421 protein-coding genes, 12 tRNA genes, 3 pseudogenes and 2 riboswitches (2 of these 438 running past the window's edge) are annotated in these 458,368 nt (G+C 62.8%); of the genes and pseudogenes, 305 read left to right on the top strand and 131 right to left on the bottom strand.

Going from position 1 to position 458,368, the window contains the following annotated elements:
• From KO538_RS03255 to KO538_RS03165, 19 genes are all read left to right on the top strand, one after another.
• On the top strand, window positions 1–2,268 hold the 3' portion of the coding sequence (locus tag KO538_RS03255) for a 2-oxoglutarate dehydrogenase E1 component (protein ID WP_034752063.1). 585 nt of this gene lie to the left of the window's left edge; only the last 2,268 of its 2,853 coding nucleotides appear in the window; its start codon lies beyond the left edge, outside the window; its stop codon occupies window positions 2,266–2,268.
• A 116-nt stretch (window positions 2,269–2,384) separates the two neighbouring features.
• A complete protein-coding gene (odhB, locus tag KO538_RS03250) occupies window positions 2,385–3,641 on the top strand; it encodes a 2-oxoglutarate dehydrogenase complex dihydrolipoyllysine-residue succinyltransferase (protein ID WP_219327456.1) in 1,257 nt (418 codons plus the stop codon).
• 94 nt (window positions 3,642–3,735) lie between these two features.
• Window positions 3,736–4,125, top strand: coding sequence for a PspC domain-containing protein (locus KO538_RS03245; RefSeq protein ID WP_034752060.1), 390 nt, complete (start codon window positions 3,736–3,738; stop codon window positions 4,123–4,125).
• The gene (gene lpdA, locus KO538_RS03240) at window positions 4,115–5,545 is read left to right on the top strand and encodes a dihydrolipoyl dehydrogenase (RefSeq protein ID WP_219327455.1); all 1,431 of its coding nucleotides are present in this window, start codon (window positions 4,115–4,117) and stop codon (window positions 5,543–5,545) included. Before KO538_RS03245 ends, lpdA begins: the two co-directional genes overlap by 11 nt.
• A 70-nt stretch (window positions 5,546–5,615) precedes the next feature.
• Window positions 5,616–6,713, top strand: coding sequence for a cell division protein ZapE (zapE, locus tag KO538_RS03235; RefSeq protein WP_034752052.1), 1,098 nt, complete (start codon window positions 5,616–5,618; stop codon window positions 6,711–6,713).
• A gap of 16 nt (window positions 6,714–6,729) precedes the next feature.
• Window positions 6,730–7,449: a hypothetical protein gene (locus KO538_RS03230; RefSeq protein WP_219327454.1), complete on the top strand. Its 720-nt coding sequence runs from the start codon at window positions 6,730–6,732 to the stop codon at window positions 7,447–7,449.
• Window positions 7,450–7,577: 128 nt separating this feature from the next.
• Window positions 7,578–7,778, top strand: a complete 201-nt coding sequence (locus KO538_RS03225; protein ID WP_034752051.1) for a YdcH family protein — start codon at window positions 7,578–7,580, stop codon at window positions 7,776–7,778.
• Between the two features lie 43 nt (window positions 7,779–7,821).
• On the top strand, window positions 7,822–9,876 hold the full coding sequence (locus KO538_RS03220; protein WP_070301535.1) for an ATP-dependent DNA helicase: 2,055 nt from the start codon (window positions 7,822–7,824) through the stop codon (window positions 9,874–9,876).
• Window positions 9,877–10,147: 271 nt separating this feature from the next.
• Entirely contained in the window at window positions 10,148–10,753 is a 606-nt protein-coding gene (locus KO538_RS03215; RefSeq protein ID WP_034752049.1) for a toll/interleukin-1 receptor domain-containing protein, read from the top strand.
• Between the two features lie 19 nt (window positions 10,754–10,772).
• On the top strand, window positions 10,773–13,238 hold the full coding sequence (locus tag KO538_RS03210) for a tetratricopeptide repeat protein (protein ID WP_175560440.1): 2,466 nt from the start codon (window positions 10,773–10,775) through the stop codon (window positions 13,236–13,238).
• Between the two features lie 95 nt (window positions 13,239–13,333).
• A complete protein-coding gene (surE, locus tag KO538_RS03205; protein WP_034752048.1) occupies window positions 13,334–14,071 on the top strand; it encodes a 5'/3'-nucleotidase SurE in 738 nt (245 codons plus the stop codon).
• Window positions 14,072–14,080: 9 nt separating this feature from the next.
• Window positions 14,081–14,971 (top strand): protein-L-isoaspartate(D-aspartate) O-methyltransferase, encoded by an 891-nt coding sequence (locus KO538_RS03200; protein WP_219327453.1) that lies wholly within the window; start codon window positions 14,081–14,083, stop codon window positions 14,969–14,971.
• A gap of 42 nt (window positions 14,972–15,013) precedes the next feature.
• Complete coding sequence (locus tag KO538_RS03195; protein WP_219327730.1) at window positions 15,014–15,931, top strand: peptidoglycan DD-metalloendopeptidase family protein; 918 nt, start codon at window positions 15,014–15,016, stop codon at window positions 15,929–15,931.
• An 8-nt stretch (window positions 15,932–15,939) separates the two neighbouring features.
• Window positions 15,940–16,971, top strand: coding sequence for an RNA polymerase sigma factor RpoS (rpoS, locus tag KO538_RS03190; protein WP_128142399.1), 1,032 nt, complete (start codon window positions 15,940–15,942; stop codon window positions 16,969–16,971).
• A 242-nt stretch (window positions 16,972–17,213) separates the two neighbouring features.
• On the top strand, window positions 17,214–18,554 hold the full coding sequence (rlmD, locus tag KO538_RS03185; protein ID WP_219327452.1) for a 23S rRNA (uracil(1939)-C(5))-methyltransferase RlmD: 1,341 nt from the start codon (window positions 17,214–17,216) through the stop codon (window positions 18,552–18,554).
• 481 nt (window positions 18,555–19,035) lie between these two features.
• Window positions 19,036–20,967: a glycosyl hydrolase family 18 protein gene (locus tag KO538_RS03180; protein ID WP_268748775.1), complete on the top strand. Its 1,932-nt coding sequence runs from the start codon at window positions 19,036–19,038 to the stop codon at window positions 20,965–20,967.
• Window positions 20,968–21,044: 77 nt separating this feature from the next.
• Entirely contained in the window at window positions 21,045–22,085 is a 1,041-nt protein-coding gene (locus tag KO538_RS03175; protein WP_219327451.1) for a cupin-like domain-containing protein, read from the top strand.
• A 243-nt stretch (window positions 22,086–22,328) separates the two neighbouring features.
• Entirely contained in the window at window positions 22,329–23,489 is a 1,161-nt protein-coding gene (cfa, locus tag KO538_RS03170) for a cyclopropane fatty acyl phospholipid synthase (protein ID WP_219327729.1), read from the top strand.
• 12 nt (window positions 23,490–23,501) lie between these two features.
• Window positions 23,502–24,347 carry a LysR family transcriptional regulator gene (locus tag KO538_RS03165; protein ID WP_072452605.1) on the top strand — a complete coding sequence of 282 codons (846 nt, stop codon included), beginning with the start codon at window positions 23,502–23,504 and terminating at the stop codon, window positions 24,345–24,347.
• 57 nt (window positions 24,348–24,404) lie between these two features.
• Here the strand turns inward: KO538_RS03165 and KO538_RS03160 are convergent, their stop codons facing one another.
• Window positions 24,405–25,091 carry a Bax inhibitor-1/YccA family protein gene (locus KO538_RS03160; protein ID WP_034752039.1) on the bottom strand — a complete coding sequence of 229 codons (687 nt, stop codon included), beginning with the start codon at window positions 25,089–25,091 and terminating at the stop codon, window positions 24,405–24,407.
• Window positions 25,092–25,311: 220 nt separating this feature from the next.
• On the opposite strand from KO538_RS03160, the gene ndk reads away from it, so the two are divergent.
• The 19 genes from ndk (at window position 25,312) to KO538_RS03065 (ending at window position 44,011) form a co-directional block, all read left to right on the top strand.
• Window positions 25,312–25,728 (top strand): nucleoside-diphosphate kinase, encoded by a 417-nt coding sequence (gene ndk / locus KO538_RS03155; protein ID WP_034752036.1) that lies wholly within the window; start codon window positions 25,312–25,314, stop codon window positions 25,726–25,728.
• 125 nt (window positions 25,729–25,853) lie between these two features.
• Window positions 25,854–27,029, top strand: coding sequence for a 23S rRNA (adenine(2503)-C(2))-methyltransferase RlmN (gene rlmN, locus KO538_RS03150; RefSeq protein ID WP_034752035.1), 1,176 nt, complete (start codon window positions 25,854–25,856; stop codon window positions 27,027–27,029).
• 11 nt (window positions 27,030–27,040) lie between these two features.
• Window positions 27,041–27,829 carry a type IV pilus biogenesis/stability protein PilW gene (gene pilW / locus KO538_RS03145; RefSeq protein ID WP_257620135.1) on the top strand — a complete coding sequence of 263 codons (789 nt, stop codon included), beginning with the start codon at window positions 27,041–27,043 and terminating at the stop codon, window positions 27,827–27,829.
• 13 nt (window positions 27,830–27,842) lie between these two features.
• A complete protein-coding gene (locus tag KO538_RS03140; RefSeq protein WP_034752034.1) occupies window positions 27,843–28,817 on the top strand; it encodes a helix-turn-helix domain-containing protein in 975 nt (324 codons plus the stop codon).
• Between the two features lie 38 nt (window positions 28,818–28,855).
• Window positions 28,856–30,130 (top strand): flavodoxin-dependent (E)-4-hydroxy-3-methylbut-2-enyl-diphosphate synthase, encoded by a 1,275-nt coding sequence (gene ispG / locus KO538_RS03135; RefSeq protein ID WP_070301527.1) that lies wholly within the window; start codon window positions 28,856–28,858, stop codon window positions 30,128–30,130.
• 57 nt (window positions 30,131–30,187) lie between these two features.
• Entirely contained in the window at window positions 30,188–31,549 is a 1,362-nt protein-coding gene (gene hisS, locus KO538_RS03130; protein WP_219327449.1) for a histidine--tRNA ligase, read from the top strand.
• A 54-nt stretch (window positions 31,550–31,603) separates the two neighbouring features.
• Window positions 31,604–32,272, top strand: a complete 669-nt coding sequence (locus KO538_RS03125) for a tetratricopeptide repeat protein (RefSeq protein ID WP_034752031.1) — start codon at window positions 31,604–31,606, stop codon at window positions 32,270–32,272.
• Between the two features lie 85 nt (window positions 32,273–32,357).
• Entirely contained in the window at window positions 32,358–33,503 is a 1,146-nt protein-coding gene (gene bamB / locus KO538_RS03120) for an outer membrane protein assembly factor BamB (protein WP_219327448.1), read from the top strand.
• 4 nt (window positions 33,504–33,507) lie between these two features.
• A complete protein-coding gene (der, locus tag KO538_RS03115) occupies window positions 33,508–34,854 on the top strand; it encodes a ribosome biogenesis GTPase Der (protein ID WP_034752028.1) in 1,347 nt (448 codons plus the stop codon).
• A 241-nt stretch (window positions 34,855–35,095) separates the two neighbouring features.
• Complete coding sequence (gene hfq, locus KO538_RS03110; protein WP_008450615.1) at window positions 35,096–35,332, top strand: RNA chaperone Hfq; 237 nt, start codon at window positions 35,096–35,098, stop codon at window positions 35,330–35,332.
• 114 nt (window positions 35,333–35,446) lie between these two features.
• Window positions 35,447–36,670, top strand: a complete 1,224-nt coding sequence (gene hflX, locus KO538_RS03105) for a GTPase HflX (protein WP_034752026.1) — start codon at window positions 35,447–35,449, stop codon at window positions 36,668–36,670.
• 2 nt (window positions 36,671–36,672) lie between these two features.
• Window positions 36,673–37,965, top strand: a complete 1,293-nt coding sequence (gene hflK / locus KO538_RS03100) for an FtsH protease activity modulator HflK (RefSeq protein WP_034752025.1) — start codon at window positions 36,673–36,675, stop codon at window positions 37,963–37,965.
• Window positions 37,965–38,852: a protease modulator HflC gene (hflC, locus tag KO538_RS03095; RefSeq protein ID WP_034752023.1), complete on the top strand. Its 888-nt coding sequence runs from the start codon at window positions 37,965–37,967 to the stop codon at window positions 38,850–38,852. The genes hflK and hflC overlap by 1 nt, the downstream gene beginning before the upstream one ends.
• A 269-nt stretch (window positions 38,853–39,121) precedes the next feature.
• Window positions 39,122–40,282, top strand: coding sequence for an ATP phosphoribosyltransferase regulatory subunit (locus tag KO538_RS03090; protein WP_034752022.1), 1,161 nt, complete (start codon window positions 39,122–39,124; stop codon window positions 40,280–40,282).
• 3 nt (window positions 40,283–40,285) lie between these two features.
• Window positions 40,286–41,599: an adenylosuccinate synthase gene (locus KO538_RS03085; protein WP_034752021.1), complete on the top strand. Its 1,314-nt coding sequence runs from the start codon at window positions 40,286–40,288 to the stop codon at window positions 41,597–41,599.
• A gap of 66 nt (window positions 41,600–41,665) precedes the next feature.
• Entirely contained in the window at window positions 41,666–42,211 is a 546-nt protein-coding gene (locus KO538_RS03080; protein ID WP_034752020.1) for a phosphoribosyltransferase, read from the top strand.
• 65 nt (window positions 42,212–42,276) lie between these two features.
• On the top strand, window positions 42,277–42,786 hold the full coding sequence (locus KO538_RS03075; protein ID WP_219327447.1) for a GNAT family N-acetyltransferase: 510 nt from the start codon (window positions 42,277–42,279) through the stop codon (window positions 42,784–42,786).
• Window positions 42,783–43,709, top strand: a complete 927-nt coding sequence (locus tag KO538_RS03070) for a WD40 repeat domain-containing protein (protein ID WP_219327446.1) — start codon at window positions 42,783–42,785, stop codon at window positions 43,707–43,709. The genes KO538_RS03075 and KO538_RS03070 overlap by 4 nt, the downstream gene beginning before the upstream one ends.
• Entirely contained in the window at window positions 43,706–44,011 is a 306-nt protein-coding gene (locus tag KO538_RS03065) for an NIPSNAP family protein (RefSeq protein ID WP_034752016.1), read from the top strand. Before KO538_RS03070 ends, KO538_RS03065 begins: the two co-directional genes overlap by 4 nt.
• Window positions 44,012–44,017: 6 nt before the next feature.
• On the opposite strand, the gene KO538_RS03060 is transcribed toward KO538_RS03065, so the two are convergent.
• The 4 genes from KO538_RS03060 to KO538_RS03045 all read right to left on the bottom strand — a co-directional run bounded on the left by KO538_RS03060 (window position 44,018) and on the right by KO538_RS03045 (window position 48,083).
• Window positions 44,018–44,677: a glutathione S-transferase family protein gene (locus tag KO538_RS03060; RefSeq protein WP_219327445.1), complete on the bottom strand. Its 660-nt coding sequence runs from the start codon at window positions 44,675–44,677 to the stop codon at window positions 44,018–44,020.
• Between the two features lie 115 nt (window positions 44,678–44,792).
• Window positions 44,793–46,226: a hypothetical protein gene (locus KO538_RS03055; RefSeq protein WP_219327444.1), complete on the bottom strand. Its 1,434-nt coding sequence runs from the start codon at window positions 46,224–46,226 to the stop codon at window positions 44,793–44,795.
• Between the two features lie 61 nt (window positions 46,227–46,287).
• On the bottom strand, window positions 46,288–46,746 hold the full coding sequence (locus tag KO538_RS03050; protein WP_139143280.1) for a hypothetical protein: 459 nt from the start codon (window positions 46,744–46,746) through the stop codon (window positions 46,288–46,290).
• Window positions 46,747–47,021: 275 nt separating this feature from the next.
• Entirely contained in the window at window positions 47,022–48,083 is a 1,062-nt protein-coding gene (locus KO538_RS03045; RefSeq protein WP_219327443.1) for an AI-2E family transporter, read from the bottom strand.
• A gap of 197 nt (window positions 48,084–48,280) precedes the next feature.
• On the opposite strand from KO538_RS03045, the gene KO538_RS03040 reads away from it, so the two are divergent.
• Complete coding sequence (locus KO538_RS03040; RefSeq protein ID WP_070301513.1) at window positions 48,281–48,907, top strand: flavin reductase family protein; 627 nt, start codon at window positions 48,281–48,283, stop codon at window positions 48,905–48,907.
• A 2-nt stretch (window positions 48,908–48,909) separates the two neighbouring features.
• On the opposite strand, the gene KO538_RS03035 is transcribed toward KO538_RS03040, so the two are convergent.
• Genes KO538_RS03035 through KO538_RS03025 form a run of 3 tightly spaced genes read right to left on the bottom strand, consistent with a single transcriptional unit; the run spans window position 48,910 to window position 52,198 of the window.
• Window positions 48,910–50,244 (bottom strand): MFS transporter, encoded by a 1,335-nt coding sequence (locus KO538_RS03035; RefSeq protein ID WP_080698578.1) that lies wholly within the window; start codon window positions 50,242–50,244, stop codon window positions 48,910–48,912.
• Between the two features lie 35 nt (window positions 50,245–50,279).
• Entirely contained in the window at window positions 50,280–51,089 is an 810-nt protein-coding gene (locus KO538_RS03030) for a substrate-binding domain-containing protein (protein WP_072452628.1), read from the bottom strand.
• A 17-nt stretch (window positions 51,090–51,106) separates the two neighbouring features.
• Window positions 51,107–52,198: a porin gene (locus tag KO538_RS03025; RefSeq protein ID WP_219327442.1), complete on the bottom strand. Its 1,092-nt coding sequence runs from the start codon at window positions 52,196–52,198 to the stop codon at window positions 51,107–51,109.
• 124 nt (window positions 52,199–52,322) lie between these two features.
• Between KO538_RS03025 and KO538_RS03020 the strand changes: the two genes are divergently transcribed.
• Window positions 52,323–53,237 carry a LysR family transcriptional regulator gene (locus KO538_RS03020; RefSeq protein WP_219327441.1) on the top strand — a complete coding sequence of 305 codons (915 nt, stop codon included), beginning with the start codon at window positions 52,323–52,325 and terminating at the stop codon, window positions 53,235–53,237.
• A gap of 6 nt (window positions 53,238–53,243) precedes the next feature.
• Here KO538_RS03020 and KO538_RS03015 read toward each other — a convergent pair whose 3' ends face one another.
• Window positions 53,244–54,056: a FadR/GntR family transcriptional regulator gene (locus tag KO538_RS03015; RefSeq protein WP_034752003.1), complete on the bottom strand. Its 813-nt coding sequence runs from the start codon at window positions 54,054–54,056 to the stop codon at window positions 53,244–53,246.
• Between the two features lie 187 nt (window positions 54,057–54,243).
• Here KO538_RS03015 and KO538_RS03010 point away from each other — a divergent pair, with 187 nt between their 5' ends.
• From KO538_RS03010 to denD, 6 genes are read left to right on the top strand one after another with little or no spacing between them, the layout of a single operon-like run.
• Window positions 54,244–55,572, top strand: a complete 1,329-nt coding sequence (locus tag KO538_RS03010) for an MFS transporter (protein WP_219327440.1) — start codon at window positions 54,244–54,246, stop codon at window positions 55,570–55,572.
• A 14-nt stretch (window positions 55,573–55,586) separates the two neighbouring features.
• Window positions 55,587–56,510: an L-threonate dehydrogenase gene (ltnD, locus tag KO538_RS03005; RefSeq protein ID WP_219327439.1), complete on the top strand. Its 924-nt coding sequence runs from the start codon at window positions 55,587–55,589 to the stop codon at window positions 56,508–56,510.
• Window positions 56,507–57,808 carry a 3-oxo-tetronate kinase gene (gene otnK / locus KO538_RS03000; RefSeq protein WP_219327438.1) on the top strand — a complete coding sequence of 434 codons (1,302 nt, stop codon included), beginning with the start codon at window positions 56,507–56,509 and terminating at the stop codon, window positions 57,806–57,808. The genes ltnD and otnK overlap by 4 nt, the downstream gene beginning before the upstream one ends.
• Entirely contained in the window at window positions 57,805–58,449 is a 645-nt protein-coding gene (gene otnC / locus KO538_RS02995) for a 3-oxo-tetronate 4-phosphate decarboxylase (protein WP_219327437.1), read from the top strand. The genes otnK and otnC overlap by 4 nt, the downstream gene beginning before the upstream one ends.
• A 20-nt stretch (window positions 58,450–58,469) precedes the next feature.
• Window positions 58,470–59,261, top strand: a complete 792-nt coding sequence (gene otnI / locus KO538_RS02990; protein WP_219327436.1) for a 2-oxo-tetronate isomerase — start codon at window positions 58,470–58,472, stop codon at window positions 59,259–59,261.
• Between the two features lie 2 nt (window positions 59,262–59,263).
• A complete protein-coding gene (gene denD, locus KO538_RS02985) occupies window positions 59,264–60,241 on the top strand; it encodes a D-erythronate dehydrogenase (RefSeq protein ID WP_219327435.1) in 978 nt (325 codons plus the stop codon).
• On the opposite strand, the gene KO538_RS02980 is transcribed toward denD, so the two are convergent.
• On the bottom strand, window positions 60,238–61,080 hold the full coding sequence (locus KO538_RS02980) for a helix-turn-helix domain-containing protein (RefSeq protein WP_257620134.1): 843 nt from the start codon (window positions 61,078–61,080) through the stop codon (window positions 60,238–60,240). The two genes, denD and KO538_RS02980, sit on opposite strands and share 4 nt — an antisense overlap.
• 56 nt (window positions 61,081–61,136) lie before the next feature.
• Between KO538_RS02980 and KO538_RS02975 the strand changes: the two genes are divergently transcribed.
• Window positions 61,137–61,631 carry a DUF3224 domain-containing protein gene (locus KO538_RS02975; RefSeq protein ID WP_257620133.1) on the top strand — a complete coding sequence of 165 codons (495 nt, stop codon included), beginning with the start codon at window positions 61,137–61,139 and terminating at the stop codon, window positions 61,629–61,631.
• Window positions 61,632–61,768: 137 nt separating this feature from the next.
• Here KO538_RS02975 and uvrB read toward each other — a convergent pair whose 3' ends face one another.
• Complete coding sequence (gene uvrB, locus KO538_RS02970; protein WP_100427885.1) at window positions 61,769–63,862, bottom strand: excinuclease ABC subunit UvrB; 2,094 nt, start codon at window positions 63,860–63,862, stop codon at window positions 61,769–61,771.
• Window positions 63,863–63,974: 112 nt separating this feature from the next.
• Here uvrB and KO538_RS02965 point away from each other — a divergent pair, with 112 nt between their 5' ends.
• The 3 genes from KO538_RS02965 (at window position 63,975) to KO538_RS02955 (ending at window position 65,607) form a co-directional block, all read left to right on the top strand.
• Window positions 63,975–65,189: an amino acid aminotransferase gene (locus KO538_RS02965; RefSeq protein ID WP_175444492.1), complete on the top strand. Its 1,215-nt coding sequence runs from the start codon at window positions 63,975–63,977 to the stop codon at window positions 65,187–65,189.
• Between the two features lie 131 nt (window positions 65,190–65,320).
• Window positions 65,321–65,396, top strand: a tRNA-Asn gene (locus KO538_RS02960).
• 135 nt (window positions 65,397–65,531) lie between these two features.
• Window positions 65,532–65,607 (top strand) — tRNA-Asn (locus KO538_RS02955).
• A 51-nt stretch (window positions 65,608–65,658) separates the two neighbouring features.
• Here the strand turns inward: KO538_RS02955 and KO538_RS02950 are convergent.
• The gene (locus KO538_RS02950; protein ID WP_257620132.1) at window positions 65,659–66,612 is read right to left on the bottom strand and encodes an alpha/beta fold hydrolase; all 954 of its coding nucleotides are present in this window, start codon (window positions 66,610–66,612) and stop codon (window positions 65,659–65,661) included.
• A 163-nt stretch (window positions 66,613–66,775) separates the two neighbouring features.
• On the opposite strand from KO538_RS02950, the gene KO538_RS02945 reads away from it, so the two are divergent.
• From KO538_RS02945 to KO538_RS02935, 3 genes are all read left to right on the top strand, one after another.
• Window positions 66,776–67,102, top strand: coding sequence for a Dabb family protein (locus KO538_RS02945; protein ID WP_034750182.1), 327 nt, complete (start codon window positions 66,776–66,778; stop codon window positions 67,100–67,102).
• 73 nt (window positions 67,103–67,175) lie between these two features.
• A tRNA-Asn gene (locus tag KO538_RS02940) sits at window positions 67,176–67,251 on the top strand.
• Window positions 67,252–67,514: 263 nt separating this feature from the next.
• Window positions 67,515–68,135: a choice-of-anchor C family PEP-CTERM protein gene (locus tag KO538_RS02935; RefSeq protein ID WP_219327434.1), complete on the top strand. Its 621-nt coding sequence runs from the start codon at window positions 67,515–67,517 to the stop codon at window positions 68,133–68,135.
• A 113-nt stretch (window positions 68,136–68,248) separates the two neighbouring features.
• Here KO538_RS02935 and KO538_RS02930 read toward each other — a convergent pair whose 3' ends face one another.
• The 3 genes from KO538_RS02930 to KO538_RS02920 are packed head-to-tail and all read right to left on the bottom strand — an operon-like array spanning window position 68,249 to window position 70,472.
• Complete coding sequence (locus KO538_RS02930; protein ID WP_219327433.1) at window positions 68,249–69,259, bottom strand: sulfotransferase; 1,011 nt, start codon at window positions 69,257–69,259, stop codon at window positions 68,249–68,251.
• Window positions 69,256–69,999, bottom strand: coding sequence for an aspartyl/asparaginyl beta-hydroxylase domain-containing protein (locus KO538_RS02925; protein WP_219327432.1), 744 nt, complete (start codon window positions 69,997–69,999; stop codon window positions 69,256–69,258). Before KO538_RS02925 ends, KO538_RS02930 begins: the two co-directional genes overlap by 4 nt.
• The gene (locus KO538_RS02920; RefSeq protein ID WP_219327431.1) at window positions 69,984–70,472 is read right to left on the bottom strand and encodes an N-acetyltransferase; all 489 of its coding nucleotides are present in this window, start codon (window positions 70,470–70,472) and stop codon (window positions 69,984–69,986) included. The genes KO538_RS02925 and KO538_RS02920 overlap by 16 nt, the downstream gene beginning before the upstream one ends.
• 156 nt (window positions 70,473–70,628) lie before the next feature.
• On the opposite strand from KO538_RS02920, the gene KO538_RS02915 reads away from it, so the two are divergent.
• The 6 genes from KO538_RS02915 to KO538_RS02890 all read left to right on the top strand — a co-directional run bounded on the left by KO538_RS02915 (window position 70,629) and on the right by KO538_RS02890 (window position 77,444).
• Entirely contained in the window at window positions 70,629–71,633 is a 1,005-nt protein-coding gene (locus KO538_RS02915; protein ID WP_219327430.1) for a hypothetical protein, read from the top strand.
• A 122-nt stretch (window positions 71,634–71,755) separates the two neighbouring features.
• Complete coding sequence (locus KO538_RS02910) at window positions 71,756–72,415, top strand: sorbitol dehydrogenase family protein (RefSeq protein ID WP_219327429.1); 660 nt, start codon at window positions 71,756–71,758, stop codon at window positions 72,413–72,415.
• Window positions 72,412–74,070 (top strand): GMC family oxidoreductase, encoded by a 1,659-nt coding sequence (locus KO538_RS02905; protein ID WP_070302271.1) that lies wholly within the window; start codon window positions 72,412–72,414, stop codon window positions 74,068–74,070. The genes KO538_RS02910 and KO538_RS02905 overlap by 4 nt, the downstream gene beginning before the upstream one ends.
• Complete coding sequence (locus tag KO538_RS02900; protein WP_307788850.1) at window positions 74,067–75,527, top strand: c-type cytochrome; 1,461 nt, start codon at window positions 74,067–74,069, stop codon at window positions 75,525–75,527. The genes KO538_RS02905 and KO538_RS02900 overlap by 4 nt, the downstream gene beginning before the upstream one ends.
• Window positions 75,528–75,667: 140 nt before the next feature.
• The gene (locus tag KO538_RS02895; RefSeq protein WP_219327428.1) at window positions 75,668–76,069 is read left to right on the top strand and encodes a GtrA family protein; all 402 of its coding nucleotides are present in this window, start codon (window positions 75,668–75,670) and stop codon (window positions 76,067–76,069) included.
• Window positions 76,070–76,145: 76 nt separating this feature from the next.
• Window positions 76,146–77,444 carry an NCS2 family permease gene (locus tag KO538_RS02890; RefSeq protein WP_219327427.1) on the top strand — a complete coding sequence of 433 codons (1,299 nt, stop codon included), beginning with the start codon at window positions 76,146–76,148 and terminating at the stop codon, window positions 77,442–77,444.
• A gap of 68 nt (window positions 77,445–77,512) precedes the next feature.
• Here the strand turns inward: KO538_RS02890 and KO538_RS02885 are convergent, their stop codons facing one another.
• Window positions 77,513–78,220 carry a GntR family transcriptional regulator gene (locus tag KO538_RS02885; protein ID WP_219327426.1) on the bottom strand — a complete coding sequence of 236 codons (708 nt, stop codon included), beginning with the start codon at window positions 78,218–78,220 and terminating at the stop codon, window positions 77,513–77,515.
• Between the two features lie 259 nt (window positions 78,221–78,479).
• On the opposite strand from KO538_RS02885, the gene KO538_RS02880 reads away from it, so the two are divergent.
• A tRNA-Asn gene (locus KO538_RS02880) sits at window positions 78,480–78,555 on the top strand.
• A gap of 122 nt (window positions 78,556–78,677) precedes the next feature.
• Here the strand turns inward: KO538_RS02880 and KO538_RS02875 are convergent.
• On the bottom strand, window positions 78,678–79,061 hold the full coding sequence (locus KO538_RS02875; RefSeq protein WP_223278793.1) for a hypothetical protein: 384 nt from the start codon (window positions 79,059–79,061) through the stop codon (window positions 78,678–78,680).
• Window positions 79,062–79,401: 340 nt separating this feature from the next.
• On the opposite strand from KO538_RS02875, the gene KO538_RS02870 reads away from it, so the two are divergent.
• Together KO538_RS02870 and KO538_RS02865 are read left to right on the top strand one after the other, a co-directional pair.
• Window positions 79,402–80,193 (top strand): alpha/beta fold hydrolase, encoded by a 792-nt coding sequence (locus KO538_RS02870; protein ID WP_070302263.1) that lies wholly within the window; start codon window positions 79,402–79,404, stop codon window positions 80,191–80,193.
• A pseudogene (locus KO538_RS02865) lies at window positions 80,190–80,569 on the top strand (VOC family protein). Before KO538_RS02870 ends, KO538_RS02865 begins: the two are co-directional and overlap by 4 nt.
• Before the next feature lie 14 nt (window positions 80,570–80,583).
• Here the strand turns inward: KO538_RS02865 and KO538_RS02860 are convergent.
• Window positions 80,584–81,258, bottom strand: coding sequence for a hypothetical protein (locus KO538_RS02860; RefSeq protein WP_219327425.1), 675 nt, complete (start codon window positions 81,256–81,258; stop codon window positions 80,584–80,586).
• A 139-nt stretch (window positions 81,259–81,397) separates the two neighbouring features.
• On the opposite strand from KO538_RS02860, the gene KO538_RS02855 reads away from it, so the two are divergent.
• The 4 genes from KO538_RS02855 (at window position 81,398) to KO538_RS02840 (ending at window position 88,023) form a co-directional block, all read left to right on the top strand.
• Entirely contained in the window at window positions 81,398–82,237 is an 840-nt protein-coding gene (locus KO538_RS02855) for a M15 family metallopeptidase (protein WP_219327424.1), read from the top strand.
• 195 nt (window positions 82,238–82,432) lie between these two features.
• Window positions 82,433–86,251 carry a type VI secretion system membrane subunit TssM gene (gene tssM, locus KO538_RS02850; RefSeq protein ID WP_219327423.1) on the top strand — a complete coding sequence of 1,273 codons (3,819 nt, stop codon included), beginning with the start codon at window positions 82,433–82,435 and terminating at the stop codon, window positions 86,249–86,251.
• Window positions 86,248–87,228, top strand: a complete 981-nt coding sequence (gene tagF, locus KO538_RS02845) for a type VI secretion system-associated protein TagF (protein ID WP_219327422.1) — start codon at window positions 86,248–86,250, stop codon at window positions 87,226–87,228. The genes tssM and tagF overlap by 4 nt, the downstream gene beginning before the upstream one ends.
• Window positions 87,229–87,237: 9 nt before the next feature.
• Window positions 87,238–88,023: an OmpA family protein gene (locus KO538_RS02840; RefSeq protein ID WP_219327421.1), complete on the top strand. Its 786-nt coding sequence runs from the start codon at window positions 87,238–87,240 to the stop codon at window positions 88,021–88,023.
• Here the strand turns inward: KO538_RS02840 and icmH are convergent, their stop codons facing one another.
• From icmH to tssJ, 3 genes are read right to left on the bottom strand one after another with little or no spacing between them, the layout of a single operon-like run.
• Complete coding sequence (gene icmH / locus KO538_RS02835) at window positions 88,024–88,812, bottom strand: type IVB secretion system protein IcmH/DotU (protein ID WP_219327420.1); 789 nt, start codon at window positions 88,810–88,812, stop codon at window positions 88,024–88,026. It lies immediately after the preceding gene.
• Window positions 88,809–90,179: a type VI secretion system baseplate subunit TssK gene (gene tssK / locus KO538_RS02830; protein WP_219327419.1), complete on the bottom strand. Its 1,371-nt coding sequence runs from the start codon at window positions 90,177–90,179 to the stop codon at window positions 88,809–88,811. The genes icmH and tssK overlap by 4 nt, the downstream gene beginning before the upstream one ends.
• Before the next feature lie 37 nt (window positions 90,180–90,216).
• On the bottom strand, window positions 90,217–90,801 hold the full coding sequence (gene tssJ / locus KO538_RS02825; protein WP_219327418.1) for a type VI secretion system lipoprotein TssJ: 585 nt from the start codon (window positions 90,799–90,801) through the stop codon (window positions 90,217–90,219).
• A gap of 277 nt (window positions 90,802–91,078) precedes the next feature.
• Here tssJ and KO538_RS02820 point away from each other — a divergent pair, with 277 nt between their 5' ends.
• The 12 genes from KO538_RS02820 (at window position 91,079) to KO538_RS02765 (ending at window position 103,939) form a co-directional block, all read left to right on the top strand.
• Window positions 91,079–91,675 carry a tetratricopeptide repeat protein gene (locus KO538_RS02820; RefSeq protein WP_034750134.1) on the top strand — a complete coding sequence of 199 codons (597 nt, stop codon included), beginning with the start codon at window positions 91,079–91,081 and terminating at the stop codon, window positions 91,673–91,675.
• Between the two features lie 37 nt (window positions 91,676–91,712).
• A complete protein-coding gene (gene tssB / locus KO538_RS02815; RefSeq protein WP_034750131.1) occupies window positions 91,713–92,222 on the top strand; it encodes a type VI secretion system contractile sheath small subunit in 510 nt (169 codons plus the stop codon).
• Window position 92,223: 1 nt separating this feature from the next.
• Window positions 92,224–93,714, top strand: a complete 1,491-nt coding sequence (tssC, locus tag KO538_RS02810) for a type VI secretion system contractile sheath large subunit (RefSeq protein WP_034750128.1) — start codon at window positions 92,224–92,226, stop codon at window positions 93,712–93,714.
• A 31-nt stretch (window positions 93,715–93,745) separates the two neighbouring features.
• Entirely contained in the window at window positions 93,746–94,237 is a 492-nt protein-coding gene (locus KO538_RS02805; protein WP_034750126.1) for a type VI secretion system tube protein Hcp, read from the top strand.
• A 66-nt stretch (window positions 94,238–94,303) separates the two neighbouring features.
• Window positions 94,304–94,780 (top strand): type VI secretion system baseplate subunit TssE, encoded by a 477-nt coding sequence (tssE, locus tag KO538_RS02800; protein ID WP_219327417.1) that lies wholly within the window; start codon window positions 94,304–94,306, stop codon window positions 94,778–94,780.
• Window positions 94,777–97,419, top strand: a complete 2,643-nt coding sequence (gene tssH / locus KO538_RS02795; RefSeq protein WP_219327416.1) for a type VI secretion system ATPase TssH — start codon at window positions 94,777–94,779, stop codon at window positions 97,417–97,419. Before tssE ends, tssH begins: the two co-directional genes overlap by 4 nt.
• A 20-nt stretch (window positions 97,420–97,439) precedes the next feature.
• Window positions 97,440–98,471, top strand: a complete 1,032-nt coding sequence (gene tssA, locus KO538_RS02790; RefSeq protein WP_219327415.1) for a type VI secretion system protein TssA — start codon at window positions 97,440–97,442, stop codon at window positions 98,469–98,471.
• Between the two features lie 33 nt (window positions 98,472–98,504).
• On the top strand, window positions 98,505–99,305 hold the full coding sequence (locus KO538_RS02785; protein ID WP_219327414.1) for an ABC transporter substrate-binding protein: 801 nt from the start codon (window positions 98,505–98,507) through the stop codon (window positions 99,303–99,305).
• Window positions 99,306–99,340: 35 nt separating this feature from the next.
• A complete protein-coding gene (locus KO538_RS02780; RefSeq protein WP_034750114.1) occupies window positions 99,341–99,853 on the top strand; it encodes a lipocalin family protein in 513 nt (170 codons plus the stop codon).
• 263 nt (window positions 99,854–100,116) lie between these two features.
• Window positions 100,117–101,892 carry a methyl-accepting chemotaxis protein gene (locus KO538_RS02775; protein ID WP_219327413.1) on the top strand — a complete coding sequence of 592 codons (1,776 nt, stop codon included), beginning with the start codon at window positions 100,117–100,119 and terminating at the stop codon, window positions 101,890–101,892.
• A gap of 71 nt (window positions 101,893–101,963) precedes the next feature.
• Window positions 101,964–102,671, top strand: coding sequence for a tRNA-uridine aminocarboxypropyltransferase (locus tag KO538_RS02770; RefSeq protein WP_219327412.1), 708 nt, complete (start codon window positions 101,964–101,966; stop codon window positions 102,669–102,671).
• Between the two features lie 128 nt (window positions 102,672–102,799).
• Complete coding sequence (locus tag KO538_RS02765; RefSeq protein WP_219327724.1) at window positions 102,800–103,939, top strand: PA0069 family radical SAM protein; 1,140 nt, start codon at window positions 102,800–102,802, stop codon at window positions 103,937–103,939.
• Window positions 103,940–104,021: 82 nt separating this feature from the next.
• Here the strand turns inward: KO538_RS02765 and KO538_RS02760 are convergent, their stop codons facing one another.
• Window positions 104,022–104,612 (bottom strand): gamma-glutamylcyclotransferase, encoded by a 591-nt coding sequence (locus tag KO538_RS02760; protein ID WP_139248341.1) that lies wholly within the window; start codon window positions 104,610–104,612, stop codon window positions 104,022–104,024.
• Window positions 104,613–104,673: 61 nt separating this feature from the next.
• A complete protein-coding gene (locus KO538_RS02755; protein ID WP_072452691.1) occupies window positions 104,674–105,642 on the bottom strand; it encodes a LysR family transcriptional regulator in 969 nt (322 codons plus the stop codon).
• Between the two features lie 126 nt (window positions 105,643–105,768).
• Here KO538_RS02755 and KO538_RS02750 point away from each other — a divergent pair, with 126 nt between their 5' ends.
• From KO538_RS02750 to maiA, 3 genes are read left to right on the top strand one after another with little or no spacing between them, the layout of a single operon-like run.
• Window positions 105,769–106,302 (top strand): VOC family protein, encoded by a 534-nt coding sequence (locus KO538_RS02750; protein ID WP_034750100.1) that lies wholly within the window; start codon window positions 105,769–105,771, stop codon window positions 106,300–106,302.
• Between the two features lie 48 nt (window positions 106,303–106,350).
• Complete coding sequence (locus KO538_RS02745; protein ID WP_219327411.1) at window positions 106,351–107,373, top strand: fumarylacetoacetate hydrolase family protein; 1,023 nt, start codon at window positions 106,351–106,353, stop codon at window positions 107,371–107,373.
• Between the two features lie 14 nt (window positions 107,374–107,387).
• Window positions 107,388–108,038, top strand: coding sequence for a maleylacetoacetate isomerase (maiA, locus tag KO538_RS02740; RefSeq protein ID WP_034750094.1), 651 nt, complete (start codon window positions 107,388–107,390; stop codon window positions 108,036–108,038).
• A 27-nt stretch (window positions 108,039–108,065) separates the two neighbouring features.
• Here the strand turns inward: maiA and KO538_RS02735 are convergent, their stop codons facing one another.
• Complete coding sequence (locus tag KO538_RS02735) at window positions 108,066–109,805, bottom strand: GGDEF domain-containing protein (RefSeq protein WP_257620131.1); 1,740 nt, start codon at window positions 109,803–109,805, stop codon at window positions 108,066–108,068.
• A 263-nt stretch (window positions 109,806–110,068) separates the two neighbouring features.
• Here KO538_RS02735 and KO538_RS02730 point away from each other — a divergent pair, with 263 nt between their 5' ends.
• From KO538_RS02730 to KO538_RS02675, 12 genes are all read left to right on the top strand, one after another.
• Window positions 110,069–110,848, top strand: coding sequence for a uracil-DNA glycosylase (locus KO538_RS02730; protein WP_034750091.1), 780 nt, complete (start codon window positions 110,069–110,071; stop codon window positions 110,846–110,848).
• 37 nt (window positions 110,849–110,885) lie between these two features.
• On the top strand, window positions 110,886–111,437 hold the full coding sequence (locus KO538_RS02725; RefSeq protein WP_034750088.1) for an NADAR family protein: 552 nt from the start codon (window positions 110,886–110,888) through the stop codon (window positions 111,435–111,437).
• Window positions 111,438–111,626: 189 nt separating this feature from the next.
• On the top strand, window positions 111,627–112,103 hold the full coding sequence (gene iscR, locus KO538_RS02720; RefSeq protein WP_034750086.1) for a Fe-S cluster assembly transcriptional regulator IscR: 477 nt from the start codon (window positions 111,627–111,629) through the stop codon (window positions 112,101–112,103).
• 40 nt (window positions 112,104–112,143) lie between these two features.
• Window positions 112,144–113,400: an IscS subfamily cysteine desulfurase gene (locus tag KO538_RS02715; RefSeq protein WP_219327410.1), complete on the top strand. Its 1,257-nt coding sequence runs from the start codon at window positions 112,144–112,146 to the stop codon at window positions 113,398–113,400.
• Window positions 113,401–113,455: 55 nt separating this feature from the next.
• Window positions 113,456–113,845, top strand: a complete 390-nt coding sequence (gene iscU / locus KO538_RS02710; RefSeq protein WP_034779562.1) for a Fe-S cluster assembly scaffold IscU — start codon at window positions 113,456–113,458, stop codon at window positions 113,843–113,845.
• A 51-nt stretch (window positions 113,846–113,896) separates the two neighbouring features.
• Window positions 113,897–114,217: an iron-sulfur cluster assembly protein IscA gene (iscA, locus tag KO538_RS02705; protein WP_034750079.1), complete on the top strand. Its 321-nt coding sequence runs from the start codon at window positions 113,897–113,899 to the stop codon at window positions 114,215–114,217.
• Between the two features lie 66 nt (window positions 114,218–114,283).
• Window positions 114,284–114,799: a Fe-S protein assembly co-chaperone HscB gene (hscB, locus tag KO538_RS02700; RefSeq protein WP_035820574.1), complete on the top strand. Its 516-nt coding sequence runs from the start codon at window positions 114,284–114,286 to the stop codon at window positions 114,797–114,799.
• 108 nt (window positions 114,800–114,907) lie between these two features.
• Entirely contained in the window at window positions 114,908–116,794 is a 1,887-nt protein-coding gene (gene hscA, locus KO538_RS02695; RefSeq protein WP_070302222.1) for a Fe-S protein assembly chaperone HscA, read from the top strand.
• 61 nt (window positions 116,795–116,855) lie between these two features.
• Window positions 116,856–117,197 (top strand): ISC system 2Fe-2S type ferredoxin, encoded by a 342-nt coding sequence (gene fdx / locus KO538_RS02690; RefSeq protein WP_034750070.1) that lies wholly within the window; start codon window positions 116,856–116,858, stop codon window positions 117,195–117,197.
• A 1-nt stretch (window position 117,198) separates the two neighbouring features.
• A complete protein-coding gene (gene iscX / locus KO538_RS02685) occupies window positions 117,199–117,393 on the top strand; it encodes a Fe-S cluster assembly protein IscX (RefSeq protein ID WP_034750067.1) in 195 nt (64 codons plus the stop codon).
• Window positions 117,380–118,297, top strand: coding sequence for an SAM-dependent methyltransferase (locus tag KO538_RS02680; RefSeq protein WP_034750064.1), 918 nt, complete (start codon window positions 117,380–117,382; stop codon window positions 118,295–118,297). The genes iscX and KO538_RS02680 overlap by 14 nt, the downstream gene beginning before the upstream one ends.
• Window positions 118,298–118,485: 188 nt before the next feature.
• Window positions 118,486–119,244 carry an rRNA pseudouridine synthase gene (locus KO538_RS02675; protein ID WP_219327409.1) on the top strand — a complete coding sequence of 253 codons (759 nt, stop codon included), beginning with the start codon at window positions 118,486–118,488 and terminating at the stop codon, window positions 119,242–119,244.
• Here KO538_RS02675 and KO538_RS02670 read toward each other — a convergent pair.
• From KO538_RS02670 to KO538_RS02650, 5 genes are all read right to left on the bottom strand, one after another.
• Window positions 119,241–119,669, bottom strand: a complete 429-nt coding sequence (locus tag KO538_RS02670) for a group III truncated hemoglobin (RefSeq protein WP_219327408.1) — start codon at window positions 119,667–119,669, stop codon at window positions 119,241–119,243. The genes KO538_RS02675 and KO538_RS02670 overlap by 4 nt on opposite strands.
• A 63-nt stretch (window positions 119,670–119,732) precedes the next feature.
• Window positions 119,733–120,269 carry an RDD family protein gene (locus KO538_RS02665; protein ID WP_219327407.1) on the bottom strand — a complete coding sequence of 179 codons (537 nt, stop codon included), beginning with the start codon at window positions 120,267–120,269 and terminating at the stop codon, window positions 119,733–119,735.
• A complete protein-coding gene (locus KO538_RS02660; protein WP_219327406.1) occupies window positions 120,259–121,020 on the bottom strand; it encodes a DUF3106 domain-containing protein in 762 nt (253 codons plus the stop codon). Before KO538_RS02660 ends, KO538_RS02665 begins: the two co-directional genes overlap by 11 nt.
• Window positions 121,021–121,425, bottom strand: coding sequence for a DUF3619 family protein (locus KO538_RS02655; protein ID WP_219327405.1), 405 nt, complete (start codon window positions 121,423–121,425; stop codon window positions 121,021–121,023). It abuts the gene before it with no gap.
• Entirely contained in the window at window positions 121,422–121,991 is a 570-nt protein-coding gene (locus KO538_RS02650) for an RNA polymerase sigma factor (RefSeq protein WP_034750048.1), read from the bottom strand. Before KO538_RS02650 ends, KO538_RS02655 begins: the two co-directional genes overlap by 4 nt.
• 497 nt (window positions 121,992–122,488) lie before the next feature.
• Between KO538_RS02650 and KO538_RS02645 the strand changes: the two genes are divergently transcribed.
• From KO538_RS02645 to KO538_RS02605, 9 genes are all read left to right on the top strand, one after another.
• Window positions 122,489–124,219 carry an acetolactate synthase 3 catalytic subunit gene (locus KO538_RS02645; protein ID WP_051991041.1) on the top strand — a complete coding sequence of 577 codons (1,731 nt, stop codon included), beginning with the start codon at window positions 122,489–122,491 and terminating at the stop codon, window positions 124,217–124,219.
• A 2-nt stretch (window positions 124,220–124,221) separates the two neighbouring features.
• Window positions 124,222–124,713 carry an acetolactate synthase small subunit gene (gene ilvN / locus KO538_RS02640; protein ID WP_010399754.1) on the top strand — a complete coding sequence of 164 codons (492 nt, stop codon included), beginning with the start codon at window positions 124,222–124,224 and terminating at the stop codon, window positions 124,711–124,713.
• Window positions 124,714–124,788: 75 nt separating this feature from the next.
• A complete protein-coding gene (gene ilvC, locus KO538_RS02635; RefSeq protein WP_034750044.1) occupies window positions 124,789–125,805 on the top strand; it encodes a ketol-acid reductoisomerase in 1,017 nt (338 codons plus the stop codon).
• A gap of 149 nt (window positions 125,806–125,954) precedes the next feature.
• Window positions 125,955–126,365 carry a hypothetical protein gene (locus tag KO538_RS02630; RefSeq protein WP_219327404.1) on the top strand — a complete coding sequence of 137 codons (411 nt, stop codon included), beginning with the start codon at window positions 125,955–125,957 and terminating at the stop codon, window positions 126,363–126,365.
• 192 nt (window positions 126,366–126,557) lie between these two features.
• The gene (locus tag KO538_RS02625; protein ID WP_083292603.1) at window positions 126,558–127,796 is read left to right on the top strand and encodes an MFS transporter; all 1,239 of its coding nucleotides are present in this window, start codon (window positions 126,558–126,560) and stop codon (window positions 127,794–127,796) included.
• 217 nt (window positions 127,797–128,013) lie between these two features.
• Window positions 128,014–128,769, top strand: a complete 756-nt coding sequence (locus KO538_RS02620; protein ID WP_034750034.1) for an SIMPL domain-containing protein — start codon at window positions 128,014–128,016, stop codon at window positions 128,767–128,769.
• Between the two features lie 110 nt (window positions 128,770–128,879).
• Window positions 128,880–129,635, top strand: coding sequence for an SIMPL domain-containing protein (locus tag KO538_RS02615; protein ID WP_219327403.1), 756 nt, complete (start codon window positions 128,880–128,882; stop codon window positions 129,633–129,635).
• A 157-nt stretch (window positions 129,636–129,792) separates the two neighbouring features.
• The gene (gene pssA / locus KO538_RS02610) at window positions 129,793–130,644 is read left to right on the top strand and encodes a CDP-diacylglycerol--serine O-phosphatidyltransferase (RefSeq protein ID WP_070302207.1); all 852 of its coding nucleotides are present in this window, start codon (window positions 129,793–129,795) and stop codon (window positions 130,642–130,644) included.
• Window positions 130,645–130,692: 48 nt separating this feature from the next.
• Window positions 130,693–132,237, top strand: coding sequence for a 2-isopropylmalate synthase (locus KO538_RS02605; protein ID WP_219327402.1), 1,545 nt, complete (start codon window positions 130,693–130,695; stop codon window positions 132,235–132,237).
• Between the two features lie 76 nt (window positions 132,238–132,313).
• Here KO538_RS02605 and bamE read toward each other — a convergent pair whose 3' ends face one another.
• Window positions 132,314–132,811: an outer membrane protein assembly factor BamE gene (gene bamE / locus KO538_RS02600; RefSeq protein ID WP_034750022.1), complete on the bottom strand. Its 498-nt coding sequence runs from the start codon at window positions 132,809–132,811 to the stop codon at window positions 132,314–132,316.
• Between the two features lie 185 nt (window positions 132,812–132,996).
• Here bamE and rpsO point away from each other — a divergent pair, with 185 nt between their 5' ends.
• The 34 genes from rpsO (at window position 132,997) to KO538_RS02430 (ending at window position 164,918) form a co-directional block, all read left to right on the top strand.
• Window positions 132,997–133,266, top strand: a complete 270-nt coding sequence (gene rpsO, locus KO538_RS02595; protein WP_010399743.1) for a 30S ribosomal protein S15 — start codon at window positions 132,997–132,999, stop codon at window positions 133,264–133,266.
• Window positions 133,267–133,486: 220 nt separating this feature from the next.
• Window positions 133,487–135,604, top strand: coding sequence for a polyribonucleotide nucleotidyltransferase (gene pnp / locus KO538_RS02590; protein WP_034750019.1), 2,118 nt, complete (start codon window positions 133,487–133,489; stop codon window positions 135,602–135,604).
• A 216-nt stretch (window positions 135,605–135,820) separates the two neighbouring features.
• Window positions 135,821–136,513, top strand: coding sequence for a hypothetical protein (locus KO538_RS02585; RefSeq protein WP_070302204.1), 693 nt, complete (start codon window positions 135,821–135,823; stop codon window positions 136,511–136,513).
• Between the two features lie 8 nt (window positions 136,514–136,521).
• Entirely contained in the window at window positions 136,522–136,818 is a 297-nt protein-coding gene (locus KO538_RS02580) for a hypothetical protein (RefSeq protein WP_219327401.1), read from the top strand.
• Between the two features lie 121 nt (window positions 136,819–136,939).
• Window positions 136,940–138,892 carry a methyl-accepting chemotaxis protein gene (locus KO538_RS02575; protein WP_219327400.1) on the top strand — a complete coding sequence of 651 codons (1,953 nt, stop codon included), beginning with the start codon at window positions 136,940–136,942 and terminating at the stop codon, window positions 138,890–138,892.
• A 153-nt stretch (window positions 138,893–139,045) separates the two neighbouring features.
• Window positions 139,046–139,255, top strand: a complete 210-nt coding sequence (locus tag KO538_RS02570) for a hypothetical protein (protein WP_034750006.1) — start codon at window positions 139,046–139,048, stop codon at window positions 139,253–139,255.
• 108 nt (window positions 139,256–139,363) lie between these two features.
• Window positions 139,364–140,125, top strand: a complete 762-nt coding sequence (locus tag KO538_RS02565; protein WP_219327399.1) for a GIN domain-containing protein — start codon at window positions 139,364–139,366, stop codon at window positions 140,123–140,125.
• 64 nt (window positions 140,126–140,189) lie between these two features.
• A complete protein-coding gene (locus KO538_RS02560) occupies window positions 140,190–140,798 on the top strand; it encodes a tetratricopeptide repeat protein (RefSeq protein WP_034750002.1) in 609 nt (202 codons plus the stop codon).
• 71 nt (window positions 140,799–140,869) lie between these two features.
• A complete protein-coding gene (locus tag KO538_RS02555) occupies window positions 140,870–141,850 on the top strand; it encodes an NAD(P)H-quinone oxidoreductase (protein WP_219327398.1) in 981 nt (326 codons plus the stop codon).
• 72 nt (window positions 141,851–141,922) lie between these two features.
• Window positions 141,923–142,672 (top strand): triose-phosphate isomerase, encoded by a 750-nt coding sequence (tpiA, locus tag KO538_RS02550; protein ID WP_072452727.1) that lies wholly within the window; start codon window positions 141,923–141,925, stop codon window positions 142,670–142,672.
• Between the two features lie 28 nt (window positions 142,673–142,700).
• Window positions 142,701–143,105, top strand: a complete 405-nt coding sequence (secG, locus tag KO538_RS02545) for a preprotein translocase subunit SecG (RefSeq protein ID WP_034749996.1) — start codon at window positions 142,701–142,703, stop codon at window positions 143,103–143,105.
• 202 nt (window positions 143,106–143,307) lie between these two features.
• Window positions 143,308–143,392 (top strand) — tRNA-Leu (locus KO538_RS02540).
• Between the two features lie 177 nt (window positions 143,393–143,569).
• A complete protein-coding gene (locus KO538_RS02535) occupies window positions 143,570–143,929 on the top strand; it encodes an NADH-quinone oxidoreductase subunit A (protein ID WP_010399734.1) in 360 nt (119 codons plus the stop codon).
• A 3-nt stretch (window positions 143,930–143,932) separates the two neighbouring features.
• Complete coding sequence (locus KO538_RS02530; protein ID WP_010399733.1) at window positions 143,933–144,409, top strand: NADH-quinone oxidoreductase subunit B family protein; 477 nt, start codon at window positions 143,933–143,935, stop codon at window positions 144,407–144,409.
• Between the two features lie 17 nt (window positions 144,410–144,426).
• The gene (locus KO538_RS02525) at window positions 144,427–145,020 is read left to right on the top strand and encodes an NADH-quinone oxidoreductase subunit C (protein ID WP_072452729.1); all 594 of its coding nucleotides are present in this window, start codon (window positions 144,427–144,429) and stop codon (window positions 145,018–145,020) included.
• The gene (locus KO538_RS02520; RefSeq protein WP_034749992.1) at window positions 145,020–146,273 is read left to right on the top strand and encodes an NADH-quinone oxidoreductase subunit D; all 1,254 of its coding nucleotides are present in this window, start codon (window positions 145,020–145,022) and stop codon (window positions 146,271–146,273) included. Before KO538_RS02525 ends, KO538_RS02520 begins: the two co-directional genes overlap by 1 nt.
• 12 nt (window positions 146,274–146,285) lie before the next feature.
• The gene (gene nuoE, locus KO538_RS02515) at window positions 146,286–146,765 is read left to right on the top strand and encodes an NADH-quinone oxidoreductase subunit NuoE (protein ID WP_035820520.1); all 480 of its coding nucleotides are present in this window, start codon (window positions 146,286–146,288) and stop codon (window positions 146,763–146,765) included.
• On the top strand, window positions 146,762–148,057 hold the full coding sequence (gene nuoF / locus KO538_RS02510) for an NADH-quinone oxidoreductase subunit NuoF (protein ID WP_010399729.1): 1,296 nt from the start codon (window positions 146,762–146,764) through the stop codon (window positions 148,055–148,057). The genes nuoE and nuoF overlap by 4 nt, the downstream gene beginning before the upstream one ends.
• A gap of 22 nt (window positions 148,058–148,079) precedes the next feature.
• Complete coding sequence (gene nuoG / locus KO538_RS02505; protein ID WP_219327397.1) at window positions 148,080–150,413, top strand: NADH-quinone oxidoreductase subunit NuoG; 2,334 nt, start codon at window positions 148,080–148,082, stop codon at window positions 150,411–150,413.
• Window positions 150,413–151,495: an NADH-quinone oxidoreductase subunit NuoH gene (gene nuoH, locus KO538_RS02500; protein WP_219307130.1), complete on the top strand. Its 1,083-nt coding sequence runs from the start codon at window positions 150,413–150,415 to the stop codon at window positions 151,493–151,495. Before nuoG ends, nuoH begins: the two co-directional genes overlap by 1 nt.
• A 14-nt stretch (window positions 151,496–151,509) precedes the next feature.
• The gene (gene nuoI, locus KO538_RS02495; protein WP_010399726.1) at window positions 151,510–151,998 is read left to right on the top strand and encodes an NADH-quinone oxidoreductase subunit NuoI; all 489 of its coding nucleotides are present in this window, start codon (window positions 151,510–151,512) and stop codon (window positions 151,996–151,998) included.
• 65 nt (window positions 151,999–152,063) lie between these two features.
• A complete protein-coding gene (locus KO538_RS02490) occupies window positions 152,064–152,696 on the top strand; it encodes an NADH-quinone oxidoreductase subunit J (RefSeq protein WP_034749981.1) in 633 nt (210 codons plus the stop codon).
• Entirely contained in the window at window positions 152,693–153,001 is a 309-nt protein-coding gene (nuoK, locus tag KO538_RS02485) for an NADH-quinone oxidoreductase subunit NuoK (protein WP_010399724.1), read from the top strand. Before KO538_RS02490 ends, nuoK begins: the two co-directional genes overlap by 4 nt.
• 46 nt (window positions 153,002–153,047) lie before the next feature.
• A complete protein-coding gene (nuoL, locus tag KO538_RS02480; protein WP_219327396.1) occupies window positions 153,048–155,147 on the top strand; it encodes an NADH-quinone oxidoreductase subunit L in 2,100 nt (699 codons plus the stop codon).
• A 29-nt stretch (window positions 155,148–155,176) separates the two neighbouring features.
• On the top strand, window positions 155,177–156,676 hold the full coding sequence (locus tag KO538_RS02475) for an NADH-quinone oxidoreductase subunit M (protein WP_070302188.1): 1,500 nt from the start codon (window positions 155,177–155,179) through the stop codon (window positions 156,674–156,676).
• A 16-nt stretch (window positions 156,677–156,692) separates the two neighbouring features.
• Window positions 156,693–158,195: an NADH-quinone oxidoreductase subunit NuoN gene (gene nuoN / locus KO538_RS02470; protein ID WP_070302186.1), complete on the top strand. Its 1,503-nt coding sequence runs from the start codon at window positions 156,693–156,695 to the stop codon at window positions 158,193–158,195.
• A gap of 3 nt (window positions 158,196–158,198) precedes the next feature.
• Entirely contained in the window at window positions 158,199–158,522 is a 324-nt protein-coding gene (locus KO538_RS02465) for a DUF2818 family protein (protein ID WP_034749970.1), read from the top strand.
• Window positions 158,523–158,579: 57 nt separating this feature from the next.
• On the top strand, window positions 158,580–159,152 hold the full coding sequence (locus KO538_RS02460; RefSeq protein ID WP_034749968.1) for an NUDIX domain-containing protein: 573 nt from the start codon (window positions 158,580–158,582) through the stop codon (window positions 159,150–159,152).
• 8 nt (window positions 159,153–159,160) lie between these two features.
• Window positions 159,161–159,856: a hypothetical protein gene (locus KO538_RS02455; protein WP_219327395.1), complete on the top strand. Its 696-nt coding sequence runs from the start codon at window positions 159,161–159,163 to the stop codon at window positions 159,854–159,856.
• A 12-nt stretch (window positions 159,857–159,868) separates the two neighbouring features.
• On the top strand, window positions 159,869–160,570 hold the full coding sequence (ispD, locus tag KO538_RS02450; RefSeq protein WP_219327394.1) for a 2-C-methyl-D-erythritol 4-phosphate cytidylyltransferase: 702 nt from the start codon (window positions 159,869–159,871) through the stop codon (window positions 160,568–160,570).
• A gap of 17 nt (window positions 160,571–160,587) precedes the next feature.
• A complete protein-coding gene (gene ispF, locus KO538_RS02445) occupies window positions 160,588–161,088 on the top strand; it encodes a 2-C-methyl-D-erythritol 2,4-cyclodiphosphate synthase (protein ID WP_034749962.1) in 501 nt (166 codons plus the stop codon).
• 161 nt (window positions 161,089–161,249) lie between these two features.
• Window positions 161,250–163,268, top strand: coding sequence for a hypothetical protein (locus KO538_RS02440; protein ID WP_219327393.1), 2,019 nt, complete (start codon window positions 161,250–161,252; stop codon window positions 163,266–163,268).
• A gap of 114 nt (window positions 163,269–163,382) precedes the next feature.
• Window positions 163,383–164,558, top strand: coding sequence for a PQQ-dependent sugar dehydrogenase (locus KO538_RS02435; protein ID WP_219327392.1), 1,176 nt, complete (start codon window positions 163,383–163,385; stop codon window positions 164,556–164,558).
• 57 nt (window positions 164,559–164,615) lie between these two features.
• Complete coding sequence (locus tag KO538_RS02430; RefSeq protein WP_219327391.1) at window positions 164,616–164,918, top strand: hypothetical protein; 303 nt, start codon at window positions 164,616–164,618, stop codon at window positions 164,916–164,918.
• Between the two features lie 4 nt (window positions 164,919–164,922).
• Here KO538_RS02430 and KO538_RS02425 read toward each other — a convergent pair whose 3' ends face one another.
• Window positions 164,923–166,137 carry an MFS transporter gene (locus KO538_RS02425; RefSeq protein ID WP_219327390.1) on the bottom strand — a complete coding sequence of 405 codons (1,215 nt, stop codon included), beginning with the start codon at window positions 166,135–166,137 and terminating at the stop codon, window positions 164,923–164,925.
• Between the two features lie 90 nt (window positions 166,138–166,227).
• Between KO538_RS02425 and KO538_RS02420 the strand changes: the two genes are divergently transcribed.
• Window positions 166,228–166,848, top strand: a complete 621-nt coding sequence (locus KO538_RS02420; protein WP_072452749.1) for a TetR/AcrR family transcriptional regulator — start codon at window positions 166,228–166,230, stop codon at window positions 166,846–166,848.
• Here the strand turns inward: KO538_RS02420 and KO538_RS02415 are convergent, their stop codons facing one another.
• The gene (locus KO538_RS02415) at window positions 166,849–167,187 is read right to left on the bottom strand and encodes an MmcQ/YjbR family DNA-binding protein (RefSeq protein ID WP_070302171.1); all 339 of its coding nucleotides are present in this window, start codon (window positions 167,185–167,187) and stop codon (window positions 166,849–166,851) included. It lies immediately after the preceding gene.
• 513 nt (window positions 167,188–167,700) lie between these two features.
• On the opposite strand from KO538_RS02415, the gene KO538_RS02410 reads away from it, so the two are divergent.
• A complete protein-coding gene (locus KO538_RS02410) occupies window positions 167,701–168,357 on the top strand; it encodes a CCXG family PEP-CTERM protein (RefSeq protein WP_219327389.1) in 657 nt (218 codons plus the stop codon).
• A gap of 73 nt (window positions 168,358–168,430) precedes the next feature.
• Here the strand turns inward: KO538_RS02410 and KO538_RS02405 are convergent, their stop codons facing one another.
• From KO538_RS02405 to KO538_RS02380, 6 genes are all read right to left on the bottom strand, one after another.
• A complete protein-coding gene (locus tag KO538_RS02405) occupies window positions 168,431–169,411 on the bottom strand; it encodes an FHA domain-containing protein (protein WP_070302166.1) in 981 nt (326 codons plus the stop codon).
• Window positions 169,408–170,835, bottom strand: coding sequence for a serine protease (locus tag KO538_RS02400; protein ID WP_219327388.1), 1,428 nt, complete (start codon window positions 170,833–170,835; stop codon window positions 169,408–169,410). The genes KO538_RS02405 and KO538_RS02400 overlap by 4 nt, the downstream gene beginning before the upstream one ends.
• A gap of 74 nt (window positions 170,836–170,909) precedes the next feature.
• Window positions 170,910–171,563, bottom strand: a complete 654-nt coding sequence (ribA, locus tag KO538_RS02395; protein ID WP_034749940.1) for a GTP cyclohydrolase II — start codon at window positions 171,561–171,563, stop codon at window positions 170,910–170,912.
• Between the two features lie 220 nt (window positions 171,564–171,783).
• Window positions 171,784–174,027 (bottom strand): PhoX family phosphatase, encoded by a 2,244-nt coding sequence (locus KO538_RS02390; RefSeq protein WP_219327387.1) that lies wholly within the window; start codon window positions 174,025–174,027, stop codon window positions 171,784–171,786.
• 157 nt (window positions 174,028–174,184) lie between these two features.
• Window positions 174,185–174,571, bottom strand: a complete 387-nt coding sequence (locus KO538_RS02385) for a DoxX family protein (protein ID WP_070224091.1) — start codon at window positions 174,569–174,571, stop codon at window positions 174,185–174,187.
• Between the two features lie 29 nt (window positions 174,572–174,600).
• On the bottom strand, window positions 174,601–175,302 hold the full coding sequence (locus KO538_RS02380; protein ID WP_034749933.1) for a pirin family protein: 702 nt from the start codon (window positions 175,300–175,302) through the stop codon (window positions 174,601–174,603).
• A gap of 167 nt (window positions 175,303–175,469) precedes the next feature.
• Here KO538_RS02380 and KO538_RS02375 point away from each other — a divergent pair, with 167 nt between their 5' ends.
• Together KO538_RS02375 and KO538_RS02370 are read left to right on the top strand one after the other, a co-directional pair.
• The gene (locus KO538_RS02375) at window positions 175,470–176,396 is read left to right on the top strand and encodes a LysR family transcriptional regulator (RefSeq protein WP_034749931.1); all 927 of its coding nucleotides are present in this window, start codon (window positions 175,470–175,472) and stop codon (window positions 176,394–176,396) included.
• 165 nt (window positions 176,397–176,561) lie between these two features.
• A complete protein-coding gene (locus KO538_RS02370) occupies window positions 176,562–178,718 on the top strand; it encodes a bifunctional diguanylate cyclase/phosphodiesterase (RefSeq protein WP_034749929.1) in 2,157 nt (718 codons plus the stop codon).
• A gap of 11 nt (window positions 178,719–178,729) precedes the next feature.
• On the opposite strand, the gene KO538_RS02365 is transcribed toward KO538_RS02370, so the two are convergent.
• Window positions 178,730–179,263 (bottom strand): DUF4256 domain-containing protein, encoded by a 534-nt coding sequence (locus tag KO538_RS02365; RefSeq protein ID WP_219327386.1) that lies wholly within the window; start codon window positions 179,261–179,263, stop codon window positions 178,730–178,732.
• Between the two features lie 64 nt (window positions 179,264–179,327).
• Window positions 179,328–180,236: a LysR family transcriptional regulator gene (locus KO538_RS02360; protein ID WP_072452767.1), complete on the bottom strand. Its 909-nt coding sequence runs from the start codon at window positions 180,234–180,236 to the stop codon at window positions 179,328–179,330.
• 97 nt (window positions 180,237–180,333) lie between these two features.
• On the opposite strand from KO538_RS02360, the gene KO538_RS02355 reads away from it, so the two are divergent.
• Window positions 180,334–181,566 (top strand): MFS transporter, encoded by a 1,233-nt coding sequence (locus KO538_RS02355; protein ID WP_219327385.1) that lies wholly within the window; start codon window positions 180,334–180,336, stop codon window positions 181,564–181,566.
• On the opposite strand, the gene KO538_RS02350 is transcribed toward KO538_RS02355, so the two are convergent.
• Window positions 181,531–182,424: a LysR family transcriptional regulator gene (locus tag KO538_RS02350; protein WP_034749920.1), complete on the bottom strand. Its 894-nt coding sequence runs from the start codon at window positions 182,422–182,424 to the stop codon at window positions 181,531–181,533. The genes KO538_RS02355 and KO538_RS02350 overlap by 36 nt on opposite strands.
• A gap of 98 nt (window positions 182,425–182,522) precedes the next feature.
• Between KO538_RS02350 and KO538_RS02345 the strand changes: the two genes are divergently transcribed.
• Both KO538_RS02345 and KO538_RS02340 read left to right on the top strand, forming a co-directional pair.
• Window positions 182,523–183,629 carry an alpha/beta hydrolase gene (locus KO538_RS02345; RefSeq protein ID WP_257620130.1) on the top strand — a complete coding sequence of 369 codons (1,107 nt, stop codon included), beginning with the start codon at window positions 182,523–182,525 and terminating at the stop codon, window positions 183,627–183,629.
• Complete coding sequence (locus tag KO538_RS02340; protein ID WP_374106823.1) at window positions 183,626–184,810, top strand: MFS transporter; 1,185 nt, start codon at window positions 183,626–183,628, stop codon at window positions 184,808–184,810. The genes KO538_RS02345 and KO538_RS02340 overlap by 4 nt, the downstream gene beginning before the upstream one ends.
• A gap of 19 nt (window positions 184,811–184,829) precedes the next feature.
• On the opposite strand, the gene KO538_RS02335 is transcribed toward KO538_RS02340, so the two are convergent.
• Entirely contained in the window at window positions 184,830–185,723 is an 894-nt protein-coding gene (locus KO538_RS02335) for a DMT family transporter (RefSeq protein ID WP_034749918.1), read from the bottom strand.
• A gap of 76 nt (window positions 185,724–185,799) precedes the next feature.
• On the opposite strand from KO538_RS02335, the gene KO538_RS02330 reads away from it, so the two are divergent.
• Window positions 185,800–186,288 (top strand): Lrp/AsnC family transcriptional regulator, encoded by a 489-nt coding sequence (locus KO538_RS02330; protein ID WP_034750278.1) that lies wholly within the window; start codon window positions 185,800–185,802, stop codon window positions 186,286–186,288.
• A 55-nt stretch (window positions 186,289–186,343) separates the two neighbouring features.
• Complete coding sequence (locus KO538_RS02325) at window positions 186,344–187,021, top strand: GNAT family N-acetyltransferase (protein ID WP_219327384.1); 678 nt, start codon at window positions 186,344–186,346, stop codon at window positions 187,019–187,021.
• Here KO538_RS02325 and KO538_RS02320 read toward each other — a convergent pair.
• Complete coding sequence (locus KO538_RS02320) at window positions 187,018–187,533, bottom strand: hypothetical protein (RefSeq protein WP_219327383.1); 516 nt, start codon at window positions 187,531–187,533, stop codon at window positions 187,018–187,020. The genes KO538_RS02325 and KO538_RS02320 overlap by 4 nt on opposite strands.
• 124 nt (window positions 187,534–187,657) lie before the next feature.
• On the opposite strand from KO538_RS02320, the gene KO538_RS02315 reads away from it, so the two are divergent.
• A complete protein-coding gene (locus KO538_RS02315) occupies window positions 187,658–188,041 on the top strand; it encodes a glutaredoxin domain-containing protein (RefSeq protein WP_034749913.1) in 384 nt (127 codons plus the stop codon).
• 20 nt (window positions 188,042–188,061) lie between these two features.
• Here KO538_RS02315 and KO538_RS02310 read toward each other — a convergent pair whose 3' ends face one another.
• Window positions 188,062–188,298, bottom strand: a complete 237-nt coding sequence (locus tag KO538_RS02310) for a DUF3820 family protein (RefSeq protein WP_070302145.1) — start codon at window positions 188,296–188,298, stop codon at window positions 188,062–188,064.
• Window positions 188,299–188,442: 144 nt separating this feature from the next.
• Between KO538_RS02310 and KO538_RS02305 the strand changes: the two genes are divergently transcribed.
• The 16 genes from KO538_RS02305 (at window position 188,443) to KO538_RS02230 (ending at window position 219,136) form a co-directional block, all read left to right on the top strand.
• Window positions 188,443–189,654: an MFS transporter gene (locus tag KO538_RS02305; RefSeq protein WP_219327382.1), complete on the top strand. Its 1,212-nt coding sequence runs from the start codon at window positions 188,443–188,445 to the stop codon at window positions 189,652–189,654.
• Window positions 189,655–189,740: 86 nt separating this feature from the next.
• Window positions 189,741–190,958, top strand: coding sequence for a YeeE/YedE family protein (locus tag KO538_RS02300; RefSeq protein WP_219327381.1), 1,218 nt, complete (start codon window positions 189,741–189,743; stop codon window positions 190,956–190,958).
• An 81-nt stretch (window positions 190,959–191,039) separates the two neighbouring features.
• Window positions 191,040–192,518 (top strand): sodium:solute symporter, encoded by a 1,479-nt coding sequence (locus KO538_RS02295; RefSeq protein WP_219327380.1) that lies wholly within the window; start codon window positions 191,040–191,042, stop codon window positions 192,516–192,518.
• A 63-nt stretch (window positions 192,519–192,581) separates the two neighbouring features.
• Window positions 192,582–194,456, top strand: coding sequence for a signal peptide peptidase SppA (gene sppA, locus KO538_RS02290; protein ID WP_219327379.1), 1,875 nt, complete (start codon window positions 192,582–192,584; stop codon window positions 194,454–194,456).
• 74 nt (window positions 194,457–194,530) lie between these two features.
• A complete protein-coding gene (locus tag KO538_RS02285) occupies window positions 194,531–195,070 on the top strand; it encodes a GNAT family N-acetyltransferase (protein WP_219327378.1) in 540 nt (179 codons plus the stop codon).
• 437 nt (window positions 195,071–195,507) lie between these two features.
• Complete coding sequence (locus tag KO538_RS02280) at window positions 195,508–196,881, top strand: efflux RND transporter periplasmic adaptor subunit (RefSeq protein WP_219327377.1); 1,374 nt, start codon at window positions 195,508–195,510, stop codon at window positions 196,879–196,881.
• Entirely contained in the window at window positions 196,878–199,997 is a 3,120-nt protein-coding gene (locus tag KO538_RS02275) for an efflux RND transporter permease subunit (protein ID WP_219327376.1), read from the top strand. The genes KO538_RS02280 and KO538_RS02275 overlap by 4 nt, the downstream gene beginning before the upstream one ends.
• A complete protein-coding gene (locus KO538_RS02270; RefSeq protein WP_219327375.1) occupies window positions 199,994–203,236 on the top strand; it encodes an efflux RND transporter permease subunit in 3,243 nt (1,080 codons plus the stop codon). The genes KO538_RS02275 and KO538_RS02270 overlap by 4 nt, the downstream gene beginning before the upstream one ends.
• On the top strand, window positions 203,233–204,654 hold the full coding sequence (locus tag KO538_RS02265; protein WP_219327374.1) for an efflux transporter outer membrane subunit: 1,422 nt from the start codon (window positions 203,233–203,235) through the stop codon (window positions 204,652–204,654). Before KO538_RS02270 ends, KO538_RS02265 begins: the two co-directional genes overlap by 4 nt.
• A gap of 138 nt (window positions 204,655–204,792) precedes the next feature.
• Entirely contained in the window at window positions 204,793–207,387 is a 2,595-nt protein-coding gene (locus KO538_RS02260; RefSeq protein ID WP_219327373.1) for a chemotaxis protein CheB, read from the top strand.
• Window positions 207,384–209,498 (top strand): PAS domain S-box protein, encoded by a 2,115-nt coding sequence (locus tag KO538_RS02255; protein WP_257620129.1) that lies wholly within the window; start codon window positions 207,384–207,386, stop codon window positions 209,496–209,498. The genes KO538_RS02260 and KO538_RS02255 overlap by 4 nt, the downstream gene beginning before the upstream one ends.
• Before the next feature lie 86 nt (window positions 209,499–209,584).
• On the top strand, window positions 209,585–211,732 hold the full coding sequence (locus KO538_RS02250) for a S46 family peptidase (RefSeq protein WP_368072918.1): 2,148 nt from the start codon (window positions 209,585–209,587) through the stop codon (window positions 211,730–211,732).
• A 143-nt stretch (window positions 211,733–211,875) separates the two neighbouring features.
• On the top strand, window positions 211,876–214,650 hold the full coding sequence (locus KO538_RS02245) for a type VI secretion system Vgr family protein (RefSeq protein WP_219327372.1): 2,775 nt from the start codon (window positions 211,876–211,878) through the stop codon (window positions 214,648–214,650).
• Window positions 214,651–214,675: 25 nt separating this feature from the next.
• Window positions 214,676–216,730, top strand: a complete 2,055-nt coding sequence (locus KO538_RS02240; RefSeq protein ID WP_219327371.1) for a phosphatidylserine/phosphatidylglycerophosphate/cardiolipin synthase family protein — start codon at window positions 214,676–214,678, stop codon at window positions 216,728–216,730.
• Window positions 216,731–216,732: 2 nt separating this feature from the next.
• The gene (locus KO538_RS02235) at window positions 216,733–218,331 is read left to right on the top strand and encodes a tetratricopeptide repeat protein (protein ID WP_219327370.1); all 1,599 of its coding nucleotides are present in this window, start codon (window positions 216,733–216,735) and stop codon (window positions 218,329–218,331) included.
• A 262-nt stretch (window positions 218,332–218,593) separates the two neighbouring features.
• A complete protein-coding gene (locus KO538_RS02230; RefSeq protein WP_219327369.1) occupies window positions 218,594–219,136 on the top strand; it encodes a hypothetical protein in 543 nt (180 codons plus the stop codon).
• An 11-nt stretch (window positions 219,137–219,147) separates the two neighbouring features.
• Here KO538_RS02230 and KO538_RS02225 read toward each other — a convergent pair whose 3' ends face one another.
• From KO538_RS02225 to KO538_RS02215, 3 genes are all read right to left on the bottom strand, one after another.
• A complete protein-coding gene (locus tag KO538_RS02225) occupies window positions 219,148–219,657 on the bottom strand; it encodes a hypothetical protein (protein WP_219327368.1) in 510 nt (169 codons plus the stop codon).
• Window positions 219,658–219,724: 67 nt separating this feature from the next.
• Window positions 219,725–220,366: a bifunctional 2-polyprenyl-6-hydroxyphenol methylase/3-demethylubiquinol 3-O-methyltransferase UbiG gene (locus KO538_RS02220; RefSeq protein WP_257620128.1), complete on the bottom strand. Its 642-nt coding sequence runs from the start codon at window positions 220,364–220,366 to the stop codon at window positions 219,725–219,727.
• 13 nt (window positions 220,367–220,379) lie between these two features.
• Entirely contained in the window at window positions 220,380–221,015 is a 636-nt protein-coding gene (locus KO538_RS02215; protein WP_219327367.1) for a TetR/AcrR family transcriptional regulator, read from the bottom strand.
• 67 nt (window positions 221,016–221,082) lie between these two features.
• Here KO538_RS02215 and KO538_RS02210 point away from each other — a divergent pair, with 67 nt between their 5' ends.
• From KO538_RS02210 to KO538_RS02200, 3 genes are all read left to right on the top strand, one after another.
• The gene (locus KO538_RS02210) at window positions 221,083–221,601 is read left to right on the top strand and encodes a DUF2867 domain-containing protein (protein WP_034749875.1); all 519 of its coding nucleotides are present in this window, start codon (window positions 221,083–221,085) and stop codon (window positions 221,599–221,601) included.
• A gap of 86 nt (window positions 221,602–221,687) precedes the next feature.
• Window positions 221,688–222,299: a nicotinamide riboside transporter PnuC gene (gene pnuC, locus KO538_RS02205; RefSeq protein WP_219327366.1), complete on the top strand. Its 612-nt coding sequence runs from the start codon at window positions 221,688–221,690 to the stop codon at window positions 222,297–222,299.
• On the top strand, window positions 222,299–222,847 hold the full coding sequence (locus KO538_RS02200) for an AAA family ATPase (protein ID WP_219327718.1): 549 nt from the start codon (window positions 222,299–222,301) through the stop codon (window positions 222,845–222,847). The genes pnuC and KO538_RS02200 overlap by 1 nt, the downstream gene beginning before the upstream one ends.
• Here KO538_RS02200 and KO538_RS02195 read toward each other — a convergent pair.
• On the bottom strand, window positions 222,844–224,991 hold the full coding sequence (locus tag KO538_RS02195) for a TonB-dependent siderophore receptor (protein ID WP_219327365.1): 2,148 nt from the start codon (window positions 224,989–224,991) through the stop codon (window positions 222,844–222,846). The two genes, KO538_RS02200 and KO538_RS02195, sit on opposite strands and share 4 nt — an antisense overlap.
• Before the next feature lie 85 nt (window positions 224,992–225,076).
• A riboswitch (TPP riboswitch) is annotated at window positions 225,077–225,174 on the bottom strand.
• 67 nt (window positions 225,175–225,241) lie between these two features.
• A complete protein-coding gene (locus tag KO538_RS02190; RefSeq protein WP_219327364.1) occupies window positions 225,242–226,399 on the bottom strand; it encodes an iron-containing alcohol dehydrogenase in 1,158 nt (385 codons plus the stop codon).
• Window positions 226,400–226,542: 143 nt separating this feature from the next.
• On the opposite strand from KO538_RS02190, the gene KO538_RS02185 reads away from it, so the two are divergent.
• On the top strand, window positions 226,543–226,848 hold the full coding sequence (locus tag KO538_RS02185) for a hypothetical protein (RefSeq protein WP_034750230.1): 306 nt from the start codon (window positions 226,543–226,545) through the stop codon (window positions 226,846–226,848).
• Window positions 226,849–226,973: 125 nt separating this feature from the next.
• Window positions 226,974–227,453: an Imm26 family immunity protein gene (locus KO538_RS02180; protein WP_034749862.1), complete on the top strand. Its 480-nt coding sequence runs from the start codon at window positions 226,974–226,976 to the stop codon at window positions 227,451–227,453.
• Between the two features lie 98 nt (window positions 227,454–227,551).
• On the opposite strand, the gene KO538_RS02175 is transcribed toward KO538_RS02180, so the two are convergent.
• Together KO538_RS02175 and ompR are read right to left on the bottom strand one after the other, a co-directional pair.
• On the bottom strand, window positions 227,552–228,910 hold the full coding sequence (locus KO538_RS02175; RefSeq protein ID WP_219327363.1) for a sensor histidine kinase: 1,359 nt from the start codon (window positions 228,908–228,910) through the stop codon (window positions 227,552–227,554).
• Between the two features lie 13 nt (window positions 228,911–228,923).
• Window positions 228,924–229,625, bottom strand: a complete 702-nt coding sequence (gene ompR / locus KO538_RS02170) for a two-component system response regulator OmpR (protein ID WP_223278807.1) — start codon at window positions 229,623–229,625, stop codon at window positions 228,924–228,926.
• A gap of 326 nt (window positions 229,626–229,951) precedes the next feature.
• Between ompR and KO538_RS29265 the strand changes: the two genes are divergently transcribed.
• Window positions 229,952–230,278: a hypothetical protein gene (locus tag KO538_RS29265; RefSeq protein ID WP_374106822.1), complete on the top strand. Its 327-nt coding sequence runs from the start codon at window positions 229,952–229,954 to the stop codon at window positions 230,276–230,278.
• 160 nt (window positions 230,279–230,438) lie between these two features.
• Complete coding sequence (locus tag KO538_RS02160; protein WP_374106821.1) at window positions 230,439–232,298, top strand: flagellar assembly protein A; 1,860 nt, start codon at window positions 230,439–230,441, stop codon at window positions 232,296–232,298.
• A gap of 3 nt (window positions 232,299–232,301) precedes the next feature.
• On the opposite strand, the gene arfB is transcribed toward KO538_RS02160, so the two are convergent.
• Window positions 232,302–232,700, bottom strand: coding sequence for an alternative ribosome rescue aminoacyl-tRNA hydrolase ArfB (gene arfB, locus KO538_RS02155; RefSeq protein WP_034749850.1), 399 nt, complete (start codon window positions 232,698–232,700; stop codon window positions 232,302–232,304).
• A gap of 195 nt (window positions 232,701–232,895) precedes the next feature.
• Between arfB and KO538_RS02150 the strand changes: the two genes are divergently transcribed.
• Entirely contained in the window at window positions 232,896–233,378 is a 483-nt protein-coding gene (locus KO538_RS02150; RefSeq protein WP_219327360.1) for a chemotaxis protein CheW, read from the top strand.
• Window positions 233,379–233,414: 36 nt separating this feature from the next.
• Here KO538_RS02150 and KO538_RS02145 read toward each other — a convergent pair whose 3' ends face one another.
• From KO538_RS02145 to dapC, 7 genes are all read right to left on the bottom strand, one after another.
• A complete protein-coding gene (locus KO538_RS02145) occupies window positions 233,415–235,406 on the bottom strand; it encodes an ATP-binding cassette domain-containing protein (RefSeq protein ID WP_070302106.1) in 1,992 nt (663 codons plus the stop codon).
• Window positions 235,407–235,541: 135 nt separating this feature from the next.
• A complete protein-coding gene (gene prmB, locus KO538_RS02140) occupies window positions 235,542–236,432 on the bottom strand; it encodes a 50S ribosomal protein L3 N(5)-glutamine methyltransferase (RefSeq protein ID WP_219327359.1) in 891 nt (296 codons plus the stop codon).
• Between the two features lie 56 nt (window positions 236,433–236,488).
• The gene (gene dapE, locus KO538_RS02135; RefSeq protein WP_219327358.1) at window positions 236,489–237,625 is read right to left on the bottom strand and encodes a succinyl-diaminopimelate desuccinylase; all 1,137 of its coding nucleotides are present in this window, start codon (window positions 237,623–237,625) and stop codon (window positions 236,489–236,491) included.
• Between the two features lie 46 nt (window positions 237,626–237,671).
• Window positions 237,672–238,028 carry an ArsC family reductase gene (locus KO538_RS02130; RefSeq protein ID WP_219327357.1) on the bottom strand — a complete coding sequence of 119 codons (357 nt, stop codon included), beginning with the start codon at window positions 238,026–238,028 and terminating at the stop codon, window positions 237,672–237,674.
• 133 nt (window positions 238,029–238,161) lie between these two features.
• Window positions 238,162–239,709: an FAD-dependent oxidoreductase gene (locus tag KO538_RS02125; protein ID WP_219327356.1), complete on the bottom strand. Its 1,548-nt coding sequence runs from the start codon at window positions 239,707–239,709 to the stop codon at window positions 238,162–238,164.
• Window positions 239,710–239,830: 121 nt separating this feature from the next.
• On the bottom strand, window positions 239,831–240,658 hold the full coding sequence (dapD, locus tag KO538_RS02120; RefSeq protein WP_035820379.1) for a 2,3,4,5-tetrahydropyridine-2,6-dicarboxylate N-succinyltransferase: 828 nt from the start codon (window positions 240,656–240,658) through the stop codon (window positions 239,831–239,833).
• A gap of 23 nt (window positions 240,659–240,681) precedes the next feature.
• Window positions 240,682–241,914: a succinyldiaminopimelate transaminase gene (dapC, locus tag KO538_RS02115; RefSeq protein ID WP_219327355.1), complete on the bottom strand. Its 1,233-nt coding sequence runs from the start codon at window positions 241,912–241,914 to the stop codon at window positions 240,682–240,684.
• A gap of 186 nt (window positions 241,915–242,100) precedes the next feature.
• On the opposite strand from dapC, the gene tsaB reads away from it, so the two are divergent.
• Genes tsaB through KO538_RS02095 form a run of 4 tightly spaced genes read left to right on the top strand, consistent with a single transcriptional unit; the run spans window position 242,101 to window position 245,150 of the window.
• Entirely contained in the window at window positions 242,101–242,826 is a 726-nt protein-coding gene (tsaB, locus tag KO538_RS02110) for a tRNA (adenosine(37)-N6)-threonylcarbamoyltransferase complex dimerization subunit type 1 TsaB (RefSeq protein WP_034749816.1), read from the top strand.
• The gene (gene rimI / locus KO538_RS02105) at window positions 242,823–243,320 is read left to right on the top strand and encodes a ribosomal protein S18-alanine N-acetyltransferase (RefSeq protein WP_051991022.1); all 498 of its coding nucleotides are present in this window, start codon (window positions 242,823–242,825) and stop codon (window positions 243,318–243,320) included. The genes tsaB and rimI overlap by 4 nt, the downstream gene beginning before the upstream one ends.
• Complete coding sequence (locus tag KO538_RS02100) at window positions 243,317–244,219, top strand: uracil-DNA glycosylase (RefSeq protein WP_219327354.1); 903 nt, start codon at window positions 243,317–243,319, stop codon at window positions 244,217–244,219. The genes rimI and KO538_RS02100 overlap by 4 nt, the downstream gene beginning before the upstream one ends.
• Window positions 244,215–245,150, top strand: a complete 936-nt coding sequence (locus tag KO538_RS02095; RefSeq protein WP_374106830.1) for a DUF1853 family protein — start codon at window positions 244,215–244,217, stop codon at window positions 245,148–245,150. Before KO538_RS02100 ends, KO538_RS02095 begins: the two co-directional genes overlap by 5 nt.
• 35 nt (window positions 245,151–245,185) lie before the next feature.
• Here the strand turns inward: KO538_RS02095 and lplT are convergent, their stop codons facing one another.
• Window positions 245,186–246,448 (bottom strand): lysophospholipid transporter LplT, encoded by a 1,263-nt coding sequence (gene lplT, locus KO538_RS02090; protein WP_034749808.1) that lies wholly within the window; start codon window positions 246,446–246,448, stop codon window positions 245,186–245,188.
• Window positions 246,449–246,696: 248 nt separating this feature from the next.
• Here lplT and alr (KO538_RS02085) point away from each other — a divergent pair, with 248 nt between their 5' ends.
• The 4 genes from alr (KO538_RS02085) (at window position 246,697) to fliD (ending at window position 251,318) form a co-directional block, all read left to right on the top strand.
• Window positions 246,697–247,788: an alanine racemase gene (alr, locus tag KO538_RS02085; protein WP_219327352.1), complete on the top strand. Its 1,092-nt coding sequence runs from the start codon at window positions 246,697–246,699 to the stop codon at window positions 247,786–247,788.
• Window positions 247,789–247,874: 86 nt separating this feature from the next.
• On the top strand, window positions 247,875–249,251 hold the full coding sequence (gene radA, locus KO538_RS02080) for a DNA repair protein RadA (protein ID WP_034749799.1): 1,377 nt from the start codon (window positions 247,875–247,877) through the stop codon (window positions 249,249–249,251).
• Between the two features lie 75 nt (window positions 249,252–249,326).
• A complete protein-coding gene (locus tag KO538_RS02075; protein WP_307788848.1) occupies window positions 249,327–249,701 on the top strand; it encodes a PilZ domain-containing protein in 375 nt (124 codons plus the stop codon).
• 231 nt (window positions 249,702–249,932) lie between these two features.
• The gene (gene fliD / locus KO538_RS02070) at window positions 249,933–251,318 is read left to right on the top strand and encodes a flagellar filament capping protein FliD (protein ID WP_072452831.1); all 1,386 of its coding nucleotides are present in this window, start codon (window positions 249,933–249,935) and stop codon (window positions 251,316–251,318) included.
• Here the strand turns inward: fliD and KO538_RS02065 are convergent.
• Window positions 251,315–252,115, bottom strand: coding sequence for a helix-turn-helix domain-containing protein (locus KO538_RS02065; protein ID WP_219327351.1), 801 nt, complete (start codon window positions 252,113–252,115; stop codon window positions 251,315–251,317). The two genes, fliD and KO538_RS02065, sit on opposite strands and share 4 nt — an antisense overlap.
• A 100-nt stretch (window positions 252,116–252,215) precedes the next feature.
• Between KO538_RS02065 and KO538_RS02060 the strand changes: the two genes are divergently transcribed.
• The 3 genes from KO538_RS02060 (at window position 252,216) to KO538_RS02050 (ending at window position 254,756) form a co-directional block, all read left to right on the top strand.
• Window positions 252,216–253,451 (top strand): MFS transporter, encoded by a 1,236-nt coding sequence (locus KO538_RS02060; protein WP_219327350.1) that lies wholly within the window; start codon window positions 252,216–252,218, stop codon window positions 253,449–253,451.
• 32 nt (window positions 253,452–253,483) lie between these two features.
• The gene (rraA, locus tag KO538_RS02055) at window positions 253,484–253,978 is read left to right on the top strand and encodes a ribonuclease E activity regulator RraA (protein ID WP_072452834.1); all 495 of its coding nucleotides are present in this window, start codon (window positions 253,484–253,486) and stop codon (window positions 253,976–253,978) included.
• A gap of 136 nt (window positions 253,979–254,114) precedes the next feature.
• On the top strand, window positions 254,115–254,756 hold the full coding sequence (locus tag KO538_RS02050; protein WP_257620127.1) for a choice-of-anchor C family PEP-CTERM protein: 642 nt from the start codon (window positions 254,115–254,117) through the stop codon (window positions 254,754–254,756).
• A 57-nt stretch (window positions 254,757–254,813) separates the two neighbouring features.
• On the opposite strand, the gene KO538_RS02045 is transcribed toward KO538_RS02050, so the two are convergent.
• Both KO538_RS02045 and KO538_RS02040 read right to left on the bottom strand, forming a co-directional pair.
• Window positions 254,814–255,242 carry a DUF4952 domain-containing protein gene (locus KO538_RS02045; RefSeq protein WP_219327348.1) on the bottom strand — a complete coding sequence of 143 codons (429 nt, stop codon included), beginning with the start codon at window positions 255,240–255,242 and terminating at the stop codon, window positions 254,814–254,816.
• Window positions 255,229–255,612 carry a MerR family transcriptional regulator gene (locus tag KO538_RS02040; protein WP_070302076.1) on the bottom strand — a complete coding sequence of 128 codons (384 nt, stop codon included), beginning with the start codon at window positions 255,610–255,612 and terminating at the stop codon, window positions 255,229–255,231. Before KO538_RS02040 ends, KO538_RS02045 begins: the two co-directional genes overlap by 14 nt.
• Window positions 255,613–255,695: 83 nt before the next feature.
• Between KO538_RS02040 and KO538_RS02035 the strand changes: the two genes are divergently transcribed.
• From KO538_RS02035 to KO538_RS02010, 6 genes are all read left to right on the top strand, one after another.
• Window positions 255,696–256,139 carry a hypothetical protein gene (locus KO538_RS02035; RefSeq protein WP_070302075.1) on the top strand — a complete coding sequence of 148 codons (444 nt, stop codon included), beginning with the start codon at window positions 255,696–255,698 and terminating at the stop codon, window positions 256,137–256,139.
• A 55-nt stretch (window positions 256,140–256,194) separates the two neighbouring features.
• Window positions 256,195–258,039 carry a DUF4153 domain-containing protein gene (locus KO538_RS02030; RefSeq protein WP_219327347.1) on the top strand — a complete coding sequence of 615 codons (1,845 nt, stop codon included), beginning with the start codon at window positions 256,195–256,197 and terminating at the stop codon, window positions 258,037–258,039.
• Between the two features lie 512 nt (window positions 258,040–258,551).
• Window positions 258,552–258,863 carry a hypothetical protein gene (locus tag KO538_RS02025; RefSeq protein ID WP_219327346.1) on the top strand — a complete coding sequence of 104 codons (312 nt, stop codon included), beginning with the start codon at window positions 258,552–258,554 and terminating at the stop codon, window positions 258,861–258,863.
• A gap of 266 nt (window positions 258,864–259,129) precedes the next feature.
• Window positions 259,130–259,714, top strand: coding sequence for a LysE family translocator (locus KO538_RS02020; RefSeq protein ID WP_219327345.1), 585 nt, complete (start codon window positions 259,130–259,132; stop codon window positions 259,712–259,714).
• A 9-nt stretch (window positions 259,715–259,723) separates the two neighbouring features.
• Window positions 259,724–261,166, top strand: a complete 1,443-nt coding sequence (locus tag KO538_RS02015) for a PLP-dependent aminotransferase family protein (protein ID WP_219327344.1) — start codon at window positions 259,724–259,726, stop codon at window positions 261,164–261,166.
• A 58-nt stretch (window positions 261,167–261,224) separates the two neighbouring features.
• Window positions 261,225–261,623, top strand: a complete 399-nt coding sequence (locus tag KO538_RS02010) for a VOC family protein (RefSeq protein WP_034749762.1) — start codon at window positions 261,225–261,227, stop codon at window positions 261,621–261,623.
• Between the two features lie 15 nt (window positions 261,624–261,638).
• On the opposite strand, the gene motA is transcribed toward KO538_RS02010, so the two are convergent.
• Both motA and KO538_RS02000 read right to left on the bottom strand, forming a co-directional pair.
• The gene (motA, locus tag KO538_RS02005; protein WP_034749759.1) at window positions 261,639–262,502 is read right to left on the bottom strand and encodes a flagellar motor stator protein MotA; all 864 of its coding nucleotides are present in this window, start codon (window positions 262,500–262,502) and stop codon (window positions 261,639–261,641) included.
• Between the two features lie 48 nt (window positions 262,503–262,550).
• Window positions 262,551–263,465 carry a LysR family transcriptional regulator gene (locus KO538_RS02000; protein ID WP_072452854.1) on the bottom strand — a complete coding sequence of 305 codons (915 nt, stop codon included), beginning with the start codon at window positions 263,463–263,465 and terminating at the stop codon, window positions 262,551–262,553.
• Window positions 263,466–263,564: 99 nt separating this feature from the next.
• Here KO538_RS02000 and KO538_RS01995 point away from each other — a divergent pair, with 99 nt between their 5' ends.
• Window positions 263,565–264,734 carry a mandelate racemase/muconate lactonizing enzyme family protein gene (locus tag KO538_RS01995; RefSeq protein ID WP_219327343.1) on the top strand — a complete coding sequence of 390 codons (1,170 nt, stop codon included), beginning with the start codon at window positions 263,565–263,567 and terminating at the stop codon, window positions 264,732–264,734.
• Window positions 264,735–264,737: 3 nt separating this feature from the next.
• On the opposite strand, the gene KO538_RS01990 is transcribed toward KO538_RS01995, so the two are convergent.
• Together KO538_RS01990 and KO538_RS01985 are read right to left on the bottom strand one after the other, a co-directional pair.
• Window positions 264,738–265,094, bottom strand: a complete 357-nt coding sequence (locus KO538_RS01990) for a glyoxalase superfamily protein (RefSeq protein ID WP_219327342.1) — start codon at window positions 265,092–265,094, stop codon at window positions 264,738–264,740.
• A gap of 35 nt (window positions 265,095–265,129) precedes the next feature.
• The gene (locus KO538_RS01985; RefSeq protein WP_219327341.1) at window positions 265,130–265,840 is read right to left on the bottom strand and encodes a hypothetical protein; all 711 of its coding nucleotides are present in this window, start codon (window positions 265,838–265,840) and stop codon (window positions 265,130–265,132) included.
• 165 nt (window positions 265,841–266,005) lie between these two features.
• On the opposite strand from KO538_RS01985, the gene KO538_RS01980 reads away from it, so the two are divergent.
• The 8 genes from KO538_RS01980 to KO538_RS01945 all read left to right on the top strand — a co-directional run bounded on the left by KO538_RS01980 (window position 266,006) and on the right by KO538_RS01945 (window position 273,953).
• Window positions 266,006–267,064, top strand: a complete 1,059-nt coding sequence (locus KO538_RS01980; protein ID WP_219327340.1) for a DUF4105 domain-containing protein — start codon at window positions 266,006–266,008, stop codon at window positions 267,062–267,064.
• An 80-nt stretch (window positions 267,065–267,144) separates the two neighbouring features.
• The gene (locus tag KO538_RS01975) at window positions 267,145–268,398 is read left to right on the top strand and encodes a DEAD/DEAH box helicase (protein WP_219327339.1); all 1,254 of its coding nucleotides are present in this window, start codon (window positions 267,145–267,147) and stop codon (window positions 268,396–268,398) included.
• Between the two features lie 81 nt (window positions 268,399–268,479).
• On the top strand, window positions 268,480–268,944 hold the full coding sequence (locus KO538_RS01970; RefSeq protein WP_072452856.1) for a hypothetical protein: 465 nt from the start codon (window positions 268,480–268,482) through the stop codon (window positions 268,942–268,944).
• Between the two features lie 147 nt (window positions 268,945–269,091).
• Window positions 269,092–269,958, top strand: coding sequence for a response regulator (locus KO538_RS01965; RefSeq protein WP_051991018.1), 867 nt, complete (start codon window positions 269,092–269,094; stop codon window positions 269,956–269,958).
• Window positions 269,955–270,287: a hypothetical protein gene (locus KO538_RS01960; RefSeq protein WP_139143313.1), complete on the top strand. Its 333-nt coding sequence runs from the start codon at window positions 269,955–269,957 to the stop codon at window positions 270,285–270,287. Before KO538_RS01965 ends, KO538_RS01960 begins: the two co-directional genes overlap by 4 nt.
• Window positions 270,284–271,123, top strand: a complete 840-nt coding sequence (locus tag KO538_RS01955; protein WP_219327338.1) for an HDOD domain-containing protein — start codon at window positions 270,284–270,286, stop codon at window positions 271,121–271,123. Before KO538_RS01960 ends, KO538_RS01955 begins: the two co-directional genes overlap by 4 nt.
• A gap of 14 nt (window positions 271,124–271,137) precedes the next feature.
• Entirely contained in the window at window positions 271,138–272,601 is a 1,464-nt protein-coding gene (locus tag KO538_RS01950; protein ID WP_219327337.1) for an ATP-binding protein, read from the top strand.
• Window positions 272,598–273,953: an HD domain-containing phosphohydrolase gene (locus KO538_RS01945; RefSeq protein ID WP_257620126.1), complete on the top strand. Its 1,356-nt coding sequence runs from the start codon at window positions 272,598–272,600 to the stop codon at window positions 273,951–273,953. The genes KO538_RS01950 and KO538_RS01945 overlap by 4 nt, the downstream gene beginning before the upstream one ends.
• Window positions 273,954–273,963: 10 nt before the next feature.
• On the opposite strand, the gene KO538_RS01940 is transcribed toward KO538_RS01945, so the two are convergent.
• The 5 genes from KO538_RS01940 to KO538_RS01920 form a co-directional block, all read right to left on the bottom strand.
• Window positions 273,964–275,292: an ATP-binding protein gene (locus tag KO538_RS01940; RefSeq protein ID WP_219327336.1), complete on the bottom strand. Its 1,329-nt coding sequence runs from the start codon at window positions 275,290–275,292 to the stop codon at window positions 273,964–273,966.
• A gap of 97 nt (window positions 275,293–275,389) precedes the next feature.
• On the bottom strand, window positions 275,390–276,061 hold the full coding sequence (locus tag KO538_RS01935; protein ID WP_070302054.1) for a hypothetical protein: 672 nt from the start codon (window positions 276,059–276,061) through the stop codon (window positions 275,390–275,392).
• The gene (locus KO538_RS01930) at window positions 276,058–277,068 is read right to left on the bottom strand and encodes an MlaD family protein (protein ID WP_034749726.1); all 1,011 of its coding nucleotides are present in this window, start codon (window positions 277,066–277,068) and stop codon (window positions 276,058–276,060) included. Before KO538_RS01930 ends, KO538_RS01935 begins: the two co-directional genes overlap by 4 nt.
• Before the next feature lie 52 nt (window positions 277,069–277,120).
• Window positions 277,121–277,939 (bottom strand): ABC transporter permease, encoded by an 819-nt coding sequence (locus KO538_RS01925; RefSeq protein ID WP_128142558.1) that lies wholly within the window; start codon window positions 277,937–277,939, stop codon window positions 277,121–277,123.
• Between the two features lie 61 nt (window positions 277,940–278,000).
• Window positions 278,001–278,876, bottom strand: a complete 876-nt coding sequence (locus KO538_RS01920) for a LysR family transcriptional regulator (RefSeq protein ID WP_070302052.1) — start codon at window positions 278,874–278,876, stop codon at window positions 278,001–278,003.
• A gap of 115 nt (window positions 278,877–278,991) precedes the next feature.
• Here KO538_RS01920 and KO538_RS01915 point away from each other — a divergent pair, with 115 nt between their 5' ends.
• A complete protein-coding gene (locus KO538_RS01915) occupies window positions 278,992–280,344 on the top strand; it encodes an MFS transporter (RefSeq protein ID WP_219327335.1) in 1,353 nt (450 codons plus the stop codon).
• Between the two features lie 4 nt (window positions 280,345–280,348).
• Here KO538_RS01915 and ribB read toward each other — a convergent pair whose 3' ends face one another.
• Window positions 280,349–280,996 (bottom strand): 3,4-dihydroxy-2-butanone-4-phosphate synthase, encoded by a 648-nt coding sequence (gene ribB, locus KO538_RS01910; protein WP_046683947.1) that lies wholly within the window; start codon window positions 280,994–280,996, stop codon window positions 280,349–280,351.
• A gap of 95 nt (window positions 280,997–281,091) precedes the next feature.
• A riboswitch (FMN riboswitch) is annotated at window positions 281,092–281,242 on the bottom strand.
• 185 nt (window positions 281,243–281,427) lie between these two features.
• Here ribB and KO538_RS01905 point away from each other — a divergent pair.
• The 5 genes from KO538_RS01905 (at window position 281,428) to KO538_RS01885 (ending at window position 288,305) form a co-directional block, all read left to right on the top strand.
• The gene (locus KO538_RS01905; protein WP_219327334.1) at window positions 281,428–284,262 is read left to right on the top strand and encodes a pitrilysin family protein; all 2,835 of its coding nucleotides are present in this window, start codon (window positions 281,428–281,430) and stop codon (window positions 284,260–284,262) included.
• A gap of 95 nt (window positions 284,263–284,357) precedes the next feature.
• Window positions 284,358–284,555 (top strand): hypothetical protein, encoded by a 198-nt coding sequence (locus KO538_RS01900; RefSeq protein ID WP_010399555.1) that lies wholly within the window; start codon window positions 284,358–284,360, stop codon window positions 284,553–284,555.
• A 122-nt stretch (window positions 284,556–284,677) separates the two neighbouring features.
• Window positions 284,678–286,252: a methyl-accepting chemotaxis protein gene (locus KO538_RS01895; protein ID WP_219327333.1), complete on the top strand. Its 1,575-nt coding sequence runs from the start codon at window positions 284,678–284,680 to the stop codon at window positions 286,250–286,252.
• An 82-nt stretch (window positions 286,253–286,334) separates the two neighbouring features.
• Complete coding sequence (locus KO538_RS01890) at window positions 286,335–287,204, top strand: ThiF family adenylyltransferase (protein ID WP_034749708.1); 870 nt, start codon at window positions 286,335–286,337, stop codon at window positions 287,202–287,204.
• Window positions 287,205–288,305: a nitroreductase family protein gene (locus tag KO538_RS01885; protein WP_219327332.1), complete on the top strand. Its 1,101-nt coding sequence runs from the start codon at window positions 287,205–287,207 to the stop codon at window positions 288,303–288,305.
• Window positions 288,306–288,339: 34 nt separating this feature from the next.
• Here the strand turns inward: KO538_RS01885 and KO538_RS01880 are convergent, their stop codons facing one another.
• The 3 genes from KO538_RS01880 to KO538_RS01870 form a co-directional block, all read right to left on the bottom strand.
• Complete coding sequence (locus KO538_RS01880; protein ID WP_219327331.1) at window positions 288,340–289,338, bottom strand: EDSAP-1 family PEP-CTERM protein; 999 nt, start codon at window positions 289,336–289,338, stop codon at window positions 288,340–288,342.
• Between the two features lie 110 nt (window positions 289,339–289,448).
• Complete coding sequence (locus KO538_RS01875) at window positions 289,449–290,432, bottom strand: EDSAP-1 family PEP-CTERM protein (protein ID WP_034749700.1); 984 nt, start codon at window positions 290,430–290,432, stop codon at window positions 289,449–289,451.
• A gap of 189 nt (window positions 290,433–290,621) precedes the next feature.
• A complete protein-coding gene (locus KO538_RS01870; protein WP_219327330.1) occupies window positions 290,622–291,854 on the bottom strand; it encodes a glycosyltransferase in 1,233 nt (410 codons plus the stop codon).
• Between the two features lie 138 nt (window positions 291,855–291,992).
• Between KO538_RS01870 and KO538_RS01865 the strand changes: the two genes are divergently transcribed.
• The 4 genes from KO538_RS01865 to KO538_RS01850 all read left to right on the top strand — a co-directional run bounded on the left by KO538_RS01865 (window position 291,993) and on the right by KO538_RS01850 (window position 293,584).
• The gene (locus KO538_RS01865) at window positions 291,993–292,166 is read left to right on the top strand and encodes a hypothetical protein (protein WP_175560443.1); all 174 of its coding nucleotides are present in this window, start codon (window positions 291,993–291,995) and stop codon (window positions 292,164–292,166) included.
• A 240-nt stretch (window positions 292,167–292,406) separates the two neighbouring features.
• Window positions 292,407–292,544, top strand: a complete 138-nt coding sequence (locus KO538_RS01860) for a hypothetical protein (RefSeq protein ID WP_162995739.1) — start codon at window positions 292,407–292,409, stop codon at window positions 292,542–292,544.
• 129 nt (window positions 292,545–292,673) lie between these two features.
• Window positions 292,674–293,042 (top strand): hypothetical protein, encoded by a 369-nt coding sequence (locus KO538_RS01855; protein WP_034749696.1) that lies wholly within the window; start codon window positions 292,674–292,676, stop codon window positions 293,040–293,042.
• An 83-nt stretch (window positions 293,043–293,125) separates the two neighbouring features.
• Window positions 293,126–293,584: an acyl-CoA thioesterase gene (locus tag KO538_RS01850; RefSeq protein WP_034750191.1), complete on the top strand. Its 459-nt coding sequence runs from the start codon at window positions 293,126–293,128 to the stop codon at window positions 293,582–293,584.
• 89 nt (window positions 293,585–293,673) lie between these two features.
• Here KO538_RS01850 and KO538_RS01845 read toward each other — a convergent pair whose 3' ends face one another.
• The 5 genes and pseudogenes from KO538_RS01845 to KO538_RS01825 all read right to left on the bottom strand — a co-directional run bounded on the left by KO538_RS01845 (window position 293,674) and on the right by KO538_RS01825 (window position 298,638).
• Window positions 293,674–295,080 (bottom strand): DEAD/DEAH box helicase, encoded by a 1,407-nt coding sequence (locus KO538_RS01845; protein WP_035820280.1) that lies wholly within the window; start codon window positions 295,078–295,080, stop codon window positions 293,674–293,676.
• A gap of 379 nt (window positions 295,081–295,459) precedes the next feature.
• The gene (locus KO538_RS01840; RefSeq protein ID WP_219327329.1) at window positions 295,460–295,981 is read right to left on the bottom strand and encodes an AlpA family transcriptional regulator; all 522 of its coding nucleotides are present in this window, start codon (window positions 295,979–295,981) and stop codon (window positions 295,460–295,462) included.
• A gap of 5 nt (window positions 295,982–295,986) precedes the next feature.
• Window positions 295,987–296,263 (bottom strand): annotated as a pseudogene (locus KO538_RS01835) (hypothetical protein).
• A gap of 71 nt (window positions 296,264–296,334) precedes the next feature.
• Window positions 296,335–297,123: an enoyl-ACP reductase FabI gene (gene fabI / locus KO538_RS01830; protein ID WP_034749687.1), complete on the bottom strand. Its 789-nt coding sequence runs from the start codon at window positions 297,121–297,123 to the stop codon at window positions 296,335–296,337.
• A 102-nt stretch (window positions 297,124–297,225) separates the two neighbouring features.
• Window positions 297,226–298,638 (bottom strand): transglycosylase SLT domain-containing protein, encoded by a 1,413-nt coding sequence (locus KO538_RS01825; protein ID WP_034749684.1) that lies wholly within the window; start codon window positions 298,636–298,638, stop codon window positions 297,226–297,228.
• A gap of 327 nt (window positions 298,639–298,965) precedes the next feature.
• Here KO538_RS01825 and KO538_RS01820 point away from each other — a divergent pair, with 327 nt between their 5' ends.
• Window positions 298,966–299,538: a DUF1415 domain-containing protein gene (locus KO538_RS01820; RefSeq protein WP_219327328.1), complete on the top strand. Its 573-nt coding sequence runs from the start codon at window positions 298,966–298,968 to the stop codon at window positions 299,536–299,538.
• Window positions 299,538–299,732: a DUF1289 domain-containing protein gene (locus KO538_RS01815; protein WP_034749680.1), complete on the top strand. Its 195-nt coding sequence runs from the start codon at window positions 299,538–299,540 to the stop codon at window positions 299,730–299,732. Before KO538_RS01820 ends, KO538_RS01815 begins: the two co-directional genes overlap by 1 nt.
• 104 nt (window positions 299,733–299,836) lie before the next feature.
• Here the strand turns inward: KO538_RS01815 and KO538_RS01810 are convergent, their stop codons facing one another.
• Complete coding sequence (locus KO538_RS01810) at window positions 299,837–300,343, bottom strand: DUF1993 family protein (protein ID WP_034779265.1); 507 nt, start codon at window positions 300,341–300,343, stop codon at window positions 299,837–299,839.
• A 262-nt stretch (window positions 300,344–300,605) separates the two neighbouring features.
• Here KO538_RS01810 and KO538_RS01805 point away from each other — a divergent pair, with 262 nt between their 5' ends.
• Both KO538_RS01805 and KO538_RS01800 read left to right on the top strand, forming a co-directional pair.
• Window positions 300,606–303,731, top strand: a complete 3,126-nt coding sequence (locus KO538_RS01805) for an EAL domain-containing protein (protein ID WP_219327327.1) — start codon at window positions 300,606–300,608, stop codon at window positions 303,729–303,731.
• Between the two features lie 10 nt (window positions 303,732–303,741).
• Entirely contained in the window at window positions 303,742–306,015 is a 2,274-nt protein-coding gene (locus KO538_RS01800; RefSeq protein ID WP_219327326.1) for a xanthine dehydrogenase family protein molybdopterin-binding subunit, read from the top strand.
• A gap of 6 nt (window positions 306,016–306,021) precedes the next feature.
• On the opposite strand, the gene KO538_RS01795 is transcribed toward KO538_RS01800, so the two are convergent.
• Window positions 306,022–306,450, bottom strand: a complete 429-nt coding sequence (locus tag KO538_RS01795; protein WP_219327325.1) for a thioredoxin family protein — start codon at window positions 306,448–306,450, stop codon at window positions 306,022–306,024.
• A 275-nt stretch (window positions 306,451–306,725) separates the two neighbouring features.
• Between KO538_RS01795 and KO538_RS01790 the strand changes: the two genes are divergently transcribed.
• Entirely contained in the window at window positions 306,726–307,643 is a 918-nt protein-coding gene (locus tag KO538_RS01790) for a 23S rRNA (adenine(2030)-N(6))-methyltransferase RlmJ (protein ID WP_219327324.1), read from the top strand.
• 186 nt (window positions 307,644–307,829) lie between these two features.
• Here the strand turns inward: KO538_RS01790 and KO538_RS01785 are convergent, their stop codons facing one another.
• Both KO538_RS01785 and KO538_RS01780 read right to left on the bottom strand, forming a co-directional pair.
• Entirely contained in the window at window positions 307,830–308,579 is a 750-nt protein-coding gene (locus KO538_RS01785) for an SAM-dependent methyltransferase (RefSeq protein WP_219327323.1), read from the bottom strand.
• A 94-nt stretch (window positions 308,580–308,673) separates the two neighbouring features.
• Entirely contained in the window at window positions 308,674–309,282 is a 609-nt protein-coding gene (locus KO538_RS01780) for a Maf-like protein (protein WP_219327717.1), read from the bottom strand.
• Window positions 309,283–309,504: 222 nt separating this feature from the next.
• Between KO538_RS01780 and KO538_RS01775 the strand changes: the two genes are divergently transcribed.
• The 29 genes and pseudogenes from KO538_RS01775 to KO538_RS01635 all read left to right on the top strand — a co-directional run bounded on the left by KO538_RS01775 (window position 309,505) and on the right by KO538_RS01635 (window position 330,750).
• The gene (locus KO538_RS01775) at window positions 309,505–310,002 is read left to right on the top strand and encodes a DUF177 domain-containing protein (protein WP_034749656.1); all 498 of its coding nucleotides are present in this window, start codon (window positions 309,505–309,507) and stop codon (window positions 310,000–310,002) included.
• 202 nt (window positions 310,003–310,204) lie between these two features.
• Window positions 310,205–310,387: a 50S ribosomal protein L32 gene (rpmF, locus tag KO538_RS01770; protein WP_034749653.1), complete on the top strand. Its 183-nt coding sequence runs from the start codon at window positions 310,205–310,207 to the stop codon at window positions 310,385–310,387.
• 210 nt (window positions 310,388–310,597) lie between these two features.
• On the top strand, window positions 310,598–311,665 hold the full coding sequence (gene plsX, locus KO538_RS01765; protein WP_034749647.1) for a phosphate acyltransferase PlsX: 1,068 nt from the start codon (window positions 310,598–310,600) through the stop codon (window positions 311,663–311,665).
• A 15-nt stretch (window positions 311,666–311,680) separates the two neighbouring features.
• Complete coding sequence (locus KO538_RS01760; RefSeq protein WP_034749645.1) at window positions 311,681–312,679, top strand: beta-ketoacyl-ACP synthase III; 999 nt, start codon at window positions 311,681–311,683, stop codon at window positions 312,677–312,679.
• A gap of 95 nt (window positions 312,680–312,774) precedes the next feature.
• The gene (gene fabD, locus KO538_RS01755; protein WP_219327322.1) at window positions 312,775–313,716 is read left to right on the top strand and encodes an ACP S-malonyltransferase; all 942 of its coding nucleotides are present in this window, start codon (window positions 312,775–312,777) and stop codon (window positions 313,714–313,716) included.
• A gap of 49 nt (window positions 313,717–313,765) precedes the next feature.
• Complete coding sequence (fabG, locus tag KO538_RS01750; protein WP_034749638.1) at window positions 313,766–314,509, top strand: 3-oxoacyl-ACP reductase FabG; 744 nt, start codon at window positions 313,766–313,768, stop codon at window positions 314,507–314,509.
• A 178-nt stretch (window positions 314,510–314,687) separates the two neighbouring features.
• Window positions 314,688–314,927 (top strand): acyl carrier protein, encoded by a 240-nt coding sequence (gene acpP / locus KO538_RS01745; protein WP_008449912.1) that lies wholly within the window; start codon window positions 314,688–314,690, stop codon window positions 314,925–314,927.
• 29 nt (window positions 314,928–314,956) lie between these two features.
• Window positions 314,957–316,207 carry a beta-ketoacyl-ACP synthase II gene (fabF, locus tag KO538_RS01740; protein ID WP_034749634.1) on the top strand — a complete coding sequence of 417 codons (1,251 nt, stop codon included), beginning with the start codon at window positions 314,957–314,959 and terminating at the stop codon, window positions 316,205–316,207.
• Window positions 316,208–316,342: 135 nt separating this feature from the next.
• Entirely contained in the window at window positions 316,343–316,870 is a 528-nt protein-coding gene (locus KO538_RS01735; protein ID WP_219327321.1) for a hypothetical protein, read from the top strand.
• 66 nt (window positions 316,871–316,936) lie between these two features.
• Complete coding sequence (gene rpoE / locus KO538_RS01730) at window positions 316,937–317,560, top strand: RNA polymerase sigma factor RpoE (protein ID WP_034749631.1); 624 nt, start codon at window positions 316,937–316,939, stop codon at window positions 317,558–317,560.
• Window positions 317,561–317,631: 71 nt separating this feature from the next.
• Window positions 317,632–317,967, top strand: a complete 336-nt coding sequence (locus tag KO538_RS01725) for a sigma-E factor negative regulatory protein (protein WP_219327320.1) — start codon at window positions 317,632–317,634, stop codon at window positions 317,965–317,967.
• Between the two features lie 236 nt (window positions 317,968–318,203).
• Complete coding sequence (locus KO538_RS01720; RefSeq protein WP_219327319.1) at window positions 318,204–319,697, top strand: DegQ family serine endoprotease; 1,494 nt, start codon at window positions 318,204–318,206, stop codon at window positions 319,695–319,697.
• 54 nt (window positions 319,698–319,751) lie between these two features.
• A complete protein-coding gene (locus KO538_RS01715) occupies window positions 319,752–319,997 on the top strand; it encodes a glutaredoxin family protein (RefSeq protein WP_046683970.1) in 246 nt (81 codons plus the stop codon).
• A gap of 317 nt (window positions 319,998–320,314) precedes the next feature.
• Window positions 320,315–322,105: a translation elongation factor 4 gene (gene lepA / locus KO538_RS01710; RefSeq protein WP_034749621.1), complete on the top strand. Its 1,791-nt coding sequence runs from the start codon at window positions 320,315–320,317 to the stop codon at window positions 322,103–322,105.
• 3 nt (window positions 322,106–322,108) lie between these two features.
• The gene (lepB, locus tag KO538_RS01705; RefSeq protein ID WP_058051300.1) at window positions 322,109–323,026 is read left to right on the top strand and encodes a signal peptidase I; all 918 of its coding nucleotides are present in this window, start codon (window positions 322,109–322,111) and stop codon (window positions 323,024–323,026) included.
• Between the two features lie 74 nt (window positions 323,027–323,100).
• Complete coding sequence (gene rnc, locus KO538_RS01700) at window positions 323,101–323,916, top strand: ribonuclease III (RefSeq protein ID WP_034749615.1); 816 nt, start codon at window positions 323,101–323,103, stop codon at window positions 323,914–323,916.
• 1 nt (window position 323,917) lies between these two features.
• A complete protein-coding gene (era, locus tag KO538_RS01695) occupies window positions 323,918–324,820 on the top strand; it encodes a GTPase Era (RefSeq protein WP_046683972.1) in 903 nt (300 codons plus the stop codon).
• Window positions 324,821–324,848: 28 nt separating this feature from the next.
• Window positions 324,849–325,691 carry a DNA repair protein RecO gene (gene recO, locus KO538_RS01690; RefSeq protein ID WP_070302032.1) on the top strand — a complete coding sequence of 281 codons (843 nt, stop codon included), beginning with the start codon at window positions 324,849–324,851 and terminating at the stop codon, window positions 325,689–325,691.
• A 30-nt stretch (window positions 325,692–325,721) separates the two neighbouring features.
• Window positions 325,722–326,483: a pyridoxine 5'-phosphate synthase gene (gene pdxJ / locus KO538_RS01685; protein ID WP_219327318.1), complete on the top strand. Its 762-nt coding sequence runs from the start codon at window positions 325,722–325,724 to the stop codon at window positions 326,481–326,483.
• 20 nt (window positions 326,484–326,503) lie between these two features.
• Entirely contained in the window at window positions 326,504–326,944 is a 441-nt protein-coding gene (acpS, locus tag KO538_RS01680; protein WP_070302030.1) for a holo-ACP synthase, read from the top strand.
• Window positions 326,941–328,821: an excinuclease ABC subunit UvrC gene (gene uvrC, locus KO538_RS01675; RefSeq protein ID WP_219327317.1), complete on the top strand. Its 1,881-nt coding sequence runs from the start codon at window positions 326,941–326,943 to the stop codon at window positions 328,819–328,821. The genes acpS and uvrC overlap by 4 nt, the downstream gene beginning before the upstream one ends.
• 11 nt (window positions 328,822–328,832) lie before the next feature.
• A pseudogene (locus KO538_RS29730) lies at window positions 328,833–329,016 on the top strand (helix-hairpin-helix domain-containing protein); the annotation flags it as partial.
• A 127-nt stretch (window positions 329,017–329,143) separates the two neighbouring features.
• Complete coding sequence (gene pgsA / locus KO538_RS01665) at window positions 329,144–329,728, top strand: CDP-diacylglycerol--glycerol-3-phosphate 3-phosphatidyltransferase (protein WP_034749601.1); 585 nt, start codon at window positions 329,144–329,146, stop codon at window positions 329,726–329,728.
• 225 nt (window positions 329,729–329,953) lie between these two features.
• A tRNA-Gly gene (locus KO538_RS01660) sits at window positions 329,954–330,029 on the top strand.
• Window positions 330,030–330,121: 92 nt separating this feature from the next.
• Window positions 330,122–330,197, top strand: a tRNA-Gly gene (locus KO538_RS01655).
• Window positions 330,198–330,268: 71 nt separating this feature from the next.
• Window positions 330,269–330,344, top strand: a tRNA-Gly gene (locus KO538_RS01650).
• 55 nt (window positions 330,345–330,399) lie between these two features.
• Window positions 330,400–330,475: transfer RNA gene (locus KO538_RS01645), tRNA-Gly, on the top strand.
• A gap of 83 nt (window positions 330,476–330,558) precedes the next feature.
• Window positions 330,559–330,634: transfer RNA gene (locus KO538_RS01640), tRNA-Gly, on the top strand.
• A 42-nt stretch (window positions 330,635–330,676) separates the two neighbouring features.
• A tRNA-Cys gene (locus KO538_RS01635) sits at window positions 330,677–330,750 on the top strand.
• A 150-nt stretch (window positions 330,751–330,900) separates the two neighbouring features.
• On the opposite strand, the gene KO538_RS01630 is transcribed toward KO538_RS01635, so the two are convergent.
• Window positions 330,901–331,455 (bottom strand): inclusion body family protein, encoded by a 555-nt coding sequence (locus KO538_RS01630; RefSeq protein WP_034756648.1) that lies wholly within the window; start codon window positions 331,453–331,455, stop codon window positions 330,901–330,903.
• Between the two features lie 459 nt (window positions 331,456–331,914).
• On the opposite strand from KO538_RS01630, the gene KO538_RS01625 reads away from it, so the two are divergent.
• Both KO538_RS01625 and KO538_RS01620 read left to right on the top strand, forming a co-directional pair.
• The gene (locus KO538_RS01625; protein WP_219327316.1) at window positions 331,915–333,402 is read left to right on the top strand and encodes a SulP family inorganic anion transporter; all 1,488 of its coding nucleotides are present in this window, start codon (window positions 331,915–331,917) and stop codon (window positions 333,400–333,402) included.
• A 33-nt stretch (window positions 333,403–333,435) separates the two neighbouring features.
• Window positions 333,436–333,888, top strand: coding sequence for a hypothetical protein (locus KO538_RS01620; protein WP_051991793.1), 453 nt, complete (start codon window positions 333,436–333,438; stop codon window positions 333,886–333,888).
• Between the two features lie 25 nt (window positions 333,889–333,913).
• Here the strand turns inward: KO538_RS01620 and KO538_RS01615 are convergent, their stop codons facing one another.
• The gene (locus tag KO538_RS01615) at window positions 333,914–335,620 is read right to left on the bottom strand and encodes a methyl-accepting chemotaxis protein (protein WP_072452898.1); all 1,707 of its coding nucleotides are present in this window, start codon (window positions 335,618–335,620) and stop codon (window positions 333,914–333,916) included.
• Window positions 335,621–336,002: 382 nt separating this feature from the next.
• On the opposite strand from KO538_RS01615, the gene KO538_RS01610 reads away from it, so the two are divergent.
• From KO538_RS01610 to KO538_RS01570, 9 genes are all read left to right on the top strand, one after another.
• A complete protein-coding gene (locus KO538_RS01610) occupies window positions 336,003–338,162 on the top strand; it encodes a TonB-dependent siderophore receptor (RefSeq protein WP_219327315.1) in 2,160 nt (719 codons plus the stop codon).
• A 282-nt stretch (window positions 338,163–338,444) separates the two neighbouring features.
• The gene (gene fdnG / locus KO538_RS01605) at window positions 338,445–341,516 is read left to right on the top strand and encodes a formate dehydrogenase-N subunit alpha (RefSeq protein WP_083292970.1); all 3,072 of its coding nucleotides are present in this window, start codon (window positions 338,445–338,447) and stop codon (window positions 341,514–341,516) included.
• A gap of 13 nt (window positions 341,517–341,529) precedes the next feature.
• Entirely contained in the window at window positions 341,530–342,453 is a 924-nt protein-coding gene (gene fdxH / locus KO538_RS01600; RefSeq protein WP_219327314.1) for a formate dehydrogenase subunit beta, read from the top strand.
• The gene (locus KO538_RS01595; RefSeq protein WP_219327313.1) at window positions 342,440–343,111 is read left to right on the top strand and encodes a formate dehydrogenase subunit gamma; all 672 of its coding nucleotides are present in this window, start codon (window positions 342,440–342,442) and stop codon (window positions 343,109–343,111) included. Before fdxH ends, KO538_RS01595 begins: the two co-directional genes overlap by 14 nt.
• 175 nt (window positions 343,112–343,286) lie before the next feature.
• The gene (gene fdhE / locus KO538_RS01590) at window positions 343,287–344,336 is read left to right on the top strand and encodes a formate dehydrogenase accessory protein FdhE (protein WP_219327312.1); all 1,050 of its coding nucleotides are present in this window, start codon (window positions 343,287–343,289) and stop codon (window positions 344,334–344,336) included.
• Window positions 344,333–345,742, top strand: coding sequence for an L-seryl-tRNA(Sec) selenium transferase (selA, locus tag KO538_RS01585; RefSeq protein WP_219327311.1), 1,410 nt, complete (start codon window positions 344,333–344,335; stop codon window positions 345,740–345,742). The genes fdhE and selA overlap by 4 nt, the downstream gene beginning before the upstream one ends.
• A complete protein-coding gene (gene selB / locus KO538_RS01580) occupies window positions 345,739–347,694 on the top strand; it encodes a selenocysteine-specific translation elongation factor (RefSeq protein WP_219327310.1) in 1,956 nt (651 codons plus the stop codon). Before selA ends, selB begins: the two co-directional genes overlap by 4 nt.
• Before the next feature lie 12 nt (window positions 347,695–347,706).
• Window positions 347,707–347,802, top strand: a tRNA-Sec gene (locus KO538_RS01575).
• A gap of 157 nt (window positions 347,803–347,959) precedes the next feature.
• Complete coding sequence (locus KO538_RS01570) at window positions 347,960–348,673, top strand: ABC transporter substrate-binding protein (RefSeq protein ID WP_257620125.1); 714 nt, start codon at window positions 347,960–347,962, stop codon at window positions 348,671–348,673.
• 1 nt (window position 348,674) lies between these two features.
• On the opposite strand, the gene KO538_RS01565 is transcribed toward KO538_RS01570, so the two are convergent.
• The 7 genes from KO538_RS01565 to fur all read right to left on the bottom strand — a co-directional run bounded on the left by KO538_RS01565 (window position 348,675) and on the right by fur (window position 353,381).
• Window positions 348,675–349,415: a GGDEF domain-containing protein gene (locus tag KO538_RS01565; protein ID WP_070305132.1), complete on the bottom strand. Its 741-nt coding sequence runs from the start codon at window positions 349,413–349,415 to the stop codon at window positions 348,675–348,677.
• Between the two features lie 3 nt (window positions 349,416–349,418).
• Complete coding sequence (locus KO538_RS01560; RefSeq protein WP_070222304.1) at window positions 349,419–349,817, bottom strand: DUF1987 domain-containing protein; 399 nt, start codon at window positions 349,815–349,817, stop codon at window positions 349,419–349,421.
• 22 nt (window positions 349,818–349,839) lie between these two features.
• A complete protein-coding gene (locus KO538_RS01555) occupies window positions 349,840–350,397 on the bottom strand; it encodes a SiaB family protein kinase (protein ID WP_034756676.1) in 558 nt (185 codons plus the stop codon).
• 65 nt (window positions 350,398–350,462) lie between these two features.
• Window positions 350,463–351,671: a SpoIIE family protein phosphatase gene (locus tag KO538_RS01550; protein WP_219327309.1), complete on the bottom strand. Its 1,209-nt coding sequence runs from the start codon at window positions 351,669–351,671 to the stop codon at window positions 350,463–350,465.
• 172 nt (window positions 351,672–351,843) lie between these two features.
• Window positions 351,844–352,434, bottom strand: a complete 591-nt coding sequence (locus KO538_RS01545; RefSeq protein WP_219327308.1) for an NAD(P)H-dependent oxidoreductase — start codon at window positions 352,432–352,434, stop codon at window positions 351,844–351,846.
• A 59-nt stretch (window positions 352,435–352,493) separates the two neighbouring features.
• Window positions 352,494–352,859 (bottom strand): MerR family transcriptional regulator, encoded by a 366-nt coding sequence (locus KO538_RS01540; RefSeq protein WP_219327307.1) that lies wholly within the window; start codon window positions 352,857–352,859, stop codon window positions 352,494–352,496.
• An 81-nt stretch (window positions 352,860–352,940) separates the two neighbouring features.
• Complete coding sequence (fur, locus tag KO538_RS01535; RefSeq protein WP_035820181.1) at window positions 352,941–353,381, bottom strand: ferric iron uptake transcriptional regulator; 441 nt, start codon at window positions 353,379–353,381, stop codon at window positions 352,941–352,943.
• Window positions 353,382–353,630: 249 nt separating this feature from the next.
• On the opposite strand from fur, the gene KO538_RS01530 reads away from it, so the two are divergent.
• Both KO538_RS01530 and KO538_RS01525 read left to right on the top strand, forming a co-directional pair.
• Window positions 353,631–354,527 carry a LysR family transcriptional regulator gene (locus tag KO538_RS01530; protein ID WP_219327306.1) on the top strand — a complete coding sequence of 299 codons (897 nt, stop codon included), beginning with the start codon at window positions 353,631–353,633 and terminating at the stop codon, window positions 354,525–354,527.
• Between the two features lie 146 nt (window positions 354,528–354,673).
• Complete coding sequence (locus tag KO538_RS01525; protein WP_034756695.1) at window positions 354,674–355,291, top strand: OmpW family protein; 618 nt, start codon at window positions 354,674–354,676, stop codon at window positions 355,289–355,291.
• A gap of 89 nt (window positions 355,292–355,380) precedes the next feature.
• Here KO538_RS01525 and KO538_RS01520 read toward each other — a convergent pair whose 3' ends face one another.
• The 4 genes from KO538_RS01520 to KO538_RS01505 form a co-directional block, all read right to left on the bottom strand.
• Window positions 355,381–356,208, bottom strand: a complete 828-nt coding sequence (locus tag KO538_RS01520) for a MetQ/NlpA family ABC transporter substrate-binding protein (protein ID WP_219327305.1) — start codon at window positions 356,206–356,208, stop codon at window positions 355,381–355,383.
• 31 nt (window positions 356,209–356,239) lie between these two features.
• On the bottom strand, window positions 356,240–356,914 hold the full coding sequence (locus tag KO538_RS01515; protein ID WP_034756701.1) for a methionine ABC transporter permease: 675 nt from the start codon (window positions 356,912–356,914) through the stop codon (window positions 356,240–356,242).
• On the bottom strand, window positions 356,907–357,716 hold the full coding sequence (locus KO538_RS01510) for a methionine ABC transporter ATP-binding protein (protein WP_139089807.1): 810 nt from the start codon (window positions 357,714–357,716) through the stop codon (window positions 356,907–356,909). Before KO538_RS01510 ends, KO538_RS01515 begins: the two co-directional genes overlap by 8 nt.
• A gap of 324 nt (window positions 357,717–358,040) precedes the next feature.
• A complete protein-coding gene (locus tag KO538_RS01505; RefSeq protein WP_083292965.1) occupies window positions 358,041–358,499 on the bottom strand; it encodes a YbaN family protein in 459 nt (152 codons plus the stop codon).
• 464 nt (window positions 358,500–358,963) lie between these two features.
• On the opposite strand from KO538_RS01505, the gene KO538_RS01500 reads away from it, so the two are divergent.
• Entirely contained in the window at window positions 358,964–359,530 is a 567-nt protein-coding gene (locus tag KO538_RS01500; protein ID WP_034756709.1) for a YceI family protein, read from the top strand.
• A gap of 248 nt (window positions 359,531–359,778) precedes the next feature.
• On the opposite strand, the gene KO538_RS01495 is transcribed toward KO538_RS01500, so the two are convergent.
• Window positions 359,779–361,587, bottom strand: coding sequence for an NAD(P)/FAD-dependent oxidoreductase (locus KO538_RS01495; RefSeq protein ID WP_219327304.1), 1,809 nt, complete (start codon window positions 361,585–361,587; stop codon window positions 359,779–359,781).
• 143 nt (window positions 361,588–361,730) lie between these two features.
• Window positions 361,731–362,873, bottom strand: coding sequence for a sigma-54-dependent Fis family transcriptional regulator (locus KO538_RS01490; RefSeq protein WP_219327303.1), 1,143 nt, complete (start codon window positions 362,871–362,873; stop codon window positions 361,731–361,733).
• A gap of 237 nt (window positions 362,874–363,110) precedes the next feature.
• Between KO538_RS01490 and KO538_RS01485 the strand changes: the two genes are divergently transcribed.
• The 3 genes from KO538_RS01485 to KO538_RS01475 all read left to right on the top strand — a co-directional run bounded on the left by KO538_RS01485 (window position 363,111) and on the right by KO538_RS01475 (window position 366,568).
• The gene (locus KO538_RS01485) at window positions 363,111–364,445 is read left to right on the top strand and encodes a serine hydrolase (protein ID WP_219327302.1); all 1,335 of its coding nucleotides are present in this window, start codon (window positions 363,111–363,113) and stop codon (window positions 364,443–364,445) included.
• 120 nt (window positions 364,446–364,565) lie between these two features.
• Window positions 364,566–366,107: a CHASE2 domain-containing protein gene (locus KO538_RS01480; protein WP_219327301.1), complete on the top strand. Its 1,542-nt coding sequence runs from the start codon at window positions 364,566–364,568 to the stop codon at window positions 366,105–366,107.
• 62 nt (window positions 366,108–366,169) lie between these two features.
• Window positions 366,170–366,568, top strand: a complete 399-nt coding sequence (locus KO538_RS01475) for a GFA family protein (RefSeq protein WP_257620124.1) — start codon at window positions 366,170–366,172, stop codon at window positions 366,566–366,568.
• A gap of 100 nt (window positions 366,569–366,668) precedes the next feature.
• Here the strand turns inward: KO538_RS01475 and KO538_RS01470 are convergent, their stop codons facing one another.
• From KO538_RS01470 to KO538_RS01460, 3 genes are read right to left on the bottom strand one after another with little or no spacing between them, the layout of a single operon-like run.
• Window positions 366,669–369,440 carry an Hsp70 family protein gene (locus tag KO538_RS01470; protein WP_219327300.1) on the bottom strand — a complete coding sequence of 924 codons (2,772 nt, stop codon included), beginning with the start codon at window positions 369,438–369,440 and terminating at the stop codon, window positions 366,669–366,671.
• A 2-nt stretch (window positions 369,441–369,442) separates the two neighbouring features.
• Complete coding sequence (locus tag KO538_RS01465) at window positions 369,443–371,323, bottom strand: Hsp70 family protein (protein ID WP_219327299.1); 1,881 nt, start codon at window positions 371,321–371,323, stop codon at window positions 369,443–369,445.
• Entirely contained in the window at window positions 371,320–371,901 is a 582-nt protein-coding gene (locus tag KO538_RS01460) for a DUF2760 domain-containing protein (RefSeq protein WP_219327298.1), read from the bottom strand. The genes KO538_RS01465 and KO538_RS01460 overlap by 4 nt, the downstream gene beginning before the upstream one ends.
• A 265-nt stretch (window positions 371,902–372,166) precedes the next feature.
• Here KO538_RS01460 and KO538_RS01455 point away from each other — a divergent pair, with 265 nt between their 5' ends.
• The 7 genes from KO538_RS01455 to urtE all read left to right on the top strand — a co-directional run bounded on the left by KO538_RS01455 (window position 372,167) and on the right by urtE (window position 379,355).
• Window positions 372,167–372,772: a transglutaminase family protein gene (locus KO538_RS01455; protein WP_219327297.1), complete on the top strand. Its 606-nt coding sequence runs from the start codon at window positions 372,167–372,169 to the stop codon at window positions 372,770–372,772.
• A 21-nt stretch (window positions 372,773–372,793) separates the two neighbouring features.
• Window positions 372,794–373,582: a DUF4349 domain-containing protein gene (locus tag KO538_RS01450; protein WP_034756736.1), complete on the top strand. Its 789-nt coding sequence runs from the start codon at window positions 372,794–372,796 to the stop codon at window positions 373,580–373,582.
• A 198-nt stretch (window positions 373,583–373,780) separates the two neighbouring features.
• On the top strand, window positions 373,781–375,034 hold the full coding sequence (urtA, locus tag KO538_RS01445; protein WP_070305111.1) for an urea ABC transporter substrate-binding protein: 1,254 nt from the start codon (window positions 373,781–373,783) through the stop codon (window positions 375,032–375,034).
• A gap of 87 nt (window positions 375,035–375,121) precedes the next feature.
• Window positions 375,122–376,705: an urea ABC transporter permease subunit UrtB gene (gene urtB / locus KO538_RS01440; RefSeq protein WP_034756742.1), complete on the top strand. Its 1,584-nt coding sequence runs from the start codon at window positions 375,122–375,124 to the stop codon at window positions 376,703–376,705.
• Window positions 376,702–377,823, top strand: a complete 1,122-nt coding sequence (urtC, locus tag KO538_RS01435; protein ID WP_219327296.1) for an urea ABC transporter permease subunit UrtC — start codon at window positions 376,702–376,704, stop codon at window positions 377,821–377,823. The genes urtB and urtC overlap by 4 nt, the downstream gene beginning before the upstream one ends.
• Window positions 377,820–378,650, top strand: coding sequence for an urea ABC transporter ATP-binding protein UrtD (gene urtD, locus KO538_RS01430; protein WP_219327295.1), 831 nt, complete (start codon window positions 377,820–377,822; stop codon window positions 378,648–378,650). The genes urtC and urtD overlap by 4 nt, the downstream gene beginning before the upstream one ends.
• A 6-nt stretch (window positions 378,651–378,656) precedes the next feature.
• Complete coding sequence (gene urtE, locus KO538_RS01425; RefSeq protein ID WP_219327294.1) at window positions 378,657–379,355, top strand: urea ABC transporter ATP-binding subunit UrtE; 699 nt, start codon at window positions 378,657–378,659, stop codon at window positions 379,353–379,355.
• Between the two features lie 2 nt (window positions 379,356–379,357).
• Here the strand turns inward: urtE and KO538_RS01420 are convergent, their stop codons facing one another.
• From KO538_RS01420 to KO538_RS01410, 3 genes are all read right to left on the bottom strand, one after another.
• Window positions 379,358–379,942: a chromate transporter gene (locus KO538_RS01420; RefSeq protein WP_072452948.1), complete on the bottom strand. Its 585-nt coding sequence runs from the start codon at window positions 379,940–379,942 to the stop codon at window positions 379,358–379,360.
• A complete protein-coding gene (locus KO538_RS01415) occupies window positions 379,939–380,526 on the bottom strand; it encodes a chromate transporter (RefSeq protein ID WP_139089792.1) in 588 nt (195 codons plus the stop codon). Before KO538_RS01415 ends, KO538_RS01420 begins: the two co-directional genes overlap by 4 nt.
• Before the next feature lie 192 nt (window positions 380,527–380,718).
• A complete protein-coding gene (locus KO538_RS01410; protein ID WP_200873059.1) occupies window positions 380,719–380,895 on the bottom strand; it encodes a hypothetical protein in 177 nt (58 codons plus the stop codon).
• 261 nt (window positions 380,896–381,156) lie between these two features.
• On the opposite strand from KO538_RS01410, the gene KO538_RS01405 reads away from it, so the two are divergent.
• Window positions 381,157–381,378: a hypothetical protein gene (locus KO538_RS01405; protein ID WP_051991806.1), complete on the top strand. Its 222-nt coding sequence runs from the start codon at window positions 381,157–381,159 to the stop codon at window positions 381,376–381,378.
• A gap of 415 nt (window positions 381,379–381,793) precedes the next feature.
• Here KO538_RS01405 and KO538_RS01400 read toward each other — a convergent pair whose 3' ends face one another.
• Window positions 381,794–382,393 (bottom strand): two-component system response regulator, encoded by a 600-nt coding sequence (locus KO538_RS01400; protein ID WP_254798343.1) that lies wholly within the window; start codon window positions 382,391–382,393, stop codon window positions 381,794–381,796.
• Between the two features lie 362 nt (window positions 382,394–382,755).
• Window positions 382,756–383,304 carry a phosphohydrolase gene (locus KO538_RS01395; protein WP_051991807.1) on the bottom strand — a complete coding sequence of 183 codons (549 nt, stop codon included), beginning with the start codon at window positions 383,302–383,304 and terminating at the stop codon, window positions 382,756–382,758.
• A 188-nt stretch (window positions 383,305–383,492) separates the two neighbouring features.
• Here KO538_RS01395 and KO538_RS01390 point away from each other — a divergent pair, with 188 nt between their 5' ends.
• Window positions 383,493–386,630: an NAD(P)-binding protein gene (locus tag KO538_RS01390; protein ID WP_257620123.1), complete on the top strand. Its 3,138-nt coding sequence runs from the start codon at window positions 383,493–383,495 to the stop codon at window positions 386,628–386,630.
• A 106-nt stretch (window positions 386,631–386,736) separates the two neighbouring features.
• Here KO538_RS01390 and rdrB read toward each other — a convergent pair whose 3' ends face one another.
• Together rdrB and rdrA are read right to left on the bottom strand one after the other, a co-directional pair.
• Window positions 386,737–389,385 (bottom strand): antiviral RADAR system adenosine deaminase RdrB, encoded by a 2,649-nt coding sequence (rdrB, locus tag KO538_RS01385; RefSeq protein ID WP_219327293.1) that lies wholly within the window; start codon window positions 389,383–389,385, stop codon window positions 386,737–386,739.
• 5 nt (window positions 389,386–389,390) lie between these two features.
• On the bottom strand, window positions 389,391–392,015 hold the full coding sequence (gene rdrA / locus KO538_RS01380) for an antiviral RADAR system adenosine triphosphatase RdrA (protein WP_219327292.1): 2,625 nt from the start codon (window positions 392,013–392,015) through the stop codon (window positions 389,391–389,393).
• Between the two features lie 219 nt (window positions 392,016–392,234).
• On the opposite strand from rdrA, the gene KO538_RS01375 reads away from it, so the two are divergent.
• Window positions 392,235–393,146 (top strand): alpha/beta hydrolase, encoded by a 912-nt coding sequence (locus tag KO538_RS01375; RefSeq protein WP_219327291.1) that lies wholly within the window; start codon window positions 392,235–392,237, stop codon window positions 393,144–393,146.
• Here the strand turns inward: KO538_RS01375 and KO538_RS01370 are convergent.
• Window positions 393,131–396,022, bottom strand: a complete 2,892-nt coding sequence (locus tag KO538_RS01370; protein WP_257620122.1) for a hybrid sensor histidine kinase/response regulator — start codon at window positions 396,020–396,022, stop codon at window positions 393,131–393,133. The two genes, KO538_RS01375 and KO538_RS01370, sit on opposite strands and share 16 nt — an antisense overlap.
• A gap of 155 nt (window positions 396,023–396,177) precedes the next feature.
• On the opposite strand from KO538_RS01370, the gene KO538_RS01365 reads away from it, so the two are divergent.
• Window positions 396,178–396,807, top strand: coding sequence for a LysE family translocator (locus KO538_RS01365; RefSeq protein WP_219327290.1), 630 nt, complete (start codon window positions 396,178–396,180; stop codon window positions 396,805–396,807).
• On the opposite strand, the gene KO538_RS01360 is transcribed toward KO538_RS01365, so the two are convergent.
• Together KO538_RS01360 and KO538_RS01355 are read right to left on the bottom strand one after the other, a co-directional pair.
• Entirely contained in the window at window positions 396,770–397,498 is a 729-nt protein-coding gene (locus tag KO538_RS01360) for a YceI family protein (RefSeq protein ID WP_257620121.1), read from the bottom strand. The genes KO538_RS01365 and KO538_RS01360 overlap by 38 nt on opposite strands.
• Before the next feature lie 527 nt (window positions 397,499–398,025).
• On the bottom strand, window positions 398,026–400,731 hold the full coding sequence (locus tag KO538_RS01355; protein WP_219327289.1) for a M1 family metallopeptidase: 2,706 nt from the start codon (window positions 400,729–400,731) through the stop codon (window positions 398,026–398,028).
• A 252-nt stretch (window positions 400,732–400,983) separates the two neighbouring features.
• On the opposite strand from KO538_RS01355, the gene KO538_RS01350 reads away from it, so the two are divergent.
• Window positions 400,984–401,607, top strand: coding sequence for a glutathione S-transferase family protein (locus KO538_RS01350; protein WP_219327288.1), 624 nt, complete (start codon window positions 400,984–400,986; stop codon window positions 401,605–401,607).
• 153 nt (window positions 401,608–401,760) lie between these two features.
• Here the strand turns inward: KO538_RS01350 and KO538_RS01345 are convergent, their stop codons facing one another.
• The 4 genes from KO538_RS01345 to KO538_RS01330 form a co-directional block, all read right to left on the bottom strand.
• Window positions 401,761–403,866: a prolyl oligopeptidase family protein gene (locus KO538_RS01345; protein WP_257620120.1), complete on the bottom strand. Its 2,106-nt coding sequence runs from the start codon at window positions 403,864–403,866 to the stop codon at window positions 401,761–401,763.
• Window positions 403,867–404,044: 178 nt separating this feature from the next.
• The gene (locus KO538_RS01340; protein WP_219327286.1) at window positions 404,045–404,704 is read right to left on the bottom strand and encodes a hypothetical protein; all 660 of its coding nucleotides are present in this window, start codon (window positions 404,702–404,704) and stop codon (window positions 404,045–404,047) included.
• On the bottom strand, window positions 404,697–405,332 hold the full coding sequence (locus tag KO538_RS01335; protein ID WP_034754942.1) for a DUF4304 domain-containing protein: 636 nt from the start codon (window positions 405,330–405,332) through the stop codon (window positions 404,697–404,699). The genes KO538_RS01340 and KO538_RS01335 overlap by 8 nt, the downstream gene beginning before the upstream one ends.
• A 125-nt stretch (window positions 405,333–405,457) precedes the next feature.
• Window positions 405,458–405,853 carry a RidA family protein gene (locus tag KO538_RS01330; RefSeq protein WP_219327711.1) on the bottom strand — a complete coding sequence of 132 codons (396 nt, stop codon included), beginning with the start codon at window positions 405,851–405,853 and terminating at the stop codon, window positions 405,458–405,460.
• Window positions 405,854–405,980: 127 nt separating this feature from the next.
• On the opposite strand from KO538_RS01330, the gene KO538_RS01325 reads away from it, so the two are divergent.
• Window positions 405,981–406,913, top strand: a complete 933-nt coding sequence (locus KO538_RS01325; RefSeq protein WP_219327285.1) for a LysR family transcriptional regulator — start codon at window positions 405,981–405,983, stop codon at window positions 406,911–406,913.
• Here KO538_RS01325 and KO538_RS01320 read toward each other — a convergent pair.
• Window positions 406,897–408,519 (bottom strand): CehA/McbA family metallohydrolase, encoded by a 1,623-nt coding sequence (locus KO538_RS01320; protein WP_257620119.1) that lies wholly within the window; start codon window positions 408,517–408,519, stop codon window positions 406,897–406,899. The genes KO538_RS01325 and KO538_RS01320 overlap by 17 nt on opposite strands.
• 404 nt (window positions 408,520–408,923) lie before the next feature.
• Between KO538_RS01320 and KO538_RS01315 the strand changes: the two genes are divergently transcribed.
• The 7 genes from KO538_RS01315 to KO538_RS01285 are packed head-to-tail and all read left to right on the top strand — an operon-like array spanning window position 408,924 to window position 419,660.
• Window positions 408,924–410,219 carry an MFS transporter gene (locus KO538_RS01315; protein WP_034754948.1) on the top strand — a complete coding sequence of 432 codons (1,296 nt, stop codon included), beginning with the start codon at window positions 408,924–408,926 and terminating at the stop codon, window positions 410,217–410,219.
• A gap of 10 nt (window positions 410,220–410,229) precedes the next feature.
• Window positions 410,230–412,782: a nitrite reductase large subunit NirB gene (nirB, locus tag KO538_RS01310; protein ID WP_219327283.1), complete on the top strand. Its 2,553-nt coding sequence runs from the start codon at window positions 410,230–410,232 to the stop codon at window positions 412,780–412,782.
• A gap of 12 nt (window positions 412,783–412,794) precedes the next feature.
• Complete coding sequence (gene nirD / locus KO538_RS01305) at window positions 412,795–413,148, top strand: nitrite reductase small subunit NirD (RefSeq protein ID WP_034754999.1); 354 nt, start codon at window positions 412,795–412,797, stop codon at window positions 413,146–413,148.
• Window positions 413,145–414,383, top strand: coding sequence for an FAD-dependent oxidoreductase (locus tag KO538_RS01300; protein WP_219327282.1), 1,239 nt, complete (start codon window positions 413,145–413,147; stop codon window positions 414,381–414,383). Before nirD ends, KO538_RS01300 begins: the two co-directional genes overlap by 4 nt.
• Before the next feature lie 20 nt (window positions 414,384–414,403).
• Window positions 414,404–417,073 carry a nitrate reductase gene (locus KO538_RS01295; RefSeq protein WP_219327281.1) on the top strand — a complete coding sequence of 890 codons (2,670 nt, stop codon included), beginning with the start codon at window positions 414,404–414,406 and terminating at the stop codon, window positions 417,071–417,073.
• A gap of 29 nt (window positions 417,074–417,102) precedes the next feature.
• Window positions 417,103–417,666 (top strand): adenylyl-sulfate kinase, encoded by a 564-nt coding sequence (gene cysC / locus KO538_RS01290; protein WP_374106829.1) that lies wholly within the window; start codon window positions 417,103–417,105, stop codon window positions 417,664–417,666.
• Window positions 417,663–419,660 carry a diguanylate cyclase domain-containing protein gene (locus tag KO538_RS01285; RefSeq protein WP_219327279.1) on the top strand — a complete coding sequence of 666 codons (1,998 nt, stop codon included), beginning with the start codon at window positions 417,663–417,665 and terminating at the stop codon, window positions 419,658–419,660. The genes cysC and KO538_RS01285 overlap by 4 nt, the downstream gene beginning before the upstream one ends.
• Before the next feature lie 3 nt (window positions 419,661–419,663).
• Here the strand turns inward: KO538_RS01285 and KO538_RS01280 are convergent, their stop codons facing one another.
• The 3 genes from KO538_RS01280 to KO538_RS01270 all read right to left on the bottom strand — a co-directional run bounded on the left by KO538_RS01280 (window position 419,664) and on the right by KO538_RS01270 (window position 422,280).
• The gene (locus KO538_RS01280) at window positions 419,664–420,581 is read right to left on the bottom strand and encodes a pyridoxal-phosphate dependent enzyme (RefSeq protein WP_219327278.1); all 918 of its coding nucleotides are present in this window, start codon (window positions 420,579–420,581) and stop codon (window positions 419,664–419,666) included.
• 78 nt (window positions 420,582–420,659) lie between these two features.
• The gene (locus KO538_RS01275; protein ID WP_046684031.1) at window positions 420,660–421,163 is read right to left on the bottom strand and encodes a MarR family winged helix-turn-helix transcriptional regulator; all 504 of its coding nucleotides are present in this window, start codon (window positions 421,161–421,163) and stop codon (window positions 420,660–420,662) included.
• 358 nt (window positions 421,164–421,521) lie between these two features.
• The gene (locus KO538_RS01270) at window positions 421,522–422,280 is read right to left on the bottom strand and encodes a DeoR/GlpR family DNA-binding transcription regulator (protein WP_219327277.1); all 759 of its coding nucleotides are present in this window, start codon (window positions 422,278–422,280) and stop codon (window positions 421,522–421,524) included.
• A 191-nt stretch (window positions 422,281–422,471) separates the two neighbouring features.
• Between KO538_RS01270 and glpD the strand changes: the two genes are divergently transcribed.
• The 8 genes from glpD (at window position 422,472) to glpK (ending at window position 431,651) form a co-directional block, all read left to right on the top strand.
• A complete protein-coding gene (gene glpD, locus KO538_RS01265; protein WP_219327276.1) occupies window positions 422,472–424,019 on the top strand; it encodes a glycerol-3-phosphate dehydrogenase in 1,548 nt (515 codons plus the stop codon).
• Between the two features lie 73 nt (window positions 424,020–424,092).
• A complete protein-coding gene (locus tag KO538_RS01260) occupies window positions 424,093–425,187 on the top strand; it encodes an ABC transporter ATP-binding protein (protein WP_219327275.1) in 1,095 nt (364 codons plus the stop codon).
• Between the two features lies 1 nt (window position 425,188).
• Complete coding sequence (locus tag KO538_RS01255; RefSeq protein ID WP_219327274.1) at window positions 425,189–426,289, top strand: ABC transporter ATP-binding protein; 1,101 nt, start codon at window positions 425,189–425,191, stop codon at window positions 426,287–426,289.
• The gene (locus KO538_RS01250; protein WP_034754965.1) at window positions 426,289–427,173 is read left to right on the top strand and encodes a carbohydrate ABC transporter permease; all 885 of its coding nucleotides are present in this window, start codon (window positions 426,289–426,291) and stop codon (window positions 427,171–427,173) included. Before KO538_RS01255 ends, KO538_RS01250 begins: the two co-directional genes overlap by 1 nt.
• The gene (locus KO538_RS01245; RefSeq protein WP_034754968.1) at window positions 427,170–427,976 is read left to right on the top strand and encodes a carbohydrate ABC transporter permease; all 807 of its coding nucleotides are present in this window, start codon (window positions 427,170–427,172) and stop codon (window positions 427,974–427,976) included. The genes KO538_RS01250 and KO538_RS01245 overlap by 4 nt, the downstream gene beginning before the upstream one ends.
• Window positions 427,977–428,004: 28 nt before the next feature.
• The gene (locus tag KO538_RS01240) at window positions 428,005–428,280 is read left to right on the top strand and encodes a DUF2160 domain-containing protein (protein WP_034755012.1); all 276 of its coding nucleotides are present in this window, start codon (window positions 428,005–428,007) and stop codon (window positions 428,278–428,280) included.
• Window positions 428,281–428,352: 72 nt separating this feature from the next.
• Window positions 428,353–430,080 carry an ABC transporter substrate-binding protein gene (locus KO538_RS01235; protein ID WP_034754970.1) on the top strand — a complete coding sequence of 576 codons (1,728 nt, stop codon included), beginning with the start codon at window positions 428,353–428,355 and terminating at the stop codon, window positions 430,078–430,080.
• 77 nt (window positions 430,081–430,157) lie between these two features.
• The gene (glpK, locus tag KO538_RS01230) at window positions 430,158–431,651 is read left to right on the top strand and encodes a glycerol kinase GlpK (RefSeq protein ID WP_219327273.1); all 1,494 of its coding nucleotides are present in this window, start codon (window positions 430,158–430,160) and stop codon (window positions 431,649–431,651) included.
• A gap of 10 nt (window positions 431,652–431,661) precedes the next feature.
• Here glpK and KO538_RS01225 read toward each other — a convergent pair whose 3' ends face one another.
• On the bottom strand, window positions 431,662–432,198 hold the full coding sequence (locus tag KO538_RS01225; RefSeq protein ID WP_254671506.1) for a YdcF family protein: 537 nt from the start codon (window positions 432,196–432,198) through the stop codon (window positions 431,662–431,664).
• Between the two features lie 120 nt (window positions 432,199–432,318).
• Window positions 432,319–433,932: a restriction endonuclease gene (locus tag KO538_RS01220; RefSeq protein ID WP_070302010.1), complete on the bottom strand. Its 1,614-nt coding sequence runs from the start codon at window positions 433,930–433,932 to the stop codon at window positions 432,319–432,321.
• A 201-nt stretch (window positions 433,933–434,133) separates the two neighbouring features.
• On the opposite strand from KO538_RS01220, the gene KO538_RS01215 reads away from it, so the two are divergent.
• Window positions 434,134–434,298 carry a hypothetical protein gene (locus KO538_RS01215; protein ID WP_161781513.1) on the top strand — a complete coding sequence of 55 codons (165 nt, stop codon included), beginning with the start codon at window positions 434,134–434,136 and terminating at the stop codon, window positions 434,296–434,298.
• Between the two features lie 8 nt (window positions 434,299–434,306).
• Here KO538_RS01215 and KO538_RS01210 read toward each other — a convergent pair whose 3' ends face one another.
• Window positions 434,307–434,939 (bottom strand): cysteine hydrolase family protein, encoded by a 633-nt coding sequence (locus KO538_RS01210; RefSeq protein WP_034754976.1) that lies wholly within the window; start codon window positions 434,937–434,939, stop codon window positions 434,307–434,309.
• 112 nt (window positions 434,940–435,051) lie between these two features.
• On the opposite strand from KO538_RS01210, the gene KO538_RS01205 reads away from it, so the two are divergent.
• Window positions 435,052–436,044, top strand: a complete 993-nt coding sequence (locus KO538_RS01205; RefSeq protein WP_034754977.1) for a GlxA family transcriptional regulator — start codon at window positions 435,052–435,054, stop codon at window positions 436,042–436,044.
• Here KO538_RS01205 and KO538_RS01200 read toward each other — a convergent pair.
• Window positions 436,027–436,887: a tetratricopeptide repeat protein gene (locus KO538_RS01200; RefSeq protein WP_219327272.1), complete on the bottom strand. Its 861-nt coding sequence runs from the start codon at window positions 436,885–436,887 to the stop codon at window positions 436,027–436,029. The genes KO538_RS01205 and KO538_RS01200 overlap by 18 nt on opposite strands.
• 124 nt (window positions 436,888–437,011) lie before the next feature.
• Here KO538_RS01200 and KO538_RS01195 point away from each other — a divergent pair, with 124 nt between their 5' ends.
• Genes KO538_RS01195 through KO538_RS01190 form a run of 3 tightly spaced genes read left to right on the top strand, consistent with a single transcriptional unit; the run spans window position 437,012 to window position 438,789 of the window.
• Window positions 437,012–437,560 carry a hypothetical protein gene (locus tag KO538_RS01195; RefSeq protein ID WP_257620117.1) on the top strand — a complete coding sequence of 183 codons (549 nt, stop codon included), beginning with the start codon at window positions 437,012–437,014 and terminating at the stop codon, window positions 437,558–437,560.
• Between the two features lie 4 nt (window positions 437,561–437,564).
• Entirely contained in the window at window positions 437,565–437,786 is a 222-nt protein-coding gene (locus KO538_RS29260) for an AraC family transcriptional regulator (protein ID WP_257620116.1), read from the top strand.
• A gap of 58 nt (window positions 437,787–437,844) precedes the next feature.
• Window positions 437,845–438,789: a DMT family transporter gene (locus KO538_RS01190; protein ID WP_219327271.1), complete on the top strand. Its 945-nt coding sequence runs from the start codon at window positions 437,845–437,847 to the stop codon at window positions 438,787–438,789.
• Here the strand turns inward: KO538_RS01190 and KO538_RS01185 are convergent.
• Window positions 438,755–439,102 carry a hypothetical protein gene (locus KO538_RS01185; RefSeq protein ID WP_034754978.1) on the bottom strand — a complete coding sequence of 116 codons (348 nt, stop codon included), beginning with the start codon at window positions 439,100–439,102 and terminating at the stop codon, window positions 438,755–438,757. The two genes, KO538_RS01190 and KO538_RS01185, sit on opposite strands and share 35 nt — an antisense overlap.
• 148 nt (window positions 439,103–439,250) lie before the next feature.
• A complete protein-coding gene (locus tag KO538_RS01180; protein ID WP_034754979.1) occupies window positions 439,251–439,751 on the bottom strand; it encodes an Lrp/AsnC ligand binding domain-containing protein in 501 nt (166 codons plus the stop codon).
• A 106-nt stretch (window positions 439,752–439,857) separates the two neighbouring features.
• On the opposite strand from KO538_RS01180, the gene KO538_RS01175 reads away from it, so the two are divergent.
• The 14 genes from KO538_RS01175 (at window position 439,858) to KO538_RS01110 (ending at window position 454,202) form a co-directional block, all read left to right on the top strand.
• Window positions 439,858–441,147: a D-amino acid dehydrogenase gene (locus KO538_RS01175; RefSeq protein WP_034754980.1), complete on the top strand. Its 1,290-nt coding sequence runs from the start codon at window positions 439,858–439,860 to the stop codon at window positions 441,145–441,147.
• Between the two features lie 13 nt (window positions 441,148–441,160).
• The gene (alr, locus tag KO538_RS01170) at window positions 441,161–442,276 is read left to right on the top strand and encodes an alanine racemase (protein WP_257620115.1); all 1,116 of its coding nucleotides are present in this window, start codon (window positions 441,161–441,163) and stop codon (window positions 442,274–442,276) included.
• An 88-nt stretch (window positions 442,277–442,364) separates the two neighbouring features.
• The gene (locus KO538_RS01165; protein WP_219327269.1) at window positions 442,365–442,922 is read left to right on the top strand and encodes an NADPH-dependent FMN reductase; all 558 of its coding nucleotides are present in this window, start codon (window positions 442,365–442,367) and stop codon (window positions 442,920–442,922) included.
• A 143-nt stretch (window positions 442,923–443,065) separates the two neighbouring features.
• Window positions 443,066–444,649 carry a sensor domain-containing diguanylate cyclase gene (locus KO538_RS01160; protein ID WP_219327268.1) on the top strand — a complete coding sequence of 528 codons (1,584 nt, stop codon included), beginning with the start codon at window positions 443,066–443,068 and terminating at the stop codon, window positions 444,647–444,649.
• Between the two features lie 117 nt (window positions 444,650–444,766).
• Window positions 444,767–445,303, top strand: a complete 537-nt coding sequence (locus tag KO538_RS01155) for a hypothetical protein (protein ID WP_219327267.1) — start codon at window positions 444,767–444,769, stop codon at window positions 445,301–445,303.
• A gap of 41 nt (window positions 445,304–445,344) precedes the next feature.
• Window positions 445,345–445,761, top strand: a complete 417-nt coding sequence (locus KO538_RS01150) for a hypothetical protein (protein WP_219327266.1) — start codon at window positions 445,345–445,347, stop codon at window positions 445,759–445,761.
• 120 nt (window positions 445,762–445,881) lie between these two features.
• Window positions 445,882–446,232, top strand: a complete 351-nt coding sequence (locus tag KO538_RS01145; protein ID WP_219327265.1) for a hypothetical protein — start codon at window positions 445,882–445,884, stop codon at window positions 446,230–446,232.
• Window position 446,233: 1 nt separating this feature from the next.
• A complete protein-coding gene (locus KO538_RS01140) occupies window positions 446,234–447,592 on the top strand; it encodes a TolC family protein (RefSeq protein WP_257620114.1) in 1,359 nt (452 codons plus the stop codon).
• A gap of 2 nt (window positions 447,593–447,594) precedes the next feature.
• Window positions 447,595–448,977 carry a multicopper oxidase family protein gene (locus KO538_RS01135; protein WP_219327263.1) on the top strand — a complete coding sequence of 461 codons (1,383 nt, stop codon included), beginning with the start codon at window positions 447,595–447,597 and terminating at the stop codon, window positions 448,975–448,977.
• A gap of 165 nt (window positions 448,978–449,142) precedes the next feature.
• Entirely contained in the window at window positions 449,143–450,798 is a 1,656-nt protein-coding gene (locus KO538_RS29615; protein WP_219327262.1) for a methyl-accepting chemotaxis protein, read from the top strand.
• Window positions 450,799–450,875: 77 nt separating this feature from the next.
• On the top strand, window positions 450,876–451,640 hold the full coding sequence (locus tag KO538_RS01125) for a transporter (protein WP_257620113.1): 765 nt from the start codon (window positions 450,876–450,878) through the stop codon (window positions 451,638–451,640).
• A gap of 90 nt (window positions 451,641–451,730) precedes the next feature.
• Window positions 451,731–452,228: a hypothetical protein gene (locus KO538_RS01120; protein ID WP_219327261.1), complete on the top strand. Its 498-nt coding sequence runs from the start codon at window positions 451,731–451,733 to the stop codon at window positions 452,226–452,228.
• A 15-nt stretch (window positions 452,229–452,243) separates the two neighbouring features.
• Complete coding sequence (locus tag KO538_RS01115) at window positions 452,244–453,542, top strand: NAD(P)/FAD-dependent oxidoreductase (protein WP_072453008.1); 1,299 nt, start codon at window positions 452,244–452,246, stop codon at window positions 453,540–453,542.
• Between the two features lie 165 nt (window positions 453,543–453,707).
• A complete protein-coding gene (locus tag KO538_RS01110; protein ID WP_219327260.1) occupies window positions 453,708–454,202 on the top strand; it encodes a hypothetical protein in 495 nt (164 codons plus the stop codon).
• A gap of 51 nt (window positions 454,203–454,253) precedes the next feature.
• Here KO538_RS01110 and KO538_RS01105 read toward each other — a convergent pair whose 3' ends face one another.
• Complete coding sequence (locus tag KO538_RS01105; protein WP_070301993.1) at window positions 454,254–454,769, bottom strand: DUF6265 family protein; 516 nt, start codon at window positions 454,767–454,769, stop codon at window positions 454,254–454,256.
• A gap of 77 nt (window positions 454,770–454,846) precedes the next feature.
• Window positions 454,847–455,560 carry a sensor histidine kinase gene (locus KO538_RS01100; RefSeq protein WP_034754990.1) on the bottom strand — a complete coding sequence of 238 codons (714 nt, stop codon included), beginning with the start codon at window positions 455,558–455,560 and terminating at the stop codon, window positions 454,847–454,849.
• 282 nt (window positions 455,561–455,842) lie between these two features.
• Between KO538_RS01100 and KO538_RS01095 the strand changes: the two genes are divergently transcribed.
• Entirely contained in the window at window positions 455,843–456,238 is a 396-nt protein-coding gene (locus KO538_RS01095) for a hypothetical protein (protein WP_034754991.1), read from the top strand.
• A 74-nt stretch (window positions 456,239–456,312) separates the two neighbouring features.
• Here the strand turns inward: KO538_RS01095 and KO538_RS01090 are convergent, their stop codons facing one another.
• Both KO538_RS01090 and KO538_RS01085 read right to left on the bottom strand, forming a co-directional pair.
• Window positions 456,313–457,302, bottom strand: a complete 990-nt coding sequence (locus KO538_RS01090) for a diguanylate cyclase domain-containing protein (protein ID WP_072453016.1) — start codon at window positions 457,300–457,302, stop codon at window positions 456,313–456,315.
• 305 nt (window positions 457,303–457,607) lie between these two features.
• Window positions 457,608–458,368, bottom strand: the 3' portion of a protein-coding gene (locus KO538_RS01085) for an ATP-binding protein (protein WP_219327259.1). Its footprint extends 1,747 nt past the window's final position; only the last 761 of its 2,508 coding nucleotides appear in the window; its start codon lies beyond the right edge, outside the window; it ends in the stop codon at window positions 457,608–457,610.

The following is a 458,368-nucleotide window of genomic DNA, read 5'->3' as shown; positions in this document are numbered from 1 at the left end:
CCGAATTTCACCCCAGAGAAAAAAATCCACATCCTCGACCGCCTGACCGCGGCTGAAGGCCTGGAACGCTATCTGCACACCCGCTACGTGGGCCAGAAGCGCTTCTCCCTGGAAGGCGGCGAAACCTTCATCGCCTCGATGGATGAAACCATCCAGCGCGCCGGCGAAAAAGGCGTGCAGGAAATCGTCATCGGCATGGCCCACCGGGGTCGCCTGAACGTGCTGGTCAACACCCTGGGCAAAGCGCCGCAGGAACTGTTCGAAGAATTCGAAGGCAAGCATGGCGACGACCTGCCTGCCGGCGACGTGAAGTACCATCAAGGCTTCTCGTCGGACATCTCCACCGCAGGCGGCCCGGTCCACCTGTCGCTGGCGTTCAACCCGTCGCACCTGGAAATCGTCAACCCTGTGGTCGAAGGTTCCGTCAAGGCCCGCATGGATCGCCGCGGCGACGCGCAGGGCGCGCAAGTGCTGCCTATCCTGGTGCACGGCGATGCCGCTTTCGCCGGCCAGGGCGTGGTCATGGAAACGCTGAATCTGGCGCAAACCCGTGGCTACCATACCGGCGGCACGGTGCATATCGTGATCAACAACCAGATCGGTTTCACCACCTCGGATCCGCGCGATGCCCGCTCGACCCTGTACTGCTCGGACGTCGTCAAGATGATCGAAGCACCGGTCCTGCACATCAACGCCGATGATCCGGAAGCCGTGGTGCTGGCGACGCAGATCGCGCTCGACTACCGCATGGAATTCAAGAAGGACATCGTCCTCGACATCATCTGCTACCGCAAGCTTGGCCACAACGAGCAAGATACGCCGGCACTGACGCAGCCACTGATGTACAAGAAGATCGGCCAGCATCCAGGCACCCGCAAGCTGTACGCGGACAAGCTGGTAGCGCAAGGCGTGATCCCTGCCGATGGCGGCGACAAGATGGTGGCCGCATTCCGCGACGCCATGGACGCCGGCAAGCATACCGTCGATCCAGTCATCTCGAACTTCAAGAACAAGTACGCCGTCGACTGGCTGCCGTTCCTGAACAAGAAATGGACCGATTCGGCCGACACCGCCGTGCCGATGACGGAACTGAAACGCCTGGCCACCCGCATCACCACCGTGCCGGAAGACTTCAAGGTCCACTCGCTGGTTGAAAAAGTACTGGGCGACCGTGGCACCATGGGCCGTGGCGAAATGAACCTGGACTGGGGCATGGGCGAACACCTGGCCTACGCTTCGCTGGTATCGTCCGGCTACGCCATCCGCCTGACCGGACAGGATGCCGGCCGCGGCACCTTCGTGCACCGCCACGCCGTGCTGCATGACCAGAACCGCGAGCGTTGGGATGCAGGTACCTACATTCCGCTGCAAAACGTGTCGGACAACCAGGCGCCGTTCACCGTCATCGACTCGGTGCTGTCCGAAGAAGCCGTACTGGCCTTCGAATACGGCTACTCGACCGCTGAACCGAACACGCTGACGATCTGGGAAGCCCAGTTCGGCGACTTCGCCAACGGCGCGCAAGTGGTGATCGACCAATTCATCAGCTCCGGCGAAGTGAAGTGGGGCCGCGCTTCGGGCCTGGTCATGATGCTGCCGCACGGTTACGAAGGCCAGGGTCCTGAGCACTCGTCCGCACGTCCTGAGCGTTTCCTGCAGCTGTGCGCAGACAACAACATGCAAGTGGTGCAGCCGACGACGGCTTCGCAGATCTTCCATTTGCTGCGCCGCCAAATGGTGCGCCAGTTCCGCAAGCCGCTGGTCATCTTGACGCCGAAGTCGCTGTTGCGCAACAAGGATGCCGGTTCGCCGCTGACCGACCTGGCCAAGGGCGGTTTCCAGACCGTCATCGGCGAAGTCGACGACAAAATCGACGCCAAGAAAGTCAAGCGCGTGGTTGCCTGCTCGGGCAAGGTCTATTACGACCTGGTCAACGCACGCAAGACCCGCGGCCAGACCGACACGGCCATCGTGCGCCTGGAACAGCTGTATCCGTTCCCGCACAAGTCGTTCGCTGCTGAACTGAAGAAGTTCCCGAACCTGGTCGAAGTCGTCTGGGCACAGGACGAGCCGCAAAACCAGGGCGCCTGGTTCCAGATCCAGCACAACATCTTCGAAGGCCTGGAATCGGGTCAACGTCTGGCCTACGCCGGCCGTCCTGCTTCGGCGTCGCCTGCTGTCGGTTACTATGACAAGCACTACGCCCAGCAAAAAGATCTGCTGGAAACGGCATTCTCGAAGCTGAAGGGTTTTATCCTGACCAAGTAAGTGGCAGGATAAGGGGCGCCATGCGATTGCATGGGCCTGCTTGCATACATCATGACGGAGCGCCGCCCTTGCTACGCAGGGGCGGCGCCGCAATAACAAAATAAACGGAGTTTTACATGGCACAAATCGAAGTCAAAGTTCCCCAGTTGTCGGAATCGGTTGCAGAAGCGACCCTGCTGGCATGGCACAAGAAAGTCGGCGAAGCAGTTGCGCGCGACGAAAACATGATCGATATCGAAACCGATAAAGTCGTGCTGGAACTGCCGGCGCCAGCCGCTGGCGTGATCGTTCAAATCATCAAGGCTGACGGCGCTACTGTCGTCGCCGGCGAAGTCATCGCCATCATCGACACCGACGGCTCGGCCAAGGTCAGCCCGATGGAAGTGTCGGCCGTGCCTGCGCCAGCCTTGGCTGCCGCCGCGCAAGACGCTTCGACCGCGTCCGCTCCAGCCGCTGCGGCCAAAGGCGATGTCGCCATGCCTGCCGCTGCCAAGATCCTGTCCGAAAAAGGCCTGTCCGCTGGCGACGTCGCCGGTTCGGGCAAAGACGGCCGCGTGACCAAGGGCGACGCCCTGGCCGCTTCCGCCAAGCCAGCTGTCGCGCCGCTGGCGCCAGCCGCTGCCAAGCCAGCGCTGCAACAAGTTGCCACGCCATCGGCCGCCAACCTGGGCGACCGTCCGGAAGAGCGCGTGCCGATGAGCCGCCTGCGCGCACGTATCGCCGAGCGCCTGCTGCAATCGCAATCGACGAACGCCATCCTGACCACGTTCAATGAAGTGAACATGCAGCCGGTCATCGACCTGCGCAACAAGTACAAGGACAAGTTCGAGAAAGAGCACGGCGTCAAGCTGGGCTTCATGTCCTTCTTCGTCAAGGCCGCCGTCGCCGCCCTGAAAAAGTACCCGATCATCAATGCCTCCGTTGACGGCAACGACATCGTCTACCACGGCTACTTCGACATCGGTATCGCTGTCGGTTCGCCACGCGGCCTGGTCGTGCCTATCATCCGCAACGCGGACCAGCTGTCGATCGCCGACATCGAGAAAAAAATCGGTGAATTCGGCGCGAAAGCCAAGGAAGGCAAGCTGACCCTGGACGACCTGACGGGCGGCACGTTCTCGATCTCGAACGGCGGTACCTTCGGCTCCATGCTGTCGACCCCGATCATCAACCCGCCACAATCGGCCATCCTGGGCGTGCATGCGACCAAGGACCGCGCTGTCGTCGAAAACGGCCAGATCGTGGTACGTCCGATGAACTACCTGGCCATGTCCTACGACCACCGCATCATCGACGGCCGCGAAGCCGTCCTGGGCCTGGTGGCGATGAAAGAAGCGCTGGAAGATCCTGCACGCCTGCTGCTGGACCTGTAAGCACTGTAGTCCCCCGGCGTAGCCGCCGGGGCAATGTAGCCGATACCCCTTGCCAGAAGACGCAGCTGGCTGATCTCAATGAAAGAGGATTCCTATGAACATCTCTGAAGAAATCAAGCGTCTGCACGAGTTGCACCTGGCGGGCGCTCTGAGCGACGCGGAATTCGCGCAAGCGAAAGCCAAGCTCCTGAGCAATATCAACCTGGACAAGCCGGGCAGCACGTCCGGCGCCGGCGCCGATGCGGCTGCCGGTCCGGCGAACGACCTGGTGCAGGAATTCAACCGCCTGCGCCGTTCGCGCAACGACCGCTGGCTCGGCGGCGTCTGCGGCGGCCTGGGTCGCGCTTCCGGCATGGAAGCGTGGATCTGGCGTCTCGTCTTCGTCCTGTTTACATTGACCTTCGGCTTCGGCGTGGTGATTTACCTTCTATTGTGGATTTTCGTACCAGACGAAGAGATTGGAATAACAAAACATGAGTACTAAACAATTTGACGTAGTTGTCATCGGTGCGGGCCCTGGCGGCTACATCGCCGCCATCCGCGCAGCGCAGCTGGGCTTTTCCGTCGCTTGCGTCGACGAGTGGTCGAACGCCAAGGGCGGCGCCGCTCCTGGCGGTACCTGCACCAACGTCGGCTGCATTCCGTCGAAAGCGCTGCTGCAATCGTCCGAGCATTTCGAACACGCGGGCCACAGCTTCGCCGAGCACGGCATCGACGTCGCCGGCCTGAAGCTGAACCTGGGCCAGATGCTCAAGCGCAAGGACACCGTCGTCAAGCAAAATAACGACGGCATCCTGTACCTGTTCAAGAAGAACAAGATCGCCTTCTTCCACGGCCGCGCCGCTTTCGTCGCTGCCGCCACTGGCACGTATGACATCAGCGTGACGGGCGAAGCCAACGAAACCCTGACGGCCAAGCACGTGGTTATCGCCACGGGTTCGAACGCACGCGAACTGCCGGGCGCACCATTCGACGAGAAACTGATCCTGTCGAACACGGGCGCACTGGCCATCGACGCCGTACCAGCCAAGCTGGGCGTCATCGGTGCCGGCGTGATCGGTCTGGAAATGGGCAGCGTCTGGCGCCGCCTGGGTTCCGACGTCACCGTGCTCGAAGGCCTGCCGGTCTTCCTGGGCGCCGTCGACGAGCAGATCGCCAAGGAAGCGTCGAAGCTGTTCACCAAGCAAGGCTTGAAGATCAACCTCGGTTGCAAGATCGGTGCGATCACGCCAGGCAAGAAAGACGTCACCGTGGAATTCGTGGACGCCAAGGGCGAAGCGCAAAAAGCCGTATTCGACAAGCTGATCATCTCGATCGGCCGTACGCCGAACACGAATGGCCTGGGCGCCGACAAAGTCGGCCTGCAGCTGGATGAACGCGGTTTCATCGCCGTCGACGGCGACTGCAAGACCAACCTGCCGAACGTCTGGGCGGTGGGCGACGTTGTGCGCGGCCCGATGCTGGCGCACAAGGCGGAAGAAGAAGGCGTTGCCGTGGCCGAGCGTATCGCCGGCCAGCATGGCCACACCAACTTCAACACGATTCCTTGGGTGATCTACACCTCGCCGGAAATCGCGTGGGTCGGCAAGACCGAGCAAACCCTGAAGGCGGAAGGCATCGCCTACAAGGCCGGTACCTTCCCGTTCATGGCCAACGGCCGTGCGCGCGCGCTGGGCGACACCTCGGGCATGGTGAAATTCCTGGCCGATGCGACGACCGATGAAATCCTCGGCGTGCACATCGTCGGCCCGATGGCGTCCGAGCTGATTTCCGAAGCCGTCGTGGCGATGGAATTCAAGGCCTCGGCCGAAGACATCGCGCGCATCTGCCACGCCCACCCATCCCTGTCGGAAGCGACCAAGGAAGCGGCATTGGCTGTTGACAAGCGTACGTTGAACTTTTAATTGTAGTTAGTCCTGCAGGGGCGCTCGCGGATTTTTTCCGCCGGCGCCCTTGTGCGTTAAAGCGAATCCCATGAACGTAGAAGAGTTTTACCAGCACGCGCTGCAGAAGCGTGATTTCAAGGCCGATGCCGCCCAGCGGCGCGCGGTCGACCGCCTGCAGCTGTGCTATGACGAGTGGGTGGCCTACAAGGGCCAGCGCTCGAGCACCTTCAAGCGCCTGCTGAACCGTCCTGCCGTGCCGAAAGGCGTGTATATGTGGGGCGGGGTGGGGCGCGGTAAATCGTTCCTGATGGACAGTTTTTACTCGGTCGTGCCCCTCGTGCGCAAGACGCGTTTGCACTTCCACGAATTCATGCGCGGCGTGCACCAGCAGCTCGATGAATTGAAAGGCGTGGCCGACCCGCTCGACGAGGTGGCCAAGCGCATCGCCAAGAAATACCGCCTCATCTGTTTCGATGAATTCCACGTTTCCGACATCGCCGACGCGATGATCCTGTACAACCTGCTGTCGGCCCTGTTCGCCAATGGCGTGTCCTTCATCATGACGTCGAATTACGATCCGGACCTGCTGTATCCGGACGGCCTGCACCGCGACCGCATGCTGCCGACCATCGCGCTGCTCAAGGACAAGCTCGACGTGATGAACGTCGACGCCGGCGTCGATTACCGCGGCCGCGCGCTGGAACAGGTGGAAAGCTACTATACCCCGCTGGGCGCGGAGACCGACAAGGCCCTGCGCGACGCCTACACGCGCATCGCCGAGACGGCCGACGAAGACGCGCGCATCCGCATCGAGAGCCGCGAAATCCATTGCCTGCGCCGCGCCGGCGGCATCATCTGGTTCGATTTCGCCACCTTGTGCGGCGGCCCCCGTTCGCAAAATGATTACCTGGAAATCGCCAGCCGCTTCCATACGGTGATATTGTCCGGCATACCGGCCATGTCGGCGGCGCAGTCGTCCGAGGCGCGCCGCTTCACGTGGTTGATCGACGTGTTTTATGACCAGAAGGTCAAGCTGATCATGTCGGCCGAAGTGCCGCCGGATGAGCTGTACACGAACGGCATGCTGGCCAACGAGTTTCACCGCACCGTTTCGCGTATCATCGAGATGCAATCGCGCGAATACATGGAAAAAGAACAGCGCGGCGCGGCCGACGCGATCGTTTGAGGCAGGGATAATGAACATGATGGCAAATACACTATATAAACTGGGTGCGGCGCTGGGCCTGGTCCTGGCGTTGTCCGCCTGCGCGCACCAGGGCGCCGCGGCATTGGATGAGGTCGGTGCACCGCAGGTGCCCGCCACCCTGTCCGTGGAAGAAGCGGACGCCAAACTGAAGCAGTCGGCCAGCGAGCGCGAAGCGGCGGAAAACGAGTTTGCCGCGCGCGAACTCGCGTGCTACGACAAGTTTTTCGTGAATAACTGCCTGGACAAGGCCAAGGAAAAGCGCCGCCTGATCCTCGTGCGCCTGCGCGCCGTCGATGCGGAAGCGAACTATTTCAAGCGGGCCGAATCCGTGCGCCTGCGCGATATCGACCTGGCCAGGACGCAGGAAAGTGCGCGCCTCGACGCCGAGCAGCGAGCCGCCGCCGTGCCCAAGCCCGTGAAAGTGGTTACGCCCGAGCCGGCGCCGCCCAAGCCGCAAGGCAAGAGCCTTGCCGAACGCGAGGCCGAGCAAGCGGCGAAGGTGGCGAAACAGGCTGCCGACGATGCGGCCGAAGCACCGCGCCGCGCGGCCCGTGAAGCCGCCTATGCGAAAAAACAGGCGGATGCCGTGGAGCGCCAGAAACGGGTGGCGCAACGCCTGGCCGAGCGCCAGGCCGAAGCGCAGGCCAAGGCTGCCAAGGCGGCGGCCGCCGCTGCCAGCGCGCCGGCCGTTGTGCCTGTGCCGCCGGCCAATTAAGACTGCCGTGCAAGGGTGCGCCGGAAATGGCGTGCCCTAAGGCGCGCGGCAGGTTAAACTACGCACCATGGCTGCCTGCGCGCGCCGGTTTCCCAACATTGTTACTAACACTGCCTGGAACGCAACACATGAGCGATGCACAGCAAATAGAGCGGCGCCTGATTGAACTCAACGTGGAACACCGCGACCTCGATGCCGTCATCGAGTTGCTGATACTCGATGGCCACCATGACGAGCTGCAGCTGCGCCGCCTGAAAAAGCGCAAATTGCAATTGAAGGATCACATCACCTTGCTGAAAATGCAGTTGGTGCCCGACGTTCCCGCCTGAGGGGCGCCAGTAGCGTCCAGTCCAGCCTTCACCTAAGTATATTTTGACCGATCACAATTCATTGCCAGTAAACCCAGATGGCCAGCCGGCCGATCTGCAAGCCAGTCTGCCAGCCGAACCGCAGGCGGCGCCTGGCAAGCACGATGCCGACATCGAGCGCCTGTTCGGCGCCGGCGGCCCGCTCGGTCCGGCCGTGGGCAGCTACAAGCCGCGCCGTTCGCAAACGGAAATGGCGAAAGCCATCGCCAGCGCCATCGACAGCCAGACGACCCTGATCGCCGAGGCGGGCACGGGCACCGGCAAGACCTTTGCCTACCTGGTGCCGGCCCTGATGTGGGGCGGCAAGACCATCGTATCCACCGGCACGAAGAACTTGCAGGATCAATTGTTCCTGCGCGACATCCCCACCGTGCGCGCCGCGCTGCAGGCGCCCGTTTCCGTTGCCTTGCTCAAGGGCCGCTCGAACTACGTCTGCCACTATCACCTAGAACGCACGCTGCAAAACGGCCGCATGACGTCGCGCGACGACGTGGGCCATCTGCGCGAAATCTCGCGCTTCATCAAGATGACCAGTTCCGGCGACAAGGCCGAGCTGGCCAAGGTGCCGGAAAACGCCATGATCTGGAACCTGGTGACGTCCACGCGCGATACCTGCATGGGCGCCGAGTGCCAGTACTACCAGGATTGCTTCGTGATGAAGGCCCGCAAGGAAGCCCAGCAGGCTGACGTGGTGGTGGTCAACCATCATTTGTTCTTTGCCGACGTAGCGCTGAAGGACACGGGCGTGGCGGAGTTGCTGCCGTCGGCCAATACCATCATCTTCGATGAGGCGCACCAGCTGCCCGATACGGCGACCTTGTTCTTTGGCAATACGGTGTCGACCTCGCAAATCCTCGAACTGTGCCGCGACGTGCTGGCCGAAGGCCTCGCGCACGCCCGTGGCATCGACTGGGCCAAGACCGTCACGGTGGTGGAAAAGGCGGCGCGCGACCTGCGCCTGACCTTCCCGCAAGACATCGTGCGCATGTCCTTGCCGCAGATCGCCCCGTCGAGCGACTTTTTCCCCGCGCTCGACACCCTCAAGGATGAGCTCGACGGCATGGTGGCCGTGCTGGAAACCCAAGCGGAACGGGCGGAAACGCTGGAGCAGTGCCGAGTGCGCGGCGTCGAGCTGGCGCAGCAGCTGAGCGGCTGGAAGTTCGATCCGAAGGCGAAAGTGGCGGCTGGCGAGGAAGCCGTGTTCTGGGTGGAAGCGTTTTCCAGCTCCTTGCAGTTGCATAAAACGCCATTGTCGATCGCGCCGATTTTCAACAACCAGCGCGAAGGCACGCCGCGCAGCTGGATTTTCACGTCCGCCACCCTGGCCGTGAAAAACGATTTCAAGCATTTTTCCGAACAGATGGGCTTGACGGGCGAGCCGTCGCATACGTGGCCAAGCCCGTTCGACTATGGCCAGCAGGGCTTGCTGTTCGTGCCGCAAAACCTGCCGCAACCGAACTCGCTCGGCTACACGGACGCCGTCATCGACTGCGCCTTGCCCATCATCGAAGCGGCGGGCGGGCGCACCTTCTTCCTGTGCACCACCTTGCGCGCCGTGAAACGGGCCGCCGAGCGCCTGGCCGACGAATTCAGGCAGCGCGGCCTGAACTTCCCCCTGTTCGTGCAGGGAGAAAAGGGCCGCACGGAATTGCTCGACCAGTTCCGCGCGGCCGGCAATGGCGTGCTGATCGGTAGCCAGAGCTTCTGGGAAGGCGTCGACGTGCGCGGCGATGCGCTGTCCCTCGTGATCATCGATAAGCTGCCGTTCGCACCGCCCGACGACCCCGTGCTGGCCGCGCGCATCGAAGTGATGGAAAAGCAGGGCAAGAACGGTTTCATGCACCACTCGCTGCCGGAAGCCATCATCAACCTGAAGCAGGGCGCGGGCCGCCTGATCCGCGACGAAGGCGACCGGGGCGTGCTGATGATTTGCGATCCGCGCCTCATTTCCAAGCCATATGGCAAGCGCATCTGGCAAAGCCTGCCGCCGTTCAAGCGCACGCGCGATACCGCCGAAGTGGTGGAGTTCTTCCGCAACCTGCCCGCCAAGGGCGCTTAAGTTCCGCTTGCCGGCGCCATCCGCGCGCCGGCTTATTTCCCTTTGTTATCAAGCGAGTAGCGCTTTTTCACGCGGCGCCCGCTTGCGCGCCTGGTATGCCAGAAAGCGGCGCGATCACGCCAGTTTCTGGCATTGTGACGCATGTCCAGGACGCCAGACACATCTTTGCGCCAGCGCAAAAAGGTTGTTGCTGAGCGGTCTACAGTGAGCCCATGCCTTACAGGGGCAAGGCGCGGCGATGGCAGGGCCGCACGGGGAACAGGGGGATGCCATGGAGATCCGCTACGGCTGTTTCTTGAGTTATGCACACGGCCAATATGCGTTCATGAACAAGTTCAAGAATGACCTCATCGAGGCGCTGGCGTGCTATCTGGAGCCGCACCTGGACCGCGAGGAGGTCCTGTTCATCGACAGCGAGCAGCTGGGCGGCGGCGACGATATCGACCTGCGCGTGGCACGCGCCATGTGCCAGAGCGTCTGCATGATCGTGCTGTACACGCCCAAATATGAAGCGCACGGCTATACGCGGCGTGAATTTGCCGCCATGCAGCTGATCGAACAGGAGCGGCGCGCCTGGTATGAACTGCCCAGCCACCTGATCATCCCCATCATCATGACGCGCCATCCGGACGGCTTGCCGCCGCAAATCACGGAGTCGGGCCTGTACGTCGATTTTTCCGGCTACACGCTGGCCAGCGGCGACCTGAAGTCAAACCCTCAATATCTGCCCGACATCGAACGCATCGTGCAGCGCATCGCCACGCATTACCACTTGCTCAAGCGGTCAACACCGCCCGGCCACGATTGCAGCCGTTTCGTGTTGCCCGATATTCCACCGGAATGGCGCGCCATTCCGCCTCCCCACTTTCCACGTTAATCACGTAAAAGGTCCTGTCATGGAATGCCAACGCCTCTCCCTGCCGCCTTTGAGCGCCCCTGGCGAAGTCGTCACTTTCTATTCCTACAAGGGCGGTACCGGCCGCACCATGGCCCTGTCGAATATCGCCGTCCTGCTGGCGCGCCGTGAAAACGCCAGCGTGCCCGTGCTGATGCTGGACTGGGACATGGAAGCGCCGGGCCTGCACCATTATTTCGAGCAGCACGAGGAGCGGCCGGGCGTGCTCGAGTTCTTCGAAGCGTGCCGCCAGCAGCTCGAACGCATCAGCCTGGAAACGGCGGGCGGGCGCGCCGGCGGACAGGGCGGTGGGCGCGAGGACGCGGCGCTGGCCCAGCGCGTGCTCGACGCCATCGACTGGCAGCAGTACGTGGTGCGCGTCGACCAGGGCAGTCCGCTGTACCTGATGCGCGCGGGGCGCTTCGACGCCAGCTACAGCGAGCGACTGGCGCAGATGCGCTGGGATCAATTGTTCGACACGTGCCCGGCCCTGTTCCGCTGCTTCGCCGATACCCTGGCCCAGCATTTCCGCTACGTGCTCGTCGATTCGCGCACGGGCCGCACGGACAGCGCCGGCATCTGCACCACCTTGCTGCCGAAAAAGCTCGTGGTGGTCTTCACGCCGAACCGGCAAAGCCTGGAAGGCGTCGACGCGCTCGTCACGCGGGCCATCGAGTACCGCCGCAGCCATGAAGACGAACAGCGCCCGCTGCTCGTGTATCCCTTGCCCTCGCGCATAGAAATGGGCGATGGCGCGCAGCGCGCCGAGTGGCGCCGCGGCGACGCGCACAAGGGCATCGCCGGTTTCCAGCCCATGTTCGAGCGCCTGCTGCGCACTTCCTACGGCTTGCCGCAGATCGCCCTCGACAGCTATTTCGACGAAGTCCAGCTGCAGCAGACGAAAACCTTTGCCTATGGCGAGCAGCTGGCCGTGCGCATCGACCAGGGCGGCGACCGCTTTTCCCTCACGCGCACCTTCGAAGCCTTTTTGCAGTGGCTGACGGGCGGCTACTTCCCATGGCAGTCGAGCCGTGAAATCGCCTTGCTGGGCGCCATCAGCGAAGCGCGCCAGGCCTTGCTTGCCGAGCCGGGCCGCGCCGTGGCCCTGCCGCTGGCGCGCGACCTGGCCCGTTTGGGCGAGCTGTACCGCAAGGATGGGCGCAGCGCCCAGGCGCTCGATGCCTTCCGCCAGAGCGTCGAGATCCGCGTGCGCCTGCTCGGCGAGGAGCATCCCGACAGCCTGGCGTGCAAGAGCGGCATGGCGCGCCTGCTGCGCCAGCTGGGCAAGTTCGATGAAGCCCGCTTCCTGGAAGAAGACGTGCTCGACGTGCGCGAGCGCGTGCTGGGCAGCGAACATCCCGACACCTTGGCCGCCCGGGCCTGCCTGGCGCAAACCCTGTTGCTGCAGGGCGAACTGGCGGCGGCGCTGCTGCTGCAGGATACGGTGCTGGCCACCTATGCGCGCCAGCTGGGCGGCGAGCATCCGTTGACCCTCGATGCGATGGATGGCCGCGCCGCCACCTTGCTGCGCATGGGCCGGCTGGCGCAGGCACAGCAAGTGCTGGCCACGGTGGTGGCGGCGCGCGAGCGCCTGTTTGGCGCCGAACATGGCGATACCTTGCGCAGCAAGCTGGCCCTGGCGCAGGCGCTGGGGCGCGAAGGCGACCTGGAGGGTGCGCGGCGCCTGCTCGCCGCCGTGCTGCAGGTGCAGGAGCGGCGCCTGGGCAGTGACCATGCGGCCACCTTGTCCACGCGCGACTTGCTGGCCGACGTCGTGGCCGGGCAGGGCGACTGGGCCGGCGCGCGCCAGCTGCACGAAGACCAGGTGGCGGCGCGCGAGCGCACGCGCGGGCTCGACCATCCGGAAACCCTGATGAGCCAGCGCAAGCTGGCCGAGGCGCTGCTGCGGCGCGGTGAACTCGATGCGGCGCGCAGCGTGCAGGAGCAGGTGCTGGAAGTGCATGCGCGCCTGCTGGGCGAAGACCACCTCGACACCTTGCACAGCAAGACGCAATTGGCGGGCACCCTGCAGCAGCAGGGCGACAGCGAAGCGGCGCGCCTGCTCGAAGATGCCGTGCTCAGCGGCAGCGACCGGCTGTTGAACGCCCCCGTCACCGGGCATGCGGACAGCGTGCTCGACGGCGCGCGGCATTTGCAGGAAACCATCCTGGCCGGCCGCGCCAACGGCCACGAAGGGGCCGAGCCGGACACCCTGGCCAGCATGATCTCGATGTTGCAAGGCATGATCGAGCGGGAACAGTATGCGCAGGCGGGCGAACTGGCCGAACATTTGAAGTCTTGCCTGCTGCGCCCAGGCGTGCCAGGCAAGCTGCGCCGGCGCGGCATGGCGCAGCTGAAAAGGATGTACAAGTTGCAAGGCGACCTGAATGCCTTGCTGGCCTTGCAGGAAGATGAAGTGCAGGCGCTGGAAGGGGCGTTGTCGGAAGCGCGCATCGAGCAGCGCTGACCTGGGTGTGCCATCTTCGCGCGGCGGCACAAAAAATGCTGCCTATCGGTGTGCGGCATGCGCAGTGTGGGCATTGCTTCAGGTAAAATCTCGTTATGAGAATTCTTATCAGTAACGACGACGGTTACCTGGCGCCCGGCCTGGCGGCATTGGCCGACGCGCTCGCACCCATCGCCGACATCGTCGTGGTGGCGCCCGACAGCAACCGTTCGGGCGCGTCCAATTCGCTGTCCCTGGACCGGCCCTTGTCCGTGCACAAGGCCGCCAACGGCTTTTACTTTGTCAACGGCACGCCCACCGACTGCGTGCACGTGGCGCTGACGGGCATGCTCATCGAGCGCCCCGACCTGGTGGTCTCCGGCATCAACAACGGCCCCAACATGGGCGACGACACCCTGTACTCGGGCACCGTCGCGGCCGCCACGGAAGGCTATCTGTTCGGCATTCCCGCCATCGCCTTTTCCCAGTCGCAGTTCGGCTGGGCCAATCTGGACGCGGCCGCCCGCGTGGCCAGGGAAATCGTCGAGCGCCAGTTTGACGCCCTGCAAAAACCGTATCTGCTGAACGTGAACATCCCGGCCATCCCTTACGAGCAATTGCAAGGCGTGGTGGCCACGCGCCTGGGCAAGCGCCATTCGGCCGAGCCCGTCATCCGCGCGCTCGACCCCCGTGGCCGTGAAATCTTCTGGATCGGCCCGGCCGGCGCGGCCAAGGAAGGCGGTCCGGGCACGGACTTCCATGCCGTTGAACATGGAAAAGTATCGATCACGCCGCTGCAGATCGACCTGACCCATACCACCCAACTCGATGCGCTGGCAAAAGGCCTGGCATGACCGCTCACTATGACTGACAAGCCGCGTACCTTCCCCCTTTCCCTCGATTCGCTGGCCGGCAAGCCCGCCAGGCAGGGCGGGGGGCAGTCGCTGGCCCAGTCCCGGATCGCCACGCCGCAGACGGCCACGCAGAATGCGGCGCAAAACGCGGCGCGCGGCGTCGCGCAGCCGTATGGCGCGCATGCGGCCATCGCGCCGTCGCGCGCGCAAGCGATCGCCAATGAGCGGGCGCAGCCGGCCGTCGTGTCGCCGCCGCGGCAAAACCCGCTCGTCTCGGAAGCTGTGCGCCGGGCCATGGTGGCCCGCGTGGCGAAGCAGGGCGTCAAGGACCAGGTCGTGCTCGACGCGCTGCAAGCCGTGCCGCGCCATATGTTCATGGACGAGGCGCTGGCGTCGCAGGCGTATATCGACGCCTCCTTGCCCATCGGCCACCACCAGACCATTTCGCAGCCGTACATCGTGGCGCGCATGATCGAAGTGATGCGCCAGGGCGGCAAGCTGCAGCGCGTGCTGGAAATCGGCACCGGTTGCGGCTACCAGGCGGCGGTGCTGTCGCTGGTGGCGAAGGAGGTGTATTCGATCGAGCGCATCCGGCCTCTGCACGAGCTGGCGAAGGCCAATCTGCGCCCGCTGCGCGTGTCGAATCTGCGCTTGCAGTACGGAGATGGTATGCTTGGCCTGCCGCAGGCGGCGCCCTTCGACGGGATCATCCTTGCCGCAGCCGGCCTGGAAGTCCCGCAAGCCTTGCTGGAACAGCTGGCGCCCGGCGGGCGTCTGGTTGCGCCGGTGGGGGCTAAATTGCAACACTTACAACTCATTACCCGGGTGGGGAAAATGGAATGGACCAGCCAGACCCTGGAAGATTGCCATTTCGTGCCTTTGCGCCCGGGCACCATATGATCCCCGGATCAGCTAGCAAGCAGGACATACAATTACATGCGAATGATTAAGAAAAGTAACATACTTCTATGTAGCATCACCCTGGCCGCGCTGTTGAGCGGTTGCGGCACGACGGGCGTCCAGGCGCCCGTCGTGGAGCGCCACCCATCGAGCAGCAGCGCCGCCGCCAGCGATCCGCGCGACCGCGACCCGGCCTATTACACGGTCAAACGCGGCGACACCCTGTTGCGCATCGCCCTCGAGCACGGGCAGAATTACCGCGACCTGGTGACCTGGAACGACTTGAGCAACCCGAACGACATCAAGGTCGACCAGGTATTGCGCGTGCTGCCGCCAACTGGCGACACGGGCGGCGCGCAAACGTCGGCCATCGTCATGCCGCCGTCGACGGAAATCAAGCCGGCCGCGCCTGTCGTGCCGAAGAAAACGGGTCCGCGCGGCGAGAAGCGCGCCTATTCCGACGCCACCCTGGCCGAGCTGCGCGCCGATGGCGGCACCAGCGACGCCAAGCCGGCGCCAGCGCCGGCGGCAACCGTCGCCGCTGCACCGGCCGCCGCCGCGGCAGCCCCTGCCGCATCGGCGCCTGGCGAAGACAAGATCAGCTGGATGTGGCCTTCCGAAGGCAAGGTCATCGGCACTTTCGACGAAGGCAAGAACAAGGGTGTCGATATCGCCGGCAAGGCGGGCCAGCAAGTGGTGGCCGCCGGCGCGGGAAAAGTCATGTATGCCGGGAGCGGAATCCGTGGTTATGGTAATCTTGTCATCGTGAAGCACAGTAATAGTTTATTGTCGGCGTATGCGCATAACCGCAGCATCCTGGTGAAGGAAGGGCAGAACGTCAACAAAGGCCAGGCCATCGCTGAAATGGGCGATTCCGATGCCGACCGCGTGAAGCTGCACTTTGAAATCCGCCAGCAGGGCAAGCCCGTCGATCCTTCGAAATTCCTGCCTAACCGTTAGGTAAAGCAATGACACACGCGCCGCACGATCAGCTGGACGATGACCCGGAACTGCCGGAAGACGGGGCAGACGAAGTCGTGACGGACGATATCGGCGAGCTCGACGGCATTGATGCCGTCGACGCGGGCGAGGGCGGCGAGGTGGCCAGCGTCAGCGTGGTGGTCGAAAGTGTCGATGAACTGAAAAAAGTGCTGGCGGCCGAGCTGTCGACCGATACCACGCAGCACTATCTGAACCAGATCGGCACGCGGCCCCTGCTGACGGCGCCGCAAGAGGTGCATTACGCCACCCTTGCCAAGCAGGGCAATTTCGAAGCCCGGCAAACCATGATCGAGCACAACCTGCGCCTCGTCGTGTCGATCGCCAAGCATTACATCAACCGCGGCGTGGTCTTGCTCGACATGATCGAGGAGGGCAACATCGGCCTGATGCGCGCCATCGACAAGTTCGAGCCGGAACGCGGTTTCCGTTTCTCTACCTACGCCACCTGGTGGATACGCCAGAGCATCGAGCGCGCCATCATGAACCAGGCGCGCACGGTGCGCCTGCCCGTGCACATGGTGCGCGAACTGAACCAGATCCTGCGCGGCAAATACCACCTGGAAGCCCAGCACCACGACGGCAAGGATGCCACCGCGGAAGATATCGCCCACCTCGTGGGCCGTCCTGTGGAAGAGGTGCAGGATATCCTGGCCCTGTCCGAGCACGCCACCTCGCTCGACGCGCCGCTCGACAACGACCCGCAGTCGTCCTTGATGGACATGCTGCCCGGCGCCAGCGAAGACAGCCCCGACGCGCGCGCCGAACACCATGAAATGACGGTGCTCGTGCGCGACTGGCTGACCAAGCTGCCCGACAAGCAGCGCGTCGTCATCATGCGCCGTTTCGGCCTCGACAACGACGATCCGGCTACGCTGGAAACCCTGGCCGAGGAAATGGGCGTGACGCGCGAGCGCGTGCGCCAGATCCAGCAGGAAGCGCTGATTAAACTGAAACGCGCCATGGCGGCGCGCGGTGTCGTGCGCGACTCCCTTTTGTAGCGCGCCTGATAAAGCGCACATGGCCGCGTTGCAATGCCTCGCCGTACTGGCGTACTGTCTTCGGCAATGCGCCTTGCCCTGCGTATTTTCTCAGGCCCGCTGAATCGGCGCGGCTGCGCCGCGGGCTTAAGCTGGCCCGCATCTGCTATCATACGCCCCGCTCGCGGCGCCTGACCTTTCCCCCATTCTTTCAAGTTCCAGCGCGGCCCTGCGTCCTGGCCCACTCTTACCTATTGATCGCTATGCAAGAAAATATCATCGAAATCAAATCGCTCGACATGGACGCCCGTGGCGTTGGCCATATTGAGAACGAAGACGGCTCGCCGGGCAAGGTTGTGTTTGTCGAAGGCGCATTGCCGGGCGAGCGCGTCAGCTTTGTGACGTTCAAGAAAAAGAAGAACTGGGAAATGGCCCGCATGACGGCGCTGCACCGCGAATCGGCTATGCGCGTGACGCCCAAATGCAAGCATTTCGACAATTGCGGCGGCTGCTCGATGCAGCACCTGGAACCGTCGGCGCAGGTGGCGATCAAGCAGCGCGTGCTGGAAGACAATCTGTGGCATATCGGCAAGGTGCGTCCGCAAAGCATCATGCGCCCCATGTATGGCCCGACCTGGGGCTACCGCTACCGCGCGCGCCTGTCCGTGCGCCACGTCAAGAAGAAAGACGCCGTGCTGGTGGGTTTCCATGAAAAGAAATCGGCGTTTGTCGCCGACATGGATAGCTGCGAAATCCTGCCGCCGCATATCTCGGCCATGCTGCTGCCCCTGCGTGCGCTGATCGGTTCGCTGTCCATCTTCGACCAGATGCCGCAGATCGAGCTGGCTGTGGGCGAAGACGTCACCGCCATGGTCTTGCGCATCATGGCGCCGTTGACGGCGGATGACGAAACGAAATTGAAAGCCTTTGCCGACGAGTACGGCGTGCAATGGTGGTTGCAGGTGAAAGGCCCGGAAACGGCCGTGCCGTTCTATCCGCTCGACAAGCAATTGCACTACCTGCTGCCGGAATTCGGCGTCAAGATGCCGTTCAAGCCCGTCGATTTCACGCAGGTGAACCATCACATCAATCGCGTGCTGGTGTCGAAAGCCTTGCGTTTGCTGGAAGTGCAGCCGACGGACCGCGTGGCCGACCTGTTCTGTGGTCTGGGCAATTTCACCTTGCCGCTGGCCACGCAAGGCAGTGAAGTGGTCGGCATCGAAGGCAGCACCACCCTGACGGAGCGGGCGCTGGAAAACGCCTTGGCCAATGGCCTGGCGGAAAAAACCTCGTTCTCGACGCGTAACCTGTTCGAAGTGACGACGGACGATCTGATCGCGCTGGGCAAGTTCGACCGCATCCTCGTCGACCCGCCGCGCGATGGCGCCATGGCCCTGTGCCAGGCGCTGGTCGGCCTATCGCAAGTGCGTCCGGACCTGCTGCCGAAACGCATCGTCTACGTCTCGTGCAGCCCATCGACTCTGGCGCGCGACGCCGGCATCCTGGCGCTGGAAGCGGGTTATGTGCTGAGCAAGGCGGGCGTGGTCAACATGTTCCCGCATACCTCCCACGTGGAGTCGATGGCAGTATTTGATCTGCTCTGATGGCACACCTGAGAAAACGTCCATAGCTGCGTTGCCTTGCCTAGCCGTACTATTCGTACTGTCTTCGGCAAGGCGCCTTGCTCTGAACGTTTTTCAGGCGCGCCGAGAGTGTCCCGGCCGTTTGCACTGATTCCACCCTTTGTTCTGCCTCCACCCCAATACCACTTACACCGTGTTATAAAACTGGTCTGTCTTTTCCCGTTCCAGCGTCTTTTTCATCCTCCCTCTGCCGTTTTTTCATTGTCCAGTAGGACAACACGCCGTTTTTACCTTCCGCTGCGCTTTCTGTTCGAAGTGGTATTGCTCACTTTGATGCCACTTCAAAACCACTTGACCGCCTATTTTTTCAGCAGCATGCTGTTCTTGCAACTGCAAAAAAACAAGATCACAGGGTAGTTATTTACGAGGCAGAGTGGCATTTCTGCAAACCTGAACAGGAGACAACGTGGAAAATTTAATACTCAAAAAAACAATCAGGAACATGATGGTATGTCTGGCCAGCGGCGGCGTGCTGGCGGCATGCGGCGGTGGCGGCGGTGACGCCGGCGCACCTGCTGGTTCGCAATTGCTGGCGGCCAGCACGGTCGTCGCTTGCGTGCCGTGGCAGGAGGGCGGCACGTACAACGCGGGCACGGTGGTCACGTACCTGGGGGCCAACTACACGGCCCTGGTGACGCAGACCGATCACGTGGGCTCGGGCTGGAATCCCGTCTCCACGCCTAGCCTGTGGAGCGCCGGCGGCACTTGCGACGGCGGCACCACACCGACCCCGACGCCGACTCCCACCCCGACGCCGACGCCCACCCCGACACCGGAACCAACGCCGACCCCAACGCCTACGCCGACCCCGACGCCAACCGGCGGCACCTGCGCACTGGCGTGGGCGGCCGGCACGGCTTACAGTGCGGGCGCCACTGTCAGCTATGCTGGCACGAATTACCGCGCCAATTACTGGACGCAGGGCGACAACCCGTCGACCAGCAGCGGCGGCGCCGGCACAGGTAAGCCGTGGACCAGCCAGGAGATCTGCAGCACCACGCCGACTCCGACTCCGACGCCTACTCCAACGCCAACACCGACTCCGACACCTACACCGACGCCTACTCCAACGCCGACACCTACTCCAACCCCAACGCCGACCCCAACGGGCCGCGAAGTCGGTTCCTATTTCGCGCAGTGGGGCGTGTATGGCCGCGACTATGAAGTGGCGAACGTGCACACGAGCGGCGTGGCTGACAAGCTGACCTTCATCAACTACGCCTTCGGCAATATCTACCCGAAAAACGGCGGTTATGAATGCGGCATGATCACCAAGGCCGAGCCGGGCGCGACAAATCCCAATTCGCCCGATGCGGGCACGGGCGGCGATGCCGAGGCCGACTACATCCGCACGCCGAAGCGCACCGTCGATGGCCAGGTCATTCCATGGGACGCTCCATTGTCGGGCAACTTCCTGCAGCTGAAAAAGCTGAAGGCGGCGCACCCGAACCTGAAGCTGTTCATTTCGCTGGGCGGCTGGAGCTGGTCGAAGAACTTCTCCGTCGGTTCGGCCACGGATGCGCTGCGCAAGCAGATGGTGCGCTCGTGCATCGACATCTACATCAAGGGCAACCTGCCGGTGCAGGGCGGTCGCGGCGGCGTGGGCGCGGCGGCCAACATCTTTGACGGCATCGACATCGATTGGGAATATCCGGTTGGCGGCGGCCAGCCGTACAACACGGTCAGCCCGAACGACAAGCGTAATTTCACCTTGCTGATGGCGGAATTCCGCAGCCAGCTCGATGCGCTCGGTGCGGCCAACGGCAAGCGCTACCTGTTGACGGCGGCTGTCGGCGCCGGCAAGGACAAGATCGACAACACGGAACCGGCCCTGTACTCGCAGTACATGGATTGGATCAACCTGATGACCTACGACTTCCACGGCGGCTGGGAAACGAGCACCAACTTCAATGCCCAGCTGTTTGCCGACCCTGCCGATCCGTCGACGGGCATGGCGCGCGAATACGTGGGCGACAAGGCGGTGCAGTACATGATTGCCGCCGGCGTGCCGCGCGACAAGCTGCTGCTGGGCATACCGTTCTATGGCCGTGGCTGGACGGGCGTGGCACCGGGGCCGAATGGCGATGGCTTGTACCAGGCGGCCACGGGCATGGCACCGGGCACGTACGAGTCGGGCATCGAGGACTACAAAATCCTCGTGGCTAAGGCTGGCACGCGCTACTACCATCCCGTGACCAAGCAGTTGTACCTGTACACGGGTGCGGGCGGCCAGTGGTGGAGCTATGATGACCCGACCGTCATCGGCACCAAGGTGAAATACGTGAAAGACCAAGGCTTGCGCGGCGCGTTCTCGTGGGAACTCGATGGCGACGCGAATGGCGTGCTGGCGACCGAGGTGTGGAAAGTGCGGTAACACTGGAGTAGAGTAAGACGCGGCCGGGCGGCATTGCTGTCCGGCCGCTTGTTCACATAAAAAACAGGAGACGGGCGATGGCGGCGGTATCGACATTCGGAGTCAAGCAGCAGGAGCAGGAGCAGGAGTTGAGCCGCGAATGGCGCAGCTGGATCGCGGAAAACCTCATGCTGGGCAGCCATCCGTCGGCGCTGATGCCGGTGCTGCAACAGGCCGGCATCGCGGAGCCCCTGGCGCGCCGCGAAATCGAGCTGGCGCTGCAAAGCCCCTATCTGGCCGGTGCCGTGCGCCTGTCGAACCGTCTGGCCAAGCGCGACTGGGTGATCGACATCCAGCGCAAGCTGAACCAGCTGCGCGACCCCGAGATTCCCCGCCGCGACAAATTGACGGCGCAGGAATTCCTCGACGAGTACTACTCCACCAACCAGCCTGTTATCATCACTGGCATGATGGACGACTGGCCCGCCTTGGCCAAGTGGAGTCCCGCCTATTTCCGCGAGCATTACGCGCAGCGCGAAGTGGAGGTGCAGTTCGGCCGCGAAGCCGATGCGCAGTACGAAATGAACAGCGTGGCCCACAAGCGCAAGATGGCATTTGGCGAGTATGCCAGCCTGGTCGAGGGCAGCGGCGCGACCAACGATTTCTATATGACGGCGAATAACAATTCGCAGAACCGGCAAGCCCTGCGCGAGCTATGGGACGATATCGGCCAGCTGCCCGAATACCTGAAGCAGGATGGCGGCCGCACGGGCTTTCTGTGGTTCGGCCCGGCCGGCACCGTGACGCCATTCCACCACGACCTGACGAACAACTTCATGGCGCAGGTCAAAGGGCGCAAGCGCCTGCGCATCATGGCTGCCTGCGAGGTGGCGCGCGTGTACAACCAGCGCCACTGTTTTACGCCCGTCGACGGGCGCGACATCGACGTGCGGCGCTACCCGCTGATGGCCGACGTGCAGGTGCGCGAATGCGTGCTGGCGCCGGGCGAGATCCTGTTTTTGCCCGTCGGCTGCTGGCATTTCGTCGAAGCGCTCGACGTATCGATGACGGTGGCGTTTACCAACTTCAAATGGGATAACGATTTTTACAGCAAGTATCCATCGAATCACGACTTCTGATGGTGGGGCCAAGATGCCGCGAACAGCCGCCTTATGGGCGGCTTTTTTCATGCTACGGTGCGCTTCTTGTATAAGATATTTCCATAAAATAATTGATTCAAGTCATTTTGCAGCAATTATTTTGATATGAATGGCCACGATGTTTCATTATCCAGATGCTCATGGCGGGCGGATAATTTGATGGCTGGCGCGGCGCCAGCACCGACAACCATCCGGAGGCGGCAGGGCATGAACACGCAGCACATGACACAGTTACAGCAAGCACCAGCAGATCGTACTGAACTTCGGCTCGACACAAGGCTGACCCGCGAAGCGGCCGAGCTGCTGGCCAGGGCCGATATCCATTTGAATGGCCGCGCCGCCTGGGACATGCAGCTGCGCAAGCCGGGCGTGCCCGAGCGCGCCTTCGCCAGCGGTAACCTGGGCCTCGGTGAAGCCTACATGGATGGCGACTGGGATGCGCAGCAGCTCGACGAATTCTTTTGCCATTTGCTGCGCGCCAGGTTGGGCGACGACGTGCGCCCCATGCGCCTGGCCTTCCACGCGCTGACCGCGCGCCTGTTCAATCTGCAGACGGAACGCCGCGCCTGGATGGTGGGCAAGGAACACTACGACCTCGGTAACGCCTTCTATGCGGCCATGCTCGACCCGCGCATGACGTATACCTGCGGCTACTGGAAGGATGCGGCCAGCCTGGCCGAGGCGCAGGAAGCCAAGCTCGATCTGGTCTGCCGCAAGCTGCGCCTGGAGCCAGGCATGCGCGTGCTCGATATCGGCTGCGGCTGGGGCAGTTTCATGCGCTATGCAGCGGAAAAATACCAGGTGCGGTGCGTGGGCGTGACGATTTCACAAGAGCAGGCCGCGTATGCGCGCGCCATGCCGGGCGGCGAGCACCTGGACATCCGCCTGCAGGACTACCGCGACACCGATGAAAAATTCGACCGCATCGTCAGCATCGGCATGTTCGAGCACGTGGGCCACAAGAATCACCGTACCTTCATGGAAGTGGCGCACCGCTGCCTGGAAGACGACGGCCTGTTCCTGCTGCACACGATCGGCAAAAACAAGCGCCATTCCACGTGCGATCCGTGGATCGACAAATACATCTTCCCGAATGGCGACCTGCCATCGGTCGGCCAGATCGGCGACGCCATGGACGATCTGTTCGTGGCCGAGGACTTGCACAACTTCGGCGCCGACTATGACAAGACCCTGATGGCCTGGCATGCGAATTTTGAGCTGGCGTGGCCGCGCTTTGCCGCCCAGCTGGGCGAGCGCTTCCACCGCATGTGGTCATACTATCTGCTGTCCTGCGCCGGTGCTTTCCGCGCGCGCGACCTGCAGCTGTGGCAATGGGTGCTGTCGAAGCAGGGCGTATTGGGCGGCTATGAACGTGTCAGCTGATATCATGGACTGATGGATATCAATCAAGCGCGTACCTTCCTCGAAGTGGCGTCCTGCGGCAGCTTCATCATGGCGGCCGAACGCATGCACGTGACACAGACGGCCGTCAGCGCCCGCATCCGCACCCTGGAGCAGCAGCTGGGGCGCCAGCTGTTCGTGCGCAACAAGGCGGGCGCGCGCCTGACGCCGGCCGGCGAGCGCTTCATGCGCCATGCGGCCACCATGGTGCAGGTGTGGGAACGGGCGCGGCATCAGGTGGCCTTGCCGCCGGGGCGCGACGACGCCGTCAGCATCGGCTGCGAACTGAGTTTGTGGCAGCCGCTGCTCGGCGACTGGTTGATACGCATGAGCCGCGATTGCCCCGAGATCGCCCTGCGCGCGGAAGTCGACAGCCCCGCGCGCCTGCTCGACGCCGTGCACGACGGCTCGCTCGACCTGGCCGTGCTGTACAACCCGCCGCAGCGTCCGGGCCTGGCCAGCGAATTGCTGGCCGAGGAAAAGCTCGTGATGGTGACCACGCGCGCCGACGGGCAGATGCATGCCGATACGTACGTGTACGTGGACTGGGGCCCGGCGTTTGCCGCGAACCACCAGGCCGCGTATCCGGAACTGAGCAGCCCGCCCGTGTCGATCTCGCTGGGTCCGCTGGCCCTCGTCTACCTGCTGGAAGCGGGTGGCGCCAGTTATTTTCGCATCGGCAGCGCGCAACCCTATCTCGATGCGGGCTTGCTGCACCGCGTGCGCGACGCGCCCGAATTCTCGCATTCGGCTTACGCCGTCTACGCGGCCCAGCGCGACAACCCGACCCTGGACCGCGCCCGCGCCTGCCTGCTCGAGGTGGCGGAGAGGATCAAGTAAATGCTGTGGACGTAAAAAAGCCGACCCGAGGGTCGGCTTTTCGTTTAAGCGCAATACTTAGTCGCGGCTGCCGCCGGCGAAACCTAAAAGTGACAACAGGCTGGTGAAGATGTTGTACACGTCCAGGTAGATGCGCAGGGTGGCCGAGATGTAGTTGGTCTCGCCGCCGTTGATGATTTGCTGCACGTCATACAGGATGTAGGCCGAGAAGATGGCGATGGCGACCATGGAGATCACGATCGACAGTGCCGACAGGCCCAGGAAAATGTTTGCCACCGATGCGAGGATCAGCACGATCACGCCGGCGAACAGCCATTTGCCCATGGCCGAGAAGTCGCGCTTCGAGACCGTGGCGATCGTCGCCATCACGGCCAGGATGGTGGCCGTGCCGCCGAATGCCGTCATGATCAGCATGCCGCCGTTCGAGTAGCCGAGCGTGCGCGTCAGGATAGGCGTGAGCATCAGGCCCATGAAGAAGGTGAAGCCCAGCAGGACGGCGACGCCGAGGCCCGAGTTCTTCGTCTTTTCAATCGCGTACATGAAGCCGAATGCGACGGCCATGAAGATGATGAAGCCCATGCCGCCGGTCAGCATCGGCAAATGCATTTGCACGCCGATGAAGGCGCCCAGCACGGTCGGGATCATGGACAGCGCCAGCAGCCAGTAAGTGTTGCGCAAGACCTGATGGCGGACTTGCTGCATGCCCCCCGACAGGTCAAAGGTGCGTTGCATGTTCTGATTCATAGTGCCTCCGTGTTGTCAATTCAAATTACTGCTTTACTCAAGGATAGCATGAGGGCCGGAATTTGCCAAAAAAGCAGCTTAAGATTTCATTAAACAGGGGGGGGCGGCAAGATGCCCCCTGCCTGTCTGGGTGATATGGGGTGGAGTATGGTAAAATCAAAGGTTGATTGAGTTCTCAATTTACCGTTTTAAACCTTACTTTTTATTGGAGTTTTCACACATGGCAATCGAACGCACCCTGTCGATCATCAAACCAGACGCAGTTGCAAAAAACGTAATCGGTCAAATCTACTCGCGTTTTGAAAACGCTGGCCTGAAAATCGTTGCAGCACGCATGACCCAACTGTCGCGCGAACAAGCTGAAGGCTTCTACGCAGCGCACAAAGAACGCGGCTTCTTCAAGGATCTGGTCGACTTCATGGTTTCCGGTCCGGTCATGATTCAAGCCCTGGAAGGCGAAAACGCCGTTCTGGCCCACCGTGACCTGATGGGCGCGACCGATCCGAAGAAAGCAGAAAAAGGCACGATCCGCGCCGATTTCGCCGATTCGATCGACGCAAACGCCGTACACGGTTCCGACGCTGTCGAAGCTGCTAAAGTGGAAATCGCTTACTTCTTCCCAGAACTGAAGGCTTAATTGCCTTAGATAACGTTATTTCCTGGCGTTATCTGTGAAATAACTTATCACCCCCTGTTCCCGCTGCGCTGTGGAGTGTTCGCTCCGGATGCGCGCGGGGACGGATTTTTAGAATAGACAAGATCATGAATACGACGACCCTCACCAACTTGCTGGACCTCGATCCCGCGCAACTCATCGCCTACTGCGCCGAGTTGGGAGAGAAACCGTTTCGTGCGAAACAATTGCAACGCTGGATACACCAGTTCGGCGCCTCCGACTTTGACGCCATGACGGATCTGGCCAAGTCGCTGCGCGACAAGCTGGCCACGCGCGCCGAAGTGCGCGCCCCGGCCATCATCAGCGACCATACGTCGACGGATGGCACGCGCAAGTGGCTGGTCGACGTGGGCAATGGCAATGCCGTGGAAACCGTGTTCATTCCGGAAGAAAACCGCGGCACCCTGTGCATCTCGACCCAGGCCGGCTGCGCCGTGAACTGCCGTTTCTGCTCGACGGGCAAGCAAGGCTTCAACCGCAACCTCAGTGTGGGCGAAATCATCGGCCAGCTGTGGATGGCGGAATTCGAATTGCGCCGCACCAAGGGCATCGAACCGGGCCCGAAAGGCGAGCGCCAGATCACCAACGTGGTCATGATGGGCATGGGCGAGCCCCTGCTGAACTTCGAGCCGACCGTCACGGCCCTGAAATTGATGCTCGACGACAACGCCTACGGCCTGTCGCGCCGCCGCGTGACCCTGTCGACGTCGGGCGTCGTGCCGATGATGGACAAGCTGTCGCAGGAAGTGCCGGTGGCCCTGGCCGTCTCGCTGCACGCCTCGAACGATGCCTTGCGCGATGGCTTGATTCCACTGAACAAGAAATACCCGCTGAAGGAATTGATGGCGGCCTGCAAGCGCTACCTGGAATTCGCCCCGCGCGATTTCATCACGTTTGAATACTGCATGCTCGACGGCGTCAACGACAGCGACGAGCACGCGCGTGAGCTGCTGGCGCTGGTGCAAGACCGCGAGTTCGGCGTGAACTGCAAGTTCAACCTGATCCCGTTCAACCCCTTCCCCGAGTCGGGCCTGTTCCGTTCGAAAAACCCGCGCATCAAGGCGTTTGCCCAGGTGCTGATGGATGGCGGCATCATCACCACCGTGCGCAAGACGCGCGGCGATGATATCGATGCGGCCTGCGGCCAGCTGGCCGGCGAAGTCAAGGACCGCACCCGGGTGCAGGAACGCATGGAAAAGATGACTGAGTATCAACAGAAATTTGGCGCTAATTTCGGCAAGATCGTGGAGATCCGCTCCTGATGAGGGAAGGCATGGCTTACCAACGCTCGCTTGCTGTGGCCGCTGTTTGCCTGGCCGTGCTGCTGGTCGGCTGTGCCTCTTCCACGCCGGACACGGTCGCCAGAGACGTGCAGGCGGGTGCGCCGGAACGCGCCGTGCTGCGCTTGCAGCTGGCCAGCGCGTACTATGCGCAAGGCCAGCTCGACGTGGCCCTGGCCGAAGCGCAGCAAGCCGTGCAACTGGCGCCGAACGATGCGCAAGCGTATGGCGTGCGCGCCCTGATCCTTGCGGCCCAGCGGCAAACTGCGTCTGCCGAGAAAGATTTCCTTTACGCTTTGCACCTTGCGCCCCACAATCCTGAGTTGAGCAATAATTACGGCCTGTTTTTGTGCCAGACGGGACGCGCCGCGCAATCGCTGGCGTATTTCGATGCGGCATTGGCGGATGCGGCGTATGTGTCGCCGGAAAAAGCGCTCAACAATGGGGGCGCTTGCAGCCTGGCCCTGAACGATTACCCGCGTGCGGGCGCGTATTGGATGCGCGCCGTACGCATCGCACCGGACGTGGCAGTGACGAACGCCGGCCTGGTGCGCGTGTATTACCAACAGCAAGACTACCGGCAGGCGGCTTATTATTTGCAGCGGCTCGGTAAGATAGTAACAATGGAGAGCCAGACGGCCGATGTGCTGTGGCTCGGGATCAAGGTGCAGCATAAGCTCGGGGATGCGGGTGCGGAAGCTGGCCTGGGGGCGCATTTGCGCAACCACCATGCCGGCTCCCCCGAATATGCTGCTTATCAAAATGGGGCGTTTGATGAGTGAGACAGGGATACCAATGAATTCAGAGTGGGCAGAAACGCCTCAGCAGCAGCCCCAGGGCAATCTGGCGTTGGCAGGCGCGCAGTTGAAGGCGCAGCGCGAAGCGCTGGGCTGGCCGGTGGAGCAGGTGGCCGACCAGCTCAAGCTGGCGCCGCGCCAGGTGGTCGCGCTGGAAGAGGGCGACATGGCGGCCTTGCCGAACCTGGCCGTGGTGCGCGGTTTCGTGCGCGCCTACGCCAAGGTCGTGCGTCTCGACGCGGCACCGCTGGTGGCCATGATCGAAGTCCACCCGGCGCCGGCGCAAGACCCGGCCGCGCCCGTACGGCGCGAGATTTCCGCCACGTTTTCCGAATCGCGCTTCCCGTCGATGACGCAGCGCTCGTCGAACCAGACGCCCCTGTGGATCGCCGGCGCCGTGGCCGTCGTCGTGGCGGCCGCCTTTGGCGCGTATAAACTCGGTTATGTGCCGGCCAGCCTGCTGTCCTCGCAGGCCGGGAAGGAAACATCGCATGCGGAAGTGGGCCCCGTGGAAACGACCCTGGTCAAGCCGGGCCAGGACTTGACGCCCGTGCAGTCGCCGTCCGTGCCCCTGATTTCCGTACCGCCGCCACCAGGCAACGATACGCAGACGGGCGCTCCGGCTTCCGCCATCGCTTCGGCGCCGGCCGCCGCCGTGCCGCCAGTCGCCGTGCCAGCCCCTGCGACAGCCGCGACGGCTGCCGTCACGCCGCCCGTGGCTGCCCCTGCCGTGGGCGCGAATGCGCTGGTACTGAAGGTGGAGCAGGATTCCTGGGTGGAAATCCGCCGCCCAGGCAGCACGCCGCTGATTTCGCGCATGGTCAAGGCGGGCAGCACGGAAACGTTCGATATCACGGGACCGGCCACCCTGGTGGTGGGCAAGCCCGGTGTGGTGCAGGCAACCTTGCGCGGCGCCAAGCTGGAGCTGCCGACCGTTGCCGGCGGCACGATCTCGCGCGTCAGCATCAAATAATTGCAGTAACCATTCAAGCAAACTCAGAAGATAATATTATGGCTACCTCGAAAACAGCGATCGGCTCCGGTCCATCCGGCCGGCGCGACAGCCGCAAGGTGCTGATCGCGCACGGCCAGCGCCAGATCTGGGTGGGCGGCGACGCCCCCGTGGTGGTGCAGTCGATGACGAACACGGATACGGCCGACGCCATCGGCACGGCGATCCAGATCAAGGAACTGGCGCGTGCCGGTTCGGAACTGGTGCGCCTGACGGTGGACCGTCCGGAAGCGGCTGCGGCCGTGCCCTACATCCGCGAGCAGCTCGACAAGATGGATATCGACGTGCCGCTGGTCGGCGATTTCCACTATAACGGCCATACCCTGCTCAACGACTACCCCGATTGCGCGCGCGCGCTGTCGAAGTACCGCATCAATCCGGGCAACGTGGGCAAGGGCGCCAAGCGCGACACGCAATTTGCGCAAATGATCGAAGCGGCTTGCCGCTACGACAAGCCGGTGCGCATCGGCGTGAACTGGGGCAGCCTCGATCAAGCCTTGCTGGCACGCATCATGGATGAAAACGCGGGCCGCGCCGAACCGTGGCCGGCGCAAGCCGTCATGTATGAAGCGCTGGTGACGTCGGCGATTGAAAACGCCGTGCGCGCCGAAGAACTGGGCCTGGCGCGCGACAAGATCATCCTGTCGTGCAAGGTCTCGGGCGTGCAGGACCTGATCGCCGTGTACCGCGAACTGGCGCAGCGCTGCGATTATCCGCTGCACCTGGGCCTGACGGAAGCGGGCATGGGCAGCAAGGGCATCGTCGCTTCGACGGCGGCCCTGGCCGTGCTGCTGCAGGAAGGCATCGGCGACACCATCCGCATTTCGCTCACGCCCGAACCGGGCGGCGACCGCACGCGTGAAGTCATCGTCGGCCAGGAAATTTTGCAAACCATGGGCTTGCGCAAGTTCGCGCCCATGGTCATCGCCTGTCCCGGTTGCGGCCGCACGACGTCGACCACCTTCCAGGAGCTGGCCGACAACATCCAGACGTATCTGCGCGAGCAGATGCCGGAGTGGAAGAAATCGTATCCGGGCGTGGAAGCGATGAACGTGGCCGTCATGGGCTGCATCGTCAACGGTCCCGGCGAATCGAAGCATGCGAACATCGGCATCAGCCTGCCCGGCACGGGCGAGTCGCCTGCCGCGCCCGTGTTTGTCGACGGTGAAAAAGTCGTCACCCTGCGCGGCGAACGCATCGTCGAGGAATTCCAGGACATCGTCCTCAATTATGTTAAAAGCCATTACGGCGCCGCCGCCACGGCAACGGCGTAGGTCGGATTAGCGCTGTGCGCGTCATCCGGCAATCAAGTTAAAGCAAAGAAGAACACTATGTCCGAAAATAAAAAGCTCGACAAAATCACCGCCGTCAAAGGCATGAACGATATCCTGCCAGCTGACGCCCCGCTGTGGGAACTGTTTGAAAACACGGCGCAATCCGTACTGCAAAGCTATGGCTTCCAGCAGATCCGCACGCCGATCGTGGAAGAAACGAAATTGTTCGCGCGCGCCATCGGCGCCGTGACCGATATCGTGGAAAAGGAAATGTATTCGTTCACCGATTCGATGAACGGCGACAACCTGACCCTGCGCCCTGAAGGCACGGCCGGCGTGGTGCGCGCCGTCGTCGAGCACAACCTCGTCTACGAAGGCCCGAAACGCCTGTGGTACAAGGGCCAGATGTTCCGCCACGAGCGTCCGCAAAAGGGCCGCTACCGCCAGTTCCACCAGTTCGGCGCGGAAGCCATCGGCTTCACGGGCCCGGACATCGACGCCGAGCTGATCATGATGACGCGCCGCCTGTGGGATGACCTGGGCCTGGAAGGCATCCGCCTGGAACTGAACTCGATCGGCGACGCGGCCGAGCGCCTGCGCCACCGCGCCGACCTGATCGCCTACCTGGAAAGCCACAGCGAGCTGCTCGACGAAGAAGCCAAGCGCCGCCTGCACAGCAATCCGCTGCGCATCCTCGATACCAAGAATCCTGCCATGCAGGACCTGGTCAATGGCGCGCCGAAGCTGCTCGAGTACCTGGGCGAGGAATCGCTGGCCCATTTCCACGGCGTGCAGAAGATTCTGAACCACAACAATATTCCCTTCATCATCAATCCACGCCTGGTGCGCGGCCTCGATTACTACAACCGCACGGTGTTCGAGTGGGTCAGCGACAAGCTGGGCGCGCAAGGCACGGTCTGCGCCGGCGGCCGCTATGACGGCATGGTGGAAATGTTTGGCGGCAAATCGACGCCTGCCGTCGGTTTCGGCATGGGCGTCGAACGCCTGGTGCTGCTGATGAAGGACGCGGCCGAGCCGGAGCAGCCAGCCCAGTGCGACGTCTATCTGGTGCACCAGGGCGAGCAGGCAGGCTTGCAAGCGTTCGTGCTGGCCGAGCGGATTCGCGATGCCGGCCTGGACGTTGTGCTACATTGCGCAGCGAGCAACGGTGGCGGCAGCTTCAAGACGCAAATGAAAAAGGCGGACGCCAGCGGTGCGGCGTTTGCCGTGATCATGGGCGACGATGAAATCGTCAATAATGTCGCGACGGTGAAAGCCATGCGCGAAGCCGATGCGGGCGCGCAGCAGAACACGGTGCCGTTCGACGACGTCGTCGATTACGTGGTGGACCAGATCATCGGCGACCACGATTGCGGCCATGACCACGGTCCTGGCGGCCACGTGCATCATCACCATTGATTTGACGCAAGACCGTTCTACCCTCGATCAACTACTCATTAAAACTGACGACCCATGGCATACGATCACGAAGAACAAGAACAACTGGCAACCCTCAAAGCCTGGTGGCAGCGCAATGGCAATCTGACCTCCTGGGTCCTGATCGTGGCGCTGGCAGGCTACAGCGGCTGGGCTGGCTGGCAGTACTACCAGCGCACGCAGGCTGCGCAAGCGGGCCAGTTATACGACGAACTGCAGAACGCCATCGCCGCCAAGGACACGGCCAAGGTGATGCGCGCGGCTGGCGACATGCAATCGCGTTTCAGCGGCACGGCGTATGCGCAGATGAGCGCCCTGGCCGCGGCCAAGGTGGCGTTCGACGCGAACGACCTGAAAACGGCCAAGACCCAGCTGCAATGGGTGGCCGAGCATGGCACGGAAGAGTACAAGGCCATCGCCAAGCTGCGCCTGGCCGGTGTCCTGCTGGATGAAAAAGCCTACGATGAAGCGCTGAAAGTGCTGGCAACGGCTTCCGTGGCGCAATTTGCCGGTGCCGTGGCCGACCGCAAGGGCGACATCCTGGTGGCGCAAAACAAGCTGGCCGATGCGCGCACGGCTTACCTGGCCGCTCTGGCCGCGACGGACAAGAACAATCCAGGCCGTCAACTGATCCAGGTCAAACTGGAAGCGATCGGCGGTACGGTACCGGAAGACAAGGCCAAGGCGGACAAGGCCGCCGCCTGACAGGAACACTGATGGCGGGGCCGCGCGGCTTTGTGCGCCGCCCGCCTTGCCCTTACAAGTACAAGAAAAAGGTTGGATAACACTTATGCATGTCACTGAAAAGCTGGTAGCTGCAAGTATGTTGGCCCTGATGGCCGGTTGCTCGTCCTGGAACCCGTTCGCCTCGAAAGATCCGAAAACCGAGCCGGCCAAGCTGGTCGAGTTAAAATCGAGCATCGCCGTGCGCGACGCCTGGAAGTATTCGATCGGCAAGGCTGGCGTGTACGCGTTTACGCCTGCGCTGGCTGGCAGCAGCCTGTACGTGGTCAGCGCCGATGGCGCGCTGGCGCGCCTCGATGCGGCCAGCGGCCGTGAAACGTGGCGCGTCAAGGCCGGCAGCGACATCACGTCGAGCCCCGGCAGCGATGGCACGGTCGTGGCCGTCGGCGCCGCCAAGGGTGCCGTGCTGGCGTTTGACGCCGATGGCAAGCAGCTGTGGAAGGCGCAGGCGTCCAGCGAAGTATTGACGGCGCCCGTCGTGGGACAGGGCGTGGTCGTGGTGCGCAGCGTGGACAACCGCATCGTCGGCTTCGACGCCAAGACGGGCGAGCGCAAGTGGACGGTGCAGCGCGTCACGCCGGCATTGACCTTGCGCAATGCGCCGGGCATGGCGCTGGGCGGCGCGAACATCTACGTGGCCCAGCCGGGCGGCAAGCTGCTGGCACTGACGGCGGCCACCGGTGTGGTACGCTGGGAGGTCGTCGTCAGCGAACCGCGCGGCGCAACCGAACTGGAGCGCGTCTCCGACATTGCCGGCACGCCGGTGGTGTACGAAGGCGAAGTGTGCGCCGTCACGTACCAGGGCAAGGCGGGTTGCTTCGACGCCGCCACGGGCGTGCCGCGCTGGACCAAGCCGATCTCGTCCGATGTGGGCGTGGCCGTCGACCAGCGTTTCGTGTTCACCGCCGATGACCAGGGCGCCGTCGTGGCGTTCAGCCGCGAAGGCGGCCAGAGCGCCTGGAAGAATGACGCGCTGGCGCGCCGCCGCCTGTCGACGCCGGCCTCCTACGGCCGCAGCGTCGCCGTTGGCGATTATCAAGGTTACATCCACTTCCTGTCACGGGAAGATGGTGCATTAATAGGTCGTGTCAGCACCGACGGTAGCCCGATTGTTTCGGCTCCCGTCGTTGCCGGTTCGAATTTGATTTTTCAAACCCAATCAGGGACAGTGACCGCTCTCGCGGTCGAGTAATACAATGAAGCCGGTAATTGCACTAGTAGGTCGACCCAATGTTGGGAAATCGACTTTATTCAATCGTCTGACCCGCTCGCGCGATGCGCTGGTGGCGGATTTGCCTGGGTTGACGCGCGATCGTCACTATGGCGAAGGCCGTGTCGGCGAACGTCCCTTCCTCGTCATCGATACGGGTGGTTTCGAACCCGTCGCCAAGGAAGGCATCATGCACCAGATGGCACTGCAGACCAAGCAGGCCGTGGCCGAGGCCGACGTGGTGGTATTCATCGTGGACGGCCGTCAAGGCCTGACCCCGCATGACAAGACCATCGTCGACTTCCTGCGCAAGAGCGGCCGCCCGGTCCTGCTGGTGGTCAACAAAAGCGAAGGCATGCGCTACACGGCCGTCGTGTCCGAATTCTATGAATTGGGCATGGGCGATCCGTATGCGATCTCGTCGGCGCACGGTGACGGCGTCAACGACCTCGTCGAAGTGATGCTGGACCTGGCGTTCGCGCAGCGTCCGGATGAGCCTGAAGAGCTGGAAAAGACCGACCGCGGCATCAAGATCGCCCTCGTCGGCCGTCCGAACGTGGGCAAGTCGACCTTGATCAATACCCTGCTGGGCGAAGAGCGCGTGATCGCCTTCGACATGCCGGGCACGACGCGCGATTCGATCGAAATCCCGTTCGAGCGCGATGGCCAGCAATACACCCTGATCGACACGGCCGGTATCCGCCGCCGCGGCAAGGTGTTCGAAGCGATCGAGAAATTCTCTGTGGTGAAAACGCTGCAGTCGATTTCCGAAGCCAACGTGGTCGTGCTGATGCTCGACGCGCAGCAGGATATTTCCGAGCAAGACGCGCATATCGCCGGCTTCATCCTGGAATCGGGCCGCGCGCTGGTCGTGGCCGTGAATAAATGGGATGGCTTGCAATCGCACGAGCGCGACGAGATCAAGATCGATATCGACCGCAAGCTCGATTTCCTGTCGTTCGCGCAGATGCATTTCATTTCCGCGCTGAAAGGCACCAACATCGGTCCACTGATGAAGTCGCTCAACGCCGCGTATGCGGCCGCCATGTGCGATTTGTCGACGCCGAAGCTGACGCGCGCCCTGATCGAGGCCGTGGAAAAGCAGGAGCCGCGCCGCAAGGGTTCGATCCGTCCGAAGCTGCGCTATGCGCACCAGGGCGGCATGAACCCGCCTGTGATCGTTATTCACGGCAATGCGCTCGACGCCGTCGGCGACCCGTACAAACGCTATCTGGAAAAACATTTCCGCGATACGTTTGCCCTGGTCGGCACGCCGCTGCGCATCGAATTGCGTACGGGTAAAAACCCGTTTGCACGCACGCCAAGCAAGTAATGTTTTAAATGCTGAATTAAGTGCATATTAAGGCGCCGCGGAGATAATGCGGCGCCGACAGTCATTTAATGGCTGTTTGCACGAAAATAATAAAGTGTTAATGCGCCATGCGCGACAGCGATCGCGAAAACAGGTTACAGTAGCTATGACGCATCTTTCTTTCTTTGAAAGGTGTGAGAGCACTTGAAATCAAGCGAGTCGCCTCCAATTCTTACACAACAACATAAACAACGGAGCTGTTATGAGCAACAAAGGGCAACTGTTACAAGACCCATTCCTCAATGCATTACGCAAAGAGCATGTTCCTGTCTCGATCTACCTGGTCAATGGCATTAAATTGCAGGGCCATATCGAATCGTTCGATCAATATGTCGTATTGCTGCGCAATACGGTGACACAGATGGTGTACAAGCATGCCATCTCGACAGTGGTGCCGGCCCGTGCCGTCAATCTCAATATTGAATCTGAAGCGGAGTAAAGCGTTGAGCTTGACGGCCCAGCGCCTTTCACCGTCCATCGCCCCCGTCCGCGCCAGCGGCGCTGATGCGTTTGCATCGGCGTCGGCGTCCGCCACAACTCATCAGATGCCATCATGCGCGCGGCACTAGTCGGAGTTGACTTCGGTCACAGCGACTTCGCCGCCAGCATGGAGGAACTCATGCTGTTGTCGCGTTCTGCTGGCGCAGACCCGATTTCCACCATCACGGCCAAGCGTTCGAGTCCCGACTCCGCGTATTTCGTCGGCAGCGGCAAGGCCGATGAAATTGGCGACGTCGTCGTCAACGATGGCCTGGAAATCGTCATCTTCAATCATGCCCTCTCGCCTGCGCAGCAGCGCAATCTGGAAAAGCGCCTGAATGTGCGCGTGCTCGACCGTACCAGCCTGATCCTCGACATCTTTGCGCAGCGCGCCAAGAGCCACGAGGGCAAGCTGCAAGTCGAGTTGGCCCAGCTGCAGCATCTGGCCACGCGCCTGATCCGCGGCTGGACCCACCTTGAGCGGCAAAAGGGCGGTATCGGCTTGCGCGGTCCCGGCGAGACGCAGCTCGAGACCGACCGCCGGCTGATCGGCGACCGCGTCAAGGCCTTGCGCGCCCGTCTGGAAAAGCTGCACAAGCAGCGCGAAACGCAGCGCCGCGCGCGCGGCCGCAATCACACATTCTCGGTGTCCCTGGTCGGCTATACCAATGCCGGCAAGTCGACCCTGTTCAATGCCGTGACCAAGGCCGGCGTGTATGTCGCCGACCAGTTGTTCGCCACGCTCGACACCACCTCGCGCCGGGTTTACCTGGGGCAGGAAGTGGGCAACGTGGTGATCTCCGACACGGTCGGCTTCGTGCGCGAATTGCCGCATCAGCTGGTGGCCGCATTCCGTGCCACGCTCGAAGAAACCATCCATGCCGATTTGCTGCTGCACGTCGTCGACGCCGCGTCGCCGGTACGCATGGAGCAGATCGAGCAGGTCAACCTGGTCTTGAAAGAGATCGGCGCCGATCATATTCCGCAAATTCTCGTGTGGAACAAGATCGATGCGGCCGGGCTGGAGCCTTCGGTGGAGCGCGACGAATATGCTACGATCAGTCGCGTGTTCGTCAGTGCGCAGAAGGGCAGCGGGCTCGACCTGCTGCGCGATGCGATCGTCGAGATGGCCAGGAAGGCGCCCGGTTCGGCCCACCTGTATCAGAACGACGAAGCACCGCAGGAAGATCAGTTTGACGGTCAGTACGACCAGCACGATGGCGCCGCCCCGGACCAGGACGAAGAGCCTGGCGAGGACGATAGGATTTCCACCCACTCCCAAGTCGGAACACGATAGTTATGCTTGTCTCCCTACTCAAAAAAACAGGCTTGAAGTTGTCCCTGAACGATCCCCGCTGGGGCAATCGCAAGGACGACGGCAAGAAAGCCCAAGAAGGCAAAAAGCCCGGCGAAGGTCCGCCGGACCTCGATCAGTTGTGGCGCGATTTCAATCAGCGCCTGAACGCCTTTTTCGGACAGAAGAACCGTCCCGACAACGGCGGCAATAACAACGGCGGTGGCGGTGGTCCGCGCCCAGACATGAAGGGCGCCGGCATCACCGCAGGCGTGGTCGGCGTGATCGCCGTCTTCATCTGGCTCGCCAGCGGCGCCTTCATCGTGCAAGAGGGCCAGAACGGCGTCGTGCTCACGTTCGGCAAGTACAGCCACACCACGCCGGCCGGTTTCAACTGGCGCTGGCCGTACCCGTTCCAGACCGACGAAACCGTCAACGTGTCGCAGGTGCGTACGGTGGAAGTGGGTTACCGCCAGTCGCTGCGCAACAAGCAGGCCAGCGAGTCGCTGATGCTGACGGACGATGAAAACATCATCGACATCCAGTTCGCGGTGCAATACACCCTGAAAGATCCCGTGGCGTGGCTGTTCAACACGCGCGACCAGGAAGACACCTTGCGCCAGGTCGCCGAAACGGCGATCCGCGAAGTGGTCGGCCGCAGCAAGATGGACTTCGTGCTGTACGAGGGCCGCGAAAAGGTGGCCTACGATACGCAGCAGCTGATGCAGCAGATTCTCGACCGCTACAAGGTCGGCGCCGTCATCACCAACGTGACGATGCAGGCCGTGCAGCCGCCGGAGCAGGTGCAAGCCGCCTTCGACGACGCCGTCAAGGCAGGCCAGGACCGTGAGCGCCAGAAGAATGAAGGCCAGGCTTACGCCAACGACGTCATTCCAAAAGCCCGCGGTGCCGCTTTCCGCCTGATGGAGGAAGCCGCAGCGTACAGCGCGATGGTGACCGAGAACGCGGCAGGTAATGCTTCGCGCTTCAAGCAGGTGCTGGTCGAGTACCAGAAGGCGCCGGTTGTCACGCGCGACCGCATGTATCTGGAAACGATGCAGCAAGTGTTCAGCAGTGCCAGCAAGGTCATGGTCGACGCGAAGACGGGCAGCAATCTGCTGTACCTGCCGCTTGACAAGCTGATCGCCCAGACGGCGGCCACCGACGCTGCCGCTGCCGCCGCCCGTGCTGCCGCGACACCCGCAGCCAACACCGTTTTGCCACAGGAAGCCATGCCGACAGTAGAAGTCAATCAGCGCCGCGACAGCCGCTCTTCGCGTGAACGGGAGAGCCGCTAATGAATCGTATCGTAGCCGCCCTGATCGCGGGCTTTATCGCGATCATGCTCTTGTCCTCGACCGTGTTCGTGGTCGACCAGCGTAAGTATGCGGTCGTCTTCGCCCTCGGCGAAGTCAAGGAAGTCATCAGCACGCCGGGTCTGTACTTCAAGCTGCCGCCGCCGTTCCAGAACGTGCTGTACCTGGACAAGCGCATCCTGACCTTGGATACGCCGGAACCGGAACGCTTCATCACGGCCGAGAAGAAAAACATCCTCGTCGACGCCTACGTGAAATGGCGCATCGCCGATCCGCGCCTGTATTTCCGCAGCTTCGGCGGCGATGAAAAGCCGGCCCGCAACCGCATGTCGCAAATCGTCAAGGCGGCGCTGAACGATGAAATCACCAAGCGCACCGTGCGCGAAGTGATCTCTGGCCAGCGCGGCAAGGTGATGGAAGCGATCCTGGCGAAGGTCTCGGCGGAAGCGAAGGCCATCGGCGTGGAAATCGTCGACGTGCGCCTGAAACGCGTCGATTACGTCGAGCAGATCAACAACTCCGTGTACGAGCGCATGAAGTCCGAGCGCGTGCGCGTGGCCAACGAGCTGCGTTCGACCGGTTCGGCCGACTCCGAGAAGATCCGCGCCGACGCCGACAAGCAGCGCACGGTGATCCTGGCCGAAGCGTACCGCGAAGCCGAGAAGATCCGCGGCGAGGGCGATGCCAAGGCATCGCAGATCTATGCGGAAGCGTTTGGCAAGAATCCGGAGTTCTACAAGTTCTATCGCAGCCTGGAAGCCTACCGCGCCACGTTCAAGGACAAGGGCGACGTGATGGTGGTCGATCCGAGTTCGGAATTCTTCAAGTACTTCAAGGGCGGCGGCGCAGCCGGTTCGGCCAAGAAGTAAGACAGCATCGGGACTGCCCCCGTCCGCAACGACGGGGCAGTAGCACCGGGGCCGGCATCATTGCCGGCCCCGTTTTTTTATGCCAGCCAGGCTGTTGCGGGAAGGCGTAAAATTCCCTGTTTTTAGGGCTGCGCGGCAGCGTTTCGGACAACTTATCCCTAAAGGCCCGTGTTTTCGCGTAAAATATCAGGTTCGGCCTCTTGCCTGGCGCGCCCGCCGCTGCCTCGCATGATGCATTTTTTCAACTTTCTTCCGTATCTCGCTCCCTCATGCCGAATTGGCTTTTGCCCGAAAATATTGCCGATGTTCTGCCGTCGGAAGCGCGCAAGATCGAAGAGCTGCGCCGCCTCATGCTGGATAATTTCCGTCTGTACGGATATGAACTGGTGATGCCGCCGCTGCTCGAGTATCTGGAATCGCTGATGACCGGCGCTGGCAAGGATACCGACCTGCGCACGTTCAAACTGGTCGACCAGCTGTCTGGCCGCATGCTCGGCCTGCGCGCCGACATGACGACGCAAGTGGCGCGCATCGACGCCCATCTGCTGAACCGCGCCACCGTCACCCGCCTGTGCTACGCCGGCAGCGTGCTGCATACCCGTCCATCGGGTTTGCACGCCACCCGCGAACCGCTGCAGATCGGCGCCGAAATCTATGGCCACGCCGGCCTGGAAGCCGATGCCGAGATCCAGGAGCTGGCGCTCGCCTCGCTGGCACTGGCCGGTTTCGATAGCGTCCGCCTGGATTTGTCGCACGTCGGCCTGTTGCGCGCTATCATTGCGCAAGATGCCGCCGCCGAGCGCGACGAAGCTGCGCTGTACGCCTTGCTGCGCGCGAAAGATGCGCCGGGCCTGCGCGCCCTGACCGCATCCTACGATGCCGTCACGCGCGATGCGCTGCTGGCCTTGCCGAACCTGTATGGCGACATCGACGTGCTGGCGCGTGCGCGCGAAGTACTGCCGCCGTTGCCGGGCGTGCTGAAAGCGCTGGCCGAACTGGCCGCGCTGGCAGGATCTGCCCTGGGCCGCGCCGAAGTGGCGATCGACCTGGCCGACCTGCGCGGCTACCAATATGAAAGTGGCGCGATGTTTGCGCTGTATGTACCTGGCTTGCCGAACGCGGTTGCGCGCGGCGGCCGTTATGACCACGTCGGCGAAGCGTTCGGCCGGGCACGTCCCGCGACCGGCTTCTCGCTCGATTTGCGCGAACTGGCGCGCCTGTTGCCGACCGCGGAACGGAAGCATTCGATCCGCGCGCCGTGGGGCAGCGCGCCAGAATTGAAGGAAAAAATCGCCGAGTTGCGCAAGGCGGGCGAGGTCGTGATCCAGAGTATGCCGGGTCACAGTAATGAACAAGACGAGTTCGAGTGCGATCGCGTGCTGGTACTTGCCGATAATGGTAGTAGCTGGATTCTTAAAAACTTAGGTTAAGTGATGTCAAAGAAAATTATGGCAAAGAACGTCGTTGTCATCGGCACCCAATGGGGCGATGAAGGTAAAGGCAAGATCGTCGATTGGTTGACCGATCACGCCCAGGGTGTGGTGCGCTTCCAGGGCGGCCACAATGCAGGCCACACGCTGGTCATCGGCGGCGTCAAAACCGCGCTGCAGCTGATCCCTTCGGGCATCATGCGTCCAGGCGTCGCCTGCTACATCGGTAACGGCGTAGTCGTTTCCGTGCCGGACGTGCTGCGCGAAATCGACAAGCTCGAAGCTGTCGGCGTCGAAGTCGCTTCGCGCCTGAAAGTGTCGGACGCTGCGCCCGTGATCCTGCCTTACCACACCGCGATCGACCTGGCGCGTGAAGCCAAGCGTGGCGATGCGAAGATCGGCACCACCGGCAAGGGCATCGGCCCGGCCTATGAAGACAAAGTGGCGCGCCGCGCGATCCGTATCGCCGACCTGCTGAACGAGAAGCGCTTTGCCGAAAAGCTGGCCGAAAACCTCGATTACCACAACTTCGTGCTGGAAAACTACCTGAAGGCGCCGAAAGTCGACTATCAGAAGACCCTCGACGACGCGCTGGCCTATGTGCCGCGTCTGCGTCCGATGGTGACCGACGTGTCGAGCGCGCTGTATAAGGCGCACAAGGCCGGCGCGAACCTGCTGTTCGAAGGCGCGCAGGGCTCCCTGCTCGACGTCGACCACGGCACCTACCCGTTCGTCACCTCGTCGAACTGCGTGGCCGGCAATGCCGCCGCCGGTTCGGGTGTCGGTCCTGGCATGCTGCACTACATCATGGGCATCACCAAGGCTTACACGACGCGCGTCGGTTCCGGCCCGTTCCCTTCGGAACTGCCAACGGATGCGGGCGTCGGCCACCACCTGGCGCAAGTCGGCCATGAATTCGGCACCGTGACGGGCCGTGCCCGCCGCTGCGGCTGGTTCGACGCCGCCTTGCTGCGCCGCTCCGTGCAGATCAACGGCGTGACGGGCATGTGCCTGACCAAGCTGGACGTGCTGGATGGTATCGAAACGCTGAAACTGTGCACCGGCTACACCATCGACGGCGTGGCCACGGACATTTTCCCATCGGGCGCCGAGGAAGCCGCCCGCTGCGTACCGGTGTACGAAGAGATGCCAGGCTGGACGGAAAGCACGGTCGGCGCGAAATCGCTGGCGGCGCTGCCGGCAACGGCGCGCGCTTACATCAAGCGCATCGAAGAACTGGTCGGCGTACCGGTGGACATGGTTTCGACCGGTCCGGATCGTGAAGAAACGATCGTGCTGCGTCACCCATTCGAATAAGCTGCTGGACACAATCCGCCGCAAGGCGGATTTTTTTAATCACGCTAATAATAAGATTCCACTATCATGACTACCCCACAATCGAACGATCAACACCTCTGGGTCAACTGGGAAGAATACCACCGCCTGATCGAGCGCCTGGCGCTCAAGGTCTACGAATCGGGCTGGAAATTCGACCAGGTATTGTGCCTGGCGCGCGGCGGCGTGCGTCCCGGCGACGTATTCTCGCGCATTTTTGATTTGCCACTGGCCATCCTGTCGACCAGCTCCTACCGCGAAGACGCGGGCACGGTGCGCGGCGACCTCGATATCGCCAAGTACATGACCATGACCAAGGGCCCGCTGGCCGGCCGCATCCTGCTGGTCGACGACCTGGCCGATTCGGGCGTCACGCTGGACAAGGTCACACGTCACCTGAAGGAAAACTTCCCTGACGTGACCGAAGTCAAATCGGCCGTGATCTGGCTGAAGGGCTGCTCCGTCGTGCGTCCCGACTACTTCCTCGACGAACTGCCGCACAACCCGTGGATCCACCAGCCGTTCGAAGACTACGACGGCCTGCGTCCGCACCAGCTGGCGGCGTGGATCAAGAAGGGCGAAGCAGGCAAGTAATTGCGTGCGCGCTTGCAAAAAAAAGACGATCGTGTATCGTCTTTTTTTTCGTCCAAGGAAATGCGATGACCATACTGACGACGGCGCGCCTGCGCCTGGAACCGATCACGGAAAACCATTACGAGCGCATGCGCATGCTCAACACCGATCCCGAGGTGATGACCTATCTGAACGCGGGCCAGCCCGAAAAGGAAGAGGACACGCGCGCCGCCGTCAAGCGCGTCACGGGCCGCTGGGCCGAGTGGGGCTATTCGTGGTGGGCGCTGATACGCCTCGATGATGGCGAGATGGTGGGCATGGCCTGCCTGCAGCATCTCGATGGCGACAAGAGCAAGCCGCACGAAATCGGCTGGCGTCTGGCCCGCACGGGCTGGGGCCAGGGCTATGCCAGCGAAGCGGCAGCCGCCATCGTCGCGCATGCGTTCGACGTCGTCGGCGCGCCCGAAGTGGTGGCCGTGGCGCACCCGGACAATGCCGCCTCGATCAAGGTCATGACGCGCCTTTGCATGCAATGCGTGGGCATGGAACGCCATTACGATATCGATAGCGTCGTGTACCGTCTGGCGCGCCCATGACGGTAACGCGCAAGCCCTTGAAGCTGGGCTGCGCCTACGGCGTGCGGTTTTCGCCCGATGGCACGCGCCTGGCCGTGCTGGGGCGCGACCTGGTCCTGTGGGACGTGGCGGCACGCCAGAAACTGTGGCGCGGCAAGTTCATCGCCCACTGTTCCAGCATGGCCTTTTCGCCCGATGGCGGCCGGCTGGCCATCAAGAGCACGACGGGCCTGCAGGCTGTGGTGGATGCGCAGGCGGGCCAGGTACTGCTGAACTTCCAGAACAAAAAGGATGGCGAAGGCTGCGGCCCCGCGTGGTCGCCGTGCGGCCGGTATCTTGTCGATGGCGGCTGGGATGGACGCCTGCGCGTGCGCGACGCGCAAACGGGCGACCTGCTGTTCACGCAGGCGCACCCTGGCGAAATGCTGCGCGCAATCTACGCCATCGATGGCGGGCGGCGTTTGCTGGTCCTGCATGGCATCAAGTCGGTGGAGGAAGGGCAGGTGCAGCCGCCCGACTACTGCAGCGTGTGGGACTGGCCGCTGCAAGCGGGAGGCGGGCGCGTGGTGCTGTCGCTGCCCAAGCTGGCGTCGTGCGCCCCATCGCCCGATGGCGAGCGCCTGGCCGTGCTGCATTACGCGGGCGGCGACGAGTATCTGTCCGTGCATGCGATGGATGATGGCCGCTGTCTGGCCACGGCGCCCGTGGAAGCGGGGGCTGGCACGGGTGACGCCTTGCGCTGGCTGCCCGACGGCAGCGCGCTGGGACGCATCGGCAAGGGCAAGCTGCTGTTCTATGCCTGGCCGGGGCTCGGCGTCGTGGCGCAGGAAGATTTTACGTATCCCTGCGCACTGGACTTTTTGCCTGGCTCGCCATTGGCCGCCATCGGTTCCTGGGAGTCTGGCATGCTGATGGATCTGAACGTTCACAAGGAAACCCCATGATCACCTGCTACCTGCGTTACATCATCGACCCATACAAATTGCGGGAATTCGAAGCCTACGGCAAGCTGTGGATACCGCTGGTCGAACGCTTCGGCGGCCAGCACCACGGCTACTTTTTGCCATCGGAAGGCGCCAGCAATGTGGCGCTGGCCATGTTCTCGTTCCCCAGCCTGGCCCTGTATGAGCAGTACCGCAGCGATTCGATGCAGGACGCCGAATGCCAGGCCGCCTTCCGCTATGCCGAGGAGACGCGCTGCATCGTCAGCTATGAGCGCAGTTTTTTCCGCCCCGTGTTTGCCTGAACAAGGTCAATCGCGCTGCGGCGCGCCCAGGGGGAAGAGGTGGCGGTACGGGCGTGCTTCTTCCACCGCGCGGGCGAACGACGGGCGGGCCAGCAGGCGCGCGCGGTAGGCGCGCAGCAGGGGCAGCGTCGCGGGAATCGGCTGCGTCCAGTCCGCATAGAACAGCGAGGGAGCTGCGGCGCAGTCGGCCAGCGTAAAGCGGTCGCCGGCGGCCCACGTCTTGCCGACCAGATGGGTTTCCAGCCAGGCGTAGGCGAGGTCCAGCTTGTCGCCTGCGAACGCGCGGCCTTCCTCGGTCTTCGCCGCGTCGCCGCTCAAGGCGGCGCCAACGGCATGCTGCACAGGTGTCATGACGTGCAGGTCGAAATAGCGGTCGAGAAAACGCACCTCCAGCGCCTGCATGGCGTCGTCCGGCAGCAGGCGCAGGGGACCCGGATGGGCCAGTTGCAGGTATTCGATGATGATGCTGGTCTCGGCGACGTTGCGCTCCCCGTCCACCAGCAGCGGGAATTTGCGCAGCGGCCAGCGCTCCAGCCATTGCTGCAAGTGTTGCTGCATGTCCGGCGCCAGGCAGCGGAAATCGAACGGTATGGCGTTTTCGTACAGGGCGACGAGCACCTTTTGCGTGTACGAGGAAAAGGGATGGCCGTAGAGGATCAGCGACACGGTGGAATCTCCTGTGCAAGGTTGGCAACACGCGCGTGTGGCAACGATAGTGCAATGACAGGATCAATGCAAGCGGTCCGGGCCGTTCCGCTTGCATCTGTTGCCCGCCCGCCGCCTAACTCAGGTTTGCCAGGTAGCGCAATCCCGTGATGCTGGGGAAGAAGCAATACACGCCGCCGCGCGTGATGACGCTGCGCGAAAAATGCTGCAGTTTCGTATTGCCGCTGCCCTTGGCGCCCACGCCGGGCAAGGTGAAGGAACTGACGCTCGGGTCGTTGATTCCCAGGAACACGTCCTGGCCGCTGATGTTGAGCGTGGCGTTGCCCGCCTCGGGACCGGCCGGGCCGACGGCCGATTTGACGAAGGTAGCGTCATCGTTCCATTGCTGCATCAGGAATTCGAACTGATTGCGCAGGTTGGCGTTGATGAAATAGCCGACCAATCCCCGCTGCTCTGCGATGGGTGTCACCGGATCGTATTCGCTGCCGTAGGGCATGGCGCGCCGCACGATGCGGTGGTGGCGGGCCGAGGTGCCCACGACGCCTTCGTCGCGCGGATTGTTGCGCCGGATATGCGCGCCGACCGGGCATTTCAGGCCCAGCGTGTCGTCCCGCTCCGGCTGCGCATCGACATAGTGAAAGCGGTTCAGGCTGGCGTTCGGCAGCACGGGCCCCGGTTCGTCCGGCGCGAGCACGAGCGGATTGCCGTTGCGCCAGCGTCCGCACATCTTGGCGGCCACCATCTCGGTACTGAGTCCGGAACTGGCCGCGCCCTGGCTCAGAATGCTGTCGAACAGGGGCACGTCCTGCTCCAGGATGCGGAAGGCGGCATAGCTGCCATTGGTGGACAGTTGCGGTGGCTGCACCTGGTAGGTGCCGCCGTTTTCATTCGGATAGCCGAGCAGGAATTCGCCCGTCTTGACGCTGTTGAGCGGGTCCGGGTCGTATGCGCGTTCGTGCTTGCGCGGCGGGGCGCCATCGACGTCGGGCTGGGCGATGTTGTCGCGGTAGCCGAAATGCACGCGGTTGCCTGGCAGGGCCACGCCATCGTGCGCATACAGTTCATGCCAGCCGGCGGCAAAGGCGCCACGCAGCTTGGCCGACGTTGCCTGCAGCACTTCCTCCGATTCGCTGACCCACAGGCTCAGCATCGCATGCACCTGGCCGGCTGTGGTGGCCGGCCCCAGGTTGCCGAGCCAGTGTTCGGGGGCACTGTCGCCCACGTCGCCTACAGCGGCGACGCTGGCCGGATCGGCCGCACCCCGTTGAAATGCCTGGTCAAAGGTGGCCAGCTCGGCCGCGGTTATCCCCAGAGCCGACAGGCCGGGAGCGGTAAAGCTGAGGTTCAGGAAGCAGGGCGGCTTGGGGTGGATATGGCGCGCGGTGGTAATGGCCGGCAGCCCGTCGCTGCCGTCGAGCAGGGCCGCGATGGTGCGCCGCGCCTGCGCCGCATCCGTGATGCTGAAGATGAAATGGCGCGCCAGGTTGACGCGGTAGCCGCGCAGGATCGTGCCTTGCACGTCGTCGTAATCGATGGTGGGATCGGCCATGCTGTCTCTCCGGGGGCTGGGGTGGTGGGGCCGCTTGCGCAGCCCCGGCGTGGCGTTTTCTTTAGACGGAAGCGAGGATTTGCTGGACGGTCTGCGGATAGGCGTTATACAGGCCCGTGTTGGGCACGTGCTGCGCGGCGTCGTTGGCGGTGATGAAGGCTTCGAATGCGGCCACATGGTTGGCAACGGGCATCAGCGCCTTGCCGCCCACGACAAACTGCAGCAGCGCGTCGAATACCTCGCCCAGCTGGGCCACGAAATCCTCGATGTAGCCGTTGAAGCTGCCGTCATACTCGGTGATGACGCCGATGATCAGGGTATCGGAAGTACCCGTCTTGCCAATGTTGGGTAGCAGATTGGCCTGCGAGCGGTCAAACAGGACGAAGCGGGCAAAGTGCACGGTACCGATATTGGTGAGGGCGGTATTGATCTTCGTCTGGTATTCCTGCAATGCTGCGGCGATGGAGATCGGATTGGTGCCGGGTAGTACCGGCATCATTAAGCACAGTGGATTTGCCATGGAAGGCTCCTCATTACGTGGTTGTCGGGACGACCGACACTACGCCGCGGCTCCTGCTGCGTCAAAAACTATATTTTTGCATTTGTTGCTAAATGTATACTATTGCAACATGATAGTTGCTATGAAATGTGGTCTCATGTGGATAGTTGCCGAGGCTGGCCGGCGCCGGCGGACACTCTGCCGTCAGGCGGTTCCGGCCTGATTCTGGAAGCGCAAGTGGCGCCGCCCGCAGGCCGGGTTCCGGATGGTTTATTTTTGCAGGCTGGGACGGCGCCTCAATCCTCGGCCTGGAACTCGCTGGCCGAGACGAACAGGTCCCACGAGGCGATGAACAGGGCCGCGACCACGGGGCCGATGACGAAGCCGTTCAGGCCAAACAGGGCCATGCCGCCCACGGTCGACAGCAGCACCACGTAGTCGGGCATCTTGGTGTCCTTGCCCACCAGGATGGGGCGCAGCACGTTGTCGACCAGGCCGATGACGAAGACGCCGAAGGCGGCCAGGCCCGCGCCTTGCCAGATGGCGCCCGTGGCCAGGAAGTAGACGGCCACGGGCGCCCAGACGAGGGCGGCGCCGACGGCCGGCAGCAGCGACAGGAAGGCCATCAGCACGGCCCACAGCAGGGGTGCCGGCACGTCGAGGAACCAGAACGCCAGCCCGCCGAGGGCGCCTTGGGCGATCGCCACGAGGATGTTGCCTTTCACCGTGGCACGGATCACGGTGGTGAAATTGGTGAACAGGCGCTGCTTGTACTTGCGGCTCAGCGGCACGGCACCCTTGATGCGGGCCGACAGTGTCGAGCCATCGCGCATGAGGAAAAACAGCAGGTACAGCATGATGCACAGGCTGGTGAGAAATTCGAAGGTGTACAGGCCCACGTTGATGGCTTTTACCGCCACCACCTGGCTTACCTGTTTGGCGCCCTCGGCCAGCTTGTCCTGCATGCTGGCCAGGCTGGTCAGGTTGAAGCGGTCGAGCAAATTGATCAGCCATTGCGGCAGCACGGCCATGATTTTATTGAAGAACATGGCGACCGTGAATTCGCCAGAGCGTACCATTTCCACGACGCTGGCTGCCTGGTTCACGAGCGACACGGAAATGAGCGACAGCGGCAGGATGACGATGACGATGATCAGCAGCAAGGTCAGCAGCGACGCCAGGCCGGCGCGTCCCTTGGTTTTCAGCAGCAGCCAGCGGTACACGGGCGCGAACAGGATCGCCAGGATGACGCCCCAGAAGATGGCGCCCGCATACGGCGCCAGTATCCAGCCGAAGCCGATGGTGACGATGCTCAAGAGGAGCAGGAACACTTTCTGGTGCAGCGTGAGGGTATGCATGGGCGGTAGCGGAATGATAAGGGTTGAGTTGTCCCATCATAAGCGAGGCATGGTGCGGCGCGCCATACAATTGTCTCGATGCGTGCGCGAGCGCACCTGGCGCCGGCGGTCTGACAGCGCGGTGGCGGCAATTCCAGTAAGCTGTCGTTCCAGGCGTTCCATCCCGGGCGCTGTTGACTTTGACTTCAGGAACGCGCGTGGCCGACAATATTCACTTTTATGAACCTGCACAGGGCCATGGCTTGCCGCATGACCCTTTCAATGCCATCGTGGGGCCGCGGCCCATCGGCTGGATCGCCACGCAGAGCAGCGAGGGCGTGCTCAATCTGGCGCCGTACAGCTTTTTCAACGCCTTCAATTACCATCCGCCGCTGATCGGTTTTTCCAGTATCGGCCGCAAGGATACCCTGCGCAATATCGAACAGACGGGCGAATTCGTGTGGAACCTGGCCACCCGCCCACTGGCCGACGCGATGAATACCAGCTGCGCACCGGCGCCGCCCGAAGTCGATGAATTCGCGCTGGCCGGCCTGACGCCGGCCGCCTCGCGCATCGTCAATGTGCCGCGCGTGGCGGAAAGTCCCGTCTCCTTCGAATGCCGGCGCACGCAGATCATCGAGCTGCAAGGCGTCAATGGCGACGGTGTCGGCAGCTGGCTGGTGCTGGGGGAAGTGGTGGGCGTGCACATCGCGCGCCACCTGCTCAACGATGGCGTGTACGACACGGCGGCCGCCGCGCCGATCTTGCGCGGCGGCGGTCCGGCCGATTATTTCGAGATCGGGCCGGACAGCCTGTTCCACATGCGCCGGCCCGCCTGGCCGTAACATCATGCAGGGAGCGGATGGCGCTCCCTGACGATGCCGCGATAGATCAGCCACGTCGCCACCAGGCTGATGGCGCCGGCGCCGGCCATCCAGTAGCCTGGCGCCGCCTTGTCGCCGGTGCTCTCGATCAGCAGGGTCGATACCAGCGGCGTCATGCCGCCGAACAGCGCGGTGGCCAGGCTGTAGGCCAGCGAAAAGCCCGTGGTCCTGACGCTGGCCGGGATGATTTCCGTCAGCGCGACGATGGTGGCCCCGTTGTAGCTGCCGTAGAGGAAGGACAGCCACAGCTCCACCATCAGCATGTGGTCGAAACTGGGATGGGCGACCAGCCACGACAGGGCCGGATACGCGGTCAGCACCGTCAGCGCCGAGCACACGGCCATGATGGGCCAGCGGCCGATGCGGTCGGACAGCGCCCCCATGACGGGCAGCCAGATGAAGTTCGACAGGCCGATGCACAAGGTGACGAGCAGGCTTTCCTCGGTACTCAGCTTGAGCACGTTCTTGCCGAAGGTCGGCGTGTAGACGGTGATCAGGTAGAACGCGACCGTCGTCAGCACGATCAGCATCGTTCCGGTGACCACCAGCGGCCAGTTGAGCGCGATCGTCTTGAGCATCTGCCGGAACGTCGGATGCGATTTGCGCGTCAGGTAGGCCTCGGTCTCCTGCAGCGAACGGCGGATGTAGAACACCACGGGGATGATGGAGCAGCCGATGAAGAACGGGATGCGCCAGCCCCAGTCCGCGATGAATTCCTTGCTCAAGGTCTCGTTGAGATAGTAGCCGAGCGCGGCGGAAAAGATGATGGCCACCTGCTGGCTGGCCGATTGCCAGCTGACGTAGTATCCCTTGTTGCCGGGTGTCGCCATCTCGGACAGGTAGACGGACACGCCGCCCAGTTCCACGCCGGCGGAAAAGCCTTGCAGCAAACGCCCGATCAGCACGAGGAACGGCGCCAGCAATCCGATGGTGGCATAGCCGGGCACGAAGGCGATCAGCGCCGTGCCGGAAGCCATGATGGCCAGGGTCAGCACCAGGCCCTTGCGGCGGCCGATGCGGTCGATATAGCTGCCGAGGATGATGGCGCCCAGCGGCCGCATGAAAAACCCCGCGCCGAAGGTGGCGAACGTCATCATCAGGGCCGCGTATTCGCTGGTGGCGGGGAAGAAGGCCTTGGCAATGTACGTGGCGTAAAAGCCGAACAGGAAAAAATCGTACATTTCGATGAAGTTCCCGCTCGTCACCCGGATGACGGTGGCGATGCGCGAGGGCGGACGCACTTGCGCGCGCGGCGTTGCGGCCTTGGCGATGGGTGCGGCGGTGGAGGGAATGTCCATGATTTACCTATTGATGAAAGATGAGTGACGCACGCCTAGTGCATTGCTGGCGTTGGCGCCGGCGCCGCCGCCGGTTCCAGTCCGGTCGCTTCGATCGCGCCCGCGTTGGCAGGGGCGGCGAGGAAGCGCAGCAAGGCGCGGCCGGCTTCCGGTTCCTTGCCGCCCGGGACCAGCGCCGCCGAAAACTGCGTCATCTTCTGTACTTCCGGCGGCAGCAGGCCGACGATGTCGATGCCATCGACCGGCAGCAGCTCGCTGCGCTGCTGGCAGCCGAAATCGGCCTGGCCATGCGCGATGATTTCGCCGACGGGGGTGGCGGGAATTTTTGCGGCCTTGCCTTGCATCTGCTCCGAAATCTGCAACTTGTTCATCAGCTGCGTCTCGATGTAGACGCCGCTGGCGCTGTCCGAATAGGCGACCTTGTCCGCCTTCAGGAAAGCGCTGCGCAAGCCCTCGGTGGTGCTGATGTCGGGCTTGGCCGCACCGCGCCGCACGGCGCAGGCAATCGGTGAATTGGCCAGCACCACCTTGCTGCCGGGGACCAGGCGGCCTTCCTGCATCAGTTTGTCGAGCGCGTCACCCACCATGATGACGACGTCGATCGGCTCGCCGCGCGCCAGGCGCGCCGGGATCGCATTCTTGGTCGTCCCCATCGACGGTCCCCATTCGGAGACCAGGTGGTCGCCGCTGGCGCGCTCGTAGGCGGGCGCGAGGTTTTTGTAGGCCTGGGCGAAACCGCCCGAGCTGACCACGCGGATGTCGGCGGCATGGGCCGCGCCGGCGGCCAGCAGCATGAAGCCGGCCAGTAGGGGGGCGGAGCGCCGCACGAGGGTATGTTGAAGCATGGTTGTTTCTCCTGTCGTTAAAATTTATGCATGAGGCCGAGCGTCAAGCCCATGCCTTTGCGGTCGTTGGCCCGCGTTCCCGTGACGCCGGCCGCATCGCCTTGCCACGTGGTGTAGTCCGATTCGAGATACAGGGTGGAGCGCGGCGAGAGCGTTTTTTCCAGATAGGCGAAAGCGCGCTGGAAGCCGTCGTCGACATGGCCCGTGGCGCTGCGCCGTACCTTGTAGTAGGCGGTTGTGAGCAGCACGTCCGGCGCCATTTGCCGGCTTACGCCGGCCGATATCACGCTCTGCCGGACCGACTTGCCGGCGCCCACGTCGGCGCGGTTGACGCCCAGGTTGGCCTTGAACTGCCAGGCGTCCACCTTGTAGGCGGCGCCCACGGTGGCGGCGTCGAGGCTGCGGTTGTCGCGATTGCGAAAGCGCATCACCGCCCCGGACACGGCCAGCCCCGCCTGCTGGTACGTCAGGGCGCCGCCCCAGGTCGACAATGGCGACGTGGCGCCCGCCACCTCGCCAAAGGAATAGGCGGCGCGCGCCACCACCGGCCCGAGGTTGGCGCTGGTTTTCACCATGTTGTCGAGCCGGTAGAAGTTGTCGGCATAGCCGCTGCTGCCGTATTGCTGGCCGAACGAGTGGCGGCCAAAAGCCGTATTGCTCAAGCCCGTGATGTTCACGTTCGGATTGAACGAGGCGTAGCGGATGCCCAGCGGGTCCACCGGTGCGATGGCGTCGGCCAGCAAGGTCGCCTGGCGCCCCAGGGTCACGGAGCCCAGCGGCGACTTCAGGCCCACCCACGCTTGCCGGTCGAACAGCTTGTCGGATTTGGCCGCGCTGCCCGTGTCCAGATTCAGGCCGCCCTCGAGGCGGTACAGCGCCTGCCAGCCGCCGCCGAGGTCTTCCTGGCCGCGCAGGCCCCAGCGGCTCGTGTTGTTGATGCCGCTGCTGACGGCGGGCGTGGTGCCGCCGGGCGTGGGTGCATTGGCGGCGTTCAAGCCTTTACCATAGCGGATGCCGGCATCCGCGATGCCATACAAAACCGCGCCGCTCTGGGCCAGGCAGGTGCCGCTGGCCGCGAACAACAGCGCGAAAGTGGAACAATGTCGCATGGTGTCTCCATTTTTTTTGGGGGGGATGCCTTCTTGGTGCCTTCTTGGCGAGGCTCAGCATTAAGGCCTCATCATCGTTGAAATGGCATAATTTGATAATTGCAATTTTTCCGGGGATTCATGCATGCAGCGCATCAATTACGAACTTCATGATTTGCAGGCCTTCGTGGCCGTGGCGGAGCGCAACAGCTTTCGCCAGGCCGCGGCCGACCTGTTCCTGTCGCAGCCGGCACTGAGCCGCCGCATTGAAAAACTCGAGGACGCGCTGGGCGTCAAGCTGTTCGAGCGCACCACCCGGCGCGTGCAGCTGACGAATGTGGGACAGGTGTTTCTGGTGAACGTGCGCGATGCGCTTAATGGCCTCGAGGATGCCGTGCTCGGTGTCGCCGACCTGGCCGCGCACCGCACCGGGACGGTGACGTTCGCCTGCGTGCCGTCGGCCGTGTGGCACTTCCTGCCGGACGTGCTCAAGCGCTTCAGCGCGCAGTTTCCGAAAATCCGCGTGCGCGTGCATGACGAAAGCGCGCAGGACGTGCTCAACCTCGTGCTGACGGGCGAGGCGGATTTCGGCATCAGTTTTACAGGCGCGGAAAATCCGGAGATTCTTTTCCAGCCCATCTATGTCGAGACCTACGTGCTGGCGATGCGGCACGACCACCGGCTGGCCAGGCGCAAGAAGCTGAGCTGGAAGGATACCGTCGACGAACGCTATATCTCGGTGGCCAAGTCGAGCGGCAACCGCAGCGTGCTCGATGCGGCGCTGGCGGGCGTGGAAAAGCATCCGTGGATCTCGTGCGAGATCAACCACGTGTCAGGCATCTTGGCGCTGGTGGAGTCGGGCTTGGGCGTGGCGGCGGTGCCGGGGCTGTCCATCCTGCCGGAGCGGCAAGGCATGGTGGTCGGCGTACCGCTCGTCAATCCCGCCGTGAAACGGACATTGGGCTTGATCAGCCGGCATCAGCACGCGATGCCGCCCGCGTCGCGCACCCTGTTCGACATGATGAGCGCGAGCATAGGCAAGCAGGGGCGGAGGGGATGAACGGTCTTATTTTTGCATGATGGGATCGCGCCCCAAGGTACGCGCCAGCGCGCCGCCGTCGCCGCGCCAGAATTCGCGGTCGGCCAGGCGCACGCGCTCGGCCGCATGCTGCATGTGTTCCATGGCCGCCTGGCGCGCCCGTTGCGGGTCGCCGTCGGCGATCGCCTGGACGATCTTTTCATGTTCGTGCCGCACTTCGATGGAAAAGTCCGTGCGCCGCGCTTCATTCGCGCGCGTCACCTTCACGGCCGAGCGGATCGGGTCGGCAAACATGGCAACGAATTTCGGCCAATAGGGGTTGCCCGTCGCTTCAGCGATCGACAGGTGCAGGCGCACGTCTTCTTCCACGCCGTCGACGCCGGCCGCCACGGCTTCCTCGATCCGGTGCAACGCATGCTCGATGTCGGCCAGCTGGCCCGGCGTGCGCCGCACGGCCGCCAGCGCGGCGATTTCCGCCTCCAGCCCTTGCCGCACCTCGATCAGGTTCAGCAGCGATTGCACGGACTGCTCCGTCAGCGCGTCGCCCCGTTCGCCCGTCTTCGCGCCATCCTGCGCGCACACGAAGGTGCCGCTGCCCTTGCGCGTAACGAGGATGCCGTCGGCCTGCAGCAGGGCGATGGCTTCGCGCAGCACCGTGCGGCTCACGCCGAAGTGGCTGGCCATCGCCTGCTCCGACGGCAAACGCGTGCCGCCGGCCAGGCCATCGTTGTGGATTTGCTGGCGCAGCCTTGCCGCCACCCGCGCACCCAGGGTGCCGGTGGTGAAACTGCCCGCGGCGGGCTCCGGCGGGGGAAGGGTAAAGCGGAACGTGCGGTCCATCGGTGCATCCTTGTGCTAGCGGTTCTCATGGGGCTTGCCTGCTTGCCATTATATGGAATATACAGCTTGACACACACAAAACACACACATAATATACATCCATACAAATTTTAGACAAGTTGCCAGCCACCTCCGGTGGACCATAAAAACCGGGCACGGTCGATCCCCCAGCGATCAGGAGACAAGCATGGACGTATCACAAGCATTGCCCGGGCAGCCGGCCGGCGCCGCCGCGAGCCAGAAAACCATCGACGACGCCGTCTACCGCAAGGTGACCTGGCGCATCATTCCCTTCCTCATGCTGTGCTACATCGTCGCTTACCTCGACCGTGTGAACGTGGGCTTCGCCAAGCTGCAAATGCTGGCCGATCTGCAGTTTTCCGAAACCGTATACGGCCTGGGAGCGGGCGTGTTCTTCCTCGGCTACTTCCTGTTCGAAGTGCCCAGCAACGTGATGCTGCACAAGATCGGCGCGCGCGTGTGGATCGCCCGCATCATGATCACGTGGGCCGTCATCTCGGGCGCCTTCATGTTCGTCACGACGCCGAACCAGTTCTACGTCATGCGCTTCCTGCTCGGCATCGCCGAAGCGGGTTTCTTCCCCGGCATCATTCTTTATTTGACCTACTGGTATCCTTCCGAGCGCCGCGCGCGCATGGTGTGCACCTTCATGGCCGCCATTCCCGTGGCGGGCCTGATCGGCGGCCCCCTGTCGGGCTGGATCATGGAAACCTTCGCCGGCTGGCACGGTTATGCGGGCTGGCAGTGGATGTTCGTGCTCGAAGCGATTCCCGCCGCGCTGATGGGCGTGGCAGTGCTGTGCTACCTCGATAACAGCATCCGCGCCGCGAAGTGGCTGACGGAAGACGAAAAAGTCATCCTCGAACAGCGCATCGCCACGGAAGCGCAGGGCAAGGTATCGCACCCGTCGATCCGCGCCATGTTCGCCGACCCGCGCATCTGGGTCATGGCCCTGATTTATTTCTGCTGCGTGATGGGCCAGTATTCGCTGACCTTCTGGCTGCCCAGCCTGATCAAGGCGGCCGGCGTGACGGGCGTGCTCAATATCGGCCTGTTCACGGCGATCCCGTACTCGGTGGCCGTGGCGTCGATGATACTGCTCGGCCGCAGCTCGGACAAATACCGCGAACGCCGCTGGCACATGGCCATCCCGCTGGTCGTCGGTGCCGCCGCCATCGTCTGCAGCGCGCTGGCCGGCGCCCACAACACGGGCTGGGCCATCTTCTTCCTGACGATCGCCGCCGGCGGCATCCTGGCTGCCTCGCCGATGTTCTGGAGCCTGCCGACGGCTTTCCTCGGCGGCGTCTCGGCCGCCGCCGGCATCGCCGCCATCAACTCGGTGGGCAACCTGGCCGGCTTTGCGGCGCCGTACATGATCGGCTCGATCAAGGACCTGACGCAGTCGACCGACATCGCCATCTACCTGCTGGCCGGCATCCTGGTGATTGGCGCGGCCATCATCATGCGCGTGCCGGCCAAGCTGGTGAACAAATAAAACTGGAGTAGCAGATGAACGTAGAAATGAAAAAAGTTGGCGTGATCGGCCTGGGGGCCATGGGCATGGGCATCGCGCAATCGTTGCTGCGCGCCGGCTTTGAAGTACATGCCTGCGACGTGCGCGCCGACACCGTGCAAGCGCTGGCCGGCCAGGGCGCCCATGCGGCGCAGTCTCCGGCCGCGCTGGCGGCGCAGGTGCAAGCGATGCTGATCGTCGTCGTCAATGCGCAACAGACGGAAGCCGTGCTGTTTGGCGAACACGGTGCGGCTGCCAGTCTGGCGCCGGGCAGCGTGGTGATCGCCTGTGCCACCGTGGCGCCCGAGTTTGCCGAGGCCCTCGGTGCGCGCCTGGCGGCCATGGGCCTGCGCTTCATCGATGCGCCCATTTCCGGCGGCGCGGCCAAGGCGGCTGCCGGCGAGATGTCGGTGATGGCGGCCGGCGCGCCCGATGCGTTCGACGCCTGCGCCGGCATTTTCGACGCCATCTGCGCCAAGCTGTACCGCCTGGGCGAACAGCCGGGGCAGGGCTCGAAAGTCAAGATGATCAACCAGTTGCTGGCCGGCGTGCACATCGCCGCCGCCGCCGAAGCGATGGCGCTGGGCTTGCGCGCCGGTTGCGACCCGGACGCTCTGTACGAAGTCATTTCAAACAGCGCCGGCAGTTCCTGGATGTTCCAGAACCGCGTGCCGCACATTTTGAAGGGCGATTACACGCCGCTGTCGGCCGTGAATATCTTCGTCAAGGATTTGGGCATCGTGCTCGATTACGCGAAGAAAAGCGTGTTTCCATTACCGCTGTCCGCCACGGCGCACCAGATGTTCATGCAGGCATCGGCGGCCGGCTTTGGCGGCGAGGACGACTCGGCCGTCATCAAGACTTTCCCGGGAATTACTTTGCCGGTGCAAGCGTTACTGAATCAAGAGGAACCATCATGACCGTACTACTGGGATGTATCGCCGATGACTTCACGGGTGGCACCGACCTGGCCGGCATGCTGGTCAAGGCCGGTATGCGCACGGTGCAGCTGATCGGCGTGCCGCAAGGCCCGCCGCCAGCCGATGTCGACGCCGTCGTCATCGCCCTCAAGTCGCGCACGAATGCGCCGGAAGAGGCCGTGGCCGAATCGCTGGCCGCGCTGGCCTGGCTGCAGCAAGCCGGATGCAAGCAGTTCTACTTCAAGTACTGTTCCACGTTCGACTCCACGCCGCGCGGCAATATCGGCCCCGTGGCCGAAGCGCTGATGCGGGCGCTCGATACGGATTTCACCATCGCCTGTCCCGCATTCCCCGCCAACGGCCGCACCATCTACAAGGGCAACCTGTTCGTCGGCGACGTGCCGCTGGCCGAATCGGGCATGCGCGAGCATCCCCTGACGCCGATGACGGATTCGAACCTGGTGCGCGTGCTGCAGCAGCAGGTGCAAGCCAAGGTAGGCCTGGCCGATTTCTCCGTGGTGGAAAAGGGCGCGGTAGCCATCGCCCAACGCTTCACGGACTTGCGCGGCCAGGGCTGCCATTTCGCCGTCGTCGATGCCGTGTCGAACCGCGACCTGGAAGCCATCGGCGCCGCCTGCGCGGATTTGAAACTGATCACGGGCGGCTCCGGCATCGCCTTGGGACTGCCGCAGAATTTCCGTCAGCGGGGCCAGCTGGCGCCATCGCCCGCGGGTCAGGCGGGACGCTTGCCGCCACCGGCCGGTTTGCGCGCCGTGATCTCGGGCAGCTGCTCGGTGGCCACGCAGCAGCAGGTGGCGCACCTGCGTGAACTGGCGCCAGCGTTCCACGTCGATCCGCTGCAGCTGGCCGCAGGCGGCGAGGTGGTCGATGCGGTTGTCGCGCAGGCGCTGGCATGGGCGGATGAGCACCTGGCGCAAGGTCCGGTGCTGATCTATGCCACGGCCACGCCGGACGCCGTGCGTGCCGTGCAGGCGCAGCTGGGCGTGGAGCGTGCCGGCGCCCTCGTCGAGGAAACCTTGGCCTCCATCGCGCAAGGCCTCGTGCGCCTCGGCGTGGGCCAGCTGATCGTCGCCGGCGGCGAAACCTCGGGCGCCGTGGTGAAAGCGCTGGGCGTGGCGGGCTTGCGCATCGGTCCCGAAATCGACCCTGGCGTGCCGTGGACGCAAGCCTTGCCCGCGCCGGGCGACGATGGCATGGCGCCCTTGGCGCTGGCGCTCAAGTCCGGCAATTTCGGCACGGTCGATTTCTTCAGCAAGGCTTGGCAGGTGCTGGCATGAGCGCCACCGAATCGCGCCAGCGCGAGCTGATCGTCGACTTCGGCAAGTCGCTGTTCGAGCGGGGCTTGACGGCCGGCAGCAGCGGCAACCTGAGCGTGCGCCTGGATGACGGCTGGCTGCTCACGCCCACGAACGCCAGCCTGGGACGGCTCGATCCGGCGCAGCTGTCCAAGCTTGATTGGGACGGCAATCTGATCAGCGGCGCGCCGCCGTCAAAAGAGGCGTTCCTGCACCGCGCCATGTATGAAGAGCGGGGCAGCGCCGGCGCCATCGTGCACTTGCACTCGACCCATTCGGCGGCCGTGTCGTGCATGTGCGGCTTGAACCATGACGACTGCATTCCACCGCTCACGCCCTATTTTGTGATGAAGGTGGGGCGCTTGCCGCTGGTGCCGTATCACCGGCCTGGTGACCCGGCGCTGGCGGGCGCGATTGGCGCCATGGCGCGCAAGCACTCGGCCGTGCTGCTGGCTAACCACGGTCCCGTCGTCTCGGGCACGAGCCTGGAATCGGCCGTGTATGCGGCCGAGGAACTGGAAGAGACGGCCAAGCTGTTCCTGCTGCTGCGCGACGTACCCACGCGCCCGCTCGACGCAGCGCAGATCGCGGACCTGAAGCACACGTTCAAACTCGACATATAAGATTCCCAAGGAGATACCGCATGCCCCGCTTTGCCGCCAATTTGACCATGATGTTCAACGAAGTCCCTTTCCCGCAGCGCTTTGCCGCCGCCGCGCAAGCGGGTTTTAAAGGCGTCGAATTCCTGTTCCCGTATGACCACGCGCCGCAGGAAGTGGCGGGCTGGCTGCGCGAGCACGGCTTGCAGAATGTGCTGTTCAACCTGCCGCCGGGCGACTGGGCGGCCGGTGAGCGGGGCATCGCTTCGCTGCCGGGCCGCGAAGAAGAATTCCGCGCCGGCGTGGCGCGCGCCATCGAGTATGCGCTGGCGCTGGGCACGCCGCGCGTGCACATGATGGCGGGCCTGCTGCCCGTGGGCGCCGACGTCAAGCTGCACCGCGCCACCTACCTGGCCAACCTGCGGTACGCGGCCCAAGCCGTGGGCGAGCATGGCATCGAGCTGTTGATCGAACCGATCAACGGGCGCGATATGCCCGGCTACTTCCTCGTCACGCAGGCTCAGGGCCATGCGCTGCGCCTGGAGTCGGGCGCGGCCAACGTCAAGGTGCAGATGGATTTTTACCACACGCAGATCGTCGAGGGCGATATCGCCATGACGTTCAAGAACAACTTCGACGGCATCGGCCACGTGCAGATCGCCAGCGTCCCGGCCCGCAATGAACCGGACGATGGCGAAGTCAATTACCCGTATCTGTTCAGGCTGTTGGACGAGCTGGGCTACGACGGCTGGATCGGCTGCGAATACCGTCCGCGCGGGCGCACCGAAGCTGGCCTGGGCTGGCTTGCCGCTTACAACAACAAACAAGGAGCATGAAGATGAAAGTACTGATTACCGGCGGCGCCGGATTCCTGGGACAGCGCCTGGCGCGCCAGTTGCTGGCGCAAGGCCAACTGACGGACAGCCACGGCCAGTTGCAAACGATCAGCGAGCTGGTACTGGTCGACGTGGTGGCCGCGCATGGCTTCAACGATGCGCGCGTGACAGTCGTCACGGGCGACATCGCTGACGGCGCTCTCATGCGCGCCACCATCGATGCGCAGACCAGCTCGATCTTCCACCTGGCCGCCATCGTCAGCGGCCAGGCGGAAGCCGATTTCGAGCTGGGCATGCGCATCAACCTCGACGCCTCGCGACTGCTGCTCGACATCTGCCGCGAACTGGGGCACAAGCCGAAGGTCGTGTTTACCAGTTCCGTGGCCGTGTACGGCGGCAAGCTGCCGGACGTGGTGCAGGATACGACGGCGCTCAATCCCCAGTCTTCGTACGGCGCGCAAAAAGCCATCGGCGAATTGCTGCTCAACGATTACAGCCGCCGCGGTTTCGTCGACGGCCGCGTGCTGCGCCTGCCGACCATCAGCGTACGTCCCGGTAAACCGAACAAGGCGGCGTCGTCGTTCGCCAGCGGCATCATCCGCGAACCGTTGAATGGCGAGGCGGCCGTGTGCCCCGTGGCCACCGATTTGCGTCTGTGGCTGCTGTCGCCGCGCGGCGCCATCGCGTCCCTGATCGCCGGCCACGAACTGGCGGGCGAGGCGTTCGGTGCCAGCCGCACGGTGAACTTGCCGGGTTTGAGCGTGAGCGTGGGCGAGATGATCGCCGCACTGGAACAGGTGGCCGGCAGCGAAGTAACAAAGCGCATCAGCTATGCGCCCGATCCGGCCGTCGAGCGCATCGTCAAGAGCTGGCCCGGCGCCTGGGATACCCAACGCGCCGAAGCGCTGGGCTTGACGGCCGATGCGGATTTCGCCAGCATCATCCGCGCGTATATCGACGACGTGAAAGCGGCCGGCTAGGCGGCTGTTGCCAACTGCGAGCGGCGATAGTCGAGCGGCGTACTGCCCACCAGTTCCGCAAAACTGCGGCTGAAATGGGCCTGGTCGAAAAAGCCCAGTGCATGCGCCAGGCTGGCCAAGTCGGGCGCATCGGGCTGCGCCAGGCGCCAGATCGCTTCCTGCAGGCGGTAGCGCTGGATCACCCACTTCGGCGGCACGCCCACGTAGTTGGCGAACAGGCGCTGCAGCCGGCGTTCGCCGATGGCCATTTTTTCGCACAGCTGCGCCACGCTCGCCGGGCCGTTGTGGGCCGCCGCGGCGGCAGTCAGCCTGGCGGCCAGCAGGGCCGCGTCATCGACCTGCGGCAGCCTGGCCAGCAGCAACGCCTGTGCCTGCGCCACCATGGCCGCATCGCCGGCTTGCCGCAGCACGAGCGCCTCGGCTTGCCCTGCCGGCATGTCCAGCAGGGCATCGGCGGCGATGGTCGTATCGGTGAACGATGACAGGGGCTGCGTGATGAACGGGCGCAGGCCGCCCGGCGCAAAACGCACGCCCAGCACCTTGCCCGCACCGGTCAACGGCCTGTCAAAGGCGCCGCGCACGACGCCATGGATGGCCGTGCGCCCAAGGTCGAAAACCAGGTGGGCGTTCGGGTAGGGCAGCACGCGCTGCGTCTCCGGCGCGCAACCCCGCCTGTCCCATTCGACCACCCAGAAGTAGTCGACGAACGGCGCCAGCGGGTCAGCCGGTGGATAGGTCGCCAGCCGTATGCGCCGCGCCGCCGCCTGCGGGTCGACGATGCCCTTCGGCGCCTGGCCGCGCGCGGCGAGCACATTGCGCGTGCTGTCGGCTTTATCCAATATTTGTCTCCTGAGCGGTACTAGGATGGTTCTCTCGCATCGATTGAAAGGGAATCATGAAATCACACAGCTTGTCCGGCCTGGTGCTGGCCGCATGTTGTCTATCGGTGGCGCCGGCCGGCGCCGCTTCATCTGCAGAGGGAGATCATCGCATGCCAGTGCACGCCACGGGAAGTTTCAGCATCACCATGACGCCATCCGCGGCGCCGCAGCGTGCGGGGCGCACGGCCTTGGGCAAGGTACTGCTCGACAAAGTCTATGCCGGCGACCTGGTCGCCACGGCCAAGGGGGAGATGCTCAGCGCCGTCACCGACACCAAGGGCGCGGCCGGCTATGTCGCCATGGAAGCCATCACGGGCGTGCTGCAGGGCAGAGAAGGCAGCTTCGTGGCGCAGCATGCGGGCACCATGGCCGATGGCAAGCAGCAGCTGTCCATCGTCATCGTGGCGCATTCCGGCACGGGGCAGCTGACGGGCATCAGCGGCACCTTGGCCATCCGCATTGAAAACGGCCAGCATTTCTACGACATCGACTATTCGCTGCCGGAGTAGGGCAAAGCCCATGGGCAGCGGTCCTGCAGGCGCTGGTGCGGTCAAGGCTTTTCAAGTAGGTCGGATTAGCGGCAAGGCCGCGTAATCCGACACCGCCACCGGCGCCAACGATGTTGTCGGATTACGGCCCGCAGGGCCTAATCCGACCTACCCAGTATCGATGTCACATTGTCCGTACCCGGTGCGCCGAACAGCTGCTGCTTGAGGATATGCAGCTGGTCGCGCACTTGCGCCGCCTTTTCGAACTCGAGGTTCTTGGCGTGGTCGACCATCAGTTTTTCCAGGCGCTTGATTTCCTTGCTGACCTGCTTCTCGCTCATCGATTCGAACTTGGCTGCTTCCTGCGCCACTTGCAGGGTTTCGCGCGCTTCCTGCGGGCTGTAGACGCCATCGATCATTTCGCGGATCGATTTCTTCACGCCGATCGGGATGATGTTGTTGGCCGTATTGAAGGCGATCTGCTTGGCGCGGCGGCGTTCCGTCTCGTCGATGGCGCGGCGCATGGAGTCCGTGATGCGGTCGCCGTACAAAATCGCCGTGCCGTTCAGGTTACGCGCGGCGCGGCCGATGGTCTGGATTAGGCTGCGCTCGGAGCGCAAGAAGCCCTCTTTATCCGCGTCGAGGATGGCGACCAGCGACACTTCCGGCAAGTCCAGGCCCTCGCGCAGCAGATTGATCCCCACCAGCACGTCGAAGGTGCCCAGACGCAGGTCGCGCAGGATTTCCACGCGCTCCACCGTCTCGATATCGCTGTGCAGGTAGCGCACCTTGATGCCATGGTCGCCCAGGTATTCCGTCAATTGCTCGGACATGCGCTTGGTCAGGGTCGTCACCAGCACGCGCTCGTCCTTCTTGATGCGCTCGACGATTTCCGACATCAGGTCGTCCACCTGGCTGCTGGCGGGACGCACGATGATTTGCGGGTCGACCAGGCCCGTGGGGCGCACGACCTGTTCGACCACCTGGTCGGAATGGTTCTTTTCGTATTCCGCCGGCGTGGCCGAGACGAACACGGTCTGGCGCATCTTCTGTTCGAATTCCTCGAATTTCAAGGGGCGGTTGTCGAGCGCCGACGGCAGGCGGAAGCCGTAGTCGACGAGGTTCGTCTTGCGCGAACGGTCGCCGTTGTACATGGCGCTCAGCTGGCCCGTCAGCACGTGCGACTCGTCGAGGAACATGATGGCGTCGGGCGGCAGGTAATCGACCAGGGTCGGCGGCGGCTCGCCCGGCAGCGCGCCGGACAGGTGGCGCGAGTAGTTCTCGATGCCCTTGGTGAAACCGATTTCCGCCATCATTTCCAGGTCGAAGCGCGTGCGCTGCTCGAGCCGCTGTTCCTCGATCAGCTTGTTCTCCTTGCGGAAGAACTCGAGGCGCTCGCGCAGCTCGTCCTTGATGGTCTCCACGGCGCGCAGCACGGTGGAGCGGGGCGTCACATAGTGCGAGCCCGGATACACGGTGAAGCGGGGGATCTTTTGCCGTACTCTGCCCGTCAGCGGGTCGAACAGCTGGATCGATTCGATCTCGTCGTCGAACATTTCCAGGCGCACGGCCAGCTCCGCATGCTCGGCGGGGAAGATGTCGATGGTATCGCCGCGTACGCGGAAGGTGCCGCGGCCGAAATCGACTTCGTTGCGCGTGTACTGCATCTGGATCAGGCGCGCGATGACGTCGCGCTGGGCGACCTTGTCTTTGACGCGCAACGTCAGGATCATCTGGTGATATTCGTTCGGGTTACCGATACCGTAGATGGCCGAGACGGTGGCGACGATGATGACGTCGCGCCGTTCCATCAGCGACTTGGTGCACGACAGGCGCATCTGTTCGATATGCTCGTTGATCGACGAGTCCTTTTCGATGAACAGGTCGCGCTGCGGCACGTAGGCTTCGGGCTGGTAGTAATCGTAGTAGCTGACGAAGTATTCAACCGCGTTTTGCGGGAAAAAGTCGCGAAACTCGCTGTACAGCTGCGCGGCCAGGGTCTTGTTCGGGGCGAAGACGATGGCGGGCCGGCCCATGCGCGCGATGACGTTGGCCATGGTGTAGGTCTTGCCCGAACCGGTCACGCCCAGCAGGGTCTGGAAGGCCAGTCCGTCGGCAATCCCCTCTGACAACTGGTCGATTGCCGTGGGCTGGTCACCGGCCGGAGGGAAGGGCTGGTGCAGCTTGAACGGGGAGTCCGGGAAAGAGATAATTGCGCTTTCCGCCTCGCTGGCGGTAGATAATTCGGGCATGTGAATCAGACCTTTGTTAGAATAGTGCTCTGCTGGCGGCCCTGGCGTTGTATTTTGGGGCGCTGTCTACAACTCCGCTGTGAACCTGCTTCCAATCGAATCCAATCTTATCATGACGAACCCAACTGTTTCTGCCAGTCTGTTTAGCGCCATCGAGATGGCCCCACGCGACCCGATCCTGGGCATCACCGAAGCATTTAACGCGGACCAGAATCCCGCCAAAATCAATCTGGGCGTTGGCGTCTATTATGACGACAACGGTAAAGTGCCTCTGTTAGCTTGCGTACGCAAGGCGGAAGCCATCCTGATCGAACAGGCGGCGCCACGCACCTATCTGCCGATCGAAGGCCTCGCCGCCTACGACAAGGCTGTGCAAGAACTTGTATTTGGCGCCGATAGCGCCGTAATTCAAGAGCGCCGCGCCGTCACCGTGCAAGCCATCGGCGGCACGGGCGCACTGAAGATCGGTGCCGACTTCCTGCAGCGCTTCGCGCCGGGCGCGCAAGTCTACATCAGCGACCCGAGCTGGGAAAACCACCGTGCTCTGTTCGAAAACGCCGGTTTCGTCGTCAATAACTACACTTACTACGATGCCGCCACCCATGGCGTGAACTTCGACGGCATGCTGGCCAGCCTGAACGCCATGCCAGCCGGCTCCATCGTCGTGCTGCACGCCTGCTGCCACAACCCGACCGGCGCCGACCTGAGCGTGGCCCAGTGGGATCAGATCATCAGCGTGGTGACCTCGCGCGGCCTGGTGCCGTTCCTGGACATGGCGTACCAAGGCTTCGCCAACGGCATCGCCGAAGACGGCGCCGTGGTGCGCCGCTTCGCCGACGCGGGCGGCCCGCTGCTGGTATCGAACTCGTTCTCGAAATCGTTCTCGCTGTACGGCGAGCGCGTGGGCGCCCTGAGCGTCGTCGCCTCGAGCGCCGACGAAGCGGCACGCCTGCTGTCGCAGCTGAAGCGTGTCGTGCGCACCAACTACTCGAACCCGCCAGTACACGGCGGCAAGGTGGTTGCCACCGTCCTGGCCACGCCGGAACTGCGCCAGTTGTGGGAAGAGGAGCTGGCCGGCATGCGCGTGCGCATCCGCGAAATGCGCAATGCCTTCGTGGAAAAACTGAAAGCCAAGGCGCCAGGCCACGACTTCGAATTCGTGCGCCAGCAAATCGGCATGTTTTCGTACTCGGGTCTCACCAAGGAGCAGGTGGCGTCGCTGCGCGAACAATCGATCTACGCCGTCGACACGGGCCGTATCTGCGTGGCAGCATTGAATTCGCGCAATATCGACATCGTCATTGACGCGATCGCCAAAGTACTTTAATATCTTGCTTCTTCGGCGCTGCATGCAAGTGCGGCGCTGATGGCGGTAGAAAGTCGGCGATGGCCGTGTTTGTGGCGATGCAGTATCAGTCTTGCAAATATGGAACAAGCGACATATAATATTGCCTCTTTTCCCTGATAGCTCAGTTGGTAGAGCGACGGACTGTTAATCCGCAGGTCCCTGGTTCGAGTCCAGGTCGGGGAGCCAGAATTCGAAAGGCCACGTTGAAAAACGTGGCCTTTTTTGTTTTTGCGGCGCCCGCGTATAGCTTGGGCCACGATAAGATTTTCCCTATGGAAATCTGGACAGCGCCAAGTTTGGCCTATATAATACGGCCTCTTTTCCCTGATAGCTCAGTTGGTAGAGCGACGGACTGTTAATCCGCAGGTCCCTGGTTCGAGTCCAGGTCGGGGAGCCAGAACACGTAGCAGCAGAAAGCCCAGCCTTCACCGGCTGGGCTTTCTGCATTTCAGCGCGCCGCGATTGGCGCGGGCAGGGTCCCGATGATCGATCGCTGGAATTTTTCCGGTTCGTCCTGGTGTATCTGGTGTCCCGACTGTTCAAATACAAACAGCCCCTTCCTTGGCGCTTGCAGCTGCTCAAAATAGTCTTGCGTGATGCGGGTGGAGGTCTGGATGTCGTTCTTGCCAACGAAGAAATAGACCGGGCAGTCGACTTTCTTCAAGGTCTTCGGCAAATCGATATGCATGACTTCGTTCCATACGGGCGACCAGGCTTTGGACCATTGCAGAAAGCCGGTCTTGAAGCCATCGCTGGTGGCGAATGTTTTCCCCTCTTTATGGAAAAGCCATTTGCGCAGGTAAAACAGGTCTTCATCCCGTTGAAAGGGGATCTGTACCTGCGCCAGTTCTTGGCTGGCGACGGCATCGTCCCGGAAATGCGTCTGCAAATTAAGCAGCAATGCCTTTTCGCTGGCCAGCTGACTGATGACGGGATTGACGGCGAAATACGCGTGCAGCAGTTCCGGATGCTGTTCGACGATATGAAAACCCAGCACATTGCCCCAGGAACTGCCCAGCAAGTATATTTTTTCCTGCTTGAGCTCTTTGCGCAGAAACATGATGACCTGGTAGGTGTCCTGCTCCATCTGCGCGACGGATGGCTGGCTTGGCGACGGATTGAGTGTCAGGGTTTTCCCCGCATCGCGCTGATCCCACTGCACCAGCGTAAATCTGTTTTTCAGGATGGCGGTGAAGGCATCCGCATTCTTCAGCATTGAACTTCCCGGTCCGCCCGATAAAAAGAGCAGAACAGGTTTTTTTGAGTTATCTGTCTTGATTTCCACAAACTGCTTGATCCCGCCGATGTCCGGTGTCAGCAGCGCATCGATGGCGAGCGCTTGCGCTTTGCTTGCGGAAAATGGCATCAGGGTGATGAATAGCACTGCCAGTAGCTTAGTCATGGGCGGATATCGATGGTGGCCTGCGGGTAGGGGGGTGTCCATGGGGGATATTATCCGAATAACATGTTGCATATAGAGAATATGTGTGGCGTGGCGGGCCGCTGCCTGTGTGCTTTTTCGTTTTGCGCTATCCTGAATGTAACCCCATAGGAGAGCTGCCACCATGACCTGTTCAATTCCGTTGCGCCATATCGTCCTGTGTGACTTTCTCGAGGACATCACACCGGCCAAGCATGCCGAGCTGGTCTATGAATTTTCCCAGCTTAAACACCGCATTCCCGGCGTGCTGCAATTCGAATGGGGACCGAACGTCAGCCCGGAAGGCCTCGATGACGGTTTTACCGATTGCTTTACCTTGACCTTCGATGGCGCCAGCGCGCGCGACGTGTACCTGGCCCATCCTGCCCACTTGGCCTTTGTCGATCTGCTCAAGCCATGGCTGGGGCGGGTGCTGGTGTTTGACTATCAGCCCCGGGAAAATCCGGGCTGAGTGTCGCCGCGCGTAAATTTTTCAGCGTAAATCTGGACAACTGAAAATTTGCCCTATAGAATGCGGCCTCTTTTCCCTGATAGCTCAGTTGGTAGAGCGACGGACTGTTAATCCGCAGGTCCCTGGTTCGAGTCCAGGTCGGGGAGCCAGAACATCAGCAGCATCAAAAAGCCCAGCCTTTCGGTTGGGCTTTTTGCGTTTCAGGAGCTACTCCTTGCGCGTGGCACATCATTTGGTCATCCACATCATTTTCAATTTCATGATCGCCAGATCCCCGATGCGAAAGCGGCGAATCTTGGCGGATTATTTATTATTAAATTAAGAATATTATTGATTTTTTAAGTTGTCAGCCTTAAGCTGATGACTTCAAGAAAAATAAATTTCTTGAATAAAATAAAAGGGATATTGGATTATGCGTAAGTTGACTGCTTTGGCTGGTGTGGCTGCACTGATTCTGGTTGCGCCTTTGGCGCACGCTAACTTGTTGAGCAATGGCGGCTTCGAATCGAGCACGTTTAGCGGCCCGTTCACTCAGATAAACAGCGGCGGACACCTGGGCGCCTGGAGCGTGGACAGTGGCAGCGTCGATATCATCAACCAATACTGGAAGCACGCCGAGGGCAATTACAGCCTGGATTTGAATGGCAGCTCGGGCGGACGTATTTCGCAATCCTTCGGCACCGTGATCGGACAGCAGTACAACGTCAGTTTCAGCCTGGCCGGAAATGCCGAAGGTGGCGGCAGCCTCAAGTTGGTGGATGTGGGCGTCACGGGCGTGCACAGCTTCACGTTTGACAGCACGGGCCGGTCTCCTTCCAACATGGGCTGGGTAAACGAAGGGTTCAGTTTTATTGCCACCGCTGCCAACAGCACCTTGTACTTTCAAGGTAATAACAAAAACAGCGTGTGGGGTGCGGCACTCGATAACGTATCGGTCACGGCCGTGCCAGAACCATCAACCTATGCCATGCTGGCTGCCGGCCTGGGACTGATGGGTTTCATGGCACGCCGCCGTCGCGCGCAACGTGGCTAAGGGACTTTCCGGCTGAGGCACGGCCGCTCAGCGCAACGGCCGCCACACAAAAGCCTGGTCCTTCACCGGACTTTTGCCTTTTACGGCGCGCTGATGGCACTGCTGATGCAGTTTCAATTTCCTACGCGCAGCGCTTCCAGCGCCTGATAGCCTGCTTGTATCTGCTCCGCCATGGCAGGCAGGCTGCCTGCCGCATGCGGCGGCGCGTCGCCGTGGAACACCGTGCCATATTTTGCATGCACGCCACCACGTTTGCGCATCGCTTGCAGCTGTCCGGCGGTCGGGGTGATGCGAAAGCGGGGCAGCAAGTCGTCCAATACCATGCCAGGCAATTGATTGTAGTTAATGAGCTGCAGTTGGCCCGCGGCGGCGGGCGGCTGAGCGGCCGCAAACAGGCTGGACAGCACCACACCCGCATAGCCATCATGGTCGCCCGGAGCTAGCTGGTGTGCGGGTAGCGGCAGCAGGGCCGGGTGCAGCATGCCGGGGATCATCTGCGGCCCTCGCTGGCGCTGGTGCGAGGCCAGCACGGCTTGCGGTTCGCGGTACAGGAACAGGCAGGGCGTATCGGGAAATGCCTGGCGCAGCAAGGCCAGGTTGTGGATGTGCCAGCAATCGAACTTGATGAAGAAATGTGTCTCTTCGCCCGTGCGGCGCTGGCCCAGTGCCAGGATGGCCTGGCGCAGCAGGGCGATGCCGTCGCTGCCCGCCATGCCATCGTGATGCAGACGCAGCAGCGAGTCGATCACGGTTGGCTCAGATAGCACCACGCATTGCGGCAAGGTCGCCAGCAATTGCGTCAGCAGGGTCGAACCACAGCGCGAGACGTGGAAGATGAAGGCGTCGGGCGTCAGGCAATCGCCAAGCGTGGCGAGCGCCGCCAGCGGCGTGTGGCAGACGCGGCGCTCCTCATGCGGCTGGCGTGCCAGGGTGTTGATAAAGAATGGTTCGCTGAACGGCTGCCGGCCCAGGTCGCGCCAGCAGAGGGACACCTCGTCCGTTTGCGCATCGTGCTGTGCAAAGAGTGGATACCAGCGGCGCATGTCCATGCCCGCATGCCAGGGAACAACAGTGCCTCTGGCCAGCAAGCCTTCCTGCTGGGTCAGGCCATGCCGGGCGCTCATGGCGCGTTCCCAACGCCGCCGGCTAATGCTGCCAATTCGCTGGCCAGCGCCAGGCTGGCGGGCGAGGGCGACAGCCGCAGTTGGGCGATGACGGCCCGCACATTGCCATCGTTGATGCTGGGGTCGCCATATTTGTTGGCTGCTTTCGGCGCGAAGCCGGCCGAGGCGAACAGCGTTTCGAGCCAGGCATTGGTGATGCAGTCGAGCACGAGGTGGATGCGCGGCGCGGCGCCATCGTTGCGCACCGCATGCAGGCAGCTGGCGTCCATGTACCAGGCATGGCCGGCCGCGAAGTGCACGTTCTCGCCGTCGATGCTGAACAGCACTTGGGGCGTAGTGTGGATGGGAATGTGGATGCGGATCAAGCCATCGGCCAGCGACGTGCCGGCGTCGCGGTGCGCGCGGATGGCGGCGCCTGGCGCCAAAGCCATCAGGCGCGCGGCGCGGATCTCGCAGGCGAAGCTTCCGAGCACCTCGCGCAGGCAGGGGCAGCGCGCCAGTTGCGGTGTGCCGGCATAGGCGGCGCCATCGACGGGCATGATGTCGCCGGCTGCTCCGCCCGGCGAGCGCAGCGGCACGCAACTCCAGCCCGTGTCGTAGGCGCCCGTATTGAAATGATGGACCCACTCGTCCGTGGCGAACTGGTCGCTGTCGCGCTGCATGCGCGCCACATCAAAGCACAGCGGCAGCCGCAGCCAGGTGCTGGGTGGAGTCGGCGCCGCCACTATGGCGCGCTCCATTCCAGTTGATCCTGCACCTCGTTTTCCCCGCGCAACCGGAAGCCCAGCCGCTGGTACAGCGCGCGCGCGGCGGTGTTGCTTTTGTTGACGGCAAGGTGGATCCGGCATTGCTGCGCGCCCGCTTGCGCCTGCAAGCCGCGCAGCACGGCGCTGCCTGCGCCCTGGCCTTGCGCGGCGGGCAGGATGGCGATGTCGACCAGGTGCAGCACCTGATCATGGCGGTCCAGCACCAGGCGGCCGATGGGCGTGTCGCCGTGCTGCAGCACCAGGTACATGGCCTGCGGATACGCCTGACGATAGCCGTGGCTTTGCATGCGCTGCTGCATGGCGATCAGCTGCTCGATGACGGCGGGATCGGCCGGCATCTGGCGCAAGTCGTCGCGCGTGGAGCTGTACAGCGCGGCGGCAAAGCCATCGTCGTCGTCGCGCTGGACGCGCAACTGGTATGGGGCGGAAAGCGGCAAGTCGTGCATCGGTGCTCCGGTAGGTGGTGGCGATGGGGGCGATGGGGCCAAATGCGCAGGCGTTTATTTATTTGCTATGCTGCCAATTTTTCCGCGCACTTGCAATCATTTCAAGGAAGCCGCTATGCATTCTGTCTTTATCCTGCCTTGCCTGTGGAGTTGCGCGTGACTTCGGCGCGCGCGGAACTGGCCGCCATGGCGGCCGCGCTGTGCGATCCTCAGCGTACCCTGGCCAGCCTGGTCGGCGAAACGGTGCAGCTGCGCCAGCTCGTCGAGCGCCATTCGCGCCTGCCCATGGACCGGCAGGACGGCTTGCGCGACGGCGAAAGTTTTCTCCCCAGCGGCTGGGCCATCTCGCCCGTGCAGGCGGGCCTGTGCGCGCGCGAGCCCTACCGCAGCGCCGCCTTCATCCAAGGCCTGGCGCAGGCCGTGCGCGAGCGGCTGGACGTGAACGGAGGCCGGCCCGTGCGCGTGCTGTATGCGGGCTGCGGTCCGTTCGCCTTGCTGGCCCTGCCGGTGATGGCCGTGCTGGACGCGAGCGAGGTGCAGTTTGCCATCCTCGACGTGCATGTTGAGACCCTGGACTATGCGCGCGAACTGATCGCCGCCCTGGGCCTGGATAGCCACGTCGCCGAATACCTTTGCGCCGACGCGGCAGCCTACCGCATTCCTGCGGGCGCCATGCCGGACGTGATCGTCAGCGAAACCATGAATACGGCGCTGGGCAAGGAGCCGCAGGTGGCCATCCTGCGCAACCTGCACGCGCAAGCGCCTGCGGCGGCGCTGCTGCCGGCGGCCGTCACCGTGCACCTGGGCCTGGACCGGCGCAGCCCCGGCGAGCCGTGCACGGACTGGGGCCGCGTGTTTGCGCTCGATGCGGACGCCATGCGCGCCTGGCAGGGGGAGCGGGGCGACACGCTGCCCGCCGCCAGCATCCGCCTGCCTGACGTGCTGGAGCAGGCGCCGCGTTTGCTCACGCGCATCCGCGTGTATGGCGACATCGTCCTGGGCGACCACGAGTGCAGCCTGAACCTGCCATTGCCTTTGCCGGACAAGCCCTCGTTGGCTGGCGGCAGCGTGCTGGACTTCCATTACCGCCTGGGCGGCCAGCCGGGGCTGGCGTTTTGCCTGCGTGAAAAACAGGAATTGCCCGAGCCAAATTCCCATTAGTAATACTACATTGGCAGACAATTTACTTCTGTAGGATAATATGGAACCGGTTCCATCTATGCGCAAATGCAATTTGGCGCAATCATCGAAGTCAATAAAACAACAAGTCTTGCGGGAGTCTCATGAACCATCCAGACACTGAACCATCTGCAACATCCGTTTCATTCCTTCCCCGCATCAGCCGCCGCCACGCCCTGATCGGCCTGGCCGCCTTGCTGGCGCAGGCCGGTTTCTGGAGCAATCCCCTGTCCGCCGCCATGCAGGCCCCGGCCAGCGCGCCGGCGACGGGCCTGGCCCCTGCCACCATGCTGTTCTACACCTTGTCGCAAACGATCACGGGCCACCGCGATCTGTCCGCCGCGACGGCGGCGCGCATCGAGCAAGCCATGCGCAGCAACGTGCCCGGCTTCGCCGAGCGCTTGCCGCAGCTGGGCGCGCTGCTCGTCACGGGCCAGGAAGCGAAGACCTTGCTGGCGGCCGCCACCGCCGCCGATGCGGGGCTGCGCGAGCTGGCGCTGGCCATCGTCGCCGCCTGGTACACGGGCACCGTCGCCGGCAACGCGGCGCAGGGTACGAAATCCATCGTCGTCGCCTACGCCGAGGCCTTGATGTACCGCACGGTGGCCGATGGCCAGGTCGTGCCGACTTACTGCAATTACGGTCCCCTGTGGTGGCTGAAGGCGCCGCCGGCCGTGCGCGTTTCCGCACCCGTGGAACCGAAACCCGTGCCCGCGCCGGCCACCACCGGCACCCCTGAACCGAAAGGCAAGCAAGCAAAATGAAATCACCCCAATTCAAGAGCAATGGCGACGTCGTCGCCGATGTCGTCATCGTCGGCACGGGCGTCGTCGGCGCCATGATGGCCGACCAGCTGGCCGCGCAAGGTCACTCCGTGATCATGCTGGAAGCGGGCCTGCGCATCGAGCGTGGTCAAGCCGTGGAAAACTGGCGCAACATGCCCTTCGAAAACCGCGTCGGTTCCGACTTCCAGGGCCTGTATCCGCAAGCGGAAAACGCGCCCGCACCGCTGTATTTCCCGAAGAATAACTATGTGGAAGTATCCGGTCCCAACGGCAGCAGTTTCCAGCAGGGCTATCTGCGCACGGTGGGCGGCACGACCTGGCACTGGGCCGCGTCGTGCTGGCGCCATCTGCCGTCCGACATGCGGATGAAAAGCGATTACGGGGTAGGGCGCGACTGGGCCATTTCCTACGATGAACTGGAACCGTACTATTGCCGCGCCGAGCAGGAAATGGGCGTGGCCGGCCCCAACGATCCGGCCCTGCAATCGCCGAGCGAGCGCAGCGCACCGTACCCGATGGACATGGTGCCCTGGGGCTATGGCGACAAGCGCTTCGCCGAAGTGGTCAACCCGCACGGCTACCGTTCCGTGCCGATTCCGCAAGGCCGTTCGACGCGCCCATGGCAGGGCCGTCCCACCTGCTGCGGCAACAACAATTGCCAGCCGATCTGCCCCATCGGCGCCATGTACAACGGCATCCACCACGTGGAGCGGGCCGAGCTGAAGGGCGCGGGCGTGCTGGCCGAGGCCGTCGTCTACCGCATCGACACGGACCACAACAACAGAGTGACGGCCGTGCACTGGTATGACGCGAAAAAACAGTCGCATATGGCGACGGGCAAGGCTTTCGTGATTGCCTGCAACGGCATCGAAACGCCGCGTTTGCTATTGCTGGCGGCCAACAAGAACAATCCGAACGGCATCGCCAACAGTTCCGACCAGGTGGGCCGCAACATGATGGACCACTCGGGTTTCCACTGTACCTTCCTTGCCAATGAACCGATCTGGACGGGCCGTGGCCCCGCGCAAAGCAGCTGCCTGGTGGGCCCGCGCGACGGCGCCTTCCGTGCGCAGTATTCGGCCAACAAGATGATCCTCAATAACATCACGCGTGTCGGACCTGCTACCCAGCAGTCGTTGAAGTTGGGCCTGGTGGGCAAGGACCTCGACGACGAGATCCGCCGCCGCGCCGCGTTTGGCGTGGACTTGTCGATCAGTCTGGAACCGCTGCCCGAGGCGCACAACCGCCTGACCCTGAGCAAGACGCGCAAGGATCCGCTGGGCCTGGCCTGCCCCGATATTTACTATGACGTGGGCGACTACGTGCGCGATGGCGCGAAGGCCGCGCATGCGCAGCTCAAGCACATCGGCAAGCTGTTCGGCGCCGTGGAATTCCATATCACCGACAGCCTGAACGCGAATAACCACATCATGGGCGGCGTCATCATGGGTTCGAATCGTCTTGACTCCGTGGTCGACGGCAATTGCCGCGCCCACGATCACGCCAACCTGTGGCTGCCGGGCGGCGGCGCCATGCCGTCGGCCAGCGTCGTGAACACCACCCTCAGCATGGCCGCGCTCGGTTTGCGCGCTGCCGACGACATCGCCCGCACCCTGGCAAGGGAGGCCGCATGATGCGCCGTTTATTGCTGAGCCTGACCCTGGCGGCCGGCTTGCCGCTGGCCGCGCACGCTGCACCACCGGTGCCGCCCGTCACGCTGACGCCGGACCGTCCGGCCACGCCCGCGCCCGCCAAGCCCGATGCGCGCCTCGAACGGGGCCGCTACCTGGCCATCGCCGCCGACTGCATGGCCTGCCATACGGCAGCGGGCGGCAAGCCGTATGCGGGCGGCTACGCCATCGATTCGCCGCTGGGCACGATCTACGCAACGAATATCACGCCATCGAAAAAAGGCGGGATCGGCCACTACACGGAAGCCGACTTTGCGCGCGCCCTGCGCGAAGGCGTGCGCGCCGATGGCAGCCACCTGTATCCGGCCATGCCCTACACCAGCTATGCGCAACTGACGGATGCGGACGTGGGCGACCTGTATTACTACTTCATGCAGGCCGTCAAGCCTGTCGACGAGCCGGCGCGCCAGACGGCCCTGCCATTCCCGTTCAATGTGCGCCTGTCGATGCTGGGCTGGAATACCTTGTTCCTCGACAATAAGCGCTTCGTGCCGGACGCAACGAAGAGCGCGCAGATCAACCGCGGCGCCTACCTGGCCGAAGGCCTGGCGCACTGCAGCGCCTGCCACACGCCACGCAATGCGCTGATGGCGGAAATCGGCAGCCAGACCCTGGCCGGCGCCTCGCTCGGTTCCTGGCATGCGCCCAACATCACGTCGGACAAGGTCAGCGGCATCGGCGCGTGGACGGATGCGGAACTCACGGCCTACCTGAAGACGGGCCATGTGGAAGGCAAGGGGCAGGCGGCCGGCGGCATGGCCGAAGCCATCCAGAACAGCCTGCAATTTTTGCGTGACGACGACGTGGCCGCCATCGTCGCGTGGCTGCGCACGGTGCCGCCCGTGCGCGCAACGGGCCAGACCAAGGCTGCCTTCAGCCATGGCAGCGCCGCCAGCGAAGAACCGCTGCTGCGCGGCATGGCCAGTTCCACCGAGCACCATTCGCTCAACAGCGGCGCCGTGCTGTTTTCCGGCTACTGCGCCAGCTGCCACTCGGCCAGCGGCGCCGGCAGCACGGGACAAAGCTATCCGGCCCTGTTCAACAACACGGCGACGGGCGGTAACACCCCGGCCAACCTGGTGTCGGCCATCTTGTTTGGCGTCGAGCGCAAGATCGAAGGGGAAGAGCACGAAGCGTTCATGCCCCGTTTCGACCAGCGCTCGTACGTGCAGCCGTTGACGGACGAGCAGATCGCGTCGATCGCCAATTACGTGCTGAAGCAGTACGGCAACCCGGACGTGTCCGTCACGCCGGCCTACGTGGCGCAGGCGCGCAGCGGCGGCGAGAAACCCGTGCTGGCGCGGGCGCAACCGTTCATGCTGCCGGGCGGCATCGTGGGCATCCTGCTGCTGATCGCGCTGTTTGTCTGGCTGCGCCGGCGCCGTCAGCGCAGAGAGTGAACGCTGAAACGGCGGCGAATATGAACGTTGGGCGCAACTTGCAGTAAAATGCAGGCTGAAAAATGGTTACGAGCAATCGTAGCCATTTTTTATTCTGGCCCGATCCTGGCGAGTGTCTTCGCCTTATTTGAAAATTGACAATGTCCCATTCCCTGCATCACCAATTTCTACGTTTCGCCGCCGTCGGCGCTTCCGGCACAGCCGTGCAATACAGCGTGCTGTGGGGCGGCGTGGAGTGGGCCGGCATCAGCGCCGCCGCCGCGTCCGGCATCGGCTACATCCTCGGTTCCGTCGTCAACTACCTTCTCAATTACTTTTTCACGTTTAAAAGCGACAAGGGCCATGGCGAGGCGGCTTCCAAGTACTTCACCTTGCTGGGCATCGGCTGGTGCATCAATACGGGCCTGATGTGGCTGCTGGTACACCAGCTGGGCTGGTATTACTGGCTGGCGCAGGTGCTGGCGACGGGCATCGGGCTGGTCTGGAATTTCGCGGGCAGCCGCTGGTGGGCCTTCAAACCGGCTGGCACAGCGACCAAGTAACTAGTTATTGCAAGAAAAAAAAGATGCGTCTTGGCCAAGACCTGGCGCGCGGTTTCACCAAAACAAGGGGTTAATCATGCAGTTCCTGGAACGCTATTTCAAACTGAAGGACAACGGGACCAATGTGCGCACGGAGCTGCTGGCCGGCCTGACCACGTTCCTGACGATGGCCTACATCATCTTCGTCAACCCGTCCATCCTCGGCGACGCGGGCATGCCGAAGGACTCCGTCTTTGTCGCCACCTGCCTGGCGGCCGCCATCGGCACCCTGATCATGGGCCTGTACGCGAACTACCCGATCGCGCTGGCGCCGGGCATGGGCTTGAACGCATATTTCTCGTACACGGTGGTCAAGGGCATGGGCATGAGCTGGGAAGTGGCGCTGGGCGCCGTCTTCATTTCCGGCTGCCTGTTCATCCTGGTGAGCCTGTTCAAGATACGCGAGATGATCATCAACAGCATCCCGCCCGCGCTGCGCACGGCGATCACCGTGGGTATCGGCTTGTTCCTGGCCATCATTTCCCTGAAAAGCGCCGGCGTGGTGGTGTCGAACCCGGCCACCATCATCGCGCTGGGCGACTTGCACCAGGCGGCGCCCATCCTGGCCATCCTCGGTTTCTTCATCATCGTCGCGCTGGACCGCCTGAAAGTACCGGGCGCGATCCTGATCGGCATTCTCGCCATCACGATTGCCAGTTTCTTCTTTGGCGGCAACCAGTTCAACGGCATCGTCTCGGCGCCACCGGCCATCGAGCCGACCTTGTTCAAGCTCGACATCATGGGCGCGCTGTCGATCGGCATCGTCAACGTGGTGCTGGTGTTTTTCCTGGTCGAACTGTTCGATGCGACGGGCACCCTGATGGGCGTGGCCAACCGTGCGGGCTTGCTGAAAGACGGCAAGATGGAGCGCATGAACAAGGCCTTGCTGGCCGACAGCACGGCGATCGCCGCCGGCGCTTGCCTGGGCACGTCGAGCACGACGGCCTTCGTGGAAAGCGCTGCCGGCGTGCAAGCGGGCGGACGCACGGGCTTGACGGCTGTGGCTGTCGCGCTGCTGTTCCTGGGCAGCCTGTTCTTCGCCCCGCTGGCGCACACGGTGCCGCCGTACGCGACGGCGCCCGCGCTGCTGTACGTGGCTTGTTTGATGTTGCGCGAACTAACCTTCATCGACTGGGATGACAGCACGGAAAGCATTCCGGCCGCTATCACGGCGCTGATGATGCCATTTACGTATTCGGTTGCCAGCGGCGTCGCCTTCGGCTTCATCACCTATGCCGTATTGAAACTGCTGACGGGCAAGTGCAAGCAGGTGTCCGTGGTGGCTTACATCATCGCCGCCATCTTCCTGTTCAAGTTTATCTACTTGGGCGAATAGCGGGTTTGCCGCCGCAATGACAAGGCCGCCCGTGCATCCGCACCGGCGGCCTTTTTTGATGGCGCAGCCTACGTCAGCAGCGCCGCCACCAGGTCTTTTTTGGCCTCGCCGGCGCTGCCGTCGAAGCGCAGGGCCGCTTCCACGTGCGCCAGATGTTCGACCATCAGACGCGCCGCCAGGTCCGCGTCGCCGCTGCGCGCCGCCTCGAGAAAGCGGCCGTGCTCGTTGCACGAGCAGGCGGCATCATGGCCCGACTGGTACAGCATGGTGATGAGCGAGCTGCGGCCCACCAGTTCGCGCACGATGTCGCGCAGCACGGCGTTGCCGGCGATATCGGCCAGCAAGACGTGGAAATCGCCCAGCAGTTGCGAGCGCAGCGGCGTCGCTTGCGCCAGCGCCTGGCGTTCCGCCTTCAGGTGGCGCTCGAGCATCCTGTAGTCGGCAGGCTTGGCCCGCGCAACGAATTCGCGCGCCACGGCCGCTTCGATGATGCGCCGCGCGGCAAAGATGTCGCGCGCCTCCGCTTCGGTCGGCTGGCTGACGAAGGCGCCCTTGTCGGGCACCATGCGGATCAGTTTGTCTTTGGAGAGGATGAGCAGGGCGGCGCGGATCTTGGTGCGGCTGACGCCGTACAACCGGCACAGCGCCTCTTCGCGCAGCCGCGTGCCGGGCGGCAATTGGCGTGCCACGATGGCGGCCGCCATATGCGCGGCAATGTCCGCCGAGCTGTCGCCGTTACCGGGATTGTCCACCAGGGTTGCGCTTGATTCTGTCATGTCGGGTGAGAGCAGTAAGCCAGGGGCAAGGCGAACCTTGCAAGCGCATGTCCGCTCGGGGGCGTGGTCGACGCCCCGCTGCCGGCATGCCGTTGTACGCCTTGCGTGTCGGCAAGGCCTGGCTATTCTACTATCTTGCATGGCGCCGCGCAGACGGGCGCAGCCAGCCGGCGAGGCTTGCTCCCTGGCTGCCAGTTTTGCTGGCCATGCAGCAACAACTGGACATGAGAAATTTTGACGTATATAATTCGGCCTCCTTTCCCTGATAGCTCAGTTGGTAGAGCGACGGACTGTTAATCCGCAGGTCCCTGGTTCGAGTCCAGGTCGGGGAGCCAGAACAAGCAGCAGCAAAAGGCCACGTGGCAACACGTGGCCTTTTTTGTCATGCGCGCATGGTTTTCCCATTCACGCTAGCCACCGCTTCAGCGCATCAACGGCACGCGCCGTGTTTCCCGGATCAGGGATCCACAAACACGTCGAAACGCACCTTGAGCGGGCTGCCCCACGAGATATCCACCCAGGCACGGAAGCCGCCGTTATATGGTGCGATGTTGTACACGGCCATGCGGGCTGAGCCGATGAAGCGGTTCTGGGGAGTGGCGCCATATTCGCTGATGTTGAGCAATACGCGCGAATTGGCCTTCACGTTGGCGTTGGCGAAGTTGACCGAAGGATGCACGCCGTTGGCCGTCCACGTGTAGTAGGTGGTGAAGGCGGCGGCGCTCAGGTTCAGGTCCTGTGCGGCCGCGTCTTGCGAGGCCTGGCCGTCCTGCTCCAGCGGCAGGTCGGTGGTTTCCGGGGCCAGGTTGCTGCCCGTGTGATTTTCTACTTTCATTTCCATGATGTACTCCTCATCGATAGTTTGGACACCGCGCCTGTCGTTGTGCGGCAAGACGCCCTATCTGTGTTGCCGTGACGGCCAGTGTCACGTCCGGGCTGATAAGGTAGCCGCCTGCTCCATGCTGTTGGAGTAATTCATTCTAGGCATACACAGGGGTAGAAAGCGCGCTGGGCCGCTGGAAAAGCGGCGCTCGCTTGTGCTGGCGCAAACACCTTGCAGGCAAGCGGCAAGAACTTTTCCAGCAGGCTATTTTTACGGGGGCGCCACGCATGCCGTGCAGGACAATGGCACAATAGGCCCAGCCGACCTGCCGATACGGAACCCGTTGCGAGCCTAGCCCATGCCGATACTGAACCTGAGTGCCGAAACCGATATCTATTACGAACTGATCGAAGGCGACCCCGCCAAGCCCTGCCTGGTATTCCTGCATGAGGGGCTCGGCTGCTGTGCGATGTGGAAAGATTTTCCCGCGCAGCTATGCCAGGCGACGGGATGCCGCGGCTTGCTGTACGACCGCCACGGCTATGGGCAGTCGTCGCCGCTGGCGGCGCGCCGCCAGCTCCATTATCTGCACGACTATGCGCTGTGCGAGCTGCCGCAAGTGCTGGCGGCACTGCTGCCGGGACAGGACCATTTTCTCGTCGGCCACTCCGATGGCGGCAGCATCGCCCTGATCTATGCGGCGCAGCAGCCGCCGCGCTTGCGCGGGATCATCACCGAGGCGGCGCACGTGTTTGTCGAAGGCATCACGCTCGATGGCATACGCGAGGCGGACGCGGCGTTTGGCGCGGGCAAGCTGCGCGCGCTGGCGAAATACCATGGCGACAAGACGGAAACGATTTTCAAGGCCTGGTCGGATACCTGGCTCAGCTATGGCTTCCAGTTCTGGAACATCGAGTATCTGCTGCCCTCCGTCGAATGCCCGGCGCTGGTGGTGCAGGGCAGCGAGGACCAGTACGGCAGCGCAGCCCAGGTCGACACCATCGTGGCGCAGGCGCTCAACGCCATGCCCGCCATGGTCGAGCAGTGCGGCCATACGCCGCACCAGGAGCAGCCACAGGCATTGCTGGCGCTGATGGAAGGTTTTTTGCAGGGCCGCATGGACGCGGCCACTCACCCGAGACACGCATGATAGGCCACCTCGATCACCTGGTATTGACCACCCGCGACAAGGCGGCCTGCATCGATTTCTATACGCGCGTGCTGGGCATGCGGCTGGAAACGTTTGGCGTCGGCCGCCATGCCTTCAAGTTTGGCGCGCAAAAAATCAATCTGCATGAGGCCGGCAAGGAATTCCTGCCCAAGGCGGATTTGCCCACGCCCGGTTCGCTGGACCTGTGCTTCATCGCCGCCGTCCCGCTTGACGTGTTCATCGCCCATTTGGCGGGGCGCTGGGGATTGCCATCGAGGAAGGTCCGGTGGCCCGCACGGGCGCCAACTGGCCCATCCGCTCCGTGTATCTGCGCGACCCGGACCGCAACCTGATCGAAGTGTCCGAGCGCGCCTGAGGTTTGCCGGGCACTCAATGGCAGGCGGGATCGCTGTCCCAGCGGCCCGAGCAGATGCGCGAACGGCACAGCATGCCTTCGATCAGGCCCAGCTGCTGACAGCGCTGCAACAGTTCCGCCGTTTCTTCTTCCTGTTTGCGCAGCACCACGTCGCGTGCGGGTACCGCCGTGCCTGCTTGCCGGTGCGCATGGGCCACCATCGCCGTCAGCAAGGCGACGTCGCTGTCGCCGGGCGCGGCAGCCGGCTTCGCGCCTTGTGGACGGGCGGCCGCCTGGCGCATGGGCGCTAGCACCTTGCGTGGCGCACTCGAGGCTGCCACCTCGGGCAAGGGCGGTCCCGCCGTATTGACGATAGTGGCGGCCTGCGGCGGGGAGGCCGCCTGTTGCAGCACCGTTGGCGCTGGTATTGCGGGTGCCGCCATGGCAATGGCGGGCGCCGGCGGCAGTGGCGGGGCGTCCGTGTCGTAGGCGAGCACGGCCGTGATCAGCACCGCCAGGCAGAGCGCGCCAGCGGCTCCGTGCCGCCAGCCGGCGCGCCAGCGCAGGGCTGGCATGGCCACAGGCGCGGCGGCGCCGTGTTCGAGCTGCGACAGGATGCCCTTGCCTTCGATGCGCGCACCAGCCGCGCCGGCCTTGCTCAGCAGGTCAGGACCGCGCGTCTGGCCATCCCCGGTTTTCAGTAAAGACAAAATATCACCTCCGCAGTGGATCAAATTCAACTGACCTTGATGTAAACCGCGCTCATGCGGGCCGCGGACGCCTACGATCTAGCGATACCGCCGAGCAATGGATTGCCCGGCCCCGCCGATTCCCGTCACGGAGCGCCCCATGTTCGTCGCCCTGGTCCTGATGTATTTTCTGCTTGCCTGTTTTGCCTGCTGGCTGCTGCTGTTTCCCGGCGGCCGCGCCATCGTGCTGCACACGCTCGTCAATCTGGGCTGGCGCATGCAGCGGCGTGCACAGGGGTTGCAGCGGGGCGGCGGCGCGCAGTGGCAGCGCGTGCAGCAACACACGGGCTCGGGCATGGCGCGCGTCTGGCAACTGCTGTGGCGGCATCGCTGGCTGAGCCTGGCAGGCAGCGTACTGGTCATCGTGCCGCCGCTGCTGGCCTGGCTGTCCAGCGACCGCATCACCCTGCGCGGCTATGCCGACCAGCAACACGTCATCAACGACCAGGTCAGCGACCTGCTGAAAGGCGAGCAGCTGGTGCCGCCGCCAACCCTGCCGCCGCTGCTGTTTTCCACGGCGGAAGTAACGCAGCTGCGCCCGCTGCTGGGCGGCGCCAGCCGCAACTGGCAATTGCTCGACCACGATTTCGCGCAGCGTCTGCTGCTGGTCTTCAAGATCATGAAGGACGTGCATGGCTATGACATGGTCTTGCTGGAAGGCTATCGCAGCCCCGCGCGCCAGGATCAATTGGCGGCGGCCGGCCCGAACGTGACGAACGCGAAGGCGTTTCAAAGCTATCACCAGTATGGCCTGGCGGCCGATTGCGCATTCATGCATGAAGGAAAGCTCATCATTTCTGAAAAAAATGCCTGGGCCATGCGCGGCTACCGTTTATATGGCGTGACGGCCGAATCGGTGGGCCTGCGCTGGGGCGGACGCTGGACCATGATGGATTTTGGCCACACGGAATTGCCGCAACCGCGCGTGCCGGGCAAGTAAGCCGCGCCAGCCATTCTAGCGCCGCATACGGCCCCGAATTTCACCGCTGCAAGCTTGATTGCGCAGCGTCAATGACCTGCCGGTGCCTGCCGAGCGCTGGCGCCAGATACTTGTCGTATGTCAACAAAGCCGCGCCGCATTGCTGTCAGCATGGGCCGAATCCGCCTTGCTTTGCGACCTCACCCTGGGCTTATCATGCTGCGACGACTCTGGCATTTCCTCACCGACAGCCGCCAACTGACCATCCTCGGCTTCGTGGCGCTGGCCCTGTTCCTGTACCTGGGTGCCGAGATGCTGGAAGTGGCGCTGGTCTGGGCGCTGGTCTTGCTGCTGCTGGCTTTTGCCACCTGGCTGGGCCTGTGGTTGTGGCGCCGGCGCCGTGCGCGGCGCGATGCCCAGGCGCTGGGCCAGGTCATCCTCAACGAGGCCGAGATCGCCGCCGCGCAGGCGGCCTCGTCCTCCACGGCCGGCAGCACGCAGCAGGGCGAGCTCGGCGCCGTGCGCTCGGGCATGCTGGCCGCCATCGAGACCATCAAGACATCCAAGCTGGGCCTCAAGTCGGGCGCCGCCGCCCTGTACGAATTGCCGTGGTACATGATCATCGGCAATCCTGCCGCCGGCAAGAGCAGCGCCATCCTGCATTCGGGCCTGCAGTTCCCCTTCGCCGACGGCAAGATCGTGCAAGGCGTGGGCGGCACGCGCAACTGCGACTGGTTTTTCACGACGGACGGCATCGTGCTCGACACGGCGGGGCGCTACTCCGTTGTCGACGAGCACCGCGGCGAGTGGTTCGGCTTTCTCGACCTGCTGAAAAAATACCGGCGCAAGGCGCCCATCAACGGCATCCTCATCGCCGTCAGCATCGCCGAGCTGGGCGGCGATCCTGATGTCGGCATGCAACTGGCGCGCAGCCTGCGCAAGCGCGTGCAGGACGTCATCGAACGGCTGGAAGTGTTCGCGCCCCTGTACATCGTGTTTACCAAGGCGGATCTGATCGCCGGCTTTACGGAGTTTTTCGCCGATGCCGAGCGCAGCGAGCGCGAGCGCGTCTGGGGCGCCACCATGCCCTACCAGCGCAAGCTGCCCACGGCCGACTTGCTGGCGTTTTTCGACCAGAGCTTCGATGAATTGCACGATGGCTTGACGGAGCTGAGCCTGGCCAACATGGCGCACCGGCAACGCAAGACGATGGCGCCCGGCGTATTCACCTTTCCGCTCGAGTTCGCTGCCATCAAGCCGGCCTTGCGTGCCTTCATCGCCACCCTGTTCGAGGAAAACCCGTTCCAGTTCCAGCCCGTGTTCCGCGGCTTTTATTTCACCAGCGCGCTGCAGGAAGGCGAGCCCGTCAGCGCGTCCTCGCAGCAGGTGGCGCGCCGCTTCGACCTGGCCTTCGCGCCGGCTCCGGCCGCAGCGCCGTCCGGCGCGCGCCAGCATGGCTATTTCCTGTTGGAGCTGTTCCGCAAGGTGATTTTTGCCGACAAGCACCTGGTGGCCAACTATGCCAACCGCGCCAAGCTGCGCTTCAAATATGCCGTGTTCTTCGCCGCCACGGTGTCGCTGGGCGCCTGCCTGGGCGGCTGGAGCTGGTCCTACCTGGGCAACCGGCAACTGGTGGCCAATGTCGAGGCCGATTTAAATAAAGTGGTCAAGTTGCAGGAGCGGCGCCTGGACTTGCAGTCGCGCCTGGAAGCGCTCGAGATCTTGCAGGACCGCATCGAGCAGCTGGACGCGTACCGCACGCAACGGCCGTGGTCCTTGCGCCTGGGCCTGTACCAGGGGGAGTTACTTGAACGCAAGCTGCGCGAGGAGTATTTTGCCGGCGCGCGCCAGGTCATGCTGGCCCCCGTGGCGGGCGCGCTGGAAGCCTTGCTGTTCGAGATGAACGCCAGCGCCGACCAGCTGCAGCCCACGGCGCGCACGCCGCAGACGCCGGCCGCCGCGCCCGCAGTGTCTTCCGCACCGCGCAGCGTGCAGTACCAGGCGGCCAGCGCGACGAATGTGGAAGACGCCTACAACGCGCTGAAAACCTATCTGATGCTGGCCGATAAGACGCATGCGGAAAGCAGCCACCTGAACGACCAGCTGACGCGCTTCTGGCGCGGCTGGCTGGAGAGCAACCGGGGCGCCATGCCGCGCGAGCAGATGATACGCAGCGCCGAACGGCTGCTGACGTTCTACTTGGCGCAGATCGGCGACCCGTCCTGGCCGCGCATCGAACAGAAGTTGGCGCTGGTCGACCAGGCCCGCGAAAACCTGCGCCGCGTGGTGCGCGGCATGCCGGCGCGCGAGCGCGTGTATGCCGACGTCAAGGCGCGCGCCTCGACGCGTTTTCCCGGCATGACGGTGGCGCGCATCGTCGGCGAGCAGGATCAGACCCTGCTGGCGGGCAGCTATACCGTCTCCGGCGCCTTTACGCGCCAGGCCTGGGAAAAGTTCGTCGAGGGCGCGTTTCGCGACGCCGCCAACCGCGAACTGCAAAGCGCCGATTGGGTGCTGAAAAGTGCCTCCACCGACGACCTGACCCTGGAAGGCAGTCCGGAGCAGATCGAGAAAAATCTGGTGGCCATGTACAAGGCCGATTACGCGCGCGAGTGGCAAAAATTCGTGCAGGGCGTGGCCGTCGCCGACCTGAAAGGTTTTGACGGCGCCGTGCAGGCGATGAACCGCCTGGGCGATCCGCAGTCGTCGCCGATCGCCAAGCTGCTGACGACCATTTACGAGGAAACCTCGTGGGACAATCCGGCCCTGCAAAACGCTCAGTTGCGCAAGGCCGAGCGGGGCATCATCGCCTGGTTCAAGGAAACCGTGCTGCGCCGCGCGCCGTCGCAGCTGACGGCCAACCCCGGCCTCACTGCGCAGCTCGACCCGGCCCGCCTGGATAAACCGATGGGTCCCGTGGGGCGCGAATTTGCCGGCGTGGGCAAACTGGTGGCGGCCAGGGACAACAGTGCCTCGCTGATGCGCGCCTACCTGGAAGCGCTGTCGAAACTGCGCAGCCGTTTGAACCAGCTGAAGAACCAGGGCGATGCGGGGCCTGGCGCGCGCCAGTTCATGCAGCAGACGCTGGAGGGCAGCGGCTCCGAGCTGGCCGATGCCCTGAAGCTGGTCGACGAGCAGGTGCTCACGGGGATGAGCGACGCGCAGAAGCAGGCGATACGCCCCATTCTCGTGCGCCCGCTGATGCAGACCTTTGCCGTCATCGTCACGCCGGCCGAACTCGATATCAACAAGACCTGGGCGGCGCAGGTGTACGAACCGTTCCAGAAATCGCTGGCCAACAAATATCCGTTTGCGCCCACGGCGCGCATCGAGGCGAGCAACCTGGAGATCGGCCAGTTCTTCGGCCCCGAAGGCCTGGTGGCGAAATTCGTCACCACATCCATGGGCCCCTTGGTGGTGCGGCGCGGCGACGTGCTGGCGCCGCGCACCTGGGCCGACATGGGCATCAGCTTGGCGCCGCAGGTGGTGGCGCGCTTCCCCGGCTGGATCGCGCCGCTGGGCGCTGGCGGCGTGGCGGCCACCTCGACGGCGGCGCAAACCGTGTTCCAGATCCAGCCGTCGCCCGCGCCGGGCACCCTGGAATACACGGTGGAGATTGACGGCCAGCAGCTGCGCTACCGCAATACCCCGGCGCAGTGGACGAATATGGTGCATCCGGGTCCGCAGGGCGCGGCGGGCCAGCAAGGCGCGCGCATCACGGCCGTCACGTTCGACGGGCGCACGGTGGAACTGTTCAACGAACCGGGGCAATTCGGCTTGAAGCGCATGATCGACGCGGCGGCCAAGAAGCGCAAGGATGGTGGCGTGTTCGAACTGCGCTGGACGCGCGGCGAGGTGGCCGTGGCGGTCGACCTGAAGATCACCAGCAGCGCCGAGACGACAGGCGCCGGATCTGCCACCGCAGTGCAGGAGCAGGGCTTTCGCGGCATGCAGCTGCCCGAGACGATCGTCGGCATGCCGGGCGTTCCTGTGCCAGTCATGGCCGCAGTTGCGGCGACCGGGGTGGCGCCATGATGCGCGCGGCGCAGCAGGTGCGCCTCGGCTACTTTGGCAAGATCCCCGCGCGCGGCGATTTCATCAAGGCTTGCGACAATCACGCGCTGGTGCAGCTGCTCGACGACTGGCTGGCGCAGGTCATGACCGCGCTGACGGTGGAACCGCGCTGGAAGCTCAATTACGACGCCTTGCCGCCGCTGCGTTTTGCCTTCGTCGGCACGCGCAGCCGGCGCGCCATCGCCGGGCGCCTGGAAGCGAGCAACGACCAGTCGCTGCGGCGCTTTCCCTTCATGGCCATGGGCGCGCTCGAAGTCGATGACGCCGAGGCCTTTGTCGCTTGCAGCCCGCTCGCGCTCGCGCCCCTGTGGCAGCGGGTGGAGCAGCTGTCGCAAGGCATCGTGGCCAGCGCCGAACCGGGGCCGGCCCTGCTGGCGCTGGCCGGCAACTTGGTCGAAGTCGAACCGGCCGCAGCGTGCCATGCGGAGCGGCTGGCTGACTTCCTGCAGGCGCAGACCGTGCATGGCCTGCAAACGATGCTGGCGTCGCCCGCGTTCCCCGTGACGGTGCGCGAACTGCTGCTGGGCCTGGGCCTGCTGCTGCGGCCTGTACGCCAGAGCGGCTTGCCGCGCCTGGAGAAAAGCCTGGTGCTGCCGCTGCCGCAGGACGCGCAGCAGCGCGAACTGGTGGCCAGCTTCTGGCTGCATTTGATTGCACCCTTCCTGCGTCTGGCCGATTTCGAACTGGCGCTGTTTTTTTCCCACCTCGACGAGGCGCCCGTGCTGGTGATCGGTTTTTGCGGCGCCGACCCGGATGGCTTGCGCGCGCTGATCGACCCGCAGGCCGGCAGCGAACGGCTGATCGTGTTCGACCAGCTGGACTGGGTCGAGGAGCAGCTGGGACACGACGCTGCGCTGCGCCAGTTTTCCGTCTGCCTGCAGCAGGAGCAGCTGTCGCTGCGCTCGGCCTGCGCCATGTTTGCCGACACCTTTGCCTGAAGGACCGCGATGAAATCGTATGCCATTTTCCTGCTGCTTGCCGCGGCCGTTCCCTGCCACGCCCAGGCGCAAGCGCAAGCACCCCAGACGCCGATGCCGGGCCAGATCCTCGTCACGGGTACCCTGGCCGACGAGGCGGGCAAGGCGGCCGTGCTGGCCCGTCTGCGCGAACTGTATGGCGCCGAGCGCGTGGTCGACCAGATCACCATCGGCAACGTGGCCGTGCCGGCCAACTGGAACGCCTACGTGCACAAGCTGATCGCGCCGAACCTGAAGCTCATTTCACGGGGGCAGATCACCGTCGACGGCAACAACGTCAGCGTGCGCGGCGAAGTGGCGAACGAGGCGCAGCGCCAGCAGATCGCCAGCGACATCGCCATCAGCCTCAATCCCACCTACATCGTCAACAATGGCTTGCGGGTCAGGGCGGCCGAGGCCGAGCAGGGCTTGCTCGATGCGGCGCTCGATAAACGCATCATCGAATTCGACAGCGGCAGGGCCACCATCACCTCGGCCGGCCTGGCCATCCTCGACGAGATGGCGGCCGTCATGCTCAAGCTGCGCGGACGCAAGGTGGAAGTGATCGGCCACACGGACGACACGGGCCTGCGCGCCAGTAACGTGGCCCTGAGCCAGGCGCGCGCCGAAGCCGTGCGCGCTTACCTGGCCGGCAAGGGTATCGTGGTCGACTCGGTGCTGGTGTCGGGCCAGGGACCGGACCGCCCCGTGGCCAGCAACGCCACGGCCGATGGCCGGGCGCGAAACCGGCGCATCGAGTTCAGGATTGCGCAGTAATTACGGTAAGGTGATCGTCAGGTGGGCCGGCCGTGGCGCCAGCTTGACCAGGTCCGCATACGCGGCCAGGGTCGTTTGCGTGCCGCGCGTCAGATGCGTTTTCAGGCCCAGGTAGGCGCAGATGGCCAGCAGCGCGAAAAAGCTCGACAGCGCCCACAGCGGCACGTCGCTGCCGCGCTTGTTGACCACCTGGTCGGGGCGTTCCGCGCGCGGCGCGAAGCCACGGCTCTTGCCCTTGATGTGGGCGATCTCGTCGCCCAGGCGCGCTGTCAGGTAGCTGAGTTTTTCGCCGCCGTCGATCGCATATTTACCCTGGAATCCCAGCAATAAACACATGTGGAAGACCTGCAGCGCCTGCACGCGCATGGCGCCCTTGCCGCGCAGGGCGTCGAGGCGGTCGAAGAAGTGTTCGCCGGCCAGCTGGTCGCCAAAGATCAGCAGCTGCAGCGGGCGCCGCTCCCACTGTTTGCGCAGGGCGAAAGGCGAGGCCAGGATGATTTCATCGACGGCCGCACAGAACGCATACTTGGCTGCCTCGATATCGTCGCCATCGGCGCGGATTTTTTTCGCTTCGCGCTCGAAGTCGTCGAGGAAGGCCGTGATGCGGTCCATGAAGCTTTGCTCGTCGCCAGGCGCCGAACCGTGCTTCAGCATGAACAGCATATAAAAGCCTTCGTGCATCAGGTCCAGCAGGGCGCTGCCAGCATGCCGGCTGGCCGTGTCACCGGGGGCGGAACCGCGTTGTCCCAGCAGGGAGGGTGCCGCGCGCCGTTCGATGAGCTGGCTCATGCCGTCACCGCGATCAGTTCCAGCTGCAGGTCGCGTATGCCGGCCGGCACGTAGACGGAAATCGACTGCGCCTTGAGCATCTGCTCATACAGGACGCCACGGTTTTCAATCGCAAAATAATAGGTGTCGGGGCGCACGGGAATGGCGGCCGGCACTTGCGGCGCATGCGACAGCTTCAGGCCGGGCATGGCTGTGAGCACGCATTTTTCCACGTCGTCGGGCGCGCCCACTTTCACGCGCAGCGGCACCACGTCGACCAGTTCGATGGCGGGCATGGCGGCGCGAATCGTCAGGTACAAGGTGGTGTGCTGGTCGATCTTGCCCGAATCGAGCTTGCCCAGGTAGTACGACGGCTTGTCTTCGAGCAGGGCGATGGAAAAATACTTCGACGAGATGACGGTGTCGAGCAGTTCGCGGATGATCGCGTCGATGGCGTCGAAACAGGCGCCCGGCTGCGCGTGGTCGTAGGCGGGAAGACTGGCCAGGGTGTAATGCTTGGAGTAGCTGAGCAGGCCGCCCGCCAGGCCCAGCAGCGCCTCGTACAGGCGCTCCGGATGCAGGGCCGGATGGCGCACATAGTGCATCAGCGCGGCGGCGGCCGTGCTGACCGTGTGCAGCAGCCAGAACGAGGACACGTCGCCCGAGCGGAACTCGATCACGTTGCGGCTCGGTTCGCGGTGGTGGCCGTGCAGCGCGCTCACTTTCGCCTGCAAGGCGTCGAGCAGGTGTTCCAGCACGCCCTGCAGGCGCGGCGCGCCGGCGATCGCCAGGCTGGGCGCCATGAACGAGGGCACGGGTTCGAAGCCGCCCGACACCGTGCGCCGCAGGGCGATCAGCGGCAGGCAGTCGTAGGAGCCGCGCGCTTCGCTGTCGGGAATCAGGCGCACGGTTTTCTTCAGGTAGGCCACGTCGGCCACGGCGGACTCCGTAAACAGGTCGGGCGTGGCGCGCATCGCGTGCGCAAAGCGGGTGCTGGCCGGCGTGCCTGCCGTTGCTGCCTGCACCGTGTAATTCATGCCTTCGCGGTTGAGGATGGGCAGCGCCGCGTAATATGTCACTTCCTGCACGGCCGGCGGCAGCGCTTCCAGGTCCACGGGCGGGGGCAGGGTATCGCTGCCGGGCGCGCCGTCGCCCAGCGATTCGAACACTTCGCCGTCGCGGAAGATCGCCGACAGCGCTTGCAGGCGCAGGGTGCCCGTCTTCAGCGCCGCCAGGTCCCACGCCATGTGCGCCACGCCCCACAGGTAGGGATGCAGCGCGCTGGCCGTGTGATGCAGGCGCGCTTCGTGATATTGATCCTGGCGCTGGAAATGCTGCGGCCGCAGGAACAGGCCTTCTCCCCACAAGACTTTCGCTGCCATGCCCATCTCGGTTCTCCTTGAATGTGTGGCGTATCGGGTCGTGTTACTGGCAGCGCGGGGCCGACAGCGCGGCTACCCCGCTGATGCTGAGCGCGCAGGCGTGCAGGCCGACGGTGATGCCGCCGCGTTCCGCATCGGCGGCGGCAAAGGTGGCGCGCCAGTGCTGCGCGGCCGGCGCGCGGAACAGGGCCACGACGCCGATGAAATACGCTTCCTTGCTGACTTTTTCCTGTACTTCGTAGCGCTGGCCCGGTACCAGCAGCACTTCCTTCACTTCCATCAGGTCGGCGCCCAGCGCGGCCTTTTCGCGCTGCGTGTCGAGGAAGCTGTCGTACGGCGCCTGTTCGAAGGCGGCGCTCTGGCGCAGCTTGTAGATGCGCGCCACCAGCGCCAGCGGCCGGCCGTCGACATCGGTGTTGAGACGCTGCGCCGCATGCAGGCGGATGCTGACATTGCGCGGCGGCTTTTGCGCGTCGGGCAGTTCCGGCGGCGGCTTGGCCACGCCGGCCATTTGCAGCGCCGCGTTGGCCAGTGTACCGATGGCGCCGCCCGCACAGCCGGCCAGCAGCAAGGCCATCAGCAGTAGCGCGGTGGCGCGGGCTGGGCGGACCAGGGCGTCAGGTGGCATGGGCGACCTTTGTAAATTGAAGGGTGGAAATAACAGTGTTGCAGTCATTTAAACGCATGCACTGGCGGCCCGCTTGCGTTGGCGCAAGATCGGCCTGCGATCAAGACAATTACTGCGCCAGATCAGGATTCATGGCGCTGTACGCGGCTGTGATGTGGAACTTCTTCTTTGCTGATTAATCTCAATTTGGCAAAAAAGTTGCCGGTCAATAATAGTCTCCACCAAGGCGCCGCCCATTGTTCCCAGCGGTAGCGTCCTCCACGTGAAGGAGTGCCCGATGAAGCCAGTCAGCATCTTGCCCCGTATTGCCTGCCTCGCCAGCGCCTTGCTGCTGGCCGCCTGTGCCACGCCAGACCAGCCGGCGCCCCAAAAACCTGCCGCGCCGACCCTGGCGCAAGTGATGAGCGAGGCCGATGCGGCCGCGCGCGCCGGCCAGTACGAACGCGCCATGACCCTGCTTCAGCGCGGCGGGGCTAGCTACCCGGCTGACAAGGCGCCGTGGCTGCAAATGGCGCAGATGAAGTTCGACCGCGGCCAGTACGGCGATGCCATTGGCCATGCGCTCGAAGCGCTGGAGCGCGACCCGGACGACAAGGTGGCCAACAGCATCGTCGCCGTCAGCGGCTTGCGCCTGTCCGGAAAGGCACTGGCCGACCTGTCGCGGCAAAACAATCTGAATGGCTCGCTGCGTTCGGAAGCGCAGGACCTGGCCAAGCTGCTGCGCGCGAGCATCGGCGAAGACGTGCTGGTGCCGCCGGCCAAACGTCCGCTGGCGGCCGGCAAGCGCGCAGCCACATCCGGCTCCGGCTCGGCGGCGGCGAAGGGCGCGGCGGCGCCAGGCAGCACGGCCGACCCGTTCAGCGGCCTGAAATAAGCGAGCACCCCCACCATCCCCTTGCAAAGGAAGCGACATGCCCAAGTCCGATAGCGTGCAAAAACGCCTGCAGAAGATCCGCGCGCCGCGCGTGCAAATGACCTACGACGTCGAGATTGGCGACGCGATTGAAAACAAGGAGCTGCCCTTCGTGGTCGGCGTGCTGGGCGACTTTGGCGGTAATCCGGACAGCGAGAAAAAACGCCTGAAGGACCGCAAGTTCGTTTCCATCGACCGCGACAACTTCGATGAAGTGCTGGCCGGCGTGGAGCCGGTGGCCCGTTTCGCCGTGCCGAACCGCCTCAGCGACGCGGGCGGCACGTTCGCCGTCGACCTGCATTTCCGCTCGATGGATGACTTTCGCCCCGAATCGGTGGTGCGCCAGGTCGACCCCTTGCGCAAGCTGCTCGAAGCGCGCACCAAGCTGGCCGACCTGCGCAACAAGCTGGCCGGCAACGACAAGCTGGAAGACTTGCTGACGGAAGTGCTGAACAACACGGACAGCCTGGCCGCCCTGAAACCGCAGTTCCCAGCGCAGGAGGATTGAGATGAGCGCCCAGGCAGAAGCCCTTGCAGTATCGGCCGCCAATGCGCCGGCCGCCACCGACTTGCTGGACCAGATCGTCGAGCAAAGCCGCGTCGCCAAGTCCGGCGCCGAACATGCGCGCGCGCGTGACCTGATCTCCGAGCTGGTGGCGCAGGTGCTCGATGGCACGGTGCTGATGTCCAGCAGCCTGTCGGTGACGCTGGACGGGCGCGTGGCGGAGATCGACCGCCTGATCTCGGCCCAGCTCAGCGAAATCATGCACGCGGCGCCGTTCCAGCAGCTCGAACAAAGCTGGACGGGACTGCGCTACCTGGTCGGCAATTCCGATACGGGCACGCGTTTGCAGATCCGCATGTTCAACGCCACCAAGCGCGAACTGGTGAAGGATTTCCAGGCCGCGCTGGAGTTCGACCAGAGCAGCATGTTCAAGAAGGTGTATGAAGAGGAATTCGGTACCTTCGGCGGTGCGCCATTCGCCGCGCTGCTGGGCGACTTCGCCATTTCGCGCCAGCCGGAAGACATCTATTTCGTCGAGCAGATGTCGCACGTCGCGGCCGCCGCGCATGCGCCGTTCATCGCCTCGGCCGCGCCGGAACTGTTTGGCCTGGAAAGCTACGGTGACCTGGGCAAGCCGCGCGACCTGGCCAAGGTGTTCGACACCATCGAATACGCGAAATGGAAAGCCTTCCGCGAATCGGAAGACGCGCGCTACGTCGGCCTGACCTTGCCCCGCTTCCTGGGCCGGCTGCCCTTCAATCCCGTCGATGGCACCACGGTCGAAGGTTTTAATTTTGTCGAGGAAGTCGACGGCAGCGACCATCACAAATACCTGTGGTGTAACGCCGCGTATGCGTTCGGCTGTAAGCTGACAAGCGCCTTTGCCGACTACGGCTGGTGCGCCGCCATCCGCGGCGTGGAGGGCGGCGGCCTGGTGGATGACCTGCCGACCCACACCTTCAAGACGGACGAGGGCGACGTGGCCCTGAAATGCCCGGCCGAAGTGGCGATCACCGACCGCCGCGAAAAGGAGTTGTCGGACCTGGGCTTCATCTCGCTGGTGCACTGCAAGAACACGGCGTATGCGGCGTTTTTCGGCGCACAGTCGGCGCAGAAAAGCCGCAAGTACAACAGCGACGCGGCCAATGCGAACGCGGTGCTGTCGTCGCAGCTGCAGTACATCTTCGCCGTCTCGCGCATCGCCCACTACATGAAGGCCATGATGCGCGACAAGATCGGCAGCTTTGCCGCCGCCTCCAACGTGGAAGATTTTTTGAACCGCTGGCTGATGCAGTACGTGCTGCTCGACGATAACGCCAGCCAGGAACAGAAGGCGCAGTTCCCGCTGCGCGAGGCGTCCGTGCAGGTGCACGAAGTGCCGGGCCGGCCCGGCGTGTACCGCGCCGTGTCGTTCCTGCGGCCGCACTTCCAGCTCGATGAATTATCCGTTTCGCTCCGACTGGTCGCGGAGTTGCCGAAGTCGACCAATTCCTGATTCACCCATCTTTCAACCACAGGAGCACACCATGGCAATCGATGTATATCTGCAGATAGACGGCATCAAGGGCGAGTCCACCGATGACAAGCACAAGGACTGGATCGAGTGCAAATCGGTCAGCTGGAGCGTCGAACAGCCGAAGTCCGCCACCGCGTCGACGGGCGGCGGCCACACGGCCGAACGCTGCGAGCACAAGGACATCGTCATCTCCAAGCTGGCCGACCTGGCCTCGCCGGTGCTGCTGCAGACCTGCTCGGCCGGCAAGACGATCCCCAAGGCGCGCTTCGAATTCATGCGCGCCGACGGCCAGGGCGAGCGCGTCAAGTACTTTGAAATCGAAATCGAAAATGTCTTGATCGGCGCTGTCACGCCGAACGTGGAAGAGGGGGACATCCTCGGTGAGCACGTCGGCTTCAAGTTCTCGAAAGTGAAGTGGAAATACACGCAGCAGAAAGTGACGGGCGGCGCCGGCGGCAATACCTCGGGCGGCTGGGACCTGGCCGCGAATCGCGTGGCTTGATCCATGGTGCGCGGCGCGCGGCGGCTACCTTCGCCCGCGCGCCGCGCCGACATTTCAGGAGAGCGCATGGACAGTTATGTACCTGGCCTGTTCGACCGCCTGATGGGCGACGGCGGTGCGGCGGCGGGAGGCGTGGCGGTGCGCCTGTCGCTGGAACAATTCAAGGATGCGGTGGCGCGCGACCTGGAAGAACTGCTCAACACGCGCGTGGCCCTGCCGCCTGACGCGCTCGACGCCTATCCGGAATGCGCGGCCTCCATCGTCAATTATGGTCTGATCGATTTCGCCGGCATGTGCTTGTCCAGCAGCGATGACCGCGCCCGCATCTGCGCCGCGCTGAAGGCCGCCATCGAACGCCACGAACCGCGATTGCGCAATGTGCGCGCCCGCCTGGAACGCGAAGCGGGCGCCATCAACCGGGTCGGCTTCGTCATCAGCGGCACCCTGGCCGTGAAGGCTGGAGGCGAGACGGTCAATTTCGACGCCGTGCTGCAGCCATCGTCGCTGCGCTATTCGATCAACCGCAAGGGAGCCGCTGCATGAGCACTAATCTGAAAACCCTGATCGCCAAACTCAATGACACGGCGCGCACGGCCGCCACCCGCGCCGCCGCCATCTGCGTGGGACTGGGACAATATGAAGTCGATATCGAGCATCTGTTTTTGGCGTTGCTGGAGCAGGAGCGCAGCGACTTCGTCACCATCGCGCGGCGCAGCGAAATCAGCCTGACGGCGCTGGAGGCGGACCTGCGCCGCGAGATTGGAGGCTTCCGCACGGGCAGCGCGCGCACGCCCGTGTTCTCTCCCCATCTGCCCTTGCTGTTCGAGCATGCCTGGCTGATCGCGTCGCTGGACACGGCGCAGCCAGGGCCGATCCGCAGCCGCCATCTGTTGCTGGCGCTGCTGACGGAGCCGGAACTGTCTCAGCTCGCCTACCGCGGTTCGAAGCTGTTCGCCCGCTTCAGCGTGGAGCAATTAAAGCACCATCCGGACAAACTGACGGCCGGCTCCTGTGAAGAGGAAAGCGCGGCCGTGCCGCGGCTTGCCGACACAGGTGATGATCCTGTTGCGGCCCTGGCCAGCAAAACCCCGGCGCTGGACCAGTTTACCACCGACCTGACGCAGCTGGCGCGCGACGGCAAGCTCGATCCCGTGATCGGCCGTGAGGCGGAGATACGCCAGGCCGTTGATATCCTGCTGCGCCGGCGCCAGAACAATCCGATACTCACGGGCGAGGCGGGCGTGGGCAAGACGGCCGTGGTGGAAGGCCTGGCCTTGCGCATCGCTGCAGGCGACGTGCCCGAGGTGCTGCAGGGCGCGCACATCCACGCGCTCGACATGGGCTTGCTGCAGGCCGGCGCCAGCGTGAAGGGTGAATTCGAAAGCCGTTTGAAGAATGTCATCGACGAGGTGACGAAAAGCCCGCACCCGATCATCCTCTTCATCGACGAGGCGCACACGATGATCGGCGCCGGTGGCCAGGCGGGGCAGAACGACGCGGCCAATCTGCTGAAACCGGCGCTGGCGCGCGGCGCCTTGCGCACCATCGCCGCCACCACCGGGAGCGAGTACAAAAAATATTTTGAAAAGGATGCGGCGCTGGCGCGGCGCTTCCAGGTGGTGAAGGTGGAAGAACCGAGCGAGGACATCGCCTGCGCCATGCTACGCGCCATGGCACCGCTGATGGAGCGCCATTTCGGCATCCGCGTGCGCGACGCCGCCATCGTCGAGGCGGTGCGCCTGTCGCACCGCTACATCAGCGGGCGCCAGCTGCCCGACAAGGCCATCAGTGTGCTCGATACGGCCTGCGCCAAGGTGGCGCTGGGCCAGTGCGCCACGCCGGCGCAACTGGAGAACGCGCACCGGCGCCAGGAACGCATCGGCGCGGAAATCGCCGCCTTGAGCCGCGAGGCGGCCGATGGCGAAGTGCCCGATAAAGCCGGTGCCGCGCGCCTGACGCAGCTGCGGCGCGAGCATGAAGAAGGACAGACGCAGATCACGGCGCTGGGGCAGCGCTGGGAGAGTGAAAAGGCGATGGTGGCGCAGATCGGCGACTTGCGCGCGCAGCTGCGCGGCGAGCGGCCGGGCGAGGTCGGCGCGGCGCGCCTGCTGGCGCTGAAGGAAGAACTGGCGGCGCTGCAGGGAGAAGCGCCGCTGTCGCCGCTGGAAGTCGATGCGCAGGTGGTGGCCGGCATCGTCGCCGGCTGGACCGGCATCCCGCTGGGGAAAATGCTCAAGGACGAGATCCGCACGGTGCTGACCCTCGACGGGGCGCTGCGCGAACGGGTGCTGGGGCAGGATCACGTCATCGCGGCGGTGGCGCAGCGCGTGCGCACGGCGCGCGCCAGCCTGGACGATCCGAACAAGCCGCAAGCCGTGTTCCTGTTCACGGGGCCGTCCGGTACGGGCAAGACGGAAACGGCGCTGGCGCTGGCCGACCTGCTGTATGGCGGCGAGCGCAAGCTCATTACCATCAACATGAGCGAATACCAGGAAGCGCACAGCGTGGCCGGCCTGAAAGGCTCGCCGCCCGGCTATGTCGGCTATGGCGAAGGCGGCGTGCTGACGGAAGCCGTGCGGCGCCAGCCCTACAGCGTGGTGCTGCTCGATGAAGCGGAAAAAGCGCACCCCGACGTGCTGGAGCTGTTCTTTCAGGTCTTCGACAAGGGCGTGCTCGATGATGCGGAAGGGCGCGAAGTCGATTTTCGCAACACCATCATCATCGCCACCTCGAACCTGGGGTCGGGCGCCATGATGGCCGCCTGCCTGAACCGGGTCGCGCAGGACTTGCCCACGCCGGCCGCGCTGGAAGAACTGGTGCGCCCGCAACTGGTGGCGCATTTCAAGCCAGCCTTGCTGGGACGTCTGAAGGTGCTGCCGTTCTATCCCCTGAACGACGCGGTGCTGGCCGAGATCATCCACCTGAAGCTGGCGCGCATCGGGCAGCGCATCGCGCGCAACCATCAGGCGCAGTTCAGCCATGACGCGGGTCTCGTCGACGCCGTGCTGGCGCGCTGCACCGAGGTCGATTCGGGCGCGCGCAATGTCGACCAGATCCTCAACGGCAGCCTGCTGCCGGCAATCGCCGAAGCTGTGCTGGTGCGCATGGCCGAAGGCGAGCCGGTCGCGTCGATACGCATCAGCGCGAACAAGCAGGGGCAGTTCAAGTACACGATTCGATAATCCACTTTCCGGAGAGCGCCATGTTCAATCTGGAGCAGTTGCTGCATCCCGTCAGCGCCGTCAGTCCCTGCGGTGGCGACATCACCTTCAGCCAGGAGCTCGACGCCATCGCGCGCGCGCGCCAGCACGATGACCCGAGCCTGGACCAGGGCGAGTGGGTAACGGCGTTGAAGGAGGCGGACTGGCCTTTCGTGGCCACGCGCTGCGAACAGCTGATCGCCACGCACAGCAAGGATTTGCGCGTGGCCGTGTGGCTGGCCGAGGCGCACGCGAAAACGCGCCACTTCCGTGGCCTGGGCGATGGCTACGCGCTGCTGGCCGGCCTGTGCGAGCGTTACTGGGATGGCCTGTACCCGCCGGCGGAAGAGGGCGATCAGGAACAGCGCATCGGCAATGTCTTCTGGCTGCTGTCGCGCACGCCGCAACTAGTGCGAGAGATCCCGCTGACCGATGGCGCCGACGGCCTGTATGCACTGCAAGATTTCGATGTGGCGCGCCAGCGCGCGGCGGCCAGCCTGGCGCAGGGCGCGGCGGATCAGGGCTGGGGCGATACGCGCCACGACGAAGGGGCTACCCTGGCGCAGATGGAGGCGGCGCGGCAAAGGAACACACGCGCCTTTTCCGACGGCTTGCTGGCCGACGCGCAATACTGCATGCAGTCGCTGCTGGCGTTCGAACGCAGCGTCGATGCGCGTTTTGGTGTTGATGGCCCGAGTTTTCGCGCCGCGCGCGAAGCGCTGGAAAATGCCATTCACTTCATCGCGCCGCTGTCGCCTGGCGCGGACTTTGCCGGCGCGCCGCCCACCGCCGGCCAGGGCGCCAGCGGGGGCGGGGGCGCCATCGTGCAGCGCCAGCAGGCGCTGGCCCAGCTGCGCCAGGTGGCCGATTTTTTCCGCCGCACGGAGCCGCACAGCCCCGTCGCCTACCTGGCCGAGAAGGCCGCCAGCTGGGGCGAGCTGCCGCTGCACCTGTGGCTGCGCGCCGTCGTGAAGGATTCAAGCACCCTGGCGCAGCTCGACGAAATGCTGGGCACGAACAGCGCAAACGGGTGATGGCGTTTTCCCCTTCCATGCTACTCTTCGCGCATGTCCAGAATGCTCATCCTGCCTGCCGCGCTGTGCCTGTTCATCGCTGCCGGCGCGCGGGCCGAGGGGCCGACGCCGCTGGTGATCTATGGCGACGACGATTATCCGCCATACTCCTACGTCGACAACGGCCAGATGAAAGGCATTTATACGGAGATCGTGCGCGAAGCCGTGCAATCGATGCCGCAGTATGCGGTGCAGCTGCGTCCCGTGCCCTGGAAGCGGGGCGTGCTGATGCTGCAGACGGGCGAGGCGTTTGCCCTGTATCCGCCGTATTCATGGCGCAGCGAGCGGCCGTACGTGCGCTATTCCGTGCCGCTGCTGATGGAGCAGCTAGTGGTGCTGTGCAACCAGGACGTGCTGGCCAAACGCACGCTGCGGCAGTGGCCCGCCGACTACAGCGGCTTGCACATCGGCGTGAACGCGGGTTTCTTGCTGGGCGATGCAAAGCAGACTGCAGCCGTGCAAGCGGCCGACATCGTGTTCGATACGGCCAAGGGCACGCGCACGAATCTGCTCAAGCTGATGCGCGGGCGTATCGATTGCTATGTCAGCGACCGCCTGTCGGCGCAGTGGGAATTGCAGCGCATCCGGCGCGAGGAACCGCCGGGCACGCCGATGCAGGCGATTCAGGAAACGGCGCAGCTGGCCAGCCAGCAGGGACACCTGGGCTTTACGGAGCGCCGGCCTGCCGCCTACCCGTATCGCGATGACTTTATCGAACAATTCAATGCCGCCATCGTGCGCATGCAAAACAATGGCGCGATCCGCCGCATCGTCGATCGCGCGCTGCAACCCTGACCTTGCCACCCTGATTTCACCCGATGGAGAAAAACATGAAAAAACTGCTGTTCCTGTGTGTGCTTGTGCTGGCCGGCTGCGTGGGCCGGCCCGAGAATATTGTGCCAGTTAGCAACTTCGACACGACCCGCTATCTGGGAAAGTGGTATGAGATCGCGCGCCTCGACCACTCGTTCGAACGGGGCTTGAGTCATGTGACGGCTGACTACAGCCTGCGCCAGGATGGCGGCCTGAAAGTACTGAACCGCGGCTACAAGGATGCGGACGCTGTCTGGAAGGACGCGGAAGGCAAGGCGTATTTCGTCGACAAGAAAGACGTGGGCTATCTGAAAGTGTCGTTTTTCGGCCCCTTTTATGGTTCCTACATCGTCTTCGACCTCGACCAGCAAAATTACAGCTATTCCATGATCAGCGGCCCCGACAAATCCTACTTCTGGTTGCTGTCGCGCACGCCAACCATGGACCCTGCCTTGCAGCAGCGCCTGATCGAGAAAGCCGGTGGCCTGGGTTTCGATACGTCAAAATTGATCTACGTGAAGCAAAACTGACACTGCTTGCCTGCCGCCCGTTCGTGGCGGCATACCACCTTCTGGTTGTTGCTTTTCTGCATGTTATTTCTTGCAATGCCACTCTGATTCACTCACAATCTGCTCCAAAGTAGTGCGCTGCGGCGCGCTGCCATTCCGGTGGCGTGGATAACGTTGCGCCACCTCTCGTGATTGCCGCACGGCAGATGCCTGCTATATTGATACGTAGCAGTAAATCGGTTTCGTGGCGTCTGTGCATCGTTTTTTCAGATTGGAATCACGCAATGAAGAACCTCAAAATCGGCGTACGTCTTGGTGGCGGTTTTGCCGCCGTCCTCCTTCTGTTGACGACCTTGACCGTGGTGGGCATCGTGCAGATGCAAAGCGCCAGCAAGGAGACCGATGCGCTCGTCAACGTCAAGGTGCGCAACGAGCGCCTGATCGGTGAATGGACCAAGGTCATCGAGGTGAACGCGGCGCGCACGGCGGCCGCCTGGAAAGTCAGTGATCCCGAACATCAGAAGCAGTTTGAAAAGGAAATGGCGGTCTCGTCCGCACGCGCCACGGAAATCCAGAACGATATCGGCAAGAGCCAGCTGAACGCCGAAGAGCAAGCGCTGTACCAGGAAGTGCTGAGCACGCGCAAGGCCTACACGGAAGTGCGCAAGAATGTGTTCAAGGCCAAGAATGCGGGCGATCTTGAACTGGGCAAGCGCCTGTACGAAGGCGACATGGGCGTCAAGCGCGACATCTACCTGGCGTCGCTGAAGAAGCTGGAACTGCTGGAAGCCAAGCTGCTCGATGAATCAGCCGCGCAAATCCGTTCGCGCTATGAAAGCGGCCGTCTGCTGCTGATCTCGCTGGGCGTGGTCGCCATCTTGCTCGGCATCGCCTGCGCGTACTGGATTACACGCTCGATCACGCGCCCCATCACGCGTGCCGTCGAGGTGGCGGAAGCCGTGTCCGCTGGTGACCTGACCAGTCATATCGTCGTGGAAAGCCGCGATGAAACGGGGCAATTGATGCACGCGCTGAAAAACATGAACGACAAGCTGGTGAGCATCGTCGGCCAGGTGCGCGCCGGCACCGAATCGATCAGCACGGCGTCGAGCGAAATTGCCGCCGGCAACCTGGACTTGTCGTCGCGCACGGAAGAGCAGGCCAGTTCGCTGGAAGAAACGGCGTCTTCCATGGAAGAGCTGACCTCCACCGTGAAACTCAACGCCGACAATGCGCGCAGCGCCAACCAGCTGGCCATCGACGCCTCGCAGATCGCCAGCAAGGGCGGGGTGGTGGTATCGGAAGTGGTCAGCACCATGGGCTCGATCAACGATTCCTCGCGCAAGATCGTCGATATCATCAGCGTCATCGACGCCATCGCCTTCCAGACGAATATCCTGGCCTTGAACGCGGCCGTGGAGGCGGCCCGGGCCGGCGAGCAGGGCCGTGGTTTTGCCGTCGTCGCTTCCGAGGTGCGCAACCTGGCGCAACGCTCGAGCGCGGCGGCCAAGGAAATCAAGGGCTTGATCGACGATTCCGTGCAAAAGGTCGAAGCCGGTTCGCAACTGGTGGACAAGGCGGGCCGCACCATGGACGAGATCGTGCAAAGCATCAGCCATGTGACGCAGATCATGAACCAGATCACCGACGCCAGCGATGAACAGCGCACCGGCATCGAACAAGTCAACCAGGCCATCGGCCAGATGGACCAGGTCACGCAGCAAAACGCCGCCCTCGTGGAAGAAGCGGCTGCGGCGGCCGAATCCATGCAGGAACAGGCGGCCAAGCTGGCCGACGTGGTGGGCCTGTTCAAGCTCGATGCAACGCAGCACTATGTGTCGGCCAGTGCCAGCCCGTCCGTGACGGCATCCGCACCAGCTGCCATGCGACCTGCGACGCGACCTGTCACCAGGCCCACCATGCAGCCCGCAAGGCACCGCGCGCCGGCGCCAGCCGTGGCGGCACCCGCGCCGGGCAAGGCGGCGCAAGCGGACGCTGTGCGTGCACGCGCGCCGAAGGCACCGGTGGCATCCGGCGCCGACGAGTGGGAAGAGTTTTAAGCGCAAACTCCCCTTGGCATGGTGCGGGCGCTACAATCGCGGCTTGAAGACAGCCGCGAACGCGCTCCACCATGACCACCCGCCGTACCTCCAGCCATCCGTCCAGTAATACCGTCGGCCATACCGCCAGCCGACCCGCTGCATCCTCCTTCCCGGCTGAACCCGGAAAACGCGCGCGCTGCCCGGCTTGCCTGCGCGCCGTGTCCAGCTGCATCTGCCGCTGGATCGCCCCCGTTTCCCATGCGGTGGAAGTGCTGATCCTGCAGCATCCGCTGGAAGTCCACAATGCCAAGGGCAGCGCCCGCTTGCTGCACCTGAGCCTGCCCAACAGCCGCATGCTGACGGGCGAACAGTTTGCCCCCGATGTTCTCGCCGGGCTGCTGGCCGGCAAGCACAATGTGCTGCTGTACCCGGATACGCCAGGCGACCGCTCGCTGGGCATCGCGCCGCCGCCAGTGCTCGACCCCGCCATCTTGCTCGATCCCAGCCAATTGCGGCTGGTGGTGCTGGACGCCACCTGGCGTAAGAGCCGCAAGATGCTATATATGAATCCCCCGTTGCAACAGCTGCCGCGCCTGCCACTGCGCGATACGCCCGCTTCCCATTACCTGATCCGCAAGGCGCACGCGCCAGATCAGTTATCGAGCCTGGAAGCGACGTGCTATGCCTTGATGCAGTTGGAGCAGGACGCGGCCTGCTTCGTTCCCCTGATCACGGCATTTGACGGTTTTGTCGCGCAGCAGTTGAGTTATGTCATGCCGCAGGGTGAAAAAGCTTGAAATAGCACCATGGCAGCCCTTGATATTGGCCGGACAGCGGCATAGTATACTGTACGTATATACAGTTGATGGGGCCGTTCATGAAAGCAATCATTCCAGAGCACGATGACAGCTTCGCCGGGCAAGCCATGCTGCCGCCGCAATCGCTGAAAGCTCACAAGGGCCGTGGGGCCGTCTCGAACCTGCAAGGGCGCTACGAGGTGCATGCGCGCGCCGGTTTCGACGATGGCTGGAGCGTGGCAGGGAACGATGAGGCCGGGGAAGGCGGCGCGCCAGCCTGGAAGACGCAGGTCAGCGATGAGCAGGCGCGCACCATCCTCACGCGCAACGCTTCGCCCGATTTGCCGTTCAATGTCTCTCTGAACCCGTACCGGGGTTGCGAACATGGTTGCATCTATTGCTTTGCCCGTCCCACGCACAGCTATCTGGGCCTGTCGCCGGGCCTGGACTTCGAAAGCCGCATCTACGCCAAGGTGAACGCCCCTGAACTCTTGCGGCGCGAACTGGCCAGGCCGTCGTATGTTCCCGAACCGATCGCCCTCGGCGTCAATACCGATGCGTATCAGCCGTGCGAACGCGAGCGGCAGCTGACGCGGCGCGTGCTGGAAGTGCTGCAGGAGTGCGACCATCCCGTGGCGCTGATCACGAAATCGTCGCTGATCGAGCGCGATATCGACATTCTGGCACCCATGGCGGCTAGGCATCTGGCGGCCGTGGCCGTGACTGTCACCACGCTCGATCCGGCCATCGCGCGCACCCTGGAACCGCGCGCGGCTGCTCCGGCGCGGCGGCTGCGCACCATCCGCACGCTGACGGAGGCCGGTATTCCCGTGGGCGTGAGCATCGCGCCCATCATCCCGTTCGTGACGGAGCCGGAAATCGAACAGCTGCTCGAAGCCGTGCGCGACGCGGGTGCCATCCATGCCCATTACGTGGTGCTGCGTCTGCCGTGGGAAGTGAGCCCGCTGTTTCAGCAATGGCTGGAAGCACACTTCCCGGAACGGGCCCAGCGCGTGATGAACCGGGTGCGCGAAATGCGGGGTGGCAAGGATTACGACAGCGCGTTCGGCGCGCGCATGCGGGGCGAAGGCGTGTGGGCCGACCTCATCCGCCAGCGCTTTGAAAAGGCCGTGCACCGGCTGGGGCTGCATGGCAAGGGCGGCCGCTTCAAGCAGCTCGATTGCACTCAGTTCCGCCGGCCTCTGATGGTGCCGCCGTTGGGCGCGAAAGTGAAAAATGGCAATGCGGGACAGCTGGATTTGTTTTAAGAAGTTAAGCCAAGTTAAGCCGTCGTTACCGCTGCTGGAGCGGAGGCGCTGCGGCGCTATCGTGTAGGGCTAACGTGTAGCATTATCCTGCAGCGTTATCCTGTGCAGGTGCGTGCATCTGCGCCAGATGTTGCTCGATGGCAAAGACATGCGGATCGCTCTTGCCCAGCTCGCGCAAGGCGCTGGCCAGATGCAGCAGGTATTCGCTGTTCGGGCCGCTGGGACCGTTTGATCGGGCGATCTGGCGAGCGATATCCAGTTCCGGGGCTGCGCCCAGGAAGGCGGCGTTTTCCTCGTTGGCGATGTACACGAGGCCTTCGACCTTGCCGCCGTCCTCGAAGGTGATGTCGGTGGCCAGGCGCAGGTAGCCGTTCTTTTCGCGGTGGTCGAGGTGGGCGAAGACTTCGGGCGTGATCAGATAAGCCATGCCGTCGCACACGGCGCCCGCCTGCGGCACGATGGTGGCGACCCGGCCCGGCGCCATTGGCGTGCCGCGGTGGTCATGCGAACCTTGCCAGAAGCGCCGCGTCCAGCCGGCGATGCTGGCGGGGCGGCGTTCGATGTAGGGGAAGTCGGCCTTGTAGATCAGCGACCCATAGCCGAACAGCCAGACCTGTGCATGGCCGTCGAATTTGTTCATGCGCTGGTTGATGGCGATGGTGGCGGCGTCGATGGCGGACAGGTCGTTCTGGGCAGGCTGGGTCATGGCGTAGGCGGCAAAGGGCGATGCGCCATTATAAAGCGGCGCCAGCCGGGCCGCCTGCGGGCAGGGCGTCGCGTGCCGCGCCGCTGCCAGCTCCCACGTTCCACTCGTGCGTCTCGACAAAGCGGAACAGGAAGGCCATGAAGCTTTCGGCCGCCGGCGACAGCGAACGGCCCGTCTTCGTGTAGACGAAAAAGCGCCGCGTCAGTTCCGGCTCGTGCAGGGCGCGCATGTGCAATTGATATAGTTTCACCATCGGTTCCGCGTACGGCAGGCAGACCGTGATGCCCAGGTTGGCGCTGACCATGGCCAATGCCGTCGTCATGAAGGTCACTTCGTTATAGGGATTGAGCGACAGTTCGCGAAACGCGCCGTGCATGTCGCGCAGCAGGCGTTCCGTGAACTGGCCCTGCAGCGAAATGAACGGGTAGTCGCCCACGTCGGCCCAGGTGACCCTTTCCTTTTTCTGCAGCGGGTGCTGCTCGGGGAAGACCAGCACGAAGGGCATCTCGAACAGCGCTTGCGCGGCGATCTCCGCCGTTGGGTCGCGCTCGGGGCCGATGCCGAAATCGACTTCGCCGCTGAACACGCGCGCCGAGACATTCTCCACGGGGCAGTCGACGAGGCGCAGCTGCACGTCCGGGTGCGCCTGGCGGTAGGCGGCGATCACCTCCGGCAGCAGTGTGCACGCCATCATCTGCGGGGCGGCGATGCGCACCATGCCCGTTTTCAGGGCCTTGCGCTGGGCGATGCCGGCCATGGCGCCGTCGAGGTCCTCGATCATCTTTTCAAACAGCGGATACAGTTCGCGGCCGATTTCCGACAGTTGCGTCTTGCGCGTGCTGCGCTCGACCACGCGTACGCCCAGCACGCTTTCCAGTTCCTTGATCAAGCCGCTCAAGGCCGATTGCGTCACGTGCAGGTATTCGGCGGCCAGGGTAAAGCTGCCGGTCTTGGCCAGCGCCACGAAGGCGCGCATTTGCCGCAGGCTGGGACTCATAAGATAATCCGATAAATCAATGGTTAAAAATTGTTTGTATGATAGCTGTAACTCGATTCTAATGGTGAAAAGCTGAAAAACAGGCCAGCCAACGCGCCCACGGCGCCATTCATTGGAGACAAGCACATGAAGATCAAGCAAATCCACCACGTCGCCTACCGCTGCATCGACGCGAAGAAAACCGTCGAGTGGTACGTCAAGCATTTGAACATGAATTTCGTCCTCGCCATCGCCGAAGACCTGGTGCCGTCGACCAAGGCGCCGGACCCGTACATGCATGTCTTCCTCGACGCGGGCCATGGCAATGTGCTGGCCTTTTTTGAACTGCCGACGCAGCCGCCGATGGACCGCGACCGCAATACCCCGGCCTGGGTGCAGCACCTGGCGCTGGAAGTGGGCAGCATGGAGGAACTGCTGGCCGCCAAGGAGCGCCTGGTCGCCGGCGGCATCGAGGTGCTCGGTCCCGTCAACCACGCCATCTTCCAGTCGATCTATTTCTTCGACCCGAACGGCCACCGCCTGGAGCTGGCGGCTAACGTGGGCACGCCGGAGATGATGGCCAAACTGGACGCCGTCAAATGGGAAATGCTGGAAGAATGGTCGCAGACGCGCCGCGCGCCCAAGCACGCCGCCTGGATGCACGCGCCGGCAGACGCCTGAGCGCACCGGACCGACACTCTCTGACAAATACACCGAACAAGGAACACCATGAAATTCGCAACCCTGAAAAACGGCAGCCGCGACGGCGCCCTGATCCTCGTCAGCCGCGACCTGCGCCAGTACCAGCGCGTGGCCGCCATTGCGCCCACCTTGCAGGCCGCGCTCGACAACTGGGACGCGGTCGCGCCAAAGCTGGAGCAGGCCTACGCCGACCTGAACGGGGGCCAGGCTCCGGACGCGCAGCCGTTTGATGCAAAGCTGTGCCACTCGCCGCTGCCGCGCGCCTACCAGTGGGCCGACGGTTCCGCCTACATCAACCACGTGGAACTGGTGCGCAAGGCGCGCAACGCGGAAGTGCCGGCCTCGTTCTACACGGACCCGCTGATGTACCAGGGCGGCTCGGACAGTTTTATCGGCCCGCGCGACCCGATCTTCGCCTTGTCCGAAGAGTGGGGCATCGACCTGGAAGCGGAAGTGGCGGTGATTACGGGCGACGTGGCCATGGGCGCCAGCGTGGACGACGCGGCGAAAGCGATCCGCCTCGTCATGCTGGTCAACGATGTCTCCTTGCGCAACCTGATCCCGGGCGAACTGGCCAAGGGTTTCGGTTTCTTCCAATCGAAGGCGGCCAGCGCGTTTTCGCCCGTCGCCGTCACGCCGGACGAACTGGGTGCCGACTGGGCGGACAGCAAGCTGCATTTGCCGCTGCTGGTGGACTTGAACGACAAGCCGTTCGGCAAGCCGAATGCGGGCGAGGACATGACCTTCAACTTTGCCCAGTTGGTCGCGCATGCGGCGAAGACGCGCGAACTGGGCGCCGGCAGCATCGTCGGTTCCGGCACCGTGTCGAACAAGCAGGGCAACCTGTTCGGATCGAGCATCGAGAACGGCGGCGTGGGCTATTGCTGCCTGGCCGAGGTGCGCATGTATGAAACCATCGAGCACGGCGCGCCGAAAACGGCCTACCTGAAGTTCGGCGACACGGTGCGCATCGAGATGCGCGACGCGGCGGGCGCGAGCATCTTCGGCAGCATCGAGCAGACCGTGGCCCTGTACGCCGGCCGCGCCTGAGGGGAGAGCGCCCCATGAAGCTGTACACCTATTTCCGCAGTTCGGCTGCCTACCGCGTGCGCATCGCCTTGAATCTCAAAGGCATCGCCTACGACAGCATTCCCGTGCACTTGCTGCAGGACGGCGGCCAGCAGTTGCTGCCAGCCTACCGCGCCGTCAACCCGTCGGCCCTGGTGCCGGCGCTCGACGACGATGGCGCCATCCTGACGCAGTCGCTGGCGATGCTCGAGTATCTCGACGAGACGCGCCCAGCCGTGCCGCTGCTGCCGGCGGACGCGCTGGGACGCGCCAGGGTGCGCGCGCTGGCGCTGGCCATCGCCTGTGATGCCCATCCGCTGACGAATCTGCGCGTGCTGAAATACCTGAAAAACACTCTGGGGCTGTCGGACGAGGCCAAACAGGAGTGGTACCGCCACTGGATGGCCGAGGGACTGGCGGCCGTGGAAGCGCTGCTGGCGCAGGGCGATCCGGCCGGCACGGGCCTGTTCTGCCATGGCGACAGTCCGACGATGGCTGATTGCTGCCTGGTGCCGCAGGTATTCAATGCGCAGCGCTTCGCCATCGACTTGGCGCCATACCCGCGCGTGGCGCGCATCCACGCGCATTGCGCCGGCTTGCCCGCGTTTGCGGCCGCCCATCCGTCGCAGCAGCCTGACGCCGAATAGGGCATCAGGTCAATAAGGGGAGCGGGTTCAGCTCCACTCAACCCTGTCCCGTCCGCCATGTTTGGCGCGGTACAGGGCCTGGTCGGCGCGGATCAGCAGATCGGTCAAGTGGTCCGCTTCCCGCCTGGCTGGTGCGGTCGGTTGCGGCGTATTGGATGTCACGCCGATGCTGATGGTCAGGCTGACCAGTTGGCCATCATCGCATTCCACGCGCAAGCTGGCCGCCGCCAGGCGCAGGCGCTCGGCCGCTTCCAGCGCCACCGGCAGCGGCGTCTCCGGCATCAGCAGCACGAATTCCTCGCCCCCGAAGCGCGCCGCCGTATCCATGCCCCGCGTGACGCTGCGCAGCACTTGCGCGACGGCAGCGATGGCGCGGTCGCCCGCGTCGTGGCCATGGCCATCATTGATGCGTTTGAAGTGGTCGATATCGATCATCAGCAGCGACAGCGTGTGGCCGAAGCGCTGGGCGCGCTCAAGCTCCTCTGTCAGCCGCAGGGTCATCATGCGGCGGTTCCCCAGGCCGGTCAGCGGGTCGGTCGTGGCTTGCTGCTCCAGCCGGGAGTTGGCCACCAGCAATTCCAGGGTGCGCTGCAAGACCCGTTCCTCGAGCATGTCGCGCTCCGCATGCAGGGCCGCCACGCTGGCGCGGCGGCTGCGCTGGGCCAATAGCAGGGCCGTGATCAGCGCCGCTTGCAGCGCGATCAGCGACAGTCCGGCGATGATCTGCCAGTGATATTGCGCCCATACGCCCTGGGGCCGGTTCAGGATGCGCGCCTCGCCGGGCAGGTTGCGCAAGCCGAAGCGCTGTACCGCGGCATCGTCGAAGATATACGCCTGCATGCCATCCGGGTCGGGTGTTCTGCCCAGCAGGATGCGCGCAATGGTGCGTCCCACTTTCTCTCCGCTGATGACATAGCCGCCCACCACGCCGGGCAGTATCAGCGACTCCACGCTGGTGAAAATGGGCACGGCGCTGCGCGCGGCCAGGTCGCGCGCCATGACGGGCGGCGTGGTGCGCTGCCCCAGTTCGTCGCGGTAGACGGGCAGCAAATAGATGGCGCTGCCCTCGCCCAGCGTGCCGGTGCGGCGCCACAACTCTTCCTGGCTCAGGTGATCCCAGAATTCGACCTTGAGTCTGTCCTGGTAGGGCGTAATGGCGGCGCGGATGGCGGCGATCCACGCCTGGCCGCGTGCGCTGCCGTCGCCGACGACGGCGATATGGCGCAGCCGTGGCGTCACTTGCAGCATGACGGCGATGGCCTTGCCAAAATCGTGGCGCACATCGAGATTGATGCCGTCGGCAGGTACCCAGTCCTGCCGTCCCTGATTCACATAGTAGCGGGGCACGCCGGGAAACAGCGCTGGATGCTGGCTCAGGAACTGGGCCGCCAGGTAGTTTTCCGTGATGATGGCGTCGAACCGCACCATCCTGTACTTGGTTTGCAGATAGGTTTCCAGCCCGGCTATGGCAGGTTGCTCGCCCACGCGCACGGAATCGAGCCGCTCCTCATAGATGCCGGGCGCGAGGCGCCAGTTCTCGTTGGCCAGTTCCGCGCTCATGCCCTTGTGGATCAGCGTTTGCCACTGCGAGGAGGCGTCGCTGCCCAGGGAATACAGTACCAGCACTTGCCTTGGCGCAAAACGCGGTGCGCTGATCTCCGCCAGGTCTTGCGCATGGACGGCGGCGTTGCAGCATAGCCATAGCAGAAAGCTCAGGCAGGGCAAGCGTATCGCGGCGCGCAATCGTGTGAGGTAGGGACAGGGCATGGACAGGGCAGTGTGTTGAGAACTTGCCCAGGCGCAATGAGCGTTAGTGGATGGAAGAATCCGGTAAGCACTATTTCTTGATGTGGCTCAAGTTCCAAGGAAACCAGTCTAGCATTGCCGGCCTCGATTGGCGCAGATGGAGTGCAATTTTTGATACGGTTGTTGCTATATTGGTATTGCTGTGAGATGTGGGGGGTGCGCATTCAACAATGCAGGCGTACCGGTGCGCTACAATTTGCGTTTGCCCAAATATTTCACGCGCCATGACTGCAACAACCGTTCCTGCCAGCATCACCGATGCCCTGTCCCTGGCGCACGCTTCCTGGCGTCCCATCCTGCTACGCGGCTTGGACGCCGTGATGGCGGCCGATCCCGCCTACCTGCCGGCGCTGGCTGCCGACGATTACCTGCCCACGCAGGGCCGGCTGTTCGCCGCCTTTGCCCTGCCGCTGGCGCAGGTGCGCTACGTGCTGGTGGGCGAGGGGCCGTATCCGCGCGCCGACAGCGCCACGGGCGTGTGCTTCATGGATGGCGCCGTCGGCAGTCTGTGGTCGGCCACGGGGCTGTCGAAGCCCGTCAACCGCGCCACGTCCCTGCGCAACTTCATGAAGATGCTGCTGGTGGCCGATGGCCAGCTGCAGGGCGGTGACACGTCCGGCGTAGCCATGGCGCCCGTGGCGGCGGCCGCGCAACTGCCGGGCAGCGGCGTGATCCAGACCTTGCCCGACCTGCAGCGCAAGATGACGGAGCAGGGCTTTTTGCTGCTCAACGCGGCGCTGGTGTTCCGTTCCCACGTGCCGCCCGTGCAGGATGCGCGCGGCTGGCTGCCTTTCCTGCAGGTGGTGCTCGAAGCGCTGGCGCGGCAGGGCGGGGCGGCCTTGCCGCAACTGGTGTTGTGGGGCAAGATTGCCGAGCTCATCAAACGCCTGCCGGTGGCGGCATCGTTGCCGCAGGTGACGGCCGAACATCCGTATAATCTGTCCTTTATCGGCAATCGTGACATGCAGGCCTTGTTTGGCCCGATGCAACTATTGCGTGCTTGAGATTGAATTGACGCCATCTGGCGGAAGTGCGGGGAATATGCAAATCAGTAACGTGGAAGAATTGAAGGCGTGGATCGCGGCGGGCGGCGTGCCCGACTATCTGTATTTCTGGGGCCACACGCCGGCGCAGCCGCAGGTGCCCGACAAAAGCTGCTTCAGCCAGTGGTTCCCGTCGCCCTTCAGTCTGGCCGGCGTCACGTATGCGACGGCCGAGCACTACATGATGGCGCAAAAGGCAGCGCTGTTTGGCGACACTGCCGTGCAGGCGCGCATCGTGGCGGCCGCGCGGCCGTCGGAAGTGAAAAAACTGGGGCGCGAAGTGGCGAACTTTGACGCCAAGGTGTGGGAAGCGGCGCGCGCTGGTATCGTCTTCGATGGCAACTTTGCCAAGTTCTCGCAAAAGGCCGCACTGCGCAAGTTCTTGCTGGGCACGGGCGAGCGGGTCATCGTCGAGGCCAGTCCCGTCGACCGCATCTGGGGCGTAGGCCTGGCTTCGGACAATCCGCGCATCGACGACCCCGCCAGCTGGGACGGCTTGAACTTGCTCGGTTTTGAGTTGATGAAAGTGAGGAGCGCTCTGCGCGCTTGACGAGTACTGTTGTTTTCCTGATGCCGCCGCGCCTGGCGCGGCCGGCCATGCCCCTGCCAGCCCTGTGGTCATCGAGGGGCGCTCTGACAAACCCCGCCGAATTTGTTATACTTGACTAAATCATTCAACTACTCAGGGTTTGAGAAGTTGAAAAGCCGCAATATTTTAAACTAGTTGAACCGAGGATGTATGCGTCTGACTACAAAAGGCCGTTTTGCCGTGACTGCGATGATCGATCTTGCCCTGCGCCAGGGTAAAGGTCCGGTCACCTTGTCCGGCATCAGCCAGCGCCAGTCGATTTCCCTGTCCTACCTGGAACAGCTGTTCGGCAAGCTGCGCCGCCATGAGATCGTCGAATCGATCCGCGGTCCGGGCGGCGGCTACAGCCTGGCCCGTCGTGCGGACAAGGTGACGGTGGCCGACATCATCATCGCCGTCGATGAACCGCTGGACGCCACGCAGTGCGGCGGCAAGGAACATTGCCACGGCGCCGACGCGGCCACGGGTGCGCGCTGCATGACACATGAATTGTGGTCCACACTCAACGAAAAAATGGTCGATTATCTGGATTCTGTGTCCTTGCAGGACCTGGTCGACCAGCAGAGACAAAAGATTGCCGAACAAAGCGTGATGGTGATGCATCGTAACCACGCCGCCATCGGTTGAATATTACAAAATACTAAGTTGCTGATTGCAGGAGTTATTGATGAACGCCCCAGAAAAAAACGTAGGCCAAGTGCACTTTGAAACCGCACCGCATTTCCCGATCTACATGGATTACTCGGCCACCACGCCGATCGATCCCCGCGTCGCCGACAAGATGATTCCCTACCTGCGCGAGCAGTTCGGCAATCCGGCATCGCGCAGCCACATGTATGGCTGGACGGCGGAAAAAGCCGTGGAAGAGGCACGCGGCCACGTGGCGGCCCTGGTGAACGCCGATCCGCGCGAAATCATCTGGACCTCCGGTGCGACGGAAAGCAACAACTTGGCCATCAAGGGCGCGGCACAGTTCTACAAGACCAAGGGCAAGCACATCATCACCGTCAAGACCGAGCACAAGTCGGTACTCGACACCGTGCGCGAACTGGAACGCATCGGCTTTGAAGCGACGTATCTGGAACCACAGGACAACGGCCTGATCACCGTCGAGCAGCTGGCCGCGGCCGTGCGCCCGGACACCATCCTCGTGTCGGCCATGCTGGTGAACAACGAAATCGGCGTGATCCAGCCGATCGACGAGATCGGCGTGTTCTGCCGCTCGAAAGGCATCATCTTCCATTGCGACGCCGCGCAAGCGACGGGCAAGGTCGTCATCGACCTGCAAAAGACCAAGGTCGACCTGATGACCTTCACGGCGCACAAAACCTACGGCCCGAAAGGCGTGGGCGCCCTGTACGTGTGCCGCAAGCCGCGCGTGCGCCTGGAAGCGCAGATGCACGGTGGCGGCCATGAGCGCGGCCTGCGCTCGGGCACCCTGCCGACGCACCAGATCGTCGGCATGGGCGAAGCGTTCCGCATCGCCAAGGAAGAAATGGACAGCGAAATCGGCCGCATCAAGGCCTTGCGCGACCGCCTGGCCAAGGGCCTGCAGGAGATCGAAGAAGTCTACATCAACGGCGACATGGACCACCGCGTGCCGCACAACCTGAACGTGAGCTTCAACTACGTCGAAGGCGAGTCGCTGATCATGGCGATCAAGGATATCGCCGTGTCGTCCGGTTCGGCCTGCACCTCGGCCAGCCTGGAACCATCGTACGTGCTGCGCGCCCTGGGCCGCAGCGACGAACTGGCGCACAGCTCGATCCGCTTCACCATCGGCCGCTTCTCGACCGAGGAAGACATCGACTTCGCCGTGAACCTGCTGAAATCGAAAGTACACAAGCTGCGCGAACTGTCGCCGCTGTGGGACATGTTCAAGGACGGAATCGACATCAATTCGATTCAATGGGCAGCCCACTAACCAACACCGTGGCCCCTGTTGACAGGGCCGGCAAGAATATTAAAGGAGCATCAAAATGGCTTACTCGGACAAAGTACTCGATCACTACGAAAACCCGCGCAACGTGGGCGCTTTCGACAAGGGTGATGAAACCATCGGCACCGGCATGGTAGGCGCGCCTGCCTGCGGCGACGTGATGAAACTGCAGATCAAGGTCGGCGCCGATGGCCTGATCGAAGATGCGAAATTCAAGACCTACGGCTGCGGTTCGGCCATCGCGTCGAGCTCGCTGGTAACGGAATGGGTCAAGGGCAAGACCCTGGACCAGGCACTGGCCATCAAGAACACGCAGATCGCCGAAGAACTGGCCCTGCCGCCAGTGAAGATCCACTGCTCGATCCTGGCGGAAGACGCCATCAAGGCGGCGGTACTGGATTATCAAACCCGTCACCCGGCAGCAGCTTAAACGTTGGTAGCCCGCCCCAGCCGCGAGGCCGGGGCAGTTACGGAGAAATACATGATCACACTGACCGAAAAAGCGGCGAAGCACATCAACCGTTATATCGAACGGCGCGGCAAGGGCATGGGTTTGCGCTTCGGCGTGCGGACCACTGGCTGCTCGGGCCTGGCTTACAAGCTCGAATATGTCGATGAAGCGGCGGCCGAAGACAGCGTCTTCGAATCGCACGGCGTGAAAGTCTTCGTCGACCCGAAAAGCTTGCCTTACATCGACGGCACGGAACTCGATTTCGCGCGCGAAGGCTTGAACGAAGGTTTCAAGTTCCACAATCCGAACGAAAAAGACGCCTGCGGCTGCGGCGAGTCCTTCAGGATTTAAACAGCTGGCAAGACCCCGGTCGGTGCGCTGTACCCATCGATTGAGGTACAGCGACCACTGACCATTATGCAAAACCACTTCGAATTATTCCAGTTGCCGGCGCAGTTCTCGCTCGACATGAGCGCGCTCGACGCAGCCTACCGCGACGTGCAGGGCAAGGTCCACCCGGACCGCTTCATCAACGCCAGCAGCGCTGAAAAGCGCGTGGCGATGCAATGGGCCACGCGCGCCAATGAAGCCTACCAAACCCTGAAAAGCCCGCAAAAACGCGCGCAATACCTGTGCGAACTCAATGGCGTCGATTTGCAGACGGAATCGAACACGGCCATGCCCGTCAGTTTCCTGATGCAGCAGATGGAGTGGCGCGAAGAGCTGGGCGATGCCCGCGCAGGCAAGGATGCCGACGCGCTCGACGCCCTGGACCGCCAGCTGCGCGGCGAACGCAAGGCCTTGCTGGCCCAGGTGGCGGCCCAGCTCGACGCCGCCGACTATGTGAATGCCGCGCAAAGCGTGCGCGCCCTGATGTTCCTCGACAAATTCGGCGAGGAAGTCCGTTTTGCCTATGAGGCGATCGAAGTCTGATCTCCGGATAGCTTGACCGGCGTGCCAAGCGCCAGTCTGGCGCGCGTCTTATAATGCGCGACAGGCATCAACCGCATCACGCAAAAAATTAATCGAGGCACGAATACAATGGCACTTCTGCAAATCTCCGAACCAGGCATGTCGACCGCGCCGCACCAGCACCGTCTGGCCGTCGGCATCGATCTGGGCACCACCAATTCGTTGGTCGCCACCGTCCGTAACAGCATTCCCGAGGTGCTCAACGATGAGGAAGGGCACTCCCTGCTGCCGTCCGTCGTGCGCTACCTGCCGAATGGCCACGCGAACATCGGCTACAAGGCCCTGTCCGCGCAAACGACCGACCCGAAGAACACCATCGTGTCCGTGAAACGCTTCATGGGCCGCGGCCTGGCCGACATCGCCTACGCGGAAAACCTGCCCTACGATTTCCAGGACACGCCTGGCATGGTGCAGCTGAAAACCGTGGCCGGTGTGAAAAGCCCCGTCGAAGTGTCGGCGCAAATCCTCGCCACCTTGCGCCAGCGTGCGGAAGATTCGCTGGGCGACGACCTGGTCGGCGCCGTGATCACCGTGCCCGCCTATTTTGACGACGCGCAGCGCCAGGCAACGAAAGATGCGGCGCAGCTGGCCGGTATCAACGTGCTGCGCCTCTTGAGCGAGCCGACGGCCGCCGCCATTGCGTATGGCCTCGACAACGCCTCCGAAGGCGTGTACGCCGTGTATGACCTCGGCGGCGGCACCTTCGACATCTCGATCCTGAAGCTGAGCAAGGGCGTGTTTGAAGTGCTGTCCACGGGCGGCGATTCGGCCCTCGGTGGCGACGATTTCGACCGCCGCCTGTTCTGCTGGATCAGCGAGCACGCCAAGCTGGCACCGCTGTCGGACGAAGACACGGCCATCCTGATGGTGAAAGCGCGCGAGATCAAGGAACTGCTGTCGACCAAGCCGGAAACGACGATCGACGCCAAGCTGAACTCGGGCGAAGAAATCCACCTGCGCATCACGGCTGCCGACTTTGCCGCCATGACGCAGCACCTGGTCGCCAAGACCATGAACGCCATCAAGAAAGCCTTGCGCGATGCGAACGTGGACGCGGACGACGTCGACGGCGTGGTGATGGTGGGCGGCGCTACGCGCATGCCGCACGTGCAGCGCGCCGTCAGTGAATTCTTCCACACGACGCCGCACGCGAACATCGACCCCGATAAAGTGGTGGCGCTGGGCGCGGCCATCCAGGCCAACTTGCTGGCCGGTAACCGCGCCGCCGGCGACGACTGGCTGCTGCTCGACGTGATTCCGCTGTCGCTCGGTATCGAAACCATGGGCGGCCTGGTGGAAAAAATCATCCCCCGCAATTCGACCATACCGTGCGCCCGTGCGCAGGAATTCACGACATTCAAGGACGGCCAGACGGCCCTGGCCGTGCACGTGCTGCAGGGCGAGCGCGAACTGGTCAGTGATTGCCGCTCGCTGGCGCGTTTTGAATTGCGCGGCATTCCGCCGATGGTGGCGGGCGCCGCGCGCATCCGCATCACGTACCAGGTCGATGCGGACGGCTTGCTGTCCGTGTCGGCGCGCGAGCTGCGCTCGGGCGTGGAAGCATCGATCAGCGTCAAGCCGGCCTACGGCCTGGGCGACGACGACATCGCGCGCATGCTGCAGGACTCGTACACGTCGGCAGACGTCGACATGGTGGCGCGCGCGCTGCGCGAAGAGCAGGTGGAAGCGGAGCGCATCCTGCTGGCCACGCAGTCGGCGCTCGATGAAGACGGCGGCTTGCTCGATGACGCCGAGCGCGTCACCGTCGACGGCTTGATGAACAAGGTGCGCGATGCCATCGTGCAATCGCAAAGCGGCGCCATCGACCATCAGGCCTTGAAGCTGGCGATCGAGCTGCTCGCCGACGGCACCGAGGATTTTGCCTCGCGCCGCATGGACCGCAGCGTGCGCACTGCCTTGACGGGTAAATCCCTGGACCAGGTCGTACAAGACTAATTGAACAGCGCGCCGCCGAAACTGCGGCCGCGCTCCGAATGACAGACTGAAAGAAGAAACCATGCCACAAATCGTTATCCTGCCGCACGCCAAGCTTTGCCCGGACGGCGCCGTCATCGAAGCACCTGCCGGCAAGTCCATCTGCGACATCCTGCTGGAAAACGACATCGACATCGAGCACGCCTGCGAAAAATCGTGCGCCTGCACCACGTGCCACGTGCTGGTGCGCGAAGGCATCGAATCCTTGAACGAAGCAACGGAACTGGAAGAAGACATGCTGGACAAGGCCTGGGGCCTGGAAGCCGTGTCGCGCCTGTCTTGCCAGTCCATCGTGGCCGAGGCCGATCTCGTCGTTGAAATCCCGAAATACACGATCAACCAGGTCAGCGAAGGCAGCCACTAACATGAAATGGTCCGACATCACCGCGATCGCCGAAGCGCTGTTCGATACGCATCCGGACATCGATCCCCTGACCGTGCGCTTCACCGACCTGCATAACTGGGTGGTGGAACTGGACGGTTTCGACGATGACCACACGCGCGGCGGCGAAAAAGTGCTCGAAGCGATACAGATGGCGTGGATCGATGAAGCGCGCTAAGGGCGCGGCAGCCGCCGCCACCGCAGTCGCTGCGCCGAAAGACATCATCACGGCCGCCAGCAATATGCCCGAGATCAAGGATGGCCAGTCGGTCGCCTTGCTGCAGGAATTGCACATCCTGACGCGCGACGGCAAGATGAACCAGGACAGCCGCCGCAAGCTCAAGCAGGTGTACCACCTGACGCAGTTCATCGAGCCGCTGCTGCGCGAAGTGCAGCTCGACCATCCCGGCGTGTCCCTCGTCGACCACGGCGCCGGCAAGTCCTACCTGGGCTTCATCCTGTACGACCTGTTCTTCAAGAACGGCAACGACGGTTCGCACATCTACGGCATCGAGACGCGCGAAGAGCTGGTGCAGCGCTCGCAGGAGCTGGCCAAGAAATTCAAGTTCCCCGGCATGTCGTTCCTGCCGCTGTCCGTGGCCGAATCGACGGAATCGAACTTGCTGCCCCAGCAGATCGACATCGTCACGGCCTTGCATGCCTGCAACACGGCCACCGATGACGCCATTCACTTCGCCCTGAAGAAAAAGGCGAAGTTCATGGTGCTGGTGCCATGCTGCCAGGCGGAAGTGGCTTCCGTGCTGAAGAAGAACAAGGGCAAGAGCCTGGGCAAGAGTGTCTTGACGGAACTGTGGCGCCACCCGCTGCACACGCGCGAGTTCGGCAGCCAGATCACCAACGTGCTGCGCTGTCTGCAGCTGGAAGCGCACGGCTACCAGGTCAGCGTGACGGAACTGGTGGGCTGGGAGCATTCGATGAAGAATGAACTGATCATCGCCAGCTACAAGAACCTGCCGCGCCAGCGTCCGACGGAACGCCTGCAGGAAGTGCTGCAGACCCTGGGTCTGGAAGAGATGGGCCACCGTTTCTTTGCCGAGGAATTGGCCAAGGCGACGGCCTGATTGTTGGATTACGCGGCAAGCCGCTAATCCAACCTACCAAGCCCGCCATCGCCGCGCAGGTCGGGTAGGTCGGATTAGCGCAGCGTAATCCGACAGCCACCAGGCAGTCAGCAACAACGTCAACAAGAGGGGAGGAGCGGGTCGGTTACAATACCGGCTTTCTCCTCCCTTGCTTTTTGCGCCTCCCCATGACCACACCAATCGAAATGCCCACCGTCCGCCTGGCCAAGCGTCTGTCTGAAGACGTGCCCTGTTCGCGCCGCGAGGCCGAGCTGTATATCGAGGGCGGCTGGGTCACGGTCGATGGCGTGCTGGTGGAAGAGTCGGGCGCGCGCGTGGCCGACAATCAAACGGTGGTGCTGCTGCCGAACGCGACCCTGGATGAAATGCCGCCCGTGACGATCCTGCTGCACAAGCCGGCCGGCATCAATGGCGGCGTGGGCAGCGAAGGCAAGCCGGCCCTGAGCTGTTTGCGTCCCGAAGAGATTTTCACGTCGGACAATGTGGCGCCCAGCTCCGTCACGCGCTTCCTCAAGCGCCACCTGATCGGTCTGACCATCACCAATCCGCTCGACACCATGGCGTCCGGCCTGCTGGTGTTCACGCAGGATTTCCGCGTGGCCCGCAAGCTGGTCGACGAAGCGAAAACGGTGGAGCAGGAATTCATCGTGGAAGTGTCGGGCGCCATCGCCGAGAATGGCCTGGCGCTGCTGAATCACGGCTTGCCCTTCAATGGCAAGCCTTTGCCGCCGATCAAGGTCAGCTGGCAGAATGAAACGCGCTTGCGTTTCGCCCTGAAAAACGTGCAGCCGGGCCAGATCGCCCATATGTGCAAGATGGTGGGGCTGGAAGTCGTCGCCATGAAGCGCTTGCGTATCGGCCGCATCCCGATGGGCGCCATGCCGTCAGGCCAGTGGCGCTATCTGCAAGGCTACGAACGCTTCTAAAGCTGCGGCGCCACGATGGAATGGCTTTCCGCAAAGCTTTTCCATAGCCGCTCGGCGATATTCAAGGCGATGGTGTCGGCCTTCTCTTGCAGGGCCGCATTGCCCATGCTTTCCGTCGTGGCAAAGAACAGGGTCAGCCAGCGGCGGAACATGCAGGGCGTGAGGTTTTCCATTTGCGCGTGCTGGGCCAGCGGCTTGCCGTGGTAGCGCATGGTGCCGCGCAGCAAGCCTGACCAGAAATCGATCAATGTTGCCAGATGAGCATCCCAATCCTTGACCTCGGCGGCAAAGATGGGGCCTAGCATGGCGTCGTCGCGCGCGGCCGCATAAAAAGTGTGGACGAGATGCTTGACTTCGTCTTCGCTGCAGACTTCCTCGCGGTAGGGAGCGAAGCGTGTGTGGGGGAGGGGGGCGGTATTCTTCATGGCATGCCATGATCGCAGAGCCCCCGTGGCGCTTCAATGACCCAGGTCAAGTCGCATAAAAACTCAGGCGGCGACTCTCTTCGGCTTCTTCGCGGGAGCCGGCAATTGCACGATCTGCGTGCCCGCCAGCTTGTCGTGCAGGAATTGACCATTGCCCGTGAACAGGGCCGTGCTGGACCAGGCCAGGATGCCCACGCCGATGGCGCCCAGGGCCGTCCAGTGCTGCAGGTCGAAGGCATACGCCGCCACGAGCGCGGGCAGCAGCCACATCCATGACAGGACGTAGCGGTAGGCGGCCACGCGCAGCGGCACGTGGGCGTGGCCCGGCAGCACGACTTTCAGGCGCCACGTCTTCATGGCCAGGGTTTGCCCTTCGCGGCTCCACTGATGGATGAAATACGCGCCCATGACGAGGAAGGCCAGGCATTGGCGCATGTGTTCCGTCAACGGCGTATGCGCGCCTTGCACGGCCAGCTCAAACAGCAGAAACGGCAAAAACAGCACGGCCAGGGCCAGCAGCGACTCGTACACCATGGAAATCAGGCGGCGCTTGATCGTGGGATGGGAGGTGATGCTGGCGGCAGGCGTGCTATTTGACATTGGTCGGCAGTGGGGCAGGCGTAACAGGTGGTATGACGGGCACGGCGGCGGGTGGCGTGGTGGCGGCAGGATCGCCTGCCGGCACGGCCGTCGCTGCGGGAGCGGGCGGCTGGACAGGTGGGGCGGCAGGCGCTGCCGGCGTGGCAGGCGCCTTAAGTACGGGCGGCTTGGTCGTCGTCGAATTGATCGCAGGCACCTTGCCCAGCGGTTTTTTCGGCACGAGTTCCGTCGCCAGCTTTTTCTTTTGATCTTCCGGCAATTGCTGGTATTGCTCCCATTGCGCGGTTTTTTGACCCGGATCGATCTTTTTCGTGCGCGTATAGTTTTCGCGCACGAGGCGGCGCTGTTCCGGCGTCAGCTTGACCCATTCGCGCATGCGGTCATGTACGCGGATTTGCTCGTCGGCCGTCATGGAGGCAAAACGGCTGGCGATATCGAGCCATTTCTGCTTGCGCAGCGGTTCCAGCTTGTTCCACTCGCCCGCCAGCGGCTGCAGGGCTTCTTGCTGCGCGCGCGACAGCTTGTTCCATAATGGATTCTCGCCAGCCTTCGGCGTGCCGCCCTTGCCGCCCGTGCGGGGTGAGCCGGGCTTGACGGCCGGTGCGGGCGCCACGACGGGCGCGGCTGCTGCAGGAGGGGCGGCGGGCGCGGCATGTTGCTGCGCGCCTACCCAGGCGGCGCCCGCCAAGGCGCAAGCACCCAGGCCGATGCCGCCAGCCAGCCAGCCTTTGCGTACGCTCGTGCGTGCCATTTATTGCTCGCGTTTCGTCAGGTAGGCGTTGAAGCCATGGTCCATGTAGGCGGAGAGCGGCAATTCGTCCGACAGGACGGCGGCGTCGATTTCTGCCAGCTCGGCAATATGTTGTTCCTGCTCAAACTGATAGATGCCCACCAGGCCGCCAACGAGCAGCAGCAGGGGGATGACAACGCTCATGCGGCCCAGCCACGACAGCGGCTCGACGAACAGGCTGCTGGCGATGCCGGCGAAGACATCCTTGCGCACGGCGACTGCGGCGGGCGCGTCCGCCTTCTTGCGCGACAGGGCCAGCTTGCGTGCCGTCGCCAGGCGATCGGTGGCCGATGCGGGCAGGTCGTCGAGTTTTTCGTTCAGTGCATGGCGCACTTTGTAAGCGAAATTGAGATCGTCGGTGTTCATAATTTAATTCCCTTGGCTTTCAGCGATTCGGCGAGCGTGTGGGTAGCTCTAGAGCAATGTGTTTTCACGCTACCTTCGGAGCAACCCATCGCTTCCGCTGTTTCAGCCACATCCATGTCCTGCCAGTAACGCATGAGGAAGGCTTCGCGTTGACGTGAGGGCAGTTTTTGTACCTCTGCATCAATCAAATCAAGCATTTGCGCGCGTTCGACCTGGTCGGCTGACGATTCGGCGGCACTCGAGCCCTGTTCCGATTCATAAGTATCAAGTATATCAAAATCTTCATGCTCGTCGCCCGAGGGCTTCATGCCGGAAAACAGGCTGACCCAGGTGTTGCGAACTTTTTCTCGGCGGAAATAATCAAGGATGGTGTTCTGCAAGATGCGCTGGAACAGCATCGGCAGCTCGGCGGCTGGCTTGTCGCCGTATTTCTCGGCCAACTTGATCATGGCGTCCTGCACGATGTCGAGTGCCGATTCTTCCTTGCGGACCGCGTAGGCGGCCTGCTTGAAAGCGCGCCGCTCGACATTTTCTAGAAAGTCGGATAATTCTTTGTCTGTTGCCATGCGGTATTGGGGATCTTAGCGGCTGCGGGGTGCGGTGGGCGAAATGGGGGCGGGTATGCTTTTTGCAACCCCGTGCATGCTAGCAAAAAATGTGCGTTTCCGCAGGGTTTTTGCACGGCGTGCGGGCGAATTGGCCTTTCGGCTGACATTTTCCTTGACCATAATGGTGCAACGCGATAACGTATGGGACGCTTTGAACACCCCAAAGCCCTATGGTCAGGTCGCGACCGGCACACAAGGCCATCCGCGGCAAGACGCGCTTTCATTTGTAGGCAGTTTGTTCTAACCCGCGCCACAAGCGCGAGCGGTTCGTACAGGCGCCACAGAAACTCCGGCCAAACGAGTTGCGTTAAGCGTTGTTTTGTAAGGTATCTATGGGTGCCCAAAGAAATGTCGTGACCGCATGAAAAGGGAAGCAGGAGCACTGTCGCGCACGGCGAACTTCGTCAGGAAAGAACATCCGATCAATCTCCAATGGACCTTGAAAGGAATGTTTCATGAATACCGAAGCAGCAGCAGGACCCATTACCGGCGCAGAAATTGTCGTGCGCTGTCTGGCTGAAGAGGGCGTCGAGCACGTCTTTGGATACCCGGGCGGAGCCGTACTCTACATCTACGACGCCATCTTCCAGCAAAACAAATTCCAGCATATCCTGGTACGCCACGAGCAGGCCGCGATCCACGCCGCCGATGCCTATTCGCGCAGCTCGAACAAGGTCGGTGTCGCCATCGTCACGTCCGGTCCGGGCGTCACGAATGCCGTCACGGGCTTGTCCACCGCGTACATGGACTCGATTCCCATGGTCGTGATCTCCGGCCAGGTGCCGAGCCACGCCATCGGACAGGATGCGTTCCAGGAATGCGACACGGTCGGCATCACGCGCCCCGTCGTCAAGCACAACTTCCTCGTCAAGGATGTCAAGGACCTGGCAGCGACGATCAAGAAAGCCTTCTTCATCGCCCGTACCGGCCGTCCGGGACCCGTGCTGGTCGATATCCCCAAGGATATCAGCATGCACAAATGCCATTTCGACTATCCGAAGGAAGTCGAGATGCGTTCCTACCGTCCCGTCGACAAGGGCCACTCGGGCCAGATCCGCAAGGCCGTGCAGCTGTTGCTGCAAGCCGAACGCCCGATGATCTACACGGGCGGCGGCGTGATTCTCGCGCATGCGGCTCCCGAGCTGAACAAGCTGGTCGACCGCCTGGGTTTCCCGTGCACCAACACCTTGATGGGCCTGGGCGGCTACCGCGCCTCGAGCGAGCAGTATGTCGGCATGCCCGGCATGCATGGTACCTATGAAGCGAACATGGCGATGCAGAACTGCGACGTCCTGATCGCCATCGGCGCCCGTTTCGATGACCGCGTGATCGGCAACCCGAAACATTTCGCCTCGCATCCGCGCAAGATCATCCACGTGGACATCGATCCATCGTCGATTTCCAAGCGCGTCAAGGTCGATATCCCCATCGTCGGCAACGTCAAGGACGTGCTGATCGAGTTCCTCGCGCAACTGGATGCGGCCGAAGCGAAGCCGAACGTCAATGCCTTGAGCAACTGGTGGAAGCAGATCGCCGAATGGCGTGGCCGCGAATGCCTGAAATACCCGACCTCCGACCTGGTCATCAAGCCGCAATCGGTGGTGGAAAAAGTATTCCAGATCACCAAGGGTGACGCCTTCATCACGTCCGACGTGGGCCAGCACCAGATGTGGGCGGCGCAATATTATGGCTTCGACAAGCCGCGCCGCTGGATCAATTCCGGCGGCCTGGGCACCATGGGTGTCGGCTTGCCGTACGCCATGGGCGTGCAGATGGCCAATCCGGACGCCACCGTTGCCTGCATCACGGGCGAAGGTTCGATCCAGATGTGCATCCAGGAACTCGCGACGTGCAAGCAGTACCACCTGACGCCGAAGATCATCATGCTCAACAACCGCTTCCTCGGCATGGTGCGCCAGTGGCAGGAAATCGATTACGGTTCGCGCTATTCCGAGTCGTACATGGATTCGCTGCCCGATTTCGAAAAGCTGGCGGAAGCGTACGGCCACGTGGGCATGAAAATTGAAAAACCGGGCGACGTCGACGGCGCCCTGAAAGAGGCGTTTGGCATGAAAGACAGGCTGGTATTCATGAACTTCATTACCGACCAGTCCGAAAACGTGTGGCCAATGGTGAAAGCCGGCAAGGGCCTGTCCGAAATGATGCTCGGTTCGGAGGATCTCTAATCATGCGCCATATTATTTCTGTCTTGCTGGAAAACGAAGCGGGCGCTCTGTCGCGCGTGGTGGGCCTGTTCTCGGCACGCGGCTACAACATCGAAACATTGACGGTGGCGCCGACGGAAGACTCGACCCTGTCGCGCATGACCATCGTCACCAGCGGTTCGGACGACATCATCGAGCAGATCACCAAGCACTTGAATCGCCTCATCGAGGTGGTCAAGGTGGTGGACCTGACCGAAGGCCAGCATATCGAACGCGAGTTGATGCTGATCAAGGTTCGGGCCGTGGGCAAGGAGCGCGAGGAAATGAAGCGCACCGCCGATATCTTCCGTGGCCGCATCATCGATGTCACCGAAAAGACGTACACGATCGAACTGACCGGCAACAAGGTCAAGCTCGACGCGTTCATCGATTCGATCGACCGCGCCGCCATCCTGGAAACCGTCCGTACGGGCGGTTCCGGCATCGGCCGCGGCGAACGCATCCTCAAAGTATAAAAATACAAGCAGCACTACGCGGCCCTGGCGCCGCATTTAAAACAACAACGCATCATCAAATATATAGGAAATACCATGAAAGTTTTTTACGACAAAGACGCTGACCTCTCCTTGATCAAAGGCAAAAACGTTGCCATCATCGGCTACGGTTCGCAAGGCCATGCACACGCGCAAAACCTGAACGATTCGGGCGTCAACGTCACCGTCGGCCTGCGCAAGGGCGGCGCTTCCTGGACCAAGGTCGAGCAAGCGGGCCTGAAAGTAGCGGAAGTCAATGACGCCGTGAAAGCGGCCGACGTCATCATGATCTTGCTGCCAGATGAAAACATCGCTCAGGTCTACAACGAAAACATCGCTCCGTTCGCCAAGCAAGGCGCCGTGCTGGCCTTCGCCCACGGCTTCAACGTGCATTACGGCCAAGTCGTGCCACGCGCCGATCTGGACGTGATCATGGTCGCGCCGAAAGCGCCAGGCCACACCGTGCGCGCCACCTACACCCAGGGCGGCGGCGTACCGCATCTGATCGCCGTGTACCAGGACAAATCGGGCATCGCCCGCGATATCGCCCTGTCGTACGCTTCGGCCAACGGCGGCGGCCGTGCCGGCATCATCGAAACGAACTTCCGCGAAGAAACCGAAACGGATCTGTTCGGCGAACAAGCCGTGCTGTGCGGCGGCGCCGTGGAACTGATCAAGGCCGGCTTCGAAACCCTGACGGAAGCCGGTTACGCGCCTGAAATGGCGTACTTCGAGTGCTTGCACGAATTGAAACTGATCGTCGACCTGATCTATGAAGGCGGCATCGCCAACATGAACTACTCGATCTCGAACAACGCCGAATACGGCGAATACGTGACCGGTCCTAAGGTCGTGACGTCGGCCACCAAGGATGCGATGCGTCAATGCCTGAAAGACATTCAAACGGGCGAATACGCGAAGAGCTTCATCCTGGAAAACAAGGCAGGCGCACCGACCCTGATCTCGCGCCGCCGTTTGACGTCCGAGCACCAGATCGAAGAAGTGGGCGCGAAACTGCGCGCCATGATGCCTTGGATCGCCAAGAACAAGATGGTTGACCAGTCGAAGAACTAAGCAGTTGTAGTGCATCACAAGAAGCCGGCGCAAGCCGGCTTTTTTTATGCGCATCGTTTGGCAGGCAACATCCGTTACAATCAGGCCCATTCAACCATACCGTCAGCATCATGCTTGTTTTTTCTAAAGTTTTTGTCGGGAATCTTCATGTGGTCAAGCGCCCCGTCTCGCTTGCCATCAGTTGCTGGTTTCTGGTCATCGGTTCTCTGTCATCGCTCGTGTCGGCTTACCTCGGCCGCAACGATCCCGCCATGCAGGCGTGGATGGCGCACAGCGCGATTCCCGCCGAGGTGCAATACGCGATCTTGCTCGCCAGCCTGGGCATTACTCTGGTGGCCGCGCTGGCCATGCTGCAAAGGCAGCGTGGCGCGCGCACTGTGTATCTGGTGTGGGGCGTGATCGACATTGCGCTCAGCCTGGCGACCGTGCCGCTCAAGATGAATGTCCTGCCTGGCGCGCTGACGTTCGCCGTCATCTGCGCCTTCCTGTACAGTCCGAAATCGAATGCCTGGTTTTCGCCACGCAAGGCGGCCAATGATGCCTGCATGACGCCAGCTTGAGCGCGGTTGTTTTGGCGCGCACGTTTTTCGCCCGCCTCCTGTCTTTTTATATTCCTATATAATTCCGCCCTTCCTTTGCAGTTCCCTGTGGGCTGCATCTGTTTCGGTATCTGCCGACCGCAACGCGCATCACCGCTTTTGTAGCACGCCAGGCGCCAATTGATCAGCCGCTTGGCAACCTGAAGGACCCCTATGACCGACCGCACTACCGCAACAGTACCCATGCCGGGCACTGCCGAATCTTCCGTTTCCGAACGTCTTCCCGTCTTGGCCTTGCTGGCCCTGGCCATGACGGCGTTTCTCGCCCTCCTGTCGGAAACCTTGCCCGCCGGCTTGCTGCCGCAGATTGCCCGCGACCTCGGTATTTCCGAAGTCATGACGGGCCAGCTGGTCACCGTCTACGCCATCGGTTCCATCCTGACGGCCATTCCCCTGACAGCGCTGACGAGCGGCTGGCGCCGGCGCAATGTCTTGCTGCTGGCCATCATCGGCTTTTTGATCTTCAATACGGCGACGGCGCTGTCGCCCAACTATATGGTCGCCCTGGTCTCGCGCTTCGTCACCGGCATGGCCGCCGGGCTGGCCTGGGGCTTGATGGCCGGCTACGCGCGCCGCATGGTGTCCGTCGAACAGCAGGGCAGGGCGATGGCCATTGCCATGATCGGCACGCCGCTGGCCCTGTCCCTGGGCGTGCCGCTGGGCACCCTGATGGGCGGCGTGCTGGGCTGGCGCAGCATCTTCGGCATCATGTCGGGCCTGGCTGTGGTGCTGGTCGCGTGGGTGCTGCTGGCCGTGCCCGATTATCCTGGGCAAAAGAATGGCGAGCGCCTGTCGATCCGCCAGGTATTCATGACGCCGGGCGTGCGGCCGATTCTGGCGGTGATCGTCGCCTGGATGCTGGCGCATAACATTCTGTATACCTACATCGCGCCGTTCCTGGCGCCGTCCGGCTTGCGCCCGCGTGTCGACCTGGTGCTGCTCGTGTATGGCGTAGGTTCGCTGGCCGGCATCTGGCTGGTCAGCCGGCTGATCGACCGCTGGCTGCGCCCGCTCGTGCTGGGCTGCATCGCCGCCTTTGCCCTCGTGATGGTCGCGCTGGGCCTGGCGATGGACTCCCCCATCGTCATCTATGTCAGCATGGCCATCTGGGGCATCACCTTTGGCGGCGCCGGCACCTTGCTGCAGACGGCATCGGCGGACGCGGCCGGCGACGGCATGGATGTGGCGCAGGCCATGGTGGCGACCATCTGGAACGTGGCCATCGCGGGCGGCGGCCTGGCGGGCGGCTTGCTGCTCGACGGCTATGGTGCGGCATCGTTCCCGTGGGCCATGCTGGCCTTGCTGATGGTGGCATTGACCATTGCCTGGCGCGCGCGCCGTCACAGTTTCAAGCCGGGCCGGCGCAGCGGCGGCGCGGTGGTCGGCCACTGATAAGTCATTAATAACATTGTTTTTTTCAATGGCAGTGTATTGAAATGTGAGCAGATGTGACTGGCAAGCGCATTTTGTGACGATTTGTTAATTTGCGCCACGGGAATGAATGAGGCGTTAGAATCTACACAGTTTGACAAGTTTCTCAAGCGAAAGGGGCGGCAAAACTGCTCCCTTCGCTGGCTGTCAGCCACATTAACTACCTAGGAGTACCCCCATGACCGTGATGAAATCCGTCCTTGTTGCCGCCGCAGCCACCGTTGCCCTGAGCGCACAAGCGCAATCCCTGCCGACTTCCGGCACCCTGGTGGTCGTTCCCGCGTTTGGCGAAGTCAAGCATGTCAATGACCAAGTGGTCGCTACCCTGGCCGTCGAAGAACAGGACAAGGACAAAGCCGCGGCCGCGTCGCGTGTCAACCAGAAGATGAACAAGGGCATCGCCATCGTCAAGCAGGCTGATCCGTCGGCGGCATTGAAATCGTATGGCTACTACACCTATCCTGTGTATCCGGAAGAGCGCCCATTGCCGGCTGGCGCCGTTGCCAAGCCGCGCCTGCCAACGGCCTGGCGCGTGGGCCAGTACCTGGAAGTGACGACGGCCAACCTGGCGTCCCTGCCCAAAACCGTGTCGGCGGCGCAAGGCGTGCTGACCCTGAATGGCTTGAATTTCGGTCTGAAGCCGGAAACCATCCGTTTGCTGGACGACCAGCGCATCGCCGCCACCTATAAAAACCTGAATGAGCGCGTGGCCGCCATCGCCAAGGCCATGGGCCGCAACGTTTCCGACGCCGTGCTCGATACGGTGGACTTCGAAGGTTCGGGCAATTACGTCACGGAAAACCGCTCTGCCGCCGCACCGATGATGATGCGCAGCGCCAAGATGAGCGAAGACAGTGCCGTCGCCGAACCGAGCTTCGAGCCGGGCGAAACGACGCTCGACATGCGTGTCGTCGGCAAGGTCAAGTTCAAGTAAGCTGAAGTAAGCTGATCAACGTGGAAATATTTCCGCGTTAGACTGTTTTAAAAATCATGGGGCTGTTGGCCCCATGGTCGTTTTTGCCCCCATATTTTCCAGGAGAACCCATGACTGTCATGAAATCACTGCTGGCTGCCGCCGCCGCTACCGTTGCCTTGGGCGTACAAGCCCAGACCTTGCCCACCTCCGGCACCCTCGTCGTGGTGCCCGCCAACGGCGAAGTGGTGCATGCGAACGACCAGGTGACCGTCACCCTGGCCGTCGAAGAGCAGGACAAGGACAAGGCCGCCGCCGCCTCGCGCGTGAACCAGAAGATGAACCAGGGCGCGGCCATCGTCAAGAAAGCCGATCCGCAAGCCGTGCTGAAAACCCAGGGCTATTACACGTATGCCGTGTATCCTGAAACGGCGCCATTGCCGCCTGGTGTCGCCGCCAAACCCAGAGTGCCGACCGGCTGGCGAGTGGGCCAGTATCTGCAGGTAACGACGACGAATCTGGCCGCCTTGCCGAAAACCGTGTCGGCTGCGCAAGGCGTGCTGACCCTGAACCGCCTGAACTTCGGCTTGGCGCCCGCCACCATCCGCAAGCTCGACGACCAGCGCATCGTCGCCGCCTACAAGAACCTCAACGAGCGCGTGGCCGCCATCGCTGGCGCCATGGGCCGCAATGTCAGTGACGCCGTGATCGATACCATCGATTTCGAAGGTTCGGGCAACTACGCGCAGCGCGCCAACGTGGCCGGCGCGCGCGCCATGAGTGCCGATGCCATGGGCTATGGCGGCAACCAGGTGGCCGAACCGAGCTTCGAGCCGGGCGAAACGACCTTGAACATGGGCCTGGTGGCCAAGGTCAAGTTCAAATAAGGCTTGAACAGGGATCAATATTGCCAGCTTGACGCCGCCGCGCTTTTCTTTGGCGGTGGCTCCTCTATAATGACAACACCGGCAGGCGCATGCCGTGACAGTCATGCGCCTGCCATCTGGCACCGATTCCCCCGCAGTACACAAGATATGGAACAACATGGCAAACTTCCCCCGTCGTAGAGGCAAGAACGGCACACCCGCAGTATCCAAAGCGTCCCGCTTCAGCAAATTCGCGCGCCAGCCGGTGAACGATGGCACTGGCAAGAAAACCTTGCGCCGCCGCGGCATCTATCTGTTGCCGAATGCCTTTACGACGGCAGCCCTGTTTTGCGGCTTCTACGCCATCGTCATGGCCATGAACCAGAAATTCGAACACGCGGCCTGGGCCATCTTCATCGCCATGATCCTCGACGGCCTCGACGGCCGCATCGCCCGCCTGACAAATACGCAGAGCGAATTCGGCGCCCAGTACGACAGCCTGTCCGACATGGTGTCGTTTGGCGCCGCGCCGGCGCTGGTGATCTACGAATGGTCGCTGCGCGGCATGGGCAAGCTGGGCTGGCTGGCCGCCTTCGTGTATTGCGCCGGCGCCGCCTTGCGCCTGGCCCGCTTCAACACGAATATCGCCGTGGTCGACAAGCGCTTCTTCCAGGGCTTGCCCAGCCCGGCGGCGGCCGCCATGGTGGCCGGCTTCATCCTGCTGATGAACGACCTGGAATTTGCCGGCAACCAGCTGGCCTGGGTATCGTGGACGATCGCCCTGTTTTCCGGCCTGACCATGGTCACCAACGTGCCGTTCTACAGCTTCAAGGATGTGAATTTCCGCAAGTCCGTGCCTTTTATCGTGGTATTCCTGCTGGCATTGTTCTTCGCGCTCATTTCCATCGATCCGCCGAAGGTGCTGTTCCCGATTTTCGTCGTGTATGGCCTGTCCGGCTACGCCGTGTTTTTCTGGCGCATGGCGAAGGGCAAGCCCGTCAGCATCATCCAGACCGACCCCGAGCATTAATGCGGCGAGTCGGTAGCGTCGCCAGTCTTCAGCCAGCCAGGAGCAGCCATGACCACCAGCAACCGACTCATCATTTTTGACACCACCCTGCGCGACGGCGAGCAATCGCCGGGCGCCTCCATGACGCGCGAGGAAAAGCTGCGCATCGCCAAGCAGCTCGAACGCATGAAGGTCGACGTGATCGAGGCGGGCTTTGCCGCCGCCTCGCAGGGCGACTTCGAGTCGATCCGGGCGATTGCCGGCGCCGTGCGCGAGTCCACCATCTGCTCGCTGTCGCGCGCCAACGACCGCGACATCGCCCGCGCTGCCGAGGCGCTGGCGCCTGCCGAGCGCAAGCGCATTCATACCTTTATCGCCACGTCGCCCCTGCACATGCAGATGAAGCTGCGCATGACGCCAGAGCAAGTGCTTACGCAGGCGCAAAATGCCGTGCGCTTTGCGCGCCAGTTCACGGACGACATCGAATTCAGCCCCGAAGACGGCAGCCGCTCCGATGAGGATTTCCTTTGCCGTGTGCTTGAGGGCGTGATCGCCGAGGGCGCCACCACCATCAATTTTCCCGACACGGTCGGCTACGCCGTGCCCGAAATCTTCGGCGCGACCATCAAGCGCTTGCGCGAACGCATACCGAACTCCGACAAGGCCATCTGGTCCGTCCATTGCCATAACGACCTGGGCCTGGCTGTGGCCAATTCGCTGGCGGGCGTCATGATAGGCGGCGCGCGGCAGATCGAGTGCACGGTCAATGGCCTTGGCGAGCGGGCCGGCAATACGGCGCTGGAAGAAGTGGTGATGGCGCTGCGCACGCGCGCCGCCTATTACAACCTGACGGTGGGCATCGATACGACGCAGATCGTGGCGGCGTCCAAAATGGTGTCGCAGATCACGGGCTTTGCCGTGCAGCCGAATAAGGCCGTCGTGGGCGCGAACGCTTTTGCGCACGCGTCCGGCATCCACCAGGACGGCATCTTGAAAGCGCGCGAGACGTATGAAATCATGCGCGCCGAAGACGTGGGCTGGACGGCCAACAAGATCGTGCTCGGCAAACTGTCGGGGCGCAATGCCTTCAAGCAGCGGCTGCAGGAGCTGGGTATTTCTCTGGAATCGGAAGCGGAAGTCAACGCGGCCTTCCTGCGCTTCAAGGAACTGGCCGACCGGAAATCCGAGATTTTCGACGAAGACATCATGGCCCTCGTCAGCGAGGAGCAGCAGGCGCAGGAGAGTGAGCACTACCATTTTGTTGCGCTGACGCAGCAGTCGACGACGGGCGCCGTGCCCCATGCGCGCGTGGAGTTTCTCGTCGGCGGCCAACAGCGCAGCTGCGAAGGGCAGGGCGACGGCCCCGTCGACGCCACCGTCAACGCCATCGAAAGCGCGGCCGCCAGCGGCGCCGAGCTGGTCCTGTTCTCCGTCAATGCCATCAGCACGGGCACGCAGTCGCAGGGTGAGGTTACCATGCGCTTGTCGCGCGACGGACGCATCGTCAACGGCGTGGGTGCTGATCCGGACATCATCGTCGCGTCGGCCAAGGCGTATCTGTCGGCACTCAATAAACTGCACGCCAAGGATGAGCGCATCGACCCGCAGCCGTAAGTCGGGGTCAGACCCGCCGGGTCTGACCCCAGAATTTGCATTTGGGGTAGGTGCTAGTCTTAGTGCAAGATGCTCGTCACCAGAAGAAGCGCCGCTCTTCCTTGGCCGGATCTGGCCCGTTCATCATCATGCGCACGATGCCGTCGTGGTCGAAGTGCACGTGCATCATGGAATCCCACACGCCCGATTCCTTGTAGCGGTAGGACCAGACGTGCAGTTTCGGCAGCGACAGGTATGAGGTTTCCGTCGGGCGGCCCAGGGTGTGCAGCACGTCTTGCTGAGTCGACACGCCCACCTTGATGCGGGCAAAGCCTGGCGTGTCGAGCACTTGCTCGTAGGAAATTAACCTGTCGTCGGGGCCGAAGCGGGCCATATACGTGTACTGGCCGTACGGTCCCGTCGCGTATTCGAGTTCGGGACCCGTGGGTAGCTGGTAGATATTCGTGGGCCGGCCCAGGCGCGCTTCCACGGCGGCGCGCGGCTCGCCCGGCTGGGGCGGCGGGACGTTCCAGCTGGCGCAGCCGGCCAGCGCGGCAAACAGCAGCGGTGTTGCTGATTTGAGCAGTTTTTTCATGTTTGACCTCCTGAAATGCAGGAAAACCCTATCATGCACCGAGAAAAGCGCGCACGGCAGGATACAGGCGGGCATTTTTCCGATATACTTGCGCGTCTGGTTGGAAGCATAGGCCAGTATTTTAATAATCGTAGTTCACGGTGGATAGGGTTCAGACTCTGTGCACCGCATGTGAAAGGTTTATCATGACAGTAGAAAACATCAACAAAGCCGCTATCATCGCGGACAACGCACGTGGTCAAAACGACACCGGCTCCCCTGAAGTGCAAGTTGCACTGCTGACAGCTCGCATCAACGAACTGAACGGCCACTTCAAAGCCCACTCGAAAGATCACCACTCCCGCCGCGGCCTGATCATGATGGTCAACCGTCGTAAGAGCCTGTTGTCCTACCTGAAGGCTAAAGACGCTACCCGTTATCGCGACCTGATCGCTAAACTTGGTCTGCGCAAGTAATTTTTGCCGTACAAGGTTTATACAGAAATGCCTGCGCCAGTTCGCTGACGCGGGCATTTTGTCATTTGAATTCCGGATTTATGTCGAGAAGTACAGTATTCTCTACCGATATCATGTTTTAAAAGTAAAGTAGTAAAGGCGGCAACGAAGTTTTCGCCGCCTGTGGTGAGGTGAACGACAGCCCCTGAAAATCTGTCGGCAATTAGAAAAGGGATACCCCATGTTTAACAAAGTTACGAAAACCTTCCAGTACGGTCAACATCAAGTGACCCTGGAAACCGGCGAAATCGCACGTCAGGCATCCGGCGCAGTGCTGGTGTCGATCGAAGATACCGTCGTTCTGGCAACGGTAGTGGCACGCAAAGATGCCAAGCCAGGCCAGGATTTCTTCCCTTTGACGGTTGATTATGTCGAGAAAACCTATGCTGCCGGTAAAATCCCGGGCGGTTTTTTCAAGCGCGAAGGCCGTCCTTCCGAAAAAGAAACACTGACCTCCCGTCTGATCGACCGTCCTATCCGTCCGCTGTTCCCGGAAGGCTACCTGAATGAAGTGCAAGTCATCATTCACGTGTTGTCGGTCAACCCTGAAATCGATCCGGACATCGCCGCCATGATCGGCGCATCGGCTGCCCTGTGCGTATCGGGCGTGCCTTTCAACGGTCCTATCGGCGCCGCGCGCGTCGGTTACGCCAATGGCCAGTACATCCTGAACCCGACCGTCCAGCAACTGAAAACGTCGGAAATGGACCTGGTTGTCGCCGGTACCGAAACGGCTGTGCTGATGGTCGAATCGGAAGCGAAACAGCTGTCCGAAGAAATCATGCTGGGCGCCGTGGTCTTCGGCCACGACCAGATGAAAGTCGTCATCGACGCGATTCACGACCTGGTGCGTGACGGCGGCAAGCCGGAAGTCGAATGGGCGCCTGCGCCGAAAAACGAAGCACTGATCGCCCGCGTCGCGCATTTCGCCAACGCCAAGATCAATGACGCGTATCAAACCAAGGACAAGCAGGAACGTACGGCCAAGCTGAAAGCAGCGACGTCGGAAGTGATCGCCGACCTGTCGGCTGAAGTGGCTGCCAACGGCGGCGCGGCTATCGACAGCGCTGAAGTGAACAACATCCTGTTCGACATCGAAGCGAAAATCGTGCGTACGCAAATCCTGGACGGCGAGCCACGCATCGACGGCCGCGACACGCGCACCGTGCGTCCGATCTCGATCCGCACCAGCGTGCTGCCACGCACCCACGGTTCGGCCCTGTTCACGCGCGGCGAAACGCAAGCGCTGGTCGTGGCAACTTTGGGCACCGCCCGCGACAGCCAGAAGATCGATGCGCTGATGGGCGAGTTCACCGATTCGTTCATGCTGCATTACAACATGCCTCCGTTCGCCACCGGCGAAACGGGCCGTGTCGGTACGCCGAAACGCCGCGAAATCGGCCACGGCCGCCTGGCCAAGCGCGCGCTGATCGCCGCCCTGCCAGCAGCTGAAGAGTTCAGCTACTCGGTGCGTCTGGTATCGGAAATCACGGAATCGAACGGTTCCTCGTCGATGGCTTCCGTCTGCGGCGGCTGCCTGGCACTGATGGACGCCGGCGTGCCGATGAAAGAACACGTGGCCGGTATCGCCATGGGCCTGATCAAGGAAGGCGGCAAGTTTGCCGTGCTGTCCGACATCCTGGGCGACGAAGATCACCTGGGCGACATGGACTTCAAGGTAGCCGGTACCCGCAACGGTATCACGGCGCTGCAGATGGACATCAAGATCATGGGCATCACCAAGGAAATCATGCAAGTGGCACTGGCGCAAGCCAAGGAAGGCCGCGAGCACATCCTGGGCGAAATGCAAAAAGCCATGCCGCACGTCAAAACCGAACTGTCCGATTTCGCACCGCGTCTGATCACCATCAAGATCAACCCGGAAAAAATCCGTGACGTGATCGGCAAGGGCGGCGCCGTGATCCGTGCGCTGACCGAAGAGACGGGCACCCAGATCGACATCAGCGACGAAGGCGTGGTCACCATCGCTTCCGTCGACGCTGCTGCCGGCCAGGAAGCCAAGCGCCGCATCGAAGAACTGACCGCTTCCGTCGAAGTGGGCAAGACCTACGAAGGCACCGTGCTGAAACTGCTGGACTTCGGCGCCATCGTCCAAGTCATGCCAGGCAAGGACGGCTTGCTGCACATCTCGCAGATCGCCAACGAGCGCGTCAACGCCGTGGCCGACTACCTGAAAGAAGGCCAGCTGGTGCGTGTAAAAGTTCTGGAAACGGACGACCGCGGCCGTCTGAAACTGTCGATGAAAGCTGCTGAAGGCAACGAAGCGCCAGCCGCTTAATTTCCTTCAGGTTCGCCTGAATGCGGCCTCGGCCGCATGATCAAAACCGCCAGCGCGCAAGCCCTGGCGGTTTTTTTTTGCGCCGCGTTTGCGCTGCATCGAAAGTGTGTGTCGACGTGTGCATCGGCCTTGATACAGCGCGTATCGGCCGCTGCCGCTCCTTGTAGATTCGGAAAGGGAATCTTCCCCTGAACGAGTCTTCCAAGGAGATGCAGCATGCGCACATTCCGCGGGCTGGCCGCCGCCTTTCTGCTTGCCGTTTCGCCCTGCACCTGGGCACAGGCTGACGACGCACCGACGCCGGTGCCGCTGCCCATCCCCATCGCCGCTGCATCCGCAGCCATGCCGGCGCAAGACCTCGACGCCTTGCGCGCCGTGCATGCGCGCGAAATCAATGACCTCAGCACCTTCAAGACCATCGGCCTGCAGCGCCCGGTGATCGACGGCTGGCTGGAGGGTGAGGACGGGCAGCAATTCCTGGCCCAGCTGCGCGCGGCCGATCCGGGCGCGCCGGCGGAGACGATTTATGCGCGGGCCGTTGAGCAGCTGGCGTCCGGCAATAAGTTGCCGACCGTCTGGCTGATCGATATTCCGCTCTACAAGGTAGTGCCGCACGGACAGAGCGTCTTGCGCTATTCGCCATACTTCACCACTATCGGGCAGTTGCAAGGCAGCGACGAGTGTGACTCGCTGGCAGACTGCTTCGGCTTGCCGCTCAGGAGCGAAGCGCCGCTGTATGATGTGTATGAGGTCACGCCTAACGGGACCGTGACGGTGTTTGTCAGCTCGGTGGCGCCGACCGAAGAGCTGGGCGGCCTGGTGCGGCGCAAGGGTGGCGCCTTGCAATACCTGTTGCCCAATCGCAAGCTGTGGTCGGCGCCCGTGCTGGTGGGCACCATCAAGAATTAGGAGTGAACATGGATCAGTCGCGCCTGCAAGCCTGTACTACCGAACTGGAACAGTTGCTGGCCCGCCTGGCGGGCGCCGATACGGAAGTGGCCGACCTGCGCAGCGCGCTCGAGCCGCTGCTGGCTCTGGCAGGCAGCGGAGGCTTGAGCGCACCGCTGCCGTGGGGCGATATCCCGGGCGGGCGCTACTTTAATGAAGGCAGTCTGCGCCGCTATGCCGAGCTGGAGCAGGCATTTGCCCGTTTCCGCATCGAGGCGACGGGTGGCGACTCGCCGGCCCTGCGCAAGCTGCGCGGCGAGATATGATTTATATATGGTATCAATTGTTGTTTATGGGTAATTGACTGTCGGTATTGCTTGACGACAAAATCTTATTCCCCGACCATGGTGCATCCCTCCCGATTTCCTCTTTTTTATTGGATGCACCATGTTGTCCTCCCTTAAGGCGCGGCTGATCGCCATCGCCGTTTCCATCGTCGTGCTGGCCATGCTGGCCGTCGCCATTGCCAATTTCTTCACGACGCGTTCCAGCACCCTGGCCGCGCTCGACACGCAGATGCTGCAGTTGTCGCACAGCCACGCGCAAGCCATCGCCGAATGGCTGCGTTCCAAGCAAGCCGTCGTGGGCTCGCTCAAGCAGGGCGCCACGGCGGCCGATCCGCTGCCGGCCCTGAAGGCAGCCGAACAGGCGGGCACCTTCGACATGGCATATATCGGCTTTGCCGACAAGCACGCCGTGTTTTCGCAGGAGCGCAAGCGCGCCGCCGACTACGATCCTACGGCACGCCCCTGGTACAAGCTGGCGTCCGAAGTAGGCGGCCCCATCATCACGGCGCCATACATCGGCGCCAGCACGGGCAAGCTGGTGGTGACGTTTGCCGAGCCGCTGGGCGGCAAGGGCAGCGTGACGGGCGTGATGGCGGCCGACGTGATGATGGATGCGGTAGTGCAAAACGTCGCCTCGATCAAGCCGACGGCGTCCAGCTATGCCTTCCTCGTCGATGGCGGCGGCAAGATCATCGCCCATCCGGATAGCAAACTGACTCTGAAACCGCTGGCCGAACTGGATCCGGGCCTGAGCGCGCAGGCGCTGGCCGATATTGAAAAGAGCGGCGATGGCGCCGCCATTCGCCTCGGTGACCGGAACGGTATCTTGCATGTAAGTAAAGTGCCGGGAAGCGACTGGCTGCTGGCTACCGTGCTCGACCGTGCAGAAGCGACGCAGGCACTGAGCTCCATGCTGCGCGCGTCGGCCCTGACGGCCTTGCTGGTGCTGGCCCTGGCCGCCACGGTATTGAGCGTACTGGTGGCGCGCGCCTTGCGCCGCCTGGGTCTGGTGCGCGATGCGATGGAAGCGATCGCCACGGGCGACGGCGACCTGACCAGCCGCCTCGATGCGGAAGGCGCGGACGAGCTGGCGCAGATCGCCAAGGCATTCAACTTGTTCGTCGAAAAGATCGCCACCGTGCTGGTGCAGATCCGCAGCATCAGCACCCTGGTGCGCAGCGAGTCGGCCGATATTGCCGCCGGCAATGCCGACCTGTCCTCGCGCACGGAAGCGCAGGCGGGCGCGCTGGAAGAGACGGCCAGTTCGATGGATGAGCTGACGTCGACCGTCAAGCAGAATGCGGAAAACGCGCATGCAGCCAACGAGTTGGCCGTGTCCGCCTCGGAAGTGGCGGCCAAGGGTGGCCGCGTGGTGCAGCAGGTGGTGGGCACCATGGCCGGCATCCAGGAAAGCTCGCGCAAGATCGTCGACATCATCGGCGTGATCGACGGTATTGCCTTCCAGACGAACATCCTGGCGCTGAACGCGGCCGTCGAGGCGGCGCGCGCGGGCGAGCAGGGCAGGGGGTTTGCCGTGGTGGCGTCCGAAGTGCGCAACCTGGCGCAACGCTCCGCCGGCGCGGCAAAGGAAATCAAGGAATTGATCGGCGATTCGGTGGAGAAGGTCGATGCGGGCGGCCGCCTCGTCGATGAGGCGGGCCAGACCATGGACCAGGTGGTGGCCTCGGTGCAGCAATTGACAACCATCATGAGCGAGATCACGGTGGCCAGCCGCGAACAGAGCGCCGGCATCGGCGAGATCAATACGGCCGTCACGCACATGGATACCATGACGCAGCAAAACGCGGCCCTCGTCGAGCAAGCGGCTGCCGCCGCGGAAAGCCTGCAGGAGCAGGCCGTGGACCTGGCGCAAGCCGTCGGCATGTTCCGCCTGGGCGATGCGGGCCCTGTCGCGGCGTCCGCGCCCGTGACGCGCCTCAAGGCGAAGCCAGCCGTTCGTGCCCTTGCGCCGCGTGCGCCGGTCCGCGCGCCGTCGCCAGTCAAACCGGTCAAGGCGGCCAAGTCCGGCGCCGACGAGTGGGAAGAGTTTTAAGAAGACGCTTAGCGATCTGCACGTTCATCCGCGTTTTTGTCAGGCCAGCCTGCCAAAAATGCAGTTCGTCGCAATCGGCGTGTCTGCCGGGGGCGGTATGGCTATAGTGACACCATACCGCAAGCCCACTGCCAGACACCCGAGGAGAACAACATGAACGTCGCTAAAAACATGGAAGTCATTGCCGTTGCCGCCGCCATCGTGCTTGGCGCCAGCTGCTACGCCATCGCCCCGGCCGCTCCGGCCCTGCAAGTGGCCAGTTCCACGGCCACCCTGGCCGCGCCAGCGAACAAGGCTGCCATGCAAGTGGTGGTCGTCAAGGCCAAGCGCCTGAGCGCTGCCGAAAAAGCCCGTTTTGCATAATTGATTGTCAGCCATTTTCGGCGCTGCTACAGTGGTGCTGCGCGAGCAATGCAGGCGCCCCACGCGGGCGCCGCGACACATAAAAACAAGATACCGAGGATGCACTACATGAAAAAGATTCTGCAATTGGCGCTGCTGTTCCTGGCGACATTGGGCCTGGTGCGCGGCGTGGCCGCCGAGACCCGCTTGCTGGAAATGCGCAACGTCGACGCCCGCATCGTGCGCGTCAAGCTCGATGGCGTGATGGAAGTGCGCATTCGCCAGGGCAACGTGGCTTCGCTGAGCATCACGGCCGACAAGCGCTACATCGCCGATGTCAGCACGGCGCAAAGCGGCGATACCCTGCACATCGAAACGGAGGTGCGCGGCTTCAAGATCGGCCCCTCGTCGATCCGCGCCGACCTGGTCCTGCCGAACCTGCGCGAGCTGAGCTCGGAAGGCTTTGGCAGCACCGATATCACGGGTTTCAAAGGCGAGGAGCTGACCTTGTCGCTGGAAGGGGCGGGCAGCATCAAGCTGGTGGGCGACTACCGCAAGCTCAATGCCAGCCTGGGCGGCGTGGGCAGCATGCAGATATGGATAGGCAACAATGAGCGCGCGGAGCTGGACCTGCAGGGCGCGGGTTCCGTGATGCTGGGTGGACGCGGACGTATCCTGAAAGCGAGCCTGGGCGGCCTGGGCAGCCTGAATGCGCAGCAGTTTGAAGTCGATGCCGTCAATCTGGAATTGAGCGGCCTGGGCAATGCCACGGTGAATGCCCATACGAATGCCAAGCTGAACCTGAGCGGACTCGGCTCGGTGGTGGTGTACGGCAAGCCGGCCAACCGCGATGTCAGCGTCGAGGGCCTGGGCAAAGTCAGCTGGAAGTAAACGCATCCTGCCGCAGGCTTTATTGGCAGAACAAGAATAAGTAGTCAGACCACATCCCATTCCGATGAAAAAACTGATCATTACATTACTCATGCTGTTGGCGATACAGCTGCCCGCGCGGGCTGGCTTCGTCGAAGGCGCCAGTGCCTACAACAACAAGAATTACGCGCTGGCCTACAAGGAAATCCTGCCACTGGCCAAGACCGGCAACGCCGATGCCCAGCATTTGCTGGGCTTGATGTATTACATGGGCCGCGGCTTGCCGCAGGATTACAAGCAAGCCATGTTCTGGCACCGCAAGGCGGCCGACCAGGGCAAGGCCGACGCCCAGTATGTGGTGGGCGCCATGTATTACACGGGCAACGCCGTGCTGCAGGACCACAAGCAGGCCGTCAGCTGGTTCCGCAAGGCGGCCGAGCAGAACCACGCCGAGGCGCAACAGGTACTGGGCCTGATGTACCGCTACCACATGGGCGGCGTGCAGCAGGACAACGTCATCGCCTACATGCTGTGGAACCTGGCGGCGGCGAACGGCAACGCGAATGCGGCCGACCAGCGCGCCGCCGTGGTGCGCAAGATGACGCATGAGCAAGTCGAGGAAGGACAGGCCCTGTCGGCGAAATGGAAGCCGGGTACGCCGCTGCCGCGCCAGTCGAAGACGGGCGGCGCATAGGGAAGGGGGCTTGCCTGCAAGGGTGAACGGCTTGGCGTACAATCGCCGTTTTCCCTTGAAAGAGTCCCGCCATGCGTGCAGTTGCCATCAGCCAGCCAGGCCCCGCCGACGTTTTGCAGATCGTCGAGTGTCCCGTTCCCGCCTTCAAAGCGGGCGAACTGCTGATCAAGGTGCACGCGGCCGGCATCAACCGTCCCGACGTGCTGCAACGCCTGGGCAAGTATGCGCCGCCAGCCGGTGCGTCCGATTTGCCTGGCCTGGAAGTGGCCGGTGAAGTCGTCGATGGCGATTTCAGCAATACCGCATTCAAGAAGGGCGACCTCGTCTGCGCGCTGGTGCAGGGCGGCGGCTATGCCGAATACTGCGCCGCACCCACCGGCCAGTGCCTGCCCTTGCCGAAGGGATTGACTGCGCTGGAAGGCGCGTCCCTGCCCGAGAACTTCTTTACCGTCTGGAGTAATGTCTTCGACCGCTGCGCGTTGCTTGAGGGTGAAACGTTATTGGTGCAGGGCGGTACATCAGGCATTGGCGTGACGGCCATTCAATTGGCGGCCGCGCTGGGCCACCGCGTGTTCGCCACGGCCGGCAGCGACGAGAAGGCGCGCGCCTGCGAAGCGCTGGGCGCCGAACGGGGCATTAACTACCGGACGGAAGATTTCGCCGCCGTCGTCAAGGAGCTGACTGGTGGCAAGGGCGTCGACGTCATCCTCGATATGGTCGGCGGCGACTACCTGCCGCGCGAAATCGATTGCCTGGCCGACGATGGCCGTATCGGCCTGATCGCCGTGCAGGGCGGCACCAGGGCGGAACTGGACCTGGGCGCCTTGCTGCGCCGTCGCCTGACGGTGACGGGTTCCACTTTGCGTCCCCGTTCCGTCGCCTTCAAGGCGGCCATCGCGAATCACCTGCGCACGACCGTCTGGCCGCTGATCGAGGCGGGCAAGATCAAGCCCGTGATCTATAAAACTTTCCCGTTGGAAAAAGCCAACGAGGCGCATGCCTTGATGGAAGCGAGCACGCACGTGGGCAAGATCATGTTGCAAGTTGCTTGAAACGGGGCACTGCCTGTTTGACCGGCATCGGTGCCGGAGTTAGAATGACGGGTTATTAGAATTTAGGCTACTATGCGTCGCAAACTCGTCGTCGGAAATTGGAAAATGAACGGCAGTCGCACCTCGAACGCGGTGTTATTGTCTGAAATAGTTGCTGGCCTGGCTGCCTCTGGCGCCGCCAGCGCCGTCTGTGTGCCTGCGCCGTATCTGGCGCAGTGCCAGGCGCAATTGGCAGGCACGGCTCTCGGCTGGGGTGCGCAGGATGTGTCCGCGCATGCCAGCGGCGCCTACACGGGAGAAATCTCGACCGCCATGCTGCAGGATTTCGGATGCGGCTATGTGGTGATCGGGCATTCCGAGCGCCGCGCCTACCATGGCGAGAGCGATGCGCAGGTGGCGGCCAAGACGGTTGCGGCGCTGGCGGCGGGCATCACGCCTATCGTCTGCATCGGCGAAACCCTGGCGCAGCGCGAAGCGGGCCAGACCGATACGGTCGTGGCGCAGCAGCTGGGCGCCGTGCTGGCGGCGATTTCCGCCGACGACGTGGCGAAACTGGTGCTGGCCTATGAGCCGGTCTGGGCCATCGGCACGGGCAAGACGGCCACGCCGCAAATGGCGCAGGACGTGCATCAGGTGTTGCGCGGCCAGCTGGCGGCAAAGAATGCGGTAGCAGCGGCCGGCGTGCAGATCCTGTACGGCGGCAGCATGAAGCCGGAGAACGCAAAAGAATTGATGGCGATGCCGGATATCGATGGCGGTCTGATCGGTGGGGCAGCATTGAAGGCGGCGGATTTCCTGGCAATTATTCACGCCGCTGATTGAATTAATTTAAACTAAGAATGGAATTGCAATGAACATGATGTTCAATCTGGTAGTGGTAGTACAGGTTATTTCGGCATTGTCGATTATCGCGCTGGTGTTGTTGCAGCACGGTAAGGGCGCCGACATGGGCGCCGCCTTCGGTTCGGGCGCCTCGGGCAGCCTGTTCGGTGCGACGGGTTCGTCGAACTTCATGTCGAAATCGACGGGCGTCGCCGCCGCGATCTTCTTCGGCGCCACCCTGGCCCTGTCGCTGATGGCCAATCAGCGCGCCACGACGGTCGGCGGCGGCGTGATGGATAAAGTCGTCAAGCCAGTGCCGGTCACCGGCGCGGGCGCGATCCCGACGACGGTGCCTGCTGCAGCTCCGGCTGCCAGCGCTCCAGCGGCGGCGGCACCGGTTGCCAGCACCCCGGCAGGCGCGATTCCGAAGTAATTTAGTATTTACTGAGTAGTAACTCGATACCTCATCGAGAGTAATTCTCATTACGGGCAGATTATTGCTCAATGTTTCAGCAGCGCGGCAGGAAAAAATCGTGGCGCGCTGGAAGATGTAAAAATTTATCGTTTTTATCTGTGTTTTGATGCATTTGTGCATTAACTTTAGCGGCAAAGCAGAGTAGAATACGGGCCTTACCGCCGACGTGGTGAAATTGGTAGACACGCTATCTTGAGGGGGTAGTGGCGAAAGCTGTACGAGTTCGAGTCTCGTCGTCGGCACCAGAAATCAGAAGCCAGCAACGGCGCACGAGCCATGGCTCGTACAAAGTTGCTGGCTTTTTTTACGAGGATGTGTCGTTCGATCCTGGTCTTAGCTTTGATTGGGGTCGTGCGTTAGATACGCTGCAAATGATCGCAGCGTCCTCATTTAACCGATCGTTCAATATAAGCTCATCAATCGTGAACCTCGAAAATTACTTCCCCGTCCTGCTGTTCATTATTATCGGCCTTGGTGTCGGTATCGCTCCCCAGCTCCTGGGGCGCCTGTTAGGTCCTAACAAGCCTGACGCAGCAAAACTCTCCCCGTACGAATGTGGCTTTGAAGCATTCGAAGACGCGCGCATGAAATTTGATGTGCGCTACTATCTGGTCGCAATCCTGTTTATTTTGTTCGATCTGGAAACGGCATTCTTTTTCCCATGGGGCGTTGCAATGCGCGACCTGGGCTGGGCCGGTTTCGTCACGATGATGGTGTTCATCGCTGAATTCGTCGTCGGATTTTGGTACATTTGGAAGAAAGGTGCCCTTGACTGGGAATAAGCCATGGCTATTGAAGGCGTATTAAGCGAAGGTTTCATCACCACCTCGGCCGACAAGCTGATCAACTGGGCGCGCACCGGGTCTATGTTCCCGATGACGTTCGGTCTGGCCTGCTGTGCGGTCGAAATGATGCATGTGGGCGCAGCCCGCTACGATATGGACCGTTTCGGCGTCGTGTTTCGTCCGTCGCCGCGTCAGTCCGACGTCATGATCGTTGCCGGCACCCTGTGCAACAAGATGGCGCCGGCCCTGCGCAAGGTCTACGACCAGATGGCAGAGCCACGCTGGGTCATCTCGATGGGTTCCTGCGCCAATGGCGGCGGGTACTACCATTACTCCTATTCCGTGGTGCGCGGTTGCGACCGCATCGTGCCCGTCGACGTGTATGTGCCTGGCTGTCCTCCGACCGCTGAAGCCTTGCTGTACGGCATCATGCAGTTGCAGAACAAGATCAAGCGTACCAGCACGATCGCACGCTAACCGGGCCGCTTCAGATTATGACAACACATTTAGAAGTATTGCAAAACGCCCTCGGCACTGCCCTGGGCGATCGCGTTAGCACGACGGTTGCGCTGGGCGAAGTCACCCTGGTCGTCAAGGCCGAGGACTACCTGGCCGTGATGCAGACCTTGCGCGACGATCCGGCCCTGCATTTCGAGCAGCTGCTCGACCTGTGCGGCGTCGACTACTCGACCTATGGCGACGGTAGCTGGGATGGCCTGCGTTTCGCGGCCGTCTCGCACTTGCTGTCGGTCAAGCACAACTGGCGCGTGCGCGTGCGCGTGTTCGCGCCGGACGACGACATGCCGCTGCTGCCCTCCGTGGTCGGCATCTGGCGCGCCGTCAACTGGTACGAGCGCGAAGCGTTCGACCTGCTGGGTATCCTCTTCGAAGGCCACAACGACTTGCGCCGCCTGCTGACCGACTACGGTTTCATCGGCCATCCGTTCCGCAAGGATTTCCCCGTCTCCGGCTATGTCGAGATGCGTTACGATCCGGAACAAAAGCGCGTGATTTACCAGCCCGTGACGATCGAGCCGCGGGAAAACGTGCCGCGCGTGATCCGCGAAGAACATTACGGGATGAAATAATGGCTGAGATTAAGAACTACACCCTGAACTTTGGGCCACAGCATCCGGCCGCGCACGGTGTGCTGCGCCTGGTGCTGGAGATGGATGGCGAAGTCATCCAGCGCGCCGACCCGCATATCGGCCTGCTGCACCGCGCCACCGAAAAGCTGGCCGAACAGAAGACCTATCTGCAATCCGTGCCGTACATGGACCGTCTCGACTATGTGTCGATGATGTGCAATGAACACGCGTACGTGATGGCCATCGAAAAGATGCTGGGCCTGGAAGTGCCGCTGCGCGCGCAATACATCCGCGTCATGTTCGACGAGATGACGCGTATCCTGAACCACCTGATGTGGCTCGGCACCCACGCGCTGGACGTTGGCGCCATGGGCCCGTTCCTGTATTGCTTCCGCGACCGCGAAGACCTGTTCGACGCCTACGAGGCAGTCTCGGGCGCGCGCATGCACGCGGCCTACTACCGTCCGGGCGGCGTGTACCGCGACCTGCCGGACGCGATGCCGCAGCACAAGGCCTCGATCATCCGCAACGCCAAGGCGATCGGCAAGCTGAACGAAAACCGCCAGGGTTCCCTGCTGGACTTCATCGAAGACTTCGCGCGCCGCTTCCCGAACTCGGTGGACGAGTACGAAACCCTGCTGACCGACAACCGTATCTGGAAACAGCGTACCGTCGGCATCGGCGTGGTCTCGCCGGAAGATGCGCTGGCCATGGGCTTTACGGGCGCCATGCTGCGCGGCTCGGGCGTGCAATGGGACTTGCGCAAGAAACAGCCGTACGAAGTGTACGACCTGATGGATTTCGACATTCCTATCGGTACCAACGGCGATTGCTACGACCGCTACCTGGTCCGCGTGGAAGAGCTGCGCCAGTCGAACCGCATCATCAAGCAATGCGTGGAGTGGCTGCGCAACAATGAAGGTCCTGTCATGACCAGCAACCGCAAGGTGGCGCCTCCGGGCCGCGTCGACATGAAGACCAACATGGAATCCTTGATTCACCACTTCAAGCTGTTTACGGAAGGTTTCCACGTGCCGCCAGGCGAAGCCTACAGCGCCGTGGAACATCCGAAGGGCGAGTTCGGCGTATACCTGGTGTCCGATGGCGCCAACAAGCCGTACCGCATGAAACTGCGCGCGCCAGACTACGCTCACTTGCAGTCGCTCGACGAAATGGCGCGTGGGCACATGCTTGCCGACGCCGTGACCATCATCGGGACGCAAGACATCGTGTTCGGCAGTATTGACCGCTAAGAGGCAAAAAGTATGTTGTTATCAGAGCAATGCTATAAGAAAATTGACCGCGAGCTGGCCAAGTACCCGGCCGACCAGCGTCAGTCGGCCGTCATGGCCGCGCTGGCCCATGCCCAGGATGAACTGGGCTGGCTGGCGCCGGAAACCATGAAGGAACTGGCCGACTACATCGGCATGCCGGCGATTGCCGTGCAGGAAGTGGCCACGTTCTACAATATGTACAACGTGAAACCCGTGGGCAAGCACAAGATCACCGTGTGCACCAACCTGCCATGCGCCCTGTCGGGCGGCGTGCGCGCTGCAGAGTACCTGAAGCAGAAACTGGGTATCGATTTCCGCGAAACCACCGCAGACGGCCAGTTCACCCTGGTTGAAGGCGAGTGCATGGGTGCTTGCGGCGATGCGCCTGTCTTGCTGGTCAGTAATAAAACCATGTGCAGCTGGATGTCGAACGAGAAGATCGACGCCATGCTGGAGGAACTCAAGAAATGACGTCACTCCACAACCGCCATATCGATCCATTGATCCTGAAGGATCTGGATGGCAAGAACTGGCATTTGCAAGATTATGTGAACCGCGGCGGCTATTCGGCCCTGCGGCGTATCCTGGAAGAGAAAATCACGCCGGAACAGATCATCGCCGACCTCAAGGCGTCGTCCTTGCGCGGCCGTGGCGGCGCGGGTTTCCCTACCGGCTTGAAGTGGAGCTTCATGCCGCGCCAGTTCCCGGGCCAGAAATACCTCGTCTGCAATACAGATGAAGGCGAACCGGGCACTTTCAAGGACCGCGACATCATTCGTTACAATCCCCATGCGCTGATCGAAGGCATGGCCATTGGCGCTTATGCGATGGGCATCACCGTCGGCTACAACTATATCCACGGTGAAATCTTCCAGGAATACCTGCGTTTCGAAGAAGCGCTGGAAGAGGCGCGCGCCGCCGGCTTCCTGGGCGACAAGATCATGGGCAGCGAGTTCTCGTTCCAGTTGCATGCGCACCATGGTTATGGCGCCTACATCTGCGGCGAAGAAACGGCCCTGCTGGAGTCCTTGGAAGGCAAGAAAGGCCAGCCGCGCTTCAAGCCGCCTTTCCCTGCCTCGTTTGGCCTGTACGGCAAGCCGACGACGATCAACAACACGGAAACCTTCGCGGCCGTGCCATTCGTGCTGAATATCGGTCCAGAGAAATACCTGGCGATGGGCAAGCCGAACAACGGCGGTTCGAAGATCTTCTCGATCTCGGGCGACGTGGAAAAACCGGGCAACTATGAAGTGCCGCTCGGCACCCCGTTTGCGACCCTGCTGGAACTGGCAGGCGGCATGCGTGGTGGCAAAAAGATCAAGGCCGTAATCCCTGGCGGTTCGTCCGCTCCGGTGATCCGCGGCGACATCATGATGCAGACCGACCTGGACTACGACTCGATCGCGAAAGCCGGTTCGATGCTGGGTTCGGGCGCCGTCATCGTGATGGACGAAACACGCTGCATGGTAAAGGCGCTGGAACGCCTGTCCTACTTCTACTTTGAAGAATCGTGCGGCCAGTGTACGCCTTGCCGTGAAGGCACAGGCTGGATGTACCGCATGGTGCACCGCATCGAGCAGGGGCAGGGTCGTCCAGACGACCTGGACATGCTCAACTCGATCGCCGACAACATCCAGGGCCGCACCATTTGCGCGCTGGGCGATGCGGCTGCCATGCCGGTACGGGCCTTCATTAAGAATTTCCGTGAAGAATTTGAATATCATATCGAGCACAAGCATTGCTTAGTGCCCGCATATATCTAAGCTGCGTCAGGTAACGATCACCATGGTTGAAATCGAAATAGACGGCAAAAAAGTCGAAGTCCCTGCTGGTAGCATGGTGATGGACGCCGCCAACAAATTGGGAACCTACATTCCGCACTTCTGCTATCACAAGAAATTGTCGATCGCAGCGAACTGCCGCATGTGCCTGGTCGAAGTGGAAAAGGCGCCCAAGCCTTTGCCCGCTTGTGCGACCCCGGTCAGTGCCGGCATGATCGTGCGCTCCGCCAGCGATAAAGCTGTGCAGGCGCAAAAGTCGGTCATGGAATTCTTGCTGATTAACCACCCGCTCGATTGCCCTATCTGCGATCAGGGCGGCGAATGCCAGTTGCAAGACTTGGCAGTGGGTTACGGCAAGAGCGAGTCGCGCTACAAGGAAGACAAGCGCGTCGTCACGCCGAAGGAAGCCGGTCCGCTGGTCTCCATGCAAGAGATGTCGCGCTGCATCCAGTGCACCCGCTGCGTACGCTTTGGCCAGGAAGTGGCCGGCGTGATGGAGCTGGGCATGATCGGCCGCGGCGAGCACTCGGAAATCGTGTCCTTCGTCGGCCAGTCGGTCGACTCGGAACTGTCGGGCAACATGATCGACCTGTGCCCGGTTGGCGCACTGACCTCGAAGCCGTTCCGCTACAGCGCCCGTACGTGGGAACTGTCGCGCCGCAAATCGGTCAGCCCGCATGACGGCCTCGGTACGAACCTGATCGTGCAAGTGAAAGCTGGCAAGGTCAAGCGCGTATTGCCGCTGGAAAACGAAGCCGTCAACGAGTGCTGGATCTCGGACAAGGACCGTTTCTCGTACGAAGCGCTGGACAGCGCTGAACGCCTGACTTCCCCGATGCTGAAACAAGGCAACGAGTGGAAAGAAGTCGATTGGCAAACCGCGCTGGAATACGTGGCGCACGGTTTGAAAAACATCAAGCACGAGCATGGCGCTGACGCCATCGCCGCGCTGGCAACGCCGCATTCGACCGTCGAAGAGCTGGTCCTGCTGCAAAAAGTGGCCAACGGTCTCGGTTCCGAGAATGTCGACTTCCGCCTGCGCCAGACCGACTTCGCGCTGGACGCCGGCGTCAAGCCATGGCTGGGCATGCCGATCAACGAATTTGGCCAGATCAAGCGCGCCTTCGTCATCGGCTCGTTCCTGCGCAAGGATCACCCATTGCTGGCCACGCGTTTGCGCGCGTCCGTCAAGGGCGGCGCCAAGCTGTCGATCCTGCACGCCTCGGACGATGATCAATTGATCACCATCGCCAACAAGATGATCGTGGCGCCAAGCGATTGGCTGGCGGCCTTGTCGGAAGTGGTCGTCGCTGTTGCCAAAGCCAAAGAAATCGCCGCGCCAGCCGGTTTTGAAGCGGTCACCGCTTCGGACGTGGCAGTGGCCATCGCCGCGAGCCTGATGGCTGGCGACCATGGCGCCGTGCTGCTGGGTAACGCGGCAACGCAACACCCGCAAGCGTCGCAACTGCATGCTGCCGCGCAATGGATCTCCGAACAGACGGGCGCCAAGCTCGGTTACCTGACGGAAGCGGCCAACACGGTAGGCGCGCACCTGGTCGCCAAGCCGCGCGCGAATGTGCAAGCTGCCTTTGCCGTGCCGAAAAAAGCCTACGTGCTGCTGCACGCCGAGCCGGAACTCGATGCCGCCAATCCACAAGCGGCCCGCGCCGCCCTGGATGGCGCCGACATGGTCGTGGCCATGTCCGCCTTCAAGCACGGCATGGAGTACGCCGATGTCTTGCTGCCGATCGCCCCGTTCGCTGAAACCTCGGGCACCTTCGTCAACTGCGAAGGCCGCGCGCAAAGCTTCAACGGCACCGTGAAACCGCTGGCGGAAACCCGTCCAGCCTGGAAAGTGCTGCGCGTCCTGGGCAACATCCTGGGCCTGGCCGGTTTCGACTACGACACATCCGAAGCGATCCGCGACGAAGCGTTTGGCGCCGGCGTGACCGATCTGTCGGCACAGCTGAACAACATCGCCAAGAACGCACCGGAAGCGGCTTCGTACGCACCGGCATCGCCTGCGCTGCAACGCATCGCCGACGTGCCGATCTACTTCGCCGACGCGCTGGTACGCCGCTCCGAACCGTTGCAACGCACGGTCGATGGCGCCGCGCCGCAAGCCCATTTGTCCGCCGAACTGGCTGGCAAGCTGGGCATCAAGGCGGGCGACAAGGTCAAAGTGGCGCAAGGCTCCGGCAGCGCCATCCTGGTGGCGGCTATTCACGCCGGCCTGCCAGCCAATGTGGTCAAAGTGTCGGCGGCGCATGCCTCGACGGCTGGCCTGGGCGGCATGTTCGGTGACATCACAGTTGAAACAGCAGAGGGGAAAATCTGATGGCTCTGCCTGAATTTGTAAACGTCATCAACAGTACCGGCCAGGATTTGCTGGGCGCTACCTGGCCGTTCTTCTGGACCCTGATCAAGATCCTGTGCGTGCTGTTGCCGCTGATGGGCCTGGTTGCTTACGCCACCCTGTGGGAGCGCAAGCTGATCGGCTGGATCCAGATCCGCGTCGGCCCGAACCGCGTGGGTCCATTGGGCTTGCTGCAACCGATCGCCGATGCGCTGAAGCTCTTGTTCAAAGAGATCATCATCCCGGCCAAGGCCGCCAAGGGCCTGTTCGTCATCGGCCCGATCATGACCATCATGCCGGCCCTGGCCGCCTGGTCGGTCGTGCCGTTCGGTCCGGAAGCCGTGCTGGCCAACGTCAACGCGGGCTTGCTGCTGCTGCTGGCGATTACCTCGATGGAAGTCTACGGCATCATCATCGCCGGCTGGGCCTCGAACTCGAAGTACTCGTTCATGGGCGCCATGCGCGCTTCGGCACAGATGATTTCGTATGAAATCCCGATGGGCTTCGTGATGGTCATCGTGCTGATGGTCTCGGGCAGCCTGAACTTCATCGACATCGTCGGCGGCCAGCAAATCGGCTACTTTGCCGACAAGGGCGTGAACTTCCTGTCGTGGAACTGGCTGCCGCTGCTGCCGATGTTCGTCATCTACATGGTGTCGGGCCTGGCAGAAGCCAACCGTCACCCGTTCGACGTCGTCGAAGGCGAGTCGGAAATCGTTGCCGGCCACATGGTCGAGTACTCGGGCATGGCCTACGCCATGTTCATGCTGGCCGAATACGCCAACATGATCCTGATCGGCGCGCTGACTTCGATCATGTTCCTCGGTGGCTGGTCCGCACCATTTGCCTTCCTCGAGTTCTGGGGTGGTTTCGGCGGCTTCTTCTGGCTGTTCGCCAAGACCTTCTTCATCGTGTCGGTGTTCATCTGGGTACGCGGTACTTTCCCACGCTACCGTTATGACCAGATCATGCGCCTCGGCTGGAAAGTGTTTATCCCGTTGACGCTGGTCTACCTGGTCTTCGTCGCTGCCTGGATGCAGACATCCTGGAATATTTGGAAGTAAGAGAGTGCATACGAATGGATAAGGTAAAAGATTTCTTCAGCAGCCTCTTGTTAGGCGAGCTGATCAAGGGCATGGCGCTGACAGGCAAGTACATGTTTTCGCGCAAGATCACGGTGCAATTCCCGGAAGAGAAGACACCGATCTCGCCGCGTTTCCGTGGCTTGCACGCGCTGCGCCGCTACCCGAACGGCGAGGAACGTTGCATCGCCTGCAAACTGTGCGAAGCGGTTTGCCCGGCGATGGCCATCACGATCGAATCGGAACAGCGTGACGACGGCTCGCGCCGCACCACGCGTTACGATATTGACTTGACCAAGTGCATCTTCTGCGGTTTCTGCGAAGAGTCCTGCCCGGTCGATTCGATCGTCGAGACGCAAATCCTGGAATACCACGGCGAGAAACGCGGGGATTTGTATTACACGAAAGAGATGTTGCTGGCCGTGGGTGATCGTTATGAAAATGACATCGCCGCTGCGCGCGCCGCCGACGCACCTTATCGCTGATGGATGCGCCGTAGCCACTGGCTGCGGCGCGCCCCTCGTTCATCTGTACGTCTATTGGGTTTTTTATGGACTTTAAAACAATTTTGTTTTACGCCTTCGCGCTGATCTTGATTCTGGCAGCGACGCGCGTCATCACGGCCCGTAATCCGGTCCACGCAGTACTGTTCCTGGTACTGTCCTTCTTTTCCGCAGCGGGCATCTGGATGCTGCTGCAAGCTGAATTCCTGGCCATCGTGCTGGTATTGGTGTACGTCGGCGCCGTGATGGTGCTGTTCCTCTTCGTCGTCATGATGCTCGATATCAATATCGACCGCATGCGCGAAGGCTTCTGGGGCTACCTGCCTTTGTCGGTGACGGTGGGCGTGATCATCGTGCTGGAAATGGCCGCTGTCCTGTGGCACGGTTTCCGCAACTTTGCGCCTAGCATCGCGCCGGTCAACGTCAACCTGGGCGGCACCAAGGAACTGGGCCTGCTGATCTACACGGAATATGTGTTCGCCTTCGAGATCGCCGCCGTCGTGCTGCTGGTGGCCATCGTTGCCGCGGTCGCGCTGACCCTGCGCAAACGCAAGGACACCAAGCACTTTGCTCCAGGCGATGCCGTGCGCGTCAAGCGTAACGACCGCCTGAAGATCATCAAGATGGACGCGGTTGTCGAGCGTCCTGCGGCTGAGCCGGAAGTTAAGGAGGCACCATGACATTATCGCTCACACATTTTCTGGTCCTGGGCGCGATCCTGTTCGCAATCTCGATCGTCGGTATTTTCCTGAACCGCAAGAACATCATCGTATTGCTGATGGCAATCGAATTGATGCTGCTGGCGGTGAATATGAATTTCATCGCGTTCTCCCATTTCATGGGCGACGCGGCCGGTCAGATCTTCGTTTTCTTCATCCTGACGGTTGCCGCCGCTGAGTCGGCTATCGGTCTGGCTATTCTGGTGGTGATGTTCCGTAATCTGGATACCATCAACGTCGAAGACCTGGACAGCCTCAAAGGCTGATGTTTTTCAGACTCGATCTCTCGAATAATAACGATTAAGGTTCATCATGGCGGGGCAACTCCTCAACCCTAACCTCCTTCTTGCCGTACCGCTGGCGCCGCTGGCCGGTGCCGCGATTGCAGGCTTGCTTGGCACCCAGTTCCTGGGTAATTTGGTCGGACGCAAGACGTCGCATACCGCGACGATCCTGGGCGTACTGATTGCGTTCATCCTGTCCGTGCAGACACTGCTGGCAGTGATGGATGGCGCGACATTCAATGGCACGATCTATAACTGGATGACGATCGGCACCCTGAAGATGGAAGTGGGCTTCCAGATCGATTCGCTGTCGGCGATGATGATGTGCGTGGTCACCTTCGTCTCCCTGATGGTGCACATCTACACGATCGGCTACATGAAGGACGACGAAGGCTACAACCGCTTCTTCGCCTACATCTCGCTGTTCACGTTCTCGATGCTGATGCTGGTCATGGCCAACAACTTCCTGCAACTGTTCTTCGGTTGGGAAGCCGTGGGCCTGGTCTCTTACCTGCTGATCGGTTTCTGGTACCAGCGTCCGACGGCGATCGTGGCCAACATGAAGGCTTTCCTCGTCAACCGCGTGGGCGACTTCGGCTTCATCCTCGGTATCGGCCTGCTGCTGGCTTACGCCGGCACCATGAACTACCAGGAAGTGTTCGCCAAGAAAGACGAACTGGCGCTGTTGAGCTTGCCAGGTACCGACTGGGCCCTGTTGACCGTAGCCTGCATCTGCCTGTTCATCGGCGCGATGGGCAAATCGGCGCAGTTCCCGCTGCACGTGTGGCTGCCTGACTCGATGGAAGGTCCTACCCCGATTTCGGCACTGATCCACGCCGCGACGATGGTGACGGCCGGTATCTTCATGGTCTCGCGCATGTCGCCGCTGTTCGAACTGTCCGACACGGCACTGTCCTTCATCCTGGTGATCGGCTCCATCACGGCGCTGTTCATGGGCTTTTTGGGCATCATCCAGAACGACATCAAGCGCGTCGTTGCTTATTCGACCCTGTCGCAGCTCGGTTACATGACCGTGGCGCTCGGTTCGTCCGCGTACTCGGTGGCCGTGTTCCACCTGATGACGCACGCATTCTTCAAGGCACTGCTGTTCCTGGGCGCCGGTTCCGTCATCATCGGCATGCACCACGATCAAGATATCCGCAACATGGGCGGCCTGCGCAAGTACATGCCGATCACGTGGATCACGTCATTGGTCGGTTCGCTGGCCCTGATCGGCACGCCGCTGTTCTCCGGTTTCTACTCGAAAGACAGCATCATCGAAGCCGTCGAAGCGACGCACATCTGGGGCGCTGGCTTTGCCCAGTTCGCCGTGCTGGCTGGCGTGTTCGTCACCGCCTTCTACTCGTTCCGCATGTATTTCCTCGTCTTCCATGGCAAGGAACGTTTCGGCCAGGCGCATGCGCACGGTCACGACGACCATCACGTACCGAAAGCGGCCCATGGCGCGCACGGCGATGCACATGACGATCATCACGAGGAAGAGGAAGACGACCACGCGCACCACGGTCTGGAACCTGGCCAGAAGCCGCACGAGTCCCCATTCGTCGTCTGGTTCCCGCTGGTGATGCTGGCGATCCCGTCGCTGATCATCGGCTACCTGACGATCGGCCCGATGCTGCATGGCGATTTCTTCAAGGGCGTGATCTTCGTCGGCGAAAACCATCCAGCAATGGAAGAGTTGTCGCATGAATTCCACGGCGCAATGGCGATGGCGATCCACGGCCTGTCGACGGCACCGTTCTGGCTGGCATTGTCCGGCGTGGTGGCAGCCTATTACTGCTACATGGTCAACCCGCGCGTACCGGCCTGGTTCTTTGCCAAGTTCCACGCGATCCACACCCTGCTGGACAACAAGTACTACATGGACAAGTTCAATGAAGTCGTGTTCGCCGGCGGTGCCCGCTTGCTGGGTAATGGCCTGTGGAACTTCGGTGACAAGAAGCTGATCGATGGCCTGCTGGTCAACGGTAGCGCCAAGGTCGTCGCCTGGCTGTCCTCGCTGTCGCGAGTGCTGCAGACCGGCTACATCTATCACTATGCATTCGTGATGATCCTGGGCGTGCTGGGCTTCCTGATCTATTTCCTGCCATTCTGGCCCGCTAAGTAAGCTGACCTGATAAAAGAATACTGAGAACCATGATGCAGTCTACGATTTCTACATTACCTCCTTACCTGAGTCTGTCGATCTGGGTGCCGATCATTTGCGGCGTCCTGATCCTGGCTCTCGGCCGTGACAGCAAAGCGGGCTTTACCCGCTGGCTGTCGCTGGCTGGCGCCGTGCTCAGCATGCTGTGCACCTTGCCGCTGATCCAGCATTTCGACAACGCCGCACACGGCATGCAATTCGTCGAAAAAGCACCGTGGATAGCAACCTTCAATATCTGGTACTCGCTGGGTATCGACGGCCTGTCCCTGTGGTTCGTGCCATTGACGGCCTTCATCACGGTCATCGTCGTCATTTCTGCTTGGCAAGTGATCGAGAAGCGCATCGCCCAGTACATGGGCTCCTTCCTGATCCTGTCGGGCCTGATGATCGGCGTGTTCTGCGCGCTGGACGGCTTGCTGTTCTACTTCTTCTTTGAAGCAACCCTGATCCCGATGTTCATCATCATCGGTATCTGGGGCGGTTCGAACCGCGTGTACGCGTCGTTCAAGTTCTTCCTGTACACCTTCTTCGGTTCGCTGCTGACCCTGGTTGCCATCATCTACCTGCGCAATGTGTCGGGCACCTTCGACATCCTGGCCTGGCACGCGTTCAAGCTGACGATGAACGAACAGATCTTCATCTTCCTGGCTTTCCTGATGGCGTTTGCCGTCAAGGTGCCGATGTTCCCCGTCCATACGTGGTTGCCGGATGTCCACGTGGAAGCGCCTACGGGCGGTTCCGCCGTGCTGGCCGCCATCATGCTGAAACTGGGCGCCTACGGCTTCCTGCGTTTTTCGCTGCCGATCACGCCGGACGCCAGCCACTACCTGTCGGGCTTCATGATCGCCTTGTCGCTGATCGCCGTCATCTACATCGGTCTGGTTGCCCTGGTGCAAACCGACATGAAAAAACTGGTCGCCTATTCGTCGATCGCGCACATGGGTTTCGTGACCCTGGGCTTCTTCATGTTCAACGACATCTCGGTGCAGGGCGGTATCGTGCAGATGGTCTCGCACGGCTTCATCTCCGGCGCGATGTTCCTGTGCATCGGCGTGCTGTATGACCGCATGCATACCCGCAACATCGCCGACTACGGCGGCGTCGTGAACCGCATGCCGAAATTTGCCGCCTTCTTCGTGCTGTTCTCGATGGCCAACTGCGGTCTGCCAGCGACGTCCGGCTTCGTCGGCGAGTTCATGGTGATCCTGGGCGCGGTGAAATACAACTTCTGGATCGGCCTGCTGGCTGCAACGGCACTGATCTGGGGCGCGGCGTACTCGCTGTGGATGGCCAAGCGCGTAGTGTTCGGCAAGATCAAGAACAAGCATGTGGCCGAACTGACCGACATCAACAAACGTGAATTCTTCATGCTTGCTGTACTGGCCATCGCCGTGCTCGTGATGGGTCTGTACCCAGCCCCGTTCACCGACACGATGCAAACTTCGGTTGCTGACCTGCTGCAGCATGTCGCCACCAGCAAGTTGCCTTAAATAGAAGACCGATAACATGACTAATGCACCTAATCTGGTACCGCTGTACGCGGAAATCTTTCTGCTGATCGCCACGTCGGCGCTCTTGCTGATCGATATGTTCTTGCCTGCGGCGAAGCGTTCGATCACCTATGCGCTGTCCCTGCTGACCTTGGCAGGCTGCGCCTTGCTGACCGTGGGCGACTTCAACGCGGGCACCACCGTCTACACGTTCCACAACATGTTCGTGTCGGACCCGATGTCGCAGCTGCTGAAACTGTTCTCGTACGGCGCCGTGGCGCTGACCCTGATCTACTCGCGTGCCTATGCCACCGACCGCAACATGCTGTCGGGCAACCTGGGCGGCGAGTTCTACGTGCTGGCCCTGTTTGCACTGCTGGGCCAGATGATCATGATCTCGGCCAACAACTTCCTGATCATCTACCTGGGTCTGGAACTGATGTCGCTGTCGCTGTACGCGCTGATCGCTCTGCGCCGTGACAATGCCAAGGCCACGGAAGCGGCCATGAAATACTTCATCCTGGGCGCACTGGCTTCCGGTTTCATGTTGTACGGTATCTCGATGCTGTACGGCGCCTCCGGCACGCTGGATCTGGGCGAACTGCGCGTGGCGCTGGAAAACGGCAAGACCAACGGCACCATCATGGTCTTCGGCCTGGTGTTCCTCGTAGCCGGCCTGGCCTTCAAACTGGGCGTCGTGCCATTCCACATGTGGGTGCCTGACGTGTATCAAGGTTCGCCGACGGCCGTGACCCTGCTGCTGGGCGGCGCGCCGAAACTGGCCGCGTTTGCCATTACCCTGCGTTTGCTGGGCGAGGGCTTGCTGCCGATGGCGCATGACTGGCAGCAAATGCTGCTGGTGCTGGCCGTGATGTCGCTGGCCATCGGTAACTTCACCGCCATTGCGCAAACGAATTTGAAGCGCATGTTGGCGTACTCGACCATCGCGCAAATGGGCTTCGTCCTGCTGGGCCTGCTGTCCGGTACCGTTGACGCACCGAACAACACCCTGAACGCGGCTGGCGCAGCCACCGCCTACGGCGCTTCGATGTACTACGTCATCACCTACGTGTTCACCACCCTGGGTACCTTTGGCGTGATCATGTTGTTGGCACGCAGTGGTTTCGAAGCGGAAGAACTGGCCGACTTCAAGGGCCTGGGCAAACGCAGCCCGATCTTCGCGCTGGTGATGACCCTGTTCATGTTCTCGCTGGCTGGCGTGCCGCCGCTGATGGGCTTCATGGCCAAGTACTCGGTGCTGGCCTCCGTGCTGGCCACGGGCCAGCTATGGCTGACCATCGCCGCCGTGCTGTTCTCGCTGATCGGCGCCTTCTACTACCTGCGCGTCGTGAAAATGATGTGGTTCGACGAGCCGACCGATACCAACGCGCTGGTCGTGCATGGCGACATGCGCGTCGTGCTGGCACTGAACGGCGTGTTCGTCCTGGCGCTGGGCGTGATGCCTAACAGCATCCTGGCGGCCTGCGCTTCGGCCATCACCAAGACCCTGGCGTCCTGACCGATGGATGTCACCGTCTCGAGCTGGCTGGTGATCGCCTTGGGTATCCTGGGCGCCAACCTGCCTTTCCTGAACGAGAAACTGTTTGCCGCCGTGCCCCTGAAAAAGGCGGCGCAGGCGGAGCAGGGCTGGCGCAAGCCGCTGGCGCTGCGACTGCTGGAGATGGTGATTCTGTACTTCATCGTCGGCGCCGTGGCCTTCGCGCTCGAAGCGCGCATCGGCAACGGTTTCCCGCAGACGTGGGAGTTCTATGCCATCACCGGATGTCTGTTTCTGGTGCTGGCTTTCCCGGGCTTTGTCGGGCGTTACCTGCGCAAACGCCGTTAGCAACAACGACCGAAAGCGGCGCCTCTGGCGCCGTTTTTTATTGAATAAAGGAATTCCATGGATACCCAAGCCACTGATACGCAATTGATTGAAACCAAGGTCGATGGCGAGCTCGTCTACCAAGGCGGCTTCCTGCGCGTGCAGCGCGACCGTGTTGCGCTGCCGGACGGCAAGATCACGGCGCGCGAATTCGTCCTGCATCCGGGCGCCGTCGTCATCCTGCCGCTGCTCGACGATGGCACGGTGCTGATGGAACGCCAGTACCGCTATCCGCTGGACCGGGTCTTTATTGAATTCCCCGCCGGCAAGATCGACGCGGGAGAATCGCACCTGGCGTGCGCCCAGCGCGAGTTGCTGGAAGAGACGGGCTACACGGCCAGCGACTGGCAATTCGTCTCCACCATCCACAACGCCATCGCGTATTCCGATGAACACCTGGAATTGTTCCTGGCGCGCGGCCTGGTGGCCGGCGAACGCCAGCTCGACGAGGGCGAATTCCTCGAGACATTTACGGCCACGGTGCCGCAGCTGCTCGACTGGGTCAAGGATGGCACGATCACGGACGTGAAAACCGTCATCGGTATCTTCTGGCTCGACAAGATCACCAGCGGCGTGTGGCAGCCGGCCTGATACAGCGCATGCGCACGGCAATCTTCCTGCTGCTGGCGGCCGCCAGCCTGGACACGCTGGCGGCCGCGCGCACGCCGTTCCAGGTGCGCTGCGAAGACACGATCAGCAAGACGGTGTCCGTGCTGACGGCGCAGCAGAATGGCTATTCCATCGACACGCATCTGCCGTACAAGGCCCTGACGGTGATGAAGGGCATGGCGCGCGCCAACACCTGGGTACTGGGCTTGACGAAGACGGATTCGCGCGTGGCCATCGCCCTGGCCGGCCCCATGCTGCAAGACCCGGCCAGTGGCTATGAATGCGTGGCGCCGCAGATTACCGTGAGCCTCACGTATGCGCCCGTGGTGATCTATATCGGCCGCGAGTTTGCCCCCGGCACTTGCGCGTATGATGAGATACTCGCGCACGAGCTGCGGCACATGAAGACCTATATGGAACACTTGCCGCGCGTGGAAAAGACCGTGCGTGCGGCGCTGGCCAAACGCTTCGAGGCGCGGCCCCTGTATGCGCCCAGCGGCACGGCCAAGGCGGCGCTGGCGCGCGAGATCGACACGGGCTGGTTGCCGTACATCAAGGCCGAAATGCGCAAGGTGGAAACCTTGCAGGCGGCCATCGATTCTCCACAAGAATATGCGCGCCTGGGCAAGGCGTGCAAGGGCGAAATCCAGAACATCCTGGCGGGCAAGGCAGCGCCCGCCAACTAGACAAGGAATGGCATGACAGCAGCACCGAATACCGTCCGCTACTTTGCGCTGATCCCCGCCGCCGGCGTGGGCGCGCGCATGGAAGCGGGCAGTCCCAAGCAGTATTTACCCATCGCCGGCAAACCCATGCTGCGCCATGCGCTCGACGCCTTTCTCGCCAGCCCATTGATCGCGCATACCTATGTCGTCGTCAGCGCCGACGATGGCGTGATCGACACGGTCGTGCCCGAGCAGGGCGTGACTGTGCTGCGCTGCGGCGGCGCCACGCGCATGGAAAGCATCCTCAATGGCTTGCGCGCCTTGCACGGCAGCATCGCTGCCCACGACCAGGTGCTGGTGCACGACGCGGCCCGTCCCGGCCTGACGCCGGCGCTGATCGAAAAGCTCATCACCGAAGTCGGTGGGCATGCGGCCGGGGGCTTGCTGGCCTTGCCCGTGGTCGACACCGTCAAGCGGGCGGGGCAGGGCGGCTTGTCCGCGCAGACGGTGCCGCGCGACGGCCTGTGGCTGGCGCAGACGCCGCAAATGTTCAGCTATGCCTTGCTGCACAAGGCATTATCCGAAGCGCCCGATCCGCAAGCGATCACGGACGACGCCAGCGCCGTCGAAGCGCTGGGCCTGGCGCCCAGGCTCGTCGAAGGCCACCCGCGCAACCTGAAGGTGACCTTGCCGCGCGACATACACACGGCCGAGCTGTATTTGGCCCATCCTTGAATTCCTGAGAGACACGCATGAACCCAACGACTCCCAACCTCCCATTTCGCATCGGCCAGGGCTATGACTGCCACGCGCTGGTGGAAAACCGCGACCTGATCATCGGCGGCGTGAAGATTCCCCATCACCTGGGCTTGCTCGGCCATTCCGACGCGGACGTGCTGCTGCACGCGATCACGGACGCCATCTTCGGCGCGGCCGCCCTGGGCGACATCGGCCGCCACTTCCCCGACACGGACGCGCAATTCAAGGGCGCCGATTCGCGCACCCTGCTGCGCGAAGCCGTGCGCCGCGTGCAAGCCACCGGCTATGTGATCGGCAACATCGACGCCACCATCATCGCCCAACGTCCGAAAATGGCGCCGCACATCGCCGCCATGTGCGCCAACGTGGCAGAAGACCTGGGCGTGAGTGTGGGGCAGGTCAACATCAAGGCCAAGACGAATGAAAAACTCGGCTACCTGGGCCGTGAAGAGGGCATCGCGGCCGAAGCCGTGGCCTTGCTGCTGCGCGCCTGAGCGTACCCGGCAGCGCTGTTTTAATGATTCCTGAAAATTAATATTTCTAAAGTGAAATTTGGTGAAAATTTAACGTTATTGTCATGATAATATTTGTCCGCTTTTTGGACGCGACAAGACGTCACCTTATAACCACGGGAATATTGAGAGAACGGAATCATATGCGCAGTCGTATGCAAGGGCCAGTCGTGCGCTGGTTGGGCGTTGGGATGCTGGCCATGGCCATGCTGGCCGGGTGTGGCGGTGGTGGCGGTGGCGGCGACAGTGCGCCGCCGCCCGTGGCTGCCGTGCCGCAGCCTGCCATTCTGTTTGCCGGCGCCGTGTCGGCGGCTGCCGAAGGCGCTGACGCCATCGGCAGCATGGGCGGGCAGATTGAACTTGATGCGGGTGGCAGCAAGGACGTTGATGGCGGTGCACTGAGTTTTGCATGGAGCAACGTGGGCAAGCCGGCCGGCAGCAACTTGAACATGGGCGCTGTCGCGACCCCCAAACTGAACTTCCAGCCCGATGCCCTGGGTACGTATGTATTCAAGCTGCGCGTGACGAATAGCAAGGGCGGCTTTGCCGAAAAGACCGCTACGGTGCTGGTGAATAACCGGGTGCCGAATGCGGTGGTGGTGGTCAATGCGACGTTCACGGCATTACCGCTCGTCAAGGATGTCGTGAGTGTATCGGCAGGCTCCGGCATCGTGCTCGATGCCACGGGCAGCACCGATGCCGACGGCGACAAGGTGACCACGACGTGGGAGCTGATCCATAAGCCGGCCGGCAGCAGTTCCACACTGTTTGTCGCCGGTCAGACCGCGCGTTTCGCTCCAGACGTAGTGGGCCTGTATAAGGTGCGCGCCCGCGGCGCGGACGGCAAGGGCGCGTATGCCGAGACGGTGTACCAGTTCGACGCCAACAACAGCATGCCGATGGGTGTGATCCAGGGTACGGTGGCGGTGGTCAGCCGCAACAACCAGACCGTCCCCATCGGCCAGCCGCTGGTGACCAGCGGCATCCTCAGCTATGACGAAGGTGGCGCGCAATTGACGTATGCCTGGGCAGTCGACAGCCGGCCAGCCGGTTCTGTTGCCGCGCTGGCCGCAGCAGCGAACGCAATACCATCGTTTACGCCGGACGTGGCCGGCGCCTATGTGCTGTCCTTGACGGTCAACAATGGCCGGCAAACGGCGGTAGCGTACCTGAAGTTCAATGCCGTCATCGCATCCTACAGTGTCGTGGCCTTGCCTTTCACGCCGCAGGAAATACTTTACAGCAAGGGACTCGATCGCCTGATCGTGATCAGCACCGATCCAGACGCCGTGAAAATTACCAATCCGGTTGATGGCGTCACTACCAGCATCAGTCTGCCAACCTCGGTCAAGTCGTTTAATTTGAGTCCGGACGGCAAGCTGGCGGCGGTATTGCATGAAGGCGTGGTCAGCCTGGTTGATCTGGCGGCAGGGAAACTGTTGCGTTCCACAGGTACCGATGGCGCGCAGACGGAGGTATTCACGACCAATGATGGCGTCGTTTTCCTGATGGGCCAATCTGTCGGCGCATCGTCGCGAGCGGCCATTACTGTGCTTAACGGGCGTACCGGCCAGGTCCTGCCTGGACTTGAGTACTCCAGCGGTTTCTATGGCACGCTGCGTGGCGTTTTTGCGGCATCCAAAAACAAGGTATTTGTCGCGCAGGGATATTCATACGGTATCTCGAATTTCTCCATAGACCCGCAAAGCAACGCCATTCTGACCAGTGCCAATTCCTATGTCGACTACCCGGCGGTGGCTCCTTTCTTCTTGTCGCCCAAGGAAGATCTGCTGTTTACGGCCGCCGGCACGTACTTCAGTACCGATACGCTGAAATATGTCGGCCGCTTTATCCTCAGTTCGCCTGGCAACACTGTGCTGTCGATGAGTCACTCGTCCGTGAAGGCGGAAGCACTGCTCATGGAAACATCGTACAGCTATATTTATCCCGCTGGCGATGTAACCTACCAAGCCAGCTACAAGCGTTTCAGTGGCGAGCTGCTGTTCCCTGATGGAAGTGTCACCTTGCCCGTCATCGGCGGCGAACAAAGTTACGGCATCGGCATCTTCCATACGGCCGCTGGCGACCCCGTGGCGCTGGTGCAGACGGGCGGCGCGCAGAAGAGCACGCCGCGCGCGAAGTACTATCTGATCTATCGTTGATAGTCGCTGCCAGGCGGCGCGCCCGTCTGGCAATTTGTGCTATTTTTAAAGGCGGCGCGATGGCAAAGACCATCCCGGCCGCCTTTTTTCATTGACGACACAGGAGAATTTCCGATGCCAACCATCAAGCGCACACGCCTTGCCACCGCACTGCTGCTGGGAGCTTTCGCCGCTTGCGCCATGCCCGCCCACGCCGAACTGCAAGCCACGGGCGAGCCGCCCGCCGCCAGACAAGGCTGGAAGGCCGAGACCGTCGCGCAGGGCGTGCGCCAGCCGTGGGGTATTGCCTGGCTGGGCGAGGGACGCGCGCTCGTCACGAGCAAGCAGGGGACCTTGCATCTGCTTAACGGCAAAAAGTTCGAGGACGTTGCGCTCGAAGGCATGCCCAAGGTGTTTACGGGCGGACAGGGCGGCCTGCTCGATATCGTCGTTCATCCGCAGGATGCGGGCAAGGCTGCGCCACGGGTCTACATGACGGTGTCGACAGGCAACAACGACGCCAACCGCACGACCCTCGTGCGCGGCGTGTTCGACGGCAAGAAGGTGACGGGCATCCAGACCCTGTTCAAGGTGGCCACCGACAAGAGCGGCGGACAGCATTTCGGTTCGCGCCTGCTGTGGCTGCCGGACGGCAGCTTGCTGATGAGCGTGGCCGATGGCGGCAATCCGCCGCTGCGCATCGGTGACCGGCTGGCGCGCGAGCAGGCGCAAAACCTGGCCACGCACCAGGGCTCCATCCTGCGCCTGACGGACGAGGGAAAACCGGCGCCCGGCAATCCGCTGGCGGCCAAGGGCGCCTTGCCGGAAATCTGGTCGTATGGCCACCGCAACGTGCAGGGCCTGGCGCTCGATCCTGTTTCCGGACGCGTGTGGGCCACGGAACACGGGCCGTATGGCGGCGATGAACTGAACCTGGTGACGGCGGGCGGCAATTACGGCTGGCCATTGCAAAGCTATGGCGCCGACTACAAGACGCGTGAACCGGTCGGCAAGCACGAAGTGCCGGGCATGCTCAATCCGAGCGTGGCCTGGGTGCCGTCGCCGGCGCCGTCGGGACTGGCCGTCTACACGGGCGACAAGATCGCCGCCTGGCGCGGCAGCATCTTCAGCGGCGGCCTGGCGGCCAAGGATATCCGCCGCATCGCCGTCGATGCCAGCGGCAAGGTGACGGGGCAGGACCGTCTGGACATCGGCGCGCGCGTGCGCGACGTGCGCCAGGGGCCGGACGGCTACCTGTATGCGCTGACCGATGAAGACAACGGCCGCTTGCTGCGCATCGTGCCGCAGTAACACGCCAGGCGCCCACTTCGCTTAAGATGGCGCCTTTACTTCATTCAAGGTGGCGGCATGGCCCGTGATACTTATGCATACCGGCACGTTGCCGTCGAATCGCGCGCCATCAATGGCCACGTGGAAATCCGTCCCGTGCCTGGCCAGGCTTTCTCACCCGAGCTGGCCGTGCAGTGCTCGCGCCGCCTGGCCGACCTGCAGCGCTACCCGCTGGGCAGCCGCTTTTTACTGTTTGCCAAGCTGACGGACCGCCTGGGCGGCACGCCTTTCCTGTATGCGTATCACGGCGACGCGGACGTCGTGATGACGCCGGCCGAAGTGACGAAATTCCTCGGCGAATTTCGTCGCGGCCGCATCTGATTTTTTACGAGGCGACGCAGGCCGCGCCCGCCTTGGCGCTGGCTTGCGGCTTGCCGAAGATCGCGATTGTCAAGGCGCAGCCGAGGGCGAACAGACCGCCGACCACCATCGCGCTCGATACGCCTAGCCGGTCGACGGCCATGCCTCCCAGCAACGCTCCCGACGCCAGCGATACTTGCACGATGGCGACAAACAGCGCGCTGCTGCCTTCCATCAAGTGTGGCGCCGCCTTGAACATCCAGGTCTGCACGGCGATCGGCATGGCGCCGAAACCGAAGCCCCACACGGCCACGAGCAGCATGGCGGTGAGTGCATGGCTGCCGAACGCGGCCAGGGCCAGGGTGGACAAGCCCAGCACGGCGCCCGTCACCATCAGCGCGGCCCGTTCGTAGCGGCCGGCGGCCCAGCCGCCCACGAGGTTGCCGATGAAACCGGAAGCGCCGTACACGAGCAGCATGGCGCTGACGGTGCCGGCCGCCAGGTGCGACACTTGCGTGAGGAAGGGCGCGATATACGTGTAGGCGGCGAACTGGCCCGTGAAGATCAGGGCCGTGGCGATCAGACCCAGTCTGGCTTTGCGGATGCCGAAAATCATCGGCAACTGGCGCAAGCGGATGGCCTGTGTCGGCGGCAGCCTGGGCAGCAGCAATAGCTGGCCGATGAAGACCAGCACGGCAATGGCGCTGGCCGCGCCGAAAGCGACCCTCCATCCCACCAGTTCGCCTACCAGCGCGCCGGCCGGCACGCCCGCCACCGTGCCCAGCGAGACGCCGGCGAAGATGATGGACATGGCGCGCGACGCATGCTGCGGCGACACGAGGCGCGGGCCGATGGCGCTGCCGATGGCCCAGAAGCCGCCCACGCCCACACCCAGCATGGCGCGGCCCAGCAGTATCCAGCCATATGACGGCGCCAGCGCCACCAGCAGGTTCGAGGCGATCAGCAGGGCGGTGAGGGCCAGCAGCACGATGCGGCGGTCCAGGCGGCCCGAGCCGACGGTGACGAAGATGGCGGCAAACGCGGCAACGATGCCGGGCGTGGTGATCATCAGTCCCGCCTGGCCCTTGCTGATGGCCAGTTCGGCGGCCATGGCCGGCAGCAGGCCGACGGGCAGGAATTCGGAGGTGACGAGGGCGAAAGCGCCGATGCCGACCGACAGGACGGCCAGCCACGGCGCCACGGTGGTATCGTCGCCAGTAGTGTTGGAGGGTGTGTGCATAGGGGTTCCTGAAAAGCCCGGAGGTTTTTAACCGGTCGGTATATAATATCTGGAAACGAACATTGTCGTCATAATTTTTTACCGATCGGTATGAAACAAGAAAAAACAGCTGAGACAGCCAAGGCAAAAACGGGCCGCCCACGCACGTTTGACGCGGACGAGGCGCTCGATTGCGCCATGAAAGTGTTCTGGGAAAAGGGCTATGAAGGCAGTTCCCTGCCGGAATTGACGAAGGCCATGGGCATGAACCGGCCCAGCCTGTATGCCGTCTTCGGCAACAAGGAGCAGCTGTTCCACAAGGCGCTCGAGCGCTACAGCGATACGCGCATGCGGTTTTTCGATGCGGCGCTGGAACAGCCGACGGCGCGCCAGGTGGTGGAAGCGTTGCTGACGCAGTATGTCGACGCGCAAACCATGCCGGACGGTCCGCACGGCTGCATGGGCGTCAATGCGGCACTGGCCTGCAGCGACGATGCCCTGCCGATCCGCGATGAATTGTTCGCGCGCCGGCTGCGCGGTGAAATCAAGCTGCGCGACCGCTTGCGGCGCGCCAAGGAAGAGGGGGATTTGCCGCCCGATTCCTGCCCGGAGCAGCAGGCGCGCTTTGTCGTGACCCTGTCGCAGGGCATGGCCATCCAGGCGGCGGCCGGCGTCTCGCGCGAGCAATTGCAGCAGATGGTGGGCTTGCTGCTGCGTAATTGGCCGATGTAACTATCCTGTCGGGGCGATGGTCTTGGCCAGGTCGCTGGGCGCCTTGCGCCGCCAGGCGGCCGTCAGGGCGGCGGCCAGCATGTCGAGCTCGGCGTCCGCCAGGCGCACCGTGATGCCGGCCAGGCGTTCGCCCCACCAGAGTTTCTCGCAGCCTGCTGGCGTGATGACGGTGGCGATATGCGCCGCTTCCGCATCGAGCAGCACATTGATGTGCTCGTCGTCGGGCAGGGTGGCGAAGATCTTCCCGCCCACGCGGAACGATGGACGGTCGTGGTGTTCTTCCTCGGTGGTGTCGGGAAACGACAGTGCCAGATAGCGTAGTTCTTCCAGGTCGACCATTCCTCTTTCCCCCTCATCGGACAGATAGCAGCGTGACTACATTTTGCCATGCTGTTTCGCCCCGTGGTGCAGCGGCATGCGAAAAGAAATGCGCAAGATGCGACAATGACGGACTGGTCTGTGGTGCCGCCGCGACACGCCGCGCACTGCGCATGGTCGTTGCGACAGAGTGGAAGACGGCGCTTTCTGCCGCTGGACAGACGCTTGCCAGAAAAATATCTTTCATGGCTAAAAGAAAAATACTTTTCTTCCTGGAAATTTAAGCTAGAATAGCTCCAACGTCTTACCTGACCCGTCAATTGTCTGGCCTTGTCCCGGGAACCCGAACCCTTTCCAGGACGCTTGCAGTGCCGCCATGGCACGCCGCAAGTCCGCGCTGTTTTGTGGAAGCCACGTCCCCGACCGCTCATTCACGCAATCCCTAGCGCTACGCCGACACGCCTCAATGCAGCGTGTATTCAGCTCCAGCGCCCCTTGCTGCGCCCACTGAATACTTACTTACTGGATACCATCATGAAAAACCTGCCTAAAATCGCCCTGTCCCTGATCGTTGCCGGCGTGTTTGCCCACGCGAACGCCAGCACCATCACCGTCTCCACCGGCTATTCGGGCGCCGGCGCGCAAAGCTCGGCCGCCGACTACCAATCCGTCGTGAATGCCGCCGTGGCCACGCCAGGCGCCGGCTATGGCTCGACGACGATCGCCAGCTACGACAACGTCAGCAACAGCGGCCTGTTCGGCAGCGGCTCGAACATCGCCTTCAAGTCGGTGATCAACTTTGGCGTCAGCGCGGCCGATGCGGGCGCCTGGAGCTTCCGCAGCGGCGTCGACTTCGGCAAGGGCGGCGCCCTGTTCCTCGACGGCGTAGCGCTGGACTTCAAGAGCAACGACATGTGGTGGGCAGGCAACTACAACAATGGCAGCCAGTTCTTCAGCGGTTCGAGCGCCTTGTCGGCCGGTAACCACACCCTGAGCATCTACGGCCTGGAAGGCTGCTGCGATGGCGGCCAGCAAGCGCAGTTCAAGGCGGGCAACAACAATTTCGCCAGCTTCGGTGCCAATGACGGCTTGATCTCGGCAGTCCCTGAGCCAAGCACCTACGCCATGCTGCTGATCGGCCTGGGCTTGCTGGGCTTTACGGCGCGCCGCAAGCAGGAAGCGAAGTTCTAAGCAGAAGTTCCAAGCAATAATAAAAAGCCCGCCGGTCTGTCAGGACACGGCGGGCTTTTTGCATGTCGACCTCTTAATCGCCGCTGTCTTCGTCTTCGTCGGCGCCCTTGGCCGCCTTGCCCCGTTCGGCATCGACGGCGCGCTGCAGGCCGGCCGCGTCGCGGAAGAAGGCGTCCGTCGTGTGATCCGGGCTCAGGCGCAAGGCCGGCGGGTAGATCACGGACATGTAGGTCTCGTCGGCCAGGCGGCCGCTGGCCTGCAGGTTGCTCAGCAGGATCAGGCTCGAGCCGAGGATGGCCAGCACGACGGCGACGAGGCCGAAGCGGCGTGGATGCTGCGGCTTGATCGTGCACAAATGGTAGTAGATCATGGCGCACACGATGATGATGAACATATGCCGTCCGTAGCGCGTCAGCGCTTCCAGCGACAGCGCGTACGCCGCCACGTTGCTGGCCAGCTCCCACACTTCCATGGCCAGCAGGCCGCAGCCGATGATGAACAGGTGGCGGCCGAAGCGCGCCACATGGCCGAACAATCGGTTTGCCACGGCCCAGATCGACGCCCATACGAGGCCGCCGGCCAGCGCATAGGCGACGATCATCAGGTAGGAAATCGGCTCGAAGGCGTCCGCATCGCTGAGCCAGTTGCTGAAGGCGGCCGAGGCGCCGATCATGGCCAGGCCGGCGACGGCGGGGCGCAAGCCTTCCCAGTCGTGCCGGGTCGTGTCGCCCAGTTCGGGCGCCACCGGATGATCGCTGGCCCGCACGCGCAGGCGCGTGTGGCCGAGGCGCACGATGCTGTTGCCACTCAAGGCCACTTGCGGTTGCCGCTGTCCCCGGTGGATCACGCCGTTCTGGCTGCCCAGGTCGCGCAGCAGCAGGCCGCCGTCGCCGTCGTCTTCCACAATGGCGTGCTCGGCCGCCGTATGCGGGTCGTCGAGGATGAAGTCGTTGCCGTAGCCGCGGCCGATGCGGATCGGCAGGGACTCGATCCGCTGGCGCCGCTGCACTTCGCCATTCTCGGCGAGGATTTCAAGGTAATAGGGCGGCTTCATGGCTTGCGGCTGCTGGTGGTGGTGGGCGCGCGCGACAGCGCTTCGAGGAAGGTGCGCGTGACGCGCATGCCGTTGGCGTAGGACACGCCGCGCGCGTCGATGCGGCTTTGCAGGCTCATCAGTGGCTCATCGGTGCTGGCGGCCAGCAGGGCAAAGTCGTACAGTCCCGTAAATTTGCGGTAGGCGCGCACGCACAGGACGGCGCGCAGGGGCAGCGTCTTGTTCTTGACGAACTGCTCGGTGCATTGCGGGCCCGTCAGATTCACGCTCTTGTAGCTGCCGAAACTTTCATTCTTGAACGAGGCGCTGGCCAACTCGGAAAAGCGCAGGGCGCCCAGTTCGCTGCTGCGCAAGAATTCGTGGCGCATCGACACTTGCCCCGTCTGCAGGGCGCCGGAAATGAAGATGGCCGATTCCATGGCGCAGCTGGTGTTGTCGAGCATGTAGGGCTTGTCGGACTTGACGTTGGAGCGGCCCCAGCAGCGCATCTGGTCGGACTCGCGCACGGGCACGCGGTATGGGCCCATGGCTTTCAGGCTCAAGGGCGTGTCGAGCAGGCGCGCCAGCATGACTTCCTGGTGCGCCAGCAGCTGCGCCGTCACCAGCGGCTTGAAGTCTTTCGGCGGCTTGCCTTGCTGCGCCACCTTGGCCAGCAATTGCTGGGCATAGCGGGCCGGCACGAGAAAACTGACGAGTTCGCCATCGAGGCGTTTCGACACGTTCACGCCGGCCACGTCGCCATTCGCCGTGACGCTGGGGCCGCCGCTCATGCCGGAATTGATCGGCCCCGTAAACATCAGCTGGTCGTAGAAACTGCGCGTGACGACGCCGTTGTACGAACCTTCCGAAATGGCGAAGCCCAGGTCCAGCGGATTGCCCATCGAATACAGGTACTGGCCCTGGGTCAGCGGTGCCAGCGGCTCCGGCATCTTGAAGAAGCCCGTGCCGTGGCGGTTGACGCGCAGCACGGCCAGGTCGTGCAGCACGTCGACGGCCAGCAATTCCACGTTACCGCGCTGGCCGCTCGTGTCGACCCATTCGCCCACATAGGTATCGGGGTCGAGCGCGAACTGGGACACCACGTGATAGTTGCTCACCACCAGGTCGCCCGTGCCGATCAAGAAGCCCGAGCCGACCGACGACTGCGTGCGGCCGTTTTTCAGCAGCACGCGCACTTGCAGGATGTCGGCACGCGCGGCCGTGTACAGTTTTTGCGCGGCCGACGAGGGTGGCGGCAGGGCCGCATGTTCGGTGGCGGCGGGCGCGGCGGTGGCCGGCGGTGGTTTGGCGGGAGGAGTCGAAGCGGCGGGCGCAGTGGCTGGCGCAGTGGCTGGCGCAGCGGCTGGCGCAGGCGCCGGGGCCGCGTGTGCGCCCGCTGCAGCGCACAGGCTGGCCAGCAGGAAGACGTAGTCAGATAATTTCATGCATCCTTTGTGCGTGAGCAGGAGCGCGGCGGGCGAGGGCCGGCATGCGCCGGCCCGGCAAGCCGGGGCAGCAATTACAGGGCGCCGTCTTCCAGCGCCGGGGCCGTTTCCGGCGTCATCATGTGACCCAGCTTGCTTTGCTTGGTATTCAGGTAGTGCTGGTTGAAGGCGTTGCGGTTGACCAGCAGCGGCACCCGTTCGGCCACCGTGATGCCCAGCGCTTCCATTGCCGCGATCTTGCGCGGGTTGTTCGTCATCAGACGCAGGCTGTGGATGCCGAATTGCGCGAACATGGGCTTGCACAAGGTGTAGTTGCGCGCGTCGGCCTTGAAGCCCAGCTGTTCATTCGCCTGCACCGTGTCGGCGCCCGCTTCCTGCAGGCGGTAGGCGCGGATCTTGTTGATCAGGCCGATGCCGCGCCCTTCCTGGCGCAGGTACAGCAAGATGCCGCGGCCTTCTTCGGCGATGCGTTTCAGGGCGCCCTCGAGCTGCGCGCCGCAGTCGCAGCGCTGCGAAAACAGCACGTCGCCCGTCAGGCACTCGGAATGCACGCGCGCCAGCACCGGTTCGCCGTTGCCGATATCGCCCAGCACCATGGCCAGGTGTTCCTTGCCCGTGGCATGTTCGACAAAGGCGTGCAAGGTGAACTGGGCCCACGGCGTCGGCAGTGCGCAGGAAGTCGTGTAATCCAATTCGCCTGTCGCCAGGATGTCTGCGCCGCTTTGCATGGTTGTGCTCATATAAGTAATTATCAAAAATAAAAGGCGCGCGACACCACTCCGGTGCCGGCGCGCCTTGCCATCATACCAAAAAGCAGGGAAACGTTTTCCCTGGCTGCCATTCGGTCGTTGCAATGTCTGGTGATAAGCCTTACTTAGGGGCACTTCCTCCTTTTACAAGGTGAATTGCTGGCTTTGCCTGGCGGTAGCCGCCGCCAGGCACGGGACATCAACTGCCGATGCGTCCGCCATCGTTCTTGGTGATCACGATGGTGGCCGAGCGGGGGCGCTTGCCGGCGCCATAGCCGGCGTTGGCAGGCCACTGGCTCGTGTATTTGGACGGATCGCCGATATTCGCCAGCGAGGTGTTTTCGCCCGGGTGCTGGATGTTGATGAACATGGTCTTGCCGTCAGGCGTTTCGCTGATGCCCGTGATTTCCGAGCCGACCGGTCCCACCAGGAAGCGCTTGAGCGTATCAGCCGTGGGTTTCTTGCCGATGAAGGTGTCGACCGCCAGGTTGCCGCCGGCCGCCGTCGCGTAGTTCAGGGTGGACTTGGCGCCATCGCCGACCTTGCCGGGAATGGCGGCCAGCATCATGCAGTTGGTCACATCCGTGTACGCGCCATCGTCCGTCTGGATCCAGCAGATGCCCGTGTACGGGCTGAAGGCCAGGCCGTCAGGGCTTGAGAAATCCTGGTCGGCCGTCAGGTTCGACAGGTTGATCTTGCTGGCATCGGCGCCGCTCTCGGCGCCGAACAGGTAGACGTCCCACGTAAAGCTGGTGGCAGCGGCCGCGCCCGTGCCTTCCTTGAAGCGGATGATGTGGCCGTTCGGATTGCCGTTCTGCGCGCTGCTGCCCTTCATGTCCGTGTAGGCGCGCGGATTGGAGCTGTCCGGCGCCAGCTGCGACGAGCCGCTCGGATTGACGGTGCGGTTCGAGTTGTTGGTCAGCGTGTAGTAGATCTCGCCATTGGCCGGGTTGACCGAGCACCATTCCGGACGGTCCATTTTTGTGGCGCCCACGGCGTCGGCCGCCAGGCGGGCGTTGACCAGCACGTCGGCCAGGTCGGCGAACTTGTAGGCGCTGTAGGCCTGGATCAGCGCGTTCGACATGGCCAGCTCGATCCACTGGCCCGTGCCGTCGGCGGCCAGCTTGGCCACGTACAGCTTGCCCGAATCGAGGTATTTGTCGCCGGTGGCGATACGGTCGGCCGGATTGGCATCGGCGGCGGCCCAGACGGCCGTCGTGACGAACTTGTAGATGTATTCGTTGCGCGAATCGTCGCCCATGTAGACGGCCAGTTGCTGGCCCACGGCCGGCACGCTGAAGGCGGCGCTTTCGTGCGCGTAGCGGCCCAGCGCCGTGCGCTTGCGGATGGCCTTGGTTTTGTCGTACGGATCCATTTCGACGATGTAGCCCATGCCGTTCAGCTCATTGCGGTAGTCGTCGCTGCCGTTGGTCGACGCGCCGATCTTGCTCAGATTCCAGCGTGCGTACTTGTCGTCGCTGCCGCCCGTTTCCCAGCCGTGACGCGAGGCGCCGCCCTGGCTGCGGCCATAGCGGTTCAGCGACACGACGGACTTGTCGCCGCGCGCCGCGTTGTCGGTGGCCGAGCGCGTGAAGTAGCCGGCCCAGTTTTCTTCGCCGGACAGGTAGCTGCCCCAAGGGGATTTGCCCGTGCCGCAATTGTTGATGGTGCCGCGCGTCTTGGTGCCGGTCGGCGAATATTTGGTGACGACGAGGGCGTTGCCGCGCACGGGGCCGGCGATCTCGATGTCCGTCAGCGGCGTGACGCGGCGGTTGAAGGCGGAATCGTTGACGGTGGCCCAGGCGCTGCCCGTCTTCTTGACTTCCACCACGCTCAGGCCGTGGACGGCCACTTCCTTGTCGACTTCGGCCGCAGGGCGGGGCAGCGAGGTGGTGCCGCCATTCACGTGCAGGAAGTGCGAGGACAGTTTTTCGTCCGTGGTCGCTTCGTGGTTCATCGCCAGCAAGCCCCGTTCGGCGCCGGACGCCAGCGGCGCGCCGGCGGCGGACAGGCCGTAGTATTCCATGCCGTCGTGGTGGTCGCCGGCGCGGTTGTCGAAATCGGTATCGCTGCCGTCATTCTTGTACGCTGGCGTGGCCGCGCGCAGCGAGTCGCCCAGCGCGTACAGGGCCGTGGCCGTGTAGCCGGCCGGTACCGACACGACGTCGGCCAGGCTTTTCGGCACGGCCGTGAAGGCCAGCAGTTTTTCAGGCGTTGGCGTCGGCGTCGGCGTGACGGCGACCGCATCGCTGCCGCCACCGCAGGCGGACAGGCCCATCGACCCCATGACGGCGGTAGCGGCCGTGACGGCGCTGCCGCGCAGCCAGTTGCGGCGGCTCAGGCGGGCGTTCAGGATGCTGTTGAAATGGTTGTCGTGGGACGCGTTGCTGTCAATGTCGTTCAGATCGGTGGCGCTGATGGCCAGATCGTTGGGCTTGTTCATGGGCTGCGATGTCCTGTGGTTGCGTGATTTAAATGGCAACCGCATGATAGTTGGCGAATGTGACAGCGCCATGTCAGCTTGATGACAAAACGGTGACAGGCTGCCGGCCGGGCGGGCCGCGTCGATGACGGGCCCGTCCGGTCAGGCAGCCTTGGCCTTACTTGGCCTGGCGAAAGCCGCGTTCCACCAGCAAGAGCATGCCGCCGAAGATGGACAGGTTCTTCAGGAAGTTCGTCAGCTGGTCCTGGAAGTGGGCCGCATCGGCGCTCCAGAAGGCGTGGAAGATCACGGTAGTCGGGATCAGGAACAGCGCCAGGGCCAGCGCCGCCCAGCGCGCCTGCCAGCCCGTGATCAAGAGCAAGCCGCCGCCCACTTCCAGCACGATCACGCCCACCAGCAAGATATTGGCGATCGGCAAGCCCTGGCTGGCCATGTAGCCGGCCACACCGGCAAAGCCGCCGATTTTCAGCAAGCCCGAGACAAAGAACAGCACGCCAAGGGCGGCACGGCCGAGGGGCAGCAATACGTTGGTTCTGTTTTCCATGATTTTCTCTTTCTTAATATATTTATCAATTATTTAGGCAGGTCGAAGAGCAGGAACTCCGCATCTTCCGGCTGAGTGATGATCACGCTGGCTTCCTGCGTCAGCTTCAGCGCATCGCCCGCTTTCAACGGCGTGCCGTTGACGACCAGGCTGCCTCGGATCAGGTGCACATAGGCGAGGCGGCCTTCTTCCAGCGCATGTTCGGCCTGTTCGCCTTCCTGCAGGATGCTGGCGTAGATGGCCGCATTCTGGTGGATCAGCACGGAACCCTGGCGGCCGTCGGAGGAGGCGATCAGGCGCAGCTTGCCCCGTTTGCTTTCCGGCGTGAAGTGTTTCTCTTCATAGCTGGGCGGAATGCCCGTCACGTTCGGCTGGATCCAGATCTGCAGGAAGTGCAAGCCCTCCGTTGCCGAGTGGTTGAACTCGCTGTGGCGCACGCCGCTGCCGGCGCTCATGCGCTGCACATCGCCGTAGTGCAGGACGGAGCCCGTGCCCATGCTGTCCTTGTGTTCCAGCGCGCCGTCGAGCACATACGAAATGATTTCCATGTCGCGGTGGCCGTGCGTGCCGAAACCCTGGCCAGGCGTGACCCGGTCTTCATTGATCACCAGCAAGGGGCCAAAGCCCATGTGCAGCGGATCATGGTAGCTGCCGAAGGAAAAGCTGTGGTGGGAATTGAGCCAGCCGTGGTTGGCTGCGCCGCGTTCTTCGCTATGACGAATCTGTAACATGGTGGACTCCGTTTCTATAAGTTAATGTGCGATAATTTCGAAGGACCGTTGCCTGGCGTTACGCCGTGGCTTCTTTTCTGCCCTTCGCTGTACGATGAACAAAGTATAGGCCCCCTAGCAGAGAAAGAAAAACGGAAAATCTTGCGACCTATGATCGAAAAAATCGAATGTTAAGACTGAGCCTGGAAGCCCTGCAAATCGTTGACGCCATCGACCGCCGCGGATCGTTCTCGTCGGCCGGCAAGGAGTTGCATAAAGTCCCGTCCACCATTTCCTATACGGTGGCCAAGCTGGAAGACGACCTGGGCGTGCAAGTGTTCCAGCGCAATGGCCCGAAAGTCATGCTGACGGCAGCTGGCCAGGAATTGCTGAAAGAGGGCCGTTATCTATTGAAGGCGGCGCAGGACCTCGAGCACCGCGTGCGCAGGGTGGCGTCCGGCTGGGAAACGGAATTGTCCATCGGCATCGATTCCATGTTTTCCGCCGTGGCCCTGGCCGACGACGTGCGCGCCTTTTACGACGTGGCGCAGCAGACGCGCCTGCGCCTGTCGCAAGACACCCTGTCGGGCACGTGGGAAGCGCTGCTGGACCGGCGCGCCGACTTGCTCGTGGGCGCGCCCGGCGACGGACCGGCGGGCGGCGGCTATATCGCGCAGCCGATCGGCATGCTCGACTTCGTCTTTACCGTGGCGCCCACGCATCCGCTGGCGCAGGTGCGGGAACCCCTGTCGCGCGGCCACCTGCAGCAGCACCGGGCCGTCGTGGTGGCCGATTCGGCGCGCCAGATGGCGCCGCGCACGGTGGGGCTGCTGCTGGGGCAAGATGCCTTGAGCGTGCCGAACATGCAGGTCAAGTTCGATTACCAGGTGCTGGGGCTGGGCTTTGGCTTCCTGCCGGGACCGTGCGCGCGCGCCGCCATCGCGCGCGGCTTGCTGGTGGAAAAGGCCGTGGAAGAGCCGAAACCGTCGGAAACGTTTTACCTGGCCTGGCGAGTGGGCGAGGATGGCGCGGCATTGCGCTGGTGGATGGCGCGCATGCGCGAACCGGATGTGTTTGCCCGCCTGGCGCAGCATCTGCCGGGCCATTCGGCGTAGGCCTTAAAATGTTGACATACGCCAACATTTTTAAGTTACCATATTCGCAGTATTGCAATCGTATTTCTTGCCCGACCTCCATGCCCCACAGTGGGATTTTGATGATTACACACACCGCAGCGCCCCTGATACCTTCCCCTGACCTGGCCCACGAGTGGGGTTGCCATGCTTGAGGCGAAGGTCGCGCTGTGCCTGCGCCTGGCTCAGGATGCCCGTGAACAGGCGGGGCCGCAGCAGGCCGCCACCCTGGCGCGGCTGGAGGAGGAGCTGGAACGGCTGCGCGGCGCCAGCCGGCCCGTGGTGCGCGTGGCGCCCCCCGACGCCTTGCTGGAAATCGATCCCGACGGCTTTTTGATCGGCTGGAACCATGGCGCCGAACAGATGTTCGGCTATTCCGAAATCGAGGCGCTGGGCCAGCACATCCTGTTTTTGTATCCGGAAGACGACGCGGAAGCGAGCGTGCTGGAACTGCATTTCATGCAGGGCGACGTGGCCACCGATGTGCGCCGGCGCAAGAAGTCGGGCATGGTGACGTGGCTGCGCATGCACCGCCACGTGATCCACGACCAGGCGGGCAAGGCGTGCGGCATGGCCGTGCGCCTGTCGGCCATGAGCGAGCCGCTGTCCGACGTGGACAAGGTCAGGTTGCACGCGCGCATCATCGAAGACAGCGAGCAAGCCGTGCTGATCACGGATGCGGAAGAGCGCATCGTCTCGATCAACAGTTCGTTCAGCCGCATCACCGGCTATTCGCCTGCCGAAGCCATCGGCCGCACGCCGGACTTGCTGCGCTCGGGCGTGCACGACCCCGATTTCCGCGCCAAGGTGCGCGCCGCCATGCGTGGACACGGTTCCTGGCGTGGCGAAATCATCGGCAAGCGCAAGAATGGCGAACTGTTTCCGCAAGACGTCACCATCAGCGTCGTGCGCGATGAATTCGGCGAAATCAGCCACGTGTTTTCCCTGTTTTCCGATATCTCGGTGCACAAGGATGCGGAAGCGCGCATGCAGCGCATGGCCAACTACGACAGCCTGACGGGTTTGCCCAACCGCTGCCTGCTCAATCAATTGGTCGACCAGGGCCTGGCCGAAGCGAAACGGCAAGGCACGCATGGCGCGCTGATGGTCATCGACATCAGCCGCATCGGCTCCATCAGCGATACCCTGGGCCATGAAGTGGGCGACCAGTTGGTGATCGCCATCGGCCAGCTGTTCCGTGGCGCCCTGCGCGACGCCGACATCCTGGCGCGCGTCGACAACAGCAAGTTCGTCGTGGCCCTGCTGCATATCGAAAAGCGCGAACATGCGGCGAATGTGGCGCAAAAGCTGCTCAACCTGCTCGAGGCGCCGATCAATATCGATGCGCACGCGCTGCACGTGGGCGCCAGCATCGGCATCACCGTGTATCCGGAAGACGGCCTGGAAGCGCCGGCCCTGTTCCGCTTTGCCGACGTGGCCGTGTCCAAGGCGGGGCAGACGATCGAATCGACCTTCCTGTTTTACCGCGAAGACATGAACCGCAGGGCCAAGGAGCATTTGCGCCTGGAAAGCGAAATGCGGCTGGCGCTGGGTGACAAGGAGCTGGAATTGCATTACCAGCCGAAAGTGAGCCTGGCCAGCGGACGCATCGTGGGCGCGGAAGCCTTGCTGCGCTGGAAGCATCCGATGCGCGGCATGGTCTCACCCGGCGTGTTCATCCCCGTTGCCGAGGAAACCAGTTTGATTCTGGAGCTGGGCACCTGGGTGCTGGACGAGGCATGCCGCCAGATCCGCAGTTGGGAAGACCGGGGCCTGCACATGCCGGCCATCGCCGTCAACCTGTCGGCGCGCCAGTTCGATGAACAGTTGCCGGCGCGCATAGCGGCCGTGCTCGAGCGCTACGGCGTACGGCCCGACCAGATCATGCTGGAAATCACGGAAAGCCTGCTGATGCGCGGCGCCGACAAGGTCATCGACATCATGAACCAGCTGGTGGCCATGGGCCTGGCGCTGGCGCTGGACGACTTCGGTACCGGCTATTCCAGCCTCGCCTACCTGAAGAAATTCCCCATCAGCACATTGAAGATCGACCGCTCGTTCGTCATCGGCTTGCCGTTCGAGGAAAACGATTGCGCCATCGCCCGTGCCATCGTCACCATGGCGCAGCAGCTGCGCCAGGAAATCGTCGCCGAAGGGGTGGAAACGGCCGAGCAGATGCGCTTCCTGCGCGAACTCGGCTGCGACCAGCTGCAAGGCTATCTGTTCAGCCCGGCCGTGCCGGCGGCGGAATTCGAGCTGATGCTCGATGAAGGCCGGCAGTTGCGCCTGGAAGAGGCAGTCTGAAGTCGTAGCGGTCAGACGCGCAGCAAGCCACGGAAACCCCGGCTCGCATAATACGAGTCGGCGCCATTGTGATAGACGAAGACCTGCTCATAGCGGCGGTCGCAAAACAGGGCGCCGCCCAGCGCACGGATGCTGTCCGGCGTCGCGATCCAGCTCGAGGTCTTGCGGTCGAACGGTTCCAGCTCCTGCAACTGGCGGTATTGCGTTTCCGTCAGCAGTGTGACTCCCATCGTTTGCGCCATGGCCATGGCGCTGCCGGCCGGCTTGTTGGCCTTGCGCGCGGCCAGGGCATCAGCATCAAAACACAGGCTGCGCCGGCCGAGCGGGCTTTCTCCCGAACAATCGCAAAACGTGACGGTGTCCGTGTCGCCGGCGTGCCCGATGACGTCCGGTTCGCCGCCCGTGTCTTCCATTTGCTGCAAGACCGCCAGGCTGGCGGGAGCGGCATTCAGCCGCGCCAGCACCTTGTCCCACTTCCATCCCGGATGGCGGTGCATGTGCTTGCTGAAGCGGGTTTGCAAGGTATGGATCAAGTCATCATGCATGGCGCGGCTCCCTGGAAGTTCAATGGTACGGCCGATTATAAGACGCGATGTGGGCAGGCGGCGCTCACCCCAGCTGCACTTTTTCCAGCAGATAATCGAGCATCACGCGCACCCTGGCCGGCACTTGCAGGCCCGGTCCCACGAAGACGGCGTGCACGAGTTCCTTGTCGCCGGGATTGTAGTCCTGCAGCACGGGAATCAAATCGCCCCGCTCGATATCGCGCAGCACGTGATGGCGTGAAAAGCGTCCCAGTCCCATGCCGGCCAGCACCAGCTGGCGCATGCTTTCGCCATCGCTGACGCAGGTATTGCCCTGCGGCGCCACCTGCAATGTTCCGCCCGCGCCATCGAGGAAGGGCCAGGTTTCGTTCTGGCAGCGGAAGTTGAACGCCAGCAGATTGTGCGTGGATAAATCCTGCGGCGTGCGCGGCAAGCCGTGCCGCGCCGCGTAGGCGGGCGAGGCCACGACGACCATCACATCTTCACCCAGCTTGCGCGCCACCAGGTTCGATTCCTTCAGCTTGCCCGTGCGGATGGCGATGTCGGTGCGGTCTTCCAGCAAGTCGACGATGGCGTCGCTGACGACGACGTCGAGCACGATGTCGGGATAGCGCTGCGCGAACTCGGGCAGGATGGGCAGCAGATGGCGCACGCCGAACGGCACGAAACAGTTGATGCGCAAGCGTCCGCGCGGCGCCGCGCCCTGCGATGCTTCGCGCTCGGCGCCGTCGATGTCGTCGAGGATGCGCTTGCACTGCACGAAGAAGGCGTCGCCCTCGGGCGTCGTGTGCAGCTGGCGCGTGCTGCGCTGGAGCAAACGGGCCCCGAGCCGCGCTTCCAGGCGGTTGACGAGCTTGCTCACGGCCGACGGCGTCAAGGCCAGGCGGCGCGCGGCGGCGGAAAAGGCGCCCGTTTCCACCACGGCGACAAACACGGCCATCTCGAACGCGCGGTTGATGTCTTGCCTGGCCATTATTGAATCCATTTCACAGGTGTTTCCATTATCGGAGTCTATATCAAAAGCGGAATGCCCGATACACTGGCTGGATTGAACTCAGCCGGAGAATGCCATGACCACCGCAAGCCCTGTTTCCCCTCAAACAAGCAAGATGCCGCCCGGCGTGCTGGCGCTGGCCGTCGGCGCCTTTGCCATCGGCGTGACCGAATTCATCGTCGTCGGCATCCTGCCAAGCATCGCGAAAGATTTGCGGATTTCCATCGAATCGGCCGGCTCGCTGGTGAGCCTGTATGCGCTGGCGCTGGCCATCGGCACGCCGCTGCTGGTGCTCTTGATGTCGCGCCTGCCGCGCAAGGCGGCCCTGCTGGGGTTGATGAGTGTCTTCCTGGCAGGTAACCTGCTGGCAGCGTTTTCCCACACATTCGAACTGTTGCTGCTGGGGCGGGTCATCACTGCCGTGGCGCACGGCACCTACTTTGCCATCGGCGCCACCGTGGCCGCCAGCCTGGTGGACAAGGCGCAGGCGGGCAGGGCGATTTCCGTGATGTTCGCGGGATTGACCCTGGCCATGGTGATCGGCGTGCCGTTCGGCAGCTTCCTCGGCAACCTGATGGGCTGGCGCTTGCCCTTCTTTGCCGTGGTGGTCTTGGCCGCGCTGGGCCTGGCCGCCATGGCGCGCTGGCTGCCGGCCGGTTTGCAGCAAGGCAAGGGCGGCAAGGCCATGACGCAGCTGGCGGCCCTGGGCAGCGGTCCCATTATCACCATGATGGCCGTGACGACGTTCGGTTTCGGCAGCAGCTTTGCCGCGTTCACGTTTATCACGCCCATCCTGACGGACGTGACGGGCTTTTCCGCCACCATGGCCAGCGCCTTGCTGATTGTGTTCGGCATCGCCACTTTTGCCGGCAATCTGGCGGGCGGCTACCTGACGAGCCACCTGGGCTGGCCAAAGGCCTTGCGTGTGATGCTGCTGTTGCTGGCCGCCACGCAAGCGGGCGTGGCGCTCAGCATCAGCTCGCAGTGGATGATGACGGTGATGCTGTTCGTCTGGGGCGTGTTCGCCTTCGGCCTGTCGCCCGCCTTGCAGGCCGGCATGCTGGCCACGGCCGAGCGCTACACGCCGCACGCCGTCGATTTCGCCTCGGGCCTGAACATTTCCGCGTTTAATCTCGGCATTTCCTTCGGTTCCATGCTCGGTGCGCTGATGGTCTCGCGCCACATGATGGCGTCGTCGCCGTGGGCCGGCGTGGCAGCGGCATTGCTCGCCTTGCTGCCGCTGGCCTGGCTGGCGCGCAGGAACGTGGCGAAATCAGGCGCGGTAGCGCAGCGCCTCCACGAAGGCTGAAAACGCGGGCGTGGCCTGGCGCCGGTTCGGGTAGTACAGATGGTAGCCCTGGAAGGTGGGACACCAGTCGGCGAGGATTTCGACCAGGCGGCCATCGGCCAGGTAAGGCGCCAGCAGGGGCTCGGGCACATACGCCAGGCCGATGCCGTCGAGCGCCGCATTGAGCACGTGCATGATGCTGTTGAACACCAGCTGGCCTTCGGCCTTGACGGCAAAGGCTTGGCCATCCTTTTCGAATTCCCAGGCGTAGATGGCGCCAGCGGGCCGGTGGCGGATATTCACGCAAGCGAATTCCGTCAGCGCATGCGGCGTCGCGGGCGCCCCATGGCGCGCGAAATACGCGGGCGATCCCACCACGGCCAGGCGCCAGTCGGGGCCGATGCGCACGGCGATCATGTCCTTGCTGATCGCTTCGCCCAGGCGGATGCCGGCGTCGAAGCGCTGCTCGACCACATTCGTAAAGCCGTAGTCGACCACCAGTTCCAGGCTGATGTCGGGATAGTCGCGCAGGAAGCCGGCCAGCATGGGGCGCAGCAGCAGTTCGATATGGTCGTCGGTGCAGGTGACGCGGATAGTGCCGCGCGGCTTGTCGCGCAGCGCGCCCAGCGCCTCGACCTCGGCGGCGATCTGCTCGAACAGGGGCGCGATGGCCAGCATGAGCTTTTCGCCCGCGTCGGTGGGCGCCACGTTGCGCGTGGTGCGCGCCAGCAGGCGCACGCCCAGCCGTTCTTCCAAAGTGCGGATGGTATGGCTGAGTGCGGACGCGGTGATGCCCAGCCTGGCGGCGGCCTTGGTAAAGCTGCGTTCCCGCGCCACGGCGAGGAAGGCTTGCAGATCGTTGACTTTGGTTTGGCTCATTGCTGAATTTTTCTCATAACTACATCAAGATTGTACCCGCTAATCAAAAGAGCTTGCCTGCGTCAAGATGGTGCCCTGACTTTTAAAGGAGCATGGGCATGAAGACAACACGCATGAAAACGACAGCTGGCCGCCGCGAATTTGTCAAGGCAGCGGGCACGGGCATGGCGGCACTGGGCGTCCTGTCCGTCCTGGGCGCACCCATTTTTGCCGCCGCCGCGCCGGCCTTGCCAGCCATGCCCGATGGCGCCGACAATTTCTACAAGAGCGGCAAGGTGACGGTGCAGCCGGTGCGCTTCCGGAACCAGTACCAGATGACGGTTGCCGGCAATCTGTTCCTGCCGGCGCAGCTGGATCCCGCTCGCCGGCACGCCGCCATCATCGTTGGCCACCCGATGGGCGCCGTCAAGGAGCAAAGCGCGAACCTGTATGCGACCAAAATGGCCGAGCAGGGCTTCGTCGCCCTGTCGCTGGACCTGTCGTTCTGGGGCGAGAGCGAAGGGCAGCCGCGCAACGCCGTCTCGCCCGACATCTACGCCGAGGATTTCAGCGCGGCCGTCGATTTTCTCGGCGCACAAGCGGTTGTCGACAGCGAACGCATCGCCGCCATCGGCATTTGCGGCAGCGGCAGCTTTGTCATCAGCGCGGCCAAGATCGACCCGCGCATCAAGGCCGTCGCCACGGTGAGCATGTACGACATGGGCAGCGCCAGCCGCCATGGCTTGCGCCGCTCGCAAACGCTGGCGCAGCGCCAGGCGTATATCGCCGCGGCCGCGCGCCAGCGCCAGGTGGAATTTGCCGGCGGCGCCACCGCGTACACGAGCGGCACCTTGCCCGAACTGAGCGCCAACCCAAGTGCTATCGAACGCGAATTCCACGACTTCTACCGCACGCCGCGCGGCGCCTACATCCCTGCCGGCCAGCTGCCCGAGCGCGCCACCCGTCCCACCTTGAGCAGCAACGTGAAGTTCATGAATTTCTATCCCTTCATCGATATCGAGACGATCTCGCCCCGTCCGCTGCTGTTCATCACGGGCGACCAGGCGCACTCGAAGGAGTTCAGCGAGGATGCCTACCGGCGCGCCGCCGAGCCGAAGGAGCTCCATTACGTTGCCGGCGCCGGCCACGTCGACCTGTATGACCGCGTGACCCTGATCCCGTGGGACAAGCTGGCGTCGTTCTTCCAGCGCGCCCTGGCGGCATGAGCGCGGTCCGCAGCGAGGCGGCAGCGCCCGCGTTCTGGGGCGGCATCTTTGCCATGACCCTGTGCGTGTTCACCCTGATCGCCTCCGAATTCATGCCCGTCAGCCTGCTCACGCCCTTGGCGGCGGACTTGCACGTCAGCGAAGGCCTGGCCGGCTATGGCATCGCCATCTCCGGCGCCTTCGCCGTGCTGGCCAGCCTGTCCATCGCTACCCTGGCGGCATCGATGAACCGCAAGACCTTGCTGCTGCTGTTGACGGGCCTGATGTGCGTGTCGGCGCTGGTGGTGGGACTGGCCACCAGCTACGCGATGTACATGGCGGGGCGCGCGCTGATTGGCGTGGTGGTGGGGGGATTCTGGTCGATGTCGGTCGCGGTGGCGATGCGCCTTGTGCCCAGCCACAGCGTGCCCAGGGCGCTGGCCATCTTCAACGGCGGCAATGCGCTGGCGACCGTGGTGGCCGCGCCGCTGGGCAGCTATCTGGGCGCCAGCATCGGCTGGCGCGGCGCCTTCCTGTGCCTGGCGCCGGTAGCGCTGCTGGCGCTGGCCTGGCAGTGGCGCAGCCTGCCATCGATGCCGGCGGCGCCGCGTTCTGTCCGTTCCGGTCAGCTCCTGCGCCTGCTCGAACGCCGCCAGGTGGCGCTTGGCATGCTGGCCGTCGGCGCGTTCTTCATGGGGCAGTTCGTGCTGTTTACCTATGTGCGTCCGTTCCTGGAAAACGTCACGCGCGTCGGCGTGTCCACCTTGTCGATGCTGCTGCTGGCGATCGGCGTGGCCGGCTTCATCGGCACGGCGCTGATCGGCGTCGTGCTGCGGCGTGGCCTGTACCGCACGCTGGTCGCCATTCCCTTGCTGATGGCCGCCATCGCGCTGGCCCTGCTGGCGTTCGGCGACGAGCTGGCGCCCGTCTTCGTGCTGCTGGGGCTATGGGGATTGCTGGCGACGGCCGCGCCCACGGGCTGGTGGTCGTGGCTGGCGCAGACCTTGCCTGATGACGCCGAAGCCGGTGGCGGCCTGATGGTGGCCGTCGTCCAGTTGTGCATCGGCTTCGGTTCGACCGTCGGCGGCATCCTGCTCGATGGCCACGGTTTTCGCGCCACCTTCATGGCCAGCGCCGCGCTGCTCGTGCTGGCCGCGCTGCTGGCCTGGCGCACGGCCAGGCTGCACGAGGCATCGTCATGATCTATGCCAGCTTCACGACTTATATTCGGGCCTGAGCACCAGCTGGCGCAGCGCGTCTCTGGCGCTGCGCCATGTACGAACTGCCCATCGACGCGGCCATGATCATGGCAATCGCCAGCCATTGCCCGGCACCCAGGCGCTCGTCGAGCAGGATGTACGCGAGCATGGCGGCCACGGCCGGTTCCATGCTGCTCATGATGCCGAACGCTTGCGGCGTCAGCCGCTTCAGGGCCACCATTTCCAGCGAAATCGGTATCGCGCTGGAAATGAGGGCCACGCCCAAGCCCACGGCCAAGACGACAGGTGAGAGCAGAGCGGCGCCGCTGTGCATCACCCCGACGGGCACGACCACCAGCGCGGCCATGGCCAGGCCCAGCGAGACGGAATGGCCCGCATGCAAATGGCTGGCGCGCTTGCCGAAGACGATGTACGAGGCCCAGCAGACGGCCGCGCCCAGGGCGAACAGCACGCCCGTCGGATCGAGGTTGCTGACGTCGTGGCCGAGCGGCAGCAGCAGCGCCAGTCCTGCCACGGCCAGGGCCACCCAGACGAAGTCGAGCGGGCGGCGCGAGGCCAGCAGGGCCACGGCCAGCGGGCCGGAAAACTCGATCGCCACGGCGATGCCGAACGGAATGGTGCGCAATGCCATGTAGAAGCACAGGTTGGTCAAGCCCAGCGCGGCGCCGTACAGGGCCACGGTGCGCAGGTCGGCACGGCTCAGCTGCCAGCGCCACGGGCGCCAGAACAGCAACAGCAGCAGCGCGGAAAAGCCCACGCGCACGGCCGTCGTGCCCTGCGCGCCCACGAGCGGGAACAGACTGTGCTTGGCCCATGAGGTGCCCAGTCCCAGGCAGGTGACGGAGCCGAGGATGGCCAGCAGGGGAATGAACGAGGAATAGCGGCGTAATGGCATGGTAATAAAGGCTTGATATCGGAATAGCGAAAGTTTATTGTGTCTGCTCCGAGTTTTGCACTGCATTTTGACCTTCATGACGCAACTTTCGCTCACGCCATCCCTCACCCTCGATACATTCGACCTGGCGATCCTCGACATCTTGCAGCGCGATAACACGACCTCGCAGCGCGAAATCGCCCAGGCCGTGCACTTGTCGGCACCGGCCGTGCAGCGGCGCATCCGGCGCCTGCGCGAGAGCGGCGTGATCCGCAACGAAGTGGCCGTGCTCGACGCGAGCCGCGTGGGCCGCCCCCTGATCCTGACGGTGGAAGTGCATTTGCACGACGAGCACCCGCAGCGCACGGCAGGCATGCGTGCGCGCATCATGGCCGAGCCTGCCATCCAGCAGTGCTACGGGATCACGGGCGAGGCCGATTACCTGCTGATCATTACCGCCAGCAGCATGGCCGAATACGAGGCGTTGACGGAACGCCTGTTCGGCGGCGACGACAATATCCGCCGCTACCGCACGTCGGTGGCACTGACTTGCCTGAAGATGGGCTTGCACGTGCCGCTGGGGTAGGCGGAAGATTTTCCCTGGCATAAGCGGGACAGGGACGAATGTAGGAGCATGAAAATTGGAAGAACAAGGAATGTCGAATCTGGCCGATCCCGGCCTGCTTGCCGCCTGGCTGGCGGCACGTTCGATCGCGCGCGGCCTGGCGCTGCCCGTGCCCGATCACGGCGGATGGCGCGTCGATACGGGCTTGCCGGGCGAAATCCGGCGCCACGTTTTTGCGGGACCTGTTCCAGGCATCAGCGCGCTGGCAGCGTCGATCCACGGTCCGCATATCTTCATCAAGATGTGTGGCGACGGGGAGCAATTGCTGGGGCTGTTACCGCCGCGATGGCAACTTTGCCCCGGCGGCTATTTCATGACACATGAAGGCACTCTGCAGGCGCCGGATCTGCCTGCCGGCTACCGCCTGGACGTGGCAACATCACAGGAAATCACGACGGCGCATATTCTGGCCGAAGATGGCGGTATTGCCGCCAGCGGCCATGCCGTCGAATATGCCGGTGTCTTTGTCTTTGACCGCATCGTCACCGAGGCCGGCCACCGGCGCCGGGGTCTGGGGCGGGCGCTGATGGCCGCGCTGGCGGCCAGGCAACGATCGGCCAGCGCGCGCCGGGTGCTGGTGGCAACGGACGATGGGGCGAAATTGTATGCGAGCCTGGGCTGGCATAGCGAATCACCCTATTCGACGGCAACGATCGTTCAGGCCGGCATACGGCATCCGCCATCGAGCCGCTAGGGCTGTGCGTCGCGTTCGCGGCAGCTCAATGAGGCGTAATGGCCTTGGGGCAGCCGGGCCTTGATGGCCACCTCGCTCAATGCATGTTGCACATCGACGGGGTCGGTCAGGGTGCAGCGCTGGGCGCTGGCGAACGCTTGCAGGTTTTGCGTGTTGCCACGCACCTTCACCGTCACGCCAGCGCCGGGGCTGACGCAGCAGCCTATGTATTGCGTGATGTATTCTTCCTCGATGAGCACCAGTTCATGTCCCATGAAGCTGGCCGGTTTCTTCAGCAAATAATAGTCTGTGTAGTCGAAGCGCTGGTCGGGACGCTTGCCGATATAGCCTTCGCGCATGTAGGCGGCGATGGCCTTGCCCGAGGTGCCCACCCTGTCCGTCGTGCCCTTTTTCAGGTGCAGGGCGTGGAGCAGGCCGCTTTCAAGGCCGGGATCGGCGGCGTGGGCGCTGGCGCAGCTGGCGGCCAGCAGCAGAGTGCCGAGCAGGCGGCGGGTGCGGCGCCATTCAGGCATGGGATGGATGTCTTGCATATATTTGACGCGAAGGGGAGGAGAGGCGCAGTGTAGCCCACGCCAACCTGTCTGCGTGGCACAATGCGTGATCCGCACGCCACGTGCCACTCATCCCAGGACTTTCATGACCCGCGCCATCCTTGACCAAGCCCAGATCCATTCCGCCGCCCGTCCCTTGATCGGCAGCAAGCACAAGGACATCGTGCGCGAGGTGCAGGCTGCCATCGCCGCGCACCAGGTGGTGGTCGTCGGCATGGCGCTCAATCCGTTTCCGCGCAAGGCGCGCAAGATCCTTGACGTGCTGGGCACGCCCTACCAGTACCTGCAATACGGCAGCTATCTGAACCAGTGGCACCGCCGCAACGCCCTCAAGATGTGGACGGGCTGGCCGACGTTTCCCATGGTCTTTGTCAACGGCGTGCTCATCGGCGGCGCCAGCGAGCTGCAAAAACTCGTGGAAAATGGCGAGTTCAGTGCCATGCTGGCAAAGAAGGTGCGCGAGTTCTAAGACCCGCCTGACTACTGTCCTTACTCGCCCGGCGGCCACGGCGACTTGCGCGTGCGCAGCGGGTCGAGCAAGCTCCTTAAGTCGTTGTGGTCGAGCTCGTACATCAGCGCGATTAAACTGCCCAGTTCGCCCGAGGGAAAGCCTTCGCGCGCGAACCAGCCCAGGTAGTGTCCCGGCAAGTCGGCCAGCAGCCGTCCCTGATATTTCCCATATGGCATTTCGCGCGTGACCAGCAGCGCCAGTTTTTCTGAATTCATGGTGGTGACCCCGTGTTGATGCTGCCAGTGTAGCAGAGCATGAAATTGTTGATTTGGGCGCAACTATCTTCTTCCCATGGAGGTATTTTTCGGCACAAAGAAAACCCCGATACTGCACGCCAACATCTTTTATCGGAGTTTTTCATGCCCATTGCCTTGCTCGCGCTGACCCTCAGCGCATTTGCCATCGGAACCACCGAGTTTGTCATCGTGGGGCTGTTGCCCACCATCGCCGCCGACCTGGGCGTCAACCTGCCATCGGCTGGCTTGCTGGTCAGCCTGTATGCGCTGGGCGTTGCCGTCGGCGCACCCGTGCTGACGGCCCTGACGGGCAAGATCCCGCGCAAGACTTTGCTGTTGTCGCTGATGGTCTTGTTCACCCTGGGTAACTTGCTGGCGTGGAAATCGCCCGGCTACGAAACCCTCGTCGTCGCCCGCATCCTGACGGGGCTGGCGCATGGCGTGTTCTTCTCGATCGGCTCGACCATCGCCACGTCATTGGTGCCGAAAGACAAGGCGGCCAGTGCGATTGCCATCATGTTTACGGGCCTGACCGTGGCCCTGGTGACGGGCGTGCCGCTGGGCACCTTCATCGGCCAGCATTTCGGCTGGCGCGAAACCTTCCTTGCCGTCTCGGCCCTCGGCCTGGTGGCGTTCATCGGCAGCCTGCTGTACGTGCCGTCGACCATCGCCCACAGCAAACCGGCTTCCCTGCTGCAGCAAGTGCAGGTGCTGGCCCAGCCGCGTCTGCTGCTCGTGTACGCGATGACGGCCGTCGGCTATGGCGGCTCCTTCATCGCTTTTACCTATCTGGCGCCGATTTTGCAGCAAGTGTCGGGCTTCAGCGCCGGTGCCGTGGGCGTGGTGATGCTTGTGTATGGCGTGTCCGTGGCGTTCGGCAATATCTGGGGCGGCAAGCTGGCTGACAAGAAAGGTCCTGTCAGTGCCCTGAAACTGATCTTCTTGCTGCTGGCGTTTGTTTTGCTGCTGTTGACCTTCACGGCGCCGCATCCGGTGCTGGTCGTCATCACCGTGCTGCTGTGGGGCGCCGTGGCCTTCGGTAACGTGGCCGGTTTGCAAGTGTATGTCGTGCAGCAAGCGGAGCACTTCACGCCCCGCGCCGTCGACGTGGCGTCGGGCCTGAATATCGCCGCTTTCAACCTTGGTATCGCCGGCGGCGCCTGGGGTGGCGGCCTGATCGTCGAACACCTGGGCCTCGTGCACACGGGCTGGATCGGTGCGCTCGTCGTGCTGGGTGCCTTCGGTCTGACAGCCTTGAGCGGCCGGCTGGACCGTTTGAGTCCCATACCTGTGCGTGCCGGCGGTGAAAAGTCGATCCATGCGGTGGGGCACTAGGCTAGCCTGATCTGCCAGTAAGTTTCTGGCAGAAAACACCAAAACGGGCGAGAATGACGTTTACTTTCCTCTTGCCCATATTTCCCATGTCCGATACAGCAATGTCACCGCTGCGCCTGCGCGCCGCCATCAATCCAAAACCGCTGGGCGTCGCGCTTGTGCTCATCGTGCTCGGCGCCTGGTATCTGGCGCAAACCGTCGGCGCCACATTGTCCGCGCTGTACGTGGTGGGCGCCTTGCTCGGCATCACCCTGTATCACGCGGCCTTCGGTTTTACGTCCGCCTGGCGCGTCTTCATCGCCGATGGCCGCGGCGACGGCTTGCGCGCGCAAATGCTGATGCTGGCCGTCGGCGTGGCGCTGTTCTTCCCCGCGCTGTCGGCCGGCACGCTGTTCGGCACGCCCGTCGCTGGCCTCGTTTCTCCGGCCGGTACCTCGGTGATCTTTGGCGCCTTCATCTTCGGCATCGGCATGCAGCTGGGCGGCGGTTGCGCGTCCGGCACCCTGTACACGGTGGGCGGGGGCAGCACGCGCATGCTCATCACCCTGGCCGCCTTCATCGTCGGCTCCGTGATCGGCACGGCGCACATGCCATTCTGGACGTCGCTGCCACAGCTCCAGCCCATTTCCCTCGTGACGACCCTGGGCCTGGCGCCCGCGCTGGCGCTGAACTGGATCGTCTTCGCGCTGATCGCCGGCATCACGGTGCTGGTGGAAAAGCGCCGCCATGGCAAGCTCGTCGCCACGCCCCTGCGCCCAGCGCAGGCCTCGCCCTGGCTGCACGGCCCGTGGCCGCTGGTGGCGGGTGCCGTTGCCCTCGTCGTGCTGAACTTCGCCACCCTGGCGCTGTCGGGCCGGCCGTGGGGCGTGACGTCCGCGTTTGCCCTGTGGGGCGCGAAGGCCGCGTCCGTGGTCGGCATCGACACGGCCAGCTGGGCTTACTGGTCGACCAAGGCCAACGCGGCTGCGCTGGCCGCGCCGCTGACGCAAGACAAGACGTCCGTGATGGACATCGGCATCGTGCTCGGTGCCATGCTGGCCGCGGCGCTGGCCGGCCGCTACGCGCCCGTTTGGCGCATCCCGCGCCGCTCGGTGATCGCCGCCGTCGTCGGTGGCTTGCTGCTCGGCTACGGCGCGCGCCTGGCCTACGGCTGCAATATTGGCGCATATTTCAGCGGCATCGTCTCGGGCAGCCTGCACGGCTGGCTGTGGCTGGTCTGCGCCTTTCTGGGCAACGTCATCGGCACGCGCTTGCGTCCGTGGTTCGGTCTGGAAGTGGAGCGCGTGAAACGCAGCGGCTGCTGATGCCTGATTGACCGGGGGCATTGCTGTACGCTTTGTTGTATATTGCTGCCCCTGTTCCTTTTTGCCGCCAGCGCAACGCCCATGTCCCCCCTCATCCTGTTTGCCGTCGTCCTCGCATATTTCCTGATCCTGCTGGGTGTGGCATGGCGCACGTCGCGCCATGCCACCAACGACAGTTTTTTCATCGGCAACAAGGACAGCAACTGGATGCTGGTGGCCTTCGGCATGGTGGGCACGACCTTGACGGGCGTGACCTTCATCAGCGTGCCCGGCGCCGTGGGCAGCAACGGTTTCGGCTACATCCAGCTGATGATCGGCTACGTGCTCGGTTACCTGGCCATCACCTTCATCTTGCTGCCGCTGTACTACCGGCTGCAGCTGACCTCCATCTACCGCTACCTGGAATTGCGCCTGGGACGGCGCTCCTACCAGAGCGGGGCGGCGTTTTTCATCGTGTCGCGGCTGCTGGGCGCCACGGCGCGGCTGTATCTGGTGGTCAATATCCTGCAAGCGACCATCCTCGACAGCCTGGGCGTGCCATTCTGGCTGACGTCGTGCGCCGTGCTGCTGCTGATCCTGCTGTACACGTATGAGGGCGGCGTCAAGACCATCGTCTGGACCGATACCCTGCAAACGGCGTGCATGCTGGCCGGTCTCGTCATCTGCAGCGTATTTTTGCTGCGCGAGATGGACCTGTCCCTCGCCGACAGCCTCGAACGCATGCGCGCGCAGGGCCTCACGCGCATCTTCACCACGGACCCGGACAGCCCCGCCTACGTGTGGAAGCACATCGTGGCCGGCATGTTCATCACGATTGCCATGACGGGCATGGACCAGGAGATGATGCAAAAGAATATCTCCGTGCGGACCTTGCGCGACTCGCAAAAGAATATGCTCAGCCTGACCGTGGTGCTGACGGGCGTGCTGCTGCTGTTCCTGTTCCTCGGCGGCTTGCTGCACCTGTATGCGCCGCTGGCCGGCGTGACGGCCACGGGCGACAAATTGTTCCCCGCCGTCGTGCTCGGGCATTTCCCTGTCGTCGTGCAGCTGATCTTCTTTATCGCCCTCATTTCCGCCCTGTTTCCCAGCGTGGACGGGGCGCTGACGGCGCTCACATCCACCTTCTGCATCGATATCCTCGGCGTGCAGAGGCGGGCGGACCTGAATCCGGCCGCGCAGATGCGCTGGCGCCGCCGTGTCCACCTGGGGTTTGCCGCGCTGTTCCTGATCCTGATCATGGCCTTCAAATGGTTTGACGATCCCAGCATGATAGGCGTGATCCTCAAGCTGGCCAGTTATACCTATGGTCCGCTGCTGGGCCTGTTCGCCTTCGGCTTGCTGAGCCGGCGCGGCGTGCGCGACCGCTGGGTGCCGCTGGTGGCCGTGGCCGGGCCGCTGCTGTGTGCGCTGATCGAGCGGGAGCAGGCGCTGCTGTTCGAGCATTACCGCATCGGCCTGGAATTGCTGATCCTGAATGGCGCCCTGGTGCTGGGCGGCCTGTTCCTCATTTCGACGCCGCCAGGGCAGGCCATCAAAGGCGCGGCACACTTGTCAAAATAAGACGATTCAGCCCGTTTTCAGTTATATTGATTTCCTTTAGTTACACAACCTCACGGAGCATCAATGTCACTCAACCCCTTCCCGCCGCTGCGCCGCGGTTTTGGCGCATTCTGGCGCGCGCTCGACGCCACCCGCCGCGCGGTCATCAATCTGATCTTCCTGCTGATCGTCATCGCCATCCTGATCGCCATCTTCGGCGGCGGCGCCAAGCCCCTGGCGGAAAAGACCACCCTGGTGCTGGACTTGCAAGGCCCGCTCGTGGAGGAAACCCCGGGCGGCGTGCGCGAGGCCGTGCTGGCCAATGTCAGCGGCGAAGTCAAGAAGACGGTGCAGCTGCGCGATGTGCTGGCGGTGCTCGACACGGCGTCCAAGGACAAGGACATCGGCTCGATGGTGATCCTGCTCGATGAATTGCAGGGCGGCGGCCTTGCTTCGCTGCGCGAAGTGGCGGCAGGCGTGGAACGCTTCCGCGCCACGGGCAAGAAAGTCACGGCCTGGGGTTCGAGCTACAACCAGCGCCAGTACCTGGTGGCGGCCAAGGCCGACGAGGTATTCCTGCACCCGATGGGTGGCGTCATGCTGGAAGGCTTTGGCCGCTACCGCAATTACTACCGCGATGCGCTCGATAAAGTAGGCGTGACGGTCAACCTGCTGAAAGTGGGCACGTACAAGAGCGCGGCCGAGCCTTTCATCGCCAACGGCCCGTCCGAAGCGGCGGCCGAAGCGGACCGCTACCTGAACAACGGCCTGTGGACCACCTACACGACGGATGTGGAAAAGGCGCGCAAGCTGCCGGCCGGCGCCATCATGCAAACGATCGACAACCTGCCCGCGCTGATGACGGCCGCCGGTGGCGACATTGCCAAGCTGTCGCTCGATGGCAAGCTGGTCGACGGTCTGAAAACGCGCGATGAACTGCGCCAGTTCATGATGGCGCGCGGCGCGAAGAACACGGAAGGCACGAACTTCCGCCAGGTGAACTACACCGATTACCTGGCGCGCCTGCGCCCCGTGCATGTCGGCGACGCCGTCGGCGTGGTCATCGCTTCGGGCGAAATCGGCGACGGCATCGCGCCACCGGGCGCCATCGGCGGCCTGTCCACCTCGCGCCTGATCCGCCAGGCACGCGAAGACAAATCGATCAAGGCCATCGTGCTGCGCGTCGATTCGCCGGGCGGCAGCGCCTTCGGCTCGGAACTGATCCGCCGCGAACTGGAACTGACGCGCGCCGCCGGCAAGCCGGTGGTCGTCTCGATGGGCAACGTGGCCGCTTCGGGCGGCTATTGGATCAGCACCTCGGCCGATGAAGTGATCGCCGACGCGGCCACCATCACCGGTTCCATCGGCGTGTTCGCGATTCTGCCGACGGCCGACAAGGTGGTGGAAAAGCTGGGCATCCACACGGCCGGTTCGCCGACCACGTGGCTGGCCGACGCGGGCAACCCATTGCGCCCGCTCGATCCGCGTTTCGCGCAAGTGATCCAGGGTTCGATCAACCATGTGTATGGCGACTTCCTGAACCTGGCCGCCAAGGCGCGCAAGACGACGCCCGAGAAAATCAATGAGGTGGCGCAGGGCCGCGTCTGGACGGGCTTGCAGGCGAAAGAGCGCAACCTGGTCGACCGCATCGGCAGCTATGGCGATGCGCTGGCCTCGGCGGCCAAGCGCGCCAAGCTGGGCACCGATTACCGCGTGACCTACCTGGAGCAGGAAACGTCGAACGTGGACCGGTTGATCGGCATGTTCGGCTCCAAGGCCATGGCTTCGCTGGGCCTGGGCGAACACGTGAAGCTGGGCCTGGCCACGACCGGCTTGCCGGCCGACGCGGCGCTGGGCATGGCGCAGGACCTCTCCTGGCTGTCGGGCATCACGCGCGAACATAAACCGTTCATGGCCCTCACGCACTGCTTGTGCGAGGTGCCGTTAGGCGGCAAGTAATCGCAGTAGTGATATGACCTCAAGCCGGCTTCGCCCGGCTTGTTTTCCTTGAGGAGCAGACTATGCCAAGCGATATGAATGCAGACACCGACAACGCGATCGCCATCCGCCCTTGCGCCAAGGGCGACGAACACGCGCTGGCGCTGGTGGGGCAGGCCACTTTTCTTGAAGCGTTCGCCGGCATCCTCGATGGCGCCGACGTCATCGCCCATTGCCAGCGCCAGCACGACGCGCAGCTGTACCGCGACTGGCTGGCGCTGCCGGCCATGCGGCTGTGGCTGGCCGAGGCCACCCCGGGCGGCGCGCCCGTCGGCTACCTGGTGCTCAGTCCCGCCGGCCTGCCGGTGGCGGACCCGCGCCCGAACGACCTGGAAATCAAGCGCATCTACCTGCTGCACCGCTTCCAGGGCCAGCGCGTGGGCCAGCGTTTGATGCAGGCGGCCGTGGAGCAGGCGCGCGCCAGCGGGGCGGGGAGGGTGCTGCTGGGCGTCTACGCGGAAAACCACGATGCGCTGGCGTTCTATGCGCGCTGCGGCTTTGCGCAACTGGGCCGGCGCACCTTCCGCGTGGGCCGCACCGACTACCAGGACGTCATCCTCGGCATGAGCTTGTAAATCCACGTAAAGAATCGCCGCCGCCTGCCGCCGCCTGGGCCCCCGCGCGGCGCCAGGTCAAGCCCGCTGGCCGGAGATTTGTAGCGAGTTTGTATCTGCATGCGAGTCGCCCGCGCCACGTGTTCGCCAGGGCGCGGCGCCCCGCAAGCCTGATTTTTCCACCGTTCCCCCACAGTGGCGGCCCGCCTGCCAGCCCGCCGGATCCTCCCATGCCTGTCAGGCTGTGTGTAATTGTTTCAGGTAGAAATGAAACAGTTACATGACTATGCTAGAGTCGTTTCACGCTAGGGAGCGATGTTTTTTCAGCTGATTTTCAGCTCTTGACTCCCCCGGCTTTTACCGAAACAACCCCGAAAAACGGTCGTCCTGCCTGAGTGTGTTCCACCTCGGCCGGCGCCACAGACTCGCCGTGCCAGCGGCCTAGACAAGGATAAGCGATGGATTCGCAGACAACACCCAACACCCCACGGCGCAGCCGCCGTTCGAAAATCGTCGGCACGGTCATCGCGCTGGCCGTGATGGCGGCGCTGGGGGGCGGTGCCTGGTACCTGACCCATTCGGGCGCCAGCGCCCAGGGCGGCCCAGGCATGGGCGCTGGCGGTCCTGGCGGGCCAGGTGGCCCGGGCGGGCGCCGCGGCGGCCCTTCGACCACTGTGGGCGTGGCCACGGCCGTCAAATCCGACCTGCCCGTGGTGCTCGATGCGCTGGGCACGGTGACGGCCGCGTCCACCGTGACGGTGCGCCCGCAAGTGTCGGGCATTTTGAAGGAATTGAAATTCAAGGAAGGCGGCATGGTCAAGGCGGGCCAGGTGGTGGCGCAGATCGACCCGGCACAATTCGAGATGGCGCTGATGCAGGCCACGGGCCAGCGCCAGCGCGATGAAGCGCAATTGGAAAACGCGCGCCTGACTCTGAAACGCTATCAGACTTTGCTGGGCCAGGATTCCATCGCGCGCCAGGACGTCGATACGCAGGCCGCCCTGGTGAAACAGCTGGAAGGCACTGTGATGACGGACCGCGCGTCCGAAGGCACGGCCAGGCTGAACCTCGGCTACACCAAGGTGGTGTCGCCGATCAGCGGCCGCGCGGGCCTGAAGGTGGTCGATATCGGCAATCTGGTCAGCACCAGCGACACGGGCGGCGTGGTGGTGGTGACGCAGCTCTCGCCCATCGACGTCGAGTTCTCCGTGCCGCAGGATAAAGTGCAGACCATCCAGGAACGCCTGAATGGCGGCGCGGCCCTGGCCGCGCTGGCGCTGGACCGCACGCGCACGCATACCCTGGACAAGGGCAGCTTGACGGCGCTCGACAACCAGGTCGACGTGCAGACGGGCACCGTGCGCGCCAAGGCCCGCTACACGAATGACAAGATGGCGCTGTTCCCCAGCCAGTTCGTCAACGTGCGCCTGGAGCTGGGCAATATCACGGGCGCCGTGCTGGTGCCCGTCACGGCCCTGCGCCACAGTAACAACGGCGACTTCGTCTACGTGCTGAAAGCGGATAAAACCGTCACCGTGCGCATGGTCACGCGGGGCCAGGCGACCACCGACATGGTGGAAATCCGTGCCGGCCTGGAAGCGGGAGAGCAAGTCATTACGGAAGGCGCCGACCGCCTGAAGGAAGGCGCGAAAGTCACCCTGGCGGGCGACAAGCCGGCCATGGGCGGCGCCGGTGGAGCGGGAGCGAATGGCGAACGCCGCCACCGCCGCCAGCACGCTGATGGCGCGGCCAGCGCACCGGCCGCATCGGCTACCGCATCGGCTACCGCATCAGCACCTGCATCCGCGACTGCGAAGGGCGCAGCGCAATGAGTCCATCGACGCCATTCATCAAGCGCCCCGTCGCCACGGCGCTGCTGATGCTGGCCATCGTGCTGGCGGGGCTGGTCGGCTTCAAGTTCCTGCCGCTGGCCGCCTTGCCGCAGGTGGACTTCCCCACCATCCAGGTGCAGACCTTGTACCCGGGCGCCAGTCCCGAAGTCATGGGGCAGACGGTGACGGCGCCGCTGGAGCGCCAGTTCGGGCAGATGTCGGGCTTGCAGCGCATGAGTTCCACGAGCGCGGCCGGCGTTTCCATCATCACCTTGCAATTCACGCTGGGCCAGACCCTGGACGTGGCCGAGCAGGAAGTGCAGGCGGCCATCAACGCGGGCGGCTCGCTGCTGCCGACCGACTTGCCGGCGCCGCCCGTGTACGCGAAGATCAACCCGGCCGACGCGCCCGTGCTGACCCTGGCGATCACGTCGGATACGATGCCGCTGACGCAGGTGCAGAACATTGTCAATACGCGCCTGGCGCTCAAGATCAGCCAGGTCAACGGCGTGGGCCTCGTCTCGCTGTCGGGCGGCCAGCGTCCCGCCGTGCGCATCCAGGGCGACACCAAGTTGCTGGCCTCGTACGGCCTGGGTCTCGACAGCCTGCGCACGGCCATCGCGGCGGCCAACGTCAATAGCGCCAAGGGCAGTTTCGACGGTCCCACGCGTTCATTCACCATCAACGCCAACGACCAGCTGGTCACGGCGGAAGACTACAAGCGCCTGATCATCACCTACAAAAATGGCGCGCCCGTGCGCCTGTCCGACGTGGCGAATGTCGTCGACAGCGCGGAAAACACGCGCCTGGGCGCCTGGTCGGGCAAGCAGCCGGCCATCATCCTGAACGTGCAGCGCCAGCCCGGCGCCAACGTCATCAAGACGGTCGACGCCATCAAGGCCTTGCTGCCCGACCTGCAGGCCAGCCTGCCGGCGGCCATGAAGCTCGACGTGCTGAGCGACCGCACGACGGGCATCCGCGCCTCGGTCGAGCACGTGGAAATGGAACTGCTGTTGTCCGTGCTGCTGGTGGTGCTGGTGATCTTCGCCTTTTTGCACAGCATGCGCGCCACGGTGATCGCCAGCCTGTCCGTGCCGATCTCGTTGATCGGCGCCTGCGGCGTCATGTATCTGCTCGGTTACAGCCTGAACAACCTGTCCTTGATGGCGCTGACCATCGCCACGGGCTTTGTTGTCGATGACGCCATCGTCATGATCGAAAACATCGCCCGCTACATCGAGGAGGGCGAAACGCCGATGGCCGCCGCCCTGAAGGGCGCGTCGCAGATCGGCTTTACCATCATCTCGCTGACGGTGTCATTGATCGCCGTGCTGATTCCCCTGCTGTTCATGGGCGACGTGGTGGGCCGCTTGTTCCGCGAATTTGCCATGACCCTGGCCATCACGATCCTGATTTCCGCCGTGGTCTCGCTGACCCTGGTGCCGATGATGTCGGCGCGCTGGCTGAAAAGCCACGCCGACGAAAAAATCAGCGCCACGGGCCAGCGCATCCAGGCTTTCCTCGACCGTGTGATCGTGCAGTACGACCATGCGCTCGTGTGGGTGCTGAAACGCCAGGGACTGACCCTGCTCGTCGCCCTGGCCACACTGGTGCTGACCGTCATCCTGTATATCACCATCCCGAAAGGCCTGTTCCCCACGCAGGACACGGGGCAGCTGCAGGCGCGCATCGAAACCTCGCAAGCCGTCTCGTACGAGCGCATGGCCACCTTGCAGCAGGCGGCCGCCAGCGCGCTGCTGGAAGACCCCGCTGTCGATACCCTGAGTTCCCTCGTCGGCGTCGATGCGGCCAACAACACCATGCTGCACACGGGCAGCATGCTGATCAACCTGAAGCGTCCGCGCAGCGGCAGCCAGGACGAGGTCATGGAGCGTTTGCGCAACCGCGTGGCCAAGGTGGCCGGCGTGACCCTTTATCTGCAGCCGACGCAGGATCTGACCATCGATGCGGAATCGGGCCCGACGCAGTACCGCGTCTCGCTCGAAGGGGCCGACACGGCCACCGTCACCGAGTGGGCCGGCAAGCTGGCCGCGCGCATGCGTGAAAAATCGCAGCTGCGCAACGTCGTCACGGATGCGGGTGCCACGGGCGCCGCCGTCACCGTGGCGATTGACCGTGACAGCGCCGCGCGCATGTCCGTCACCACGGCCACCGTCGACGACGCGCTGTACAACGCTTTTGGCCAGCGCATCATTTCGACGATTTTCACGGAAACCAACCAGTACCGCGTGATCCTCGAAGCGCAACCGGGCATCGTCACCACGCCGTCCGACCTGTCGGACCTGCAGGTGCGCACGGGTTCCGGCAAGTCGACGCCGCTGTCCGCCTTTGCCAGCGTCAGCGAAAAACAGGCGCCGCTGCAAATCACGCACGTGGCGCAATACCCTGCCACGACCCTCGGCTTCGACACGACGCAGGGCGTGGCGCTGGGCAGCGCCGTTGACGCCATCCGCCAGGTCGCCAAGGACATCGCCTTGCCGCCATCGGTGACCCTGACCTTCCTCGGCGCGGCCGGCGCGTATGAAAACTCGCTGTCGAATCAGCTGTGGCTGATTCTCGCCGCCGTCGTCTGCGTGTATATCGTGCTCGGCGTGCTGTACGAAAGCTACATCCACCCGCTGACGATTCTGTCGACCCTGCCGTCGGCCGGCGTGGGCGCCTTGCTGGCGCTGATGATCTCGGGGCAGGATCTGGGTGTGATCGGCATCATTGGCATCATCCTGCTGATCGGCATCGTCAAGAAGAACGCCATCATGATGATCGACTTCGCCATCGAGGCCGAACGCGATGAAGGCAAGAGCCCGCAGGAAGCCATCCACCAGGCGGCCCTGCTGCGCTTCCGTCCCATCCTGATGACGACCCTGGCGGCGCTGTTCGCGGCCGTGCCGCTGATGCTGGGCTGGGGCGAGGGCGCCGAGTTGCGCCGTCCGCTGGGCCTGGCCATCTTCGGCGGCCTGATCGTCAGCCAGGTGCTGACCCTGTTTACCACGCCCGTCATCTACCTGGGCTTCGACCGCCTGGGCCAGCGCTTCGCCTCCAGAACGCGGGGCGTCAACCTGGACAAGCCGGCCGATAACGCGGGGAGCGCCGCGTGAACCTGTCCGAACCGTTCGTCAAGCGTCCGATCGCCACCGTGCTGCTGACCATCGGCATCGCGCTGGCCGGTGTCGGCGCCTTCTTCGTGCTGCCCGTCTCGCCGCTGCCGCAGGTCGATTATCCGACCATTTCCGTCAGCGCCAGCCTGCCCGGCGCCAGCCCCGCGACCATGGCCACGTCGGTGGCCACGCCGCTGGAACGGCGCCTCGGTGTGATTTCGGGTGTGAACGAGATGACGTCGTCGTCGGGCACGGGCTCGGCGCGCATCAACCTGCAGTTCGACCTGAACCGCAAGATCGACTCGGCCGCGCGCGAAGTGCAGGCCGCGATTGCCGCCGCGCGCGTGGACTTGCCGGCCACCTTGCGCAGCAACCCCACCTACCGCAAGGCCAATCCGTCCGATGCGCCCGTGATCATCCTGGCGCTGACGTCGAAAACGCGCACGCCAGGCCAGATCTACGATGCCGTGTCGAACCTGGTGCAGCAGAAGGTGGCGCAAGTCAAGGGCGTGGGCGACGTGGAGTTGGGCGGCGGTTCGCTGCCGGCCGTGCGCGTGGAACTGCTGCCATACCAGCTCAATCACTACAGCGTGTCGATGGAAGACGTGCGCGCGGCCATCCAGGCCAGCAACGCCAACCGGCCCAAGGGCGCCATTTCCGGCGACGAGCGCAGCTTGCAAATCTATTCGGGCGCGGCGACGGCCTCGGGCGGGCGCAGCGCCGCCGATTACCGCAGCCTGGTCGTGGCCTGGCGCGACGGTGCCGCCATCCGCCTCGACGACGTGGCCGAAGTGCAGGACGGGGTGGAGAACAACAATACCCTGGGCCTGTTCAACGGCGACCCGGCCGTCATCGTACTGATCACGCGCCAGCCCGGTGCCAACGTCATCGCCACGGTCGACGGCGTGCGCGCGCTGCTGCCGCAACTGCAGGCGCAGCTGCCGGGTGACATCAAGCTGCAGGTGGCGTCCGACAGCACCAATTCCATCCGCTCCTCGCTGCACGAGATCGAGTTCACCCTGATCCTGTCCATCGTGCTCGTCGTGCTGGTGGTCAGCGCCTTTTTGCGCAGCGTGCGCGCCACCATCATCCCGGCTGTCGCTACCATCGTCTCGCTCTTGGGCACCTTCGGCGTGATGTACATGCTGGGCTTCAGCCTGAACAACCTGTCGCTGATGGCGCTGACGGTGGCCACGGGCTTTGTCGTCGACGACGCCATCGTGGTGCTGGAAAACACGCAGCGTCACATCGAGGCGGGCATGGACCGCTTCAAGGCGGCCCTGCTGGGCGCGCGCGAAGTGGGCTTTACCGTGCTGTCGATCAGCCTGTCCTTGGTCGCGGTCTTCATCCCGCTGCTGTTCATGGGCGGGCAGGTGGGGCGGCTGTTCCGCGAATTCGCCGTGACCCTGTCGGCCGCCGTGATGATTTCGCTGGTCATCTCGCTCACGACCACGCCGATGATGTGCGCCTGGCTGCTGAAAAGCGGCGAGCAGAACAAGCCGCCCGGCCTTGTCGCGCGCTGGTTCGAACGCGGTTTCGAGCGCATGCTGAAAGTCTACGAGCACTGCCTGGACTGGGCCTTGTCCAGCGCCGCGCTCGTGATGACCATCCTCGTGTTCGTCGTCGGCTTGAACGTGTACCTGTTCGCGGCCGCGCCCAAGGGCTTTTTCCCGCAGCAGGATACGGGCCAGATCAATGGCGGCATGCGCGCCGACCAGAGCATCTCGTTCCAGGCCATGCAAAATAAGTTGCGCCAGCTGGTCGACATCATCAAGGACGATCCGGCAGTCGCCACCGTCGTGGGATTCACCGGTGGCGGCAGGGCAGGGGGCGGCTTCATGTTCATCGACCTGAAGCCGGCCTCGCAGCGCACGGACAAGGGGCAAGCCGTGATCGCCCGTCTGCGTCCGCAGCTGGCCAAGGTGACGGGCATTTCCCTGTTCCTCAATCCCGTGCAGGATCTGCGCATGGGCGGGCGTTCGAGCAATTCGACCTACCAGTACACGCTGATCAGCGACAACCAGGCGGACCTCAAAAAATGGGCGGCGAAGCTGGCCGACCAGATGAAGCTGCAGCCGGCCCTGATCGACGTCGACACGGACCAGGCGGAAAACGGTGTGGAAACCTTTGTCAGCATCGACAAGGACCGCGCCACGCAGCTGGGTGTGCAGGTGCGCGACATCGACAATGCGCTGTACAACAGCTTCGGCCAGCGCCAGGTGGCGACCATCTACGATGAGCTGAACCAGTACCACGTGATCATGGAAGTGGCGCCGCGCTATGCGCAAAGCCCCGAAGCGCTGCGCTCCGTGTACGTGCCGGCGTCGAACGCGGCGGCCGTCGCCGCCACCGGCACGACGGCGACGACGACCACCAGCGTTGCCACGACGGCGTCCAACACGACGGCCGCGCGCGACCCGTCCAGCGGCTCGGCCCTGTCCACGACCCTGGCGCACATGGTGCCGCTGTCCTCATTCAGCAGCTTTGCGGAAAGCTCGACGGCCACGTCGATCAACCACCAAGGCGGCGAACTGGCCACCACCGTGTCGTTCAACCTGGCCGACGGCTATCCGCTCAGCGACGGGCAGGCCGCCGTGGCCCAGGCGGAGTCGGAAATCGGCATGCCCGTCAACGTGCGTGGCAGCTTCCAGGGTTCGGCCAAGAGCGCGCAGGACAGCAACAAGGAGCAGCCGCTGTTGATCCTGGCGGCCATCGTGGTGATCTACATCGTGCTGGGCATCCTGTACGAAAGCCTGATCCACCCGGTCACCGTGCTGTCGACTTTGCCGTCGGCAGGCGTGGGCGCCGTGCTGGCATTGCTGCTGTTCCGCATGGAGTTTTCCATCATCGCCCTGATCGGCGTATTCCTGTTGATCGGTATCGTCAAGAAAAATGCTATATTGATCATCGACTTCGCGCTGGAGGCCGAGCGTTCGCGCGGCTTGAGTGCGGTGGAGGCGGTGCGCGAGGCATGTTTGCTGCGTTTCCGCCCCATTCTGATGACCACCCTCGCGGCGGCGCTTGGCGCCTTGCCGCTGGCGATCGGTTTCGGCGAGGGGTCGGAGCTACGCCAGCCCTTGGGGGTCGCCATCATCGGCGGCCTGATTGCCAGCCAGTTACTCACATTGCTGACCACCCCGGTGGTCTACATCCTGCTCGACAAACTGCGCACGCGCAGCGCCGACGAGCAGCAATTGAGCCGCATTCCTGGGCCAGATAACCCGAGCACACAATCATGAAGCAAGTAAAACCTATTCCATCCGCCGTCCCCGCACGCCACTTGCTGGCGCTGGCGGCTGCTGTTCTGCTGGCCGGCTGCGCCGTCAGCCCCGCGTATGAAACGCCGGCGGCCGCCGCGCCGCAAACATTCAAGGAGGCGGCCGGCTGGCAGCCTGCCGTGCCGGCCGATACCCTGGATCGGGGTCCCTGGTGGACCCTGTTCGGCGACGCGCAGCTGAACCAGCTGGCCGAAGGCATCGACATATCGAACCAGAACGTGGCAGCCGCCATCGCCTCCTACGAGCAGGCGCGCGCGCTGGTGCGCGAACAGCGCGCCTCGCTGTTCCCCACGGTGAACCTGACGGGCAGCGGCGCCCGCTCCGGTGGCGGGGGCGAGCAGCAGACGAACAACAACTTCAAGGCCGCCATCGGCGCGTCGTGGGAACCGGATATCTGGGGCCGCTTGCGCGCGGGCGTGACGGGCGCTGACGCCAGTGCGGCGGCCAGCGCGGCGGATCTGGCAGCCGCGCGCCTGTCGGCGCAGGGCGAACTGGCCACCAATTATTTTTCGCTGCGCCAGAGCGATGCGCAGATCGCGCTGCTCAATGCCACGATCGACGGCTACAAGCGCGTGCTCGAGATCACCAGCAACCGCTTCAACTCGGGCATCGCCGCCAAGTCCGACCTGCTGCAGGCGCAGACGCAGCTGGCCAATGCGCAGATCGATTTGTCGAGCCAGACGCGTGCGCGCGCCCAGCTCGAACATGCGATCGCCATCCTGCTGGGGAAGGCACCATCCGACTTCAGCCTGGCCGTGGCGCCGTGGACCCTGACCGTGCCCGAGGTGCCGCTGGGCGTGCCGTCGACCCTGCTGCAGCGCCGTCCCGACATCGCCGCCGCCGAGCGCCGGGTGGCCGTGGCCAACGAGCAGATCGGCATCGCCCGCTCGGCCTACTATCCGAGCCTGAACCTGACGGGATCGTACGGCTCCGGCGCCAGCAAGGTGGGCGACCTGTTCAATGCATCGTCGAGCCTGTGGTCCTTGGGCGTGTCGGCCGCGCAAACGCTGTTCAACGCGGGCGCCGCGACGGCCAGCGTGGATGCGGCCAAGGCGGGGCATGAGGCGGCCGTGGCGCGCTACCGCCAGACGGTATTGACTGCCTTTGGCGCCGTGGAAGACCAGTTGTCGGCCACGCGCGCGCTGGCCGAGCAGCTGGCCTTGCGCCAGCAGGCGTCGTCGGCCGCCGACCAGGTCGAGCAGCAGATGCTGAACCGCTACAACGCGGGCCAGGTCGGCTACACGGACGTGGTGACGGCGCAAGTGACGGCCCTGTCGGCGCGCCGTTCGCTGGTGCAGGCGCAGGCGGACCGCCAGACGACGGCCGTGGCCCTGATCCAGTCGCTGGGCGGCGGCTGGCATGCGCCGCAGGCGCAGTAGGGGGGTAGTAGGGGGCAGGCTGGCGCAGGGACAAACCCCTGCGCCAAATTCGCGTTTTATCGCGCATCTTGGGTGCTAGAATGCAAGATTATCAATTTTCAGCCTGACGCTTTGGCCGTGGCTGCTATCTTGCAGACGATGACACGCAGTAAACACAGCAATACTTCCGTTCCCGAAGTGGCCGCCATCGTTTTCCCGGTGGTGGCCATCGGCGCTTCCGCCGGCGGGCTTGATCCCATCGTCGCTTTCCTGGCCAACGTGCCGCAGGAAAGCGGGATCGCCTATGTGGTGATCCAGCACCTCGATCCCACGCAAAAGGCCATGCTGCCGGAATTGCTGCAGCGCGCCACCAGTATTCCCGTCACGGAAATCACGCACCAGGCGGAATTGCGGCCCAATCACATCTATGTGATCCCCTCGAATGCCGACCTGGGCCTGTCGAAGGGGCGTTTCGTGCTCAGCGAGCCGGTGCAGCTGCGTGGCCACCGCCTGCCCATCAATACCTTTTTCGAGAGTCTCGCCAGCGAACTGGGCGAACTGGCCGTCGGCGTGGTGTTTTCCGGCATGGGCAGCGACGGCACGCGCGGCTTGCAGGCGATCAAGCAGGCCGGCGGCCTGACCCTGGCGCAGCATCCCGATACGGCCAAGTTCGACATGATGCCGCAAAGCGCGATTGCCGCTGAAGTGGTCGACCTGGTCGATTTCCCCGACAAGATGCCGGGCAAGATCATCACCTATCTGTTCCGCAGCAGTTTTCTCAGCCTGCCCGGACACGAGCCGAACGGGCGTAATTCCCTGCAGGAAATTGTTGCCTTGCTGTCCGAACATACGGGCAACAGCTTTACCGATTACAAGATCAATACGGTGCTGCGGCGCATCGAACGGCGCATGAGCTTGTATCAAATGACGTCGATGGAGGAGTACGTGCCGTATTTGCGGGCCAATCCCGCCGAAATCGACTTGCTGTTCAAGGAATTGCTGATCGGCGTGACGAACTTCTTCCGCGACCCCAAGGTGTGGGAATACCTGAAGATGGTGGTGTTTCCGCAAATGCTGGCGGCCCATCCGGACGGGCGGGCCTTCAAGGCCTGGGTGCCCGCCTGCTCCACGGGCGAGGAAGCGTATTCGCTGGCCATGGTCTTCCATGAAGTGGTGGCCAGTATCAATCCGCCGTCGAAATACAGCCTGCAGATCTTTGCCACCGACCTGTCGGCTGACGCCATTGACCGCGCACGGCAGGGTCATTTTCCGCACAGCATCATCAGCGACGTGTCCGCCGAACGGCTGGCGCGTTTCTTTGTCAATGACAAGAATGGCTACCACGTAAAGAAAGAGATACGCAACACGATCATCTTTGCCCAGCAAAACATCATTTCGGACCCGCCGTTCACCAAGCTCGACATACTGTGCTGCCGCAATCTGTTGATTTACCTCAATGCCAAGCTGCAGCAGCGTTTGATACCCTTGTTTCATTACGCGCTGAACCGCGACGGCATTTTGCTGCTGGGCAGCGCCGACACGCCCGGCCATTTTTCCGACCTGTTTTCGCCCCTGACCACGTCGACCCGGCTGTATCGCCGCCTCGACAACCTGGCGCGCCAGCGCCTGCCCACGTATTTCCCCACCAAGGTATCGTTGGCATCCCCCCCTACACCTAGCGACACGAGAGAAGTCAGCATGACCGGAAAGATTCAATCCCATGTCGAGCAATTATTGCTCCAGAAATATTCGCCTGCCGCCGCGCTGCTGAACCAGGACGGCGACATCCTGTACATCAACGGCCGCACGGGCGCCTTCCTGGAACCGGCGGCCGGCAAGGCCAACTGGAATATCCACGCCATGGCGCGCGAAGGCTTGCGCTACGAGCTGGCCAGCCTGATCAAGCAAGCCCTGCAAAGCGAGAGCGTGGTGCGCCTGAAGGGGCTGGTGGTCAAGGACCACCTGGGCCAATCCCTGGGCGTGGACCTGAGCGCCGAAGCGCTGAGCCAGCCCGAGTCCTTGCGCGGCATGGTCTTCGTGACGTTCTCCAGTGCGCCGCTGGTGACCGAGGTGCGCCGCGGCCGCTCGCCGAATCCGAAGGTGCTGGAACTGGAGCAGCAGCTGGCGCAGGCGCGCAATGAAATCCAGGCCGTGCGCGACGAGATGCAGACCTCGCGCGAGGAACTCAAATCGGCCAACGAGGAATTGCAGTCGACCAATGAAGAGCTGCAATCGACGAACGAGGAGCTGACCACCTCGAAGGAAGAGATGCAGTCGCTCAACGAGGAGTTGTACACGGTCAATGCCGAGCTGCAATCGAAGGTCGACGACTTGTCGCTGGTCAACAGCGACATGAAAAACTTGCTCAACAGCACCGATATCGCCACCATTTTCCTCGACAGCGACCTGCGCATCCGCCGCTTCACGGCGCCGGCCACGCAAATCTACAAATTGATCCAGACGGACCTGCGCCGCCCGCTCAGCGACATCGTCAACGACCTCGACTATCCTAGCCTGGAAGACGATGCGCTGGAAGTGATCCGCAGCCTCGTGTTTTGCGAGCGGCAAGTGGAAACCAAGACGGGGCGCTGGTACAACGTGCGCATCATGCCGTATCGCACGATCGAAAACGTGATCGATGGCGTGGTGGTGACCTTCATCAACATCACGGAATCGAAACTGCTGGAAGCCCAGTTGCGCCAGATCCAGTCCGGCGCCGCGGCGGCCGGTAATAGCGGCGAGAACGTGTCATGAACGAGCCATTCGACGAGGAGGGCGCGCCGGCCAGATTGCGAGAGCAGGCCGAGCAACTGGCGGCGCAGCAGCGCCAGCCCGTGCCGCAGTCGAATGAAGACGTGATACGCCAGCTGCATGAGTTGCAGGTCAGCCAGATCGAACTGGAAATGCAGAACGCGGCCCTGGCAGAGCTGGAACAGCTGAAGAATGAATATGAAAGCAGCCGCGACCGTTATGCGCAGCTGTATGAACAGGCGCCCGTCAGCTATTTTTCGCTGGCGCGCGAGGGCGTCGTCACGCGTGTCAACGTGGCGGCTTGCGGCTTGCTGCAGCGCGACAAGAACCAGCTGCTGGGGCGGCGTTTCGAGCAATTCGTCGCGCCCCAGGCGCAAGGCAGCTTCCGCGGCTTCCTCGACGCCGTCTTTACGAGCGGTGCGCGGCAAGTGCTCGAGGCGCAGCTGTTCGGCGGCTCGGCGGGCGGCATGGTGCGCATCGAAGCCAATTTCGACGCGGCCAGCGACACGGCGCGCATGCTGGTGACGGACCTGGGTGACGAGCACGCGCGCGAATCGGCCTTGCGGCGCGCCTTCGTCATCCTCGACAGTATCCGCGAGGGCGTGCTGGTGACGGACAGCGACAACCGCATCATTTCCGTCAACCCCGCCTTCACCACCATCACCGGCTACCAGGCCGAGGAAGCCATCGGGCGCGATCCATCCTTTCTCGGCGGCGGCACGCATTTGCCGCATTTCTATGAAACCATGTGGCGCAGCCTGCACCGGGATGGCAGCTGGTATGGCGAACTGGTGAACCGGCGCAAGAATGGCGAGCGCTTCGTGGAATCGCTGTCGATCACGCCCATGCGCATGGCGGACGGCACCATCAGCCATTTTGTCGGCGTGTTTTCCGATATCACCGAGCGCAAGCTGGCCGAGGCGGACTTGCGCGAACTGCACCGCGAGCTGGACCAGCGGGTCATCGACCGCACGGCCGAATTGCTGCACGCCAACCAGCATCTGCAGCTGGAAGTGCAGCAGCGTGAGCGGGCGCAGGAAGCCTTGCGCGATGCCGAGCGTTTCTTTCATGCCACCATCGATTCGCTGACGGACCGGGTGCTGGTGCTGGACCAGGCGGGCAGCGTCGCGCATGCCAACCAGGCGTGCCTGGATTTTGTCGGGCAGATGCAAAAACCGCTGCATTACCTGGAGTTTTGCGAGACGGACCCGCGCTGGCAGCGCAGCGCCGGACGCGAGCTGGCGGCCGGCATCCGCTCCGTCATTGCCGGCCGTGCCGACACGTTTGCGCTCGAGTATGAATTTATCACGCGCTCAGGCCCCCGCTGGTCGCAGGCCAGGGTCAGCCGTTTTCTCGGCGAAGGGCCGCTGCGCGTGGTGGTGGCGCACACGGACATTACCGAACGCAAGTTGATGGATGGCGCCCTGCGCCAGTCGCACGCGCAGCTGCGCCAGCTGGCGCTGCACCTGGAAACGGCCAAGGAAGACGAGCGCAAGCGCATTTCGCGCGACATCCACGATGAACTGGGGCAAAACCTGCTGGCGCTGCGCATCGATATTTCCATGCTCAGCGCGCGTACCGAAGGTTCCCATCCGCGCCTGCACCGCCGGGTCGGCGCCGTGCTCAGCAACGTCGATACCACCATCAAGAGCGTGCGCGGCATCATCAACGAGCTGCGTCCGATGGCGCTGGACCTGGGCTTGCAGGCCGCCATCGAATGGCAGGTGGGCGACTTCCGCAAGCGCAGCGGCGTTGCTTGCCGCCTGCTGATCCGTGACGAGGGGCTGTTTGCCGCCATTGGCAGCCAGGCCGAGATCGTGCTGTTCCGCATCGTGCAGGAAGCGCTGAGCAACGTCATGCGCCATGCCGAGGCCAGCCAGGTCGAGATCGAACTCAGTTCGGATGCCTGCGCCGTGTACGTAGCCATCAGCGACAACGGCATCGGCATCACGCCGCAGCAGCAACGCAAGAAACAGTGTTTTGGCCTGATCGGCATCGCCGAACGGGTGACGGCGCTGGGCGGCCACTTCGAGGTGGGCTTGCCGGCATCGGGCGCCGGCTGCCGCTTGGCCTTGCAGATTCCCCTGCAGGGAGTGGGGCGGCCGGCCGCCTGATACAGAAATTGTAATCGGTTAATTTTTGCCGACTCAGCTCGCCTGGACAGGCTATACTTTCGCCTGCTTTTATGGAGGGGCATATCTTGTTCAAAACAATCGTTTTACCAGTCGCCTTGTTGGGCGCGTTCGCCGGCGCACACGCCGACGAAGGGCAATGGCAACCACACCAACTGCCACAGCTGAAAGCCGAACTGAAACGGGTCGGTATCGAAATTCCTGCAGAAAAACTGGCTGACCTGAGCAAGCACCCGATGAGCGCCATCGTGTCGCTCGGTGGCTGCTCGGCCGCTTTCGTTTCCGACGCCGGCCTGGTGGTGACGAACCACCACTGCGCGTATGGCGCCGTGCAGCGCAATTCCACACCGGAACACAATTACATCACCAACGGCTTCCTGGCCAAGACGCGCGCCGCAGAGCTGCCGGGCGGTCCGAACAGCCTCGTGTATGTGACGGACAAGGTGGAGAACGTCAGCGACCGCGTGCTGAAAGGCTTGACGGCCGACATGAGCGGCCGCGCGCGCCACGAAGCCGTGGAAAAGCGCGTCAAGGACTTGATCGCCGAATGCGAAACGGACAAGATGTACCGCTGCTCCGTGCCCGCCTTCCACCGCGGCCTCGAGTACTACCGCATCCGCCAGATGATGATACGCGACGTGCGCCTGGTGTACGCGCCATCGGACAAGATCGGCAACTTCGGCGGCGACATCGACAACTACGAATGGCCGCGCCACACGGGCGACTACTCGTTCCTGCGCGCCTACGTGGGCAAGGATGGCCGCCCGGCCGACCCGTCGCCCGACAACGTGCCGTACAAATCGAAGGATTTCCTGGTGGTCTCGGCCGAAGGCTTGAAAGCCGGTGACGGCATCTTGCTGGCGGGCTACCCCGGCCGCACCAGCCGCTACAAGCTGCCGGCGGAAATCCGTTTTGCGCGCGATACGGCTTTCCCGCTGAAAGTATCGGAACTGCAGGCCGACCTGGCCGTGATGGCCGATGCGACGAATGGCGACGCGGCCGCTGCCGTGCGCTATGCCAGCGTGGTGAAAAGCATCAACAACGTGCTGAAGAAAACCCAGGGCTTGCTCGACGGTTTTGCGCGCAAGGATATCGCCGCCATCAAGGACGTGCAGGATGCCGAGTTCCGCGCCTGGTACGCGAAACAGCCGAACGTGTCGCCGACCCTGCTGGCCGAACTGGACGCGGCGATCGCCAGCGACATGGCCTTGAGCGAAGAAGAGTTCGCCTGGAGCGTGGCCACCAACAGCGATTTGCTGAAAAGCGCGCGCACCATCTACCGTTTGTCGCTGGAGCGCCAGAAAGCGGATGCCGAGCGCGAATCGGGCTTCCAGCAGCGCGACCTGGCCTTCATCAAGGCCCGTCTGGCCCGCCTGGAGCAGTCGTACGTCAACAAGGTCGACCAGGCACGTTTTGAAGCTGGCCTGAAGCGTTACGCGCAACTGGCGGCGAAGAGCCATCCGCAAGGCCTGGACGCGCTGCTGCCGGCCCCAGGCGCCGTGGCCGCCCTGTACCAGCAGACGCAACTGGCCGACACGGCCAAGCGCCTGGCCTGGCTGGAAAAGGACCAGGCCGCCGTTGCCCAGTCCGACGACGCCTTCATGCAACTGGCCGTCAAGCTGCATCCGGTGGACGTGGCGCTGGAAGAGCGCCGCAAGGAAATCGACGGCAACCTGGAACGCGTGATTCCGCAATACATGCAAGCCGTGATCGCATGGAAGAAGTCGCAAGGCAAACCTGTCTATCCTGACGCCAACTCGACCTTGCGCGTGACGTACGGCACCGTCTCGCCATACTCGCCGCGCGACGGCTTGACCAAGGGACCGTTCACGACCGTGGAAGGCATCGTCGAGAAAGTCACTGGCAAGGCCCCGTTCGAAGCGCCGCAAGCGCTGATCGACGCCGTCAAGCAAAAGCGCTACGGCCAGTTCCGCGACCCGGTACTGGGCACGGTTCCCGTCAACTTCCTCACCAGCGCCGATACCACGGGCGGCAATTCCGGCTCGGCCGTGATGAACAAGCGCGGCGAACTGATCGGCCTGAACTTCGACTCGACGTATGAATCGATCACCAAGGATTGGTACTTCGACACGGCCATCACGCGCGCCATCCACCTCGACATCCGCTACATGCTGTGGGTGATGAAGGAAGTGGACCACGCGGATAACTTGCTGCAGGAAATGAGCATCAAGTATCCGAAAGCTGCCAAGAAATAATATTTCTTGGTTGAAATAAAAGCCGCATCCGCCGCAGGGCTGATGCGGCTTTTTTGCGTATGGGCAACTAGTTTGAGTTCCATCAATATGCCAGCGTTCACCATGGTTAGCATGGGTTAGGGGAACTATCCGAAGGAGGAAAAATGGATGATGGCGAGCTGGCAGCTGATCTGGCGCGCCTTTTCGGAGCGAGCTGGGGAGTCCAGGACAGCCGCTTGCTGCGCATGGATTTTCCGCGCAACGATGGTCCGCCCGATACCGCGCTGCTGGTCAACAGCTTGCGGGCACACGAGGAAATGTCACGCGACTTCCGCTTCGAGGCCGAACTGCTGTCCGACAATCTCCACGTCCCCTTGACAGCGATGATGGGCCGGATGGTCACGATTTCGATGGTGCGTGATGACGGCAGCTTGCGCTATTTCAATGGTTATGTCGGCGAATTTCGCTTGTTGCGCAGCGATGGCGGTTTCGCGTTCTACCAGATGGTGCTGCAACCCTGGCTGGCATTTTCCAGGCTGCGCATGGACAACGTCTCGTTCCACGAACGCACGGTCATCGATATCAGCGAAACGACCTTCGATCACTATTTGCAGCGCGACTGGCAAAACCGGCTGCATGAGGAAAAAGCGATATTAAGCTGCGCCAACCAGCATAATGAAACCGATTACAACCATCTGCACCGGCGCTGGGAAGACCAGGGTATCCACTATTGGTATGAACATCGCACCGACGGTCATACGCTCTGTTTGGGCGACAATACCTGGCTGAGCGACAGCATCGACCCAGGCGATGGCCATGCCAGCGAAGCCGACGAAATGATGTTTCGCGGCGACGCGGGCTCGCTGGAGCGCGACGGCATACGCGATTGGCAGGCAATACGGAAGATCGCTTCAGGCTCGCTCACGCTGGCCAGCTTCAATTACAAGCAGCCGTATGCCAGCCGCGCCAGCGGCCATGCGCTGCACCAGCAGGGCGACGTGTTTGCCCATGAACTGTATCAGGACACCGGCTATGGCTATGCCGACTTGGGCGACGGCGAAGCGCTGGCGCAACGCCGCCAGGAGGAGCATAACTGCCGGGTGCAATACTTCGACGCTGGCGGCAATCACCGCTGCGCCCAGGCCGGGCGCAGTTTCACGCTGGGCGGACACTTCAGCGGCAAGCAATCCATGCCTGCCAGAGGTGAACCGGCGCGCCCGGACATCGGCTCGCGCGAATACCTGATCTTGTCGGTCGATCATATCGCCAGCAACAATTACCAGGCAGGCACGGGCGCGAAGTCGCATTATGAAAACCGTTTTAGCTGCATCCGCAAGAGCGTTCGCTGGTATCCGGGGCGACAGTTCAACAGCACGCCTTGTGCGTTGCCCGGCGTGCAGACGGCGATTGTCACCGGGCCGGCAGGCGAAACCATCCATACCGACGGTCTGGGCCGGGTGAAGGTGCAATTTCACTGGGACCGGCTGGGCAAGTTCGACGCGGGCAGTTCGCCATGGATCAGGGTCATGACGCCATGGGCGGGCCATGCGTTCGGCCAGATCGCGTTGCCGCGCATTGGCCAGGAAGTGTTGATCCAGTTTCTCGACGGCAATATCGACCGTCCCGTCATAGTCGGTGCTGTGTACAACGGCAACCATGCGCCGCCGTGGAATTTGCCGGGGCAACGCATGCTTGGGGGCTGGCGCAGCGCCGAGCTGATGCCTGGCGGCGGCTACGGCGTGCGCGGCAACCAGTTGGTGCTCGACGACACGCACCAGCGCATCCAGGTGCAACTGAAAAGCGATCATCAGCACAGCCAATTGTCGCTCGGCTGCATCAGCCGCATCGAAGACGCCAACGGGCGCAAGGATGCGCGTGGCGAGGGCTGGGAACTGGCGTCAGACGCCTGGGGCGTGGCGCGCGCCGGCCGCGGCATGTTGCTGACCACCGAAGCGCGCCCCGGTGCCGGCTCTCATATCAAGAGCATGGATGAAACCTTGCGCCGGTTGGCCGAGGCTGCTGAGCGGCACAAGGCGCTTGCCGCCTTGGCGCAGCATTACGGTGCGCAAGAAAGCGCCGCCCAGCAGGGCGCCGCCGCCGATGTGCTGAACGCTCAGCATGCCGGGATCAAGGGTGGTGGCGGCAATGGCGAAAACGCGTTTCCCGAATTATCTAAGCCGCATCTGGTGCTGGCCAGTCCGGCCGGTATCGAAACGACGACCGCGCAATCGACGCACATCGCCAGCGCCGAGCACACCGCGCTGACGACCGGGTGCGACCTGTCGCTGGCGGCCGGCGGCGGCCTGTTCGCCAGCATCGGCGCGGCGTTCCGCCTGTTCGTCCACAAGGCTGGCATGAAACTGATCGCCGCAGCTGGCCCGGTGCAGATCGCGGCGCAAACCGATGCGGTCGATATCGTCGCCAACAAGGTTCTGGAATTGATCAGCCAGACCGACTGGGTGGATATTCGCGGCCGCAAAGGCGTGCGCCTGCATGGTGCCAATTGCATGCTTGAAATTAGCGACAAGGTGCAGTTTTTTACCGCGTCGCCGACGCTGTTCCATGGAAACCTGGAAACGCTGGCACCCAAGAACCGGCCGCAACCGGAGCTGGAACCGCCCATCGCGCCGGTAGCGGGGCAATTGCAGCATACGATCCAGGCCCATGCGGATGGTGGTCAATACGCGCACGTGCCGTACACGCTGTACAAGGGAGACGCCGAAGTCGAACGCGGCTTGACCGACGAATTCGGCCGCATCCTGATCGCGCATCAGGACGGCACGCCGCGCTACCGTGTCGTCCTTGGCAATGGTGAAGAGTTTTCATTGCAGACCAGCGCACGCTTCGCCCCGAACGCGGCGGTGGATGGTGAACAGAAGCTGTCGAACCGCGGTTTGCGCGCGTTCGACGACACCGCCGATGGCCGCTGGGTTCAATGATGCACGACACTGACTGGAGAGCGCCATGCCGGAATCGAGCGGCCGCATCGAAACGACCCATATCGACGAAGTCGGACGGACTGCGACGAGTTCGCTCCAGTGGCTGCTGGAAAACCGCAACCTGAAAGGCAAGGCCAGCCACCCGATTACGCATAACAACAAGCTGACGCTGTTCATTTGCGGACAGGAAGCGTTCGCCGACATCGCCGCGGAGATCGCCAAGGCTAAACATTCGATCGACCTGTGCTGCTGGGGCTTCGACCCGGGCATGGAAGTGGTGCGTGGCAACGGCGCAACCTGGCCACGTGGCGACACGTTTGGCGACTTGCTGATCGCCGCCGCACGGCGTCACGTCAGGGTACGCCTGCTGATCTGGCATGATCGGATCGGTTCGCCGATGGTGCACAATATGCCGGGCCATTCGCACGGCACCTCGCCATGGAAAACCGATGGACAGCGGGCCGACGACATCAGCGCAAAAGCCAGCCTGGCGATGTTGCAGGACGCGGTCGCCAGGAAAGCGATGTTCAGCGGCGGTTTCAGGGGTGATAGGGTCCGGCCCGAGGATATCCCGATGCTGGCGCGTGAAGAATATTGCTACAACTGGTATGTGGCGGCGTTTAAGGGCATGCTGAGTGGTATCACGATTCGTTTGCGCCACGGCGACAGCGGCGCAATAAGCAAGAGTATCTCGACCGAAATAAACCAGCCGCGCGGCTTGACGATGGGGGAAATCGAAAAGCCCGGCATGCAATACCTGGGCACGCACCACCAGAAGCCGGTCCTGATCGATTTCGACCACGAAGAGGGGGGCAAGGCCGTCGGTTACGTGATGGGCCTGAACTCTGTGACCGATTATTGGGACACGACGGCCCATCTGCTCGACGATACGCGCCGCGAACAGGGCGGCGTCAACGAGCGGCGCGAGTGTTTGCAGGGAATGGCCGCGGACGGCGGGTTCGCCACCTTGAAGCCCTATCAGGATTACGCCTGCCGCATCGACGGCGGCAAGGCGCTCATCGCGCTCTATAACAATTTCGTGAAGGCATGGGATCGCGCTATCGACGACCGCATGCGTTCGGCTTCCACCGACTGTGTTAGCCAGGAGTTGCCATGTGGCAGCCCACCGGCGCGGCTGTTGCGCGAGGCCGGGCCGGACGACTCCACCGTGCAGATCGTCCTGACCCAGCCCGAGGAACAAGACAAAACGATCAAGGAAACCTACTTTCGCGCCGTGACCCAGGCCAGCCTGGCAGCCGGCTACCTGTATGTGGAAAACCAGTATTTCCAGTATGAAGATTGGGCGCGGCATTTGCTGGCCGAGCGCAAGAAGGTGGTTGCCGCCTGGAAGGCCGGCAGTGTCAAGGCGGGCAAGAGTCTTGAAGACATGCCGGTCATGCACGTGTTCATCGTCATTCCGGTGCCGGAACGGGCGCAGATGGTGCCGCGCACCCACGACACGCTGGCGGCGCTGGGGCAGCACGCTGGCATGACGGGGCAAAACATCATGATCGACGACTACAACAAGCGACCGAAAACCCGGCGTGTCAGGGCAGGATTCGGCATTTCCACCGAGGCGGAAGTCAAGTTACCCGACGTGGTGCGGCACTCCAACGGCATCAACAAACCCGGCGCGATGACGCTCGAAAGCGAATTCGGGCTGAAGGTCTCGGTGGCCATGCTCAATGTCAGCGCGTTCGATAACGACCGCTGGCGCTACCGTGAAATCTATATCCATTCCAAATTGATGCTGGTCGACGACGTGTTCATGACCTTGGGCAGCGCCAACCTGAACCAGCGCAGCATGGCTGTCGACAGCGAAATCAATATCGCCACCACCGACCGCCGCGTGGCCAGCGATTTGCGCAAGCGGGTGTGGCGCATGCATAGCGGGGGATTGATCGATGGCGGGGGTGGGACGAAGGGGGAGATTGGAGATGCTTACGGGAACTGGGTGAAATTAATGAAAGATAATCGCGGGAAAAAAAATTCGTATTCTGAAAATTCTACAGATAAAAAAATGACCGGTTTTTTGCTGCCATTGGAAGATAAACGCAGCTCCACGATACGTTTGGGGTGAGCATGAAAAAGTATAAAATTTCCCCCCTTTCTTTGCCATTTTTTATCTTGGCATTTTTCCTGATTTTCACTTTAGGCGCCTGCAAAATGTCAAACGACACGAAAGAAGTCCTGCCGCGCAACCAAAGCCTGCCACTTTTCAATCCGCATGTCGCGGATTTTATCTGTGAAACCGAGGCGAGCAAAGTGCCGCTCATCGATGCGCAAGCCGAAGACTGGTTCCTCGAAGCGCGCGCCATGGAAGATCCTGAAATCTTCGTGGAAGACCGCGATTACAAAAAAATCGTTGATCTGACGCGTCAAGCGGCAGAGCGATTGCACTGGAAGGCGATGCTCAATCTGGCCAGCTTGTATGTGGAAGGGCGCGATCCCTTGCATAGAGAGGAAGAAGCGGTGCAACTGGTGGAAAAGGCGATGCGGCTCGGGATACCGGCAGCTTATGACCGGATGGGGACGTTTTATGCTAATAGCACCGGCGTTGACGGCGACATCACTCGTGCCTATGCATTCTGGCAAAAGGCGGCACAGATGGGAAATCCTCAGGCGATGGCATTTTTGGCGGATAAATTAAATGTTGGACCCGCCAGTGAAGGGGCCGGCTATTGGTCCAATATTCCCGTTGCGACAAAAATGCTGGAATGTGCATTTGGGCAAGGATATGGTCCCGCAGCATTTGATTTGCATTATTTGTATGTGTCTCCAAGGGCTGCCAATGGGAAAATAAATGGCTCGCGTAACGCTGAAACAAAAAATCGTGCATTAAAGGTATTGCATGAAGGTGTTAAGTTTGGTTGTGAGGATTGTGCAAATGCATTGGCAATTGAATTCGGTTCACCTTTTGATCTTGCCGATATGCTGGCGCCATATGTGGACAAGGCTCGTGGAGAGCGATATCGTATGCTTAGTAACGCCCTCGGCTTTAACCCCAACCGCCGCTTTCCCAACCTGGATAAAATTCTGCCATTGCCACCGGCCGATCTGCCGCCGTGGGATGGTCAACGAAAGAGCCTGCTCGACGCCGCCATGGGCGTGCGTCCGCCGCCAGCCATTCCGCAGCCAGGCGCTGCGTCGCTTTCAAAAGAACCGTATTTCCTGACAGCCGGCTATGCGTTGCGGCCCACCGGCTTGCATAGCGACGCGCCGACCGCGCCATTTTCCGCATACTGGCAACCTGTCGCTGGGCAGGGTTTGACGGAACCGGCCTGGCTGTTCGGTGAAGGCGAAGAGTTCCGCCATTTCAGCGTGCTCGATACCGATGGCAAGAGCCGTTACGGCCCCGTGATATGGGAACAGTGTCTGACGATACGGCACAACCATGGGGCAGTGGAACCGCGCGCGGTGCACGGCTTGCTGCGCGAGGTGGCGCGGCCCGAGCCATGGTTGAGCTGCGCTTGCGACCAGGCCTGTCCGGTCAGCGGCGTCTGGCAACCGTGGGTGGCGGCCGACCATCCGCTGCAGGCGATCGTCAACCAGTACTGGCGCCAGGCGTGGCTGACCCAAGGCGCGCCGTTCCCGCGACCGCACCGCGACTGGCTGCTCGATTTGTCAGACGACGATGTGACGTGGCATTTGATGGATGCGTCCATTGCAGATCTCGGCTAAGGCTGAACGTTAGCGATATCTCTCATAGGCGACCCTGTCCCAGCCTAAGAAATAGTTTCTATCTGCATATCCGACCTGGCCCCGGCTCCCTAGGCGGGTGCGGTCTTTTTTTCGCCGCGCTGACGATGAAGGGCCGCTCTGAGTCACCGGTTTGTGCTCCCGGCATCGTCCGCACTGTACACGCACCACCGCCTGCCGCCTTGGCTGTGCCACGTATAATTCCTCGCACTATCCACCGCTATTCTTTTTCGACAGGCCCGCCATGTCCCTGACTCCCGATTCGCTGCCCGACTGGCAAACGTTTGAAGCGGCATACGCTGTTGAAGAAACCTGGTTCAAGCTGGCCAGCGCCTCGCTGGCGGTGCTGGGCGGATCCCCATTCAAAGACCAGGAATTTTCAGCCTTTGCCTTCAACGCCGTATCGTTCCCGTCCCTTTCGCTGAGTTTTGACACCGACCCCGATAGCCGGGCGCGCGGTGACTACCCGCCGGACTGGTCGAACGAGTGCATGGAAGTCGATGTGCCTGAAATCGGCCAACTATGGGAAGAGGGGCATGCAACGATAGAAGGCGCGCTGCTCGATCTGATCGACGCTGCCGATGACGACTTGCTCGAGTCCATCGAGGAAGGCTATCTGCATAGCCTGAGGAAAACCATGGTGCGGCTTGAAACGAGCCATGCTTTCGAGCAGATCAGGACCTGCGCGCCATTCTGGACCGTGGTCACGCAAATCGATGCCGATACGGATGAAGAGGAACGGCTGCTCGACCAGGTGCGGCTGGCGGCATTGGCCAGCCATGCATGAGGGGCTGGCTGCTATATCAGGGCTTTCCAGGCCCTGACTTCGGCGTCCGTGAGCATCGGCCCCCAGCCGCCGCGCGGCGCCGTATCGTGCTGCGCATAGTGCGCAAGTTGCGGTACCGCCACATCATGCCGGGCACAGATGTCAAGCACGGCTTCCAGCTGGCGCCGGCTTGCCGGAAGGTCGTCGCCATGCCAGGTACAGGCGCTCGTTTCCAGCACATGCTGAACAAGCTGCTCCAGCGTGCCGAGCAGGTGCCCGGGTATTGCCGTGCGGATGTCGTCCGGCCAGGGATCGCCCATGCCCGTCACAGCCAGGGAAGCAAAGCGGCGCTCCCAGGCCGCAAAATCCCCAGGCGCGACCTGCGTTACTTTCCATATGTGGCCGGCGAACGCAGACAGCGCCGGATGGTGAATGTCGAAGCGCAGGCAAAAGCGCTGCAGGCACGTCACGGCAATACATTGCCTGGCGATCACGGAGAGAGTGTCTATCGATATATTGTGCATAAATTGATGGCGTTTCAAAAATAGTGGCTGGTCTCGGCTGAGTGCCTGCCTCTCAGCTCCCTGGCGCATGCTGCTTCAGCTTGAATCATTTCTCAAAGACAAGCCAGGACCAGCTCACCCCCGCCTGGCGGTTCTGTAGCTGGACGGATGGCGCCTGCGTGCTCAGCATGACCTTGAGTCCATGCCGCATCGCCAGGTCTGCCGTTTCACTGGCGGATACGTCAAAGATGCGACGGCCTTCCGGGGGCGGACCATGCCTCAGGGAAATGACGAGTACTGCGCCGGGCTTGAGCAATGCGCTGATATTGGCCATCGCCTCCATCCTTTCTTCGGCCGCCAGATGCATCCAGACGGCAGCGACGACAATCAGGTCATACCTGGTGTGGCGCGCGCCTATCGTGGACAGGGCGGGCAGGCTATCGTTGATCCATTCAAGGTTGGCCAGGGCATGCGCTTGCATGCCCGCCGCGCGGAAGGCGGCAACGGGCTCAAGCGCGATCACCGTGTGGCCCAGACTTGCCAGCCACGCCGCGTCGCCGCCGGTTCCGGCGCCGATGTCGAGCACGGTGCCTGATCGCGTCGGCAAGAGATGGGCAACGGGGCGGTATTTATCCAGGAAGGCAACGCTTTCATATCGGGCGATGAGCCGCTCTGCATGGTCTGCATAGCCTTCGGCGCCCGGGACAGTGGATGAGCCCATGGCATTCTGCATGATCAGCGGGCGCATCTGGCGATGGTCATCATGGCTGTTCTCCCGCTTGCTGGGGCGCCTGCCGCAAGGCTTCCACGGGCAACTGGAAAAATCGCGGCACCATGGCCGGTGACAAATCGTCGCCGCCGTCCGCCATGGCCAGCCGGCCACTCAGCAGCAGCATCACGTAGCCGTGGCCCAGCGACCAGCCGGCGCTGGCGGCGGCCTTGTCCCAGCGCGGGTCGAGGCCCGCTTCGCGCACGGCGGCGCCGGCCGTCTGCAGCACGTACTGGAAGCACGCTTGCGCCGCTTCCAGCAGGGCGGGGAACTGGCGCACGTCCTGGTGCTCGAACATCAGCCGGTAGTGGGCCGGTGCGGCCAGGGCGAATTCGATGTATTGCTGGCCCAGCAGCTGAAACCGCTGTTCGGAGGGCAGGCTGCCCTGCGGCGGCAGTTCCGCTTCCCATTTGGCGATCAGGCTGGCGAAACCGGCGGCCGCCACGTCGGCCAGCAAGGCTTCCTTGCTGGGGAAGTGGCGGTACACGGCGGCGATCGACACGCCCACCGTGCGCGCCAGTTCGCGTAGCGAGAGCGTGGCGTCGTGCTGCTGCGCCAGTTGCGCGATGGTGGCGGCGACCAGGGTGTCGCGCAGGTTGCCGTGATGATAGGTAGTCGTTGTCGCCATTCTATGTTATCGCTGTTCACATTGTCGTGTATGATGGCCATGTTATCACTGAACACATGGAGAGCACATGCAAGAGATGAGCAACGTGGTACGCGCCGTGGCCATGCCGCCAGGCGCCAGCATCGCCCCCTTGTACCAGGGCAGCAACCTGGCCGACGCGTATGCCGTCGGCCTGCCCAGCGCTGGCGTGCGGCAGATGGATATGCAAGCCCTGGCGCGCGTGGTGCTGTGCAGCCAGCCGCGCTGGGCGCAGTGGCTGCTGGCGGTGCGCGACATTATTGTCACGCCCTTCGGCATCAAGACGGCGAAACAGCTGGCGGCCAAGCCTGATGGACGCATCGGCATCTTTCGCATCTACGCTGTCAGCGATGACGAAATCATCGTGGGCGAGGACGACAGCCACCTGGACTTCCGTTTGTCCGTGCTGCGCAACCGGGACGCGGGGCTGCATGGCAGCATTACCTTTTCCACCGTCGTGCATTGCCATAACTGGATAGGGCGCAGCTATATCCTGCTGATCCGGCCATTTCACAAGCTGGTTGTGCGGCGTACGCTGGCGCGCGCAGTCAAGGGGGGCTTTGCCTGAGCAGGGAAGGGCTGCGGCGCTGCGGGCAATCTTGCTTATTCATGGCCGGTATTGCATACTGCACCACCAGCCTCATCACGATTCCCATGAACGATACGCTTCTCCTGCTGGGTTTTGCCACCACGCCGCTTGAACTGATTTCCTTTGTCCTGGCACTGACAACCGTTGCGCTGAACATCCGCCAGAATCACTGGGCGTGGCTGTTCGCCATCATTTCCTCGGCCGCCTACGGTTTCGTGTTTTTCGAGTCGCGCCTGTATGGCGACATGGCCTTGCAACTGCTGTTCATCAGCGTCTCGTTCTGGGGCTGGTACCAGTGGCTGCATCCGGCCAGCGGCGGCAAGACCCTGCCCGTGACGCGCCTCGATGGCCGCGGCTGGCTGGCCTGCGGCGCGGGCTGGCTGGTCGGCTTCCTGTTGATCGCCTGGCTGCTGACGACGACGGATACGGACGTGCCCCACGCCGATGGTTTCCTCACGGCAGGCAGCCTGGTGGGACAATTCCTGCTGTCGCGCAAGAAGCTGGAAAACTGGATCGCCTGGATCATCGTCGACGTGCTCTACGTGTGGCTGTACCTGCACAAGGGCCTGACCCTGACGGCCGTGCTGTATGCGTTCTTCGTCGTGATGGCCATCATCGGCTTGCTGGCGTGGAGAAAGTCGGCGCCGGCCGCGCCCGATGCGATGGTCCTCAAGTGATGGATCGTTGCGTGCGCGTGGCCATCCTGGGCGCGGAATCGTCAGGCAAGTCGACCTTGGCGGCCGCCCTGGCCGAGCGCTACGGCACCGTCTGGGTGCCCGAGTATTTACGTGAATTTGTCGAGGCGCAGGGCAGGGTGCCCGTCGCGGCCGACCAGTTTGGCATTGCGCGCACACAAGTCGAGCGCGAGGCGGAAGCCGCCGCGCAAGCGCGCAACTTCCTGTTTTGCGACACGACGCCGTTGATGACGGTCGTCTACAGCCGCCATTATTTCGATGGCGCCGATGCGCCGCTGGCGGCGCTGGCCGATGCCACGCAGTACGATTTGACCTTGGTGACGGCGCCCGACAGCCCGTGGGTGGCCGATGGCTTGCAGCGTGAGTCCGAAGCCGTGCGCCAGCTGATCTATCGCTACCTGCTCGACGAGCTCGACGCGCGCGGCATTGTGTACCACGTGCTGCACGAGAGCCTGGAGGCGCGCCTGGAACAGGCGGCGCCTCTGCTGCAGCAGGCGCTAGCTGCAGCGCCTGCCATTTCCCTCAATTAAAAATCAAACTGTGCCGACACCTTGAACGTGCGGCTGGCGCCCGGATACAGATAACCATCGGACTCCGGCGTCACGTCGCGCCAGTAGAACTTGTCGGCCACGTTGTTGACGCTGGCGCGCAGCACGGTGCGCGTGCCGGCGATGCGCGTGGCCCAGGCGGCGCCCAGGTTGAACACGTTGTACGACGATACGAAGGTCGTGTTGTTGTACTCAAACGCTTTCTTGCTAGCAAACTCCCAGCTGCCATTGACGCTCAAGCCCGCCACCTGTTGTACGGCGTAGTCCGCATGCACGGCTGCCTTGAAGGCCGGCACGTTGGGCACGCGCTTGCCATCGAGGGTGGCGTTGCCCGTGTCTGACTGCTGGCTGTTCAGGGCCGTCACGGAGGCGCCCAGGCTCAGGTTGGACGATGTCTTGCCCTGGGCCGACAATTCCAGTCCACGGTGCTGTGCCTGGCCTTCGCGCACGAAGTAGCCTGCGGCATTCTGGAATTCCAGGCCCTTGCGGATCTGGAACAGGCTGGCCGCGACCATGAAGTCCGGCGTCACATCCATCTTCGCGCCAAGCTCGATCTGCTTGGAGCGGCTGGGCGTGAGTTCCTCGTTGGCATTCATCGCCTTGCGGTCGGCCGTGCCGCCATGTTCCATGCCCTGCGAATAGGCCGCGTACACGGACACATTGTCGAGCGGGGTGTAGACGAGCGACACGTTGGGCAGCAGGAAATCGTGCTTGGCGCGGATTTCCTTGTCGGCCTTCAGCACATACTGGTAGCCGTCGACATCGATATGGCGCAAGCCGCCATGCAGCTTCCAGTTCGGCGCCAGGCTGACGATATCCTGCACGAAGACGGAGTTTTCCGTGTCCTTGCGCACCAGGCGCACGGGGCCTTGCACACCGGTCGACATGTCGACGATCTGCGGGTGGTAGATGTTGCTCACGCCAGCCCAGTCGTACACGTACAGTCCCGCGCGGTCCTTGCGGCGGAAGGTCGAGACGCCGGCCGTGAATTCATGGCGCAGGGTACCGGTGGCGAACTTGCCCTGGATCATGGCTTGCGCGCTCAGCGGCTTTTTCGTCTCGCCCAGGCTGCGGTAGTCATACACGTCGTAGTCGCCATTGCCGCAGAAGCCAGGGTACAGATCTTGCGCGCTGCAGCCGTAGGGGAAGGCCGTGTAGTCGTCGCGCTTGAACGAGTGCTGGTTGGCAGATAAGGTCGCGCGCCAGTCGTCATTGAACGCGTACTGGAAGCGCAGGCCGATATTGCTGGTGACGGTTTCCACGGGGCGCGTCCACGGCTGCAGGTTGAGCATGGCGTCGGCGCTGATGCCGGTCGGCAAGGTCGTGTTATTCAGCAGCTGGAAGCCGGGCGCCGTCGCCTGCGCCTTGTCCTGGTAGTCGGCATCGAGTTGCAGCAGCGCTTGCGGCGAAATTTGCCAGTCGAAGGCGCCTGAAATGAATTTGCGGTTGCCGTCCGCGCCCTTGATGTAGGAGCGCAGGCGCTCGGCCGCCACGTTGACCCGGTAGCCGAAGCGCGTGTCTTCCAGGCGGCCGCCCAGGTCGACGGCGCCATACAGGGTGCCACGCTCGCGCGTTTCCACGGTGACGGTGCGCAGCGGTGCGGCGGTGGGGCGCTTGACGATGAAGTCGATCACGCCGCCCGGCGCGGCCACGCCAGCCTGCAAGCCTGCCAGGCCCTTCAGTACTTCGATGCGTTCCTTGTTTTCCAGCGGAATTTGCGTGTCGCCAGGAATGGCCACGCCATCCTTGCGGTAGCTGGAATTGTTGTCGAGCTTGAAGCCGCGGATGGAAAACTGTTCCGCATAGCCGACGGCGTTGTAGGCGTCGTTGATGCTGGCGTCGAGCTTGACGGCATCGCTGAGATTACGGATCTGCAAGTCCTGCATGTCTTTTTGCGAAATGACGGTGACGGACGCCGGTGTCTGCAGCAGCGGCGCGTCGGAAAAACCACCGACGGAGGCGCGCTTGGCGGCCGGCGCCTTGCTGGCCGTGACGACGACTTCGGCCATGCTCTGGGCCTGCGGGTCGGCGGTTTCGGCGGCGTCATTCGCGGCAAAGGCCGGTGCGGCAAACGCGTGTAGGATCGCCAGGGTCAAAACAGAAACGGATAAATTCGGTGTGGACATAGATTGCTCGTGGTTCAAGCCGTCTCTGTAAAGAGCACGGCAGGCTGCTTGTTCGGCTGGCGCCAACGCAGGAGCTATCAAAGGAGGGAGGTACTTTGCGCTTTCCTTCGCTGGCATTATCCAGATCAGGTACGAAGGGTATCTCTCACCCGGATGACTGCTCCAGGACCCCTAGCGAAATGACAGCTTAGCATGAAGCACGGCCAGCTGTCCCACCCTGCTGACCGTTTTACAACAGTGTGGTGCGAATCTACAGGCTCAGTTCCAGCACCTTGCGGCTGATGGCGGGCGTGATTTCACGCTGTTCGCCCAGCGCCGTCATGCCGTGCGCTTCCAGGGCGGACACGACTGCATCCACGCTCGCATGGTTCAGGCCGTAGTCGGCCAGACGCGTCTTGACGCCCATGTGGCGGAAGAAGAATTCCGTGCGCGCGATGGCCGCCTCGATGCGGCCATCTTCGTCGCCGCCGTCCAGGCCCCAGACGCGGGCCGCGTACTGCAGCAGCTTGGCGCGCTTGGCCTGCTTGCGCACGCGCAGCATGCTGGGCAGGATGATGGCCAGGGTTTGCGCATGGTCGAGCTCGTACAAGGCCGTCAATTCGTGGCCGATGGCGTGCGTGGACCAGTCCTGCGGCACGCCCACGCCGATCAGGCCGTTCAAGGCCAGGGTGGCGCTCCACATCACGTTGGCGCGCACGTCGTAGTCATCCGGATGCGACAGCGCCTTCGGGCCTTCCTCGATCAGGGTCAGCAGGATGCCTTCGGCAAAGCGGTCCTGCACGGAGGCGTTCACAGGGTAGGTCAGGTATTGCTCCATCACATGCGCGAACGCGTCGACGACGCCATTGCCCACCTGGCGCAGCGGCAAGGTGAACGTTTTCGACGGGTCCAGCACGGAGAATTTCGGATACACCTTGCGGCTCATGAACGAGCGCTTTTCCTGCGTGGCCTTGCGCGTGATCACGGCCGAGCCATTCATTTCGGACCCCGTGGCCGGTAACGTCAAGACAGTGCCGAAGGGCAGGGCGGCCTCGACGATCTTGCCGCCCTTGGCCAGGATGTCCCATGCCTCACCCTCGTGCAGGGCAGCCGCGGCGATGAACTTGGTGCCATCGACCACAGAGCCGCCGCCGACGGCCAGCAGGAAATCGATGCGCTCGCTTTTCACGAGGGCCACGGCTTGCATCAGGGTTTCATAGCTGGGATTGGGTTCGATGCCGGCAAACTCGGTCATCGTATGCCCGGCCAGCGCCGCCTTGACTTCATCATAGACGCCGTTCTGCTTGATGCTGCCCCCGCCATACGTCATGAGCACTCTGGCATGGGGCGGGATCAGCGCCGTGATGGCGGCGATCTGGCCCTGGCCGAAGAGGATTTGCGTTGGATTGTAAAAGTCGAAATTGAACATGGGGCTCCTGCCGCTGAGGTTTAGGCTGTTGCTGAGCCATGATTATGGCCGAACGGGTGGAAACGTGTCGTGGACGCTTGAGCTTTTCGCCCGCGCGGTGGAGAATGCAGCCGATGTCACCACCACGCGAAAAAGGAATGCGCATGACCACCGTCCCACTGGAAGAATCCGGCCTGCCGGCCACCGCGCTCGACATGCACCGCGCCATCGGCGCCACCATCGCCGCGCTGCAGGCGCTGGACTTGAACAGCCAGCGTTTCGAGGCGTGCACGGACCCGGAACTGCGCCGCGTGCTCGCGCATGCGGGCGACACGAGCCGCAAGGAAGCGGCCATGCTGCTCGAATGGATGCGCCGCCGCGATGCGCGCCTGGACACGGCCATGAAGGAGGCGCTGTTCAAGGCGGGGCCGATTGTTGCCCAGTATCACTATGACGAGAAAATATTGTAACTATTGGTTTGTTGTTGTGGCGTACCATGCGCCACTTTCGCATCGCTTCGCGTAGACTGTGCCCCTAATTAAATTTAACGCCGGATAGCAGCGGCTGTCCGGTGTATTACAGGGGGCTTTTAGAAATGAAATCATTACCATACCGAGAAGGCAGCTGGTTTGCCGTGCCCCTGCCGGGCGGCGGTTATGCCGTCGGCGTGGTGGCGCGCAGGGCGCCTGCCGGGCGCATCATGCTGGCATATATGTTCGGACCGAAGCGCGACAGCTTGCCCACGCTGCAAGAGCTGGAAGGCTTGCGGCCGGAACAGGCCGTGCGCCGCCTGCGCACGGGCGACATGGCGCTGCTCAACGAGCGCTGGCCCCTGCTGGGCGACAGTCCCCACTGGAACCGTGACGACTGGCCCATGCCGGCCTTTATCCGCCGCAACGAATCCTTGCAGCGCGCCTGGCGCGCCAGTTATGCGGACGCCGATCCTGCCAAGCTGAACCGCGAGGAATCGATTCCCTTCGATACGCCGGGCATGGAAAGCGATTCCTTGTACGGCTACGGGGCGACGGAATTGTTGATGAGTAAATTGCTGGCGCAGGAGCAGGCGTCGGCTTGATTGCTGCTGGGTGACGGTGATGTTGGTGCAGCGTAGGTCGGATTACGCGGTTCCCGCCAATCCGACCTACATCGCCCGCACCGCTGGCGCAATTATTTTTACGCCGCTGGCAAGCTGATCTGAAACGCCAGGCCGCCGCCTTCGCGGTTGCGCACCTGTAATTCGGCGCCGTGGCGCAGCAGCACGCGGTCGACGATGGCCAGGCCCAGGCCGGCACCGTTGGCTTGCCCGCGCGCCGTATCGAGGCGGGTGAACGGTTTCATCAACTGCTCGATCTTTTCCGCCGGCACGCCCGTGCCGTGATCCTGCACCTCGATGATCACCTTTTTTGCGCCGTGGCTGGTGCGTACGTGGCAGGCGATGTCGATTTCCGTCATGTCGCTGCCCGGCGTCTTGCCATAGCGGCGCGCATTCTCGATCAGGTTGTTCAATACGCGGCGCAAGTCGGTGGGATTGCCCATCGCATGCGCGCCATCGGCGATGGTGGCGTTGATCTTCACGTCCGGCAAACGCATCGCTTCGCGCGTCATGTCGCTGAGCAAGCCGCTGAGGTCGACGTCCGTAAAGCTCGACGCTTCCGTCGGCTTGGCATAGTCGAGGAACTGGCCGATGATGGCGTCCATTTGCCCGATATCGGACTGGATGCCTTCGCGCGCCTCGTCCGACAGATTGGCCATTTCCACTTCCAGCTGCATGCGCGCCAGCGGCGTGCGCAAGTCGTGCGAAATGCCGGCCAGAATCACGGCGCGGTCCGATTCCACCTGTTTCAGATCATCGACCATCTGGTTGAAGCTGCGGTTCGCCTCGATGATTTCGATCGGCCCCTTTTCCGGCAGCGGCGCCGGCTGCTTGCCCTTGGCGATGTCGCGCGCGGCCGCCGTCAAACGCGACAGCGGCAGATTGATCAGGCTGGAAATGATGGCTGCACCCAGCAGGGACAGCAGGGATACCAGGCTGGCCCAGCCCAGCCATTGGAAGCCCGTCAGGCCGCGCAGGCGTTCGCGGTCCAGCATCAGCCAGTACTCGTCGTCGTCGATCTTGAAGCTGACCCAGAAGCCGGCCACGCCATTGACACGCGCGGAAAAGCGCGTGTCCTTGCCCAGCTTGGCCTTCACCAGCGCCTCGATGTCGGGCATCAGGTAATTGTCGGGCGGCGGCTCGATGCGGTCGTCCTCTTCCAGCGAGAAGATGCGGATGCCTTCATTGCTGACGAGGTCGAACAGCAGCTCGCGCCGCAGCTCGGGAGCCGAGTGTGTCAGTGCCGCATGCGTGATGGTGACGACGGAAATGATCTGGGCGGAAATCTGCTGCGCCTGCGGCTCGCGCTGGATGACGGAAATCATGCCGATCCAGGTGATCATGCTGACGGTGGTCAAGGTGCCGAGCAGCAAAAAGGTGCGCCAGAACAGGCCGCTTTTCAGCCGCGCCAGGCTGATATCGGGAACAAGCTTCATCATGCCTCGCCTGCGATCAGCGCGGCTGTCCGTCCGGGATGAAGACGTAGCCGAGACCCCACACGGTCTGGATGAACAGCGGGCTCGACGGGTCGGGTTCGATCAGTTTGCGCAAGCGCGAAATCTGCACGTCCAGGCTGCGGTCGAACACTTCATATTCGCGGCCGCGCGCCAGTTCCATCAGTTTCTCGCGCGACAGCGGTTGGCGCGCATGGCGGGCAAACACTTTCAGCACAGAAAATTCACCGGTCGTCAGCGGCACCGTTTCGCCATTCTTTTTCAGGGTGCGCGTGCCCAGGTCCAGCACGAAGTCGCCGAACTCGAAGGTTTGCGGCGTTTCCGACGGCGCGCCCGGGATTTCATCGGGACCTTTGCGGCGCAGCACGGCGCCGATGCGGGCCACTAGTTCGCGCGGATTGAACGGTTTCGGCAGGTAGTCGTCGGCACCCATTTCCAGGCCCACGATGCGGTCCACGTCCTCGCCCTTGGCCGTCAGCATGATGATCGGCGTCTGGTCGCCCGCGCCGCGCAGGCGGCGGCAGATCGACAGGCCATCTTCACCGGGCAGCATCAGGTCGAGCACCAGCAAGTCGTAGCGTTCGCGCAGCCACAGCTTGTTCATGGCCGTCGCGCTCTCTGCCGTGAAGACATTGAAGCCCTGTTCGGTCAGGTAGCGCCGCAGCAGGTCGCGCAGGCGCACATCGTCGTCGACCACCATGATTTTTGCCTGGTGGCCGTGGATCGATTGCGTTGTTGTATTGCTGCCGGTAGTGGAGGTTGTGGTCATTTAAGGTGTCGTGTTATCTTATATTAGTTGCTATAGTAACGCCTCGCGCGGCGTCGGCAAGGGGCTGTGGCGACCCATTACAAAGTGTTACAAACTTTACCCAATTACTCTTACTGCACCGTGTAAAGCATCATACACTGGGGCCACAGTGGAAATCAGCTTTAGTTTATACGGCATCGCGGAAGAGGAACTCAATGAATATCTTTACTAAAAAAATTCACGCCGCTCCCAGCGCAGCTATTGCCGCACGTACATCTGTGCTGTCCGCATTTGCCGTGTGTTCCGTGTTTGCCGCCAGCCTGGCGTCGGCACAAAACCAGCCGCCACCGCGCCGTGACGACCAGCAGCAAATGCAGACCCAGCGGTATGAACAGGTACAGCGCAGCAACAGCAATGATACGCGACTGCGCGAGCAGCGTGACGCACGCAGTTTCGACACGCGCGCCGAAGAGCAGCGCCGCGCCAACGAAGGCGCCGACGCTTCGCGCCGCACAGGCCGCATGACGCCAGACGAACGCCGCGACCTGCGCCGCCAGATCAACGAAGTGGGCCAGGACATCTACTCGAATCCGCCGCGCCGCTAGGCACCACGCACCCCATCCGACAGGGCCATCTCGCAAGACATGGCCCTGTCTGCATTTGGCCGCCAACATTATTGCTGAGCCAGGCACACGGCCCCGCCCCGTGATATTGTTCTAACGCAATGAGGTAATTCTCTGACATTGTTGCTGGGGGAGGCAAGTGGTGAGCGACGACGACACACCCATTCCGGATGCGGCCCCCGCAGGCGGCTTGCCGCATGGTCTCGTCCAACGCGACGAGGGCGTGTTCCTGGACCTGTCGCTGGCGCCGGCGCAGCTGCGCGCCGCCGTCGACCAGCTGTTCCAGTCGGGCCAGTTGCTGGCCGGCCTCGATTACGGTTTGTTCCTGCTGACCTTGTTTCACGCCCCTGTCCCCCGCGCTGCGCCCAAGGTCGACGCCTTGCTGCGCATCGCCGTGCGCGTGGCGCCGTTCCCGCCTCCGCGCCGCGCGCTGTACCAACAGGTCAAGATCCGTGGCGACAGCGCCGAGTTTTACTTTGAAACCTTGCTTGCGGACGCGGATGGCCAGGTGGCGGCGCGCCGCGAGTTTGACGAGCTGGTGGCGGACCTGTGGTGCAAGGGCGTGCACTACGGTATCGATAGCGTGGCCGTGCGCGCCATGCTTGCCAGCGGCAAGGCCGAGCGCATCACGGTGGCGCGGGTACTGCCGCCGCAGCCGGGCCGGGACGCCCAGCTCGTTGAGGTGTCGCAAGGTATCCACCGCGACGATGCGCCGCGCGAACGCTCCGATGGCCGCCTGGATTTGCTCAGCTTCAAGAACCGCTTCCCGCAGGTGAAAAAACACGCGCGCCTGCTGCGTCTGTTGCCCGGTACGCCCGGCTTGCCTGGCTACGACCTGGCCGGCAAGGCGCTGCCGCCGCCCGCGCCGCAGGAACTGGACCTGGCCACAGTGGCGGGGCCAGGCACGGCGGTCGAGCATTTCAGCGATGGCAATTTCCTCGTTGCCACCCAGGATGGCTATGTGAATGTCGATGAGCACGGCAAGATGGCGATCGAAAACAAGATCGTCAGCCGCGAAGGCGTCAGCAGCCGCACCACGGGCAATCTGAAGCTGCGCGCCGCCTATGAGGAGTACGGCGAAGTGCAGGAGCAGCGCCAGCTCGACGGCAGCGACATCACCATCCATGGCGACGTGTATGGCCATCTGCACTCGCATGGCGGCTTGATCTTGCTACACCGCAACCTGGTGGGCGGCACGGCCTTCAATGCGCATGGCGACGTGCGCGTCGAGGGCGTCGCTTCCGGTTCCGTGCTGCAGGTGCTGAGCGGCGAAGTACACGTGAAGCGTGCGGAAAGCTGCGTCATCGCCGGCACGCGCGTGGTGATCGACAGCGCCAGCAATTGCGAGATCATCGCCGACGAGGTCGTCATCGAGCTGGCCGAAGGCTGCGCCGTGGCGGCGCGCACCATCCGCATCGGCAGCGCCGGTCCCCGCAAGCAGGTGGAGATGCTGCTGTTTCCCCTCGTACCCGACCTGAGTGCGCTGGAGCAAAAGATCGCCGAAAGCCTGGCGAAGGCGGCGCAATTCCTGCAGGTGCAGCACAAGCGCCAGCAGGAAATCGATGCCATCGCGCAATTGCCCGAGGTGCGCAATTACCTGACCCTGGCGGGCCAGCTGCGGCGCGGCGAATTGCAACTGCAGCCAGCGCAACAGCTGCAGTACGACAAGCTGGCCGCGCGCATCGCTCCTGTCCTGAAAGAGGTGGCGCGCTTGCGCGTGGAGGTAAAACAGTCGGAAATCCTGCACGCGCAGATGCTGGCGCTGGTGGAGCAAGTGCGCCAGGAGCGGCAGGCGACGGCCGGCCAGTCGCGCTGCAGCCTGGGCCTGATCGATGGCGAGACGACGGTGCGCGCCCTGGTCGTGCCGCCCGGGCCGGCCAAGGTCTACGACCGGCCGCCGAAAGAAATCAAGGCCTTGCTGCGCAGCGCCACGCCGGCCACGCAGCCCGTATTCGCGGACAGCACGGGCAGCCTGGAGTGGACTTACCAGCCACCACCGTAGCGTTTAATCCGTCACCTTGCCGCGTGATTGCTTGAGCACGCTGTGCGTGCTCTTGCTGTCGAGGCGGCGCCGCTGCGAGCTGCGCGTGGGCTTGGTGGCGCGGCGCACGGCGGGCAGGAAGGTCACGCTGTCGATGATTTCCTGCAAGCGCCGCAACGCTTCTTCCTTGTTCTGCTCCTGGCTGCGCGATTGCTGCGCCTTGAGTACCAGCACGCCATCCTTGCTGATGCGGCTGTCGCGCAGGGCCAGCAGCCGTTCCTTGTACGCTTCCGGCAGCGACGAGGCGGCGATCGGAAAGCGCAAATGGATGGCGCTGGACACCTTGTTGACGTTCTGGCCGCCCGGGCCCTGGGCGCGGATGGCGGAAAATTCAACTTCAGCGGGGTTGACGAGGTGTTGCATGGCCTGCCTGTGGGGGAATGATGTGGGTATTGTAAGGGAAGATGGCTGCGCCGGCGCAATGCCGGGCGGCCAGCCGATGATGTCTTCCGGGAAAGTTGATGTTTCTCAACGCCGCTTGCGGCGATGCTGGTTAGCATGGGGCCAACGTTGCGCCACTGCGCATCCTGGCAGCGCTTACCGGATGAAAGGAACACCATGCAGCCCACGATCACGCCTGGCGCCGCAACCGCGCAATCCCTGACGCAGTACCTGAGCTTTCGGCTGGGCGGCCTGGAATACGGCCTCGATTACCGCCGCGTGCGGGAATTGCGTCCGCTGAAGGAACTCGACCGTTTTTCCTCGGAAGGGGAAGTGCTGCACAGCGTGGCCGTCTCGCGCGGCGTGATCATCCCCATCGTCGACATGCGCGCCGCGTTCGGCAGTGCCCACGGCGCGCCCGACCCGGCCACCGACGTGATCATCCTGCAGCTGAGTAATGGCGTGATGGGCATGGTGGTCGATGGCGTCACCGATATCGTCAGCCTGGCACCCGGCGACATCGCCGCCGTGCCTGGCCTGGGCGAGGCGGAAGCCGATTACCTGCTGGGCCTGGGGGCGGTGGCGGGGCGCCGATTGATCCTCGTCGACATCGACCGCCTGATGGCGATCCGCAGCCCCAGCCCCATGCAGGCGGCATAAAAAAAGACGACCCTGGGGTCGTCTTTGTGTTTGGTGTTAGCCGAGCTTTTCCAACTGATCCTGCAGATCGAGCCATTCCGCTTCCAGCTGCGCCAGATCCTTGGTGAAGAAGGTCTGGTCGGCCAGCAGTTGCTTCAATTTCGCCTTGTTGGCGGCGTCATAGATGGTCGGTTCGCCCAGCTTGGCGTCGGTTTCCGCCTTTTGCGCATTGCGCTTGGCGATCTGCTCTTCCTGGCGCTTGATCTTGTTTTCGATCGGCTTGCGCAAAGCGGCGGCTTTCTGGCGCTCTTCCGCTTCCTTGCGCTTGTCGCGCACGGGCGCGGCAGGGGCTGCCGCGGCAACGACGGGCGAGACCACGGGGAAGTCGGTCTTGTTGGCCTTGCCGGCGGCCGGCAGCACGTCCGTGCCTTTACCCAGCTTGGTCTTGAACAGCCAGTCCTTGTAGTCATCGAGGTCGCCGTCGAACGGTTGCAGCTTGCCGTCGGCAACGATGATGAATTCGTCCGTGGTGGCGCGCAGCAAATGGCGATCATGGGACACGACGACCAGGGTGCCTTCGAACTGGGCCAGCGCTTCCGTCAGCGCTTCGCGCGTTTCCAGATCCAGGTGATTGGTCGGTTCATCGAGCAGCAGCAGGTTAGGACGCTGCCAGACGATCAGGGCCAGCGCCAGACGGGCTTTTTCGCCGCCCGAGAACGGCGCGATCGAGGCGGTCACCATGTTGCCGGGGAAGTTGAAGCCGCCCAGGAAGTTGCGCAGTTCCTGCTCGCGCACGGTCGGGGCGATCTTCGACAGATGCCACAGCGGCGATTCGTCGTGGCGCAGCATTTCCACCTGGTGCTGGGCGAAGTAGCCGATGTTGAGGCCCTTGCCCATGGTGGCGTCGCCCGTCAACGGCATCAGTTCGCCGGCGATGGTCTTGATCAGGGTCGATTTGCCGGCGCCGTTCTGGCCCAGCAAGCCGATACGCTGGCCGATCTGCAGCGAAAACTTGATGCCGTTGACGATGGTTTTATGCGTGATCTCGCCCGTCGCTTCGTTCTCGATCTTGTAGCCCGCATCGACGTCTTCCATCACCAGCAATGGGTTCGGCGCGCTCAGCGGCTCGCGGAATTCGAACGAGAATTCCGCGGCGGCGCGCAGTGGCGCCAGTTCTTCCATCTTCGCCAGCGCCTTCATGCGGCTTTGCGCCTGGCGGGCCTTCGACGCTTGCGCCTTGAAGCGGTTCACGAACGATTCCAGGTGGGCACGCTTGCGCTGCTGCTTTTCCAGCGCACCGGCGGCCAGGATCATCTGCGCCGCGCGCTGGCGCTCGAAGCTCGAATAGTTGCCCGAATACCGTTTCAGCTTGCGTTCATCGATATGCACGACGACGTTGACGACTTCGTCGAGGAAGTCGCGGTCATGGGAAATGATCAATAATGTGCCGGCGTAGCGCTTGAGCCAGTCTTCCAGCCAGATGATGGCGTCCAGATCCAAGTGATTGGTCGGTTCATCGAGCAGCAGCAGGTCGGACGGGCACATCAGCGCTTGCGCCAGGTTCAAGCGCATGCGCCAGCCGCCCGAGAAACTGGCCACCGGTTGCTGCATCTGGTCCAGGGTAAAGCCCAGGCCCAGCAGCAACTGCTCGCCGCGCGACTGCACGGTGTACGCGTCGGCATCGGCCAGCGCGCTGTAGATTTCGCCGATGGCGATGCCGTTTTCCGACGTGGCCGGTTCCGATTCCAGGCGCGTCAGTTCCGCTTCCAGTTTGCGCAGGGTGATGTCGCCATCGATCGCGTAGTCGAGCGCGGCACGGTCCAGCGGCGGCGTTTCCTGCGCCACGTAAGCCACGCGCCATTTGGCCGGGAAATCGATCTCGCCCTGGTCAGGGTGCAATTCGCCACGCATCATGGCGAACAGGCTCGATTTGCCCGCGCCATTGGCGCCGATCAGGCCGATCTTGTCGCCCGGATTGAGGGTGACGTCGACTTGTTCGAGCAACGGTTTGATGCCGCGCATCAGGCTTACTTGTAGGAAACGTATCATTTTTTTCTTTGTAAAGGCTGGGGTTTAACCCTCGCCGTAAAATTCAGGTAGGTCGGATTAGCGTAGCGTAATCCGACAAGTGGCGCCGTGCCCGTCGGATTACGCCCTTCGGGCTAATCCGACCTACCAAGTCGATCAACCCAGCTTCAGCTGCTCGGCCGTCAGCAGGAATACCATGTCGTCGCCGGCGCTCGTCGTCAGCCAGGTCAGGCCCAGCTCGCCGAAGGCCGCTTCCGCGTATGCGCGCTCATTGCCGATTTCAATCATCAGGATGCCGTCGTCCGTCAGGCGTTCGGCCGCACCGGCGATGATCTTGCGCACCAGGTCCATGCCGTCGCTGCCGCCATCGAGGGCGATTTGCGGTTCGGCCAGGTATTCCTGGGGCAGGGCGCCCATCGACGCGGAATTCACGTATGGTGGGTTGCTGATGATCAAATCATATTTCTTGGCCGGCACGTTCGTGTACAGGTCCGATTCGATCAGGTTCACGCGGTCCTGCAGCTTGTACGTGTCGACGTTGCGCTTGGCCACGGCCAGCGCGTCGGCGGAAATGTCCACGGCATCGACCGCGGCGTTCGGGAAGGCGTCGGCCATCATGATGGACAGGCAGCCCGAACCGGTGCACAGTTCCAGGATGTTTTCCACGGCTTCCGGTTCCGCCACCCATGGCGAAAAGTATTCAGGGATCAGCTCGGCGATGAAGGAGCGGGGCACGATCACGCGCTCGTCGACGTAGAAGTTATACGTACCCAGCCAGCCTTCCTTGGTGATGTAGGCGGCCGGCACCCGGTCGATGCTGCGGCGGTCGATGACGCTCATCACGCTGGCCACTTCCGATGGCAGCAGCTTGGCGTCGAGAAACGGTTCGAGCTTGTCGAGCGGCAACTTCAACGTGTGCAGGATCAGATAGGCCGCCTCGTCGAACGCTTCGGCGCTGCCGTGGCCGAAAAACAGCTTGGCGGTATTGAAACGGGTAACGGCGTAGCGCAGCAGGTCGCGTGGCGTGGAAAACGGGTTCGGGGTCATGGCATTCTCGAAAAGACGGTGTTCTGGCCCGCCGTGACGGGCCTCGGTATTCTGGTTCAGACGGGCAGCAAATGCTCCAGCGTGCGCCGGTAAATATTCTTCAGGGGATCGATGTGGCGCAGTTCGATGTGCTCGTCGATCTTGTGAATACTGGCATTGGGCGGCCCGAATTCTATCACTTGGGGGCAGATTTGCGCGATAAACCGGCCATCCGAGGTGCCGCCCGTGGTCGACAGTTCCGTCGCGATGCCCGTTTCTTCGAGGATCGCGGACGACAGCGCATCGCTCAAGGTGCCGCGTGGCGTGAGGAAGGGCAGGCCGCTCAGGGTCCATTGCAAATCGTATTGCAAGTCATGCTTGTCGAGGATGGCGTGCACCCGTTCCTGCAGGTTTTCCGCCGTGCTGGCCGTGGAAAAGCGGAAGTTAAAGTCGATCACCATGTCGCCGGGAATCACGTTGTTGGCGCCCGTGCCCGCGTTGATATTGGACATTTGCCACGAGGTCGGCAGGTAATACTCGTTGCCCGCATCCCATTTCTCTTCGACAAGATCGGCCAGCGCCTGCGCCGCTTCGTGGATCGGGTTTTTCGCCAGGTGCGGGTAGGCGATATGGCCTTGCACGCCCTTGATCGTCAAACGGCCTGACAGCGAACCGCGGCGGCCGTTCTTGATCATGTCGCCCAGCTGCGCGCTCGACGTCGGCTCGCCGACCAGGCAATAGTCGATCTGCTCGCCCCGTTCCTTCAATTTGTTGCAGACGATGACGGTGCCATCCGTGGCCGGGCCTTCCTCGTCGCTGGTGATCAGAAAGGCGATCGAACCCGTGTGCTCGGGCGTGGCGGCGATGAATTCCTCGCAGGCGACCACCATGGCGGCGATCGACGTCTTCATGTCGGCCGCGCCACGGCCGTACAGCTTGCCGTCGCGGTGGGTGGGAATGAAGGGCAGCGAGCGCCATTGCTCGACGGGGCCGGTCGGCACCACGTCCGTATGGCCGGCAAAGACGAACACGGGAGAAGTTGTGCCACGGCGTGCCCACAGATTGGTGACGTCGTTCGACTGTATCGTCTCGCAGACAAAGCCCAGCGGCGTGAGGATGTCGATCAGGTGCTGCTGGCAGCCCTTGTCGTCGGGCGTGACCGAGGACAGGGCGATCAGTTTTTCGGTCAGGGCGAGGGTTTTGGAGGTGGTCATGGGTAAGGTCGTGCCGGCAACATCGTTCCGGTGGTCAACTAGAAGGTTACAGCGAAAAAATGGTCTTGTACTGCGCATCCGAAAACGCCACGCTGAACTGGCCATCCTTGTCCAGCACGGGGCGCTTGATGATGGAAGGGTTTTCCAGCATCAGCTCCAGAGCGCTGTCCGCATCGATAGTGGATGCCTTGCGCTCGTCGGACAGGGCGCGCCAGGTCGTGCCTTTCTTGTTGACCAGCACATCCCATGGCAATTGCTGCAGCCACGCTGCGACTGTCGCGCGTTCCAGGCCCTGCTTCTTGAAGTCGTGGAAGGTGAAGTCGAGTTGCTGCGCGGCCAGCCAGGTGCGGGCCTTTTTGACGGTATCGCAGTTGGGGATACCGTAGAGTGTAATGGTCGTCATGGGTAGGGCTAAGGGGAATGAATGCGGTTCGCTTGATCGCGGCGCTTGCGCCAGGGAAAAATGCGATGGTCGCCGCCATTATACAGTTGATGCGCAGTCAATGCGGCAGTGCAACACGGCCCGGTGATTTTCCCTACACAGGCCGTGGCGCCGCCTTGCCCATCTCTGCCGGACCGAAATGCAGGCCCAGCCGCAAGGCGAGGGCGCGCAGGGCGCCGCTTTCCTGCAGGTGCAGGGCCAGCGCGATGTGGCCATCGGGGCGCACGAGGTAGGCCGCGTCGCGGCCCAGGCCCGCCAGCTTGGCGGCCACGTTATAGGTGTAGCAATGCACGGGCAGTTTCAGCACGCGTGCTTCGTCCAGCAATTCGGGCGCCGCTTCGCCATAGATGTGCAATTGCCAATCCATGCTGCGCAGGGCGATAAAGTTGTCTTGCGTGCCGTCGGAAAACCATGGCAGGCGGTCACCGCCGCGCAGGTATTCCGCATGGCCGGCGGACAGGGCGCTGTCTTCATAGCTGATCTGGATCTGCGACACTGTTTTGAACAGCAGACGGCGCGCCCGTCCGAAGCCCGAGAGGAAGGGCAGCGCATGCGGCACCAGCCAGCGCCGAAGGAATTGCCCGGCCATGCCTTGCGCGACGATGGCCTGGAAGGCGCGGTCGGTGGTGGTGACGAGCTTGCGGGCAAACACGATGCGCTCGCTTTCATAGGTATCGAGCAGGGTGTCGTTGCTCTGGCCCCGCAGTTTTTGCGCCAGTTTCCACGCCAGGTTGACGGCGTCGCCCAGGCCCGTGTTCATGCCCTGGCCGCCCACGGGGCTGTGCAAATGGGCCGCGTCGCCGAGGATGAAGCAGCGCCGTTCGCGGAACTGCGCCGCCACCCGGTGATGCACTTTATACGTGGAAAACCAGTTCACGTGTTCGACCTCGATGCCCAGCAAGGTTTGCACCTGCTCCCGCACATCGTCGAAGACGGGTGCCGGCGCGCCATCGGGGCGGTCGGGCAGGATGCCGATCAGGCGCTGCATGCCACTGGTGCGCACGGGCAGCATCAGCGCAAACGAGTTCGCGCCCAGGTGGGCGTGCAAATCCGTGTTCTTGCCTGCCACTTGCGCGTCGGCCACGTAGTACAGGTGGTCGTAGGTGCCGCCGGAGAACTCGAAACCGGCGATCTCGCGCACTTTGCTGCGGGCGCCGTCGCAGCCGCAAATGTAGTTAAACGTGCAATATTGGCGTTCGCCGTCCTTGAGCACGATGGCTTGCACTTCGCTATCGTCCTGCGTCCACAGGTCCAGCGCGACGTTCCATTCCACGTGCACGCCGGCCGCCGCCAGCTTGCTGATCAGAAAGCGTTCATGCTCGTCCTGAGGCAAGCTCAGTACGAAAGGATAGGGGCTCAAGCCTTCGCCGATCTCGCCCAGCGCCAGTTTCACCAACTCCTCGCCGCCTTCGTGGATGTGCATGGCATTGATCTTGATACCGAGGCTGACCAGTTCATCGGCAAAGCCCAGCTGCTGGTAAAACTCCAAGGTGCGCGCATGCACGGCCATGGCCCGCGACGCCTGGCCCGGACCGCTGTTCTTGTCGATGATGCGGCAATCGACGCCATGGCGCGCCAGGCGCAAGGCCAGCATGAGACCGGTAGGACCGGCGCCGACGATCAGGACGGGAGGTGTATTCATGCCATCCAGTATAGGACAGGATGGGCGATGGCTGCGCGACGATTGAAGTTGCCAGTAGGAAATGAAAATGTCCCGCCGGGGCGGGACATTCAAGTGTTACCGATACTTCGCAGTGCGGTAATTAAATGCCGCGCAGCAGTTCGTTGATGCCCGTTTTCGCGCGGGTTTTTGCATCCACGCGCTTGACGATGACGGCGCAGTACAGCGAGTACTTGCCATCTTCCGAAGGCAGGTTGCCCGAGACCACGACGGAGCCGGCTGGCACGCGGCCGTAGGTCACTTCGCCCGTGGCGCGGTCGTAGATCTTGGTCGACTGGCCGATGTAGACGCCCATCGAGATGACCGAGTTTTCTTCGACGATCACGCCTTCGACGATTTCCGAACGGGCGCCGATGAAGCAGTTGTCTTCGATGATGGTCGGGTTCGCTTGCATAGGTTCCAGCACGCCGCCGATGCCGACGCCGCCGGACAGGTGGACGTTCTTGCCGATCTGGGCGCAGGAGCCGACGGTGGCCCAGGTGTCGACCATGGCGCCTTCATCGACGTAGGCGCCGATGTTGACGTAGGACGGCATCAGCACGACGTTCTTGGCGATGAAGCTGCCGCGGCGGGCGACGGCTGGCGGCACGACGCGGAAACCGCCTTTGACGAAGTCTTCCTTGGTGTAGTTGGCGAACTTGGTCGGAACCTTGTCGTAGAACTGCATCGTGCCATCGGACGGCAGGACGACGTTGTCTTCCAGGCGGAACGACAGCAGCACGGCTTTCTTGACCCACTGGTTGACCACCCAGTCGCCCGTGGTTTTTTCGGCCACGCGGATGCTGCCGTTGTCCAGGCCATTGATGACGTGGGAGACGGCGTCGCGCAGTTCGGCCGTGCCGTTGCCTGGATTGATCTCGGCGCGGTTTTCCCAGGCCTGGTCGATGATGGTTTGCAGTTGTTGGCTCATGATGATGTCTTGTTTATGTAGGGTTAATGCGTGGTTGATGCGGATGCGGAAAGCTGCTGGCAGAATTTTACTATGCGCAGTGCGGCTTCCAGCCCTTCGGCCGTTTCGGCCACGAGGGCCATGCGGATGCGGTTGCGGCCCGGATTGATGCCGTGCGCGTCGCGCGCCAGGTAACTGCCAGGCAATACCGTCACATTATATTCGGCGTACAGGCGTTGCGCGAATTGCGTGTCGGACAGTCCCGTGCGGCTGACGTCGGCCCACAGGTAGAAGCCGGCGTCCGGCAATTGCACGTCCATCACCGATTGCAGCAGCGGCGTGATGGCGTCGAACTTGGCGCGGTACTTGGCGCGATTTTCCTCGACATGGGTTTCGTCGTTCCAGGCCGCGACGGAGGCCGCCTGCACGGCGGGGCTCATGGCGCCGCCGTGGTAGGTTCGGTAGAGCAGGAATTTTTTCAGTACTTCCGCGTCGCCGGCGACAAAGCCCGAGCGCATGCCCGGCACGTTCGAGCGCTTCGACAGGCTGGAAAACACCACCAGGCGCGCGTATGGGCGCTCGATGGTGGACAGGCCCAGCATGTTGGCCGCCTGCAGCGCGCCCAGCGGTGGCGTGTCGCCGTGGTAAATCTCGGAATAGCACTCGTCGGCGGCGATGACGAAATCATAGCGCTCGGACAGGGCGAACAGGTGTTCCCAGTCCGTCAGGGTGAGCACGGCGCCCGTCGGGTTGCCGGGCGAGCACAGGAACAGCAGCTTGACCTTTTCCCACACGGACGCGGGCACGCTGTCGTAGTCGCAGCCGAAATTGCGCGCCGGGTCGGAATTGACGAAATATGGTTCCGCGCCGGCCAGGTAGGCCGCGCCTTCATAGATCTGGTAAAACGGGTTCGGGCTGATCACGAGCGAACCGGCCGATGGATCGATCACCGTTTGCGCCAGCGCAAACAGCGCTTCGCGTGAACCGTTCACGGGCAGGATTTGCGTGGCAGGATTGAGCTTGGGGATGCCGTAGCGGCGCTCCAGCCAGCCGGCGATGGCGGTGCGCAAGGCTTCCGAACCGATGGTGGTCGGATAGCTGGCCAGGCCATGGATATTGTCGGTCAATGCCTGCTCGATGAAGGCTGGCGTCGGGTGCTTGGGTTCGCCCATGCCCAGGCTGATGGGCGCATATTCGGGGTTGACCGTCACGCCGGCAAACAGCTGGCGCAGCTTTTCAAACGGGTATGGTTGCAGTTTAGCAAGAAGTGGATTCACGGAGCGGACCAGGGCAAGAGTGGGGTGATAGTGTCGCGTATGGATTGCCAGGCATGGCGCAATGACGCCGGTCAAGCAATCAGCTTAGCCTTTTATTATAGCCGTCCTCGCGCACGGCCTGTGCAAGTGGGCTGTTGTTGGCCGGCACGGCATGCCGTTCCCGGGCCTGGCAAGGTAAAATACGCTATGTCTACCTTACTTCCCACCTTACTTGCTATTGAAACGTCGTCCGAACTCGCCTCCTGCGCCTTGTTGCGCGGCGATGTCGTCCTGTCCCGCGCCTCGTCGGGCGTGCGCACCCATTCCCAGTCCATCCTGCCGATGGTGCAGGAATTGCTGGCCGAAGCGGGCGTGACCCTGGCGGACGTCGACGCCATCGCCTACGGTTCCGGCCCCGGCTCGTTTACGGGCGTGCGCACGGCTTGCGGCATCGCTCAAGGCCTGGCTTACGGCGCCAATCTGCCCGTCGTGCCTGTCGTCACGCTCGACGCCATGGCGCTCGCGTGCCACCAGCAGCATGGTGTGCAGCGCATCGTGACCGTGCTCGACGCCCGCATGGGCGAAGTGTACTGGGCGCAATATGATTACCAGGATGGTTTGCAGATTGTTGCGCCACCGGCCCTGAGTGCGCCTGCCGGCGTAGCGCCGCAAGGCGACGTCACCGCTTGCGGCAACGGTTTTGCGGCCTATGCCGATGCCTTGGCGACGCTGCCATGCGCCGCCAGCGCGGACGCGGCCATCATGCCGCACGCCGTGCAAGTGGCGCAGCTGGCGCGCATCGCGTTTGTGGCCGGTCAGTTCGTGACGGCGGCCGAGGCGCAGCCTCTGTACTTGCGCAACAAGATCGCTTACACAAGTGCCGAGCGTCTCGACATGCAGGCCGCCAAGGCCGCTGCGGAGTCCGCACAATGATGGAGGCGGGCAAGGACAAGGACAGCACTGCAGGCTGGGACTTGCTGCGCCTCGACTATCAACCGATGCAGGAAGCGGACCTGGTCGAAGTGCTGGCGCTGGAACAGCGCGTGTATCCGCATCCCTGGACGCATGGCAACTTCGTCGATTCCCTCAAGAGCGGCTACCCGGCCTGGGTCTTGCGCGACGTGGATGGCACCTTGCTCGGCTACTTCTTGCTGATGCTGGTCGTCGATGAAGCGCACTTGCTGAACGTGGCCGTCGAGGGCGCCATTCAGGGACAGGGACTGGGGCGTTTCCTGCTGAACCAGTCCTGCGCCTGCGCGCGCCAGCTGGGCATGGAATCGATGCTGCTGGAAGTGCGCCCGTCGAACGTGCGCGCGCTCGATATTTACCAGCGCTATGGATTTGAACAGATAGGCCGCCGCAAGGGATATTATCCTGCCGCCAATTCGCAACGTGAGGACGCCATCGTGATGCGTTATACCTTATGAGCCGCAGCGCCGTTTTCCTCGATGAGATGGGCGTCGGCCCCCTGTGGCGCTTGCGCCAGGGTGCCGCATCCGAAGCTGTTGACGTTGTTGCCGAGGCTGCCATGGAGATGGACGTCGCCGTGGCGGCACCCGTGCTTGAGGCCGTGATTGAGGTCGTTACAGAGGTGGTTGCCGAAGTCGTCGAGATGGCTGCCGAGGCGAAGGTCGAGGTGCAGGCCGAAGCGCCCGTCGCCGTTGCCGCGGCGCCAGTCCCCGCCGCCGAGCCCGACGACACGGCCTGGTTCGACGATGCGCCGCCACCGCCGCCCGCCAGACAGTTGAGCGATGCAGACATTGCCGCCCTCGACTGGGATGGCTTGACGGCGGCCGTGGCCAAGTGCGCGCGCTGCGACTTGTGCAAGACGCGCAAGGGTGTCGTCATGGGCCGTGGCGACCGTCAGGGTGCTTGGCTGATGCTGGCCAGCAGCCCCTCGCGCCTGGAAGAGCGGGAAGGGCGCGCCTTGCCGGGCGAACAGGGCAAGCTGCTCGACAATATGCTCAAGGCTATCGATATCGACGCGGGCAGCGATGTGTACATCACGCACTTGCTGAAATGCCGTCCGCTCGACGAGGCCGGGCAGGAACGTCTGCCGACAGAAGCCGAGTCCGCCGCCTGCCGTCCGTACTTCGACCGCGAACTGGCCCTGCTGCAGCCGCGCACCATCGTCACCCTCGGTTCGATGGCCGCCGCTGGCATCAATCCCGGTGAAAAGCCCGTACGCGGCAAGGTGCGCCAGCTGGGCAATGCGTCCGTCGTGGCCACCTTCCACCCAGAGCAACTGCTGCAGGATGGGACGGGCAAGGCCAAGGCGCGCGCCTGGGCCGACCTGTGTCTGGCGAAAAGCACGCACGGTGATTGAGGCTGACGTCGGCGCTTTCCAGGCCCGCTTCGAGCGCCGCTGGGGCCATTTGACGCACCCCCGCGTGCGTGCGCTGGCCTGGCTGCTCGACTCGCCCGACTTGCTGGACCCGACCAGCCCCCATTGGGGCGGGCGCATCGCCAGCCTCGCGCCCGTCACGCCCGCCGTGGCGACGTGGCTGGCGGCGCTGCAGGATGACCCGTCGCCGCTCGATGCGGCGCTGGGGCCGAAATTCTATTCCCGCCTGGGCCTGTACGCTGAAAAGCTGCTGGCCTTTTATTTTGAGCAGCATGGATTGCTGGTTGCGCATGGCTTGCAAGTGCAGGTCAACCGCAACGACACGGTGGGCGAGTTCGATTTCCTGCTGCGTGACGGGAATGAGCTGTTGCACTGGGAATTCGCCACCAAGTTCTACTTGCTGGAAGGCGCGCCCGATCCCGGCGTGTTCAACCACTTGATCGGCCCCAACCTGGCCGATACTTTGGGCTTGAAGATGCGCAAGATTCTCGACAAGCAATTGGCCTTGTCCCGCCATCCTGCCGCGCAAAGCCTGCTGGCGCACCCAGTGCGCGCGGCGCAGGCGCTGGTCAAGGGCTGGCTGTTCTATGCGGCAGGCGCCACGCCCGCCATGGACGGTATTTCCCCAGGGCACGGACACGGCTTCTGGTGCACGCCTATGCAATTGACGCAGCAGCGCTATGTCGTGCTGCCGCGATTGCAATGGCTGGCGCCGTTCAAGGGGCGCGACGTGGAAGTGCTCGATGTCGACGTCTTGCAGGCGCGCTTGTTTGATCTGGCGCAACCGGTGCTGGTGGCCACGGTGGACAATGTCGAAGGCTGGGAAGTGGAGCGCACGCGTGGTTTTGTCGTGCCCCATGACTGGACGGAGCAGGCCGCCGCGCGGCGGCTGTTAGGTACGCTGCCAGCGTAATGCTGGGGTCAGACCCGTCGGGTCTGACCCCAAAATTAGTGTTTCTGCTCGCCGATCAAGGAAAGATTGTCATGCTCAGCCTGGTTCAGCTTGTGCTTGCGCATGATCATGTACATGGTGCCGGCGACGAACAGGCCGAACAGGGTGATGATGATGTTGAGCGGCAGGTGCAAGCGGATCATGATCGAATACACGGCCAGCATGGTCAGAATCGACAGGTTTTCATTGAAGTTCTGCACGGCGATGGAATGGCCTGCGCTCATCAGCACGTGGCCTCGATGTTGCAGCAGTGCATTCATTGGCACGACGAAGAAGCCGGACAGGGCGCCGATCAGTATCAGCAGCGGGTAGGCGATCCACACAGAGTGCACTTGCGTCATCATCATGACGATCACGCCCATGGCGATCCCGAGAGGAATGACGGTCAGCGATTTGCGCAATGGAATGAAACGGGCAGACAGCACGGCGCCGGCGGCCACGCCGATGGCGACCACGCCCACCAGGCTGGTTGCCTTGTCGAAGGGCATGTTCAAGGATTGCTTGGCCCATTCCAGCACGATCAGCTGCAAGGTGGCGCCTGCGCCCCAGAACAGGGTCGTCACGGCCAGGGTGATCTGGCCCAGCTTGTCTTTCCACAGGATGGAATAGCAATTGGCAAAATCAGTAATCAGTTTGATAGGATTGCGTTCCTGGTGCGCATACACGCAGCCCGTGTCGGGAATCTTCAGGTTGGCCAGGGTCGCCAGCGCATAAATGCCCACTACCACGCACAAGGCCGCTTCTGTCTTGCTGGTGATGCCCGTATTGATCAGGGGAATGTCGATGGACAGCAGCATGTCGGACACGTGGCCGCTGACGAGCGCGCCGCCCATGACGGTGCCGAGGATGATGGAGGTGACGGTCAAGCCTTCGATCCAGCCATTCGCCGCCACAAGTTTTTCCGGCGGCAGTAGTTCCGTCAGGATGCCGTACTTGGCAGGCGAATACACGGCAGCGCCAAAACCGACGACGGCGTAGGCCAGCAGCGGATGCACGTGGAAGAAGACGAGGGCGCAGCCGAAGATCTTGACCATGTTGGCGATGAACATGACCTTGCCTTTCGGCAGTGCATCCGCGAAGGCGCCGACAAAAGCGGCCAACAGCACGTAAAACAGCACGAACGACAGTTTGAGCAGCGGCGTGATCCACGCCGGGGATTTCATGGACACCAATAAATCGACGGCGACAAAAAAGAGGGCGTTATCTGCCAGCGAAGAAAAGAACTGCGCCGCCATGATGGTATAAAAACCACGATTCATTCTGGATTGCCTGAAATCATATCTGGCTTGCTTTATACCACGAAAAAACGGCAAACCCCAAGTTTGGAAGGGGCTGCTTTGCATCCTCTTGCCTAAGCGAAGCTTAATTTTTCTGCCGTAGAAAAATACACATACATGTGAGCATTTTGTACATGGTGTCCTGCGCGCCTATTCTGCCTCCGCTAGCGGCGCGCGCCTGCGGCCCATCCGGTAAAATACGGCTTTCCCACTTGCCGTGTGTCACGCTTATGCCCAGGCCCCTCATTGCCACCATCCATCTCGATGCCATGCAACACAATCTGGCGCGCGCCCGTGCCGGCGCCCGCGGCGCCAAAGTGTGGGCCGTAGTCAAGGCAAATGCCTATGGCCACGGCCTGGAGCGGGCCATGCGGGGTTTTGCCGACGCCGATGGCCTGGCGCTGGTCGAGGTCGATTACGCCGTGCGCTTGCGCGAACTGGGCTGGACCAAGCCCATCTTGCTGCTCGAAGGTTTTTTCGACGCCAGCGATTTGCCTGCCATGGCGCAGCACAAGCTGAACGGCAGCGTGCATTGCGAAGAACAGATCGACATGCTGGCGGCGGCGTGCTTGCCGCACGCCATCGACGTGCACCTGAAAATGAATACGGGCATGAACCGCCTGGGTTTTACGCCGGGCGCCGTGGCGGGTGCGTATGCGCGCCTGCGCGCCATCCCGCACGTCGGCACGATCACCCTGATGACGCATTTCGCCAATGCCGATGAAGCGGCGCCCACGCGCTTGCCCCTGGAGCAGCAGATGCTGCGTTTCGAAGCGGGCGCGGCCAGCATAGGCGTACCCTTGCCGCGCAGCCTGTGCAATTCGGCCGGCGTGCTGCTGCACCATCTCGACAGTGACTGGGTGCGCCCCGGCATCATGCTGTATGGCGGCACGCCCAGCGGCGCTGCCGGCGGCACGTCCGCGCAGGCGTTCGGCTTGCTGCCCACCATGACCTTGCGCAGCAAGATTATCGGCATCCAGGATATCGCCGCCGGCGAAGTGGTGGGCTACGGCAGCCGCTATGAGGCGGCCGGCAATATCAAGGTCGGCGTGGTGGCCTGCGGCTATGCGGACGGCTATCCGCGCCACGCGCCCGAAGGCACGCCCGTGCTCGTCGATGGCGTGCGCACTGGCCTCATCGGCCGGGTGTCGATGGACATGCTGATGGTCGATCTGACGCAGGTGCCGGAAGTAAAAGTCGGCAGCGCCGTCACCTTGTGGGGCCAGGGCATGCCGATCGACGAGGTGGCCCTGGCCGCCGGCACCATCGGCTACGAGCTGATGTGCGCATTGGCGCCGCGCGTTCCGGTGATCGAGGCGTGACAGTGACGTCGGCCCGCCGTTTGTATATACTGTGAATTTACTGTATATACAGACAGCAGTTTCACCTTACCCGGGCAAAGTACACCATGGCAAAAGTCAAGACCACCTATACCTGCAGCGATTGCGGCGCCATCAGCAACAAATGGATGGGGCAATGTACCTCGTGCAACCAGTGGAATACCATGGTGGAAACCCTGCCCGAGACGGGCGGCAACAACCGCTATTCGAATCCGCAGCACATGTCGCTGGCGCAGACGGCGCCCGTGCTGTCGCTTGACGATATCGATGCCATCGACGTGCCCCGCTTCGGCACGGGCATCGAGGAATTCGACCGCGTGCTGGGCGGCGGCATGGTGGCCGGCGGCGTCGTGCTGATCGGCGGCGACCCCGGCATCGGCAAGTCGACCCTGCTGCTGCAGGCGCTGGCGAACATGTCGCACCACAAGCGCGTGCTGTACGTCAGCGGCGAGGAATCGGGTGCGCAGATCGCCCTGCGCGCCAAGCGCCTCGTCATCGATGCCAAGGAACTCAAATTGCAGGCCGAGATCCAGCTGGAAAAGATCCTGTCCACCTTGCACGACCTGAAGCCGGAAGTGGTGGTCATCGACTCGATCCAGACCGTGTATTCCGACGCCCTCAGCTCGGCTCCTGGTTCCGTGGCGCAAGTGCGCGAATGCGCGGCGCAACTGACGCGGGCGGCCAAGCAGACGGGCGTGACCATCATTCTGGTCGGCCACGTGACGAAAGAGGGCGCGCTGGCCGGTCCCCGCGTGCTCGAGCACATTGTCGATACGGTGCTGTATTTCGAGGGCGACGCCCATTCCAGCTTCCGCCTCGTGCGCGCCATCAAGAACCGTTTCGGCGCCGTCAACGAACTGGGCGTGTTCGCCATGACGGAAAAGGGCTTGAAAGGCGTGTCGAATCCGTCCGCCCTGTTCCTGTCGCAGCACGACAACCAGGTGCCCGGTTCCTGCGTGATGGTGACGCAGGAAGGCACGCGTCCCTTGCTGGTGGAAATCCAGGCCCTCGTCGACACGAGTCACTTGCCCAATGCGCGCCGGCTGTCCGTCGGCCTGGAGCAGAACCGCCTGGCCATGCTGCTGGCCGTGGCGCACCGCCACGCGGGCATCGCCGCGTTCGACCAGGATGTGTTCATCAATGCCGTCGGCGGCGTGAAGATCACGGAACCGGCGGCCGACCTGGCCGTGTTGCTGGCGATTAATTCGTCGATGCGCAACAAGCCCCTGCCACGGGGATTGGTCGTGTTTGGCGAAGTGGGGCTGGCTGGTGAAATCCGCCCCGCGCCACGGGGCCAGGAGCGCTTGCGCGAAGCGGCCAAGCTGGGCTTTACCTTGGCCGTGGTGCCCAAGTCCAACTTGCCGAAACAGCTCATCGAAGGCCTCAAGGTCATCGGCGTCGAGCGCATCGACGAAGCGTTCAATAAACTCCGCGACTTGGAGTAAAAGTTGGTATGGCTTAAATGCCAAGCTTGAGACAAGTCAAACATAATTTCCGTTTGGAACTATAATATTTGTCCGATGAGTTCGCATGGCGAATTCGTATCGACAATGCATAGAGAGAAGCGGAATACAGTGTCAGTAGAGCAAAGGCAGGGCGCACGCAAGATTTTGCGTGCCAAGGCAATGTTGGTCATCGATGGCGCGGGTCCCGTGGCGGCGCGCACCCTTGATGTGGGGCCCGGTGGCATGGCGGCCGTCATCGCTGAGCCGGTGCCGACAGGCAAGCAGGGCAAGGTGCTGTTCGAGCTGTTTTACGATGGCGCGGCGCACATCATCGAGGCGCGGGTGTCCGTCTCGCACTGCATTTTCAGCAGTGCCGGTTTCAAGGTGGGACTCACTTTCCTGCAGCTGGACATGGCTGTCAGCAGCGCCATCTCGAAGTTCATGCGCTGAGGCGCGCACGAGATAAGCGGCAAGTGAAATGCGCTAGAATGGTGCATATGGGTTTGCAGTCAGGAAAAACTTGTTCTGTTCACTGTTTTGATATTCCGGTAATACTGCATAATTATCAACCAGAAGAGGGATGCCGCCGCGCCACGCGCGCCTGCCGTCCGTTTCTAGCGCAGCACGCGGTCAAGACCTGAACCGCGTGTCATGACCTTACACCCGACGGGAACGCCTACCATGTTTAATTCGACCATCAACAGCAGGGCTTACACCAACAACACGCAGCAGACGACGCAGGGCAATATCTCGGCCGATGTGTATGCGAAGGTGGAGCGCCAGATGCAGTCGCAGAACACGGGCGTCGTCAAGCTCAACGCCAGCCTGGCGCGCGACCAGGCCAAGTTTTCGGGCCTGGGCCAGCTGCAATCGGCGCTGGCGAAATTCCAGACCGTGGCCAAGAACATGGCCGGCAGCGGCTTGGCCACGTCGGCCACGTCGAGCGCCAAGGATGTGCTGAGCGCTACCACCACCGACAAGGCCGCCAGCGGCAGCCATGAGCTGAACGTCAAGCAGCTGGCGCAGGGGCAGACCTTGCTCAGCGGCGCGCAGAAATCGTCGAGCGCGGCGATCGGCACGGGCGCGCCCGCGCTGGTCAAGATCGAAGTGGGCACGGCCGATGGCAAGCAATTTACGCCCGGCAGCGGCAAGGTCATTTCGCTGACGATAGACAGCAGCAACAATAGCCTCGACGGCATCGCCGCCGCCCTGAAACAGCAGGGCGTGGACGCTAGCGTCGTCAAAGGCCCCGATGGCTACTCGCTGGCCATCAATGGCAAGAGCGGCGCCGACAGCAGTATGCGCATCAGCGTGTCCGGCGACGCTGCCGTCAGTAATTTGCTCAGCTATGCGCCCGGCTCTGGCAAGGGCCTGCAGCAGACGGCCGCCGCGCAGGATGCGTTGCTGACCGTCGATGGCAAGGACATCAAGAGCGCCACGAATACCTTGACGACGGCTGTCGAGGGCGCCACCATCGAATTGAAGAAAAAGGGTGTGACCGACCTCGTCATCGCCAAGGACAGCAGCCAGATCGCGACCAACGTGGCCAGCTTCGTCACGGCCTACAATGAACTCAACAGCAAACTGCAAAGCCTGCAGCAGGGCGACTTGAAGTCCGACACAGCCCTGGGCCAGGTGCGTTCACAGATGGAGCAAGTGCTGCGCACGGCCAGCACGGGCGTGCCCGCTTCCATCCTGAGCAGCGCCGGCGTGACCCTGGGCAAAAGCGGCGAGTTGGTGCTCGACGATAAAAAACTCAAGGCCGCCATCGCTGCCGATCCGGATGCCGTCAGCAAGCTGTTTACGAATAACGGCAAGGGCGTGGCCGACCAGTTCTCCAGCAAGATCGGCGAGCTGACGGGCGAAACGAGCATTATCCGCAAGGAAGTGCAGACGGTGGGCAAGGACATCACCACCCTGACCAACAAGAAAGCCGTGCTGGCCAAGGCGCTGACTGCCCAGGCGCAGGCGCTGATCAAGGCCTATTCGGCCCAGGAACAGATGGGAACGAACTCGGCCTTGCCTGGTTATACCGGCAAAAATTCCTTGTTTGACTTCATGGCTTAAGAGCGCTCGCTCTGGGCAAAGAAGGCTGATGGCGAACTGCCGAAGGTCTTCTTGAACATGGCGGAAAAGGCCGACTGGCTGGCGTAGCCCAGTTCTTCGGCCACCTGCGACAGCGGCACGCCGCGCGCGATCAGGGGCGCCGCGTGCGCCAGGCGCACTTGCTGGCGCCACTGGCCAAAACTCATGCCCAATTCCCGTTCGAACAGCCGCGCCAGGGTACGCTCCGACGCGCCGACCAGCTGCGCCCAGTGTTCCAGGGTCTGGTTCAAGCCCGGTTTCTCGATCAGGCTGTCGCACAGGGTTTTCAGGCGCTTGTCGCTGGGCAAGGGGACGCGGATGGGGCGCGTGTCCGAGCGTTTCAATTCATCGAGGATCAGTTCGGCCAACAGCGCTTCGCGCGCCGGTTCCTCGCCCGGGTCCAATTGCTCCAGCGCCATGATCAGCTGGCGCAGCAGGTTCGATACTTCCAGCACCTTGCAGTCGCGGCCCGCGAACGGCGCGCGCGCGGCATGGATGCACAGGGGGCGCAAGCGGGTTTTTTCCAGTATCGTGACGGCATGCTCGACGTTGGGCGCGATCCAGATGGCGCGCATGGGCGGCAGCACCCAGCTGCTGTTGTTGGCCGTAATGCGCAGCACGCCTTCGAGCGCCATGGTCACTTGACCCCATGGATGGCTGTGCGGCAAGAGAAATTCATCGGGTTGCAGGTCGCGCGCGACCATGGTCACGGGGATGGTCGCGCTGGGCGCTTCCCGTGGCGGACACATGCGCGTATGGTGGAGGATAGGTACACCCATCAGCTTGGCCTTAATTCGATAAATTATGTCATTCTGTCGGAAAACAGACGATGGTATTTTGCATACACTTGAGCTTCACCAGTATAAGACAGGGTATGACATGATAACAACTAACTCGGCATCCGAACTTCCCACCTTGCGCAGCGATGCGCGCGTCATTGCCCTCGTGGGGCTGGCGCATGGCGTGTCGCACTTCTACCATCTGATCCTTGCGGCCCTGTTCGTCTGGCTGAAACCGGCCTTCGATCTGTCGTATGCGGAGCTGGGCTTGCTGATGACGGTGTTCTTCATCATCTCGGGCGTGGGGCAGGCGCTGGCCGGCTTTGTCGTCGACCGCTTCGGCGCGCGCGCCGTGTTGTTTTCCGGCATTTTTCTGCTGGGCGTGTCGGCGCTGGCCCTGTCCACCGCACACAGCTATGCGGCGCTGATGCTGGGCGCCATGCTGGCCGGTATGGGCAACAGCGTATTCCATCCGGCCGACTACACCATCCTCAACCAGCGCGTCTCGGCGGCCCGCGTGGCCTACGGCTTTTCCGTGCATGGCATCAGTGGCAACATCGGCTGGGCCCTGGCGCCGCTGTTCATGACATACGTTGCCACCCATTATGACTGGAGAGTGGCGCTGCAGTGCGCGGCCGTGCTGCCGTTCGGCGTGCTGCTGATCCTGTTCCTGAACCGCTACGCCATCCGTCCCGAGCCCGTGAAAAAGGCCGCACCGGGCCAGCAAGCTGCTGGCGAAGGCACCTTGGATTTCCTGCGCCTGCCGGCCGTGTGGATGTGCTTTGCCTTCTTCTTCATTACCGCCATCGCCCTGGGCGGCATCCAGAGCTTTGCCAGCGTGGCCCTCGTCAAGCTGTACGGCATGAGTCTGGCGCTGGCGACCAGCGCCTACACGGCCTATATGCTGGCCTCGGCCGTGGGCATGCTGGCCGGCGGCGTGGTGGGTGCGCGCAGCAAGCAGCCGGACCGCAACGTGGCGATCGCCTTTTCCGCCGCCGCGCTGCTGGCCGTGCTGCTGTCCATGGCCGCCGTGCCTGCCTGGGGCGCGGTGGTGCTGATGGGCGCCATCGGCCTGACGTCGGGCGTGGCGGGACCGTCGCGCGACCTGATGATACGCGCGGCGGCGCCGAAGAATGCCACCGGGCGCGTGTATGGCGTCGTGTATTCGGGCCTCGACAGCGGCCTGGCCGTCGGCCCTCTGTTCTTTGGCGCGCTGATGGATGGCGACCATCCGGCCCTGCTGTTCGTGTTCATCGGCCTGTTCCAGGCGCTGGCGATTGCCACGGCCGTGGGGGTGGGCGGCAAAAAACGTGCTGCGGCGTTGCAAAAGGCATAGAATCGTTGCCATCAGCCACGAAAGGAATCCCCATGACCTTTGCCACCACCGACCTGTGCGACGACTATGCGGCCATGCTCGACGACGGCACCCTGGCCGTGCTGCCGCCCGTGTACCGCGCTTTCGGCCAGCGCGTGCGTTTCAGCGGCCCCGCCACCACCTTGCAAGTGTTCGAGGACAACGCGCTCGTGCGCAGCACCCTGGAAACGCCGGGCCAGGGCCATGTGCTGGTGATCGATGGCGGCGGCAGCCTGCGCCGCGCGCTGGTGGGCGGCCAGCTGGGCGTGCTGGCGGAAAGCAACGGCTGGGCCGGCATCATCGTCGATGGCTGCATCCGCGACAGCGAGGAAATCAATGTCTGCCAGATCGGCGTGCGCGCCCTGGCCACGCATCCGCGCAAGAGCAACAAGACGGGCGCCGGCCAGCGCGATGTGCGCGTGCAGGTCAGCGGCGTGGCCGTGCATCCAGGCGACTGGATCTACGCCGATGCGGACGGCATCCTGGTGGCGCGGCAGGAACTCGATTGACGGCGCAGCGCACCTGAAGGCGTTGCAAATTATCTACATTAAATATATTTTTGCAAAGTTCTTTGATTTTTATCATGGCTGAGATATGATTTCACTTAAGGAAACTTTAATGCCTATAAGGCAAGGAAATCAGATCATGAAAATCGCCACCATCGCAGCAGTTGTTGCCCTGTTCGCCGCCGGCACCGCCAGCGCCAGCCCCGTCAACCTGATCACGAATGGCGATTTTGAATCGGTCGCGCCCGGCTATACCTTTTCCAGTGGCTATCATGTTGTCAATGGCGGTTCCTCGGCCATCGGCGGCTGGACGGTGGGCGCTTCCTCGGTCGACCTGATCCGCAATGCCTATAACGCTATCGACGGCTACAGCATCGACATGCTGGGCACGCCTGGTCCGGGTTTCCTGTCGCAAAGTTTCAATGTCGTTGCCGGCCAGACGTACAACCTGAGCTTTGACATGGCGCGCAATTCCGGCGGCCCTGCCGGCCAGGGCGTGGCCGTCAATTTTGGTGGCGTGGCAGGTAATTTCTACTCGACGGCTACCGCCTCGAACACCTTGTACAGCAACACCTTGAGCTTCACGGCTGCTTCCAGCGGCCTGGCGACCCTGTCGTTTGCCAGCGCCGCCCAGGCCGGCACGCCGTTCGACAATTACTCGGGCGCCGTGATCGACAACGTGGCCGTGATGGCCGCCGTACCGGAACCGGAAACCTACGCCATGCTGCTGGCGGGCCTGGGCCTGATGGGTTTCCTGCGCCGCCGCAAGGCCGCCAAGTAAGTCTGATTTTGTCCGAGATCAAACCGCCTGCTGCCATGCACAGGCGGTTTTTTTACGTCAAGGGTCTTGTGCGTAGCCGTCCACCTGCACGACAAAGCGCTCGATCCGCGGCCAGTCTGCGCGCGTCCTGACCAGCGTTTCGCCCGTGGCCATCAGCAGCACATAGCCGTAGCCCGTGCGGCGGTCGCGCCAGGAGTGGGGCGTGCTGTCCCAAGCGCAGCAATAGCGCTTAAGCCTGGGCAAGCCGTACGCGCGCCGCAGATACGCTTCCGCCTGTTGCGCATGCTTGCCGTCCACTGCATAGCGGGCCTCGAACGGCTGGTCCTGGCGTTCCGTGTTTTGCCGGCAACCCTGGTAGACGAGATACGCGGGCTTCTTGCCCAGCTGGGACAGGAAGTCGCTGCAGGCCAGCCCGGCACCCTGCGCGCCGCCAGCGCCCAGCAGGAATAGCCACGGCAGCAGTGTAGCGAGTTTAGTGACTGGCATCGGCATCTCCCCGCAACGGACACGCTGCCGCTGCCGGCCCCATACGCAGCACCAGTTCGCCGCGCAACTGCGTCAATCCCGCGATGCGCGCATCGATTTCACCCAGCTTGCGCGCCAGCGCCGCGCGCAGCAGGTCCGCCGTGGCGGGATCGCCGGCGGCCGCCAGCAGCGGCATGTCGGCCTCGATTTCGGCCAGGGTAAAGCCCAGCTGCTGCGCCGTGCGCAGGTAGCGCAGCCAGTCGGCCGCTTCGGGCGGGTAATCGCGGTAGCCATTCGCGCCGCGCCGTGCGCGCAGCAAGCCCCGCTTTTCATAAAAGCGCAGGGTATCGCGGCTCAAGCCCGTTGCCTGCGCCATCTCGCCGATCTGCATGGTGATTTTTCTTTCATAAAATGCTTGACCATGGAGTGTACTCCAACCCTGATCATGGGCGCTTTCCATCGACAGGAGTTCCCATGTTGTCCGTTTCCGCTTTCCGCCGCGTGGTGCGCGCCAGCGCCATTTATGATGTGCTCATGACGGCCCCGTTTGTCACGCCGTGGACGTTTTTGCTGCTGCACGAGCACTTGAACGCCGTCAACCTGAGCCTGGGCGGCGTGCCGCTGCCCGTCTTCGGACCGTTTCATCTGCTCATCAGCAGCTTGTTTGGCAGCGTGGTGATGGTCTGGTCCGTGCTGCGCATGCTGGACCCGCAGCCGCGCTTCGGCCGCTATGACGCGGCGGCCCGCTACCTGTTTTCCACGTGGATGGCGTGGGCGCTGTTCACGACGGGCCAGCCGCTGCTGTGGCTGTTCCTCGTACCGGAACTGGCCTGGGGCCTCGCGCAAAGCTTGCCATTGCGCCGCAGCGGGGGCGCGCCGGCAGGACGCGCGCACGAATCGTTGTTGAGATGGCGATAACGAAATGCAATAATGGCCGTGCTTTACAGCAATAAACGACTATTAAGGGATGATTATGCAGCAGGATGCCGCTGGAAAAAACATAGCGTTGCTCGATCCGGTGGTGGCACCGCGCATCGCGGTGACGCGCCTGGTGACGGGCCTGCTGCAAGGCGTGCTGCTGTACTGGCTGTACAGCACGGCGCAAGCTAAAGTCTGGCCCGCCACGGAAGCCTACCTGCTGGCGCCGCTGATGCTGATCAGCCTGCTGCTGCCCATCCTGCTGGTTTCCAGCCTCGGCCATATGTCGGTCAAGCGCATTGCCCTGTGGATGGCGGGCGCCGCCGTCGTGATGGCCGTGCTGGCCTGGCATGACGTGGCGCGCGGCGCCGAGCACGTGATCTGGGGCAACTACAAGCCAGGCGCACCGCTGCGCGTCATTTCCGCGCAGCTGTTCGGTTTCTGTGTCGTCGGCTTTTATATCGCCCACGCGCTGGTGCTGGCCAGCGCCCAGGATGGCCAGCGCATCGCCCGCTATCCGGCCTACTTTGAAATCGCCTGGAAGCTCGGCATCCAGCTGCTGTTTTCCCTGCTGTTCGTGCTGGGCCTGTGGCTGGTGCTGTGGCTGGGCGGACAACTGTTCCTGCTCATCAAACTGAGTTTCCTGAAAAAGCTGCTGAGCCAGGCCTGGTTCGTGATTCCCGTCATCTGCTTCGCGTTTTCGTTTGCCATCCACATCACGGACGTGCGCCCCTCCATCGTGCGCGGCATCCGCACCTTGCTGCTGGTGCTGCTGTCGTGGCTGATGCCGATCGCCGCCGTGCTCGTCTCCGGTTTCCTGCTGACCTTGCCTTTCATCGGCTTCGAGCGCCTGTGGGCCACGCGCCATGCGGCATCCGTGCTGCTGGGCATGGCTGGCGTGCTGGTAGTGCTGATCAATGCCGCCTTCCAGAATGGCGAAGTGGGCCATGGCGTGGCGCGCGGCATCCGCCTGGGCACGCGTCTGGCCTGTCTGCTGTTGCCGTGGGTGGTGGGCATCGCCATCTATGCGCTGACCCTGCGCGTGATGTCGCATGGCTGGACATCCGACCGCTTGATCGCCGCCGCCTGCCTGCTGATCGCCACCTGCTACGCCGCCGGTTACGCGTGGGCGGCCAGCAAGTATGGCGACTGGCTGCACCTGATCGCCAACGTCAACGTGGCCACCGCCTTTGTTACTCTGCTGGTGCTGTTCGCCCTGTTCTCGCCGCTGGCCGACCCGGCGCGCATTTCCGTGGCCAGCCAGATGGCGCGCCTGAACAGCGGTAAGATAGACGTGGACAAGTTCGATTTCGAATACCTGCGCTTCCAGGGCGCCCGCTATGGCCAGGCGGCCTTGCAGGAACTCAAGACGCGCACGGCGGGCCCGGACGCGGCCATCGTGCGGGCCCGCGCCGACGCCATGCTCAAGCGCCAGAACCGCCTCGACGAGACGGGCGCTCTCAGCGACGTGTCGATCAACCTGACCCTGCGCCCGGCCACGGCGAAGTTGCCGGAGAGTTTCCTGCGCCAGGACTGGACGCAAGTGAGCCCGGCCTGGCGCCTGCCCGCCTGTTTGAAGCGGGCAGGGCCGCAGTGCGACGCGTATCTGCTCGATTTCGACGGCGATGGCAAGCAGGACGTGCTGCTGATCAGCAATGACCCGCGCGCCTCGTCGGTGTTGCTGGCGGAAAAGGAAGACGGCAGCTGGACCGCGCGCGGACAAATCCCCACCGATGCCCTGCGCTGCAAACCCCTGCGCGAGAAATTGCAGGCGGGCGAATTCCAGCTGGTGCCGCCGAAAGTGCGCGAACTGGAAATCGACGGCCAGCGCGTGCCGATGACCTTATATACGCCAGAGGATGAGGTAGCCTGCCCGGATGAGGCGGAGCCGACGCCGTAAATGGCAGAAGAAAGGATTTGCCGCGCTGAACAAAACCGATTGCTTGCCATGAAAGCAATCACTTCGTGGGCTGAGCGACTCCGTCCGTTATCGGGCAGCAGCGGTCGTTGTCTTGCCAGTTTTTTCAGTAGTACAGAATAAGTCGCAGTTGAAAGGACGAAAACTTGAAACTAAATTGGCGAACTTTGATTTTTCAACTGCTCATTGCAGCGCTGGGGATATGGATGTTGCTTGCCGCATTTATTTTTAAACAACCTTCGTACCAAGAATTGTCCTTAGACTGCGTGTCCCACTGTAAGGAAAAAAAGATGGTCGGAACATTGGTTGCTCAGAGCGGGCCTGCCTCGCCGAAGCCGTCGGCTCAAAGATTTGATTGTGCTTGCTCATAAATCGCAACTCCCTGTTTGGCGTTCCGGTTGCCAACTTGTCCGCCCGGACTGCCTTCTGTTGGTCGCGGTACCTGCCAACGACGATAACCGGCCAGAGGCTGCCACTGAAGCACAGGAAATGTCATGTCCATTGCAAGAAAAGGAAGCCGCCGGATTATTGTCGATTCTTTACCATATCGATGGTCGGTCAGCCTACCTGCCTATACACAGGCCATGGGGGAAACGAATCTGTCTTTCGCAGTTGAATCTGAAAGCGGTGGCCGAACCACCCTTCTGGTGAGAACAGATATCGCACGTCCGGATATTTGGCTGGGTAATTTTACGCGTGCTATTACGCCCTCAGTCGTGGAGCGCGCTATTCGACAGGCATTGATGAAGGGGTGGTATCCCAGCCAATGTGGAAGCTCCTTCGAAATTACAATTCGACTCGCTTGAGCCCACTGATAATCCGCCAGTTGCGTTGTGCGCCTGCGGTGGACGCTGAAGTCCGTTATCAACATTGACCATGCCCTTCGGCGCCATCGGCCGCAACCGGACAGAAACAGCGCTTTCCAGATGGTTGTCCGCGCGGGGCTGACTGCATCCCCGCTGTAGCAGTCGTTCGACTGATACAGCATGTGCTTGTACGCGGCGCCTTGTGCCTTGTCCCCGCTGTGCCGCGCTTCTAGACTGAGGCCTTCTCCACGCTGCGACTGCCTGCCATGACCGAACTGCTGCCCCTGATGAGCTATTGCTTTGTGATGTCCGCCACGCCCGGACCGAACAACGTCATGCTGGCCACCACCGGCGCCAATTTCGGCTATCGCGGTGCGCTGCCGGTGATCCTCGGCATCCAGGCCGGCATCTTCGTGCAGACCATGCTCATGTGCGTTGGGCTGGGCAGCGTGTTCGTCGCGTATCCGATGGCGCAGCAGGTGTTGCGGATCGCGGGCGCGCTGTACTTGATGTTCTTGGCCTGGAAACTTGCCGGCGCCTCGGTGGCGGGGGCCGGCGCACCGAAGGCCGTGTCGTTTGCGCAGGCGGCGCTGTTCCAGGCGCTGAACCCCAAGAGCTGGCTCAAGGCGGTCACCATGGCGTCCGTCTTCATGCCTGCGCAGGGCAATATGCTCGCCAGCGCGCTGCTCGTATCCGTGATCGGCACCGTGGTGGGCATGCCGTGCAACGCCATGTGGGCGCTGTTCGGCGTCTCGATCCGCAGCGTGCTGAAAGCGCCCCGCAACCAGCGCCTCTTCAATCTGGCGATGGGCGCCATCCTGCTGGTCCTCGCCGTGACGTTTTTACGCTAGACTGCCACCATGTTCGCCATCGACCGCTCCTCGCCCATCGCCCTGTTCAAGCAGATCGAGGCCGCATTGCGCCAGCAGATCGCGCAACGCGTCCTGCCTGGCGGGACGAGGCTGCCGTCGATCCGCCAGCTTGCCACGCAGCTCGCGGTGAGCACCAACACCGTGGTGGTGGCGTATGACAGGCTGGTGGCCGCAGGCGTCATCGATACGCATGGCACGACGGGTTTTTTCGTCTGCGCCCCCGCTGACGCCAGCCGCGCCATCCCCGACGAGGTGGCGCTGGAAGCGGGCCAGGAGCAGGAACCAGTCTGGCTGAGCCAGCAAGTGAACGACCAGCGGCCGGGCGTGCTGCTGGCCAGCAGCGGCGCCTTGCCGCCCACGTGGCTGCAGGATGCGCTGCCGGCGGCCGCCGTGCAGCGTGGCTTGGCGCGCAGCACGTCCGGCATGGCTTCGCGCTGTCCGCCGCAAGGGCTGGCCGAACTGCGCGAGCAGATCGCGCTGCTGTTGCGCGGTATCGGCATCGCCGCGGACGCCAGCCACATCCTCACCACTTTCGGCGGCACGCATGCCATCGATCTGATTTGCCGCACGTTTCTGCAGCCCGGCGATACGGTGCTGGTGGAAGACCCCGGATACTTCCTGATGTTCGGCAGGCTGCGCCAGGACGGCGTGCGCCTGGTGCCCATCAAGCGCCGCCCCGATGGCCTCGACCTGGACGAACTGGACGCGGCCTGCCGCGCGCACCGTCCGCGCCTGCTGTTCATGCAGACGGCTTTGCACAACCCCACCGGCTGGAGCAGCAGCGCCGCCAACCTGCACAAGGTGCTGATCATGGCGCAGCAGTACGGCTTCCTGATCGCCGAAGACGACGTGCACGGCCATTTCCAGCCGGGTCACAGCACGCGGCTGGCGTCGCTGTCCGGACTCGACGGCGTGATCTACTATTCGAGCCTGTGCAAGGCGCTGAGCCCGGCCCTGCGCATGGGCTACCTGGCCGCGGCGCCGGCTCTGCTCAAGCTGCTGATGCGCACCAAGATCCATTCCATCATGACCTTGCCTGCGCTGAACGAATACGTGCTGCTGGAAGTGCTCAAGGCCGGCAACCTGCGCAAGCACCTGGAGCGGCTGCAACGCAAGATCATGGTGGCGCGCAACGCCAGCACGCGGCAGCTGAGCGCGGCCGGCGTGCTGTTCGAGCAGCCGGGAGACGCAGGCATTTTCCTGTGGGGTAGCATGCCCGAAGGGCTGGACGTGGACTTGCTGGTGCAGGACGCCTACCGCAACAAGATCCTGCTGATGCGCGGCGCCGCGTTCTCGGCCAACGACACGCCCGACCAGCACATCCGCTTCAACGTCGCCTTCAGCCAGCATCCGCGCGTGAGCGCCTACCTTGAAGAACGCCTGCGCGCGGTGGCAGGCGCGCGCTCCAGCCTTGCCCGCGCCTTCCTTTAGTTTTTATTGGTATTCTGGAGGGACGATTTTTTCGTCAACGTGTGAGCAAGGAAGCGCCATGCACAAACAGATCATTCTCAACCTGCCCGTGAAGGACCTGGATAAGTCCAAGGCCTTCTTTTCCGCCCTCGGCTTTACCTTCGATCCCCGCTTCAGCGGCGAGAACGCGGCATTCATGAATATCGTCGAAGGCAGCATCCAGGCCATGCTGACGACGGAACCGTTCTTCCAGTCGCTGATCGACAAGCCGCTGGCGAATGCCAGGGAAACCAATGAAGTCGTCATTTGCCTCAGTTGCGAAAGCCGGGAAGAGGTGGACAGCCTGATCGCCAAGGCCCAGGCCGCCGGTGGCCGCATACCGCATCCGCCCGAGGACCATGGCTTCATGTATGACCAGGGCTTCGAGGATATCGATGGCCACCTGTGGAACCTGGTCTGGACGGCGCCGGAAGCCTGATGCGAACCGCTGGAATCAGTTCTTCGTGCGCACCTGGCGCACGTGGTTTTCCAGTTCGCTGAACGACGGGCGTTCCGTGGCGGAAATGACCTTGCGGCCGAATTCCACGGCCAGCGCCGGCGCATAGCCGTTCAGGCTGGCCAGCAGGGTCACTTTCACGCACTGGTACATCTTCGCCGTTTCATGGTGCTTGCGGCGCAGCAAGCTGGCCAGGGGCGCGATAAAACCGTAGGCCAGCAAGATGCCGATGAAGGTGCCGACGAGCGCCTGCGCGATCAGCACGCCCAGCTCGGCCGGCGGCAGGCCGACGGAGGCCATTGTGTGCACGACGCCCATGACGGCGGCCACGATGCCGAAGGCGGGCATGGCGTCGGCCAGCTGCGAAATCGTCTGGATCGGCATTTCCGCATCTTCATGGTGCGTTTCGATCTCGTTATCCATCAGGTTTTCGATCTGGTACGCGTCCATATTGCCCGACACCATCAGGCGCAAATAATCGGTGATGAATTCCAGGATGTGCTCGTCGCCGAGCGTGTACGGGTATTTGATGAAAATGGGACTGCGGTACGGGTCGTCGATATCGTCCTCGACCGACATCAAGCCTTCCTTGCGGATCTTGCTGAGGATTTCATACATCAGCCCCATCAGTTCCATATAGCGCGCCTTCGTGTATTGCGAGCCGTGGAACAGGGTGGGCAGGGCGGCGAACGTGGCGCGGATGGCCTTGGCGTCATTGCCGACAAAGAAGGTGCCCAGCGCGGCGCCGCCGATCATCAGCAGTTCCAGCGGCTGGAACAGGGCGCCCAGGTGACCGCCCTGCATGGCGAAACCGCCGAAGACGGAAAACAGCACGACGAGAAATCCGAGTATGACTAGCAAAACCTACTCCTTCATATTATTGCCATATCGCAATATTGTAGTGTAACCCTATTTCCCCGTATTGGCCGAGTCCGGCTGCAACTGCTCGATGAGAAAATTGATAAAAGCGCGCACTTTGGCGGGCAGCTGGTGGCGGCTCGGGTAGTAGGCGTACAGGTCGGCCGGCGCCAGCGCATAGTCTTCCAGCACCACGCGCAGGCGGCCGCTGTCGAGGTAGCGGGCCAGGTCCCATTCCGAGCGCAGCAGGATGCCGTGCCCGTCCAGCGCCCAGCCCAGCACCACGTCGCCATCGTTGCTGGCCACCGTGCCGCGCACTTTCACCGTGTGGGTGGCGCGGCCACGGCTCAGGCGCCAGATGCCGTAGGCGTCGTCGTTTTGCCGGTGCACGATGCAGCGGTGCCGCGCCAGGTCGTCGGGCGTTTGCGGCGTGCCGTGCGCCTGCAGGTAGGCGGGCGAAGCGCACAGGAAACGGCGGTTCGACATGATGCGCCGTGCCGATAAACGCGTGTCGGGCAAGTCGCCGAAGCGGATGCCCAGGTCGTAGGCCTGCTCGACCAGGTTGATGGGGCTGTCCGTCAGCTGCAGCTGCACTTCCAGCTGCGGGTGGCGCAGCGCGAATTGCGACAGCAGGGGCGCGATCACCGTGCGGCCGAAACCCAGGGTGGCATTTACGCGCAACAAGCCTTTCGGTTCCGCGCTGCCGCTGGCCAGGGATTCCTCCATGGCGCGGATATCGTCGAGGATTTGCCGTGCCTGCTGCAGATAGCTTTCGCCATCGCCCGTCAGGCTGATGCGCCGCGTGCTGCGGTTCAGCAGGCGCACGCCCAGGCGCTGTTCCATCAGCGCCAATCGCTTGCTGACGGCGGGTGGCGTGATGTCCAGTTCGCGCGCTGTGGCTGACAGGCTGCCCAGCTTGGCCAGCAGCACAAAGAAGGCCATTTCCGTCGTGGCGTCGCTTTTCATTATTAACTTCAAGTGAAGAATGGTTTAAATTAATATCGATTATACGACTGTATATCGCAGTTAAGCTGGCGTCATTGTTTTCACCCACAGGAGACCCGCATGAAAATCGTTGAAATCCGCGAAAAGACCATTCCCATCTCTTCCCCCATCCGCAACGCCTACATCGATTTCAGCAAGATGACCCTGAGCCTGGTAGCCGTCGTCACGGACGTGATACGCGACGGCAAGCCCGTCGTCGGCTACGGCTTCAATTCGAACGGCCGCTACGGCCAGGGCATGCTGATGCGCGAGCGCTTCATTCCCCGCATCCTCGACGCCGATCCTGCCTCGCTCGTCACGGATGACGGCAGCAACCTTGATCCGCACAAGGTGTGGGATTGCATGTATACAAATGAAAAGCCGGGCGGCCATGGCGAGCGTTCGGTGGCCATCGGCACCATCGACATGGCCATCTGGGACGCCGTGGCGAAGATCGAGAACAAGCCCTTGTTCCAGCTGCTGGCCGAGCGCCACGGCACGGGCGTGCCCGATAAAAAAGTCTTCGTGTATGCGGCGGGCGGTTATTACTACCCGGGCCAGAGCTTGAGTGCCCTGCAGGACGAGATGCGCAGCTATATCGACCGCGGCTACACGGTGGTCAAGAAGAAGATCGGCGGCGCTTCGCTCGATGACGACTTGCGCCGCATCGACGCCATCATGGAAGTGCTGCAGGATGGGCAAAAGCTGTGCGTGGATGCGAACGGCCGCTTCGACCTCGATACGTCGATCGCCTACGCCAAGGCGCTGCGCCAGTACGATCTGTTCTGGTATGAAGAGGCGGGCGACCCGCTCGATTTCGAGCTGCAATCGACCTTGCGCAGCTATTACGACAAGCCGATGGCGACGGGCGAAAACCTGTTTTCCATGCAGGATGCGCGCAACCTGATCCGCTATGGCGGCATGCGCGCCGACCGCGACTGGCTGCAGTTCGATTGCGCCCTCAGCTACGGCCTCGTGGAATACCTGCGCACGCTGGACATGCTGCACCAGCACGGCTGGTCGCGCAGCCGCTGCATCCCGCACGGCGGCCATCAGATGTCCCTGAATATCGCGGCCGGGCTGGGCCTGGGCGGCAATGAATCGTATCCCGATCTGTTCCAGCCCTTCGGCGGTTTTCCCGACGGCGTCAAGGTCGAAAACGGCCACATCACCATGCCGGACCTGGTTGGCATCGGCTTCGAGGGCAAGGCGAACCTGTATGCGGAAATGCGTGCGCTGAGCGGGCAGTAAGCGTTATTCGCCGCGCTGCCAGAAGCGCAGCCGGTTGCCGAACGGGTCGGCCACTTCCAGAATGCGGCCCCAGTCCTCGTCGCGGATGCCAGGTCGCGCATACGGATAATCCCTGTCGCGCAATTCTGCGTGCAGGGCGGCGATATCGTCGACGGGGATCAAGAGCGCCGCGCCCGGCGTGGCGTCGCCGTGGTGTTCGGACAGGTGCAGCACCAGATCGCCGCGCGTCACCTGCAGGTACAGCGGCGCCGTTGGCTCGAAGCGATGTTCCCAGTCCAGGGTAAAACCGAGAAAGCCGAGGTAGAACTCGCGTGCTTTTTCTTCTGAAAAGCTGCGCAGGATGGGGATGGGGGCATGCATGGAGGTGCTTTCAGCAAAGTGGCGATGCCTTCATTCTAGCCGCAGGCCAGCGCCTGGCGTTTCACATGCGCGGTGGCGCTGGTCTTCTCCCAGCGGAACAGCCACATGATGGCAAGCTTGGTCGTGGCGCTCACGCTGGCCAGCAGCAGCAAGGGCCAGCCCGTCGACAGGCCCATGACGCAGGCAAAGAAGATGGTGCTGGCATCCATTGCCAGGATGAACTGGCTCATTTTCAGGGACACGGCGCCCGTCCTGCCCGAGCGCCAGATCAGGCGGATCTGGTGCGCATAGCCCTGCGCCAGCAGCACGGTGACGGCGACGATCAGGCTTTGCGAGATCACGCGCTTTTCATCGGTGAAGGTGGGGCCGAAGGCCAGCCCCGCCACACCCGCGCCCAGCAGCAGCGCGCAGGCCAGCAGCGCATTGCGCGATGCCCGGCTGCGGCGGTCGCGGTCGATTTCATACAGGATGCCCAGCGCGATCAGCGAGGCGATCAAACGGGGCCAGACGATGTAGTGGTTGAATGGCGTGATCGAATAGCCGTACACGAAGAACGCGCAATACGCGAGGAAGCTGACGGTGAACTGGTTGATGGACAGGATGTCCGTCGTCTTGCCGGCGCCGATGTGGGCATCGCGCTTGCGCTGCCAGATTTTTTGCAGCTGCGACCACAAGCCAAACAGGCTGACGACGATGAAAAGGGAATTGAGGCTGCCGGCGAGGGCGTACAGTGAACTCGATTGCAAGGTGTCTCCGTGGATGGCAAGGCAGGGCGCCTTGTCTATACATTTCATTTGTGCAGAATGTTCTCATGAAGTAAATTGCCATGCAAGCAATATTATATGCTCGGATGACTTTGCCCATGCTTGCCTGAACTCACCTATTCCTGTGCTTGCCCCTATAATCACGGCATGACTTTATTATCACATCAAGCCCGCTCCGTGCTGGCCAGCATAGGCAAAATGGCCGTTTCCCTGATTATCCTGTTGACTGCATTGTGGGGCGCGCTGGCGCTGTGGTACCAGCTATCCGGCGGCACGGCGGCGCAAGGCATCGGCGCCTTGCTGTGGGCTGCGCTGGGCGTGGCCAGCATCGCGCTGTGGTGGATGCGCGGCGACATGCGCGTGTTGCTACCGTATGCGGCCGGTTTTATCCTGCTGCTCGTGTGGTGGAGTTTCATCACGCCGAAGCAGGAAAGGGTGTGGGCCGACGACGTGGCGCGCAACGTCACGGGTACGGTCAAGGGCAATCTCGTCACCCTGGACAATGTGCGCAATTTCGACTGGCGCAGCGATGACGACTACACGGTCAAGTGGGAGCAGCGCAGCTACGACCTCGACGAACTGCGCACGGTGGATACGGCGCTGTCGTACTGGACGGGACCCTACATCGCGCATACGCTGATCTCGTTCGGCTTTGCGGACGGGCGCTTTTTGACGTTCTCCATCGAGATCCGCAAGGAGAAGGGCGAGAGCTTTTCCGCCATCGGCGGCTTTTTCAAGCATTTCGAGATGAGCCTGATCGCCGCCGACGAGCGCGACATCCTGCGCGTGCGCACGAATGCGCGCGGCGAGGACATGCATCTGTACCGCGTGATGATGCCCAAAGCGGCCATGCGCTCGCTGTTCCTCGCCTACCTGGACGAGGCGCAATCGCTGAAGGCCAAGCCGCAGTTCTACAATACCCTGACGGCCAACTGCACCACCATCGTCTTCGAGATGGTGCGCCGCATCGTGCCGGGCCTGCCGCTCGACTACCGGCTGATGGCCTCGGGCTACCTGGACCGCTACCTGTTCGACGTGCAGGGCCTGGTGCCCGGCCAGACCTTCCAGCAGCTGCGCGATGGGGGCCACGTCACGGCGCGCGCGCGGGCGGCCAACGACGACGCGGATTTTTCGCACACGATCCGCCGCGGCATGCCGGGCTACGATGAAGCGGGTTATCCGAAGCTGCAAATGCCCAAGCAATAGCTGTCTGCCTTATACTGTCGCCATATCCGACCGGCCGCCTTTCGCGGCCGGTCTCACTTTACGAATAAAGAAGGCCCGCTATGCCATTTTCCTCACTGGGTCTGATTCCCGCCCTGGTCCGCGCCGTTGACAAGGCCGGCTATGCCGCGCCGACGGCCATCCAGGCGGCCGCCATTCCCGCCATCCTGCGCGGCAGCGACGTGCTGGGCGCGGCCCAGACGGGTTCCGGCAAGACGGCCGCCTACGCGCTGCCGCTGCTGCAGGCGCTGATGGCGCCCGTTTCCGGTCCGCGCCAGGTGCGCGCGCTGATCCTCGTGCCCACGCGCGAGCTGGCGGCGCAGGTGGGGCAGACCGTGCACGCGCTGGCCAAGCCGTTGCCGATCAAACTGAAGATTTCCGTGCTGTTCGGCGGCGTGTCGATCAATCCGCAGATGATGGACTTGCGTGGCGGCGCCGATATCGTCGTCGCCACGCCGGGCCGTTTGCTCGATCTGGTACGCCAGAACGCCGTGAAACTGGGCGGCGTGTCGCTGTGCGTGCTCGACGAGGCCGACCGTTTGCTCGACATGGGTTTCAGCGAGGAGATCAACGCTATCCTCGCGCTGCTGCCCAAGCAGCGGCAAAACCTGTTCTTCTCGGCCACCTTCCCCGACAGCGTGCAGGCGCTGGCCGACAGCCTGCTCAAGGAGCCCGTGCGCATCGAGGTGGCGTCCGAACCGCAGGACAAGCCCGACATCGTGCAGCGCGCCATCACGGTCGACGTGCCGCGCCGCACGCAGCTGCTGCGCTACCTGATCCTGCAGCAGCAGTGGGAGCGCGTGCTGGTGTTCGTCGCCACCAAGTACGCGGCCGAGCACGTGGCCGACAAGCTGCAGCGCGCGGGCCTGCACGTGGGCGCCTTCCATGGTGAATTCAGCCAGGGCACGCGCAGCCAGCTGCTGGCCGATTTCAAGGCCTGCCGTTTGCAGGTGCTGGTGGCCACCGACGTGGCGGCGCGCGGCATCGACATCGCCGGCTTGCCGGCCGTCGTCAACTATGACTTGCCCCGTTCGGCCGTCGACTACACGCACCGCATCGGCCGCACGGGCCGCGCCGGCGAAAGCGGCACGGCCATCAGCTTCGTGACGGCCGACACGGAAGCGCATTTCCGCCTGATCGAAAACCGCAACGACTTGCGCATCGTGCGCGAAGTGGTGGCCGGTTTTGAGCCGACGGAATTGCCCGCGCCCGTGAATCCCGTTACGGACACGGTGAACGGCGGCGTGAAGGGCGCGCGCAAGAGCAAGAAGGACAAATTGCGCGAAGCGGCTGCCAAGGCGGCCGAGGGCAATTAAATTCCCCTTATGTGCGCTAGCCGCTTGAACGGCTGGCCGTCCCGCTTTAAGATGATGTTTCTATAAAGCAAGGGGACGGCAATGCACATGATATTCATCACGCGCGCGGGCGCTCTGGCTTGCGCGCTGGCGCTGGCCGGTTGCGCCGGCTTGGGCGGAAACAATGGCACAGCCGGCATGCAGATGCCGGGCAAGACGCCTGCCGATGCCGCCGTGGCCGCCACCTGGTACAACCCGCCCAGCGAATTTCCCGGCATTTGCCTGACCCAGTTCAAGGATGGCAGCCTGCGTTTCGATGGCGGTTTCGCCTTTTTCAACCCGGGCCGCTGGGCGTACGATGGCGCCGCGTCCGAACTGCGTTTGCAACTGGCGCCGACGCCATCGCTGGAACTGTCGCACGCGCAAATCGTCCAACATATGAACCTGTTGCGCATTGAGGCGGACAAGAGCACGCTGGTGTATGGCGTGAACGCCGATACCAAGGCCATCGGCCTGGGCGGCTTTGTGTTTTACCGCGACACGCCTTGTCCGGCGCGGCGCGGATAAGTGCCGGATTAGTGTCATACGGGAATATTTAGTCGTATAATTTCAACGCAAGCTGGCTGCCGCGCAAGACTCGCAAGACTGTCACGTGCGGCAGATTCCCCCTCCAGGCAAGCTCCGATTTCGCCATGGCGATGAGAGGATGGTCCGATGGATGTGCACGACGAGCATGGCATGCCGGGTACTGCGGCGCTGGCGGTGGATGCCGGGCAGCAGGCCGTGGCCCCGCCGCGCACCTTGCTGCTGGTCGATGACGAGCCGAATATCCTCGCTTCCCTCAAGCGGCTGCTGCGGCGCGATGGCTACCATATCCTGACGGCCAACGGCGGCCAGGAAGGGCTGGACGTATTGGCCAGCCATACGGTCGACGTGATCGTGTCGGATCAGCGCATGCCCGGCATGCTGGGCGCCGACTTCCTGCGCAAGGCCAAGCTGCTGTGTCCGCAAACCATACGCATCATGCTGTCGGGCTATACGGAATTGCAAGCCGTCACGGACGCCGTCAACGAGGGCGCCATTTTCAAATTCCTCACCAAACCCTGGGAAGACCATCAGCTGCGCGAGCATATCGCCGAAGCCTTCCGCCTGAAGGGTATCGACGACGACAATGTGCGCCTCAATGCGCAGCTGCGCGAGGCCAACCAGGCGCTGGCGGCGGCCAATGCCGCCATGCAGGCGCTGGTGCGCCAGCAGCAGCATCAGATCAGCCGCGACGAAGTCAGCCTCGGCATCGCGCGCGAATTGCTGCAATTTTTGCCGCTGCCCGTGATCGGGCTCGATGAGGACGGCATGATCGCCTTCATCAACGCGGCGGCGGCCAATTTGTTCGAACGGGGCGCGGCCCTGCTGGGCAACGAGGCGGCGATCGTCTTGCCGCAGCTGTTCGACGGGCAGGGCGCGCCCCGCCTGGCCGCCATCGATGGCCAGCCGTATGCCGTGGCCGTCCATCCGATGGGCCTGCATTCGCGCTCGCGCGGCAGCCTCGTCACCTTGAGCCGCCATGGGGAGGGCACATGAGTGAAGGCGGACGCGAGATTTCCATGGAACAGGCGCAGGAAGGCATGGTGCTGGCGCAAGCGCTGAGCGATGCCAGCGGCACCGTGCTGCTGGCCCAGGGCGCCACCCTGACGGCGGCGAACCTGACCGCCTTGCGCCGGCGCAATGTGGAACGCTGCCGCGTCGTCATGGACGAGGCGGTCGACCCCGCCGCGCAGGCGCACGCCGAGCAGGAACGCTTGCGCCGCCTGGAACGGCTGGCCGTGCTGTTCCGCGCCACGCCGCCCGATTCCGCCGGGGCCGAACTGCTGGCACTGCTGCAGCGCTACCGGCAAGGGAGCGCCACATGACACGGCTCAGTTTTGAACATATCATCCGTCAGATACAGGAACTGCCTTCGCTGCCCGTGGTGGTGCTGGAGCTGCTGTCGAGCATGGACCAGGACGACACGGACGTGCACGTGCTGGCACAAAAGATCGAGCTGGACCAAGGCCTGGCGGCAAAGACCCTGCGCATCGCCAACTCCTCGTTCTACGGCATGCAATCGAAGGTCACCAGCATCCCGCAAGCCGTTTCCGTGCTGGGCTTTCACAGCATCCGTACCGTCGTCACGGCTTGCGCCCTGACGGGCAGCTTCGCGCCCGTCAGCGGCGGCTTCGATTTCCAGGCGTTCTGGCGCCACTCGCTGGCCACGGCGATCGCCGCGCGCCTGCTGGCGCCGCACTTGCGCGTCAATCCCGAAACGGCGTTCACGGCCGGCTTGCTGCACGACCTGGGCACCCTGGTGCTGGTGACGCGCTTCCCGGCCGAGCATGCGCTCGTGCGCAGCTACCGCCAGGCGCATGACTGCCAGATGGCCGATGCGGAACTGGCCGTCATCGGCATCGATCACGCGCAGGTGGGCCGCGCCCTGGCCGCCTACTGGAAGTTCCCCGAGGCGATACAGCAGGCGGTGGCCGACCACCACAGCATCGACAGGCTGGAAGCGGGCGGCCTGCCGCTGGCCGTGCACCTGGCCAATGCCGTCGCCCTGGCGCTCGACCTGGCCGGCGTCGACGATGCGCTGGTGCCGCCCCTGTCGCCCGCGGGCTGGCGCAGCGTCGCGCTGGACGAGCCGGCCTGGCTGGCGCTGCTGGGGCAAACGGAACACACCTTCGATGAAATGTCGCGGATCATGCTGGCATGAACAAGAAAGAGGCCATGGAAACAGACGCAGGGCAGGCGCTGCCCGCCACGCCGGAACGCCGCCAAGGCGACACCATCGCGCTGTCGGCCTTTTTCGACGGCCATCCCGTGGCCACTTTCGCCATCGACACGGAGCACGTGGTGACGCACTGGAACAGCGCCTGCGAACAGCTGCTGGGCTTTACGGCCGCCGAGATGGTTGGCACGCGCGACCACTGGAAGGCGTTTTATCGGCAGCCGCGCGCCTGCCTGGCCGACCTGCTGGTGGCCGACGACATCGCGCTCGGTGAAAATGACCGCTACCTTGGCAAGCTGAAGCGCTCTTCCGTGATCCCAGGCGCCTTTGAGGCCGAGGATTTCTTTCCCGATATCGGCCCCGACGGCCACTGGCTGCATTTCACGGCGGCGCCCCTGCGCGACCGCCAGGGCCGGCTGGTGGGCGCCATTGAAACCCTGCGCGACGTGAGCGAGCGGCGCCTGGCGGAACTGGCGCTGCGCAAGGCGCACGACAACCTGGAACACCTGGTGGCCGAGCGCACGGCCCAGCTGGCCGAAATGAACGAACGCCTGGCCGACGATATCCGCCAGCGCCAGATCGCCGACCTGGAATTGCGCGAGCGTAACCTGGCCCTGACGGAATTGAACAGCAAGCTGTCGCTGGCCCAGCAAAAGCTGCTGCAGTCGGAAAAACTGGCCTCGATCGGCCAGCTGGCCGCCGGCGTGGCGCACGAGATCAACAATCCCATCGGCTATGTGTTTTCCAATGTCGGCACCCTGGAAGGCTATCTGGATGACCTGTTCAGCATGCTCGACGCCTATGAGGAAGCCGAGCCGGCCGTCGCCGACGCCGTGGTGGCGGCGCGCCTGCGGGCGCTGCGCGAACAGATCGACCTGGACTTCCTGCGTACCGACATTCCCATGCTGATGGGCGAGTCGAAGGAAGGCATTTCGCGCGTGCGCCGCATCGTGCAGGACCTAAAGGATTTTTCGCGCACGGATGCGCACCAGGAGTGGGTCTGGGCCGACCTGCGCCAGGGCATCGATACCACGCTCAATATCGTGAATAACGAGGTCAAGTACAAGGCCGACGTGGTGCGCGAGTATGGCGACATTCCTGACATCGAATGCCAGCCTTCCGAGCTGAACCAGGTGATCATGAACCTGGTCGTCAACGCCGCTCACGCCATGAACGAGGAGCGCGGACGCATCACCCTGCGCACGGGCAGCGACAACGCGACGGAAGTGTGGATCGAGGTCGAGGACACGGGCGGCGGCATCGCGCCCGAACACCTGTCGCGCATCTTCGATCCGTTCTTTACCACCAAGGCCGTCGGCAAGGGCACGGGGCTGGGCCTGTCGCTGGCCTACACGACGGTACAAAAGCATCACGGCCGCATCGACGTGCGCAGCATCATCGGCAGCGGCACCACCTTCCGCATCACTTTGCCCGTGCGCCAGGCGCAGGCCGTCGCACCATGACCGAACAGGACAGCATGAGCATGAGCATGAGCATCAGTACCAGCGCCAGCACCGCGGCCACGCCGCCCACCATCCTGTGCGTCGACGACGAACCGAATATCCTGTCGTCGCTGCGGCGGCTGTTCCGTCCGCACGGCTACCGCGTGCTGACGGCCGATGGCGGCGCGGCCGGCCTGGCCCTGCTCGAGAGCGAGACGGTGGACCTGGTCATCTCCGACATGCGCATGCCGCACATGGATGGCGCGCAATTCCTGGCCCAGGTGCGCCAGCGCTGGCCCGGCACCATACGCTTGCTGCTGACCGGCTATGCCGACATCCAGTCCATCCTCGACGCCATCAACCAGGGCGAGATCTACCGCTACGTGACCAAGCCCTGGGACGAGAACGATATCGTGCTGGTGGTGCGCCACGCGCTGGAACGGCGCGCGCTGGAGCAGGAAAAACTGCGCCTCGAAGCGCTGACGGCCAGCCAGAACGTGGAGCTGCAGGCGCTCAACGCCAGCCTGGAAGCGAAGGTGGCCACGCGCACGCAGCAGCTGAAACAGTCGCACGACGAGGTGCAGGCGGCCAATGAACGCCTGAAGGCGACGTTCGTGACGACCATCAAGGTGTTTTCCAACCTGATCGAAATGCGCGGCGGCAAGCTGGCCGGCCATGCGCGCAGGGTGGCGGAGCTGGCGCGCAAGCTGGCGCAGGCGCTGGGTCTGGAAGGGCAGGAAGCGCGCGACGTGTTCATCGCGGCCTTGCTCAAGGATATCGGCAAGCTCAGCTTGAGCGACGACGTGCTGGAACTGCCGGCCAGCGCCTGGACGGGCGAGCAGCTGGCCGCCTTCCGCAAGCATCCGCTGCGCGCCGAACAGTTATTGATGGCGCTCGACGAGCTGCGGGCCGTCTCCGTGATCCTGCGCTCGCAGCTCGAGCGCTTCGACGGCGGCGGCTTCCCCGATGGCCTGGTGGGCCTGGCCATTCCGATGGGCGCGCGCATCCTGGCGCTGGCGTCGGACTACGATGGCTTGCAGATCGGCGCCATGGTGCAGCGCAGCCTGCGCGCCGAGGAAGCGCGCACCCTGATCTACGACAGCGTCGGCAAGCGCTACGACCCGGCCGTCGTGGCCGCTTTCCGCAGCATCATGGACGAAACGGAGCCGCCGGCGCGCGACCTGACCGTGCTGTCGGGCCAGCTGGAGCCGGGCATGGTGCTGTCGCGCGACCTGATCAGCCGCGATGGCCTGATGCTGCTGGCGGCCGAACACGTGCTGACGGCCCGCGTGATTTCCCAGCTGCTCGATTTCGAAGGCAAGAATGGCGGGCGCCTGAGCATCCGCGTGTACGCGCCCGTGAAGGAAGGCTAGGGCGGGAAGGCTAGGGCGCTGGCGGGGCCGCCGGCGGCGTGACGGGCAGGTGCACGGTAAAGCGCGTGCCACGGCCCACTTCCGAGGCCACCTCGATGCGTCCGCCGTGCTTGTTGACGATGCCGTACGACAGCGACAGGCCCAGGCCCGTGCCGCTGCCCACGGCCTTGGTGGTGAAGAACGGTTCGAAGATGCGGTTCAGGTGCTCGGGCGCGATCCCGGCGCCCGTGTCACCGATCTCCACCCACACCCAATCGCCGGCGTGGCCCGTGCGGATGCTGATCACGCCATCGCTGCTGATGGCCTGGCCCGCGTTGACAAGCAGGTTCATGAACACCTGGTTCAGCTGCGAGGCCAGGCACAGTATCTGCGGCAGCTCGCCGTAGTGCTTCTCGATGCGCGCCTTGTATTTCAATTCGTTGGCGACGATATTCAGGGTGCTGTCCAGGCCCGCGTGCAGGCTGGCCACTTGCCAGTCCGTCTCGCCCACATGGGAAAAATCCTTCAGCGCCTGCACGATGTCGCGCACGCGTTTGAGGCCATCCATCGATTCGCGCACCAGGTCCACCATGTCGTCCTGCAGGAAGGCTAGGTCGGCCTGGTCGCGCACCTGGGCCACGCGCGCGGCCAGGGCCGGGCCATCTAGCGTGTCGCGCATCGCCGCCTCATACTGGCCGATCACGCCGAACAGGGTACCGACATAGCCTTGCAGCGAACTCATGTTGGAGTTGACGAAGCCGATCGGGTTATTGATTTCATGCGCGATACCGGCCGCCAGCTGGCCGATGGACGCCATTTTTTCCGATTGCAGCAGCTGGTCGTGCGCTTCCTGCAACTTGCTGATCAGTAGTTGCTGCTCTTCGCCGCGCGCCTGCAGCATCGCTTCCATGTGCTTGCGTTCCGTGATGTCGGTCAGCGAGCCGATCACTTCGAACGGCACGCCGTGTTCGTCGCGCACGAGGCGCAGGCTGTCGTGCATCCACAGGTAGCTGCCGTCGTGCACGCGGAAGCGGTATTCATAGGCGCGCGCGCCTTCGACGAAGATCTGCGCCAGGCTGGAAAAAATGCCGGGCGCATCGTCGGGGTGGATGTGGTCGAACCAGAAGTTGGGGTCGGCCACCATCTCCTCGGGCTGGTAGCCCAGTACATTGAGGGCATTGTTGCTGACGAACGTCATCTTGAAGTCGCCGCTGGGCACGGTGCAATAGATGATGGAGGGTGTATTGTCGAGCAGGTATTGCAGGCGCACGGCCGTGGCGGCCGGTGCGTCGGCGTCAGGCGCCTCACCGGCATGCCGTCCGGTATCGGGAGTGGAAAGGTCGAAATCCTCGAACTGCATTGTCACACCTCGCGGCCTGCACGGCATAGCTGTCATCCTGGCTGAATTATGCCTGACTATGCCTGATTCTGCCTGCCTTGGGCCGTCATCGGTGTGCTCAAGGGGCCAGTGGCTGCTCGACGATCGCCATGCGCCGCGCGATGCGCTGCGCCGCTTGCGCATCGCCCGCCTGTTCGGCGCGCAGGCGCTGCACGCCCAGCCATGCCAGCAGCGGACGGCGCCAGCCCTGGTCCGAGGCGGTGGCCACGGCCGTGTCGAGCAACTCCGGCGTGGCGCGGCCCGAGCGCAGCAGCACGCCGGCCGCCACCAGCTGCGACAGCGGGTCCTTGATGGCGGCCACGGCGCTGGCGGCGGCCGTATCCGAGCTGGCGCTGGCGGCCGCGCGCTGCGCTTCCGGCAGCAGGGCGGCGTCGGCCGCCTGCGCCTTGCCTGCGAGGTAGGCGGCATACGCGCGGTCGGCGTCTGTCGCGTCGGCTTGCAGAGCATCAAAGCCGGCGCAGTCCTCGAAGGCCAGACTGGCCACGCGCGCGGCGCAGCGCAGCAGTTCGATGCGCGCCACGAGTTCGAGCTTGCCCGTGCCGGCGACCTGGCTGCGGGCGCGCCGGAATTCCGTCTGCTCGACCAGGGCGTTGCCATTCAAATATGCGGCTTGAAACCGTTCGACGGAACTTTGCGCATTCATTTTCCAGTCCGGCACGGGCGGGCCGCTGGAGCAGGCGGCGAGCGTGGTCAGGGCCAGTGCGGACAAGGTGGCGTTGAGTTTTCTCATGGCAGTTTGATCTCCGGATTGCGCTTGAACGGCCATTTGCGGTTGATTTCATTGACCAGCTGCTCGACCTTGCGCAGATTGCTTTCCACATCGGCGCGCAGCGGGCCCAGGTCGGCTGTGGCCGCCTTGGCGTTGGCGCCCACGGCTTGCGCTTCGACCAGCACGGCATCGACTTTTTTCAGGCTGTTGCGCGTGTCGGCCAGCAGGGCGTTCAGCTGCACGATGGTCGCCTGCGCATCCGTCATCACGCCCTTGTCGCCAAAGACGCGCGTATCGGCATTGGCCACCAGGCCATCCGTGCGGCGCGCCAGCTGGTCCGCCGTGATCAGCAGGGCGTTGGCCCGTTCGATCAGCAGGCGCGACTGTTTGTCGTCGCCCGTCAGCAAGCCCATGGCGCCGCCCGGACCGCTGAGCTTGCCGGTGACGGCCTGCACGTTGCGCATGGTGCCGTCGAGTGCGGAATCGGTGCCCGTCAGGTTGCCCAGGTTGTTCAGCAAGTCCTTGGCGGCGGCCAGCAGGCGGGGGATTTCCGCCGCCATGTCGCCCACCAGCAAGTCGCGCGTGGCGTCGTCGGGCAGCGGCGGGTCCGTCAGGATGCCGCTGTAGGCGCGCAGCTTGGCGCCGCCGACGATGCCCCGTTCCAGGGTGAAGATGGAGCTGGTGCGCAGCCAGTGCGCGTCTTTGCGCGGCACGTCGATGATGACGCGCGCGCGGCCGTCCGGCGCCAGCTCGATGCGCTGCACGCGGCCGATGGGAAAGCCGGAAAAGGTCAGGTCGGCGCCCACGCCGACGCCGTCGGAATCGTCGGCCGTCAGCACCAGGGTCTGGGTGGCTTCGAAGGCGCCGCGCGCATACATCAGGTAGACGACGGAGCCGACCACCAGCACGAACATGAAGACGAGCAGGATGGCCGCCTTCAGTTCGGCGTGGCGCACGGGCGGCGGGGCGGGCAGCACAGCGTCGGGCGCCGTGACGTCGGTCTGGTCGGGATTTTGAGGTTGGCTCATGGCTTCTGGCTCTGGTATGGGTGGTTCAAGGTTAGCTGGGCGGTGGCGGGCATCAGTAGTAATTGCCCATCAGCGAAGCCACTTCGACCAGCAGGATGACGGAAAACAGGCGCAGCATTTCGGACAGGCCGTGCGCGGCCCACAGGCGGTTGCGCCGGCCGTGCGGTTCTTCCGGATAGTACGACGAGGCCAGCGGGATCAGGGCGACGGCAAAGCTGAAAAAGATGACTTTGAGCATCAGGATCAGCGCCACGGCCGGATTGAATATCTGCCCCACGACGCGCGTGTAGCCCTGCAGCGCCCACGGCGTAAAGCCGTAGATGGTGATGTAGGCGAGGATCAGCGAGGTGACGCAGCTGACGATGGCCAGCATCCACACGGCGAAGATGCCGGACATGACGCGCGGAAAGTATTCGCGGCGCAGCAGGTCGACGCCCTGGCGCTGCATTTTCTCAAGCATGCCGGACGAGCGCATTTGTGCGAACGCAATGCCGTCGGGCAGGGTCAGGCGCAGTGCGACGAACAGGGCGGCCGTCAGCGGTATCAATTCCAGCACCAGCACGCGCACGACCATTTCCAGCGCATAGCGCGACAGGCCGTAGCTTTGCGCGCTGACGACGACGATGCGTATCAGCACCAGGCTGACGAGCGCGCAGGCGACGCTGAACCACACGAGATTGGGCGCCGTGTTCGTCACGAGTCGGTGCGCGAGGATGGGGCGGTTGTCGCGGTTATAGCTCGATGGCGACAGGGCCAGCGAAAACACGAGGATGGCGAAATGCAGCATGCGCCACCAGCTGACCAGCCAGGCCATGGTGGCCCGGTGCAGGCGGCGCAGGCTGATGATGAGGGAGACGGATAGGGTCATCATGGCATCTTAACATTGGATGCGTTCGATACAAGCGATTGTGCAGCCGTGCACGGCAGGCCCTTTATTGACCGGCCACGCTGGCGACGCTGTGGATAATCGCGTCGGCCGCCGCCCGCACGCGGGCAGAACGGTTCAGGTCCGCATGCATGACCAGCCACACGTCATACGCTTCCGCCCGCTCGGGCCAGATGCGCACGAGTTGCGGGTCGATGTCGCCCAGGTGGGTGGCCAGCTCGGCCACGCCCAGGCCCGCGCGCGTGGCTTCCTGCAGCATCGCCGCCGAGTTCACTTCCATGGCGACCCGGGCGTTGGCGACGGATTCGCCGGCGATTTTCTCGCCATGGCGCGGCGTCACGGAATGGTGGTAGATGACGATGTCGTGGCCGGCCAGCGCCGTGCCGCGCACGGGCTCGCCCCGTTCGGCCAGGTAGCTTTTCGACGCATACAGGCCCAGGCTGCGCTTGACGAGGTGGCGCGAGATCAGGTCCGGATCGGTGGGGCGCACGCCGCGCACGGCCAGGTCCGCTTCGCGCCGCGTCAGGCTGGCCAGCGCCGGCGCCACATTGAGCACGATGCGGATGTCCGGGTGGGCCGCGTGCAGCTGCTGCATGGCGCGGATGACGAAATGGCTGGCCATGGTGTCCGTGGTGGCCACGCGCACCAGGCCGCTTAAACGGTTGTCGACGCCCTGCATCTCGCGCTGCAGCTTGTCGGCCGCCCGCTCCATCGCTTCGGCGGCCGTGAGCGCCAGCTCGCCGGCCGGCGTGGGCACGTAGCCCGACGGCGTGCGCAGGAACAGGGTGGCGCCCAGCGAGCTTTCCAGCGCGGCCAGGCGGCGCCCGCACGTGGCCTGGTCGATGCGCAGCAGGGCGGCCGCGCCGCGCAGGGTGCCGGCACGGCCGATGGCGAGAAAGATGCGCGCGTTATCCCAGTCCATCCGTTTCCTTGTGATTGGCGATGCATTTCTGCATCAAGGTGCCGATTTTATGCCTGTTTACTGCATCACGCAACGCTCGCATAATGGCTGCCCCGCTGTCACTGCAAGGAATATTATGTCTGCCCCCATACCGCTCCTGCTGACCCTGGCCTTTGGCTTCGTCATGGCGATGATCGACGTCACGGCCGTCAACGTGGCCCTGTCCGATATCGCGCTGGACCTGGCCATACCGTTGACGGGCCTGGTCTGGGTGGTCGACGGCTACACCCTGACGTTTGCCGCGCTGCTGCTGGCCGGCGGCGCGCTGGCCGACCGCTACGGACCGAAAGCCGTGTACCAGGGCGGCCTCGGTGTCTTCCTGCTCGGCTCGATCCTGTGCGGCGCCGCGCCCGACGGGCATTTCTTGACGGCGGCGCGCCTGCTGCAGGGCGCGGGCGCGGCCCTGTTCATGCCCAGTTCGCTCAGCCTGCTGACGCACAGCTTTGACGACGAGCGCGAGCGCACGCGCATGCTGGGCGCGTGGTCGGCGCTGGTGGGTGTGGCCGGTGCATCCGGTCCATTGATCGGCGGCATCCTCGTGCACCAGTTCGGCTGGCGCAGCGTGTTCTGGGTGAACGTGCCGCTGGGCGTGCTGGCCATCGTCATGGCGCAAATGCTGCTGGCCGCGCCAGCGCGCCAGCCACGCGATCTGTCGCTGCTCAGCCATGCGCTGGGCGTGGCGGCGCTGGCGGGCCTCAGTTTCGTGCTGATCGAAGGGCCTGTGCTGGGCTGGCTGTCGCCCGGTGTGCTGGCGGCGGTGGCGCTGACGGTGCTGTCGGCTGGACAGTTGCTGCGGCGCGAGCGCAGCGGCAGCCATCCGCTGTTGCCGCGCGCACTGTTTCACAGCAGCAGCTTTGGCGCGGCCAATGGCGTGGGTTTCTTGATCAATTTCTGCGTCTTCGGCCAGCTGTTCTTATTGAGCCTGTTCCTGCAGCAGTCGGGCGGCGCCGACGCCTTGCAGTCGGGCTTGCGCCTGCTGCCCATGATGGCGGCCTATACGGTAGGCAATTTCATGGCGGGAAGCATTGCGGCCCGTCATGGCACGCGCTTGCCCATGCTGGCTGGCTTGCTGGTAGGCGCCGTCATGGCACTGTTGCTGATGGGCTTGCGTCCGGGCACGCCGTTTGCGCTGCTGGCGCTGGGCACGGCTGTCATGAACGTGGCCATCGGCATCGCCATTCCCGCCATGACGGCCACCGTGATGCGGGTGGCCGGCAAGCAGCATGCGAACAGCGCGGCGGCCGCCCTGAATGCGAACCGGCAAATCGGCGCGCTCGTGGGCGTGGCCTTGATCGGCAGCATCCTGCACATGGTGCAGGACTGGTCGCTGCGCTTGCCGCTGGCCTACGCGACGATTGCCGTCGCGTATGGCCTGGCGGCGGGCCTGGTCTACCGGCACGTACATCTGCCGAAGACCGTCGCCGCCTGACAGTTTATTGCTCGCGCGTGCTGCGCCACTCCACCAGTTCTTCGATGGTGAGGATCGGCATGCCATGCAGTTCGGCGAAGCGTTCGATATCGTCGCCGCGCATCATGGTGCCGTCCGGATTCATCAGCTCGCATAGCACGGCGGCCGGGTTCAGGCCCGCCATGCGCGACAGGTCGACGGAGCCTTCCGTGTGGCCACGGCGCTCGAGCACGCCACCGGGCGCGGCACGCAAGGGGAAGACGTGGCCGGGGCGCACCAGGTCGGCGGGCTTGGCGTTCGGCGCGATGGCGGCGCGGATGGTGGTAACCCTGTCGGCAGCCGACACGCCCGTTGTGACGCCGTCGCGCGCCTCGATGGAGACGGTAAATGGCGTACCGTAGCGGCTGCCATTGTCGGACGACATGGGCGGCAATTCCAAGGCGCTGACGACGTCAGTCGGCAGGCACAGGCAGACGATGCCGCTGCATTCGCGGATCAAGAGTGCCATGGTTTCGTGCGTGAGTTTTTCGGCAGACAGGATCAGGTCGGCTTCGTTTTCACGGTCGAAATCGTCGAGCAGGATGACGGGGATGCCGGCGCGCATGGCGGCCAGGGCGGATTGGATGCGACCTTCGAGGTCGTTGGAAAGCAGGGTATAGCTGTTGACTAACATGGTGAAACGCTCCTCGCATAGGCGAAAAACGCTGCAGGGCAAGCGAATAGACGCAGCCGGCCGCATCGACAGGTCGAGCGGACATCGCGTTTACTGCACATCTTCTTTCATCCGGACTATACCGTCGGCTCTAGGTTCACACTAGATCTGCTGACCCTGCCAAACGGAGTTGGACAGGCGCTCGCGGGCTTGACCGTTGCCGGTCTTACCGCCGGTGGGGAATCGCACCCCGCCCCGAAGACGTATTGTTGTGCCGGTCCACATGACCGGCGGCAATACTTTAGCACAATTGAAAAAAAGGGGCAGGGCACTGCTGAGTTTGTTATTCGGCAAAGTTGCCTGGGGGAAGCAGTTTTTCCTAAGCTGTTTTTAATGGCGGAAACAGGATTTCAGTGTAAGGTACGCTTACTGAATCTTACCGTTGAGAATACATGAAGCTGAGTAAATTACGCCTGATCTCGGGCGCCGTCTTGCTGGCGTGCGCCTGCATGGCCCAGGCGGAAATCCGTTTGAGCGATCCCCTGCCGCTGGCGCCAGAAGTTACCGTTGGCAAACTGCCGAACGGCTTGACCTATTACATCAAGAAAAATGCCCGTCCCGCGCAGAAAGTGGAATTGCGCCTGGTGGTGAAAGCCGGTTCCATCCTCGAAGATGACGACCAGCAAGGCCTGGCCCATTTCACGGAACACATGGCCTTCAATGGCTCCACGCATTTCAAGCGCAATGAGCTGATTTCGTATCTGCAATCGATCGGCGTGAAGTTCGGTGCCGACTTGAACGCCTACACGAGTTTCGATGAAACCGTCTACGTGCTGCCGATTCCGACGAACAAGAAGGAAAACCTGGAAAAAGGTTTTCTCGTGCTGGAAGACTGGGCGCATGGCTTGAAATTCAACCCGGCCGACATCAACAGCGAGCGCGGCATCGTGCTGGAAGAGGCGCGTCTGGGCAAGGGCGCCAGCGACCGCATGAACAAGGTGCTGTATCCGAAGCTGCTGAACGGTTCGCGCTACGCGGAACGCATGCCGATCGGCAAGGAATCCGTGCTGAAAACGTTCAAGCCGGAAGCCATCAAGCGTTTCTATAAAGACTGGTACCGTCCCGACCTGATGGCCGTGATGGTGGTCGGTGATGTGGAGCCGAAACAGGCTGAAAAGCTGATCCGCCAGCATTTCGGCAAGCTGAAAAACCCCGCAAAACCGCGTCCGCGCCTGTACGCGGAAGTGCCGCAGCGCTCGCAGACGGAAGCGCTGGTGATCACGGACAAGGAAGCGCCGGACGACAGTGTCTTCATTCGCTATCCGATCCGCGCCGCGCAGGAGCCTGTCACCATTGCCGACTACCGCCGCCAGATGATCGAAAACCTGTATGGCCAAATGCTCAGCGCGCGCATGCAGGAATTGACGCAGCAAGCCAATCCCCCGTTCATCCAGGGCGGCAGCAGCATGGGCAAGCTGGTGCGCGGCTATGAATCGTTCAGCGCGTATGCCTTGCTGGGCAAGGGCGGCGTGCAGCCGGCCGTCGATGCGCTGGTGCAGGAAGATGAGCGGGCGCGCCGCTTCGGTTTCAGCCAGGATGAACTGGACCGCGCGCGCAAGGACATGCTGCGCAATTACGAGCGCGCATACAGCGAACGCGACAAATCCGATTCGGCCGGTTTCGTGGCCGAGTATTCGCGCAACTTCCTGGAACAGGAAGCCATCCCCGGCATCGCCAATGAATTGCTGTACGCGCAGGAGCTCTTGCCACAGGTAACCTTGCAGGAAATCAACGAGACGGTGGCCAAGGTGATTCCCGACCAGCAAAAGAAACTGGTCGTCTTCATGGGCGCCGAGCCGAAAGCGGGCGCCAGCGTCCCGACGCAGCAGCAATTGCTCGACGCCGTGGCGAAGGCCGAGCAGCAGAAGGTCGAGCCGCGCACGGAAAAAGTCCTTGCCAGCAAGCTGATGGATGGCCCGCCGGCCGGCGGCAGCATCGTCTCGGAAAAGTTGAACAGCGCCATCGGCGTGACGGAATTGACCCTGGGCAATGGCGTGCGCGTGCTGCTGAAACCGACGGACTTCAAGAATGACCAGGTGCTGATGGGCTCGACGCGTTTCGGCGGCCAGTCGCTGTTTGGCGACGCCGACATCTACAACGCCCGCTATGCCAGCGCCGTGGTCGGCAGCATGGGCTTGAAAGACCTGGCGCCGCTGGACTTGCAAAAAGTGTTGGCCGGCAAGACGGTCAATGTCGGCGCGTCGCTGGGCGAGCTGAGCGAAGGTTTTGGCGGCTCGGCCAGCAGCGCCGACGTGGAAGCCATGCTGCAACTGGTGTATTTGTATTTCAATGACGTACGCAAGGATGCTGGCCTGTACCAGTCTTTCATCGGCAAGCAGCAGGACCTGGCGAAAAACAGCATGGCGCAGCCGGAAGCCGTGTTTTACGACGCCATCCAGCACGCCATGTTTGGCGACAATCCGCGCGTCGACGGCGTGCCGCGCGTGGCCGACTTCGACAAGGTGGGCCTGGACCGTTCGCTGGACATCTTCCGCCAGCGCTTTTCCAGCGCGCGCGGCATGACCTTCATCTTCGCGGGCAGCTTCGAGCTTGACAAGATCAAGCCGCTGATCGCCAGCTACCTGGGCACCTTGCCCGTGGGCGACGTGCCGCATGCCTACCGCGACGTGGGCATGCGCCCGGTGACCGGGGTCGTCAAGAAGGACATCTACATGGGCAGCGAGCCCAAGAGCACGATTTCCATCACCTTCAATGGCGACGTGGCGTATTCGGACGAGCAAAAGCTGACCTTGCAAGCGCTGGGCGAAGTGCTGAACCTGAAAGTCATCGAAGTGCTGCGCGAAAAGATGAGCATGATCTATGGCGGCGGCTTTGAAACCTCGATGGGCCAGCATCCGTATGGCCATTATTCGGTGGCCTTGAACTTGCCGACGGGACCCGAAAACGTGGACAAGGTGATCGCCGCCGCCTTTGCCGAAATCAACAAGATGAAGACGGACGGGCCATCGGCGGCCGACCTGGAAAAGGTCAAGCTGAACTGGATCACGCGCCAGCAAAAGTCGCTGCGCGAAAACCGCTACTGGATGAGTCAGTTGATGGGTTCCGTGACCCAAGGGCGCGACCCCGCGCACATCCTGCGCTACGAACAGCGCGTGCGCGCCATCACGCCGCAAGCCGTCAAGCTGGCGGCGCAACGCTACCTGGACATGCACAATTATGTGCAGGTGGTGCTGTATCCGGAACGCAAAAACGTTGCAGCCAAGTAACCCTCGTGTTTGATCTGCATGGGCGGCAGCGTGGCGAAGCTGTTAAACTGCCGCTTATTGATGTGATATCGCAATTTAACAAGCAAGGAAATACGATGGCTAAGAAAGAAGAGCTCGATCCGGAAACCCTGGAGTTGATCAACTGGTGTATCGAGGTCGAAGGCTTCCTCGTGGCTGGCGGCGCCACCGTGGCGCAGGCGCAGGACCACATCGAAGAGCAGGTCGAGTGGTTTACCGACCAATTCTACGACGGTTTGACGCCGGAAGAGGCGGCCAAGGAAGCCTTGGCCTGACCTTCAACAGTAACTTACAGCGGGCGGTGCCTGCCGGGCACAGCCCGGTAGCGCCGCCCGTTTTGCTTTTCTGAAAAGATTTCCATTGGGCAATTAATTCTCCTATTTATTTCCAGGCACCCATGACACTCCGTTCGCGCATTCTCCTCCTGTGTTTCAGCACCTTGCTGGGCATCGTCCTCATCGCTTCATTTTCCCTGTATTCCTTGCGCCAGACCATGATGGCGGAAAGGGTCGAGCAATTGACGGTGCTGGTGGAGCTGGCCAACGCGTCCGTGGAAAAGGCCTATGCGCTGGAACAATCGGGCAAGCTCACACGTGAGCAGGCCCAGCAGCAGGCCAAGCTGGCCATCGGCAGCTTCGCCAAGGACGAGATGTATTATTTCGTGCGCGATTTCAGCACGGACTTGTTGTACGTGCATCCGAATGCCTCGCGCATCGGCGTGCCGCAAAAGAACATGAAGCAGTCGGGTGACCGCTACCGCGTGGCCCTGGCTGCCAGCCGCATCGGCCTCGTGCAGGCGGACGGCACGCGCCCCGGCGTGCCCGACCCTGTGGCAAAGATGTATGCCGTGGTGAAATTTGCGCCGTGGGACTGGCTGATCGGCACGGGCACGTATATCGATGACATCAACCACAAATTCTGGGCCCAGGCGGGCGTGCTGCTGGCCATCGGCGGGGCGCTGATGCTGGTGGTGGGCGCCTTGGCGGCCCTGATGCTGCGCCGCATCCTGGCCCAGCTCGGCGGCGAACCCGACTATGCAGCGGCCATCGTGGCGCAAATCGCCCAGGGCGACCTGACCACGCACATCGATACGCGCCCCGGTGACACGTCCAGTTTGCTGATGGCGATCAAGGCCATGCGCGACAACCTGGCCCATCTGGTGAGCCAGGTGCGCACCGATGCGGAATCGATTTCCACGGCGTCGGGCGAGATCGCCTCGGGCAACCACGACTTGTCGGCGCGCACGGAGCAGCAGGCGGGATCGCTGGAAGAAACGGCGTCGACCATGGAAGAAATGACCTCGACCGTGCGCCAGAATGCGGACAATGCGCGCCAGGCCAACCAGTTGGCCATTTCCGCCTCGCAAGTAGCGAGCCAGGCGGGCGGCGTGGTGAGCCAGGTGGTCGACACCATGGGCGCCATCAATGCCTCGTCGAAAAAGATTGGCGACATCATCGCCGTCATCGACGGCATCGCCTTCCAGACGAACATCCTGGCGCTGAACGCGGCCGTGGAAGCGGCGCGCGCGGGCGAGCAGGGCCGTGGTTTCGCCGTCGTGGCCAGCGAGGTGCGCAACCTGGCGCAGCGTTCGGCCGCGGCCGCCAAGGAGATCAAGCAATTGATCGACAGTTCTGCCGAGCAAGTGGGTGCCGGTGAAAAACTTGTGGCGCTGGCGGGCGAGACGATGGAAAAAGTCGTTTCCAGTGTGCAGCACGTGACCGATATCGTGGCCGAGATTTCCTCGGCCAGCGCCGAGCAAAGTGCCGGCATCGAGCAGATCAACCAGGCCATCGTCGAGATGGATAACATGACGCAGCAAAACTCGGCCCTCGTCGAGCAGGCGTCGGCGGCGGCGCAGGCGATGAACGAGCAGGCGGCCGGGCTGGCGCAGATCGTCAGCGTGTTCAAGGTGGGCGCAGTGGCAGGGGCGCCGCGCCCGACGCAGGCGGCCCAGCGCCGGCTGGCCCGCTAAGTTTTCGTCATAGCGGGAACTTATCGCCTGACCATCTGTCAAATTCTTCTTGGCCCTTAGCGGACGCATAGTAGAGGTGAGCATGACAGATGGTTTTTCCTATCACGCGGCATTTGCCCGCAACCTGGGCTGGGTCACGCAGGCGGAGCAAAACAGCTTGCGCGGCAAGCGCGTGGCCATTGCCGGCATGGGTGGTGTCGGCGGCGTGCACTTGCTGACCCTGGCGCGGCTGGGCATCGGCGCTTTCCACATCGCCGATTTCGATACCTTCGATATCGCCAACTTCAACCGCCAGGCCGGCGCCATGGTCTCCACCCTGGGCCAGCCCAAGGTGGCCGTGCTGGCGCAGATGGCGCGCGACATCAATCCCGAACTCGACATCAAGCAGTTTCCCGACGGCATACACGACAGCAACCTGGCCGAGTTCTTTGCCGGTGTCGACCTGTATGTGGACGGCCTGGATTTCTTCGCTTTTCCCGCGCGCCAGGCCACTTTCGCCACGTGCGCCCGCCTGGGCATTCCCGCCATCACGGCCGCGCCGCTGGGCATGGGCACGGCCGTGCTCAGCTTCATGCCGGGCGGCATGACGTTCGAAGAGTATTTTGGCTGGGGCGACTTGCCCGAAGAAGAAAAAGCGCTGCGCTTTCTCGTCGGGCTGGCGCCGGCCGGCTTGCACGGCCCCTACCTGGTCGACCCGTCCGCCATCAACCTGAAGGAGCGGCGCGGGCCGTCGACCATCATGGGCTGCCAGCTGTGCGCGGGCGCGGCCGCCACGGAAGCCTTGAAAATTCTGTTAAAACGCGGCAAGGTGATGGCGGCGCCGCACGGCGTGCATTTCGACGCCTACCGCAACAAGCTCGTGCATACCTGGCGTCCCGGCGGCAACCGTCATCCGCTGCAGCGCCTGACGATGGCCATCATCAAGCGGCGTCGCGCCGCGCAGGGGGCATAAATGGCGCAAGCACTGTTGAACGATCCCGTGCTGGAAAACATCCTCGACCAGGCGCGCTGGGCGCCCAGCGGCGACAACACGCAGCCGTGGCGCTTTGAAGTCGTGGACCCGCGGCACGTGGTCGTGCATGGTTTCGATACGCGCAGCCACTGCGTGTACGACCTCGACGGCCATCCCAGCCAGCTGTCGCTGGGCGCCTTGCTTGAAAGCATGGCGCTGGCGGCCAGCTGTCACGGCTTGCGCATGGAAGCGCGCCGGCGCCTGTCCATGCCCGATACCTTGCCCACCTTCGATGTGCACCTGATCGACAGCCCCGGCATGCTGCCCGATCCGCTGGCGGCCTTCCTGCCGCAGCGCAGCGTGCAGCGGCGGCGGCTCAGCACGCGCAGCCTGCGCGCCAGCGAAAAGGCGGCGCTGGCGGCCAGCTTGCCGTCCGGCTATGGCGTGCAGTGGTTCGAGGGCGGGCGCGCGCGGCTGGCCTGCGCGCGGCTGATGTTCGACAATGCAAAGCTGCGCCTGACCATGCCCGAAGCGCACAAGGTGCACCGCGACGTGATCGAATGGGGCGCGCGCTTCAGTAACGACCGCATCCCGGAGCAGGCGCTCGGCGTCGATGCGATGACGGCGCGCCTGATGCGCTGGGTCATGCACAGCTGGCGCCGCGTGGATTTTTTCAATACCTGGCTGGGCGGCACCATTGCCCCGCGGCTGCAGATGGACTTGCTGCCGGGCCTGTATTGCGCCGCGCATTTCGCGCTGCTGGCCGATGCGCCGCCGCGCCATATCGACGATTACGTGGCGGCCGGCCGTGCCATGCAGCGCTTCTGGCTGACGGCCACGCAGCTGGGACTGCAATTGCAGCCGGAACTGACGCCGCTGATCTTTGCCCGCTATGTGCGCGAGCGGCGCACCTTTTCGCGCACCGATGGCATGCAGGAAATGGCGCAGGAACTGGCCGTGCAATGCCAGGGCGTGCTGGGGGCGGCGGCGGTCGAACGGGCCGTGTTCCTCGGACGCATCGGTGCGGGGCCGGCGGCCAGTGCACGCTCCTTGCGCCGTCCGCTGCAAGAATTGCTGGTGGCGCCCACAACGGGGCAGTAGCGCGCGTGACGCCGTGCGCGCCACGGCGTCAGCATCAGCGCCGGTGCCGGCGTCGTGGCGCCAGGCACGCCAGCGCTGCCAGGCCCGCCGCCAGCAGCGGCAAGGTGCCGGGCAGCGCCACTGGCGTGACGCCTAGCACGTAGGCCAGTTCGGAACTGTTCAGCATGTTCAGCACGAGGGTATAGTTGCCCGCCACCAGGTTGTCCGTGATGGCGCCATATTGCCCGCCGCAGGTCTTGCCGGTGCCCGTGCCCGTGGGCGCGCCGCAGCCGCTGGGGTCGTACGTGAATACGCTGCCGCTGGTGAGCGGCGTTTGCGCGTAGCCCGTATTGAGGTTGGCGGCGTCGGCCAGTTCCGTGCCGCCCAGGATGCCGGAGCCCAGGCTGCCGTCGGGCGCCCAGTTGAAGACGATCTGGCCATTGTCATCGATGATGCTGAACGTCATCGCCATATTCGTCGTGGCCGCCGAGCCCGTGCCGGCCAGCGCGTCCAGGTACAGCTGCATGAAGGGCAGGGCCTGGAAGTCGAAGGCCAGGGTTGCGCCCGGCTGGCCGACGACGAAATTGATGGACAGGGCCGTGCTCGAACCGTTGCGTCCCGAGGCGCCGGCGCTGCCGCCGCCCGTCAGGAAGGTTTCCGCCGCATTCACCGTATGCGTACTGGTCGAGCCCGGCGGGAACGGGGGAATTTGCGAAGTGATGATTTGCGCCTCGCCGCGCGCATACGCGGCGTTGCCCATGCCTTGCTGGGTAAAATCGTTTTGCCCTTTGGTGACGGCGCCGCGTGTCGCTTGCGGCGCGTCGATCTCATTGCTGCCACCGTTGATGACGCTGCTGCCGTTGAGCGTGGCGGTGGTGCGCGACAGGTCGATATTGCTGATCAAGGTGGTGGAACCGGTGGGATTGCTGATGACCAGGCCAAAGACGCTGGTGTAGGAATAGCCGTAGGCGGCGGCGCTGGCGGTGCCGCTGCTGGCCAGCAACAGCAAGGCTAGCAGGGCCGTTGAAAGTCGGGTGCATAAAAATGTAGTCATGAAATCCTCATCTCCTGGTCGGCCGCGTTGTAAGGAAAACCGACAGGCTTGCCACATAAAAAAAAGGCGAGGAGACTCCCTCGCCTGTGAATCCCCCCCTGTTGCCTGGTTCAGGCGGCAACTTTGCGGCGGCGGGCGTAGCCCAGGCCGGCCAGGCCCAGGCCCAGCAAGGCCAAGGTGCCCGGTTCGGGTGTCGCCGCCTGTTTCACCAAGTCCACGCTTTCTACCGCATTCAAGGTCAAGGTGTAGTTGCCGGCCGTCAAAGCATTGCTGACGGAGCTGAAGTTGCTGCCGCACGCTGTGCCCACACCGGTGCCCGTGGGCGTGCCGCAGCCGGAAGGGTCGTAGGTGAACAAATTGCCGCGCGTGAGGAAATTGGTCGCCAGGCTGGTGTTCAGGTTGGCGCCATCGGCGTTTTCCGTGCCGCCGAAGATGCCCGAGCCGATCACGCCGTCCGGCGTCCAGTTGAATACCGTCGCGCCGGCCGCGTCCGTGATGGTGAAGGTGACGACCAAGTTGGCCGTGGCCGTGGACAGCTGCCCGACCGTGCTTTGCAGGAAGACCTGCATGAAGGGCGACGCCAGGAAGTCGAAGCTCAGGGTTGCCGTGGGCGAGCCGACGACGAAATCGACCGAGAAACCCGTGGTCGAGCCGTTGCGCCCGGACGCATCGGCCGTGCCGGCAGGCCCGTCAAGGTGGGCTTCGGCCACGTTCACTGCCTGGGTGGAGGTGGAGCCTGGCGGGAACGAAGGGAACTGCGTGCTGACGATTTGCGCATCGCCGCGTGAATAGTTGCCTGCTGGGCCTTGTTGCGTGAAGTCGTTTTCGCCCTTGATGACGGGGCCGACGTTGGCGCGTGGGGCATCGAGCGAGCCGGCGCCGCCATTGATGACGCTCACGCCATTCAGGGTGGCCGTGCTGCGCGAGATCGTGGTGCTGTTGGCTACCGTGATCTGGCCCGTCGGCACGGCGATCACCAGGCCGAAGATGTTGTTGTACGAATAGCCGTAGGCGCCCGCCTGTGCGCTACCGGCGGCGCACAGCATGGCCAATGCCGCTGCGGCCGGGAGCAGTTTCAGTTTCGAGAGTTTCATTGTATTCACCTCATGGTTGAGTGAGTCTGGAAGTCTTGCCTGAGACCTGTCGGCAGGTGCTCATGGCCAGTACCTAGCGACTTCCATGCCAACGCATGAGGTTCTTTTGAAATCAATGACTTGGCGTGCTTTTGTTGACGCGGTGCAGGCTTTGCCGGATGCGCTGTAAAAAAAACCGACGCCAGCCTTTCAAGGCTGTCCGCCTTGTGGCAACGAGCCCAGCAGGGCGTGCATATGGGGCAGCAAGCGTTGCCCTGGCACATAGTCGCGCATGGCCGTGGCCAGCTGGCGCGCCGCCAGCTTGGCCCGGCCATCGTCGAGCATGCGCGTGGCGGCATGGCGCAGAGCGGTTTCCTGGAAGCGGTCGGCGCGCAGCAGCAGGCCGGCGCCGGCACCCACGATGCCGTGCATGTTGAGAAATTGGTCGAGGTTGCCGGCGATGCCGATGACGGGCACGCCTGCCGTCAGCGCTTGCTGGCTGGTGGGGCTGCCGCCGTTGCAGATCACCAGGCTGGCGCGCCGGGCGGCCGCATCGCCCGGCAGAAAGGGCGCGACATAGGCGTTCGGCGGCACGGCATCGACGCGGATGGTGCCGGCCGTGGCCGCCAGTACGGTGACGGGCAAGGGCGCCAGCGCGCGCAGCACGCGCGGCAGCAATTGCCCCTGGCCTGAACTGCCCAGGGTGACATAGATGATGGGCCGTCCGCTGCTCAGTTCCGGGCGCTGCCACCAGTCCGGCAAGTCGAGCGGCGGCGCCCAGATGATGGGACCCAGGTAGTCGTGCGTGGACGGCATGCCGTGCGGCGGGAACAGTTGCGGAATATCCGCGTACAAGGTGCGGTCGGCATCCGTATAGATGCGCCGCAGGTCGTTGCCCAGCGATGGCAAGCCATGGCGGCGGCGCACGCGGTTCAGGGGCACGGCGTGCGAAGCGAAGGCCAGCGGGCGGATCAGGCGGAACAGGGGATCGGCCAGCCAGATGGGCAGCACGCCCGTCAGGGGCAGGTTGGGCACCGTGTAGTGCTGGCGCACCCAGGGACTCCAGTAGGCGTTGCTGACGGTAATGTAGGGAATGCGCTGCAGGCGCGCGCTGACCGACAGCGACAGGCGGAAGTCGCCGATCACGAGGTCGGGCTGGACGGCATTGAGCAGGCGCAAGTCGTCTTCCACATACGCGTGCAAGGTGCTTTCCGTATACACGGGCTTGCCGTGCGCCAGCGCCTGCAGAAATTGCAGCGATGAAATACTGTCGATGCGCCAGCGGCGGAACGGGGCTTGCTTGAAACAAAAGTCATACCCATCGGCGCAGGCAAAATGCACCTCGTATTTTGCCTCGTCCAGGCCCTGGGCCAGGCTCAGGGGACGGCCAACATGGGCCAGGGTCACTGCCTCGGCCATAAAGAGGATTTTCTTGCGCGCCATAGGGGTCGCTTGCACTCGTGCTGGAGGGGATGCCTGCGAAGTTGGAGTGGCGCCACGCCGTTTAGTTCCCCTGCAGCGGGCCAATGGCGGGCGCCAGGATTTGGCCGTATCGGCTACAGTGGAGCAAAGGAGGCCACCATGCAGCCACAATTCCGCTTTGCCCCGCTGCGTGCGCACAGCACGCCCGAACCCGATATGCCGCCACCGCCCGAAGGCGATCCCCTCAAGCCGCCGCCAGAACCGCCGCCGCACATCGACCCCGTGCCGGTCGAGGAGCCAACGCCGCCACCACCGCCCGTGAAAATGCATTGAACGGTTCTCGGACCGTGGCGCCGCGCCATGGGGGGCGGCGGGCAGGCGCGCGCGATGTTTATTTCCAATCGGAAATGGAAGGCGCGGGCCTCGCCAGAGGCACGCCATTTAAACAACAAAAATGCGCATAAATGTTGCCGAGCGGATACAAATCAAGCTCCAACTGCTGAGTGTCATGCGGCCGTCACGATTCTGTTCTTATAATGAGACATCATAAAAATTCTTGTACAGGAGACCATCGTGGGCAATTCCTTGCATAACAAAATCTACCTGGGCCGGCGGCCTGTGATCACCAGCAAACACCTCGTGGCGCTGGCCCTGGCGGGCGCCGTGGCTGGTTGCGGCCTGGCCTGGCTGCTGCTGCGCAGCTACAAATAACGGTCGTCACGCCCGTGTTTCCGTCGCCTGGCCGCATGGCGGGCGGCGGTAGATTCACGTTGCCTGTTGCCGATGCGCAGCGGGGCGCGTACCATGGGGGCCGAACACCTGGCCTTTTATGGAAAAGTAATGAAGAACGAGAAATTAACAACCGATGAATATGACGCGCTGGAGCAAGTTGCACGCGGCATCAAGACCGAGCGCCCCAGTGCTTGCGTTGCCCGCAATGCCAAGCGCCTGTCGGGTCTGAAGCTGCTCAGCTATGCGCGCGACGGCCGTCTGTCCATCACCGAGAAAGCACAACAACTGCTGTTCCTGCGCCGCTGCATCATGGGTTTGCGCGCTGTCGCCACCGATCCGCTGACCAAGCTCGATACGGACGTGGCGTATTTCCTGGGCAAGAAAGCCCACATCGTGGCGCGCGCCGAAGGCGAAGGCCACGACATTTCCGACAAGGGCCGCGAATCGCTGGCCGACATCGACACCCTGGGCCTGTAAGGCTCACAACCGGCCCCTGGGGCCGGTTTTCACATCTTCCCTCACTTTTAATTTTCCCCTTGGAGAACACTTTGGACAGCGCGATGAACTGGTCGGCCCACGAACTGACGATGACGGTCCTGATGACGCCCGATATGGCCAACTTTTCCGGCAACGTGCACGGCGGCACTATCCTGAAATACCTCGACAGTGTCGCCTACGCCTGCGCCAGCCGCTATTCGGGCAGCTATGTGGTGACCTTGTCGGTGGACCAGGTGATGTTCCTGCAGCCTATCCACGTGGGCGAACTGGTGACGTTCCTTGCCTCGATCAATTACACGGGCACGACGTCGATGGAAGTGGGTATCCGCGTGGTGACGGAAAACATCCAGCAGCGCCTGGTGCGCCACGCCAACAGCTGCTATTTCACGATGGTGGCCGTGGATGCCAACCGCAAGCCGGTGGCCGTGCCGCCGCTGGTGCTCGAGACGCCAGAGCAGCACGCGCGCTTCGAGCAGGCAAAGCTGCGCAAGCTGTCGCGCCAGAAGGTGTCGAAGAAATAAAGGCAGCGGACATGAAAAAACGGCCACCAGAGCGATCTGGTGGCCGTTTTTTTTATTGCTTGCCGCCGGCTGGCGGCATGGCGCCGTGATTAACGGTCGCCGTAGCTGCGGCGTGCGCCGTCGGTGCTGCGCGGGTTGGAACCCTTGTAGCCGCCGCCGGTGCTAGGAGCGCCGTCCTTGCGTGGTGCGCCTGGCTTGCTGAACGTGCGTTGGCCTGGCTTCGCGCCGCCACGGTTGTCGCCTGGTTTCCAGCCGCCTGGACGGGCGCTCGAACGTGGTGCCGATGCCGTTTTCTTCGGTTCGAAACCTTCGATGACATTGACCGGGATCAATTGCTTGGTGAAGCGTTCGATGCGCTTGACGTTCATGCCTTCAGCGTGGTTCACCAGCGAGATGGCCAGGCCATTGCGGCCAGCGCGGCCGGTACGGCCGATGCGGTGGACGTAGTCTTCCGGGAACTTCGGCAGGTCGTAGTTGAACACGTGGGTGATCGTTGGCACGTCGATACCGCGGGCGGCAACGTCGGTGGCAACCAGCACTTTGACCTGGCCGCGACGCATGCCGTCCAGGGTGCGGTTACGCGCGCCCTGATGCATGTCGCCGTGCAAGGCGGCAGCCGAGAAACCGGCGATGTTCAGACGGTCGGCGATGGTGTCGGCGTCACGCTTGGTGGCGGTGAACACAACAGCCTGGTCCAGCGATTCGTCGCGCAGCAGGTGGTCCAGCAGGCGATTCTTGTGCGACAGATCGTCGACGAAGTGGACGCGCTGGGTGATGTTTTCATGCTTGTTGCTCGAGCTTGCCACTTGGATGACCAGTGGATTCTTCGTGATGCGGCGGGCCATGTTACCCACGACGCCGTCCAAGGTTGCCGAGAACAGCATGGTTTGACGGCCTTCTGGCGTCGCTTCCACGATTTTTTCGATGTCGTCGATGAAACCCATGTCCAGCATGCGGTCGGCTTCGTCCAGCACCAGGATTTCCAGTTGCGAGAAGTCGATCTTGCCCGAGTCCATGTGGTCGATCAGACGGCCAGGGGTGGCGACCAGAATCTCAGGATTCTTGGCCAGCAATTGCATCTGTTTAGGGTAAGGCATACCGCCCAGAATCGACACAGCCTTGATGCGGCGGATGCCGGTGCTGTACTTGTCGGTGTTGGTGGTTACTTGCAGGGCCAGTTCGCGCGTTGGCGTCAGCACCAGCATTTTTGGCTGGGCAGCCTTGAAACGTGGACGCTCGCCGCGGGCGCGCGATGCTTGCATTTCCTGGTTTGGCGTCTTGCCGGCGGCGCTTTGTTCGGCGCTGGCCAGTTTGTGCAGCGACGGCAGCATGAAAGCTGCGGTCTTGCCCGAACCGGTCTGCGACGAGACCAGCAGGTCACGGCCTTCGATCGCGGCTGGAATCGCTTGCGACTGTACCGCGGTTGGCGCGGTGTAGCCCGATTCGGTCAGTGCGGCGATGATGGACGGATGCAGGCCTAAGGATTCAAATGTCATTCTTTTCTTTCGTAAAAATCAGCGTTCTTGCAAAAAGCAGAACGCAAAATAGCAACGCCAACCAAAACGAAATGACTCAACTAGAAAGAAATTTCGGCACAAAAGCTTTGCGCCGGGACGGTGTCAGGTGCGACACACAAGGCGGGAGGGCTTTATAAGCGGCATCCTGTGGATGCGCTAAGGCTTGCGAAGCTGCTAAGTTTGTAGTGCATGACTGCGGTGTTGCCATCGCTTCAAGGGAACATATTGCAGCGCACAACGACACTATACCGTATTTGACGCCGTTTTGCACGGGCTAAATGGGAAGAAACGAAAGTCCTACCACGTTTTGCGCATGTTTCCTATGTGAAATCAGTAGGAATACGCAGTTTTCGCACGTTCAGTTGAGCATGGCCACGATGTCGGCGGGCAGCGGCGGCGCCTGTCGCGTTTCCCTGGCCAGATTGATTTGCCGGGTGACCTGCGCCAGTTCGACCAGGCTGCGTTCCAGCTGATACGTTCCCTTTGCGTGCAGCCACGCCAGTACGTCGTCCAGGTGCCAGATGGTGGCGCTGCCTTCATGCACGGGCACGGGGAAGCTGTGGCGGTATTTGCTCATCAGCTTGTGCAGGTTTTGCCGGGGCAGGCCCAGCACTTGCGCCACGTCGGTCAGGCCCACGAAGTCGGGCGAAGCCTCGACCAGCACGGCCTCGGGCACGATGGCCTTGACGTCGGCCAGGGCGCTCAGCAAGGCTGCGTTGGCATTGCTGGCCTCGCGCGTGAATTCCAGCGCCAGGCGTCCCGCTTGCCCGATGCCGACCAGGGCGTCGTCGCAACCGCCGCTGCCCAGGCGCCCGGCCAGCGCGTCGAGGTCGTGTTCGTGGTCGGGCAGGCGGTACTTGAGAGTGAAGATGTAATCCATGATGGCTATCCTCTGGATTTGCGTTGCATGCAGTCGTGCATCAGTGTGTTGAAAGTGCAATTATCGACCACCCGGCGGATCGCCCGCGCGTGGTTGCCCGGGTTTTTCGGCGTGCTCCAGATGCAGGCGATACAGAATTCGCCACAGCGGCAGCCGTCGTCATTGTAGGGGCGAGATATTGCCCCAGGCATGGCTGCCGCCCACTTCCACTCGCCATCCCTGGCTTTCCGCGTGACGCAGCGCCGCTTCGATTTCTTTCTTGGGATGCGAGGAGCGCGCCATGCGATGCCTCCAATGCAGGTCGATATTTCGAGGTTGTCAAGTGACAACCGATAAACTTGACCATCACCGCATCACTCTACTTCGGGATTGACGGCCATCACTTGCGAAAAGCCGCCATCGACATAGGTAATCTCGCCCGTGATGCCCGAGGCCAGGTCGGACAGCAGAAAGGCGGCCGTGTTGCCGACCTCTTCGATGGTGACATTGCGGCGCAGCGGGGCGTGTTCGGCCACAAATCCCAGCAGTTTACTGAAATCCTTGATGCCGGAAGCGGCCAGGGTCTTGATGGGGCCGGCGGAAATGCCGTTGGCGCGGATGCCGCGCGGACCCAGCGATTCGGCCAGGTAGCGCACGGACGCTTCCAGCGACGCCTTGGCCAGGCCCATGGTGTTGTAGTAGGGTACGGCACGCACGGCGCCCAGGTAAGTCAGGGTCAGGAGTGACGCGCCCGGATGCAGCAGGGGCAGGGCGGCCTTGGCCATGGCGGGAAAACTGTAGGCGGAAATGTCGTGCGCGATGCGGAAGCTGTCGCGCGACAGGCCGTCGAGGAAGTCGCCGGCGATCGCCTCGCGCGGCGCAAAACCGATGGCGTGCACCAGGCCGTCCAACTGATCCCAGTGGCGCGCCAGGTCGCTGAAGACGGCGCTGATCTGTTCATCGCTGGACACGTCGCAGTCGAACACCAGTTCGCTGCCGAATTCCGCCGCAAATTCCGTGATGCGCTCCTTGAAGCGTTCGCCCACATACGTGAAGGCGAGGGCGGCGCCTTCGCGGTGGCAAGCCTTGGCGATGCCATAGGCGATGGAGCGGTTCGACAGCAAGCCCGTGATGAGGATTTTTTTGCCTTGCAAGAAAGCCATGACGACTCCTGTCTGGGTAGGTGGGCGGGTAAGCGGATGTGCAACCGGCCGCGACAGCAAAGCTGTGGCGGCCGGTGAGGTGGATCTATACGGATCAGGCGATCAGTGACGGGCCTTGGCTCGGCTGTTACCGCCGCCGCGCTGGATGCGTGGTTTCACCAGGGAAATTGGCGCCGCTTGCACCTTGCCGCCCTTGGTAACGCGGCGCACGGCCTTGGCGACCCGTTCAGGACGGTCCGCTTCCAGCAGCATGGTGGCGCTGTCGGCGATTTCCTGGGTGATGTCGCTGTTCATCGTGGCCGAGGTTTTCGGCACGAGGATGGTGGAGCCGGCGCGCAAACGCGTGCGCTGGGGAATATTGTTAGCCTGGCGCAGCACGTCGGCCGTGGTGCCGAATTTCGACGCCAGCGTTTCGATGCGTTCGCGCGCATTGGTGATCTTGTGCGTGGTCCAGCTCGACAAGGCATGGCCCCATTGCGCCAGGTTGGTGGTGAACTTGGCGGCGTTTTCCTGCGGCAGCAGAATCTTCGTCTTTTCGCCACCGATGATGACGGGGCGGTTAAATTGCGGATTCAAGGCCTTGAATTCATCCATCGACAGTTCGGCGAGCTGGGCGGCGACGGTGATGTCGATGTCGCTGGTCTTGTCGATGGCCGTGAAGTAGGGCTGGTTGTCGACCACGGGCAGGGTCAGGCCGAACTGGGCCGGATTGGCGATGATGTTTTTCACCGCTTGCAATTTCGGCACGTAGTTGCGTGTTTCGGCCGGCATCAGGTCGGCCAGGCTTTCGAAGTCGGTCGGCTTGCCCAGCGCCTGGTTTTTCTTGATGGCGCGCTGCACCGAGCCTTCGCCCCAGTTGTAGGCGGCCAGGGCCAGTTGCCAGTCGCCAAACATGTCATACAGGCGCTGCAGGTACGTGAGGGCCGCATCGGTCGAGGCCAGCACGCCGCGGCGCTCGTCCTTGAACATGTTTTGCTTGAGGTTGAAATCGCGTCCCGTGGCGGGCACGAATTGCCACATGCCGGCGGCATTGGCGCTCGAGAACGCTTGCGGGTTGAAGGCGGACTCGATGAACGGCAGCAATGCCAGTTCCGTCGGCATGCCGCGTTTTTCCAGTTCCTGCACCACGTGGAAAATGTAGCGCGAGGCGCGCGCCGTCGTGCGGGCGATGTAGTCGGGGCGGGTGGCGTACCAGTTGACGTGATTCGCTACCAGCTGGTTGTTGATGTCGGGAATCGCATAGCCGCTGCGGATGCGGCCCCAGACGTCGGCTTCGCGCAGCGGATCGGAATTGTCACTGAGGTTTTTCAGCAGACGATCGGTCTTTTGCAGGCGGTTGTCGAGGGTGGGGAGTTTCGCCGTGACCTGGGCGGTCATCGGGATCAGGGCGGGCGTGGTGGCGGCGACTGGCGCGTTATCGCTCTCAACACCGGCTTCGTACGCCTGGCTGAGGGCGGGCGCAAGCGCCAGGGCCAACGCCGCCAGGACGGTAGATTTAAAGGAGTTTTCGTGCATAGTGTTCCATTGTTGTCGTCGGAGAAACATCGGACAGACCCATGATTAAGCTGCGAGTGTACGTATATCCACATGCCGGAGTCAAGAATTATGTCAGCATGATGACAGCACATAGGCGTCAATAGCGATGTTTCCAGTCGCTAATAATGTAATTATTACAAATTTAATTTGCCAGATGTGCGATTCGGCCGCTGTTATAGCATATATGGCCAGGGTCATGGCGCAAGCCTGGCGGCCGTCCGGTATGAGGCTGCGCAAAAGTGCGTACAATTTGGCTTTGGCCGGCCATTCAGCCGTCGGCCGCTTTATTGATAGAGAGTCAAGTATATGAACACCCCGCCGCGCCACGACGACGACAACGCCGTCATCATCGCCAATACTGTTGCCTGGTTGGAAAAGGCCGTGATCGGCCTGAACCTGTGCCCGTTTGCCAAGGCCGTGCACGTCAAGAAGCAGATCCGCTATGTGGTGTGCGAATCGAGCAATCCCGAAGATTTGCTGGCGATGCTGATGGACGAGCTGCAAACCCTGGCCGACACGGATCCCGAGCAGATCGACACGACCTTGCTGATCCACCCGTACACTCTGAACGATTTCCTCGACTACAACGAGTTTCTCGACGTGGCCGATGCGGCCGTGGAAGACATGCACCTGGCCGGCGAGCTGCAAGTGGCCAGCTTCCACCCGAACTACCAGTTTGCCGAAACGTTCGAGGATGACATCGGCAACTATACGAACCGCTCGCCATACCCGACGCTGCACCTGCTGCGCGAAGACAGCATCGAGCGCGCCGTCGAGGCGTTCCCGGAAGCGTCGGACATCTTCGACAAGAATATCGCCACCCTGGAAGCGCTGGGCACCGAAGGCTGGGAAAAGCTCGGCCTGCCGAAGGTATCCTGATGGCTGACAAGGAATTGCCGCCGCGTCCAGACACGCCCTGCGTGGCCGTGTGCTCGACGACTTTCGATGAAATCTGCCGCGGCTGCGGCCGCACTGTGGTGGAAGTGGCCCACTGGGTGTCGATGACGGATGAAGAGAAGGAAGTGGTGTGGGTGAGGATACTGGCGCAAGGGTATCCGCGCAGGAATACCTGATTTAACCCAACGGCAACTGCTGGGGTCAGACCCGACGGGGGAATGTTTCCCAATGGGAAGCATTCCGATTCCGAAGGAACTGACCCCATTTTCACAGCTAAGGATCAATAGCTGCCGATGAAATCTTTCTTGCCGACTTCAATACCGTTATGGCGCAGGATGTCGTACGCCGTCGTCGCGTGGAAGAAGAAGTGCGGCAGCGCGTAGTGGAACAGATAGGTCTGGCCCGTGAAGTGTTTGGTCTTTTCGCCGCTGCCGGTGGTGATGGCGCGCGTTTCGCTGCCGTCGATGTCCGCTTGCGGCAGGCTTTCCAGGAAAGCGATGGTTTTGACGATGCGCGCTTTCAGTTCGGCAAAGCTCTGCTCGCTGTCTTCATACGGTGGCACGGCCACGCCGGCCAGGCGCGCGCCGCAGCCCTTGGCGAAGTCGGTGGCGATCTGGATCTGGCGCACGAACGGCAGCATGTCCGGGAACAAGCGGAATTGCAGCAGGGCGTTCGGGTCGATTTTCTTGTCTTGCGCGTGCGTTTCCGCCTTGTCCAGGATAGCGGCCAGGCTGCCCAGGATCTGTTTGAAGACGGGGATCGAAGCGGAGTAGATGGAGAAGGTCATGGTGGTTCCTCTAGGTAAAGTGGCGCGATGATAGCAAGCTAAGCGTTTTTCTGCTGGCGCCGGCCGGGCGCGCCGGTCAGCGTGTGGTTTTTCAACCCTGTTTATATGACATGAGGTTGCCGCTGGCGCGTGTTTATTGGTGACTTACCCCGCTTTTTCCATGCATAATTGCTCCTGAAAAAAGTTTCTTCCCGCCTGACCACCCGAATTCCCCTGTAAAGTTCAATGATCGCCCGCCTGATCCCTGTTGCCCTGTTGCCGCATGTTTAATTCACCTTACCAGCGCCTGCGCGCCAGCCTGCGTGTGCTGTACGGTTCGTCGATCTATGGCGCCCTGCTGCTGGTGGTATTTGGCGGCCTTGTCGTGCCCGCCATCTTCGGCAGCTATGTGCTCGTCGGCGTGCATGAGCGCCAGTCGGCGCGCACCAGCCTGAACGAAGCCTTGCAGCGTAATGTCGACATCCTGGCGCTGGGCATGCAGGAGTCGCTGTGGAACATGAATGCGGAATCGGCCCACTCGTTGGTCGAGTCGGTGATGCGCGACCGTTCCGTGCTGCTGGTGAAAGTGCTGGGGCAGGGCGACACGGAATTCATCAGCCTGCAGGCGCCGCAGCGGCCCGTGGGCAATCTGTACCGCGCCGAGCGCGACATCCTCGTGCGCGGCGAACGCATCGGCCACGTCGTCGTCGAGATGGACGATGCGCGCAGCCAGCAGGAACTGCGCGAAAAGCAGATGTCGTATATTTTCGTGCTGGGCGCGCAGCTGGCTGTGTCGATGGCGCTGATCGTGCTGTTCCTGAACCGCCGCCTGTTGAAGCCCCTGCGCCGCCTGACGCGCTTTTCCGACCGCCTGTCGCACGGCGATTTCGACACGCCGCTGGCTTCGCACAGCAATGACGAACTGGGCCGCCTGACGGCCCAGCTCGAGCAAATGCGCGCGGCCATCGGCCAGCTGTTCGAGGATGTGGGCCAGCGCGAAGAGCGTTTCCGCACCATCGTCACGCAGGTGCCGGGCGCCGTCTTCCGCTACCGGCCCGATGGGCCCATCGATTTCGTCAGCGATGCCATCGAAGACATTTCCGGCTATTCGGCGCGCCAGTTCATGCGCGGCACCACGCATGCCTGGGCGGACCTGATCTGCCCGGAAGACCGCCGCGAGCACCGCCGCGCCGTCGGCCAGGCCGTGCTCGACGAACGGCCGTATGCGCTGGAATACCGCATCGTCGACGCTTTCGGCATCGAGCGCTGGGTGGCCGAGAATGGCCAGCCGCAGGTGGGCGAGCAGGGCGTCATCTGGATCGACGGCATCATCGCCGACATCAGCCAGCGCAAGCACCACGAGATGCGCATCGAAGCGCTGCTGACGGAGCAGAGCGCCATCCTCGACAACGTCATGTTCGGCGTGATGTTCGTGCGCCACCGCCGCATCATTTCCGTCAACCGCCGCTGCGAGGAACTGTTCGGCTACGGCCATGCCGAAATGACGGGCAGTTCCACCGCCATCGTGTTTACGAGTTCGTATGACTTCGAAGAGGCGGGCGAGCGCCAGTATCCGGCCCTGGCCGCGGGTGGCGATTTCAGCGAGGAGCGCCAGTACAAGCGCCGCGACGGCAGCCTGTTCTGGGCGCTGGTGAGCGGCTGCGCGCTCGATCCGCTGCGCCCCAACGAAGGCAGCATCTGGGTGTATGCCGATATCACGGCGCGCAAGGAAGCCGAGGAGAAACTGCGTTTATCGGCCACCGTGCTCGAACACATCGCCGACGGCGTGATGGTGGTCGACGCCGATGGCATCATCGTCACCGTCAATCCCGCCTTCACGCAGATCACCGGTTACGCCGAAGTCGAGGCGCTGGGGCAGCACGCGTCGCTGACGCGTTCCGAGCGGCACGACGCCGCGTTTTACCAGTCCTTGTGGGATGAACTGGCCGTCTCGGGCTTCTGGCGCGGCGAGATCTGGAACCGGCGCAAGAACGGCGAGGTGTACCTGGAATGGCTGACCATCAGCGCCGTGCGCGACACGCGTGCCGTCACCACCCATTACGTGGGCGTGTTCAGCGACATCACCCTGATCAAGGAATCGCAGGAAAAGCTCGACCACATGGCCCACCACGATCCGCTGACGGCGCTGCCGAACCGGCTGCTGTTCCACGACCGCCTGCAGCACGCGCTGCTGCGCGCCGCGCGCGACCAGGAGCAGCTGGCCGTGCTGTTCATCGACCTGGACCGCTTCAAGAACGTCAACGACACCCTGGGCCACCATGTGGGCGACGAATTGCTGCAAAAGGTGGCCGGCCAGCTGGCGGCCCGCCTGCGCGAAGGCGATACCCTGGCGCGCCTGGGCGGCGACGAATTCATCGTCCTGCTCGAACGCATCGATGGCGAGTATGGCGCCACGCAGGTGGCGGAAAAGCTGATGACCATGTTCGACCAGCCGTTCACGGTGGCCGGCCACGAACTGTTCGTCACCTGCAGCGTGGGCATCAGCCTGTATCCGGACGATGCGCTGGACTTGAACATGTTGATCCGCAATGCCGACGTGGCCATGTACCAGGCCAAGGCGCGCGGGCGCAATGGCTACCGCTTCTATGCGCCGTCGATGACGGGCGAGGGTGTCGAGCGGCTGCGCCTGGAAACCTTCTTGCGCCGCTCGATCGAAAAGAACGAGATGTTCCTCAATTACCAGCCGCAGGTGGAAATCGACACGGGCCGCCTGGTCGGCGTCGAGGCGCTGGTGCGCTGGAACCACCCGGAACTGGGCCTGGTGCCGCCGGCGCGCTTCATCCCGCTGGCCGAGGACAGCGGTTTCATCAACCAGCTGGGCAAATGGGTGCTCGACGAAGCGTGCCGCCAGATGATGCGCTGGCAGGCGCAGGGCTTGCACGTGCCGAAGATGGCCGTCAACCTGTCCGTAAAACAGTTCGAGCGGGGCAGCATCGCCGGCATGGTGGCCGCCATATTGAAGGAAACGGGCCTCGAGCCGCAGCGCCTGCAGCTGGAAGTGACGGAATCCGTCATCATGAACACGGGCGACGCCCTCGGTTTCATCAACGACTTGCACGCCATCGGCGTGGGCCTGGCCATCGACGATTTCGGCACCGGCTATTCCTCGCTTGCGTATCTGAAACAGCTGCCCGTGCAAACCTTGAAGATCGACCGCTCCTTCATCAAGGATATCTCGACGGACGTCAACGACGAGGCGATTGCGATTGCCATCATCCAGCTGGGCAAGAGCATGCATTTGTCCGTGATTGCCGAAGGCGTGGAGACGGAAGAGCAGGCCGCTTTCCTGCTGCGCCATGGCTGCAAGCTGGCGCAAGGTTATTTTTATAGCCGTCCGGTGCTGGCACAGGATATGCTGGAGCGCTGGATCGATCACTCACTACTATAAAGGACAGCCCATGGCCGCACACTCATCCCCGTCGCGCCGTCGTTTCCTGCTCGGCGGCCTTGGCCTCGGCGTGGCCGGCGTGGGTGCCCTGGTGCTGGGCTGGGGCGTGCTGCCGCCGCGCCAGCGCCTGCATGGCAGCGCGCCGCTGCCGCTTCAGGATGGCGCCGTGGCCTTGAACGGCTGGCTGGCCATCGGCACGGATGGCACGGTGACCCTGGCCATGCCGCGCAGCGAGATGGGGCAGGGCGTGCATACGGCCTTGCCGATGCTGGTGGCCGAGGAACTCGACGTGCCGCTGGCCAGTGTCAAACTGATCCAGGCGCCGAACGATAAAATCTTCGGCAATGTCGCCATGCTCAAGGACAGCCTGCCTTTCCATCCGGACGACCGGGGGCGCTTGAAGGCGCTGGCGCAGTGGACGGTGGCCAAGGCGGCGCGCGAACTGGGCGTGATCGTCACGGGCGGCTCGTCGAGCGTGAAAGATGGCTGGGGCCCCATGCGCGAGGCGGGTGCGTCGGCGCGTGCCATGCTGGTAGGCGCCGCCGCCGCGTTGTGGCAGGTGCCGGCCGCGCAGTGCCGCACGCAGGACGGTGAAGTGCTGCATCCGGACGGCCGGCGCGCCAGCTACGCCAGCCTGGCGCAGCGCGCCGCCGTTATCGATCCGGGTACGCCCGTGCTGAAACTGCCCAAGGATTTCAAACTGATCGGCCAGCCGGCGCCGCGCCGCGATACGCCATCGAAAGTCAATGGCAGCGCGCGTTTCGGCATCGATGCGCGTCCGCCCGGCATGCTGTACGCGGCCCTGCATCTGCCGCCGCGCCTGGGTGATAGCCTGTCCGCGTTCGACGCGGCGCCCATACTCGCCATGCCCGGCGTGAAAAAAGTGCTGGACCTGACGCCGCAGCTGGCGCAGCGCAGCGTCTCGTGCGCGGCCGTGGTGGCCGACACCTGGTGGCGCGCGAAGCAGGCGGCGGCCGCCTTGCCGACGCAGTGGAAGGCTGGCCCGCAAGCGAACTTGTCCAGCGCCGACGTCTACGCGGAATTTGCCCGCCTGTTGGACAGCGAAGCCGGTTATGCCTATCACGCCAGCGGCGAGGTGGAAAGTAAAGCCGTGCAGGGCATGCGGCAGGTCAGCGCCGAGTACCGCGCACCGTTCCTCGCGCATGCCGCCATGGAGCCCGTCAACTGCACCGCGCAGGTGAAAAATGGCAAGGTGATGCTGTGGGCCTCGACGCAGGCACCCGGCATCGCTGTAGACGTGGCGGCGAAAGTGGCCGGCGTCGATGCGAAGGATGTCAGCATCGAGGTGCTGCTGCTCGGTGGCGGTTTCGGCCGCCGCCTGGAAGTGGATATGGTCGCGCAAGCCGTGGCCATCGCGCTGCAGTGCGATGGCGCGCCCGTGCAGCTGGTGTGGACGCGCGAACAGGACACAAAGCACGATATGTACCGTCCCGCCGCGCTGGCGCGCTTTGCGGCCCGCCTCGATGAGCATGGCCGCATCGCTTCCTGGGACAATAAATCCGTCAGCGGCTCCATCACGCATCAATACCTGCAGCGCAATTTCGGCTTGCCCGGCGCGGGGCCGGACAAGACGACGGCCGAAGGCGAATTCGACATGCCGTATGAAATCGCCAACCAGCGCATCGCCCACGTGATCGCCGACAGTGCCGTGCCGGTCGGCTACTGGCGCTCGGTCGGGCATTCGCACAACGCGTTCTTCAAGGAAAGCTTTATCGACGAGCTGGCGCATGCGGCAGGGCAGGACGGCATCGCCTTCCGCCGCGCCATGCTGGTGCGGCATCCGCGCCATTTGGCCGTGCTCAATGCGGCCGTCGCCAGGGCGGGCAGTCCTCCGCCCGGCCATGCGCATGGCGTGGCCTTGCACCAGTCGTTCGGCAGCATCGTCGCGCAAGTGGCGCAGGTATCGGTGGAAAACGGCGAAATCCGCGTGCAGCGCGTCGTGTGCGCCATCGATTGCGGCATCGCCGTCAATCCGAACATCATCGCCCAGCAGATGGAGTCGGCCGTGCTGTTCGGCCTGTCGGCGGCGCTGGGCGGCGAGATCACGTTCAAGGAGGGGAGGGTCGAGCAGGGCAACTTCCACGACTATCCCGTGCTGCGCATGGGGCAGACGCCCGAGGTGGAAACCATCATCATCGCCAGCGCCGAGCATCCGGAAGGCGTGGGCGAACCGGGCACGCCGCCGATTGCGCCGGCCGTGGCCAACGCCGTGTTCAGTCTGACGGGGAAAAGGCTGCGCAGCCTGCCGCTGCGCCTGGCTTGATGTGGATCAGGCCAAGGTGGTGGCCAGCATCTGGCGCAGATTGCAGTCGCGCTGCCAGTCGCGCCGTTCCTGCGTGCTGCCGGCCAGCGCGGCCAGTTCCTCGGCGCTGAGCGCCTGCTGCGCCTGCACCATGCGGTGCGCCAGGCCGCCGTCGGGCAGCACGGTGCCGAAGAAGGCCACGTTGTCTTCGCGCTGTATCAGCAGGGTGGGGAAGTTGTCGATGTCGAGGTCGCCCACCACGTCGGCCTGGTCTTCGATGTCGATCCAGACGAAGACGGTGTCCGGGTGGCGCGCGGCCAGTTCCTCGAACGTGGCGCGGTAGCTGCCGCAAGTGCCGCACCACAGCGCGCACAGGCAGGCCACCGTCCAGCGCTGGCCGGCCAGGGTTGCCGCGACGTCGGCGCGGTTATCGGTCGTGAGGGTCAGGCTGTGCATGGTCGTTTCTATTGGTAGGCGGATGGGCGCGGGCGCCCGATGCGCGTATTCTACCGCGCCCGGCGATGCCAGTCCCGGAAATGCATGGGCTTGTTTAGCCGTGTTTTTTGATGCAATCTACCTTTCTGGTGGATAATGCTGGTAATTGCGCGCTGATTACGCTGGTCCATGCTGTTTCCTGGCCCCGCAGCCTGACCCCTCCAGTCTGTTTTCATGCCCTGCCCGGTGTCAGCGCTCCCGCCTTTATTTATTTTTATTATGGAATTAGCCAGCTTATGTTGAGTTACCGCCACGCCTTTCACGCGGGTAATCACGCCGATGTGTTGAAGCATTATGTGCAGATTCAGTTGTTGCAATATCTGAATCAAAAAGATACCGCCTATAGTTATATCGATACCCACTCCGGCGCAGGCGTGTATGCGCTCGACGGCGGTTATGCCTCGAAAAATGCCGAGTACGAAACGGGCATCGCGCCCCTGTGGGACCGCACGGACCTGCCGGCCTCGCTGGCCGAGTACATGAGGCTGATCAAGGAAATGAATCCGAGCGGCAAGATGCGCTACTACCCGGGTTCGCCTTACTGCGCCGACAAGGTCAGCCGCGAGCAAGACCGTCTGCGCCTGTTCGAGCTGCACCCAGCCGATGCAAAGATTCTGGCCGACAATTTCCGCAAGGTCGAGGCGCATGCGCTGGCCCAGGGCGAGCGTCCGACCGTGCGCGGCAAGCGCGTGCTCATCACCAAGGCCGACGGCTTCCAGAGCCTGAAAGCCCTGCTGCCGCCGCCATCGCGCCGCGCGCTGGTGCTGATCGACCCGCCGTATGAAGACAAGATGGATTACCGCAAGGTCAAGGATACCCTGGCCGACGCCCTCGTGCGCTTCCCATCCGGCATGTATGCCGTCTGGTACCCGGTGCTGCAGCGCATGGAATCGCGCCAGTTCGCCGACAAGCTCAAGCAGCTTCCCAGCTCGGACTGGCTGCACGTGACCCTGACGGTCAACACGCCGTCGCCGGACGGTTTCGGCTTGCACAGCAGCGGCATGTTCATCTTGAACCCGCCGTACACCCTGGAGCCGATGTTGCGCGAAGTCATGCCGTACCTGGTCAAGGTGCTGGGCCGCGACGATGGCGCGAAGTTTGTATTGGAAACGGGCAAGGGCGGACAGAAGAACACGGGCACCCGTCGCGTCTGAAGACACCTGACCAAACCTACTGCGCGTCGGTATAGGCGGCCTGCGATGCTCACCGTACTAGAGTACGGTTGCGCTTCTTAGCCACCGCTCCCTTCCGCTCGCTACGGTTTTGTCAATTGTCGTGACTATCGTAGTGAGGCAAAGCAAAGCAAACGCCACGGCAAATATTTCCGTGGCGTTTGTCGTTTACTGTCCCAGCAACAGGAACACGGTCGGTTTCTTGTGGAAGTCGGGCGCCTTGCCGGCGGCTAATTGTTTTTTCCACTGGCCGCCATTCCATGTCTGCACGCTTTCCGTGTCCAGGCTCAGGTCGGTGGCGACGCAGATCAGCGTCGATGGCGTGCATTGCGCCACGAGCGCTTCCAGCATGGCGGCGTTGCGGTACGGCGTTTCGATGAACAGCTGGGTCTGCTTTTCATTGCGCGAGCGGCTTTCCAGTTCCTTGATGCGCTTGGCGCGCAGGGCGGCGTCCGTGGGCAGATAGCCGTTGAAGGCGAAGCTCTGGCCGTTCAAGCCGCTGGCCATCACGGCCAGCAGGATCGACGACGGGCCCACCAGCGGGCGCACTTGAATGCCGTGCTGATGCGCCAGGCGCACGAGGTCGGCACCCGGGTCGGCCACGGCGGGCACGCCTGCTTCCGACACGAGGCCCGCGTCGCGTCCCGCCAGCAGCGGCGCCAGCAAGCCGGCCAACGCTTGCGCCGGGGTATTGACGTTCAGTTCGGAAATCGTGATTTCCTGCAGCGGCTTGGCCAGCGGATGCTGATTGCCGATCAATTTCAAAAAGGCGCGCGCCGTCTTGGCGTTTTCCGCAACGAAATAATCGAGCTGCGACGTGATCTGCCGCACTTGCTCTGGAATGATGTGGCCCAGCGGGTCGCTTGCGCCGTCGGACAGGCCGAGGTGGTTGGGAATCAGGTACAGGGTGCCGGTCATATTGTTAGCTTTGTATTGGCCGGGGTCAGTCCCTTCGGGATCGGAGTGCGCTCCACTGGAACGCACTCCCCCGTCGGGTCTGACCCCAGGGTGATTAAAATGTGAAAAACGCCACACCCGCCTTGCGCAGCATGCCCGTGAGGGCGATCAGCGGCAAGCCAGTCAGGGCGGTCGGGTCGGTGGTGGCTATGCGTTCGAGCAGGGCGATGCCCAGGCCTTCGTTCTTGGCGCTGCCGGCGCAGTCATATGGCTGCTCGATGCGCAGGTAGGCGTCCAGCTCGGCATCGGGCAAGTCGCGTACGGTGACAAGGGTCTGGACGTCTTCCACTTGCGCTACAGGCGGACTCTGGCGGCCGTCGAGCAGGCACAGTGCCGTGTGGAACACGGTCTGGCGCCCGCGCATGGTTTGCAGTTGCAGCAGGGCATTCGCATGGTTGCCGGGCTTGCCGATCTGGGCGCCATCGAGTGTGGCGACCTGGTCGGAGCCGATGACGAGGCTGCCAGGATAGCGGTCGAGCACGGCTTGCGCCTTGGCCTGGGCCAGGCGCAGGGCCGTGGCGCTGGGGCTTTCGCCTGGCAGGGGACTTTCGTCGAGATCGGGCACGGCCACCTCGAAGGGCAGGCGCAGGCGTTGCAGCAATTCCTTGCGGTAGGTCGAACTCGATGCAAGAATCAAGCGCGATGGGGCGGAAGTTGGTATCATTCTGTAGTGGATGGCGGCCGGCATGGCCGCGCTGGTCGATGTCAGTGGAATTTCACGCAAATTCCAAGGCGCAGAGCCCACAACTGAGGCTCCATGCGGCATGACGGTGTTGATGAAATGTCATGTTGATGGCAATGATTGCGTCAAAAAAGATGCTTAGCCTTTGACTCTGTGCTAAAAACCCTGTTATTATCGCAGGTTTTCCGGGGAAATTTTCTACCAATGAATGCTTTTGTGATCGACACCTTTGATTTTTGTCGTATCAGCGGGAGCCGCGAGGGTGTAACTCCTGTCGCTGAAATGACCCGGTTGACCAAGGATTGTGCAGATAGTTCCGGCGAGATCGCCTGGAAAATCGTCGGCGGCACCAGCAAGCTGGGCTACCCACAACTGACCTTGTCGGTCAACGGCACCGTTCAGCTGGTTTGCCAGCGCTGCCTGACTCCGTATGCTTACGTAATTGATTCGACGACCACTCTGATGCTGGGCAAGGATGACGAGCACGCGGACGAGATCGAAGAAATCATCAACGATGAATCGATCGACGTGATCGTCGGCAGCCGCAACATGGATGCCGCGGCCCTGATCGAAGATGAAGCCTTGCTGGCCCTGCCGCAGGTACCCAAACACGACGTCTGCCCCGATACGGCGCAGCTCGATGCTCTCAAGACTGAAAAGAAGTCGCCGTTTGCGGCCCTGAAAGACTTGAAGCCAGAATAAAGTAGTAAAGGGGTTTTCCCCATCAAAGAACGTGTCAAACGCGTGTTGTAATCGAGTATGGCAAGTGTAGTGAAATGTAATTGTAATAAACGATGTCGGTCCGGGCTATTTTCGGGTAGTCTTTGCCGCTGGGATACTCGATTCGCATGTATTTGCCAATCGATTGTGCTAAAATTTTAGAACTTATGTATTAGGAGTCATCATGGCAGTTCAACAGAACAAGAAAACCCCTTCCAAGCGCGGCATGCACCGTTCGCACGACTTCCTGGTCGCGCCGCAATTGAGCGTCGAGCCAGTTACCGGCGAAACACACATGCGTCACCATATCAGCCCTAACGGCTTCTATCGTGGCCGTAAAGTGTTGAAGACCAAAAACGACGAGTAATCGACGTTTTTGTTGGGTAAGATGAAAGCGGTGTTGCGTGGTTATTCGGCGTGGCGCCGCTTCTTCTTTTTTATCGGCTGCAATTCATCTTGCACACCCGTCATTTTGAATCACGCTGTCCAGGCCTGTGCATGACATGCTGCACCCTGCATATGCTCCAGTCCGATTCACATCTTGCCGCACGCCCGCAGCGGTATTGAATCAACACAAATGACAATCAAAATTTCTATCGACTGCATGGGCGGAGATCACGGTCCCTCAGTCACTATCCCCGCAGCAATTTCCTTCGTAAAACATGAGCCTGAAGCCGAACTGATCCTTGTTGGATTGGAAGACGTGATTCGTGCCGAACTGAAGAAACATAAAGCCGACACGCATCCGCGCCTGTCGGTATTGCATGCCTCCGAACAAGTTACCATGGACGATCCCCTGGAAGTGGCCCTGCGCCGCAAGAAGGATTCCTCCATGCGCGTGGCCATCGAACAGGTCAAGAACGGCGTGGCGCAAGCCTCCGTTTCCGCCGGTAATACGGCAGCCCTGATGGCCGTGTCGCGCTATGTATTGAAAACCATGTCCGGCGTCGACCGCCCGGCCATCTGCAGCATCTTGCCGAATCAAAAGAACGGCCCGACCTACATGCTGGACCTGGGCGCGAACGTCGATTGCGAACCGCATCACTTGCACCAGTTCGCCATTATGGGTTCCGTGCTCGTTTCCGCCATGGAAGGTATCGAGCGCCCGACGATTGGCTTGCTGAACGTGGGCACGGAAGATATCAAGGGCAATGAAGTGGTAAAACTCACCTCGAAGCTGCTGCAGGCCGACCACGAGCGTGGCGCGCTGAACTTCTACGGCAACGTGGAAGGCAATGATATCTTCAAGGGCACGACCGATATCGTCGTCTGCGACGGTTTTGTCGGCAATGTGACCCTGAAAGCCATCGAAGGTCTGGCGCGCTTCATGAAAGACGTGCTCACTTCCGAATTCAAGCGCAATCCGATTACCATGCTGGGCGCACTGATCGCCCGCGGGGCCCTGAAAGCCATCGGCAACCGTTTGAATCCTTCACGTTACAACGGCGCCAGCCTGCTGGGTTTGCGTGGTCTCGTCTTCAAGAGCCATGGCAGCGCCGATGCCTATTCGTTCGAATGGGCCTTGCGCCGCGCTTTCGATGCGGCAAAAAATGACGTGCAAGCGCACTTGGCCAGCATGATCGCCGAGCTGATGCCCCGCACGCCAGTTCCGGATGAACCTACATCAACAAGCTCTACCATTTAGTGGACGGGTACTTGCATGACTGTTTTTAGCAAAACTTACAGCAAAATTATCGGTACCGGCAGCTACTTGCCGGAGAAGCGCGTCACCAACCAGGACTTGACCGAACAGCTCGCCGCCAAGGGCATCGAGACGTCGGATGAATGGATCGTCTCGCGCAGCGGCATCTCGGCGCGCCATTACGCGGCGCCAACGCAAAATTCCTCGGACCTGGGCGTGGAAGCGGCCAAGAAGGCCCTGGAAATGGCTGGCCTGAACGGCAACGACCTCGACCTGATCATCGTCGCCAGCTCGACTCCCGATTTCTTCGGCAGCTTCCCCAGCACAGCCTGCATCGTGCAAAACAAATTGGGCATCACGAACAACTGCGCCGCCGTCGACGTGCAAGCCGTCTGCAGCGGTTTCGTGTACGCGGTGGCCACGGCCGACAGCTTCATCCAGTCGGGCATGCACAAGAACGTGCTGGTGATCGGCGCCGAAGTGTTTTCGCGCATCCTCAATTTCGACGACCGCGGCACCTGCGTGCTGTTCGGCGACGGCGCCGGCGCCATCGTCATGACGGCGTCAAAAGAGCCGGGCATCCTGGCCACCAAGCTGCACGCGGACGGCCGCCACTCGAACATCCTCAGCGTGCCGGGCAGCCTGGCTGGCGGCGCGCTCGACGGCAGCGCCTTCCTGTACATGGATGGCCCGGCCGTCTTCAAGCTGGCCGTGTCCGTGCTGGAAAAAGTCGCGCATGAAGCCCTGGAGCACGCCAACATGACGTCGGACCAGATCGACTGGCTGATCCCGCACCAGGCGAACATCCGCATCATGAACAGCACGGCCAAGAAACTCGGCTTGCCTCTGGAAAAGATGGTGGTCACCGTCGATCAGCATGGCAACACCTCGGCCGCTTCGATCCCGCTGGCGCTCGACATCGCCGTGCGCGATGGCCGGGTCAAGAAGGGCGACAACGTCATGATGGAAGGCGTGGGCGGCGGCTTTACCTGGGGCGCCGTGCTGGCAAAGATGTGATGGCCGAAGGCTGATTTCGGGGTCCGACCCGTTGGGTCGTACCCCAGCAGTTGCATTTGGTTCTCTGAGTAAATAGTAAAAAAAACGGAGTCGACATGACACAATTTGCATTTGTTTTCCCAGGCCAAGGCTCGCAAGCGATTGCGATGCTCGACGGTTTCGCCGGCAACCCCGTGGTTGCGCACACCGTCGCCGAAGCGTCGGATGCCCTGCAATTCGACCTGGGCAAGCTGATCGCCGAAGGTCCGAAGGAAGAGCTGGACCTGACTACCAATACGCAGCCGGTAATGCTGACGGCGGCCGTGGCCTTCTACCGCGCCTGGCTGGCGGCCGGCGGCCCGGTGCCGACGGTCGTGGCCGGTCACAGCCTCGGTGAATACTCGGCGCTGGTCGCCGCCGGCGTCATCTCGTTCAAGGATGCCGTGCCGCTCGTGCGTTTCCGCGCGCAAGCCATGCAGGAAGCCGTGCCCGTCGGGCAGGGCACGATGGCTGTCGTACTGGGCCTGTCGGATGACGACGTGCGCGCCGCCTGTGCGGAAGCGGCGGCGGAAAACCCGGCCCTGGTGGTCGAGCCCGTCAATTTCAATGCGCCAGCACAAGTCGTCATCGCCGGCCATACGGCGGCAGTCGAGCGCGCCTGCGAACTGGCCAAGGCCAAGGGCGCCAAGCGCGCCATGAAGCTGCCCGTCTCCGCGCCATTCCACTCGTCGCTGCTCAAGCCTGCATCGGACCGCTTGCGCGAGTACATGGCCGGCTTGACGTTCTCGGCGCCGCAAATCGCCCTGATCAACAACGTCGACGTGGCCATCGTCAACGATGTTGCCGGCATCAAGGATGCGCTCGTGCGCCAGGCGGCCAGCCCCGTGCGCTGGGTGGAAACCATGCAAAAGGTCGCCGCCGACGGTATCACGCAAGTGATCGAATGCGGTCCGGGCAAGGTCCTGATGGGCCTGGCCAAGCGCATCGATCCCGTGCTCGTGGGCGACGCCATCGTCGACCAGGCATCGCTGGAACGTATTTTGACGCAGCTCAAATAAACATCAGATCGCGGCAGCTTGCCTGCCGCGCTTGCATTTAAGGATACTCATGAATTTAGCAAATCAAGTCGTGCTGGTCACGGGCGCCTCGCGCGGCATCGGCCGCGCCATCGCCACCGAACTGGGTAAGCAGGGCGCCACCGTCGTCGGCACCGCCACCTCGGAAAGCGGCGCGCAAGCGATCACCGATTACCTGGCCGCCGAAGGCGTGACGGGCAAGGGCCTGGTCCTGAACGTGACCGACGCGGCGCGCTGCGCGGCCGTTGTCGATGAAGTGCAGAAAACCTACGGCAGCCTGTCGATCCTGGTCAACAATGCGGGCATCACGCAAGACCAGCTGGCCATGCGCATGAAGGATGAAGAGTGGGACAGCGTCATTTCCACCAACCTGTCGGCCGTCGGCCGCCTGTCGCGCGCCGTACTGCGTGGCATGATGAAAGCCAAAACTGGGCGTATCATTAATATCACGTCGGTGGTGGCGTCGTCGGGCAATCCGGGGCAAATGAATTACGCGGCGGCCAAGGCTGGCGTGGAGGGCATGAGCCGCGCCCTGGCGCGCGAAATCGGCAGCCGCAACATTACCGTGAACTGCATCGCGCCGGGCTTCATCGATACCGACATGACCAAGGCGCTGAGCGAAGAGCAGCACGCGGCCCTGTTGACGCAAATTCCCCTGTCCCGTCTGGGCAAACCGGAAGACGTGGCAGCGGCGGTAGCCTTTTTGGCCTCGCCGCAAGCGGCCTATATCACGGGCACGACCCTGCACGTGAACGGTGGAATGTACATGAATTGATGTGAAAGCTAGACGGGGCGGGCGTTTGTGGCATGATTCAACGGCCGTTTTTGTCTATAATCGCATCTTTTAGCAGCAGCTTCGGTCGAATTAGCAGCAGACACCGAAATTAGTATTCGGACGCGCAAACCTGATAAAATGCGCGCACTTTCCGTAACACACACTTTGGAGCCATAACATGTCGGATATCGAACAACGCGTTAAGAAAATCGTCGCTGAGCAACTGGGCGTTGCAGAAGCAGACATCAAAATCGAATCCTCCTTCGTCGACGATCTCGGCGCCGATTCCCTGGACACCGTGGAACTGGTCATGGCCCTGGAAGACGAATTCGAAATGGAAATCCCTGACGAACAAGCTGAAAAAATCACCACCGTGCAACAGGCGATCGACTACGCCACTGCACACGTCAAGGCCTAAGCCTGTCTGACCGACTTCAGGAGAATCGCTTGAGCCGTTCTAAAAACCGTCGTGTTGTTGTCACCGGCCTGGGCTGCGTTTCACCTGTCGGCAATACTATTGCCGAGGCGTGGGGCGCAATCATTGAAGGTAAATCCGGCATTGCCACGATTACCAAGTTTGATGCACAGCCATTCACCACGCATTTTGCTGGTGAAGTCAAAGGCTTCAATATCGAAGAGTACATCTCCGGTAAGGAAGCCCGCCACATGGATACCTTTATCCATTACGGCATGGCTGCGGGCATCCAGGCGATGCAGGACTCCGGCCTGGAAGTGACCGAAGAAAATGCCGAGCGCATCGGCGTGATCATCGGTTCCGGTATCGGCGGCTTGCCGCTGATCGAGGAAACCAAGTCCGAGTACGAAAAGCGCGGTCCGCGCCGTATCTCGCCATTTTTCGTGCCTGCCTCGATCATTAACATGATCTCTGGCAACCTTTCGATCAAATATGGTCTGAAGGGCCCGAACCTGGCGATCGTTACAGCGTGTACCACCGGTTTGCACAGCATCGGTGCCGCAGCGCGCATGATCGAGTACGGCGATGCCGACGTCATGATCGCCGGCGGTGCTGAATCGACCGTGTCGCCACTGGGCCTGGGCGGTTTCGCTTCGGCGCGTGCTTTGTCGACCCGCAACGACGATCCGGCAACGGCATCGCGTCCGTGGGATACCGACCGCGACGGCTTCGTGCTGGGCGAGGGCGCTGGCGTCATGGTGCTGGAAGAGTACGAGCACGCGGTGGCCCGTGGTGCCAAGATCTATGCCGAAGTGCATGGTTTCGGGATGAGCGCAGATGCTTATCACATGACCTCGCCGCTGGAAGATGGTAGCGGCGGCAGCAAATCGGTGATCGCGGCCCTCAACAACGCTGGCTTGAACGCGGATCAGATTCAGTACCTGAACGCGCACGGCACGTCGACCCCGCAAGGCGACGTGGCGGAAGTGATGGGCATCAAACGCACCTTCGGCGAGCACGCCAAGAATCTGGTTGTCAACTCGACCAAGTCGATGACGGGCCATTTGCTGGGCGGCGCGGGCGGTCTGGAAGCGGTGTTTACGGTCCTGGCATTGCACCATCAGGTGTCGCCACCGACCATCAACATCTTCAACCAGGATCCGGCTTGCGATCTCGATTTCTGTGCCAACACGGCGCGGGATATGAAGATCGATTATGCAGTGAAGAATTCGTTCGGCTTCGGCGGAACGAATGGCACGCTGATTTTCGGTAAAGCGAAATAAGCAGGAACTTTCAAGCGCTCGCTACGGTCAAACTGTAGTGAGCGCTGATTCGGCGCCAACGTTCGTTGGCGCCTGAATTTGCCCGGCATGTTGCCGGCGCGCCTTTTTTCCCCATGAAGTATGTCAATCGCGGTAGTGGCTGTCATTCGCACGCCTGTCTGTTTGCGCCTGTTGCAAGCGGCGCTGGGACTGTGTGCCTTGCTGGCCGCCTGGCCCTTGAGCGGTGCGTGGCGCGTTGCGGCCGTGCCCGGCTCTGGCCCCGGCCAGTTGGTGGGCGCTTATGCGCTGGGCTGGAGCGGTGCACTGCTGAGTGCGGCTGGCGGCGTGTTGTTGCTCGCTTTGCTGCGCAGGCGCAGAAAGCCGCGGACGCTTGATATTTCGCCGGTTGGCCAGTTGCGGCTGGCGGTATATCTGGAGCATGGCGGGGTGCCAATGATGGATGCCAGCGCGGTGATGGAGTCGGCCGGCGCGGGGCCGTTGGTGCCGCCGGGGCTGCGCCTGTTACCGGGTTCGACCCTGTGGCCGTCGCTGCTGGTGCTGTGCCTGGCAGATGCTGCCGGGCGGCGTACGGATGTGCTGGTGCAGCGCGGCGGCAGCTGCGCCGCCTTCCGCCCGCTGGCCGTGGCGTGCCGGGCCATCGCGGCGCGGAATGGGGAAGAATAAAAGTGGGGCGAACACTGAACTTCTTGCAGCGGGCCAACTCTATATCCATACAGGCGCCCACGCTGCATGACTACAGGGACATTGGGCGTGAGGACAGAGCGCGAGTATGATCAGTTACTGGTCGAGCGGGTGCAGGCCGGCGACAAACGGGCATTCGATGTGCTGGTATCGAAATACCAGCGCCGCTTGATGCGCCTCGTGTCGCGCCTTGTGCATGACCCGGCGGAGGCCGAAGATGTGGTGCAGGAAACCTTTATCAAGGCATACCGGGCGCTGCGCCATTTTCGCGGTGAGGCCGCCTTTTATACCTGGCTGTACCGCATCGGCATCAATACGGCCAAGAATTATCTTGTCACACAGGGGCGCCGCGCCGCCACGTCCAGCGATACCGATGCCGAGCAGGCGGAGTCCTTCGATGATGGCAATAAATTGCGCGACAACAATACACCCGAATCGGTGCTGGCCAGCAAGCAGATTGCGGCCACCGTCAATGCGGCCATGGATGTACTGCCCATCGAATTGCGCACGGCCATCGTGCTGCGCGAGATCGAGGGCCTGAGCTATGAAGAAATATCGGAGATCATGGCGTGCCCCATCGGCACCGTGCGCAGCCGGATTTTTCGCGCGCGCGAAGTGATTGCGGAGAAATTGAAACCGTTGCTGGACATGCCAATTGACAAGCGCTGGTAATCTGGGAGTATGAGGTTGGCATGGCTGTGTCCGGTTTCCGCACCGATCCCTTTGAAATGGCAGGACCCATCATGGATACGCATACAAGATTGCACGAGACTATTTCCGCCCTGGCCGATGGCGAGCTGGCGGCGAGCGAACTCGAACTGGCTTTTGCCGCCCTTGACACGGATGAGGGGCGGCAGATCTGGGATGCCTATCGCCATATCGGTGACGTGCTGCGCTCGGAGCAGTGCGGCCATCCACTGAGCAAGCAGTTCGATGCGCGTCTGGCCAGCCGCCTGGCCGCCGAGGCGGCGCCTGAGGGGGCGGCTGCCCATGCCGAGCCGCTGCTGCCCCTGTCCGCCGCCATCGTGCCGCCGGGCACTGCCGAGCCACTGGAGGCGGGGCCACTGGCGCAGCGCTAAGAGGCTGTTTGCCATCTTATGCCAGGCTTAATGTTCCCGTCGCCCTCTTGACACTGGCCTTCGGTACGATTGACACTGTGCGCAGGCAATATCTTGCTTTTGCGATATATTGTTGCTGCCATGCGCGCTGCCGGGTGTGTTTGCCCCCGGGATTCCGTCGTGACGGCCAATCATGCACGCAGGCAATAGTCTGATCCGCGGTTTGATCCGTTTCTATATTCGAGAAGATCTTTTCCATGAAAAAAAACATGTGTGCTGCCAGCAAGTCGTTTTCAGTGAAGACGCTTTCCGCCTTATTGTTCGGTACGGCTGGCGTTTTTTTTGCCCCGTCCATGCTGGGCCTGGCGCCACAGGCGCAGGCCGCCGTGCCGGCCGTGAAATTGCCTGATTTCTCGGACCTGGTCGACGCCGTCGGCCCGGCCGTGGTGAATATCCGTACCACCGAGCGCCTGAAAATGGGTGGCGCCGGCAGCCAGGATGAGCAGGAAATGCAGGAATTCCTGCGCCGCTTCTTTGGCGGCGCCATGCCGACGCCGCGCCAGCAGGCGCCACGCGGCGGCGGCCGCCGCGCCGTGCCGCAGGAGCAGGAAGTGCAGCGCGGTGTCGGTTCCGGCTTCATCATTTCGGCCGATGGCTATGTGCTGAGCAATGCCCACGTGGTCGATGGCGCCGATGAAGTCTACGTGACTCTCACGGACAAGCGCGAATTCAAGGCCAAGGTAATCGGCGCCGATGGCAGCACCGACGTGGCCCTGCTGAAAATCGAAGGCAGCAACCTGCCGCGCCTGACCATCGGCGACTCCAACAAGATACGCGTGGGCGAGTGGGTCATCGCCATCGGTTCGCCGTTCAACCTGGATAACACGGTGACGGCTGGCATTATTTCCGCGAAGTCACGCGACACGGGCGACTATTTGCCGCTGATCCAGAGCGACGTTGCCGTCAATCCCGGCAACTCGGGTGGTCCGCTGATCAATATGCGCGGCGAAGTGATCGGCATCAATTCGCAGATCGCCACCTTGTCCGGCGCCTACAATGGCATTTCGTTTGCCGTGCCCATCGATGAAGCCATGCGCGTGGGCGAGCAGCTGAAAAAGACGGGCAAGGTGGCGCGTGGTCGCATCGGCGTGCAGATCGGCGCACTCAGCAAGGACGTGGCGGAATCGCTGGGCTTGCCGAATGCGAATGGAGCGCAAGTATCGATGGTGGAACCGGGCGGCCCGGCCGACAAGGCGGGCATCAAGCCGGGCGACATCATCCTGAAATTCAATGGCACGACCGTCGAGCGTGCTTCCGACCTGTCGCGTCTGGTCGGTGGTTCCGCCGTCAATGGTAAGGCCAACATCACCATCTGGCGCAATGGTGCGCAGCAGACCCTGCCCATCACGGTGATTGAGCTGGAGAGCGGCAAGATGGCGAAGAAGGGCACCAAGGAGCCGGAAGTGCAAACCGCCAACGCGCTGGGCTTGAAAGTCAGCGACATGCCGGCCGCGAAAAAGCAGGAACTGAAGATCGACGCGGGCGTGCTGGTCGACGAGGCCGATGGCGTGGCGGCCCTGGCCGGGCTGCAGCCTGGCGATGTGATCTTGCAACTGAATAACGTTGCCGTGAAAGACGCCAGGCAGTTCAATGCCCTGGTCGCCAAGCTCGATCCGAAGAAGACGTCGGCCTTGCTGGTGCGCCGTGGCGACGTGGCGCAATTCGTTTCGCTGCGCCCGTCGGCGAAGTAACTATGTGATCATCCCGCATTCCGGCCGCGGCCGGGATGCGGTATCCTGCCCGTCATGCACTTCACCCTCTATTCCCGCAGTTATTGCCACCTTTGTCAGGACATGCTCGACGCTTTGCTCCTGCTGCAGCCGCCCGGAAAACCGTTCACGGTGGACGTGATCGACATCGATGCATCGCCCGACGCCTCGCTGCTGGCCCGTTTCGATGAGCTGGTGCCGGTGCTGTTCGGCGACCTGGCCCAGCCCGAGCTCTGCCATTATTTCCTTGACGAGGCGGCCGTGCGCCGCTGCCTGGTGTAGTTTGATTGTCAATATTAACACTGCATTGCACCATTCTGGTGCTGAAAACAGCCGAAAATGTCGGCTTGCCCCGGTGTCGGCCTCATAAGACGGGCTTTCTACTCTGAAATCCGGTAAAATGGGGAGGTCGAAAAAGCTACTGTCCGAGGCAGCAGCTTCTGTCGCTTCAAAAGCGCTCGCCTGGGCATGCAGATGTCCTGCTCGGAGCGCTTTTTTCATCATGAGTGGGGTGCCCGGTTTTGGCCCGGCTTGGCCCGAGCATGATCCCCATGATTCCTGTTAAAGCAGTGTCGTCAACTTCGCACTTATATTAGTTAATGAACAACATACGCAATTTCTCCATCATCGCCCATATTGACCACGGTAAATCGACCCTGGCTGACCGCATCATTCAATTGTGCGGCGGCTTGTCCGACCGCGAGATGGAGGCGCAGGTGCTCGATTCGATGGATCTGGAGCGCGAGCGCGGCATTACCATCAAGGCGCAAACGGCGGCCCTGCACTACAAGGCGCGCGATGGCCAGATCTATAATCTGAACCTGATCGATACGCCGGGCCACGTCGACTTCAGCTATGAAGTGTCGCGCTCGCTGTCGGCGTGCGAAGGCGCGCTGCTGGTCGTGGACGCGTCGCAAGGCGTGGAAGCGCAAACGGTCGCCAACTGCTACACGGCACTGGACCTGGGCGTGGAAGTGGTACCCGTGCTGAACAAGATCGACTTGCCGAACGCGGATCCGCCGAGCGCGATTGCCGAGATCGAGGACGTGATCGGCATCGATGCGGGCGACGCCGTGCATTGCTCGGCCAAGACGGGCTTTGGCGTGCTGGACGTGCTCGAACAACTGATCGTCAAGGTACCGCCACCGAAGGGCGACCCGGACGCGCCGCTGCAGGCGCTGATCGTCGACTCCTGGTATGACGCCTATGTAGGCGTGGTCATGCTGGTGCGCGTCATCAACGGCACCCTGAAACCGAAAGACAAGATTCGCCTGATGGCCACCGATTCGGTGCAGCTGGTGGAAGACATCGGCGTGTTTTCGCCACGTTCGCAATCCTTGCCACAATTGTCGGCAGGCCAGGTGGGCTTCATCATCGCCGGCATCAAGGAATTGAAAGCGGCGAAAGTGGGCGACACCGTCACCCTGGCCAACCGTCCTGCCGCCGCGCCATTGCCTGGCTTCAAGGAAGTGCAGCCGCAAGTGTTCGCCGGCCTGTTCCCCGTGGAAGCGAACCAGTACGACGCGCTGCGCGACTCGCTGGAAAAGCTGAAACTGAACGACGCGGCCCTGATGTACGAGCCGGAAGTGTCGCAGGCGCTGGGCTTCGGCTTCCGCTGCGGCTTCCTGGGCTTGCTGCACATGGAAATCGTGCAGGAGCGCCTCGAGCGCGAATTCGACATGGACCTGATCACCACGGCGCCAACCGTGGTATACGAAGTGATCCAGCGCGACGGCACCATGATCAACGTCGACAACCCGTCGAAGATGCCCGATCCGTCGCGCATCGAGGAAGTGCGCGAGCCTATCGTCACGGTCAATCTGTACATGCCGCAGGAATATGTGGGCTCCGTGATCACCTTGTGTATCGGCAAGCGCGGTATCCAGATGGACATGAGCTACCACGGCCGCCAGGTCAAGCTCGTGTATGAAATGCCGATGGCCGAGATCGTACTGGACTTCTTCGACCGCCTGAAATCGACGTCGCGCGGCTATGCCTCGATGGATTACGAGTTCAAGGAATACCGCGCAGCCGATGTGGTCAAGGTCGACATGCTGATCAACAGCGAAAAAGTCGATGCGCTGGCCATCATCGTCCACCGTTCGAACAGCCAGTACCGTGGCCGCCAGGTGGCCGCCAAGATGCGCGAACTGATCCCGCGCCAGATGTTCGACGTGGCGATTCAAGCGACCATCGGCGCGAACATCATTTCGCGCGAGAACGTAAAAGCCTTGCGCAAGAACGTCTTGGCCAAGTGCTATGGCGGCGACATCAGCCGCAAGAAGAAATTGCTGGAAAAACAAAAAGCGGGTAAGAAACGCATGAAGCAAGTGGGTTCCGTGGAGATCCCGCAAGAAGCATTCCTGGCAATTTTACAAGTGGATGGTTAATCAATGAACCTGCAAGTGATTTTAGGAAATTTCGCTTTAATCCTGTTCGTGCTGATGGTGTTGACGGGCCTGGTCTGGTGCCTCGATGTGTTTTATTTGTCCAAGCAGCGCCGCAAGGCGGCCGACCGCGCCCTGGCTGAATTCGATGCGCGCCAGTCCAAGCTGGCCGCCGAGGGCATCAAGTCCGATGCCGGCGGCAGCCGCGCGAGCATCGAGGCGGCCCTGTTGCGCCAGCCGACCTGGGTCGAGTATTCGGGCAGCTTCTTCCCCGTCATCGCGCTCGTGTTCTGCCTGCGCTCGTTCTTGTACGAGCCGTTCAAGATCCCGTCGAGCTCGATGGTGCCGACCTTGCTGGTGGGCGATCTGATACTGGTGAACAAGTTCACCTATGGTATTCGTCTGCCCATCGTCAACAAGCGCATCATTGAAGTCAACGATCCGCAGCGCGGCGACGTGATGGTGTTCAAGTATCCGAAAGATATGTCGCAAGACTATATCAAGCGTGTGATCGGTGTGCCCGGTGATAAAATCACCTATGAAAACAAGCGCTTGACGGTCAACGGCAAGGAAGTGGCATACACGCCGCTGGACGACTACCTGGACGATGAAAGCACGGTCTACCACAAGCAGCTGGAAGAAAACCTGACGGGCGTGAGCCACCGCATCCTCAACGACGAGCCTGCTCCAACGTTGAACTTGCGCGAAGTGAAGGATTTCCCCCACAAGGATGCGTGCGACTACAACGAAGACGGCTTTACATGTGTAGTGCCACAAGGCAATTACTTCATGATGGGCGACAACCGCGACAATAGCGCGGACAGCCGCTACTGGGGCTTCGTGCCGAACGAGAACATCGTCGGCAAGGCTTTCCTGGTGTGGATGAACTTCAGCAATCCGAAACGAGTGGGCGGCATACACTAGGCCGTCCCTATGGCAGCCGCGCCGATTCCCCGCGCGGCGGCCAGCCGAATTACTCAGATGACACAGAAACAACAATGAATCTTCAGCTATTGCAAACCCGTTTAGGCTATACGTTCCAGGATGCTGGCCTGTTGCAGCAAGCCTTGACGCATCGTAGCCACAGCAGTTTGCATAACGAGCGGCTGGAATTCCTCGGCGACTCCATCCTCAACTGCGTGGTCGCTTCCATCCTGTACGAACGCTTCAAGTCCATCGACGAGGGCGATTTGTCGCGCCTGCGCGCCAACCTGGTGAAACAGCAGTCGCTGTATGAAATCGCGCAAAAGCTGGAATTGTCGCAATTTTTGCGCCTGGGCGAAGGCGAACTGAAATCGGGCGGTTTTCGCCGTCCATCGATCCTCGCCGACACCCTGGAAGCCTTGCTGGGCGCCATCTTCCTCGACACGGGCTTCGATGCGGCCAGCACGGTGATCCGCGCCTTCTACATCCCCATCCTCGACTCGGTCGATCCGCAAACCCTGGGCAAGGATGCCAAGACCCTGCTGCAGGAGTTTTTGCAAAGCAAGAAAATTTCGCTGCCACAGTACAACGTGGTGGCTACCCACGGCGCCGCCCACAGCCAGGAATTCGAGATCGAATGCCTGGTGCCGAAATTGAACATCCAGGTTTACGGCCGTGGCGGAAGCCGCCGCGCCGGTGAGCAAGCCGCCGCCAAACTGGCGCTGGACGTGGCCGAGCAGGCGCTGCTGAAGTCGCCTGCCGCCAGCCGCAAGCCCAAACCGCGCGCCGCCCAGCTCAAGCTGGCCGGCATTGCCACCATCCAGAGCGACGACGCGCAAGCCCCGGCTGCACCGGCGATCGCCGCTCACACTAAACAGAATCGACACTAGCATGACAGCCACCAAAATGCCCGACAACTTCCGCTGCGGCTATATCGCCATCGTGGGCCGCCCGAACGTGGGCAAATCGACCCTGATGAACGTGCTGATCGGCGCGAAGGTCAGCATCACTTCGCGCAAGGCGCAAACCACGCGCCACCGTATCACGGGCATCCAGACGGTGCCGGACGCGCAGTTCATCTACGTCGACACGCCTGGCTTCCAGACGCGCCACTCGAACGCGCTGAACAAGACGCTGAACAAGACCGTCACGAACACCCTGATTTCCTCGGACGTGATTTTGTACGTGATCGAGGCGGGCACGTTTGGCCCGGCCGACCAGCAAGTGATGGACCTGCTGCCGAAGGAAGTGCCGTGCATTCTCGTCATCAATAAATCGGACCGCGTGAAAGACAAGGCCGTGCTGCTGCCGTTCGCGCAAAAGGTCGCCGCCATGCGCGACTTCGCCGCCATCGTGCCCGTCTCGGCCAAGCTGCACTTCCAGCTGGAAGGCTTACAGAACGAAATCAAACGCTTCCTGCCGGAAAACCAGCCGATCTTTGGCCCGGACGACATCACGGACCGCAGCGAGAAATTCCTCGCCTCGGAAATCGTGCGCGAAAAACTGTTCCGCTTTGTCGGCGACGAACTGCCGTACACGAGCACCGTGCTGATCGAGAAATTCGAGCAGGAAGGCGATCTGCGCCGCGTGTTTGCCGCCATCCTGGTCGAGCGCGATACGCACAAGTCCATGATCATCGGCAACAAGGGCGCGCGCCTGAAGGAAGTCTCCACCCAGGCCCGCCTGGATATGGAAAAGCTGTTCGGCGGCCCCGTGTACCTGGAAATCTGGGTCAAGGTCAAGTCGGGCTGGGCCGACAACGAGGCGGGCTTGCGCGCCTACGGCTACGAGTAATCCGCAACCCGGGGGCGACGCCACACGCATGAGCACCACCACGCCAGCGCTGCACGATCCTGCGCCAGCCTCCATCGTTGTCCCCGCGCCGGCGGCCATTGCGCCGCCGGCCGCAACTCCCGCATCCGCCGCGCCCCGGCGCAGCCGCCCGCCCGCGCGCGATGGCAAGGTCACGGGCCAGCCAGCCTTCGTACTGCACAGCTATCCGCATAAAGAAACCAGCCTCATCGTCGACGTGTTTACACGCGAATATGGCCGCATCGCGCTCGTCGCCAAGGGTGCCAAGCGGCCCCATTCGCAATTGCGCGGCGTGCTGCAGACGTTCCAGCCGCTGCAGGCGGGCTGGACGGGCAAGTCCGAACTGCGCATCCTCACGGGCGCCGAGTGGGTGGGTGGCATGCTGCCGCTGGAAAAGACCGCCTTGCTGTGCGGCTTTTATCTGAACGAATTGCTTGTGAAACTGCTGGCGCGCGACGACCCGCATCCCGTCCTGTTCGACCACTACGTTGCCACCTTGAATCAACTGGCGCACAATGAGCCGCCGCCCATCGTGCTGCGCAAGTTCGAGCGTGCCCTGCTCAAGGAAACGGGCGTGGCGGCCGACTTGACGCGCTGCACGGGCACGCGCCAGGCCGTCGATGCGGGGCAGGTGTACGTGGTCGATCCGGAACGGGGACCGCGTCCGGCGCGCGCCGCCGACGCCTGGCCCAAGATCACGGGCAAGACCCTGCTCGACATGGAGCGCGAAGATTATCTTGACGTGGCCACGCAAGCGCAAAGCAAGCTGCTGATGCGTTTTTTGCTGGCCCATCAACTGGGTGGCGCCACCTTGAATACGCGCCAGATACTGATCGATTTAATGCAGCTGTAATAGATTTCAGCACTTTACGGACACCATCATATGAGCTTTTTGCAGCCTTCCGGCCCCGTCATCGACCTGGGCGTCAATATCGACCACGTGGCCACCTTGCGCAATGCGCGCGGCACCGCGTATCCGGACCCGATCCGCGCGGCTCTGCTGGCCGAACAGGCGGGCGCCGACGCCATCACCCTGCATTTGCGCGAAGACCGCCGCCACATCAAGGATGCGGACGTCATCGCCATCGCGCCGCAATTGCTTACGCGCATGAACCTGGAAGCGGCCGTGACGCAGGAGATGATCGACTTCGCCTGCCGCATCCGTCCCGCCGACGTCTGCCTGGTGCCGGAAAAACGCACGGAAGTGACGACGGAAGGGGGGCTGGACGTGGTGCGCTACTTCAAGGAAGTGCAGGCGGCCGTGCAGCAATTGCAAGGCGAGGGCATTCGCGTGAGCCTGTTCATCGATGCGGACGAGCAGCAGATCGCCGCCGCAGCTGAATTGGGCGCGCCCGTGATCGAGTTGCACACGGGCCGCTACGCGGATACGCAAGGCGCCGAGCAACTGGCCGAGCTGGAGCGCATCAAGGCGGGCGTGCTGTTCGGCGTGGGCCGCGGCTTGAAGGTCAACGCGGGCCACGGCTTGCATTACACCAATGTGCAGGCGATTGCCGCCATTTCCGATATTGCCGAACTGAACATCGGCCACGCCATCGTCGCGCATGCCGTGTTTGTCGGCTGGGAAAACGCCGTGCGCGAAATGAAGGCCATCATGGTGGCCACACGCATCGCCAGCAAGGCATAAGCGCGCACAAAGGAGGCAGCATGATCTACGGCATCGGCACCGATATCTGCAAGATCCCCCGCATCGAGGCGGCACTGGCGCGCCACGGCGAGCGTTTCGCGAAAAAGATACTGGGGCCGCAGGAGCTGGAAAAGTTTCGCGCCCGCAGCGCCAAGAACGCCGTGCGCGGCGTGCGCTTCCTCGCCACGCGCTTCGCGGCCAAGGAGGCGTTTTCCAAGGCCATCGGCCTGGGCTTGCGCATGCCGATGACCTGGCCCGCCGCGCAGATGCTGAACCACCCGAGCGGCAAACCGATGATCGTCTGCAGCGGCGTGCTGGCGGACTTCATGGAGAAACATCGGCTGAGCGCGCAAGTGACGATCAGCGATGAAGAAGAGTATGCGGTCGCGTTCGTGATCGTGGAGCAAGCAGATGCCGGGGTCAGACCCGGCGGGTCTGACCCCAAACCGAGCCAGCAATGACTGAAGCAAACCCCGACCTCAATCCCACGGAGACGCCACCCGACCCGCGCGCGCAGGTGCTGGCCACCGTCGCCAAGCTGCCGAATTTACCCGGCGTGTACCGTTATTTCGACGCCGCTGACAAGGTACTGTACGTCGGCAAGGCGCGCGACTTGAAAAAGCGCGTCTCGAGTTACTTCCAGAAAAACCTGGCCAGCCCCCGCATCGCCATGATGGTCGAGCGCATCGCGCGCCTGGAAACGACCGTCACGCACAGCGAGGCGGAAGCCCTGATCCTGGAAAACAACCTGATCAAGGCGCTGCAGCCGCGCTACAACATCCTGTTCCGCGATGATAAATCGTATCCGTATCTGAAAATCACGAATGGCGATGCGCCGCGCATGGTGTATTACCGGGGAGCGGTGGACAAGAAAAACCAGTATTTCGGGCCGTTCCCCAGTTCCTGGGCCGTCAAGGAATCGATGCAGATCCTGCAAAAGGTGTTCCTCATCCGCACCTGCGAGGACAGCGTCTACGCGAACCGCACGCGGCCCTGCCTGCTGCACCAGATCGGCCGCTGCAGCGCGCCGTGCGTGGACCTGATCAGCAAGGAAGACTACAAGAACGACGTGGAAAACGCGGCGCGCTTCCTGCGCGGGCGCCAGAGCGAAGTGCTGGCCGACCTGGAAAAGAAGATGCATGCGTTTGCCGCCGAGCTGAAATTCGAGCAGGCCGTGGTGGTGCGCAACCAGATCGCTTCGCTGTCGCGCGTGCTGCACCAGCAAAGCATGGAAACGACGGGCGACGCCGACGTCGACATTCTCGCCGTGCTGGTGCAGGGCGGACGCGCCTGCGTCAACCTGGCCATGGTGCGCGGCGGACGGCACCTGGGCGACCGCGCGTATTTCCCCAGCCAGCTCAGCGATGCGGCGGCGATTGCCGAGGAAGCCATCGAGGTGGAAGTGCTGGCCGCCTTCCTGGCCCAGCACTACACGGAAAAATTCATTCCCGGCACCCTGATCCTGAATATCGAATTCGACCAGCCGGCCCTGATGGTGGCCTTGATGGAGCAGTGCGGCCACCGCATCAACCTGATTTTCCAGCCGCAGGGGCAGCGTCGCCAGTGGCTGGAGATGGCGCAGAAGGGCGCCGAGATTTCGCTGGCGCGCTTGTTGTCCGAGCAGGGGTCGCAGCAGTCGCGCACGCGCGCGCTGGCCGAAGCACTGCGCCTGGAAACAGAAGATCTCGACAGCCTGCGCGTCGAGTGCTTCGACATCAGCCACACGCAGGGCGAGGCGACGCAGGCCTCGTGCGTCGTGTTCCATCACCACGCCATGCAGAACGGCGAGTACCGGCGCTACAACATCAACGACATCACGCCCGGCGACGATTACGCGGCCATGCGCCAGGTCCTCATGCGCCGTTATGAAAAGGTGGCGAATGGCGACGGCGTCATGCCCGACGTGGTCTTGATCGACGGCGGCAAGGGACAGATCGAGATGGCGCGCCAGGTGTTTGCCGAGCTGGGACTCGATATCAGCTTGATTGTCGGCGTGGCCAAGGGGGAGGGGCGCAAGGTGGGCCTGGAAACCCTGCTGTTCGTCGATGGCCGCGCGGCGCAGGAACTGGGCAAGGAATCGGCGGCCCTGATGCTGATCGCGCAAATCCGCGACGAGGCGCACCGCTTTGCCATCACCGGCATGCGCGCCAAGCGTGCCAAGACGCGCCAGACGTCGCGCCTGGAAGAGATCGAAGGCATCGGCGCCAAGCGCCGCCAGAAACTGTTGTCGCGCTTTGGCGGCTTGCGCGGCGTGGTTGATGCCAGCGTCGAGGATCTGATGTCGGTGGAGGGGATTTCGACTCAACTTGCGGAAGAGATATATAAGCAGTTGCATTAATGCTCGAACGGGCGCGCCAGACCTCGCGGCTGGAAGAGATCGAAAGGGGCACAATGCGGCGCCAAGCGCCGCCAGAAACTGCTGTCGCGCTTTGGCGGCTTGCGCGGCGTCGTCGACGCCAGTGTCGAGGACCTGATGTCGGTGGAGGGGATTTCCACGCAACTGGCGGAAGAGATCTACAAGCAATTACATTGATGGACCAATGGCCTGGTCCGGTGCTGCGGCAAGCGGACTAGGCTAATACCCCGGGGCCATGTAGACTAGTGGCGCTTTCTTCACGCTTTCTTCATGTTCAATTTACCCGTCGGCCGATTGCTCTCTTATGCCTTTTAATATTCCCATCCTTCTGACCTGGCTGCGCGTGGCCCTGATTCCGCTTGTCGTCGGCGTGTTTTACCTGCCGCCGTCGATGCTGCTGCATGGCGACCAGAACCTGGTTGCCACCCTGGTCTTCATCGTTGCGGCCGTGACCGACTGGTTCGACGGCTTCCTCGCGCGCCGCTGGAACCAGACGTCGGCCTTCGGCGCCTTCCTCGACCCCGTGGCCGACAAGCTGATGGTGGCAGGCGCCTTGCTGGTGCTGGTGCAGCTGGACCGTGTCAATGCCGTGCTGGCCTTCATCATCATCGGCCGCGAAATCACGATTTCCGCGCTGCGCGAATGGATGGCGCAGATCGGCGCATCGAAATCGGTGGCCGTCAGCTCGATCGGCAAGATCAAGACGGCCGCGCAAATGACGGCCATTCCCTTGCTGCTGTACCACGAAGTGATCTTTGGCGCGATCGACACCCACGTGTGGGGCGAAAAGCTGCTGTGGATCGCCTGCGTGCTGACGGTGTGGTCGATGTTCTATTACTTGCGCCTGGCATGGCCGCTCATCAAGGAAAAGGCCGGTAACCTGCATTAAGGCCGCTCCGCCTAGCTACTGCGCAGCGCACTCTCGCGTCTCCGTTGCTCGCTGTACCTTCGTACAGCTCCGCTACTTAACACGATATTGCGCTTGCTCGCTACGCTATTCGGAGGACCTTAAGACGGTATTGGCTACTTTCTGCGGAATATTTTGCAAAAGACCAGATATTGCCCGTTGACAGCCCCTGTAATCCCTCTATAATGCTGGCCTGTTGTTGATGACGCGGGAGTAGCTCAGTTGGTAGAGCGCAACCTTGCCAAGGTTGAGGTCGAGAGTTCGAGACTCTTCTCCCGCTCCAGTTTTCTGGATCGTGTCATAGGTAAAAACAGCGAATGCAGTAAAAAGTAGTACTGGCGATGTAGTAGAGCTTCTGATACAATGTTGTCCACTGCGGGAGTAGCTCAGTTGGTAGAGCGCAACCTTGCCAAGGTTGAGGTCGAGAGTTCGAGACTCTTCTCCCGCTCCAGTGAACACTGGATCAGCAGTAAAGCAGCGCTGGTAAACGGTAGTAAAAAGCAGTAAAATAGCGGTTCGTATGCGGGAGTAGCTCAGTTGGTAGAGCGCAACCTTGCCAAGGTTGAGGTCGAGAGTTCGAGACTCTTCTCCCGCTCCAGCGATAGCTGAAGCAGTACAGCAAGATGGCAGTAGCAGAAAATAGAAGCTCCAATGCGGGAGTAGCTCAGTTGGTAGAGCGCAACCTTGCCAAGGTTGAGGTCGAGAGTTCGAGACTCTTCTCCCGCTCCAGAATTCTAAAGGGAAGCTAAGCTGGCTTCCTTTTTTTATCCGCCGCAGTACGCGGCGCGATTAGGCGGTAACCAAGCTCCAATGCGGGAGTAGCTCAGTTGGTAGAGCGCAACCTTGCCAAGGTTGAGGTCGAGAGTTCGAGACTCTTCTCCCGCTCCAGTTTTCAAGGTGGGCCGCAAGGCGCATCCAAGCAGTTCCTCTGGCGAGGTAGCAAAGAGGTTATGCAGCGGCCTGCAAAGCCGTTTAGACGGGTTCGATTCCCGTCCTCGCCTCCAGATAAGTGCATGTGATATATGCGCAAGTAAAAAAGCCCACTTCGGTGGGCTTTTTTTCGTCTGTGGCGACGTCGCGGCGTATCTCTGCGCCGGCACCAGTCGGCGGTAATCAAATAAATGGTTTATATTTATTTGGTTTCCGGGAAATGACTAACCGACAGTAATCTGTGGATCCCAATAAAAATAACCATACAGGCTTTGCGTCTGGCCATCGTCATTCAGGCTATATACGGCAATATAGACGTAGAAATTTTCCGTGCCCGATTTGGATACCTGCGCCGTGAAATTGGAGAAATTGCGCGATTGCTGTACGGCCGGCAAACCATTCGAGGAATCCGTATTCGGCACGGCCGCATTTCTCCGTGTAATGGTATTGGAAACAAAGGTATTGAAGACCTTGTCGCCATTCCAGTAATTGATGCCGTAGACAATGACGGCCGAATCGGCATTGTCATAGATGGAAGCGCCGGTGAACGAGACGAAGTCGCCCACATTGGCCTTGAAGCTCAGGTCGGCGGTACCTTGCCCGCTATTGATGCCGCGCAGGTCGGTGGCAATCATGTACTGGCTGGTATGCACCAGGCCGACAGGCTTGGTTTGGTCGGGACTCGTCTGACGTGGATGCTGGGCCATGATCAGATCGGTGTCTATTACAACGAGAATGTTGATTGTAATATTACTGGCATATAATTGCGCGTCGGTCATGATTCCTCCTGAGTTTCCCTACTCGTCTGGCTTTTCGGATACGCCCCGTTTTTTAATGTGGTCAACAGTCTCCACCACTGCTGAGTAGAATAGTGGAGAAAATTGAATAGATACTCTCCAATTGAAACGGCGGAGAATATTTAAAATATTCCCATTAAATTGTTTTTATTTTGAAAATAAAATTATTGGAAACATTATTTGCTTGCCAGTATCCGCTCCCGCTGCGCGCCGCCGCGCCGTCCATCGGGCCCGGCTGCATCTTGTATAATGTGTGCAGGCTTGGCCGCGCCGCATGGCGCTGCTGAATCTTCCTCTGTCCGCCAATCCCATGTAGTCACCGACGATTTTCCTCTGCGTGCGAGCTCGGCATGGCTTCGTTTTGACGACCGCTGGCATGGCTGCGCCCGATGACTGTGCATCGCCCGCGCATTTCTCTGTTCCGACCCTGGATGTGTATCAATGATCAACGCAACTTTTCGGGATGAGTGGTTCTCGAACATACAAAAAAACGTCCTGGCGGGGCTGACCACCTCATTCGCGCTGGTGCCCGAGTGCATCGCCTTTGCCCTCGTGGCGCAACTGAATCCCCTGATGGGCCTGTACGGCGCCTTCATCATTTGCGCATTCACGGCCATCTTTGGCGGGCGCCCCGGCATGATTTCGGGCGCGGCCGGTTCCATGGCCGTCGTCATCGTGGCGCTCGTGGCTCAGCATGGCGTGCAATATCTGCTGGCGACCGTGGTGCTGAGCGGCATCATCATGGCGCTGTTCGGCATCTTGCGCCTTGGGAAATTGATCCGCATGGTGCCCTACCCGGTGATGCTGGGCTTCGTGAATGGCCTGGCCATCGTCATCGCCATGGCCCAGCTAGAACATTTTCGTCAGGCCACGCCGCAAGGCGAAACCTGGCTGCAAGGCAGCCCTTTGTATGTGATGAGCGCGCTGGTGCTGCTCACCATGGCCATCGTCTACGTGCTGCCGCGCATCACGAAGGCGGTGCCTCCGGCGCTGGTGGCCATCCTGGGCGTGGGCGTGCTCAGCCATTTCTTGCAGCTGCCCACGCGCACCCTGGGCGATCTTGCGCATATCGCCGGCGGCTTGCCGGCATTCCACTGGCCCACGGTGCCGCTGGACATGGCTACCTTGCACATCATCTTTCCGTACGCGGCGCTGATGGCCATGGTGGGCTTGCTGGAAACCTTGCTCACTTTTAATCTTACCGATGAGATGACTGAAACGCGGGGCCAGCCGAACCGCGAATGCATCGCACTCGGTGCGTCGAACGTCGTTTCGGGCCTGTTTGGCGGCATGGGCGGCTGCGCCATGATCGGGCAGACGATGATCAACCTGAGTTCAAGCGGCCGCTCGCGCCTGTCGGGCGTGACGGCCGGCGTGATGATTTTATTGTTCATCCTGTTCCTGTCGCCGCTGATCGAGCGCATCCCGCTGGCCGCTTTGGTCGGCGTGATGTTCGTCGTGGCGCAGCAGACGTTTGCCTGGGGCTCGCTGCGCGTGCTGGGCAAGGTGCCGTTGCAGGATGCGCTGGTGATCGTCGCCGTGACGGTGATCACGGTGTTGACGGACCTGGCGCTGGCCGTGCTGTGCGGCATCGTGATTGCCGCCTTGAATTTTGCCTGGCAACATGCGCGCGACATGCGTGCCGATATCGATGACACTGGCGCGGGCGTGCGCGTGTACCTGCCGCACGGCACCCTGTTTTTTGCCTCGACCACGCATTTTCTGGAACTGTTCCAGGCGGCGACCGACCCGGCCCGTGTCATCCTCGATTGCCGGCACCTGCACATGGCCGATCACTCGGCCATCGCCGCCATCGAAGCCTTGTATGAGCGTTATGAAAAGGCGGGCAAGCATTTGCAGGTGACGCATTTGTCTCCCCGCAACCAGGCCTTGCTGCAGCGGGCTGGTGTCGATGTGAGCGTGGCGTAAAATAGGCGATTGTTGAATGTCTGTGGAGTGTGAATGCTGTCGTACGAACAAGAGCAATTATTGCAGCAAAGCCAAACGGCTTTTGATGCCTACTATGACGCGCTGGGCGCGTCGCTGGTGAACTTTGTCGAGCGCCTGGGCATCCAGCCCGCGCACGAAGTACTGACCAATGCGGCCGAATACCTGCCGTACATCGACGCGGCCATGCGCACCATCGTCATCCGCGACGAAAGCTGGCAGTGGGTGAAAACCATGCTCGGCTACTTTATCGGCGAATACTTCGTGCAAGGCCATGCGGGTTGCTGGTATGTGGAAACGCGGGCGGAATCGCCGCATTTTTGCCGCACCATGGTGGGCGGCTTCGAGCATGGCTTGCCAGCGGACGCCGCCATTGATCCGGAGGCGCTGGCGCTGGAGTTCCTGGGACAATCCGTGCCGCGCGAGCTGGCTGCACTGATCGCCCAGGCGCAAGCCCGAGCGGCTTGATGCCGCAGGGCTTGCTGAAGAAAATTTAGAACTCTTCCCACTCGCCTTCGGCCGGTGCCGTTGCCTTGCTGCTGGTGCGTGTCACGGGCAGGCGCAGGGCAGGGGCCGAGGCCTTGCGGGCTGGTGCGGCCGGGGCTGCTGGCGCGTTGCGTTGTGCCGCTTTCACGCTGAAACGGTCGGTCGCCGCCGCATTGGCGTCCAGGCGGAACACGCTGACCACCTGCGCCAGTTCGCTCGCCTGTTCCTGCATCGCTTCGGCCGCTGCCGACGCTTCTTCCACCAGCGCCGCATTTTGCTGTGTCACTTGATCCATTTCGGAAATGGCCTGGTTGACTTGCTCGATGCCCGCGCTCTGCTCTTCGCTGGCGTTGCTGATCTCGCTCATGATGGACGTGACGAAGCCGATGCTTTGCACGATTTCTTCCATCGTCTTGCCGGCCTTGTCGACCAGGTCCGTGCCCACGTCGACTTTTTGCACGGAGTCGTCGATCAAGCCCTTGATTTCTTTTGCCGCCGCTGCCGAGCGTTGCGCCAGGTTGCGCACCTCGGTTGCCACGACGGCGAAGCCGCGGCCCTGTTCGCCGGCGCGCGCCGCTTCCACGGCTGCGTTCAGTGCCAGGATGTTGGTCTGGAAGGCGATGCCGTCGATGACGGAAATGATGTCGACGATTTTCTTCGACGAGGTATTGATCTCGCTCATGGTGGCGACCACTTCGGCCACCACGGCGCCGCCGCGGCTGGCGATGCCGGCCGCGTCGCCGGCCAGTTTATTTGCCTGGCGCGCATTGTCGGCGTTTTGCTTGACGGTCGAGGTCAGTTCTTCCATCGACGAGGCCGTTTCTTCCAGCGAACTGGCTTGCTGCTCCGTGCGCGACGACAGGTCCTGGTTGCCGGCGGCGATTTCGGCCGATGCCGTGGCGATGGTGTCGGTACCGCTGCGCACTTGTCCCACGATGCCGACGAGGCTGTCGTTCATGGTTTTCAAGGCGTGCATCAGCTGGCCCGTTTCATCGCGGCCTTGCGCTGTGATGGTGCTGGTCAGGTCGCCCGCTGCCACGGTTTCCGCCACTTTCACGGCAGCGCGGATGGGGCCGGTGATCGAGCGCGTGATCCACCACGCGAAACCGATGCCCATCAGCACGGCCAGCACGCCCATGGTGATCAGGAAGACGCGGGTGCCGCTGTAGGCTTCGATGATGCTGTTGCCGACGCCGTCGGCAGCCTTGATCTGCATGGTGGCAAAGCGTTTGACTTCGGCCAGATAGGCCACGGTGATCGGCGCGACTTCCTTGTCGAACACGACCTTGGCGCCCGCCATGTCGCCATCGGCCTTCATCTTGAAGGCGCGTGCGCGCGTCGTCACATAGTCGGTGCGCACCTTGCGCACGACCTTGAATTGCTCGATCACGGCCGGGTTGAGCAGGGAGGCGACGATGTCGTCCTGCAGCTTGCTGGAACGCTCCGCATCGACTTTCAAGTCTTCCTCGATCTTGGCGCGCACGACGGGATCGGTGATCTCGAACGAGGCGACGCCGCGCACGCTGTTGAGTTCAATGATCTTCGACCATTCGGCCACCATACGCTGGTTCTTGATGCTGGTATTGATGAGACGGTAAGTCAGGTCGCTGGCCGTTTGCATGCGCACGAGGGCGGTGATGGTCAAGGCGGCAAGCAACAGCAATACGACAGCAAAGCCGACGCCAAGGCGGCTGCCGATGTTCAGGTTTTTCATGTAATTCCTAACAGTTTAATAGTCATGATCGCCGCCGCCAGCAGGGGCGGACAGGCGCCGCAAGGCGCAGGGGATCGGGGTCTTCGGGTGCCGCGTGATGGCTGTGCGGCGCGCCGCGCTGAGCGTGGCGTTGGAGGTGAAGCAAGGGGCATGTCGGTCAGGCTGACCGCTGTCCAGCAAGCCGCAAGTATAGCATTGACGCAGAGAAATAGTTTTTCAAAGCAATTTTAATTATTTTTTGATATTGATTTCCTGTTGTGTTTTTACATCAAGTACCTAGTCCATAAGTACTATCACTTACAGAAGTGCTTACTTTACGCAGGCTTGCCTGATAAAATACTAATGATAATCATTCGTATTAAAACATCGACCAGGGAATTGTATGCAGCAACGTCGCAAGCCAGGATTCAAACCGATCACCATCGCCGTACTGGGCGCCTTGACCTTGGGCGCCACGCCATTGGCGGCTTGGGCGCAGGAAAGTTTGCCAGCCGTCACCGTGACAGCATCGAAGGACAAGGATGGCTATGTCGCCGCCACCTCCGCCAGCGGCACCAAGACGGAAATGGCCTTGCGCGACGTGCCGCAGACGATCAACGTGGTGCCGGCCGCTGTCATCCGCGACCAGAACGCCATGTCGATCCAGGACATCATGAAGAACATCCCCGGCGTGGGCTTGTCCACGGGTGACGGCCAGCGCGACCAGATATTCATCCGCGGCTTCACGGCCATCGGCGACCAGTTCGTTGATGGCTTCCGCGATGACGCCCTGTATTTCCGCGACCTGTCGAATGTGGAACGCCTGGAAGTGATCAAGGGACCGGCCGCCGTGCTGTACGGCCGCGGTTCCTCGGGTGGCCTGGTGAACCGCATCACCAAGAAGCCGGGCGTGGACGTCACGGACGTGGCCCTGAGCCTGACCAACACGGCAGGGCGCCGCGGCGAAGTCGACGTGGGCCGTGTCGGCGAGACGGTGGACTGGCGCTTCACGGGGGCGCGCGAATTGTCGGACAGCTATCGCGACCAGCAATTCATCAACCGCACGGCGCTGTCGCCTTCCGTGGCCATCCGCCTGTCCGGCGCCACCAAATTGCTGCTGCAGGGCGATTACCTGGAAGACCGTCGCCTGACGGACTTCGGCATCCCGTCCTACCAAGGCCGTCCCGTCGCCGTCGATGCGGGCACCTATTTTGGCGCCGCGAATGCCCGCGATGCGGACTTCAGCCAGTCGCGCGTGGTCTCCACGGCCGCCACCCTGACGCACAAGTTCAGCGATAGCTTGTCGTTGCGCAATGCCTTCCGTTATTACGATTACCACCTGGACCGCAACAACACGAATATTTCCGGCAACGTCAACGAAGTCAAGGGCACGATGAGCCTCGGTCACGCCAAGCTGAACCGCGACGAAAGCGGCTGGTTCAACCAGACGGAACTGACGCAAAAGCTGGTCACGGGCACCTTGCGCCATGAAGTGTTGTACGGCGCCGAATTCGGCAAGCAAAACAAGGATGCCAACAGTTGGGCCGCCATCGCTGTATTGCCACCTGCGAATCCCATGTCGATCTTCCATCCCGTGCTACCCGTTGTCGACCGGACCAAGCTGGGCGCGCGCGGCGATACCTTCGGTACCTATGACACGGCCGCTGCCTATGTGCAGGACGCCATCAGTATCAACGACGAGTGGAAGGCACTGGCCGGCCTGCGCTATGACCGCTACAAGCAGCAGTCGCGCCTGGCCAATGCGGCCGGCCTGACGCTTGCGGACCTGTCGCGCACGGATTCGGCCTACAGCCCCCGCGCCGGGCTCGTCTGGCAACCCAGCGCCGTGCAGTCGTACTACGCGTCGTGGAGCCGCTCGTTCCAGCCTAGCGGCGAGAATTTCGCCCTGGCCGCCAACAATGCCGACCTGGCGCCGGAAACCACGCGCAACACGGAAGTGGGCGCCAAGTATGAGCTGTGGGGCGGCCGCGCCAACGCCACCGTGTCGCTGTTCCGCCTGGAACGCGACAATATCAAGAGCAGCGAACCGATCACGAACCGCATCTTCCCAATCGGCACCCAGCGCACGGATGGCCTGGAGCTGACCTTCAACGCGGACTTGCACGATGGCTGGAAAATGATGGCCGGCTACGCCTGGCTGGACGCCACCATCACGGACTCCATCGCCAAGGACACGAGCGTGAATACGCCGGGCACGACGAAGCCTGGCTCCGTTGACGTCAAGGGCAAGCGCGCTACCCTGACGGCGCGCAACATGGCCAACTTGTGGGTGACGAAAGACCTGGGCCACGGCTTCACGGTGGGCGGCGGCGCGAATGCCGTCGGCAGCCGCTTCGCCAATGCCGGCAACACGGTGGTCTTGCCCGGCTACGTGACGGCCGACGTCATGGCCGCGTACCGCATGGGCCGCTATGAAGTGCAGCTGAACGTCAACAATATCGGCGATACGCGCTACATCGTCTCGGGCCACGGTTCCAGCCCGAACCTGAGTCTGCCGGGCGCGCCGCGCAATGTGGCGCTGACTTTGCGCTACAGCCTGTAACTTTTTTCTGCCCCCCTGAAAACCCGCTTGCGAGCGGGTTTTTTTCATGGGTGGGTAGCGATGTGCAAGCGCGCGGGGCAGGCTGGCATTGTTTAGAGGGAACGTTCGGTATCGCCAAATTAACGTTGACTAAAGGAAACCTTCTCCGGCGAACTGAGCCTTGATCGGGATTGAGGGGTAAAATGATGTCATACGGCACAGGCATGGTGCTTATATCTTGGTGATATGACACGACCACGACGCCGTATGACTTTTATTTACTCACATCATAGAGGCCTGAATATGGTTCAGATGTCCAGGCGCCAGTTCCTTCGGGTAACTGGCGCGACCATTGCTGGTTCCAGCCTCGCCCTGCTCGGTTTCGCACCGGGCCAGGCGATGGCGGAAGTGCGGCAATACAAGCTGTCTCGCACGACCGAGACACGCAATACCTGTCCCTACTGTTCGGTAGGATGCGGCGTCCTGCTGTATGGGCTGGGCGACGGCGCGAAAAATGCCGTCTCCAGCATCATCCACGTGGAAGGCGATGCCGATCACCCGGTGAACCGCGGCACCCTGTGCCCGAAAGGCGCCAGCCTGGTCGACTTCATCCACAGCCCGAACCGCCTGAAAGTGCCCGAATACCGCGCACCGGGCGGCACGGAATGGCAACCGATCTCCTGGGATGTGGCGCTCGACAAGATCGCGCGCCTGATGAAGGATGACCGCGACGCCAATCTGATCGAAAAGAATGCCGACGGCAAGACCGTCAACCGCTGGCTCTCCACCGGCATGCTTGCCGCGTCCGCCGGCAGCAATGAGGTCGGGTATTTGACCCACAAGACAGTGCGCAGCATGGGGATGCTGACCTTTGATAATCAGGCGCGTGTATGACACGGACCGACGGTGGCAGGTCTTGCCCCGACGTTTGGCCGTGGCGCGATGACGAATCATTGGGTCGATATCAAGAATGCCGACGTGATCCTGGTCATGGGCGGCAATGCAGCAGAAGCACATCCTTGCGGATTCAAATGGGTAACGGAAGCGAAGGCGCATAACAAGGCCAAGCTGATCGTTGTCGATCCGCGTTTTACCCGTACCGCATCCGTGGCAGATTACTACTGCGCCACGCGTACCGGCACGGACATCGTCTTCCTCGGCGCGATCATCAATTATCTGCTGACGAACGACAAGATCCAGCATGAGTACGTGCGCAACTACACGGACATGCCCTTCATCGTGCGCGAAGACTATGCATTCGAGGACGGCCTGTTCTCGGGTTTCGACAAGGAAAAAGGCAAGTACACGGACAAGGCCACCTGGGATTACGAGATCGGCGAAGACGGCTATGCCAAGGTCGACCCGACCCTGGAACACCCGCGCTGCGTCTACCAGATGATGAAGAAGCACTACGCACGCTACACGACCGAGATGGTCGAACGTACGTGCGGCGTGTCGGCCGACAAGTTCCACAAGGTGGCGGAAGCCCTGGCTTCGACTGCCGTGCCGGGACGCGCCGGTACCATCCTGTACGCGCTGGGCTGGACGCACCACTCGACCGGTGCGCAAACCATCCGCACGGGCGCCATGGTGCAGCTGTTGCTGGGCAATATGGGCATCGCCGGCGGCGGCATGAACGCCTTGCGCGGCCACTCGAACATCCAGGGTCTGACCGATCTGGGCCTGATGTCGAACCTGTTGCCGGGTTACATGACCTTGCCGAACGAGTCCGAGCAGGATTTCGATGGTTATATCGCCGCGCGCGCCACCAAGCCGCTGCGGCCTAACCAGCTCAGCTACTGGAGCAATTACCGCAAATTCCACGTCAGCTTCATGAAGACTTGGTGGGGCGACTTTGCCACCGCGGACAATAACTACGCCTTCGACTACCTGCCAAAGCTCGACAAGCCGTATGACTTGATGCAAGCGATCGAGAACATGCATCAAGGCAAGATGACGGGCTATATCTGCCAGGGCTTCAATGTGCTGGCGTCCGCACCGAACAAGCAGAAGGTCACGGAAGCGCTGTCGAAGCTGAAGTTCCTCGTCATCATGGATCCGCTGGCCGTGGAAACGGGCGAATTCTGGAAGGCGCACGGGCAGTACCACGAAGTCGATCCGACCAAGATCATGACGGAAGTGTTCCGCCTGCCGACCAGCTGCTTCGCCGAGGAACGCGGTTCGCTCGTGAGTTCCTCGCGCGTCTTGCAGTGGCACTGGCAGGCGGCCGAACCGCCGGGCCAGGCGCGCAGCGACCTCGAGATCATGTCGGGCCTGTTCCTGCGCATGCGCAGCATGTATCAGAAAGAGGGCGGCAAGTTCCCCGATCCTATTGTCAACCTGACGTGGAATTATGCGCAGCCGCATAACCCGCAACCGGAAGAAATCGCCCGCGAATTCAACGGCAAGGCGCTGGCCGACCTGTACGATCCCAAGGATCCGACCAAGCTGCTGGTGAAGAAGGGCGAGCAGCTGGCCTCGTTTGCGCAATTGCGCGACGATGGCACGACCACCAGCGGTTGCTGGATCTTCGCCGGCAGCTGGACGCAGGCGGGCAACCAGATGGGACGGCGCGACAATAGCGACCCGACCGGCATCGGCCAGACGTTGGGCTGGGCCTGGGCGTGGCCGGCGAACCGCCGCGTGCTGTACAACCGCGCTTCGTGCGACTTGAAGGGCAAGCCTTTCGACCCGACCCGTAAACTCATCGAGTGGAATGGCACGAACTGGAGCGGGGCCGATATTCCCGACTTCAAGGTCGACGAACCGCCGGAAAACGGCATGGGCCCGTTCATCATGCTGGGCGAAGGCGTGGCGCGTTTCTTTGCGCGTGGCGCCATGGCCGAAGGTCCGTTCCCCGAGCATTACGAGCCGTTCGAAAATCCGCTGGGCTACAACCCCATGCATCCGAAAAACCCGCAAGCGACCAGTAATCCGGCCGCGCGCGTGTTCGCCGATGACCGGAAAATGTTCGGCACGCATGAGGAATATCCGCATGTGGCCACCAGCTACCGCCTGACCGAGCATTTCCATTACTGGACCAAGCATGCGCGCCTGAATGCCATCATCCAGCCGCAGCAATTCGTTGAAATCGGCGAAGAGCTGGCGAAAAGCATCGGTGTCGTTGCCGGCGGAGAAGTGCGCGTCAGTTCCAAGCGGGGCCACATCATCGCCAAGGCCGTCGTCACCAAGCGCATCAAGGCTTTGATGATCGAAGGCAAGCCGGTGCATACCGTGGGCCTGCCGCTGCACTGGGGCTTTACGGGCGTGGCCAAGCCGGGGTATCTGATCAATACTCTGACGCCTGGCGTGGGGGATGCGAATTCGCAAACGCCGGAATTCAAGTCCTTCCTCGTGAAGGTGGAAAAAGCATGATGGGAGCTCAATAATGGCACTGCAATCCTTAGATATCCGGCGCCTGTCGGCTACCACGGTGACCCCGCCGCAAGCACGCAGCCCGGTGACGGGCACCGTGGCCAAGCTGATCGATGTGTCGAAATGCATCGGCTGCAAGGCTTGCCAGACGGCGTGCATGGAATGGAACGACTTGCGTGACGAAGTCGGCGAAAACCATGGCACCTATGACAATCCGACGGATCTGACGCCGCAATCGTGGACGGTGATGCGTTTTGCCGAACACGAAAACAATGACGGCAACCTTGAGTGGGTGATCCGCAAGGATGGCTGCATGCACTGCGAGGACCCGGGCTGCCTGAAGGCCTGTCCGGCGCCGGGCGCCATCGTGCAGTACACGAACGGCATCGTGGACTTCCACCAGGAAAACTGCATCGGCTGCGGCTACTGCGTGGCCGGCTGTCCTTTCGACGTGCCCCGCATTTCGAAGAAGGACGACCGCGCCTACAAGTGCACCTTGTGCTCGGACCGCGTGGCCGTGGGCCAGGAACCGGCCTGCGTGAAAACATGTCCGACGGGCGCCATCGTGTTCGGCACCAAAGAAGACATGAAGGTGCATGCGGAAGAACGCATCGTCGACCTGAAGTCGCGCGGTTTCGAGAACGCGGGCCTGTACGATCCGCTGGGCGTGGGCGGCACGCACGTGATGTACGTGCTGCACCATGCCGACAAGCCGAAGCTGTATTCGAACTTGCCGGAACGCCCGCGCATCAGCCCGATGGTGGGCTTCTGGAAGGGCTGGTCCAAACCGCTGGCGGTGGCCGGCATGGCCGCCACGGCCCTGGCAGGGCTGTTCCATTACACGCGTGTCGGTCCGAACGAAGTGAGCAAGGACGAAGAGCACGAAGCGCTGGAAGAGGCCAAGCGCATACGGGAGGAAGACCATGAGCCACAGTGATCTGCATGATGGAAAGCTGCGCGACAAGGATGGCAATCCCTTGATCGAACGCTACAACCCGAACGAGCGCACGAATCACTGGGTCACGGCCATTACCTTCGTCATGCTGGCCCTGTCCGGGCTGGCCATGTTCCATCCGTCGATGGCGTGGCTGGCGAATCTGTTCGGCGGCGGGCAATGGACGCGCATTCTGCATCCATTCGCCGGCCTGGTGATGTTCGTCTCGTTCGCGATCCTCGTGGTGCGCTTCTGGCACCACAACAAGTTCGAGGACGGCGACAAGCAGTGGCTGAAGCAGATGGACGACGTGCTCAACAACCGCGAAGACAAGCTTCCGAAGATCGGCAAATACAATGCCGGCCAGAAGATCCTGTTCTTCGTGCTGCTGGCCAGCATGATCGGCTTGCTGCTGTCGGGCATCGTGATCTGGCGCGCGTATTTCGCGTTCTATTTCCCGATCGACGTGGTGCGCTTTGCCGCCTTGCTGCATGCCGGTTGCGCGTTCGCCATCATCTGCGCCATCATCGTGCACATCTACGCGGCCCTGTGGGTCAAGGGCTCGATCGGCGCCATGGTGCGCGGCACCGTCACCTACGGCTGGGCGCGCAAGCACCATCCGAAGTGGTTTGAATCGGTGATCCGCAATACGAGAAAGTAGGCAGCAGGGTAGGTCGGCTTAGCTTCGCGTAAGTCGACATGCTCCGCCGCCGGCGTTTTCGTATGCCAGGGCCAGTCCCCCAGGACTGGCCCCTTTCTTTTTATCGATTAAAATACTTTTACAGCACAGCCAAATCCGCTGGCTCTGCCTTGCCTTTTTTGATGGGAAAACTCCATTGGTACAACGCATACTCCAGCCAGGCGAAATCGAAGGCCTGGACCACAACGCGATTCCGCGCCTGCTGCTGCCTCAGCCTGGCAGCCTGTTTACGGCGCGCGCCTTGCGCCTGCGCGAACTGGCGCAAGGTAACATCAAGGGCATTCCCGTCGACGCGGGCATGCAGGGCTACCTGGTGCTGATGGCAGCGCTGGCCGATGCGCAGGCGGCCGTGGTGGGAAAACTGGCGCCCGGCGCCGTGCCTGCCGCCGACCCCGACGCGCTGCGCCGCGCCATCCAGCACCGCATGCCGGTGCTGCCCGTCAGCGGCGCCCGTCCGCCCGTCTGGCGCGACATTTTCGCCAGCCTGCTCGATGAACTGGCCGCCACGGCTGCAAGCCAGCCGGCACTGTCCGGCGGCCTGACGCAGGTGCTGGCCCAGCTGCGCGTGCTCGACGCGCAAGCGCTGGACGCCTGCGCCGATGCCGTGCTCGATGAAAACGGCGACAACCTCAATCCCATGCATGCGCCGTTCGTCGCGGCCGCCCTGCAAATCCTGTGGTCGGTATCGGCCAGCGAACTGCGCGCCGCGCGCGTGCCGGACCTGGAAACGGGCACCTTGTGCCCCGTCTGCGGTTCGCATCCCGTCGCCAGCGTAATCCGCATCGGCGGCCAGTCGCAGGGCTACCGCTACCTGCACTGCGGCATTTGCGAAAGCGAATGGCATATGGTGCGCGTCAAGTGCTCGACCTGCGAACAGAATGGCAAGATCGCCTACCAGGGCCTGGACGCGGCCGATGCCAAGCCGTTCGATCCCGTGACGGCGAAGGACGACAAATTGCCGAACAAGGCGAACGATCCGAAGAAGGTGGCGCGCGCGGAAACCTGCGACGACTGCCACACCTACCGCAAGGTCTTCAACCAGGAACACGATTACAACGTCGAACCCCTGGCCGACGACCTGGCCAGCCTGATGCTCGACCTGCTGGTGGGCGAAGCGGGCTACCAGCGCGCCAGCGGCAATCCGCTGCTGTGGCTGGGCAAAAGCAGCGAAGGCCAGCCGTCATGACGACGGGGCAAACCGTGCGCCTGCCGTCGGTAGACCGCATCCTGGGCGACGCGGCTTGCCTGGCCCTGATCGCGCGCTATGGCCGCGTGCAGACCCTGGCCTGCGCGCGCGCCGTGCTGGCCGAACTGCGCACGGCCATGCTGGCGGGCGCAGTGTGCGAGGAGGGCGCATCGATCGCCGCCATCGCCACGCAAATGGATGAGCGGTTGCAAGCGCAAGCGCGCCCGCAGCTGCGCGCCGTCTTCAACCTGACGGGCACCGTGCTGCACACCAACCTGGGCCGCGCGCTGCTGCCCGATACGGCCGTGCAGGCCGTGGTGGAAGCGATGCAGTGGCCGATGAATCTGGAATTCGACCTGGAAACGGGCAAGCGCGGCGACCGCGACGACCTGGTCGAGGAACTGCTGCGCGAACTGACGGGGGCCGAAGCGGCCACCATCGTCAACAACAATGCGGCCGCCGTGCTGCTGATGCTCAATACCCTGGCGCAGAATAAAGAGGTCGTCGTCTCGCGCGGCGAACTGGTGGAAATCGGCGGCGCCTTCCGCATCCCCGACGTGATGACGCGCGCGGGCGCCGTGCTGCGTGAAGTGGGCAGCACCAATCGCACGCACCTGGCCGATTACGCGCATGGCGTGAACGAGAACACGGCCCTCTTGATGAAGGTCCATTGCAGCAATTACGTGATTACCGGTTTCACGAAAAGCGTGGAGCTCGATGAACTCGTGCCGCTGGCCGTAAAACATGGCGTGCCGACGGCCGTGGACTTGGGCAGCGGCACCCTGGTCGACCTGGCGCAGTATGGCTTGCCGCATGAAACGACGGTGCGCGAAACGATAGCAGCGGGCGCCGACCTGGTGACCTTCAGCGGCGACAAATTGCTGGGTGGCCCGCAGTGCGGCGTCATCGTCGGGCGGGCAGACTTGATCGCGAAGATCAAGCGCAACCCATTGAAACGTGCACTGCGTGTCGGCAAGCTGACCCTGGCCGCGCTGGCCCCCGTGCTGCAGCTGTACCGCGCGCCGGATTTGCTGGCCGAACGACTGACCACCTTGCGTTTGCTGACGCGTCCCGCCGCCGCCATGCGCACGCAGGCGGAAACCGTGCTGCCGCTGCTGCAAGGCGTACTCGGTGCCAACTATGTGGTCACCGCCGAAGCCATGAAAAGCCAGATCGGCAGCGGCGCCTTGCCCGTCGACCAGCTGCCCAGCTTTGGCTTGTGCATCCGCAGCGCGCCCGGTTCGCGCCTGAGCAATCCCCTGGGCGTGCTGGAACAGCGTTTGCGCGCCTTGCCGTGCCCCGTGATCGGGCGCATCGGCCAGGACACTCTGTGGCTGGACCTGCGCTGCCTGGAAGCGGCGCACGAGACGGCCTTCATCGCGCAACTCGCCGAGTTGTCCGCATGATCGTCGGCACCGCAGGCCATATCGACCATGGCAAGACCACCCTCACGCGCGCGCTGACGGGCGTGCACACGGACCGCCTGAAGGAAGAGCAGGCGCGCGGCATTTCGATTGAACTGGGCTACGCCTATCTGCCCTTGGCGGACGGCACGGTGCTGGGCGTGATCGACGTGCCGGGCCACGAAAAATTCATCCGCACCATGGCTTCCGGCGTGACGGGCATCGACTTCGCCTTGCTCGTGGTGGCCGCCGACGACGGCATCATGCCGCAGACGCACGAACACCTGGCCATCTTGCAGCTGCTCGGCGTGACGCGCGGCGCCGTGGCGCTGACCAAAATCGACCGCGCCGACAGCGCCCGCGCCGCGCAGGTGGAGCTTGACATCGAAGCGCTGCTGGCCGGCACGCCGCTGGCGGGCAGCCCGATCTTTCCCACTGCCGCCCATCGCGACGACGATGCCGGCGTGGCCGCCTTGCTGGCGCACCTGACGCAGGTGGCGCGCGGCTTGCCGCAACGCGACGAGCGGCGTTTGTTCCGCCTGGGCGTGGACCGCGTGTTCACCTTGTCGGGCCAGGGCACGATCGTTACCGGCACGGCGCTGGCGGGCCGCGCCCAGGTGGGCGACATGCTGCAGCTGGCGCCCGGTGGCGCGCAGGCCCGGGTGCGCAGCATCCATGCGCAGAACCGCGCGGCCGAGACGGGCATGGCGGGCCAGCGCCTGGCGCTGAACCTGGCCGGCATTGACCGCGAGCGCATTGAGCGGGGCAACTGGATCGTCGCGCCCGAGCTGGCGCAGTGCTCCGAGCGCCTCGACGTGGAACTGACGCTCTTGCCCGACGCGGGCGTGCAGCTGAAAGCCTGGTCGCCGCTGCACGTGCACCTGGGCGCGGCGCACCAGCTGGCGCGCGCCGTGATGCTCGATGGCGAGACGCTCTCGCCGGGGCAGACGGGCAGAGTACAGCTGGTGTTCGAGTCGCCCATGCACGGCGTGCCGGGCGACCGCTTCGTCGTGCGCAACGCGCAAGCCACGCAGACGGTGGGCGGCGGCATGGTGCTCGACCCGTTCGGCCCCGCGCGCAAGCGCCGCAGCCCGGCCAGGCTGGCATGGCTCGATGCCCTGGCCGCCTTCATCGCGCACGGCGACTATGCGGCCCTGCTGGCGCAAAGCCCGCTGGGGCTGCGCGAGTCGCTGCTCGTGCGCCTGTCCCTGCTGCCGGCGGCGGCCATCGCGCTGCCGCCCGACACGCGGCGCATCGCCCTGCGCGGCGGCGACGCTTTGCTGGTGGCGCCGCCGGCGTTGCTGGCGCTGGAGGAGCGGGTGCTGGCCGCACTGGAAAATTTCCACGCGCGCGCACCCGACGAGGCGGGGCCGGAACTGTGGCGGCTGAAACGCATCGTCGACGCGGAGATGGAAGACGCCTTGTGGAGCCATCTGGTCGAAGGCTTGCTGGCGCGCGGCGAGATCCTGGCGCGCGGCGCCAGCCTGCACTTGCCGACGCACAGCGTGGAATTGACGCCGCAGGAGCAATCGGTGGCCGAACCCTTGCTGGCCGCGCTGGAGCAGGGGCGGGCCGATCCGCCATGGACGCGCGACCTGGCGCGCAGCTTCGGCCTGGCCGAGGACGAGACGCGCAGGCTGTTGCGCAAACTTGCCAAGGCAGGCCAGATCAGCCAGGTCGTGCACGACCTGTTTTATCACCAGGCGGCGTTGGCCGAGCTGGCGCAACTGGTACGCACCCTGACCGAAAAAGCGGAGACCGACGAGAGCCTGTCGCCCGGTGCGGGCGCCGTCGGCGCGGCCACCTTCCGCGACGCCAGCGGCCTGGGCCGCAAGCGGGCGATCCAGGTCTTGGAATTCTTTGACCGCGTCGGTTATACTCGCCGTGTTGGCAATGGGCATCTATTGCGCCCGCAAGCGCTGTGGTCCTATACGGCAGCCTCGCCCAACAGCTAGCTCAGGCACCGCGGAAAGCACACTCATCCGGTGATGTGGCCGGGCTTCAAACCCGGTGGAGGGCGTCAGACGTTCTCCCGTAGGTTCGACTCCTACTGTTTTCCGCCAGTTACTTTCCTTCCATCCCCTCCCGCATGGCGTTCTGCTGGCGTTGGCTTGTTGCCACGCTGCCGCAAATAGTTGATTGAATTGCCCATATGCGGCGATGCCGCTGCGGGCCGATGGTAACATCGGCTTGAATCCCCTGTAGCAGAAGAAAGCAAGCATGAAACAAGCAAGCATGGCACGGCTGCTGGCAGCAGCGCTGCTGATGCCGGCGCTGGCCGCGGCGGCCGGCCTGCGCATCGTCGGCGAGCATTTGCCGCCATCGAGCATGATGGAAGGCAATGTCGTCGTGGGACGTGAAACGCTCAAGGTGCGCGGCATCATGGCGCGCGCCGGTATCGCCTACAGCATCGAATTGCTGCCGTGGAAGCGCGCGTATGCGCAGGCGCTGCGCGAAGCCGACACCTGCATCTTTTCCACCAGCCGCACGCAGGAACGCGAAGCGCAATTTCGCTGGATCGGTCCCCTCAACGAAGCGGAATGGATACTGTATGGACTGGCCGAGCGGCACCTCACCTTGCGCACGCTGGCCGATGCGCGCGGCCTGGTGATCGGCACGGTGCTCGGCGACGCGCGCGACGATTACCTGCGCCAGCGCGGCATGAACGTGGCGCCCGTGACGCAAGAGTGGCTCAATCCGCAAAAGCTGCTGCTGGGGCGTATCGACCTGTGGGCCGTCGGCATGGCGGTGGGCAGCAAGCCTTTCGTCGGCAAGGAGTGGGAGGGCAAGGTGGTGCCGCTGCTGACCTTCAACCGCGTGCAGACTTACCTCGCCTGCAACAAGCAATTGCCCGAGGCGCAGGTAGCGGCCATGCAGCGCGCAGCGGCCGCCATGCGCCGCGACGGCAGCATGGCGCGCGAACAGCTGCACTGATTCAGCTCTCCAGCCATTGGCGCACGCAGTTGCGTCCTTCGCGCTTGGCCTGGTACAGGGCCTGATCCGCATGGCTGTAGGCCGTCTCGAACGGCGTGCCGGCACGGTTCCAGCTCAGGCCCACGCTGACGGTGATGGCGCGCGTGATGGGCGCCGCATGGCGCTGGCGGCCGACCGTCTCGCAGATGCGCTGCGCCACTTGCGCCGCGTCGTCGCGCGAAGAGGTGGGCCAGACGACGGAAAACTCTTCGCCGCCAACCCGGCCGATGGCCGTTTCCTGTCCCAATAGCCCCTTCAGGCAGTCGACCACGGCCTGGATCACGCCGTCGCCGGCCGGGTGGCCGAAGTCGTCGTTGACCTGCTTGAACAGGTCGATATCGAGCACGATCAGCGCCATGTCGCCCTGCGCCAGGCAGCGCGACGCGTGGTCGATGACGGCGCCGCGGTTCAGGGCGCCCGTCAGCGGGTCGTGCGTGGCACGGTATTCTAGCTGGCCGGCCAGGGTTTGCAATTGACGGTTCAGCAGATGCATGTCGCGCTCGGCGCGGTCGCTGCGGCCGATCAGGCGCCGCGTCTCGCGCATCAGCCGCTCGTAGTGGACGATCAGTTCACCGAGCACGCGCCGCTGTTCCGCGCCCGAGGCATTGGCGTCGGCGTGCATGCGGCGCGCGGCAGCCAGCGCCGCCGCTTCCACGGTGAACAGGTCGGGCTCCAGGCCGGACTCGGAGAGGGCGGCGCGCATGCCCTAGCTGCCCTGCACGGGATGGTCGTGGAAGTCCAGCGCCGTGAAGTCCTGCTGCAGCTCCTGGCCGAATTCCAGGATGGTGTCGTCGTCCTCGTCGTGGTACCAGTTCAGGCGTACCTGGTTGCCATCGACGGCCGCCTGGTTCAGGGTGTCGAACAGGGTAAACAGCATCTTCGTGCTCGAGCTGTTGAAGTAGGCCAGCGAGACGTTGACGGTGATGGCCGCTTCGCGGCAGCCTTCCAGGTAGGCGCGCACGGCGGCGATCAGCGGGCCATAGAAGGCGGCCGCGTTTTCCGGATACGACTCGCCCTTGATCGACAGGGTGTGCTGCTCGAAACGGAAGTCGATTTCGGGCGAACTCGGGGTCGCGGCGATGAACAGTGGTGACGGTAATTGCATATGCTTTCCTGAGTCGGCTCTTTCAAATGATGGCTTTGATGCAGAAGATGGTGTGGCCAGGTTCCTGGGGATCCTGGACGAATTCGAATTCCAGCGGCTCGCTGGCGTCGCGCGCCATGGTGAGAAAACCCAGGCCCGCGCCCTTGCTGTCGGCCGGCGCTTCCTCGCGCAGGGCCTTTTTATAGGCCAGGCGGATTTCCTCCATCGTCATGGTGTGCAGCGGCTCCAGGCGGGCGCGGATCTGCGCCACGTTGTCCGTCGAGACGGGATTGGCGCACAGCAGAAAAAAGCTGTCGCCGCGCGTGCCGATGCAAAACGAGCCGCGCCGCATCTGCTGGTCCAGCTGCGCATCGGGCGTCAGGCTGTCCGCGGAATAGTGCATGATGTTTTGCGACATCTCGATGAACGAGGAAAAGATGCGCCGCCGCGTGGGCCCGGCCGCGCCGGCGGTGTCGAGGCGCGCCTTGATGGTTTCGGAAATGGCGTTCACCACGTGCTGCGAGAAATAGCCCACGTAAAAAAAGATGATGTTGCGCTTGCGTGCCACATCCCAAAACTCGTTGAATTCTTCGTACAGCACGTCCGTGCTCCTGGCTAGCCGGTGACCCGGTTTCTTGTTGATAAGGTGGCTCGATGGCGCCAAAACTACAGGCGGAAACAGAAAAAGGTCAGGTCGTCGCGGCGCGGCTGCGCTCCCTGCCAGGCGGCGCTGTCCTGCAGCAGGGCCGCCGCCACGTCGCCGGCGGGAGCGTCGCGCCGCGCCAGCAGCTGCTCGCGCATGCGCCGCTTGCCGTAGGCGATGTCGCGCGCGCCGCCGATCTGGTCGAGCAAGCCGTCGGTGGTGAGAAACAGCAGGCTGCCGGCGGGTATGGTCAGCGACTCGTTGTGCCAGCAGTAGCCGGCCGGCGTGTCGACATAGCCCACGCCCATGCGCGCGCCGTCGATGGCGCGCACGCTGTCCTCGCCGGGCGCGACCACGTGCAGCGCCAGTTTCGCCCCCGCGAAACGCAGGCTGGCGCTGGCCGTGTCGTAGTACAGGAAGGCGCAATCCATGCCGTCATTCGAGCCGGCGTGGTGGCCGGTGCTGGCGCCATCCTGGCCCAGCAAGGTCTTGATGGCGCGGCTGACGGCGCCGATCAGGGCGGCCGGATCGTGCGGCCCCAGTTCGCGCAGGGCCTGGCTCAGGGCCGACGAGGCGATCAGGGTCATGAAGGCGCCCGGCACGCCGTGGCCCGTGCAGTCGGCGATGGCGGCGAACCAGCCGCCCGCGTGGCGTTCGAAAAAGTAGAAGTCGCCGCCGACGACGTCGCGCGGCTGCCATTCCAGGTGCGCGTCGGGCAGGGTGGCGCGCAGTTCCGCATCGGAGGTGCGCAGCAGGGCGCGCTGGATCACGCTGGCGTAATCGATGCTGTGCATGATCTGCCGGTTCTTTTCCGCCTGCATGGTGGCCACCACGTTCATCAGCTGCAAGCCGAAGCCCACGCCGGCCAGCGCGCCATCTTCGGTGATGATGAAGCCGTCGGCCAGCGCCTTCTCGCCCGCTTCCACGGCGCGGAAGGTGAGGTCTTCGATGCTCATGGCGCCGTCGACGATCAGCGGTTCCTTGTCCATGAAGGCGATGCAGCTCTTCTTGCCGTACACCTCGTGATAGAAGGGCTTGGACATCTGCGACATGAAGATGTTGCGGCTGATCAAGCCGATGGGCTTGTGCTGTTCCGTGACGGGCAGGCTCATCATGTCGCGCCGCTCCGTGAACAGTTCCAGCACGGCGAAGTTGCTGGCGTCGGCCTGCACGGATTCCGTGGCGATGCACAGGTCGGACGCCACGGACGTGCGATAACGGGGAAGATGCAATCGAGAAGCGTTGAACTCCACAGCGGCTACCTTTAGATGACGGTCGGACCCTTGTTGTCGCGAGAGCAAGGCGACTGACAAACAGGCAATATCATCATGGTAGCCTTTGAATGTGACGGCTTGATTACCAGCTTGTCAAAACCGTATGCAAGATGGCTGCATGGCAAGCACCCTACAGGCGCCGGGCCAGCGCCTGCGCCTGTTCCAGCCAGCGCGCGCGCTGCGGCTCGGTGGAGTTCAAAATGGGACCGAAGCTGGCCACCTTGACGGGCTTGATGCCGCAAAATTCCAGCGTCGTCTTGCGCAGCTGGTGGATGCCAGGCATGTGGTAGACCCAGCGGAAATACCAGGGCGGCGTATCCATCGTCACCAGCAGCTGGGCCGTGCGGCCCAACAGCAGCTGTGCCGGAAAAGCCTTGCCCGGGCGATATTTGAAGGCGTAGCCGGGCAGGAAGACGCGGTCGACAAAGCCCTTCAGCAGGGCCGGCGCGCCGCCCCACCAGATCGGGTAGGCGAACACCAGTTGTTCGGCCCAGCTGATGGCTTCCTGCGCGGCCAGCAAGTCCGCTTCCAGCGGCTGCACCTGGCGGTAGCCTTCGTGCAGGATGGGGTCGAAATCGAGCTGGCCCAGGCGCAGCTCGCGCACGGTATGGCCTTCGCTGCGGGCCGTGGCGGCGTAGGCATCGGCCAGGGCGGCGCAAAAGCTGTCGCTGGACGGGTGGCCGAGGAGTATCAAAATGCGCTTGGGTGTCGTCTTGGTCATGATGCAGGCTGTCCGTTAAAGAAGAGCTTGCATGCTAAAGCCTGCCCCTAGTGGCAGAGTCAAGCGGCCTCTTGCAGACGCTGGCGTGCCAGGCAGTCGCCGATTTCCGTGTCGATGTCGGCCAATTGCGCGTCGAGCTGGCGCAGGCGGGCGATATCCTGCCGCACCTGCGCGCGCTTGGCGGCGATGTGCTGCGACAGGGCGGCCCAGTCCGTGTCGTCGCCGGCCAGGACGGGCAGCAGTTCGGCCAGGCGGAAGCCCAGGACCTGCGCCTGGCGTATCAGCTTCACTTGCGCCAGGTCTTGCTGCGTGTAGACGCGATAGACGCCCGAGCGGCGCACGTCCCCCAGCAAGCCCAGCGCTTCATAGTGGCGCAAGGCCTTGGGCGAGGTGCCCGCCAGGCGGGCGATTTCTCCGATGTACATGCTTGTCCTTGTCCTTTTATCGAGCTGCGGCGTACGCAGTGTAGCGCAGCTGGCTTGCCAGGCGCTAGCTTGCGCGCAGCCTCAGGAGGGCTTGCGCGGCGGGACTTTCTTCGCCGTACATTCGGCGCAGGTGCCGTACAGCGACAGCGCATGCTCATGCAGCACGAAGCCCCGTTCGGCGGCGATTTCGTTCTGGCGCAGCTCGATGCCTTCATCGACGAATTCATCGACCTTGCCGCAACCGGTGCAGACCAAGTGGTCGTGGTGCTGGCCTTCGTTCAGTTCGAAGACGGCGTGGCCCGATTCGAAGTGGCGGCGAAACAGGATGCCCGCTTCGGCAAACTGCATCAGCACGCGGTAGATGGTGGCCAGGCCCACGTCGATTTTTTCGGCCAGCAAGAGTTTGTAGACATCGTCCGCACTCAGGTGCTTGATCGTGCCTTCTTGAAACAGCTGCAGAATCCGCAAGCGGGGGATGGTCACTTTCAAGCCCGATTCACGCAGTTCCCTCAATATATCCATGTCTCCCATTCCTTTTTTGTAGTCGCCTAGCGAGGTCATTCATTATATCGCAAATGATAATCATTACTATTCTCATTTGTATCGTTTGAGCTGGAAATAGTATGCTGCGCGGGCAGGCGGCAATCCAGTGACATCGGCGCAAGTGGCGATTGCGTGGCGGGCAACTTGTGCGGGCAGTTATCATGAAGAATCGGAAAATACCCGTTGAACCGCTACACTGTGCACCAGGCAATAACAATGGAGCACGGCATGGACCGATTTGATGCGATGCGGATCTTTACGCGCATCGTCGAGTTACGCAGTTTCACGCAGGCGGCGCATGACCTCGGCTACCCGAAAGCGACGGTCACGCATGCGATCAAGCAGCTCGAAGCGCGGCTGCGCGTGCGCCTGCTGCAGCGAACCACGCGGCAAGTCATGCCCACGCCCGATGGCGAAGCGTATTACCAGCGCTGCGTGCGCCTGCTGGCGGACCTGGAAGAGACGGAATCCGTGTTCAGTTCGGCGGCGCAGCAGCCGGCCGGCAAGCTGCGCATCGATTTGCACGCAACCCTGGCCATGCATTTCGTCATGCCCGTGCTGGACCAGTTCTGCGCCCGCTATCCCTTGATCGAACTGGAAATCGGCATGGGCGACCGCCTCGTCGACCTGGTGCGCGAAGGCGTCGATTGCGTGCTGCGCGTGGGCGAACTGGGCGACTCGTCGATGGTGGCGCGCCGGGTGGCGCTGCTCGAACAAATGACATGCGCCAGTCCCGCCTACCTGGCCGCGCACGGCACGCCGGAAAATCTGGCGCAACTGGCGGGCCACCGCGCCGTCAATTTCTTTTCCGCCCAAACGGGCAAGGTCTGGCCCTTCGATTTCAAGGTGGATGGGCAGCGGCACAGCGTGGCCTTGCCGGGCACGGTGTCCGTCAACAATGCGGACGCGTATCACGCCTGCTGCCGCGCGGGCATGGGCTTGATCCAGGCGCCCCGCTATCACCTTGAGCAGGCGCTGGTGGCCGGCCAACTGGTGGAAGTGCTGCGGGACTTGCGTCCCGACCCGTTGCCCGTGTCCGTGCTGTATCCCCATCACCGGCAATTGTCGCCACGCGTGCGCGTGTTTGCCGACTGGGTCGCCAGCGTGTTTGCCGAGGCGAATTGACGCGCTGCGGCATTTTCTTGACCTGGGTAAAGGAAAAAATCCCTCTAGTGATGCCATCTAGCACTATTTGATGTGGATCAAAGTTTTTGTTGCACTGCAATCTTAGACTTCGCAGCGTTACTTAACGACAAAAAGAGGGAACTAGAATGAAAAAGTCCGCAACTGCAGCAGCAATCGTCCTGGCCGCCATCGGCGCATTCGCCAGCAACGCAATGGCACAGGAAGGCCCATGGCTGGTCCGTGCCCGCGCCGTGCACCTCGACCCGGCCGATAAATCTGCTCCTGTTGGTGGCGTCGGCGCATCCGACCGTTTGACGGTCAGCAGCAAGACGATTCCTGAAATCGATATTTCGTACTTCTTCACCCCGAATATCGCTGCCGAGCTGATCCTGACTTACCCGCAAAAGCATGACGTCAAGCTCGATGGCAACAATATCGGTACCTTCAAGCATTTGCCGCCGACCCTGTCGCTGCAATACCACTTCATGCCTGAAAAACAGTTCAGCCCTTACGTGGGTGCCGGCATCAACTACACGAATATCTCCGACGTGAAATTGCTGAACGGCGCCGGCCGCCTGGAGCACGACAGCTGGGGCTACTCGCTGCAAGCCGGTGTCGACTACAAACTGGATAAAAACTGGTCCCTGAACTTCGACATCAAGAAAGTGCAGATCCGCAGCGACGTCTTCATCGGTGGCGCCAAGGCCAGCGAAGTCAAGGTCGATCCTCTCCTGATCGGTGTCGGTGTCGGCTACCGCTTCTAAGCAGTGACCGGCTGCGCCCATGCGGCGCGGACAATAAAAAAGACGGCCAGGTGTGAACCTGGCCGTCTTTTTGCATGGCATGTGCCGCTTTATTTTTTCAGCGTTTTTTCCAGCGCCAGCTGGTAGTCCGTTTTTTCGTAGCCGGCCAAATACTTGTTCGTTGCGTCGAGGAAGGCGCGCGAGCGGTAGGCCGCTTCCAGGTCCTTGACCCATGGCTTGGCCTTGTCGGCCGTGCGGATGGCAACCAGGTTGATGTAGCTGTCCGAGATCTTTTCCACGGCGAGGGCCGACGTCAGCTTCATGCCGGCGGCCAGGGCGAAGTTACCGTTGACGAAAGCGTAGTCGGCGTCCGCCAGCGAGCGTGGCAGCTGCGCCGCTTCCAGCGGCACCAGTTTCAGCTTCTTCGGATTTTCCAGCACGTCGCGTTCGGACGCGCGCAGCGGGTCGACGTTCGGTTTGAGCTTGATCCAGCCCATCTTGGCCAGCATCACCAGCGCGCGCGCCTGGTTGGTCGGGTCGTTCGGCATGGTGATGGTGGCGCCGTTCTTCACGTCGGCCAGCGTTTTCTGCTTGCCGCCGTACAGGCCGATCGGCATGGTCGGCACGGTGATCAAGGGGCTCAGTGGCAGCTTGTTATCGGTGGCGAACTTGGTCAGATACACGATGTGCTGGAACACGTTGGCGTCCAGCGAGCCTTCGGCCAGCGCGTAGTTCGGCTGCACGTAGTCGTTGAATTCCACGATCTTGACCTTGTAGCCCTGTTTTTCCAGGATAGGCTTGATGCCCAGTTTCAGCTGGTCCGAATACGGGCCGGAGCTGGTGCCGATGACGAGTTCTTTCGGGTCCTTGGCGTGGGCGGCGGTGGCGAAGGCCAGGCTGGTGGCGGCGACGAGCAGGGTGCTGCGAATGTGGTTCATGCTTTTCCTTGTACTGAAATACTGAAATGAATTAACGTTTGTCGAGGCGCTTGGCGATGCGCGTGCCGGCGAACTGGATGGTTTGCACCAGCACGATCAGGATGGCCACGGTGGCGACCATGATATCCGTCTCGAAACGGTAGTAGCCGTAGCGGATGGCCAGGTCGCCGATACCGCCGCCGCCCACCACGCCGGCCACGGCCGAATACGACAGGAAGCTGATCGACAGCACGGTCAGCGCCAGCACGAGGCCGGAGCGCGCTTCCACGAGCAGCACGCGGAAGATGATCTGCATTTCCGACGCGCCCATGGCATGCGCCGCCTCGATCACGCCGCGCGGCACTTCGCGCAGGTTCTGTTCCACCAGGCGCGCCAGGTAGGGGATGGCGGCAAACGACAGCGGCACGGCAGCTGCCAGCGGGCCGATCGAGGTGCCCGCGATGATGCGCGTAAACGGCGTCAGGGCGACCAGCAGGATGATGAAGGGGAAGCTGCGCACGGTATTCACCAGCCAGCCGAGGATCATCGACAGCGGACGGTTTTCCAGCGACTGGCCTTCCGACACGAGGAACAGCAGGATGCCCAGCGGGCCGCCGACCAGGATGGCGGCCGTGAGGCCAATGCCCAGCATGGTCATGGTCTGGCCCAGCGCCACCCAGATTTCCGGCAGCAGGTTGATGACGTTATTGATCGATTCTTCAAACATGTGTTGCATCCTTCCATGCGGTGGCTTCAAACGCCTCGGTGCCGTAATAAGCGAGCTCGCGTCCCAGCGCCGTCTTGCGCGGGGTGGCCGTGTCGCTCAGATCGAATTGTTCGGCGATGGCGCCTTTTTCCACGACGGCGACGCGGTTGCAGATGGCGCCCAGCACCGACAGCTCATGGCTGACGATGACGATGGTCACGCCCAGGCGCGCATTGATGTCGCGCAGGGTGTCGAGCAGGGCGCGCGTCGTTTCCGCGTCCAGCGCGGACGTCGGCTCGTCGCACAGCAGCACGTCGGGGTGGCTGGCCAGCGCACGGGCGATGGCCACGCGCTGCTTCTGCCCGCCGGACAATTGCGCCGGATAGCTGTGCAGCTTGTCGGACAGGCCGACCAGCGCCAGGCATTCCTCGACCCTGGCGGCGATCTGCTCGCCCTTGGTCGTGCCATGGATTTTCAGGGGGAAGGCGACGTTGTCGAAGACGCTGGCGTTTTGCAGCAGATTGAACTGCTGGAAAATCATGCCGATATTCTGGCGCGCGTCGCGCAATTCGCTCTTGCCCAGGCGTGTCAGTTCGCGCCCTGCCACGGTAATGGTGCCGCTGTCAGGGCGCTCGAGCAGGTTAATCAGGCGCAGCAGGGTCGATTTGCCGGCGCCGCTCTTGCCGATCAGGCCGAAAATATCACCGGGATAGACTTCCAGCGTGACCGATTTGACCGCGTGGAATTGTTCGCCTTTGGGCAGCGCGAAGGTCTTGTTCGCGCCATCGATGCGAATCACCGGCGTACGGTGTGGTGTGGTCATGCAGTGTTTCCTTTTTTATTGGACCGTGACAGGCGCGCTTGCAGGGGCCAAATCGCCCAGCCTGTTACGTCGGTTGCGTAGTATACCTCCGATCGTGTTATTACTCCTACGACAGAATCTTGCTTTGAATATGCAAATAATGTCTATGCGCGTGTTTGTTGGTTGAAAAAGCGGGAAAGCGGCGTTCTTGCCGAATTTAATCACGTGGAGGGGCGCGAAGACACCGCATCTTGGTGAAAAGTTCGCCGCGCCCTGCGGATGCATCGCAGTGCTTTTATGTGCAGTTCGGCTCACTTGCCGTTTTTTGGAGGCGGGCAGGGCGGTTTACTGCCCGCCATTACTCTCTTCGCGGGCAGATTCTGCCCCGCTGGCGGCAGGGCCTTCGGGACGCCGCAGCAGGTAGACGAGGACGGCGATTTCCATGGCGCCCACCATGGCGATGACCCACCACGGCGGGTGGCCCAGGCACATGGCGACAAAGCCGATGGCCATGCCCAGGCAAGCCATGGCCTTGCCGCGCCGCGAAACGGCACGGTGTTCGCGCCACTGGCGCAGCGGCGGACCGAAGCGGGGATGGTGCAGCAGCCAGTGCTCGAGGCGCGGCGAAGCGCGGCTGAAGCAGGCCAGGGCGAGGATCAGGAAAATCGTCGTCGGCATGACGGGCAGCATGGCGCCGATGATCCCCAGCAGCACCATCAGGGCGCCGGCGGCGGTCCAGGCCCAGCGGCGCAGGCGCACGCCGTGCGCTTCGCGCAATGGCGGCTGGGCGTGCGGCTCCCGCATCAGGCGAGGGCGCCGGCGGTCAGGCCCTGGCTGCGGGGCGGGGAGGCGGTGGGATGGGCGTTCAAGATGCGCATATCGTGGCGGGTGTGGCGGGTGGCCGTCATGTTTTTTCTGTGCTGTATTCTGCTCTATTATGGATGAATCAAGGCCCCGTTGCATACGCGCCAGGGCCGTGATGATAACCATTGCAAAGAATAATAACAAGAATCATTCTCATCTGTGAATTTGATAACGCTGGATATTTTTGGCAATGCAGACAATAATCGGCAGCAGAAGACGCTGTCATGGACATCATTGCTCTTATTATCGATTTTTTCGATGCTAACTAGGTATATTTTCCGTTTTACATCGATCTTCATGCCATGCATAATCTGTTGCAACTGAAGCCAGACAATCAGCCGCAGTGTTTCCCGCCTGTAGCTGCTTGCGGTTTTGACATCCTCCACTCCTAACAGGAATCCATTATGAAAAAACTGCTCGCTTTTATCGCCGCCGCCGGCTTCTCGCTGTCCGCTTTTGCCGCTCCAGAAGTCTATGTCATCGATGGCAGCCACACTTTCCCCCGTTTCGAGTACACCCACATGGGCTTCTCGACGCAGCAAAGCCGTTTCAATAACACCACCGGCAAGGTCACGCTGGACCGCGCAGCCAAGACGGGCGCCGTCGAAGTGCTGATCGACACCAAGTCCGTCGATACGGGTTCGACCCTGTTCAACTCGCACATCCAGGGCGAAGACTTCCTCGACACGGCCAAGTATCCTGTCGCCACCTACAAATCGACCAAGTTCAATTTCGACGGCGACAAGCTGGCCTCCGTTGAAGGCAACCTGACCCTGAAAGGCGTGACCAAGCCAGTCACCCTGACCGTCACCTCGTTCGCCTGCGCACCGCACCCGATGCTGAAGAAAGACGCTTGCGGCGCCAACGCCACGGCCAAGATCAAGCGCTCGGAATTCAATGCCGGCAAATATGCGCCAGCTGTCAGCGATGATGTCACCCTGACTTTCGCCATCGAAGCCATCAAACAGTAATCGTTGGCTGCATGACGTAAAAATGGCGGCGGACTTCGGTCCGCCGCCATTTTTTCGTGTGTAATCCGGTATGCGCCAACATTGTGTCGGATTACGCGCTTGCGCGCTAATCCGACCTACGTGGTTTTGCAGGTGCCGCAAGAAGCGGCGGGCCAAAATCCACCGCTTTTTCGACAGTAGGTCGGATTAGCGCGGCAAAGCCGCACGTAATCCGACATAAGCCGACATGCGCCAGGGAGGCAAGACAATCACGACAAGTGATGCACCTCCTGCTGCCCATACACGGGCGTGTTCAACCCTTCCATGCGCGCCTTCAGCTGCAGCGACAGGTACTGGGAATAGTGGCGCGACTGGTGCAGGTTACCGCCGTGGAACCACAGCGCTTGCTGCTGCGTGGGTTTCCACATATTGCGCTGTTCGCCTTCCCACGGGCCAGGGTCCTTCGTCGTGGCGGAACCGAGGCCCCATACCTTGCCTACCTTGTTCGCCACCTCGGGCGAGATCAGGTCCGCCGCCCAGCCATTCATGGAGCCGTAGCCGGTGGCGTACACCACCAGGTCGGCCGGCAGTTCCGTGCCGTCCGACAGCACGATGGAATGGGCTTTCAGTTCCTGCACGCCGACGCCGCTTTTCAGCTTGATCTTGCCGTCGGCGACCAGCTCCGAGGCGCCCACGTCGATGTAGTAGCCGGAACCGCGGCGCAGGTATTTCATGAACAGGCCGGAATCGTCGTCGCCAAAGTCCAGCATGAAGCCCCGTTCTTCCAGGCGCGCGTAAAAATCCGCATCGCGCTCGCGGATGGCCTTGAAAACGGGCTTCTGGAAGTCGGCCAGGATCTTGTACGGAATCGAGGCGAACGTCAGGTCGGCCTTGGCCGTCGTCATGCCGGCCGCCAGCGCCCGTTCCGAATACAGGTCGCCCAGCGCCAGGTCCATCAGGGAATCGGACTTGACGATGTGCGTCGACGAGCGCTGCACCATCGTCACGTCCACGCCCGCTTCCCACAGGGCGGCGCAGATATCGTGCGCGGAATTGTTCGCGCCGATGACGACCACCTTCTTGCCCACATAGGCGTCCGGCCCGGGATGCTGCGACGAGTGCTGCTGCTCGCCCTGGAACACGTCCATGCCCTTGAACTTCGGCATGTTCGCCTTGCCCGACATGCCCGTGGCCAGCACCAGCTGCTTGGGCTTGAGGGTAACGGGCTGGCCGTCGCGCGTCACCTGCACCGTCCACTCGCCCGTGCTCTCGTCGAAGCTGGCCGACTCACATGAAGTCGAGCCCCAGTAATTGAGCTCCATCACCTTGGTGTACATTTCCAGCCAGTCGCCGACCTTGTCCTTCGGCGTGAAGACGGGCCAGTTGTCGGGAAACGGGATGTAGGGCATGTGGTCGTACCAGACGGGGTCGTGCAGGCACAGGGACTTGTAGCGCTTGCGCCAGCTGTCGCCGGGACGGGCATTTTTCTCGATGATGATGGTGGGGACGTTCAACTGGCGCAGCCGCGCGCCGAGCGCGATGCCGCCCTGGCCGCCGCCGATGATGACGCAATAAGGCTGGCGCGTATAGCCCAGTTCCTTTGCATCCTGCTCGCGGTTTTCCAGCCAGCTGCTGCGGTTGGTGCGCGCGCCGTGTTCCGCGCCCATGGGCCGCCGGCCGCCCTTGGCTTCTTCAAACCCCTTCAATTCGCTCATGGTGGTGAGCAGGGTCCATATCTTGCCGTCGCGGATGCGGATGAAACCCACGCCGCGCGCCACGTTCGTTTCCACCGTGATCCAGCTTTGCAGCACGCCACCGGCTTCCACCGCATGTTCGCCATCGGCGATGCGGATGGAGACTGGCTGCACGGCGCCCAGTTGCGCGGCCAGCATGGCGGCGATCTGCTCGCGGCCTTCCAGGGTTTTCAGGTTCCAGGTAAACAGCACCAGGTCGCGCCAGTAGCCGTCCTGTTCGAACAGTTGCGCGGCGCCTGTGCTGTCGCCGGCGCGCAGCGCGCCTTCGAGCTGCTCCAGGATGCCGGCCACGGCCAGGTCGTGCGGGTTGATATCGGTTTGCATCGTGTCTCCTCCAAGTCTGCTGACTTTATGATGGGATGCGGCTGTGTTGCCGCTGACGATGTTGTAACACTGGCGTTCCGGCGCCGCATTGCGCAGCGCAGCATGGCGGCGATTGAGACGGAAGTCTCAGCGCGTTTGCCGCATCATTGCCGGTGCGGCGCCACGATGTGCAGCTGCTTGAGGCGCCGGTACAGGGTGGCGCGCGAGATACCGAGCATGGCGGCCGCCTGCAGCGGGCGCCATTTGGCGGCGTTCATGGCGTGGACGATGCGCGTGCGTTCGGCCAGTTCCGGCGCCGTGTAGGCCACCACGTCTTGCGCGGCGGTGGCCTCGCGCATGGCGCGCGGACGCGCCTTGGCCGGTCGCAGCGGCGCGCGCACGCGCGCATGCAGCCAGGTGCTGCCGCCGGCCAGGCGCAAGGACAGCAGACTGCGTCCCGCGCGCACATCGAACAGCCGTTCGGCGCGCACTTCCAGCACCTCGGCGACGGGACGCGGCAGGCTGCCGAGGCCCGCGATGACGTCGCGCGCGCAACGGTTGGCGGCGACGATGTCGCCATGTTCGTCGATGGCGAGCAGCATTTCCGGCTGCACTTCCACGAAGTGGCGGTTGCGGTGCGCCAGCAGGATGCAGCAATGGCTGTAGGATTTGAGAAAAAAGCCGTCCTCGATCAGGGTCGCGCCTTGCCGCACCAGCTGCTTGACGAGGCGCTGGCTGTCGCGCGCGTCGGGCGAACTCAGGGCCGACGCATCGAGCACGCCGATCAAGTCGCCGTGCGGCGAAAAAATCGGCGCCGCGCTGCAGGTCAGGCCCGTGAAGGCGGCGCGGAAATGGTCGGTCTTGTGCACGGTGATAGCTTCATGGTCGAGCAGCACGGAGGCGATGCCGCACGTGCCTTCCTCTTCTTCCGACCAGCACGAACCCGGGTACAGGCCCGCCTTCTTGAAATCCTTGCGCTGGTCCGTGTCAACCACGTAGTCGATGGTCACGCCGCGCGCATTGGCGAGGATGACGCAGTAGCCCGCTTCGCGCACCATGGCGTGCAGGCGGGGCAGGCACTGGCCCGTGGAGCGCAGAAAATCTTCTTCCGACTGCTGGATGGCGCGCAATTCGGCGCCCGTCAGGATGCGCGGCCCCGTGGTGGAGGCGGGATCGAGCCGGTAGTCGTCGAGCGAGCGCCGGTACGACGACGCCAGCCTGGCCGTATCGGCGCCTGGATTGACGATGCGGCCGGCGATCAGGTCGCGCACGCGGTCGATATGGCTGGTCTGGCGGACGTAGGGCATGGCGCTCTCCAGTGTCTCGTGGCTGGTTTTTATGGTGTTTTGCTTGTTGTCTCCGTTTTTAGCACGAAGCGCGGGGCCGCGCATCCTGCGCTGCAGCATGGCGCGCGCGTGAGACGTTCGTCTCAGCGCGTGGCCCGCACAATAGGATGCCGCAGGACAAGATAAAAAGTTTCTCTGTTAGCATGCATCGCATGAAGCGAGCGCCGCCGCGGGCGCCAGCCATGACAGGAGAAATGCATGACGACACTGCCACCAATCCGCAGCTTGGCCTTGGCTCTGGCCGCAGCCTGCCTGGCGCTGGCCGCCGGCGCCCATGCGGCAGAGACGACGGCGCCGCTGTCGGCCGCCGCCAGCGATCCGGCCGCATTGCAATGGATGGTGGGCGCGCCGCCGCCGGCCGATAAAATCATCCGCTTCGACGATGGCAGCTATTTCAATTTCCCGCAGCTGCGCTGGAGCGTGTCGCACTTCCGCCAGCTGATGCCGACGGTGGCAGTGGCGCGCGGCTTGAAGGCGCCCGTGCCCTTGCCGCGCGCGCTGCGCAACGATATCGACAGCCTGCGCTTCACGCCCCTGGGCGCCAAGGAGACGATGACGTGGGAGCAGTCGCTGGGCGCCAATTACACGGACGGCATCGTCGTGCTGCACCGGGGCCGCATCGTGTACGAAAGCTATTTCGGAGTACTGAAGGAGGGCGGCCAGCATGGCGCCATGTCGGTGACGAAGTCCGTGATGGGCACCATCGGCGCGGCCCTGGTGGCCGAAGGCAAGCTCGATCCGGGCAAGAAGGTGGCCGATTACGTGCCGGAACTGGGCAAGTCCGCGTTTGGCGACGCCACCGTGCGCCAGGTGCTCGACATGACCACGGGCCTGAAATTCAGCGAAGATTACGCCGACCCGAACGCGGAAGTGTGGCAGCACGCGGCGGCCGGCAACCCGCTGCCCAAGCCCAAGGATTACACGGGACCGCGCAGCTATTTCGAGTACCTGCAAACGGTGCGGCATGAGGGAAAACATGGCGAAGGCTTCGGCTACCGCACGGTCAATTCCGACGTGCTGGGCTGGATCATCGCCAGGGTCACGGGGCGGAACGTCAACGACTACCTGTCCGAGCATGTCTGGCAAAAGCTGGGCGCCGAGCAGGATGGCTACATGTCGGTCGATTCGACGGGCACGCCGTTTGCCGGCGGCGGCTTGAGCGCGGGCTTGCGCGACCTGGCCCGATTCGGCGAGATGCTGCGCAACGATGGCCGCCACAACGGCCAGCAAATCATTCCGAAGGCGGCCGTCGACGATATCCGCCGTGGCGGCGACAAGCAGCTGTTCGCCAAGGGCGGCTACGATTTGCTCAAGGGCTGGAGCTACCGCGACATGTGGTGGGTCACGCATAACGACCATGGCGCCTACATGGCGCGCGGCGTGTACGGCCAGCGCATCTACATCGATCCGAAGGCGGAAATGGTGATCGTGCGTTTCGCCTCCACGCCGACGGCGGCCAATGCGGCCAACGACCCGACCACCACGCCAGCCTTCGAAGCGCTGGGCAAGCTGCTGCTGGCCAGGCCGAAGTAGGCTGCCAGGTTGGCCCGTGCCAGCCGTGCGGCGAAACGGGCACAACTGCAATACACTATCCTTTCGTCATCATTTATTGCCTGAGTGATAATTCAGGCATCGCACGCAAGGGAGCGCACCGTGGAAACCAGCCAGCCGGATCAACCGCGCCCGCCGCTCTGGCGGCGCCTGCTGTGGCCGGCCGTCCAGCTGGGCTCGGCCTTCAAGCTGACGGGCACGCATCTGCTGCACCACGTGATCGGCGCCAGCCTGATCGCCGCGCTGATGTTGGCGCTGGAAGGTTTTCACGTGCTCGAATGGCTCGATGCGGCCATGCTGCGCGCCAGCGCGGCGCAGGAGCAGCTGCTGGACCGGGGCAAGGACCCGGGCGCCGCCTACCGGCCCGGCATCATCGAAATCGACCAGCCCGCGTTCGAACAGGTCTTCGACGAGCGCGAACCGCTGGAGCGCTCGCGCCTGGAGCAATTGATCACAAGCGCCGCCGCGCGCGGCAGCAAGGTGCTGGCCATCGACCTGGACCTGGCGCCGGCCGTGTATGAGCAGCACAAGGCGGGTGAGCGGCCGCTGGACGGCCTGCTCGACCGGCTGGCCGCCGATGGCCGGCAGCTGGTGCTGATCCTGCCCGAACAATCGGACCGCAACGCCAACCTGCCGTGGATACGCGCGCGCTGCGCGGCAGGCATCCACTTTGCCAGCCCGCGCATCCGCGAACGCATGGGCGCCGTCACGCGCATCGAGCTGAAAAGCCCCGTGCTGGCGGCCGTGGCCTTCGAGCTGGCGCATGGCGCCGACGAGCAGGAGCAGAAGCAGCCCATGCCGGCCGCCTTGTCCGAACAAAAGGAAGTGGTGGCGCTGGCCGGCCGCGTGTGCCAGCTGGCGCGGCGCACGGGCAGCGAAAAGACATTGGCGCGCCGGGCGTTCGAACCCGTCATCCGCGGCGACGCCAAGGCGGCGGCCGAACAGAACGCCGTCACCGCGCCGTTTCACCCGGCCGCCGTGGCGCCGCAATTCCTCAACCCCACGCGCACGCGCGTCAAACTGATCGATGGCCAGGCCGGCGTGGACGCCGGGGCGCCGCGCAAGGACGTCGTGTATATCGGCAGCACGTATGACGTGCGCGACCGCTATACGACGGCCGAAGGCGAGCAGGCCGGCCTGCACCTGCACGCGGCCGCCCACACGTCGCTGGGCATCGGCACGGCCGACGTCAACAAATATGCGGTATTCGTGGCCGACATCGTCATCGGCGTGCTGCTGGGCTGCCTGTTCGGCGGCCTGTGGACCCTGTACGGCCGCGCCGAGCTTGCCATCGACCGGCGCATGGAAGACCACGATGTCAGCCGCCTGCACCGCGTGGGCACCCTGGCGGAATTCTATGGCATCCGTTTGATGCTGGCGCTCGTGTGGGCCTCGCCGTTTGCCATCGGCGCGCTGGCCATCTATTTGTCGCGAGGCTTGCTCGAGCAGGGCTGGTGGGTCAATCCCGGCTCCCTGATCGCCGGCATGTTCCTGCACGCGATGTCGCTGCGCGACGAAGCCCACCATCCGCATGAGGAAGTGCCGGGCCTGTCCGTGTGGGCCCAGCTGCGCCGCACGCATCCGGGCATCGTGCTGGTGCAGGCGCCGCTGGCGGTGCTGCTGTTGATCGTCGCCGTGATCTAGCGCAAAACGTGGCGCGGCAGCGGCGCTACACTGGGCGCCTTTTTCATTTGCAGGAGGATGCCATGCTGAGCGGAGGATGTTTATGCGGCGACGTGCGCTACGAAGCGGGCACGGGCGCCTTTCATGAAACGGCCTGCCATTGCTCGATGTGCCGCCGCGCCTCAGGTGCGCCGTTTGTCGCCTGGTTCAGCGTGCCGAGGGCGAATTTTCGCTGGCTGCAGGGGCAGGCCACACCGTATGCGTCCAGCGAACACTGCACGCGCAGTTTTTGCCCCCGCTGCGGCACGCAGCTGACGTTCGAGGATGAGCGCGACCCGGACGAGGTCGGGCTGACCACTGGCAGTCTCGATGAGCCAGGGCGCTTGCCGCCGCACAGCCATATCTATACGGACACGCAAGTGGAATGGGTAAAACTGGCAGATGGCTTGCCGCGGTATCGCGGGAAGCGTAGCGAGGGGTAGGTCGAATTAGCGGCGGCACGCCGCGTAATCCGACAGGTGCTGCCGACAATGTTGTCGGATTACGCCCTCCGGGCTAATCCGACCTACGTGATCAATGATGTCAGCCTATCAGCTTCAACCCCGGCGGCAGCGCTTCGCCCAGCATGCGCTTGGTATTCGCTTCGTCGAGCTGCGTCACTTCGCTGACCATTGCCTGCCACAGCGGTGGGGCGCCCACGGCTTTCAGGCGGGTCAGCACAGTGGCGCGCAGCTCGTCACCGATGTCGCGCGAGCGGTCGCCCGTCATGCGCGCCAGGTGGGTGGCGGCAAACACCGCCGGTTCCGTCTTTTTCCAGTCCAGCGCCAGCAGCACGTGCAGCCATTCGGCCACGGTGGCGCTGTCGACCACTTCATGCGCGCTGCCGTGGAAGGGCTGGCGCGCGCCGACCCTGGCCAGCGCCCACAGGGTGTTCGTGTCCGCCGTTTCGCGGCCGGCTTTCTCCAGCCGCTTGATCAGCCAGGCGCCCACTTCGGCCTTGTAGGCGCCGGGGATGCGCTCCAAGGAGGCGCCCAGGCGCAGCATGTCGTCGTCGCTGCCATTGACGAGGGTGACGGGGCGGCTGCCCCGCTGGGCCGCATCGGCTTGCAGGTTGAAGGCGAAGTCGTCGAGCAGGCGCAATTGCTGCTCCGTGCTCAAGCCGCCAGCCACCCGACGCCACAGGGTCCACCATTCGGCGCACACCTGGTTATCCTTGTGATGCTGGACGCCCGTGTCGAACAGGGCCCACAGCTGCTCGATGCGCCACGGGTCGAGCGTATCGCCATAGCCGGGGCGCAAACAGTAGCCGGCCAGGTTCAGCCACACCCGCTCATGCTCGGCGGAGCGGCGCCGGCCGCGTGCGCGCAGCATCAGGGCGTCGAACAGCTGGCGCAGCAGCGGCGTATCCCAGCTTTCGCGTCCACCCAGCCCCCGTTCCAGGTGCTGGCGCAACTGGCGCACTTCCTTGGTATCGACCTTTTGCGCCTTGCCGCCGAAGATGCGCTCGATCTTCTCGATGGCTTCCTTGATGCGTGGCGAAACGGCTTGAGCCTCGTCATCGCCTTGCTCTTCCTTACCAGCGCGCAGCTGGAATTCCAGCAGCCAGCGCTGGCCGGCATCGGCTTCGGCCACGCAATGCACTTCCAACGTCCCCACTTCCGTCATGACGGTTGCCAGCTGCACGGTGATGTCGCGCTTGTCGCCGCTTTCCGCTTGCAGCACGCTGGCCAGCGGCGGCAGGCGCAAGTATTCTCCGGCGTCCAGATCGACGATCTCGCCCAGTTGCGGCGGCGTGCCCGCCTCAAAGAGGGATGTGGCCAGATGGAAGCGTACGGGCCGGCCCAGGCGCAGCGCGAACAGGCGCTCCGTCAGGCGGATTTCTTCGCCGCTGGCGCTGCCACGGGGCAGGATGCACACGGCGCGGTGGTCCTTGCCCGCTTCGCCCAGCACGAGGAAATAACTGCGCGGCGAGCCGCCGCCGATGCGCGGCGCCTGGCCACGGCGGGCCAGCGCGTAGGCGACGGCGCCACGGGCCACGGCCACGTCGGGATTATCGTTATGCAGGATGGTGAGTGGAGCACCGCGCCAGTGCGCCAGAGTCTCGGCCAGGCGGCGCGCCAGCGCGTCGGCGCGGAACACGCCGCCATTCAGCAGCAGGGTGTCGGGCAGTGCCCCTTGGTGCTGTTGCAGAAAGCTGGCCAGGTGGCGCGTGATGGCCGCGTCCTGCGCATACGGCAGGCCGAATTCGACGATACCGGCGCGGCCCTTTTTCGCTGTGTCGCCCAGTTCCACTTTCGGGAAGAAGCCGTCGACCACCATGGCCGCCACTTCCTCGCGCGTGACGTCGGCGGAACGGCTGCCGCCGATCAAACGCGATCCCCCGCCCAGCAGGGTGACGGTGGCGCTATCGGGCGCGTCCTGCGACAGCAGCAGCTCCTTGGCGGCGCGGCAGCGTTCCATCAGCTGCGACAAGCGCGCGGCAGACAGCTTCATGCCGCCTTCGACGCCTGCGGCCATGCGCGTTTCCACGAGGTGGGCCAGCGCCAGGTCCATATTGTCGCCGCCCAGTATCAAATGGTTGCCCACGCTGCTGCGCGTGAGCTGCGGTTCGCCGTCGTCATCGAAGGCCACGTCGATCAGGCTGAAATCCGTGGTGCCGCCGCCCACGTCGCAGACTAAAATGCGACGCGTGTCGGCCAAGTCGTCGCGCAGGGTGGCGCGCCGGCGGTGCAGAAAGTCATAAAAAGCGGCCTGCGGTTCTTCCACCAATCGCAAGGTAGGCAAGCCCGCCATGCGCGCCGATGCCAATGTGAGTGCGCGCGCACCCTCGTCGAACGAGGCGGGGATGGTCAGTACCAGTTCCTGCTCTTCCAGGGGAGCCTGCGGGAAGCGGTGATTCCACGCGGTGCGCACGTAGGCCAGGTAGCTGGCGCTGGCCGCCACGGGCGACACCTTGGCCACGTCGGCATCGGCGCCCCATGGCAGGATGGGCGCCTGGCGGTCCACGTTCGCGTGCGACAGCCAGCTCTTTGCACTGGAAACGAGGCGGCCCGGCACCTGAGCGCCCAGCTGGCGCGCCAGGGTGCCCAGCACGGCATGTGCCACGCCAGCGACGTCTTGCTGTGGCCAAGGCAGCTGCAAGTCGCCCGCCGCCAGTTCGCCGGCGGCGGGATGGTAGCGCAAGGAGGGCAGCAGCGGGCGTGCGCCCACTTCGCCGGGAGCGACCAGCTGCTCGATGGGAAACAGCTCGATGCCCGCCTGCGCATCGGCAGCATTGGCATAGGCGACCACCGTGTTGGTGGTGCCCAGGTCGATGCCGACCAGGAAGGCCGGCTTGCCCTCAGCGCCGCGCATGCTTATGGCTGCGGCGTGCCGCGCACGTCGAATTCCACTTTCCAGCGCTCGGCGCCGTCAGGGGAAACGGCCAGCAGTTCCAGGGTGCCCGCTTCCGTCACGCGCGCGTGCAGCTTGACCTGCACCACGTCGCCAGCCTGACGGCCTTCGGCGGATAAGGTCGCCTGGATTTCGCTCAGTTCCTGCAGTTCATCGGGACCCCAGAAGTCCAGCAAGTCGCCGATCTGGTCGTTGCGGCGCGTGGACGAGGCGAAGAAGCGGAAGTGCACGGGTTCGCCCACGACGAGGCCGAATTGCTGGCCCGGCAGTTCCAGTTCGCTGCCTTCTTCCATGCCGAACGGCGCCACGCACAGGGCCTGGATCGGCGGTTCCATGCCGGGGATGGCCGGCATGGCCGATTCGATGGCGACATAGAAGGAACTGGCCGTGCCGCCGCGGATGCGCACGCCATGGCCGCGCCGCACGTAGCTGTAGTAGGCGGCGCCGCGCGCGACGGCCAGGTCCAGGTCGGCCCCGGCCAGCATGCGCGCCGGTTCCGCGCCTTCCATGTACAGCCAGTCGTTGACGGTCGCCATGATGCGCTGGACCAGCAAGTCGGACTTGAAGACGCCGCCGTTGAACAGCACGGCCGTCGGGTGCAAAAAGCTGGCTTCCGCCGACTGGCGGCCCGCAAAGCCTTCCAGTTCACTGGTCGCCGCCACTTGCCGGCCCAGGAAGGCGGCCAGGTGGCGCGTGATGGCAGCGTCCTGCGCATACGGCAAGCCCAGTTGCGTCAGGCCGGCGCGCGTGCGCACGGCCGGGCGGCTCGATGCTTCCACCTGCGGGAAGAAGCCGTCGAGGATGAAGGTGGACACTTCGGCGCGCGTCAGTTCCGTGCGGATGGAGCCGCCGATCAGTTTCGAGCCGCGGCTCGGCACGACGATCGGTGCCACATCGAGGCCGCTGTCGGCCAGCAGGCTTTCCTTGGCGCTGCGGCAGCCATACGTGAGTGCGCGCATTTGCCAGGCGTCGAGCTGGGTGCCGTTGGCGGCCAGCTTGCGGGCCACCAGGTGGGCCAGCGCCAGGTCCATATTGTCGCCACCGAGCAGGATGTGTTCACCGACCGCCACGCGATGCGGCTCCAGCACGCCGTCGCGCTCGAGCACGGCGATCAGCGAAAAGTCGCTGGTGCCGCCGCCCACGTCGACGACCAGGATGATGTCGCCCGGCTTGACTTCCTTGCGCCAGCGGCCTTCGCTCGTCTGGATCCAGCTGTACAGGGCCGCTTGCGGCTCTTCCAGCAGAGTGAGCGAGGTGTAGCCGGCCGCCTGCGCCGCTTCCATCGTCAGCTCGCGCGCGGCCGGGTCGAACGAGGCGGGAATCGTGACGGTGATTTCCTGTTCGGCGAATGGCGCTTGCGGGTGGGCGTTGTCCCAGGCCTGGCGCAAGTGCGTCAGGTAGCGCGTGGCGGCCGTGATCGGCGAGATGCGCGCCACTTCCGCCGGCGCGTCGTTCGGCAGGATGGCCGCGCGGCGGTCCACGCCCGGGTGGCACAGCCAGCTTTTCGCGCTCGACACCAGACGGATCGGCGTGGTGGCGCCGCGGCTGCGGGCCATTTCGCCGACGACGAACGGCGCTTGCGCTTCTTCGGTCACCCAGGGCAGGGCCAGGTCGCCGGCCGCCACTTCATCGGCGTGCGGCAGGTAGACGAACGATGGCAGCAGCGGCAATTCTTCGACGGTGCCCGGCGCCGACAGTTGCGGCACTTTCAGTACGCCGTGGATCGATTGCTCGCCGTCGCTTTCGACCAGGTTCACATACGACAGGGCGCTGTGCGTGGTGCCCAGGTCGATGCCGATGGCGTAGCGCGCGGTGTTCGGGGTGGCGTTCCTTGTGTCGTTCACAGTTCCACCTCGGCCGGTGCCAGGATGGCGGCGTCGTGCTGCGCGCTCAGTTTCGGCAGGCGCACGCTGGACGCACGCCAGCCGCGGTGGCTGAGGGTGCCCGTGAATGGCGCCGAACCGACCACGTTGCCCGTCAGGCGTACCTGGGCGCTGTCAAAACCTTCCTGCAGCACGATGCGGCTGCCCTCCTCTTCCTGGCGCACGGCGTCGATGGTGAAGTATTCGCGCATGACCTTGGCGCAGCCTTCATGCACGACGCGGGCGGCCGCGCCGATGTCGGCGTCGGCATGGCTGCCCAGGTTTTCCTGGGTGAAGTCGATCAGGCGCGCTTCGCGTTGCAGCAGGGCCAGCAACTGCAGGGCCGCATCGGGCGTCGCTTCTTTCAAGATGACGGGGGCGGCGGCCGGTGTCGGCACGGGAGCTGGCGCCGGGGCCACTGGCGCGACGGGAGCAGCCTCGGGCAGGGACAGCTTTTCCACGCGGGCCGCATAGGCTGCGTCCGACAGGGTGCTGAAGAAGGCGCCGAAAGCCAGCGGGACACGGCGCCAGAACGATGGGTGGGACGATGAAGTGCTCATAGGGAACTCGTTTCTCTGATCTGTAGGGTGGCGTCGGCGGCGCGCCCGGTGGCGGGGCCGCTTCGCAGGGTAGTGCTTGTGCCGGGCCTGTAGGGCCGGCTGCGTTTGCCCGCATGATACCAGCTACCGGGCCGCCGCCAAAGTCGCCGGCCCCCGCGCAGCTGGCCCGGCGCGTGGATTTTCTTTGTTCCTGCGCAAAGAAACGGTGAATGTTGCGCTGCTTCGACTAAAATCGCGCATTATCTTTTCGCATTGCCTTTATGCCATGTCTACCGACTTTTCCCCCGACTTTTCCATATATCTAGCCAGCAGCCTGTATATCGACAGCGACCATCCGGCCGTGCGCGCCAAGGCGGCCGCACTGGCGGCAGGTGCCGTGGGCGACGCGGCCATCGCGGCCCGCTGCTTTGCCTTCGTGTGCGACGAGGTGGCCCACAGCTGGGATTACCAGCGTAATCCCGTCACCTGCCGCGCTTCCGACGTCTTGCAGCATGGCACCGGCTATTGCTATGCGAAGAGCCATTTGCTGGCCGCGCTGCTGCGCGCCAATGGCATTCCTGCCGGCCTGTGCTACCAGCGTCTGGCCGTCGGCGAAGTGGGGCCGCCGTTCTGCCTGCATGGCTTGAATGCCGTGTATTTGCAGGACTTTGGCTGGTACCGTATCGATGCGCGCGGCAACAAGCCCGGCGTCGCGGCTGCCTTCACGCCGCCACGCGAGCAACTGGCCTTTCCCGTGCTGGCGCCCGAGGAACGCGACTTGCCGGAAATCTGGGCGGAACCGTTGCCGCAGGTGGTGGCGTCACTGACCGGCCATGCGACCGTGCAAGACGTGGCGGCGCACCTGCCCGATATCACATTGCTGCCGCTGTAAAAATAATCCAGGAAAGAAATCATGAAAAAAGTGTATGTAGGTCTGATCGGCCTGATGTTGCTGGCCGGTTGCGGCGGCAAGGGCGAGAGCGGCGGGCAGTCGAGCGCCGCGCGTCTCGATGGCAAGGAAAAGGGCAGCGAGTTTCTTGCCTATGAACATAATGTCAGCGTCGATACGCACGAGGCGCAAGTGCGGCCCCTGTATGAAAAAGTGCTTGCCGCCTGCAAGGCCGATACGGAAAACGGCTGCCTGCTGCTCGATTCCAGCCTCGACAGCGGGCGCTACGTGCATGCGCGCATCAGCATGCGCGCCAAGCCGGCCGGCATCAAGAAGCTTGTCGCGCTGGTCGCGGCCGAAGGCGACGTCACCAGCCAGGGCACCAAGGTGGAAGACCTGGGCCGCCCCGTGCTCGACAGCAAGAAACGCCTGGAGATGCTCAAGCAATACCAGGCGCAATTGCAAGACCTGGAAAAGCGCTCGGGCGCGAATGTCGATGCCCTCATCAAGGTGACCAAGGAACTGGCCACCGTGCAAGTGGAACTGGAGCAGGCGACGGCGGCCGACGCGCTGTTGATGCAGCGCATCGATACGGACTTGCTGAACGTGGCCATCAGCGCGGAAGGCAAGCAATCGTTCTGGACACCCGTCAAGCGCTCGCTGGGCAATTTCACGGACAACCTGTCGGAAGGCGTGGCCAACGCCATCACGGCCATGGCCTACATCCTGCCGTGGCTGATTGCTTTCGTGTTGCTGTTCCCGCTGGGACGCAAGGGCTGGCGCCGCTTGAGAGGCGTACCGCGCAAGGATTGATGCCGGGATTGTTGCGTCCGGCGCACCGTTTTACGGCAATTTGAAACCTGTCTGCACAGTCCTTGTGCAGCCAGGTTTTTTTTCGTGCGGCGAGAGCCGCGTGCACCATGGCGGACACCTGCTGGCGCTGGCATGCATTCTGCTTTAACAACATCGTATGCCCAGCTCGACCCCCACGAACCCATCACAGGAGTCCCCATGTCACGACGCATCATCCTGAAAGCGGCCGCCGCCGGCGCACTGGCCCTTGCCACCTCCACTTACATGCAGGCAGCCCTGGCCGCCGATACGATCAAGGTAGGCATTTTGCACTCGCTGTCGGGCACCATGGCCATTTCCGAAACGTCGCTGAAAGACGTGGCCTTGATGACGATCGCCGAGATCAATGCCAAGGGCGGTGTGCTGGGCAAGAAACTGGAAGCCGTCGTCGTCGACCCGGCGTCGAACTGGCCTTTGTTCGCGGAAAAAGCGCGCCAGCTGGTGGCGCAGGACAAGGTCGCTGTCGTGTTTGGCTGCTGGACGTCCGTGTCGCGCAAATCCGTCTTGCCGGTGTTCAAGGAACTCAACAGCCTGCTGTTTTACCCGGTGCAATACGAGGGCGAGGAGCTGGAAAAGAATGTGTTTTACACGGGCGCCGCGCCAAACCAGCAGGCTATCCCGGCAGTGGAGTACCTGATGAGCAAGGATGGCGGCGGCGCCAAGCGCTTCGTGCTGCTGGGCACGGACTACGTGTATCCGCGCACCACCAACAAGATCCTGCGTGCCTTCCTGAAAAGCAAGGGCGTCAAAGATAGCGATATCAGCGAGGTCTACACGCCGTTCGGCCACGCCGACTATCAAACCATCGTCGCCAACATCAAGAAGTTTTCCACGGGCGGCAAGACAGCCGTTATATCCACCATCAATGGCGATTCGAACGTGCCGTTCTACAAGGAGCTGGGCAATGCAGGCTTGAAAGCCACGGACGTGCCCGTCGTCGCGTTTTCCGTCGGCGAGGAAGAGCTGCGCGGCATCGATACCAAGCCATTGCTCGGTCATCTGGCGGCATGGAATTATTTCGAGTCCGTCAAGAACCCCGTGAATACGGCCTTCATCAAGCAGTGGAAGGCGTATGCCGTGGCGCAAAAGCTGCCGAACGCGGGTTCGGTCGTGACGAACGACCCGATGGAAGCGACCTATGTCGGCATCCACATGTGGGCGCAAGCCGTGGAAAAAGCCAAGTCGACGGACACGGACAAGGTGATCGCCGCCATGGCCGGCCAAAGCGTCAAGGCGCCATCGGGCTTCACCCTGACCATGGATGCCACGAACCACCACCTGCACAAGCCCGTGATGATCGGCGAGATCAAGGCCGATGGGCAATTCAATGTCGTGTGGAAAACCAAGGAACCGATCCGCGCCCAGCCTTGGAGCCCGTTTATCAAGGGGAATGAGGGTAAGCAGAAGTTATGAGTTAGCAGCAGAAAGGCCGGGGTCAGACCCGACGGGTCTGACCCCAGATTTCGCTTGGGCTGAAGTAACGATGAGAGGTCTTTCCGCATGCGTCTGCTACGTCGTATTTTGTTATTACTTTGCCTGTTGCCGCTGTCTGCGCAGGCAGCCATTTCCCCCAACCTGCTCAAACCGCTATCCGGCGACGACCCCGACGCCAGAGTCGCTGCCGTCGCCCAGATCGCCGCCCTGGCCACGCCCGAGGCTGCCAAGGTGCTGCAAGCGTTGCAAGACGACAGCCTGTATGCAGCGCCCGACGGCAAGGTCTACATCGTCGACGGCGAGCAGGCATATGACCCGGCAAACGGCAAGAGCGTGCCGCTGCCGGACGGTATCGACGGCGTCATGGTCAACAACCGCTTGCGCTCGGCCGTGGCTGGTGCCTTGTCGGGGCTGAAACTGCTGGCGCCAGAGCGGGCCACACGGCTGGCCGCTGCGCAGGCGCTGCAGCAATCCGTCGATCCCGCGCAGCTGCCCCTGATCCACAAGGCGCTGGCGCAAGAGAGCGATGCCGAGATCCAGCAGATATTGCAAGTGCTGATCGCCAGCGCCAATCTGCATGCGCCAGACGCCGCCACGCGCAAGCAGGCTGTGCAGGACCTGGCGGGCAGTAGCGATGCCCGGCTGCTGCCCGTGCTGCAAGCCATGCTGGACAAGGGCGGCGAGCCGGACGAAGCCGTGCAGCTGGCCGCCATCGACACCATGGGCCAGATCAAGGGACGAGTGGCGCGCATGGAATTCGCCGGCAATGTGTTCTACGGCATTTCGCTGGGCAGCGTGCTGCTGTTAGCCGCCTTGGGGCTGGCCATCACCTTCGGCTTGATGGGCATCATCAATATGGCGCATGGCGAATTGCTGATGATAGGCGCTTACACGACGTATCTGTGCCAGCTGTTCTTCCGCACCTATCTGCCTGGCCTGCAGGATGCCTACCTGCTGGCCGCCTTGCCGGCCGCCTTTCTCGTCGCGGGACTGGTGGGCGTGACGCTCGAGCGCACGGTGATTCGCTGGCTGTATGGGCGGCCGCTGGAAACCCTGCTGGCCACCTGGGGCATCAGCCTGATCCTCATGCAGACGGTGCGCACGATCTTCGGCGCGCAAAACGTGGAAGTGGCCAATCCCGCCTGGATGTCGGGCGGCGTGACGGTGCTGGGCGGCCTCGTGCTGCCGTACAACCGGCTGGCCATCATCGTCTTCGCCGTCCTTGTCGTGATGGCCGTGTGGCTGATCCTCAACAAGACACGGCTGGGCCTATTCGTGCGGGCCGTGACGCAAAACCGCCGGATGGCCGATTGCGTGGGCGTGGCCACGGGCAAGGTCGACATGCTGACTTTCGGCCTCGGTTCCGGCATCGCCGGGCTCGGCGGCGTGGCCCTGTCGCAGCTGGGCAATGTGGGGCCGGACCTGGGCCAAAGCTACATCGTCGATTCCTTCATGGTGGTGGTGCTCGGCGGCGTGGGCCAGCTGGCCGGCACCGTCATCGCTGCGCTGGGGCTGGGCGAAGTGAACAAATTCCTCGAACCGGTGGCGGGCGCCGTGCTGGCGAAGATCGCCATTCTCGTGTTCATCATCATTTTCATCCAGCGCCGGCCGCAGGGCCTGTTTGCCATGAAGGGACGCAGCGTCGAATGACTACCTCCTATCAATCCAAGCAGGGCCTGTTCACGCGGCCCGTCTGGCTGGCGATTGCCGCATGCACGCTGCTGGCGGCGCTATTGCCGACTTTTAATCTGGCGTTTGCCGAAGGCCATGCCTTGCACGTGTCCGCTTACACGGTGGCGCTGGTGGGCAAGTTCATGTGCTACGCGCTGGCCGCGCTGGCGCTGGACCTCGTCTGGGGCTACACGGGCATCCTGTCCCTGGGCCACGGCGTGTTCTTTGCCTTGGGCGCGTATGCGCACGGCATGTATCTGATGCGAGCCATCGGCGAGCAGGGCCAGTACCACAGCAGCTTGCCCGATTTCATGGTCTTTCTCGACTGGAAAACCTACCCGTGGTACTGGGCCTTCACGGAACACTTCTGGTACTGCATGGCCCTTGTCGTGCTGGTGCCGGGCGTGCTGGCTTTTGTCTTCGGTTACTTTGCCTTCCGCTCGCGCATCAAGGGTGTGTATTTTTCCATCATCACGCAGGCGATGACGTATGCCTTCATGCTCTTGTTCTTCCGCAATGACACCGGCTTTGGCGGCAACAACGGTTTCACGGATTTCAAGACCATCCTTGGCCATAGCATCACGGCGCCCGCCACCCGTGCCGTGCTGTTCCTGCTGACCCTGGCCTTCCTGCTGGCCGCGCTGGTGGGTGCGCGCGCCATCGTCCGCTCGAAACTGGGCAGGGTGCTGCAGGGCGTGCGCGACAGCGAGCCGCGCTTGATGTTCCTTGGCTACAACCCGCTGTGGTTCAAGCTGTTCGTCTGGACCTTGTCGGCCGTGCTGTGCGGTATCGCTGGCGCCCTGTACGTGCCGCAAGTGGGCATCATCAACCCGTCCGAAATGTCGCCGGCGAACTCCATCGAGATGGTCGTGTGGGTGGCGGTCGGTGGACGCGGTACTTTGATCGGTCCCATCCTGGGCGCCTTCACCGTCAACGGCTTGAAAAGCTGGTTCACGGCCGCCTTGCCGGAACTGTGGCTGTTCGCGCTGGGCTTGCTGTTCATCGTCGTCACCCTGTTCATGCAGCAAGGCATGCTCGGTGTGTTGAACAAGCTCAAACGCAAGAAAACGGCCGTCGTGGCAGAGGAGGCCGCATGAGTATCCGCATGTTGCCCGGCATGGCCGGCACAGAGACGGGCGCCAGCTATTCGCGCGTGAAAGGCGAGGGCGTCGATACGACGCATGGTGCCATTTTGTATCTGGAAGACATCAGCGTGTCGTTCGACGGCTTCAAGGCCATCAACAAGCTCAGTCTCGACATTTCCGTGGGCGAATTGCGCTGCATCATCGGCCCGAATGGCGCGGGCAAGACGACGATGATGGATGTAATCACCGGCAAGACGCGGCCCACGTCCGGCACGGCCTGGTTCGGCCAGACCATGAATCTGGCGACGATGACGGAAGCGCAGATTGCCCACGCGGGTATCGGCCGCAAGTTCCAACGCCCCACCGTGTTCGAGCAGCACACGGTGTTCGACAACCTGGAACTGGCGATGAAGATGGACAAGCGCGTGGCGCCCACCCTGTTTGCGCGTTTAAGCTCGGAGCAGGCAGGCAAGATCGAAGCGATATTGCGCTTGATCCGCCTCAACGGCCACGAGGCGCGGCCGGCCGGCTTGCTGTCGCACGGGCAAAAACAGTGGCTGGAAATTGGCATGCTGCTGATGCAGGAGCCGCAGCTGATTCTATTGGACGAACCGGTGGCCGGCATGTCGGATGCGGAAACGGCGCGCACGGCGGAATTGCTCAATGAATTGCGCGGCAAGCATTCGATCATGGTGGTCGAGCACGACATGGGTTTTGTGACGGAAATTGCCCAGCAAGGCATCGTTACCGTGCTGCATGAGGGTTCCGTGCTGGCGCAGGGCCGCATGGACGAAGTGCAGGCCGACGAGCGCGTCATCGAAGTCTATCTGGGAAGGTGAACACATATGCTGGAAGTCGAGCAATTGAATCAATACTATGGCTCCTCGCACACCTTGCGCGGCATCAACCTGTTAGCGCGCAAGGGCGAATGCCTGGCCTTGCTGGGGCGCAATGGCGTGGGCAAGACGACCTTGCTCAAATGCCTGATGGGCGTGCTGCCCGTGGCGCAGGGCAAGGTGGTCTTCCAGGGGCGCGACATCACGAAACTGACGCCGCATGCGCGGGCAAAGCTGGGCATCGCCTACGTGCCGCAGGGGCGCGACATCTTTGCGCGCCTGACGGTCGAGGAAAACTTGCTGATGGGCATGGCGGTGAAGCGCGGAAAACAAGCGTCGCGCATCGATCCCCATGTGTATGAGCTGTTTCCAGTGCTCAAAGAGATGCTGCAGCGGCGCGGCGGAGATTTGTCCGGCGGGCAACAGCAGCAACTGGCCATCGCCCGCGCCCTGCTGGCCGAGCCGCAGCTGATCATCTTCGACGAGCCGACGGAAGGCATCCAGCCCTCCGTCATCAAGGATATCGGCAGGGTCATTTCCTTGCTGAAACAGCGTGGCGACATGGCCATCGTGCTGTGCGAACAGTATTTCGATTTTGCCCGCGAGCTGGCCGATGAATTCATCGTCCTGTCGCGCGGCAGTGTCGTCGCCAGCGGCAAGGCGGAACAGATGGATGGCGAGGATGTGAAGCGGCACCTGGCCGTGTGAGGTCAGACGAGCTGGAACCAGCCCAGCACGGCGCCGGCCGCCAGCAGCCACAGCAAATGGATCTTCGTGCGCCAGATGATGAGGCCGGTCACGATGGACAGGCTCCACAGGGGCCAGTCCGTGCGGATGTCATGGTTGGCGCCGCCCAAAATCATGCCCGTGGAAATCAGCAGGGCGACGACGATGGGTGCCATGCCTTGCTTGAACGCGCGCACGGGGCGCAGGTCGCGGTTGCGGTAGCCCCATTGGGCCGCCACGTAGGTAAGGGTGGTGCTGGGCAGCATGATGCCCACCATGGTGATGAACACGCCCAGGTAGGCGGCCGTGTAGCTGCCCGCGTTCATGCCCACGTTCCAGCCCATCAGGGCGACGAACAGCACGTTTGGCCCGGGCGCGGCCTGGGCGATGGCGATCGATTCGTTGAATTGCGCCTGGGTCAGCCAGCCATGCTGTTCGACAAGGAAGCGGTGCATTTCGGAGGTGGTGGAAATGGCGCCGCCGATCGACATCAGCGACAGCATCAGGTAGTGGCCGAACAGGTTCAGCCAGTCGCCTGTGCTCAACACCAGTTGCAAAGGCGGATTCATGGGGACAGCTTTCGATAGGTGAGCAGGCAGCCGATGCCGCCCAGGCCCAGCAGGATGTACAGCAGGGGCCAGCGCAAGATCGCCACCATCAGCACACCGAGCACGGTGATGGACAAGGTGAGCCACAGGGGCAGCGGATGCTTGGCCAGCGCGGTCGCCAGTTTCACGCCCGTGGCGGCGATCATGCCGGCCGAGACGGCCGCCATGCCGCGCAAGGCGCCCGCCATCTGCGGATTGTCGCCAAAGCGCGTGTACAGCACGCCCAGCACGAGCACGATGACGAGAGGCGCGGCCAGCATGCCGGCCAGCGCCGTCAGCGCGCCTTTCAAGCCGAAATAGCGCCCGCCCACCATCAGGGACAGGTTGACGACATTCGGCCCGGGCATGATTTGCGCCACGGCCCAGTCTTCGAGGAATTCCTCCTGCGTCAGCCAGCGCTTGCGCTCGACCATTTCGCGCTGGATTACGGCCAGCACGCCGCCAAAGCCTTGCAGGGCCAGCCAGGTGAACGAGAAGAACAGGTCGGCAAGCGAAGCTGGTTGCGGACGGGGCAGGTCGGGCGGAAGCGTGGAAGGTGCGGGCATGGCTGATTATCGCCGTGCCTGCTTCGCCTTGTCCATGCTTATGTCCATACATAGTTGCTGGCGTGGCTTATAACACCTAACAAAACCGTAGCGAGCGGAAGTAAGTTGCGGTTGAGAAGCGCAACTGTACGAAGGTACAGTGAGCATCGCAGACCGCAAATTACGACGCGCAGTAGGTTTTGATAGGTGTTCTCAGCCCCCGCCGATGCCGGCGATAACCACGCCCGTGCCGCCGCACATGGGGCAGGGCTGGCCATCGGCCTTGGCGCCCCGGCCCTGGCAATGCGTGCAGACGTTTTCACCGGTTCCGGGAGTGCCGGGAGGGGCGATGTCGCCGGGATTTTTGGCTGGTTCGGGTGTTGTATTCATGTCGTGTCTCCTCGTCCATGCAGCGCGAACGCCGCGTGATGGCAGCCAGTCCATACTAGGCTGGCGACAGGCGCTGCGTTTGATCTGCCTTAGACGTGCGGCCTTGTGTATCAGAAAAAAACTGCATGGGAATAACTGGCTGGCATTGACATCGCGCGTTTTTCGGCAATACTTTCGCTGTCACTCTTCCTCGCTGCCATCCCGGCGCCGTTCTCCGCCGCCATGTCCCGCCATGTCTACCTTCCGCAGGAGTCATTCATCATGCTGAGTTCCCAAGAAACCTTGCACATGCCCGTCAAACCCGTGGCGCTGCATGCCCGCGTCGACCAGAAGATGTGCGATATCGTCAACCTGGGCATCGCCGTGCAGGCAGCCTTCAGCACCTTGTGCGCGCTGGAATACCTGAAGTCATACAATATCGCCCCCGAGCTGATCGAGCGCGTGCTGCTGCATCCGGAGCAGCGCCGCCAGACCGTGCATTGAGTATCCGCATGGCAACTGTGTTGCCGGCAGCGTTAGCCCGGTGTTGTCGGATTGATCATTACGGCTCAGTTATGCACAAATGATGGGTTAACGAAATTGCTGAAATAATTTTCCTGTGATTATGTGTGAGTTTCCAAGTGCTTGATTTTAATGGATTTTATTTTTGCTGTTTGATTGAGCAGTTTATTGAAAGCCGCACGGGCTGTGGCTTTGAGGGCTGTCAATAGGGCCTTATCCACAAAGATATCCACAGTCCGTGTGGATATCTGAAAAAGCGCTTAACAATCCGCCACTTAGGAAATTGGGGCCGCCCGGCACATGCGATGGGCCGGCAGGATGGGCCAAAATGGGGCATGCCACAAGCCTGTATGCCTATCCAGTGCTCTGGTTTTATGACTGAAAGTAGCGGCCGTGTTCAGGGCGTGCCGCCGGCCGGCGCCGCTGGCGTGTTGCCGCACTGGGCCAGGGCTGCGGCCAGCTCGGCGACTTGTTGCTCCGCTTCGCGCAAGGTGGCGTAGGTGCGCAGCGAGGCGATCACGGTGGTGAACAACTTGCGCGTGGTCAGGTCGGTCTTGCACCAGAAATCGTTGATGTCGTAGTCGATGATGATGCGGTGCTCGAGCGCCTGGCCGGGCTGGCCCGTGCGCAGGATGATGCGCACGGCGCTGTTGTGCAGATCTTCGCGGATCTGGCGCGCCACTTGCAGCCCGGCATCCTGGGTTTCCATGATCACATCGAGCAGCACCACGGCGATATCGGATGTGCTGCGCAGCAAGGCCAGCGCCTCGGCGCCCGAATACGCGTGTAAAAAGCTCAGCCTGCGTCCCTGGAAGCTGGCCTGGCTGAGGGCGAATTTGGTCACCACGTGCACGTCGACATCGTCATCGACGATCAGCACGCGCCATGGCGCCGCGGTGGCAGGCTCTGCCGGCGCGTCTGCCCGTTCCAGCGGTTCGTCGACCAGCCAGTCCGGTTCGTCCGCCCCCTTGGCGGCACTATCGCTATCCATGTTCATGCGTTTATCCACCGTTGATCGTGCTCGCTACTCCACACTATGCCAGTCTACGGGGTTTGTCAAAACAATGCTGTTCAAGCAAGACGGCCTGGCGCCAGGATTGCTTATGCACAGCAAAATATATTTTCATGGTGGTGAAGTAACTTTGCTCCAGCGCAAATTCGTGATTGCAAGTCATTGATTTCATTGGGGTAAAAAATTGCCTGTGAAATCAGCAAATTGTTGAAACCCGCATCAATACTGGTGTTGCGGCTTGTCAAGAGGGGCTTATCAACAACTTTATCCACAGTTGCTGTGGATATCTAAAAAAGCCGTGCAAAAACCGGGGCTTAGCGCCCGTTCGTGAGGCAGGGTCGTAGCATTCATGCGGCAAGTCCAAGCCCGCTCAGCTGGGCGAAAGCATGCAGGAAGCGCTGCTTGGCTTCGGCCGGACCCATGGCTTCGATTATACCGGGCAAGGGGGCGATGCCGTCAAGGTAAGCCCAGCGCTCGGCCGAGTGCGGCATCAGGTCGCGCTTTTCCGTGGCCAGCGCGATCAGGTCGGCCCGCTTGATGGGCGCGTAATCGGAGAAATCCAGCCCATACGTGGCGGCGATAATGGCGCTGACCTTGTCTTCCAGCACGGCAAACTCCGGCAGCAACACTTTCAAGGGCTTCACCATGTCGCCCAGATAGGCTTCGGCCGCGTCGTGCAGCAGGGCGGCCAGACGCAGGGGCGGCGGCACCAGTTCGGCGACGATCAGGCTGTGCTGGGCGACAGAGTAAAACACTTGCGTCTGTCCATTGAAACGGCACTGATAGGCGAGGCCGTGGGCGATGTCCTCGATGGCGACCTTGTCGATATGCGGGCGCAAGGGATAAAAACGGTTGCCTGAATAAGTGGAAACGTAGTCGGTGGTAATCATTGCCATGGCATGGTGCTCGGAACGCTCAAGAGGCTTTATCGTACACCCGATGGCATGGGCTTGCCCCGACTGCCGTGCGCAAGCCCAAGCTATGCATCTTGGCAAATCCTTTAATTTATTTCATATCATTTCTTGCTGTTTCTAAAATACACTGTAGCAATCTTGTTTTTCTGAAACTTCACAGGGGCAGGGCAATGACGGCGCAACCTTCGGCAAGACCTTCGTATATCTATCAGGGCGGTTCGGTGATGATGCACTCGCCGCTGCAATTGAAACAGTCGGAAATGTACGGCTATTTCGTCAAGGGCGACCTGGCAAAATTGCAGGCCACCGTGAATACCACCTTGAACCAGGTGGCGGGCAGCACGATGACCCTGAAAGCCCTGTCGCCGTATGTGATGCTGACATTTACGCGCGTCAATCATGCGGATTCCGCCAATCCCGTCGACCAGGCCAAGGGCTGGATCACGGAAGTCGACATCGTCACCTGGATTATGGTGGGCCAGATGGATGAGCAGGGCAAGCTCGCGCATATCTATTGGTACCCATGCCATATTTTCGTCGATGACGCGATGGCCCTGATCAACGGGCGCGAGCTGTTCGGCTATCCAAAATACCTGTGCGAATATGAAATTCCTGCCGCCGGCAGCGAGCCGCTGCGCTGTTCCGTCGCGGCCAAGGGCTTCCAGCATTTTTCGCCGGAAACGAAACTGGCGCTGCACCCGCTGCTGGAAGTCAACGCCACCGTGCAGACGGGGCCGCACAAACCCGTCAACAGTTTCCTGGAGCTCATCGAGCAGGCGTTCCAGATTTTCCTCTCCATTCCCGATTTCTTCGACATGGACCAGGCCGGCTGGGCCGATATTCTGTCCTTGCTGCGCAACCCGCGCATCGACCAGATTTTCCTCAAGCAATTCCCCGACAGCGCGGGCGTGAAAGCCGTGTACCAGGCCCTCGTGGCCGCGCCGGCCGAAATCAACCGCCTGCACAGCGCGCGCCTGCTCGGTTATGAATACGAATGCACCTTGCATGCGTTTGACAGCTTCCCGCTGGACCAGACCCTGGGCTTGCAGCTGGGACCGCAAACGGCGATTTTACCGTTCAATGTGAACTTCGATTTCACGGCCATGCCGGGCGAGGAGCTGGTCGACAATTCCCGCATCGCGCCGGAAAAGATCGCCATCCTCGGCGGCGGCGTGGCGGCCATGACCACCGCGTATTACTTGACGAACCAGCCGGGCTGGCAGAACCGGCACACGATCACCGTCTACCAGCTGGGCTGGCGCCTGGGCGGCAAGGGCGCCAGCGGGCGCAATGCGCAAGCGGGCCAGCGCATCGAGGAGCACGGCCTGCACATCTGGTTCGGCTTCTACGCGAACGCCTTCAAGATGATCAAGGAAGCGTATGCGAGCCTGGAGCGTCCGCCCGGCGCGCCGCTGGCCACCTGGCGCGACGCCTTCAAGCAGCACGATTACGTGGCCCTGTCGGAAGACGTCAAGGGGCAGTGGCGCAACTGGTCCATCGTCTTTCCCACCTTGCCGGGCGAGCCGGGCGAGGGGGGCGAAGACATCACGCTGTGGCAGATGGCCATCGCCATGGTGGGCTGGATCGAGCAGTGGATACGCCAGATCCGGCAAGTGGCGGACGCCGACGCGCGCATCGTGCGCGCCAGTGCGTCGCAAGGCGAGGGCGTGTGGCCGGGCTGGCTGCGCCGCCTGGCCGATGAAGTGGTGGGGCAGGCCGATGAACTGGGCCTCGACGTGGGCTTGTCCGTCGGCGCGCTGGTGGCGCTGGTGGCCGATCTGGCACCCGATTCCACGCGCCACGACCAGGCCCGCCACCAGCTGCTGGCCAGCACCCTGAACGGCATCCGCGCGTGGCTGCGCCTGCGCTACCGCGCCCTGATCGATGGCGACGATGAATTGCGCCGCCTGTTCACCTGCCTGGACCTGGGCATCACGGTCATGAAAGGCATGTTCGAGGATGGCGTATTCAAGAATGGCTTTGACGTCATCAACGACATCGATTTCCGCGCCTGGCTGAGAAAACATGGCGGCGATGAGCAGTTCAGCGTCAACTCGGCGCCCGTGCGCGGCTTTTACGATCTGGTGTTTGCCTACGAAGGCGGCGATTTTTCCAAGCCAAATATCGAGGCGGGGACGCTCTTGCGCTCGATGGCGCGCATCGGCCTGGCCTACAAGGGCGGCATCATGTTCAAGATGCAGGCCGGCATGGGCGACACCATCTTTACGCCGATGTACGAAGTGCTGAAGAAAAGGGGCGTGGAATTCAAATTCTACCAGCGCGTGGAAGAACTGGTGCCGGGCGCGGGCGACATCGACAGCATCCGCATCACGCAGCAGGTGCAATTGAAGGACCCGGCCGCCGGCTACGCGCCGCTGGTAGACGTCAAGGGCCTCGCCTGCTGGCCCAGCGCGCCCGATTACGCGCAGATCGAACCGGCCCAGGCGGCGCTGCTGCAGGCGCAGGAAGTCAATCTGGAATCGTACTGGAGCGCCTGGCCGCAGCAGTACCAGCAGGCGTTCGGCCGCGCGCTGCCCGCCACGGTATTGAAGAAGGGCGTCGACTTCGACAAGGTGGTGTTCGGCATTTCCATCGGTTCGCTGCAGGCCCTGTGCCCGCAGCTGCTGGCACAAAGCCCGGCCTTGCAGCTGGCGGCCGACAAGGTGAAAACCGTCGCCACGCAGGCTTACCAGGTGTGGCTCAACAAGAATCTGGCGCAGATGGGCTGGACCACGCAGCCGAAAGGCCAGCAGCCGGTGCTGTCGGCTTTTACGGAGCCGTACGACACGTGGGCGCCGATGGACCAACTCCTGGCGCATGAGGATTGGCCGGCGGGGCTGGAGCCGAAAAATGTCTCGTACTTTTGCAGCGCCTTCCCCGTCGACAGCTACCCGCCCGTCACCGACACGGATTTTCCCGCCCGCTGCGCGGCCAAGGCGAAGCAGGGCGCGCTGCACCAGCTCGAGCGCGAGATCGGCGCGCTGTGGTCCGAGGCGGGCGCGCCGGGCGCGTTTCCGTGGCAATGGCTGGTCGATGCAAAAGAGAGCGCGGGACCGGCGCGCTTCGACAGCCAGTACTGGCGCGCCAACGTCGACCCGTCCGAGCGCTACGTGATGTCGGTGGTGGGCAGCACGCAGTACCGTCTGGCCACCGACCAGTCAGGGTTCAGCAACCTGTTCCTCACGGGCGACTGGATCAGGACGGGCCTCAACGCTGGCTGCGTCGAGGCGGCCGTGATGGCCGGCATGCAGACCTCGCGCGCCATGACGGGCTATCCGGCCGTGATCCGGGGCGAGAAGGATTTCTAGGAAAGTTGATCCCGGCGGTGAGCGTTGCAAGTTATTCTCTATCGAATCGACGTTCGTGCTGCTGCGTGGCGATATACTTCATCATCACACAGCAGCGCTTGTTTAGTTAAAGCGCTTCACCGTCCATGTTCATGAACACTGGTAGATGATTGCGCCTGAACTGCTCCAGTCCCAGCAGCCGGATTTGTTCGAGCCATGTTTCCGTAGTGGCCCTAGAGTATCCTAGGTCGACTGCGGCTTCAAGCAGTAAGGCATACTCGGTGCGCAAGGTCGTCGGCATGATTCCGGGGTCGTCGGTATTGATCAGCACACGCATCGGCCCTTTGCGCAGGCCATGCAGATTGTATGCTTCTCCCCGCTCCAAGGAGCCGCCATCAGGAGGACTCCATCGAAAAATTGGATGATCGGCATGTTTTTCCATGCGAGCGATAAACACATTGGACGTTGGATTGGTTTCAATTAATAAACCGAGCCGATCATAGCGGTTCATCAGATAGTCTTGCAGTGCGTGAATGAACTGCAGTTCTTCGATCGTCTCGTAATCATGCATGAGCACGGCACCGTCGGGTGTTTTGTCATTGCGAATGTATTCTTCCTGCGCAGATAGTGGACGAATCAAAACGGTGCATTGCGGGGCGCTCTTGGTCTTGTTCAGGTATGCTTCGCGCTCAAAATACAGCCACTCGGCGGTACCGGTTTGAAGTTTTCTCGCGACCGCATGCAAACGATCAAAGTCTGGTACAGCGCTGCGGGTTTTGCTGTCTTGCAGATAATCTCCTGCCTTGTACATCTGATGGCAATTGCGCCGTAATTCCCAAGCCTGGAACAGAATGTCCAGCGATGGATGTATGTTCGACAGTAGTGCTTCGGGTTGGGCATTGCCGGTCGATACAGACGAGAGCAAGACCTGATTCTCGCGCTGACTGACCCAAGGTACATGAGCAAGCATCCTGGCAATACGTTTTTCGAGTCTTGGCCGTACTTGTGATGCCAGCGGCAAGCAGTGGCTCAGTTCGCCTGCGTAGTGCCAGGCCCAGACCAGGTTATCCAGGTGCTCTTCCGCAGGCAGTAGCATATCGCCATGTTTATCCACCCAGGCTGCAGGTTCCAGACCTAGCGCCAGCGCATGTCCCAGGCGATCACCGGACCGCATCTCGCAAAAACGCACCGTTTCGTCTATATGGCGCAAGCCGGAAAGCGGATGCGCATAATCTTCACCTGCATGGATGCTCAAATGCGGACCAGGCGTAATCACGGTGGCATTGACGGCATTGCTCAAACCGCGCCTGAGCCAGCGCAGGATGGGCGCATGTTGCTCTATGCGCTGAACATTTTCATCGCCGGCGACATCGAGGCCCCTGATCCAGCGCGACGGTTGGAATTTGTACGCAGGCTGTGAGAAATCGCCAAGATAGTCCGGCGCCGTCCATTTCTCGTCCTTGTTGAAGATATCGGCCAGTTCCTGTGCCTGTTTCCACAATTTTTCGCGTATCTTGTCGGTACACTTGTTTGTATTTCTTTTGCTGCGTATGAAATGCAGGCAAAAGTGAGTGCGCTCCAGTTGGCGGATATGCTCCCGCTGGCGCGCACCCGGGTTCCGGTGTGGCGCTTTCCGCGTCGTGTCCAGGCGCTTCCAAGTGGGTGATGCGCTTGCCAGTTCCACCAGTCTTGCGGCGTTGAAGGCTGTGGTGGATAATTTTATTTCAGCCACATCCTCAGCTCCTGGCAAGATGCGACGCCGGTTCTCTTCCACCGTATGCGCATCCAACTCTCCTAATTTACTTGTGCCGAGAAATGCCGACAGTCCCTGACCATTCATGATGGCTGTTTTGCGAATGCAGGTCAGTTCCATGAATAAGTAGAAAATGGCGATGCGCAGCTTGCTTGGAGTCTTTGGCGACCGGTAGCTATGCCATAGCAGGCAGACCAGCCATGACCAGGCGACAGCATACTTTTTTTTAATCACCGAGTTGGCGAGCATAAAACGCAGCCAGGAAGAGTCTATGCTCTCTGTCAAGATGCAGCCATCCCGTATGCTGTGCCAATCGAGCGATGGCAAGGTCTTGCTGTAAGAAATGTTACCAAGAGCTGATGCAAGATTTGTATCAAGCTCATTTTTCCCCCTGTCGGCATGCGAGATGATGACTTTGAGAATATGTCTCAGGTGTGCGTACCGGTCGTTGTGCTCTTCTCCATCAGTAGCTGTTATGTTACTCGCCAAAAAAGCGCCGTCAAACCCGATTCCGCCCCAATGTACATGTCCTTCGGCATATGCTTTTTCATGCGATGCGGCGGGTGAAAAAAAGGAGTATTGATTGTTGACGATCCGCTGTAAATCGTACTTCCCCAGAGGTTCGGCTTGATACAGCCTGCCAGCCAGATGCCAGCCCACAAGCAAAGTAGGGTCCAAGTCCACGGCGAACCTAGCGTAGGCCTGCACTTGATCCTCGCGATATTGCAGATGATCACCATTGCGCAGCATCAGCCTGCCGAACAGACTGTCCAGCAAGGGGATATCCGGACCCGAGAATAATTTCTCGTCCCATATAGAGGTAAAAACCCGTTCAATATCTGGTAGCCGGAATTGACGTGGGTGGGCGCGTTCGAAGGCCGGTCCGAGCTTTTCTCGGCACGTGGGTAGCAAGGTCCCAATATGTTGTTGTTTATTTTTTATGTAATCGTGCAGGCACGTTTTGACATCAACGCAGTTAAACAGCGTGGCGATACTGAGTTCATGAAGCGATCTTTTTAGCATGCTTGTCAGTCACCTTGTTCGGGGAATGCAATATCGATCGCTTGGGACAGCAAGGTCGAGATTGTTTTTTCGTCGGTATAGACGTCTTGGAAATTGGCCAATAGACGCAGCGCATCCTGACGATTTTTGCATGTCTGTTTAAGTGCCTGTTGCAGCGACCTTGCTTCGGGCGTTGTCATTAGCCTGGAAAGCCTCAAATGTTCTCTCAGCCAGGCGCGTGGCCTTTTTCTTGTTGGGGCAGGGTTTGTTGGCGCTGGTGTTCCTGAGGCAGAAGTAAAGCCATCCAGGTCGGTTTTGGTTAGTGCAAATGGCAATGGAGTTGCCAGTTGTTCAACCCAGATACGCAAGGGATGGCTTCCCAGCAAAGAGGTGATGGCCCTGGCGGTCTTGCCAAACGTATTCACCACTCCGTCCTCACTATAGAATGGGGCAATATTTTGCCGATACAAGTCGCTATTGCTGAAGTTGACACCCAAGCCGATATTGACATTTGCAACAATGTCGGGGAAACCATAGATCGGGCCTTTTTCAAAGCTGCCGAATGCAGCCCAGAGGCTATGAAACGTCTGGCGCGCTACCCAGCTGATTTGGTAATTCTGTGTACTTTTCGGTTGTTGCCCAACGTTCAGGGGGCGGTTGAAGAGCCATGCCTGATTGATGACTTTGTTGAAAACGTTATAAATCAGCCACGGCGATATATTAATCTCCGCAATGCGGTGTTCGTCGCGCCATTGTGCAATTTGTGTGCTGAGTTCCTTGATGGCGTTGGCATCAGGCGGCCTTGTAACTGGTTCGTTAAAGATATCCATGCCGTCTTCGGTGCTCAGTTGCATGGCTTTTGTTCCGGCGGCGCTGCTGAACGAGTAAAACGGGGAGCGTTCTAATATTGTGGCAACGTCTTTTTCGTCAATATCACGCAGCAGGCTGGTAATGACCAGTTCGATGATACGTCCGGTACATACCAGTAGGGCACGTTTGTTGCCAGAGTAAAAATTCCGATGCAGGACGAGGTCGATCAGCAGATTGAATCGTCCTGCATGCTCGTTGCTAGAGTCGGTGTAAATGCGGTTGGGAACGGCTTTGCCCGCTTCAGGAACGGGATACGGCAAGATTGCCCTCGACGGCAACTGGTTGATCCAGCGCTGTGGCGCGCGGCCCTGCAGATGATCGCGCCAATCCATCAGATCCGCATTTTGATCGAACTGTGTATAGATGGACGAGTGCTGCAAGGGCTGGAACAATGGAGTGTCAAAAACACTGCGCCATTCGCTGCTTTGGTCTGTGTTCAAAGTATCCCAGTAAGTACGCGCGAGCATTACCAGGAAGACACTACCTGCCACAGGATCGAACTGGAAATGGTCGCGCAGAACGGCATGCCATGTTTTGGCCAGCGCTGATAGGGATGGCGGACCGGGTTCGGCAGGAGTGTCGATGAACGCTTTATATGCGGCTTCGTTGTCCGCGCCGATTCGGTAGGCATTCTGTAACGCTTCGACCTTATCGTTGCTGACTCCGGGAATTACCAAAGCCCTGCGCAGCGAGCGTAGCGTCAGTTTATTCTCGCATACATACTCGGCCAACGCCGGTATCAAGTCTTTTACCTGGTAAACCAGTTGTGCGAGTGCGCGTACAACGGGTAGCGGCACGGGTAGGCGGCTGTTTTCAAGTCCATTGACAGCACCGTTGATCAGACCTTCTACCCAGCCATGGAACATTGGCAAGGAAAAGACGTGACGGTTGCCCTCTTCACCCATGCGGATGTGCTCGTTGCGTAGATAATCGGGCACGGTCGGCATTTTGAGGCGATATTGGAGCGGTAAGATTTTTCGTTGATATTCCTTGGCTAGCCCGAGCGCACGTTCATACGCCTCTTTTCTTTTGTAGCTACTATCTTCCAGCAGCCGGCCATGAAATTCCCGCCAGGTGACTTCCTGATAGAGCTCGAGATCGCCGCTGATCAGCGGCAATACGTAAGGCGTCACCAGATAGCGCCGCACCACTTCCATGTTTTCAAATGCCCGGTTCAGCGAGGTGTCGACATCGTCGATTGTCAATACTAATAAATCCTTGCCGAGCAGCTTGCGTATTGCATTAAAGAAGTTGTGGACTTCCTCGACCAATTGTTGGTTGCCAATGAATGAACGGATTTTGTCCAGCCCTTGTTTGTCGCGCTGGGATTGCATACTTTCCAGCGCTTGCCCCAAGGTTTGTAATTGATATTGAAGCTGCTGGCGACCATCCGCGTCGCGGGCTTGCGCCTCGCGTACAACCTCATCCGATAGCATTGCTGCAACAATGACATTCAGGAAGAGGTCATCGTGATCTTCCAGCAGAGTAGGATCGACAGGTTTGAAAATATGTACTCTTTGAAGCAATTGCAGGTCTTTCGATTGCAGATAAGTATCCAAGTTGATCAGTACTGAGCTTTTCCCTGTTCCGCGAGCGCCATCAATCAATACCGCGCGGTGAACCCGGCTCTGGTTGAACGTTGCTTGCGGATGTAGAGCATGCACCGGTAGGGCATCTTTGATAAACGCATGCAGTCTCTCATAGACGGAAACCGCTAGTAGCGTGTTGTGATTGCGATGCGATGCATTTTCAGTTTGATTTAAAGGGAAGAAAATTGTCATGAGTACGATCTATGAAAGAAATACATCAGGATGAATAGGCCATTGTCAGGTTGCAATCTGAAGGGTTAGTAGTATATTTAAATTGCACAATGAAAATGTATTCAAATGTCACTAAACGTTTTTAATGGATCAGTCTGCCTTTTTCAATTTGTTCCGCACGGGCGACTGGCTCAGGGCTTGCTATGATTGCGTGTCATCCAATCCTGCGCGAAAGTGCTCATGCAACGCCTGCTGTTCCTGTGTTTAATCTGCATTAGCCTGCACGCGGGCGCGGCGCCGCCCGGCGCGATTGTGCTGTGGCCGGGCGAGCCGCCCGGTGGTGCGGCACCGGATCCGCAGCGCGACAGCGCCAAGGGCTCCATCACGCAGGTCGAGCAACCGTATCTGATCGCGCACCGCCCGGCGCAGCCGAACGGTATCGCCATCCTGCTGGTCAGCGGCGGCGGCTATGCGCATATCGAGGCGGGCAAGGAGAGCGGCCCCGCCGCCAACTGGCTGCAAACGCAGGGTGTCACGGCGTTTGAACTCGTGTACCGCCTGCCGCAGGAAGGCGGTGGCGTGACCGCGCCATTCCAGGATGGCCAGCGCGCCATGCGCGTGATCCGTGCGCACGCGGCCGAGTGGCATATCGACCCGGCGCGCATCGGCATGCTGGGGTTTTCCGCCGGCGCGCACCTGGCCGGCATGACGGCCGTGCAGCCCGATGCCGCCCGCTATGCGCCTGTCGATGCGATGGATGGCGTCTCCGCGCGGCCCGACTTTGCCGTGCTGCTGTACCCGGTGCTGACCATGCAGCGGCCATTCGACACGACGCATGCGAAGAAACAGCTGCTGGGCGCCCATCCCACGCGGGCGGCGCGCGACGCGCTATCGGTGGAATTGCACGTCGATGCGCGCACGCCGCCCACCTTCATCGCGCAGGCGCTCGACGACCGCGTGTCGCCGCCCGAAAACAGTATATTGATGGCCGCCGCCCTGCGCCGCGCGGGCGTGTCCGTCGAACTGCATCAGTTCCAGAGCGGAGCGCATGGCTGGGGATTGGGCAAGCCGGGCAGCGAGCCGGCCGCGTGGCCGCAGCTGTTGCTGGCGTGGTTGCAGTCGCGCGGCTGGATGCCTCAAGCGCCCGGCTGATTTTCCAGGTCCCGCCGCGCCGCATTGAGCGCCTCTTGCAGCTGCGGCAGGAACTGTTCCACGTTATCGAGCTGGCCGTTCGAGGCCAGGGTTTCCATCTGGTGGCACAGGCCGTGCAGGGTGGGCCGGCTCAGGTAGCCGGCGCTGCCTTTCAGGGCGTGGAAGGCGGCAGCGGCCGCGCTGGCGTTGCCATCGCGCACGGCGTGGCAAGCGAGGTCCAGGCGCCGCGGCGCTTCCGTCAGAAACGCTTGCGCGATGCGCTGCAGGTGCTGCTGCGACAGGCCTGCCAGCGGCAGGATGTGCACTGGTGCCGTCATGGGATCGGCCGGCGCGGGTGACTGGTCCTCGGCGCCGTCCAGGCCGAACTGGCGCGCCAGGGTATCGTCTTCGGTGGGTACGGCAGGCGGCAGCGCGTGGCCGCGCGCCAGCAGCAGGTCGATGATGGCGTCGATTTTTTCGAACAGCAGCGCTTCGTCGACGGGTTTGCTGAGGAAGTCGTCCATGCCGGACGCCAGGTAGCGCTGCCGGTCATGTTCGCTGGCGTTGGCCGTCAGCGCCAGGATGGGAATCTGCGCGTCGGCAATGGGGAATTGCGCGTTGCCGCCTGCGCGGATCAGGCGCGCGGCCTGTTCGCCATCCATCTCCGGCATGCGGCCATCCATCAGCACGCAATCGTAGGCGCCGGATCCCAGCGCGCGCAGCGCCTGCTCGCCGTTTTCCACGATGGTCACCTCATGCCCCATGCTTTCGAGCAGGGTGCCGATGATGATCTGGTTGGTGCGCACGTCTTCGGCGCACAGGATGCGCAGGCGGCAGGCGTGGCGCGCGTGGCGTGCCGGCTGGCGCGCGTCGGCCGCCGGCGCGCTGCCGTCTTCCAGCGGCAAGGTGAAATGGAAGCGCGAACCGATGCCGACCCGGCTTTCCACGCCGATCGTGCCTTTCATCAGTTCGACCAGTTCCTTGCAGATGGCCAGGCCCAGGCCCGTGCCGCCGTAGCGGCGCGTGGTGGAATGGTCGGCCTGCTCGAATTTCTGGAACAAACGCGGCAAGGTGTCCGCGTCGATGCCGGGACCCGTATCGCTGATGATGAATTCAATGGCGTTGCGGCCGTCCTGGCGCGGCGGCGTACGGGCGCGCCGCACTTCCAGCAGCACTTCGCCATTAGCCGTGAATTTCAGCGCGTTCCCCAGCAGGTTGATGAGGATTTGCCGCAGCCGCGTGGGGTCGGCGCGCACGTAGCGCGGCAGGTCCAGCGCCAGTTCGCGGCGCAGCAGCAGGCTTTTGGCGTCGGCCTGGCCCTGCACGATGCCGGCCGCGTCGCCGATCAGCGCTAGCAGGTCGAAGTCCACGGTTTCCAGGGTCAGCTTGCCCGCGTCGATCTTCGAGAAATCGAGGATATCGTTGAGGATGGTCAATAGCGACACGCCATTGTGCAAGCCGATGCGCAGGTATTCCTGCGTGCGCCCGCGCACGGACTGGTCGCGCAGCGCGAATTTCAGCATGCCGATCACGCCGGCCAGCGGCGTGCGGATGTCGTGGCTCATGGCCGACAGAAAATCGATGCGGTGGCGGCTGACCACTTCCGCGTGCTCCTTGGCCTTCAGCAGGGCGTCGTTGCTGAGGGTGAGCGCCAGGGTGCGTTCCTGCACGCGCTGTTCCAGGTTATTGCGCAGCAATCGGATCTGGTCGGCCAGGGCAAAGGCCAGCAGCAAGCCGTCGAGCGTGCCGCCGAGCAGGGTCACCAGCTGGGCGTTGGCCACCATGGCCGGCATCAGGCCCAGGTTGGCCGGCAGGATCAGAAAGCCGGGCAGCATCAGGGCGACGAAGGCCAGCACGAAGAAGCGCGCCGGCTGGTAGCCGCGGCGCCAGACGACGATGCCGCAGATGAGCGCCAGCAGCATCCAGATACTGATGGCGATGGTGGCCAGGGTGTGCGCATACGACAGGGCGAAGAAGCAGCTCGGCAGCAGCAGCAAGGGCAGCACCAGGTTGATCTTGCTGATGCTGTGCAGCCGGGGCGAGTAGTCGCGCAGGCGCAGGAAATGCATGTAGAACAGCGTGCTGAAGACGGGCAGCAGGAAAAACGGCACGTAATGGAGCTGCAACTGATGCCAGTCGAACAGGTCGGCAAACACGTGGAAAGTCATGGCCCAGGCCAGGCCGTACGTCAGCACGTACAGCGTGTAATAGGCCGAGGCTTTTTCCAGGGTGATGGAAAAAATGAAGAAATTGAACAGGCCCAGCGCCAGCAGGGCGCCGATGGACGCCACCATCAGGAAGTTTTCCTTGCCCACCAGCTTGCGGTAATCGCGCTGCGTCTTCACGCCGAACATGGGCGCGCGCGCGTAATACGGGCTGGAAAAGCGGATCAGGATATCGTAGGTGGCGCCCGGCGCCAGCTGCACGTTCCCGCCGTAGTGCAATAAATACTCGTGCGGCCGCTGGTAGCCCGTCAGCAAGGTCTGCGGCGCCGTGTGTTGCCCGGGGCCATACACGTGCACGTCCACCAGGTCGATCAGGGTGTCGTTCGGGTCGATGACCCAGGCGGTTTCAGCGCTGTCGTTGCGCACCTGCGCATGCAGCCAGTAGGCGCCGCCGAACAGGTCGACCTGGCCGGCCGGACGCTGGCGCGCCAGCCAGGCGGGCAGGGCGGCGGCATCGGCCGGTGCGGCTTCGTTGTCGGCGAGAAATAGTTGCCCACCTATGCCCAAATGGTGGATGCCTTGCTTGCCCAGGGCAATGGGAGTCGCCTGCGCCGCGCCCGCCATGCCCAGCAGGCTGAACAGCAGGCTGAGCAGGAGCGGCCAGCCGCATAGCCAGGCGCAGACGCGGTAGCTGGAAGCGCGGTGGCAGGGAGGGGGCGGGTGGGCTGGCATCGATGGGCTTGGTGATGGTCGCGCGGAAATGGCGGCAATGCCGTTTGCATTGGAGTGCCCATTTTAATCGACTCTCGGTGACACACGGGCAATTTCATGTCCTGTCCGCCTGGCGCCCGCTCCGGTATCATGGCGCCTTTGCCCGCGAGATATTCATGCTCAGTCCCGACCAGTTCCTGGCCTTCCTGGCCGCCGCCGTGTTGATCACCGCCAGCCCCGGCCCCGACAACCTGATGGTGCTGGGCGTGGGCATGTCGCGCGGACGCCGCCAGGGCATGGCGTTCGGCCTCGGTTGCGCCCTTGGCTGCCTCACGCACACGGTGCTGGCGACCATCGGCGTGTCGGCCCTGCTGGCCGCCTCGCCCATGGCATTTACGGCGCTCAAAGTGGCCGGCGGGCTGTATCTCGTGTGGCTGGGCATCGGCGCCTTGCGCAGCCGTGGCGGCGCCAGAGTCGATGGCGCGGCGGCCTTGCCCGACGAATCCTTGCTGCGCCTGTTCGGCAAGGGACTGTTTGCCAACAGTATCAATCCGAAAGTCGTGCTGTTTTTCCTGTCGTTCCTGCCGCAGTTCATCGTCGCTGGCCAAGGCAATGCCAACTGGCAGACGGCGCAACTGGGCCTGGTCTTCACGGCGCAGGCGTGCGTGCTGTTCGGCCTGCTCGGCTATTTTTCCGGCGCCGTCGGCCTGTGGCTGAACCGCCGCCCGCGCGCCGGCCTGTGGCTGGACCGGGTGGCCGGCACCATCTTCATCGGCCTGGGCTTGCGATTGATCCTGGCCCGCTGACGTCTTGCCGGGCGGTAATGCGGAACGCCAGTTCCATCTGATCCTGCACGGCCATGGCGCCGCCCAGGACGGCGAACGGCACGATGCCGAAGTCGCTCTGTTTCAGCAGCAGGCTGCCGCTGGCTTGCAGGCGGCGTCCATCGGCCGCTTGCTCGACCCGCACCGGCAGCTGCACCGTGCGCGTCACGCCATGCAGGGTGATGTCGGCATCGAACACCTGCTTGTCGTCCGTGCGCCGGACGGCGATGCTGACCCACGGATAGCGTTCCGCCTCGAGCACGCGCACCAGCATGTTGTGGCGCGTGCCGGCGATGGCGTCGGCCGACGGCGTCGTCGTCAAACCGGCCGCCTGGCGCAGGTTTTCTTCATCCACGCTCATTTCGTCGAGCCGGAAGCGGAATTGCGCGCGCCCCAGCGCGGGCGCAACGACGCCCTGCAGGCTGCGGCTGGCCACCACGTGGTCATGCCCGAGCCGCGCCAGCGCACCGCCGCGCCGCACGGTGATGGTCAGCAGGGATTCGTCGGGCGCAATGTGCAGCAGCTGCACGCCCTGCCGCTGCCACGCGGGCGCGGGCATGGCGGCAGGGGTAGCCGGCGCGGAAGCCGGGGCAGGCGCGGGCGGCAGGGGCGTGCAGGACGCCAGCAAGGCGCAGGCAAGCAGGAAAACGGTGCGAAGGTTCTGGCTGGACATGGGGCAGAAGGGGTAAGGGCGATGGGGGCATAGTACGCGATCCGCGCGGCGGCGCGCGTGCAATGTTAGAGCTAGGTCATATGGCGGTCATATGACGCTGTTATGATGCTTTTGTTGGCACACAGCATGCGATGCGCAGATCACTACGCTCCGGGAGCGATAGGATGCAGGCATGACTCAACAGCTTAGCCGGTGAGCTCAACCATCGGCACCAGACATGTAAAACTTGTTTTATAGTAATGATTGCAGGGCGGGGCAGGGGAAATACGGGAAACGGGCGGGGATTTAATGAAGTCCTAAGCCTGTTTCAACGAAGGGCTGGCATAGTGGATACATGGCGCACGGAAACCCCGAGCGCAAGGTTGCCGGACACCTCAATGACCGGCACGATTTCCACTTTTTCATGTGTTTTCCCGTTTTATCCCTGCGCTCTGAAACAGCGTTTCAACCGGCTACCGCACTTTGCGAAGCCGGTTTTTTTTGCCTGCGTTTTCATCAGTTCCGGCGCCGCAGCGCCGGGAAACCTCTTAACCCGCCTGTTTCGCCAGCCACGCATCGACGGCCGGCAGGCGCTCGGCGCGTACCTTGATACGGTACTTGATGCCGGCCACCGAGCTGTCGGCGTCGCCGCGCGCGCTGGCCGGCAGGTTCGCTTGCGCGTACGCTTCCAGCTTGGCGATCATGTCCGGCTGAGCCGAACCGGCGGCCAGGCGCGGGAAATAGCGGCTGCGCGAGCTGGCGTCGATGCGCGCATTGACTTGCTCCAGGTGTGCCAGCGCGAAGTCGAAGGCCAGTTCCGGATGCGAGCGCGACACGCGCGAGATCATGGCAGGGCTGTTCGTCACGCCCGGTTCATCCGTCAGTGCCAGCGTCAGCGCGCGCTGCGCCAGTGCGGGATCGTCGCTCGATGCCAGCAAGTCGTACAGCTGATTCTTGACCAGCGGCGTCTTTTCCTGCCGCGCTTTGGCGTGCAGCTGCTCCCAGGTGGCGGCGTCCGCATGCTGCGCCACCACGCCCAGGATGGTACGGCGCAGCGGCGCGGGCATGGCGGCCGCATTTTGCTCACCGGCCTGTTCGCTGGCCGCGTAGCGGCGGCGCGCTTCCGCGATCACACCCGGTTCGCCCATGTCGCCGAGGATGGCGATCAGGTGTCCGCGCAAGGTCGCCACGCTCGATGCTTCACCCGCGCGCGCTTCCCAGCCCGTCTGCGCCATCATCGGCGCCAGGCGCGCCACGGCGAAGCGGCCGAAAGCCTGCTGGCGTACGGCATCGCCCGCATACTGTTCGTACAGGCTGCCCAGGGAAGCGGCTACCTTGCCCAGCACCTGCGGATCGGCCGACAGCGGCGTCGCCTTCACCAGTTCCAGGAAGTCGGCCAGGTTTTGCGCACCGGCCAGGCCCAGCGACTGGCTGTCCGCCAGCAAGCCCAGCTGGTCGATCGGCGCCAGGCGCGCAAAGCTGCCCGCCAGCGCGCGCGTGTTGGCCGGCGCGTACACGGTACGGTAGTAGCCGCTCTGGCCCGCGTTCACGAGCAGGGCGCCGCAGCCGGGCACGTTCAGGGTGGCCTTGCCATCCTTGAGCACCACCTTGGCCAGCTTGCCGTTGCCGACCGTCGACGCGATGACCGGCACTTGCCACGACAGCGGTTTCTTATTCGGCTGGTCCTTGGAAAATTCCGTCTGCGTCAAGGTCACGCGCGTATTGCCGTTTCTGCATACGGCGTCGCCCACCGTGATCATCGGCACGCCCGGCTGCAGGGTGAAATCATGGGCGATGGCGCTGACAGGCTTGCCCGCGGCCGCATCGACTTCGCGCCACAGGTCGTCGGACACCGTATTGCCATACGCATGCTTGCGCATGTAGTTGCGCACGGCCGTGCGCCACGTGTCGGCGCCCACATACGCTTCGAGCATGCGGATCACGGCTTCGCCTTTTTGATAGGTGATGCCGTCGAACGCCTGGCTGGCCTGCTCCACCGTGGCGATGCGCTGCACCACGGGGTGCGTGGTGCGCAGCGCATCCTGGCTCATGGCCGACTCGCGTCCGCCGACGCTGGACAGGGCCGTGTTCCACTCCGGGTGCAAACGCTCCGTGGTGCGGCTTTCCATCCACGAGGCAAAACCTTCGTTGAGCCACAGGTCGTCCCACCAGCGCATGGTGACCAGGTCGCCGAACCACTGGTGTGCCATTTCATGCGACAGCGTGGTGTAGATGTTTTCCTTGTCTGTCTGCGTCGAGATGGTCGGGTCGAGCAGCAGGCCGTATTCGAAGGTGAAAACGGCGCCCCAGTTTTCCATGGCGCCGAAGAACTGGCTGCGGCCCGGTGCGGCGATGTTGTCGAGCTTGGGCAGCGGGTAGCGCACGCCGAAATAATCGTTGTATTCGCGCAGCAGGGCGACCGACTCGTCGAGCGCGAAGCGGCTTTGCGCCAGCGCGCCCTTCTTCGTGATGACGCCTATCTCCGTGCCGTCGCTCATGGCCGTGGCCCGCTCGAAGTCGCCCAGGCCAAAGAACAGCAAATACGTCGACATGCGCGGCGTGGTGGCGAAGCGCACGTGCTTGGTGCCATTGCCCAGGTCCTCGCTGCTGGCGATCGGCATGTTCCCGACGGCCATCTGGCTGCTCGGGACGATCACGTCCAGCGCGAAGGTGGCCTTGTAGTCCGGTTCATCCCACGACGGCAGCATGCTGCGCGCGTCGGAATTTTCGAACTGCGTGTACAGCGCGCGCTGGCGGCCCTGCGGCGTGTCGTAGTCGAGCGAGAACAGGCCCGTGGCCTGCGTGCCGATCTTGCCGCTGTAATCGATGCGCAACAGGTACTCGCCCTTGGCCAGCGGCTGGGCGAAATGCACGGTGGCCGTCTGCTTGTCCGCATCGAAATCGATCTTGCGCGTCACCTGCTTGCCGCCGCCCGCGCCTTCGATGGCGGCAGCGGCAAACTCCAGGTTCAAGGCGTTGAAGGTGATGCTGGCGGTCGGCGCGTCGACGGCGACCTTGATGGCGGCTGCGCCCTTGAAGGTGGAGGCGGCGGCGTCCGGCGTGATCGACAGCGCATAGTGCAAAGGCGTGACGCCGCGCGGCAACTGCGTGGTGGTCGTGGTGGCGTGGCTGGCCGAGGCGTATTTCGGTGCCGTGGTGGCGTGACCCGCATGGGCGGCGGTGATGGAAGCCAGTGCCAGGACGGCGGCGGCCAGTTGGCTGCGCCGGAAGCGCGGAGTCGGTGTGCGATGCATGGTATGCCCTAGTTTCATGGATAAAACGCCCGCCAGCCGGGTAGGCTGCGGGCGTTGATGACGTGTGGGGGACATCGCTGGAACTGGCGGCCAGCGTTCCCGTACAGCAATCTAAGGCGAAACGGGGGCAAAGTCAACGCGCCAGGCGCGCCGCACCATGGCGGTGCGCTGGTATGATGGGCGCATGACTGTACTGCCGCAGGCCAGTCCCGCAGCCGCGCCCACCAACATAACAAGACGAGACCCAAGCACATGAAACTGACTATCAGCCCCCGCACGCCTAATCCGCGCCGCGTCACCATGTTCATCGCCGAGAAGGGCATCACCGGCATCGAGGAAGTGGCGCTCGACCTGATGGCGGGCCATCATCGCGATCCCGCCTTCCTGGCGAAAAACCCGCTGGGCCGCGTGCCCGTGCTGGAGCTGGACGATGGGCGCGTGCTGACCGAGACGCGCGCCATCTGCACTTACCTGGAAGGCTTGCAGCCGCAGCCGAACCTGATGGGCGAAGGTTACGAGGAGCGCGCGTTCATTGAAATGGCCGACCGCCGCGTGGAACTGCATTTGTTCAGCGCCGCCGCCAACTGGGTGCGCCACGGCCATCCGGCCCTGGTGGCGCTGGAAAACCCGCAGTTTCCCGATTTCGCCACGGCGCAGGCGGGCAAGCTGCGCGAGACGGCGCAATGGCTGGACCAGGTGCTGGCTCAGCAGCCGTACATCGCCGGCGACCGGTTTACGATTGCCGATATCACGGCTTTCTGTGCGCTGGAATTCGTGCGCGGCCTGATGAAGTATCGGCCCGGCGCGGAAGGCTTGGCCAACCTGCAGGCCTACCGCGACCGCATCGCGGAACGGCCCAGCGCGCAGGCGAAGTAAGGATATTTTGCTACCGGCCCACGTCAACAATGTTTGTCGGGTTACGCCCGCTGGGCTAACCCGACCTACAGCTACGACTTCGGCCTGTATTCCGGGTAGGTCGGATTAGCGGGGCCGCCGAGGCGCGTGAGCGCGTAATCCGACACCACCACATTACTTCAGCTGCTCCAGCAGGAAGGTGTAGGTCAGCGCCCACATCAGCGCCTGCTGGTCGTTATTGGCGGCGCCCGCATGGCCGCCTTCCGTGTTTTCCCAGTACAGCACGTCGTGGCCTTGCTCTTCCATCTTCGCCACCATCTTGCGCGCATGGCCAGGGTGGACCCGGTCGTCGCGCGTCGAGGTGGTAAATAGCACGCGCGGATATTTCTTGTCCTTGAAGACGTTCTGGTACGGCGAGTACTTGCTGATGTACGCCCATTGTTCCGGCACATCCGGGTCGCCGTACTCTCCCATCCACGAGGCGCCCGCCAGCATCTTGTTATAGCGGCGCATGTCGAGCAGCGGCACCTGGCTGACGACGGCGTTGAACAAATCGGGACGCTGCACCAGTACGGCGCCCATCAGCAGGCCGCCATTGCTGCCGCCCATGATGCCCAGGTGGCGCGGGCTGGTGACTTTGCGCTTGATCAGGTCCTGCGCCACCGAGATGAAGTCGTCATACGCGCGCTGGCGGTTTTCCTTCAGTGCCGCCTGGTGCCAGCGGGGACCGAACTCGCCGCCGCCGCGGATATTTGCCAGCACGTACACGCCGCCCTTTTCCAGCCACGCCACGCCGGTGGTGCCACTGTAGCTCGGTTTGAGCGACACTTCAAAGCCGCCGTAGCCATACAGCACGGTGGGGTTGCTGCCGTCGAACTTCGTCTTCTTGCCCATGATGGCGAAATACGGCACCTTGGTGCCATCCTTCGACGTCGATTCGAACTGCTCGACCTTGTACGGCGTGGCGTCGTAGTAGGCGGGCAGCGACTTGATCTTCGTGCGCTTGTCGCTTTGCGCCGTGGCCAGATACAGGGTGGTCGGGTTGAGGAAGTCGGTCACCGTCAGGAAGTACTGGTCCGAGTCGACGGAGTCGAGCGCGCTGACGGCCAGGGTGCCCAGCTTGGGCGCATCGACGGCGCGGCGCTGCCACTTGCCGTTCACGTGGCGCAGTTCCGTCAGGCGGTTCTTGACCTTGTCCAGGGTGGTGACGAGGATGGCGGACTTGGTCGCCGTCACATTGTCCAGCGACGACGTGGCTGTGGGCGCATACAGCACTTCCAGCTCCTGCTTGCCCTGCATGAAGGCCTTGAAGTCGGTGGCCAGCAAGGAGCCTTGCAGATAGGTCTTGCCGTTCACTTTCCAGTCCGAGCGCAAGGTGATGACCAGCTGGTCGCGCACGGTGAAGGCCGTAGCATCGTCCGGCTTCGGCACTTTCTTCAACTCGGCGCCGTCGCGCAGGAACATCTCGCCGCTGTAGAAATCGATCTGCCGTTCGATGAACTGGTGTTCGTGGCCGGGCGTGAAGTCCTTGTAGGCTGCCGCGCTCAGGTCGTCGGGCTTGGCTTCATACAGCGTTTGCGCCTGCGCCAGCGGCGTGCCGCGCTGCCACTGCTTGATGATGCGCGGGTAGCCCGAGCTGGTCATCGAGCCGGGGCCGAAATCGGTGGACACGAACAGGGTATCCTGGTCGATCCAGCTGGTGCTGCCCTTCGCTTCGGGCAAGGTGAAGCCTCCATCGACGAAGGCGCGCTTGGCCACGTCGTATTCGCGCACCACCTTGGCGTCGCCGCCGCCGCGCGACAGGGAAATGAGGCAGCGTTCTCCCTTCGGATACAGGCAGGAAGCGCCGCCCCAGACCCAGTTTTCACTCTCGCCGGCGGCCAATTGGTCGAGGTCGATCACGGTTTCCCAGACAGGTTCGGCCAGCTGGTATTGCGCCAGGGTGGTGCGGCGCCAGATGCCGCGCACGTGCTGGGCGTCGCGCCAGAAATTATAGTAAAACTCGCCTTCCTTGCTGACGTAGGGAATGCGTTCCTTCGAGTTGAGGATGGTTTTCAGGCGCGCCTGCAGGGCGGGGAAGCCGGGCTGGGCTTCCAATTCCCTGGTGCTGACGGCATTGTGCTGCTTGACCCAGGCCAGCGGCTTGTCGCCGAGGACTTCTTCCAGCCACAAATGGGGATCGGTGTTGGCGGCGGCAGGGGCGGGGGCTTGCGCATGGGCGATGCCCGCTGCGGCCAGGCCGAGCAGCATGCTGCCGGCGAAGGTACGATATGACGACATGTAGGGTTCCTGGTTGGTCCGATGGAGGCCGCGTTGTAGGAAAAACGGCGCAGCCATGGTGCCATGGATTGCTGTGAGGAACCAGTGTCTATGGACGGCTACTTAAAAAATAATTACTTTTCCAATATTGTTTGCTGGAATGGAAGCAGGCCGCAGAATCTGCGGCGTACTGCCCCCTTCAGGATACGCCAGGGCCCATCAGCGAGGTTACGGAGAGCCGCGTCTGTTCGACATCGCCGCCGTCGCAGTGATAAATCCATAAGGCATCGTTGTCGCGGCTGTCGATGAACAGGATGCGCGTGTTTTCCTCGCCGATGGCCAGGCACCCGGCCAGCTCGGCAGGACTGAACGGTGCAGCCTGCTTCGACCCCGTTCCCGCCGCTTGTGCCAGCGCCTGTGCAAAGCCAGCCAGTTGCCTGACTGCCAGATAGCTTGTTCCATCCACCTCGACCTCTTTGCACAGCGCGTCCAGGCTGTACAGCGTGAAGGGGTCTTCATCGGTGAAAATCGCCACGTCGGGACGTGGCTTTGCGCTGCGGAGGTGAGCGAGATAGGCCTGGGGCAGGGCCACTTTTTCCCTGGCCAGCAGTTTTTCCAGCTGTTTGCCGCTTTTCTTCGCTGGCCGGGCGGCCTTGGGCGCGACGGCTTCGCACGCCTGCGCTGTCCAGGCGACTGGATTGAACTGGAACATCCTTGCACATGCGGGGCAGTGCAGGAACATGAAGGTCATGCTTTTGCCGATGGCCGTTTTCAAGAACGCGCCATCCGAGGCATCCATTGCGCTGCTGTCGAAGTGGCGCCCGCAGTCGCCATCGTAGGGGCACGTGATGTCAAGCATAGGCGTATTTCTCCATCCGCAAAGCGATCTCTTCTTTTTCTTCCGGAAAAGAGGCTGCGGGATTTTTCTGCCAATAGGCAATGCCTTCGTTCAAGGCCCACAAGGCTTTTTCCTGCTTGCCCGCCATCAGATAAAAATCGCAGGCCTTCGCATGCGATTCTTGCGCTTCGACGAGAGCCAGGGCCGCATTTTCCCAATTGGAAAGGCGCTCAAGCCAGGGGACGGCCAACTCCAGCAGATTGTCCCGCAGGCAGGCCATGACCGTTGCCCGATGGGACGGATCGACGAGCTGGTGTTCTTTGTCCTGCTTGCCATCGAGGATAGGGAATTGCCAGTTTCTGATACTCCAGTCCGCCACGCCGCCAACGATATTGTTGACAGGTTCATGGTCGTAGCGCGCCGTGTGCCATGTTGCATAGGATCTGGACGAGACTTGATAGTGGCTCCAGAATGCTGCGCAGACATCCTCTTCGTTATGGCGGTTGGCCTGGAAATGGATGGCCTGGACGAATTCGTTCTGCGTGCGCTTGAAGGTCAGCTGGCTAGGCGAGAACTTGAAGCCCGCTGCGCTCAGCGGCTCCAGCAAGTACGCTTCAATATTGGCGATGATCAGCGCTTTTGGTTTCATTGCGTTTCCTGGCATGCGTCGGTTGCGCAATGTTGCCATAGATCAGTGCCAGCGCACCTTGCGGCGGGCAATCGTGCGAGGGAAAGCCTGCTGCCATTTCCCTGCACGCTGGCGGACGCCGTGTTCTAGCCCGGCAGCTTGGCCACCACCTTGATCTCGAACTGGAAACCATATAGCCACGTCACACCAACGGCCGTGACCGTCGGGTGCGGTGCCTGGCCCCAATACTCTGTCTGTACGATATCCCAGATGCGCTGGAAGTGCGATTGTGGATCGACGATAAAAATAGTCACGTCCTGCACATCGTCGAAGGTGCAGCCGGCGGCGTGCAAGATGGCGTTCAGGTTGTCGAAGGCGCGCCGGACCTGGGCGTCGAGCCCGGGTTCGGGTGAGCCGTCTTCGCGGCTGCCGACCTGCCCCGACACGAACAGCAGGCCGTTGGCACGGACGGCGGGCGAATAGCGGTTCTGTTCATACAGGGCTTGGCGGCCCGGAGGGAATACGGCGTCGCGTTTCATCAGCTTTCCTTGTTGATGCAGCGAAGTTGCTGCCTGGAGAACACTTTATCTGCTGCCAACCTGCGGATAAAGCGGCCAGATCGGACTGGACTATTTGTATAATCCAAACAATCGAATGGCGGAGGCGTGGATGGACAGGTTTGATGCGATGAAGGCGTTCGTGCGGGTGGTCGAGACGGGCAGTTTTACGCGCGCGGCCGCGACCTTGCACATGAGCCGCACCACGGTGACGCAACTGGTGCAGCAGCTCGAGGCGCGCCTGCGCCTGAAACTGCTGAATCGCACCACGCGCAAGGTCAATGTGACGGCCGATGGCGCGGCCTATTACGAGCGCATCGTGCAGGTGCTCGATACCCTGGAAGAAATCGAAACGAGCTTGCCGCATGCCGCCGCCTTGCCGCGGGGCCAGTTGCGGGTGGACGTGCCCAGTCCGCTCGCCGCCTTGCTGCTGGTGCCGGCGCTGCCCACGTTTCATGCGTTGTATCCCGATATCGTGCTCGACATGGGCGCCAGCGACCGCATGGTCGACGTGATCGCCGACAATGTCGATTGCGTGATACGCGGCGGTGACATCACCGACCAGTCGCTGATGGCGCGCAAGCTCGCCGACTTGCCACTGGGCGTGTATGCGGCGCCGGCCTATCTGCAACGGGTGGGCACGCCCCTGCATCCGCTGGACTTGCAGGACAGCGCGCACCGCATCGTGCGCTTTCGCTGGGGACGCGGCGGCAACGGCTTTCCGTATGTGATGCACCGCGAGGGCAAGAGCGTCAAGATCCATGGCCAGTATGTGCTGTCGATCGACGATGGCAACGCCTACCTGGCAGCCGGCGTGGCGGGGCTGGGCGTGCTGTGGCTGCCCGATTATATGGCGCGCCCGCACGTGGCCAGGGGCGAGCTGCTGCCGCTGTTCGAAGCATGGACGGTCGATCCCATGCCGCTTCATCTCGCGTATCCGCCGAACCGCCATGTCAGCAAGAAACTGCGCGTCTTTATCGACTGGGTGGCCGAATTGATGGCCCGGCATTCCGCCCGCGCTGCCGCCATCACGGCAACTGATTGACCCACACGGGCGCCGACCAGACGATGTTACCGTCGTCCTGCGTCAGCCGCGCGTAATAGAAATGGGGGCCGGGCGCGGGCGTGATGGTGAGCTCGGCCTGGTCCGATATGGGGATGACGGAACCGTTGCCGCCCGGCACGCCGTGGAAGATGGCGATGGCGGCCACTTGGCGCCCGGCGCTGTTGCTGAAACTGGTGGCCAGGCGCAAGGGACCGTGGTTGTCGAAGCGCTCGCCCATCAGCTTGCCGTTGGCCGTGAACAGCAGTTGCGCATGCTTGTCCATCGTGGCGTAGACGCGGCGCGCGCGCAGCGCGTCGAGGAAGCTGTCGCGTGAAATGGGCGTGCCGGCGGCCGGGCCGGCCACCAGGACGGCCGTGCGGTTGCCATACGACGCGCCCCAGTTGGCGCAGTGATTGTCCTGGTTGCTGCTGAAGGCCACGTGGTAGCCGGCCGCCAGGGCCCGGTTGCAGGCCGCCTCGTAATTGCTGCGCCTGCTCTCCGTTTCCTGATCGTTCGTGGAAAACGCGGACGTATTCATGACTTCGCATAGCACCATGGCCGCGTCGCCGTCCGGCGTGTAGCCGAGCGGCTGGCCGTTGACGAGAAACTGGCCCGTTTGGGCCGGATGGTTGAACTGGCCGATCCAGCCCCGTTCGCGCATCAGCTTGTAGAGGCCCGCGTAATCGCCCTTCGGCGTTTCCACGTCGGCCAGCAATTCCCCACGGGCATTTTTTTCCCAGCCCAGCAACTGCCCGCTATTGATGATATTCAGGTGGCCGCCCTTGTTGATGACACCCCATTCCATGCCGTACAGGGCCAGGAAACCGGGATGGGCGGCAGTGTAAGCGGCCGCTTCGGCCAGCCCCGTCTGGTACAGCGCGATCGCTTCGGCAGGGGCGGCAGCGCTATTCGTGCCATCGGAACCGTCGTACATATGGTTGTGCTCGGATGTCAGCAGGGCGTCGAGCCCGTGTTCTTGCGCATACTTGTAGGCATCGATGGGGCCGTAGGGTGCCGTTTGCGGGTCTTGCGCGCCATGGCAGGCGTCGAGCGCCGCGCCGCCGTCGCTGTGGCGCGTCTGGCTGTGCAGGTTAGCGTAGACGATGCGGTAGCCGGGCTGGCCTTCCAGGCCGGGCAGTTGCTGCAGGCCAGCCTGGAAGGCGCGCACCATGGGCGCCGTGCTTGCGCCGCGCTGCACCTGGATGGGCCACTGCTGTTCCACCTGCGCTTCATGCGGCGTGCCGGCATCGGCCACGGCCAGCAGGCGCAGTTCGTACAAGCCGTTCGGCGCCAGCACTCTCCGTTCGCGCGCATCGGCGTCGGCGCGGCCATCCCAGGGCAGGTTCACGCTCTTGCCGTTGGCCCCCACCTGTTCCGTGCCCGACCAGCGCCGTAGCACGGCGCCTTGCGGGCCGGGACCCGATAGTGTCAAGGTCCAGCGCACGGCATGGCTGCGGCCTTCGTCGGGATAGGTGAGCCGCACGACAAATGTACGCGCCTGCGTGACACGCTCACCGCGCGCGGCGTGAAAGGGCGCGACAACGGTAGCATCGAGCTCGCTGTGTTCCTTAGTCTCTTGCGCGGCGGCAGTGTTACTCCATGTCATCAGCAACAAACCCGCGCACGCACATGCCATCCATGGCGACCAAGGTGGCCTTAGGCGTCGTCGTTGCAGTGTCTTGACCATCGTGGCCTCCCGCTACTGCTTCAGATGCAGTTTAGACAAGAAATGCCATCGCTGGTTCCCCGCATGCACCAGCAAGTGGCGTGCTTGCACCGTGATTGGCCATGATCTGGCGCAAAGCCAGTGCGAATGGTGCCGCTTGCCCGTCAGACAAGCTGGCACGGCGCTTGCTAAACAGAAGGTACGGATCAACGGCGATCCCCTGAATAAACGCACAACGGTCCAACGACGGACCACATGGACAACGGCGTCCGCCCAGGCTGATTTTTCATCGGCGGGGGCGGGCGCCGTTTTGTTTTATCAACGGGATATTTCGGGAACCTATCATGGCCAGCCAAAAAGCAACGCGCATCGCGCTCTTCTCCCTCGCCACGCCGCCCATGCGCGCATTCCACCTGACGTGGATGGCATTTTTCGTGTGTTTCTTCGCCTGGTTCGCTTGCGCTCCCCTGATGCCTGTCATCAAGGGCGAGTTCGGCCTTTCCTTGGCGCAAGTGGCCAACATCAATATCGCGGCCGTCGCTATCACCATCCTCGTGCGCCTGATCGTCGGGCCATTGTGCGACCGCTACGGCCCGCGCAAGACCTACACGGGCTTGCTGCTGCTGGGCGCCATTCCCGTGCTGGGCGTGGCCGCGTCGCAAAGCTATGAAAGCTTTCTGTTCTTCCGTCTGGGCATCGGCGCCGTCGGCGCCAGCTTTGTCATCACGCAATATCACACCTCCGTGATGTTCGCTCCGCGCGTTGTCGGTACGGCGAATGCCGCCGCCGCCGGCTGGGGCAATGCGGGCGGCGGCGCGGCGCAGGCGCTGATGCCACTGCTGCTCGGTGCCGTGGTCATGCTGGGCGTGTCCGAATCGCTGGGCTGGCGCGTGGCCCTGCTGGTGCCGGGCGTGCTGATGCTGGTGATGGCCGTTCTCTACTGGCGTTATACGCAGGATTGCCCTGAAGGCAATTACTCGGACTTGCGCGCCGCCGGCACCGCCATCGAAGGTGGCAAGAAGGGTGGCTGGGACAGCTTCAAGGCGGCCAGCACCAACTACCGCGTGTGGCTGCTGTTCGTCACCTATGGCGCCTGCTTCGGTATCGAGATTTTCATCCACAACATCGCCGCCGTGTACTACGTCGACCATTTCGGCCTGTCCTTGAAATCGGCCGGCCTGGCCGCCGGCAGCTTTGGCTTGCTGGCCCTGTTTGCCCGCGCTTTGGGCGGCTGGATGTCCGATAAACTGGCCCTGCGCGGCAACTTGAACAGCCGCGTGACCCTGCTGTTCATGCTGATGATAGGCGAAGGCGTGGGCCTGCTGTGGTTTGCCAAAGTCGACAGCGTCACCTGGGCCGTCATCGCCATGCTGGTCTTCGGCCTGTTCACCCACATGGCGTGCGGCGCCACCTACGCGCTGGTGCCTTTCATCGACAGCAAGGCGCTGGGCGGCGTGGCCGGCATCATCGGCGCGGGCGGCAACGTGGGCGCCGTGGCGGCCGGCTTCCTGATGAAGGGCACGGGCGACATCCGCCAGACATTGATCATCCTCAGCGCGCTGGTGGTGATCTCGGCCCTGTGCGCCATCGCCGTGCGTTTTACCCGTGCAGCGGCCGAACCGAACATGGCCGCGGCCTGAGGAGACAGTAATGACTCACCCTTTGAACATCGTCGTCCTTGGCCATGGCATGGTCGGGCATAAATTCCTCGAACGCCTGGCATTGGAAAACGCGCCGCACCTGTCCGTGACGGTCTTGTGCGAAGAGCCGCGCCCCGCCTACGACAGGGTGCACCTGTCCGAATTTTTCAGCGGCAAATCGGCCGACGACCTGTCCCTGGTGGCACCCGGCTTTTTCGACAAGGGCAACGTTGTCCTGAAACTCAATGCGCGCGCCGTCTCGATCGACCGCGCGGCGAAAACCGTCACGGCCAGCACCGGTGAAGTGCTGGCCTACGACAAGCTGGTGTTCGCCACCGGCTCGACGCCGTTCGTGCCGCCGCTGCCGGGCAAGGATAGAGAAGGCTGCTTCGTCTACCGCACCATCGAAGACCTGGAAGCCATGCTGGCCTGGGGTGGCAAATCCAAAACTGGCGTGGTGATCGGTGGCGGGCTGCTGGGTCTCGAATGCGCGAAAGCCTTGCGCGATTTGAAACTCGATACCCACGTGGTGGAATTCGCGCCGCGCCTGATGGCCGTGCAGGTCGATGAAGGCGGCGCGCGCGTCCTGCGCCGCAAGATCGAAGAGCTGGGCGTGACCGTGCACACGCAAAAAAATACGCTGGCCATCGTCGACGGCGAAGAAGCCACGCACCGCATGCAGTTCGCCGACGGCAGCCACCTGGAAGCGGACATGATCGTCTTCTCGGCCGGCATCCGCCCGCGCGATGAACTGGCGCGCGCCTGCGGCCTGGACGTGGGCCCGCGCGGCGGCATCGCCATCGATGACAGCTGCGTCACCTCCGACCCTGACATCTATGCGATCGGCGAATGCGCGCTGTGGGGCGGCCTGGTCTTCGGCCTGGTGGCGCCCGGCTACGAGATGGCCCGCATCGCGGCGCGCCACCTGTTGCAGGAAGAGGGCGAAGCATCGTTCAAGGGCGCCGACATGAGCACCAAGCTCAAACTGATGGGCGTGGATGTGGCCAGTCTGGGCGACCCGCACGGCAATGCGCCGGGCAGCCGCTCCTACCAGTTCATGGATGAGCGCAAGCAGATCTACAAGAAAATCGTCGTTTCCGATTGCGGCAAATACCTGCTTGGCGGCGTGATGGTGGGCGACGCCAGCGAATACGGCACCTTGCTGCAGATGATGCTCAACAAGATCGAGCTGCCGGCATCCCCCGAATTCCTGATCCTGCCGCAGGCCGATGGCCAGCAAAAGGTGGGCCTGGGCGTGGACGCCTTGCCCGAGTCGGCGCAAATCTGCTCGTGCAACGACGTGTCGAAAGGCGCGCTGTGCGCGGCCGTCGCCGAGGGCGCCACCACCATCGGCGCCCTGAAAAGCTGCACCAAGGCGGGCACCGCGTGCGGCGGCTGCGTGCCGCTGGTCACGCAGATCATGAAGGCGGAAATGCAGAAGCAGGGCCTGATGGTGAACAACCACGTGTGCGAGCACTTTGCGTACTCGCGCCAGGAATTGCACCACCTGGTGCGCGTGGGCAAAATCCGCAGCTTCGGCGAACTCTTGGGCGCGCATGGCCAGGGGCTCGGTTGCGACGTGTGCAAGCCCGTGGCGGCGAATATCCTCGCCTCGTGCTGGAACGATTTCGTGCTCTCTCCCGTGCACGCCAGCCTGCAGGACAGCAATGACTACTTCCTCGGCAATATCCAGAAGGATGGCACGTATTCCGTCGTGCCGCGCATGCCGGGCGGTGAAGTGACGGCCGACGGCTTGATCGCCGTGGGCATGGTGGCGAAAAAGTACGGCTTATATACGAAGATCACGGGCGGCCAGCGGGTCGACCTGTTCGGCGCAAGAGTCGACCAGTTGCCGGCCATATGGGAAGAACTGATCGCGGCCGGATTCGAGTCGGGCCACGCCTACGGCAAGTCGCTGCGTACGGTGAAATCATGCGTCGGCTCCACCTGGTGCCGCTATGGCGTGGCCGACAGCGTGGGCTTTGCCATCGAGCTGGAAAACCGCTACAAGGGCTTGCGCACGCCGCACAAGATCAAGTTCGGCGTCTCCGGCTGCACGCGCGAATGCGCCGAGGCGCAGGGCAAGGACATCGGCCTGATCGCCACGGAAAAGGGCTGGAACCTGTACGTGTGCGGCAATGGCGGCATGAAGCCGCGCCATGCGGAACTGATCGCCTCCGATCTCGATGAAGCCACCTTGGTGCGCTATGTCGACCGCTTCCTGATGTTTTACGTGCGCACGGCCGACCGCCTGCAGCGCACCAGCGTGTGGCGCGACAACCTGGAAGGGGGCCTCGATTACCTCAAGCGCGTCATCATCGACGACAGCCTGGGCATCGCCCACGAGCTGGAAGCGGACATGCAGCACGTGGTCGACACCTATGCCTGCGAGTGGAAGGAAGCCGTTTCCAACCCCGCCGTGCGCCAGCGCTTCCGCCATTTCGTCAACAGCGAGAAGAGCGATGAAAACGTGGTGTTCGTCGAAGAGCGGGGCCAGATCCGGCCCGCCACCGAACTGGAACGCCGCAGCACCGTGATCCCCATCCTTGCCGTGGAGGCGTGAGCCATGAATGCGATGAATGAACTTTCCGGCGCCACCGCCGACAATTGGGTAGCCATCTGTCCCTTGGCCGATATCGTGCCCGACACGGGCGTGTGCGCGTTGCTGGGTGGCCGCCACGTGGCCGTGTTCCGCGTCGGCGATGCGGCGCCGCGCGTGTACGCCATCGACAATATCGACCCGAATGCGGGCGCTTCCGTGCTGTCGCGGGGTCTCGTCGGCAGCATCGGCGAGCGCGTCGTCGTCGCCTCGCCCATCTACAAGCAGCATTTCGACCTGGCCAGCGGCGAGTGCATCGAAGCGCCCGAGCATTCGGTCGCCGCCTGGCCCGCGCGCGTGTTTGCCGACATGGTGTGGGTGGCCCTGTGAATCCGCCAGTCAAGGCCACTGCGCGTCCCTCGCTCGTGGTCGTCGGCAACGGCATGGCCGGCATGCGCACGGTCGAGGAACTATTGAAGCTGGCGCCGGACCTGTACGACATCACCGTGTTCGGCGCCGAACCGCACGGTAATTACAACCGCATTTTGCTGTCGCCCGTGCTGGCCGGCGAAAAGTCGGTCGATGACATCATGCTGCACACGCGCGACTGGTATGCGCAGCACGGCATCACCCTGCACGCGGGCGACCCCGTCGTGCGCATCGACCGCAAGGCGCGCACCGTGCAATCGTTGTCCGGCATCACGGTCGCCTATGACCGCCTGCTGCTGGCCACCGGTTCCACGCCGTTCATCGTGCCCGTACCCGGGCATGATCTGCCTGGCGTGATCGGTTTTCGCGATATCAGCGACGTCGACACCATGCTGCAGGCGGCGCGCACGCACCGCCATGCGGTGGTCATCGGCGGCGGCTTGCTGGGACTGGAAGCGGCCAACGGCTTGCAGCGCCAGGGCATGGACGTCACCGTCGTGCACATGAGCGGCGCCCTGATGAACCAGCAGCTGGATGCGCCCGCGTCGATGCTGTTGAAATCGGCGCTGGAAGCGCGCGGTCTGCGGTTTTTGATGCACGCGCAAACTGCGGAAATCCTCGGCAGCGACCGCGTGCAGGGAGTTCGCTTTGCCGATGGCACGTCGATCCCCGCCGACCTGGTGGTGATGACGGCCGGCGTGCGCCCGAACATCGCGCTGGCGCAAGCGGCCGGCCTGCACTGCGAACGGGCCATCGTCGTTGACGATTGCCTGCAAAGCTACGACCCGCGCGTGTACGCCGTGGGCGAATGCGTGCAGCACCGGCGCGCCACGTTTGGCCTGGTCGCGCCCATCTGGGAACAGGCGCGCGTGTGCGGCGCCCACCTGGCCGGCGCAGGGCACCGCCGCTACGTGCAGCAGGCCAGCGCCACCAAATTGAAAGTGACGGGCATCGACCTGTACTCGGCCGGCGACATCATCGGCGGCGAGGGCAGCGAAGACCTGGTGCTGCGCGATCCGCGCCGCGGCGTCTACAAGCGCCTGGTGGTGCAGGGCAGCCGCCTGGCCGGCGCCGTGCTGTATGGCGACGTGCAGGACGGCCCCTGGTATTTCGACCTGATCCAGCAGCGCCGCGACATCAGCAAGCTGCGCGCCCATTTATTGTTTGGCCAGGCGCTGTGCGCCCAGGCCGCCTGACAGCGACCAACAGGACCCCCATGACCACTTGCACGCCCGTGAAAACCACTTGCCCGTATTGCGGCGTCGGCTGCGGCGTGGAAGCGACACGCCTGCCCGACGGCGCCATCCGCATCGCCGGCGATGCCAATCACCCGGCCAACCAGGGCAAGCTGTGCGTGAAAGGCTCTGCCCTCGGCGACACCCTGGATCTTGACCAGCGCCTGCTGCAGCCGCAGGTACGCGTCGATGGCGTGCTGCAGCCGTCCTCCTGGGATGCCGCGCTGGACCAGGTGGCCGGTGGCCTGCGCGCCATCATCGACAAGCATGGCCCCGACGCCGTCGCCCTGTACGTCTCGGGCCAGCTGCTGACGGAAGACTATTACATCGCCAATAAATTCATGAAGGGCTATGTGGGCAGCGCGAATATCGACACCAATTCGCGCCTGTGCATGTCGTCGGCCGTGGCCGGCCACAAGCGCGCGTTCGGCGAGGATATCGTGCCCGGCTGCTATGAAGACCTGGAACTGGCCGACATGGTGGTGCTGGTGGGCTCGAACACGGCCTGGTGCCACCCGATCCTGTTCCAGCGCATCGCCCGCATCCGCGAAACCCGGCCGGAGATGAAACTGGTGGTGATCGACCCGCGCCGCACGGCCACCTGCGAGCTGGCCGACCTGCACCTGCCCGTGAAACCGGGCACCGACGTGTGGCTGTTCAACGGGCTATTGTGCTATCTGGCGAAGGAAGGCGTGATCGCCGATGATTTTGTGACGCGGCACAGCAGCGGCCTCGATGAAGCGCTGGCCGCCGCCCATGTCGACTGTTCCGATCCTTTGCGTGTGGCGAAAATCTGCAAGGTCGACCCGCAAGCCTTGCTGGCGTTCTACCAGGCGTTTGCCGCCACGCGCAAGGTCGTCACGGCCTTTTCGCAGGGCGTCAACCAGTCGTCTTCCGGCACGGACAAGGTCAACAGCATCATCAACTGCCACCTGGCGACCGGGCGCATCGGCCAGCCCGGCATGGGGCCGTTTTCCCTCACGGGCCAGCCGAACGCCATGGGCGGGCGCGAAGTGGGCGGCCTGGCCAATATGCTGGCGGCCCACCTGGATCTCGACAAGCCGGCGCACCGCGAAGCCGTGCAAACCTTCTGGGACTCGCCGCGCATCGCCGACAAGCCTGGCTTGAAGGCGGTGGAGCTGTTCCACGCCATCGAGGCGGGCAAGGTCAAGGCCGTGTGGATCATCGCCACCAATCCGCTGGTCAGCATGCCGGACGCCGACCAGGTGCGCCGCGCGCTGGCCAAGTGCGAGCTGGTGGTGGTGTCCGACATCAGCACTGGGTCGGACACGAACGCCCACGCCGACGTGCTGCTGCCCGCCCTGGGCTGGGGTGAAAAGGATGGCACGGTGACCAATTCCGAGCGCCGCATCTCGCGCCAGCGGGCCTTCTTGCCGGCGCCCGGCGAAGCGCGCGCCGACTGGGACGTGCTGTGCGACGTGGCGCGCCGCATGGGGTATGCCGGCTTCGATTTCACGGCGCCGCAAGCCATCTTCGATGAACACGCGCGCCTGTCCGCCTTCCGCAATGACGGGGCCACAAAGCGTTTGTTCAACCTGGGCCACCTGGCGGGCCTGGATGCGGCGCGCTACGACGCCCTTGCGCCGCAGCAGTGGCCGCAGGGCCAGGCGCGCCTGTTCGGCGATGGCCGCTTCGCGCATGCGGACGGCCGCGCGCGCTTCGTGCCGACGGCGCCGCGCGCGCCGCGCAATATACCCGACGAAGACTATCCACTCATCCTGAATACGGGCCGGGTGCGCGACCAGTGGCATACGATGACGCGCACGGGAAAGGCGGCGAAACTGTCGGGCCATATCGCCGAAGCGTTCATCGATATCCACCCGCAGGATGCGCTGCTGTACAGCGTGCGCGAAGGCGAGCTGGCGCGCGTGTCCAGCGCCTGGGGCGCGATGGTGGCCAGGGTCGTGCATGGCGGCGGCATCGCGCGCGGCCAGGTCTTCGTGCCGATCCACTGGAGCGACGCGAATGCCTCCGACGCGCGCGTGGGCGCCGTCGTCAATCCCGTCGTCGACCCCGTCTCGGGCGAACCGGAATTCAAGCACACGCCCGTGCGCATTGAGCAGTTCCGCGTGCACTGGCATGCGTTCGTGTTGAGCCGCACGCCCTTGGACCTGGACGGCGTGGCGCACTGGACGCGCATCCAGGGCGAGCAGTTCCTGCGCTACGAGCTGGCCGGGCGCCAGCGCATCGACGACCTGGGCGCCTGGGCGCGCGCGCTGCTCGGTGTCACGGACGACAACGCCGACTGGCTCGATTACGCGGACGCCAGCGCCGGCGTGTACCGTGCCGTACACCTGGACGAGGGACGCATCGCGCAATGCGTGTATGTCTCGCCCCGTCCCGACCTGCCGTCGCGCAGCTGGCTGGCGGGCCTGTTTGCGCACGCGCAGATGGATGCGGCCGACCGCGCCGGCGTGCTGCTGGGCCAGCCCATCGGCAAGGGCGTCGATGCCGGCCCCACCGTGTGTTCGTGCTTTGGCGTGGGGCGCAACACCATTTGCGCTGCCATCGTGGAGCAAAAATTGACGACGACGGCGCAGGTGACGGCCTGCGTCAAGGCGGGCGGCAATTGCGGCTCCTGCGTGCCGGAGATACGACAGTTGCTGCTTGAGGCGCGCAGCGCTGCCTGATAGTCTGTCCTTTCCTGCGCGGCTTTGTTATATTGCCAGCTCTACAGGAGAGAGGCAGTGTGATGACAGCAGGACAACACGACACGGTCTGGCTGACGGGCTTGAGCGGCGCCGGCAAGTCCAGCATCGCCGGCGCGCTGGCGCGCCAGCTCAAGGCGCAGGGCCGCGCCGTGGCGGTGCTCGACGGCGACCAGCTGCGCCATGGCTTGAACCGCGACCTCGGTTTTACGCCCGAAGACCGGCATGAAAACATCCGCCGCGCGGCCGAAGTGGCGCGACTGATGAACGGGGCGGGCCTGACCGTCATCGCCGCCTTCATTTCCCCGTACTGCGTCGACCGGGCCATGGCCGCCGCCATCATCGGCGCAGCGCATTTCATCGAAGTCCACGTCAGCACGCCGCTGGCCGTGTGCGAGGCGCGCGATCCCAAGGGCCTGTATGAAAAGGCGCGCGCGGGGCAGCTCGCGCAATTCACGGGCATTTCCGCGCCGTACGAGGCGCCGCTGGCGGCCGCGCTGACCCTGGACACGGGCACCCTGGCGCTGGACGAATCGGTCGAGCGCCTGTGCCACTACCTTCAGCGACGTACGTGACGAACTGGCGAAAACAGCTGCGCCGGCGCCTGCCCGCCAGCCTGAAGGCGCGCATGAGCATGGTCGTCTTCCTGCTCGTGCTGGGCGCGGTCGCCTCGCTGGCGCTGGCCACCCTGGCCGTGGCCGAGCGCGGCATGCGCGACGTGATGGGGCGCCAGCAGTACGTATCGCTGGCCAGCGCCGCCGTATTCATCGACGAGGAACTCGACGCGAAGCGCAATGTGTTGCGCGCGATCGCGGACAGCCTGGCGGCCAGCGGTGCGCACGACGGCGCCAGCCTGCAGCGCTTCCTGGCCGCGCAAACGGTGCTGGGCAAGGAGTTCTATTCGGCCGGCGTGGTCGGTGCCGACGGCATCGTCCTGGCCAGCGTGAGTCCTTTCAAGCCGCAGGCGGGGCTGAACGTGAAGGGCCGTCCCTACTTTGAACAGACGCTGGCGACCCGGCGTTCGGTGATTTCCTCGCCGCTCAACGGCAGCATTTCCGGCATGCCCATCGTGGTGGTGACGCAGCCCGTGTTCGACGCGCACGGCGGCGTGCGCTATGTGCTGGCGGCCAGCGTCAACCTGCGCCAGCCCGATTTCCTCGGCCGTCTGGGCGCCCTCAAGCCGGGCCCTGGCGGCTACCTGTACATCATGACCAGCGAAGGCGTCATCGTCGAGCATCCGGACAAGTCGCGCATCATGCAGCATATCGAAGCCCATGGCCCCGTCAGCGTGCCCACGCGGAGCGCCATGCAGGGCTACGAAGGCTGGATGACGGGGACCACTACGCAGGGCGTCGATGCCCTGTTCGCCTACCACCGCATCGCCTCGACGGGCTGGATACTGGCGTCCGTGTATCCGATGAGCGAGGCCTTTGCGCCGCTGCACGCCATCCGCAGCAAGATCCTGCTGGCCGCCGTGCTGCTGGCGGCGCTGGCTGGCCTGGCCGGCTGGCGCATCGTGCTGCGCCTGTTGCAGCCTTTGGAGCGCTTGCGCCGCCAGGTGCACCAGATCCGCCGCCAGCGCCTGGGCATCGAGGCGCTGCAAATCGAGCGGCGCGACGAGATCGGCGACTTGAGCCGCGATTTTTACTCGCTGGTGGCCGAGCGTGAAATCGCCGAGGCGCAGACGCGCGACAGCGAGCGGCGCTTGAAACTGCTGACGGACCATGTGCCCGTGGTGATCGTGTATATCGACCGCGAACACCGCTACCAGTTCATCAATGCGACGTTTGAAAAATGGTTCGGCGTCTCGGCCAGGGAAAGCCTGATGCATTCCATGCGCGAGGTGCTGGGCGAGGAAGCCTATCAGCTGCGCGAGCAGCACCTGCTGCGCGCCTTCGCGGGCGAGGAGGTCGACTATGAATTCACGGTCGACAACGAGGCGGGGGAGCGCACCTTCCATACCAGCTACGTGCCCGACGTGGGCGAGAGCGGCGCGGTGGAAGGCGTGTATGGCCTGATTCACGAAATCACCAAGACCAAGGCGATGCACACGGCGCTGCAGTTCGCCGCCGCCACCGATACGCTGACGGGCATCGCCAACCGGCGCCGCTTCGACGAGCAGCTGGCGCAAAGCATGCAGCGCACGCGGGCCACGCGCGCGCCGATGGCGCTCGCCTATCTCGATATCGACCGTTTCAAGGCCATCAACGACAGCCTGGGACACAAGGCGGGCGACGAGGTGCTCAAGGAATTCGCCTCGCGCCTGGTGCGCAGCGTGCGCGCCAGCGACCTGGTGGCGCGCCTGGCCGGCGATGAATTCGTGATCATTCTCCAAGGCGTGAACGGCGCGGCCGAAGTGCGCCAGGTCGGCGCCAAGATCGTCGACGCCATCCGCCAGCCCTTCGAGCTGGCCAGCGGCCCGCTGCCGGTGACGACCAGCATCGGCATCGCCATCTTCCGCGAAGGCACGCTGACGCCGGCGCAGTTGCTGGACCTGGCCGACCAGGCCCTGTACGCGGCCAAGGGGCAGGGCCGCGATGGCGTGGCGCTGCTCGAGGCGGCGCCGTAGCGGCTACAGGGTGGCGCTCCAGTGGTCGAGCTGCTGCGTGGTGGCCGTCACGCCGCCGCAGACGATGACGAGCACATTGCGGTAGGGCGCCAGTTCCGGTGCTTTGCCGTAGACGGCCGCCAGCGCCGCGCCGCAGGCCGGTTCCACCACCAGGCGCTGGTCGGTGATAAAGCGCTGGCAGGCGTCGACGGCGGCCCGGTCCGATACCACCACGCTGTGGAGCAGGCGCGTCTGGCTGATGGCGAACGCCTGCGCGCATACCTGGCGCGCGGCCAGCGAGGTGGCGATGCTGCTGACCGCCGGCAGGGCCACGTGTTCGCGCGCGGCCACGGCCGCCGCCAGCGACGCGGCGCCTTGCGTTTCCACGGCCACGATGGCCACGTCATCCCAGCCGTTGCGCTGCAAGCCTTCGGCCACGCCGGCCAGCAGGCCACCGCCACCGACTGACAGCACCACGGCGTCCGGTTTCAGACCGGCGCTGGCCACTTCATCGATCATGCCGGCATGGCCCTGCCACAGCAGCGGGTCGTCGAACGGGTGCAAAAAGGCGTCTTGCGGCGTGAGCATCGACTGCGCCAGCGCGTTCGCTTCTTGCCAGGCGGCGCCGTGCACGATGACTTCGGCGCCTTCCTGCGCGATCAGGGCCTTGGCCCGTTCACTGGTCGTTTCCGGCACCACGACGATGACGGGAATGCCCAGCTGGCGTCCCGCATAGGCGACGGCGATGCCGGCATTGCCGCCGGAAGAGGAGATGAAACGGCTGGCGCCGCGCCGCGCGTATTCTTCGCAGGCGAGGCCGATGCCGCGGATCTTGAAGGAGCCGGGCGGCTGCAAGGCTTCGAGCTTGAGCCAGATGGCGCGCTCGCTGTGCAGGCTCAGGGCGCGCGAGTTGAGCAAGGGAGTTTCGATGTGCAGGGCCATGCGTGTTCCTGGTAAACAGTCAGGCCAGCATCATAGCCGAAGCGCGCGCGCCGCCGCGTCACCCTTGCCGGTATTGACTTAGTTCAGCGGGGCGCTCTTGAGCTGGTGCGTGCGCGCCACTTCCTTCATCGCTTCGAGCAGGTCGTCGCGCAGCTGGCGCGGCAGCTTGCCGAAGAATTCCTCGTCGTTCTGGTCGGCCATCTCGGCCAGCACGGGCACCAGCGCCTCGCCTTCCGTGGTCAGCTCGATCGAATGCTGGCGGCGGTCGGCCAGCAGGATGGACTTGCTGACCATGCCCTTGCTTTCCAGGCGGTCGATCAGTTTCGAGACGGCGCCCTTGCTCATGCCGGACACTTGCGCCAGCACCGTGGGCGAGGTGCAGCCGAGACGGAACATTTCGCGCAGCACCACCCATTCGGACACGGTCACGCCATTGGCTTCGGCTTTTTTCTGGAAGCTGTGGGATACGTGGTTGGAAACGAAACGCAGCCAGTAACCGAGGTGGGCTTCCAGCTCGCTGACGGGGACGCTGTTGGGATGGGCGGCTTGCGGCATGGCGGCCGATTCAAAATTATGGCTCATTTCTCTTCCTTCACTGGGCGGCGTTGCCGGCATGGTTAAGGCCTTCACGCTTGCTGTCGAGTGGTTTGTTTGGGAACTATCATCGTGCTTGAGGTATTTTTAACACTGTTTTCACAGGAAATCACTCAGCGGCAAAGAGTTTTTTCCTTTTTCCTTACTCTAGATAAATAAAAAGCAATATCAAGCAAATAATCGTATTGCGAGAGAGGAAGATTAAAAAAATAACTCATGTTGCATCAATGGTAACAGCATTTTTGCCGAATTGATAAATATTTCATATCATTCTGTATGCTGGCCCACACAAGACGTATTGCCCACGCGACAGCGCGCAGTTTTACTGCGGAAATGTAACTTCCCCTCAGGCCAGCACCACCTTCACGCCCGCTTCGCGCAGCACTTCGGCAAAGCGGGGCGGCGGTGGCGCATCCGTAAACAAGATGTCGATTTGCGCCAGGTCGGCCAGGCGCACGAGCGCCTTGCGGCCGAATTTGTGCTGGTCGGCCACCAGCCACACTTCGCGCGACTGCTCGATGATCGCTTGCGCCACCTTCACTTCGCGCGCGTCGAAGTCGCGCAGGCTGCCGTCCTCGTCGATGCTGGAAATGCCGATGATGCCGATGTCGACCTTGAACTGGCGGATGAAGTCGATGGTCGCTTCGCCCACGATGCCGCGGTCGCGCCCGCGCACCACGCCGCCGGCCACGATGACTTCGCAGGCCGTGTTGTCGGCCAGGATGGCGGCCACATTGAGGTTGTTCGTCACCACGTGCAAGCCCGTGTGCCGGCCCAGCGCGCGCGCCACTTCCTCGGTCGTCGTGCCGATATTGATCAGCAGCGAACAGCCGTGCGGCACTTGCGCGGCGACGGCGGCCGCGATGCGCCGCTTGGCGTCGCTGTTGAACACCTGCCGCTGGCTGTAGTCGATGTTTTCCACGGACGAAGGCAAGCCCACGCCGCCGTGGTAGCGGGCCAGCAGGCGCGCTTCTTCCATCTGCTTGACGTCGCGGCGCACGGTTTGCGGCGTCACGTCCAGCTGCTGGGCCAGCTCTTCGACGGACATGGTGACCTTCTGGCGCACCACTTCGAGCAGGCGGCGCTGGCGGGGATTCAAGATCATGGTGCTCTCTTTAAAAATCACAAAACGAACAGAAACGAACAAATAGTACTAAAAATATGTTGCTATGGGTTCGTATTCTGGCGTAACCTTATTCATATTGCATGCGTATTACGAAATGGTGATCTTAACGACAGTCGCCGGCGATGCCTAGTCTTTCCTCGCCGGCGCGTCCTGACATACATGGAGTCCCGATGGCCGCAGCACAGCAGGGTGTGGAGACAGCGATCAAATGCGACGTGCTGGTGGTCGGCGGCGGCATCAATGGCGCCGGCATCGCGCGCGACGCGGCGGGACGGGGCTTGTCTGTGGTGCTGTGCGAAAAGGACGACCTGGCTTCCCACACCTCGTCCGCTTCCACCAAGCTGATACATGGCGGCCTGCGCTACCTCGAATACTATGAGTTCGGCCTCGTGCGCAAGGCGCTGATCGAGCGCGAAGTGCTGCTGCGCTCGGCGCCGCACATCATGTGGCCGCTGCGCTTCGTCATGCCGCACGCGAAGGGCCAGCGCCCGGCCTGGCTGATACGCGCCGGCCTGTTCCTCTACGACATGCTGGCGAAGCGGGAAATCTTGCCGGCCTCCCGCGGCATCGACCTGACGCGCCATGCGGCCGGCACACCATTAAAACCCCAGTTCAAGCGCGGCTTCGTGTATTCCGACGGCTGGGTCGACGATGCGCGCCTCGTGGTGCTGAACGCCGTCGACGCGGCCGACAACGGCGCGCACGTGCTGACGCGCACGCGCTGCACGATGCTGACGCGCGAAGGCGACGCTTGGCTGGCCACCTTGCAGCACGCCAGCGGCACGCAGACGACGGTGCGCGCGCGTAGCGTCGTCAATGCGGCCGGGCCGTGGACGGCCGAGTTCCTGCAGCAGGCGGCGCCCGGCGGGCAGGGCCGGCACTTGCGCCTGATCAAGGGCAGCCATATCGTCGTCAAGCGCCTGTTCGACCATGATCACGCGTATATCTTCCAGCATCCGGATGGGCGCATCGTGTTTGCCATTCCGTATGAGCACGATTTCACCCTGATCGGCACCACCGACCTCGACTACCAAGGCGACCGTGGCAAGGTGGAAATCGATGATGAGGAAATTCGTTACTTGTGCGAGCTTTCCAGTTACTATTTCAGCAAGCCCATTGTGCCGGCCGACGTGGTCTGGACGTATGCGGGCGTGCGCCCGCTGGTGGAAGACGCGGCGGCCGACGCCAAGGCCGTCACGCGCGATTACCGCTTCGAGCTGGACCAGGAAGGTGCGCCGCTGCTCAGTATTTTCGGCGGCAAGATCACCACCTTCCGCAAGCTGGCCGAGGAAGCAATGGACATGCTGGCGCCCTTGCTGGGCAACGCGCGTCCGGCCTGGACGGAGCACGCTTGCCTGCCCGGCGGCGACGTGTATGGCGCCGTGCCGCAGAACCGGGCCGTGCGCGAGTTCGGCCAGTTCGTGCAAGGCTTGCAGCGCGAGTATGCATGGCTGCCGGCGGCGCTGGTGGCGCGCTATGCACGCGCCTACGGCACGCGCGTCCACGTGCTGCTCGAAGGGCGGGCGGACGTGGCGGCCATGGGCGAGGAAATTGCCGCCGGCCTGTACGCGGCGGAAGTTGATTATGTGCGGCGCCATGAATGGGCCGTCAGCGCGGCCGATATCCTGTGGCGGCGCTCCAAGCTGGGCTTGCACCTGCCGCGCCAGACGGCGGACACGCTCGACGCCTGGCTGTTGCAGCACCCGTTGTCGCAGTAAGACGGACACGTTGGCGACCGTGCCCCGCAGAGGGTGCGGCGAAGAATAAGATACATCACTGGAGGAGAAGCGCGTGCAACTGGTACTGGACAAGATCAGCAGGAAGCAGGGGGCTGACGACTTTTTATATCCGATGTCACTGGCCCTGGTGCCGGGCGCCATCAACGTCTTGCTGGGTACCACGCGTGCCGGCAAGACGACCCTGATGCGCGTGATGGCGGGCCTGGACAAGCCCAGCGGGGGTACGGTCACGGCCGATGGCGTCGACGTGACGGGCGTGCCCGTCAGCAAACGCAACCTGGCCATGGTGTACCAGCAATTCATCAACTATCCGGCCTTCACCGTCTACGATAATATCGCCTCGCCCTTGCGCCTGCGCAAGGTACCCGAGGAGCAGATCCGCACGAAGGTGCTGGCGCTGGCCGAGCGCCTGCACATCACGCCGTATCTGCAGCGCACGCCCGGAGAATTGTCGGGCGGCCAGCAGCAGCGCACGGCGCTGGGGCGCGCGCTGATCAAGGATGCGTCCTTGCTGCTGCTTGACGAGCCGCTGGTCAATCTCGACTACAAGCTGCGCGAGGAATTGCGCCGCGAATTGACGGAACTGTTTTCCAGCGGCAGTACGACGGTCGTGTACGCGACCACGGAACCGCTGGAAGCGCTGCAGCTGGGCGGCCACGTGGCCGTGCTGCACGAGGGACGTTTGCTGCAGCAGGGGCCGACCCTGGACGTCTTCAACGCCCCTAATTCCATCGACGTGGCGCGCACCTTCAGCGACCCGCCGATCAACCTGATCCCCGCCCGCGTGGATGCGAACGGCGTGGCGCAGGCGGCCGATGGCCTGTCGATCCATTTGAGCGGCGCACAGCGTGCCCGCCTGGGTGGCAGCACGGAGGTGATCCTCGGCGTGCGCGCGCACAGCCTGCATCTGTCGCCGCAGTCCGAGGGCGACGTGGCCATCGCGGCGCAGGTGGATTTGGCGGAAATCAGCGGCTCGGAAACCTATGTGCATGCGCGCCGGGGCGACCTGGCCCTGGTGGCGCAGCTCGGCGGCGTGCACAACCTGGAGATCGGCAGCGCCTGCACCGTGTATTGCCAGCCGCATGCCTTGCTGATCTTTGCCAGCGATGGCGGCCTGCTGTTTGCTCCTGCGCAAGGAGGGGCGTGACATGGCGCGCATCGAACTGGTCGACCTGGCCCACGCCTACAAACCGAACCCGTCGGCACCCGCCGACTATGCGCTGCGGCCCATGAGCATGGCGTGGCATGACGGCGGCGCCTACGCCTTGCTGGGGCCGTCCGGCTGCGGCAAGACGACTCTGCTCAATATTATCTCCGGCCTGGTAAAGCCATCGCATGGCAAGGTGCTGTTCGACGGCAAGGATGTGACGCAACTGCCGACCGAGGCGCGCAATATCGCGCAAGTGTTCCAGTTTCCCGTCATCTACGACACCATGACCGTGCACGACAACCTGGCGTTTCCGCTGCGTAATCGCGGCTGGAAAGAGATCGAGGTGAAAAAGCGCGTGCAGCAAGTGGCGCAGATGCTGGAATTGACGGGCGACCTGAAACTGCGCGCCAGCGGCTTGTCCGTGGATGCCAAGCAAAAGATTTCGCTGGGACGGGGGCTCGTGCGTCCCGACGTGGCGGCCGTGCTGTTCGACGAACCGCTGACGGTGATCGACCCGCATTTGAAATGGCTGTTGCGCCGCAAACTCAAGGAAATCCACCACGAACTGAAATTGTCCCTGATCTATGTCACGCACGACCAGGTGGAAGCGCTGACCTTTGCCGACCAGGTGGTCGTCATGACGCAGGGCGAAGTGGTGCAGACGGGCAGCGCGCAAGCGCTGTTCGAGGAGCCCGAGCACACGTTTGTCGGCTATTTCATCGGCAACCCGGGCATGAACTTGCTCGATTGCACCCTGGACGACGGCGGTGTGCGCGTGGCGGGACAACTGCTGGCCGTGTCCGCTGCCGCCCGCGCGGCGCTGTCTGGCGCGCAAGGGAAAATCACCGTGGGCGTGCGGCCGGAATTTGTCGAATGCGTGAAAGCGGGCGAGGGTGGCGAAGGTGGCGACCATTGCCTGGACGCCACGGTCACGGCCGTGCGCAACATGGGCACGCATTACCTGGCGGAATTCCAGCTGGGCGGCGCGACGGTGGCGGCCAAGCTGCGCGCCATCGACGCCGTCGCCGGGAATGCTGTGCGGCTGCGCTTTCCGCCGCAACGCACCCTTTACTATGTCAACGATAAGCGGGTGGCCTGATGATACATAACGGTAAAACCGATAACAACCGCCGCGCCTGGCTATTGATCTTGCCCGTGCTGCTGTGCGTGGCCTTTTCCGCCATCCTGCCCCTGATGACGGTGGTCAATTATTCCGTGCAGGATATTCTGAGCCCGACGCAAAAGGTCTTCGTGGGTACGGAGTGGTTTCGCATGGTCATGCTGGACGGCGACTTGCACAGCGCCTTGCTGCGCCAGTTGCTGTTTTCCGGCTCCGTGCTGGCCATCCAGATTCCGCTGGGTATTTTGATTGCCCTGTGCATGCCGGCCGATGGCTGGAAGGCGTCCCTCGCCTTGGTGCTGATCGCGCTGCCCCTCTTGATACCCTGGAACGTGGTGGGCACCATCTGGCAAATCTTTGGCCGCGGCGACATCGGCCTGATGGGCTATACCCTGAACCAGCTGGGCTTTGACTACAACTACAACGGCAATTCGCTCGACGCGTGGCTGACGGTGATGGTGATGGATATCTGGCACTGGACGCCTCTCGTCGTGCTGCTGTGCTATGCGGGCTTGCGCGCCATTCCCGACGCGTATTACCAGGCGGCGCGCATCGACGGCGCCTCGCGCCTGGCCGTGTTCCGCTACATCCAGCTGCCGAAACTGCGCAATGTGCTGATGATCGCCGTATTGCTGCGCTTCATGGACAGTTTCATGATCTACACGGAACCGTTCGTGCTGACGGGCGGCGGGCCGGGCAATGCCACCACGTTCCTGTCGCAGTACCTGACGCAAAAGGCCGTGGGCCAGTTCGACCTGGGGCCGGCGTCCGCGTTTTCCCTGATCTATTTCCTCATCATCCTGCTGTTCTGCTTTGTGCTGTACACGTGGATGCAGAGAGTCGGCACGGGAGACCAGAAATGATGCACAAGAAAATGAGCAGCACCATCCTCGTCGTCTTCCTGCTCGCGTCCCTGTTGCCCATCTACTGGATGCTCAACATGTCGCTCAAGACCAACGAGGAAATCGTCGGCGTGCTGAGCCTGTGGCCCCAACAACTGACGTTCGCCAACTACCACACGATTTTTACCGACCGGTCCTGGTACAGCGGCTACATCAATTCCATGATCTACGTGGCCTTGAACATGGTGATGTCGGTCACGGTTGCCCTGCCGGCAGCGTATGCTTTCTCGCGCTACAACTTTGTCGGCGACAAGCATTTGTTCTTCTGGCTCTTGACCAACCGCATGACGCCGCCCGCCGTCTTCCTCGTGCCTTTCTTCCAGCTGTATTCGACGGTGGGCCTGATGGATACGCACCTGGCCGTGGCGCTGGCGCACATGGTCTTCAACGTGCCGCTGGCCGTGTGGATACTGGAAGGCTTCATGTCCGGCGTACCCAAGGAAATCGACGAAACGGCGTATATCGACGGCTACAGCTTCCCGCGCTTCTTCATCCGCATCTTCTTGCCGATGATCAAGTCGGGCGTGGGCGTGACGGCGTTCTTCTGCTTCATGTTCAGCTGGGTGGAGTTGCTGCTGGCGCGTACCTTGACGTCCGTCAATGCCAAGCCGATTGCCGCCACCATGACGCGCACCGTGTCGGCGGCCGGCATGGACTGGGGCGTGCTGGCGGCGGCCGGTGTGCTGACCATCGTACCTGGCGCGCTGGTGATCTGGTTCGTGCGGCATTACATTGCCAAGGGTTTCGCGATGGGGAGGGTGTGACATGGAAAATACCGATAGCACAGCCAGCCTGTTCGGCTGGATGGCGTGGACGCCGGAAGTGGCCATCTTCTTCATTTGTATCGGCCTGATGCTGGCCGGCATGACGGTGTGGCAAATCCGCTCGCCCAGCATCGAGCGCAAGGGTTTCCTGCCCATGCCGACCACGCGTGGCGACCGTTTGTTCATCGGCTTGCTCACGGCGGCCTATGTGAATCTGGCGTGGGCGGGGTTTACGGAAATGCAGCAGGCCATCGGGGCTGCCATCAGTTTTGTGTTGTTGTTGATTGTCATGCGTTGGGGATAACCGGCTTGCCGGTGTTGATGGGTACCGTACCGCCAACAGGCGGCCGGTAAAAACTATAAAAGGAGATTCACGATGAAATTGAAGTTCACGGTCTTCGCGGCTGCGGCCATGCTCGTGTCGAATGCGGCTCTGGCCGACGCCAAGCAGGCGCAAACCTGGATCGACAAGGAATTCCAGCCATCCAGCCTGAGCAAGGAGCAACAGCTTGCTGAAATGAAATGGTTCATTGATGCGGCGGCCAAGCTGAAAGCCAAGGGCATCAAGGAAATTTCCGTGGTCTCGGAAACCATCGACACCCACGTCTACGAATCGAAGACCCTGGCCAAGGCCTTCGAGGAAATCACGGGCATCAAGGTGCGCCACGACATCATCCAGGAAGGCGACGTGGTGGAAAAGCTGCAAACGTCGATGCAGTCCGGCAAGAGCATCTATGACGGCTGGATTTCCGATTCCGACCTGATCGGCACGCACTACCGCTATGGCGCCGTCGAACCGCTGTCCGACTACATGGCCGCCAAGGGCAAGGAATTCACGAATCCGGGCCTGGACCTGAAAGATTTCATCGGCATCAGTTTCACGACGGCGCCGGACGGCAAGGTCTACCAGTTGCCCGACCAGCAATTCGCCAACCTGTACTGGTTCCGTGCCGACTGGTTTGCGCGCAAGGATTTGCAAGCCAAGTTCAAGGCCAAGTATGGCTACGAGCTGGGCGTGCCGCAGAACTGGTCCGCGTATGAAGACATCGCCGATTTCTTCACGAATGACGTGAAGGAACTGGACGGCAAGAAGGTGTATGGCCACATGGATTACGGCAAGAAAGATCCATCGCTGGGCTGGCGCTTCACCGATGCGTGGCTGTCGATGGCTGGCGCGGCCGACAAGGGCATTCCGAACGGCATGCCCGTCGACGAGTGGGGCATCAAGGTCGCGGCCGACAAGTGCACGCCCGTTGGCGCGTCGATGTCGCGCGGCGGCGCCACCAATTCTCCGGCGGCTGTCTTTGCGCTGACGAAATACATCGACTGGATGAAGAAATACGCGCCGCCGCAGGCGAACGGCATGAATTTCTCGGAATCGGGTCCTGTGCCGGCGCAGGGTGAAATCGCCCAGCAAATCTTCTGGTACACGGCGTTTACGGCCGGCATGACGAAACCGGGCTTGCCAGTGGTCAACAAGGATGGCACGCCGAAATGGCGCATGGCGCCGTCGCCGCACGGCCCGTACTGGAAAGAGGGCATGCAGAACGGCTACCAGGACGTCGGTTCCTGGTTCCTGTTCAAGTCCACGCCCGATGACCGCAAGGCCGCCGCCTGGCTGTACGCGCAATTCGTCACGTCGAAAACCGTGTCGCTGAAGAAATCGATCGTCGGCCTGACGTTTATCCGCGATTCCGACATCCGCCACGATTACTTCACGAAACACGCGAACGAATACGGCGGCTTGATCGAGTTCTACCGCAGCCCCGCTCGCGTGGCGTGGACGCCGACCGGCAACAACGTGCCCGACTATCCGAAGCTGGCGCAGCTGTGGTGGAAGAACGTGGCCACGGCGATCACAGCGGAAAAAACGCCGCAAGCGGCCATGGATAACCTGGCCGAGGAAATGGACCAGGTCATGGCGCGTTTGCAGCGTGCCGGCATGAAGGCGTGCGCGCCCAAGCTCAATCCGAAGGTCGATCCGAACCAGTATCTGTCGGACCAGCACGCTCCATGGAAAAAGCTCGCGAATGAAAAACCGAAGGGTGAAACGATTGCCTACGACAAGCTGCTGCAAGCCTGGAAAGAAGGCAAGGTAAGGTAAACTGCCGCCGCAGTGCTGAGGGCACGGAGCTTGATGGCTCCGTGCCTGTTTTTACCCGTTTTTCGCACCACCAGACAATGACCAAATACATACTTGCTTTAGATCAGGGCACCACCAGTTCGCGCGCCATCCTGTTCGACCATGCGGGACGGCCGCACGCCAGCGCGCAGCGCGAGTTTCGCCAGATTTTCCCCCAGCCGGGCTGGGTCGAGCATGACGCGAACGAAATCTGGGCCTCGCAAGAGGGCGTGCTGCACCAAGTGCTGCGCGACAGCGGCGTGGCCGCGTCCGACGTGGCCGCCATCGGCGTCACCAACCAGCGCGAAACGACGGTGCTGTGGGACCGCGCCACGGGTGAACCCGTCGCCAACGCCATCGTCTGGCAAGACCGCAGAAACGCCGCTTACTGCGAGCAGCTGGTCGAGCAGGGCAAGGCGGACGTGATCCAGCAAAAGACGGGTCTCGTGCTGGACGCCTACTTTTCCGCCACCAAACTCAAATGGCTGCTCGACAACGTTCCCGGCGCCCGCGCGCGCGCCGAACGGGGCGAACTGGCCTTCGGCACCGTCGACAGCTGGCTGATCTACAAGATGAGCGGCGCCCATTTGACGGACACGAGCAACGCGTCGCGCACCATGCTGTTCAATATCCACACCCTGCAATGGGACACGGATTTGCTGGCGCTGCTCGACATTCCCGCCTCCCTGCTGCCCGACGTCGTGCCCTCGAGCGGCGTGGCCGCGCACACGCATGCGGCACTGCTGGGCGTGTCCGTGCCGATCGCCGGCATCGCGGGCGACCAGCAGGCGGCGACGTTCGGCCAGGCCTGCCTGAAGCCGGGCATGGCCAAGAATACCTACGGCACGGGCTGCTTCATGCTGATGAACGTGGGCAAGCGCCCCTTGCCATCGAAAAACCGGCTGTTGACGACGGTGGGCTGGAGCCTGGGCGCGGGCAGCGACAAGACAGATTATTTGCTCGAAGGCAGCGCCTTCATCGCGGGCGCGGCCGTGCAATGGATGCGCGACGGCATCGGCATCATCCGCGACTCGTCCGAAGTGGAAGCGCTGGCCACCAGCGTGCCCGATTCGGGCGGCCTCGTCTTCGTGCCCGCATTCGCTGGCCTCGGCGCGCCATACTGGGACCCGTATGCGCGCGGCACCCTGATCGGCATCACGCGCGGCACGGGCAAGGCCCACATCGCGCGCGCGGCATTGGAGGGCGTGGCGTACCAGAACGTCGACGTCCTGTCCGCCATGCAGGACGACGCGGGCATCGCGCTTTCCGAATTGCGCGTCGACGGCGGCGCGGCCCGCAACGACATGCTGATGCAGTTCCAGGCCGACATATTAAATGTGCCCGTGGTGCGCCCCGTGGTAACGGAAACGACAGCCTTGGGCGCCGCCTACCTGGCGGGCCTGGCCGTGGGTTTCTGGGAATCGCAGGAAGAAATCGCCGCCCAGTGGCAGGTGGGACGCCGTTTCGAGCCGAAGATGGCGGCCGATGAACGCTTGAGCCGGCTGCACAAGTGGCAGCGCGCCGTGGAAAGGTCGCGCGACTGGAGCGAGTAAATGTATTGGCTCAGTGCAGCGCAAAATACACGGCGTAACCTACCGTTTCGCGCGGCACCGAGTACACGTCGCGCAGCTCGAAATAGGGCGCGTGCACGTTGCCGCTGACGGTGATGCCGCTGCGCTCCAGCGCCAGCCGGAAGCGGGGCACGTGAAAATATTGCGTGGCCACCATGGCCGTGTGCCAGCCGTGCTGGCGCATCAGGGCCGCCGCGTTGCGGGCCGTGGCGTCCGTCGTCCAGCCTTGATTATCTTCGATGATGGCGCTGGCCGGCACGCCGCGCGATTGCAGGTAGCGGGCCATAGCTGCGGCCTCGTCAAAACCTTCCTTGCCCGTCGCCCCGCTGACGAGGATGCGCGGCGCCCTGTGTTCCTGAAATTGCTTGAGCGCGACGTCGAGTCGCGCCTGCAGCCGGGGGCTGGGCGTGCCGTCTGACAGGATCGTATTGCCCGGCACGACGATCACGTCGGCAGGGGCCAGTTTGTCGTTGAGTCCCGCCAGCACCAGGGCGGCGGTGGCCAGGAGGAAAACAGCAAGAGCACTCAAGCTCAGGAGTATGATTTTTCGCATCGTTGATGGTGAAACTTGTCGTGGACGCATCATACGCGCCCACTCCTGCATGTGTCAGTTCTGCAGGCGCGGTGAACGGCCAAGTAAAGTTGCAACTTAGTTCAGCGGGACAATCCTGGCATGCACATCGGCGTGCTCGCGCAACAGGTACAGTAAGGCTGATCCGTCTATCAGTTCGATCGGCTTATCAGATGAAAAAACATAGGCATCGGGTCCATAGCGGCTGGTCGTAACCAATATGCCTTTGTTCGCACCTTCATTCAGCATGGTTCCGTACAAATCGCGAACGGCGCTCACGCCAACCGCATCCTTATATCGTTTGGCCTGGATGACCACCTTGCCACCCAACACAGGACGGATATCAAATGCCACGGCGTCTACACCACCGTCGCGCGAACCGCGGGTGAGCTTGGTTTCGAGTCCCATTTTGCTGAACAAATTGGCGACCAGGTCTTCAAATTGCGATGGGCTTAGTTCGAGCAAGTTGGAGCGGTTTTCCAACTCGTTCAAGGAATTGCCCTGCACAATGAAGCGCTTGTCGACCATGTTGAATTCGATGATAGGTTTGACCGCGAGCAGTTCCTCGGGACGGGGTGAAACATGGGCGCCCAAGGTGCGCAAGCATGCAACGGGATCCGCCCGCTGCAAATTTATGGCAAGAAACGTGTCACGCGCCGTACGCACTGAAATAACGGGCACGCGGATGTCATGGCCCGTTGCGGGGTCATGGGTATTAATGATTCCCGTAAAGGCGAGTACTTTGATTGCCGATGCCTGATCCGCCTCAAACAGTTCATGCATGGTGCGCAGGGCGATTTCAGCGATCAGCTGCCGGTAAATATCCTGAATTTCCGATGGCTTGCGGATCTTTGATTCGATGCTGTCCTTACTTTTGACGTAGCGAAATTCGCTTGTCGTCGGCACGATGGAAATCAAGGGCAACTCATATTCGACAGCCAGTGTGCCATTCAAACCGTCATAGGCGACGCGAAATTCCTGGGGAAAGTCGTTCAGTGGGTATTCTGATCTGGATAGCACCATGTCGCAATAGGTGACCACGGCATCGCAGTCGTGCGAGAAATATTCCGCCTTGAACTGATCAATTGCACTGTTCCTTTCGGCTTGGCCAGCATGGAAGGCCGCTTTTCGCGCATCGTATTCGCGACGTTCTTGATCTTTGAAAAATTGTTTGGCGATTTCCTGGATACTGAAAGCGATTAACTGCCGGTGATAGTTTTCTGTTGAATTTTTTATTTTAAGTTCATGACGTTTTGCTACATGGGGCATGAATGCTGACCATGAAGGAGGCGGGTGGTGCAGAACTTCCTCCGGAGCGGAGGTGCTGAATAAACGGGGGGATATTTCAAACGGGGCGAATTTTTCTGTTGGCCGAAGACTGTCGAAACTGATCGTATCGTCGACATCAAGGGTGTGGGCCAGCACGCCGCGCAAACCAGCGAGGCAATCCTCAATCTCTTCATTCTTGTCTGCGACCTCCTGTTGCCTCAAATCCAGATAGTCGATCTTTGCCTGCTTTTCTGCCGCCTTTGTATCGCGCATCGATTGCGCAGCAGCCATGCGTTCGTTGCGTTCATGAACCCGCCGTATCGTGGCTGCGCCTCGTGCTTGTCTTGCTTGCTCTCTCTCGGCAGCTGCGATAGCTCTGCTCGTGGCACGGATGAAACCTTCCAATCCAGAGCGTCGGCCCATGTCATATCCCTAGTTCATTGTGGTAATAATAGAATACCGCAAGAAAGTTTTTATCTGGACAATAAATTGATATTCCCAAGTGATCATTGCATTTTTACCATATGCCCAGGAGCCCGCGAGGTAACTAGGTGTATCTGCATTCAAAATGGATGAAGCGATTGCACCCAAAGATCCTGGCCTGCGATCAGGAATGACCTCCGGATGGATATCCTCATCGGCCGCGATGACATCCGTGGCCCGTTCCAGCTCAATAGCCTGAACCGTCCCACCGTGGTGATCAACCGCCGCAGCGGCGTGATCACGGTCGACGGCGTGATCAAGTTCAGCGGGCGCTGCGACGCCGATGACGGGCACCGGCGCTTTTAGTTACCGCGTCAGACGGACGCAGCCTTGCGCGCGCGCTGGTTCGACAGATAAATATTGTCGATTTCCAGCGGCTTGCCTTCGCTTACGGCCTTGAGCCAGTCCTGCGTGCTGGCGACGGCGGCGAAATTCGAGTGGAACACGGCGCTGAAGACGCGGTGGATTTCCTCGGCGCTGGCCGTGCCGCCCGCATTGGCGTAGGGCAGGGTACCGGTGGCGTCCTGCAGGAATTCCACCTGCAAGCCATCGTGCGCGGCCTGGTAGATGGTGGCCGCGTCGCAGTTGTGCGTCATGTAGCCGATGACGCTCAGGGTGTCGATGCCGTGACTATCGAGCCAGGCGCGCAAGTCCGTGCCCGCAAAGGCGCTGCCCATGGTCTTGTTGATGCGGTGGTCTGCGGCAAAGGCGGCCACTTGCGGATGCAGCTGCCAGCCGTCGCTGCCCTTGGCGAAAATGGGCGAGGCTTCCGGCGCGTCGTGCTGGACGACGATCACGGGTACGCCGGCGGCGCGCGCGGCGGCCATGGCCTGGACGATGTTGGGCAGGGAAATGTCGACGGACGGATATTCGATGGGCATGTCGCCCGTGAAGTATTCATTTTGTACGTCGATGACGAGCAGGGCGCGGCGTGGGGTGCTGGACATGGGTTCTCCTTGAGCGGTTGAAAGAGGAGACAGTTCCTCGATACAGCCATTTTCAAGCTGCGGGGCGTAAATAAAAAGTGGCCCGAAGGCCTATCTAAGATAAAATCGGGCCATGACTACTTCTCTTGCCTTTGCCGCTCCGTTGACGGTGGCCGTGATCGCCTTCGACGGCATGACGCCGTTTCACCTGTCCGTGCCTTGCCTCGTGTTTGGCGCCCAGACCGACGAGGCCGATCTGCCGCCTTTCCACGTGCGCGTGTGCGCCGCCGATCCCACACCGTTGCGCACGGCGGCCGGTTTCGGCATCACGCCCGAGTTCGGCCTGGAAGGACTGGACGGGGCTGATATCGTCATCATGCCGGCCTGGCACGACGATTGCCGCGATGCGGCCGCGCCCCTGGTCGCGGCGCTACAGGCGGCCAGCCGGCGCGGCGCGCGCATGGTGGGCCTGTGCCTGGGCGCGTTTCCCCTGGCGCAGGCGGGCTTGTTGGATGGAAAGAGCGCGGCCACGCACTGGGGCATGGCGGACCGGCTGGCGGCCCGCTATCCCAAGGTCAAGGTGGACCGGGAAGTACTGTACGTGGACGATGGCGCCGTGCTGACGTCGGCCGGCGTGGCGGCCGGCCTCGATTGCTGCCTGTATCTGCTGCGCCAGCTGGCGGGCGCCGAAGTGGCGAACCGGGTGGCGCGCCGCCTGCTCGTGGCGCCGCACCGCCAGGGCGGGCAGGCGCAATTCATCGAGCGTCCGCTGCCCGTGTCCGGCAGCGAAGGGCGCTTTGCCGACGTGCTCGCTGGCGTGACGGCGAGCCTGGGCCAGGCGCACAGCATCGATGCGCTGGCCGAACAGGCTGCCATGAGCCGGCGCAATTTCACGCGCCATTTCCGCCAGGCCATGGGCACATCGTTCAAGCAGTGGCTGCTGAACCAGCGCCTGGCGCATGCGCAAGGCTTGCTGGAAAAGAGCGCGGCCTCGATCGACATCGTCGCGCAAGAGGCCGGCTTCGGCACGGCCCTGTCGCTGCGCCAGCATTTCCGCGCGAACTTGCAGACGTCGCCTTCGGCGTATCGCAAGCTGTTCCGGCAGCAGCTAGGCCAGGTCGCCTGACCATAGCATGGCGGGGTCCCGGCTGCCGTGCGGCAGCATCGCGCTGACGGCGATTTGCCGCGCGATGAAGGCGGCTGGATCGAAGGCGTAGCGTTCCTGGAACGAGACGGTTTCCGCGCTCATCAGTTCGGCATACGTTTGCATCAATGTCGAGGCGCGTATCGGGTCGCCCTGGGCCAGGTAGTCGTCGATGGCGGCCAGCAGCACGCGATAATCCCCATTTTCCTTGCTGCCGCCAAAGTGGAACGACAACTGCCCGCAGGCGCGCCAGATGGGGTCAAGCTCCCCCTCCGGCACCGGCTGCGTGCGCAGCCATTGCAAGGCTTTCAGGGGCGGGCCGCCGAATGACGGGGGCGAGATGATGGCCTGGATGGCCACTTTGACGGCATCAGCGGTTCTTCCCGCGCGCACGTACTGGCCGTGCAGCAGTATCAGGGCGTCCGTATATTCGGGAACGATGGCCAGCGCCGCTTCCAGCAAGGCGATGGCCGCCTCCGGCTTGCGCTGCGCGATCTGTTCCTTGGCTTCCAGGAAAACGGCGCGCGGCGAAGCGGGGTCGTCGGCCAGTGATGGCGTGCCGACATACTCATCCTCCGCTGCTGCGTAGGCTTGCAGAAACGCCGTCAGGCTGGAAAAGTGCGGCTGGATGCGCCACTCGTCGTGCCACGTTTCGACGACGATGGGTTCGCTCGCTTCGCGGCCGATGGGCCAGTACAGGCCGAACGTGTCGCCATTGCCCAGTGCACTTTCTGCAAACGGGGTGAAACCGAGCGGTGGATACGCAGTCGTGTGTTGCCAGTCTTGTTGCGCCGAGATGTGGGCGAGGCTTGCGGGTAATTGCATGGAAGCACCGGAGGAGAAAACGCCAGTGTAGGGCAAGAGGACGCGGCGGGCGCGCGCATCTGCGCAGCAGCAAGCGATCACTGAACTGATAAAATGGAGACTTCTTCGCCCAGGCGGTCTCGCCATGTCCAGTCCATCACACTCTGCCATCGGCCTCAGCTTTCGCAGCTATGCGGACATCGGCGCGCCGGACCGCCACGATTTCGTACAGCTGGTGCTGCCCATCAGCGGACAGCTATTGCTGGAAATCGATGGCAGGCAGGGGAAAGTCGATACGCAGCTGGGCGTGGTGATCGCGGCGCACGCCTGGCATGTCCAGCATAGCCAAGTGGCCAATCATTCCATCATTGTCGACGTGGACGCGGCCGCCGTGGCGCGCAGCGGCTGGCAACGCCTGCTGGACGGTCCCTACACGGCGATCGGGCCGGGCGCCCGCAAGCTGATGGACTACCTGGGCGTCATGGCGCAGCAGCGGGCGCTGACGCCGGCCATCGTCACGGGCTGGACGCCGCTGTTGCTCGATACCTTGTTGCTGGGAGAGCCGCAGCCCCCGTTCGCGCCTGGGCGCACTGCTTGCCCGTGTGCAAGCCGAGCCGGGCTTGCCGTGGTCGACGGCGTCGATGGCGCACTTTGCGAATCTCAGCGTCAGCCGCCTGCATGCGCTGTTTCGTGAAGAAATGGATGCCAGCCCGCATGCCTGGCTGTTGCAGCAGCGCTTAGGACGCGCCTGCGACTTGCTTGCCGCCGGCGATGCCAGCCTCGCCGAGATCGCGCTGGCGGCCGGCTTTTCCGAACAGAGCGCATTGACGCGCGCCATGCGTGACAGCATGGCTGTCACGCCAGCTTCCTACCGGCGCGCATGTCGCGATAAATGGGAGAAACGGTCAACAAGGCAGTAGCTGGCGCCAAGAATCGACGCGGCAGACTTGCCACAATCTCCTTTTCAGGAGATTGACCATGCATCAAGAAAACAAGATCCGGCTGGGCATGCTGGCTGGCATCGCCGCAGGCGCGCTATGGGGGCTGGTATTCCTGGCGCCGGCGCTGATCCCCGCTTTCCAGCCGCTGGAACTGTCCGTGGGCCGCTACCTGGCGTATGGCCTGATCGCGGCCGTGCTCGTTGCACCGTCGTGGCGGCGCCTGCTGCGCGCCTTGAGCTGGCGTGAATGGCGCGGGCTCGTCTGGCTCAGCCTGACAGGCAATATCGTGTATTACGTGCTGCTGGCCAGTGCCGTGCAGACGGGCGGCGTGGCGATGACGTCGATGGTGATCGGCTTGCTGCCGCTGGTCGTCACGCTCGTCGGCAGCCGCGACCGGCATGCCGTGCCGCTGCGGCGCCTGCTCCCTTCCTTGCTGCTGAGCGCGGGCGGGCTGGCCTGCATCAGCTGGCAGTCGCTGGCCAGCCCCCGCCATGCGTCCCTGCTGGGGCTGCTGTGCGCGCTGGCGGCGCTGCTGTCGTGGACGGTGTATGCGGTCGGCAACAGCCGCTGGCTGGGACGGCTGCACTCGGTATCGGCGCAGGAGTGGAATTTGCTTACGGGCGTGGTGACGGGCGCTGCCGCGCTGCTGCTGGCCATTCCCGTCGTGCTTGCCGCACCTGCCGCGCATGGCGGCACGGCTTGGCTGCAGTTTGCGGGTGTCGTCATGGGTGTCGCGCTGCTGTGTTCCGTCGTCGGCAATGGCTTGTGGAACCATGCCAGCCGCGTGTTGCCGCTCACCCTGATGGGGCAGATGATCGTCTTTGAATTCCTGTTTGCCTTGCTGTACGGCTACTTGTGGGAGCAGCGCTGGCCTACGCTGGCCGAGGCAGCTGCCACCATGCTGTTGCTGGCAGGCGTGGCGGCATGCGCCGCGGCGCACAGGCCGCCTACTTGCGCGGTTCGTGTATCCGGAATTTCCTGACGATACCGGCCTGGTCGAACATGACGGCCACTTCGCGCGTGCCTTTTTCGCCGAGTAGGGGGATCAGCCGCGTCACCTTGGGCGCTTGCAGCTGGTTCTTGTAGACCCAGACTTCATAGCCGGGATCGAAGCTGACGACGGTGGCGTTGCCCAGGGCCGCGTCGAGGTCGAGGCGGGTGGTCTTGCCGACCTTGATGTTTTGATAGATGGCGCCATTGTCCGGCGCGCGGTTGACCTTGTATTCACTGGCGGTGCACATGGCCACGGCCAGGCCCGCGAGGCAGGAAGCTGCCAGTTTGATCAATGTGTTCATAGGGACTCCCAGTGTGCATCACTGCTTCCAATCTCAGAGGGGACGGGCGTGATGTCAGGAGAGGAGTGTGCTTGCGAACCAGGTAAAGTGCTACAAAATTATACAAAGGTGCAAAAAACGATGCCTTTGGTGCCGGTAGCCGGTACTTTTATCGGCTCTGCAATACGTCGGTCGACAGCGCCAGGGTTTCCTTGATTTCTTCCATCACCACATAGCTTTTCGATTGCGCGGCGCCCGGCAGCTGCAGCAGCATGTCGCCCAGCAACTTGCGGTACTCGGCCATTTCATGGATGCGCGCCTTGATCAGGTAATCGAAGTCGCCCGACACCAGGTGGCATTCCTGCACCTCGGGAATTTGCAGCACTTCGCGGCGGAATTGCTCGAAGGCGGACGCGGATTTTTGATTGAGCGTAATCTCTACAAAGACGAGCAGCTTGGCGCCCAGCGCGGCCGGGTTCACCTTGGCATGGTAGCCCGTGATGACGCCGTCGCGCTCCATGCGCTTGACCCGCTCGATGCAGGGCGTGATGGACAGTCCCACCTGTTCACCGAGGTCTTTCATCGAGATGCGGCCATCCTGTTGCAGGATGCGCAGGATGTGGCGATCCAGCTTGTCGAGGCCACGTGCCGATTCTTTAAGGATTCTCATGATTTATTGCTGAATATCTCGATTTATACGTGAACAAATACTGGCTCTTTCCCAATATGATAGCGGTTAATCTGGCGTCAGCCTAAAAAAATATAATGAGGAAACTATGCGTATCGTGATTCTGGGTAGCGGCGTCATCGGCGTCACCAGTGCTTACTATCTGGCCAAGGCAGGACATGAGGTGACCGTCATCGACCGTCAGCCGGGCCCGGCACTGGAAACCAGCTTCGCGAATGCGGGGCAAATCTCGCCTGGCTACGCTTCGCCATGGGCTGCGCCCGGCATTCCCCTGAAAGCCGTGAAGTGGATGATGCAGCGCCACGCGCCCCTGGCCATCTCGCTCGACGGCAGCGCCGCCCAGCTCAAATGGATGTGGCAGATGTTGCGTAATTGCACACCGGAAGCGTATGCCGTGAACAAGGAACGCATGGTGCGCCTGGCCGAATACAGCCGCGACTGCTTCAAGGTGCTGCGCGCCGAGGCGGGCATCACCTACGAAGGCCGCCAGCAAGGCACGATGCAATTGTTCCGCACCGAAAAGCAATACAACGATGCCGCCAAGGATATCGAAGTGTTGAAAGACGCGGGTGTGCCGTACGAAGTACTGCAGCGCAACGAACTGTCGCGCGCCGAACCGGCCCTGGAAGCCGTCAAGGATAAGCTGTTTGGCGGCCTGCGCCTGCCCAACGATGAAACGGGCGATTGCCAGCTGTTTACCACGCGCCTGTCCGAGATGGCCGTGGCGCTGGGCGTGAAGTTCCGCTATGGCGTATCGATCGACGCGCTGTTGACGCAGGGTGATGAAATCGCCGGCGTGCAGTGCGGCGCGGAAATCGTCAAGGCCGATTCCTATGTGGTGGCGCTCGGTTCCTATTCGACGGGCTTCATGAAGCCGCTGCTGGACATTCCCGTGTATCCATTGAAAGGCTATTCGATCACCGTGCCGATCGTCAACGCGGCCAAGGCGCCCGTGTCGACCATCCTCGATGAAACCTACAAGATCGCCGTGACCCGTTTCGACGACCGCATCCGCGTGGGCGGCATGGCGGAAATCGCCGGCTACAACCTGAACCTGAATCCGCGCCGCCGCGAAACGCTGGAAATGGTCGTCAACGACCTGTTCCCTGGCGGCGGCAATACGGCGGAAGCGACCTTCTGGACGGGCTTGCGTCCGATGACGCCGGACGGCACGCCGATCGTCGGCCGTACGCCGCTGCGCAACCTGTTCCTCAACACGGGCCACGGCACCTTGGGCTGGACCATGTCCTGCGGTTCGGCACAGTTGCTGGCCGACCTGATGTCGTCGAAGAAGCCGGCCATCCTGGCCGACGACCTGTCCGTCAGCCGCTACAGCGGCGCGCAGGGCCATGGCAAACTGCAGCACGCGGCGGCCTGAGATGGGGGCCAGCATGCCTCCGAAGGAACGTAGCGGCGCCATCCTGACGGTGGACCTGGACGCCGTGCGCGCCAACTACCGCTTGCTGCGCGACAAGGCGCACCCGGCCGCCTGCTCGGCGGTCGTCAAATCCGACGCGTATGGCCTGGGCGCCGCAGAAGTGGGCGCGGCCCTGTATGAAGAAGGCTGCCGCCATTTCTTCGTGGCGCACCTGGAAGAGGGTATCAGCCTGCGCCCGCACCTGGCGCCGGACGCCGACATCTTCGTGCTGCACGGTCCGCCCGTCGGCACGGAAGGCGAATTCACGGCCCATGGCCTGATTCCCGTGCTCAACAGCGAGCCGCAGGTGGCTGGCTGGCGCGCGCATGCGAAGGCGCTGGGCAAAACCTTGGAAGCGAATGTGCAGGTCGACACGGGCATGTCGCGCATGGGTTTGTCGCCGCAGGAAATCGACGCCTGGCTGCTGGACCCGCACTTTCTCGACGGCATCAAAGTGCGCTACCTCATGAGTCACCTGGCTTGCGCCGACGAGCGCAGCAACCCGATGAATGGCGAGCAGCTGGCACGTTTCACGGCCATCCGCGCCCGTTTGCCGCAATACCGCGCCAGCCTGGCCAATTCCTCGGGCATCTTTTTGTCGCCCGACTATCACTTCGACCTGGTGCGCCCCGGTGCCGCCCTGTACGGCATCGGGCCGCAGGGCGGCGAGCCGAATCCCCTGCGCTCCGTGGTGCGCCTGCAAGGCAAGGTTTTGCAGACGCGCACGATTGCCGCCGGCGACCACGTGGGCTATAGCCGCCGCTATACGGCCAGCGAGCCGCGCCAGGTGGCCACTGTTTCCGTCGGTTACGCCGATGGCTGGCTGCGCAGCATGAGCAACCAGGGCCTGGCCATCGTCGACGGGGTGAAAGTGCCGCAAATCGGCGCCATCTCGATGGATTCCATCACCTTGGACGTGAGCGCCATCGCCGAAGAACGCGTCGCGCCGGGCAGCCTGGTCGACCTGATCTGCGCCGAACACCCGGTTGACGCCGTGGCGGCCATGGCCAATACCATCGGCTACGAGGTATTGACGAACCTGGGCGGGCGCTATTACCGCGAATACCAGGGATTGGCTGGCGCACGCTAAACAGCGCGAAACCCATGATTGTGTGGCAAGATAGCCCCGGTGTGAACTCCACTCCGGGGCTTCTTTTTAACCATCATCGGGGATATATATGAGCCAATATAACGTTGCTATCATCGTCGGCAGCCTGCGCAAGGATTCCTTCAATCGCAAGCTGGCCGACGCCATCGTCAAGCTGGCGCCGCCCGAATTTTCCTTCAAGCACATCGAAATTGGCGACTTGCCGCTGTACAACCAGGATGACGATGGCGCACAGGCCGAGCAGGTGCTGCGCCTCAAATCCGACATTTCCGCCTCGCAAGCCTTGCTCTTCCTCACTCCCGAATACAACCGCTCGATTCCCGGCGTGCTGAAAAACGCGCTCGACCACGGTTCGCGTCCGTATGGCCAGAGCGTGTGGGGCGGCAAGCCGGGTGCCGTGCTCGGCGTGTCCGTCGGTGCCACCGGCACGGCCCTGGCGCAGCAGCATTTGCGCAATGTGCTGTCCTACCTGGACGTGCCGCTGCTGAACCAGCCTGAAATGTTTATCCAGGCCAAGGACGGCCTGTTTGACGAACATGGCGGCATCGGTCCGGCCAGCCTCGGTTTCTTCCAGGGCTGGATGCAGCGCTACGTGGACTGGGTCCGCAAGCACGCTATCCACGCTTGATGCAGATCAAAGCGGCAGCGTTCTGCGCTGCCGCTTGTACATTTTCTTTGACCATGGATGCCAACATTTCAATATTGGCACGGGCGTCTCGGTATAATGCGCTCTTTCTTTAGCGCAATACTTTCCAATTTCTTGCCGACCCCATGTGGACTAAACCTGTTCTGCGCATGAATCTGCGCCGTTTGATCGTGCTCGTGGCCTTTATCAGCGCCCTGGTGTCCCTGGCCAATACCTTCTATGCCAGCTACAGCGTGCAGCGCCAACTGCTGATCGATACGACCCTGGAAGCGAACCACGCGTATGCGAGCAAGCTGGCCAGCACGGCCGAGGATTTCCTGCAGTCGGCGCGCCAGCAACTGGCCTACAGCGCCGGCAGCCTGCCATCGCGCATGGGCGACGACGCCTGGCTGACGGACGAGGCGCAGCGCCTGCGTTTGCAAACGAACAGCTTCAATTCCGTGCTCATCGTCGATGCGGACGGCAAGGTGCTGGGCGTGTCGCCGGAAACGCTGGCCCTGAAAAACCGCACGCTCGACTCCGTCGGCGCCGTGCAGGCGCTGCGCGAACGGCGCCCGCTGGTGACGCAGCCCTACGTTTCCTCGGCCGGCAACCTGGTGGTCTTCATTTCGCATCCCATCATTGGCAAGGATGGCCGCTACCTCGGCTATGTGGGCGGCAGCATCTACCTGAAACAGAAAAACATCCTGTACACCATGCTGGGCCAGCATTACTACCGCGACGGCTCCTACCTGTACGTGGTGGACCAGAACCGGCGCCTGCTGTACCACCCGGACCCCGAGCGCCTGGGCGACCTGGCCGGGAAGAATGACGTCATCGACACCATCGTCGCGCAGCAGGGCGGCGGCAACCGGCGCATGCACAACAGCCTGGGCGTGGACATGCTGGCCGGCTACGCCGTCATGCCGTCGACGGGCTGGGGCATCGTGGCGCAGCGTCCCACGGCCATGACCCTGGCCCCGCTGAACCAGCTGATGGCCAACACGGTATGGCACTCGCTGCCGATCGCCTTGCTGAGCCTGCCATTCATCTGGTGGCTGGCCAGCCTGATTTCACGCCCCCTGATGCAGCTGGCCGACGGCGCGCGGCGCATGGATGCGCCCGGCACGGCCGAGCACATCGCCGGTATCCGTGCCTGGTATGTGGAGGCGGCGCAAATCAAGAAAGCCCTGCTGAAGGGCTTGGCGTTGTTGCAGAACAAGATCGGCAAGTTGAAGACCGACGTGCAGACAGACCCGCTGACAGGCCTGTCGAACCGGCGCGGCATGGCGGCGGCGCTCGACGTCTGGCAGGCGCAGGCGCGGCCGTTTTCCGTCATCGCCATCGACATCGACCATTTCAAGCAAGTCAACGACCAGTGGGGCCATGCCGTGGGCGACGACGTCATCCTGCGCCTGGCACAGCTGATGCGCGCCTGTTCGCGCGATGCCGACGTGCTGTGCCGTACTGGCGGCGATGAATTCATCATGCTGCTGCCCGACGCCGACCTGGACGCGGCCCTGCAGGTGGCCGAGCGTTTGCGCGCCAGGGTGGCCGCCGCCGTGATTCCCGGCGCGGGCGCCATTACGGTCTCGCTGGGCGTCGTGTCGTCGGAACAGGAGGCGGGCAAGGTGGGCGGTGCGGACGCCGTGCTGCTGGCTGCCGATGCCGCGCTGTACGTGGCCAAGGAAAACGGACGCAATTGCGTGGGCATCACGGAGCCTGCCTGATAAACTGATCCGCTATTTTCTGTTGCATCTGAGCCTGTCCGCTTTGCCCGCCAGCGCTTACCATGTGACCCTGATCAGCTACAACGAGGACAACGGGCATGGCAGGGATGGATATTGATGACGTTTGAGCAAGCACCTGGCATCCGCTGCGAAGTCGCTGGACAGCCGCACCCGCTGTCCTTCCTAGGCTGCCGCGGACTCAACTATGGCCAGCACAGCGTGCTGCCGCTGCATCCGTTCCGCCTGAGCGTGCCGGAAGCGGCGCTGGCGCCCCTGCTCGACGAGCCGTTCAACAGTTTTATCCAGACTTGCCGCGAGGACGACCTGCAGGACGAGGAAAGCGACTTGCCCGAGCTGATGCAGGCCGGCTATCCCGACATCACGGCCATGCTGGCGGGCCACCGGCCGCTGCTGGCCGAAATGCTGTATGACTTCATGATCAGCGATTTGATGGACGCGATCGGGCGAGCCAGCGGCTACCGGAACCAGGTTCCACGCTACTGGGGCGACGTGGAGGCGGCGGACAACCGCGCGTATTTCATCGTCAATGAAGTGGAGACAGTCTCTTTTGCCGATGGTCAGGTCATCTTCGAAGGGCAGGGCTACTACGGCACCTACGTCATCTGGCTGACGCACGGCTACGTCCGTAAATAGGGGCTTGACCTTCCTCGTGTGGGAAGGTTTATAGTTGTGTCATGAACCGTGCCTTTTTCCGCTTTCTCGCCCGCTCGCTGCTCTGGTTGCTGGCCGTCACGCTGCCCTTGCAGGGCTTTGCGTCGGCCATGCGCAGCTGCTGCGTGGATGAGCTGGCGGTCGCTGTCACGGTCACTGCTGCCGCAATGGAGGCGCCCCCGTGCCACGACATGGCGGATATGCAGATGCAGGACCAGCCGATGAAAATGGCCATGGACGATGGCGGCGACACCCATCACGGCCACGATTGCAGCAACCACGGTGCGTGTACCGTGGGCGCCACGGCGCCGCCCGGCATGCCTGCCTTGCACGCCTTGACCCTGCGCGCGCCGACTCCGGCGCTGGCGCCCGATTCCCTGTTCGCCGGGCATATTCCGCTTGGTCCCGAACGCCCCCCGAGAAGCACGCGCTCCGCCTGACCGCCCGTTGAACCTGGCGGTGCGGCCGTCGCACGTCCCAGCATCCTGAGCCTTGCACCGGCCGCGCCAGCGTTCCAGTCGCGCGCCCGCCGCGCCATACCCTGTCATTCAAGGAATACCATGAAACACCTGTTCAGCCTCGCGCTGGCTGTGCTGCCGCTGGCTGCCGCAGCGCAGTCCCAGCCCGCCCCGCAAGAGGCGCAAGCATCCGTGCCGGCCACCACCTACCGCTCCGCCTTCGCCGGCTACCGTCCCGCCGCCGAGGACGAGGCCACGCCCGACCAGACCTGGCGCGCCGTCAACGATAAAGTCGGCAAGGCCGGCGGCCACATGGGCATGATGAAAATGGATGGCCACAAGATGGATGGCCACAAAATGGAAGGGCACAAGATGCCGATGGCCAAGCCCAGCTCCAAGCCGGATGCCAAGCCCGCCCCGCAACATCAGCACCACCAGCATGAAGGACACTGACATGACGCGTTTCAAGAACCCGTATGGCCTCACGCCGGTGGCCCTGGCGGCCGTCCTGCTGCTCAGCGGCTGCGCCAGCTTCAGCCAGGATGGCGGCATGCAGACGGTCTCCGCGCTGGCCGACGCCCGCACGGGCGCCCCGGCGGCGCTGGCGGACAAGGGCGGCGAGGACAAGCTGACGCAATTGCTGGCCCAGCCCCTGGACGCCGACAGCGCCGTGCGCATCGCCCTGATGAACAACCACGGCATGAAGGTGGCGCTGGCCGAACTGGGCGCGTCCGAATCGGACCTCGTGCAAGCGGGGCGCTTGCGCAATCCCGGCCTGTCGTTCGGCCGCTCGCACGGCAGCCACGGCAATGAAATCGACCGCGGCGTCAGCTTCGACCTGGCCGGCCTGCTGACGATGCCGATGCGCGTGAACATCGAGCGGGGGCGTTTCGAGCACGCCAAGCTGCAGGCCGCCAGCAGCGCCGTGCAACTGGCATCCGACACGCGCCGCGCCTACTTCAACGCCGTGGCCGCCGTACAGACGGAAGCGTTCATGCAGCGCGCGCTGCTGTCGGCCGAGGCTGGCGCCGAACTGGCCACGCGCTTGCAGCAGGCGGGCAACTGGAGCCGCCTCGACCAGGCGCGCCAGCAAGTGTTTTATGCGGACGCCGCCGGCGACCTGGCGCGCGCCCGCCACCAGGCATTGGTGACGCGCGAGCACCTGACGCGCTTGCTGGGCCTGTGGGGCAAGCAGACCAGCTTTACTTTGCCATCGCGCTTGCCCGACTTGCCGGCCCAGGCGGCGGACGCGGGCAATATCGAGGCGCAGGCGATGGAGCAGCGCCTCGACGTGCAAAGAGCGAAACTCGACGCGCATGCGACGGCCGATGCGCTGGGCCTGTCCAAGGTGACGGGCTTCATCAATGTGCTCGACGTGGGCTACACCAACAAGAGCAGCAGCGAGGCGCCGCGCGAAAACGGCTATGAAGTGTCGCTGGAACTGCCGCTGTTCGACTGGGGCTCGGCGCGCAATGCGAAGGCGCAAGCCTTGTACGAGCAGTCGCTGCAGCGCACGGCGGGCACGGCTGTCAAAGCCCGCTCGGAAGTGCGCGAAGCGTATTCGAGCTACCGCACGGCCTACGACCTGGCGCGCCACTACCGTGATGAAGTCGTGCCGCTGCGCAAGACGATCTCGCACGAAGTGCTGCTGCGCTACAACGGCATGCTGGCCAGCGTCTTCGAGCTGCTGGCCGACGCGCGCGAACAGGTCGCCAGCGTCAACAGCGCCATCGAAACCCAGCGCGATTTCTGGATCGCGCAAACCGAATTGCAGTCAGCCATCAATGGCAGCGGCCCAGCCAACAAGGAATAATGATGATTACACGTAGAAACTTTTTCATGAATGCGGGAGCCGTCGCCCTCAGTGCCGCAGCGGTGAGCCGAGTCGGTGCGGCCTCGTTGCCGGAAGCCGTCAGCATGGCTGGCGCCGACACCAAGGCGCCGCCACCGCCGCCGAACGGGCGCCCGTACAATCCCGTCGTCACCCTGAACGGCTGGTCCTTGCCCTGGCGCATGAACAACAACGTCAAGGAATTCCATCTGGTGGCCGAACCCGTCGTGCGCGAACTGGCGCCCGGCATGATGGCGAATTTGTGGGGCTACAACGGCCAGTCGCCAGGTCCGACGATTGAAGTGGTGGAGGGCGACCGCGTGCGCATCTTCGTCACGAATAAATTGCCGGAACATACGAGCGTGCACTGGCACGGCCAGCGCTTGCCGAACGGCATGGATGGCGTCACTGGCCTGACCCAGCCCGGCATCGCCCCCGGTAAAACTTTTGTGTATGAATTCGTTGCCAAGCGGCCCGGCACCTTTATGTACCACCCGCATGCCGATGAAATGACGCAGATGGCCATGGGCATGATGGGTTTCTGGGTGACGCACCCGAAAGACCCGAACTTCATGAAGGTGGACCGCGATTTCGTCTTCTTGCTCAGCAACTACGACATCGATCCCGGCAGCTACACGCCGAAGATCATGACCATGACGGATTTTAACTTGTTCACCTTCAACAGCCGCGTCTTCCCCGGCATCGACCCGATGGTCGTGCGCCAGGGCGACAAGGTGCGCGTGCGCGTGGGCAATCTGACCATGACGAACCACCCGATCCACATGCATGGCCACGAATTCGAGGTGACGGGCACCGATGGCGGCTGGACGCGCCCCGAATCGCGCTGGCCCGAAGTGACGACCGATATTGCCGTGGGCCAGATGCGGGCCGTGGAGTTTACCGCCACGGACCTCGGCGACTGGGCTTTCCACTGCCACAAATCGCACCACACGATGAATGCCATGGGACATGACGTGCCCACCATGATCGGCGTTGACCACCAGGGCGTGGCGGCGAAGATCAACCAGCTCGTGCCCGGCTACATGGTGATGGGCGAACGGGGCATGGCCGACATGGGTGAAATGCAGATGCCGATTCCCGACAATACCCTGCCGATGATGGCCGGAGACGGCCCCTTCGGCGCCATCGGCATGGGCGGCATGTTTACCACGGTCAAGGTACGCAAGGACCAGAAACCGGGCGACTACCGCGACCCGGGCTGGTACAAGCATCCGGCCGGCAGCGTGGCCCATGAATGGACGGGCGCCTTGCCGGCACCCGTGCGCGGCCAGGGCGCGGGCAAGCCGGCCACAAAAAGCGGCGTCGAGATGACGGTGCGCAAGCCGGGTGGGCACAGCGGGCATTGATGCGCCCCCTCCCGGGGACTTGCTAACACGGCAAGCCCCGGGGTGTGTTGCTTCAAATCAATGAATTGTTGGTTAGTGACAATCCGAGCATTTTAGTGACTGTTTTTTCCTTATATTCAAGTCATACGCTTGAATTATTGGCTATCGTCTTGCCTAGGAGGAAACATGTTGAATCAAATGAAAGTGGGGACGCGCCTGCTCGCGGCCTTCTTTTGCGTCGCGCTGATGGGGGCCATCGTGGCCGGCATCGGCATTTTCAACATGGGCAAGATCGATACCATGGCGGGGCAGATGTACAACCATGAGTTGCTGGGACTGTCGTACATCAAGGAAGCCAATATCGCCCTCATCAAGGTGGGCCGCGCGCGCAGTAATTTCTTGCTGGCTACCACCAGCGAAGAGCGCGCCGGGCGCCAGGCCGATATTGCCAAATACCTGGAAGAGAACAAGAACAACCTGGCCAAGGCCCAGCCGCTGTTCGTCACGCCGGCCGCCAAGGAGCTGTTTGCCCGCTTCGCCACCGTTGAGGCCGAGTATGTGAGCGCCTTGCAGCAGTCGCTGGCGCTGGCGGCGGCCGAGCCGCTGGCGCAGCGCAGCGCGCAGCTGACGGCGCTGCTGGCCAAGACGCGCCAGCACGCCGATGAGCTCGATGGCGTGCTCGATAAATTGTCATTGCAGAAGGAAGCGCGGGCCAAGGCGGCTGCCGAGCAGGCATCGGGCGTGTACCAGGCCAGCCGCAGCTTCATGATCGCGCTCGTGCTGGGCAGCGTGGCGGCCGGCCTGGCGCTCGGAGCGCTGATCACGCGCGGACTGACGCGCCAGCTCGGTGGCGAACCGGCGTATGCCGTCAAGATCGCTGGCGCCATCGCCGAGGGCGACCTCACCGTCGAGATCCGCACGGCCAGTCACGACAGCGCCAGCCTGCTGTTCGCCATGAAAACCATGCGCGACAAGCTCGTGGGCATCGTCAGCCAGGTGCGCTCGGGCACGGACACCATCAACACGGCCTCGGGCGAAATCGCCCAGGGCAACCTCGACTTGTCGTCCCGTACGGAAGAGCAGGCCAGTTCGCTGGAAGAGACGGCGTCGTCGATGGAGCAGCTGACGTCGGCCGTGCGGCAGAACGCGGACAATGCGCGCCAGGCCAATGCGCTGGCCGGTGCCGCGTCCGACGTGGCCGGCAAGGGCGGCGCCGTGGTGGGGCGGGTGGTGCAGACGATGGAATCGATCAATGCGTCCTCGCGCAAGATCGTCGACATCATCAGCGTCATCGACAGCATTGCCTTCCAGACGAATATCCTGGCCTTGAACGCGGCCGTGGAAGCGGCCAGGGCGGGCGAGGAGGGGCGCGGATTCGCCGTCGTCGCAGCGGAAGTGCGCAACCTGGCGCAACGCTCTGCCAGTGCCGCCAAGGAAATCAAGACACTGATCGGCGACTCCGTCGAGCAGGTGGAAATCGGTTCCAGACTCGTGCATGACGCGGGCAAGACGATGGATGAGGTGGTCACCAGCGTGCGCCAGGTGGCCGACATCATGCAGGAAATCACGGCCGCCAGCGCCGAGCAAAGCGCCGGCATCGAGCAAGTCAACCAGGCCGTGCTGCAGATGGACCAGGTGACGCAGCAGAACGCGGCCCTCGTGGAAGAGGCGGCCGCGGCCGCCGAATCGCTGCAAGACCAGGCGCAGACCTTGACGGAACTGGTGGGCGTATTCCGCCTGCATGCCCAAGCGCAACAGATGGCCGTGCCGGCGGCCAGCAACGTCACGCCGCTGCGCCGCTCAGCGCCGGCCGCCAGGCAGGACGTGCGGCGCCTGGCCTGATAACGGCGGGCCCGGGCGCAATCGGCGCGGCGGTGGTAGGCTGTCGCTATTGCGCGTTTGCCACTTCCGGATCTTTCATGCCGTCTCCCCGCTTGCTTTGCTTATCCTTGCTGCTGTCCCTGGCGCCGCTGGCGCAGGCGCAGCAGGGCGATCCTGTCCTGCCTTACCGGCCTTCCGTGGCCAGTCCGGCCCAGCTGCCCGTGCCGGGCCAGCTGGAATTCGAGGCCGGCGGACTGCTGTCGAAAACGGGCGACACGCGCCGCGCCAGCCTGCCTTACGCTTTCAAACTGGCGTTCACGCCCGAATGGGGCGTGCTGCTCGAAGGCGAGGGTGTTGTGCGCGCGCGCGACGGCACGGGGCGGCGCGAGACGGGCGTGGGCGACACGACGGTCGTGCTCAAGCGCGCCTTTTTGCTCGACAGCGCCACGGCGCTGGGCCTGGAGCTGGGCTGGAAGTTGCCGACGGCCAAGGACAGCATCGGCAGCGGCAAGAGCGACGTGTCGCTGAACGGTATTTTCAGCCGCGACCTGGGCGCCGTGCACGTGGATGCCAACCTGAACGCCACGCGCCCGGGGGCATCGGACCCTTGCGCGGGCAGGGTGCAAACGGGCTGGGCGACCTCTTTTTCCACGCCCGTCAGCGGCCGCTGGGGCGCCACGGCGGAAGTGTCGGGCACGCGCTTGCGTGGCGCGGCGGCCACGGCGCAGCTGCTGCTGGCCGCCACCTACAGTCCCACGCCACGGCTGGCCATCGATATCGGCATGGCGCGCGGCTTGACGGCGGCGTCGCCGGACTGGTCGCTGTTCAGTGGTGTGGTCGTGCCCTTGGGCAAACTGTGGTGAGATTGCGACGGAGTTCCTTATGTGTCCTTGCGAACAAACAGTTAGTCACACAAGGTCTACAATGACGGCATAACTAAAAGGAGTGTCACCATGAAAACCCTGATTCTTGCCGCCGCTTTGCTGTCGGCAGCTACCGCCGCCGTCGCCCAAGTCGGCGTCTCCGTTACCGTCGGCCAGCCAGGCTTTTACGGACGCCTCGATATCGGCGACTATCCCGCGCCGCAATTGATCTATGCCCAGCCCGTCATCGTACAGCGCCCGCAATACTATTCGGCCCGTCCGATCTATCTGCGCGTGCCGCCCGGCCATGCCAAACACTGGTCCAAGCACTGCCGCAAGTATAATGCCTGTAACCAAGAGGTATATTTCGTCCAAGATAGTTGGTATAACAACCAATATGTGCCCCGTTACCGCCAGCAGCATGGCGACCATGGCCGTCCCGATTACGGCGACCGCGGCCGTCACGACTACAAGCATGATGACAAGCGCGACAAGCATGAAGGCAAGCGTGACAAGCATGATGACCATCCGGGCAAGGGCCATGGCAACGGCAATGGCCGCGGCAACGGCAACGGGCACAGGGATTAACAGGCAGGAGGATATTTGCATAGTAAAATCGTTATCGTAGGAGGAGGTGCGGGCGGCCTGGAGCTTGCCTGCAAACTCAGCCGCAAGCTCGGCCCCGGCCAGGTCACCCTGGTCGACAGCCGCCTGTACCACATCTGGAAACCGTCGCTGCATGAAGTGGCGGCCGGCACCCTGGACATTCATCAAGAGGGCCTGTCGTACCAGATGCTGGCGCATGACAATGGTTTTACCTACGTCTATGGTCCCTTGATCGCGCTCGACGCCGGCTCGAACAGCCTCACCGTGGGCGCCATCGCCACGGACAAGGACGAGCAGCTCTTGCCGCAGCGCACTGTCAGCTATGACCAGCTGGTGCTGGCCGTGGGCAGCACGTCGAATTACTTCGGCGTGCCCGGCGCCAAGGAAAACACGATTTCCCTCAATGCCACGGAAGACGCGGAACGTTTCCGTCTGACCCTGCTGAAACTGCTGGCCATGGCCGAGCAGCGCCAGGGCGACGCGGGCCATCCCGGTGTCGACATCGTCATCATCGGCGGCGGCGCCACGGGCGTCGAGTTGGCGGCGGAATTGCGCGAAGCGAGCGGCGTGTATGCCGCGTATGGTTTTCAGAATCTCAACGCCATCAAGGATGTACGCATCACCCTGCTCGAAGGGGCGCCGCGTATCTTGGCACCGCTGCCCGAGCGCGTCTCCATTGCCGCCTCGAAACTGCTGCACCAGCATGGCATCACCGTGGTGACCGATACGCGTGTCACCACGATCGAAGCCGACAAAGTGACGGTGGCCAGCGGCACCAGTTATGCGGCCGACATCTGCGTGTGGGCCGCCGGCATCCGCGCGCCGGAATTCCTCGCCACTTTGGGCTTGCCGACCAACCGTTCCGGCCAGCTGGAAGTGACGGGTATGCTCAACGTGCAGGGCCATGCGAATATTTTCGCGCTGGGCGACTGCGCCGCCTGCACGGGGCCGGACGGCAAGCTGGTGCCGCCGCGCGCCCAGGCTGCCCACCAGCAAGCCGATTACCTGCTGAAAACCTTCCTGCTGCAAGCGAAGGGCAAGCCGCCGCAAACGAAACCGTACGAATACCTGGACTACGGTTCGCTCGTGTCGTTCGGCCGCACCACCTCCGTCGGCACCCTGATGGGATCGCTGAAGGGCCTGAGCTGGTTCGTCGAAGGCTTTGTCGCGCGCATGATGTATGTGAGCCTGCACCTGATGCACCACAATGCCGTGCTGGGCAGCGTGCGCACGGCCGTCATGGCCATGGGCCGTTTCCTGATCAAGCGCAGCACGCCGCAGGTCAAGCTGCATTGATGTGCGGTAAGTAGGGAAATCCAACGGGGCCGCAAGGCCCCGTTTTTTATGGCAGCGTACGCATTGCGCGAGTGGCGCTGGCCGGGAACCGCAGCGCCGTCCCGCGGTCATAACAAGGGCAAGCACACGCGCCATGAGCGGACAGCTTGATGAGGGGAGGCAGGCATGCCATCACGCTTACTGCAAGTCATCGCCCTGACCCTGGCGGCCCTGGGGCTCGCGCCGGGTGCCGCCCATCTGCTGGAACTGCCCGTCAAGCTGGCGTATCCGCCAGCCCTGTATGCGCAGGTGACAAGCACGCTGTATGCCCTGTTTGGCCCGATAGGGGGCGCCGTGCAAATGGCCGCCATGGTGACCGTGGCCGTGCTGGCTTTTCGCTCCAGGCGCCTGCCCCAGGGCCGCCTGCTGGCCGCGTCGGCAGCCGCACTGCTTGCCTCCTTGCTGCTGTGGGCTTTCCTTGTCGCCCCCGTCAATGGGGAGTGGGGGAGTAGCGCCGACGTGAGCCAGGCGGAGTTCGCCGCAGCCTATGCGCGTCTGCGTGCCCGCTGGGAGTATGGCCACGTGGCGGCCTTCATTGCCTGGTTCGCTGGCTGGCTGGGCATGGCCGCCGCCTTCACCATGCCGCCTCCTGTGGGTGCGGGCGTTCGCTTGCAGCCTTGACGCAAGAAGGGCCGCAAGATGCGGCCCTGGTTCCTGCCTTGACGCCGGTTGTTATTTGCTGCGCGGAATTGGCGCCGCTTCGCAGCGGCCCCGCGTCATGGGGAAATCGATAGTGGTGAGCTTGCCCTTCAAGGTGCCGGTAATGCTGGCGTGCAAGATGCGCTCGCTGTCGTGGCGGTAGATGATGCGGCTCGGGAAGTCATTGTCCAGGTTGGCGAAGATGAATTCATTCGGCTTGTCCTGGCGCAGCAGGTTGAAGATCACGGGCGGCTGGCCCGACGGCTGCACGATGTAGGCCAGCTGGCCCGGCTCGGTGAGGCGGATCTGCACGAATTCAAACGCCGTCGTCTTGCCGCCCTTGACGGTGCGGCTGGTGCCGAGGATGGTGCCGCCGGCAGCCGTGCTCCATTGTTCTCCGGAACCGGGTTCGGCGCCGTCGACGTTCCAGCAGCCGGCCAGCCAGGCCAGCTTGTCCACGGTTTCCGGCGGCGGCACGGTATTGTCGGCGGCCTGGGCGGTGCCCATTGCCAGCAGCGCTGCCAGCAGGGTGGGGATCAGTCCTTGCATGCGGTCTCCTGTCGTCGAATCGTTTTGCGGTCCGGGGTGCCCCGGCAGTGTTCTGGCTTGATGCGGCCTGGCAAAGACTATTCTTTCGGAGCCACACGCGGCAAGACGACGGTCAGGGCCGTGCCGCCTTGCGGATTGGCCGCCAGGCTCAGGCTGCCACCGAGGTAATGCACGCGCTCGCGCACGGAGCGCAGGCCGTGCTTGCTCATTTCGACGGGCTCGCTGGCGGGCAAGCCCACGCCGTCATCCTTGACGGTCATCATCAGCGCTTCGTCATTGTCGTCGATGATGATGTCCACTTGCGTGGCATTGGCGTGCGCGGCGATGTTGCCGAGCGCTTCTTCCAGGGTGCGCAGCAGGGCCACGCCCACGTTGCGCGGGCAAATCAGTTCATCTTCGGGCAGGCTGCAGCGCACGGTGATGTTGTGCTGTTCGGCAAATTGCGTGGCCAGCTCGCCCAGCGCGACATTCACGCCGAGAAACTCGAGCTTGTCGTTCCACAGCTTCATCTGCATCTGGCGGTTGGTCTCGATCACATTGAGCAGCAATTGCTTCATGGTCGCCGCACGGTCGAGCAGGGCCGCTTCCTGCGGCATCTTTTGCGTCAGCAGCGACAGGTGCATGGTCAGTGCCGTCAGCGACGAGCCGAGGCTGTCGTGCAGCTGGCGCGACAGGGCGCGCCGTTCATTGTCCCAGCTGGTGTTGACATGGCCGAGCAACTCGCTGAGATCGGCGGCGCGTTCCGCATCGGCCTGGGCCGTTTCCTTGTTCGGATCTGTTTGTGCGGACATAGCGCCCCGTGAATGGTGAAAGGTGGACCAAATTCAAGTTGTGGATCATACATGATGATTTCATCGCGGGGCGCATGGATGGAAAATTTCTGTCTTTTCGGCAATTTTGATCTCCTTCCATCACTTTTATATTGTAGGCAATATTATCGTTTGCGCCAGCAGCTGCCGTTCCTGCCGTTACGTACGGCTGCGCACATACCGGGGCGCCGCACACTGCCATAGTGGTGTCATGCATTTTCTCCATGCAGCACAGGCCCGCTTACCGAAACGAAAGGACATGCCATGAATATCGATACCATCGTCGACCAGGAATACGCCGACAAAAGCTTCCGCGACATCGTCAATGCGCCCATCAGCGCCCTGCGCGGCGTCAGCCCGAAAGATGCCAAGGCCTTGCAGCAAGCGTTTGGCGTGCACACCGTGCGCGAACTGGCCAACCTCAATTTCGTCAAATGGGCCAGCGCATTGGCCATCCTGGCCGATGAGGAGGGCATGAGCGGCGAAGAGCGGGCCAAGGAAGAGCTGCTCGACGACGCCGTGGAAATGACCTTCCCCGCCAGCGACCCGATTTCCGTCGATGCCGGTATCACGCGCATCGAAGTGCCACCCGAAACGGTCGATGCGCAAACGGACCACCAGCACGCGGGCCAGCATGAGGCAGCCGCTGGCAAGAAATAACGCATCCTGCGCATAAAAAAACCGGCTGGCCGTGAAGGCTTGCCGGTTTTTTTGCGTACTGTGCGGTAAGAAACTCAGGCGATCGACGGGATGTTGTTTTTTTGCATGTTCACCTGCGTCTGCGCGGCGATCACCTCGTGCGGGATGCAGCAAAAGCGGTTCTTGCCGGCGCGCTTGGCTTCGTACAGGGCCGTGTCGGCCGCGCCCAGCAGCGAGTCGACGGTGCTCGCGTCGTCCGGGTAGATGGCGATGCCGATGCTGGTCGACAGGCGCAGGGTCAGGTCGTTGATGAAATACGGCTCGGAAATGACTTCGATCAGCTTGGCGGCCGGTTCGCGCGCGTCGCCCTTGCCGGCCAGGTTGCCCAGCACGATGACGAACTCGTCGCCACCGATACGCGCCACCGTATCTTCCTTGCGTGAGGCGCCCACCAGGCGGGCCGCCACCATTTTCAGGATTTCATCGCCATAGCCGTGGCCGTAACTGTCGTTGATGGCCTTGAAGCCGTCCAGGTCCAGGTACAGGATGGCCGACTTGCCGCGGCTGCGGGCCGATTGCTGCAAGGTATGCTCGATGCGGTCTTCGAGCAGGCGCCGGTTCGGCAAGCCCGTCAGCGGGTCGTGCAGCGCCAATTCCTGCTGCTGCTTGCTGTATTGCGCCAGTTCCTTGTACAGCAGGCGCACTTCCAGCATGTTGTGGATGCGCTTGTGCACTTCCATCAGGTCGAAGGGTTTGCTGATGAAGTCGCGCGCGCCCGCTTCCAGGGCGGCGATCTTGAAACTCGGTTGGGCCGTCAGGGCCAGCACGGGCAGGTAGCCGCCATGCTCGATTTCCTTCAAGCCTTTCATGACCTGGAAACCATTGAGTTCCGGCATTTGCAGATCCAGCAAGATCAGGTCGTAGCAATGCTCCCGGTGCAGGGGGCAAACCTGGGCCGGACGCATGGTGGCCGTCACATTGGTATAGCCGGCATCGCGCAGGATTTCCAGCATCAGGTCAACATTGTCGGGTGAATCATCGACGACCAAAATTTTGGCTTTCAAAATCTCATCTTGGCTGGGCATGTAAGGTCTCGGTTATACGGTCTATGCAACGCTGGCTTCTACCGCAGATGATAGGCTGACGGCTGTGGAAAGATAGTAGCGCCTTGCAACAAGATAGGGCGCACAACAGCGCATGAGTTCGCTTCTGCCGTTCTCGCCGGCCAGGGCCGCCGTCTCCGGCCTGCCGTGCAGGTGTGCTTCTGCATTTCAGTGTAGCAAACTTTCGCTTAGTTGCTTGTAGGACAGTGCCGCGTCTGAAAGTAGGAAGGCTAACCCATGAAAATAGTCATTTTGTACTGCACTATGTATTTCTTTGCATCATCTTTTTAGGGTGGTATATTGCGGCCCTGTTCAGGGCGAGGGGAAGTTCCGCGCTGCGCGGCCAGCTGCGCCACGGCCGCCAGCAGTTCGGCCGGGTCTATCGGTTTCGAGATCCAGGCCTGGAAGCCGCTGGCCAGCGCCCGCTGGCGGTCCTGCGGTTGCGCGAACGCCGTCAGCGCCAGCGCCGGCAGACTGGCCGCATCGGGCGAGGCATGTGCGCGGATTTGCGCCAGCAAGTCGAAACCGTCGGCGTCGGGCATGCCGATGTCGCTGACCAGCACATGCGGGTGCACCTGTTCCAGCAGTTGCAGCGCTTGCGCCACGCTGCCCGCGCCATGCACGTCGGCGTGGCTGTCGCGCAGGATGCGCGCCGTCAGTTCGCGCGCATCGGCCTCGTCATCGACCAGCAGCACCGTAACGCCGCGCAAGTCGTGGCTGGCGGACAGCTCGCCGCCCTTCGGGCGCGCCAGCGCGGCCCGCGTCCCCAGGGGCAGGCGCACGGTAAAGCTGGCGCCCTGCATGTCGCCGGCGCTGCTGACCGTGACCGTGCCGCCATGCTGCTCCACCAGGTGCTTGACGATCGCCAGCCCCAGCCCCAGGCCGCCATGGCGGCGCGTGGTGGAGGCGTCGGCCTGGCGGAAGCGGTCGAACACGTGGGGCAGGAAGTCTTTCTTGATGCCGACGCCGTTGTCGGCCACCGTGATGGCCAGGCGGCTCGCCTCGCGGCGCACGCCGATCTCGACCCGACCCCCTTGCGGCGTGAACT

Origin of the sequence: Janthinobacterium sp. NKUCC08_JDC, from assembly GCF_019345575.1 — a bacterium.
In the GTDB taxonomy this organism is placed as follows: Bacteria; Pseudomonadota; Gammaproteobacteria; order Burkholderiales; family Burkholderiaceae_D; genus Janthinobacterium; species Janthinobacterium aestuarii.
Note: the sequence above shows the minus strand (reverse complement) of the source record. Positions and strands in the feature narration are given on the sequence as shown.

Bases quoted from the DNA above. Each gene is read 5' to 3' on its own strand.
- otnC (WP_219327437.1), top strand. From the start codon at position 57,805: ATGAGCGCCACCGAATCGCGCCAGCGCGAGCTGATCGTCGACTTCGGC.
- KO538_RS02195 (WP_219327365.1), bottom strand. From the start codon at position 224,991: ATGTCCACACCGAATTTATCCGTTTCTGTTTTGACCCTGGCGATCCTA.
- KO538_RS01905 (WP_219327334.1), top strand. From the start codon at position 281,428: ATGAAGCTGAGTAAATTACGCCTGATCTCGGGCGCCGTCTTGCTGGCG.
- KO538_RS03195 (WP_219327730.1), top strand. From the start codon at position 15,014: ATGATTAAGAAAAGTAACATACTTCTATGTAGCATCACCCTGGCCGCG.
- KO538_RS02125 (WP_219327356.1), bottom strand. From the start codon at position 239,709: ATGAATACACCTCCCGTCCTGATCGTCGGCGCCGGTCCTACCGGTCTC.
- KO538_RS01945 (WP_257620126.1), top strand. From the start codon at position 272,598: ATGACCGAACAGGACAGCATGAGCATGAGCATGAGCATCAGTACCAGC.
- KO538_RS01760 (WP_034749645.1), top strand. From the start codon at position 311,681: ATGACTGTTTTTAGCAAAACTTACAGCAAAATTATCGGTACCGGCAGC.
- KO538_RS01870 (WP_219327330.1), bottom strand. From the start codon at position 291,854: ATGGCGCGCAAGAAAATCCTCTTTATGGCCGAGGCAGTGACCCTGGCC.
- rpoE (WP_034749631.1), top strand. From the start codon at position 316,937: ATGACTACAGGGACATTGGGCGTGAGGACAGAGCGCGAGTATGATCAG.
- KO538_RS02745 (WP_219327411.1), top strand. From the start codon at position 106,351: ATGAAATTCGCAACCCTGAAAAACGGCAGCCGCGACGGCGCCCTGATC.
- KO538_RS01280 (WP_219327278.1), bottom strand. From the start codon at position 420,581: ATGGCCCTGCACATCGAAACTCCCTTGCTCAACTCGCGCGCCCTGAGC.
- sppA (WP_219327379.1), top strand. From the start codon at position 192,582: ATGTCACTCAACCCCTTCCCGCCGCTGCGCCGCGGTTTTGGCGCATTC.
- KO538_RS02885 (WP_219327426.1), bottom strand. From the start codon at position 78,220: ATGACAGAATCAAGCGCAACCCTGGTGGACAATCCCGGTAACGGCGAC.
- KO538_RS02775 (WP_219327413.1), top strand. From the start codon at position 100,117: ATGAAGAACCTCAAAATCGGCGTACGTCTTGGTGGCGGTTTTGCCGCC.
- KO538_RS01365 (WP_219327290.1), top strand. From the start codon at position 396,178: ATGCTCAGTCCCGACCAGTTCCTGGCCTTCCTGGCCGCCGCCGTGTTG.
- KO538_RS02460 (WP_034749968.1), top strand. From the start codon at position 158,580: ATGGATACCCAAGCCACTGATACGCAATTGATTGAAACCAAGGTCGAT.
- otnI (WP_219327436.1), top strand. From the start codon at position 58,470: ATGCCCCGCTTTGCCGCCAATTTGACCATGATGTTCAACGAAGTCCCT.
- KO538_RS02050 (WP_257620127.1), top strand. From the start codon at position 254,115: ATGAAAATCGCCACCATCGCAGCAGTTGTTGCCCTGTTCGCCGCCGGC.
- der (WP_034752028.1), top strand. From the start codon at position 33,508: ATGAAGCCGGTAATTGCACTAGTAGGTCGACCCAATGTTGGGAAATCG.
- rnc (WP_034749615.1), top strand. From the start codon at position 323,101: ATGAATCTTCAGCTATTGCAAACCCGTTTAGGCTATACGTTCCAGGAT.
- KO538_RS02305 (WP_219327382.1), top strand. From the start codon at position 188,443: ATGCCCATTGCCTTGCTCGCGCTGACCCTCAGCGCATTTGCCATCGGA.
- KO538_RS02820 (WP_034750134.1), top strand. From the start codon at position 91,079: ATGAAGCCAGTCAGCATCTTGCCCCGTATTGCCTGCCTCGCCAGCGCC.
- KO538_RS02190 (WP_219327364.1), bottom strand. From the start codon at position 226,399: ATGTTCAATTTCGACTTTTACAATCCAACGCAAATCCTCTTCGGCCAG.
- KO538_RS01395 (WP_051991807.1), bottom strand. From the start codon at position 383,304: ATGGCAATGATTACCACCGACTACGTTTCCACTTATTCAGGCAACCGT.
- KO538_RS02670 (WP_219327408.1), bottom strand. From the start codon at position 119,669: ATGAAGAATACCGCCCCCCTCCCCCACACACGCTTCGCTCCCTACCGC.
- KO538_RS02565 (WP_219327399.1), top strand. From the start codon at position 139,364: ATGAAAAAGATTCTGCAATTGGCGCTGCTGTTCCTGGCGACATTGGGC.
- KO538_RS29260 (WP_257620116.1), top strand. From the start codon at position 437,565: ATGGATGCCAGCCCGCATGCCTGGCTGTTGCAGCAGCGCTTAGGACGC.
- KO538_RS02585 (WP_070302204.1), top strand. From the start codon at position 135,821: ATGCGCACATTCCGCGGGCTGGCCGCCGCCTTTCTGCTTGCCGTTTCG.
- KO538_RS01245 (WP_034754968.1), top strand. From the start codon at position 427,170: ATGATGCACAAGAAAATGAGCAGCACCATCCTCGTCGTCTTCCTGCTC.
- KO538_RS01965 (WP_051991018.1), top strand. From the start codon at position 269,092: ATGGATGTGCACGACGAGCATGGCATGCCGGGTACTGCGGCGCTGGCG.
- KO538_RS02625 (WP_083292603.1), top strand. From the start codon at position 126,558: ATGACCGACCGCACTACCGCAACAGTACCCATGCCGGGCACTGCCGAA.
- KO538_RS02065 (WP_219327351.1), bottom strand. From the start codon at position 252,115: ATGGGTGTACCTATCCTCCACCATACGCGCATGTGTCCGCCACGGGAA.
- KO538_RS01810 (WP_034779265.1), bottom strand. From the start codon at position 300,343: ATGACCTTCTCCATCTACTCCGCTTCGATCCCCGTCTTCAAACAGATC.
- KO538_RS02380 (WP_034749933.1), bottom strand. From the start codon at position 175,302: ATGTTACAGATTCGTCATAGCGAAGAACGCGGCGCAGCCAACCACGGC.
- KO538_RS02730 (WP_034750091.1), top strand. From the start codon at position 110,069: ATGACTGCAACAACCGTTCCTGCCAGCATCACCGATGCCCTGTCCCTG.
- tssJ (WP_219327418.1), bottom strand. From the start codon at position 90,801: ATGCCACCTGACGCCCTGGTCCGCCCAGCCCGCGCCACCGCGCTACTG.
- KO538_RS01560 (WP_070222304.1), bottom strand. From the start codon at position 349,817: ATGCAATTACCGTCACCACTGTTCATCGCCGCGACCCCGAGTTCGCCC.
- nuoL (WP_219327396.1), top strand. From the start codon at position 153,048: ATGGCGGGGCAACTCCTCAACCCTAACCTCCTTCTTGCCGTACCGCTG.
- KO538_RS02345 (WP_257620130.1), top strand. From the start codon at position 182,523: ATGAAGACAACACGCATGAAAACGACAGCTGGCCGCCGCGAATTTGTC.
- cfa (WP_219327729.1), top strand. From the start codon at position 22,329: ATGACACAGTTACAGCAAGCACCAGCAGATCGTACTGAACTTCGGCTC.
- bamB (WP_219327448.1), top strand. From the start codon at position 32,358: ATGCATGTCACTGAAAAGCTGGTAGCTGCAAGTATGTTGGCCCTGATG.
- KO538_RS01275 (WP_046684031.1), bottom strand. From the start codon at position 421,163: ATGAGCCATAATTTTGAATCGGCCGCCATGCCGCAAGCCGCCCATCCC.
- KO538_RS02755 (WP_072452691.1), bottom strand. From the start codon at position 105,642: ATGAGTCCCAGCCTGCGGCAAATGCGCGCCTTCGTGGCGCTGGCCAAG.
- KO538_RS01545 (WP_219327308.1), bottom strand. From the start codon at position 352,434: ATGACCAAGACGACACCCAAGCGCATTTTGATACTCCTCGGCCACCCG.
- KO538_RS02650 (WP_034750048.1), bottom strand. From the start codon at position 121,991: ATGGCAACAGACAAAGAATTATCCGACTTTCTAGAAAATGTCGAGCGG.
- KO538_RS01805 (WP_219327327.1), top strand. From the start codon at position 300,606: ATGTTTAATTCACCTTACCAGCGCCTGCGCGCCAGCCTGCGTGTGCTG.
- KO538_RS01840 (WP_219327329.1), bottom strand. From the start codon at position 295,981: ATGGATTACATCTTCACTCTCAAGTACCGCCTGCCCGACCACGAACAC.
- KO538_RS01570 (WP_257620125.1), top strand. From the start codon at position 347,960: ATGAAACAAGCAAGCATGGCACGGCTGCTGGCAGCAGCGCTGCTGATG.
- KO538_RS02180 (WP_034749862.1), top strand. From the start codon at position 226,974: ATGAAATCATTACCATACCGAGAAGGCAGCTGGTTTGCCGTGCCCCTG.
- KO538_RS01515 (WP_034756701.1), bottom strand. From the start codon at position 356,914: ATGTTTGAAGAATCGATCAATAACGTCATCAACCTGCTGCCGGAAATC.
- acpS (WP_070302030.1), top strand. From the start codon at position 326,504: ATGATCTACGGCATCGGCACCGATATCTGCAAGATCCCCCGCATCGAG.
- hflX (WP_034752026.1), top strand. From the start codon at position 35,447: ATGCGCGCGGCACTAGTCGGAGTTGACTTCGGTCACAGCGACTTCGCC.
- KO538_RS02520 (WP_034749992.1), top strand. From the start codon at position 145,020: ATGGCTGAGATTAAGAACTACACCCTGAACTTTGGGCCACAGCATCCG.
- ispD (WP_219327394.1), top strand. From the start codon at position 159,869: ATGACAGCAGCACCGAATACCGTCCGCTACTTTGCGCTGATCCCCGCC.
- KO538_RS03230 (WP_219327454.1), top strand. From the start codon at position 6,730: ATGATGGCAAATACACTATATAAACTGGGTGCGGCGCTGGGCCTGGTC.
- KO538_RS02255 (WP_257620129.1), top strand. From the start codon at position 207,384: ATGAACGAGCCATTCGACGAGGAGGGCGCGCCGGCCAGATTGCGAGAG.
- KO538_RS02075 (WP_307788848.1), top strand. From the start codon at position 249,327: ATGAGTTCGCATGGCGAATTCGTATCGACAATGCATAGAGAGAAGCGG.
- ribA (WP_034749940.1), bottom strand. From the start codon at position 171,563: ATGCAAAGCGGCGCAGACATCCTGGCGACAGGCGAATTGGATTACACG.
- KO538_RS02645 (WP_051991041.1), top strand. From the start codon at position 122,489: ATGAATACCGAAGCAGCAGCAGGACCCATTACCGGCGCAGAAATTGTC.
- KO538_RS03225 (WP_034752051.1), top strand. From the start codon at position 7,578: ATGAGCGATGCACAGCAAATAGAGCGGCGCCTGATTGAACTCAACGTG.
- tssE (WP_219327417.1), top strand. From the start codon at position 94,304: ATGGACAGTTATGTACCTGGCCTGTTCGACCGCCTGATGGGCGACGGC.
- KO538_RS02715 (WP_219327410.1), top strand. From the start codon at position 112,144: ATGAACGCCCCAGAAAAAAACGTAGGCCAAGTGCACTTTGAAACCGCA.
- pdxJ (WP_219327318.1), top strand. From the start codon at position 325,722: ATGAGCTTTTTGCAGCCTTCCGGCCCCGTCATCGACCTGGGCGTCAAT.
- KO538_RS01095 (WP_034754991.1), top strand. From the start codon at position 455,843: ATGAATATCGATACCATCGTCGACCAGGAATACGCCGACAAAAGCTTC.
- KO538_RS01475 (WP_257620124.1), top strand. From the start codon at position 366,170: ATGCTGAGCGGAGGATGTTTATGCGGCGACGTGCGCTACGAAGCGGGC.
- KO538_RS01375 (WP_219327291.1), top strand. From the start codon at position 392,235: ATGCAACGCCTGCTGTTCCTGTGTTTAATCTGCATTAGCCTGCACGCG.
- KO538_RS01405 (WP_051991806.1), top strand. From the start codon at position 381,157: ATGCTGAGTTCCCAAGAAACCTTGCACATGCCCGTCAAACCCGTGGCG.
- KO538_RS02145 (WP_070302106.1), bottom strand. From the start codon at position 235,406: ATGATACGTTTCCTACAAGTAAGCCTGATGCGCGGCATCAAACCGTTG.
- hfq (WP_008450615.1), top strand. From the start codon at position 35,096: ATGAGCAACAAAGGGCAACTGTTACAAGACCCATTCCTCAATGCATTA.
- KO538_RS01145 (WP_219327265.1), top strand. From the start codon at position 445,882: ATGAAACACCTGTTCAGCCTCGCGCTGGCTGTGCTGCCGCTGGCTGCC.
- KO538_RS01610 (WP_219327315.1), top strand. From the start codon at position 336,003: ATGCAGCAACGTCGCAAGCCAGGATTCAAACCGATCACCATCGCCGTA.
- KO538_RS02465 (WP_034749970.1), top strand. From the start codon at position 158,199: ATGGATGTCACCGTCTCGAGCTGGCTGGTGATCGCCTTGGGTATCCTG.
- KO538_RS02175 (WP_219327363.1), bottom strand. From the start codon at position 228,910: ATGATGAAGCTTGTTCCCGATATCAGCCTGGCGCGGCTGAAAAGCGGC.
- rlmD (WP_219327452.1), top strand. From the start codon at position 17,214: ATGCAAGAAAATATCATCGAAATCAAATCGCTCGACATGGACGCCCGT.
- odhB (WP_219327456.1), top strand. From the start codon at position 2,385: ATGGCACAAATCGAAGTCAAAGTTCCCCAGTTGTCGGAATCGGTTGCA.
- KO538_RS01800 (WP_219327326.1), top strand. From the start codon at position 303,742: ATGGCCGCACACTCATCCCCGTCGCGCCGTCGTTTCCTGCTCGGCGGC.
- KO538_RS02265 (WP_219327374.1), top strand. From the start codon at position 203,233: ATGAAGCAAGTAAAACCTATTCCATCCGCCGTCCCCGCACGCCACTTG.
- KO538_RS02660 (WP_219327406.1), bottom strand. From the start codon at position 121,020: ATGGCACGCACGAGCGTACGCAAAGGCTGGCTGGCTGGCGGCATCGGC.
- KO538_RS01370 (WP_257620122.1), bottom strand. From the start codon at position 396,022: ATGCCAGCCCACCCGCCCCCTCCCTGCCACCGCGCTTCCAGCTACCGC.
- otnK (WP_219327438.1), top strand. From the start codon at position 56,507: ATGACCGTACTACTGGGATGTATCGCCGATGACTTCACGGGTGGCACC.
- KO538_RS01795 (WP_219327325.1), bottom strand. From the start codon at position 306,450: ATGCACAGCCTGACCCTCACGACCGATAACCGCGCCGACGTCGCGGCA.
- KO538_RS01175 (WP_034754980.1), top strand. From the start codon at position 439,858: ATGCGTATCGTGATTCTGGGTAGCGGCGTCATCGGCGTCACCAGTGCT.
- KO538_RS02295 (WP_219327380.1), top strand. From the start codon at position 191,040: ATGTCCCCCCTCATCCTGTTTGCCGTCGTCCTCGCATATTTCCTGATC.
- KO538_RS02475 (WP_070302188.1), top strand. From the start codon at position 155,177: ATGATGCAGTCTACGATTTCTACATTACCTCCTTACCTGAGTCTGTCG.
- KO538_RS02805 (WP_034750126.1), top strand. From the start codon at position 93,746: ATGGCAATCGATGTATATCTGCAGATAGACGGCATCAAGGGCGAGTCC.
- KO538_RS01470 (WP_219327300.1), bottom strand. From the start codon at position 369,440: ATGCGCGGCGCTGAGGGCAAGCCGGCCTTCCTGGTCGGCATCGACCTG.
- KO538_RS01110 (WP_219327260.1), top strand. From the start codon at position 453,708: ATGCCATCACGCTTACTGCAAGTCATCGCCCTGACCCTGGCGGCCCTG.
- pilW (WP_257620135.1), top strand. From the start codon at position 27,041: ATGGCTTACCAACGCTCGCTTGCTGTGGCCGCTGTTTGCCTGGCCGTG.
- KO538_RS01850 (WP_034750191.1), top strand. From the start codon at position 293,126: ATGAACTGGTCGGCCCACGAACTGACGATGACGGTCCTGATGACGCCC.
- KO538_RS03175 (WP_219327451.1), top strand. From the start codon at position 21,045: ATGGCGGCGGTATCGACATTCGGAGTCAAGCAGCAGGAGCAGGAGCAG.
- KO538_RS02605 (WP_219327402.1), top strand. From the start codon at position 130,693: ATGACCACCAGCAACCGACTCATCATTTTTGACACCACCCTGCGCGAC.
- iscX (WP_034750067.1), top strand. From the start codon at position 117,199: ATGAAATGGTCCGACATCACCGCGATCGCCGAAGCGCTGTTCGATACG.
- KO538_RS01925 (WP_128142558.1), bottom strand. From the start codon at position 277,939: ATGATGACCCTATCCGTCTCCCTCATCATCAGCCTGCGCCGCCTGCAC.
- KO538_RS03025 (WP_219327442.1), bottom strand. From the start codon at position 52,198: ATGCGACATTGTTCCACTTTCGCGCTGTTGTTCGCGGCCAGCGGCACC.
- KO538_RS02920 (WP_219327431.1), bottom strand. From the start codon at position 70,472: ATGCACGACTTGCCGCTTTCCGCCCCATACCAGTTGCGCGTCCAGCGC.
- tssC (WP_034750128.1), top strand. From the start codon at position 92,224: ATGAGCGCCCAGGCAGAAGCCCTTGCAGTATCGGCCGCCAATGCGCCG.
- KO538_RS01420 (WP_072452948.1), bottom strand. From the start codon at position 379,942: ATGAATCCGCCTTTGCAACTGGTGTTGAGCACAGGCGACTGGCTGAAC.
- KO538_RS03090 (WP_034752022.1), top strand. From the start codon at position 39,122: ATGCCGAATTGGCTTTTGCCCGAAAATATTGCCGATGTTCTGCCGTCG.
- rdrB (WP_219327293.1), bottom strand. From the start codon at position 389,385: ATGCTAAAAAGATCGCTTCATGAACTCAGTATCGCCACGCTGTTTAAC.
- KO538_RS01140 (WP_257620114.1), top strand. From the start codon at position 446,234: ATGACGCGTTTCAAGAACCCGTATGGCCTCACGCCGGTGGCCCTGGCG.
- KO538_RS03035 (WP_080698578.1), bottom strand. From the start codon at position 50,244: ATGGACATTCCCTCCACCGCCGCACCCATCGCCAAGGCCGCAACGCCG.
- KO538_RS02030 (WP_219327347.1), top strand. From the start codon at position 256,195: ATGCAGCAGGATGCCGCTGGAAAAAACATAGCGTTGCTCGATCCGGTG.
- KO538_RS01415 (WP_139089792.1), bottom strand. From the start codon at position 380,526: ATGCCCGCACCTTCCACGCTTCCGCCCGACCTGCCCCGTCCGCAACCA.
- KO538_RS03055 (WP_219327444.1), bottom strand. From the start codon at position 46,226: ATGGCCGATCCCACCATCGATTACGACGACGTGCAAGGCACGATCCTG.
- KO538_RS01890 (WP_034749708.1), top strand. From the start codon at position 286,335: ATGACAGATGGTTTTTCCTATCACGCGGCATTTGCCCGCAACCTGGGC.
- ndk (WP_034752036.1), top strand. From the start codon at position 25,312: ATGGCAATCGAACGCACCCTGTCGATCATCAAACCAGACGCAGTTGCA.
- KO538_RS01180 (WP_034754979.1), bottom strand. From the start codon at position 439,751: ATGAGAATCCTTAAAGAATCGGCACGTGGCCTCGACAAGCTGGATCGC.
- KO538_RS02285 (WP_219327378.1), top strand. From the start codon at position 194,531: ATGAATGCAGACACCGACAACGCGATCGCCATCCGCCCTTGCGCCAAG.
- KO538_RS01090 (WP_072453016.1), bottom strand. From the start codon at position 457,302: ATGCCCAGCCAAGATGAGATTTTGAAAGCCAAAATTTTGGTCGTCGAT.
- KO538_RS01955 (WP_219327338.1), top strand. From the start codon at position 270,284: ATGACACGGCTCAGTTTTGAACATATCATCCGTCAGATACAGGAACTG.
- KO538_RS03075 (WP_219327447.1), top strand. From the start codon at position 42,277: ATGACCATACTGACGACGGCGCGCCTGCGCCTGGAACCGATCACGGAA.
- KO538_RS02025 (WP_219327346.1), top strand. From the start codon at position 258,552: ATGTCCATTGCAAGAAAAGGAAGCCGCCGGATTATTGTCGATTCTTTA.
- KO538_RS03065 (WP_034752016.1), top strand. From the start codon at position 43,706: ATGATCACCTGCTACCTGCGTTACATCATCGACCCATACAAATTGCGG.
- KO538_RS01360 (WP_257620121.1), bottom strand. From the start codon at position 397,498: ATGTCCAGCCAGAACCTTCGCACCGTTTTCCTGCTTGCCTGCGCCTTG.
- KO538_RS02875 (WP_223278793.1), bottom strand. From the start codon at position 79,061: ATGGAAATGAAAGTAGAAAATCACACGGGCAGCAACCTGGCCCCGGAA.
- nirB (WP_219327283.1), top strand. From the start codon at position 410,230: ATGACTCACCCTTTGAACATCGTCGTCCTTGGCCATGGCATGGTCGGG.
- urtA (WP_070305111.1), top strand. From the start codon at position 373,781: ATGTCACGACGCATCATCCTGAAAGCGGCCGCCGCCGGCGCACTGGCC.
- glpK (WP_219327273.1), top strand. From the start codon at position 430,158: ATGACCAAATACATACTTGCTTTAGATCAGGGCACCACCAGTTCGCGC.
- denD (WP_219327435.1), top strand. From the start codon at position 59,264: ATGAAAGTACTGATTACCGGCGGCGCCGGATTCCTGGGACAGCGCCTG.
- KO538_RS02570 (WP_034750006.1), top strand. From the start codon at position 139,046: ATGAACGTCGCTAAAAACATGGAAGTCATTGCCGTTGCCGCCGCCATC.
- KO538_RS02390 (WP_219327387.1), bottom strand. From the start codon at position 174,027: ATGAACAAGCCCAACGATCTGGCCATCAGCGCCACCGATCTGAACGAC.
- KO538_RS02440 (WP_219327393.1), top strand. From the start codon at position 161,250: ATGCGCAGTCGTATGCAAGGGCCAGTCGTGCGCTGGTTGGGCGTTGGG.
- tssA (WP_219327415.1), top strand. From the start codon at position 97,440: ATGTTCAATCTGGAGCAGTTGCTGCATCCCGTCAGCGCCGTCAGTCCC.
- KO538_RS03215 (WP_034752049.1), top strand. From the start codon at position 10,148: ATGGAGATCCGCTACGGCTGTTTCTTGAGTTATGCACACGGCCAATAT.
- KO538_RS01390 (WP_257620123.1), top strand. From the start codon at position 383,493: ATGACGGCGCAACCTTCGGCAAGACCTTCGTATATCTATCAGGGCGGT.
- KO538_RS02060 (WP_219327350.1), top strand. From the start codon at position 252,216: ATGATAACAACTAACTCGGCATCCGAACTTCCCACCTTGCGCAGCGAT.
- KO538_RS02675 (WP_219327409.1), top strand. From the start codon at position 118,486: ATGACCACACCAATCGAAATGCCCACCGTCCGCCTGGCCAAGCGTCTG.
- rlmN (WP_034752035.1), top strand. From the start codon at position 25,854: ATGAATACGACGACCCTCACCAACTTGCTGGACCTCGATCCCGCGCAA.
- fabI (WP_034749687.1), bottom strand. From the start codon at position 297,123: ATGGCTTTCTTGCAAGGCAAAAAAATCCTCATCACGGGCTTGCTGTCG.
- KO538_RS02930 (WP_219327433.1), bottom strand. From the start codon at position 69,259: ATGAGCGCCCGGCATGGCCTGACCCAGCAGGAAGGCTTGCTGGCCAGA.
- KO538_RS01825 (WP_034749684.1), bottom strand. From the start codon at position 298,638: ATGCACGAAAACTCCTTTAAATCTACCGTCCTGGCGGCGTTGGCCCTG.
- KO538_RS01915 (WP_219327335.1), top strand. From the start codon at position 278,992: ATGTCTGCCCCCATACCGCTCCTGCTGACCCTGGCCTTTGGCTTCGTC.
- tagF (WP_219327422.1), top strand. From the start codon at position 86,248: ATGATGCGCGCGGCGCAGCAGGTGCGCCTCGGCTACTTTGGCAAGATC.
- fdxH (WP_219327314.1), top strand. From the start codon at position 341,530: ATGGCACTGCAATCCTTAGATATCCGGCGCCTGTCGGCTACCACGGTG.
- KO538_RS02620 (WP_034750034.1), top strand. From the start codon at position 128,014: ATGACCGTGATGAAATCCGTCCTTGTTGCCGCCGCAGCCACCGTTGCC.
- KO538_RS01790 (WP_219327324.1), top strand. From the start codon at position 306,726: ATGTTGAGTTACCGCCACGCCTTTCACGCGGGTAATCACGCCGATGTG.
- KO538_RS01595 (WP_219327313.1), top strand. From the start codon at position 342,440: ATGAGCCACAGTGATCTGCATGATGGAAAGCTGCGCGACAAGGATGGC.
- KO538_RS02210 (WP_034749875.1), top strand. From the start codon at position 221,083: ATGCAAGAGATGAGCAACGTGGTACGCGCCGTGGCCATGCCGCCAGGC.
- KO538_RS02840 (WP_219327421.1), top strand. From the start codon at position 87,238: ATGAAATCGTATGCCATTTTCCTGCTGCTTGCCGCGGCCGTTCCCTGC.
- KO538_RS01490 (WP_219327303.1), bottom strand. From the start codon at position 362,873: ATGCCCTACGTCCGCCAGACCAGCCATATCGACCGCGTGCGCGACCTG.
- KO538_RS01975 (WP_219327339.1), top strand. From the start codon at position 267,145: ATGCCATTTTCCTCACTGGGTCTGATTCCCGCCCTGGTCCGCGCCGTT.
- KO538_RS02375 (WP_034749931.1), top strand. From the start codon at position 175,470: ATGTTAAGACTGAGCCTGGAAGCCCTGCAAATCGTTGACGCCATCGAC.
- KO538_RS01150 (WP_219327266.1), top strand. From the start codon at position 445,345: ATGAACCGTGCCTTTTTCCGCTTTCTCGCCCGCTCGCTGCTCTGGTTG.
- KO538_RS01845 (WP_035820280.1), bottom strand. From the start codon at position 295,080: ATGACATTTGAATCCTTAGGCCTGCATCCGTCCATCATCGCCGCACTG.
- KO538_RS03210 (WP_175560440.1), top strand. From the start codon at position 10,773: ATGGAATGCCAACGCCTCTCCCTGCCGCCTTTGAGCGCCCCTGGCGAA.
- KO538_RS01970 (WP_072452856.1), top strand. From the start codon at position 268,480: ATGCACATGATATTCATCACGCGCGCGGGCGCTCTGGCTTGCGCGCTG.
- hflC (WP_034752023.1), top strand. From the start codon at position 37,965: ATGAATCGTATCGTAGCCGCCCTGATCGCGGGCTTTATCGCGATCATG.
- icmH (WP_219327420.1), bottom strand. From the start codon at position 88,812: ATGAGCCAGCTCATCGAACGGCGCGCGGCACCCTCCCTGCTGGGACAA.
- KO538_RS01135 (WP_219327263.1), top strand. From the start codon at position 447,595: ATGATTACACGTAGAAACTTTTTCATGAATGCGGGAGCCGTCGCCCTC.
- pnp (WP_034750019.1), top strand. From the start codon at position 133,487: ATGTTTAACAAAGTTACGAAAACCTTCCAGTACGGTCAACATCAAGTG.
- lplT (WP_034749808.1), bottom strand. From the start codon at position 246,448: ATGAATCGTGGTTTTTATACCATCATGGCGGCGCAGTTCTTTTCTTCG.
- KO538_RS02975 (WP_257620133.1), top strand. From the start codon at position 61,137: ATGAAATCACACAGCTTGTCCGGCCTGGTGCTGGCCGCATGTTGTCTA.
- KO538_RS02455 (WP_219327395.1), top strand. From the start codon at position 159,161: ATGCGCACGGCAATCTTCCTGCTGCTGGCGGCCGCCAGCCTGGACACG.
- KO538_RS02525 (WP_072452729.1), top strand. From the start codon at position 144,427: ATGACAACACATTTAGAAGTATTGCAAAACGCCCTCGGCACTGCCCTG.
- KO538_RS02725 (WP_034750088.1), top strand. From the start codon at position 110,886: ATGCAAATCAGTAACGTGGAAGAATTGAAGGCGTGGATCGCGGCGGGC.
- KO538_RS02320 (WP_219327383.1), bottom strand. From the start codon at position 187,533: ATGCCTGAATGGCGCCGCACCCGCCGCCTGCTCGGCACTCTGCTGCTG.
- alr (WP_257620115.1), top strand. From the start codon at position 441,161: ATGCCTCCGAAGGAACGTAGCGGCGCCATCCTGACGGTGGACCTGGAC.
- KO538_RS02275 (WP_219327376.1), top strand. From the start codon at position 196,878: ATGAGTCCATCGACGCCATTCATCAAGCGCCCCGTCGCCACGGCGCTG.
- KO538_RS01485 (WP_219327302.1), top strand. From the start codon at position 363,111: ATGACGACACTGCCACCAATCCGCAGCTTGGCCTTGGCTCTGGCCGCA.
- KO538_RS01950 (WP_219327337.1), top strand. From the start codon at position 271,138: ATGGAAACAGACGCAGGGCAGGCGCTGCCCGCCACGCCGGAACGCCGC.
- ltnD (WP_219327439.1), top strand. From the start codon at position 55,587: ATGAACGTAGAAATGAAAAAAGTTGGCGTGATCGGCCTGGGGGCCATG.
- KO538_RS02335 (WP_034749918.1), bottom strand. From the start codon at position 185,723: ATGCCATTACGCCGCTATTCCTCGTTCATTCCCCTGCTGGCCATCCTC.
- tssH (WP_219327416.1), top strand. From the start codon at position 94,777: ATGAGCACTAATCTGAAAACCCTGATCGCCAAACTCAATGACACGGCG.
- selB (WP_219327310.1), top strand. From the start codon at position 345,739: ATGATCGTCGGCACCGCAGGCCATATCGACCATGGCAAGACCACCCTC.
- KO538_RS02425 (WP_219327390.1), bottom strand. From the start codon at position 166,137: ATGCACACACCCTCCAACACTACTGGCGACGATACCACCGTGGCGCCG.
- alr (WP_219327352.1), top strand. From the start codon at position 246,697: ATGCCCAGGCCCCTCATTGCCACCATCCATCTCGATGCCATGCAACAC.
- KO538_RS02260 (WP_219327373.1), top strand. From the start codon at position 204,793: ATGACACGCAGTAAACACAGCAATACTTCCGTTCCCGAAGTGGCCGCC.
- KO538_RS03180 (WP_268748775.1), top strand. From the start codon at position 19,036: ATGATGGTATGTCTGGCCAGCGGCGGCGTGCTGGCGGCATGCGGCGGT.
- KO538_RS01995 (WP_219327343.1), top strand. From the start codon at position 263,565: ATGAAAATCGTTGAAATCCGCGAAAAGACCATTCCCATCTCTTCCCCC.
- KO538_RS02015 (WP_219327344.1), top strand. From the start codon at position 259,724: ATGTTCGCCATCGACCGCTCCTCGCCCATCGCCCTGTTCAAGCAGATC.
- KO538_RS01880 (WP_219327331.1), bottom strand. From the start codon at position 289,338: ATGACTACATTTTTATGCACCCGACTTTCAACGGCCCTGCTAGCCTTG.
- KO538_RS02770 (WP_219327412.1), top strand. From the start codon at position 101,964: ATGACCACCCGCCGTACCTCCAGCCATCCGTCCAGTAATACCGTCGGC.
- KO538_RS01875 (WP_034749700.1), bottom strand. From the start codon at position 290,432: ATGAAACTCTCGAAACTGAAACTGCTCCCGGCCGCAGCGGCATTGGCC.
- KO538_RS02925 (WP_219327432.1), bottom strand. From the start codon at position 69,999: ATGGAGCGCGCCATAGTGGCGGCGCCGACTCCACCCAGCACCTGGCTG.
- KO538_RS01920 (WP_070302052.1), bottom strand. From the start codon at position 278,876: ATGGACTGGGATAACGCGCGCATCTTTCTCGCCATCGGCCGTGCCGGC.
- KO538_RS02350 (WP_034749920.1), bottom strand. From the start codon at position 182,424: ATGAGCCAAACCAAAGTCAACGATCTGCAAGCCTTCCTCGCCGTGGCG.
- KO538_RS02035 (WP_070302075.1), top strand. From the start codon at position 255,696: ATGTTGTCCGTTTCCGCTTTCCGCCGCGTGGTGCGCGCCAGCGCCATT.
- hisS (WP_219327449.1), top strand. From the start codon at position 30,188: ATGTCCGAAAATAAAAAGCTCGACAAAATCACCGCCGTCAAAGGCATG.
- prmB (WP_219327359.1), bottom strand. From the start codon at position 236,432: ATGACCCCGAACCCGTTTTCCACGCCACGCGACCTGCTGCGCTACGCC.
- KO538_RS01410 (WP_200873059.1), bottom strand. From the start codon at position 380,895: ATGAATACAACACCCGAACCAGCCAAAAATCCCGGCGACATCGCCCCT.
- KO538_RS02410 (WP_219327389.1), top strand. From the start codon at position 167,701: ATGAAAAACCTGCCTAAAATCGCCCTGTCCCTGATCGTTGCCGGCGTG.
- KO538_RS03020 (WP_219327441.1), top strand. From the start codon at position 52,323: ATGCAGCGCATCAATTACGAACTTCATGATTTGCAGGCCTTCGTGGCC.
- KO538_RS02680 (WP_034750064.1), top strand. From the start codon at position 117,380: ATGAAGCGCGCTAAGGGCGCGGCAGCCGCCGCCACCGCAGTCGCTGCG.
- KO538_RS01530 (WP_219327306.1), top strand. From the start codon at position 353,631: ATGGACCGATTTGATGCGATGCGGATCTTTACGCGCATCGTCGAGTTA.
- KO538_RS01320 (WP_257620119.1), bottom strand. From the start codon at position 408,519: ATGACATGGAGTAACACTGCCGCCGCGCAAGAGACTAAGGAACACAGC.
- KO538_RS03125 (WP_034752031.1), top strand. From the start codon at position 31,604: ATGGCATACGATCACGAAGAACAAGAACAACTGGCAACCCTCAAAGCC.
- glpD (WP_219327276.1), top strand. From the start codon at position 422,472: ATGGCCGCAGCACAGCAGGGTGTGGAGACAGCGATCAAATGCGACGTG.
- fliD (WP_072452831.1), top strand. From the start codon at position 249,933: ATGTTTAATTCGACCATCAACAGCAGGGCTTACACCAACAACACGCAG.
- KO538_RS01460 (WP_219327298.1), bottom strand. From the start codon at position 371,901: ATGAGCACTTCATCGTCCCACCCATCGTTCTGGCGCCGTGTCCCGCTG.
- KO538_RS01505 (WP_083292965.1), bottom strand. From the start codon at position 358,499: ATGCGGGAGCCGCACGCCCAGCCGCCATTGCGCGAAGCGCACGGCGTG.
- KO538_RS02900 (WP_307788850.1), top strand. From the start codon at position 74,067: ATGATGCGCCGTTTATTGCTGAGCCTGACCCTGGCGGCCGGCTTGCCG.
- iscA (WP_034750079.1), top strand. From the start codon at position 113,897: ATGATCACACTGACCGAAAAAGCGGCGAAGCACATCAACCGTTATATC.
- KO538_RS02365 (WP_219327386.1), bottom strand. From the start codon at position 179,263: ATGCATGATGACTTGATCCATACCTTGCAAACCCGCTTCAGCAAGCAC.
- bamE (WP_034750022.1), bottom strand. From the start codon at position 132,811: ATGAAAAAACTGCTCAAATCAGCAACACCGCTGCTGTTTGCCGCGCTG.
- KO538_RS02890 (WP_219327427.1), top strand. From the start codon at position 76,146: ATGCAGTTCCTGGAACGCTATTTCAAACTGAAGGACAACGGGACCAAT.
- KO538_RS01125 (WP_257620113.1), top strand. From the start codon at position 450,876: ATGCCGTCTCCCCGCTTGCTTTGCTTATCCTTGCTGCTGTCCCTGGCG.
- KO538_RS01335 (WP_034754942.1), bottom strand. From the start codon at position 405,332: ATGAAACCAAAAGCGCTGATCATCGCCAATATTGAAGCGTACTTGCTG.
- pgsA (WP_034749601.1), top strand. From the start codon at position 329,144: ATGCCTTTTAATATTCCCATCCTTCTGACCTGGCTGCGCGTGGCCCTG.
- KO538_RS02230 (WP_219327369.1), top strand. From the start codon at position 218,594: ATGTCCCTGACTCCCGATTCGCTGCCCGACTGGCAAACGTTTGAAGCG.
- recO (WP_070302032.1), top strand. From the start codon at position 324,849: ATGAGCACCACCACGCCAGCGCTGCACGATCCTGCGCCAGCCTCCATC.
- tssM (WP_219327423.1), top strand. From the start codon at position 82,433: ATGCTGCGACGACTCTGGCATTTCCTCACCGACAGCCGCCAACTGACC.
- KO538_RS02130 (WP_219327357.1), bottom strand. From the start codon at position 238,028: ATGACGACCATTACACTCTACGGTATCCCCAACTGCGATACCGTCAAA.
- tssK (WP_219327419.1), bottom strand. From the start codon at position 90,179: ATGGGCATGGCAGCGAAAGTCTTGTGGGGAGAAGGCCTGTTCCTGCGG.
- KO538_RS03165 (WP_072452605.1), top strand. From the start codon at position 23,502: ATGGATATCAATCAAGCGCGTACCTTCCTCGAAGTGGCGTCCTGCGGC.
- KO538_RS01120 (WP_219327261.1), top strand. From the start codon at position 451,731: ATGAAAACCCTGATTCTTGCCGCCGCTTTGCTGTCGGCAGCTACCGCC.
- pssA (WP_070302207.1), top strand. From the start codon at position 129,793: ATGGCAAACTTCCCCCGTCGTAGAGGCAAGAACGGCACACCCGCAGTA.
- KO538_RS02315 (WP_034749913.1), top strand. From the start codon at position 187,658: ATGACCCGCGCCATCCTTGACCAAGCCCAGATCCATTCCGCCGCCCGT.
- tssB (WP_034750131.1), top strand. From the start codon at position 91,713: ATGCCCAAGTCCGATAGCGTGCAAAAACGCCTGCAGAAGATCCGCGCG.
- dapD (WP_035820379.1), bottom strand. From the start codon at position 240,658: ATGAGCCAACAACTGCAAACCATCATCGACCAGGCCTGGGAAAACCGC.
- nuoF (WP_010399729.1), top strand. From the start codon at position 146,762: ATGACGTCACTCCACAACCGCCATATCGATCCATTGATCCTGAAGGAT.
- fabD (WP_219327322.1), top strand. From the start codon at position 312,775: ATGACACAATTTGCATTTGTTTTCCCAGGCCAAGGCTCGCAAGCGATT.
- rpsO (WP_010399743.1), top strand. From the start codon at position 132,997: ATGACAGTAGAAAACATCAACAAAGCCGCTATCATCGCGGACAACGCA.
- plsX (WP_034749647.1), top strand. From the start codon at position 310,598: ATGACAATCAAAATTTCTATCGACTGCATGGGCGGAGATCACGGTCCC.
- KO538_RS01630 (WP_034756648.1), bottom strand. From the start codon at position 331,455: ATGACCGACGCGCAATTATATGCCAGTAATATTACAATCAACATTCTC.
- KO538_RS01885 (WP_219327332.1), top strand. From the start codon at position 287,205: ATGGCGCAAGCACTGTTGAACGATCCCGTGCTGGAAAACATCCTCGAC.
- KO538_RS02435 (WP_219327392.1), top strand. From the start codon at position 163,383: ATGCCAACCATCAAGCGCACACGCCTTGCCACCGCACTGCTGCTGGGA.
- KO538_RS01625 (WP_219327316.1), top strand. From the start codon at position 331,915: ATGATCAACGCAACTTTTCGGGATGAGTGGTTCTCGAACATACAAAAA.
- KO538_RS01250 (WP_034754965.1), top strand. From the start codon at position 426,289: ATGATACATAACGGTAAAACCGATAACAACCGCCGCGCCTGGCTATTG.
- KO538_RS01160 (WP_219327268.1), top strand. From the start codon at position 443,066: ATGTGGACTAAACCTGTTCTGCGCATGAATCTGCGCCGTTTGATCGTG.
- KO538_RS03080 (WP_034752020.1), top strand. From the start codon at position 41,666: ATGACTACCCCACAATCGAACGATCAACACCTCTGGGTCAACTGGGAA.
- KO538_RS02405 (WP_070302166.1), bottom strand. From the start codon at position 169,411: ATGAAGCCGCCCTATTACCTTGAAATCCTCGCCGAGAATGGCGAAGTG.
- KO538_RS02615 (WP_219327403.1), top strand. From the start codon at position 128,880: ATGACTGTCATGAAATCACTGCTGGCTGCCGCCGCCGCTACCGTTGCC.
- KO538_RS29615 (WP_219327262.1), top strand. From the start codon at position 449,143: ATGTTGAATCAAATGAAAGTGGGGACGCGCCTGCTCGCGGCCTTCTTT.
- urtD (WP_219327295.1), top strand. From the start codon at position 377,820: ATGAGTATCCGCATGTTGCCCGGCATGGCCGGCACAGAGACGGGCGCC.
- KO538_RS01345 (WP_257620120.1), bottom strand. From the start codon at position 403,866: ATGTCGTCATATCGTACCTTCGCCGGCAGCATGCTGCTCGGCCTGGCC.
- KO538_RS01235 (WP_034754970.1), top strand. From the start codon at position 428,353: ATGAAATTGAAGTTCACGGTCTTCGCGGCTGCGGCCATGCTCGTGTCG.
- KO538_RS02245 (WP_219327372.1), top strand. From the start codon at position 211,876: ATGGATGATGGCGAGCTGGCAGCTGATCTGGCGCGCCTTTTCGGAGCG.
- KO538_RS02360 (WP_072452767.1), bottom strand. From the start codon at position 180,236: ATGGCCAGGCAAGACATCAACCGCGCGTTCGAGATGGCCGTGTTTGTC.
- arfB (WP_034749850.1), bottom strand. From the start codon at position 232,700: ATGCAACACCTCGTCAACCCCGCTGAAGTTGAATTTTCCGCCATCCGC.
- KO538_RS01565 (WP_070305132.1), bottom strand. From the start codon at position 349,415: ATGCGCGCCGCCCTCTCCGAGTCCGGCCTGGAGCCCGACCTGTTCACC.
- KO538_RS02185 (WP_034750230.1), top strand. From the start codon at position 226,543: ATGACCACCGTCCCACTGGAAGAATCCGGCCTGCCGGCCACCGCGCTC.
- rimI (WP_051991022.1), top strand. From the start codon at position 242,823: ATGATGGAGGCGGGCAAGGACAAGGACAGCACTGCAGGCTGGGACTTG.
- nuoE (WP_035820520.1), top strand. From the start codon at position 146,286: ATGTTGTTATCAGAGCAATGCTATAAGAAAATTGACCGCGAGCTGGCC.
- KO538_RS01820 (WP_219327328.1), top strand. From the start codon at position 298,966: ATGAACACCCCGCCGCGCCACGACGACGACAACGCCGTCATCATCGCC.
- zapE (WP_034752052.1), top strand. From the start codon at position 5,616: ATGAACGTAGAAGAGTTTTACCAGCACGCGCTGCAGAAGCGTGATTTC.
- KO538_RS01615 (WP_072452898.1), bottom strand. From the start codon at position 335,620: ATGAAAAACCTGAACATCGGCAGCCGCCTTGGCGTCGGCTTTGCTGTC.
- KO538_RS01215 (WP_161781513.1), top strand. From the start codon at position 434,134: ATGGATATCCTCATCGGCCGCGATGACATCCGTGGCCCGTTCCAGCTC.
- KO538_RS02220 (WP_257620128.1), bottom strand. From the start codon at position 220,366: ATGCGCCCGCTGATCATGCAGAATGCCATGGGCTCATCCACTGTCCCG.
- KO538_RS02100 (WP_219327354.1), top strand. From the start codon at position 243,317: ATGAGCCGCAGCGCCGTTTTCCTCGATGAGATGGGCGTCGGCCCCCTG.
- KO538_RS03160 (WP_034752039.1), bottom strand. From the start codon at position 25,091: ATGAATCAGAACATGCAACGCACCTTTGACCTGTCGGGGGGCATGCAG.
- lepB (WP_058051300.1), top strand. From the start codon at position 322,109: ATGAACCTGCAAGTGATTTTAGGAAATTTCGCTTTAATCCTGTTCGTG.
- KO538_RS02040 (WP_070302076.1), bottom strand. From the start codon at position 255,612: ATGCAGATCGGCGAGATGGCGCAGGCAACGGGCTTGAGCCGCGATACC.
- KO538_RS01355 (WP_219327289.1), bottom strand. From the start codon at position 400,731: ATGCATCGCACACCGACTCCGCGCTTCCGGCGCAGCCAACTGGCCGCC.
- KO538_RS01220 (WP_070302010.1), bottom strand. From the start codon at position 433,932: ATGGGCCGACGCTCTGGATTGGAAGGTTTCATCCGTGCCACGAGCAGA.
- KO538_RS02870 (WP_070302263.1), top strand. From the start codon at position 79,402: ATGCCGATACTGAACCTGAGTGCCGAAACCGATATCTATTACGAACTG.
- KO538_RS01400 (WP_254798343.1), bottom strand. From the start codon at position 382,393: ATGAACATGGATAGCGATAGTGCCGCCAAGGGGGCGGACGAACCGGAC.
- lpdA (WP_219327455.1), top strand. From the start codon at position 4,115: ATGAGTACTAAACAATTTGACGTAGTTGTCATCGGTGCGGGCCCTGGC.
- KO538_RS03010 (WP_219327440.1), top strand. From the start codon at position 54,244: ATGGACGTATCACAAGCATTGCCCGGGCAGCCGGCCGGCGCCGCCGCG.
- KO538_RS01935 (WP_070302054.1), bottom strand. From the start codon at position 276,061: ATGAGAAAACTCAACGCCACCTTGTCCGCACTGGCCCTGACCACGCTC.
- nuoH (WP_219307130.1), top strand. From the start codon at position 150,413: ATGGCTCTGCCTGAATTTGTAAACGTCATCAACAGTACCGGCCAGGAT.
- KO538_RS01855 (WP_034749696.1), top strand. From the start codon at position 292,674: ATGAAGAACGAGAAATTAACAACCGATGAATATGACGCGCTGGAGCAA.
- rraA (WP_072452834.1), top strand. From the start codon at position 253,484: ATGACCTTTGCCACCACCGACCTGTGCGACGACTATGCGGCCATGCTC.
- KO538_RS01540 (WP_219327307.1), bottom strand. From the start codon at position 352,859: ATGTACATCGGAGAAATCGCCCGCCTGGCGGGCACCTCGCCCAAGGCC.
- KO538_RS02935 (WP_219327434.1), top strand. From the start codon at position 67,515: ATGCGTAAGTTGACTGCTTTGGCTGGTGTGGCTGCACTGATTCTGGTT.
- KO538_RS01785 (WP_219327323.1), bottom strand. From the start codon at position 308,579: ATGACCGGCACCCTGTACCTGATTCCCAACCACCTCGGCCTGTCCGAC.
- KO538_RS02000 (WP_072452854.1), bottom strand. From the start codon at position 263,465: ATGAAAAGCGACGCCACGACGGAAATGGCCTTCTTTGTGCTGCTGGCC.
- KO538_RS02415 (WP_070302171.1), bottom strand. From the start codon at position 167,187: ATGGTCGACCTGGAAGAACTACGCTATCTGGCACTGTCGTTTCCCGAC.
- KO538_RS03140 (WP_034752034.1), top strand. From the start codon at position 27,843: ATGAATTCAGAGTGGGCAGAAACGCCTCAGCAGCAGCCCCAGGGCAAT.
- ilvN (WP_010399754.1), top strand. From the start codon at position 124,222: ATGCGCCATATTATTTCTGTCTTGCTGGAAAACGAAGCGGGCGCTCTG.
- KO538_RS02735 (WP_257620131.1), bottom strand. From the start codon at position 109,805: ATGCCCTGTCCCTACCTCACACGATTGCGCGCCGCGATACGCTTGCCC.
- KO538_RS01715 (WP_046683970.1), top strand. From the start codon at position 319,752: ATGCACTTCACCCTCTATTCCCGCAGTTATTGCCACCTTTGTCAGGAC.
- KO538_RS02215 (WP_219327367.1), bottom strand. From the start codon at position 221,015: ATGGCGACAACGACTACCTATCATCACGGCAACCTGCGCGACACCCTG.
- KO538_RS02240 (WP_219327371.1), top strand. From the start codon at position 214,676: ATGCCGGAATCGAGCGGCCGCATCGAAACGACCCATATCGACGAAGTC.
- KO538_RS02020 (WP_219327345.1), top strand. From the start codon at position 259,130: ATGACCGAACTGCTGCCCCTGATGAGCTATTGCTTTGTGATGTCCGCC.
- uvrC (WP_219327317.1), top strand. From the start codon at position 326,941: ATGACTGAAGCAAACCCCGACCTCAATCCCACGGAGACGCCACCCGAC.
- KO538_RS02370 (WP_034749929.1), top strand. From the start codon at position 176,562: ATGCTTGAGGCGAAGGTCGCGCTGTGCCTGCGCCTGGCTCAGGATGCC.
- hflK (WP_034752025.1), top strand. From the start codon at position 36,673: ATGCTTGTCTCCCTACTCAAAAAAACAGGCTTGAAGTTGTCCCTGAAC.
- iscR (WP_034750086.1), top strand. From the start codon at position 111,627: ATGCGTCTGACTACAAAAGGCCGTTTTGCCGTGACTGCGATGATCGAT.
- KO538_RS02045 (WP_219327348.1), bottom strand. From the start codon at position 255,242: ATGCCAGTCACTAAACTCGCTACACTGCTGCCGTGGCTATTCCTGCTG.
- tsaB (WP_034749816.1), top strand. From the start codon at position 242,101: ATGTCTACCTTACTTCCCACCTTACTTGCTATTGAAACGTCGTCCGAA.
- KO538_RS01315 (WP_034754948.1), top strand. From the start codon at position 408,924: ATGGCCAGCCAAAAAGCAACGCGCATCGCGCTCTTCTCCCTCGCCACG.
- KO538_RS01620 (WP_051991793.1), top strand. From the start codon at position 333,436: ATGCTGTCGTACGAACAAGAGCAATTATTGCAGCAAAGCCAAACGGCT.
- KO538_RS01340 (WP_219327286.1), bottom strand. From the start codon at position 404,704: ATGCTTGACATCACGTGCCCCTACGATGGCGACTGCGGGCGCCACTTC.
- KO538_RS01980 (WP_219327340.1), top strand. From the start codon at position 266,006: ATGACTTTATTATCACATCAAGCCCGCTCCGTGCTGGCCAGCATAGGC.
- nuoI (WP_010399726.1), top strand. From the start codon at position 151,510: ATGGATAAGGTAAAAGATTTCTTCAGCAGCCTCTTGTTAGGCGAGCTG.
- KO538_RS01930 (WP_034749726.1), bottom strand. From the start codon at position 277,068: ATGAGCCAACCTCAAAATCCCGACCAGACCGACGTCACGGCGCCCGAC.
- KO538_RS01895 (WP_219327333.1), top strand. From the start codon at position 284,678: ATGACACTCCGTTCGCGCATTCTCCTCCTGTGTTTCAGCACCTTGCTG.
- nuoK (WP_010399724.1), top strand. From the start codon at position 152,693: ATGACATTATCGCTCACACATTTTCTGGTCCTGGGCGCGATCCTGTTC.
- ilvC (WP_034750044.1), top strand. From the start codon at position 124,789: ATGAAAGTTTTTTACGACAAAGACGCTGACCTCTCCTTGATCAAAGGC.
- KO538_RS01455 (WP_219327297.1), top strand. From the start codon at position 372,167: ATGTCTACCGACTTTTCCCCCGACTTTTCCATATATCTAGCCAGCAGC.
- lepA (WP_034749621.1), top strand. From the start codon at position 320,315: ATGAACAACATACGCAATTTCTCCATCATCGCCCATATTGACCACGGT.
- hscB (WP_035820574.1), top strand. From the start codon at position 114,284: ATGCAAAACCACTTCGAATTATTCCAGTTGCCGGCGCAGTTCTCGCTC.
- KO538_RS02235 (WP_219327370.1), top strand. From the start codon at position 216,733: ATGAAAAAGTATAAAATTTCCCCCCTTTCTTTGCCATTTTTTATCTTG.
- KO538_RS02905 (WP_070302271.1), top strand. From the start codon at position 72,412: ATGAAATCACCCCAATTCAAGAGCAATGGCGACGTCGTCGCCGATGTC.
- KO538_RS01450 (WP_034756736.1), top strand. From the start codon at position 372,794: ATGAAAAAAGTGTATGTAGGTCTGATCGGCCTGATGTTGCTGGCCGGT.
- KO538_RS03030 (WP_072452628.1), bottom strand. From the start codon at position 51,089: ATGCTTCAACATACCCTCGTGCGGCGCTCCGCCCCCCTACTGGCCGGC.
- KO538_RS02765 (WP_219327724.1), top strand. From the start codon at position 102,800: ATGCTGCCGCCGCAATCGCTGAAAGCTCACAAGGGCCGTGGGGCCGTC.
- KO538_RS02580 (WP_219327401.1), top strand. From the start codon at position 136,522: ATGGATCAGTCGCGCCTGCAAGCCTGTACTACCGAACTGGAACAGTTG.
- pnuC (WP_219327366.1), top strand. From the start codon at position 221,688: ATGAACGATACGCTTCTCCTGCTGGGTTTTGCCACCACGCCGCTTGAA.
- KO538_RS01725 (WP_219327320.1), top strand. From the start codon at position 317,632: ATGGATACGCATACAAGATTGCACGAGACTATTTCCGCCCTGGCCGAT.
- ispG (WP_070301527.1), top strand. From the start codon at position 28,856: ATGGCTACCTCGAAAACAGCGATCGGCTCCGGTCCATCCGGCCGGCGC.
- rpoS (WP_128142399.1), top strand. From the start codon at position 15,940: ATGACACACGCGCCGCACGATCAGCTGGACGATGACCCGGAACTGCCG.
- KO538_RS01105 (WP_070301993.1), bottom strand. From the start codon at position 454,769: ATGCAAGGACTGATCCCCACCCTGCTGGCAGCGCTGCTGGCAATGGGC.
- radA (WP_034749799.1), top strand. From the start codon at position 247,875: ATGGCAAAAGTCAAGACCACCTATACCTGCAGCGATTGCGGCGCCATC.
- KO538_RS01990 (WP_219327342.1), bottom strand. From the start codon at position 265,094: ATGCATGCCCCCATCCCCATCCTGCGCAGCTTTTCAGAAGAAAAAGCA.
- KO538_RS02780 (WP_034750114.1), top strand. From the start codon at position 99,341: ATGAAAAAACTGCTGTTCCTGTGTGTGCTTGTGCTGGCCGGCTGCGTG.
- KO538_RS02420 (WP_072452749.1), top strand. From the start codon at position 166,228: ATGAAACAAGAAAAAACAGCTGAGACAGCCAAGGCAAAAACGGGCCGC.
- KO538_RS03085 (WP_034752021.1), top strand. From the start codon at position 40,286: ATGTCAAAGAAAATTATGGCAAAGAACGTCGTTGTCATCGGCACCCAA.
- KO538_RS01325 (WP_219327285.1), top strand. From the start codon at position 405,981: ATGGACAGGTTTGATGCGATGAAGGCGTTCGTGCGGGTGGTCGAGACG.
- KO538_RS02555 (WP_219327398.1), top strand. From the start codon at position 140,870: ATGCGTGCAGTTGCCATCAGCCAGCCAGGCCCCGCCGACGTTTTGCAG.
- KO538_RS02490 (WP_034749981.1), top strand. From the start codon at position 152,064: ATGGACTTTAAAACAATTTTGTTTTACGCCTTCGCGCTGATCTTGATT.
- maiA (WP_034750094.1), top strand. From the start codon at position 107,388: ATGAAGCTGTACACCTATTTCCGCAGTTCGGCTGCCTACCGCGTGCGC.
- KO538_RS02200 (WP_219327718.1), top strand. From the start codon at position 222,299: ATGGATCGTTGCGTGCGCGTGGCCATCCTGGGCGCGGAATCGTCAGGC.
- KO538_RS01525 (WP_034756695.1), top strand. From the start codon at position 354,674: ATGAAAAAGTCCGCAACTGCAGCAGCAATCGTCCTGGCCGCCATCGGC.
- KO538_RS02655 (WP_219327405.1), bottom strand. From the start codon at position 121,425: ATGAACACCGACGATCTCAATTTCGCTTACAAAGTGCGCCATGCACTG.
- fdx (WP_034750070.1), top strand. From the start codon at position 116,856: ATGCCACAAATCGTTATCCTGCCGCACGCCAAGCTTTGCCCGGACGGC.
- nuoN (WP_070302186.1), top strand. From the start codon at position 156,693: ATGACTAATGCACCTAATCTGGTACCGCTGTACGCGGAAATCTTTCTG.
- KO538_RS02665 (WP_219327407.1), bottom strand. From the start codon at position 120,269: ATGTCAAATAGCACGCCTGCCGCCAGCATCACCTCCCATCCCACGATC.
- KO538_RS01255 (WP_219327274.1), top strand. From the start codon at position 425,189: ATGGCGCGCATCGAACTGGTCGACCTGGCCCACGCCTACAAACCGAAC.
- KO538_RS02010 (WP_034749762.1), top strand. From the start codon at position 261,225: ATGCACAAACAGATCATTCTCAACCTGCCCGTGAAGGACCTGGATAAG.
- KO538_RS01520 (WP_219327305.1), bottom strand. From the start codon at position 356,208: ATGAACCACATTCGCAGCACCCTGCTCGTCGCCGCCACCAGCCTGGCC.
- KO538_RS01720 (WP_219327319.1), top strand. From the start codon at position 318,204: ATGAAAAAAAACATGTGTGCTGCCAGCAAGTCGTTTTCAGTGAAGACG.
- KO538_RS01270 (WP_219327277.1), bottom strand. From the start codon at position 422,280: ATGATCTTGAATCCCCGCCAGCGCCGCCTGCTCGAAGTGGTGCGCCAG.
- KO538_RS01780 (WP_219327717.1), bottom strand. From the start codon at position 309,282: ATGATACCAACTTCCGCCCCATCGCGCTTGATTCTTGCATCGAGTTCG.
- hscA (WP_070302222.1), top strand. From the start codon at position 114,908: ATGGCACTTCTGCAAATCTCCGAACCAGGCATGTCGACCGCGCCGCAC.
- ompR (WP_223278807.1), bottom strand. From the start codon at position 229,625: ATGGTGGTCGACGACGATGTGCGCCTGCGCGACCTGCTGCGGCGCTAC.
- KO538_RS01185 (WP_034754978.1), bottom strand. From the start codon at position 439,102: ATGAACACATTGATCAAACTGGCAGCTTCCTGCCTCGCGGGCCTGGCC.
- KO538_RS02300 (WP_219327381.1), top strand. From the start codon at position 189,741: ATGTCCGATACAGCAATGTCACCGCTGCGCCTGCGCGCCGCCATCAAT.
- KO538_RS02785 (WP_219327414.1), top strand. From the start codon at position 98,505: ATGTCCAGAATGCTCATCCTGCCTGCCGCGCTGTGCCTGTTCATCGCT.
- KO538_RS03200 (WP_219327453.1), top strand. From the start codon at position 14,081: ATGACTGACAAGCCGCGTACCTTCCCCCTTTCCCTCGATTCGCTGGCC.
- KO538_RS03050 (WP_139143280.1), bottom strand. From the start codon at position 46,746: ATGGCAAATCCACTGTGCTTAATGATGCCGGTACTACCCGGCACCAAT.
- secG (WP_034749996.1), top strand. From the start codon at position 142,701: ATGAACATGATGTTCAATCTGGTAGTGGTAGTACAGGTTATTTCGGCA.
- KO538_RS02340 (WP_374106823.1), top strand. From the start codon at position 183,626: ATGAGCGCGGTCCGCAGCGAGGCGGCAGCGCCCGCGTTCTGGGGCGGC.
- uvrB (WP_100427885.1), bottom strand. From the start codon at position 63,862: ATGCCCGAATTATCTACCGCCAGCGAGGCGGAAAGCGCAATTATCTCT.
- nirD (WP_034754999.1), top strand. From the start codon at position 412,795: ATGAATGAACTTTCCGGCGCCACCGCCGACAATTGGGTAGCCATCTGT.
- surE (WP_034752048.1), top strand. From the start codon at position 13,334: ATGAGAATTCTTATCAGTAACGACGACGGTTACCTGGCGCCCGGCCTG.
- KO538_RS01775 (WP_034749656.1), top strand. From the start codon at position 309,505: ATGAATGCTTTTGTGATCGACACCTTTGATTTTTGTCGTATCAGCGGG.
- KO538_RS01100 (WP_034754990.1), bottom strand. From the start codon at position 455,560: ATGTCCGCACAAACAGATCCGAACAAGGAAACGGCCCAGGCCGATGCG.
- urtB (WP_034756742.1), top strand. From the start codon at position 375,122: ATGCGTCTGCTACGTCGTATTTTGTTATTACTTTGCCTGTTGCCGCTG.
- KO538_RS02855 (WP_219327424.1), top strand. From the start codon at position 81,398: ATGTTCGTCGCCCTGGTCCTGATGTATTTTCTGCTTGCCTGTTTTGCC.
- KO538_RS01940 (WP_219327336.1), bottom strand. From the start codon at position 275,292: ATGCAGTTCGAGGATTTCGACCTTTCCACTCCCGATACCGGACGGCAT.
- fabG (WP_034749638.1), top strand. From the start codon at position 313,766: ATGAATTTAGCAAATCAAGTCGTGCTGGTCACGGGCGCCTCGCGCGGC.
- KO538_RS03015 (WP_034752003.1), bottom strand. From the start codon at position 54,056: ATGGACCGCACGTTCCGCTTTACCCTTCCCCCGCCGGAGCCCGCCGCG.
- KO538_RS02945 (WP_034750182.1), top strand. From the start codon at position 66,776: ATGACCTGTTCAATTCCGTTGCGCCATATCGTCCTGTGTGACTTTCTC.
- KO538_RS03070 (WP_219327446.1), top strand. From the start codon at position 42,783: ATGACGGTAACGCGCAAGCCCTTGAAGCTGGGCTGCGCCTACGGCGTG.
- urtC (WP_219327296.1), top strand. From the start codon at position 376,702: ATGACTACCTCCTATCAATCCAAGCAGGGCCTGTTCACGCGGCCCGTC.
- KO538_RS02950 (WP_257620132.1), bottom strand. From the start codon at position 66,612: ATGACTAAGCTACTGGCAGTGCTATTCATCACCCTGATGCCATTTTCC.
- KO538_RS01210 (WP_034754976.1), bottom strand. From the start codon at position 434,939: ATGTCCAGCACCCCACGCCGCGCCCTGCTCGTCATCGACGTACAAAAT.
- KO538_RS03245 (WP_034752060.1), top strand. From the start codon at position 3,736: ATGAACATCTCTGAAGAAATCAAGCGTCTGCACGAGTTGCACCTGGCG.
- nuoG (WP_219327397.1), top strand. From the start codon at position 148,080: ATGGTTGAAATCGAAATAGACGGCAAAAAAGTCGAAGTCCCTGCTGGT.
- KO538_RS02150 (WP_219327360.1), top strand. From the start codon at position 232,896: ATGCAGCCCACGATCACGCCTGGCGCCGCAACCGCGCAATCCCTGACG.
- KO538_RS02575 (WP_219327400.1), top strand. From the start codon at position 136,940: ATGTTGTCCTCCCTTAAGGCGCGGCTGATCGCCATCGCCGTTTCCATC.
- KO538_RS02750 (WP_034750100.1), top strand. From the start codon at position 105,769: ATGAAGATCAAGCAAATCCACCACGTCGCCTACCGCTGCATCGACGCG.
- KO538_RS01900 (WP_010399555.1), top strand. From the start codon at position 284,358: ATGGCTAAGAAAGAAGAGCTCGATCCGGAAACCCTGGAGTTGATCAAC.
- rpmF (WP_034749653.1), top strand. From the start codon at position 310,205: ATGGCAGTTCAACAGAACAAGAAAACCCCTTCCAAGCGCGGCATGCAC.
- KO538_RS03045 (WP_219327443.1), bottom strand. From the start codon at position 48,083: ATGCATACCCTCACGCTGCACCAGAAAGTGTTCCTGCTCCTCTTGAGC.
- acpP (WP_008449912.1), top strand. From the start codon at position 314,688: ATGTCGGATATCGAACAACGCGTTAAGAAAATCGTCGCTGAGCAACTG.
- tpiA (WP_072452727.1), top strand. From the start codon at position 141,923: ATGCGTCGCAAACTCGTCGTCGGAAATTGGAAAATGAACGGCAGTCGC.
- KO538_RS02530 (WP_010399733.1), top strand. From the start codon at position 143,933: ATGGCTATTGAAGGCGTATTAAGCGAAGGTTTCATCACCACCTCGGCC.
- ribB (WP_046683947.1), bottom strand. From the start codon at position 280,996: ATGTTAGTCAACAGCTATACCCTGCTTTCCAACGACCTCGAAGGTCGC.
- KO538_RS01960 (WP_139143313.1), top strand. From the start codon at position 269,955: ATGAGTGAAGGCGGACGCGAGATTTCCATGGAACAGGCGCAGGAAGGC.
- KO538_RS01495 (WP_219327304.1), bottom strand. From the start codon at position 361,587: ATGCAAACCGATATCAACCCGCACGACCTGGCCGTGGCCGGCATCCTG.
- KO538_RS02330 (WP_034750278.1), top strand. From the start codon at position 185,800: ATGACGCAACTTTCGCTCACGCCATCCCTCACCCTCGATACATTCGAC.
- KO538_RS02895 (WP_219327428.1), top strand. From the start codon at position 75,668: ATGTCCCATTCCCTGCATCACCAATTTCTACGTTTCGCCGCCGTCGGC.
- KO538_RS01205 (WP_034754977.1), top strand. From the start codon at position 435,052: ATGACTACTTCTCTTGCCTTTGCCGCTCCGTTGACGGTGGCCGTGATC.
- KO538_RS02280 (WP_219327377.1), top strand. From the start codon at position 195,508: ATGGATTCGCAGACAACACCCAACACCCCACGGCGCAGCCGCCGTTCG.
- KO538_RS01815 (WP_034749680.1), top strand. From the start codon at position 299,538: ATGGCTGACAAGGAATTGCCGCCGCGTCCAGACACGCCCTGCGTGGCC.
- KO538_RS01295 (WP_219327281.1), top strand. From the start codon at position 414,404: ATGACCACTTGCACGCCCGTGAAAACCACTTGCCCGTATTGCGGCGTC.
- KO538_RS01510 (WP_139089807.1), bottom strand. From the start codon at position 357,716: ATGACCACACCACACCGTACGCCGGTGATTCGCATCGATGGCGCGAAC.
- KO538_RS01155 (WP_219327267.1), top strand. From the start codon at position 444,767: ATGACGTTTGAGCAAGCACCTGGCATCCGCTGCGAAGTCGCTGGACAG.
- iscU (WP_034779562.1), top strand. From the start codon at position 113,456: ATGGCTTACTCGGACAAAGTACTCGATCACTACGAAAACCCGCGCAAC.
- era (WP_046683972.1), top strand. From the start codon at position 323,918: ATGACAGCCACCAAAATGCCCGACAACTTCCGCTGCGGCTATATCGCC.
- KO538_RS02385 (WP_070224091.1), bottom strand. From the start codon at position 174,571: ATGGAAAACAGAACCAACGTATTGCTGCCCCTCGGCCGTGCCGCCCTT.
- KO538_RS01865 (WP_175560443.1), top strand. From the start codon at position 291,993: ATGCAGCCACAATTCCGCTTTGCCCCGCTGCGTGCGCACAGCACGCCC.
- KO538_RS02400 (WP_219327388.1), bottom strand. From the start codon at position 170,835: ATGAAATTATCTGACTACGTCTTCCTGCTGGCCAGCCTGTGCGCTGCA.
- KO538_RS02560 (WP_034750002.1), top strand. From the start codon at position 140,190: ATGAAAAAACTGATCATTACATTACTCATGCTGTTGGCGATACAGCTG.
- KO538_RS01195 (WP_257620117.1), top strand. From the start codon at position 437,012: ATGTCCAGTCCATCACACTCTGCCATCGGCCTCAGCTTTCGCAGCTAT.
- KO538_RS02355 (WP_219327385.1), top strand. From the start codon at position 180,334: ATGACCACCGCAAGCCCTGTTTCCCCTCAAACAAGCAAGATGCCGCCC.
- KO538_RS01350 (WP_219327288.1), top strand. From the start codon at position 400,984: ATGAAACTGACTATCAGCCCCCGCACGCCTAATCCGCGCCGCGTCACC.
- ispF (WP_034749962.1), top strand. From the start codon at position 160,588: ATGAACCCAACGACTCCCAACCTCCCATTTCGCATCGGCCAGGGCTAT.
- KO538_RS01500 (WP_034756709.1), top strand. From the start codon at position 358,964: ATGAAAAAACTGCTCGCTTTTATCGCCGCCGCCGGCTTCTCGCTGTCC.
- KO538_RS02910 (WP_219327429.1), top strand. From the start codon at position 71,756: ATGAACCATCCAGACACTGAACCATCTGCAACATCCGTTTCATTCCTT.
- fur (WP_035820181.1), bottom strand. From the start codon at position 353,381: ATGGATATATTGAGGGAACTGCGTGAATCGGGCTTGAAAGTGACCATC.
- KO538_RS02310 (WP_070302145.1), bottom strand. From the start codon at position 188,298: ATGAATTCAGAAAAACTGGCGCTGCTGGTCACGCGCGAAATGCCATAT.
- urtE (WP_219327294.1), top strand. From the start codon at position 378,657: ATGCTGGAAGTCGAGCAATTGAATCAATACTATGGCTCCTCGCACACC.
- KO538_RS01165 (WP_219327269.1), top strand. From the start codon at position 442,365: ATGAGCCAATATAACGTTGCTATCATCGTCGGCAGCCTGCGCAAGGAT.
- KO538_RS02965 (WP_175444492.1), top strand. From the start codon at position 63,975: ATGACGAACCCAACTGTTTCTGCCAGTCTGTTTAGCGCCATCGAGATG.
- dapE (WP_219327358.1), bottom strand. From the start codon at position 237,625: ATGACCACCTCCAAAACCCTCGCCCTGACCGAAAAACTGATCGCCCTG.
- rdrA (WP_219327292.1), bottom strand. From the start codon at position 392,015: ATGACAATTTTCTTCCCTTTAAATCAAACTGAAAATGCATCGCATCGC.
- KO538_RS02430 (WP_219327391.1), top strand. From the start codon at position 164,616: ATGGCCCGTGATACTTATGCATACCGGCACGTTGCCGTCGAATCGCGC.
- KO538_RS01190 (WP_219327271.1), top strand. From the start codon at position 437,845: ATGCATCAAGAAAACAAGATCCGGCTGGGCATGCTGGCTGGCATCGCC.
- KO538_RS01200 (WP_219327272.1), bottom strand. From the start codon at position 436,887: ATGCAATTACCCGCAAGCCTCGCCCACATCTCGGCGCAACAAGACTGG.
- selA (WP_219327311.1), top strand. From the start codon at position 344,333: ATGACGACGGGGCAAACCGTGCGCCTGCCGTCGGTAGACCGCATCCTG.